Here is a 461,373-nt window from a genome sequence, read left to right as displayed (position 1 = left end):
GCAGGCACAGGCTGAAGCCCAGCAACACCAGCGCCAGGGCCGAGAGCTGTGCCAAAGGGTTGTGGTTTTTGATCAACAGGCAGTGCAGCGCGCCTGTGGTCACCAGCCAGGGAATAAAGGCGGCATTTTCCACCGGATCCCAGAACCACCAACCACCCCAGCCCAGCTCGTTATAGGCCCACCAGGATCCGAGGGCATTACCCGCGGTGAGAAACACCCAGGTCAGCAGCAGATGGCGCTTGAGCTTGCCAAGGCGGGCGGCGCTGAACTTGTGGCTGACAAGCAATGCCAGCGCGATACAAAAACAGATCCCAAGGCCTGCATAGCCAAGAAACAGCAGTGGCGGATGCAGGATAAGGCCTATGTCCTGCAACATAGGGCTGAGATCGCGTCCTTCTATCGGCACTTCCGGTAGCAGGCGGGCAAAGGGATTGGCGTACAGCAACATAAAAAAGACAAAGCCACAGAGAATCGCCGAACAGCTGCCGTGCAACATCAACAGATAGTTCTGATCTTGCGAGCGCTTCGGCAACCCCAGCCAGGCCCATAGCGCCATTACTGTCATCCAAAACAGCAAAGAACCTTCATGGCTGCCCCAAACTGCGGCCACTTTATAAAACAGCGGCAGGGCCGAATTGGAGTTGTTGGCCACATAAGCCACAGAGAAGTCGTTGAGGATAAACGCCAATGCCAGCAGGAGTATGGCGCCTGTCAGTCCCAGCGCTTGCCCCAGCAGCAGTGGCCGCAGTGGCCATTCGATACCTGGGTTGCGATATTTGAGCAGCGCAAGCAAGGCGCCAAACAAGGCACAACTACCGCCCAGGATCAGCAGGAAGTGTCCCAATTCGGGCAACATGGTGATGGAAAACATGGCCGCTCTCTTGTTATGCCGGGACTTCCCGGAAATGGATCTATGGCACTGAGACTAGGGTTATTCCCCCTTTGGCTCTGTGATCTGTCACGCCTTTATCAGCCTATGTTTGCCGGTGCGGTATTTTTCAATTTTCAGCCGGAGTTTTGAGGTTTTTTGAGAAATAAAACGCTCAAAAAAGAACTGAATAGTTCTGTTGTTCAAGATTAAAGTCACTGTTTTTAAAGGTAAATGTAAGGTGTTGCTTTCTTGAGTTCTCAAGCGGGGGCGAGCTGTGCTCTGGCGCAGATTTTTGTCCTTGTACATATGAAGAATGAGTCGTGACCGGTCAAGCCGGCAATAACAAGTTCGTTTGTGAAATAACCGACGACAAATTCAGGAGTATATGATGAGACGATGGCAACAAAGGACAACACTCAGCATGTTGTTTTGTTTAACTGCCGTCAGCGGGGCTGGTGCGCTCGCGGCAGATAAACCAGGTCACGGCAATAAGCAGATGGGAGAGTCGGCACAGAAGGTGATCGCCAATCCCAACGGCATGGAAAAGGTAAACGGCGTCAAGACGCTGCAGGACTATATCGTTCAGGAAAAAGAGCTGTTCGACTACCTGTTCCAGAATCACCCTGTGTTCAAGTATCAGGAGCAGGGCAAGTTAATTGGTATGTACAAGGTCAGTGACCGCGGTGAAGAGTACATGGACCAAGGTAACGGCCAGAAGTACAGCAAACGGGTGGGACGCCCCTCTGCGGTGCAGTATCGTTTGGCGGCCAAGTCTATTCTCGACTTCCCCAATAAGTTTGTTGGCCCTGAGAAGTGCGGTGAGTGTCACGCGGTGCAGTATGAGAAGTGGCAGCGCTCGCGTCACGCCAAGACCATACGTTTCCCCGGTGAACACCCGGAAGTGGACAATGATCTGAAGAAAAAGCTGTATGGCTCTGATGCTTCCGTATTGCCGGACGGCATAACTCCGGATGCTATCTACGCCACAGTCGGTACTCCAAGAACCAAGTATGGCTATATCGACAGCTTCCTGGTGCGTGGTTCCTACCATATTGAAGGCGGTCTGCTGAAAGACGGTACAGGTACCATGGTTGCCGGTGGTAACCAGTTCTCCCGTGGTTGGGCCGAATGGTTGACCCCGGAAATGGCCAAGAAGATCCAGAAGGTTATCCCTGACTTCCCCACCAAGATGGAAGACTTCGGCGCCAGTGGTTCTCACCAGTGGGGTATGACTTCCTACGGTGCCAAGTACAAGAAGGAGTTCCTGTTCCAGCCTGCCAGTTCCTACTGCGAGGTTTGCCACAGCTTCAAGTTTGACTTCAAGAACAAGCAGGAATACCTGGATGCTCTTGGCGATCCCAAGAAGCTGCAGGAACACACCATCAGCCGTGGTATCGCTTGTGAAGAGTGTCACGGCGCCGGTGGTCACCTCGATGGTGGTAACGGTGGCGGCATGCCTTCCAACTGTGAACGTTGTCACCAGCGTTTCAACTATATCGATGAGCTGGCCGAGACAGAGCAAGGCAAAGAAAAGCTGGAATATGCCTTCAACGTCAAGATGAAGTCTGCCTGTCCTTCCTGTGGTACCGAAGGTTCACAGATGTTCATGTCTTCTCACTATGACAAGGGCATGCGCTGTTCTACCTGTCACGATCCACACGAAGTCACCAGCAATGACTGGAAATCAGGTTATACCAAGCCTGCCATCAAGAAAGACTGTGTTGACTGTCACCAGGTTCAGGCCGAAATGGCAGCCAATACAGGTACCCACGCCAAGAACAGCTGTACCAGCTGTCACATGCCCAACATGGGCAGCTGTGAGAACTTCACCGCGATTCAGTATCCGGATATGGCCGGTTTCGACGCAGTGCGTAAGTCTCACCTGTGGAAGATTGATGTCAGCCCGGATCGCAAGACCCTTAACCCACCCGAAGGTCAACCTCGCAAGTCCACCACCAAAGGTTGGACTGTGGCCAAGGATGAGAATGGTCACGGCTATCTCGACCTGATGTGGACCTGTGCCCGTACCTCTATCTCTGACCACGATGTGGTTGAGCGTAAAGGTTGTCACAGCCAGTTCCAGTCTGAGCTGAGCAAGGGCCTGCACTTCAAGGATCAGAAAGAGATCTACGGCAAGGTCATGAAGTGGCAGACACCTGTTAAAGACAGCCTGGCGAAAGTGGAAGAAGCGCTCAAGCGTGTTGATCGCAAAGTCGCCAAGAACAAGCTGTCTATTGAAGACAAGACTCAGGTACTGCTGCTGACCGACAAGGCCCGCGACATAGTTGAGTTTATTCGTAAAGACGGTTCCTGGGGTGTTCACGCTCCCCGTTACGCAGTCAAGCGTATGGATGCAGCTGTCACTTATGTGACTCAGGCTGAAGCCATCGCCGACGGCAAAGGCACCAAGACAGCCTCGCTGTAATTAGGCAACTCAGGCTCCGGGCGCTCGTCCGGAGCCTTTAATGGAGGATAAAGATGCGAGTCCGACTCTCATTGAAACAGGCGCTGAAACAGTCCTTGCTGCCACTGGCATTTATGGTTGCGACACCGGCGGTGTTGGCCGGCGGTGGCGGGGATCTGGTTCCTGCCCCTTACCACGAAGAGATACTCAACCAGATCTCCATGCGTGAGGCCGAGATGCTGCTCAGCCAGCCCGGAGTGATCTTCTATGACGTCAACACTCTGGAGATATGGGGGGATGGCTTCATTCCCGGCGCCATCTACTTCAACGTCAATAACTGGAAGACATTGTTGCCGGAAAACAAGGACACCACCATGGTGTTTTACTGTGCCAACCGCCTCTGCACCGCCAGCAATGTGGCTGCCAGAGAGGTGATGAAACTGGGTTATACCGATGTCAGGCAGATGCCGGATGGTATCTATGGCTGGCGCATCTCGGGACGGCCGATTGAGCGTCCTTGAAAATAGATTATTTGGGCATTGAATTTAGAAATTGCAGGATGAAAACCATGAAATTACAAAAACTTGCTACTACTATTTCCCTCTCGCTTTGTCTGAGCCTGCCCGCGCTGGCGGCCGACTTGAAGACAGAGACAGACAAGACCTCCTACGCCCTGGGTGCCTCAGTGGGCAACTATATTTCGGGCCAGGTTTACCAACAGCTGGAGCTGGGCGCCGAAGTCAATATGGAGCTGCTGATCACCGGCTTTACCGATGCTCTTAAAGACAAGCAGCAACTGACAGATGAACAGATCCTGGATCTGCTCAACCAAAGAGCCATCGCCCTCAACGAAGAAAGAGAGGCGCGTTTCGACAAACTGGCCGAGGAAAACCTTAAGGCGGGCGAAGCTTTCCTGGCCGAGAACAAGAAAAAGTCCGGCGTTAAGGTTACCGACAGTGGCCTGCAGTACGAAGTGCTGAGCATGGGCAAGGGCAAGAAGCCAAACCCGGAAGATGTGGTAACAGTCAATTATGTCGGCAAGCTCATCGACGGCACTGTGTTTGAAGACAGCAACAAAAACAAGGCCGCCGGCCGTTTCGCGCTGATGACAGTGATCCCCGGTTGGGAAGAAGGCCTGAGACTGATGCCTGAAGGGTCCAAGTTCCGTTTTGTGATCCCTGCCAAGCTGGCCTATGGCGAGCAGGCGCCCGGGGTGATCCCGCCGCAGGCCACTCTGGTGTTTGAAGTCGAGCTGGTCAAGGTCGAAAAGCCGGGTAAAGACAGCAAGCACCCAATGCCTGGCCACGGTTGACAGGAGGCACTATGGCTAATCCGCTCTGGTTGGGACTGGCCCTGCTGAGCCTGGCATTTATGAGCCTGTTTGCCCTCTATCAGTGGCAAACCTGCCGCGGGGACAGAGTTCTTCCTGCCCTGTGGCACTGGAGTCTGCTGCCGCTGCTGATCATAGGCCTGAGTCTTGGGACTTACTCCTATACCGGCCGCTACCAGGATTGGCAGTCGGCCGAGGCCGACGACAGCATAGACTACCTGCTGCCCGCCGAAATTGTCCGGCTCAGACGCGCCAGTGCCGAGGCGCCACAAGACAGTGCCCTGATGCAACAGCTGGCCCAGGCCTATGTGCGCGGCGGCATGTATCTGGATGCGGTGGCTACCCTGAAGCAGCAGTTGCAGCTTCAGGGCAAGAGCGCCGCCTTACTGGGGCAGTTGGCCGAAGCCGCCTATTACCGAGATCAACGCCAGTGGTTGCCGGAATCCCAGGATTGGGTCGAACAGGCCCTGGCGCTGGATAGTGCCGATCCCGGCACCCGGCTGCTGCTGGCCAATGATGCCTTCCTCAACCAAAGATATGCCGAGGCCATAGGCCACTGGCAACTGCTGCTGGACAGCAACAATACGCAACTGGATCGTGAGGCGTTGCAATATGCCATTGCCAACGCCCGCAGCCGACTCGAGTGATTTTTCAACCCTCGCCAAATGGGTTGTCCCTGCAAGGCCCCGGCGAGGCGTTGAATCTATTGATTGGAGAGAAAGATGAAAAAGACACTGCTGGCCATCGCCATTCCCATCCTGCTGCTGGGGCTGCCCGGATGCACACCGGCGCAGAGCCATAATCATGAATATCACGCCCAGCACCTGAAACAGCATGACAGGTGCCATATGTGCGGCATGATGATCACCAAATACCCTGGGCCCAAGGGGCAACTTATGCTCAAAGACAGTGATGCCGTGCCCAAGTTCTGCTCCAGCCGCGACATGTTCAGCTTTGCGCTGCAACCGGAAAATCAACGCCGTATTGCCGCTATGTTTGTTCATGACATGGGCACTACCGACTGGGAGCAGCCTGACGACAACGCCTTTATCGATGCCACCAAGGCCTGGTATGTCTATGGCACCAGCAAGAAGGGAGTGATGGGGCCTGCCGTTGCACCGTTTTCAACCAAGGAAGCGGCGCAGGCTTTCGCCGAAGCCTGGGGTGGCCGGGTACTGGCCTATGAAGAGGTCACCCTGGAACTGCTGGAAGGAGCCAACTGAGACTGATGTTACGCACCCTGCTGGCGCTGATGCTGCTCTCTTTTGGCTGCTTTGGCAGCCAAAACCCACTGCAGGCACGCATAGATGCACTGAGTGAAGGCGAGGTGCTGACTCTCTCTGCCGCCGAGTATTTGGGGCCGCTGGTGATCGACAAGGCTATCGCCATTGTCGGTGAGCCCGGCACCATAATCGATGCCGGTGGTAAAGGCAGCGCCGTGACTATCAAGGCCGCCGGCGTGCGCCTGCAGGGGCTTGAGATACGTAACTGGGGCGGCGATCTTTATGAACATGATTCCGGGGTGCGTCTGCTGCCGGGCGCCGATGATGTCCGCCTGCTGCAGCTTGAGCTGTCGGGGCCTGGATTTGGCATTCATGGCGAGCAGCTCAAACGCCCGGAAGTGGAATACTGCCACATAAGCGGTGACGACAGACGTTATCTGCTGGACAGAGGTGACGGCATCTTTCTCAAATATGTTGAGGCCCCCGAGCTGCACCACAATCAGATAGCTTCGGTGCGCGACGGTATCTATCTGGAAAACGTCGACGCCAGTCGGGTCAGCCACAATCAATTCAGCCGCCAGCAATATGGCATTCACTATATGTATACCCGCAATGACAGCGCCTGGAACAACAGCGCCAAGTGGCTACAGGGCGGCTATGCGCTGATGAGCTCCAAGGGGATCACCCTGGAACACAATCAAGTCAGCGCCGCAATCGATTTTGGTATCTTGCTCAATGTGACTCAGCAGAGCGAGGTGCACCATAACAGGGTGGCGACTATTCACAACCCCAAGGGCGATCCCGCCATCGCCAGTGAAGGCAAGGGGCTGTTTATCTATGGCGCCGCCGATAACCGTATCAGCCATAACCATTTCGGTAACAGCGATACCGGTATCAGTGTTGCCCTGGGCGGTGAGGGCAATAGTCTGTGGCGCAACAACATAGAAAATAATCAGACTCAGGTGCGCTATGTCGGCAGTAAATCGCAGGAGTGGAGCCTTCTGGGACAGGGCAACTATTGGAGCAGCTATCAGGGCTGGGATCTCGATGGTGATGGCATAGGCGATACCCCCTATCTGCCCAACGATGCCCTGGACAGGCTGTTTTGGCTTTACCCCGAGGCCAGATGGTTGATGGATAGCCCTGTGGTGCTCTTGCTGCGCTGGCTGCAGCGCCAACTGGCACTAGCCGAGGATATAGGTATTCGCGACAGTTTTCCTTTGCTGCAGCCCATTGATATTACGCTGAAACAAGAGATGAAAACCAATTCGCAACAGAGTGACGAGGAGACCCACTATGCCCAGCATTGATTGTCGGCAATTGGCCTATGTCCGTGGCGACAGGCCTGTGCTGGAGGATATCAGCTTGCAGCTGCCCCAGGGTAAGTTGCTGGCATTGCTGGGCCATAATGGTGCCGGCAAATCGACCCTGATCAAACTGCTGCTGGGGCTGCTGAAACCCGCCGGTGGCGAGCTGAAGATTCTCGGCAAGGCTGCAGGTGAAAGCCCAATGCAGGTGGGTTATCTGCCGGAGAACGTCAGCTTCTACGACAATATGCCCTTGGGCGAACTGTTGAATTACTTCGCCGGGCTCAAGGGCATAGGTGCGGCCAGAGTCAAAGAGCTGCTGGTTGAGTTTGAACTGGATGGCTTGGTAAAACGCAGGTTGGGACAGTGTTCCAAGGGCCAGAGACAGCGACTTGGGTTGGCGCAGGCGCTACTGAGCCGCCCCAGATTACTGTTGCTCGATGAACCGACAGTGGGCCTGGACCCCTCGGCCTCGGCGCTCATGTATGCCCAATTGGCGGCGCTGAAACAGCAAGGTTGCACCATAGTGGTTTGCACCCATGAACTGGCTTTGGTTGAGCCGCATCTTGACTTGGCGCTCATGCTGGCAAATGGCCGGATGCGGGCGCTGGGAAGCCTGGATAACCTGAGGCAAGAGGCTGACTTACCACAGGAAATCCAGTTGCCATCTCGGCTGGACCTCAGTGGCGATCCCGTGCTGGGGCCGAGCTTTTCCGCTGGCCGGTTGAAACTGGCTAAGGCCAGCGTGCCGGAGGCGATAGCCATACTGACGGAGCAATACCGCTGCTTTGACTTTCAGTTGCCTCCGGCATCCCTCGGTGAACTGTTTCATCATTTTATGGCACCGCTTGACTCAAATCGCCGGAATGTCGCGGCTAAAAGATTCGGGGAGGCCGCCTGATGCAACTGGTCAGAGAAAATGAAGCATTGACATCCCAACGGCCTAATCCGTTATTTATCGTTGCCGCCAAGGAGTTCAAAGATTGCCTGCGGAGCCGCTGGCTGCAAACGGCTTGCTGTTTGTTTGCCCTGTTGGCGGCTGCGGTTATTTTCGGCGCAGGGGCCTTAGGCGGTGAGTTTCGTTGGCAGGCGCTGCCGCAGTTGTTCAACTCTCTTTTAACCTTAAGTGTCTTCCTGGTACCGCTGCTGGCGCTGCTATTGAGTTTCGATGCCGTGGTGGGGGAGGCCGAAGCTGGCACCCTGTTATTGCTATTGACCTACCCCTTGAGCCGCAGTCAGTGGCTGGCCGGTAAACTGATGGGGCAGGGCGGCGCCCTGCTGCTGGCTTTGCTGCTGGGGTTTGGCTTGCCTTTGGGGTTACTGCCGGTATTGGCTCAGGAATATCGTAGCGTCGAGTTGCCCGCGGCCCTTGCCCTCTTGCTGGCCAGCGCCTGGTTGCTCGGGTTGGTGTTTATGCTTTTAGGCTACTGGGTCAGCATGCAGGTCAAACAGAAGGCTCAGGCACTGGCGCTGCTGATGCTGCTTTGGCTGCTGCTGGTGCTGCTCTATGATCTGGCCTTGCTGGTATTGGCCGTGGTTGCGGCCGATACCCTTGGGCAGCCGGGATTGCAGTGGCTGATGTTGCTGAACCCGGCCAGTGTGTTTCGCTTACTCAATCAAAGTTTTCTGGGCTTGGCCAGTGGTGTGCCGACCTGGCCCTGGTTACTGGGAATACTCTTTGGCTGGCTGTTGTTGTTATCTTGGCTGTGCCGCTACAGTTTTCAGCGCCGGCCGCTGTGAATCTGCTATTGGAGTTTGCTGTATTAGATAGTTTTTATTTAACGAAAACAAATTGTTAATTGATATAAGTATCACATTCTGCCTGTTGCACTCAGGTTAAACTTATAACCTATCCTCAAGCTCCCGTGAATGGGGGCAGTCAAATCTTCTGGAGTGACTTTTCGGAGTGCCAATGCAACAGCTGACTCCCTATTTGGCGTTGGATACCAAGGCAAAACACTTGCTGGATCAACGCGATGGTTCAGAAATCGTCCTGTCGTTTTCTGAGGCTCAGGTATTGTCACACCTGTTGTCTGCCCCGGGAAACGTGTTTGGAAAAGATGAGTTGCTGGCTGTAGGTTGGCCGGAGCGGGTGGTGGCGCTGACCTCACTGACCCAATGCATCAGTATTCTCAGAAAGAAACTGGAACCCTATCCCGAAATTCAACTCAAGACGGTTGCCCGCCGTGGCTATCAGCTGAATATTTCCGAACAGTCCCATGTGCATATGCTGGCCATCTCAGATGGTGAAGCCATCCGCACTGCCTTGGTGAGTGTGTCTCTGAAAATAAAACTCCTGGGTATTTTATTGCTGTTGGGGCTGGTGGGCTTCTTCTGGTACTACAGTGACTATCACGAAATGGTCAAACAGGTGAGCCATTGGCGTGCCGATAAGCAGTTACCCTTGAATGTGGGAGGCACGCTGGCCTCGGCGCAGTTGTTTTACAGTGATGAGGCCAAGCAGCTGCATCCTTCCATGTGGCAAAAGCATCTGGCGCCTGAGGGAAATCTTATCCCCGGATTGAAGCATTTCAGCGCTTATGCCGCCTCGGATGGCCGTAATTACTCTTTTGCCATCTGTCCCAGTGCCGATGAAACCGGCTGTGACGGCGATGGCATCATCAATATCACCGCCATAGATCCCAAACCTGCCGGTCTCAGCATGAAGGAGTTTGTGCCCCTGAGCCAGGAGATGGAGCGGCGGATCCGCTACAACCGCATTATTTTGCCGCCGGCGGTAGACAATGCCGAATTGGTGGAGCACAACTACCATGCGGATATCTATTTCCCGGTCGCCGATGAGCTCTTGGTGCGTACCGATCTCAGCCTATCGCTGGTTTACGATAGTAAAGACTCGGGGCAGTTTTATTCATCGGCCTGCGTTACCGATCAGGACTGCCTTACCACACCGATAAAATATCAACTGCGGGGCTATTTTCACCAGTACCGCACCGAGATTTCCGGCACCCCGGTGGACGTGTTCCAGGTGAAAGTGAACCAGAAAGAACTCACCAAGCCGGACAATGTCAGTGACTCGGCGATGCACTTCTACCGCGAGATCCGTAAAGACGATATCCGTGATGAGGAGATCTACTACTTCCGGGTCTATCAGGATCACAAGACAGCCGTTTGGATAGTGCCGCAGATGGGTAATTTACTGGCCTGGACCACCTACAGTGAAGTGAAGCTCTGAGCCGATAAGGCTACTTAACTACCATCACGGGGCACTTGGCCTTGTTGATAATCTCTTCGGTGACGCTGGGCAGCAGCCAATGGGCCAGCGCAGTGCGTTGATGACAACCCACAACTATCATGCCGACATTGGCGCTCTCGGCTTCTTCGAGGATCTGGCCGGCAGCGCTGCCGCGACGGATAAGCACCTCGAGCTGCTGCTCTGGATGCAACTGCTGCAAAAGTGCATGGATTTTCTCCGAGGCGTAGGCCTGCATATGTTGTTGCAGCTGCGCCTGGGTCACGGCCACTATGCCGAAGTTCTCTTCGTGATGGGGCAGAGTGGTAATGTCTTCGCCATAGGCCTTGCTGATTACATGCAGCAGCCTCAGTTTTACTTTATAGAGCGCCGCCAACTCTATGGCATATTCCAGGGCGTGTTCGGATTCTTCAGAGAAGTCGACCGGACAGAGGATTTGTCGGGTACGCATGATGCATCTCCTTTTACTCGGCCTTGGCCACTTCTTTAAGTTTAAGCCAGCCTTGGCAAGGTACAAATTTGGCGTTCAGGGGAGATATTCGCAGGTGCCGGTTCGGCTAAAATCCCTGTCATTGAACGAATAAAGCCCCGGAGGGGGCTTTATGCTTAACGGGAAATGGCCTGAGTAGCCTATGCCGATGCGGCAGATGGCCTTAGTCCACCAGGCCGTATTGTTCCTTGAGTACCCGGATGATTTCTGCCTTGGGATTATCCGAGAGAGTAATCTTGGCTCCGGTGACTTTTTCGGCAATACCTGTGTAGGTACGCGAGACATTCATCATGGCCTCCAGTGGCAGGTCGTTGTCGCGGGCCAGGGCTTCACGTTCCGGCATTCTGTCCTTGTTCAACAGGATATCCGGATCCGGGAAATGGTTGAGCAGGAACTGACGGAAGCCTTCTTTGGAGTTCTCGAGGATCTTGCCGTCACGGTAGGCGCTGCCATCCCAAATACGTGAAGAGTCCGGGGTTCCCACTTCATCCATATAGATAAGCTTGGACTGGCCTTGTTTGTCAGTGACATAGCCAAATTCGAACTTGGTATCGACAAAGATCTGATCTTGCTGTGCCAGCGCCTCGGAAATGACTTCGAATCCCTGCTTGAGCAGTTTTTCGTACAGATCGATATCTTCAGGCTTTTCAAAGCCGAAGGCCTCGAAGTTGGCTTCGATATCTGCGCGGCTGATGTTGACATCATCCTGCTCCGGTACCCCGGGGATCCCCTTGAGTATGCCCTTGGTCGATGGGGTGATCAGTAACTCCGGCAACTGCTGATCCTTTTGCAATCCTTCCGGCAGCGTGATGCCGCAAAATACCCGCTCACCCTTTTGATAGGCGCGCCACATGGAACCGGTAATATAGCGGCGAATAATGGCTTCCACCTTTATCGGGCGAGCCTTTTGCACTATCCACACGAAGGGATGGGGAATGTCGAGAATATGGCTGTCGGCCAGGCCTTTTTCCTTGAACAGGCTGAACCAGTGGTTGGAGATGGCGTTGAGCGCCGCCCCTTTGCCCGGGATCCCTTTGAGGTCCTCTTCGCCATGGAAGATGCAATCGAAGGCGGAGATACGATCCGAGATCACCATGATCGCCAGCGGAGTATCGGCGGGCACATCATAGCCCTTTTCACGGATCAATCTGGCGCTGTCGGCCTCGGTCAACCAGTAGACACTGCGCACTTTTCCGCTGTGAACCGGCTTGTCGGTGCGGATAGGCAAATCATTGTTTACGGCTAGAACGGAATCAGCAAGACTCATGACGAGTATTCCTCTGGGTGTAGGGTTTAAGGCTAAGTCCGGCAGGCGGGGTTATTGTTATCTGCCTGTTTCCGGGAGGATACGAGCCGACGGCGGGGCAGCAGCAAGCAGCAAAAAAGGCTGTGCTTGAGAGGTAGAGCCGCTGTGGAGTCATACAAGTATGAGATGCCGCCGACAAAAGATGGGCTATTTTACCTCAGTTGCAACCTTTTGCCACGGGGAGGCTTTGTTTACTGGAGCAAAACTCTGTTCGCGATAGAGACTAATGAGGTTGAACCCAGGGAGCTTGGGCGCTGATTCGGCATCCATGTTTCTGCCGCCTTATTATGCGCCAATGGCTTTCGGCTACACCGAGGGGAATTGGTGCAATTCTGCAATCATAGCGTTGCTTGAAATTGTTTATATACCTACAGACATACGCCTATTTCCCAGGCACAGGTGGAACTGTGACCTTCTGAGCCAGGGATGTACTCGCAGCGTGTCGCAGGATCGCCTGTGCATAAGCCTGCGGCAGGCAATGAGAAACATCCGTCGCCGGAGGCCCTGCCAATACTAATTAGTAACTTTTAGCTGGAAGCTATGATAGCTGCTGTGCCAGCGGCCTAAAGTCGTGGAGCAAATGCATCCATGCACAACGGCCAGTTCGCCATCCCTGGCTCTCGCTCGAAAGCACGTTGCTACGCAACTCTCGCCAAACCACACCGGGTAAGGGGCTTTGCTTGTCCAAAGCCCCTTGCATCCCCAAGGACACCCCGACGTAGCCGAAATCCCCGCTGGCTTATGAAGCAAATTGGCTACACTCAGGACTCGCCTCCTTGCTCGACCTTCGAGCCTCGACATCCCTGTCTCGGCTACGCCAATTTGCAACAACGCCAGCGGCGGCTCCGAAGGGGGAATTGGTGCAATTCTTCCCACACAGAGTTGTTTTGAGCTGCAGACATACGCCTATTTTCCAGGCATAGGCGGGACTGTGACCGTCGAAAACAAGGATGTTTTCGACGAGGCTACAGGGACGTATTCACGCCGTGTCACAGGATCGCCTGTGCATAAGCCTGCGGCAGGCAATGAGAAACATACGTCGCCGGAAGCTCGGCCAATACTAACTTAGATACTCTTAGCTGGAAGCTATGATAGCCGCTGTACCAGCGGCGTAAAGCCGTGGTGTTCCACACCACACCGGGCAAGGGGCTTTGCTTGTCCAAAGCCCCTTGCATCCCCAAGGACACCCCGACGTAGCCGAAATCCCCGCTGGCTTATGAAGCAAATTGGCTACACTCAGGACTCGCCTCCTTGCTTGACCTTCGAGCCTCGACATCCCTGTCTCGGCTACGCCAATTTGCAACAACGCCCGCGGCGGCTCCGAAGGGGGAATTGGTGCAATTCTTCCCACACATAGTTGTTTTGAGCTACAGACATACGCCTATTTTCCAGGCACAGGCGGAACTGTGACCTTCCGAGCCAGGGATGGCGAGGCAGAGCTTACAGGGATGTACTCGCAGCGAGTCACAGGATCGCCTGTGCATAAGCCTGCGGCAGGCAATGAGAAACATCCGTCGCCGGAGGCCCTGCCAATACTAATTAGTAACTTTTAGCTGGAAGCCATGTTAGCCGCAGTGCCAGCGGCCTAAAGTTGTGGTTCAAATGCCTCAATGCAGAGCAGTCAGTGCGAGAAGGCCGTTCTCGGACACCCTGTCCTTATTCGGGCTTCCAGCATCCGCACTCTAGGTGGTGGGCAATAGCGGTTTGGCAATAAGCCCCGCTATTGCCAAACCCTTCCTCAGTCGCGTGTCTGACCTGTTCCATTGACCAGGAATTTCTCCGTGGTCAATGACTCCAGTCCCATGGGGCCGTAGGCATGCAGCTTGGTGGTGGCGATACCGATTTCGGCACCAAGCCCAAGCTCGCTGCCGTCGCTGAAGCGCGATGAGGCGTTGACCATCACCACAGAGGCATCGACCCCTTGCTGAAACTGTTGCGCCGCTTGCTGGCTTTCGGTGCAGATCACCTCGGTATGGTGGCTGCCGAAGCGGGCGATATGCTTCATGGCATCCGCCAGCGAGTCGACCTGGCGTACGGCGATTTCCAGGCTCAGGTATTCCTGGCCGAACTCCTCTTCCGTCAGCACAGTGGCCTGGTCGAAGAAGGGCGCCGCCTTCTCATCGGCATTGATCTTCACCCCCTTGTCGGCCAAGGCCTGAGCGGCGATAGGCAGCCATACTTTGGCGATATCCTTGTGTACCAACAGGCCTTCCAGGGCATTACAGACGCCGGTGCGCTGGGTCTTGCCGTTGAGCAGCAGGTTGAGCGCCTTTTCCACATCGGCATCTCTGTCGACATAGAGGTGACAAACGCCTTTAAAGTGCTGGATAACCGGGATTTTAGAGTTGTCGCTGACAAAGTTGATCAGGCCTTCGCCGCCTCTTGGGATCACCAGGTCGATGTAGTCGCGCTGCTGCAACAGTTCCAGCATCAAGGCGCGGTCGGGATCCGGCACCACGGATATCAGTGCGGTTGGCAGTTTGAACTCCTGCAGTACTTTGTGCAGCACTTTGGCTATCGCCAGGCTGGAGTTGAGCGCCTCTTTACCGCCGCGCAGTATTACCGCGTTGCCCGATTTGAAACACAGCGCTGCGGCATCCGCGGTCACATTGGGGCGCGCCTCATAGATCATACAGACCACCCCGAGCGGCACTCTGAGCTTGCTTATCTGAATACCGTTGGGACGGCGGCCCAGCTCGCGGCGCTGCCCCACGGGATCGTCCAGCTCGACTATGGTGTCAATGCCACTGGCCATGGCGGCGATCCGCTCTGGCGTCAGGGTCAGACGGTCGAGCATGGCTTCGCTGAGACCTGCGCTGCGGGCCGCAAGGAGATCTTCCTCATTGGCCTTGAGAATATTGTCATTTTCAGCGAGAAGCGCCCGGGCCATCGCTTTCAGCACCTGATTTTTGGTTTGGGTATCTATGAGTGCCAGCTCCCTGGCCGCCTTGGCCGCTGAGCTTGCCAGTGTGGTTATCAGACTCATTTGGGTCCTCCTTTGTTCGTTGCGCTACTCTGGTGGCGGGCCGCTGCTATTTCTCCAGTTGCGGCGTTTTACTGAGTAGGGCGATATCTTTTTCCGAGACTATGCCGCCCAGGCTGTCGGTGAAGCTGTCGGCCAGTTCAGGGTCTTCCTGCTCGGCGATAAAACTCAGCAGGCTGCTGCTGTAGTTGCTGCGGGCCTTGGCCAGACGGGTGCCGTCGTCGCTGCGCAGCAGTATGGTATCGCCGGCGGCAAAGTTGCCTTTGACCTCAAGTACTTCATTGCTGGAAAGCTCGGCGCAATTCTTGGCGCTGTCCATCACCTCATCGGCGGCGACTATCACTTCCCCTTGAGCCCTGACAGTGTGGGTCAGCCAATGCATCCGCTCCTGCAACGGAGTTTCGGATGCCCGGAACAGGGTGCCGGGATTGCGGCCCGACAACAGGGCATTAAAGCTCTCCTCTTTGAAGCCGTTGACTATATAGGTATCAATGCCGTGGGAGCTGGCCTTTTCTGCCGCTTCTATCTTGGTGCGCATGCCGCCGGTGCCTACATCGCTGTGACTGCCGCCGGCCATGGCATAGATGGCGGCATCGATTTTATTGACCTCGGGCAGCAGCTCGGCATCGCTGTGCAGATGCGGGTTTTTGTTGTAGAGGCCATCAATATCCGAGCAGATCACTAAGGTATCAGCGTCGGCCGCAGCTGCCACCATGGCTGACAGGTTGTCGTTGTCACCCACCTTGAGTGCATCTGTGGTGACGGTATCGTTTTCGTTGAGGATCGGCAGTATGTCGTGATCCAGCAGGGTAAACACGGTTTCCCTAATCGACAGGTAACGCTCTCTGTCGCGCAGATCGCCATGGGTCAGCAGAATTTGCGCCGTGGGAAAGTCGAAAAACTTATCCCAGGTCGCCATCATCTCAGTCTGCCCGGCGGCGGCCATGGCTTTTTTCAGTACCACCTGGGCCTCTGGACTATTGGCTTCACTGCCAGGTTTGAGCGGAAATCTGTGGGCTCCGGCGGCAATTGAGCCGGAAGAAACCAGTATGGTCTGAATGCCTTTAGCGCGGCAGCGCACAATGAATTGGGCTATGGCCAGCAGATAGCGCGAGCTACAGCCCTGTCTGTCAGGGGCAATCAGGGCGCTGCCGACTTTTAAAACAATTCGTTGCCTTGGTTGCTTATTCATAACTTCCTTAACCTGTTTGAGGTGTTACTTCGAAGCGAATTGGGGATTGAAGCTAGACCCGGCGTCTGCCACCGGGTCTATAACGGGATTTGTACTATCCAGCTATCAGCCGGCCTGTTGCAGCTTTTCCCGGGTAGCGTGGAAGGTCTTCTGCACTGAGTGTGAGGGATCCTGGCTAAAGTGGCTGACCAGCACTATGGCCGTGGAGCTTATGATAAAGCCGGGAACTATCTCGTAGATCACGCTGGAGAGTGTCTTGCCATCGGGCAAGACAGGCAGCAGGATCCACAGCAGCACAGTGATGGCGCCGGTGAGGATACCGGCGACGGCACCCGAGTGGGTCATCTTCGACCAGAACAGACTGAACAGCACCAGTGGCCCGAAGGCGGCACCGAAACCGGCCCAGGCGTTACTCACCAGTGACAATATGCTGCTGTCGCTGTCCAGTGCCAGTAAAGTGGCCACGGCAGCAACGGCAAACACCCCAAGGCGACCTATGTTAACCAGCTTCTTCTCGTCTATGTCCTTGTGGAACACGGCGCGGTAGACATCCTCTGTCAGCGAACTGGATGACACCAGCAGCTGTGAGGAGATGGTGCTCATGATGGCCGCCAGAATCGCCGCCAGCAGGAAGCCACTCACCAAGGGGTGGAACAGAATTTCCGAGAACAGAATAAAGATGGTTTCCGGGTCCTGCAGCCCAGGGTGGAACTTGTTGACATAGGCGACACCGATAAGGCCTGTGGCCAGGGCGCCGAGTATGGTCACCAACATCCAGCTCATGCCTATGTTGCGGGCCGTCTTGATATCTTTCACCGAACGAATTGCCATAAAGCGCACTATGATATGTGGTTGACCGAAATAACCCAGTCCCCAGGCCATGCTGGAAACAATCGCCAGCAGGCTCATTTTCTCCACAGATTCAGATAGAGGCACTATGGTGTGATTGGCCTGCGCCATCATCTCAGTGCCATTGTTGAACTCCTGAAAAGCCACTATAGGCACCATCACCAGGGCGACAAACATAATACAGCCCTGCACAAAGTCGGTCATACTGACGGCCAGAAAGCCCCCCAATAGGGTGTAGGCCACCACCACTGAGACAGTGATCACCAGGCCAAGCTGGTAACTCAGGCCGAAGGCGGATTCAAACAGTTTGCCCCCGGCGACCAGGCCGGCAGAGGTGTAGAGAGTAAAGAAGAGTATGATCACCGCTGCAGAAATCATCCGCACCGAGCCGTTTTTCTTCTCGAAGCGCTTGCTGAAAAAGTCCGGCAGAGTCAGGGCGTCATCTGCTTCCTGGGTATAAACCCTGAGCCTGGGCGCTACCAGCAGATAGTTGAACCAAGCGCCGATAAGCAGGCCAAGCGCAATCCAGATGGTGTCGAAGCCGATAACAAACATGGCGCCCGGCAGACCCATCAGCATCCAACCACTCATATCGGAAGCGCCGGCCGACAGCGCCGTGACCTGAGGGCTGACCTGACGGCCGCCGAGAATGTAGCCCGAAATATCATCGGTAGAATTGCGATAGGCAAACAGGCCTATCGCCAGCATGACCACAAAGTAGATGGCCAAAGAGATATAACTCGAATAATCCATAGATTAGTGCCCGTTATTGCCAGTGAAGGCTTGATTGAGTTTTTGTTTGCAGAATGGGTACAGGTAGGTTGAGAGTACGAGCCAGAAACACCCTAATTGGATCAGGTGCTTGGCTTTATCTCTGAGGCTGATTTGGTAGCGTGAAAGATGACTGTCAGACTCCTGTGAGCTGTTGGCATTCATCGTGATTCTCCTTCCTTAAGTTTCATCTGAAGTTGGGCTAGCGAAAAACCACTTGAAGGCTAACCAATCTATTGATTAGTGTTCAAATGGTTTTTGCTCGAACGATATTATTCATGTTTATCAGAAAATGATCAAGTTTATATCTGAGTGCAATACTAGGTTTTAAACTGGATTTAAATGATTATTTTCATTTAAATCAGTTGGTTATTTTGTAGTTATTTTAGTTTTTTCAATTTTTAATATATTGCATACAATTATAAGGTAGGCGATAGGTTCTATATTTGAGCCATAACTATTTTCTGATTTGGTTCTGAAATAAACCGGAAATAATTAGGGTTTAAAATTAATTTACGATAGCGTCGGCTTCTGCCAAGCGAACCTCTGCAAACCCGTGTAACCACTGGGCCAGATCTCCAATTCCAATCCGATAAACTCCTCAAAATAGCGCTTGAACTATAGGCGTTTTTATATATGATTTAGCATATATCTGTTTATCCATATATTCTCCAGATTGCTGAAGGTGCTTATTTGAGTGGCCAACGGAAACGGCAGATGTATGGCTGGCCGAACATTGGCCTTAAGGAGTGGCATTTATCATGGAACTAACCATTTTTTTCAAAGCCTTGGCTGATGAAACCCGGCTGCGCAGCTTGCTGTTGATCCTGCAGCAGGGAGAGCTTTGTGTCTGCGAGTTAACTGAGGCCCTGGCCTTGAGTCAACCGAAGATCTCCCGTCATTTGGCGCAGCTGCGAACTCAGGGGCTGTTGCAGGACAGACGCCGGGGCCAATGGGTGTTTTATCGTCTCAGCCCCGAGCTGGCACCCTGGTGCGAGCAGTTGCTGCGGGACACACTGACGGCCAACCCTGGCTTTATTGCTGATGAGCTGACTCGGCTGGAGGCCATGGCCTCGAGGCCGCAAGCTTGCTGTTGAAACCGGCCGGAATCTATCACTTGAGCGCCGGAAGTTAACCGCCGGGGGACCGGAGAGGGGAGATGTATGGGAATTTTTGAACGTTGGCTCAGCCTGTGGGTAGGGCTGTGTATTTTAGCTGGGATAGCACTGGGTTATCTGGCACCTAATGTATTTGCCGCGGTGGCGGCGCTGGAATACGCCCATGTCAATCTGGTGATCGCCGTACTTATCTGGGTGATGATCTATCCCATGATGGTGCAAATTGACTTTTCCGCTATCAAGGATGTTGGCCGAAATCCCAAGGGATTGCTGCTGACGCTGGTGATCAACTGGTTGGTGAAGCCTTTTACCATGGCGCTGCTCGGCTGGCTCTTTTTCCGTTTTCTGTTTGCCCCTTGGGTGGAGCCGCAAACGGCGCAGGAGTATATCGCCGGGATGATCCTTCTCGGAGTCGCTCCTTGTACCGCTATGGTGTTTGTCTGGAGTCAACTGACCCGCGGCGATGCCAACTACACTCTGGTGCAGGTATCGGTCAATGATGTGATCATGATTTTTGCCTTCGCACCGCTGTCGGCTCTGCTGCTGGGGGTGAGCGATATTCAGGTGCCATGGGAAACCTTGATCCTATCTGTGGCGCTGTATGTGTTGCTGCCCTTGTTAGCCGGGGTATTGACCCGCAAACACCTCAATAGCCGACCAGGGGCGATCACGGCCTTGCTGTCCAGGCTCAAGCCTTGGTCGATATTGGGGCTGCTGTTGACGGTAGTGCTGCTGTTTGCATTGCAAGCCGAAACCATAGTGGCCCAGCCGCAAAATATTGTGCTGATAGCTATTCCACTGTTACTGCAGACTTACGGTATTTTCCTGCTGGCCTGGTGGCTGGCGAAGCGTTTGCGCCTGCCCCACAACATAGCCGCTCCGGCTTGCATGATAGGGGCATCCAACTTTTTCGAACTGGCGGTTGCCGTGGCTATCTCCCTCTTTGGTCTGCACTCGGGAGCGGCGTTGGCCACAGTCGTTGGGGTACTGGTGGAAGTGCCTGTGATGCTATCCCTGGTGGCATTTGCCAATCGCCGCCGCGGTAATTGGCCTGCGGCCAACAAGTTAACGGAGAATTGAGATGACAATAAAGATGGGAATTAACGGCTTTGGCCGCATGGGACGGCTGGCCTTGAGGGCTGCCTGGGATTGGCCGGAACTCGAATTTGTGCAGATCAACGACCCGGCGGGCGATGCCGCCACCCTGGCGCACCTGTTGGAGTTTGACTCGGTTCATGGCCGTTGGCCGCACCCAGTAGAGCATGAGGGCAGTGCCATAGTCATAGCCGGGCGGCGGATAGCGACCAGTCGCAATCAGGCCATTGCAGACAGCGATTGGTCTCAATGCGATCTGGTGATTGAGGCCTCGGGCAAGATGAAAACCAAGGCGCTGCTACAGGCCTATCTTGATCAAGGGGTGAAACGGGTGGTGGTGACAGCGCCTGTGAAAGAGGACGGCGTCGCCAATCTGGTGATGGGGGTGAATCATCAGAGTTACGACTCGGCCAGGCATCCGATAGTGACAGCCGCATCCTGTACCACCAATTGTCTGGCGCCTGTGGTCAAGGTCATCCATGAGAACTTCGGCATTCGTCATGGCTCCATGACCACTATCCACGACATCACCAATACCCAGACCATATTGGATGCGCCCCATAAGGATCTGCGCCGAGCCCGCTCCTGTGGCCAGAGCCTGATCCCGACCACCACAGGCAGTGCCACCGCCATTACCCATATCTTCCCTGAGCTGAAAGGCCGCCTCAACGGCCATGCGGTCAGGGTGCCACTGGCCAACGCCTCGCTGACCGACTGTGTGTTTGAACTGGAGCAAACAGTGACAGAGCAACAGGTCAACGACTTGCTGCAACAGGCGGCCGAGACTGAGCTCAAGGGCATTCTCGGCTTCGAGTCGCGGCCGCTGGTGTCGGTGGACTACAAGACAGATCCCCGCTCCTGCATAGTGGATGGGCTGTCCACCATGGTGATCAACGGCACACAGCTGAAGCTCTACTGTTGGTATGACAATGAATGGGGCTATGCCAACCGTACCGCCGAGTTGGCGCTGATGGTGGGCCGTTTGGACCGGGATGCCTGAAGGACAACACCATGGCTGAAATGAGTCCGGCGCTGCGCCAATATCTGCTGATCACCGGCAACTACTGGGCCTTTACCCTGACAGATGGCGCGCTACGCATGCTGGTGGTGCTCTATTTTTATCAGTTGGGTTACGGTGCTCTGGCCATTGCCATGTTGTTTCTCTTCTATGAGTTTTTCGGTGTAGTCACCAATCTGTTGGGCGGCTGGCTCGGTGCCCGTTTGGGGCTCAACCGCACCATGAATATCGGCCTTGGGCTGCAGATAGTGGCGCTGGCCATGCTGTTGGTGCCTCAGGCCTGGCTGACCATTCCCTGGGTAATGGCGGCCCAGGCACTGTCGGGGATTGCCAAAGATCTCAACAAGATGAGTGCCAAGAGTGCCATTAAGACTCTGGTACCCAAGGATGCGGCTCAGGCGGGACAGACCCTGTATCGCTATGTGGCGTTGCTGACCGGTTCCAAGAACGCCCTCAAAGGAATAGGTTTCTTCCTCGGCGGCGCCCTGCTTAGCCTGCTGGGATTTGCCGGTGCCATTGCCACCATGGCCGCGGTTTTGACCTTGGTGTGGTTGAGCTCGCTGCTGTTTCTCAAGGCGGAACTGGGCCTGGCCAAGAATAAGCCCAAGTTCAGTGAGCTGTTTTCCAAAAGCCGGGCAGTGAATATTCTCTCTGCGGCCAGGCTGTTTCTGTTTGCTGCCAGGGATGTTTGGTTTGTGGTGGCCTTGCCTGTGTATCTGGCCAGCCAATTTGGCTGGGATCACTGGCAGGTGGGGGGCTTTCTGGCCGGCTGGATTATCGCCTACGGCTTGGTGCAGGCCCTGGCACCCAGACTGACCGCCAGGACTGACGGCAAGACAGCCGGCAAGCATAAAGGCTCGGCCTTGCCGGGACGGGCGGCGGCGCTCTTCTGGTGCGGCTTGCTCGCTCTGGTGCCCGCGCTTATCGCCCTTGGGCTTGATAGCCAATACTCCCACGTCTGGCTTATCGGTGGCCTGTTGCTGTTCGGAGCCTTGTTTGCGGTGAACTCTTCGCTGCACAGTTTTCTGATTGTCAGTTATGCCCGCGAGGATGGGGTATCCCTGGATGTGGGGTTCTACTATATGGCCAATGCCGCCGGGCGCTTGCTGGGCACAGTGCTTTCCGGTGCGTTGTTTCAGTGGTGGGGGCTGGAGGCTTGCCTCTGGGTTTCCAGCGCCATGTTACTGCTGACTCTGATTATCTCCCGTGGTCTGCCCCAAGAGCATGAGGCGTAATGATCCATTGCAAAATTAGACTATAAGGGAGTGTCACTTTTTCCCATAAGGGCATAGGCTTAGAGGTGCGGTAAAGTTATTTCCGCAGCTGTATTGAATTGTTTCAAAGAGGGAAGTGTTATGTCCATGAGCTTGCAGTTTTGGGGTGCTACCCAGGAAGTCACAGGTTCCTGCCATCTGTTGCGGGTCAACGATGCAAGTTTGTTGTTGGATTGTGGTCTTATTCAGGGAGGGCGGCAGGATGAATTGCGTAACCATGAAGCCTTTCCCTTTGCTCCTGAATCCCTGACTGCCGTGGTGTTGAGTCACGCTCATATCGATCATTCTGGGCGCTTGCCCCTGCTGGTGAAGCAGGGTTTTAGCGGCCCAATCTACACCCATAAGGCCACCATGGATCTGTGCGCCATCATGCTCAAGGATGCCGCCATGTTGCAGCAGCGTGATGCCGAACGGCAGAACCGCAAACGTGCCAAGCAAGATCTAGAGCCGATAGAGCCGCTGTTCACCGAAGAAGATGTCGAACTGGCACTGACCCGCTTTATTCCACTGGACTATGGCACCAAGCTGGATCCCATTCCCGGTGTGACCCTGTGTTTGAGTGATGCCGGCCATATTCTGGGGTCGGCGCTACTGGAGCTGTGGATCAATGATGGCAACACCCAGAAAAAACTGGTGTTCAGTGGCGATCTTGGCCGCGCCGGTATGCCGATCCTCAAAGATCCTACGCTGATCCAACAGGCCGATCTGGTGCTGATGGAAAGCACTTATGGCGACAGGTTGCACCGGAGTTGGGAGGCGACTCTGGAAGAACTCAAGGGGATCTTCGCGACAGCCATCAGTGAGAGCCGCGGCAATATCCTGATCCCTGCCTTCTCGGTTGGCCGGGCGCAGGAGCTTTTGTATCTGTTTCACCTTTATGCCGGGGAGTGGGATCTGTCACGTTGGAAAATCTGCCTCGACAGCCCCATGGCCATAGAGGCCACCAAGGTGTATATCAATAACTATCCCTTGATGGACGAGGACTTCAAGCGTTTCGTGCATCAACACCCCGGGCAGCACCCGCTGCTGTCTGGAATAGAGTTTATCCAAAGTACCGAAGAGTCGATGGAACTCAACGACGTACACCAGGGGCTTATCATTATTGCCGGCAGCGGCATGTGTAACGGCGGTCGTATCCGCTGTCATCTGGAACACAACCTGTGGCGGCCCGAGTGCGACATTATCATCTGTGGTTTTCAGGCACTGGGAACCCCGGGGCGGCTGCTGGTCGATGGCGCCAGTGAGCTTACCATCAACGGTAATTCGGTGAATGTCGCCGCCAGAATTCACACAGTCGGTGGGTTGTCGGCCCATGCGGATCAGGCCGAATTGCTGCGCTGGTATCGTGAGTTTGAGGGCGCGCCGCCACTTATTCTGGTTCACGGTGAGCCGGATGCCCAGCGGCAACTCCTGAGTGTGCTGGAACATGCCGACGGCGTGCAGCCCAAGCCCAGACCTCAGGCCTCGGCTATAGCGACCGAAGGCGACAAGCTGGATCTCAGCCGTTTACCCGAACTGAGCTGGGTTGTGGGTTAAGTTTTAGTGGGAAGTCATAAACTTAACTTTACGGTTCATTCCCTATAGTAGGCCGAGCGCTATGACGTTGAATCAAAAGAGAGTTAACCTTAAGTGGGACAAAGTAAAGCAATATGAGTAATACCCCGTACATTGATAATAAAAATCGTCTAGCTGATGTGATAGCCGCAATACAGGTTATGGGAACATATAAGTTTTACAAGTTGGAGTTTTCGGATTGGGCTGATCGTATATCTGGCGATGAAAGTCAGGGAGAATATTGGAAAAGGATATTTGAACAACATCCTGAGTTTTTTCGTTTGGATCAAACTAGAACTAAGGCATCTCTTGTTTGGCGCAGGAATTATCAAAAATTATATGATATTGATAAAGAAGAAAAAATATCAAGAGAAGAGTTTAGGGGGCTATGTTCTGAAAAGAAAGCGCGCATTTCAAGGAACCCTTTGAGTAACTCTGATATATCAACATTGGTAACCACTGCCATTAACCTTCACTCAAGCGAAATTGCCCATAAAAAGGAAACTCGTTGGTGGATAGCCGGAACTATGAGTCTACTAGGAGTTATTTTAGGAGTGCTCTTGAAGGCTATTATCGGTTAACTATTTTTATCTTTGCCATTAACAAATAAAAACGCCCCTTAATAAAGGAGCGTTTTTATTGTTGGTGCAAACCTGGCTTTAGCCTTGGCGCTGCCAGAGGATCTCCAGTTCATCGGCTTCGCCCATGGCGGCTTCCAACAGGTTGATGAGCTCGGCATCGGCCTCTATGGCCTTAAAGGTTTCCAATTGAGTGCGGTTCAGCCAGTAGTCCTGGTCGGCATCATGCTCTTCTACCAGGTTGTCGATCAGGAACTGCAGCTGTTGTTCGGAGATATGGCCGATAACGGCGCCGGTTTCTTTATTGCTGAGTTGGATCATTCTCTCTCCTTGGATTGGTGTGGCCTCAGTGGCCGAAAATCATAGCTTGCACTATATCCTCTTCAGTGAGTGCGTTGAATCCCATGTTTTGTCATAAAACTCTCTTCATAAACGACCCCGGTCAGGGTGGCGATAGCTAGGCCAAGCACCAGTGCCAACAGTAGAGGCTTGCAAACCCCCATGGGCACCAGCCAGATCAGTAACAGTGCCAATACGCAAATGCCACCACTGATGGGGTTGAATAAGAGTTCCAGACTGATCTCGAAAACACTTAAGGTTTCTGCGTCCTGATAGCGCCGGAAATGGAGCAGGAAATAGAGAGCTCCGCAGAGCAAACTGACACTGGAAAATGCCAATAGGCCGCTGAAGCTGAAAGTTTCTTTGAAGTACAAAGTGGCTTGGTAACCCGCCACAGTCAGTATTGCCAGCCAGATAACAAGTAGTGGCGCCAGGATCAGTCCCATTATACTTCCTAGGTTAGACGTCCATGTTTACAGGTGACTGTAACCTAAAAGCATATGCACAACAAACCACCAGTGGATGATTTGTGGCCCGGCTCGCTTCTCCACCAAGATTTGTTAGTGCTAACAGAGGTAAAACCACTATTTTCAACATTTAACAATCTGGTTACTTTTTGGGCTGTTTGCAGGATATACTCAGACAAGTAATTGTTGTCGGAAGAAAACTTGTTTGGAGAGTCCTTATGCGTTTTATCAAGACACTGTTTATCCTGTTGGCACTGATAGTGGCTGTGCCGCTGATTGCCGCTCTGTTTGTCAAAAGCGACTACCAGGTGACCACCAATGTGGTGATAAATCGCCCGGTGGCCGAGGTGTATGACTATGTAAAGTATCTTAAGAATCAAGATAATTTCAGCGTCTGGGCCAAGATGGATCCGGCGATTAAGCGCAGTTATCGCGGCGTTGACGGCACTGTTGGCTTTGTCTCGGCTTGGGAGAGTGACAACCCGGAGGTGGGCCAAGGCGAGCAGGAGATAGTCGCCATGGAAACCAACAAGCGCATCGATTATCAGCTCAGATTCCTGACTCCCTTCGAGGCTACTGAACCTGCCTACATGCTGTTTGAGCCCTATAAAGGCAATAGGACCAACCTTAGTTGGAGCTTTAAGGGGCACCTGGATTACCCGATGAATCTGATGTTTCTGTTTGTCGACTTTGAAACCATGATCGCCACGGATCTATTGCGTGGGCTCAGTAATCTCAAGCTGTTACTCGAGTCAGAACCCGCGCCGCAGGAACAAGTTCAGAGCCCGTAAATCCAGGCCACCCATTGACGGTAAAGATTAAGCCCTATCAGCAGGTTAATCGGGAAGGTGACCCCCAGCGAGGCCAGCATGGCCACGCCGATATTGGCCGATGGAATGGCCGCACGGATCGCCGCCGGTGCCGCAATATAAGAGGCGCTGGCGCAGAGACCGGCCAGTACCAATGTCGAACCGGCGGGCAGCCCCAGGGCGTGACCTGTAATGATACCCACCCAGGCGAGCACAAAAGGGGTGATGGCGGCAAATACCAATAGGCGCCAGTGACTCAAGGGCAGTGGAGCACAAACCCTGGCGGTACACAAGCCCATTTCCAGCAGGAATAGCGCCAGCAAGGTCTTGAATCCCTGCATCAGCACAGGGCTTAACGAGGCCAAGCCCTCAGCGCCGTAGCCCCAACCGATAAGCACGCCGCCCCCCAGCAGTATCACCCCACGACTTGTGAGTGCTTCCAGCAGAATATTGCCACTGCCTCCCGTTTTATCCCGGTTAAGGCGTCGATAGAGCCACAGCATGACTATGATGGATGGCAGCTCCAGCAGTACCAGATAGAGAGTGGTTTCGGGCTTGAGTGGCCAGCCCAGCTGTTCTGTCATGGCGTAGACAACGGCAAAAGTCCCGGCACTGACCGAGCCGTAGTGGGCGGCAATACTGATGGCATCGCTCTGGGATAGGCGAACCACTTTTTTCAGTATGGGATACAGCGCCAGCGGGATTGCCAGTCCCAAACCTATTACTAGTCCCAGTTCGGCAAAGGACAGCTGATCTGTGTGGCCGTGTAGCGCCATGCCGCCCTTGAGGCCCAGGGTCAGCATTAACAGTATGGAAAGGGTTTCGTAGGTGGATTCGGGGACTCTGAGATCCGATTTGAGCAGACCGGCCAACAGGCCTAGACCGAAAAAGGCAATAACAACATCAGGCATGGGATTCTCCTTGTTAGACGGCTGGAGATTGTGCTCGCCCGGCGCTATATTGGAAAATAAATTATTCACTGCATATATATAGATAATTATCTATGGATCTTCGCCATCTCAGCCTGCGCTTGTTGCAGGTGTATATCGAAGTGGTTCGGCGGCAGAATATTTCCGCCGCTGCAAGACACCTGTATCTGACTCAGCCGACCGTATCGCTGCAATTGAAAAAACTGGCCGAGCTGGTGGGTGAGCCTTTGCTGGAAACCGGCCCGGGAGGGCTGCGGCCGACTCAGGTGGGGCAGGAGTTGTACCGGGCGGCGGTCGATGTGATGACTCGTTTGGAAGACTTCAACGGCATGCTGGCCAAGGTGCGGGAAGGGCAGAGCGGCCACATCAATATCGGCCTGGTGACCACGGCCAAGTACGTGGTGCCGCGGATCCTAGGCGCTTTCTATCGTCGTTTCCCCGGTGTCCGAGTCACACTGAACATAGGCAACCGTGCCCATGTGCTGAATCGTTTTGAGCATCTGGAAGACGATCTCTACCTCTTCAGCCATCCTCCCAGGGGCGAAACTGTGCAATCGGCACGGATCATCCGTAACCCACTGCAGTTGATTGCCCCCAGAGATCATTGGGCCGCCGGGCAGAGTGAACTCAAGTTTGAGCAGCTCAGTCGCGAGCGGTTTCTCATCCGTGAGCCGGGTTCGGCTACCCGTTTGATGTTTGAGTCTTGGCTCAGCGGTCAGGGGGTGGAACTGGGCGACTGTATGCAGATAGAGAGCAATGAGGCCATTCGTCTGGGGGTCGCCTCGGGGTTGGGGTTATCAGTTATCTCGGCCCATACCCTGGAGGAAGGGCGCGAGCGCCCGGCTATTCTGGATGTGAAGGGCTTCCCGTTGGAAAGCAACTGGTATCTGGTGAGCCGTAAAGACAGGCGTATGCCCTATGCGGCGCGGCAATTGGTGCACTTTATGGCTGAGCATCTGCAGCAGTGCATAGAGGCTGAATGGGTGGCTGGTGATATCGCCCAGCTACCAACCAACCTGGGGTTGAGCGCCGACTGAGTTTGACCTCGGGTTTCCAATTGTTAATGTTTCGTTGTAATCTGGGTGTTCCTTATGCAGTTTTGCCATAACAGGTGGAAACTGCAACGATAACAATAACTACACGAGGTTGGAATGGAAACAATAATGGAATGGGTTAGCCAGCTCAACAGCCTGGTTTGGGGTGTGCCCATGCTGGTGATGATCCTGGGGGTAGGACTGTTTCTGTCCATAGGTTTGCGCTTTATGCAGCTTCTCAAGCTGGGGCGGGGGTTCCGCTTACTCTGGTCCGGGCGGATCCCGGATAAAGACACCAATATGAAAGGGGAGATCAGCCCCTTCAATGCGCTGATGACGTCACTGTCGGCCACCATAGGGACAGGGAATATCGCCGGGGTGGCGACGGCAATATTTCTTGGTGGCCCGGGGGCGTTGTTCTGGATGTGGTGCACCGCGCTGGTGGGGATGGCCACCAAGTTCTCCGAAGCTGTGTTGGCGGTCAAGTATCGCGAGGTCGATGACAGCGGCAACCACATAGGCGGCCCCATGTACTACATCAAGAATGGTCTCGGCCAGAAATGGGCCTGGTTGGGAACGCTATTCGCCTTATTTGGTGGTTTTGCCGGTTTTGGTATCGGCAACACAGTGCAGGCCAACTCGGTGGCCGATGCCTTGGACAGCAACTTTGGTGTTCCAGCCTGGGCAACCGGCTTGGCGATGATGATTTTGGTGGGTGCTGTCTTAATGGGCGGCATCAAGCGGATTGCCGACGTTGCCGGTAAGTTGGTACCCCTGATGACTGTGTTTTATATCACCTCAGGCTTGGCTGTGATTGTGGTCTATTTCGATCAGATCCCGGCGGCGCTGGAGCTGGTATTCGAGAGCGCCTTCAACCCAGTGGCGGCCCAGGGCGGTTTCGCCGGTGCGGCAGTGTGGGCCGCCATACGTTTCGGGGTGGCCCGAGGGGTGTTTTCCAATGAGGCTGGTCTTGGTAGTGCGCCGATTGCTCATGCTGCAGCCCAGACCAATAACCCTGTGGCTCAAGGATTGGTGGCCATGTTGGGTACCTTCATCGATACCATAGTGGTCTGCTCCATCACAGGTTTGGCGATTATCGTTTCCGGTGCCTGGACCTCGGGGGAAACCGGCGCGGCCTTAACCTCCTACGCCTTCAGCCACGCTCTGCCCATAGGGCAGTACATAGTGGCCGTGGCACTGGCTATCTTCGCCTTTACCACCATTCTCGGCTGGAGCTTTTACAGTGAAAAATGCGTGCAGTATCTATTTGGTACCAAGGCCATAGTGCCGTTTCGCCTGGTCTGGACTCTGATGGTGCCCGTGGGAGCCATGGCGTCTTTGGACTTTATCTGGCTGGTGGCAGATACCTTGAATGCCATGATGGCGATCCCCAACCTGATAGCCCTGGCGCTGCTCAGCCCAGTGGTCTTTACTTTGACTCGGGAATACTTCATCAAGCAGCGCCAGGCCGAGTTGCAAAAATAGCGAGCCAATTGGGTTAGAACCAAAAACAGGGCAACTCGAGTTGCCCTGTTTCTTTATCAGTCGGCGTTGCTGTCAAACTCAGTGTCTTCCAGCAACTCGAACATAGGTTCGGCATTGGGTAACTGTTTGAACAGGCGGCTGAAGTGCCTCTGCACCCCCTTGAGGTCTATCCCGGCCATCCCGGAGGCGAAACCAAACCAGGCGTAGAGGCCACTGAAGTTGTCAAACATGGGCGGCAGATACTTGGGGGCGGCAATAAGCCCCTCCCTGTGGGCTTGATAAAGCACGGGGATATCCTCAATGGCCAGCTTGCCGACAAACAGCATAGGGATAATCTCCGGGATCCCGGCTGTGATGGCGGAGCGGATAAAGTTAATGTTTTCCACATAGCCACGTACATAGGAGATATCCTTGGTGAAGTAGCTGCCACCCTGCACCATGCCGCCGCGAAACACCCGCTGAGTTACCCGGTAACTGTCTCGTTTGCTGAGATTCTGGCCGCAGAAATAGTTGAATACTTCAATAAAGTCGGCACCTTGCTCGGCCATATCGACCGCGGTGATCCTGTCGCTGATACGCCTGGCCCGCCCTGGGTTGGAGCTCAGGGTAATGGTTTCCATCAATACGGCCAGCCCTTCCTGGGCTGCTGCTACCCTGGGAGAACCGACGCTGAGCCAGGTGGCCCAGGGTTGAGCCCGACCATTGAGGGTGGTGCCCACATGCACCCAGCCCTCATGCACCTCGTAGACATCAAGATCCGATTGGCTGAACAGCGCCTTGCTGTTGAGCTTGACCGTGTCGCCGCCCACGGCGGCATCCGAGACTATGCCATCACTGAGACGCACCCGAATATCGTCGCTGTGAAAGTAATCTTTCAGACGGCGGCCGAGTATATCCACCGCTTCAGGCGCGGCGATTTCTTTGGGGTGATGACGATTGCTGCGCAGCGCTGCCGGCAGCGAGAAGATGTAACTCAGACGGTCGCCGAGCTGTCTGAGATTGTGTCTGTCACCATGGAGTTTGTGGTTGGCGCTGCCGTAGAGGCGACGGCTGAATTCGCCGAAATCGGCCTTGCCGCGGTGTTGCAGCATGTCGATAACCTGAAGATATTGCTCGATATTGGCTATCAATATCTTGCCCAGCTTGTCGTATCTTCCCAGGCGCTTGCGGGTCTGCAGACGCAGTTCGGTCAACTCTTGGCGGGTCTTATCCGGGTCAAAAGGCAGCGGCAGACGCTGGTAAAACTCGGCGTCTATGGCGGGTAATTGCTTGCCGTTACTCTCGAGAAAACGGGCTTCCATCTCTCTCGGCCACTTGATGGCATCGAGGATTTTTATCGGCGTCTGCAACCGGATCAGCTCGTCCGAGAGGCGCCGCAGATCCTCTTTATAAGCACTTGTGTCTGGCATCAATAGTCTCCTCGGAAGACACAGGTTATTGGCGGCTATCATCTTGGATAACGCGCTGTCTGGCAACAGAATTTATCTTTGCCAGATCTTGGTGCAACCGCTTGGTTATTGAGCATAGTCGCCCCAGATGATTTAAGCTAATTAATTGATATTCATCATGTTGCATTGTTGGCATTCAAGCTGCTTACCTGAGATAGATGGCCGGAATTTCAGGAGCAGTTATGGCAAACATGAGTTACTTGAGTGTGATTGAACGTTTTCATGAGTATCAGCCGCTAATCGATGAACTATTGCAGTCGATTCTGACCGGAATGGCCGACTCTCAGCTCTTTGACGACACAGGGCGGGCCATCAGGGTGTTTTCTGAAGTAGCAGCCTGCTATCCCTTCGTGGAATTGATGTATTTACTCGACGAAAATGGTCACCAAGTGAGCCCGAATCTGGCGCTTATCAAGCAAAAGATCAAACTGCTGGCTGTGGGTGAACACCCGGATCGCAGCCAGCGCCCCTATTTTCTCAATGCCAGCGACAAGAGCGGGGTACAGATAACTTCACCTTATCTTTCCAATGCTTCCGGGCAATTGTGTCTGTCGGCATCTCTGGGAGTGAGTCGTTTGGATGCCAGTCGCGGCTTTGTGGTAGTGGATATCAACCTGACCCGGCTGATTGAATTTATGATGGGCGACAGTCACAGGCGCAAGGTGACGCCACTGTTCAAGGCGGTTTATCTCACTCTGGTAACAGGGTTATTCATTATAGTCGGGGTGCTGGTGCTGATTTCGGCCAGGGATATCTGGCACTTGTTGGCGCAGGGGCCGCAACTGGCTCATGACTCACTCAAGCCGTTCGGGATCATCATCTATATCACCCTGGCGTTGGCGATATTCGATCTCGGCAAGACCATACTGGAAGAGGAGGTGTTGATGCATAAAGACATCTTCCGCCACAGCTCCACCCGGCGCACCATTACCCGCTTTGTTTCCACCATATTGATCGCCATCTCTATTGAGGCCTTGCTGACCATGTTCAAGGCATCACTCGGGCAGGTGGAATATATTCAGGGAGCGATTTTGATGATGCTGGCAGTGGTTGGTTTATTGGTGGCTTTGGGGCTATACGTCTGGTTGGGAGCCAAAGCCGAGGCCTTGCTTATTCAAACCCAGTCTTTGCGGGGGCGGCAAGGATAAGGAGGATGTTGCTGACATCCTCCCACATCTGCAAGCCGACGCAGAGCACATGGGACTTGTTCGCACCTTCCCTAAAACATATCGTCATCATCGAGCCCCATGGCTCGTCTGAGTTCCAGGCGCTCCAGGTAATCTTCCAAGCGGCGTTTTACCTGGCGTTTGTGCTGCAGTGCCTTCTCGGCCTGACGGTTTTTGGGGGTGGTCATCGCTTCAATTTCAGCATCGTTGGGCACGAGTTCAACAATATGGGCCATAACGAATTCCTCACGGTTTATCCAAGGATTTTCTAGCCAAAAAAGCATTGGCTGAAAAGCAAAAATTTTTGTCTAACAAAGCAAATGATTCTGTCCGTCTCTCTACTCAATATTAGCCTTGGTTAAACTGAAATCTAGCACTGAGTCGCAACAGGAAGTGAGATCGAGACAACATTTTGACGATCTTTTCCAAGGACCTAAAACTTGGGGATTTTTTGCTGTTTTGACTTGTTTTTTTCATGATCCTGACCAGAATTAACCTCATAGCATTCGCTTTATTGGCTAAGGACTAGGCTGTTTATGATCCAGGACGATCGTCTCACCGCATCATCCTCCCCTGCAAAAAGCTTCGGTTTTTCCACTCCGGCCTCGGTTTGGCTGATCATGTTGGTGGCGCTTCTGTTCACCTGCCTGGGTTGGTATCTGTTCAATCAATATGCGGAGCAGCGCGGACGTGAGCGCTTTGAGTATCAGGCCATGCTGGTCAAAGATGCCATAAGAGATCGTCTGTTGACCTATGAGCAGGTGCTGCGGGGCGGTGTGGGCCTGTTTATGGCATCCGATGGAGTGACTCGTGAGGAGTGGCATGAGTATGTGACCAACGCCAAGATGGAAAGCTTTTATCCCGGGATCCAGGGGATAGGCTATAGCGTTATTTTGCACCCGGAGCAACTGGCGGCCCATGAGGAGGCCATCAGGGCTGAAGGCTTTGATGAGTATCGGGTGTACCCGTCCGGCGAGCGCGACACTTATCAGGCCATCATCTATCTGGAACCTTTCGATTGGCGTAATCGGCGGGCATTTGGCTATGACATGTATTCCGAGCCGACTCGCCGTGAAGCGATAGACAGAGCCATCAACACAGGGGAGGCGGCGATCTCCGGCAAAATCACCCTGGTACAGGAAACCCAACAGGATATCCAGGCCGGTTTTTTGATGTATTTGGCGCTTTATGATGAATCTGCCGCCGGCCCCAAGGCCGCCAAGGGCGTGGTCTATGCCGCCTTTCGGATGAACAACCTGATGCAAGGCATTTTGGCGGATAAGTTTCCCTCCCTGATTCTGCAGGTATTTGATGGCGATACCGCCTCTGACACTTCGCTGCTGTACAGCACTGAGGAGGAAGGCCAGGCTACCAAAACCTACAACCATGTGTTGCCGCTTAAAGTCGGTGGTCATCAATGGTTGCTGAAAATCGGCGCCGACAAGAGTTTTGTCTCCGAAACCGAGAAGCTGCAAAGCAAGCTGATGCTTGGCATAGGCGTGCTGTTTATCATGGTGTTGTTCTATTTCTTGCTCAATAACGCCAGAGCCAGGTATCAGGAAGGCTTGCTAGCCAATGAGATCCTTGCCAATGAGAAACGCTTCCGTCTGGTTATTGAGGCCTCGCCATCGGCGCTGATCATGGTAGATGGTCATGGACTCATCACTCTGGTGAATGCCCATACAGAGCAACTGTTCGGTTACGCCCGGGACGAACTATTGGGCCGCAGCGTGAACATACTGCTGCCGGAAAGTCTGCATAAGTCGCACAATCGGCACATGGGCGGTTATCTGCAGCAGCCGATTGCCAAGAATATGTCCCAGCGCGATGATCTGTTCGGCCGCGCCAAAGACGGTTCTTTGGTGGCGGTCGAAGTGGGGTTGACCCCAATCCATTTCACCAATGGCCAGTCGATTCTGGCCACTATCAACGATGTGTCGGATCGCAAACGGATTGAAGCCGAAAAAGCCCGCCACACAGAGGAGCTGGAGAAGATCAACCGTGAGCTGGACAGTTTTGCCTACATAGCCTCTCACGATCTCAAGTCGCCGCTGCGTGGCATAGAGCAGTTATCCGAGTGGTTGGCAGAAGATCTCAGCGACAACAGCAGTGAACAGGTGCAAAAGTATCTGCGACTGATCAAGAGCCGGGTACAGCGAATGGTACTCTTGCTGGACGGCCTGCTGACTTTCTCGCGCATAGGCAGGGTGGATACTGAGTTGACGGAAGTGGACAGCAAGCAATTGGTGCAGGATACCTTCAGCCTGGTGGCGCCGCCAACCGGGTTCAAGCTGACTATCCTGTCTGATATGCCGTTGCTGACCACGGCCAGAGTACCGCTGGAGTTGGTTTTCCGAAACCTGTTCAGCAACGCCATCAAACACCACGACAAGGGTGAGGGGGTACTCAGCGTCAGCAGCGAGCGCCAGGGCGACTATTATTGTTTTTGTGTCACGGATGACGGCCCAGGGATAGCTGCCAAGTTTCATCATAAAATTTTCGCAATATTCCAAACGCTTAAGCCAAGAGATGAAGTTGAAGGCAGTGGCCTTGGTCTCTCTTTGGTGAAAAAGTCGGTGGAAAACATGGGCGGCAAGATCTGGGTGAAATCGGAAGGGCGTGGTTGCAGCTTTTACTTCACCTGGCCGGCCCACTTCAAGGAGGAGTCATGAGTCAAACAGCCAGATACAAGGAAGTGACTATTCTGTTGGTGGACGACGACGATGTCGACTTCATGGCGGTGCAGCGGGCGATGCAGCAGCTCAGGCTGCTCAACCCCTTGGTCAGAGCCAGAGATGGGCTGGAGGCCTTGGAGATGTTGGGCGACGGTCGGGTGCGCTGCCCCTATCTTATCTTGCTGGATCTCAATATGCCGCGGATGAATGGCCTGGAGTTTCTCAGCCATATCCGCAATGACCCTGTGCTGTCTCTCTCCGTGGTCTTTGTGTTGACCACCTCAAGCGCCGATGAAGACAAGGTTGAGGCTTATAAGCATCATGTGGCCGGCTATATGGTCAAACATGAAATAAGCGATGGTTTTTATAATATTTTCAATATGCTGGAAAGCTATTGGCGTATTGTTGAGTTGCCGGAAGCCTGAGGGATGGAAAGCATGAATCTGCTGTTGATCGATGATGATGAGATAGACAGAGCCGCTATCATCCGCGCCCTGGATCAATCGTCACTGGCGTTCAAGGTGATGGAGGCCAACTGTGCCCAGAGTGGCTTGGAGTTCGCCTGCCAGCAGCGTTTCGACGGCATACTGCTCGACTATATGTTGCCCGATGCCAATGGTCTGGAAGTATTGAGCCGCCTCAATGAATCGGCCGGAGAGCAAACCGCAGTAGTGATGATCTCCCGTTATGAAGACGACAAGCTGGCGCAGCGTTGCATCGAGTTGGGGGCGCAGGATTTTTTGCTCAAGGATGAAGTGAATACCAGCCGCTTGACCCGTGCTATCCGCAATGCCAAGCAAAGGGCTTCCATGGCGTTGGCATTGCGCCAAAGCCACGAGAAACTCAAAGAGCTGGCCGAACATGATTCCCTGACCAAGCTGGTCAATCGTTACGGTTTTGAGCTCTGTCTGAACCGTACCTTGAGTCAGGTCAAGCGTCATCAGGACATGCTGGCGGTGATCCTCTTGGATCTGGATGATTTCAAGGGTATCAACGACACCTTAGGGCACCAGGTGGGGGATATCCTACTGGTGGAAGTGGCCAACCGTCTCAGTGCGGCGCTCAGGGAAGGGGATCTCATTGCCCGTCTCGGCGGCGATGAATTTGTAGTGCTGGTGACCGAGTCGGAGAATCGTTACTTCCCGATGGCGGTGGCCAACAGGCTGCAAAGGGCCTTTGAAGAGCCTTTCCCTCTGGGGGAACATGATGTGCTTATCGGCGCCAGTATTGGCATTGCAGTGTACAGCGATTCTGTCTGTGACAGCTCTGAGTTGCTCAAGTGTGCCGACATTGCCATGTATCGCGCCAAGAAGGTGGGCCGCAACCAGATCCAGTTCTATTCCGAAGAGTTGGCCAGAGAAGTCAGGTTTCGCAACCGCATCGAGATGGGCCTGAGAACCGCGCTGGAGCGGGATGAATTCAGGGTCTTTTATCAGGGGAAATTCGATGCGATTTCCGGCGAGCTGTTGGGAATGGAGGCCTTGCTGCGCTGGCAACATCCTGAAGATGGCCTGCTGGCGCCGGACAGTTTCCTGCCGATAGCAGAAGAAATAGGACTGGTAGATGAGATAGGCGAGTGGGTGTTGGCACAGGCCTGCGCGCAAACCGTCGAGTGGCTGGCCATGCTGACTCCGGTAGGCAAGCAGTTATCTGTGGCGGTTAACCTGTCACCGTCGCAGATCATTCGTGAAACCCTGTATCAGACCATAGTCAGGGTATTGCAGCAAACCGGGCTGCCGGCTTCGCTGCTGGAGTTGGAACTCACCGAAAATGCCTTGATAGAGGAACCGCTGGAGCTGGCCAAGGTACTGGAGCGGATAGCTGCGCTGGGAGTTGTTTTCTCTCTGGATGATTTTGGCACCGGCTTTTCATCCCTCGAGCACATCAAGTACTTTCCCATCAATGTGCTGAAAATCGACAAGAGTTTTGTGGCTTCGGTCGAACAGGATGAACGCGGCAAGCGTCTGTTGTCGGCCTTGATCAACTTTGCCAACGGCTTTAACGTGGTGTCAGTTGCCGAGGGCATAGAAACCGAGGCGCAGGCGCAGTTTTGCCGTGAGCGGGGCTGTAACCTGCTGCAGGGGTATCTCTATTGTCGGCCAATTCAGCCCCAGGATTTTGAAACCCAGCATATTTTACCTTTGCTGGCCGAGGGGGATGTTTGATTTTACTTGCCTATTGGCAAGGGATAGTCAAAGATGCCACTTCTTTTGCTGGGCCATAACTCTTTGGCGGATCACTCAAACATGAAAATCGGTATTCTCTCTCAATTTCCCGAGCTCTATTCTACCCGCAGGCTGGTGGAAGCCTGTGAGGGACGTGGTCATCAGGCCAGGGTGATCAATCCACTCAACTGTTATATGAACATCAACTCGGTGCAGCCCAGTATCCATCTTGAAGGTGAGGAACTCAGCGGTTTTGATGCCATTATCCCGAGGATCCATGCCAGTGTGACTTTCTATGGCTGCGCCCTGGTGCGCCAGTTCGAGATGATGGGGGTGTACGCTGCCAATGACTCTATCTCCATAGCCCGCTCAAGGGATAAGCTGCGGGCACTGCAGTTGCTCTCCCGTAAAGGGGTGGGTATGCCGGTCACAGGTTTTGCCAGCAAGCCGGATGATATTCCTGATCTCATCGCCATGGTGGGTGGTGCGCCGCTGGTGATAAAGCTTTTGGAAGGCACCCAGGGGATAGGCGTGGTGCTGGCCGAAACCAAAAAGGCCGCCGAGAGCGTTATTGAAGCCTTTCTGGGGCTTAAGGCCAATATTCTGGTGCAGGAATATATCAAAGAAGCCAACGGCAGTGATATTCGCTGCTTTGTGGTGGGCGACAAGGTGGTTGCGGCCATGAAACGTCAGGGCCCGGAGGGGGATTTTCGCTCCAATCTGCATTTGGGCGGCAGCGCCGAGAAAATCAAGATTACCCCTCAGGAGCGCAAGACAGCCATTGATGCGGTCAAGGCGATGGGGCTGGCTGTTGCCGGGGTGGATATTCTTCGCTCCGAGCGTGGCGCCTTGGTGCTTGAAGTCAATTCAGCTCCGGGTATTGAAGGTATAGAGTTGACCACAGGTATCAAGGTGGCCGAGCCGATAGTGGAGCATATCGAAAAAATGGTTGCCGCCCGTAAACGCAATCGTCCTGTCATCGCCTGATTGCGCCTCGGGCTTTCCCATCCTTAGAATTCGAACTCATAGACATAGCTGAGCACTATCTTGGCATCGTCGTCCGGCAGATCCGTATCGGCCACCATAAAGGAGACTGAGCCTATGCCGGTTTCCTTGCTGATGGCCAAGTGGTAGTCGGCGTAGTCGGAAACTCCGAACCAACTCTGCACCACATCACCGTCTGAATAACCATAGTGTGCCGTCAGCGTCACGGTTTCCGTGATGGGATAGCTGAACCCGGCATGGATATAGCTCAAATCCTTGTTATCCAGTGGCGCAGCGGCCACGTCATCACCGGCATTAACCACCTTGGCATAACCCAACTCAAACCACTTCCAGCTGAGAGTCAGCGCCAGCTCACCAAAGTCGATATCGCCTTCGGCATCCGGGTAGCCATAGTAGAGATAGCTGATGTCATAGCCAAAGTCTTCGCCTATGCTGCCGGAGTAACCACCGTAAAAATCGAGCTCGTAACTGGTATCGTCACCAAAGTCGACATTGGAGGCCCAGGTTCCCAGGTAAAAGCCCGAGTCGTGGCTATAGTCTATACCGCCTTGAACGGCGACAGAGTCATCCGTCTGGGTGGTGCCGCGCCACAGATAGTTGGAGGCGGCACCTATATTCCCCGATACAGCGGCCTGGGCTTCGCCGGCCACCAACAACAGACCTGCAATAACTGACAGTGAAAACTTGGTGTGTTTCATTCTCATCCCCTCGATGGTTTGGGTTCTGGAGCCGGGCAAGCTTGACCGGTGCAGATACTCATTATTGTCTGTGCGGAATGAGCGAATCCTGTGCCAAGTTTAAATAGGCATTAAATACATGTGGTTAGCTTTTGAGTGTGAGATAGGTTAAGGAAATGTTGCATTTCGCTGGGGCGGGCTGCACTTTTTTTGTGCAATGGAGTGTTGGGAACCTCAGGCAATAAAAAACGCCTCAATATGAGGCGCTTTCATCCGTGAAAAGCGGCTTAGTTGACGCTGTCACGCAGTGCCTTGCCGGCCTTGAACTTGGGAATAGTGGCGGCAGGGATTTGGATCTCTTTACCGGTTTGCGGGTTACGACCAGTGCGGGCTGCACGGGTTGAAGTTTCGAAAGAGCCAAAGCCTACGATGGAGATTTTAGTTCCTTCTTTCATGGCATCGGTCACTGCTACTTCGAACGACTTGAGTGCGCGGGCAGCTTCTGCCTTGGACAGGTTGGCGTGTTCTGCCATTTTAGCGATCAGTTCAGTTTTGTTCATCTGGAGCGTCTCTTCTTTCCGTCGATAAGTTATTATTACCCATCTAACATGCCATAAGGTTTTTGGCTTGAAAAGGCCTTTCAGCGGGCTTCTTGGGCTTTATCCGCTATTTTTTAACCAAAAAGACACAAAATTGTGAGCCGGTCGCCGATTTCTTTAAATTCAGTGCGATCTAGTCAGACTTTTCCTGCTGCAAAAAGCGCTTGGTCCTGCCGGAAAAAGCCACCCAATACTGGAATAACAGCAAGGCCAGCAACACAGCAGCCAGCGGCAGCAAGGGGATATTTCGCCCAGCCAGCTCCAGTTTGACATCCTGCGGCGTAATCTGCAGTGCAACCAAAGCCGTAGTGGCAAATGCCATGAGTCCCAGAGTCTGAATAAAGAGATAGATACGCAATGCCCACAATGACCAGGATGTGCGCATTACTATGCCTACCAATACAGGGATGACTCCCAAGGTAAACAGATCCACAGCGCCGGTGCTGATGGTGCGCCACAGTGCTACCACAGCCAGTACCAGGTAGAGGATACAAAGCAGTACCAATGGTATTGGTCTTGAAATGGACATAAATGACTCCTGTGAGAAATTGGCCTAAGTCTATGGAAAGCCCTGGGGGGAGTCCAGCCGGATTTTAATCGCTTTTTGCGGTAAAATAACCGCCGACATTTTTGGCAGGATAACACTCAATGACAGAAGAGCAGTTTTGGGAGCTGGTCAGCCGCGACTATCCCGAACAAGACCAACAGCAACTCCAGGCGCGTTTGACCGAAAAACTGCAAGGTCTTAGCGATGATGAGCTGGCAGAGTTTGATAAACACTTTGCCCGGCAGCTCAGGCTGAGTTACAGCTGGGATCTCTGGGGAGCTGCTTACATCATCGCCGGAGTCGATTCAGATTATGGCTTTGCCGAGTTTCGCAACTTCCTGGTGACTCTGGGTAAGGAGCGTTATCAGGCGGCCTGCAATGCAGCGGATTCGCTGGGGGAACTGGAAGTTTGGCCGCAGCTGAATGGCTATGCTTATCCTTTTGTTGAGGAGATAGATCTGCTGGCCGGCCAGCTATACGAGACCCGTACCGGGAAAGAGTTGCCTTTTGTGCCTTCGGGGCTGAGTCAGCCCAAGGGTAAGCGTTTCAACGATCAACCCAAGGCACTGCGCAAGCTTTACCCCAAGCTCAGCGCCCGTTTCCCTTTCTAAGCAGGCTTAGTCGTTGCGCATCTGTTCACACTGAAAGCCCTGACGGCGGGAGTCGAAGCGGCAGTAGCTGGCACACTCCCAAGGTGCCCCCTCCGCGGCCTGGGACTTCTCGATGGCAAACGCCTTACAGCTGGCATAGTCGCCAAAATCGTCCTTTTTGATATAACGCCCCGAATCGAAGCCATGGGTATAAATGAAGGCGCTCCAGGTTTCCGGCCCCTTGGGTTTGGCATCCTGATTGATGGCGACGAGAACAATTCCCAGGGCGGTAAATAGTCCCAAGGTAATCAGCAAAGACGGCGAGAATTTCACTGGCGCTCCTGTTGTGACTGGTTTTTTTAGCTCTGCTATTAGATTACTTCCTCGGGCCTGACTCAAGCAGCCTTGTGTTAAAGCTTGTTGGGGCTGCTACAACAAATTGATACTCAGGTTAACGCATTTTTGTGGGTGTCTATGAAAAATAACAAAATAAAATAATCACTTATAACAGGATGATGTTCGCATATTAGTTTTGCGTTAAGCCCGGATTCAGGTTAAATTTTATACTCTGAGTTTGAACCAAATGCATACTGACATTCGCTCCCAAAGGAGGCTGATATGAAAATCAGATATCTGTTACTTGCAGCTGCCCTGGCCTCTGCCTCGGCGCTGGCGGCCGACAAGGTCGATGAAAACCCGGTTACCGAGTCGGGTAAGGTAAAAATTGAGTGGCAGTCACCCAAGGATTTTCGGGACATCAAGTCTGCCAGCGAGCTGCAATCCCGTTACGAAAAACGTCTGTTCGAGACTTTGACCAAAGCCTTGGATAAAGACGTTTCCTCATCTCTAAAAGACAACCAAAAGCTGGAACTGACAGTCACAGACGTGGATTTGGCCGGCGATGTGCGGCCTACCTTTGGCGCTACCGCCAACGATATACGTGTAGTCAAGAACGTTTATCCGCCCAAGATAAGCTTCAGTTATCGCTTGTTGGAAGGCGATCAGGTGGTCGTTGCCGGCGATGAAAAGCTGACTGATATGCAGTTTCTCGACCATGTAGACAGAATTAACAGCGACAGCTTCCGTTATGAAGAAAGAATGCTGAAAGACTGGTTCCAGAAAACACTCAAGCCTAAACTCTAAGCCGTCCTCGGCATCTCCAGCAAGCACAGCCCTTGGGTGCTGTGCTTGGCTTGTTTTTTTGCCAGTGCACACAAGCGGGACAACTCATGCTCGCTGGCGTCCAGACTCAATGACGGTGGCAGTATTCCGACGCTGAGGCGCAGTAGCGGGTGAAGGCATTCCTGCCCTTGTCTGTCCTGCGCAAACAAGTGCTGTCTTTGCCAGTGCTCGTCACTGAAAAACTGCCTCTTGCCCTGTTCAAACTCTGCCAATATTTGCTGACAAACCCCGAGCAGTTGCGGCTCTGTGCCTATCATTACGAAATCATCCCCACCCACGTGGCCGATAAATTGCGCCTTGCCGTATTGTCTGAGTAGGCCGGCGACTGCCCTTATCACTTCATCACCGCGACTGAAGCCGTAGATGTCGTTATAGGGTTTGAAATGGCATAGATCAAAATAGGCCAGATAGAAATGCTGTCGCAGTTTGCGCAGCCGTTGCAGCTCTTCCTGAATGGGCACATTCCCGGGCAATTCAGTCAATGGGTTGGCGTGGCGCGCCGTCTGTATTCTGTGTTCAGTGATGCGCTGCAGCAGCTCGCGGGTATGGCCCAGGCCGATGAAGTCGCCCTGACGCAGAATAATGAATTCCTGCGCTATTTCGGTACCAGGCTTGGCGGTGAGTTTTTGACTCACCCGCGACAGCGGCGTGGCCGCATCGACCATAAGCACATCTTTGTCCATGAGCTCTGTGACCGCCTGGTGCTCATGAAGGGCGCGGCCATAGGGCCGGGAAAACAGCTCCATCAGTCGATGGCGATAGACCAGCCCCAAGGGTTGTTTCTGCTCCAGCACCACTATGCACTGAAGCTCCGGCTGGGAGAGAAAGCGTTCGCTCAACTGCTTGAGTTCGGTATCAGAGCAGCAGGTTTGCGCCTGATGGCATAGGCTCTCTGCCGCCTCGTTGTATCTCGGTTGTTCCTGCTGACGAATGGCAAGATAGCGGGTCTGCAATTGCCTATCAGGTTGCGCCTCGGGTCTGCCAAGCAAAAAGCCCTGACAATAGGTGATCCCGAGCTGACGCAGTATCGTCAGCTCGGCTTCTGTCTCTATGCCCTCGGCGATGACTTTACAGGTCAGGCTTTGGCACAGTTCTATGATGGAGCGGACAAACTCCTGTTTAACCGGAAACTTATCTATCTGATGGATAAAGTGGCGATCAATTTTGACATAGTCGGGCGAGAGTTCTGACCAGAGGCGCAGGCCTGAGTAGCCGGCGCCAAGGTCGTCGAGTGCGGTCAGAAACCCTTGATTGCGGTAGTGATCCAGACAAGCTTTGAGCTGATCTATGTCATCGGCCGGGTATTGTTCCGACAGCTCTATGACCACATTGGATGGTGCTATGCCGAACTGTTGCAAGAGTTTGAGTGTTTGCCCCTTGGGATGACTTGGAGCCAGCAGTGCCTTGGGGGAGATATTGATAAACAGCTTGCCCGGCAGTTGTCTTTGCTGGAATTGTGCTATGGAGACCCGGCGGCACAAGGTCTCCAGCTCGGAGAGGCGCCCCAGTCGTTCGGCGGTACTGAACAGATGAAATGGAGAATGAACGCTGCTGCCGATAGGGCCGCGGCTTAGGGCTTCAAAGCCATGAATACTGTTGCTGTCTATGTTGATAATCGGCTGAAACAGTGCGGTGATATCCTCTTTATCCAACACACTTCTAAGCTCAGCAATCCTGTCTATGGCCATCAAACTGCAATACCTCACCAGGCCCCAAATCGGATAGAGTCTAGGTGTTGCAAGTGACACTAAGATGACAAAGCCGGGCTTGACCCGGCTTATCGGAGTGATTTTGCAGTTTGAACTCTGCTATTTACTCTGCTGTTTAAATTTTTGCAGCGTCTGCAGCAAGACCGCCAGTTTCGGCAGCAGCGCCTCCAGCTGTTCCGGGGTGGGCGCCGTTTCGGCTTCAAGATCCGCTACCGCCTGTGCCAGCTCCTGTACATAAGGGAGGAAGCGATTACTGCATGTGGTAAAGCCTTGCTCTTGGGTGAATACGGCAGAAAACTTTCCATGGCCGGCCTGTTGCAGCTGATCCAGACGGTTATCGGCATCGACAGCCTGACGGTAAGCGGTCTGCAGATTGGCTTTCAGTTGCTCAATGACCTTGGTGTATGGCATAACAGCCTCTAACTGGTGAACTTTGGCTGAAATTATAAGGAACAGGGATGCGCGCAACAAGTCGACTGCTGTGGATCTTCTTCGGATGTGGCTTGCTTTTAAGCGGTATGGCCCAAGCAAGAGATGGCGACAAGCCGCCTTTCCATCAGCTGGAGTTTGCCGGCAAGACGGCTTTTCTCATGGGCTCAGTGCATGTCGGCAAGACCGACTTCTATCCACTGCCAAACCAGATAGAGCAGGCCTATCGCCACGCCGGTGCTCTGGTGCTGGAAGCCGATGTCCGCGATCCTGCGGCGCAGCAGTTGCTGCAAAAGTATGGCTTGAAGGCCGCAACACCTGATGAGGAAACCCAGACGCTGCTGCAGGGATACTGTGGCGGCAAGCCTTTGTGCCGGCAATTGGCGATGATGTCCCCCTGGTTGCAGTCGGTACAGATCAGTATGCAGCGCTTCGTAGAGCTGGGTTATCAATCCAGTCTGGGTGTTGAGCAGTATCTGTTGGATGGGGTCGGTGATAGACCCGTGCTGGAGCTGGAAAGTACAGAAATGCAGTTGGCACTGCTGGACTCGCTGGCGCTGGAGCACCAGTGGAGTATGGTTAGGGAGAGCATTCGCGGCGAAGATCGGGAGATCCAAGCGCTGATCACGGCTTGGCGTAGCGGTAATGAAAAAGCGTTGACCGAGTTGATGTTGCATCAGCTGTCCACCGAAGGTGAAGACGTATTGCTGGAAAAACTGCTGTGGCAACGTAACCAAGGCATGGCTGAGCGCCTGCTGAGTTTAATGGACAGCAATCAGGCGTCACTGTTTGTGGCCGTCGGTGCCGGGCATCTGGCCGGCAAAAAGAGCCTACTCGAGTATCTGCATAAAGCCGGAGTCAGCAGCCGTAACTGCTGGCGGCAAAGCTGTGATATACCGCCCGGCGAGGCAAACTGAGGCGCTGAGGTCTATACTTGCTGTGCTTGGACACAGGGAGTTGAGATGCAAGGCATTAGCGATGCGTACAAGGGGTTTGAAGGAACAGTTCGTCAGTGGGATGAACGTTTTGGCAAGGTGGTTGCCAGGGTCGATCCCGGCGATTTTTATATTACAGGTGCCGATGAGTACATTTTTACCCGCTTGGGGTCTTGTGTGGCGGCTTGTATCTGGGACCCCGTACTCGGCATAGGTGGCCTGAATCACTTTCTGTTACCCGAGCGCAAACTTCACGAAGATTGGCACCAACTGACCAGCTACAGCTGCCGCTACGGCAACTGGGCCATGGAGCAGCTGATCAATGCCATACTCTGTGTCGGTGGTCAGCGACACAGATTACAGGCCAAAGTATTCGGCGGCGCCAGAATGGGCCAAAGCAGTGTGCTGAATGTCGGCCAGTCCAACATAGATTTTGTACTACGTTATCTCGAACTCGAGCAGATCCCTGTGCAGGCGGAGGATTTGGGTGGCCCTTGGCCGCGTAAGGTGATGTTTCACCCCAACAGCGGCAAGGTTCTGCTTAAACACATGGATCCCGAACGCCTGGCGCAACTGGTGCCGGAAGAGAACCGTTATCTGGATCAGATAGTGGATGGCAAAGATCAACCCTCGATCGAGTTGTTCGGCCCGGATGCCTTGTGAGCAATGAAATGCACGTAGCGGCCCAGAGAAAGATAGGGCTGCTGGCGTGAGTATTTCAGCTCCATCTCCAGCAGTTGCTGGAAGTCGAAATTATCCGGCAAGCTCTTTTTAAGATAGTCATGGATGACTCTTACCCCGGATTCACACCTCAACTCCAGTTGCCACTCGTTAAACCAAGCTTGTACATCGGCTATTTGCAACGGATGTTTCGGGCTGAGGCGGACTTTTTTGCGGGTTTGCAGATCGGCAGCCACATAGTCGAGATTGCCAGACACCAGGGCGTGAAAGCGCATCGCTTCCTTATTGAAAAACATCAGTGAAAACAGGCCGTCATCTTTCAAGAGTGACAGCAAGCCCGCCAGCGTCCCCTTGGCATCATGCAACCATTCGGCAACCGCATGGCAGAGGATAAGGTCGAACTGGCCCAGTTCCGTTACGTTCAGCTCCTGAATGGCGCAGTGCAGCAGTTGAATATCCAAGGGCTCGGCCGAGGCGGCAATCTGCTCTTTGGCTTGTTCCAGCATGGCCGAGGAGATGTCGCAAAGTACGACTTCATGCCCCATGGCCGCCAGTTTTTGACTGAAAAAACCGAAACCGCCACCGGCATCCAGTACTCTGAGTTTACGGCCGGCAAAATAGGGTAACTGTTCCTGCAGATCGCGCCAGAGTACGGCGGCTCTGATCTGCCCTTTGGGGGTTCCATAGATATTGTTGGCGAACTTTTGCGCCAGCTTGTCAAAGTTCTGATCTTGCACTTTGGAGGGTTCTGAATGACTTGAAGGCATATAGTGTCTCACAAGCCGCAGCCCTTGGCATCAGGCTCAAGCGCTTATGGCGGACAGATCGCAAAATCATAGATAGCTCCGAAAACGGCAGGGATGAGGTATAATGCTCGGCTTGGAATACTCAAGGTGGGCTTTTTGGTTATGGAATTCAGTGTCGAACTGCGAACAATGCCTTCGTTGTTTTCGCTGTATCGCAAGATTTTTTTCGGGCGAAAGCCTGGCTGGGACAACCAGCCTTTACCTCGTATCAGCGTTAATACTCCCGGCGTGGTTTTGGAGCCCGGCAAGGTGGCCGACTACGCTCAGGTGTGTGGCTTCGAGTTTGATGGCAAAACTCTGCCGCCTACCTATCTGTATGTGATGGCCTTCAGGTTGCATGCGGTGATCTTTACCCATGACGCCATCACTTTTCCTCTGCTGGGAATGATCCACCTGCGTAACCGTATCAGTCAGTTTCGCAGTGTTACCCTTGATGAGCGTTTCGATATCGACTGTCGCCTCACTGACAGCCGAGAGACAGATTCCGGGCTGGAGTTTGACCTTATTTCCAGGGTGACAGTGGCCGGAGAGCTGGTGTGGGAATCCTTGTCTACTTACCTGTATCGCATAGATAAGCCGGGGCGCAGGGCAAGACCACCCAAGGCCGGGGATATTCAGTGGGAAAACCCTAGTGTCTGGGAGTTGGGTGACGACTTGGGGCGGCGTTATGCCAGAGCCTCGGGTGACTATAACCTGATCCATCTGCATCCCTTGCTTTCCAAGCGTTTTGGTTTCGACCGGGTGCTGGCCCATGGCATGTGGTCCAAGGCCCGCTGCGTGGCTCAGTTGATGCCTGAGCTGGGCAATAGGCCCTGTGTCATTGACGTGGCGTTCAAATTGCCGCTGTTTATGCCGGCCAGTGTTTGCTTCTGCGCCGAGGCCATGGAGCAGGGCTATAAGTTTGAACTCAGAGATCAGAAAGGGCGCAGGCCGCATCTTTTTGGTGAGGTCTCCCTGCTCTGAGATGTCGGGGCCTAGGTTTCCCGCCTTGGCCCCTGTTTGGCTCCATGATTCCTGCGTTCGCTATTTTCCCTCCGTTCGGAAACTGTTTTTCGGCCAATTCCGGCCAGAGATTTCTTGACCCAGATTAAGGTATTGCTGAATAAAGAGGGCTCCGACTTTAGCTTGAAGCCGGAATGGCCTAGTATGCGGGTCCTTTGATCTATTTGCTTTGGCCCTTGTGGGAGTTTTACTGAATGTTGAAGGACATAGAGATCTCTAGAATGACGCCGAGGCGTCCCATTGAGCATATTGCTACTGAGCTGGGGTTGCGTCCCGGTGAATTCAGCTGTTACGGCGACCACAAGGCAAAAATCCCGCTGTCCTTGCTCGAACGGGTCTATGACTATCTGCCCGGTAAGCTGATTCTGGTGACTGCGATAACGCCTACGTCACACGGTGAAGGCAAGACGGTGACCAGCATAGGTTTGACCCAGGCCCTGCATGCGCTCGAGCACAAGGTCTGCGCCTGTTTGCGCCAGCCCAGTATGGGGCCGGTCTTTGGCGTCAAGGGTGGAGCTGCCGGCGGTGGTTATGCCCAGATAGTGCCGATGGAAGAACTGAATTTGCATCTTACCGGGGACATTCACGCCATTACCAGCGCCCACAACCTGGCCGCCGCCGCACTGGATGCCAGGCTGCATCACGAGCAGCGCCTCGGGGCGGCAGAGTTCAGCCGTCGCAGTGGCTTGGATGCGCTCAATATCGATCCGGAAAAGCTTTTTTGGCACAGGGTGATGGATCATAATGATCGCAGCCTGCGCCAAATTCAGGTAGGGCTGGGAAATAACAATGGCCCTGAGCATGAGTCTGGCTTTGATATCACCGCCGCCTCGGAGCTGATGGCCATTTTGGCCTTGAGTCGCGATCTTGCCGATATGCGCCGCCGTGTCGGCCAGGTGTTGCTGGCACTCGATACCTCCGGACAGGCCATCACAGCCGAGCGGCTCGGGGTTGCCGGTGCCATGTGCGCCATTTTGCGTCAGGCGCTGGAGCCGACACTGATGCAGACCCTCAACGGCGCCCCTTGTCTTATCCACACCGGGCCTTTTGCCAATATCGCCCATGGCAACTCCTCTATCATTGCCGACGAAATGGCGCTGAAACTCAGCGACTATGTGGTCACTGAAGGCGGCTTTGGCTCGGATATGGGCTTTGAGAAGTTCTGCAATATCAAGGCGCCGATTTCCGGGCGTCAGCCGGATTGCACCGTCTTGGTGGCGACCTTGAGAGCGCTTAAGAGTAATGCCGGGCTCAAGGGGGAGGCAGTAAGCCAGCCTAACCAACAGGCACTGGAGCAGGGCTTTGCCAACCTGGCCTGGCACCTGGCCAATGTGCGCCGCTACGGCACACCTGTGGTGGTGGCCGTCAACCGTTTTCCCGAAGATACCGAGCAGGAGCTTGAGTGGCTGAGACAGGCCTGCCTCGCCGAGGGCGCCGATGCTTGTGAACTTAGTGAGGCCTTTGCCCTAGGTGCCGATGGTGCCAAGGCTCTGGCCGAGTCGGTATTGGCGGCCATAGGCAAGGGCAATGGCTTCAAGCCTCTCTATGACCCTTCGCTTGGACTCGAGGCCAGTCTGGCAACCTTGGCCGAGCTTGGTTATGGTGCGGCCGGGGTAGAGTTGTCGGCCAAGGCCCGTGAGCAACTGGCCGAGATCCGGCGTCTTGGCGCAGACAAGCTGCCTGTGTGTATGGCCAAGACGCCTATGTCTATCAGCCACGATCCCAAACTCAATGGGGCCCCCAGCGGTTTTACCCTGCCAATCACTGAGCTTAGGCTTAACGCCGGAGCCGGTTTTGTCACTGCTTTGGTGGGCAAGGTGATGACCATGCCTGGGCTGGGTTTGAACCCAGGCTACCTGCATATCGATATCAATGAGCAGGGTGAAGTGATAGGGCTTTAACTCGATAACAACAAAGGGCGCAGATGCGCCCTTTGTTGTATTGGATACTGCCGCGCCGATTTAACCGCGATAGAAGTGTACGTCCCGCTGCGGGAATGGAATACTGATCCCTTCCTCGTCGAAACGCATCTTCACCGCCCGGGTGATGTCCCAGTAAACTTCCCAATAGTCTTCCGGCCTGACCCAGGGGCGCACCACAAAGTCCACCGAGGATTCGCCCAAGAGGTGCAGTTTAACCGTAGGCTCAGGGTGCTTGAGTACTTTGGGATGCTCTTGCACCAGTTGCTCCAGCACGGCTTCGGCCTGTTCAATATTATCGCTGTAGCTGATGCCGAAGGTCATATCTACCCGTCTGTGATGCTCGGCGGTGATATTGTTGATGGTATCGCCCCAAATTTTGTTGTTGGGAATGATCAGCCGCTGGTTGTCCAGGGTCTTGATGGTGGTAGATACCAGGCTCATATGGCTGACTCTGCCTGTGACTCCGGCGGCATGGATCAGATCTCCCACATCGAAGGGACGATAGATAAGGATCATCATCCCTGAGGCGAAGTTGGACAGGGTATCCTGCAGCGCAAAACCGATAATTACCCCGGCAATACCGAAACCGGCCAGTAGTGGGCCGAGTTCGAATCCAAGCTGTGACAAGGCTATCAGCAGCCCCAGGGTGAAAATAATCTTGCCGGAAAGCGAGGTGAAGAAGTCTTGCAGCAGCTTGCTGAACTTGAGTTTGGAGTTACTGACCGCCTTGGCGACGATTCGCTTGGTTAATTTGGCCAGCAAGACGGTAAGTAGCAAGATAAACAAGAAGATAAATATCTTGAACAGTATATCCGGCCCACCTTCAATCAACTGCGCCTTGGCGATATCAAACCATTGTCCGGCCAGACTGGAGACAATATCGATATTGAGGACGTCCTGGGTGATATCTCCGGAAATGGCAAACAGGGTCTTTTTCAGATCGCTGGTATCCACATCCAACTTATCCAGCATGCCTATCACTGCGCTCAGGCTGCTGCTGTTGTTTTCCAACCGCTCTTTCAGCAGGGTCAAGGCCTTGCTCTGCTCGCTGCTGATATCTTTGCCCGCCAGCGCATTTTCGGCCATTTGCACGCCCAACTGCTGCTGGTTGTAGCTCACCAGACTTTCGAGCAACTCGGCTCTGACGATAAGACGTTGCTTGAGTGATTCTTTCGCCTGGCTGACATCCTGTCCCAGTTGCTCTGACCAATTGAGCAGTTCCAGCAAGCCTTTTTGAATTTCATCCTTTTCCAGGCTGCGGCGGGAGATCTCAAGCATCAGCTGTTGATCTTCCCCTTTGCCTAGCTTGCCCTGCAGCGACATTATCTCCTTGTCGAGATATTGCACCATCTCCTGCAGGAGTTGCCGCTGCGCTTGCAGATGCGGCAAAACATTCACCTTGGCATTCTGCTCTGCGCTCCTGTCGCCAATGGCATCTATGCTCTCTTTGAGTTTATTTCTTTGTGCCAGAGTCAGCGCCTTGATCCTAAACTCAGTCACCGCCTTGAGTTCGCCCTTGGCACTGCGAAGCTGTTGGATATTTTGTCTTATGGTTTGCTGCATCAAAGTGAGCTGCTCGGTAGCGAGCGGTTCGGGTTCAGATGCGAAAGATTGCCAGGAAAGAGATAAACACAACACGAGCAAGAGAGTTCTAACCATGTTTTTGTCCGATTTTTATCTGTATTTTTGAAGTGTTGGAGTCAATAAATATGACACGAAATGTCCGATGACGCCCAAAAAGCTCGCGGATTTGTGGTTTTTCACTCATGGGAGATATAAGGCAGACGCCAGCTTTGCTAGAATAGCGCCCCTTTGTTGAGCTCGCCGGAGAACGCTCGAGTGCTATGTTCCAATTGCAATAAAACCTTTAATGTTTCTCAGATAGCCCGGCAGCGGGGCAGTGGCTTTTCCGCGCAGATCCAGTGTCCTCATTGTGAAGCCTGGCTTGGGAAGACGCCTTGGTTATTGAAATTGAAACTGGTGGGTTTTTATCTGGGGGCGGCTGCGGCTATCTGTGCCTGGTTGGTTCCAGAGACCAGACACTTCGGGATACCTGTCGCAATCCTTGGGCTGATCGTCTTGCTGATCAGCCACCTGATGGATCATCTGCACACGGTTGAAGCGCCGGTTAAAGTTGAAGAGGATGATTCGGCGCAGCGGCAGAAGTATCGCTGAGGGTTCAGTCTACCACCTGTACCTGATTGGCCAGGGAGGTTTCTACGTAATAGATGCCGCCCAAAATGGCGCCGCAAAACAGAATGGCAAACAGGATAATCCCCAGGTTATTTTTGAGAAATGCCAACATAGCTTTTCCTTTGGTTAGGCTGCTCCCATGGGCGGGCCCGCGCGAGCACAAAGAGTATAGGGTAAACCTTAACCGGCTGAGCTTAAGCAGAACTTAATCTCAGCCAGGCCTGTAAGCTGTAATTAGCGCCGAAACCTTGGCGCCGTTACATATCTTGTAACTTTTAGTTTCAGCTTCGCCTTGTTAACCTTGTTGCAACCTTGGGGTAGGCTGGCTTACACTAGCGCCGGATCTATCTGGGGGATGTTAGGTTTGGATATCGCTGTTCGTACAAGAAGCACTATTGCCATATGGCTTGCCGCCATACTGGTGCTCTTGTCTGTGGCTGCATCGGCCCACAGCATTTCCCATCTCGAAGAGGGTCACAAGACCCACTGTACCCTCTGTTTCCATCAGCATCAGCTGAACAAGCTCATGCCCGGCACCGGGCTGCATCTGGATGCTGTCAAACAATCCTATATCAGAGTCAGTTTTACGGCTCCTTCCTGGCAGGCGGCCCACGTTCGCCTGTTCAACAGTCGTGCTCCACCTGTAACAGCCTGAATTTAAAGAGACATCTATTTAAATTTTGCTATCGACCGCATGGAATTGCGGTGCGATGACTGCTGTATTTCAGGAGCTAAAATGACTGTTTTTTCAACTCGTATTTCGCCTCTGGCCTTGGCCTGTGGCTTGTTTTCCACCTGTGCAATGGCCCAGGACCCTACGCTGACCAATCCGGCGATCAGTGCGGTTTTGGATGGCTATTATCAAACGGCGGATCGTCCCATGGCCGAGCGTCAGGAAGGTTTTGGTCTGGGGGAAACCGAACTGGCGCTCAGCGCCAATATTGACGATATGTTTTACGGCAAACTCACCACCACCATAGAAAATCATGATGGTGATACCGAAGTGAATCTGGAAGAGGCTTTTATTCAGACCTTGGCGATGCCGGCAGGGTTTGCGGTGCGCGCCGGACGTTTCCTGTCTGATGTGGGCTATCTCAATAACCAACATCCTCACACAGACGCCTTTACCGACAGACCGGCGGCTTACCGTGCCTTCCTGGGCAATCACTACTTTGATGATGGTATCCGCTTGAACTATGTGGCGCCGACAGACCTTTACTGGGTAATGGGTCTGGAAGCTTTCAAGGGCGACAAGATGCGTGCCGAGGATGAACACGGCGAGCGCGAGTTCAAGGATGTGGGTGTTTATACCGCTTACACCAAGATAGGTGGCGATATAGGGACAGACAGTTCCTGGCAGTTGGGGCTGTCATATCTGCGCAATGAAAATGGCCGCATGACCCCTTTTGAAGAGCACGCAGGTGAGGAAGAGGAGCATGATCACGGCCACGACCATGAAGGTCACTGCCATGGTGCCTCTTATACGGGTGAAAACACCTATATTGCCGACTTTGTTTATAAGTGGGCACCCAACGGCAACTACAAGTATCAGCATCTGACTGTGAGTGGTGAATATTTCCGGGTGGCAGATTTCGTTGCCGAGGCCGAGCATGAGCATCACGAGGATGAACACGCCCATGCAGAGCCGAAAGATTACCATCAGGGCTGGTATCTGAGCGGTGTCTACCAATGGAGCCCCAGCTGGTCTACCGGGATCCGCTACGGCGAGCTGGATACCCAGCAGGCCCACGACGATCATTTCCACGGTCAGAAGCTGAAAGAAACCGAAGTTAGCCTGGCTTGGCATCACAGCCACTTCTCTACCGTAAGACTGCAGTACACCAATCAGCGTGGCACTAATTTCGACGGTATCGAAGACGACAATGTTATCACTCTGCAATACGTTATGACTCTGGGGGCCCACGGTGCGCATCAATTCTAAATTTGTCGGCCTGGCCACGGCCGCTTTAACTCTGGTGGCCAGTTGGCAGGCTCAGGCCAGCCTGAATATTTTTGCCTGTGAACCTGAATATGCCGCGTTGGCCAAGAGCTTGGCGCCGGATGCGGACATCTATTCGGCCACAACCGCCTTGCAGGATCCTCACCAGGTGCAGGCTCGGCCCAGTTTAATCGCCAAGATGCGCCAGGCTGATCTGGCGGTCTGCGCCGGTGCGGATCTGGAAATCGGTTGGTTGCCTATGCTGCAGATGAAATCTTCCAACGCCAAGGTGCGCTCTACGGATCAGGGGCTGTTTTTTGCAGCCGATCAGGTTGAGACCCTGGATAAGCTGGATTCGGTCGACCGCAGCATGGGGGATGTGCACGCCAAGGGGAATCCGCATCTGCACTTTGACCCGTATCGGATGCTGGATATCGCCAAGGCGCTGAGCGCCAAGCTGGTGGCCCTGGATCCTCAAGGAAAAGCCGATTACGAGGCTGCGCTCAAGGCATTCAGCGAGCGTTGGCAGCAAGCTATTCCCAAGTGGGAAGCCGAAGCGGCATCACTCAAGGGCAAGAAGGTTATCGCCTATCACACCAGTTTCCGCTATCTGTTCAACTGGTTGGGAGTTTCTCAGGTCGCGGATCTCGAGCCCAAGCCCGGGTTGCCCCCCAGCAGTTCACACTTGGCTTCGCTGCTTGAGCGGGCAGGGCAAGGGGATGTCAGTGCCGTGGTAGTGGCATCCTATCAGGATGAACGTGGCGCCAACTGGTTGGGTGAAAGAGCCAAGCTGCCGGTATTGGTATTGCCCATGTCGGTCGGTGGTAACGCCCAGAGCCAGGATCTTTTCAGCCTGTATGACAGCGCCATCTCGCTGCTCAAGAGCGTGAATTGATTATGGACAGCGGACTGTTCAGCATACTCCTGCCGGCCTTTGCGGCCGGCCTGCTGGTGCTCTCAACCCATGTGGTATTGGGGCGTCAGGTGTTGAAGCGCGGGATCATCTTTATCGATCTGGCGATTGCCCAAGTGGCGGCTCTGGGGGCGATAGTGGCGCATCTTAACCATGATCTGGAGGATATTCCTTATTCTCATGTATGGATGCCGGCATTGTTTGCCCTGGCCGGGGCCGGAGTCATAGCCTGGTTGTCACGTAAGATGGCCTCTGAGCTGGAGGCCATGATCGGCTGCTTCTACGTGTTGGCTGCTGTGGCTGCCATGTTGCTGCTCTCCAACGACCCCCATGGTGCCGAGCTGCTCAAGCAACTGATGTCGGGGCAGATCCTTTGGGTCAACTGGCCACAACTGATCTTGCCGGCACTGGTTTATGCTCTGGTGTTGGGGCTATTGCTGTGGCGCCCGTCTTTGCTCAATGGCGCCGTGTTTTATCCCCTGTTTGCCCTGGTGATAACCCTGTCGGTGGAGCTGGTGGGTGTCTATCTGGTGTTTAGCACCTTGATTCTGCCGGCACTGGCGCTGAATAAATACAGCGGCCGTTTCGCACTTGGCTGGGCCTATCTGGTCGGGGTATTGGGTTATGTCGCCGGTCTGTGGGCCTCGGCGAGTTATGACCTGCCTAGTGGGGCCGCGATAGTGGCAACTCTGGCACTGAGCGCTCTGCTGTTCCGTGTGCTGCTTGGCTTCAGCGGCCGCCGCTGAGACTGGCGAGATTGAATGCGGCCCCAGTGGCCGCATTTTTTTATGCTGTTAAAAATCAGCGCACAGATGTAAACAAAAGATTGAGCCACAGCAGGCCTGTAGCTATACTGTCCGCCGTTGCATAAGTGGAGTAAATTTATGCTGTTGATAGTCCGTTCTCTGCTGCTGGCGGTACTCTTATTGCTGGCCTTTGTTTTTGGTGGCATTTTTTGCATCTTGCGTCCAAGACACAGAGACAATGTACACCTGTTTGCCCGACTGTTTTCGGCGGTAGCGCCTATACTGGGTGTTAAAGTCATAGTGCGTGCAGGCAAAACCAACCCGGGTGAGCCCTGTATCTTTCTGGCGAACCATCAAAATAATTTCGATATGTTTACCCACACAGCAGCGGTTCCCAAAGGCACTGTCAGCCTGGGAAAGAAGAGCCTGTTGTGGATGCCGCTGTTTGGTCAGCTTTATTGGCTTTCGGGTAATATTCTCATCGACCGTAAAAACCGTACCCGCGCCTTTGAAACCATGGCCGAGACGGCGCGTAAGATCAAAGAGAAATGCCTCTCTGTATGGATATTTCCTGAAGGCACCCGCAGTCGCGGTCGCGGCTTGCTGCCCTTCAAGGCTGGGGCATTTCATACCGCCATAGCCGCCGGAGTGCCTATGGTACCGGTACTGGCTTCCAATCAGTGCCATATCAAGCTCAACCGCTGGAACAATGGCGTGGTGATCATTGAGATGATGGAGCCGGTGGCGACCAAAGGCCTAAGCAAGGCCAATGTTAAAGAGTTGTCCGATAAGGTCCATGCCACCATGGCCAGCAAACTGAAACAACTCAATGCCGAGGCGGCAGCACTTATGGGTAAAACTGTGCCCGCGGATATCGTATAATACCCTCTGACCTATTTTTTCGGAGACAAGCATGTCCATTGAACGTCTGTTGCAGGCACAGAAGCAGGAAAACCGTGACATTATTCAGTCCTTGCTGGATGACGGTTCTGAGGCCGATGCTGAATACACCATAGAGCACCATTTTTCGTCCACTAACTTTGACCGCCTGGAAAAGGCCGCAGTCGATGCCTTTAAATTGGGCTTTGAGGTTAACGATGCCGAAGAGGTGGAACTGGATGATGGTAGTTTGATTTTCTGTTTTGACGCCATTGCCTACCACCAACTGGAAGCCGAACTTCTGGATAAGGCCTGTGAGCAGTTGCTGCAGCTGGCGGTCAAGCATAAGGTTGACTATGACGGCTGGGGCACCTATTACATAGGTGACGAGCTGGAAGATGAAGACGACGAAGAGCAGGACTAAGTCCTGTTACCAATAAAAACACCGGGTTCTTGGCCCGGTGTTTTTGTCTCTGCCAGTTTTGCCGGCAGATTTATTTTCAGTTGTAGTCGACCGGCTTCTCGCCAATAACGACCGGGAGCTCTATCTGTTTACCGGCGCGGATCACCTGCAGTGTGACCTTGGTACCAGGTGTGGTCTCGGCAATCCTGTCCATCAGCATATAGATGCGGGTAACCTCTTCCCCCTGATACTGAGTGATCACATCTCTGGGCCTCAGACCGGCCAGTGCTGCCGGGCCATTGGGTTCTATGCCGGTTACCACTACGCCGCGAAGATCCGGCAAGTTAAGTATTTGCGCCACAACCGGGCTGACGTCTTCACCCGAGATCCCCAGAGCCCCGCGAATAACCCGGCCGTCCTTGATCAGTTTGCCCATGACAGCGTAGGCTAGCTTGATGGGAATGGCGAAGTTGATGCCATGGCCACCCCCTTCACCGCCTATCTGGAAGGCGGCAGTGTTGATGCCTATCAGGCCGCCATGGGTGTCTATCAGGGCACCACCCGAGTTACCGGCATTGATGGCGGCATCGGTTTGCAGAAAGTCCAGGTAGCCTGTGCTCAGGCCGTTACGACCTGTGGCACTGATGATCCCCTGGGTAATGGTTTGCCCCAGGTTATAGGGGTTACCTATGGCAAGCACCACATCGCCCACTTGAGGTGGGCTGTCGAGGTTAACCGGTACGACTGGCAGGTTATCCCCCTGGATCTCCAGCACAGCCAGGTCAGTTTCAGGATCCTGACCGACTACCTCTGCACCGAATTTTCGGCCATCCTGCAATGCCACCACAATCTCATCGGCCTTCTTGACCACATGATAGTTAGTGAGAATGTAGCCTTCCTTGCTCATGATGACGCCTGAGCCCAGGCCCTGCAGAGAACCGCCATTCAGAGGCCGGCTCTGGTTGATACTCAGGCTATAGATATTCACTACCGCTGGCGCGGCGCGGCGTACCGCCTTGGCAAAGGACAGCTCTGCACCACTGTTTCCCCTGAACTGCAACAGGTTGCCACCGAGATTGCCTTCGCCCATAAAACGGTTGGCCAGCAGAAAGACTGCCGCCATTACCAGGCCAAAGACCACAGCTTTGCAGATATAGATCAGGGTTTCTTTCATTATGATGACATTGCTGAATATTAAAAAAGGCTCGTTAGATTAGCATGTTTCTTGCTCTTGCGAACAATAGTCAAGGCTCAGGAAGTCAATTTTGCCCTGAATTGGGCACCGGAAATAGAAAAAGCGGGGTTATCCCCGCTTTTTCCGGATGACTGTCAACCTCTGAGGATCAGATACAGGCTGCTGTTGCCCCTGACTATCTTCAGTGCCACTGCGCCTTGTTGCTCTTTGAGTTCTTCTTTCAGCGCTTTGAGAGTGGCGGTCTTGGTACGGTTGACCCCAACAATCAAGTCACCTTTTTGCAAGCCACTCATGGCCGCTGGAGAATTCTGGGCGATATCGGTGATCTCGATACCTTTCTTGCTGTTCTCCAGAGTGGCACCGGCCAACATAGGATGAACGGCGCCGGCCGCAGTTTCTTTCACTTGGCTGGCCTCACCCAGAGTGACTTTGACTGTCTTGTCATCACCATCACGTATCAGGCCAAGCTCTACCTTGGTGCCGGCACCCATGGTGCCAATCTTGGCTCTCAATTCCTGGAAGCTCTTGATCTTGCGGCCATTAATGCTGACGATAATATCGCCTGCCTTGATGCCCGCCTTATCGGCGGCGCTGCCTTCCATTACTTCGCTGACAAAGCCACCGTGTTGGGTCTTGAGACCGAAGCCTTGAGCCAGTTCATTGTCCAGATCCCGACCCATGACCCCCAGAACGCCGCGGCGGACTTCGCCGTGTTCGATAATCTGATCCACCAGGCTATGAACCATGTTGGCCGGTATCGCGAAGCCGATACCTACGTTACCGCCGCCGGGAGCCACAATGGCGGTATTGATACCGATAAGCTCGCCGCGCAGGTTAACCAAGGCGCCGCCTGAGTTACCGCTGTTAATGGCGGCATCGGTTTGAATGAAGTTTTCCAGCATCTCTATGCCAAGGCCTGTACGCCCCAGAGCGCTGACAATACCTGAAGTCACGGTTTGCCCAAGACCGAAGGGGTTACCTATGGCCACGGCAAAGTCGCCAACCCTCAAGTCATCCGAGTCGGCAGATTTGACTGCCGTGAGGTTGTCGGCCTCAATCTGCAGCAGGGCGATATCGGCATCTTTATCTTTGCCTATCAACTTGGCCTTGATTTCGCGGCCGTCGTGCAGACCCACCTGAATATCATCGGCGCCATCGATTACATGGTTGTTGGTAACTATATAGCCCTTGTCGGCATCTATGATGACACCGGATCCCAAACCGCGAAACGGTCGCTCCTGTACTTGCTCCTGCGGGGCATTAGGGCCAAAGAAGTAGCGGAATATATCCGGTACCCGTTGGCGGGAAACCTGAGTGCCGGAAACAGCCACAGAGACAACCGCAGGTGTGGTTTGCTCCAACATGGGTGCCAGACTCGGCATGGTTTGGCCGTCTACGGCTTGTGGCAGCGCGGCCTGGGAGACTACAGGGGCCAGTGTCAGGGTGGCCCCGAGGAGGGCGGCGGAAACAAGAGATAACTTGGTCTTCATCTATGCATTGCTCCTAATACGGGATCAAATAACCATGTACTGTTTGCCACCGAGGTGGCTGAATCATAAAGGCTCTTACGAGCGTCCGGTAATTAATCCGACTTTAATCCTGTTTAAAAAGTTCATCATTCATTAACAAAGATTAATTTTTATTGCACGCTGACAGGGGACGCAGTCTCTGGCCGTTCTTCCGTGTCAGGCACACTGGTCAGCATAGCTGGCAAAGGGGCCAGTTGCTCCTCTTTGGCCAATCTTTGGCTGCCCTGATTCCAATGCTGATTGAGGCGATTGATCTGTTCTGTCAGTTGTCCCAGCAGTGCCCTTTGTTCGGCCAGATGATCGCTGACCTCCTGCTTGTGTTGGCTCAATTCCATCTTGCTGCGCTCTATGGCAGCCCCTTTACTGCTCTTGCCTAGCCCCCGGCTGACCAAGGTCTTGCCGATATAACCCAGTATCAACCCCAGAATGAAAGCCGCAAACACCAGTGGCCATTCCATATCGACTCCTTAAGTTTGTCTTTGTGTCTTATGCTCTTGCTCGACCCCATAGGGATACCTGGCAAAATATACCCCGAGCGTGGGTCTCATGATACCATTTGCCGCCCCAACTCTGTTGCGTGAGTTGGGTTAGGTACCCATCAAATAAGGTTAAAAGAGAAGAATTCAAGTGTCGCAGTTAACCCCCTGGCAGCATTACCAACAAGATCTCACCCGTGAGGATTTCAGCCATGACCCGGCGCAGGAGCAAGCGGTAAAGGCATTGCAGCGTGTTTATGATGAGCTGCAAAGGCCGCAAAAGTCCGGATGGCGCAATTGGTTCAGCCGGGAAAAAAACAGCAAGGTTCAGGGGCTTTACCTCTGGGGCGGTGTTGGGCGCGGCAAGACTTATCTTATGGACACCTTTTTCGATGCCCTGCCGGGTGAGCAGAAACTGAGAGCGCATTTCCATCGATTTATGCACAGAATTCATCGGGAACTGGACGAGCTCAAGGGAACCCGGGACCCGCTGTTGGTGATAGCCAAACAGATGGCGCAGCAATATCGGGTGATCTGCTTTGATGAGTTCTTTGTTTCGGACATCACGGATGCCATGTTGCTGGGCACGCTGTTCGAGGCCCTGTTCAAGGAGGGGGTGGTCTTGGTGGCCACCTCCAACATAGTGCCGGACGACCTTTACAAGAATGGTTTGCAGCGGGCCAGATTTTTACCAGCCATCGCCGAAATCAAGGCCAATTGCCAGGTGTTGAATGTCGATTCTGGAATCGACTACAGACTGCGGACCCTGGAACAGGCCGAGATCTACCATCACCCGCTGGATGAAACCGCCGAGTGCAATTTGCAACGTTATTTCACCCAACTGGCGCCTGAGTCTGAGGTCTCTGAAACGCCGCTGGAGATAGATGGGCGCAGCATAGTGATCCGTAAGCAGGCCCAGGGTGTTTTGCTGGCCGACTTCCGAGCGCTGTGTGATGGGCCGCGCAGTCAGCGGGACTATATGGAATTGGCGCAGTTGTTTCACACAGTGTTGCTCAGTGGCCTGGAACAGATGGGCGCCCAGCAGACAGGGGATGATATTGCCCGCCGGTTTCTGGCGCTGGTGGATGAGTTCTACGAGCGGCATGTGAAACTTATCATCTCGGCCGAGGTACCGCTCGAGCAGATTTACACAGATGGGCAGCTGAGTTTTGAATTTCGTCGCTGCCGCTCCCGTCTGATTGAGATGCAGTCCCGGGATTACCTGGCTCTGGAGCACCTGCCATAGGGGATGATTGCCCCCGTTTTGTTGCCGACAATCCAACCGAATGAGCACGGTGACCAAGGCGTTGATGGTGCCAAAGCGGTAACGACCTGAAAAAGATCGTCTTTTACGGCGGGATCTCAAAAAGCAGGTGATTTTTAGTTCAGCTTTGTCTATAATCCGCCACCTGCCCACGTTACTCCGCCGATTGGGCGGATTTAAAAGCCAGATTCTTTGCTCGAAGGGGCAGAGAAAGGCATTTTTGTGTTATCTGCATCCGCAGGTAGCATGTGACAGAATTTAACTTTGGGTTTTTGTAATAATGAAGACTTTTACTGCTAAGCCAGAAACTGTAGCTCGTGACTGGTACGTTGTTGATGCCGAAGGTAAGACCCTGGGTCGTATCGCCACTGAAATCGCTCTGCGTCTGCGTGGCAAGCACAAGGCTGAGTACACTCCTCACGTAGATACCGGTGACTACATCATCGTGATCAACGCCGAGAAAGTAACTGTGACCGGTAACAAGGCTGCAGGCAAGACGTACTACTCGCACTCAGGCTTCCCAGGTGGCATCAAGCAAATCAGCTTCGAGAAGCTGCAAGCTCACAAGCCAGAAATGATCATCGAGAAAGCAGTCAAGGGTATGTTGCCAAAAGGCCCTCTGGGTCGTGCCATGTTCCGTAAGCTGAAAGTTTACGCTGGCGCAGAGCACAACCACGCTGCACAACAACCTCAAGTTCTTGATATCTAAACGGGATTAAGCAAATGGCTGCAACTCAGTACTACGGCACTGGCCGTCGCAAAACTTCAACTGCTCGCGTATTCGCTAAAGCAGGTAGTGGCAATATCGTTGTTAACCAACGTCCTCTGGATGTTTACTTCGGTCGTGAAACCGCTCGTATGGTTGTTCGTCAACCTCTTGAGCTGGTTGAAATGACTGAAAAGCTGGACATCTATGTAACTGTTAAGGGTGGTGGTATCACTGGCCAAGCCGGCGCTATCCGTCACGGTATCACCCGTGCTCTGATGGAGCTGGACGAAGCTCTGCGTCCTACTTTACGTTCTGCTGGTTATGTAACCCGCGATGCTCGTAAGGTTGAACGTAAGAAAGTTGGTCTGCGTAAAGCACGTCGTAAGCCACAGTTCTCCAAGCGTTAATATCGCTTTCGAGATACCAAAAACCCAGCGTACGCTGGGTTTTTTTATGGCTGAGATTTATCCCTGGCAGCCCTGTATACTCAGGGTTGTTGTGGCAGGTTTAAATGGGGTGAAACATGAGTTGGCAACTACTGTTGATGGCCTTGGGTTTGGTATTGATCCTGGAAGGGGTGGGGCCCTTGTTATTCCCCAACCGCTGGCGTCGTTACCTGTTGGAAGTGGCTTCCCAACCGACAGCTATCATGCAACGCCTGGGCGGCGTCCTGGTTGTTGCAGGAATTGTCATATTGATTATTTTTTCATAAATACTTGCCCCTTCCATGCCAATATCTGTTAGAATCCTGCTTTAACCGCAACCTTGCAGCAAACAATGGGCAAAAATGTAGTTGTTCTCGGCACTCAATGGGGTGACGAGGGAAAAGGTAAGATTGTCGACCTTCTGACCGAACAGGCAAAATTCGTAGTCCGTTACCAAGGTGGCCACAACGCTGGTCATACTCTGGTTATCGATGGTGAAAAAACCGTTCTTCATCTGATCCCCTCAGGCATTCTGCGCGATAACGTCAAGTGCATTATCGGCAACGGCGTGGTTTTGGCGCCCGATGCTCTGATGAAAGAGATCGGCATGCTGAAAGAGAAAGGTATTCCGGTTGAGGAACGCCTGCTGATCTCTGAAGCTTGTCCTCTGATCCTTCCTTTCCACTGTGCGCTGGATATTGCTCGCGAAAAAGCGCGTGGCAACAAGGCTATCGGTACTACAGGGCGCGGCATCGGCCCGGCTTATGAAGATAAAATTTCCCGTCGCGGTTTGCGCGTAGGGGATCTCTTCAATCCACAACTGTTTGCCGAGAAGCTGAAAGAAGTGATGGCCTATCACAACTTTATGCTGACCGAATACTATAAGTGCGAAGCCGTTGATTACCAGAAGACTCTGGATGACGCGCTGGCACTGGCAGACTACCTGAAAGGTCTGTGTGTGGATGTCACCGAATTGCTGGATCAAGCCCGCAAGAATGGCGACAACATACTGTTTGAAGGCGCTCAGGGCACATTGCTGGATATCGACCACGGTACTTATCCATTTGTAACCTCTTCCAACACTACTGCAGGCGGTGTGGCAACAGGTTCAGGATTCGGCCCTCGTCATCTGGATTATGTTTGCGGCATCATCAAGGCTTATACCACCCGTGTGGGTGCCGGCCCATTCCCGACTGAACTGGAATGTGAAATCGGCGATCACTTGGGAACCAAGGGCCAGGAATTTGGTGCGACAACCGGTCGTAAGCGTCGTCCGGGTTGGTTGGACATAGTGGCTATGCGCCGCGCGGTTCAGATCAACAGCATCAGTGGTTTCTGCCTGACCAAGCTCGACGTTTTGGACGGCTTGAAAGAAGTGAAGCTCTGCGTAGGCTATCAGCACCCAGACGGTACTGTGTCCAATGTGACTCCGCTGGCGGCCGAAGGCTACGAGCACGTTACTCCTGTGTATGAAACCATGCCAGGCTGGAGTGAAAACACCTTTGGTGCCACTTCACTGGAGCAACTGCCACAGGCAGCAATCAACTATATCAAGCGGATTGAAGAACTGCTGGAAACACCTGTCGATATCATCTCAACCGGGCCTGACCGGAATGAGACCATGATTCTGGTGAATCCATTCAGTTAAGTAAAAAGGCCGCCTAAGCGGCCTTTTTCGTTTATGGGGCTTACACTGTTTGCCCTTAAGAATTGGGTTATACTGCCGATGAAAAGACAGTCTATTTGTCATCAGGACAGCTTATGTTGCGTATAGCCCTATTACTCTTGTTAGTAACCAGTGCCAATGTGTTGGCCGAAGAAACCAAGGCCGTGGATATCTACAGCCAGGAAGAACTGCTGGAGCTTATTCGCAGCAAACAATACCTGACCCGGGTCAAAGCCGATGACTGTCAGCTGGTGCAGGATATTGAGGCGCGCGCCGAAGTACTCAAGCAGCCGTTGTACCAGTACCTCTGGGGTGAGATGCTTAATTTCGGCATCTGCGTCAAGGCCAATCCGCCCAGAGGAATATCGCTGCTCAGGGATGCCGCCGAGCAGGGCAGTGCCGAAGCCATGGTGCGCATTGCCGAGTATTATAAAGATGGCAAGTTTGTACTGCAGGACAAAGAACGTTCGGTGCAGTACCTGTTACCCGCTGCCGCCAACGGTGACCTGCCGGCCAGAATGATGCTGGTCGAGCTGTTTGCCAAGGGTTATGGCAGCCCAAGGGATTATGTCTTGGGGTATCACTGGCTCTACAACCAGGTGTTCAGCGATGAACAGACCCAGCAAGACGCCAAAAGATTATTGCAGCTGTTAGCGGCTAAAATGCCCGCCAGTCAGGTGGAGAAGGCCAAAAAGGAACATCTGCAAAGCCGTTAACTAGCTTGTCGCACTGGATGCGACAACGAAAAAATTGGAAATTGAATGATAAAAGATCCTCATTTTGAGCGAGAACAAGATAAGTACGACAACCCCATCCCCAGCCGGGAATTTATATTGGAATATCTGCGCTCGCAGACCTCTCCCCTGAATCGTGAGCGGATCGCCACGGCCCTCAACATCTCCGACGAAGAACAACTCGAGGCGCTGCGGCGTCGGCTGCGTGCCATGGAGCGCGATGGTCAGCTGGTATTTACCCGCGGCCAGTGTTATGGCCTGCCGGAGCGGATGGACTTGATCCAGGGCACTGTGCTGGGCCACAGAGATGGCTATGGCTTCTTCCGTCCCGATGAAGGCGGTGATGACCTGTTTATCAACCATGGTGACATGCTCAGATACTTCCATGGCGACAAGGTGTTGGCGCAGAAGGCTGGAGTCGATCGCAAGGGGCGCCGCGAAGCTCGTATAGTGCGCTTGGTCGCCGAGCGAACCGCCGCCTTGGTGGGGCGTTTCCATGTCGATTGTGGCATGGCCTTTGTTATTGCCGATGATAAGCGTATTACCCAGGAAATATTGATAGACAACGCCGATCGCAACGGCGCCCGTCAGGGCGATGTTGTGGTGGTGGAACTCACCCGCAGGCCGGGGCGCTATGTCAAAGCCGCCGGTAAGGTGGTTGAGGTGCTGGGTAAAGAGATGGCGCCGGGCATGGAGATAGAAATTGCCCTGCGCAACTATGATCTACCCCATACCTGGTCTGCCGCAATCGAAAAGAAACTGCGCAAAATATCCGATGAAGTGCAGGAAGAGGACAAGGTAGGTCGGGTCGACCTGCGGCAACTGCCCTTGGTCACCATAGACGGTGAAGATGCTCGCGACTTTGACGATGCTGTCTATGCCGAGCGCAAGCGCAGCGGCGGTTGGCGCCTGTGGGTGGCCATTGCCGATGTCAGCTATTATGTGCGTACTCAATCGGCGCTGGATCAAGAAGCCCGTGCCCGAGGAAACTCTGTGTACTTCCCGTCACAGGTGATCCCCATGTTGCCGGAAAAGCTCTCCAACGGCCTGTGCTCCCTGAACCCGGGAGTTGACCGTCTCTGTATGGTGGCCGAGATGACAGTGTCGGCGTCGGGTAAGTTATCCGGCTACAAGTTCTATCCGGCGGTGATGCATTCCCACGCCCGTTTCACCTATACCCAGGTGGCGGCCATGCTGGAAGGCGAAGAAGGCCTGGAAGAGCATAAGCCTTTACTGCCGCATCTCAAGGTGTTGCAGGAGCTGTATCTGGCGCTCGATAGCCAGCGGGCCAACCGTGGCGCCATCGCCTTTGAGACGCTGGAAACCCAGTTCATCTTCAATGAGCAGCGCAAGATAGACAAGATAGTGCCCAGAGCCCGTAACCAGGCGCACAAGATCATCGAAGAGTGTATGATCCTCGCCAACGTGGCGGCGGCCAAGTTTGTCAAAAAGCACAAGGGTGAAGTCCTCTATCGGGTGCACGAAGCGCCATCCGAGCAGAAGCTGACTCAGTTCAAGGAGTTTCTGGCTGAGCGGGGGCTCTCCATGGGTGGCGGTCTCGAACCCGAACCCAGTGACTACCAGGCGCTGATGGAAAAAGTCCAGGGTCGCGCCGATGCCGAACTCATTCAGGTGATGTTGCTGCGCTCCATGCGCCAGGCGACTTACACACCGGACAATGAAGGCCACTTTGGTCTGGCGCTGGAGGAGTATGCTCACTTTACTTCGCCGATTCGCCGTTATCCTGACTTGGTGTTGCACAGGGTGATCCGTTACCTGCTCGCCAAAGAGCGTGGTGAAGCGAGCGACAAGTGGACCCCGGACGGCGGCTATCACTATCAGCTCGATGAGCTGGATCAGCTTGGCGAAGAGTGTTCCAACACCGAGCGCCGCGCCGATGAAGCCACCCGTGACGTCTCCGACTGGCTCAAGTGTGAGTTTATGCAGGACCATGTGGGTGACACCTTCGATGCGGTGGTGGCTTCCGTCACCAGCTTCGGGCTGTTTGTGCGCCTCAATGAGCTATTTATTGACGGCTTGGTGCATATCTCCACCCTGGGCAGCGACTACTTCCAGTATGATCCCATGCGCCAGCGCCTGATAGGTGAGCACTCAGGGCAGATCTACCAGATTGGCGACGCTGTGACGGTTAAAGTCGCCTCGGTCAATCTGGACGACAGACAGATTGACTTGCTGATGGTGGACGAAGAGGGACGCAGCCAGCGCCGTAAAGGCCGCAGCAAGAGTAAGCCGCTGACCGCACGGGAAAGGGTCAATATTGAAGGAGCCCGCCGCTCGGCCAAGGCACAGAAGCCGGCAGGTAAAGGGAGCGCCAAGTCTAAGTCCACAGGCGCATCCGCCAAGAGCAAATCAACCAAGGCTGCCGGCAACGCCGGGGCGAAAAAGCCCAAGGCAGCCAAACGAGTCAAGAGAAAGAAGTAAATGAAAAAACAGGAACTGGTGTTTGGCATTCACGCGGTCGAGTCTTTGCTGAAACACGCTCCGGAGCGGGTGCTGGAAATGTGGCTGCTCAGTGGTCGTCAGGATGACAGGGTCAAGCCCTTGTTGGAGATGGCGGCTCAGTGGGGCATTCGCGCCCAGCAGGCGTCCCGCAAGACACTGGATGACAAGGCCGAAAGTACTCAGCATCAGGGGATCATCATCCGGGTGCGTCCGGCCAAAGTCTTGACCGAAAACGATCTGGAAGCCTTATTAGACAAGACGGACTCGCCATTTTTGCTGATCCTGGATGGTGTCACAGATCCCCACAATCTGGGGGCCTGTCTGCGAAATGCCGATGCGGCCGGGGTTCACGGCGTCATAGTGCCCAAAGACAACTCAGTGGGGCTGACGCCGACCGTCAGCAAGGTGGCTTGCGGCGCGGCCGAGACAGTACCGCTGTTTCAGGTGACCAACCTGGCGCGTACCATGAAGCGTTTGCAGGAAAGGGGCGTGTGGATTGCCGGCACTGCAGGCGAGGCCGACAGCACCCTGTATCAGGCCGACCTCAAGGGGGCTCTGGCCATTGCCATGGGCGCCGAAGGCAAGGGGCTGAGACGCTTGAGCCGCGAAAGTTGCGACACCCTGATCTCTATTCCTATGGCTGGCAGTGTCTCCAGTCTGAACGTGTCGGTGGCAACAGGTATCTGCCTGTTCGAAGCTGTGCGTCAGCGCCTCTAACTGCCGAATATGGCAGCCTCTCTTGAGAATACGGGCCATGAATTGTATAGCAGTGCCGGCCCGTATCTCATGCAACTGCAACAAGGCTATCTGGGTGAAATCTATGGCATGGCGTTCTTCGAGCGCCTCGGCCAGGATTATCATTTTCAGGCAACTGAGAGCCAGTTAACAGAAATCCACTTAACTGAAAGTCAGTTAACTGAAAGCCACTTAATAGAAAGCCAAGCCGTGTTTTCTCTACTGTTCAAGGTGGAGCAATATACTGCCAAGGCTTTGCTGAAACTGCTGCCTGAGCTGACGAGTCTGGATGAGGCGTTGTTGGAGCAAGTGCGCATGCAGGCGCACAAAGAAGTGGACAGTTGGCTTAAGCTTCCCTGGCATAAACTGCTTGCGGCGCTGCTTCTCTGGGTTGAACCTTACCAGCAAAAATATGCCAAGTGGGCGGATGATGCCGAGAGCAACTCTGAGTACGGCGCAGCCTTTCGTCTGTTGGAGCGGCATGAAATCGCCATCTATCTCTACTTGCAGGCGCTTGAGCGCGGTGAAAAGCGCGCCGCGTTAATCCTGGAGCGTTTTCTTGGAGCTCTTTAGTTGAAAGAGCTCTTCAAGCGCGGGAGTTACTGAAAGGTATAGAGCAGGTTGAAGGTGGTGATGGTATCTGTCTGCTTACTGCCTTCCGGTACCACTTCTGTATATTTGACGTTGAAGCCTATCTTGAAGGCCCAGTCCTGAAAGAGGGTGTTTTTATAGCCCATGTCCAGTGCCAGAGTATTGTTATTTTCGCCCACCTCGGCGGTCAGGTCGGCAGTGAAGCTGGTGTACTCGTGGATCTTCTGTTCAAACTTGGCCGCGGTCCGTAGGATCACATCTTTCTCGGCCACAGGATCCGGCGCCGCATCAGTTTCTATTGGCATGTTGTATCGGTAACCCGGGCCGACTTCGAGACTCAACTTGGTACGGCGGGTGCTGATGGCATCGAAACCATAACCGCTGGAAACCGTGTAGATCTCTGTGTAGGAACCGAACTTGTCCCAGATGAATTCACCACGGCCAAAGATATAGCCGCCGTTGAGTTTGTAGTTGGACTGCAGCTGCAGATCGTATTTTTCGGCTGTGGTTTTTTCAGAGTCAGAGGCGAAATAGGCCTTGAGGGTTCCTTCCTGTTTGGCGTTTTCCGTGTCGTAAACCAACTTGGTACGACCGTTGAAACTGCTTGAATCTGTGTTACCTGTGTTGAGCTGAAAGCCGGCCTCAATCTCAGCGGTGAAGTCGCTTGGAGGCTCGCGATAATCCGGAGGCACCAAGGCCCACGCCGAAGTCGGTAGCGCAAACAATAACGCCAATACAGAGGATCTTGTCATTATTCTTATGTCTTTTGCTGTGACTGCCATAAATTTAGCGTCACATAATACCTGCTCATGGGGCCGAGGCAAAGTTATTGCTTGAGTTTACCGCGGCCTTTATGTACTATTTCGCGCCTAATTCAGTCACATTAATTTTCGTTCCTTGCCTCAATTTGGTCTGACTGAGCCAACAACGAGGCTAGATAACCGTAAGGAGCACTAAATGCGTCATTACGAAATCGTATTTATGGTTCACCCTGATCAGAGTGAACAAGTACCAGGTATGATTGAGCGCTACACAGGTGTTATCACCGAAGCTGGCGGTCAAATCCATCGTTTGGAAGACTGGGGTCGTCGCCAACTGGCTTACCCAATCCAGGATCTGCACAAGGCTCACTATGTTCTGATGAACGTTGAGACCACTGCAGAGTCTGTTGAAGAGCTGGAAACTGCTTTCCGTTTCAACGACGCCGTTCTGCGTAGCCTGGTGATGCGCACTAAAGCTGCCATCACTGAAGCATCTCCAATGGCCAAAGCTAAAGACGAGCGCGATTCACGTCGCAGCGCCGTTAGCGAAAAAGCTGCTGAAGAAACCCAAGAAAACGCTGAAGCAAGCGCTGAGTAAGTTTTTCTGTGACCACCAATCACTTGGTGTTGTCCGGTACCGTCATTCGGTCCAGACACTTTGATAGCCCGGCTGGAATACCTCACACGGTACTTCAACTGGAACACAGGTCGCAGCGTTTCGAGGCCGATTTGCCCAGAAACGTCTACTGCCAACTTCAAGTGATATTGAGTGGTGAACGCTTCAAGAGCGTAGCAGACAAGCTGAAAGCGGGTGTGGATATCCAAGTCAGTGGTTTTCTGGCTCTACAACAGAGTCGCAATGGCCAAAGCCGACTGGTGTTACACGCCGAAAATGTCGAATTGAAAAATTAGGAGACTGTCAAATGGCACGTTATTTCCGTCGTCGTAAGTTCTGCCGTTTCACTGCTGAAGGTGTTACGGAGATCGATTACAAAGATATCGCTACTCTGAAAAACTACATCACAGAAAGCGGTAAGATTGTTCCAAGCCGTATCACTGGTACTTCTGCCAAGTATCAGCGTCAACTGGCTCGCGCTATCAAGCGTGCTCGTTATCTGTCACTGCTGCCATACACTGATCTGCATCAGTAATCGGCACTGTTCTAGCTAGAGGAATTGATAATGAACGTTATTCTGCTTGATAAAATCGCAAACCTGGGCAACCTGGGTGACCAGGTATCAGTTAAGGCCGGTTACGCTCGTAACTACCTGCTGCCAAAAGGCAAAGCTGTTGTTGCCAACGCTGAGAACGTAAAAGTTTTCGAAGCTCGTCGTGCTGAGCTGGAAGCCAAGCTGGCTGCCGACCTGGCCGCTGCCACTGCTCGTGCAGAGCAGATCTCTGCTCTGGAAGCGGTTGTTATCGCTTCTAAAGCCGGTGACGAAGGCAAGCTGTTCGGTTCTATCGGTACCCGTGACATCGCTGACGCAGTAACTGCTGCCGGCGTTGAACTGGCCAAAGCCGAAGTGCGTCTGCCACTGGGCGCTCTGCGCACCACTGGTGACTTCGAAGTTGAAGTTCAGCTGCACACTGAAGTAAAAGCGGTAGTTAAAGTAACTGTTGTTGCTGAAGCTTAATCCCGGCTTTTACTAGAAAAACACCGCCTCCGGGCGGTGTTTTTTTATGCCTGTTTGCTGGCCGGGGCCGACGGTTTTTCCCCTTTCTTCTTCGCCTGCTAATGCCAAACTTAAGCACACTGTCATTTACCCACAGTTACTGTGGCTATCTCTGGCAGAACCGCTGCTGACTGGATTGCCTATAACTACAGAAACACCCGCCGGGGCGTAATGCCGATCAGTTAAGACAGATCGCTTGACGATCTCACTGAAAGGATCAAAATCCGATGACCCCATGTCATCGGATTTTTTTATGCAACTTTCAGAAGCTTTGGCGCGTACTCATATCAATCGTCTTACCGAATTCACCTGTCTGGCCGATGTACTTGAGCCTGAGTTAATTCAGTCGTGCCTTGATTCACATGGTGTTGCCAGTTTAAGACGACGTAAGTTACCTATGGATGCCATGATTTGGGCGGTGATTGGTATGGCTCTGTTCAGAGGCGAGTCCGTCCGTTCACTCATCAATAAGCTTGATATCGTCTTACCGCAAGAGGTGGATTACGTTGCGCGCAGTGCTGTCACGCAAGCGCGTAAGCGATTGGGCTCTGACGTTGTTCAGGATGTGTTTAAGCGAAGTGCCAAGACCTGGCATGAAAGAGCAGAGCATCCTCATTGGTGTGGGCTCAACCTCTACGGTGTCGATGGTGTCGTGTGGCGAACACCTGATAGTGAGCAAAACAATCAGGTGTTCGCCAAAACCGCCAACGCTTCTGGTGATGCTGCCTATCCTCAAATTCGCATGGTTTGCATGATGGAGTTAAGCAGCCACCTGGTATTGAACAGTGCCTTTGATTCTGTTGCTGTCAGTGAAATGAATTTAGCCGCCGAACTGATATCAAGCATACCCAATAACAGCCTGACGCTGTTTGACAGAGGCTTTTATTCGTTGGGGCTTTTGCACGCCTGGCAACAGGCTCAACCGAACAGTCACTGGCTGCTGCCGTTGAAGAAAGGGACACAATATGAAGTGGTACGCTCTTTAGGAAAACACGACCAACTGGTGCAGTTAGCCACCACGCCTCAAGCCAGAAAGAAGTGGCCTATGCTACCTGACAATATTGAAGCTCGCTTACTGACAAAGACGATAAAAGGTAAGTCGGTTTCCATTTTGACCTCATTAACAGACCCCTTGCGTTATCCGGGGGCAGAGATAGCGGATTTATATGCCCATCGATGGGAGATAGAAGTGGGCTATCGGGAGATGAAGCAGCATCTTCTGGAGAGTCGCTTTACGTTGCGTAGTCAATTGCCAGAGTTGGTTATCCAAGAATTGTGGGGGGTACTATTGGCCTATAACCTCATCAGATACAAGATGATGTTGATGGCTAAGAGCTTACCGTCGTTACATCCGAACCAATTAAGCTTTAGAGATGCATCGAGTTATATCATTTTTAAACTGACTCAACTGTCATCTCAAACGCCTGGAAATGTCCCGAGAGAGGTCTTGGACATAGTGCGTAATGCGAGGCAGTTCAAGCTTGATGGGAAACGGGATAGAGCCTATCCACGTGCGTTAAAAATGAGTAAAAACAAGTATCCCATTAAGCCTAAGAAAAATGCCGTTCACACTAAGTGAACGGCATTACGCCGGGGCGGGTGTTTTCTGGGTTATTGCAGATTAGTGGCTATCAGTTGCGCACCAGTTCCAGCTCTTTGAGCAGGTTGTCGGCATGATCCACTTCATCCATCATCCACAGAATGTAGCGGATATCTACGTGCACGGCGCGGGTGATGGTGGGGTTGAAATACCAATCTTTGGTGATGGCTTCATAGGTGGAGTCAAAGTTGAGGCCAACCAGCTCGCCCTTGCCGTTAAACACGGGGGAGCCCGAGTTGCCTCCTGTGGTATCCACGCTGGAGAGGAAGTTAACCGGTACAGAGTTGAACTCGGCCGGGTTATCCAGACAGGAGAACAGGCGGCACAACCAGCTGCGAGGATCCTGATACAAGTGCTGCACCTTATGCTCGCCCAGTCGTCCCTGCTTGATGGCATCCAGCAGCTTCTGCGGTGCATTGTAGGGCTCGACACCTGTGTGCTTGGCGACTATCCCTTCCAGCTTGGTAAAGGGTTGCTTGTAGAGCGCATCACGGGACTGATAGCCATCGACCATACCATAGCTGATCCTTAAGGTGCCGTTGGCATCCGGATAGACAGGCTTACCCATGGCCTTGTTATAGGCAATGATCGCCTTCATGTAGGCGGGGCGGGCGATGGACAGCTTACCGGCCAGTTCCTTGTCGGCTTTTTCCTGCGCCATATTGGTGTCGTACAGGGCCACTGCCATGCGAATGAAGGGATCGCTGCTGCTCTCAAAGGCTTCCGGCTTGGCCTGCATCCAGTCGAGGCGTTTCTCTTGGTCGGTCAGCTCGGTCAGGGCATACATGCCTTCGAGCTTGTCGCCCAGGCTGATACCTTGCTCGGGTGTCAGCAACTGATCCATCACGGCGACCCGGTTATCCTGCGCCAGGTAGGCGTCGATATCCATTTGCCATAGTGTTTTGTCGACGCTGATATCGAAGCTGGAGTCAAGTCGCTTGAGACGGGCGGCGAACATCTTCATGTCACGCTCTTGATAACCCGCTTCGCGCTCGGCATCCGGTTTTTGGTTTTCTTTGGCCAGGCGATAAAGCTGCTTGGCGGCGCCGAGCAGGGCACTGGATTGAGCATTGTCAAAATAGTAGCTCTGCTGATACTTGTGCTGTTGCTCGGCCAGCAGTTGTTCGAGCTCACTCAGTTGTGCCGTCAGCGGCTGTGCGTCTTTATCTTTGGCCAGCCAGTCGCGGAAGGCATTTTCCTCGACCTGCTTGATGGCGGCGATGTCAGTGGCGTGGAAGCCATCCAATAAGCCGTTGAGTTTTTTCATCCGGTTGGCCATGCCGGCCAGAGTCCCGGCATACTTGATGGCGATATCCTTGTCGGAAGCGCCCATGCCCTCAATGGTGTCGATTTTGGCCTGATAGCGGGCGGCTTGGGTCGGATAGAGCCAGTCGCTGGCGAATCTCAGCTCTGAGGTCAGGCGGTAGCGGCTGGTTGAACCCGGGTAACCGGCCACAAACACGCCATCACCGGCCTTAACGCCATCGGCATTGACCTTGAGGAAGCTCTTGGGCTGATAAGGCACGTTATCCTCGGCATAGGCTGCCGGTTTGCCATCCTTGCCGACATAAGCCCTGAGGAAGGTAAAGTCGCCGCTGTGACGAGGGTATTCATAGTTATCTATGTCGCCACCGAAACCGCCAACACTCTCGGGTGGCGCATAAACCAGGCGCACATCGCGAATAATCAGCTGTTTGATCAGGTAGTATTCAAGTCCATTGTGGAAACTACGTACTGAGCAGCGGTAGTTGTCGTCGGCTTCACACTCTTTGACCAGCGCCTTGCTGTTGGCCTGGATGGCTTCATAACGCGCCAGTGGCTCGGTCGGCAGATTGGCAGTTATCTTATCTGTGACATCTGTGACCGCCTCGGTGACATAGAGGCGCTCGTTGGGGCCGGCCGAAGGCTCCAGGCGTTGTTCTTTGGCCAAAAAGCCGTCGGCCAGATAGTTGTGTTCTTTGGTGCTGTTGTATTGAATACCCCGATAGGCACAGTGATGGTTGGTGACAACCAATCCTTGGGGTGAGACGAAACTGGCGGTACAATAGCCGAGGCCCACCACGGCGTTCATGGGATACTTTCCGAGATCGGCCAGTTGCTCTGCCGGGATGGCGATGCCGCGCTCACTGAGCTTGTCGGCAATAGAGGGCATTTGGTAAGGTTGCCACTGTCCTTCATCGGCTATGGCGAGGCCAGAGGTCAGCGCCAAGGCTGCAGCCAATGCATTGCGCATGTTCATTCCTTATTTATTGTTAGTGTCCGTTTGGATATGAAAAACAGGTTATTGTAGGTGTAAAATTCCTGTTCTGATTGAACCGGGTTTTATATCACATTTTGCCTGATTGTTGGAGAGTTGGAGATTTATGCAACAGCAAGGTGCCTTTAAGGCCAAAGACAAGCGAAGAGACGTCCAGGTTGACGCGCTCAAGCTGCCTCCCCATTCCATTGAGGCGGAGCAATCCGTGCTCGGGGGACTAATGCTGGATGCAGAGGCCTGGGACAAGGTGTCCGAGGCCGTGGTCAGAGAAGACTTTTACTCCCGTTCCCACAGGCTGATTTTCGGTGCCATGCAAAAGCTGGTAGAAAACGGCCAACCCATAGATTTGATTACGGTTTCAGAACAACTGGAACTGACTGACGAGCTGGAAGATGCCGGTGGTTTTACCTATCTGGGTGAAATCGCCAAGAATACCCCCAGTGCCGGTAATATTCTTTCCTACGCCGAAATCGTGCGCGAGCGTGCCGTGGTGCGGGAGATGATCCGGGTGGCACATGAGATTGCCGACGCAGGTTACAACCCTGAGGGGCGGGACTCAGGCGCCTTGCTGGACTTGGCCGAAACCAAGGTGTTCAAGATAGCCGAGCAGCGCGCCAACGCCAACGAGGGCCCGGAGGGGATCAAGACCATCCTCGAAAAAACCGTCGACAAGATTGAGCAGCTCTACAACAACCCGCACAACGGTGTGACCGGGGTATCCAGCGGCTTCTCCGATCTGGATAAGATGACCGCAGGTTTCCAGTCCGGTGACCTGATCATTGTCGCGGCCCGTCCTTCCATGGGTAAGACCACCTTTGCGATGAACCTATGTGAATACGCGGCGCTCAATGAAAACAAGCCAGTGCTTATTTTCAGTCTCGAGATGCCCTCGGAACAGATCATGATGCGTATGCTGGCGTCGCTTGGCCGGGTGGATCAGACCAAGATACGTACCGGCCAGTTGGATGATGATGATTGGGCGCGGGTGTCCTCTACCATGGGGATCATGCTCGAGCAGGGCAAGATGTATATCGATGACAGCTCGGGCCTGACGCCGACCGAAGTGCGCAGCAGGGCCAGGCGTATCGCCCGGGAATACGGCGGTCTGTCTATGATCATGGTCGACTACCTGCAGCTGATGCAGGTGCCAGCGCTGGCCGATAACCGGACCCTGGAAATTGCTGAAATCTCCCGCTCGCTCAAGGCCTTGGCCAAGGAGCTGGAGATCCCGGTGATCGCTCTGTCGCAGCTGAACCGCTCATTGGAGCAAAGGGCCGATAAGCGCCCGGTAAACTCTGACTTGCGTGAATCCGGCTCTATCGAGCAGGATGCGGACCTTATCATGTTTATTTATCGTGACGAGGTGTATAACGACGATTCGCCCGATAAAGGCACGGCAGAGATCATCATAGGTAAGCAACGTAACGGCCCCATCGGCCGGGTCAGGCTGACTTTCCAGGGGATGTTCTCCCGCTTTGACAATTACGCCGGTCCGCAATTTGAAGAGGACTAAACCTCTGCGGACGGTTTTCCCGGCGCGGCCAGAGAGCGCGCCATCCAATCCAAGATTGAAGGTAAGCTTTGAAACCCTTTCCCAGAGCAGAGATTAGCAGCCGGGCGCTGCAACATAATCTGGCCAGGCTGCGTGAGATCGCGCCCGCCAGCAAAGTTATTGCTGTCGTCAAGGCCAACGGCTATGGCCACGGCTCACTGAACGTGGCCAAGAGCCTGAACAGTGCCGACGGCTTCGGTCTGGCGCGGCTCGAAGAAGCGTTGGAACTCAGGGCCGGTGGTGTAACGGCCAAGCTGTTGTTACTCGAAGGTTTTTTTCGCAGTACTGAGTTGCCTCTGCTGGTTGAGCATGACATAGACACTGTGGTGCATCATAACTCGCAGTTGCAGATGCTGGAGCAGGCCAAGCTGAATAAGCCGGTAACGGTTTGGCTCAAGGTCGACAGCGGCATGCACAGACTGGGTTTTCGCAGCGACGAGTTTAGCGATGTGTATCAGCGGCTGCTGGATTGCCCGCAAGTGGCTAAGCCCATCAATCTGATGACCCATTTCGCCTGTGCCGATGAGCCGGACAATGACTATACCCGCAAGCAGTTGGAGCATTTCAACCAGCTCACCGCCGGGTTGGATGGTGACCGCAGTCTGGCCAACTCGGCCGGTGCCCTCTACTGGCCCAGCAGCCAGCAAAATTGGATCCGCCCGGGTATCGCCCTCTATGGAGTGTCGCCCGTGGTCGGTGACAGAGGCGCCAACCACGAATTGCAACCGGCCATGAGTCTGGTGTCACAGTTGATAGCCGTGCGCGAGCACAAGGCCGGAGAGAGCGTGGGCTACGGGAGTTTTTGGCGCTCATCAAGGGATACCCGTCTCGGCGTGGTGGCCATAGGTTATGGTGATGGTTATCCTCGCAATGCCCCCGAGGGCACGCCTGTGCTGATCAATGGTCGCCGGGTGCCTGTGGTTGGCAGGGTGTCCATGGATATGCTGACCGTGGATCTGGGGCCGGATGCCCGGGACGCGGTCGGTGATGATGCCCTCTTGTGGGGGCCTGCGTTACCGGTGGAAGAGGTGGCGGCTCATATCGAAACTGTGGCCTATGAACTGGTGACCAAGCTAACTCCCAGAGTGGCCGTCTGCCTTGATTGAGTGAGTCATGCCATTGAGTTGGCAAACACTAAAGGGCGCCTGGGCGCCCTTTGTCATTATTGATTCTCGAAACAGATCTCTATGTAGGCCGAGCCCTTGGGAGCGACAAAAGGCATGATGATCTTCTGGCCCTGAGCCTGATGGGAAATCTTATGGCCTATGCCGGAAACCACCACAGGGGTGGCCATTTCAAACTCATAGCCTTTGTCCGACAGCAGGTTCTTGGCGCCGCCGGTCACCATGTTGGTGATCTCCCCTACCAGATCTGTCACTTCTTCATTGATATTGCCGGGATTCTCTCCCAGCATATTTTGCATTATCTCCAGGATCAGCCCTTGCTCAAAGGTGATCGACAGCGATCCTTTGGTCTGCGGGCCCACCATACCGATAAGCCCGGAGACATCGCCTTTGGCCAGGTTGTCTGTCTTGAGTCTGGGCTTGCCCGGGGTCAACTGCATGTTGGCCATGGTGGAAACCACATTGAGAAGTGACTGAAGAAAGGGATTGATAAAAGTGACATTCATGCCGGATTTGTTCCTCTTGCTGCCTAGGGAAGTGCAGATAGCGTAAGGCTAATCCATAAGCGGTTTCACTCCCGCCCACTGGATCACACTCTTATTAGCTTAGAACAATGGCTTGGGCTCTGTGGCGATTTCTTGCCCGGAAAAACTGTGCCCGGCATAAAAACCGGGCACAGAGCGAGCTTCAGGAGACTTTTTCGATTTTTGCCGGTAACCCCTGGCGCGCCGAGGCGCCGCTGGCCCAATCCACCAGAGGGTAGGAACCCGAACGGCTGGGATCCAGCACAGCGAGATCGTTGAGGTTAACCCCGGCGCGGATCAGTGGATTGGCAGCAACCTGCTTGCCATCTATGCTGAATGCCCGCGCGCCGAGCTCCTTGTGACCAAAGCCGTGTTCAATGGCGATGCACTCCGGGTGCACGCCGGCGACGCATTCCACCAGTGCCAGTACACTGCCGTTGGGGGTGCTGATTTTCACTGTATCCCCTGTGGCTATCCCCAATCTTTGGGCCGTGTCTTTATTGATCCGCACCGGATTATTGGGGTGCACTTGCCTGAGCCTGTCAGAGCCGATACTCATGGAGCTCATGGTGTGCGACTTGTAGCTCGACAGCAACATGGGCCAGGACTGGCGGTCGAAGGCTTGCCTGAGCTCTGTGCCATCGACCAGGCGTTGACCATAGCTGCGCGGACAGCCACTGAGAAACTCGCCGCTCTGGGAGTGACGGCGACTGCCCACCTGGGGGTTCCACAACATCATAGGCTTGGGCCAGACCTTGGTGGGGTTGCCTTCGGCGTCCCTGGCCTTGTTCATTGATTCGAAACGGCCACCGCGGGCATAGAGATAAGCCACCCTGGATGCTTCCTCTTCGCCGAGACGGGCCTTGAGTTCGGGAATGATCCTGGCAACCCCGGACCAATAGAGATCTTCCTTGCCGATGGCGGGGACTTTCTCTCCCAACCAGGCGACGTTGGCGGCGCCGTAGAGAGAAAAGTCGGCGGCGCGGGTCAGCGGGTGGCGTGTGCCATCATAGGCCAGCACTGCGTTTTCACCGAAGCCGGGCAAGGCCAGCGCCATGGCAACCCGGGTAAGGAAGCTTTCCATACACACGGGATCGCCATCCACTGTGTGTTCTACCCTGGGTTTGACTATCGGCCAGCGGCCGGTGGCTATCTTGGTCATGGTGCCCTGCCAGGCAGAGGTCCAGCCCCAGGACTCATAGGTGAGGGTATCCGGCACTATATAGTCGGATAGCGCCGTGGTTTCGTTGATAAAGCTGTCGATACTGATAAACAGCGGCAACACCTTGGGATCTTTGAGCTTATCGCCTATGGCGGCGCCGAGCCCGGCCTGGCCATAGACAGGGTTGCCCATATGGTTGATCCAGGCCTTGAGCGAATAGGGGTAACCGTTGACCGCCGCGGTTAGATGCTCGCTCAGCATGGGCGCCGAGATCGGGAACCAGGGTTCCCTGGCCGGGTAGGGGGACTCGCCGGCCTGCTGCTTGCGCTTGTATTCCGAGCTTTTTTCATAGGGAAAACGGGAGCGTGACAGGAATACTCCGTTAGGCTGTACCATGCCGTCAAACTCGGCCAGATTGTAGCGCGGGCCTTTGCCGAAGGCCGGGAAAGTGCCGCCCTTGGCCAGCGCGCCGCCCTTTTGGTTGATATTGCCTATCATGGCGTTGAGCATCATGATGGCCCAGGCGGTATAGAAGCCATCGCTGCTCATGGTGCCGCCATGGCTGATCACCGCCGCCTTGCTGCCATGGCTGGTGAACTTGTTGGCCAGGGCCTCAATCTCATCGACCGGCACATCGCATTCGGCGCTGTATTGCGCCAATGTCTTGAGCCGGGCCGATTCGGCCAGCAGGCTGAAACTGCTCTTGCAGGCCAGGCTCTGGCCATTTGGGCCTGTGAGTCTGCGGTCCACTTCGAGCTGCGCCTTGGGGCAGACCTCGGCGGCCATGGGTTCACCGCTGACGGCGTCCAGTACCAGCAAGGGGTCTTCATCACCGAAGGGCTTGCCGCTGAAGGCCAAACCCAATTCGCTGGCGCGCAGATATTGGCCGTATCTCGGATGCGCCTGGTCTGAATGCACCAGGAAACCAGCATTACTGAAACCGCGGAAACCGGCGGTTTTGGCGGCCTTGGCATTGGGAGCACTGAGAAACTCGGCGCTGTAGCGCTGATTGTCTATGATCCAGCGCAGCATGGCCATCGCCAGCGAGGCGTCTGTGGCCGGGCGGATCGGCAACCAGACATTGTCCGGCGCCGACGCCAGATTGGAGGTGTTGGGCAACATGGGCGAAACCACAACATAGCTGAAGTTGCGGTTGTTGACCCTGGCATTGGCCATTTGCCGTGCCTGGCGCTTGAAGGGGTTGCCGGACTGCTGCGGTGAAGTGCCGATGAACAGCAGAAACTCGGCATGATCCCAGTCCGGTTTCAAGTGGGCGTACTTTTTCAGATCGTCCAGCAAGGCGCCGGCACCGGCCCGATAGCTGAAGCCACAGTAAGAGCCGTGGTTGGCAAAGTTACGGGTGCCGAAGCTGTTGAAGGTGAAGCGTTTTATCAGCGTGTCCCGCCCCTCATCCGAGGCGTTGCTGACCAACAGCTGATTGGCCTTGGGGCCGTATTCAGGGTTGGCGGGATCCAAAGGCGTATTGAGATTGCGAATCGCCCTGAGTCCATCCACATGGCCTTCACCAAACAGATCGCCACCTTCGACAACCTCCTTGAGCAACTGCTCGAATGCTATGCTCTGCCACTGGCCCGAACCTCTGGGCCCGACCCGTTTCAGGCAGCGCGTTACCCGATAAGGGCTGTCCAATAACTCCAGCATGGCGTTACCGCGGGCGCAGGCGGTGGAACGCCCTGCAAGCCCCTGCTCCTGCCAGGCGCTGGTGGACACCAGGGCATCGCGCACCGGGGTGTCAAAGTCCAGGTGTTCACGGGCCGACAGTGGATGATAAGGGTTACCACTGATACGGATAATGCTGTCGGTTTCATTATCGATACGGGCTCGTACCCCGCATTTGGTCCAGCAGCCGAAACACATGGTGTTGGCCAGACGCTGGTTGTCATTGGCGCTCAGTTGGCCGCTATTCAGGTCAACCCTGAGCTCAGGTGCCAGCGAGTTGCCATGAATCGCTTCTTGGGTATTTCTGCCCGAGCTGCCATTGACCAGACCTTTGCCCAACTGGGTCAGGGTGTGGCTGTAGCCTGCAACAAACAGTCCGGTACCACCTGTGATGGCAGCCCCTTTGATAAAACGGCGTTTACTCTTGTCCATTATGCGGCTCCTTTCAGTCCGGTGGCAGACTGACGTATCAGTTCGGAAATCAGGGTGATCAGGGCCAGCCATAGGCCAAAGGTACCCAGGATCCCCAGCAGCCCCTGTGGGCCCCAGGGCAGTTCATAGAAGTAGGTGCCGGCGCCATACTTGGGATCCGTCTGCGCCTGGATAAGCACCAGCCAGCGAAAGCCCCAAGCCAGGTGGATGGCGGCAAAGCTGCCAAACAGCAAGGCCCAGCGGGGCAGATGTCTGAAGGCCAGCAGCAGCGCCAACAAGGCCAGGGTGGCCAGCACCCAGATAGCGGCCAGTTGCCAACTGGGACTGTCGCCGAGCAGTAATCTGGCTTCATTGGCGCTGTTGCCTCCACTGAGGGCCCAGCCGATAAGCAACAGGGCAAACAGGGCGAAGGAGCCACGCAGCCAGAGCAGCAGCTGTTTGTCGGTCTCCTGCTTATGGCCATTGAACAGGCGGTTGAGCCAAATCAACATGCCACTGCCGGCGGCCAGGGCGCTGGCGGCGAATAGAGGCGGCAGCCAGTAGCTGTGCCACAGTGGCCTGGCCTTGATGGCCATGGTTTCCATGCCGGTGTAGAGGGCTATGCTCAGGCCGCTGAGCAGGGCAACCCAGGCCAGAGGCTTGAGCCAGGACTCGCCTTGCCAGTTCCCTAGGCGTAACCAGTATCCCAGGCGGCTCCAGCCATCTTTGGGCTGAGTCGGAAGGGAAGGGCGCAGCAAGAGGTAGGCAAAGGCCAGCGCCGCTGCCATAAACAGCGGCAGTAACCAGGCGCCATACCACATCCAGGAATCCGGTCTGAGCTGCATATAGAAGTGCCAGGCGCGGGCGGGTTGGTGCAGATCGGCCAAGAGTGCCACAGGTGCCACAATGGCGGTGCTGAGGATCAGGCTGCCGCAGAGTGTCAGCAGGCGCTTATCTTTGGCGCCGGGGCGGATAATGGTCAGCGCCGCAATCCACACCGCGGAATAGGCCAGTCCCATCATAAAGAAGTATTGCACCGCCCAGGGTAACCAGGTGATGGCGATATCCGGGGTCAAGATCTCTTTAATGTCCATGGTGCAACTCCTCTCCAGTGGCGGTCATCAGGCTGCGAACCGGTGCTTCGCCGCGGATCCTTTCTTCAAATGCGGCTGTCATCCCCAGATAAAATACGCAGGGCGAGGTTTCTGCCGAGGGCTTGAGTACCTTGATCTCGTCTCTGTGCTCGGCCAGCATGCGACTGATTTGGCTGCCGGGATCGTTGAGATCGCCGATGATCCTGGCTTCACCGACACAGGTTTCGACGCAGGCCGGCAGCAAGCCCGCCTCCAGCCTATGGGCGCAGAAGGTGCACTTGTCGGCGGTGTTGGTGTCATGGTTGATAAAGCGTGCATCATAGGGGCAGGCCTGGACACAGTAACCGCAGCCGACACACCAGTGGCTGTCGACCACCACTATGCCGTCCTGGCGCTGGAATGTGGCGCCTGTGGGGCAAACCGGGATGCAGGGGGGATTTTCGCAGTGGTTGCAGAGCCTGGGCAGCATCATAAAGGCGCTTTCCTGCCCTTGGGTCACTTCATACTGGTTGACTGTGGTACGAAACTGCCCCAGTGGGGGTTGGTTTTCTATGGTGCAGGCGACAGTACAAGCCTGGCAACCAACGCAGCGGCGCAGATCGATCAGCATGCCATAGCGTTTGCCACTGGTTGCCTGGGGCTTGGAAGTCGATGCCTGGGCGACGGGCAAAAACGCAGCTCCGGCGCTGATGGCGGCGATTTGCCCCAGTAGTTGACGTTTACTCTTGTCCATACAGACTCCTGAGTCTTGCGGTGATTGGAAACCCACCGGGCTCCTGTTGCCTGTATTCTCGGCAACTGGCGCCCTTGGTCTCTATAGTGGTTTTCCACATATCGGGGCCGCTATTGATCCAGCGCAAGAAATTGAGGCTAGAATGGCGGGCAGACTGATGCTGACCCAGCCGCTTGTGGCCGCAAGATTTCCTAACCGGAGCTAAAACCAAGAGATGAGAACCCTGTATCTGCTGTGTTATCTGTTTGCGGCTGTACTGCTCGGCCATTGGCCGTCAGCTGCGGCAGCGACTGAGCCGTTGCCGCTATCAGGCCCAGCGATGACAACTGGAGCGCTGACGGATAAGGCGGTGGTGGATATAGGTGTGTTGGCTACCCGGGGCTACAGCGACAGCATCAACCGCTGGCAACCCACCATGAATTGGCTCGAGCAGCAGATCCCTGGATATTACTTTCGCCTGCACCCTTTGACGCTGGAGCAGCTGTCGCAGGCGGTGGCCGCCCAGGAGCTGGACTTTGTGATCACCAACCCGGGCCAATCTGTACTGTTGGCGCGGCAATATTCCTTAAGCTGGCTGGCGACCCTCAAGAGCCGCCTCAATGCCGGTGAGCCGATGCAGGTGGGTTCGGCGCTGGTGGTAAGAAGCGAGTCCAGCCTGCAACATCTGCAAGATCTCAGGCACAAGCGCCTGGGGATAGTCTCGACCCAGGCCTTCGGCGGCTACCTGACCTTGGTGTATGAAGCGCGACTCAAGCAGATAGACCTGCCAAGCTATGTGGCCGAGATCCAATCTTTGGGATTCCCGTTGGATAATCTGCTCTATCGCCTGCGCGATGGCAGCATAGACGCCGCCGTGGTGCCAGTCTGCCAATTGGAGCAGATGGCGGCGGAGGGGCTTATCGATGCCGGGCACTATCGGGTGCTGGACAACCAGGCGCCGGCAGGGTTTGCCTGCGAGGTGTCGACCCGCCTCTATCCTAACTGGTCCATGGCCAAGACCAGCCGTGCCAGTCAGGGGCTGGCCAAGCAGTTGACCCTGGCCCTGTTGGCACTGCCGGAAGACAGTGAGGCGGCCAAAATGTCCGGCTCGCTGGGGTGGACCACGGCGGTCAGTCAACTGGCCATTGATAAGCTGCTCAAGGATCTGGACCTGCACCCATTGCAGGCGCCTTGGTGGCAAAGGGCGCTGCAGTGGCTCAAGGCCCACAGTCATTGGGGCTGGAGCTTGCTGGCGCTGCTGGTGCTGCTCAACGGTTATCACTTCTGGCTCGAATACAGTTTCAGCCGCCGCGGCCGGGAACTGGCCAAGGCCCAACGGCAACTGAGTGAAAACCTCAGTCTGCTGGAACATGCCCAGCGGGCGGCGGTGGCCGGTGAACTGGGCGCCAGCCTGGCCCATGAGCTGAACCAACCTTTGGCGGCCATAGGCAACTATTGCCACGGCGCCAGTGTCAGGCTGCAACAGGGGCAACTGGACAAGTTGCCGCTGGCACTGGAACAGATACAGGCTGAAGTTGGCCGCGCCCACGGTATCATTCAAAGGCTCAGGGGGCTTTTGAAAAAGCGCCCGCCGCAAAAACAGTTGCAGCCGTTCAGCCCCTTGCTGAGCGAGACGCTGACTCTGCTGGGGCATGAACTGGAGAAACAAGCGATCCGCGTCGATTGGCAGATTGTCGGCGAAGAAAGCCCCATGCAACTGGATACGGTCGCCATGCAGCAACTCTTGTTGAATCTGCTTAAGAATGCCATCGAAGCCTTGGCTGAAGAGCCTAAAGCCGAGCGAATTATTGCGCTGCGGCTGGATTATCAATCCCAGCCCGGCAAGCTCTTGCTGGAAGTGCAGGATAATGGCCCAGGGCTTAAACAGGATGGCAAGAGCCTGATGCAGGCCTTTACCAGTACCAAGACAGATGGCCTGGGGCTGGGGCTGGTGATCTGCCGCGAAATCGCCGAGAGCCATGGCGGCAGCATCAGTCTGCTGCAGCCGCCTGAGGGCGGTTGTCTGGTCACAGTGGTGCTGGCTTAAACTCGTTTTGCCAAGGAGAAAGAAAAATGCCGGGACAATTTGCTGCCCAAAACAGTTCACCGACCGATGACAAGCGTCAGTCAGTCTATCTGGTGGATGACGATGATTCGGTGCGGCGCTCGTTGGGATTTATGCTGGAAGGATATGGTTTTGAGGTGCAGGCCTTTGAAGATGCAGAGCATTTTCTCAAGGCGCAGCTGTTGGATCTGCCCGGCTGCCTGATCCTCGATATGCGTATGCCTGGGCTCAGTGGGGCGCAGCTGCAGCAGCTGCTCAACGAGCGTAATAGCCCGCTGGCGGTGATCTTTCTCACCGGCCATGGCGACGTGCCGCTGGCGGTGGATGCGCTTAAATCCGGCGCGGTGGACTTTTTTCAAAAGCCCGCCGATGGCGCTCGCCTCGCCGAGGCGGTCACCAAGGCGCTGAGTCACTCTGCCGAAATCGCCAAACGCCGAAAGCTGCAAGGCATCTACCAGGCGCTGACTCCGAGAGAGAAAGAGATATTGCATCTCATCGCCAAGGGCTATAAGAACCAGCAGATAGCCGACGAACTCTGCATCGCCATGCGCACAGTGGAGATCCACAGATCCAACCTGATGAAGGGCATGCAGGTGAGCTCGCTGGCTGAAATGTTGTTGATTTATGCCGGGATAGAGACAGAGTTTGAGTAACTCGGATCAAAAGTCTTCGGCGGCAACAGAATGACCTTTGATTCGGGTTTATGAGCGGGATTTATCTGCGGCTGTCGTTTTATGGCCGCAGAGGGTAAAATAGCGGCCCATTTTTGCGTACCGGATCTGTTAATGCCAAGTCCTATCGATGCCAACCGCCGTTTTTCCATTGCCCCCATGCTTGATTGGACGGACCGCCACTATCGTTACTTTGCCCGGCTGATGTCGAGCCAGACTCTGCTCTACACTGAGATGGTGACCACAGGCGCGATACTGCATGGCAAGGGCGATTATCTGGCTTATAACCAGGAAGAGCACCCGCTGGCATTGCAACTGGGCGGCTCCAATGTTGAGGATCTGGCCCGCTGCGCCGAAATCGCCCGGCAAAGGGGGTATGACGAAGTTAACCTCAATGTGGGATGCCCTTCGGATAGAGTACAGAACGGCCGCTTTGGTGCTTGTTTGATGGAAGAGCCAGAGCTGGTGGCCCATTGCATCGATGCCATGCGCCAGAAGGTGGATATCCCGGTGACGGTCAAGACCCGGATCGGCATAGACGACAAAGATTCCTACGAATTTCTTTGTGACTTCATTACCAAGGTGAGTGCCGCCGGCTGCGATACTTTCATCATCCATGCCCGCAAGGCCTGGTTGCAGGGGCTTAGTCCCAAGGAAAACCGTGAGATCCCGCCATTGGATTATCCCCGGGTGTATCAATTGAAGCAGGATTTTCCCGGCCTGCATATCAGCATCAATGGTGGTATCAAGAGCTTTGAAGAGATGCATGCCCATCTGTCCCAGTTGGATGGGGTGATGGTGGGGCGCGAAGCCTACCAAAATCCCTATCTGCTGGCCGAGGTGGATCAGAAGATCTTTGGCCTCGATAGCCAGGTTATGAGTCGCGATCAGGTGGTGGATGCCATGTTGCCCTATGTGGAAGCTCATCTGCAGTCGGGTGGCCGCTTGAATCATATCAGCAGACACATGACAGGCCTGTATCAGGGGATCCCCGGTTCTCGCAGTTGGCGCCGTCATCTGAGCGAGAATGCCCACAAGCCGGGGGCTGGCATAGAAGTGTTACTGCAGGCTCGTGAAATGATGCACAGCGGAGTTTGACCTTGCTGTAATACCCGAGTGGTGAAAATCGCTATGGTGATAGTGCTTTTTACCAACAGATAGGAAATTGCTGTATTTTTGTGCTGTTACGGTCAGTCATTCTGTGTTAATGATTGACCGTTTTTATTTTTATTTCTTTTAATATCATGCTCTTAATTAAAGTTTTTCCCAGTTGGCACGCCCTTTGAATTAGTCATCTTGACCGCTGACCCGTTCAGCTTAACCAGAAAGGGATGACAAGCATGAAAACTTCCAACCTGACTATTAAATCTTTGCTTCTTGGCGTTGTTTTGGCTTCAGCCAGTGTTTCAGTCCAGGCCGATGTACTGCCTACTCAACCTATCCTCAGTGCTGTTGAACAGAACCTGAGTCAACAGGCCCAGACCATGTTGCTCAGTGCCAAGCGTGAAATGCTGGCCTCCCTGCAACAGGAACTGGAGCGTAGCGTGGCCCAACTGAGCGACGAGATGACTCAAGAAACCCTGAGTCAGATCACCGAATTACCCGTGGAGACCAGTGTTCTGACCCAAGCCAACGATTGAGGTGCCTATGTGGATAAATAGCACCTTGGCACTACTGATGTTTCTGCCGTTGCTTGGCTACACCCTGGTGGCGTTGTTAGCTTGCGGTGCCCGGCAGATACAGTTAACGAGATAATCGGAGTCAGTTATGTTTGATTTGGAACGTACACTCAAGGGAAATTCTTCCATCGTCTGTGGCCTATGCCGCGATATGGCTGAGCGTTTTGGCTGGTCGGTATTCTGGACCCGAATTGTTGCCGCAGTCATCACTCTGATGCACCCATTGCTCGGGTTGACGGCTTACTTTGCCTTGGCACTGCGGTGGCCCAAGTGGGTGAAATGAGTATGTATAACAAGAGTCGAAACAAGCACAGAAGATATAGGTTGCTGTCTCAGTTACTGGTATGGAGCATAGTCGGCGCGCTGATCCTTATGGTCTCTCTGCTCAGCCGCGAGTTTATGTCAGTGGGGATTTGGGGTAGCCCGTTTTTATGGCTGGATGCCGAGAACTGGAGCTGGGTGTTGACCCTGATAACCGCGATGCTGGCATTGGTGTGGGCCGCAATGACTTTCAGTGTGTTGGCGGTGGTGTGTGTACTTTGTGTTGCTGCGGCATTACTGATGTTTATCAGCGGTTTTGCAGTGATTTGGCCCGTGCTGGTTTTGGCATTGGCAGTATGGGGAATAGGCAAGTCCAGTCAATGGCAGGAGTAGTGTTGCTGCGACTGGCTTGGTGTCAGCCCAGCCGCAGCAACATTGGATTCAGCCTCGATGATTTAACCTTTGTTGAGAAACTGGCGGAAAACCGCTTTGGCTTCATCGCTTTGCAGACGCTGGCCGAAGAGTTCCAACTCCTGATGCATCTGGTGTTGTACCCGGCTCTTGTGTGGCCGCATAAGTTGTCTGGTGAGTTGCAGCGCCTGAGGTGGCTTGGAGGCCAGAGCCTTGGCCTTTTCCAGCGCATAAGGGAAGAGTTCTGCCGGACTCAACATGCGGTTGATGAGTTTGAGATCCAGCGCCGTTTCGGCATCGAAACTTTCGCCCAGCAACAGCAGTTCAGAGGCCTTTTGATAGCCGACCAATTCAGGTAGTAGCAGGCTGGAGCCGGCTTCAGGCACCAGTGCCAGGTCGATAAAGGGCAAACGGAACTGGGCTGTGTTATCGGCATAGACAAGGTCACAATGCAGCAGCAGCGTGGTGCCGATTCCGACAGCGGCTCCGCTGACAGCGGCGACCAAGGGCTTTTTCAGCTCCAGCAGGCAAAAGAGAAATCGCACCGCAGGGTGGTTAGGCCCCAGATCCGGCTGCTTGAGAAAATCCGCCACATCATTGCCTGAAGTAAAGCAGTTTTCACTGCCTGTCAGCAGAAAGGCACGGATCTCGTTGTCCGCTTCCCCCTGGATCAGGTATTCTGTAAGCTGCTTATACATATCGAGATCGAGGGCGTTACGTTTATCCGGACGGTTAAAACGTATGATGCGTACACCCTGCTCATCCTGAACCTGAATCGTGCTCATTCGTTGTTTCCTTTGCTGACGAAATGGGTTTTACATGGAGTTTAAGACATAGATGGCGATATTCAAACAACTGTTTAAAGTTATCTTGCTGGCCGGCATCAGTGCCAGCGCCTTCGCCTCGAACATAATGCTCGAACAAGGATATATCCGGGCCATGCCCGCTTCTGTTCCCAATACGGCGGCGTATCTGACACTCAGCAACCATGGCGCGGCGACTGAGCTGGTTTCTGCCAGCACCCCTGTGGCCCGTGAAGCCATGCTGCATACCCTGATTGAGGAAGATGGCCTGGTTAAAATGCGCCATGTGGCGGCTTTCCCGCTGCCTGAGCATGGCCAGTTGACGCTGCAAAGCAGCGGCGATCACATCATGATCATGGGCCTCAAGGCACCGTTGCAGCTGGGGCAAAAAGTGCCTATGACACTCAGTTTTGCCAATGGTGAAACCCTCAATATCGAACTCGAAGTAAAATCCCCCAATGATGCTCCTGCAGCCCAAGAGCATCATCACCATCATTAAGGAGAACCCGGGATGCAAATGACATGGAAAAAAGGTGTCGGTGCAGCGGTCATAGTGTTCGTTATCGCATACGGCATCAGTGTTTGGTGGAGTATTGAACCCGAAGTGTTGACGCCCAAGGTGATGACATCGGAAAAGGGCGAGAGAATCACAGGTTATGCCACTACCAGCGCCTTGATTGAAACCATGGAGACCTTGCTGGATAAGCAAGGAGGCTGGTTGTCCAACGACATGATGCCGCCTTCTGTGATGATGGACAACATGCCGGCGTTTGAGTTCGGCGCCCTGGAACAGGTGCGGGATCTCGCCTTGATCATGCGCAAAGAGTTCAGCCGCTCCCAGTCTCAGTCCACCGCCGACAAAGATCTGCTGGAAGCACACTCCAAGCTGAATATCGAGCATACCAGTTGGCTGGTGCCCAGTGCCGAGAGTGAGTATCGCGATGCTATCAAGCTATTGAAGGTTTACCGGGCGCGGATGATGGATCCCAATAACCCGGATGCCCAGTTTTATGCCCGTGCCGATAACCTCAATGAGTGGTTGAAAGAGGTGCAGAAGCGCTTGGGCAGCATGTCACAGCGTCTGGCCGCCAGTGTTGGTCAGGAGAGGCTGAATACCGATCTGGCCGGTGACAGTGCCGCGCGTCAGTCGACCCCCAACCTGGCGAGCCAGCAGATTAAGACCAGCTGGTGGCAAATAGACGATGTCTTCTATGAATCCAGAGGCTCTGCCTGGGCCTTGCTGAATTTCATGAAGGCGGTTGAGGTCGATTTTGCTGACGTACTGAAGAAAAAGAATGCCGAAGTGAGTCTCAAACAGATCATCCGTGAACTGGAAGCGACTCAGCAAACAGTCTGGAGCCCAATGATCCTCAATGGTTCCGGATTCGGTTTGGTGGCCAACCATTCCTTGGTGATGGCCAACTATGTGTCCCGCGCCAATGCCGCGGTGATTGATTTAACCAACTTGCTTTCACAGGGTTAATTTATGAAAAAGACTTTATTGGCGACAGCCTTGCTGGCTTCTTTGATGGCGACCTCCGCCCAGGCAGCAACAGTCGTAGGCTTTAAGGTAGGCGCCGATTACTGGAAAGGAGATGCCAGCGGTACTTTCGCCGAGAAAGGCCAGCCGCAGCAGGAGTTCAACTATGACTCTTCCGCCCAGTACAGCCTTTGGTTCAGCGTTGAGCACCCTGTGCCACTGCTGCCCAACCTGAAGATCCGCGAAAACCGCCTGAAAGAAGATGGCGCTATGAGCAATGCCAACTTCAGTTTCAACGGCCACACCTTCAGCGGTGATGTGTATGCTACGGCCGACCTGAGCAACACAGACTTTATCCTCTACTATGAGCTACTGGACAATGATCTGGTTTCTCTGGATGTGGGTGGGGCCTACAAGTTGATGGATGGTTCTTTCCGGGTGGCAGACAAGGGGCATCCTGAGCAGCGTGATATCGACAGCGGTGTGGTCATGGGTTATGCCAATGCCGAGGTTGGCCTGCCTTTCTTCGGCTTGTACGCCTTTGCCGATGTGTTGGCCGGTATCAATGAATCCAGTGTCTATGACTACCAAGTAGGTCTGGGCTGGGAGTTTGATGGCGTGGCGCTGGATACCCGGGTACGTGCCGGCTACCGCGACTTTAAATTTGACGTGAACGGCTTCAACGGCATGAGCAGTAATATGCAGTTTGACGGCTTCTTTGCCGGTGTTGAACTGGTGTTCTAATTCCGTTTCAGTCGACTAGTCACAATAAAAAACCGCCAGTTGGCGGTTTTTTATTGGTTAAACTCCCTTACTGCTGTGCAGGAGTTGTCAGGCCGTTGTTGATTGAGATGACGTCATCTTCATTCAGGGTGCCTGTGGCTTGTTTCAGTGCCAATATTGACTTGATATAGCCGTAACGGGCGTTGGACAGCTGACGCTTGGAATCATACAGATCCCGGGTACGGTTCAGCACGTCGACTATAGTACGGGTACCCACTTCAAAACCGGCTTGAGTGGCTTTCAATGCACTTTCGGAAGAGAGCACTGATTGCTCATAGGCCTTGATGGAGCTGATAGAAGCACCAACGTTGTTGAAGTTGTTGCGAACATTTTTGACTACCTGGCGGTAAGTCTGTTCCAGCTTCTGGCTGGCTTCAACATAGGCGTATTGCGCCTGTTTCACCTGAGAGCTGACCTTGAAACCTTCAAAGATAGGTACACTGAGGTTAACCCCAACGGTACCGTTATCGAAGTCAGGTTGGCTCTGGCTGCCGATTTCCTGCTCCAGGCCTTTGGTATAACCGGCGCTCAGGCTCAGAGACGGCATATGGCCGGCCTTATAGAGGCTGATGGTTTCCTGGGCGATATCTTTACCGATACGCTGGGTCAGCAGGTCGACACTGTTGGTCTCGGCCATCTTAAGCCAATCGCCTGGCACTGCCGGGGTTGGGCTGGCCGCAGAGAAGCGGTTGGTATCCAGGATGTCGATGCTCTTGTGATCTATACCTGTGATTTCACGCAGGGCTTCATAGCTGTTGATCAACTGATTCTCTGCCAAAATTTCATCGGCGGTCGCCAGATCATACTGAGCCTGTGCTTCATGAACATCGGTAATGGCTGTCAGACCAACGGCAAAGCGCTGCTTGGTTTGTTCCAACTGACGCTCGATGGCACGCTTCTCGGCGCCTTTGAACTCGTAGTTGTCCTTGGCGGCCAACACGTCAAAGTAAGCGGTTGTTACTCGGGTGATCAGTGTCTGCAGGGCAGAGGCGTAGACGGCATCGGCCTGTGATGCAGCTTTTTCCGCCAGGCTCAAACCGACCCAGGCAGAATGATCATAGATGACCTGGTTAAGTTTAATCGCACCTGTCAGGCCGCTGGTGTCGGCACTGGGATCGTTCCAGGCTTTGTCATAACCGACATTGGCACTGATGGTTGGCAGCAGTGGTGCGCGATTCTCTTCAATTTTCTCATACAACTGGTCTCTTTGGGCCTTGGCCTGGAGTACCACTGGATCATTGGTTAATGCCTGCTGATATATCTGAAGTAAATCGTCGGCTTGAACGGCCGGGGCAGAAACTGCGAGCGTTAACGCCGCGCATAAAGTGCGGATCTTGAATTTCATTGGCTGTCCTTATAGACAAACACCCTGTGACGGGCGGTTTCAACTTCGTTAGACTGTTAATGCCTTTGATAAAGGCGGTTTGCGCTTCCCGACGCTTCCCGATACAGCAAAACTTAATGGTTTTGATACTAAAAAATCAACCGTTTTCAAGTCAATTCGGAAGTGTAACAGATTTTATTGGCAAATGGTGCCGGGTGGTTTGAAATTGCACCTTTTATAGCTAAAGCGGAGTGAAAATGGCAGCAGAAAAATTCACCAAAGAGGATGTTCAGGTGCTGGGGCAGCGCACGCTATACCGTGGGTTTTTCCATATGGAGGAATACCGTTTCCGTCATCGGCTGTTTGCCGGTGGCTGGAGCGATGAAGTGACTCGTGAGGTGTTTGAGCGCGGCCATGCCGTGGTGGTTTTACCCTATGATCCGCAAGAAGACAAAGTGGTGTTGATTGAGCAGGTGCGGTTTCCTGCGCTGGAAACCAGTGAATCTCCTTGGCTGCTGGAGTTGGTGGCGGGTATGATTGCCCCCGGCGAAGTGGCCGATGAGGTGGCCAAACGGGAACTTTTGGAAGAAACCGGACTCAATGCCAGTGCAATTTCGGCCGTAAGCAGCTATCTTTCCAGCCCCGGAGGTTGCAGTGAACGCTTCTTCTTCTATTGGGCGGCGGTGGATTCATCCAAGGCCAAAGGGCTGCATGGCTTGGCCGAAGAACATGAAGACATTAAGTTGCATGTGCTTTCCCGCAGTGATGCTTATGCCAAGGTGCTTAGTGGCGAAATCGACAATGCTTCGACCGTGCTCGGACTGCAATGGTTGCAGCTTAACTATCAAAGTTTAATCCAGGCCAATGAACAAGAAAGACAGTGACAAGAAATACCAGCCGGATGTCAGCCGCTTTTTAGCCCTGTGTGGCCGCAACTATGGCCATATTCAGCGCTGGTTGCCGGAGCAAGGTGAAGTGGGTGAAAGCTGGCAGGTAGAAGGTGATTTCGGCTGCCTAGATGTCGAGCTGCTGGAAAATACCCGCTATACCCAGTTGGTCAGTATTTCCCGCCATGTAGGGAAGGGCGGATTGATACCTGTCCCCAAGGTCACTGTGCGGATTTATCATGATGCTAAATTAGCAGAAGTGTTAAGCAGCCGACAGATTTACCAATTGCGGCCAGTGTATGATTATCCGAACTTACGCATGTACCACCGCGATGAAAAGTACCAGGTAAACGCCTTCCTGGAGGAGTTATTGCAAATAGACTGTCAGGCGCGCCTCGTTTGTCAGTCCTGAGATTGGGTAATCAAAGTGCTGAAAGAGGCAATCACATACAGTATTCCTGAGGACAAGAGTGTTCGTTTGGTGCAGATCACAGATCCTCACCTGTTTGCCGATCCTGAAGGACAGCTTCTTGGCGTAAATACCGCCAACAGTCTCAATGCCGTTATCAATACCATCCAGGCAGTCAAGTATCCCGCCGACATGCTGCTGGCCAGTGGTGACATTAGCCAGGATTACTCAGGTGAGTCCTACCGCAACTTTGTCGAAGCCATCAAACCGCTGAATCTGCCCTGCCATTATCTGCCTGGCAATCACGATGACCCCAGGATCATGTATCTGCATATGCAGGGTGAGCGTGTCTATGGTCACAGGCGGGTATTGGCCGGGAATTGGCAGATTATCTTGCTGGACTCCACAGTGCGGGGAAAGCCCGGGGGCCATATGGCCGAAAGCGAAATTGAGATCATCCGCAGTGCCATAGCCGCCGAACCGGACAAACATGTGCTGCTGGTGATGCATCATAATCCTGTGCTGGTGGACTGCACTTGGCTGGATCAGCACTGTATGGACAATGGCGCCCATTTCCTCAAAGAGATGGGGCGTTATCCTCAGGTCAAGGGCATGCTCTGGGGCCATGTTCATCAGCAATTGGATACAGAATATCAGGGTGAAACTCACAAGTTATCTCTGATGGCGACACCATCGACCTGTATTCAATTCAAACCCTTGTCTTCCTATTTTGCGCTGGATGCACTGCAGCCTGGCTACCGTTTGCTGGAGCTCAAGCCCGATGGTAGCATGCTCACCAATGTTTATCGGATCCCGGGCGAGCGCTTCGCACCGGATGCTGAGGCCAGCGGCTACTGAATTTGCTTTGGAGCAGTGGCCCCTTGTGAGGAACTATGCTGCTCTACATTCACGGTTTCAACAGTTCTCCCTTGTCTGACAAGGCTGTGCTTACCCGCACCTATATTGAACAACATTTTCCCGGTGTGCGACTGGAGCAGCCACAGCTACCCACTTCGCCCAAGGTGGCGATGGCGTTGCTGATCCAGTTGACCGAAGCGGCCAAAGCCAAGGGCGAGCCACTGGCGTTTATCGGTTCATCCCTCGGCGGGTATTTTGCTTCTTGGCTGGCGGAGCGCTATGGCGGCAAGGCGGTACTGATTAACCCGGCGGTGCGTCCCTTTGAGCTCTTTGGTGATTATTTGGGACCGCAATACAACCCTTATACCGACGAACATTACCAATTATTGCCACAACATCAGCAGCAGCTGATTGAATTTGATACGCCGGTCATTCTCAATCCGGATCGTTTTTTTGTATTATTACAGACTGCCGATGAGGTGCTGGATTATCGCCAGGCCCTGGGCAAATATCACTGCTGTGAGATGCTGCTGGAAAGCGGTGGAAACCATAGTTTTGTGGGTTACGGCGACAAGCTGGACGCAGTCTGCCGTTTTTTACACTTATCTTGACAATCAGATCCTCGCGGCCCACCATGGCCTGAACATAAAAGACAGTGTGCGCTATGACCAATCAATACACCTCCGATGCCATTGAAGTACTGAACGGACTGGATCCGGTAAAACGCCGTCCCGGCATGTATACCGATACCACCCGACCCAACCACTTGGGTCAGGAAGTCATAGATAACAGTGTCGATGAGGCTTTGGCAGGGTTTGCAACCCGAATCGATGTGGTGTTACACACAGACAACTCGCTGGAAGTCACAGACGATGGCCGTGGTATGCCGGTGGATATTCACCCGGAGGAGGGGATCCCCGGGGTCGAGCTGATCCTGACCAAACTGCATGCCGGTGGTAAGTTTTCCAACAAAAACTATCAGTTTTCCGGTGGTTTGCATGGGGTGGGGATCTCTGTGGTCAACGCCCTCTCCAAAAGGGTTGAGATCACGGTTCGCCGCGATGCCAAAGTGTATGAAATGGCCTTTGAGCATGGCGACAAGGCCGAGAGCCTCAGGGAAACCGGTACCTGCGGGCGCCGCAATACCGGCACCCGGGTACAGTTTTGGCCCGATCCCAGCTATTTTGACTCACCGAACTTTTCGGTCACCAAGCTGACTTATCTGTTGCGGGCCAAGGCGGTACTCTGTCCTGGGCTTAGAATTCGTTTCGCCAACAAACAAAACGGTGAGGTTCATGAGTGGTTTTATGAAGAGGGCCTGACCGATTATCTGAAAGACTCCCTCAAAGAAGCCCCAGCGCTGCCACAGGAGCCTTTTGTCGGCAGTATCAAGACCAATCTGGAAGCCGCCGACTGGGCCATTACCTGGCTGCCTGAGGGCGGCGACAGTATCAGCGAAAGCTATGTCAACCTGATCCCAACGCCGCTTGGTGGTACCCATGTGAACGGTTTCCGTCAGGGACTGCTCGAGTCGATGCGTGAGTTCTGTGAGTTTCGCAACCTGATCCCAAGGGGGATTAAGCTTAGCCCGGAAGATATCTGGGACAAGGCCAGTTTTATTCTGTCGGTGAAGATGCAAGATCCGCAATTTGCTGGCCAGACCAAGGAGAAACTCTCCAGCCGCCAGTGTTCTGCGTTTGTGTCGGGTGTGGTGCGTGATGCCTTCAGCCTCTGGCTTAACAGCAACACAGATCAAGCCGAACTGCTGGCCGAGATGTGCATCAACAACGCCCAGAAGCGCCTCAAGGCGGCGAAGAAAGTCGCCCGTAAGAAGGTCACTTCAGGCCCGGCGCTGCCCGGTAAACTGACCGACTGCACAGGTCAGGATCCGGCGCGTTCCGAGCTGTTTCTGGTGGAAGGGGACTCGGCCGGTGGCAGTGCCAAACAGGCCCGAGACCGAGAGTTCCAGGCGATCATGCCGCTGCGGGGTAAGATCCTCAACACCTGGGAAGTGGAAGCGAGCCAAGTGCTGGCCTCCCAGGAAGTGCACGATATCTCGGTGGCCATAGGCTGCGATCCGGACAGCGATGATATCTCCGAACTCAGATACGGCAAGATATGTATTCTCGCCGATGCCGATTCGGACGGTTTGCATATTGCGACCTTGCTGTGCGCGCTGTTTCTAAAGCACTATCGCACCCTGGTTGAAAAAGGGCATGTGTATATCGCCATGCCGCCACTGTTCCGTATCGATATCGGCAAAGAAGTGTTTTACGCTTTGGATGAGCCTGAAAAGCAAGGCATTCTTGACAGGATTGCCGCAGACAACAAGAAAGGAAAAGTGCAGGTCACCCGCTTTAAAGGTCTGGGTGAGATGAATCCACTGCAACTGAGGGAAACGACCATGGATCCCAACACCCGTAGATTGGTACAACTGACCATAGATGATGTCGACGAGACTGTGGCATTGATGGACATGTTGCTGGCCAAGAAGCGCTCAGGTGATCGTAAGTCGTGGCTGGAAACCAAGGGAGACCTTGCTCAGCTGTAATCGCCCTTGATGTGCCAATAACTATAAAACTTAAAGGCAAGGATATGATGAACCTGAATAACAGAGTCGGTATCGCGGCCGGCGGAGGCTTGCTCCTGCTGGGAGTTGCGTTGCTGAGTGCGGCGGCCAATGCATCTCAGTCGATGATCATTACTGTGACCAAAGGCTTTGGTGTTTCTCTCTATGCCACAGATGTTGGCGATGCCAAGCAGATGGCAGTAGGAGATGAAGGTACCCTGTTTGTCGGTTCTCACAAGAGTGGCACGATTCACGCTTTGGTCGACAGTAACAATGATGGCCGGGTCGATAAGCGTTATCTGATAGCCAAGGGCCTGGATTACCCGGAGGCCTTGGCTTTTCACAAGGGCGATCTCTATGTCGCTCTGGAAGACAGGGTTGTGGTATTCCGTGATATCGAACCCAGGCTCAGGCGCCCTCCGCGGGCACGGGAAGTCTATGATCAACTGCCGGGCAATGGTAAGAAAAGCGCCAGAGCCATGCGCTTTGGCCCGGATGACAGGCTCTATATCGCCATCAGCGCCCCCTGCAATGTGTGTGAGCCCAGTGCCCCTTTTGGCAGCATCATTGCCGTGGATGTGAACTCGGGCAGTAGTCAGCAGATAGCGCTCGGAATACGTAATGTCATAGGTTTTGACTGGTCGCCACTGGATAACCGCCTCTGGTTTGCCGATATGAGCCGCGACTGGATGGGGGATAATCTGCCACCGGATGAAATCAACCGGGTCGATGTTGCCGGGGCGCATTATGGTTTTCCATATGTGCATGGCAAAGCGGTGCAGGAGCCTGCCTATGAAGAGCCCAAGAGCCTGAATATTACCAAGCCAGTCTATGAACTGCCGGCGCATGTGTCTCCTATGGGGATGCTGTTTTATCGGGGAACCCAGTTTCCCGCCGAATATCACAACCAGATTTTATTGGCTGAGAACGGCTCCTGGAACCGTTCCAGTAAGGTGGGCTACCAGATAGTGGTGTTGGAAACCGATGGCCGCCAGGTGAGCAATCGCCGCACCCTGGTGAGTTTTCTCGATGGTGAGTTTCCGGTGGCCAGACCCCATTCACTGGCGATGGCCCCGGATGGCGCCGTCTATATTTCGGATGATCTGAAGGGAAACATCTACCGCCTGTACTACAAAGACACTGATGCAGAAGATGCTGAATCTGAGTCGGACTATGCGCCGACACCTGAACAGGAAAATGAATAATGAGTGATGCGATAGCCTTGAGCCTGGATGGCGTGGAGCAGATGCCGCTCAGGCGCTTCACCGAAGAGGCGTATCTCAACTATTCCATGTATGTGATCATGGACCGGGCCTTGCCCCATATCGGCGATGGCCTCAAGCCGGTGCAACGGCGAATCGTCTACGCCATGAGCGAGCTGGGATTATCGGCGGCGGCCAAATACAAGAAGTCGGCCCGTACCGTGGGTGACGTACTGGGTAAGTATCACCCGCACGGTGACAGCGCCTGTTACGAAGCCATGGTACTGATGGCGCAACCCTTTACCTATCGCTATCCCCTGGTGGATGGTCAGGGTAACTGGGGGGCTCCGGACGATCCCAAGTCGTTTGCGGCCATGCGTTATACCGAAGCCAGGCTATCCAAGTTTTCCGAGGTACTGCTCAGCGAACTAGGTCAAGGTACAGTGGACTGGGGCGTCAACTTCGACGGCACCCTGAAAGAGCCCTTGGTCCTGCCAGCCAGACTGCCGCATATTCTGCTCAACGGTATTACCGGTATCGCAGTGGGTATGGCCACGGATATTCCGCCCCATAACGCCCGCGAGTTGGCCAATGCCTGTATCGAGCTGCTGGATAATCCCAAGGCTGACCTGCCGCGGCTAATGGAATTCGTGCCTGGGCCCGATTATCCGACAGCTGCCGAGATCATTACCCCGAGCGCCGAAATCGCCAAGGTCTATGAATCGGGCCGCGGCTCAATCAAGGCCCGTGCGGTTTACACTGTGGAAAACGGTGAAGTGGTGATAACGGCTTTGCCGCACCAGGCCAGCTCCAGCAAGATCCTCGAGCAGTTGGCGGCGCAGATGCAGGCCAAGAAGCTGCCTATGGTGACAGACTTGCGCGATGAGTCGGACCATGAAAGTCCGGTTCGCTTGGTGATAGTGCCGAGATCCAACCGGGTCGATATCGAACAGTTGATGGCGCACCTGTTTGCCACTACAGATCTGGAGAAGAGCTACAGGGTCAATCTCAATGTGCTTGGTCTCGATGGTCGGCCTCAGGTCAAGGGGCTCAAGCAACTCTTGAGTGAGTGGCTGGAGTTTCGAATTCATACTGTACGCCGCCGTCTGGAATTTCGTCTGGATAAAGTCCTGGCCAGGTTGCATATTCTTGAAGCCTTGATGATTGCCTTCCTCAATATTGATGAAGTGATAGAAATCATCCGCTTCCACGACGAACCCAAGGCCGAGTTGATGCGCCGCTTTGGGCTGACAGACAAGCAAGCCGAAGCAATTCTGGACCTCAAGCTGCGCCATCTGGCCAAGCTGGAAGAGATGAAGATCCGTGGTGAGCAGGATGAGCTTGAAGCCGAGCGGGAAAAGTTGCAGCAACTGCTCAGTTCGGAACGCCGCCTGAAGACCTTGATCAAGAAAGAACTGCAGGCAGATGCGGAAACCTATGGTGATGACCGCCGCTCGCCACTGGTGGTGAGAAGCGAATCCAGAGCACTGTCTGAGCAGGAGTTGGTGCCGACCGAGCCCGTGACTGTGGTGTTGTCTGAAAAGGGCTGGGTACGCTGTGCCAAGGGCCATGATATAGACGCCGCCGGGTTGTCCTACAAGGCTGGTGACAGTTTCCTCTGCGCCGCAGCCGGCCGCAGCAACCAGCAATCTGTGTTTATTGACAGCGCCGGGCGCGCCTTCGCCACGGATACCCATACTCTGCCTTCTGCCCGTAGCCAAGGTGAACCTATTACCACCAGATTCAATCTGGCCCCAGGGGAGAGCATGGAGCATGTATTGCTCGGGGATGATGATAACTGCTTCCTACTGGCGAGTGATGCCGGTTACGGCTTTATCTGCGCCTTTAAGGACATGGTGTCGCGCAACAAGGCGGGTAAGGCTTTGCTGACACTGCCGGCCAATGCCAAGGCTTTAACGCCGCGTAAACTGGACAAGTCCAGACCCAGTTCGATTCTGGCCATTACCAATGAAGGGCGGATGCTGATGTTCTCCATGGAGGCGCTGCCGCAGTTGGCCAAGGGTAAGGGCAACAAGATCATCGGCATCCCATCGGAGCGGGCGAAAAATCGTGAAGAGTTGGTGACCCATCTATATCTGGTGCCGGAAGGTGCCAATGTCACCCTCTGGGCCGGCAAGCGTAAGCTGACATTGAAGAGCAGCGATCTGGAGCATTACCGTGGTGAGCGTGGCCGTCGTGGCGCCAAGCTGCCAAGAGGGCTGCAAAGGGTCGACAGTGTCGAAGTCAGTTTGGAGGAGCCGGCGCTGTAGCCCGGCCCAGAAACCACAAAAGCCGCATCATGATGCGGCTTTTGTTTTTTTACCCAATATATCAGGCGACTTCGTAATAATTGGGCTCGAGATCCAGCTGATTCTGGATGATTTGCGTCGCCATCCGTACACACTTACCGCATTGATCACCCACACCGAGGCGTTTTTTCACATCGCTGAGGCTAACATCTCCCTGGCTGACTGCCTGCTTTATCTGGGTATCCGTAATCGCATGACACAGACAAACGTACATTTATCGGGCTCCGGTTGCTGCTGGTAAGTGGAAGGCAATTTTCAGTTTGTAATTCTAAATGAAAACCGTTATCAATACTAATAACGCTTGGGTATATTTTAGGGCAGATCACCCTTTAGTTGGTTATTAGGTCTTTAGTCAGCCAATAGCACCGCGCCCGGAGGAATGGGCGCGCTAGAGTAAGGATTAGTAGCCTCTGTCGAAGTACACCAGGTTCTCCAGTGATTCGGCATTGAGGTAGTGGTGATAGTTGCGGGAGAAAATATCGACCACCTGAGACGGGAAGCTGGGCGCCGAAATATGGGGAGTGATTACCGCATTGGGGCAATCCCAGATGGGGTGCAGCGGTGACAGCGGCTCCTGGGCAAACACATCCAGCACGGCTTTGAGCCGGTTTCTGCGACCGAGTTCGACCACCAGGGCATCCAGATCTAGGGCGTCGCCGCGGCCTATGTTGAACAGTATCGCGCTGTCTTTGAGTTGTGCCAGTCTCTCTTTGCTCAGCAAGCCTCGGCTCTCCTGAGTGCTCGGCAGAGTGTTGACGACCACATCGGCCTGGGGCAAAAGCTCATCGAGCTGGGCCGGGCTGATGATGCAATCAAAGCCCGCGACGGCCCTTTGGCTGCGGTTCATACCCCAGACCTGCATCTTGAAGTGCTTGGCGCTGGCGGCCAGGTGCTCGCCGATGGAACCCGTGCCCAGGATCAGCATCTTCATCCCCTGTAGGGTGGCCAGGGAGCCAGGGTGCCAGTATTTCTCCTGCTGCTGGTGATGATACAGCGCATGTTGGCGAACTTCGGCGAGCAGATAACCGAACACATATTCACTCATCAAGGGGCCGAAGATCCCCTTCACATTGGTCAGCAGGTAGTCTTTCCTGGTTTTAGCGCCAAGCAGTTTATCGACACCGGCGAAGGTTGATTGCAACCAACTGAGATTCTTGCCGTGACTCAGCAGCGGTTGGGCCAGAGCCGGCTCGGCCAGCCAGATATCGGCACTGGCGATATTGGCCGGGTCATCGCCCAGGATAGTAAGGCCAGGAAGTGATTTTTCTGACAACAACTGTCGATATTCAGCATTTTCCCGGGTGAGTAACAGCAGCTTGTATGCCATAGTATCTGTCCTTGTTGTTTTCGTTATTTTTATGGATTTTATATTTTAATGGATTCAGTTACGCAACTGCTGACCCAGCTGGGCAGTCAGCTCTATCCCTGGCTCAATGAGATAGCCACCGCCATGGTTGCCTGCGTCATTTTGGTGTTCGGTGCCGACTTCAACCGTTTTCTGCGCCGTAAGCTCGGGGCTCGCAATTTTGTGCTGCGCACGCTGATCTTTATTCTGGTCAACGCCTTTGGTTACGGCATGCTGATAGTGGCGCTCAGTCCCTGGCTCGCCAGGCAGCTGGCGCACCTACCGGCGCTGTGGACTTTACTCTTGGTCAGCGCCACCTTTATCTTTGTCGGCAGCTGGGCCCAGCGCAATAACCAGAGTTGAACACGCTAATCAGAGAGCATTCAAACGACTAATCACTCAAACCAGTGGCGGTAGTCGGTTTGTGACTCCTGAGTCAATGCGGCGGCGGCTCTGTCTGGATAGTTGGCAAAAATACCATCTACCCCCAGCGCCGCCAGTGCCCTGATATCATCGGCATCATCTACGGTATAGACATACACTTTGGCGCCACGCTGATGAGCATCGGCAACCAGTTCACGGCTGATAAAGCTGATATCCAGATGCAGTGACCAGGCTTTGAGTTCACTGACCACGGCGGCTTGGTTGAGAGCTATCCCTTCGAGCAGTGGCGCCACGGGTACGTCGGGCAACTGCTGTTTTACCTGTTTGAGCCAGAGATGATTGAATGAAGACACCAGCAGCTGCTCTGGCTGGTAGCCGAGTTGCAGTAGCTGCGGGTATTGCTGGATAAAAGGCTCGACGCAACCCACTCCCTTGAGCTCTATGTTGACCGTCATGCGCCCCTCGATAAGCTCAAGTACCTGGCGCAGGGTAGGGATAGGTTCTCCCTCGACCCTCAGCTGCCGTAGATAGCGACTGCTTTGCTGCGCGAGCAGCCCTTTGCCGTTGCTCTTGGGGCTCAGGCGGCGGTCATGGAAGACCCAGAGCTCACCATCGGCATGATGTACATCCAGCTCAACTGCCTCACATCCAAGCTCTAGTGCCAGCGCCATCGCCTTAAGGGTGTTTTCCGGCGCATAACCACTGGCGCCACGGTGCGCGAAAATCAACATCTGCGATTAACCTCTGATAATACCGCTGGTGTCTTTGTTGTGCGTGTTGCTGATATGCACTTCCAACTGAGGGTAAGCCAACTCCAGCTGGTTTTCCTTGAGCTTCTTGCTGATCCGCTTGTGCAGATCGTGGCGCAGCGGCCAGCGGGAAGACATATCTTTGGCGTAAGCCCTGACTTCATAGTCCTGAGTGTGCTTGCCGAAACCGGCAAACCAGACTTCCGGTTCAGGGGTTTCCAGTGCGTTTTCACACTCTTTCACTGCCTGATAGAGCGCGGCCTCCACCCGGGCAGGATCTGAATCCCTGGCGACCGAAACATAGATGATCACCCGGGTAATGGGATCTGACAGCGACCAGTTAATTAACTGCTCTGTGATAAAGGCCTTGTTGGGGATGATAATCTCTTTCCTGTCCCAATCTATGATGGTGGTTGCGCGAATTTTGATCTTGGAAACCGTGCCTGTTAGCTCGCGAATAGTGACGGTATCGCCGATACGCACCGGCTTTTCAAACAGTATGATAAGGCCCGAGATAAAGTTGGCGAAGATCTCCTGCAGACCAAAACCCAGACCCAGAGTCAAGGCCGCAATCAACCATTGCAGCTTGGACCACTCCATTCCCAGGGTGGCAAAGCCGATGACGATACCGATAAAGACCACCAGGTAACGGGTCACAGTGGTGATGGCAAAGCCGGTTCCCGGGGTGAGATCCAGCTTTTGCAGCAAAGTCAGCTCCAACAGGCCGGGCAGGTTGGTGGCTATCATCATGGAAAAGCCAACCACAATGGCGCCGAATACCAGCGACTTCATGGTGATTGGCAGAGGCTGTTCGACTCCGCCTACCCCGGTAGTCGTTGTTGTCCAAAGAGTAATGCCGTCGAGGAAGCTGAACAGGGCGGTGTGGGTTTGGGTCCACAGGCCGACCAAACAGGCGAGAAACGCCAGCAGCAGCAGGGATCTCACCAAACCCAGTGATTGGCTGGACATGGTTTCCAAATCGACTACCGGCTCTTCATAGGTGTCCTGATGATCGTTGGTGCCCGATGAGGTATCGCCTTTTTCCCGCTGTGCCAGACGCTCGGCTCGGCGGGCCTTGGCGCGATCGAAGGCGATGCGGCGCCTTTCAATCAACATCCAACGTTTCAGCAACTGGTACAGCAACAGGAAGCCGAGTCCCAGCAGTAAAGAAAGCTGCAGCTGCAGCAGCATCTGGAAGGCGGTGAAATAGTAGCCCCTGAATGCCAACACGGCGCTCAGTGGCGGCACCAGCAACAGCAGCAGCCACAGCAGCTTTTGCAGCAGGCGCTTATTCTTGTCGTCCAGATGGCTTTCACGGTAGCGACGGGACAGAGTCAGTACGTCCCGATAGAGCATAAACAGCATGATACAGAACAGAATAAAGGCACCGCGGCCTATGCTGTTGCGCACCAGAGAGGAGTCGAGAATTTCGGTAAAGCCCATGACGCCCACCAGAGGCATGGCCATGATGACAAAGCGGCGAAAACGCTGTTGACCTTGACGGATCACCTCTTGCGGCCGTTTGAAATGGCCTATGAGCAGGCCCTTGTCCAGCGCCAGCAGATAGATGAAGCGATAGAGCTGGTACAGGCTGCCTATGGCCAGTACACCCATGCCTATGGCCTGAATGGGATTACTGTCTGACTGCAGCATAATCAAGCCGGCAGCCACTATAGGAAAAGGTTTGAATAGACTGTAACCGGCGCTGATCACTAATGTCTGGATGGTGTAGATGAACTTATCCTGGGTCACCTTGCCGACCGGCGCCTCACATTCGCGCATCATGGTCTTGAATCTGGGGGTGAGAATATCCTGGGCCACCAGACACAACACCACCAGGATGATCCACCAGGACCAGTATGGACTCAGTTCGGTCAGTCCCTGCTTTATCTCAGGCAGACTGGTTTGTTGCCAGAGCCAGAGACTGGAGCGCTGCAGATCCGTCAGCCACAGCTTGCTGATGCTGTAGGCATTGGGTACCCAGAACAGGTGTTCATTGAGGGTGGACTTGAGCCTCTGGTAGCTGTCGGTGAGCAGCTCATATTTGCTCTTGAGCTTGGCCAGTTCACTGAGATAAGTGTCATAGCCTTTCAATAGTTGATTAAGCAAAGCCTGTTGCGACTCAAGCAGCCGCAGCTGAGATTCATTGCTGTAGGATTGGGTCGTTAGCAGTTGCTCATTGGCGGCAAACTGCTGCTCAATCTGATAGCGATTGAGTCTGGCATCGGCTATCTGGGTCTGCAGGTGCTCTTGGTTGGGGGGCTTTGGCAGTGACTGCAGGATCTGCAAAAAGCGCTCACCGAAAACCGGGTTCATCTTGACCCAGCTTATCTGCTCCTTGATGTTGTCCAGTTGCTTGCTGTGGGACTGATCCAGCTTCTCCGCTTGTTCCTGCAGGGCTATGGTCTGCGCGGTCTGCTCAGTCAGTAGCTGCAATTGCTGGCCATATCTCTGGTTGGCCAGACTCAGCTCTGTGGTCAGGCGATCGCGGCCATCAGCCTCGGCATTGAGGGTTTCGGCCAGTGTGGCATTGACCTGCTGCTGCCTGGCATCGGTAATGGCGCGGTTAAGCTGTTCGATAAGCAGCTCTTGTTGCTGCAACTGCTTGCGTACCAGTTGCAGTTGTAACTGATGCAGTTCGCGCTTTTGTTGGCTGACTGCCAACTCGCTTTCCAGCGTGGTGAGTTGTTGTTCCAGCAATAACAGCTGCGCCTGTTGCAGCTCTTTGGCGGCATTGTCAGTGGCCACTGCCTGGGCCTTTTGCTGTTGCAGCAGTGCCTGTCTGATTTTGACTATTTCGGCAGGTAACTCGCTGTGGCGCTTGAGCATGGCGCTGTTGGCCTGGCTTAGGCTGGTTTCACTCTCTTTCAGTTCAGAAAGACGCAGGTAGGCCATGGAGGCCTGCTGATCCAGATCCTGATGGAGTTCGGGCTTAAGTGGCGCGGCGGCTTCCTGCAGCTGATCATAAAGATGCTGGCGCCGGCTTTCGAAATTGAGTTGCAGTTCCTGATAACTGCGGTTGGTGTCGGCAAGTTGCTGAATGCTCTTTTCCAGCTGCGCCAGTTGTTGCTCCTGCGACAGGGTTTCAGTGTTTTGTTGGTTGAGACCCAGACGTTTATCCAACCCCAGTGGCGAGTTGGCCTGGGCGGAGGCGATAAATAGACAAAACAGCAGAAGGCAGGCTCGAACCATAGTTAAATTCAAAGAGCTAAATTCAAAGAGTTAATCGACAGCTCATATTAGCTAAGTTAAGCGGGTTTTGATATGTCAGCCAAGGTTCTTTTTCGGGGCTTGTGATTTGTGGCTCTGTGATGTTTCAAACAAGGCGGTAGCTACCACTAAAGTGCCACCGATAGCGGTTGTTAGCGTCAGCGATTCATCCAGCAGCAACCAGGCGAGCATGGCGCCATAGAAGGGTTGTAAACAGGCAACCAAACCGACAGTCTTGGCGCTCAGGTATCTGAGTGCCGAAGTAAACAAGGCATGGGGCGCCGCGGTAAAGACGATTCCCAAAAGCAGCAGCAATCCCCAGGTTTGGTTGCTGATGTCAGCGGTATCAAGACTGTGCCATGGAGCCAACACCAGCACTGCCACCGCGGTTTGATAAAACATCGCCTGCTGGCCGCTGTAGGCGGTGAAGTAGCGTTTGTGCAACAGGTTACGGGCGGTGAACAAGATGGCGGAAACAACGCCGACCAGGATCCCAAGGGTAACGTCGTTGCCCAATGATGGCTCGGGGATCAGCAGAATCACCCCCAGCAGCACCGCCAAACCGCTGACAAGGTCTCTGAGGTGCAAGCGACTGCCGGTAAACCAGGGTTCGATCAGCACTGTCATCACGGGATAGGTGAAAAAGGCTATCATGCCGATGGCGACAGAGGAGAGTTGCATCGCCGCAAAGTAGGTCACCCAATGGAGGCTGACAATCACCCCAAGTAACAGAGCAATAAGGTAATCTTTGCCGCGCAGCAAGCGCAGGCGTTGACGGCTGAGTTTAACCAGCAGCGCCAGAACTATGGCGGCGATAACGCAGCGCAGCAGAGTGATATCGAGGGCGCTCAAGGGAATAAGTCGGGAGAACAGGGCGGTTCCCCCGAACAGTAGTACAGCCAGATGCAGTTCTGTCAGGCCTGTACGAGCTTGCCCCTTGGCAGACAAGTTCAGTCCTCTATTTTGGCAAAAGGTGCACCCATACGGGTCACGGCGCCTGGCTCAACACCATCGGCAAATTCATCCAAGGCGTCCTTGGCAAACAGCATGACCACGGTACTGCCCAATTTGAAGCGGCCCATCTCGGCACCTTTCTCCAATGTGATCGCATCCGGCCCTGTGGTGGGGTATTCCCAGGTAAAGACGCGTTTGCCTGTCGGCGGTGTGACAGTGCCGGCCCAAACGGTTTCTATACTGGCCACTATGGTGGCGCCGACCAATACCATGGCCAGGGGGCCAATCTCGGTTTCGAATATGGCTACCACTCGCTCGTTACGGGCAAACAGCCCGGGTACATTGCGGGCGGTTAACGGATTGACCGAGAAGAGTTCGCCGGGCACATAAGTCATTTTCGACAGCGTGCCTTTGATGGGCATATGGATTCTGTGATAGTCCTTGGGCGCCAAATAAATGGTGGCAAAGTCACCGTCTTCGAAGCGTTCGGCGTCTTTGGCCTGATTGCCCAGCAGGGTCAGAGCCGAATAGTGGTGACCTTTGGCTTGAAAAATGCGGCCGTCTTCAATGGGACCACACTGACTCACGGCGCCATCGACCGGGTGCACTATATATTCTGCGTCCTGATGCAGAGGGCGAACGCCGTCTTTCAGGGCGCGGGTGAAAAAAGCGTTGAAGCTTTTGTAGGCTTCAGGCTCACTCTGAGCCGCTTCTGACATATCTATCTTGTACTGTTTGATAAACCAGCGAATAGCCCAGGTGGTCAGCTTGCCGGCTTCGGCCGCGGCCAGTTTCCCGACCAGACGGGACAACAGGTGTTTTGGCAGCATGTACTGCAGTGCAATCTTCACTTTATCCAATTTTTGCTTCCTTCAAATGGGCTTTGCCAGCCTAAATGTCGTCCATGCCGGCGCGGAAGTGGCGGGCGTGACGCTGTTCATCCAGACTGGTGATAATTCTGTGATAATTGTTGAATCTGTCTTCGGCAATTTTGCCTTCCTCTACCGCTTTACGCAATGCGCAGCCAGGATCGTCCAGATGTTTGCAATCGCGGAATTTACAGCCGCCGAGAAAATCCCTGAACTCCACGAAGCACCAGCCGACACGGTCGGCAGGTAAGTGCCAGAGGGCAAATTCGCGAACCCCTGGAGAGTCAATCAGATCGCCGCCGCTAGGCAGGTGAACCAGTTTGGCCGTGGTAGTAGTGTGCTGACCCAGGCCTGAGTTTTCCGAGACTTCCCCGGTTTGCAACTGCGCCTGTGGCAGCAGGGCATTGATAATAGACGATTTACCTACCCCGGATTGCCCGGCAAATACACTGGTTTTGCCTTGCAACAGGGTTTTCAGTTGCTCTATCCCTTCAGCGGTTTTACTGCTGACTTTATAGACCGGGTAGCCGATAGCGCGGTAACTGGCCAGGGCGGTTTCCACTTCAACAGCCTGAGTCTCGTCCAGCAAGTCGACCTTGTTGAGAATGATCACCGGCGGAATTTCTGTGTCTTCAGCCGCCACCAGATAGCGGTCAATAATCTGGGTAGTAAAGCTCGGCAGCACAGATGACACTATAAAAATTTGATCTATATTGGCGGCAATGACTTTAACGCCATCATAGAGATCGGGCCGGGTCAGTGACGAGCTACGCGGGTGGACGGCTTCAACTACACCGGCGACAGTAGTTTGCGGATCGGTCGCCAGACGTACCACTACTTTATCGCCGGTAACCAGGCTGCCTATGGTGCGGCGAAGATTACAACGAACCAGTTGGCCATCATGGGTTTCAATATCGGCATGCTGACCGAAACGGGAAATAACCGTGGCCTCCAGCTCGGGGCCGAGTGAGCTATCCTGTATTTCAGGAGCGGCCTCTGTAGCGTTTTTTCCACGTTGCAGACGCTTCTGATGATTGGCTTTCATACGGCGCAGTTGGCCATGACTCAATGGTTTCTTTTTACTCACAGGCTGTTCTTCGCGGTATAAGGTGATTTTGTGTCTTGGCAAAAAGCAGTATGATACACGGTCTTAAACAAAAAAGCCTGAATTTAGGCGAACAGGAGCGATAGGCTGAGCTATGGTTGCGGATGCAAATAACCTGATTTGGATAGATCTCGAGATGTCCGGGCTGGAGCCTGAAACCGATAGAGTACTGGAAATAGCCACCTTGGTTACAGACAAGGAGCTGAACATTATCGGTGAAGGGCCTGTGATAGCGATTCACCAGAGCGATGAAGTGTTGGCTGCCATGGATGATTGGAATCAACAACATCATGGCGCTTCCGGGCTAATTGAGCGGGTGAAAGCTTCGAAACACACAGAGGCTGACGCCATAGCCGAGACCATAGCTTTTTTGAGCCAGTACGTGCCTAAAGGGGTGTCCCCCATGTGTGGCAACAGTGTTGGTCAGGACAGACGCTTTCTGAACAAGTATATGCGTGAGCTGGAAGATTACTTCCATTACCGCAATATCGATGTCAGTACGGTCAAGGAACTGACCAAGCGTTGGCAGCCGGAAATCATGAAGGATTTCAAAAAGCAAAATACTCATCAGGCTTTGATGGATATTCAGGAGTCGATCGCCGAACTGAAATTCTATCGTGAACGGGTATTTAAAATTTGAGCGATCGGTAGATAAATCTGTTTCAGGGGGTTGCAGCAGATGGAAATTTCCATATAATGCGGCCTCACCTTTCCGCTGGTGGTAACCAGTGTGAACGGTTAAAGTAAGTGGAAATGCGACATTAGCTCAGTTGGTAGAGCGGTACCTTGCCAAGGTACAGGTCATCGGTTCGAACCCGATATGTCGCTCCAAATTCCAGACACCCACTGTCTTTAAATGTGGACTTAAGTGATGCGACATTAGCTCAGTTGATAAAACAGAGGTCAGTACCTTTGTTGATTATCAGCTCGGATGATGCAGCAAACAAGCGATGCGACATTAGCTCAGTTGGTAGAGCGGTACCTTGCCAAGGTACAGGTCATCGGTTCGAACCCGATATGTCGCTCCAAATTCCAGACGCTCACGGTCTTTAAATGTGGACTTAAATGATGCGACATTAGCTCAGTTGGTAGAGCGGTACCTTGCCAAGGTACAGGTCATCGGTTCGAACCCGATATGTCGCTCCAAATTCCAGACTCCCACTGTCTTTAAAGGTGGATGCATTATTGCAATGCGACATTAGCTCAGTTGGTAGAGCGGTACCTTGCCAAGGTACAGGTCATCGGTTCGAACCCGATATGTCGCTCCAATCTTTATTTCCCCTTCAAAATTCTTAAAAAGTGCTTTTCGTGATCTGCCGCAGGTTTCTTGCGTTTTGTCTAATGTAGCGACATTTGTAAGCACTGATTTATGACCTTGTTCAAATATTCCCACCTTTTTTACTTCCATAATGTCTCCATACCGAATTGAATTGTGCCGTTGACGGCAGAAGAATGGAGATAGGCAGATGCGTATTCAACAGTTACGTGAACTCCTTGAATTTGTAGCGAAATGTCGTCTTGATATGGCTCAGCTCTATCACAGATTACACACTCAGGCCGACTCATCCAGGGTCAAACTAATGCTGGAATATTTTGAACAGCATCAGAAACATATTGCTGAAACTCTCGAAGACTATATCGATGATGCGCCAAACAAGATCCTCGATACCTGGTACAAAGACATTGTTTTTGAGGACTTTGGCAAGCGCTGCCGCGATACCATGCTGGCGGCCAATATGACAGAGGATGATGTGCTGAATCTGCATCTGGATCTGGAAAACCGCTTGATTGCCTTACTGGAAAAAACTGCCGGTTCGTCGGCTTCGGCCGAGGTAAAAGGGGCTTTGGAGGATTTGGTGCGGGTCGAGAAGATCCAGCAGCAACGACTGGTGCACAGTACCATACGTATGGACGATATTTAACGTCTCCCAGACTTGGCGGATCTGCTTGGGTCTGCCGTTAGTTCTGCCCGGCCCAGACCGGGCTTTTTCATTTTTATCAACTTGTTCTGATTCAAGTCATAAATACTCACTGACTTTACTGCTAGTGTGTTGTCAATCATCACAGTCTTTATGCTGATTTTTTATCGGTAGTGTCAGCGCCCGAAAGATGCCAATGGCGACCAAAAAGGCGCAGAGAGCCAGGAGCCAGAACCAGGGAAATGCCCCGTTAAAGGGTAGTCCCAGCAGTAATACGCAGAGTATTAAAATAAGCAGTGTCAGCAGCATCATCCCTGTGCTTCCTTCCGGCATCCTTTGCCACAGCATAAGTTTAGTGAACGAGTGGATTTTTTCGAGTTAACAAGTCATCAGTATCTGTCAGTCAGGAGATAGGAGAATCGATATGGCCCAGGATTTGTCAGATATGCCCCGTCAGCTGTATAGCACCAAGGCCGTGCGCCAGGCCGAATTGGACTGGGTGGCAGCCGGACAGGGCAGCCTCTATGAGTTGGTCGAGCGGGCAGGGAAAGCCGCCTTTGAGTTATTGGCGGCCAAGCTGACTCAAAGCAGCCGGGTACTGGTCATTGCCGGGCAGGGAAACAACGGCGCCGATGCTTTGGTTTGTTTGCGCTGGTTATTGAACTCGGGTTTCAATGCCAGCCTGTTTATCTTTCCCGCCAGTCAGCCCAGCACTGAGTGGCAGCAAGCCTGGGATAAGTTGCTGCAATCCGCGCCGAAGGTGGCTCAGGTATCAGAGATAACCGCAGCCGAATACGATTGGATAGTGGACGGTCTGTTGGGTACCGGCCTCAAGGGCGATGTCCGGCCGGAAGCCGCCGTTATGATAGCCCGGATAAACGCCGCGCGGACCAAGGTGCTGAGTCTGGATTTGCCTTCCGGCATAGATGCCGATACCGGCGCAGCTCTAGGGGCGGCAGTCGAAGCCGAGCAGACACTCTGCTTTGCGGCCCTTAAGCAAGGGCTACTGACCGGCAGGGCCAGGCACTGCTGCGGCGAACTGCATTTTGTTGACTTGGGGCTGAGTGACTTCCTGCCACCATCGGATGTGGTCAGAGTCGGCGCTGAGTACCTCAAGGGGCTTTTCGATGCCCGCCCCAGGGACAGCCACAAGGGCAAATCGGGTAAGGTCACCGTCATAGGCGGCGATTATGGCATGGGGGGGGCAGTCAGACTGGCGGGCGAAGCCTGTCTCAGGGCCGGCGCCGGTTTGGTTACTGTGGTGAGCCGGCCGGAGCATCAGCTCACGGTCAATGCCAACAGGCCGGAACTTATGTTCTGGGGCTGTGAATTGGTGGATATGGAGGTTTATTTGCGCCTTGGCTGGGCACAGGTACTGGTGTTGGGGCCAGGGCTTGGCCGCGCCGACTGGGGATACAATCTGTTCAAGGCGGTCAGTTTGAGCGATAAGCCCTGCGTGCTGGATGCCGATGCGCTCAATCTCTTGAGCCAGGAAAAACGCTCCCAGGACAATCGGGTTCTGACCCCTCATCCGGGGGAAGCCGCCAGGTTGCTGGCAACGGATATTGCTAATGTCGAAGCCGACAGGTTTGCAGCGGTTAGAAAGCTGCAGGCTCAATATGGTGGTGTGGTACTGCTCAAGGGCGCGGGTACTCTCATTTATGATGGTAAACAGCTGTTTGTTGCCCCAGTGGGGAATCCCGGGCTCGCCAGCGGTGGGTGCGGCGATGTGTTATCTGGTATAATCGGCGCGCTGATGGCTCAGGGGCTGGACAACACCTGCGCGACTGTGGCAGGCGTGATAGTTCACGGCGGCGCTGCCGACCTTGCTGCCCGTGACGGGGAGAGAGGCATGCTCGCCAGCGATCTTATGCCCTGGATCCGCCATCTGGTAAACACTGACTTGTAAGCTTAATGGGCCAATGTAAGGCGTGGATCCTCACTTAAATGACTATCGAACATAGCTTGACTCTGCAATTGGCAGATGAGACTCAAACTGTCGCCTTCGGGCGGCAATTGGCGGCCTTGATCAGTGCGCCGCTGACCATTTATCTGACCGGAGAACTTGGTGCCGGCAAAACGACTTTCAGCCGTGGCTTAATTCAAGCCTTGGGTCATCAAGGTGCGGTTAAGAGTCCGACCTATACACTCGTGGAACCTTATGAGCTTGAAGGAATCGAAGTATATCATTTCGACCTTTATCGACTCAGCGACCCTGAAGAACTGGAGTTTATGGGGATCCGGGATTACTTCAACGAGCGCAGCCTTTGCATTATTGAATGGCCGGAACAGGGAATGGGGTGCTTGCCTGCTGCCGATATACATCTGCATATCAAGTATGCTAATACTGGTCGCGAAGTCTCTCTGCAAGCCGGTTCCGACAAGGGTAAGGTGCTATTAAGAAAAATAACAAACAATGGTAAAGACTAATAACATCTTATTTAAACTGACTTTTTTTGTTATCTGTTGGGTAATGGCGGCGCCAACTTGGGCAGCCAATAAACTCGACGGTGTGCGTATTTGGGCGGCGCCCGAGTCTACCCGGGTGGTATTTGACTTAAGCCAGGCGCCTGATTACAGCTATTTCACACTGAGCAACCCTGACAGACTTGTGGTTGATCTGAAAAAGAGCACCAATGGCGTCAAGCTGGAAAAAGTTGAAAACAACAGCCCCTTGGTCAAAAGGGTGCGTTTGAGCCAGCCGCCGGAGAAAGGCACCTTGCGGGTGGTCATAGATCTCAAGCGGGCCGCTAAGGCCAATCTGTTCTCCCTGCCGCCAACTGCCCCATACGGCAACCGTTTGGTGGTGGATCTCGATGACAAGAGCACTTCGGCCAAAGCCAGGGTAACCCCGACAGCCACTGAGGCGGTGCGGGATGTGATTATTGCCATTGATGCCGGTCATGGCGGTGATGACCCTGGCTCTATCGGGCCTTCCGGTTTGTACGAGAAAAAGGTATCACTGGCGATTGCCAAGCGAGTCGAGCAGAAAATCAACGCGACTCCCGGGCTTAAAGCCGTGATGATTCGCACCGGTGACTACTTTGTTAACCTGAACCGTCGCTCGGAACTGGCGCGACAGAGTAAGGCCGATCTGCTGATCTCAATCCACGCCGATGCCTTTACTTCACCTCAGCCCAGGGGCGCCTCTGTGTGGGTGCTCTCCATGCGCAGAGCCAATACCGAGATCGGCCGCTGGCTGGAGCAGAAAGAGAAACATTCAGAGCTGCTCGGCGGTGCCGGTGAGATTATTCAAAATACCGATAATGAACAGTATCTGGCGATGACCTTGCTGGATATGTCGATGGATAGATCCATGGCGATGAGTCACACAGTGGCCAGCGACATACTTTCTGGTTTGGGTAAGGTGACCAAACTGCACAAGCACAAGCCCGAGTCGGCGAGCCTGGCGGTACTCAAGTCGCCGGATATCCCGTCCATTCTGGTGGAGACTGGTTTTATCTCCAACCCTCAGGAAGAGAAGTTGCTCAGTAATGCCAACCATCAGGACAAGCTGGCCAAGGCGATTCATAAAGGCGTGCTCAAGTATTTTGAAGCCAATCCGCCGGCCGGTACCATGCTGGCCAAACAGGGCGTGATTAAACACAAGGTTGTCAGAGGTGAATCTCTGTCGGTAATCGCCAATCGTTATGAGGTGTCGGTGGCCGATATCAAGAAAGCCAATAACCTGAAATCGGATGTAGTGCGTATAGGTCAGCAACTGGTTATCCCCAGAGCCTGAGGAAGAAATGGCAATTCAGATATTACCCCCACAACTGGCCAACCAGATTGCGGCGGGCGAAGTGGTAGAGAGGCCGGCCTCCGTCGTGAAGGAGCTGGTGGAAAACAGCCTGGATGCCGGTGCAACCCGAGTCGATATTGAAATCGATAAGGGCGGCGCCAAGCTTATTCGAATTCAGGACAATGGCGGCGGTATCGCCAAGGAGGAACTGGCACTGGCGCTGTCCCGTCACGCCACTTCCAAGGTGCATACACTGGACGATCTCGAAGCCATTCTCAGCTTTGGCTTTCGAGGCGAGGCGCTGGCCAGTATCAGTTCGGTTTCCCGTCTGACCCTGACATCTCGCACGGCCGAACAATCCGAGGCCTGGCTTGCTTACGCCGAAGGCGCGGATATGGGGGTCAAGATACTGCCTGCGGCTCATCCAGTGGGTACCAGTATTGAAGTGGTCGATCTCTTCTTCAATACCCCGGCGCGCAGACGTTTCCTCAAGAGTGACAAGACAGAATTCACCCATATCGATGAGTGGCTGAAAAGGATTGCGCTGGCTAGGCCGGAAATTCACCTGACTTTGAAACACAATGGCAAACAGGTGCGCAACTATCGTCCGGCAGAGAATGAAGCCCAATATCTGCAGCGTCTGGCTCAGGTTTGTGGTCGTCCGTTTGCCGAGCAGGCGTTGAAGGTGGAATGTCAGCATGACGACATGCGCCTCAGTGGCTACCTGCAGTCACCCTGGCAAGTTGAGCCTTGTGATACTCACTATTTTTATGTCAATGGCCGCCTGGTCAGAGACCGTTTGGTGAACCATGCGGTCAGGCAAGCCTTTGCCGGTTTGGCCGAGTTGGAACAACCAGGCTATGTGCTGATGCTGGAGCTGGATCCCCACCAGGTAGATGTCAATGTGCACCCGGCCAAGCATGAGGTGCGTTTCCATCAGGCCAGATATGTGCACGATTATATTCTGCAGGCCTTGAGCTCTGCCCTGCAGCAAGCGCAGCAACTGCCGGTCGATGACGTTAATCCGCATTTAAGCCAAACAGATTATGCTGCGCCCATTGATACGCGTTCAGACGCTGCTGGCACAAGCTTCACCCAAGGTGGGACGACAGATGGCAGCCGTGCCGAGCCACGTTTTCGCGAGCCCGACTCAAGCGGCGGCAGCGCTGGATATCAAAGCCAATATAGCGACAGCGCCCCTTTAGGCGGTAAGGCATCGGGTTCATATTCTGGGGGCAATCCCCGTCAGGGAGCCGCTGCCCCGTCCAAGTCGGCCATCAGCAGTTATGGCGCCTTATTGTCGACGCCTGGCGTGGTCAATGAAGCAAGTCCAGAAGCTAAGATGACCGTCATGCCGCCTCTGTTGGATGGCGAGCATTGGGTGTTGGTCGAAGATGAGCAAATTAAACTGCTCAAGGTGAAAACTGCTGCTAAGCGATTGAGATATATTGAGATTATTGCTGGCCTCCCTACCGGGCTGACTGGTCAGCCCCTGTTGATGCCGGTTGCTGTGGATGCCGACCCTGAATGGCCGGTATTGTTGGAGGAAAGGGCAACTCTGCTGAGGCAGCTAGGGCTGGATCTCAGTATTCGTCATTCGCAGTTGATAATCAAAAAAGTGCCCCCATATCTGAGGGACACGCAGCTGGCGAGTTTGATCCCCGAGCTGCTGCAATGGCTCAGATTTGAGCAGCCCCAGGAAGCGGCCTTGGCCAATTGGCTGGCGCAGAGCAGCTTAAGTAGCTTTGTTTCGGCACCATTGATATGGCAGGGGCTCTCTGCATTGGACGAGCAAGCTCGACAAGAAATTTTACAGCTGGCCAAGGTATTGCCCTGGCAGCAATGGTTGGAAGAAGAAGGCAGTGAGTAAGGCGAAACAGCCAAGAGTGCTGACATTGATGGGGCCCACTGCCTCAGGAAAAACAGCGTTGGCGCTGGAACTCGCCGAACATCACAACTGCGAGATCATCTCGGTAGATTCGGCACTTATCTATCGGGAAATGGATATAGGCACGGCTAAGCCCAGCGCGGAAGAGCTGGCTCGCGGGCCGCACAGGCTGATAGATATCCGCGATCCCAGCGAAAGTTATTCAGCTGCCGATTTTCGCAGCGATTGTCTGCGGGAGATTGAGCAGATAATCAGCATGGGAAAAACCCCGCTTTTGGTGGGTGGTACCATGTTGTATTTTAAAGCATTATTGGAAGGCTTATCGCCACTTCCCAGTGCCGATGAGGGGATAAGGGCTCAGATACAGCAGGAAGCCGAGCAGCAAGGCTGGCAAATGCTGCATCAGGAGTTGGCGCGGATTGACCCGGTTTCGGCCGCACGCATTCATCCCAATGACCCTCAGCGACTGGCTCGGGCACTGGAGGTATATCGTATCAGCGGTAAGAGTTTAACTGAGCTGACTCAATCCAAATCTCCCGAGCTTCCCTATGATGTGGTGCAGTTTGCCATTGCGCCACAGGAGCGAAAGACGCTGCATGGGCTGATTGAGACAAGATTTATGCAGATGCTGCAGGCCGGATTCACCGACGAAGTGGCCAAGCTGAAGCAAAGGGGCGATCTGCACCTGGATATGCCCTCTATGCGATGTGTTGGATATCGTCAGTGTTGGCAATATCTGGAGGGTGAATTTGACCATGATACTATGGTCGAAAAAGCCGTCGCTGCTACTAGGCAATTGGCAAAGCGTCAATTAACATGGTTGCGAGGATGGCCAGAGTTGAATTGGCTGGAGAGCGGGGCGCAAGGGAATATAGTTCAGCTTATACGCCACTGCCGCTAGCTTAATAGCCCTTGCTGTATAATACTCAAACCGAACAAGAAAGCTTTTTGTTAGATTTTATATAAATTAAAAAAAGGAAATAAAAACATGGCTAAGGGGCAATCTTTACAAGACCCATTTCTGAACGCACTACGCCGTGAGCGCGTTCCTGTTTCCATCTACCTGGTCAACGGTATCAAGTTGCAGGGACAGGTGGAATCTTTTGACCAGTTCGTTATCTTGCTGAAAAACACGGTTAGCCAGATGGTATATAAGCATGCCATTTCAACTGTTGTGCCTTCTCGTCCATTCAATGTGAGCAATCACCAGGGCGGCGGCCAGCAGGGCTATAACTCGCAGCATGATGATAGCAGCGAACAGTAATAAGTTAAGGAGTTCACTTCTTGTTTGATCGCTATGAGGCGGGAGAAACTGCAGTACTTGTTCATATCGACTTTTCCGACGAAGACAGTCGGGAAGACCTTCTCGAATTGCAACTCCTGGTCGATTCGGCTGGAGCACGTTCGGTAGGGGTGATAACAGGAAGCCGCCGGGCACCTGACCGCAAGTTTTTCTTGGGGACGGGAAAGGCGGAAGAACTGGCAGCTTTGGTAGCTGCGACCGAGGCAAATGTGGTGATCTTCAACCACGCATTGAGTCCTGCACAGGAAAGAAATCTTGAAATCCTGTGTCAATGCCGGGTGTTGGACAGAACCACGCTTATCCTCGATATCTTTGCTCAGCGGGCCCGTACCCATGAGGGTAAGTTGCAGGTGGAGCTAGCGCAGTTGCGCCACATGTCGACTCGCCTGGTACGGGGCTGGACTCACCTTGAACGTCAAAAGGGCGGGGTAGGTTTGCGCGGCCCCGGGGAAACCCAGCTGGAAACTGACCGGCGATTGCTGCGGGGGCGGATCAAGTCCATCAATCGTCGTTTGGAAAAAGTGGACAAACAGCGGGAACAAAGTCGCCGGGCCAGACAGCGAAGCGACTTGGCTACTGTGTCACTGGTCGGTTATACCAACGCCGGAAAGTCCACTCTATTCAACGCTTTGACAACATCGGAGGTCTATGCCGCCGATCAGTTGTTTGCGACCCTGGATCCGACGCTGCGTAAGCTAGAGTTGGACAACGGCGCCGTATTTTTAGCCGACACTGTGGGGTTTATTCGTCATTTGCCCCATGAGTTGGTGGCGGCGTTCAAGGCGACATTACAGGAAACCCGCCAGGCTGACCTCCTGCTGCACGTGGTGGACTGCGCCGACGACAATATGAATGACAACTTTGAGCAGGTGCAAGAAGTGCTCAAAGAGATTGAGGCCGATGAAATTCCGCAGCTTCTGGTCTGCAACAAGATAGATCTGCTGGAAGAGATAGGCCCAAAAATAGATTTCGACCCCGAAGGCCGGCCATACAGAGTATGGATTTCGGCCCAAAAAGGGTTGGGACTGGACCTTCTCAAGCAGGCGGTGGATCAACTGACCGCTGCCACTATAGTTGAGCTTAGCTTGAGAATACCGGCAATGGCCGGACATTATCTTGGCCAGTTTTATCGACTGGATGCGATACAGCAGAAAGAGTATGACGACCTGGGGAACTGTATCTTGTCTATTCGTTTACCACAGCCGGACTGGCATCGGCTGGTTAAACAGAGTCAAGGTGAGTTGGAAACCTTTATCCTCGAACCCGAGATTGATAAAGTAGTTTGTTAATAATCTCGTTTATTCATCCACTTATGGAGAGTTAAATGGCTTGGAACGAGCCCGGTAACAAGGGTAATGATCCTTGGGGAAACAAAGGTGGCAACGACAAGGGGCCACCGGATCTGGACGATGTATTTCGCAATCTGGCCAAACGCTTTGGCGGCAAGGGCAACGGTGGTTCAGGCTTCAGCATGGGAACACTGGCCATAGTTGCAGGTATTGCCCTGGCAGTATGGGGTTTTTCCGGTTTCTACACTATCAAGGAAGCGGAGCAGGGTGTCGTGCTGCGTTTCGGTGAACATGTCGGCGAAGTTGGTCCCGGCCTGCACTGGAAAGCCACTTTTGTCGATTCGGTTTTACCGGTAGATGTCTCAACGGTTCGCTCTATTCCTGCTTCCGGCAGCATGCTGACAGCCGATGAAAACATGGTCGTGGTTGAACTCGATGTGCAGTACAAGGTGAAAGATGCCTACCAGTATCTGTTCAGTGCCGTTGATGCCAACTCGAGCCTGCGTGAAGCTACCGACAGTGCGCTGCGTTATGTCATAGGTCATTCAAAAATGAATGACATTTTGACCACAGGGCGTGCCAAAGTTCGTGACGACACCCGCGCCGAGATTGAACGTATTATCGCGCCTTACAACCTGGGACTGCAGATTGAAGACGTTAACTTCCTGCCGGCCAGACCGCCTGAAGAGGTGAAAGATGCCTTCGATGACGCGATTTCAGCGCAGGAAGATGAGCACACTTATATCCGTCAGGCCGAAGCTTATCAGCTGGAAATTGAGCCCAAGGCTCGTGGTCAGGTGGAACGTATCAAGCAGGACGCCCGTGCATACAAAGAACGTGTTATCCAGGATGCTGAAGGCGCAGTGGCCAAGTTCAACAAGCTGTTGCCCGAGTATAAGCAGGCCCCTGAAGTGACTCGCGATCGCCTCTATATCGATGCGATGCAGCAAGTGTTCAGTGATACCAATAAGGTACTGATAGATGCCAAAAATAATGGCAATTTGATGTATCTGCCGTTGGATAAGCTGATGTCTCAGGAAGGCAAGCCTAAACCCAAAACTGAACAGGAACCTGAGCAGCAAGTGGATGCCGTCAGTAGTCAAAGAAACACTAACAGCAGCAGTTTCAACGGACGCATGTCCCGCGAAGAGCGCATGCGTCAGGGAAGGGAGTAAACCATGAGCAGATTCGTACTCATTATTATTGCCCTGCTGGCGGTCGTTGGTGTGTCTTCGCTGATGGTCGTCAACGAAGGGGAGCGCGCTATTGTTTCCCGCTTTGGTGAAGTGTTGAAAGATAAGGTCGACGGTAAAATGGTGCCCCGAGTCTATGGCCCGGGTCTCAACGTTAAGATCCCGTTGATCGACAAAGTCCGCTATATGGATGCCCGTATCCAGACTCTGGATGGCGCCGCCGACCGCTTTGTGACCTCTGAGAAGAAAGACCTGATGGTCGACTCTTATGTTAAATGGCGGATCAAAGACTTTGAAAAGTACTATCTGGCTACAGATGGTGGCAACAAGTCCAAGGCCGAGTCACTGTTGCAGCGTAAGATTAACAGTGACCTGCGTACCGAGTTCGGTAAGCTGACCATTAAACAGATTGTTTCCGGTACCAGTGAAGGCAGCACAAACTTGTCTGAGAGCAGCAGTCGTGATGACCTGATGCGTATCACCCTGGAAAATGCTGCCAAGAGTGCTGAAGGTCTGGGTATAGAAGTGGTCGATGTTAGAGTGAAGCAGATCAATCTGCCATCCAACGTTAGCCACAGTATCTTCCAGCGGATGCGTGCCGAGCGTCAGGCGGTAGCCAAGAAACACAGGGCAGAAGGTAAGGAAGCGGCCGAGAAAATCCGTGCATTGACCGATGCCGACGTTGTAGTGACTCTGGCCAACGCCCGTCGCGATGCAGAGAACATCCGCGGTGAAGGCGACGCCATTGCTGCCAAGATTTACGCGGATGCTTATACCAAGGATCCTGAATTCTTCAGTTTCCTGCGTAGCCTGGAGGCCTACAAGGCCAGCTTCGCCGGTAAGTCTGATGTCATGGTGTTGGAGCCGGACAGCGAATTCTTCAAATACATGAAGCAAAAAGGCAAGTAATTGCACTGCTTGAAAGACCCGGACTGGTTCCGGGTCTTTTTTTATCTTTTTCTCGGCTTGATGCGAAAGTCACAGAATTATTGGCATTAATGTGTAAAGCCAAAATATACTGTTAATAGTCAATTGGTTATGTTTTAGCTATGGTTAAATTACTCTCGAGATGCTCAGATTTTGCAGCCTAAATCTGCTGTTTTTTTAACCCTATCTGCTAAAAAACTGTAATCTCCCTAACCAACTTGTGTCTTTTGACTATGATCTGCTTCTAATTTTTCGCTATAATGAGCCCCGCCTCAAAATTCGACTTTTCCCTTTAGTGAGAACTAAGAGGCCTAAAGTCTTGAAAAACAAAAATTCCAACACCCTCTGGGAGATAAGTGGATGAGCAATGCGCCAGTCGATACCGGACGTCGCAGATTCCTGACAGCTGCAACCGCCGTAGTGGGCGGTGCTGGTGCCGTCGCTGTAGCGGTTCCCTTTATAAAGTCATGGAATCCGAGTGCCAAAGCGAAAGCTGCAGGTGCGCCGGTAGAAGTAAATATCAGTAAGCTAGAACCAGGTCAGCTGATCCGTGTGGAATGGCGTGGCAAACCCGTATGGATTGTCCGCCGTACAGAGGAAGTTCTTAACGAGCTCCCAACCCACGATGACAGACTGCGGGACCCGGCTTCTGACGAATTACAGCAGCCTGATTACGCCCAAAATGGCGTACGTTCGATTAAGCCTGAGTACTTTATTGCCGTAGGTATTTGTACTCACCTGGGTTGTTCACCTACTTACCTGCCAGACTCTTTCTCAGAGCAGGTTGAAGGTGTGACTTCAGGTTTCTTCTGTCCATGTCACGGTTCCAAGTTCGATATGGCTGGTCGCGTCTTCCAGGGCGTACCTGCTCCACTGAACCTGGTGATTCCTCCACATCAATACATTGATGATGGTAACGTGCTCATCGGCGTAGACCAGGGAGCTGCATAATGGTTAAGAATATAATTGACTGGATCGATGCGCGTATCCCTATGACGGCGACTTATAACCGCCATGTTGGTCAGTACGCCACCCCAAAGAATTTTAACTTCTGGTATTTCTTCGGCTCTCTGGCACTGTTGGTTCTGGTAAACCAGCTGTTGACCGGTATCTGGCTGACCATGAACTATGTGCCTACCGCCGAAGGCGCATTTGCCTCCATCGAATACATCATGCGTGATGTCGAGTACGGCTGGTTGCTGCGTTACATGCATTCCACCGGGGCCTCGGCTTTCTTTGTGGTGGTTTACCTGCATATGTTCCGTGGCCTGCTCTATGGTTCTTACCAGAAGCCTCGTGAACTGCTGTGGCTGTTCGGTATGTTGATCTTCCTGGTGCTGATGGCCGAAGCCTTTATGGGTTATCTGCTGCCATGGGGCCAGATGTCCTACTGGGGCGCTCAGGTAATTATCTCACTGTTCGGTGCTATTCCGGTTATCGGTGATGACTTGACCCTGTGGATCCGCGGTGACTATGTGATCTCAGGTGCAACCCTGAACCGCTTCTTCGCTCTGCACGTTATCGCGTTGCCTCTGGTACTTGTGGTACTGGTATTCCTGCACCTGATTGCGCTGCATGAAGTGGGTTCCAACAACCCGGATGGTATCGAAATCAAGAAGAACAAAGATGAAAATGGCTGGCCTGTCGATGGCATCCCATTCCATCCTTACTTCACCGTAAAAGATATCATGGGCGTTGCCGGCTTCCTGATTGTCTTCTGTTACGTGCTGTTCTTTATGCCTGAAGGCGGTGGTTACTTCCTCGAGAAGCCTAACTTCGAAGCTGCTAACCCAATGAAGACGCCTGAGCATATCGCGCCTGTATGGTACTTCACTCCGTTCTACGCCATCTTGCGGGCCGTACCGGACAAGCTGGGTGGTGTAGTTATGATGGGTCTGGCGATTGCCGTACTCTTTGTTCTGCCATGGCTGGATCGCTGTAAGGTCAAGTCGGTTCGCTACCGCAGCATGATTCACAAGCTGAACATTGCTCAGTTTGCTGTGTCCTTTATCGTCCTGGGTTACCTGGGTGCGGTGCCTGCGACACCAACGCTGACCATTGTTGCCCGAATCTTTACTTTCACTTACTTCGGTTTCTTCCTGCTGTTGTTCATCTACAGCAAGAGTGAAAAGACCAAGCCAGTACCAGAAAGGGTGACATTCAAATGAAAAAGTTATTGATTGCTTTGGTTGCCTTTGTGCCTGGTATGGTGTCTGCCGCCAGTGGTCACAATGTGCACCTGGAAGATGCCAATATTGATCTAACCGATAAAGAGTCGCTGCGTCGTGGTGTGGAGCTGTTTCAAAACAACTGCGCCGGTTGTCACAGCACTCAATATCAACGTTACCAACGTGTCGCCGAAGATCTGGATATCCCTGTTGATGAGATGCGCAAGCTGATCCACACAGATGCCAAGATCGGCGAGCTGATGGAAAACTCGATTGAAACCAAAGATGCGGCCAAGTGGTTCGGTGCCGCGCCACCGGACCTGACTCTGGTAGCCCGTGTCCGTGGTGAAGATTGGGTATATTCCTACCTCAAAGGGTTCTACAAAGACCCAAGTCGTCCTTTCGGCGTGAACAACACTGTGTTCCCGTCAGTCGGTATGCCGCATGTGCTGGAAGGCCTGCAAGGTATGCCGGTTAAGCAGGAAGATGGCAGCATCACCGTCAGCGGTGGCAGTCTGTCAGCGGAAGAGTACGATCAGGTTGTTCGCGACCTTACCGGTTTTCTGGTTTACTCGGCTGAGCCGGTTAAACTGGAGCGCGAAAACCTGGGTAAATGGGTACTCGGCTTCCTGTTTATATTCTTCGTGATTGCATACCTGCTCAAGAAAGAATATTGGAAGGATGTACACTAACCCTTAGAAAGGGGTAGAATATATTATCCGCATAATGTAAACGGGGGGCATTGCCCCTCGTTTACATTTGTTTTTTTCAATTCCGGAGGGTATCAATGGCTGTTGCTGCCAATAAACGCTCTATCATGACCCTGTTCTCAGGTGCCGATGATCTCTATAGCCATCAGGTTCGCATCGTATTGGCTGAAAAAGGGGTAACTGTTGATGTGTTGCAGGTGGATCCCAATGATATGCCAGAGGATCTGCTGGAACTCAACCCTTACAACTCAGTGCCTACACTGGTAGACCGTGAACTGGTGTTGTACGAAAGCCGTATTATCATGGAGTATCTGGACGAGCGCTTCCCGCACCCGCCGCTGATGCCCGTTTACCCAGTTTCCCGTGGTCAAAGCCGTCTGATGATGCATCGCATCGATACGGACTGGTATTGCTTGGTCGACCGTATCCGTAAGGGTGACCGCGCCGATGCGGCCCGTAAAGAGTTGCAGGAAAGCCTGCTGTCTATCGCGCCTGTGTTTGCCGAAATGCCTTACTTCATGAGTGAAGAGTTCGGTTTGGCTGACTGTTATCTTGGCCCCTTGTTGTGGCGTCTGCCAGTGCTGGGTATCGAACTGGATAACCGCGCGGGTAAAGACATCAAAGCCTATATGAACCGTATTTTCGAGCGTGAGTCCTTTAAGGCCTCTCTGACCGAAGCCGAGCGCGAAATGCGCATGGGTATCTGATGAAAGATTTGACCCCAAGTCGTCCATATCTGCTTAGAGCTTACTATGAATGGCTGATGGATAATCAGCTGACTCCACATCTGGTAGTGGATGCCACTGTGCCAGATATTCAGGTACCGCTGCAGTATGTTAAGGATGGTCAAATCGTACTGAATGTCGCCGGCAGTGCTGTCGGTGGCCTGAAGCTCGGCAACGAGTTTGTCGAGTTCAATGCTCGTTTCGGTGGTGTGCCACAGCAAGTGCTGCTGCCTATGGCTTCTATTGTTGCCATCTATGCCCGTGAAAATGGTGCCGGCACAGTATTCGATATGGAAGACGCCTATCTGCTTGAAGAGGGTGAAGAATCACTGCTGAATGTGGTTGAAGAGGTTGAACAGCCACGGACTGAAGCCGAAACTGAACCTACAGCAGACAAGCCCAAACGGCGTGGCCACCTGACTTTGGTTAAATAAAGCCGGGTTGACGCTTCAGCTACAGCATTGCAAAAAGCCAGTCACTATGACTGGCTTTTTCTTTTCAGCGGCTGCAATACCGTGCCGGCCAGCTCCACTCGGTTTCGACCATTTATCTTGGCCTGATACAGAGCCTTGTCAGCCTGTTTGAGTGCCTCGCTTGCACTATCTCCAGGATCGAGAGTTGCCAGGCCAACAGAAGCTGTCAGTTGTAGGTAATGACTTTGATATTCCAGGCCTTGTTGTCTGAGGGACTCAAGGAGTTGCTCGCCTCTTTGCTGCAGGGCCTGAGTCCCGGGTTTATCCAGCCTCAGCAGCAAGGCAAACTCTTCCCCGCCTATTCTGGCCAGTCGCTCCTGAGGCTTGAGCGCTTTTTTGAGCAGCTTACTGACATGAATAAGGGCGACATCGCCGGCATCATGGCCAAAGTTATCGTTTATCTTCTTGAAGAAATCCAGATCCAACAGGGCAAGTACCCAGCAGCCCGGCTGCTCTCTTTGCAGCGCGACTTGGCGCATGAATGCGCGGCGGTTGAGCAATCCGGTCAAGGTGTCTGTGTCGGCCTGATGTTGCAGTACCAACTCGGCGCGCTCGGCATACATTTCGCTGATCAGCAGTATGGCGCAGGAGCTGATAATACAAGAGCAGATCACCAAGGCCTTTAAAATGGCCAGAGTGTGTGTAGAAAGCAGGGCGATATCAGGGTGGGATGGCCAGCCGTGCAGCTCAAAGAAGCTGAACAACCCCAGATTGGCTAACATCAGGATCAGGATGGAACGCCATTCACGGATCTCAAACAGTACAACCAACATGATGGCAAACAGCAGGTAATAGCTGTGGATTTTGATACTGGTACCTTGGGCCGTCATTAAAGCTGTGGCGGCATCGGCCATCAACAGCAACATTAAACACCACCTGGCGGCAAAGAACTTTCCCTTGTAGTTGAGCAGTAACACCAGAGGAAGCAGGGCAACAAAGGGCAGCTGATTCAAGCCGGAAAGAATAAAGCCTTGGTTACCGCTGATATAAAAACCCAAAATAAACAGCAATATAGTTGTTACGGAAACCAGTACGCCCAAGTTGACCTGAATGACTTTGCGCTCCCGGGTCTTGATAGCGCATCTATCACACCCCAGCATCAGCAAAAAATTCAGCAACCTGGTCATATTGGGCATAGGCAAAGCACTTTTATAAGCCACTCGAAATATCAGCTTAATTCAAACCCAGTTGTTGAACCAGTCTTGGCGACAGATAGCAGCGGATTGCCGGTGAAGTTTGGCGGAAAGACCAATCTCTTTCAGCGGTAAGCGGCAGGCATCTCGCCCTCTGTGCCACTTTGACTTATTCCCAGATTACAGCGGCTATAGAGGCTAGGATTCTTGGCCAAAATGGCAATAAATCTACCCAAGCTGGCGCGGGAAGTTTCGGTCCCCAGAAAGCACTCGCCTTTTTGAGTAAGTTGAAACTCTTCTATCGGTTTATCGGTTAACCAGACGGGGCGCAGTATGGTGTAGTCGAGTGATGAAGCTTCGATAACATTGGCACTTCTGAGGTTAACAGGCCGGGTGAAACCCACCATACTCTTGTCCCAGCTATTGAAGGGTTCAGGAAGTTCTTCATAGATACCGCCGGCATTGAGTGCAACGAGGCGCTGCACCTGAGCATTTTCCATAGCGTGCACCAGATTTCGGGTCTTGCGGTCCAAATCCATTCCACCCATGGTGTTTATCACCAGATCGATTCCGGGCAATGCCGAGACCAGGTCATCGACTTTGTTGGCATCCCCCTCAACCAGCCGAACTCTGTCATTGTAGAGGTGTTGCAGTCGTTCAGATCTTCGAAGAAAAAGCGTCAGTTGCACTTCCTTTATCTCCAACAAACACGGCAAGATGGCTTGCGCCGAACGGCCATTGGCACCGATTAACAAAATGTGCATCAACAAACTCCATTAAAGATGAAGGCTGGACAGAGGAGAGCCTCTGTCCGCTTGAAAGTTATAAATACTCACCGAAGAATGCGTTCAACTTATCGAAGGGGATCCGCTCCAATTGGTCATAGAGGTCAACATGGTTGGCGTCTTCGATAATCAGCAGTTCCTTGGGAGAGGCGGCTTCAGCGAAAGCGGTTTCACTGAAATAGCGGGAATGTGCCTTCTCACCGTGGAGCAACAAAATGGGCCTGGGAGAGATTTCGGCGATATGAGTCAGCAGAGGTTGATTCATAAATGACATAGGGTTGGTGATGGTCCAGGAAGCATTGGAGTTGATGGCCCTTGGGTGAAAACCACGCGAGGTCTTGTAGTAATCGGCGTATTCCTGCACAAACCGGGGTTCACCTCCCTTAAGTTCCAGAGAGATAGGGCCATAGCCGGGTTTGCCATTTTCGGCATCCAACCAGCGCTGTTGGCTCAACTGGCCCAGAATTTCTTTGCGCTGCTCATGAGTCATGCTGTCGTTGTAGCCCTTGGACATGACCCGGGACATGTCATACATGGTGCTGGTTACCACGGCCTTGATGCGTTGATCCACTGCGGCAGCGTTCAGTGCCATGCCACCTCAGCCACATATGCCGATAATGCCAATTCGTTGGCGATCCACCTGGCTTTGCAAGCCGAGAAAATCCACGGCAGCACTGAAATCTTCGGTATTGATATCCGGGGATGCGACGTTCCTGGGTTCTCCACCACTTTCACCTGTATAGGAGGGGTCAAACGCCAATGTGGCAAAGCCGTATTCGGCCATCTTTTGGGCGTATAGGCCTGATGATTGTTCTTTCACCGCGCCGAAGGGGCCACTTATTGCGATTGCGGCCAGCTTGCCCTGCCTTGCTTTTGGCAGGTAGAAGTCGGCGGCCAGGGTGATGCCGTAGCGATTTTTAAAGGTGACTTTTTGATGTTCGACCTTGTCACTCTTGCTGAAGGTCTTGTCCCAACTGTCACTGAGCTTCAATTCAGACTCGGCCAATGCCGGAGTGGGGATGGTGGTTGCAATGGTCATGGCGATACCGGTTCCTGTCATTTTCAATAGTTCACGACGCCCATTATCGAGCGTCTCAGAGGGGGATTTTGCTGTGTCTAGGTTGTTCATGCTGGTGTTACTCTTGGTTGTAGGACTGGTGCTCCAGGTGCTGGTTCAGCGCGGTTTGAGCGCGCTCGGCGCTGGCTTGATTCACCAGTTGCTTCAAGCCGGTGATCACAGATGTGAGTTGCTCAGGTGTTAGTCTCAGATTCATGGCAATGGCTATGTGGGCCTGAAGTTGGGGTTCAGCGCCAGGCAAAACCGCCAACATGGCCAGCGTTGCGATTTCCCTGTCATGCCAGCTCAGGTTATCGCGGCTGAAAATATCACCGAATAAATGGGTCTTGAGAAACTCATCAATGGCCGGTGCAAAGTCAAACAGAGGGCCTTGGACAACGCCTCCAGCCAGTTGTGTCTGGTTGGCTGTACCCGTTGAGAGTAACGCATCACCTTTGGGGAGCGGATGACTGGGCAACTTGCCAATTTCATCTGTCACGCCGCGAGCCTTGCGTGTCTCAACTACTGACATAAGAGTTCCCAGCGCATTGAGGCTGCGGGGAAAGCCGGCGTAGGCATAAACCTGTACCAGTATTTCCTTGGTATCGTTGATGGTGAGTCCGGCATCCAGTCCCTGTTCCAGGGCGGTATCCAGCTTGGCCAAGTTACCTTCGGCGGCAAAAGCCGCAATAGGTACTATCGCTTGCTGTCTTGAGGTTAAAGGCTCTGGTTCTGTCATAGTGGGTGTCCTCGATTGGAGCGTATGGGGTGTTTGTCCGGCAGTCTGAAATATTGGGATGCAAAGACACAGTATCAGCGGCCAATAACTAATCCCGGGTTTCATGGGTGCTTCCCTGTCTTGTCTGCTTGATCCTGTCCCAGATACTGTTCATCGCTGACCTTTTCCAGCCAACTGACATTACGGCCTTCATTGTCTTGACCCGTGACCACAAGATGTGTCATCGCAGTCTTGGGAGCTGCGCCATGCCAGTGCTTTATGCCTGCAGGGCACCAGATCACATCGCCTGGCTTTATCTGTTGTCGAGGTTTGCCCCATTCCTGTGTGTAGCCTACGCCCTGAGTCACAATAATTTGTTGGCCTTTGGGATGGATATGCCAGGCTGTGCGGGTACCAGGCTCAAAGGTGACATAGGCTGCAGATGCATTGATTTCATCGGTCGCAGGAAACAGTGGGTCGATACGTGCTGCACCAGTGAAAAATTGCTCTGGCCCGGCAATTGAAGGCCGGGAACCTGATTCTGAGATACTTTGCTTTGGCTGAGCAGCCACATTTGGCAGCGAAATGAGCAATAATGTGCAAGTGAATATGAAGTTGAGTTTCATTGCTTTACTCCTTGTTAGAGTGAGACTTGAGCTGTTTACTTTCGATAAGCCCCGCTTTTTCTATGCGGATTTTCTGCCTGCCTGAAAATTTCATCAGCTCTTTGCCAGTGTCTATCCGCCCTAGCGGGATCAAGCCTTGGGCGTAGCCGTGATCACGATAGAAAATGGCCAGATTCCCCCAAGGGGCGTAATAGGTGAGGTCGCCAACCTTGGCCGAATGTCCGCTGGGGACATCCAAGGTGGAGAGCTTTTTGGGTAAGTCCGCGATTTTCTCACTGGCGCCATAGTCGCTCAGTTCAAGTTCAAGGGGTAACAAGGCAAGAAAATCCCGGCTGGCAGAGTTGTCTTCCAGGCTCGCGACCAGGGTTTTGCCGTCCAGTAACAGAGTTATGCTGTGCATGATTTTTGTCTCCTCAATCTGAGTGGATAACCGGTCTTGAGCCTGAGACATTTGTCCTCCAAGGAAAGGCAGGACAAACATAAATGCCTTGGTTTTCTTTAAACAGGCTGTATTGGTCAAAGGCTTTGTCCATGTCATCGTCAGACCCTATCCTTTTGGCTTTTCGGGGTTTCGTAGCCTTGTGTTACCCCGACCAAAGCTGTGGATAGCAACAGCAGCAGGGCGCTGATACCAAAACAGAGTTGGTGGCCACCAATGTCGAATAACACACCTCCCAAGGTAGAACCCAAGGCGATAGAGAGCTGAATGACTGCGACCATCAGCCCACCGGCTGTTTCGGCCGATTGCGGAATAGTCCGTGGCACCCAGGCCCACCAACCCACAGGGGCGGCTGTGGCGATAAGTCCCCAGAGGAGTAACAACACAATCACCAAGATCAATTGAGTGCCAAAGAACGCCAAACCGATTGCGCTGACGGCCATCAACAAGGGCATGATTTTCAGCGTCAGATAAAATTGTCGTTTCAGAGCCCCATTGATAAGGCTGGTGCCTATGAGCCCGGCCAGGCCTATGAGCAACAGGATCAGTGATAATGGCTTTACAGCCACTTGTGTGACGCTTTCCAGAAAGGGGCGAACATAAGTGAATAGGGTAAACTGCCCCATAAACAAACTGGCAATCGCCAGCATACCGGCCAGCACTACTGGAGTGCGTAACAAGCCCAGTACCGCAAAAGTGCCGCGGATCCTCGCTGAACGCTCTCTAACCGGCATGGACGGCAGGCTAAGCCATTGCCAAATCAGGGTGATGACAGCTATTGGCAATAAACAGAGAAAGGCGCCTCGCCAACCAAGCAGTGAGCCCAGATAAGCGCCGAGAGGGGCTGCCAAAATCATCGCCAAGGCGTTCCCACCATTGAAGATGGCCAGCGCCTTGGGGACTTGTTCACTCGGTACCAAGCGCATGGCAATAGCCGCCGACATGGACCAGAATCCACCTATGACGACACCGATCAGTGCCCGGCCCAGCAAGTAACTGGCATAGCTATCGGACAGACCTATGATGAGGCCGGAAATCCCCATCAGCCCAGTCAGTCCCAGAAGCAGTGTTTTACGGTTTATCTTACCGGCCTGTACCGGGATAAGTAAGCTGGTCACCACGGCCAATATGCCGGAAATGGCTATCCCTTGGCCGGCCATACCTTCGGTTATCTGCAGGGATGAGGCTATAGGAGTCAACAGGCTGACCGGCATAAATTCAGACGCAATTAGGACGAAGACACATAACGACATGGCAAAGACACCACTCCAGCAGGCGGTATCTTCAGTGGTTGGAAGCGGATCTGTAACTGAATGGCTCATAGATTGAGGATTTCCCCTCTGGAGTAGCTGGCACTGGTAGCCGCTGTTGGATGAATTTATGACCAGCAGAATAGGTCTGGACGCCTGTGGTAACAAGCGCTCTAGATTCATTGAAACTATGAATTCAATTCATTGATAATGGATATTTTTCGGTTATATTGGCCGGGTTTTCGAAGTATTCTTGTGAATATTTGATTGATTGGATGAGCTGAAGGTCAAGCCGGGGAATAATATGAAGCGGGAAGAATTGAGTGATTTAACTCTATTTATGGCGGTCGCTGAAGAGCGCAGTTTTACTCGCGCGGCGACCCGACTCGAGCTGTCTCAATCCGCGGTCAGCCATGCAATAAGGCGCCTGGAAGAGGGGGTTGGTATCAAATTACTCAATCGTACTTCCCGTAAAGTGTCCACCACAGATGCAGGTGAAAAATTGTTGGCGGCCCTCAAGCCCGGGCTGGGGATGATCAATGCGAGAATTGAAGAGTTGCGACTATTGGGTGATGCCCCTAGAGGGCTGGTGAGACTGGCTACCAGTAAACCTGCGCTGCGAACCCTGCTGTGGCCCAAGTTGTCACAGATAGTGCGTGACTACCCGGAAGTGCAGATTGAGCTGAATCTGGAAAGTCGCCTCACGGATTTGACCGAAGAACGTTTCGATGCCGGGGTAAGGCTGCGGGAGTTTGTCGGCCCGGACATGATTGCCGTGAAAATTGGCCCCGCTGTGCGATTGGCAGCCGTGGCCACCCCTGAATACTTCAAACGCCATGGCGTGCCAAAGCACCCCCATGACTTGGACGAGCATGCTTGCCTAGTATTGAGGTTTCATGCTCATGCACCCGTCTATGACTGGGAGTTTGAAAAAGAGGGCGAAGAGATAGTCAAACATGTATCCGGCCCCTTTATTTTCAGTGAGAGTGATGTGTGTATTGAAGCGGCCAAGGCCGGGCACGGCATTGCCTTTGTTACCGAAGCCGAAGTGACGGAAGAGATAGAGAATGGATCCCTTCGGCGGGTGTTGGCCGATTGGTGTCCGCCGTTTGAAGGATACTGCCTGTGTTATTCCGGGCGGCGTAATATCAGTTCGGCATTCAGGTTGGTTATTGACAGACTCAGGTATGAGGGTAAGGATTGAACTGGCATCAAGGAGAACCGGCCCAAGGCATCTATTATTCAGGATACAATAAGTTTGTCGTTTGAATGAGCCAATAGCTGACCGAATAAAGCTATCCTTGTTCATCCCCAGGTTGAACCAGCTCAGCGTTAAACGTAACATAGCGTGCGCAAAAAGATGGCGCCTGAAAAAAGATGGAACATCTCCAGCGGTATCTTGTTTGCGGCACTGTAAGCCCTATCTCTTAAATCAATCGGTTCCCGTTATATGCTGCTGATGATCGACAACTATGATTCCTTTACCTTCAATCTGGTGCAGTATTTTCAGCAGTTGGGGCAGCAGCCTGTTATCAAGCGCAACGATGAGATTGGGCTCGATGAGATCCGCGAGCTGGCGCCGGATTATCTGGTGATCTCTCCCGGGCCCTGTAGCCCGGATCAGGCGGGGATCTCGCTGGCCGCCATCGAATATTTTGCCGGTAAGTTGCCTATCTTGGGTGTCTGTCTTGGACACCAGTCGCTGGCTCAGGTATTCGGTGCCAAGGTGGTTCGGGCCAAACGGGTGATGCATGGCAAGACATCGGCAATCAGTCACAATGGTCGCGGGCTGTTTCAAGGTCTGGCCAACCCCTTGACCGTGACCCGCTATCACTCGCTGCTGATTGACAGCGTGCCCGAAGGCTTCAGTCTGGATGCCTGGTATGATGACCCGGTACACGGGCGGGAAATCATGGCCATCAGCCATGCACAAAAACGCCTCTACGGCGTGCAGTTTCATCCTGAATCCATTCTGACCCAACAGGGGCTTGAACTGCTCAATAATTTCCTGCGTCTGGCTTAAGGAGCAGTGAGTCAGTCCCGGATTCGTACCAAGGCTCCATCCTTAACAAGCCTTTACAAGTTTTCAGCTTTTGCAGAACAACATCCTCTGGCAAATATGGTATAACAGGCCGCAATCGCTTGTTTTCTGTCATATGTCGCTTCCCGGCGGCCAAGATAACTATAAAAAAGGAAGGATGATGAAAAGCCTGATGCGTCATGCCGGTCTGAGTGTTTTGACTCTGGCCGTTCTCAGCGGCTGCGCCGCCACCGAGCCGCAACTCACCACCCAAGAGATCACCAACCCCAGCCAAACAGTACCCTTGGCAGCGCCTCCTGTGGCCGACAAGCCGTTAACTCTGAATCAAATTATGGCGGATCCAGATTGGATGGGACTCGCCCCCAAAGGTGCCTACTGGAGCGATGACAGCCACGCTGTGCTGTTCGCCCGCCAGCAGAGTGCATCTGTGCTGCGCAGTTACTATCGTCAGGGAGTGACAGACAAACAGGCGCAGGAGCTGGCGTTGTCTGAACTGCATACCGTCTCACAACGAGACGGTGTTCTGAGCCCGGATAAACGCCGCAAGGCTTATATCTATCAGGGCAACCTGTTCGTGAAGGCGCTCGATAGCGGTGAGATCACTCAGTTGACCCGGCAAAATACCAAGGTTGAAGGGCTGCGTTTTTTAGCGAATGGCGATCTTGCCTATTGGCAGGCGGGGCAGATATTCAGATTGCATGCAGACTCAGGCCTTGTGGAGCAGCTCGCGGATATCAAGATGACCAAAGAGCCGGCACAGACCAAAGAGCCGGAAACTTATCTCGCCAAGGAGCAACACAAGCTGATCCGCTATGTGGCCAAACAGCAGGAAAACGCCAAGGCTCGGGAGACATATCAGCAGCAGTTACAGAATGAAGACCCGACCCTGTCGGCCAAGCCTTGGTATCTGGGTGAGAGTGAGCAGCTGGTGGAACTGAGCCTGTCGCCGGATGGCCGCTATGTGCTGCTGGCGTTGCAGGACAAGAGTTACAACTGGCGTGGCGAGCATGACATCATGCCCAACTATCTTGGCAAAGATGGCTATGTCGATCCTGTGCCCGTGCGAGCCAGAGTGGCTGAAGACAAGGCACCAGGGCAGCGCTTGGTACTGCTGGACTTGCAGCAGCAGAGTAAGAAAGAGATAACCATCGAAGGTTTGTTAGGCTACAACCAGGATGTGTTGGCCGGCGTCAAGGCCGAAAACGCCAAGGCGAAGGGGGAGCGCTACGAAAGTGAAAAAGTCCCGCGCAAGATCCAACTGATGCAGGATTGGGGCTGGAGTCAGAGCGCCATTCAATGGCAAGACTCAGGCAAGCGCTTGGCCGTAATGCTGGAAGCCGTGGACAACAAAGACCGGTGGCTGGCCAGTGTCGATCTGGCCAAGGGCAAGCTGGTCACTGAGCACAGGCTGCATGACGATGCCTGGGTCAACTATGACTACAATCAGTACGGCTGGTTACCCGGCAGCGAGACCCTTTACTACCTGTCGGAAGAGAGTGGTTATTCGCAGCTGTATCTCAAGCCGCTCGGTGGCAAGGCGCGGGCTTTGACCTCGGGCAAGTTCGTGATCAGTGACATCACCCTGAGCCCGGATAACCGTTATATCTACTACAAGGCCAACAAAGAACACCCCGGCAAGTACAATGTTTATCGGGTTGAGATAAGTAGCGGCAAGGATGAGCAGTTGACCCAGTGGAACGGAGTGCTCGACTACAGCCTGAGCCCGGATGGCCGTTCGCTGCTGTTGACCGCCTCCAGCCTGACCCAGCCGGATGAGCTCTATATTCAAGCCATAGGCGGTGAGCTGACCCAACTGACCCATTACACCAGCGACAGCTTCAAGAGCTATCCTTGGCAGGCGCCTGAGGTGGTTGCCGTGCCTTCCAGCCATGGCGCAGGTAACGTCTATGCCAGGGTGTATCTGCCGGCTGGTTTCGACAAAGATCGCGCCGAGTCATATCCGGCGGTGATCTTCAATCATGGTGCCGGTTATCTGCAGAATGCCCATTATGGGTTTTCCGGTTATTTCCGTGAGTTCATGTTCCATAACCTGCTGGCACAGCAGGGATATGTGGTGATGGACATGGATTATCGCGGCTCCAAAGGCTATGGCCGCGACTGGCGCACCGCCATCTACCGTAATATGGGGCATCCGGAAGTGGAAGACTTGGCCGATGGTGTCAAATGGATGAGCCAGCATGCCAATGTTGATGCCAAGCGGGTAGGCACCTATGGTGGTTCTTACGGTGGTTTTTTGACCTTTATGGCACTGTTTACCCAACCCGAGTTGTTCCAGGCCGGCGCCGCGCTGCGGCCTGTGACCGACTGGGCTCACTATAATGCGCCTTATACCTCGAACATACTCAACACCCCGGATGTTGACCACATCGCCTATGAACGCAGCTCGCCCATCTATCATGCCGAGGGCTTGCAAAAGCCGCTGCTGATCATGAGCGGGGTAATGGACGACAACGTGTTCTTCCAGGACAGTGTCCGCCTGGTGCAGCGACTGATAGAGCTGGAAAAGCCGATGTTTGAGACGGCTATCTACCCGGTTGAACCCCATGGCTTCAGACAGCCATCGAGCTGGCTGGACGAGTATCGCCGCATTTATAAGTTGTTTGAACAAGAGTTGAAATAGTCACTTTGCAGGCCTCATTCGAGGCCTGTTTCTTTTTGGTATCAAGATTTTGCCGGTGTGACCGCTATATATATAACCCTAAAGGGACTAACATAAAAACACAGGGCCCGGGTGCGGGCGTGGCAGGAAGGCAACATTTTGGGCTTGTCGGTAGCGGGTGGGGTCAAACCCGGCAGTGTAATAGAGATAGAGCAGCGTCTGTATCAGCAGTTGATACTGGGCAAGCAACGCATTGACAGTGGTGACGATGAGCTTGAACCTGAGCTGGAGGCGGTGGCCTTCAAGCTTGAGGTTGAGCGCGAGGCGACTCTGGAGCGGCTCGCCAGGCAGCAACAGGCCAAGGCGCTTTATCAAAGAGTATCGGCTCAATTGACCGATACCCTGGCGGCTGAGCTTGGCAACCGTCTGGCTTCCATCGAAGAAGTGACACGCTTATCAGGCATCACAGATAAACAGATCTTGCTGCTGGAATTATTGCAGCACCCAAGGCTTGATCTGGCACGCCTTCGTCCGGTCGTTGCCGAGCAGAGTTGGCTGGTGAGAGACTTGAGTTCTCTGGTGAACAGCCCATCCTTCAGGGCCCGCAGGCCGCAGAATCTGGATGTGCAACTGACAGATCTCAAGCTGGTGCTCAGCTATATAGGTGTTGAGCACTTGCGGGTATTGATCCCTTACTACACCTGTCGTCATTGGCTGCCTACAGGCCACGCCAGTTTACTTTGGACTGTGCGCAAGCTATGGCGTTTCTCTCAGGTGCAGGGCATTGCCGCCAGAACCCTGGCCAAGTTGCATGACTTGGATGCCCCAATGCTGTACGCGGTTTCCTTGATGCAGCAACTGGGGATCTCAGTGCTGCTCTCCATGAGCGCCAAGTTGTTTGAGCAGTTGCGCGGCTCATGGCTCAGGGAGGCGAGCAGCGACAGGGATAAGGCGCTCTATGATGCCATAGCCCTGTGTGATTTCCCCGCCACCTTGGTCTATTCCCTGGTCAAGCAGCATGCGCTATCACTCAATTGGCAACTGCCAACCCAGCTTGGGTTTGCGGATGCGGCCATGGTGACTCTGCTCAAGGAGCGGGACACGGCCCTTGGCTTCAGTCAGTTGTCACCCAATGCGGCAGTGCTGGCCAAAGCCGATTGTTTTGCCAAGTGTTTTTTACTGGAAGAGATGCGGCAACTGGAATTCAGGGACAGGCGGATCATGATGGCGTATCATGAGCTCACGGAACAGGAACTCATTCGTCTCAAAGGCCAGAATTACCGCAAACCCGAGCTGCTTTAAGCCGTTGCGGAGCCTGTAGGCCTTCCATGGAGGAGCTATGCCCAGTTGGCAAGCCTCGGTATTGAACCGGTTGTTAACTTACGTGGCGCGGCCATCGGTCAGTCGCGGCAGTGCCAAAGTGCCTCTGTGCGGCATTCGCCGGCGCTTACTGGAGATGGATCGCCGCTGGTTGGGCTGGCCGCAGGAACTCAAGGTCGAGCACTGGCCGCTGAGCCACTCGCCACTCATCCATTACCAGCTGCCGCAGCCAAGAGAAGTCAGCCTCTTCTATATTCGCGGCGGCGGCTTCTGTTTCAAGACACCCCATGCCCATGCCCGTTTCCTGGCCGATATTATGCGGCGCAGTCTGGCGGACTGCTATGTGCCCGATTATCGTCTGGCGCCGGAGCACCCGTTTCCGGCAGCCTGTGATGATGTGCTGGAAGCTTATCGGATGACACTTGAGCATTGTGACCCGGACAAACTGGTGCTGATGGGCGACTCTGCCGGAGGCAATCTGGCCTTGAGCCTGTTGTTGCAGCTGAAACAGCTCGAGTTGCCGTTGCCGAGAGCCTGCGTGTTGCTCTCTCCGGCGCTGGATCTCGGCATCACAGGTGATACCGAGCGCATTCTGGCGGCCGATGATCCCTTGTTCACCATTGAATCACTGCTCAGACTCAGGGGGGCGTATCTCGCCGGTAGTAACCCCATGTCTGAGCGGGTTTCGCCGCTTTATGGTTGCTTTAACGATCTGCCGCCCATCTTGCTGCTGGCCGGTACCCGTGAGCTGCTGCTACAGGATGCCGAGCGCCTGCAACAGGCGGTATTGCGCGACGGAGGCCGGATAGAAGTCGGTTTCTACCTCAATATGCCCCATGTCTTTCCACTATTTGAACTCTTGCCCGAGGCCATGGAAGCCAGGGGCCAAATCGCTGCTTTTATACGCAATAATCTACTGTTATGATTGTCGTTAACTATTCAAAATAGGTGAATAGTTAACGAATTCGGTGTCAGTTGAGATTTTTTGTGACTATTTATGCCGTTAAACGGCAGATATTTGCCTGCTTAATTCTCAAACTCAGATCTTTATGCACTTATAGGCCAAGGCATTGCTCCTGCATATTGATCAAACTGGTATTTTGATCACAATTTCGCTAATAATGACACCTAAGCAACACAAGTAAGTGCAGTTTTACTCACAAAAAATAAAGATTAACTGCTTAAAACGGTGGCCGACAGAGCCGCCGACAACACAAAGGATGAGAAGGAATGAGTGTAAACATGAATTTGACACGTGCCCAGTTTGATGAAGTCATGGTGCCTAATTATGCACCGTCACCCGTTATCCCGGTTCGTGGCGATGGCAGTCGTGTTTGGGATCAGGAAGGCAAAGAGTATGTCGACTTTGCCGGTGGTATTGCAGTTAACTGTTTGGGCCACTGTCATCCAGCCGCCGTTGAGGCGCTTAAGGCGCAGGGCGAAAAACTCTGGCACTTGTCCAATGTGATGACCAATGAGCCGGCACTGGCATTGGCGACCAAACTGGTTAACGCCACTTTTGCCGACAAGGTCTATTTCGCCAACTCAGGTGCCGAAGCCAATGAAGCGGCCCTGAAACTGGCCCGCCGCTATGCTCTGGATAATTTCGGCGCCGAAAAAGATCAGATTATCGCCTTCGACAAAGCCTTCCACGGCAGAACCTTCTTTACCGTCAGCGTAGGTGGCCAGGCCGCCTACTCAGATGGTTTTGGCCCCAAGCCGCAGGGGATCACACACCTGCCATTCAACGATGTTGCCGCATTGGAAGCCGCGGTGTCGGACAAGACCTGTGCCATCATGCTGGAGCCGCTGCAGGGTGAGGGCGGTATCATAAACGCCACTCCGGAATTTTTGGCCAAGGTGCGTGAACTGGCCGACAAGCACAATGCATTGGTGGTGTTCGATGAAGTGCAAACCGGCGTTGGCCGTACCGGCGAGCTGTATGCCTACATGGGGACAGATATAGTGCCGGACATTCTCACCACTGCCAAGGCTCTGGGCGGCGGTTTCCCCATCGCGGCCATGCTGACCACTGACAAGATTGCCGCTCATCTTAAAGTGGGCACCCATGGTTCCACCTATGGTGGTAACCCTCTGGCCTGCGCCGTCAGCAACGCGGTATTTGATCTAGTCAATACCCCCGAAGTGCTGCAGGGCGTTAAGCGTCGTGAGCAACTGCTGCGTGATGGCCTGGAAAAAATCAATGCCAAGTACCAGGTGTTTTCCGAGGTGCGCGGCAAGGGACTGTTGCTCGGCGCCGTGTTGAATGAACAGTATCAGGGACGCAGCCGTGAGTTTCTGTTGGCCTCGGTCGACAATGGCCTGATGACACTAATGGCCGGTGCCAATGTGGTTCGTTTTACTCCTTCTTTGATCATCCCTGAAAGTGATATTGCCGAGGGTCTGGCACGCTTTGAAAAAGCGGTCGCCAAGGTGGTTGCCGCCTGATCCCCGTGGGCCTAGGCCCACTTAGCGCAATAGACTCACAGCTGCTGTTCTGACGGGCGGGCCCGACGGAGCAGCAACTGTGGATGAGTGGAGATTTAACCATGTTAATCATACGGCCTATCCGAGCCTCAGATTTCCCGGCGCTGCGCTGTATCGCCGAAGAATCGGGCCATGGATTCACCTCGCTGCCGGTCAATGATGAGCTGCTGACCCGCAAGATTGCCCGTTCGGAAGCTTCTTTCGCCAAGGCGGTGGAAACGCCTTTTGATGAAGGCTACCTCATGGTGCTGGAAGACACAGAGACCCAGGAGGTCGTGGGCACCTGTGGTCTGGAAGCCGCGGTGGGAATGGAAGATGCTTTCTATCATTACCGTTTGGGCACAGAGGTTTATCATTCGTCGCAGATAGAAGTACGTAACGAGGTTGAAACCCTCAGCCTGTGCCATGACTACACTGGTGCCGCCGAGCTCTGCACCCTGTTTCTGAGAGACTCCTACCGCAAGGGCAACAATGGCCGCATGCTGTCACGCAGCCGCTTTCTGTTTTTGGCCCAGCATGCCAATCGGTTCGGTGAAACTGTTATTGCCGAGATGCGCGGGGTCAGCGATGAAAACGGTAATTCCCCTTTCTACGGCTGGCTGCAGCAAAACTTCCTCGGCATAGACTTTATTCAAGCCGATTACCTCTCTGGTCTGGGGCAGAAGGCCTTTATGGCCGAGATGATGCCCCGCAGCCCTGTCTATGTCTGCCTGTTGCCCGAAGCGGCGCAGAAGGTTATCGGTGAAGTGCACACCAATACACGCCCGGCCCTGAGCCTGTTACAGGCGGAAGGTTTCCGCTGGCGCAACTATGTGGATATTTTTGATGGTGGCCCCACGGTTGAATGCAATCTGGCGGACATTCGCTCCGTGCGCGAGAGTCGCCTGCTGACGGTGCGTATCGGCGATATGCCCCAATCAAAGGACAGCTTTATTCTCTCCAACACCCATTTGGCAGACTACCGTGCCGGTTCGGCCAAGTTGGCGCTGACAGACGACAGTGAAGAAGTGATCCTGTCGAGCGAGTTGGCCGCCGCACTCTTGGTGGCAGACGGGCAATCGGTCAGGGTATTGGCAATATAGGAACAGCATAATGACACAATTTATCAAGGGCCAATGGCTCGCTGGCGAAGGCCAGGCAATGAGTTCAAGCAACCCGGCCAACAGCGAACCCCTGTGGCAGGGGAATGCCGCTACCCCGGCTCAAGTAGAAGCTGCCGTTGCAGCCGCCAGAGAGGCGCAGTTTGACTGGTTTATGCTCGGCTTTGACGGCCGCCTGCAGGTGATAGAGGCCTATCGCGATCAGCTGGAAGCCCATAAGGCGGAAATCGCCGACACCATAGCGCAGGAAACCGGTAAGCCACTGTGGGAAACGGCCACCGAGGCGGGTGCCATGATAGGCAAAATTGGTCTGTCGGTCGCGGCTTATCACAAGCGTACCGGTGAAACTGAAAATGAACTGCCTGCCGGACGAGCCGTGCTGAGACATAAGCCCCACGGCGTAGTGGCGGTCTTTGGGCCTTATAACTTCCCAGGGCATCTGCCCAACGGCCATATAGTACCGGCTTTGCTGGCGGGCAATACCGTGGTATTCAAGCCATCGGAACTGACGCCAAAAGTGGCTGAGCTGATGCTCAAGCTGTGGGAGAAAGCCGGCCTGCCCGCCGGGGTCATCAATCTGGTGCAGGGCGAAGTGGAAACCGGCAAAGCGCTGGCTTCACATCCTCAGCTTGATGGTCTGTTCTTTACCGGCAGCTCCCGCACCGGCCACTTGCTGCATCAGCAGTATGCCGGTCATCCGGGCAAGATCCTTGCCCTGGAAATGGGCGGTAACAATCCGCTTATCGTCAAAGGGATCAGTGATATCAAGGCGGCTGTGCACGAAATTATTCAATCTGCCTATATCTCCAGTGGCCAGCGTTGTACCTGTGCCCGCCGTCTCTACATAGAGAAAGGTGAGCAGGGCGATGCTTTGATTGCCGCACTGGTTGCGGCGGTCAAAGCGATAGCTGTCGGCCCCTGGAATGCCGAACCTCAGCCCTTTATGGGCTCGATGATCTCTGAAGCGGCAGCCAAGGGAATGGTCGCGGCGCAGCGTAATCTGCAGAATCTCGGCGGGGTCTCGCTGGTGGAACTGACCCATATTGAGAGCGGTACCGGCCTGGTGTCTCCTGGGTTGATTGATGTTACCGAGGTGATTGAACTGCCTGATGAAGAGTATTTCGGACCCTTGCTGCAACTGGTGCGTTACAGCAGCTTTGACCAGGCGATTTCGCTGGCCAATGATACCCGCTATGGCCTTTCTGCCGGCCTGCTGGCCGATAGCCGTGAAGACTATGACTATTTCCTGGCACGAATTCGTGCCGGCATAGTGAACTGGAACAAGCAGATCACCGGAGCCTCTGGTGCGGCGCCATTCGGCGGTGTCGGGGCATCGGGTAACCACAGAGCCAGCGCCTTCTATGCGGCCGACTATTGTGCTTATCCCGTGGCTTCCATGGAGGCCGATGGTCTGAGTTTGCCACAGGCATTGAGTCCGGGACTTAGCCTCTGACAGTGAAGGGAAGCGCAGTGGCGCTTCCCTTTTTTGAACATACCATTTGCCTTTGGGCAAACTGCATTACACAGGGAATAACCATGCATACAGATATCAATGCGCTGTTCAATGCCATGTGGCAGGACTATATCAAGATGACGCCATCGGCGGCCAAAGTGCACCAGCTGTTGGGGCAAGGCAAGGCGATTATTAACGACCATATCGCCTTGCGTACATTCAATCTGCCCAAGGTGGGCTTGGATGTGCTGGCAGCCCATTTCGAAGCGCTGGGCTATGTGGCTTGCGGCGATTATCGCTTTGAGCAGAAAAAGCTGGTGGCAAAGCACTTTGAGCATCCGGACCCGACTCAGCCCAAGGTCTTTATTTCTGAGCTGCTGGTGGAAGAGTTCAGCCCAGAGTTGCAACAGCGGGTTGCCGACTTGGTTGAGCAGATCCCAACCCAGGCTTTGACCGCAGATAACTTTACTTATTCCGGCAGACACTGGCAGCTTGACTATGACACCTACCAAGCCCTGCTCGCCGAGAGTGAGTATGCTGCCTGGGTTGCCGCCTTTGGTTATCGTGCCAACCACTTTACCGTGTCTGTGAACCACCTGGCCGAATTCAGCACCCTGGCTGCCGTCAATACCGCGCTCAAGGAGGCTGGTTTTACCCTCAACAGTGTTGGCGGTGAGATCAAGGGCTCGGCCGAAGTCTTGCTGGAACAGTCTTCCACCATGGCCGACAGAATCCCCGTTGCCTTCGATGACAAGACGGTAGAGATCCCCAGTTGTTTCTATGAATTTGCCCTGCGTTATCCCAAAGCTGATGGTGAACTCTATACCGGCTTTGTTGCTGCCTCGGCAGATAAGATTTTTGAGAGTACCAACGTCAAGTCGTAACAGTGCTTAATTAGTTACAGAATGGCCTCCTTAATTAAGGAGGCTTTTTTGTAAGTAAACAAAACATCATGCTTAATATAGTGAAGCATTAATGTTGTTATGATGTTTTAATTATGTTTTTCGTTGGTGTTAATTTGCCAAGGTTAATTTATTTTTATGATGTTTTTTATGATATATACCCAGTTTTTAATCTATTTAGACTAGTCATTAAGTGTTGGTGTTGATCGCTGTGTTTTTCATGATTATGCTGTTTACATAAGTAACAATATGTATTGAATGCATTCGAGCTAATATCGAGACGCTATTCCGTTTGGGGCGGCGGAAAATCACATGAATAAGAGAAATAAGTCGAATAGTAAATTGCAGAGCTTGGTCAAGTTGGCCATGCCTTTGCTATTGTTTTTGGCTTTTTCTAATGCAGCGATATCTAATGAGTTTGAAGAAGTTAATACGCTGATATCTATTGCCAAACAGAACGCGTCACCGGTAAATCAGTTGGCAATCTATTCTCTCTCCTTGCCTTGTATTATGGCCGTTAAACTGGCGGATAACGCCGTCTTGGCCGAAGTGTTTAAAGCCATTACAGTCAGTTGGTTTATTTTGTTCTTATGCGGGCCCCGTATTCCCAACCTGGGTGTCCCGCAACTTTCCTTTGGTTGGATGCCCTATTGGGCGCAATTACTCCTCGAATGGGTAAAACCTATTCGTGGCAGTACCTCTTAGACTGGAATTATCTCCAGATTAATTCGTTTTAAATAAATTAAGGCTTTTAAATATGAGATCCGGTAAATATCACCGCGATCTGGCCTTGTCACGCATAATAAAAAGTAAAAAAGCAAAGACGAGCTTCCCTTTGCTGGGCTTACTATTGCTTGCGGGACAAGCTCAGGCGGTTAATGAGTTTGAACTCAAACAGGAAGAATTCGGCGAATGGACTGCCTATTTCAATGCGTCTTATACCCGCAATGTCTACAGTGAGTCGGCCTTCGATGCGTATCGGGCTTATAGCCTGGATGCCAGGGTCGATTACAACAGTGATTGGGGCAGTGTGCTGCTGACCTTTGGCGGTGAAAAAGAGACGCTGCACGGTAAGGAGTCGAGCTTTTTTGACCCCTTGCTCGAGTATCGGACGCCACTCTATTCTCTGACCGAGACTCTATCACTCAAGGGCAGTGTCGGAGTCTATCTGCCGGCGGCGCATTACACCAAGCTGGATAGACTGGAGTATGCCCCCAGAGTGGCGGCTTATCTCTTCTATCGCCCTGAGGGCAACTTCAGCTTCTACCTGTCTCCCAGATACAGGTACAACGCCTACAAGTACAAGACCGCCGGTGAGCGGGTGCTGATTGAACATCAGGTCGATCTGGTGGCCGATGCCTATTGGCAGTTTGCCAGTAATTGGTACCTGGATATCAGCGGCCGCTATCGGATGTCGAAGAATTACCGTGGTCGTCGTATGGATGACCAATTCACCTTTGCCCAGGAACTGGGATGGATGCCTGCCGAGAGTTGGACATTGGCCATTGGCCATAACAACAGCGGCCGTTTCTACCACCCGGAACTGGGGCCTTCCGAAGGATTTGAGCTGTATGACAAGCGCAGCTCCACCTTCTATTTCTCAGTAACAAAATACCTATAAACTCAATTTATTCAGAGGATTAAATGAAGAAGTCAAGTCTGAGCCTGGCGATAGCAGCCAGCCTGGCACTCGCAGGATGTGGGGCAGGAGAAGAACCATACAAGGAGTTGCCCAAAGATGAGAAACAGATTAGCAGCGACTCGATAGAGAAGGCCGGTGAGCGCCAATACCTCTATATCCGCAGTGTCGGCAAGGCGCCGCGTTATGCCGCCGCTATCCGCGGCTTCAGCCAGGGGGATCCCAAGTTGGTGACCCTGCACAAGACAGAGAATGGTATTCAGGTTCGCCAGTTGGACCGGGACGCCATAGGTCTTGGTCATGACAGCCGCTACCAGGAGGGCATCAACCAGGCCCCGGTACTGACTATCCCCGGTGAGTACATAGACTTCAGATGTACCGAAGACAAGTGGCGTGAATGCATCAACGTCGAGCAGGTCAATACAGATGCCAACCTGACCTGGCAGGACAAGCGCTTCTTTGTGCCTGACTTTGCCGACACCAAGATTGCCGAGCTGGGGATCAACGATATCTTTATGTTTGGTGAGTGTGTCACCGAAACTGAATCCCCAAAACTGGTCAATGCCGGAGCCTACAAAGGCTATGAAATGGACCTGGACAAGGGCGTGATCAACTTCGAGATTGAACACACCTATCAGGCATCGGGCCAGTGTTTCAATCAGTTTTACGGTGGCAATCTGGATAATCTGTCGTTCACCACCACGGAATTTATCTCCATAGTGGCGCTGGATCAGCTGGCCAGTGAAGATTATCAAGCCATTCCTTACAGCGAGCATGAGAAGGGCACCTTTGGTTTCTTCAACTCCAGTCACAGCTATCGGGACAGAACCGACTCAGAAGGGGTGGATGGCTATGTTCGTACCTACCTGAACCGCTTCAACCCGGCTAAGAGTGAGTTGGTGTACTACTTGTCCAACAACTTCTATGAAGCCAAGAACAAGCCTTTCCTGGATGCGGCTATCGAATCTGTGACCGCGATGAATATCGCCAACAGTCGTTATCATACCGGCTTGCCACAGATTAAGCTGGAGCAGGCGGGCGATAAACGCCATGGCGATCTGCGTTATAACCATATCACTCTGTTTGATGAGCCTCTGGATAACGGTCTGGCCGGTTACGGTCCATCAGCAGCCAACCCACTGACAGGGGAGATTGTCAGCGCCAGGGTTAACCAATACAGCTCCAACCTCAAGCAAGGCGCGGTGCGTTACTATCGGCAACTGATGCTGGATTATAACCGCGGCAAGTTGGATGCGGCTTCGGTCGAAGCGCTCACCGGCGTGCCTTATCAGCAAGCCGTGGTTAAGCCAGCGGCTTCCACCACATTGCAAGCTGTGCCTGCGGCGCTGGACAAGCCCGCCGATGTGATGGTAGCCGTCACTCCGGCAGCTCTGCCACTCAAGCCCGCTGAGCAGCAGTTCAACGCCTTGGCCGACTTCGATGAAGCCAGCCGTGACTATTGGTCCGAGCATACTTTGATGCATGTCGACACTGTGTTTGCCGCAGGTGGTCAGCAAAGAATGCTGCCGGCCGGCGTCAAGGACCACAAGATTGATTGGCAGAATGCCGAGTTGTGGGTCAATGGTGATGTTGGCGGTAAGCTGCAGGCATTCGAGAAGCTGAGCCTGGATCTGCAGGATAGCCTGAGCACTGCGCTGGCCGCCCAGGCCTTTGCCGGTACCCTGACCCATGAACTGGGCCACAACTTCGGCCTGAGACACAACTTCGCCGGTAGCCGCGATGGTGACAACACCTTCAACCAACAGGAAATGGAAACACTGAACCAGGCCTTTGCCGGTGCCGGTTATCCTGATCTGAAAGTGAACGCCGAGTTCTCCAGCCAGATGGACTACAACGTCAACCGTTTTGCGACCACTTTTGAGCCCTATGACCTGGCGGCGCTGCGTTTCGGTTATGCCCGTGAAGTTGAGGCCGACAACGGCGACTTTGTCTCCCTCAAAGACGAAGATGCCAAGCGTCGTGATGAGCTGCAAAAAGGAGTGATCCAGGGCGAGACACGTTTCGGTGCGCTCTACAACATTGCCCGCGACCACAAGCTGCGCAGCTATGCCTTCTGTACCGACGAGCATGTGTCGCTCAACAGCAACTGTAACCGCAGTGATGCCGGTCAGAACCTGGATGACATCGCCCAGTTCTATATCGACAGATATCAGGACAGCTATGAAACCAGTAACCTGAGACATAACCGTCAGTCGCTTTATGAAGACCACAGTCTGGGTTACACCATTGCCCGCAAGCGTCAGTTTGATGAGATCCGCCAGTTTATCGAAGATGTCAGCTTCCTCGAGGGGATCTTTGACTTGCCGGAAAACTTCTTCGCCAACGACTGTCAGCTGAAAGTCGCAGCCGGCCAGGATGCCTGGTATTGTGCCAACCAAAGGGCGATGAACAAGGCGGCAGACCTGTTCCTGCGCCTTGCCGGTGAAAATGATGCCGTGGTAGATGTCACCTTCCGCACTGCAGATGGCCAGGCAGCCCTGAGACAGCAGTACAACTTTGCCAAGTTGCTGGAACAGTATCGCTTCAAGAGCGCCGACATGACCATGAAGTTTGCTCCGGGTGAAGTGATCAGCAGGTTTGCCGATTCTCCAGAGGCATTGAAGGAACTGATTATCAACTATGGTATCAAGGAAGAGTTCCGGGATATGCTGAGCGCCGATGTGACCTTCGCCGGTCGTTTGTTGAACGGGATCAAGGCGCCTGAAGGCTCGCCCAACCATCCTTATGTCAACGAGCGTGATGTGCTTGGGGTATGGCCGGACAAACTGCTGGCAGTGCGTGCCTTGGTAAGTCGCACGACTCCGAGATCGACTTCCAGCCGTGGTCACAAGGCGCTGGTAGATCTGCCACAAACCGGCAAGCTGTTCGAAGATATGCTTTGCCGCATGGCGCTGGGTAATGGCCCGGATCTGGTCAGCAATGGCAAGCCTTTGTTTGCCGATGCCTGCAACAGCAGTCCTGAGCTGAAAACGTATCTGCCTTACTACAGCGATTTTGCCAGCCAGAGCATAGAGCCTCTGCCCAATTATGACCGCACAGTATCACGCTTCTTCGGCTTTGATACCGTCAATGGTCAACCCAAAGGCAAGAGCAACCTGCTGCAGATGATGCTGAGACAAGTGGTGTTGGCATCGGTCGACAGCGACTATCAGGGTGAGCAGAAGGCCAGGGTATGGCGTGAATATGTCGGTATTCATCAGGCTGCCCCTGGGCTGGATATGCAGGCTCAAGTGTCCCTTAACGGTAAAATCTACGCCGCGACCGCCGAGAATAAGTTGGCGCTGGCGCTGATTGCCCGCATCAAGGAGGTGGAGCAGTTTATCGCCTCGGCTTCTCCTGAACTGCTGGCGCAGCAGCTCAAGGGCGGCACTGTGGGTGAGATACTCAATGGTCAACTGAGCCGTGACCGTCTTGCTCTGAGCTACCTGCCTGTGCTTGATTAAACCAAGGTCTGACAGCTTGATAATAAAGAACCCAGCCTAGGCTGGGTTCTTTATTTGTGTCTGAGTGACTCTTTGAGGAGCCAGGCTAACCTTCAGGCCTTGAAGGTCAGTGAAACCTTGAGTCCGCCTAGTGCCGGGCTCTTGCAGAAGTCGATATCCAACTGATACTGCTCGGCAATATCCTTGACTATCGACAACCCCAGCCCATGACCATTGATCTCTTCATCCAGGCGATTGCCGCGGCGGGTGAGGGTTTGCATGTTTTCCTCTGCCACCCCTGGGCCGTCATCTTCGACGCTGACATACACCAGTCCTTGATGTTGCCACACCCTCACCAACACCTGGCTTGAGGCCCACTTATAGGCGTTGTCCAACAGGTTACCGAGCAGTTCCATGCCGTCTTCTCTGTGGATTGGTAGCCTGGGAATACCATCACTGATATCGAAGCGCCAGCTAATCTGCTTGTGTCTATGCACCTTGTCCAGGGTCTGGCACAGGCTCTCCAAATCCCTTGGCAGCACCAACTGTGCCGCCGGCAGCATATCGCCTGTGATCCGCGCCGCCGCCAGTTTACGCTCTATCATCTTGTGGATCTGATCCAGTTGTTGCTCCAGTGCCCTGGCGGTATCGGGATCTTTCAGCCCCAGCGCTTCTACCTGCTGGCGCATCACTGCCAGTGGCGTCTTCAGGCCGTGGCTGAGATTGCCCAGATTATTGCGGCTGCGCTGAATTTGGTTACTCGTGTATTCAAGCAGCTCGTTGTAGGTTTCGGCCAGAGGTTTGACTTCGGGAGGAATGGTCTCCAGCGACAGCGAGTTGATCTCCCCCTCCCTGAGTTTGGCCAGCGCCTGTTTTATCTGCTTCACCGGCTTGAAGGATTGCCGCAATACCAGAAATATTCCCAGGATCATTGCCAGCAACATGGCCAGGTTGACACTCAGTTTGGTGCCATAAACCTCGGTAAATACCTTGCGGCCTATGCTGAGATCCTGTGCCACCGTCAGGGTGGCATTGATCTTCTTGCTACTTGAGGTCAGCCCCAAAGACAACAGTTGAATGTCGTGATTCTGTGGCCCTTTGGTTTGCCAGGCACGGGTTTGCCCTGGCTCCAATTGCACTATTTCCAGGCGTTGATCCCACAAGGAGCGGGAGCGGATCTCCCGATCCGGCAGATTGAGCTGGTAGTAGCGCCCGGAATAGGCGGGTTTGTAGAAGCCGGAAAGCAGGCTCTGATCTATCAGGATCTCACCGTCATTGAGGTGAGTGGCCAGCGCCACTTGCTCCAGATCTTCCTGCAAGCGGTTGATAATAGAGTCGTGAAATGCCTGGCGCAGCATGGATTCCATAAACGCCAGGCCTATCAGGGTACTCAGTAACACCAGTGCTGTCAGCCACAGGCTCAGCTTGGTGCGGATGGACATCATCAGGATTGGCTGCCGTGAAAGATATAACCTTGGCCGCGACGGGTTTCTATCGCTGTCTTACCCAGTTTCTTGCGCAGATGGGTGACATAGACCTCGACCACATTGCTCTCTTTCTCATCATCAAACTGGTACAGCTTGTCGGTGATCTGTGCCTTGGAAAGCAGCTTCTTGGGCGACATCAAGAAGATCCGCAGCAAGCGAAACTCCATGGCGGTCAGGTCGAAACGTTGACCATTGACAGTCACAGTCTGCTCGGCTTCATCCAGACTGACGCCACCGAAGTTCAATTGCTTGCCGGGCACAGTGGCACGGCCATGGGTGCGGTGGATTATCGCCTGCAGTCTGGCCAGCAGTTCCTGGGTGTGAAAGGGTTTGCCCAGATAGTCGTCGGCACCGGCATTGAAGCCTTCAACCTTTTCATGCCACTGGCTGCGGGCGGTCAGCATAATCACAGGAGTGGTCAGCCCCTGCTGACGCCATTTTTCCAGCAACTGCAAGCCGTTGCCATCGGGCAGGCCGATATCGAGAATGATGCAGTCATACTGGGTTTCTTTGACCAGATAGTCGGCTTCTATGGCTTTGTCGGTCACATCCGTGACATAGCCTGCTTGCTTTAGTTGTTTTGCCAGTTCTTCAACCAGCAGGGCATTATCTTCAACGAGTAGAAGTTTCATTGGGACGACATTCGCTCGGTAATGGGATTAGATCATCGTGTAAACCTGTGCCTGCATTCAGACTCAGACTGACGATATGGCCATGTTCGACTTTTATCTGCAAATCATAACGCCATTCACCCTCTTTCTGATAGAGATGAGCGTCAATCAATTTGCCATGGCACACCCATTGTAGCTGAGAGAGAGTGGCATCCAGGGAGAGGATCGTCCCGGATTTCACTAATTCCTTGGCGATATCGTGATCGGGTTCCAGGTGGGGACTGGCCACTTCAGCCTTTGCAGTGCTCAAAGTCAGGCTAATAAAGCAAATGAAAAATAGCCCTCTCAATTGATGCTCCTGAAAAACAAAAGTGGCCAAGGTTATTACCTTGGCCACTCTATAGAATCAGGCTTAAATCAAGCTGAAGCTGGCTTAGCGGGTACCGTAAACTACTATGGTTTTACCGTGCGCCTGGATCAGGTTCTGCTCTTCCAGCATCTTGAGGATGCGGCCCACGGTTTCGCGGGAGCAGCCAACAATCTGACCGATTTCCTGACGGGTGATCTTGATCTGCATGCCGTCTGGATGTGTCATGGCATCAGGCTGTTTAGCCAGATGCAACAGGGTCTGAGCGATGCGACCGGCCACGTCGAGGAAGGCCAGGTTGCCCACTTTCTGGCTGGTGCTTTGCAGACGGTGTGCCATCTGAGCGGCCAGCTTCATCAGGATCTCAGGGTTAACCTGGATCAGCTGCTTGAACTTCTTGTAAGAGATCTCAGCAATTTCACAGGCTTGCTTGGCGCGAACCCAAGCGGTACGCTCGGCTTGCTCTTCAAACAGACCCAGTTCACCGATAAAGTCGCCCTGATTCAGGTAAGAGAGGATCATTTCCTTACCTTCTTCATCTTTAATCAATACGGCAACAGACCCTTTTACTATGTAATACAGAGTGTCTGAATCTTCACCAGCATGGATCAGAGTGCTTTTGGCTGGATACTTATGAATGTGACAGTGTGATAAAAACCACTCCAAAGTCGGATCTGGTTTTGGCTTACCAATCAGAGCCATGCCTATGTTCCTCGATTGATTAAAACGAAAGTAAGGATATTCTAAATAAGGATTTTACGTCAATATCAAAGAGTAAACTTTGAACCAAGTCTTAGTTTAGACTGAGTGAATCAACGCAATTAAATCGCTAATCTTGGTTATCATTCTGATACTTTAGTGATACATGTCAACCAATACAGATTAAAAGCCCCTGGAATCGCTCCAGTCTGTAGGTTAAATCACATCTTCTTCACCTTGCTCACAATTCGCCAAGCCCATTGAGAGCTACTATTAGCGTTTTATTGGTGGATTGACCTCGACTTTCACGCCGGGTTCGGGCTAATTTATGAGTCTGTATGCATAGATTATCAAAGGGTATCAGAGTGAAATCTCCCTTAATTGCAGCGGCTGCCATGTTGGCCTTGAGTCTGTTCAGCGGACAGTTACAGGCCTTTGCCATTCCCCAGCCAAGCAAGGAAATTGCCGCCAGCAAACTGGCCTATATTCAGCTCAATGCCGCAAATGGTGAAGTGGAAGCTCAGTACCTGCTAGGTTTGATGTATCTCTCCGGCCGCTTCGTTGCCGAGGACAAAATTGCCGGCCTCGCTTGGCTGACCAAGGCTGCCGAAGGGGGCGAAACCAAGGCGCAGCAAACCCTGGCAGACCTGGCATTTGAAGGCAAGTTGATGCAGCGGGATCTGGCGCTGGCCGAGCGTTGGTATCTGCCGTTGGCGGAGCAGGGCAACCATTGGGCCAGGTTCAGACTGGGTTTCCTCTATGCTTCAGGTGGTGAAGGGGTTAACCGCCATTGCGGCAAGGCGGTGGCGTTTTTCAGCTCGGCCGGTGATGACATCTCTCTTGGTAATGCCGCCTGGATCCTGGCCACTTGCCCCGAAGCCAAGTACCGCGATGGTGGTCGGGCGTTGGCGCTTGCCAAGCAACTACTGGAAGACAACAATCAGGACCCCACCAATCTCGATAACTTGGCGGCAGCTTACGCCGAATTAGGGGATTTTACCGCCGCGGTGGCGACTCAGCAGCAGGCCATTGCAGCGCTGGAGCAGTCGCAGGATCTCAGTAAGGCGCTTGAATTCCGGCAGCGGCTGGAGAGTTATCGCAGCCACAAGCCTTACCGTGAAGTGGTGCCCTTGATGGAATAACGCCCGTTGTGAATGCTTCAAGCCGATACGGATAATCCCTTTGCTGAACGCTGGGGTTTTTGCTGTGGTTGATTGTGTTTGCGTCAGAGGAAGAAACTGACGCTTGCATGGAGAGCACGAATTCGGGCAATAAAAAATGCCCATTATGGGTAATGCCGATCAGTTAAGACAGATCGCTTGACGATCTCACTGAAAGGATCAAAATCCGATGACCCCATGTCATCGGATTTTTTTATGCAACTTTCAGAAGCTTTGGCGCGTACTCATATCAATCGTCTTACCGAATTCACCTGTCTGGCCGATGTACTTGAGCCTGAGTTAATTCAGTCGTGCCTTGATTCACATGGTGTTGCCAGTTTAAGACGACGTAAGTTACCTATGGATGCCATGATTTGGGCGGTGATTGGTATGGCTCTGTTCAGAGGCGAGTCCGTCCGTTCACTCATCAATAAGCTTGATATCGTCTTACCGCAAGAGGTGGATTACGTTGCGCGCAGTGCTGTCACGCAAGCGCGTAAGCGATTGGGCTCTGACGTTGTTCAGGATGTGTTTAAGCGAAGTGCCAAGACCTGGCATGAAAGAGCAGAGCATCCTCATTGGTGTGGGCTCAACCTCTACGGTGTCGATGGTGTCGTGTGGCGAACACCTGATAGTGAGCAAAACAATCAGGTGTTCGCCAAAACCGCCAACGCTTCTGGTGATGCTGCCTATCCTCAAATTCGCATGGTTTGCATGATGGAGTTAAGCAGCCACCTGGTATTGAACAGTGCCTTTGATTCTGTTGCTGTCAGTGAAATGAATTTAGCCGCCGAACTGATATCAAGCATACCCAATAACAGCCTGACGCTGTTTGACAGAGGCTTTTATTCGTTGGGGCTTTTGCACGCCTGGCAACAGGCTCAACCGAACAGTCACTGGCTGCTGCCGTTGAAGAAAGGGACACAATATGAAGTGGTACGCTCTTTAGGAAAACACGACCAACTGGTGCAGTTAGCCACCACGCCTCAAGCCAGAAAGAAGTGGCCTATGCTACCTGACAATATTGAAGCTCGCTTACTGACAAAGACGATAAAAGGTAAGTCGGTTTCCATTTTGACCTCATTAACAGACCCCTTGCGTTATCCGGGGGCAGAGATAGCGGATTTATATGCCCATCGATGGGAGATAGAAGTGGGCTATCGGGAGATGAAGCAGCATCTTCTGGAGAGTCGCTTTACGTTGCGTAGTCAATTGCCAGAGTTGGTTATCCAAGAATTGTGGGGGGTACTATTGGCCTATAACCTCATCAGATACAAGATGATGTTGATGGCTAAGAGCTTACCGTCGTTACATCCGAACCAATTAAGCTTTAGAGATGCATCGAGTTATATCATTTTTAAACTGACTCAACTGTCATCTCAAACGCCTGGAAATGTCCCGAGAGAGGTCTTGGACATAGTGCGTAATGCGAGGCAGTTCAAGCTTGATGGGAAACGGGATAGAGCCTATCCACGTGCGTTAAAAATGAGTAAAAACAAGTATCCCATTAAGCCTAAGAAAAATGCCGTTCACACTAAGTGAACGGCATTACCCATTATGGGCATCTAAAATAGGGTAGGTTGTTGACATACTCAAGGGAACAAACAGATCAAGATGGGGGAATCTATCCCCAAGAGTATGTCAACCATCAGTATTTCGCCTGAAATCCCGATGACTGTAATTTACCCCTTTAGACTTAAATCAAACTTAATCGAGTCTGAAGCCAAAGTTTATCTGCATCCAGCCTATTCAATATCCTGCTCCAGCAGGGCTTGGCGCTTATCCATCAGGTCTTTGATCAGCGGTGTCAGAATAAGCTCCATTGCCAGTGACATCTTGCCTCCCGGCACGACCAGGGTGTTAACCCTGGACATAAAAGCCCCCTGGATCATCTTCAAATAATAGGGGAAGTCGACATTGTTGATGCCGCGAAAGCGGATCACCACAAAGCTTTCGTCCAGGCTGGGAATATCCTTGGCGCTGAAGGGGTTGGAGGTATCTACCGTAGGAACCCGCTGAAAATTGATATGAGTGCGGGAGAATTGTGGCGTCATATGATTGATATAGTCGTCCATCGAACGCACGATTGAGCCCATCACTTTTTCACGGGTATGGCCGCGCTCAGAGGTATCGCGAATGATCTTCTGGATCCACTCCAGGTTGACTATGGGTACCATGCCAATCAAGAGATCCACGTGCTGGGCAACATTGCTTTCGCCGGTCACTACACCGCCGTGCAGCCCCTCGTAGTAGAGCATATCCGTGTCTTCCGGCAGCGGTCGCCACTGAGTAAAGGTACCCGGCATCTGGTTGTAAGGCACGGCTTCATCGAAGGTATGCAGGTAGGAGCGGGTTTCCCCTTGCCCCGTGCCGGCATAGTCGGAAAAACACTTCTCCAGACGGGCAAAGTCATTGGCTTCCGGGCCAAAATAGCTGATGTTGCGGTTTTCGGCCTTGGCCTTGCGGATCATCACTTCCATTTCGGCGCGGGTATAGTGGTGAAAGCTGTCCCCTTCCACCATGGCCGCGTTGATCCCCAGTTGTCTGAAGATGTGACTGAAGGCGGTTGTGGTAGTCGTGGTTCCGGCACCCGATGAACCTGTCACTGCGATAATTGGATGTTTTGCAGACATTTTTCCTACCTGTTTCAAAGAGCTTGGGCTGCAGGCCGACGCTGTGGTTATCTGACCCGTTAACCTTTAGTTAACTACTTATAAAGGAATGCAGGGGGACGGGTCAATCGTCGACAAGTGGGGTACGCCGCATGATCTCCTCGCGGGAGCGGATGGCAACAGACTCGTCATCTTCGCTGAATTCTACCAGTAAATGGCCGCTCTTGAGCGCCAGGCGGCACTTGCCGATGGCCTGCTCCAACGCCTTGTCACCCAGGGCATCGAAACTGCCGTCTTCCACCTGGGAAAGCAGGTATTCCTTAATTAGGTTATCCAGGGTTTCCTTGGGCAGTTGCAGCAGGGATTCATAGGGTATCAGCATGGGTTGACTCCGTCAGATAACGCAGCAATCGCTGCTCCAGATAATAGCGTGGCTGCCACGGTGTGCCGCCCTCAATAAAGCCCACATGGCCGCCATTGGCATGCAGCTCATATTCGACGCAGGCGGGTAAATGCTCCAATGAAGGGATTACCGCGTCAGTCATAAAAGGGTCGTCTGCTGCATGCAGTATCAGGGTCGGTTTGGCTATCTTGCCCAATAAAGGCAAGGCGCTGGCCTTTTGATAATAGTCATCGACACCGTTGAAACCGTGCAGTGGTGCAGTCACCTGATGGTCAAAATCATAAAAGGTGTTCAGCCGTTTGATGGCCTCACCATTCAGCGGCAACTGGCTGTTGCCCCGCTCGAGTTTCAGCAGCATTTTTTGCTGCAATTGGCGGATAAGATAACTTTGATAAACCTTGGAGAAGCCTTTCTCCAACCGCTTGGCACAGGATGCCAGCGCCAGCGGTGCCGATACCACGGCGGCGCGGCTGAGCAGGCTTTTATCTGCAAATTCTCCCTGGTACTTGGCCAGTACATTGCCGCCGAGACTGTAACCTACCGCCAGCAGAGGCGAATGGGGATAGCGCTGCTTCAGGGTTTGCAGGCTATGGCTGATATCGGCCGTATCACCACTGTGGTAACTGCGCGCCAGGCGATTGTCTTCACCCGAGCAGCCTCTGTGATGGTGCACTACGGCTGCCAGCTCCTGCTTCTGACACTCGCGCAGCAGGCGGCGGATATAGTGGGAGTCGGCGCTGCCTTCCAGCCCGTGCAGTATTACCAACAAGGGCTTACCCGGGATTGGCGTCTTGAGCCAGTCGAGGTCGATAAAGTCGCCATCCTCCAGCTCCAGCCGTTCACGCCGCAGTGGTAGCCCTGCCACCTTGGTCAAAACAGGTATGATCGTTTGGAAATGGGGGCTCCTGGCCCACCAGGGCGGACGAAAACTACTGCTCATGGGATCTCGCTTGCGAAATGGCCTATTGCCGTGGGCACTTTGCTGTGGTTAATTGGTTATTGGCAGGATTGTAACACAGATGTCAGCACAGCTGAGTGCAGGGGAATGACAGGAGGACAGGCATGCAAAGACGGCAGTTTCTGCTTTGGGCTTTGGGGGGAACCAGTGCATTGGCATTGGGTGTCAGCCTCTATGAGGAGGAGGAAATCGCCAACCTGAGTGAGCATGAAAAGCCCCATGACCTTCTGCTTGGTGCCTTGATCCCCGTGTTGCTGGAAGGGGCATTGCCGGAGATTAACAAACATAGAAGCAGTGCCATCAATCGCACGCTGGATGCGGTCAATCAAACCCTGAAATGGCTACCTAAGGCCCAGCGTCAGGAGTTGGAACAACTGCTCGACATCCTGGAGAACCGCTTTGGTTTACTCTTGCTGAGTGGCAGCATGACGCCTCTGATGCTGCGCAGCCCCAATGAATTGGTCGAGATGCTGGAATCCTGGCGCAGCTCTTGGATGGAGCTGCTGCAACAAGCTTATCTCGGTCTCAGAGAGTTGTTGATGGCAAGCTATTATGCCTGCCCTGAGCATTGGGACAGACTCAACTATAACAAGCCAAAACTGGCACTCTGATACCCGACTGGAGACACATTTGCCGATAGCTGATCCCATTTTGGCCGGGCTGGCCGCAGGTTGGAAACATACAGATGGAGCCTCTTTGACCGAGGATCTTGAACTGGAGACGGATGTTGTCATCATAGGCACAGGTGCCGGCGGTGGCACGGCGGCTGAAGTATTGACTCAGGCGGGGCTCAGAGTCTTGCTGTTGGAGGCCGGGCCGCTCAAGTCATCCCCTGACTTTGTCATGGAGGAGCGCCGCGCCTATCCAGAACTCTACCAGCAAGCGGCGGCCATGAAGACCCAGGATAAGGGGATCAGTATTTTCCAGGGTAAGTCGGTCGGCGGCTCCACCACAGTCAACTGGACTACTTCGATTCGCACCCCCAAAGCCACTTTGGATTATTGGCAAAGCCTTGGGGTTAAAGGTTTGTCCCGCAGCGAGCTGGATCCCTGGTTCGACAAGATGGAGCAAAGGCTCAATATCAGTCGCTGGCCGATAGATCCCAACCGCAACAACCAGGCCCTCAGGGATGGCTGTGTCGCGCTTGGCTGGGACTACACAGTTATCAAACGCAATGTGCTGGGCTGCTGGAACACGGGGTACTGCGGTATGGGTTGCCCGGTGAATGCCAAGCAATCCATGCTGGTCACCACAATACCGGCTGCCCTGAATGCCGGAGCAGAGTTATACAGCCATGTTCGCGCCGAGCGCTTCGAGCATCATGGTGAGCGGGTTTTTGCCCTCAGAGCCGAGGCGCTCGATGGCTATAACAAGCCCACTGGAGTCAAATTGATGATCCGCGCCCGTCATTATGTGGTGGCGGCTGGGGCAATCCACACTCCGGCATTACTGCTGCGTTCACAAATGACAGATCCCTATCAGCGCCTCGGCAAGCAGACCTGTTTACACCCAACCGTGCTCAGTGGCGCCCGCTTTCGGGAGGCAATCAATGCCCACTCCGGGGCACCGCAGTCGATATATTCGGATCAGTTTGTTTGGCAAGATGGGGCCACTGGTCAACCAGGATATAAGCTGGAGGTACCGCCGGTACATCCTGTGCTTATCGCCTCCAAAACTCTGGGCTATGGGCCACAGCATGCCGAGCTGATGTCCTGGTTCAATCATCTGCAGGTCACCATAGCCCTGATCCGGGATGGCTTTTCGCCGGAATTGCCCGGTGGCCAGGTATTGCTGACAGATAAAGGCACTGCCCTGGATTACCCTCTGACGCCGGCCTTGTTTGCCGCCGCCAGAAGGGCCTTTGCCAGCATGGCCGAGCTGCAGTTTGCCGCAGGCGCCGAGCAGGTTATGCCCATCAATGAGGGCGCCGGAATTTTGTCCTCCTGGCAAGAGGCCAAACAGGTTATTGCCGACATGCCGCTGGCGCCACTGAAGACCATAGTGGCTTCGGCGCATGTGATGGGTGGCTGCGCCATGGGGGAAGACAGGCAGTTATCCTGGGTGAGCAGCGAAGGCCAGGCGCATTACTACAGCAATCTGTCGGTGATGGATGGCTCTGTATTCCCCAGCAGTTTGGGAGCCAATCCACAGCTGAGTATCTATGGTTTGACTGCGCGCAACGCCAGCTTGCTGGCCCGGAGGCTCAAGCCTGAGCCAGCAGAGCAGGATGTTGCTGAGGGCTGAGGTTGAACTGTGCCAGATAGGTACTGAGATTGTGTTGCTTGTCTTCAGTGACGCTGCGAGGCAGGCCATTGAGTTTGTGCAATATCAGCTGCTGCCCTCTGCGTTCCATCATCAGCTCGACATCCAACATCTGTTGGTACTCGGCTTGTCCCAGGTTGGGTTTGGCCAAGCGTCTCAGCCGCCGATAGGGGCGCAGAATGCCGCTTTCCCACTGCTCAACTTCGCTGTGGAGCTGGGACCATGATCCCTGGTTGAGGCTAACGCCTTTGTTGTCCAGAGTCAGCGCCAGCAGCAAGAGGTTGACTATCAGGCCGTGTTCGTCCTGCAGTTTTATCAGCAGGCTTTCCAGCGCCGGGTAAAGTGTTTCACATTCCTGCCAAAGACTAGAGGTAAACAGACTCGTATGTGGCACGCTTTTCTCCTTGCTTGCAATCTCAACACCCGGGTTTCCCCGGCTCAAAGGCCTGACTCGGCTTCGATGGTGTCTATCTCTTCCTGAAGTTCCAACCAGTTCATTTCACTCTCTTCCAGCGCCTGCGAAAGTTGGGTGCGCTCGGCGAGGATCTCCGTCAGTTTGGGCTTTTGCTCGGCCTCGTAGAGAGAAGTATCCGCCAGCAGATTTTCCAGCTCCGCCAATCTGTCGGTAGCCTGGCTTTGCTCGGCTTCCAGTTTGGCCTGACGTTTCTTCAGCGGCGATAGTTTTTGCCTCAATTCAGCTTCCAGACGCTTTTGCAGCTTCTTGTCCTGGGCCGGTGAGGCTTCGTCAACCTGAGACATACATGCCGTTGCGGCTTTGGCGGCATCCAGCAACCACTGGTGATAGTCATCCAGATCGCCATCGAACATCCGCACTTCGCCGCCATCGACCAGGTAATAGTCGTTGCAGGTGAGTCTCAGCAGGTGACGGTCGTGGGACACTATCACCATGGCGCCTTCAAAGCCCTGCAGCGCTACGGTCAGGGCGTGGCGCATCTCCAGATCCAGGTGGTTGGTGGGCTCATCGAGCAGCAATAGATTGGGGCGTTGCCAAACCAGCAGCGCCAGCACCAGACGGGCCTTTTCACCACCGGAGAAGGGACGCACTTGGGCAAGTGCCATATCGCCCTGGAACCCAAAACCACCGAGGAAGTCTCTCAACTCCTGTTCGCGGGCATTGGGGGCCAGGCGCTGCAGATGCTGCAGCGGGGTATCATCCAGCTGTAGAAACTCTATCTGATGCTGGGCAAAGTAGCCGATATTGAGCCCGGGATTGGGCTCGTACAGGCCGCGCATGGGCGAGAGTTGCTCAGACAGCAACTTAATCAGGGTGGACTTACCGGCACCGTTGCGCCCCAGCAAACCGATGCGGGCGCCGGGTACCAGATTGAGATGCACCTTGTTGAGAATAGCCTTGTCGCCGTAGCCAACCGACACATCTTCCATCTTCACCAAGGGGTTGGGCAGCGCATCCGGCTCGCGAAACTCCATATAGAAAGGGCTGTCGGCCTTGGAAGGCATCAACTCAGTCATCCTTTCCAGTGCTTTCAGGCGGCTTTGGGCCTGTTTGGCCTTACTGGCCTTGTAACGGAAGCGGTCCACAAAAGACTGCATGTGCGCACGCTCTCGCTGCTGGCGTTCATAGGCCACCTGTTGCTGGGCCATACGCTCGGCGCGAGTGTGTTCAAAGGCGCTGTAGTTACCCTTGTAGAAGTTGAGTTTCTGGTGTTCCACATGGACGATTTCGTCCACTATGGCATCGATAAAGTCACGGTCGTGGCTGATCAGCACCAGCGTACCCTGATAGGATTTAATCCAACCCTCCAGCCAGTACATGGTATCCAGATCCAGGTGGTTGGTGGGTTCATCGAGCAGCAATAATTCCGAGCGACACAGCAGTGCCTGCGCCAGATTGAGACGCATCCGCCAGCCGCCGGAGAAACTCTTCACCGGATGGCTCTGCTGGGCCTCGGTAAAGCCAAGACCTGCCAGTAGGGTACCGGCACGGGCGCGTATGCTGTAGCCGCCTACGGCATCAAGCTTGCCGTGCAGTTCGGCTATCCTGTGGCCATTATCCTCTGCTTCAGCTTTCGCCAGCTGGGTTTCGAGCTCGCGAAACTCACGATCGCCATCGAGCACATATTCCAGTGCCGATACCTCCAGCGCCGGGGTTTCCTGGGCGACAGTTGCAATGCGCCACTGGGATGGCACGCTGATCTCGCCTTTGTCCAGGTGTAGTTGCCCTAAAATCAGGGCCAGCAATGAGGACTTGCCCGTACCGTTGGCGCCGACTAATCCCACCTTGTGGCCGGGATAAATAGTCAATGAGGCCTCGTCAAGCAAGGTCTTGGTGCCACGGATCAACTGGGCATCGGAAATGGTGATCATGAATACTGCTTTGGAATACGCTGAATTTATGGGGCCAGATGATAGCCCAGAACCCCGGCCTCAGGCTATAGCAGCAACACTTTGCTGTGAGCTGGCACCTGGGTAAAAGTAGTTCATCATTTCGAATGAAAGACTCCCCTCAAAAGTATAGTTTTACGGCTAACGACGCGAAAAATATCGGAAAAAGCCAAAGTTTCAGATATTTCTGAGCTGCTTTTTGTAAAAACTTGCAGTACCATCCAGGCGCGCTCAAAAAAGCGCCACAGGAAACAAGGAGTTTTACCAAGGGGTAACCTAATTACCTTGGGGCAGACAGGGAGAGTCGTAGATGGGCGTAATCCGCGTAGTCAGCATGGCTGAGTTGCATCTCAGCGATGCCGGGCAGATTGAGGCCAACTGGCAAAGCTTGAGCAATGAACAGCTTGTATCTTTGGCGCCGTCCGGGCGCTCGCTCGAGCAGCTCAAGCGGGAACTGGCCGATGGCAGCAGAGTGATCCTCAGTGATACTCCAATCTTGCCACTATTTCGTTATCAATCAGGCGAGTGGATTACCAACATTCAAGAAGGTATTTCCCCTCACGCCGTTAATCAGATCCAAAAGCGTTTTGCCTCTGCAGGCAGCAGTGCTCACTTTAAGACATCCACCGGCAGCCTGGCCCCGGCCATCGAACCTGTTTACAGCCCGGATCCCAGCCTTACTCAGATTGCGCCCACCACGGCGCCAACGGCCAAAATCAGCCCCAAGTTCGCTCAAGCCAGACGCAGGTTGGAGTTGGAACTGGTTTACGATGACAAAGAGGAGACGGCGGCCGGTAAGGTGCCCTATAGAGTCGAATTCAGTGATGGTTCGCAAAAGAGCGGGGTATTGAATGCCAAGGGCTGGGCCTGCCTGGAAGATTGCCCCAACGGGGAAGCCACAGTGATCTTCGGCGATGAGGCTGAGCGCCAAAGTGCAGAGCAAAGGTTACCCGACCTCTACCGTCAGTTGGCGGCGTCGCTGGACACCGCGGCAGCGGAAATGGCCAAGAAAAGCGAACAGTTGGCCGCTCAGGCGGATGTTCAGCAAATCAGTGACAGCTTCAGGCAAAAAGTGGATGCACAGCTGGCGGAGCTGACGGCTCAGCGAGAACAGTTCAACCAACAGCAAATCTGGCAACAAGCCTTGCAGACTGGCCAGGCTTACACACAGGGGCTGAGTCAGGGAACAGCCAGCTTCATGGACGATTTGCTGGATTTCAGCGGCTTGATGGCATTCCTCGAGGAAGCAGAGATAAGTCTTTCTTTGTTGCTCGAGGCGATAATGACAGGCGATGTCGATGCTCTGGAGGCCAAACTGGCCCAATGGCGTGCCCGCGGTGAAAATGGCTTGAAGGCCACAGGTGAAGCGATGGAAATGCTGATCTTGCTGTTAAAAGATGAGTATGTCCGGGCCTTATTGCAATCACTGCCACTGCGTTATCTCGACGCCCTTCCCAAAGATAAGCTGGCCGAAATAGCCGGTTATATGCATAGCCGGGTCAGTTTGGATGGCATGTTGGAGATGTCTCTTGTCCTGCTTGCTGCGCTGGTTGGCAGCGTCTTTGGGGTGATCCTGATGTTTCTTGTTGTGACCAAGAAACGGGCCAGCAGGATTATCAGCCCGGCCAGCAGCGTATTGGAAGATATCGCCAAGGCGCAAAAGGCGGTTCGGAACGACCATGCAGTTCAAACTTATATCGGAAAACACCAGACTCCACTGAATAGCAAGACGCCAAAGGGTGATGTTGACACTCCTTTGAAAAGTCAGGAGAATCCAAAAGGTGTTCCAAGCACTGAGTTGTTGAAGGTAAAACTAGGCACTTTAAGAGGAGAGCCTGAGTTGCCTCATCCAAACGCGAATGCTGACATGGTTCGCTCTCTCAATAGGCAAAATGAATCAGCAGAAATTTTGTCGAAACGAGGCTTGGATGTGATGCATTTACCTAATACGGGACGGAAAGGCGGCAACCCAGATTTAGAAATCAATGGAAGAGCAGCAGATGTGTATTCTCCAAAGTCTAAAAACCCGCACACCATTAGAGATAATATGATTCATAAGGTTGAGCACCAGGCACCGGATATAGTTTTGAACATTACCGATTCCCCATTGAGTTCAGCTGATATGTTGAAGTTTTTGGATGAAAAGCCGGTGAATGGTTTACAGAACCTGTATTTGATTGACGGTGAAAATGTTTTATTGAGGAAGTTCTAAGATGACTATGACTCTCAATTTGGAAGTTGCGAAGGGTGTTAGGCTTCAGGATATAAAAGACGCTTTAATGGGGGTTGAGTATTCTGAATTGTTTGAGACGGAGTCCGAGCTGTCTATAATATTACCTAATACAAATGCGTCCATGTCGGTTAAGACGAATCTTGAAAATTCGACAGTATTAACTGAAGACTTGGAAGATGCAGACTGGTCTGTTGGATTACGAGCATATTTTGATGTTGATGCTACGTTGCCTAACCCATTTGATGATGTGAAGAGAATTGTGTTGAATCTATCAAAGCAAACTTCATTTGAGTTTGCTTTGTCATTTCAATACGAGTCTCTTTATGCTCAGAAAGACTCTAATGGTCTAGAATTGAGTAAAGATTTTTAAATGAGGTGTAAAGCCCTACGTCAAAGGGCAGGGCCAGAGCATACTTTGAACACTGGAGGATCCCCTCATAAATTTGTCCTCCCAGAGGTGTTAACCAGTTTAAGAAATTCACCCCAAGCCCAGCGAAAATGCGATTCTTTGATTGAGTATTCCGGACGTCGTCTCACTTCTTTGCAATAAAAAAACAGGACAGCCATATCTTTTTGATGTTTCGCACAGCCTTGACTAGGCTTTGAAATACCCATCAAAGCTCAGTCGAGGTTGGTTATGACCACTGCCCGTCGCCAGTTGATAGATGCTGAAAGTACGCCCTTTTACCACGTGATTAACCGTTGCGTCAGAAGGGCATTTTTGTGTGGTGAAGACGCTCTGTCGGGGCGCAGTTACGAACATAGACGTGGCTGGATAGTGGATAAAATCAGGCAGTTGTCGTCAGTATTCTGCATCGACGTTTGCGCTTATGCGGTCATGAATAATCACTACCATTTGGTGCTCAAAATCGACCTTGCTGCACAACAATCGTTGTCGCCATTTGAAGTCATTGAACGTTGGACATTGCTCTTTAGTGGCAATCCTGTGGCGGCAAAGTTCCTCAAGGGCGATAGTCTCTCAGACGGTGAGCGAATACTGTTGGATACGCTGATTGGTAATTGGCAGGAACGCCTTGGCAGTATCAGTTGGTTTATGCGCTGTTTAAACGAAGATATCGCCCGCAAGGCCAATCGAGAAGATGGCTGCAAGGGCGTATTCTGGGAAGGACGCTTTAAGTCGCAGGCGTTGCTCGATGAACAGGCGCTACTGGCCTGCATGATGTATGTGGATTTAAATCCCATTCGCGCCGGTATTGCAGATTCGCTGCAAGCTTCTGATTACACATCCATTCAGGAGCGCATAGAGGAAGTTGCTGAGCCTGCATCTGCCAACGCTTCAATTAAGCCACTGCTGCAATTTGACGGTGCAGCAACTACCGCAGAACAAAGCGGTATCCCGTTTCACTTTGCCGACTATCTGGAGCTGATTGATTGGACAGGCCGGGCGGTGCGGGAAGACAAGCGTGGCTTTATTGCCTCTTCCAGACCCAAACTACTGCTTGAGCTTGGTATCAGTGACGATGCCTGGATAACTTCCGCCAAGGAGTTTCGCCGTCAGTACAGTAGCATGAGTGGCCGATGGGATGCGATGTGTGCCATGAAGGCCAAATATGGTGGTAAATGGTGCCGGGGTAAGCAACAAAGCCAAGCAATACATCCCCATTAACCTTAAACCGTTGGTGATTTTGCAGCAACAGGCTTAAGCCTGCCGTTGGCATGCCTGGCAACCGCAGTTTTTGTATGAAGCACGCAGATTACTCATCTCAGAGAGTCTCATTTCCAAAAATCCGTCGTTATTTATCAGAGACTGACACCCTGCAGTGAGCTTTTCCTTTTCCTTATAGCTCAGAAAGTGTTTAGGATGTCCTATATATCTGAGAAGATTAAGTGATAGGTGGCTTGATTTTTTTGCAGCTATTTCTTCAGAGGATATTAGTAATATTTTATCGCATGAAAATATTGACAAGTTGATTTTTTAATAAATTTCTGTTGAGGTTGAATCATTAAGAGCTTTTAAAAAACAGGCCGAACTGTTATGTTGAATTCAATGGTGAGGTGATTTTATCTTAACCGGTTAAGGCTGGCATTCACAAGTTGATCTGCTTGCCTAGTCGTTTCTGGTAAACGATATTTAGGTGAAAGCTTCAGAATCCAATCACAAGCAGTTGATAATGAAATACGGTGACCAATTGAAACGTAGATAGGATTGATCCTTGTCTGAGTTCTCAACACATTACCAATTACTTCATTGTGATCCATTAGAGGTGCAATAGCTCCTCTTATTGGACTTGGATCTTGATGTTCGCCGAGTAATCGTGTTTTACCACAGCCAATGGTGGGGATATCAAAAATAACGCCAAGATGACAAGCCAAGCCAAAACGACGGGGATGTGCATAACCTTGTCCATCACACACGACCAAATCCGGTGAGTGCTGAAGTTTTGCGAATGCTTGAATTAATGGTGGTAGTTCTCGGAAGGAAAATAGTCCTGGAATATATGGAAATTGAACCTTGTCTTCTGCGGTTGCTGTTTCAACAATCTCTAAACTATTGGCATCGAGAACAACAACAGCAGCAACTAAGCTGTCGTTATCTTTTTTATAGGCAACGTCAACACCAGCGATCAGTTTGATTTCATTAAACTGATCTGTCTTTACAACTTTGGCTGCAAGCTCTTTTTGTAAAGCCAGAGCTTCTACTTCGCTAATATTCCAGTCATGCTTGATAATAAGATCCATTATTGATTTCCCTATCCGCGCTACAGCAGGCGATTGTACCCGATAGCCGGATATTTTCATTATAACTTTGGCTTTCGGATACCAGCAGGCCTGTTTTGCTAACGTCATCATCCGGCACAGGGATCCCCCGCTTTTCCAGCGCCTTGGCGCAAACATTGCCGTAATGCTGTTTAAAATGCGCCACAGCGGCCACAGATATGGCAAAATAGCGCCATTGCTTATCAACTAGACTCAGAAGATGAACAGGATCAAGAAACGCTTTGTGGCCGGTGCCAAATGCCCCAAATGTCAGGCTCAGGACAGCATAGTGCTGTTCAAGGAGAACGGCATAGAAACGGTCGAGTGTGTCGAGTGTGATTACCGCGAGCAGCAGACCGATGACAAGGTCAGCCATAAGGCGACAGGTGAAGTGATAGGCCTGTTCAAACCTGAATAATATTCTTTGAAACCCGCAGCGGATCCCGCTTTCTTTACCGGCCCTTCAATTGCCAAGGGTGGGTCTTTCCATTAATTTAAGGGTTTTGCTGTATTGAGGCGGTTTGCCCGCCTGTTGCCGCGAGTGCCGGGGCCTCTGGCCGTTTGGTGCTTGCTGTCTGCATAAGGATTTATATGCCAAGCTTGATTCGAATAGTGCTGATCGACACCCATCTGCCGGGCGTGGTGGAACTGAAGCTCGATGGCCATACCAATATCTGTGGTACCAACGCCTCGGGTAAGACCACGCTGCAGCGTCTGGTGCCTGTGTTTTATGGTGAATACCCCAGCCGGGTCGTGCCTTCGACCCGTGACAGCTTCGAGCGCTGGTATCTGCCCAGAGAATCCAGCTATATCATTTACGAATACCAAAAGAGTGATGGCTTGCTGTATCAGGCGGTGCTGGCCTCGGCCGGCGACGGCAAAGGGGTCAACTACCGCTTTATCGCCAAGGGATTTGAACTGGAAGACTATATCAAGTCCCAAAACGGCGACACTATTTTGTGCCATACCATGGCCGAACTGGGTCGCGAGATGAAACGCGCCGGAGTGAACCATACCAAGCTTTTGAATACCCGAGAGTTTCGCGCCATCATCCAGAATGATCGCACCTTGCTGAACACAGGCACCAGCCGCACTGAGCTGCGCAGCTATGCCCGTTTGTTCTCTCTGTGCGAGGCCGACCATTCATTGCGCCATATCGAAAAGCTGGCCAAGGCGGTGCATTCCAAAGAAGGCAAAATGGAAACGGTCAAGTCGATGATCGCCGCCATTTTGGAAGAAGATGGCGTTAACCCACCGGCATCAAGGCTCAATCCACAACGAGTCGAGGCCTGGATCCGCGAGAGTCAGCTGATCGCCGGGTTTGAGCAGATCCGTCCCGAATTTGACAAGCTGGAGCAGGAGTTCAACGAACTGCTGTCGGCCGAACTACGCCTTGGCAGCCTGGCCAAGGGTTATCGCAATGACGAAGTGCTGGAGGCCCAGCGTCAGGAGCAAAATCAGACCCTGTCGCGGGAGTTGAACTTCCGTCTCAAGGCATTGGATGATGAGTGGAAAGAGCAGCGCGATGAGCTTAACCAGGAGCTGTCTGCCGCCAAGGGCGATGTCGCCAAGCTGGAATATGAACTCGACGCCATCGAAAACCAGCATGCGGCGTTTCTCGATGCCGATATCGAACAGGCCAAGTCCAATCTGGAACAGCTGCCGTTGTGGCGTAGCGATCTTGATAACCTCAGCGAAAGACACAAGCTGCAGACAGAGAAACACCAGGACATAGAAGCCGCCTATAACGCTCGCCGCAGCAAGATTGGCGAACAGCTCAACAAGGAGCTGGAAAAGCTGCAGCAGGAGCTGGATAAGCAACGCGAGGCCCGCGACAAGCAGCGTGAAGTGGCCCGGGAAGACTTGGCGCGCCTCGATGCCGAATTCCGTGAACAGCAGGAAAACGGCAAGGCCAAGTTCCAGGAGCAGGAGTACCAACTCAAGCTCAATGCGGCCGAGCTCAAGCTGCAGGTCGACAGTGTGACTTATACCGAGGAGGAGAAACTCAGCCTGGCGGTGTTCGACGAGCGTATCGACCGTGCCGATGCCGAGCAGGAGGCTGCCAACGCCAAGGTGGAGCGGCTGATGAGCGAAGAGCGCAAGCAGCGCTCACTCAGGGATCAGGCCAGCGAATCACTCAGAATTGCCGCGCTCAGAGTCACGGAGCGCCAGGGCGATCTGGACGATCTCAAACACATGCTGTTCCCCCAGTCCCACACCTTGCTGGAGTTCCTGCGTAAAGAGGTGCCGGGTTGGGAGCAGCACCTGGGTAAGGTGGTACATCCCGACTTGCTGCACCGCACTGACTTGCACCCCAATGTCGGCGTCGAAAGTGACAGCTTTTTCGGGATCTCATTGGATCTCAAGGCGCTGGAGATCCCCGAATACGCCAGTTCAGAGCCTGAGCTGAGGGCCAAGCTGGCCAAGGCCGAAGATGCCCTTCAAAACGCCTATGGGCTGCAGGAAGAAGCGGAAGAGCGCCTGGTGCAGGCCAACGAAGCGCTGGATAAACTCAGCCGCGAGCTGACCTTTGCCCGCACGGCATACAAGAATTTGCGTGACGATTTGCGCCGTCTGTTCGAGGAGCGCCGCACTGTGCAGGAGCAGATCAATAAGGCGTTGGCTGAGCGTAAGGCACAGGCCGGTAAACGCCTGACGCTGCTGGATCAGGAGATGAAGCAGCTGCGCAACCAGCACCTGGAATGGCTGGAGGAGCTCAAAGAGCAGGCGCTGGATGCCAGAATGGAAAAGAACGCCTACTGGCAGGAAGTGGTCGGCGCGCTGGAGCAGCATCTGGAACAGCTCAAAGAGAGCATCAATCAGCGTCGCAGTCGTGCCAAAGAGGAGCAAAAAGCCTGCGAGCAGTGGTACAAGAACGAGCTTAAGTCCCGCGGGGTGGATGAAGACAAAATTCTCGCCCTCAAGCGGGAGATCCGTGAGTTGGAAGGTGCCATTGCCGCCGCCGAGCAGCGCCGCAGTGAAGTGCTGCGCTATGACGACTGGTATCAGCATACCTGGCTGGTGCGTAAACCCAAGTTGGTGACCGACTTGGGCGAAGTCAAGCGCGCCGCCTCCGAGCTGGATCAGCAGCTGAAGAGCAAGGCTAACGAAGTCAAACATGCCCGCCAGCAACTTGAGCAACAAAGGCGCCAGTCTGATGCCGCTCAGGTAGAGGCCTCGGAAAACCTCACCAAGTTGCGCGCCTTGCTGCGTAAGCTGGCCGAGCTGAAATTGCCGCGCAACGATGAAGAGCCTCAGGGCAGCCTGGGTGAACGTCTGCGTCAGGGCGAGGAGCTGTTGCTCAAGCGGGAGCATCTGCTGGGTTCGGTCAGGCAGTATGTGGATCATTTCGATCAGGTGATTGCCAGCAAGTCAGGCTCCAGCCTATCCGAGTTCTGGGAAAAGGCCCGTGAAGAGTCCAGCTCTGTCAATGACAAGGGCATACGACTGCTGGATTACCGCAAGTTGGTGCCGCATTTGGCCCAGTTGCTCAATGTGATGGTGCCGCAGTCGATTACCGCGCTGCGTGAACAGGGCCGAATCTTCGGTGTCGACCTGACCGCCTTCTACGATGTCTTGGCCGATATCGACCGCCGTATTGCCTCCCAGAGCGCCCGTATTACCCGCGAAGTCGGGGAGGAGCTGTTCCTCGATGGCGTCTCTGAATCTGCGGTCAGGATCCGCTCGCGGATCAGCGAACTGGAGTTCTGGCCTGAGCTGGAGCTGTTCGTCAAGGCGTTCCGTGCCTGGAAGGCCGAAGGCTTCACCGGCCTGCCGGATGAGCACTATACCAACAGCATGCGCCGGGCCCTGGATATTATAGGCCGCTCGGCCCTGACCGGCGGCATCGCCAAGTTGCTGGAGATTGAGCTGCGCCTCAAGGAGGGCAACTCGGATCTGGTGATCCGCACCGACCGTCAGCTCAACGAGTCATCCAGTCATGGTATGGCTTATCTGATTCTTTGTAAGTTTCTGCTGGCCTTTACCCGCTTGCTGCGGGGCAAGGCGGATGTCACTGTGCACTGGCCGATTGATGAGCTGGGCACCTTGCACCACGCTAACGTGAAGAAGATCTTCGATGCCTGTGAAAACAACAATATCAGCGTGTTGGGTGCTTTCCCCAACCCTGAGTCCGAGGTACTGAATTTGTTTGCCAACCGCTACATCATCAACAAGCAGACCAAGCGACTGCAGGTGGTTAAACCCAAGGTCGATCCCATAGCGCAAAAGCTCTCTGAGCGCTTGGCCAAGGAGGCGGTGTAATGAGCGAACTGCAAAGCACTATCGTCGGCTCAGGTGCCCTGATTGAACGTCTGCTCAAGGGTGAATTTATCTGCCGCACCACGGATGAGGAAGGTTGGCGCTCACTCAAGAGCCCGGCCACCCGTGACAGAGTCGAGGCCTATCTCAACCAAATCAACCGCACTGTGGCCCAGGCCGCCGAGGGAGAAGTCTTCTTCTGCGGTTATCTGCAGTTGGGAGAGGACGAGCGCAAAGTGATTTCGGCGCAGTTTCGCGATATCTGCCAGGCGTTGATCCCCATGGTGGAATGGCTGGTGTTGGTGCAGGAAGCCAGCGGCCAGGACGCGCCCCTGACCGAAGGCGCGGCGGTGCGGCTTACTGAATTGCAGAGCCGCATTGAGGATACGCCGGCGTTTCGCGAGCAACTGGCCAAGCTGAGCCAGTATCGCTTGTTCGGCTCCAGCTCAAGCAGTGTCGATGGCCAGATCAAACTGGTTTTCAAGCGCTTGCAGGAGCTGGGCTATCTGGTGCGGCCGAATCCGGAAAAACAGATCTATATCGCCACCGGCAAGCTGGATTACCTCTATGAAGTGATCCGCTTTATCGATGAAACCGAGGGCCTCAGTTTGGAGGCTCAGGCTGAAACCGCCACCCAGAGGGATCTGATATGAGCAGCAACCTGCATCAGGCCGGGGTCAAGCTGCTGAGGCTGCTTGGGCGTAACGCCGAACTGGTGATGGACGCCTATCTCTCCGGTAGTCTGGACGAGACCCGGCAGGAACCTGCGCTGCTGAAGAAGCTTACCGACAACGGCATTCTCTGGCGCCCCGAGCCGGATGAACCGCTCAGGTTGTCGCGTAATGTCAGGGCCCTGCTGGAAGAGGGCCTCAAGGATGAGCGTAACCGCCAGATCAACGCCAACGTCGGTTCGGCCCTGGCCACCATCAAGACCTTGGCCAATCACTACCGTGAGGCGCGCGCCAGTGTGGATTACAGCGCCGCCGAAGCCTATCTGGCGGACTTGACCGAACACGTATTCAGCTTCACCGAGAGCCTGCGTTACTCCATTCGTGTGCTCTGGGGCCGGATCAATAACGAGTTCGGTTATGTGGGTTCAATTAACGCCAAGATCCGTGAAAACGAGCTGGCCCAGAGCCAGGTATCGGAACTGCTTAACGGCCTGGAGCTGTTTGAGTTTACCGAGCTTGGCGAAATTGCCGGTGATATCCGTGAGCTGCGCCGCCTGCTGGTGACCATGTTGCAGGACACTCTCAGTGATTGCACCCAGGAGCTGAGTGTGGTGCAGGGGCGTCTACTGGAATTGCTGGGACGCTTCAGGCAGATCCGCGGTCGTACCCGTTTGCTCAAAGGCTGGTTGCTGTATACAGATTTGCACCCAGACTACCAGGTGGCCGACCATGTGGCGCACAAGCAGGTGCCTGTGCTGTTCAATCATGCTGAGGCCTTGCTGGCACCGGCATCTGTGGATGTGAACAACAGCGGCCAGGAACTGCAACTGATGGAGATGGTGGCCCGTATCAAGGCTATCAGTCGTGACCATCTGCCCAAGAGGTTGCAGGAGCACGACGTGCCGGTTGCGGTTAATCCTCAGGAAGACTTTGATATGCCGGATAACCCGCTCAAAGAGGCGGTGGATGAGTACTTCTGCGCCGTCATTGACTCGGGCCGTAACACTTCGGCGCTGGAATATCTGCAGCAGCAACAGCTGTCCTGGGATCCGGAAAGCTGGCTCTATCAGGTGATAGGCGGCTTCGAGGGGCTCAGTGAAGAGCACAAACGCTTCTTTGCCCTGGAGCCTTTGGGTGAACCCCATCCGCTTTATTCGGGTAACTTCATTATCCGCGACGTGGAAGTGGGGCTGAGATAAGCCCAGGTAAGAATGTGATCCGGCGCCGGTTTTTCTGTCTGCCATACCGGCTTTACATTGGTAAACGTAAGGCGAGACAAGATGACCAATATGGTTGTTTTGTCTCGCAAACTTGTTAATTTTTCTTACTATTCCACCTTGCTGATGACTCTGGCTGCACTGACCCTGTGTCTGCGGCTTTGTTGCGGTGCCAGGGGCCGCCACTTATAATGCTTCGGCCCGCCAGCGGGCACCTCATTGACTCGTCTGTTAATCAAACGTAAGGAATCGAATAATGCAAAGACGCAATTTTTTAAAAACTGCGGCTATTTTGTCGACGGCCGGTATCATCAGCCCTGTGATGGCGGCCACATCGAAGACCAAGGCCGTCGAGCATTATTCCGCCGACGGCCGCAGACATTTCACCCTGACTCAAGATTACCAACTGATCGCACCCGAGGGCTCAGAGGGCGTGGTCAAGTTGTGGATCCCGCTGGTGGAAGACACCCAGTTTCAGCAGCTACGTAAGCTGAACTTCAAAGGCAATTTCCAGGACGCCTATATCACCGCCGATAACAGCTATGGCGCCAAGACTCTGTTTGCCACCTGGCCTGATGCCAAAGGCAAGATGGAGCTGCAGTTGGTCATGGAGCTGGAAACCCTCGACTGGGAACCGCTGAAAAACGGCGAGCTAGAGCATTATCGCGCGCCAAAAACCATCCAGTACCCGGTGGATGTGGAGCGCTATCTGCTGCCCACCAAGCATATGCCCATTGATGGCATAGTGAAGCAGACTGCAGACAAGATTGTTGGCAAGGAAACCGACCCGCTGAAAAAGGCCCGCCTCATCTACAACTGGGTCAGCGCCAATATGTTCCGCGACAACGATGTTATCGGTTGCGGTACGGGTGATGTGGCCACTATTCTCGAGAGCGGCAAACTGGGTGGCAAGTGTACTGATATCAACTCGGTATTTGTGGCCTTGGCTCGCGCCGCCGGCATACCTGCCCGGGAGATGTTCGGGATCCGTGTTGGACAGGCTATTAAGATGGGCAAATACTCCAAGAAAGCCTTCGGCAGCAGTGATGCCAACGGCCTGGCCAAGGTCAGTGGTGGTCAGCACTGCCGTGCCATGTTCTATCTGGCGGGTTACGGCTGGTTGCCGGCCGACCCTGCGGATGTGACCAAGATGCGTTTGACCGAGAACAAGCAACACCAGGATCCCGATGTGCAGGCGGTCAACGACTATCTGTTCGGTAACTGGGAAATGAACTGGGTTGGTTTCAACTTCGGTCGTGACTTTGATCTGGCGCCCATGGCCGAGCAGACGCCGCTGAACAACTTTGGCTATCCTTATGCCGAAGTGGATGGCGACCCTGTGAACTACTATGACCCTAAAGTTTTCGCCTATGATTTCCAGTCAACAGAACAGCTCTAAGGGGTTTTTGGCGACACTGGCAGCAGCCGTTGTTGCCGCTGTCGCCTCCAGTCTGTGCTGTATTGGGCCGCTGATCTATCTGGTTTTTGGGGTATCGGCGGCCTCGCTGTCGGGCATTGAACAGCTGGGCTGGCTGCAAGTGCCCATGCTGGCGCTGTCGACTCTGTTGATCCTGCTGGGTTTTTGGCGTTTGTATTTTTCCAAAAGGCCTCTGTGCACCGCGACCATGAGCCGCACCAGAATGTTGCTGCTCTACTGGCTGGCAGTGCCTGTGGTATTGGCGTTTCAGCTTTACCCTTTTGTATTACCTTGGCTGTTAGAGGTGTTTGAATGAGAAGCTTGTTACTGGTTTTACTGCTGCTGTGCACGCCGTTTGCCTGGGCGGGCAATCTGGTGGTTACCCTGGATGTTAAAGGCATGACCTGCCCTTTGTGTGTCACGGTAATCAACAAGGCGCTGCGCAAGACAGAGGGCGTGATTAAGGCCAAGTCTTCGCTCAAGACCCAGCAGGCCAGAGTGATAGTGCCTGAAGGCTTTGATATGGATGCGCTGATAAAGGCGGTGGATGAAACCGGCTATAAGGGCAGTATCAATAAGATAGAGCCAGAGGCCTAAGCTCTAAGACCTGGTTCATTCAATAGGTTCAGCTTGCGCCAAAAGCAAAAGCTCTGTCCAAAAAAGCGTGCTCTAAGCACGCTTTTTTGATGGGTTCAAGCCTTGAGCAACGCCCGGCAAAGTTTGACGAAGTCAGAAGAGGTGACTATGCCCTGCACCTTGTTGTGCTCGTCCACCACAGGCAGGCAGCCATGCTTGTTGGCGATAAAATAATCCACCACTTGGGTCAGAGGTGCATCGGCCTTGAGTGGTTCAAAGTCGGTTTCAATCAGATCGGCTATCAGGGTACCGCGTTCTTTTCGTTCCAGCGCCCCCTGACCGTAGCGGGTCAGCAGATTGACTACAGTGGCAATCATCTTTTTATGAGTGAGTATCCCTACCAGAGTGCCGCTGGCTTCTGATATCACCGGCAGATGGCGCACGCCCCGGGAATGCATCAGTTGGTGGGCGTCCTTGACGCTGGCGCCGTCACTGATACACACCACCTGGGTACTCATGATGTCTTTGACTTTCATTGTCTTGTTCCTTCACCTGAGCCCTGAGAGGGCTAATTCTCTGTCCTGTAAGGCATTTTGCCCCCTGTTACCGCAGGCTGCAAGTGCCTTGGCCTAAAGCGGACGTCATTTTGTTTAACCGACTGAATTCGTTTGAATATCAACAGATGTTTACCTGGTTGTCACAATTGTGTAATAGTTTGACTTCACAATCTGGACATCCGACCTCATACCAGCATTATGAAGCGTTTTTAAAGGAATAATAACAATGACCCGCAACTTCTCCCGTCGTGACTTTCTTGCCCTCTCAGCCAAAGGTGTTGGCGCTGCCGTACTTTCATATGGCCTGATGGGCTGCTCCAGTGACAATGATGACAATACTGTCGCCGCCGATTTTCTTCATGGTGTCGCCAGCGGTGATCCCACTCAGGATGCCGTGATTATCTGGACCCGGGTAACGCCGCAAACGGCGGGGGATGTCAGAGTATCCTGGCAGGTGTCCCGTGATGGTGCCTTCAGCGACTTGGTGACCACAGGTGAAATGGTGACCAATGCCGAGCGTGACTACACGGTTAAAGTCGATGCCATAGGGCTGGAGAGCGGCAGCCGCTACTTCTATCGTTTTATGACGGGTGACAAGACATCCACAGTCGGTATGACCAAGACCCTGCCCGAGGGCGCGGTCGATTCGGTCAAACTGGCGGTTATGTCCTGCGCCAATTTCCCGGCCGGTTACTTCAATGTCTATGAATTGGCGGCGCAGCGGGACGATCTCGACGCCATGCTGCACTTGGGCGACTATATCTATGAGTATGGCCGTGGTGGTTATGCCAGTGAACATGCCGCCGAGCTGGGCCGTGAGGTACTACCCGCGGGAGAGTTGCTGTCCTTGAGCGATTACCGTACCCGCTATGGCCAGTATCGCGGCGATGCCAGTTTGCAGAAGCTGCACGCCAAGCTGCCGTTTATTACCGTCTGGGACGATCACGAAGTGGCCAACGACACCTGGAAGGATGGTGCCGAAAACCATAACCAAGGGGAAGGGGACTTCGACGCCCGTAAACAGGCGGCATTGCAGGCTTACTTCGAATGGCTGCCTATCCGCCCATGGCGCGAGGGCAATCATGAAGAGATCTACCGCAGTTTCAGCTTCGGCGATCTGCTGGATCTGCATATGCTGGATACCCGGGTGTTGGCCCGTGACAAACAGTTGGACTATGGCAACTATCTGGATCCGGCTACCGGCGCTTTCAACGATCAGCAGTTTCTCGCCGACGTGACCGACACTCAGCGTACGCTTCTGGGCCAGACCCAACTGCTGTGGTTGCAGGGAAAACTGTTGCAATCCAGCGCCAAGTGGCAGCTTTTGGGGCAGCAGATACTGATGGGGCGGATGATGTTGCCGGCGGCGATAGCCACTCAGCAGCTGTCTATTCCGCAGTTTGCCGAGTTGGCGGCATTGGCGCAGCTGGCGGCTCGCGCTCAGGCCGGCGATCCGACACTGACCCAAGCGGAACTGACCTATCTGGCGGCCAACCAGGCCAAACTGACGCCGGAAGTGCTGGCACTTTTGCAACTGCCATCGATCCCCTACAACCTGGATGCCTGGGATGGCTATGCCTATGAGCGTGAAGTCGTGCTGGCCACTGCCCGGGCCTCGGGTAAAAACCTGGTGGTGATTGCCGGTGATACCCACAATGCCTGGGCCAATGATCTCAAGGACAAAGATGGCAACATGGTTGGGGTTGAGTTTGCCACCAGTTCGGTTTCCTCCCCTGGGCTTGAGTACTACCTCAACCTGCCTTCAGAGCAGATCCCGGCGACAGAGGCGGCCGTTGTAGGGCTGGTGGATGACCTTAAATACGCCAATCTGTTGAACCGGGGTTATATGACGCTGACCTTCAGCAGCGAAGAGGTGGTCAGCGAGTGGTTCTATGTGGACAGCATTCTGAGCAAAGATTTCACTGAAGCAGAGGGGCGCCGTGCCATTGCCCGTTCTTTGGATGGAAAGCCGGGGATCTTGCTTGGCTGACAAGTGTTTCAGGCATGCCTGAGGCGTTTGCACCTTTTTGGATGAGTTGGGTTTGAAATAGGTGCCAAACGAAAACTTAAAGTCATACCTGAAAAAAGGACAGTCCAAGAACTGTCCTTTTTCGATTCAAAATATGGCCAGAATCTTTAAATATTTTCAGTCTGCCAGGTTCATTTATCAGTGCTTTTTTGCCAGCCAATTTACCAAGTATCACCATGTGCTTAATTAGCAGCTCTCTGCTGTTTGATGCGAATTTCCCCTCTCTAGTGAAATTAAAGATCCTTGAAGTGAGAAATAGGTCACAAATAAGCTTTTGCTGATTTAGCTCTATTAACAGACTCTATATTGATTAATTGGTGATGTATGTCACGCTAATTAATTGCTTCACTATCAAAGTTATACATTATGGTCATTTTGACCAGATAATTTGACCAATGGCTATTTGGAGCTAAATCCTGTTGATTTGTGTTTTTAAATTGGCCTTTGGTTTTTAATTCTTTTTCATAAATTAATTTTGGTTTTAATTTCTGTGGCCGCGATAGTGTGTTGTTGATCACATGTCTGTATTTGTTATTTATTGTCATTTCTTAGGATACTCCTGCTGTGAGTAAGGACTTTACCTGACTCGAGTCTGTGGCACCCATGCCGCAGTTGGAAATTGCACATAACAAGAGAGTGTGTGAAATGACAATGAACAGACGACAGTTTTTCAAACTCTGTGCTGCCGGAGCTGCAACATCTGCAATCTCTGCACTGGGATTGATGTCTGAAAAGGCATTTGCTGCGGTCAGACAATTCAAACTGCTCAGGGCGAAAGAGACGCGCAATAACTGCTGCTATTGTTCAGTAGGTTGTGGCTTATTGATGTACAGCCAAAGCAGTAATGGCAAGAATGCCGAGCAGCACATCTTCCACATCGAAGGTGATGCCGATAACCCAATCAATCGCGGTGCCTTGTGTCCCAAGGGGGCCGGGTTGGTGGATTACGTGAACAGTCCTCATCGACTGAAATACCCTGAAGTCAGGGCTCCCGGCAGTGATAAATGGCAACGTATCAGTTGGGAGGAAGCGTTTAAACGCATCGCTCGCTTGGTCAAGGATGAGCGTGACGCGAACCTGGTTGAGAAAAACGCCAAGGGCCAAACTGTAAACCGTTTGACCAGTCTGGGGATGATGACCTCGTCGGCACAGGCCAACGAAGGTTGCTTCATGACCCATAAATTTGGTCGTGCCATAGGCATGCTGGGCCTGGATAACATTGCCAGGGTATGCCATGCGCCGACACCGGCCGCCATGGCACCGACCTTTGGCCGCGGAGCCATGACCAACCACTGGGCCGATATGAAAAATACCGATCTGGCGATTGTCATGGGGGGAAATGCGGCTGAAGCTCATCCGGTTGGCTTTGGTTGGGTAACCGAGGCGATGGAGCACAATAATGCGCGCTTGATTGTGGTGGACCCTCGCTTTAACCGCAGCGCTGCTGTGGCCGATACCTATGCTCCATTGCGATCAGGTACAGACATCACCTTCTTGCTCGGGGTCATCCGTTATCTGCTCAGCACCAATCAAATCAACCTTGAGTATGTTAAAGCCTATACCAATGCCTCGTTTATCGTGCGTGAAGACTTTGACTTCAACGAGGGGCTGTTCAGTGGTTTTGATGAAACGGCCAACACCTATGACAAGTCTTCCTGGTTCTACGAATTGGATGATGAAGGCTACGCTAAAGTCGATCCAAACATGCAGCATCCCCGCTGTGTATTGAACCTGTTGAAAAAGCACGTTGAACGCTACGACCCTGATACGGTTTCGAGTATCACAGGTACCCCCAAAGAAGCCTATTTGGATGTATGCAAACAGCTTGGGGCTACCCATGTCGACAACAAAGCGGCCACCTTCCTGTATGCGCTGGGCTGGACGCAACACAGTGTCGGTGCGCAGAACATTCGTACCATGGCGATGATCCAGTTGCTGCTGGGTAACATGGGGATCATGGGCGGTGGGGTCAATGCGCTGCGTGGTCACTCAAACGTGCAGGGGGCTACTGACTTGGCGTTGCTGTGCCAAGGTCTGCCTGGTTATCTGAAACTGCCACAGGATCAGGATATTAATCTTGAAGCCTACTTGAACCATTACACGCCCAAACCGCTGCGTCCCAATTCAACCAATTACTGGCATAACTACCCGGCCTTTACTGTGTCGCTGCTGAAATCTTTCTACGGCGATTACGCCACGGCTGAAAACGATTACGGCTATGACTGGTTGCCCAAATGGGATCAACAGTACGATATCAACAAACAGATAGACATGATGGTTCACGGTGAAGTAAATGGATACTTTATTCAAGGTATCAATACCCTGAACTCTCAACCAGATAAACAGAAAGTATCCAAAGGTTTATCAAACCTGAAGTTTCTGGTCATTCTGGATGCCTTGGCGAATGAAACCTCAAGTTTCTGGCGTAATGCGGGGCAGTTCAACGATGTTGATACCGCCAATATTCAAACCGAAGTATTCCGTCTGCCAACCACCTGTTTTGCCGAAGAAAGCGGCTCTATTGCCAATTCCAGCCGTTGGCTGCAATGGCACTTTAAAGGTGCCAATCCACCGGGAGAAGCCCTGTCGGATCCTGCCATTCTCTCCGGTATCATGCTGGAACTGAAACGCTTGTATCGTGAAGAAGGCGGCCGTTTGCCCGAGCCTATTGCAGCAATCAAATGGGATTATGCCATCGAACATGAGCCAAGTTCGGAAGAGCTGGCGAAAGAGATGAACGGCTACGATCTTAAAACCGGCAAGCTGCTGAACAGCTTCACTGAATTGAAAGCCGACGGCTCAACGTCCTGCGGTATCTGGATCTACTCAGGTCAGTGGACAGAGCAGGGCAACATGATGGCCCGCCGCGACAACAGTGACCCATCGGGTAAGGGGATAACGCCCAACTGGTCATTTGCATGGCCTGCCAACCGCCGCATTCTGTACAACCGTGCTTCATGCGATGTGCAAGGAAAGCCAAGGGATCCCAGCCGCGTATTGCTCGAGTACAAAGACGGTAAGTGGCAAGGCATAGATGTGCCTGACTTCAATGCCAAGTTGAATGCTCAGGATTCGGCACACCCATTCATCATGCAGGCCGATGGGGTGGGGCACTTGTTTGCACTGCGCGATTTGAAAGATGGTCCTTTCCCTGAACACTACGAACCCTTTGAATCACCGCTGGCGAGCAACCCCTTGCATCCCAAAGTCACCAATAACCCAGTGGCCCGTATGTTCCAGGGAATGCGTGAAACCTTCGGGACCAATGAAGAGTTCCCATATGTAGGCACAACCTACTCAATGACAGAGCACTTCAACAACTGGACGACTCACTGCCGTTTGGCGGCCATTACCCAGCCACAACACTTTATCGAAATCGATGAAACCCTGGCGGCTCAGAAGGGTATTGCCAATGGGGATTGGGTGAAAGTGACCTCCAAACGATCCCATATCATCACCAAGGCTTATGTGACCAAGCGTCTGCAACCCATGATGGTACAAGGTAAAGCTGTGCACACCATAGGTATTCCACGCCATGGCAGTTATGAAGCACTGACGCAAAAGAGCTATATCGTCAATGAGCTGACTTCTGCAGTGGGGGATGCCAATACGCAAACTCCTGAATACAAAGCATTCCTTGTGAATATTTCTAAAGCGGAGGGCTTTTGATTATGGCTTCTCAGGATATTATTCGCCGCTCGGGTACCGCAGATATCACTCCGGCCGCTCATGCCCGCATCGGCGCGGTACAACATGTGACCAAGCTGTTTGACGCGACTAAATGTACCGGCTGTAAGGCTTGTCAGGTTGCCTGTTCAGAGTGGAACGACCTGCGTGAAGACGTTGGTACTTTCCAGGGCAGTTACCAGAATCCTATGACTCTGTCTCCGGACAGCTGGAACATAATGCAATATCACGAAGTTGTGGATGACAACCAACTGCGTTGGCAGTTTACCCATACCGCCTGTATGCATTGTGCCGACCCGGCTTGTTTAAAAGCTTGCTCAACCGCCGGGGCCATAGTGCAACACGCCAACGGCACTGTGGACTTTGATTCTGACAAGTGTATCGGCTGTGGTTATTGTGCCAGCGCTTGTCCATTCAATGTGCCCAAAGTGAGCGCAAAGGATAACAAGGCCTATAAATGTACTCTGTGTTCAGACCGGCTCGCCGTGGGTTTGGAGCCGTCATGCGTGAAGACCTGTACCACAGGGGCTCTGCGATTTGGAACCCGCGAAGACATGTTGTTCTACGCAGAAAAGCGGGTCGCACAGTTGAAAGAGCGGGGTTATGCCAACGCCGGCCTGTACAACCCTGAAGGGGTTGGCGGCAGTCACTACATGATGATTCTGCACAATATCAATAAGCCGGAAACCTATGGTATGCCGATAGAACCTCGGGTACCGGTTGCAACCGAAATCCGCCAGGACTGGTTGAAGCCTTTGGGCGCTGCCGGCCTGTTGGCCACAGCGGGTATTGCCTTGCTGCACAGGATTACCGTGGGTCGCAATATCGTTGAGGAAGATCAGCCCGGATATGCAGAGCCTGTCACCGAAGCAGAGGAGGAAAAACAATGAGTAACCAGCCGATGATTGTTCGTCATAAGCTCATTGACCGGATCTGCCATTGGGTCATTGTCTTTGTGGGCCTGGTCACCTTCCTGACCGGGTTTGCCTTCTTCTTTCCATCGTTTCAGTGGCTGAGTGGCATAGTGGGTACGCCACAACTGGCGAAAGTGATGCATCCTTTCTTTGGCATAGCTATGTGTGTGCTGCTGGCAGTGATGCTGCTGCGCTACTACAACCACAACAAATGGAACCGGTATGATCTGCCGTGGATGAAGGCCATTGTGTGGGTTTTGCTTCAGAAAGAGGAAAACATTCCTCCAGTTGGTCATTACAACCCTGGCCAAAAGATGTTGTTCCGCTCGTTTGTGGTTTTCGTGTTGGCGTTTATCGTCACCGGCTTCATGATGTGGCAGCCCTACTTTGCTCCTATGTTCTCTGCCGAAGCGGTGAACTGGGCCACCTTGATCCACTCGGCCTGCGGCATCCTGATGCTTATAGCCTTGGTGGTGCATGTATGGATGGCTTGTTGGATTGAAGGTTCTATCACTGGCATGTTGTACGGCAAAGTGTCGAAGGCCTGGGCCCGCAAACACCATCCGGCCATGTTGAACGAACACGAGGAAAACTGACCATGAGTCTTGCCGGCGAGATCCCATCAAGTTTTACCGACAGCTCCCCTTTGGCTTTGAAAGTGCTGATCACGGCCGATCCCAAAGAGGTTTACCTACGCCGCGCGGAGCGCTTGGCCGAGCTTGCCAAGGATTCTTCGCTGGAAGATTATTTGGCGCTGTGTCGCTCCATGGTGTTGGTGCAGCATAAACTATGCGACACCCTAATGGGGCCGGCACCGGATATCGACACCGGCGCCACTATGCCACTGCGCGGGATCCAGAAAAATGGTTACTGGATAGCACTGTTGCAACAACTGCTCAGTGAATTGCTGGATACTGTGCCTGCCAATGTGGTGCAAGTGATACGGCAGTTGATGCGTCAAACACCCGAGCAACTGCAACAGTGGGCGGGCAGCCTGTTGGATGGCCGATTCAGCCAGGTACCGGCAGAATACCGCTTGTTTTTGTGGGCTGCGTTATCTGTTTATTGGAGTCATTGGGCAGCGGCCGTAGCCAGCCGTATGGATACCACTGAGATTAAACAGCAATCCATGTGTCCTGTGTGTGGCAGTCATCCGGTAGCCAGTGTGGTGGTTGATAAACCCCGTGAAGGCCTGCGTTATTTGCACTGCAGTTTGTGTGAAACACAATGGCATTTTATTCGGGCGCATTGCAGCAGTTGCAATCAAGCAAAAGAGATGAGTTTGTGGTCGTTTGACAAATATCAGACGCCGGTTCGCATTGAAAGCTGCGATGATTGCCACGGCTACAGCAAGATGCTGTTTATGAACCTAGATCCCAGGATGGATGCGGTTGCGGACGATATTGCCTCTATGGCTTTGGATGCCAAGTTAAACGCAAAAGGCTTTCATGCTACTACGGTAAATCCGTTTTTGCTGGCAGATGAGCTCTCTGATTAGTTTGGTTATTGGTGTGAATGGCTAAAAACGCGAATTAAGCTCATAGCAACAAGGACAGCTCAGGGCTGTCCTTGTTTTTTAGTTCTTGCTCTTTGACGCCTGTCGGCTCAGAAGGTTGTTTCCCTGCTCAGGGATGCTGCCGATGGAATTGATATCTGGCCTGATGGAACTCATCCGGGCTGTCCGGCGCTTCGCTCTCGCAGTAGTCGCTCAAGTGGGCCTGGCTCAGTTGCCATCCTGCCCGTTCGGCGATTTCCCGCAGTTCATCCAAGAGTGCTTCTTCCATGTCGAAATGCAATGCCTGCAGCATACTCGTGCCCCAGAGGCTGAAGCAGCCGTCATTGCTGTATTTGACCAGCGGGCTCTCGGCTATCGGGCGCTTGGCTTCACCGCGCCAGTAACCCAGGTACTCACCATCGGGCAGTTCGGCCACAAAGGCGATGTGCTTGCAGGTATCACTTATGGCTTTAACGTTGGCGGCTATTTCGGGGTCGGCCCAGTCATCTTCATTCAGGTAACTGGTATCCTCCCACGGTGCCCAATCTTCATCTTCAGGAAAGCGGACGAACAGCTCGCTTTCAAGCCAGTCTCGGCAATGTTTAAGCAGGAAGGCCAAATCTTCGGGGCAAGCTTCATTGCCCAGTCTGTGACTGGACATAAAGGTTGTAGGCATAGGTCCCTCTTGGTTGGTGTAAGTTATTGATGGTTAAATTCAATTTTCTTGGCGGCTTTGCGACAGTGGCCTGAAGATCAGTGAGGGAAAGGCCCGGCTCAGAAGCTCGCTGTCCAAAGACAGTGTTTGAGGCACTATGCCCTGTGTTTCCGGCTGCAGCTTGCCAAACTTCCTTGGTCGATAGATTTTGAGGCAAGCCTGCGCCTCAAACAGTTGATATGGCGCCAGAGTCGAATTTAATTTGCACTCCTTGAGGCCTAACTTGAGGCGGACATTGTCCCCGAGCCGCTCAGGCAGCAAGGTCGGCGCCAACTCGCTTGCCAAGTTGGCTTGCCGCTCCTTGAGTATCAAATAAGCGCAGCAATCCGGGTTATCCAGCAGTAGACGGGTCAAGCGTTTCAGCCAAGGCGTCAGGGTCTCGCCCCCTTCCGGTGGCGTCACCAGCAAGAGTTGCTGCTGGTGGAGCTCGTTGGCGCGAAGATGACGAAACAGCCACAGTGGGCCGCCGAGCAGATCGGACAGCTCTTTGAGCCTCGCCCGCTCGGCTTGGGCCTGCTGCCGCTGTTTTGCCAGCGCCTGCGACAAGCGCTCAACCGATATCTCTTCGCGTTTAAGCTGGTACAGATTCAGGTATTCACCCAGAGTTTGGCTGTAGAGCTCCAGATTGTAGCGCCCCTTACGGGGCACCAACTCGCCGCCGACAGAAAAGGGGCGGCAGTCACTCACTCTGAGGTCGGCGCCGAAATGGCGCCGACAAACCCAGGCTGCCTTGAGCCCTGCCAGTTTGGCCGGCAAGTAGTAGCGTGCAACTACCGGTAGGCTAAGCAACATCAGGAGGGCATACAGCAGCCAGTTGATGGCCTTCAAGTCAGGCCTCGGTCGGTAGATGCTGGCGTACGGCCATTACCTGTTGCATGAAGCTCTGCTCTGTGTGGAACAGTTGCCGCAGCAGTTGACGGAAGTTTTTCACCAGCTCATGTTTGACCCCGGGTTCATCCTCAAGCACCACCCGGAAGTAGTTGCCTATGGCCTCAAAGGAGATGAGATCTGTCTGTTCGCCAAATTGGTTTTGGCAGATGGCCTGGATGATCCTGCTCCAGTCTTCGGCATTCATCTCCAGTGGCAGCAGGCTTTGCACGCTGGCGGCCAGCTGTTTCATAGTGGTCGAGTTCAGCTTGAAGATCACGTTAACAAAACCGAAGTTGGCCATGATCTGGTACAGATCGCGAAGATCCAATGGTACGGCCTCATCAGGGGCTTGTGCAGAATCTTCTGTGGTCTTGTCCTCGGCTGAAGTTGCGGCGCTGGCGGCTTGCCATTCAATCTCATGCTGTACTTCCTCGAGGGCGCCCAGCACAGCTCTCGGGGTGGCAAACAGTTCTCGGAACAACTGCCCCAAGGCCTGCATCTGAGTCAGGCTTGATACCTTGGCGGGCTCTACCTCGAAGACACATAGACCTTTATCATCCTGGGGCTGCAGGGCTTGCGCCAGCTCAGGTGCTCTTTGATTGAACACGGCACAGATAAAGCGTTGCCAGTTGACGGGGTTATTCATATTGGCACCAGGGCACTGGGCCTCTATGGCCGCGCCCAGGGCGCGGGTCTCCTCAAATGCCAGATCCAGACTAACGCTGATACCCTGCAAGGTAACCGATTGGCGGATGATGCGACGGAATTTGAGCCGGGTTTCGTTATCTTTAAAGGTAAGACTTGGCTCAGTTTCGGCCCCCGGCGCCTGAGGTGTTTGGGATGGCTGTGGTTTTGGCTGCTGAAGCTTTGCCAGTTTGGCCGCTGCCTGCGCCGGGCAAACCGGTGGCCGCATGGCTTCAAGGTCTGCAATCGCCGAGACTATGACGTCATCACCATAGTAACGGGCAATTATTTGCAGATATTGTCTGGCCTTTTCACCATGCATCAACAGAAAGCCCAATGGATTCATGCCATCGGCATCCGGGGTTTGCGGTTTGACAAAGCCTATGCTGCCCGAGGATTCAGACTTGAGATTAGGATCCAGCATCCAGGGATCGGCCCCCAGTTCCAGCAAACACTCGAAGATCCCGGGGCGATCGGCGAAGGCGGCCTCGAGCAAGGGATGGCTGCGCCCGGGCGTCAGTTGATTGATCTTGGCTCCCTGTTGCACCAGTTGAGTGACCAGCCCCTTCTTGCTGGCTTCGACAGAAGAGTGGGCATCGTAACAGTACTGGCTGGTGATGGCCGCCAGCAGTGGGGTGTCGCCCAAAGGCGAGACGGCATTGATATTGGCGCCGCGGCTCAACAAAAGGTCGATACAGGATTGAATACCAAAGGTGCAGGCTGTCATCAGCGGCGTGGCCCTGGAGTCGGGATCCGGATCCAGTACCTCTATGTCCATTCCGAGATCCAACAGAGCAGCCACAGTCTTGGCGCGATCGATTGGATTGATGTCCGAATAGTTGGACAAACATTTATGCATGGCATTGGAATGATCGAAGCCGCCGACATGATGAATGTCAGCACCGTGCTCGGCAAACCAGCGCAGCAGTTCCGGGCGTCCCGGCATGGCGGCGGCAAAGATCAGGTTATTGCCCAGATTGTTGACTTCATGGATGTTGAATCCGGTTCTTTGCCACAGATAGCGGACAAACTTGAGACTGGTTTCTTCGTTGATAATAGAATGATATCTCTGAACCGTACTCATCACCCCGGATTCGTGGAACTGTCCCACGGGCACTGTCGGGTCGACACCATAGTCGATCAGCAGATCAAACATGGGGCGGCAGTATTCAAAGTCGTTTTCCGCATCGTAGAGAATGCAGGAGAAAATATGGGTGATATCCGGTTTGGTTGGCGTGCGCTCCACATCCAGGGAGTAGGGCTGATCCACAGCGGCTCCCGCCTCCAGCAGAATTTCCACCGCACTGAGATAGAGTTGTTTGTGTTGTTTGAGCTTGGCGTAGCGAAAACAGAGGAAATACAACAGGCTCCAACGACAGGCATCATTGCCATCCAAACAGAGGCGATCCAGATCCTGTTCGCGCTCTATCAGAAGCCGGAATAGTTCCAGGCCGTCCTCTTCAAGCTCCCACAGTACATCTTCGGTCAGCCAACGTACCTCGGTCCAGGCGCGCATAGTCGGGAAACGTTGCAACAGATATTGCGCCAAAGACCAGCGTTTCTTATGCAGTGCCAGGGTAATTGCCGTTGCCGGGGCTTTGTGGTTGCCGGAGAAGCTCTGATGCACATCGGCCAGTTCAAAATCCGGGAACAGGGCGACGATATCGCCCACAAGTTGCGGACTTTGCAGTGAATGTACCGCCCAGGCGACCGCATCGGCCGGGATCTGGAATTGCTGTCTCAGCTGCAACAGGCGCCGTATTACAGGCTCGTTGCGGGTGCGTATCGCCAGCTCCAGCAGTGAACCTCCGTCATATTGCCGTTGCAGATCCAATCCCAGACGCAGCAAGAGTTCAAAAATGGCTTCGCGATCCTGAGAGGTTTCCTCGGGTTTGTTGGCGAAACAGTGGAAATAACCTGAGACCATCTCCTCTGTGACTTCAACCTGGGTATCACTCAAGGCAATTAAGGTTTCCAGCGTGGCCAGGTCACTGCAGTATTCGAACGCCCAGTTAAGGGTCTTTGGGCTCAAGGGCGGCAGGAAACCTTCGCCCAGCATCTGCTGCACAAACTCATGATCTCTGCGAAGCAAGGCGATATCCAGAGCGGTCCATGCGGAATCTGTCTGTAGCAGGCTGCTGAGCCCTGCCTCCTGCAGCATGCTGAACATGGCACGCTTTTGCGCCGGGTTGGGCTTAACCCTGAGATGGCTTGGATAGAAATGGCTTACCCACATTTCATCATCCATACGGCAGTTTTCATTCACCGGCTCGCCGCGCAGAGCAAAGTTGGGGTTGATGCCACCTTGCAACAATACCTTGAGCAGTTCGAGCCTGGCCTGGCTGATAGTCAGAAACAGGGCACTGCGATTCTCAACGGGATCCACGGCGCCGTGGCGCAGCAACAGGGCGACTTCATCCAGTCTGTCCTGCTCCATGGAACACAAGGCATAAAGAGGCGTGCAGAAGAGTTCGGTGCCACCGGCCGTGGTGAAAGCGAATGCCTGGTTGACATCGGCGCCCTTGGCAATGGCCAGCTCGGCAAATCGGCAGCGTTGGCTGGATGACAGGTTGGTGTGACACAGGATAGGGCCGATAACCGACTTGCCAGTGAAATCTGCTTGGGTTGTCAGATAACGCTCAGCCTCGGCGGCATCGGCAGAAAACAGATCCAGGCTGTCATCCAGTACCAGACGGGACTGCAGCTTCTCCTTGTTCAGCAGCATGCGCGCCACTTCCGGCTGATGGTGGCTGATATCCGCTCCCAGTTCTACCAGGCGAGTCAACAACAGGCGTTGACCATTCTTTATCGTCATCGCCAGCAAGGTGTTACCAGAGTAACGTCGCTCTAAGTCACAGTCGTATTGCTGTTCGTTTAACATATTGAAAATGGAGAGTATTTTCAGTTCTGGCATGGGAGAGTTGAACAGCTGAAACAGCAGTGAATCACAATATTCGCGCTCTTCACTGCCTTGATATTCAATGCCGTGAGACAGCAGTAACTGCACAGTTTGTTGCTCCAGCGCCGGGTTACGACTGAAGCAGTGCCAGAAGAAACATTCATCATCCAAAAGCGCCAGTTGCTGTTCCAACACCGCCTTGACCATACGATAGTCACCGCGGCAGGTGGCCAATGACAAGAGGTTAAATTCACCCTGCCACAGGATATTGAGATTAACCTCTTGCTCGCTGAGCATCAGCACCATCTCTGCCGAGCGCAGCGCTCGTTGCAGCAGATGATTGGGTTTACGCTCTTTATCCAACAAGTGACGAATACCGGCGCCCAGTTTTAATAGGTGCTGGACGACTCTGTCAAACTTGGGATCGGCCTGTTCCAGCACAAAGTCCAGTGGCCTGCATTGGCGAAGTCCGTCCTGAACCAGGCTGTGATCGACATTGTCTGTGCTGACAATTTGGCTGATAGCCACCAGATCCAGGTTGAGAATGTGGTCCTTGAGCGCACCGCCTAAGCTGCGGCTGTCTTCCGTGAAATGTTCCATTGATTAGTCTCTTGATGTTGTAACTGCATCACCGCCTTGCGGGCGTGATTACACTAAAGGGTCTAAGTCCATTGATAAACCGGACAAAAGGGACAACAAGTGTGAGAGATTGCCCCTAGCATTAACGCCATTTGGAGTCGTCTTTACTTTATGAACCTGGGGCTGTTATCACCGAAATCCATGATGGCCAGCTCGCTTTGGTTTGCCGCGCCGTCAATGATTCGTTTGACCAGTGACAAACAGTCGCGAAAGCTCTGCTCTGCTTGGCCCAGACAGTTATGGTGCACTATGGCGCCGTGGCTGAGTATGCCAAGGGCTGTGAGCCGGGTCTGAAATTCCCGGGCAAATGCCTGTATCTGCCCGGCTTCATCGTCGCCGGATAAATACTCAAGCGCTAAGAAAAGCATTGAATCGCTGAGCTTTTCGACACATTCGGCGTCGAGCTCAAATTCAGTAATGAGTGTATTGAGTATCTCGATTGACGCGGCTACCTCAGTATTCAGCTGGATAATCAGCATATAAGGAGCGTCATAGTCGTCGAGTCGATTGAGATAGCGTTGTACTTTGTCGGTGGGTTGGGCGCTTTGCCACTGTGCAATACCTTGCATATGTTTCCCTGTCATGGCGGCCTAGAGGCCTGTCCAGTGATTTATCCCGCTGAGCCTGCCTAGGTTGGGCTTGTCAGCGAAATGGCCGACGGGGATTATCCCACTCTCTTGCTTTACTGCAAAGTTTGCAAAGGTAAATCTTTGAGGTTGCCCATTGTTTACTCGATTTCCTCTGAAGCAGAGTTTTCCGGTAACATCTCGCAGTGACAGAGCTTGCCGATGCAGGCATCTGTGCCGTTATTTCGTCTTTTTCACACGAGTATGGGAGGTAGTGTGGTGCGCATGGAAGCAATAGAGGAAGGTTTCAAGTTAGTGGCCGAGGCCAAGTTCCGTAACAAGTCTGCTCTGGATAGAGCCAGAAAAATCTGGTCGGGGAACAATGTGAAGCCTTGCCTGGATAAGTTTGTTTTTCTCTTGAAAACGACTGATTGGAGCAATCAAGCTGAAGCCGAATTGTGTGCCAAGGTTGCCGTTGCCCTGTGCTCATCAAAAATATCCATTGCTTCAAGCATCATCTCTGCCAAATCCCCTGAGATTATCGCCGTTACCAATACTCTCCTGGACCGAGGGGAGTGTGAGCTTATCGCTGATCCCAAATCTAACTTCAGCTCGGTAGAGCTGGCCCTAACCCTGTGCCAGCTTTATTTCTATCATGGCTATGCTGACCCACAGACCCGCGCCTCGATAGCTCCGACTGTAGTAAAAATGCTGGAGTTGTACCCTAACCTTGATTGTTCCCTGGCGCTGGGGTGTATCTCCTGTCATCCGCAAGCCGAGAGCCTTTATGCGAGGGTGATATATGCCTGTATGCTCAATCGTGACATCTATCAGCATTGTCCTGCAATAGCCGATATTGCCGGAGATATGCTGGCGGCCGGTGAATACAAAGGCTTTTTGTATAAGCACTCTTTGAAAGTCTTTGAGAAAGTTATCTCCTTCAAAGAAACCTGGGATGCATCTGAACTCGGCTACCTTATTGAAAGTTTGCTCATTGAGCCTCTTGATGTGGAAATGCGCAGCCAGGCAGAGTTAATTGAATCGAATCATAGGCTTGCCAAGGTGTTAAAGAACAAGTCGGATAAAAAATATTATAAGCAACAGGCCGAGTATATTGAGCATCATTATCCGGAGTTTATTAGCCTCAATCGCCAGGAGGCAGTTCGCAAGTTGGCTGTGTCCCGGAAGTTTTATGATTTTGCTTGCCGCGTTGCCGGGCAATATGCTGCCATCAATGACAAGGCCAGACAGCTGTCTGAGCTACTGCTCGAGGCCAATCGCTTTGCCAAAGGCCCTAAAAAGTTTGCCACCGCGTCAACTGCGGTGAATAGTTTTAAAGATTTCGGGTTGAAGTTGCTGGTTATTGAAGAGCTTATGTATAGACAAGACTCGCTTTCGCCCAAGTTTTCATTGGCGGAGTTTGCCGCAGAGTATTGTGGTGGCGAAATTGAGCGCAATGATGCCGGGGAGATACCACAGGTGATAGATTTTTATCAGGCGCTGGATATCGCCGATACGGAACTGGCAAAGGTAACCGAGCTCTATCAGGACGATGGTTTATCCGGTGGGGCTGAGGTCTATTACAATATCAATCCTTATTGGGATCCCGGATGCGGCGACAGCATATTGGCGGTGAAGGATATCGCGGCTGAAGACTTAAGCCTGCTTCCCAATCTTAAATTGATCACCACCACTGACCTTAACAACCTGAGCGCAGGTTTTATTGCGGCAGCCGAAAAACGCGGCGTTAAGGTTATCGAAGAGTGAAGTTAAGCCGTTTTGGGATGGCACAACCTGGGTTGGTTTCAGCATAGGTTGTGCCAAGGCCAATTAACCACTGACAGGCGGAAAATCCAAAATAGCGGTGGCGACATTGAAGTAGACGATGACACCTATGATATCGGCTATCGAAGTCACCAGCGGCGCGCTGGCCGAGGCCGGATCCAACTTGAACTTGCTCAGCAAGAAGGGCAGGGACATGCCTATCAGGCTGCCGATAATCACCACAAGTTGCATAGTCAGGGCGACCACCAGGGCGATATCACCGCCGCGCCAATAACCCAGGGTAAATACCGCAATGGCCATGGTGGCACCCAGCAAGCCGGCTACAAACAGCTCTTTGGCCAGTAGCGACAGCCAGTCTTTGAGGACGACCTCCCCGGTGGCCAGCGCCCTGACCATCAAGGTGGCAGACTGCGAACCGGCGTTGCCGCTGCTGCCGATGAGCAGTGGCAAGAAGAACACCAGGGCAACATAGGCTGTGATGGTATCTTCAAAGTAGGCGATCCCTGTGCCGGAAAACACATTGCCGAACACCAGCAACACCAGCCAAAAGACTCGCTTACGATAGAGCATGCCAATGCTGGCTTCCTTGAAAGAGCAGGCCAACTGCCCCACGGCGCCGTGTTTGCTGAATTCGGCATCGGCCTGGGCACTGGCCACATCCATGGCATCATCATAAGTGACTATGCCGACCAGTTGGTCGTTGCCGTTGACCACGGGCAGCGCCAGCAGATCATAGTGGGCTATCATCTGCGCCGCTTCTTCTTTGAAGGCTTCCGCTTCTATGGCAATGGTCTGCTCTTTCATAAAGTCTCTCACCAACGCCTTGGGCGGCGCGATGATGAGCTGACGCAGCGACACATTGCCTATCAGGCGTCCGCGCTCATCCACCACATAGGTCTGGTAGATGGTTTCCAGATCCGCTGCCACTTTCCTCAGGCTGTCTATGGCCTCTTCTGCGGTTTGATTGACCCGCAGCAGGGCATAGTCAGAGGTCATAATGGAGCCGACCTTGGAGTCATCATAGGCCGCCAGGGTACGCATGTCCTCGCGTTCCGCCTTGGCCAGTGTCGGCAGCAGCAGGGCTTGCTGCTCAATCTCCAACTCGTTGTAGAGGTCGGCGCGCTCGTCTGCCGCCATCTCCATGATAATTTTCCCAAGGGTTTGATGATCCAGTGCTTCCGCCAGCAGCTTTTGCTGCTGATGGGGTAGATACCGCAGCAGCGCCGCCGCGGTTTTGGGCTGGCACAGGGTCAGTATTGAGGCCGTTTGCTGGCTGTCGAAGGTCGGCAGTACGGCGGCTATGTCCGCCGGATGCAGCTCGGATGCCAGCATCTGCATCGCCTTGGCGTCTTTGTTGGCCAGAATAAGGTGCAGGTTGAGTATGATGTTGTTGCTGTTCATAGGTCATTCTCCCAATGAGCTATCAAGAAAAGAAAAATTGTATGCCGGCGCCAAATTGGCGGGCGCCACCGCCATACTGATTGCCATAACCCAATTGCCACTGCCAATGGGCGTTGGGTTGGTTTTGCCAGAGTAGCTGGTAGCCATAGTCGCCTTGGCCCAGATACTGGTTTTCAAACAGCAGGGTTTGCTGCTGAACTTTGAAGCCGGCTCCCAGGCCAAAAATCATTGTCGGGCCTTCACCCGACTCCAGGCTCAGCCCCAAGTTGTTGCGTACAAAGAAGCCTTGGGTGGCAATCGGCAGATCGCTACTGAACAGGGCGTGACCCTGCCAGCCATCTCTGTGATGACGCCCCAGCTCCAGTGCCAGAGTCTGAGATAAGCCGTTTGTGGCCAGCGGTTGTTTGTAGCCGAGTTGCCAGCCGCGGCTCTCATGTCTGTCCCAGGGGGCATCCCGGTCGTCTGTTTGCAGTTCCAGCGCCAATTCGCCGCCAAAGACGGCTTGGTTGAGCCCCAGGGCAAAGCCGTTGTTGCCCGCTTGTCGTTGCCAGTCGACAGCGAGTTCTGTGGCAGCGGCAATATCGGGATCTTCCAGCAACTGAATGCCGGCATGCAGTTGTCCATGCCAGAGCAGGCCGCCCAGCAGCAGCGTATTGGTATATCTGAGTTTCATGCTTGTTCCTCCTGTGTGGGGGAACACTCAAGGTCGTAGATGGGGCAGCGGCAGCAAGGCTGTCCTAAGTAAAAAACCTTTATGGATGCATTAGTTTGCAGCCACAGGAGAACACTGCGGCATGCGTATGCATGTAAAGCTCAACAAGGTTTTTATGGGGAGTAACGGAAAAAGGGATTCTTTAATACGCTACTGCCAGTCCTGGCAGTAGTTTGCGAAGCTGCAGACTAGTGCCGGGCAAATAATCCTGTCTGACTGACAGGGCATCTACTGTCACCTATGTGTGTGTCCACAGTGGGTCTCCGTATGGTTAATTAAGCGGCGATTGTATGGTCGAAACCAAACAAGTCAAGCGGGAGATCGAAAAAGCCTGTCAAACAGGTTTTTTTAGCCACAAACAGCGGCTTTATGTTGCTTATTTGTTGGGCTATTGGGCGCTGTTGGGGGGTAATGGGTAGCCGGAAGGTTGTTTTTGGTGTGCTATTGGACAAATCTCAGCAGCGGCTTAATATCAACACTATTACTCAGCAGGGTTACCGGAGCCGCAGCGCTTTTCATGTCTTCCAATATCCGCATCGCCAGTCTGAATCTGTTCAATTTTGCCATGCCGCCGCTGGCGTTTCATGAGTTCAACAACATCTATACCCAAGGGCAGTGGCAACAAAAGTGCGACTGGACAGTCCGCTGGCTGCAGCAGGCGCAGCCAGATCTGGTGGGCTGGCAGGAGGTATTCAGCCCCGAGCCGCTACGCGAATTGTGTCAGGCTGCCGGTCTTGCCCACTTTGCGCTGGTGGATTCGCCGGTCATAGAAGGCTTTGTTGCCCGCAAGAGTGTGGTGGCACTGGCAAGCCGTTTTCCGATTGTTTCCTTGGCGGCGGTGGAGCTGGATAGCGAACTGGCATTTTCACTTGGACTCAAGGAAGAGTTTCAAAGTAGTCGCCAGATACTGCGAGCCACCTTGATGCTGCCGGGGATAGGCCACTGTGATACTTACGTGGTGCATTTCAAATCACCTCGCAACAAGTTGTCCAAGGGCGCGGTCGAGTTGCAAGGTGCCGCCGGGCTGCTGGCAGAGAGTGCGCTGGGCCACTGGTCAGCCACTTTGCAGCGTGGCAGTGAGGCCATGTTGTTGTATCAGGCGATACTCAAGCGGCGCCGGCAAAGCGACAACGCTGTGGTGTTGATGGGGGATTTCAACGCCGGCATAGATTCCAGTGAACTCAAGGGCCTATTGGTGGGCGCCGGACAGCTCTACAACGGGGATATTCGCGCAGCAGGCCTTCACGGCCTGCCTGATGAAAGGTTGAAACTGCAACTGGCACATTTTCAGCTGCTTGACGCCTGGCAGCTCTGGCTAGAAGTCTCTGAGCAAACTGGCGATCAAGTGACAGCTACTCGCCCCGTGACCCATTTTCACGGCTCTCAAGGCAGTGTGGTCGACTATCTGTTGTTGAGTCAGGAGTTTGATGCCCGTAGCCAGCATAGCCTGGCAGAAGTGGTGGATTATCGGGTCTATGACAAACATCTGCTGCGGCCGCAGTTTGAGCAGGATGCACAGGCGAGCGACCATACACCAATACTGGCAGAAGTCCGTTTACGCCATCCTTGACGTTGCACTCAGGTGGGCTAATCAAACGGCCAAAAGTCCCAAAAACGCGCGAAAAAGTTGTCGAAAACTCCTGTGGTGAGCCGACTTTTAGGCTATTATTCGCCCCTTGAAAAGTCAGTCGGGTCATCAGGACCCGGTTGCCGACACTCCAGACAGGCGCATCATGGTACTCAAAATCAAACTTAGACCCGGCCGGGAAAAATCCCTGCTGCGGCATCACCCCTGGGTCTTTTCCAGCGGCATTCACAATATCAAAGGCAAACCACAAATGGGCGAAACGGTTGAAGTTGTTGCCCATGATGGCCGCTGGCTGGGGCGGGGCTCATGGTCGCCGGAGTCGCAGATCCAGGTGCGGGTTTGGAGCTTTAATCGCGATGAAGAGATAGACAGGGAGTTCTTCAAACGCCGCATAGTGCGGGCCCAAAAGGGGCGTGATGCCCTGATTGCCGAGAAGGGGCTCACAGGTTATCGCCTTATTGCCGCCGAGTCGGACGGTTTGCCCGGGATCACCATAGACAAGTATGCCAATGTGCTTGTGTGTCAGTTGCTGTCGGCCGGCGCCGACTATTGGCGCGATACATTGGTCTCTGTGCTCTCTGAGCTCTACCCGGACTGCGCCATCTACGAGCGCTCCGATGTCGAGTCACGTAAAAAAGAGGGCCTGGAGCTGGTTACCGGCCTGCTGCATGGCGAATTGCCGGCCATGCCTGTGGTGATAGAGGAAAACGGTATCAAGATCGCCGTGGATGTGACCAAGGGTCACAAGACGGGTTTCTATCTGGATCAGCGTGACAACCGTGCCATGGCTGCCCGTTTCGTCAAGGGTAAGTCTGTGCTCAACTGCTTCTGTTATACAGGCACTTTTGGCCTCTATGCCGCCAAGGGCGGCGCCGCCAGTATTGAGAATGTCGATGTTTCCAAGCTGGCGCTGGACACGGCGAAGCAGAACATGGCACTCAATCAACTGGACGACAGCCATGTGCATTACCATGAGGCCGACGTCTTCAAGCTGCTCAGACAATATCGCGATGAAGGGCGTAAGTTTGATGTCATAGTGCTGGATCCGCCCAAGTTTGCCGATAACAAGGCGCAACTCAACGGTGCCTGCCGCGGTTATAAAGATATCAATATGATCGCCATGCAGCTGTTGCAGCCGGGCGGCACTCTGTTGACTTTCTCCTGCTCGGGGCTGATGCAGGCGGATCTGTTCCAGAAGATAGTGGCCGATGCGGCGTTGGATGCAAAGCGTGAGTTGCAGTTTATCGAGCGCCTGTCACAGGCTTCGGATCACCCCATAGGTGGCGCTTTCCCGGAAGGCTTTTATCTCAAAGGTTTGGTGGCCAGAGTCTGGTAACTCAGGCCACTTTGATTAACCAGGCATGATCAACAAAGAACAAAGGGGGCCTGGCTCCCTTTTTTGTTCCTAATCTTTTTCAACCACCGCTATCTGTGCTGTTGTCGTCTTGGGTTAACCCCTGGCGCCCTTTACTCTATGGGGAAAAGGGGCTTAAATGCGGCAAGGTCTATTAAGTAAACAGGAACATAGGATGTTTAAGAAACTGCTTGCCGCAATTGGCGTTGGTGGTGCCAGTGTAGATACCCGCTTGCTCAATGCCAGCCTGCAACCCGGGCAAACCTTTGAAGCCAGAATCGTGCTCAAAGGCGGCGAGGTAAGCCAAAGTATTGCCGGCCTGGAGCTGGCCCTAATGACCCGGGTTAAAGTCAGTGATGGCGACAGCAGCTTTATCAATCATTGCCTGGCCAGCTGGCGCATCAGCGAGGGCTTTGAACTTCAGGCCGGAGAGGTGAGAGAACTGCCTTTCATCGGTCAGTTGCATCCTGAGACCCCATTTACCGAGTTGCCTGTGCGTAACAATCAATGCCGGGTCTGGCTGCAAACCGGGCTGGCGATAGATTACGCCATAGATCCGGGCGATCAGGATCTGCTGCAGATCCAGCCTACCCAGCTGTTGCTGCACCTGCTGCAGGCCATGGAGGAGCTGGGCTTTGTCCTTAAAAAAGCCGATGTCGAGCAAGGCTATATCAACACCTCTGGGTTTCGCAGTGGTTCAGGCTGCTATCAAGAGTTGGAGTTTGTACCCGCAGGGCTTGGGATCCGCCTTTTGCGTGAAGTGGAGCTCACCCTGGTACCGGCCGGAAAGCAAACCCATATCTTGCTGGAGCTGGACCGGGCCTTTCGCGGCGATGGCTATCTGAGTCTGACCTTGGATAACCAGGCCGATTATCCCCAGGTGTTGGCTGCGTTGCAGCCTCATCTGGTTTGAGTCGACTGGCTTGAGCCTGGCGTGAGTCATCCCCATATCTCACAATGTGTGGCGATAACGCCGCTTGAGAGGAGAGTTCTATGTTGATTGCTTGTCCCCAGTGCGCTGGAATGAACCGGGTGCCGAAAGAACGGCTGTCTCAAGGCCCTAAGTGCGGTCACTGTAAGCAGCCTTTATTTCAGGGCAAACCCTTTGAGCTGACCGGCGCCAACTTTGCCAACCATGCCCACAAGTCAGAGCTGCCGTTGGTGGTGGATTTCTGGGCCAGTTGGTGTGGCCCCTGCAAACAGTTTGCCCCCATATTCGAGCAGAGTGCCGCCGAGCTGGAGCCGGAGTTTCGTTTTGGCAAGCTGGATACCGAGGCTCAGCAAGCGCTGGCGGCTCAGTATGGGATCCGCTCCATTCCGACCATAATGCTGTTCAAAAATGGCCGCGTGATAGCCCAACAGGCCGGTGCCATGCCCAAACAGGCATTCCTGCAATGGCTCAAGAGCCAGCCAATTTGAGGCTGGATAACAACAAAGCTCTGGTGGTGCTGGTTCATGGCTTCAATAAAGATGAGCGCGACATGGAGTTTCTGGCCCAAGGCTTGGCCCGGCAATACAGTATCCTGTGCCCCACATTGCCCACCCGTTTTGGCTCACTGCAACAAGCGGTAGCGACATTGCGCCAGGCGCTGGATAAGCAGAATTGGCAGCAGTATCCCAGGGTGCACTTTGTGGCTCACAGTATGGGAGGCTTAATCGTCCGGCAACTGCTGGCAGAGCAGCCGCCCGACAATTTGGGCCACAGTGTGTTTATTGCCACGCCCCATGATGGTTCACCGCTGGCGAGCCTGGCCGATAAGCTTCCGGGATATTCCCGGCTATTTCAGCCGCTGCAATCTTTGCTGCCGGGGCAGCGCTGGGCAAGTTGGCGCGAGGATAGTCAGGCTCATCTTGGGATCATCGCCGGCAGTGGGACTCAGGATCCCTTGGGTACCTTGATTGACGGCGAGTCCGATGGCCGGGTACCCCTGGCGTCCACCCGTTGTGATGATGCTAATGATTGGATGGTGTTGCCCCTGTGCCATAAGGCCATACATTGGCATCAGGATACGCTGGCGGCGGTACAGGGTTTTCTTGAGCGCGGCCGCTTCGGCGCTGACTAATGGACCCTGACTAATGGACCCTGACTAATGAACGCTGACTAATGGACCCTGACTAACGGGCATTGGTTAATCGGCACTGGCTAAGGGGCTAAGAAAGTGCCGCTGAGTCTCCCGGGTGTTCCGGATAAGCTTACAGATTGTCATTCCGGACCGGGTTCGCACCTTGCAAAATACTCAATTATTATTCACAGAGGGTTTCCAGGCTCACTCAGTTTGGGGGAGCTTATTTATCAGGAGCGAATTTGGCCGCGAAAAAAGGATGGTTGAGGCGACTGACAGCCTGGTTGATAAAACTGCTGTTGGGGCTGGTGATACTGTCCCTGCTGATGGTGATTACCCTTAAGTTTGTTAACCCACCGCTGTGGAGTTGGCGTATTGAACGCTATTGGTTTCCGCCTGCGCCGGTCAAACAGGTACAACATCAGGTGCAACATCAATGGCAGCCGCTGACTCAGATATCTGCCAATATGCAACTGGCGGTGATCGCCAGTGAAGATCAGCGTTTTGCCCTTCATTCCGGTTTTGATCTCAAGGCGATTCAGAATGCCATAGAGGAAAAGCTCCAGGGGGAGCGTCTCAGAGGCGCCAGCACCTTGAGCCAGCAAACCGCCAAGAACCTGTTTATGTGGTCTTCGCGCAGCTTTATTCGCAAGGGGGCCGAAGCTTGGTTCACCCTGCTTCTGGAGCTGGTGTTGGATAAGCCCAGGATCCTTGAGTTGTATCTGAATATTGTCGAATTCGGCCCGGGGATCTACGGCGTCGAAGCGGCGGCGCAGCACTACTTTCATAAGAGCGCCGCTCAGTTGTCGTCCCGCGAGGCCGCCTTGCTCGCCGCCTTGTTGCCTAATCCCTGGCAATATCAAATCGATCCACCGAGTGCTTACATGAACCGCCGCGCCGACTGGATCCAGCAGCAGATGCGGCAATTGGGACGGCAAACACTTAAAGACCTGGATTGATTTCAATGTCGGTATTTACCCCTTGGTCGCCAGCGCTTGAATTGGCGACGACCCGATTGCGGCCACTGTTTTTGGCTTGATAAAGTGCGTGGTCGGCTCGTTTTACGGCCGCTTCTATCGATTCTGTTGCAATTTCAACCTCGGCGATGCCCAAGCTTATGGTGCAACTTATCTTGTCTCCCGTGTCGGCGGTTAGCTGCATCGCTTCGACATTGAGGCGCAGCTGCTCGGCTCGCTGCAAGGCTTGGTTTAGTGGGGCTCCCGGCAGCAAGATCACGAACTCTTCACCGCCGAAGCGGGCCGCCATCTCGGCTCCTTGGCAGTGTTGCTTCAATAATTTGGCCAGGGCGACTATCACCCTGTCGCCCAAGTGGTGACCAAAGTTATCGTTGATCTGCTTGAAACTGTCTATATCCAGAATAAGCACAGAGATAGCCTCGCCATTGCGGCCGGCCAGCTTAAGTTGATAGTCGGCCTCAGAATAGAAATAGCGCCGGTTATAGAGTTTGGTCAGAGGGTCTGTGGCCGCCTGGCGCTTGAGCTCTTCCTGCGAGGCGCGGATATCCTCAAGGATTTTGATCCTGTAGGAGATGATAAATGCCAACGTCAGGGCTTCCAGCATAATACCTATGCCGACTCCGTGGCTGCTGAGATAGCTCGGAGAGATTAAGCCCTTGTAGAAGAGCACGGCTATGCCATTGAAGATCACGAAGAAGCTGTGGCCCACCAGAAAGTACTTCACCAGTGGATTGCCCTTGCGATATAGGGAGATACTCACAGAGAAGGTCACCAACATCATGAGTGCTGCCAGGCTACTGGCGGGTTTGAGTGCTGCTGAGATATCAAATAAGCCCCAGAACAGGGTCGCCAGCAGTAACAGCAACATCAGCTGCAACGCCTTGTGCTCTGTGGGGTAGAACTGCCTGGTCTCGAAGATGGCCGTCATAAACAGCAGCAGGAAAATCGGCATGGTGATCAGCGACAGATTGAGCATGAAGACGCTCGAGCCGTAGGCGTTGAACACGCTGGCAACTAGACCATAGGACAGGGCAATCCACACCAGACCCGAGATCAGATACAGCGAATAGTAGATGTTCTCTTTCTTACTGGTGGCGAAATAAAGCAGGCAGTTGTAGAACACCAGTGCCAGCAACATGCCCACCATAAGTGCAATATCATAGTGAGTGCTCACCAGGGCCCGCCGCGAATTTTCCTCATCCATCAGTGTCATGGCAAACCATTGATGGGAGTAGGCGTGGCTACGAATATACAGGGTTGTTATCTGATCTGGGGCCAGCTTCAATGGGTAGACGACTGTACCCCGATACATGAGTGGGTTGTCGGCGGCCTGTTCGAGATCCAACTGCTCGTGTCGTTGCAGTTGTTGGCCGCTTTCTTCATAGATGTCGATTTGCTGCACATGGTAAGCATGGGGCAGGTGTAAAAACAGCGGCTTTTCCTGCGAGAGCTTATTGTGCAGTATCAGCTTGAACCAAGTGACCCTGGCATTGGTGCCCAAGGTGGTGACATTATTGGTTACGCCGAAAGGCTTCTGGCTTGCCTGCTCAAAACCGAGGCTCTTGCTGTCATCAACAAAATAGCCGATTTTGAATTCATCAAGCGCGACGTTGCTTTGTTCTATGTCAACAATGGGAAGCTTAACCTGCTCTAATGCAAATAGTTTTAGGCTGGTTAGCAGCAAAAACAAGCACAGCAACGCATATCTCAATTCCATTCAGGTATCCATCTTCCCTGGCGCCGGCATGTCCAGGCGCCTCTTTATTGCTCAATGGTACCCAAGGATAAAAAGTGTCGCCAGCAATACCATGCGACATGCGGTTTATCGCAGACAATTATTGACGTTGATCTTTCGGTGAATCCATTACCACCATGGTGGTGATGGATTTGACTTGAGGATATTCTCCGAGGACTTCGGCATGAAAACGTTTATAACTGCTGAGATCTTTGGTCTCGACCCGCAACAGGTATTCGTTGGCGCCTGTGATATTGTGGCACTCGATCACTTCTTTGGCGTAGCGGATATGCTCTTCAAAGCCCAACTGGGATTGTTTACTGTGACTGTTGAGGCCTATGGCGACGTAAGCAATAAAACCTATGTTCAGTTGGCTCTTGTCCAATACGGCCCGGTAGCCCTTGATCAGTTTTTTTCGCTCCAGTTCCTGTACCCGCCTCAGGGTGGCAGAGGGAGATAATCCCACCCGCTCGGCCAGCTCGACATTGGAGATCCGGCCATCACCCTGTAGCCCTTGCAATATTCTTTCGTCAAATCTATCCATGGTGATGTTTTATTGCTTACTTTTCACTTTAAGAGCAAATATAAGCACAAAATTGCGTCCCAATCCATCTAGTATTTGCTGACTGTTTATTTCAGGAGTAAAGCAAGAATGGAGCCTAATTTGCTATGGCCTTTGGTGATGTTTGCCTTTGTTTCAACCGTGACCCCAGGGCCCAACAACATCATGTTGATGACTTCAGGTGCCAATGTGGGTTTTGTTCGCACCTTACCGCATATGCTGGGGATAGTGCTGGGGTTCAGCCTGATGCTGTTGTTGGTGGGGATCGGCGTGACCGGCTTGTTTCAGGCCTATCCTTGGTTGCACCAGTTACTGAGTTTGCTCTGTATTGCTTACATGGTGTATCTGGCGCTGAAAATCGCCTTGAGTCGTCCGGGAAATACCAATGAAGGTTATCGCAGCATGACCTTTATCCAAGCGGCATTGTTTCAGTGGCTCAATCCCAAGGGATGGTCCATGGCGCTGGCGGCGGTGAGTCTATACAACCCGAGTGCCAGTTGGCAGCAGTTGTTGCTGATCTCTGTAATATTTGCCTTGGTCAATGTCCCGTCTGTCAGTATCTGGACCCTTATCGGCAAACAGTTGAGTCGCTGGCTGACGGCGCCCAACTACGCCCGTGGTTTTAACCTGTTGATGGGCGGTCTTTTGCTGGCATCCATAGTACCCATGCTCTGATGTTCGCTTTCCATTGCATTAATATGAAAGAAGGCGACCCTGAGTCGCCTTCTTGCTTGGATGCCGATTATCGGCGATTAACGCGGGCCCGGCTCGGCATAATGGGTCATCCAGTCTTTGACCTGGCTATACCAATAGATGGAGTTATTGGGCTTCATGATCCAGTGGTTCTCATCGGGGAAATAGATCATCCGCGATTCCACTCCACGGCTTTGCAGGGTGCGGAACAGCTCAAAACCTTGTCCCACGGGCACCCGGTAGTCCAGCTGACCATGGCTCACCAGCGTCGGTGTATTGAAACCGGCGGCAAAGTAATGGGGTGAAATCGACTGGTAGATTTCCGGGTTTTCCCAGTAGTGGCCGAAGCGGGTGCTGTGCACGGCGAAGTCGGAAGCCATCTGGGAGTACATGTCGTACACGGCGGCATGGATCAACAGCGCCTTGAACGGATGTTTCTGCCCGAGGATGATGGAAGTCAGATAGCCGCCGTAGCTGGCACCACCGGCCACCATGCGATCGCTGTCGATCCAGCTCTTTTGTTCAAACCAGTCGGCTGCCTTGAGGACATCATCCAGAGACTTGTTTTTCCAGTCCGGGTTGATGGCATCGGCAAAGTCCTGGCCGAAGCCGCTGGAACCGTGGAAATTGGGCCAGGCAGTGACATAACCCCAGGAGGCGAAGGTCTGGGCGTTCCAGCGATAGTGGAAACCATCACTGATGGCGTTGTGTGGGCCGCCGTGTACCAGCATAAACAGCGGGTACTTCTTGCTGCGATCGAAACCCGGTGGGTAGTGCACCCACATCTGGATATCCTGGTTGTTGTAACCCTTGTAGGTCACAGACTCATAGCTGCCCAGATCCACATCCTTGAGCAGTTCATCATTGAACTGCTCCAGCCTTTGGCCCTTGCCGTTCTTGGGATTGATCGCCAGCAGTCGCGCCGGATAAAGGAAGCTGTCGTTGAGGGCAATCAGAGTACCTTTCTTGCCTATCTGCGGCTGACCATAGTTGGTGTCCTTGGTGATCGCCTTCACTTTGCCGCTCTTGGCATCGATATGATAGATACGGCTGGTGGCGGCATCATCAATGGCGGCGTAGAAGCCTTTGCCATCCGGCGTCCAACTGAACTGAGACACAGATCTGTCCCAATTGGCGGTCAGGGTCTTGAGCTTACGGCTGTGGATATCCAGCAGCATCAGCCTGGAGGTGTCGGCATAGAAACCCGGGATCTTCTGGCGAGTGAAGGCCAGCGTCTTGCCGTCGGGGCTGAAGCTTGGGCGGCTATCGGGCGCTTCGTTGTCCGGTGTCAGGTTTTCTGCCTTGTCTGCGCCTATCTTGCCGAGGAAGATGTCCAGCTTGGGATCGACCCGGTTGTCGGAACCGTAGGCGTTGAAGGCGATCAGTTTCTCATCGGCAGACACATCATAGCTGCCGGCGCTTTGACTCGAACGAGGCAGCTCATGGCCCAGTGTTTGAGTAATGGCTTCTATCTCGCCGCCCTTGGCAGGAATTCGGAACACATGCGCCTGACGACGTTCATCCAGCCAGTGATCGAACTGGGCATAGGGCAGCGCATTCCACTGCTTGGCCGAGGTCTTGTTGTCCTTGTCGGCTTTCAGCTGCTCTTGCATCTGCTTCCAGTCCTGCCCGGGGAAGATGTTGCTGATGAAATAGAGATGTTTACCTACCCATTTGATGCCGTACACGCCGGTAGGCACTTCGGTCAACCGCTGGGCTTCACCCGGGCCATTCATCGGCAGCAGATAGATCTGCCCGGCATCGTCTTCATTACGCTGGCTGACAAAGGCCAGAGTGTTGCCATCAGGAGAAAATACCGGGTTGCTCACCTTGAGTCCGGCGGCAGTCAGTGGGCGTTGATGTTTGCCATCGGCATCAAAGTACCAAAGTTGGGTCGACCCTTTGTCGGCCTTGACATCATACTCGGTCACGGGGGCGATGATATGCTCGCCGCCGGGCGATACTACCGGGCTGCCGATACGCTTGAGTTGCCACAATAGCTCAACCGACAAGGGCTTGCCCGGCTCTGCCCACGCCGATGCCAGTGGCATCAAGAGGCAGAGCAACAGAATTCCAACCTTCTTCACGGAAAGTCTCCTTTAGATACAGATAGTTATTATATTCGGCAGCGAAGGCTGCCTCGGGAGTATATCCCCGGATGATGAAAACAAGCTTATCCGGGCACGGCTTGATGGGATTATTTTGTGTAACTTTCTGTTAGCGCTTGTACGGTATCGTGCGAAATTTGGCCGTTTTGTGTGGGGTTAAGTCAGGTTATTTATAATCAGAGGCTATAAAGAATAATAACTTAATATTTTGTCGTGCTTAAACTAGCGCTTATTATGCGGTAGATTCTCTCTTCATATACCGTTTCCCGTATAAGGTTCCATATGTCTATTGCAGTTATCGCATCCATTGCGGTATTTCTCGGCGTTCTGTTTATTCTGTTTCACCAACAGCAAAAAGAGCACAAATTATCCCGTCTGGTGCTGATCGGTTTAATCCTCGGCAGTGCCTATGGTTTCCTGATGCAGTCTTACTTTGGCGTGGACAGCCCGGTCACTGCAGAGACGCTCAGTTGGATAGCCATAGTCGGTGGTGGCTATGTGGCCTTGCTGAAGATGGTGATCATGCCCTTGGTGTTGGTGTCCATGGTAGCGGCAGTGGTCAAGTTGGATAAGGGCGGCTCGCTCGGCAAGATCTCCTCCCTGACCATATTTATTTTGATGGCGACCACGGCCGTAGCGGCTTTGATAGGTATTCTGGTCACTTCCATCTCAGGGATTTCTGCCGAGGGGCTGATAGCCGGTAGCCGGGAAACGGCGCAAATGGCGGTATTGGATACCAAGGCGGCTTCGATTGCCGATCTGACTGTACCGCAAATGCTGCTGAGCTTTATTCCGGTAAATCCTTTTGCCGATCTGGCCGGTACCCGTTCCACTTCCATCATTGCCGTGGTGATTTTCGGTATCCTCCTCGGGATAGCGGCCCGCAAAGTGATGCATGAGAAAGAGCAACTGGAATCCCCCATACGGACCTTTGTTGAAGGTGCGCAGGCGATTGTTATGCGCCTGGTGAAGATGATTATGGCGCTGACTCCTTATGGTATTGCCGCGCTGATGGCCAAGGTGGTCGCCTCTTCCAGCGGCGCCGATATGCTCAACCTGTTGGGTTTTATTCTGGCCTCTTACGTCGCCATCCTGCTGATGTTTGTTGTTCACGGCATGCTTGTAGCCATGGTGGGCGTCAGCCCACTGGACTACTTCCGTAAAATTTGGCCCGTGCTGACCTTTGCCTTCTCGTCGCGCAGTTCGGCGGCGACTATTCCATTGAATGTCGAGGCTCAGGTGACTCAGCTGAATGTGCCGCCTGCCATTGCCAACCTGGCGGCCTCTTTCGGTGCCACTATCGGCCAGAACGGTTGCGCCGGTATCTATCCGGCCATGTTGGCTGTAATGGTGGCGCCCAGCATGGGCATAGATCCACTGGACTTGCATTTCATGCTGTCCTTGATTGCCATAGTGACCATCAGCTCCTTCGGGATAGCCGGTGTCGGTGGCGGTGCAACATTTGCGGCGCTAATTGTCCTGCCTGCCATGGGGTTGCCGGTGGCCATTGTGGCGCTGCTGATCTCCATCGAGCCGCTGATTGATATGGCTCGTACCGCCTTGAACGTATCCGGCTCCATGACCGCCGGTACCATGACCAGTCGGCTATTGAAGCAAACCACGGAAAACCAGACGGCCGAGCAGCAGTAAGTTGCCCCGGCTAACGGCTTGAGAAAAAGGATGCTGCGGCATCCTTTTTTAGATTGGCACGGGTAATGAAAATCTTACTTAAAAAGGAAATTAACCCGCATCCGCTTATGGAAATGGCATTTAAAATTAATATCTTATAGCTAGATTTTTTTAATTATTTTGTTGGCATTCTCAAAAATGGAGTCGGAGATATGCTCTGGAAAGCCCTCCGGTAGATTCGCCCTTACTTGCGAGATTGCCTCAGGTAACGCACCTTTCATTTCATCCATTATTCTTTGCATCTTATCCTGACTAAAATTCACAGCTTTAGCAGTATCTAAAAAGTGACGAGGCAGGATTTTATTGATTTCATACTTCTTGCCTTTTGTGGCTTTTAACCCCATTGCGAGCTTAAGTTGTCTAATATTGAGTCCTTTTCCTCCCAGTAATGGGTAGGCTGAAAGAATGTCGTAGAATGGAGTGAGTCGATAGTTACCTCCTCTATCAATATAGATAGAAAAGTTTTTAGCATGTCCATCCGTAGCCCCAATGATCCATTGAAATACCTGGAATCTCATGAAGTTATATCGATCTTCAAGTGCATTACTTGAGCCCATTAATAACTTCATGATCTGTTCTATGCCTGGACCACCTTGAGATTCATATTTGATGGATGATGGCATACCAAACACTTGGCAAATATCTTCTTGAGGTAAGCGTAGCAAGCCTGCTCTGTCTTTTGTCCAGCGTCGATCAAATCGTTCTACAGCTAGAGCTTTAAGGTTGTCTGTTTGGATTATATTGACGCTGGGAACTGCGAATCCCAGCGCTTTAGCTAGCTCAATGCAAAGATATTCATTTTCTACGCTATCTTTGAGATCCAGTGTCGCGTTAGCTTGTGGTATTTCGCCTATTGGCAGCTTGATAATGTGAGTGGTTGGGGTGTTTCCTTTCGGTATACACCATTGTCCATCAATGAATAAGAGTGCGGTTTTTTCTTGAGCACCTGCCACTGAGATCCTAAAGTCTTCTTCCTCTTTGAGCATCCCGAGGGGAATATCAGACTTGTATGCAGAAAGAACGGCTTCTAGTTTCTTATTATCCAATATTTCGTAGCTGAGTGGCTCTTTTTTATAGGGGTGTTCGGGAGGAAATAGTGCAATAGCACCAACACTATCCTTTCCAATTTCTTTCAAGAGATCAAATGGTTGTTTGGACGAGGCTTTGTACCTTGCAACGATCCTATCTCTGACTTGTGGGCTGTCTGGTAAGAGGTTGTCAAAATAGTTGATAACGGCATCGGAAGTGATAGTCGGTAATTGAAGCCTCAAAGACAATGACAGTGGGCGAGCCATTGCATTGGTTATCCAGTCCTTATCATATTGAAAAGTGTGAGCGCCGTTCTTATGCTTCGCCAAGGTGCCAACAAGTTCACCATTCATGTATGCTATTAGCTTTTGCATTACCAACTCTCATCATCATTTTCACTTGGCGAAGTCAGCTGTGTTTTTTCTTGGATACTCAGTGTTAGATCCATAGCTTGTACAAGCTTAAAGAAGGTAGAAAGCGTTGTTTTGTTGGGGTTGTTCTCGAAGTTCGAGATTGTTGCTTGCTTTATACCGACTTTTTTCGCTAACTCTGACTGAGTCCAGCCATTCTTTTGGCGTATCAGTAGCATCATGTCTGCGAGTTGCTTTGGACTATATATCATTAGTTCCAGCCCTCAATGATTAGAGATGAATTTTAAAGTTATCTCATATCCCCACTAGAGGATTAGTTAGTATTTATCCCTTTGTTGGGATAAATGCTACTTTATACCCACTGGGGTATAATTGACTAAATATCCGCTATTGAGGATATTTAGTCAATAGAAGTCAGAAGGAACAATGATATTGAGCTGAGTCATATACTGCTCTAGCATCCTGTTTAGTTTTGAGCCGCACTCTCATCCCAAAGGATAACCCCCCAGGGACAAGCTGGATTTTTGTTGTCTCAGGCGGTTATAATTCCGCCATCCACGCCTATTGGAGCTCACGCCAAAATGAACAACTGACACCTGATCACCAATCTTTTTTACTTTTCCATTATTAGATTGGCAGGGTCGGTCGGCGTGTTCGCTCAAGTCTTTATTGTTGCAGTCAGTTGGCACTCATTCGCCATATCATGACTGCTTAAACCCGGATCGGATCTCGCCGTGCCTCCCTGTCTGCAGGAGGCAAGATGCAGGCATTTAATGCAAGACAAATCTCACTCTATACTCATGGCCTTGAGCCATTGTTTGCCGATATCAGCTGTAGTCTGAGCGCTAGAATGACCGGCCTGATTGGTCGCAACGGCATAGGCAAGAGTTTGCTGGGCGAAATACTCTGCGGTTTGAGAGCGCCGGATAGCGGCACGGTTGAGCGCCGGGGCATTTGCGGTATATACCGGCAGCAGCAAGAACCAAAGCTGCTAACGGCTACAGCAAGCCGGGTTGATGGCACATCATCCCAAGTGCCGACAATGCAAACCGGAAGCTGCCTGAGCCAATGCCTGGGCTTGGCGACCAGATTACAGGCGCTGACACAAATAGAGCAGGGCTGTTGTGACAGTCATTGGTTTGAGCAGCTCAATGACGACTGGCAGGTGCGGCAAACCTTTTTCGAACTCTGCCGGGAGCTGGGGTTGCCGGCAGAGCCCGAGCTTGAGTTCGAACGCCTCAGTGGTGGCCAGCAGGCCAAGTTGAAACTATGGCGTTTGTTTCAAAGCGAGGCAGACTGGTTGCTGCTTGATGAGCCTTCCAATCATTTGGACAGAGGCGGTAGACAGTGGCTGCGGCAGCGGATGTCGGCATTTTCTGGGCAGATCCTGCTGATAAGCCACGACATAGAGCTGCTGCGACAGATGGATGAAATCTGGGAGCTCAACAGCTTGGGGCTCGATTCCTATGGCGGCAACTATGACAGCTATTGGCATCAGCACACCCTGGCACAGCAAGCGCTTGAACGCAGGTTGGAGAATGTCGTCAAGGCCCAGCGTCAGGTAAGAAAGCAGGCGCAGTTGAGTCGGGAGCGGGCACAACAGAGAGCAGCCAAAGGGGAGAAATTGGCGCGCAGTGGCAGCCAGGCCAAGGTGTTGCTCGACCGTCAAAAAGAGCGGGCCGGTGCCAATGCGGCGGCCATGGCGACCCGGGAGCGGCGACATCAGCGACTGCTGGACTCTGAGCTTGCTGGGCTGAAACAGCAGTGTGAGCAAAGGCATAGGCATAGGCCTAGGCCTAGGCAAAACCTGACTCTGGGGCGCGAAACCCATGGACAGCCAGTGGCGAAGCAGACGCTGGTACGGCTATTGGACGCTGTCTTGCCCTATGGTAGTCGAGAGCCTATCAATTTAACCCTCAGCAGTGGCGAGAAACTGCGTCTGGCGGGGGCTAATGGCAGCGGTAAGTCCAGCTTGTTTCGGGTTTTGCAAGCTAGGCTGGCGTTGAGCGCTGGGCAAGTGCAACTCAATGGCCACAGTGTCTATCTGGATCAGCATTTCAGCTTACTCAAGCCAGAGTGGACATTGCTGGAAACCCTGCAGCGCTGTGCTCAAGTTGATAGCAGCCCGATTGATCATAACCAGGTGAATCCCAGCCTGATGGATGACAGTCAGCGCCGCACTCTGCTGGCCCAGATAGGCTTTCGCGCCGAGCAGGTGCACCGCACTGTGGCTTGTCTCAGCGGCGGTGAAAAGATGAAGCTGGCCATGCTTTATGTCAGTCATCAGCGGGGCAATCCCTTACTGCTGCTGGATGAGCCTGACAATCATTTGGATATTGAATCAAAAGCGCGTCTGGCCGCGGCGCTGGCAGCATACCCTGGCGCTTTTATTCTGGTCAGTCACGATGAGGAGTTTGTGGTGCAGACCGGCATTGAAGAAGCGCTTTCCCTGTCAAATAGCGGATCTTAGACTTTTTTAACCTCAGAGCGTGAATTTGGCTATGGTCTTTTGAATACCCACCACATCAGTGCCGCGCTTGAGCTCTTTGACCAGGGGCTCTGCCTGGCCTGAGATCCACAGCTTGAGCTCGGCATCCATATCGAAGCGCCCGGCGGTTTCCACTTCAAAGTGTACTATCGCCTTGTAGGGGATGGAGTGATAACTTACTTTCTTGCCGGTCATGCCTTGTTTATCTATCAAGATCAGGCGCTTGTTGGTGAAGACAAACATGTCGCGAACCAGTTTATAGGCCAGCTGCAACTGTTCGCTGTCGGCCATAATCGGCGCCAGTTCTTCGTTGAGTTTATCCAGATCCACTTCACTGGCGTTGCCCATCAAGGCGTTCAAAAATCCCATGTTCTTCTCCTTACCCTACCAACAGCATTTCACATTTATGGCAGTCGAACACCAGCTTGAACTGCTTGCCACCCAGCTCCATTTCCAGCGGCTCGGCCTTGATCCCCGGCACTTCTTTGGGGCACATGTTGTAGCTGTAACGTATGCAGTGCTTGGTGATCATCAAAGGCGCATCGCCTTTTACCGGCCGCACTTCATAGGCATCACGGATGGACACCACCCCGTGACGGGTATAGAAGTCCTTGGCCTTTTGGTTGGCAACATTGCCTAGATAGGTCAGGCTGCGCTGCGGGAAGCGGGCACTGTCGTCCCGTACCCAGGGTGTGGGTCTTTGATACCCCTGAATGCGCGCTTCGTCCAGTGCAGCAATGGCATCACGGCGCAGGCCATTGATGATGGATGCCGGTACAAAAACGGCTTCGGCATCGCCCAAATCCACTTGTCCGAGACGAAAATCTGTATTGCCCAGCTTGGCGAGATGCTTGCCGAGTGATTCACGGTTGCGGCCAATATCCTTGGCCTGCTGTTTTTCGAAGTCAGCGGTCACTGTCGCCTGATGACCATGACGGTCGGCAGCGGTTAGCGCCAGACCTGTCTGGGTATTGCTGAGGCTGAAGTCCAGCAACAGGGTTCGCTCGGCAGATTCTTTGGCCAGCAGGGCTTCAAAGGCCTGATCTTTGTTGCGATACAAGGTGGCACCGACATAGAGATCTTTCGGCATGTTTTTCAGATACAGGGTGTTACCCTCGGCGCGGTTGACCCGAAAACCTGTCAGCTTGTCATCCGACAACCTGGCCTTTTGATAGTTGGCGGCGAAGAAGCCCAGGCCATCACCGTTGTGGAACTCGGCATTCGAGTCGACCTGGATGAAGTCTTTGCCTATCTTGCTGACTTTACCTACTTCTACTCCCAAGTATTTCGGGGTGCGGAAGTCGCCGATGTCTGCCTTGCGCTCATTGACAAAGTAGTCCGTCTTGCCGCGGTTAAAGCTCTTGTCCGGATCCGGGGTGAAGCTGTAGCGGCAGCGGCCGTGGGACGAGGGTTCAAACTCGGGTCGACGCGCCATGATGGCATCCAGTTGCTGGCGGTAGTGAGCGGTAACATTCTTGACGTAGCTGAGGTCCTTGAGTCGGCCCTCTATCTTGAAGGAGCGGATCCCGGCATCGATCAGCGCTTCGAGGTTATCTGTCTGATTGTTGTCCTTCAGCGACAGCATATGGTCGTTGCTGGCAATGATGTCGCCCTGGCGGGTCTTGAGATTACCCGGCATCCGGCATTGCTGTGAGCATTCGCCGCGGTTGGCACTGCGGTCTGTGTAGGCTTCACTGATATAGCATTGGCCACTGTAGGCCACACACAGGGCACCATGGATAAAGAACTCCAGTCGCATCTTGGTCTCGGCGGCCACGGCGCGAATTTGGCTCAGACTCAGCTCCCGCGCCAACACCACCTGAGAAAAGCCCACATGCTCGAGGAAGGCGACTTTGGCAGGAACCCTGTTGTCCATCTGAGTGCTGGCGTGCAGTGCAATCGGTGGCAAGTCCAGCTCAAGCAGCCCCAGGTCCTGCACAATAATGGCATCGGCACCTGCCTCGTACACGGCCCAGATCAGGCGCTTGGCCTCTTCCAGTTCATCGTCCAGCAATATGGTATTGAAGGTGACAAATACCTGAGCGTGATATCTATGGGCAAACTCACACAGGCGGGCAATGTCCTCGACACTGTTGCCGGCAGTATGGCGGGCACCGAACGCCGGGCCGCCAATGTAGACGGCATCCGCCCCGTGGCGAATGGCCTCAATACCGAAATCGGCATTCTTGGCCGGAGCCATCAACTCCAGCTTGTTGTCGGCCAGTTGCACCGCTTGGCTGGGGGCGGCATCAGGGGCTTGTGCCTGTTGGCCGGGATTAAAGAGTTCAACACCTGTAGTGGACATGGCTTACCGCTCGTCTGGAAATGCCTGAAAATTTCGGGCACAAATTATAGCAGAGCCAGTAATTCATGAAAGCCTAAGGAATCAGATGCACCAATTTCTTCGGTTGGAAAGTGGCTGCCTGGCTTGAGAACAACCGCATGATGGAAGGTTTCAGGCGGACAAAAAACGGGAGCCCTGAGGCTCCCGTTGGCAGTTGTTTACTTCAACTTTGCATCAATCGTTCAGGTGGGCACAGCGACCAAACTCGGCTCCGCCTTTAACGGCAGCAACCACCTGTTTCGGGAAGCTGAGCTGAACATCCTGGCCTTCCCGGCAGACAAAGGCTTTGTTCAGATCGACATCGATAGACAAGACAGCTCCTGCGATACCACCCATCATTTCAGAGCCGTTGGCACTGATGGCAAATGGGTTATCTATGGTCAGCGCCTTGGCTTCGGTAACGCCCTGCTTGGCGAAGAACTCCCTGGTGCTCATCCAGCCCAAACCTTCCAGGTAGATACCACCACTGAAACCGGTAAACAGGCTGCCGGAGCGAGCAGTAATCATCGACAGATCGTCGCTGGCATCAAGCAGCAGCATACGCGGTACGCCAAACTCGGCGCTGATGCTGTCGTGATCCCAACCTTCGGCACACAGATTACCCAGGAAGAAGTGATTGAAAGGTACCTGCTCACACCAGCGCAGGCTACCTATGTGCTCCTGTTGGCCCGAGTCCGTATGCCACAGGGTGACTCCGGTGCGGGTGCCAAAGCCAACTGTGCTGCCGTCGTTGGAGATCACCGAGGAGTCCTGGGCGCCAAACTCAGCCGAGGTGTCGTGGAAGCGGCCATCGACCCAGGCAACCTGACTGGTGCCATCATAAGTGCCGGTAATAGTACTGCCGTTGCCGGCTATCCTATCGGCACGCAGCCACTGAACCTTTTCGGCAAATTGGTAAGGCAGTTGCTGCATACCGGCCTTCTTGGTCCAGATAAAGGGTACTATCTCGTCCTTGAATGCACTCTGGCAGGCGCCGTTACCGTCAGTATCCAGATAGGCGGTGCCGACAACTGTATTGCCACTATCATCCATATCCCAGACATAGCTGGAGTTGGTGCCTGACTGCCCCGAGCCACCGCAGCTGTTACCGTTGAGATCCCCAAGCGAGGTTAGTTTGTCGCTGCGCAGATCCCAGATGGCGGCATTGCTGATGCCGTTGCCACTGAAGTCCGCCATGACACCGGCCTTGGTGGCGTTTTTGTTCATGGTGGCGTGTCCGGCAACCACGGCATTACCGGCCGGGTGCAGCTCGAACAGGGCTTTCTTGGTGCTGTCATAGAGGAAAGGCGTAGTGCCGGTTATCCCCATGGCACGTTTGCCGTTCTTGGCATGATCCAGCACAAAGGCGCTTACCAGTGGGGTATATTGGATGCCATCGCTATAGCCGTTGAAATAGATATCGGCCTGTTTGGTCACCCCGGCTTCGGCAATGATAGGAGTGAAATCACAGGCTCTATCGCTGGCCGGATTGCTGCTTTCATTGCTGTTCCAGTATTCGGCCTCTGACAAGAGGGCGGTTTGTCGGGTTGGATAGCCTCCCGCCTTGATAGTCTCCATATAGAGTACATAGCGACCGCCGGGTGTCAGACCATTGATGGTGAACTTGCCATCCGGGCCTACAAGCCCTTGAGTCAGGTTGCCGGACTGTTGAGTGACCACATCGTACAGAGGGTTATCCAGGTTGCGGGCCACCATGTTCATACCCGAATAGTCCACTCCTTCCTTGGTGTACAAGGTGCCGGAAATCGAGCCGTAGCCTGAACGATATTCCGCCGTTGGATAGAGGTCGGACAGGTTGACTATATCGTCGCGCACATTGACCGTTGATTGCTCGGCACCCTGAACTCCTAACACATTGATGAAGGGGAACATGGTTTCAATAGTGTCCGGCGCTATCTGGCTGGCGCTGGTGTATTGATTGGTGATGGCGCAGCCCGGTACCCCGTCATATTGCGGGCTGTAAGAGGCCGACATATAGCTGAGATGACCATTGGCCTGGGAGTGCGACATGTTGAGGGCGTGGCCGAATTCATGGGTAAATACCCCGGCAATCATTTCGCCTTCTGTGTCATCTATACCCACGTACCAGCCGTTCATCAAGGCAGTGGCCTCGAGGATTTCACCGGTTTCTTCATCGGCCCACTCGGGGAAGGCTATCCCCAGTACCTTGCTGCGTGGTACGCCGAAATACTGTTCCAGGATCTGGCCGTCGGTGTCATAGTTGACCCAGAAACCATAGCCGTTTACGGCGGAATAGATCTGATCGACATTGGTTTGATTGACGTCCTTGATGCCGATTTGCTGTTCAATGGTGCCTTGAACCGACATTTCAAAGGTGGAGGTTTCCACCGCAGACCATTCGCCCACGGCCTTGGCGGTAATGGCATTGGCCTGAGCTATGCTGAGGAAGGTGTAATCCCGGTCCAACACAGTACCTGCCGGGATAACAGTGCCGTCCGGCAGTGTGATGTCGAGATTGAACACCTGCCCCTTTTCCAGAATGGTGAAGGTTTGTACGTCAACCCCATCCTTGTTTTTAATCACAGGGCCGCCGTCGGTATAGACGGGAATCGCCCCCTTGGAAGTATCCCACTTATAGGGCTGCATTGTGGGTTCGTGAATATACAGCGGGCCACCGGCCAGCGCGGCAGAGGAGACTGAGCCCAACAGCAAGGCCGTGGCAATTCTTGAAAGCTTCATTATTTGGCCTCCTGTACCAGTTTGCCAACCAGAGACATAAATGCGGCGGCATCCACAGCGCCGGCCGTGGTGATAAGGCTCTGCTCTTCAGGGCTGAGCGACTGGGTGTTCATGCCATCAAACAGGCCTATGTTGCCCAGTTGATTGCTGACTTTGCCGTTTTGCACAATGAATTTGCCTTGTTCCAGCCCTACGGTAGAAGTCAGGCCGGCACCGAGATCCGGATTCATAAAGGCCACTACCTGCTCGCCAACCGACCAGCGGGCGAAGCCTTCGGGGGATACGCCCAGGTAGACTTTGCCGTTACCCATGGAACGGGGCTTGAGCAAACCAAACTGGCGGAAGGTATATTCGCTGCCTGCCTTATGTTTGTTCTTGGCATCCATACCTACCCGAATGGTGATCTGGGTATAGGGGCGTTTGCGCTCATCAAAGCCATCGGTCACAGACACCACTTGGCCCGAGACTATGCTGGACGCCTGACTGGTCAATTGACTGAGATTTTGTTTGAGATGTTTTTGGGCCACGGCTGCCGGTGTCAGCAGCAAACTGGCTGAGACGAGACATAGCGCCGATAGACGCTGGAACCACTGGGATCTTGTCACTGTAATACCTCCTGTATGATTGGGATAAATTCAGCTTTCGATCATCGACCCATACTTCCTTGGCCGAATATTGACCGAGCACCTACTTAAGCACGCCGACTCAATGGGAGGCACGGCAAATGATGTAGCGTTTTTGTTAAACGCACACGGTTTGTCTCAATCTTGTGTTAGGTGAGGGCGATGGCGGAGAGACAAGAGGGAATAGATTGGCTTTCAACACACCTTTGGTTATCTCTTGCTCAGCGTGAGCTGTTTGCCATGCTGAATATCAGTTAATAACATGGAGAGTGCTGATGAACTGTAACTTTTGTGGTGGGCGTTTGAATAATGGGATGTTACGTAAGCAGGAGCCGGGAAGCGGTCGGAAGTTTAAGTCGTGTCCCAACTGTTCAACGACTCATGGTGAGGAACATATATTTCATCCCTATCCCGCTGATTTTGGTAATACGCCGGCACGAGTGACAGCGGCCAATCCGGACGGGCATCAAAGTTATTGCAGAAATTGCCGGGCGCTTGATACGGGTATTGCTTCAGAGAACTGTCAAAAATGGAAGGTGCGAACAAGTCCCATGTGTGCTCTGCGTCGGCTTACAGGCCTGGATGCAAGGCGTGGTTCGCAGCAAATGGCCCTAGTCCTTTGCAAGAAGCACAACACAGCAGACAGGTCTGTAAGCCACGCCCTTTGGGGCTTTCACAGCAACCGGCTCTCTGCGTTATCCGACTTCAACATGCCCCGGCATGCCTTCAGTCAGATGCCTTGAGCGCCAATTGCTGTGTAAGCCAGAGTGCCACGAGGACCTATTCGCACCTTCCTAAGCGTTGCAGCGAACTGAGCTGATGGCACAGCCAATTTGTCAGCCTAATACCTGATGAATGACAGAACATGAAATTGGCCCTCAAAGCCAAATGAGTCAGGCCTTGAGGGCGCACAGGATTAAACAGACTTGTTCATTTGGGCTTTGGCGGCTTCAACCTTGGAGAAATCCAGTCCCAGTTCTTCGACGGCCTCTTTGATCAGTGCCGGGTTCTGCATCACTTGCATCATCAACCCCTGCAGCTTTTCCGGTGGCAATCCCAACTGCCCCAGAGTGCCCATGGCCATCAGGGGATTTTCGGTCAGGCTCTGGAACAGGCTGTTTATTTGTTCATCGCTGATATTGTGCTCTTTCAGCAGGGCAATAATAGGATTCATAAGCTCCTCATTGGTTTGAAACATTCAATTTGCGCTGATTTTAACAGAAGAAACAGACCCGAATAGGTATTTCCTTACTAGTGAAAGAAAATGAAGCAGGATATCGATTACATCAGCCCTAGTCATAGTGGCAATTGGTGGCTAACCAATTGCCTATATTGCAAATATTAAGCAGTTCCACTCGATAGCCGACGAGTACCTTTGGCAGCTTATAACGCCTCAGCTAATCGAATCAGATTGTCATTGTCTATGTTCATCGACAGAGAGGTTATTGCCGCCCGACTCTGCTCCGTGTCACCAAGCTTGATGAGCAGTGATTGGACTATGCTGGCACGTGCGGTTAACTGATCAACGGTCAGGTTCGGATAAGTGCTATTGGCTATCGATAATGCGTGGATGGTCAATGTCTGGCTCTCCAGCTTGTCTGCATCGCGGATAGTTTGTCGATTATTGGCGTAATCGCTATAAAAATCAGTGACCTCGTAGAGGGCAGACTCCACTTTTTCTGAGGCAGGGCGTTCAGTTCCGTAATCGACTGAAGTCAGTGCACCATTGGCGTCGAATACGGCCGTAAAAGAGTTACTTTCTCCAATATGGTTTTGGTAGGGCAAAATGCCTACGTGGCCGAATTCAGGCGCATTAATAAAACCGCTGAATACCATCGTCAGGTTATTTTGTTTCTTAGCAGTGTCTTGTCGCACTAATAGTAGTTTGCGGGTTCCGAACGTTGTGTAATACAACCCCGGATAATCCTCTTCCGCTTTTAAGGTGCTCTCTTTCGCTAATCCGACATCAGCCAGTTTTTCAAGTGATAGTCCAAATAGGTATCTATTGGCCATAGTTATCGCCACGTCATTTCTTAACTCGGTATCCCGGGATATTACCCAAGGCAAGAAATCATCACTAACAAGAGGCAATAGATAAGGCTGATTTTGGGGGATTGATACTGTATCTATGGTGTATTCGCGTTGCACTGAGATTTCTTTCTGGAATGTATCGAGTTCAAGAGTCGCCATGGATACGGCTTTCTGTGCGCTGAGTACCGCAGCTTCTTCTGCAGAGGTATTCCCTTTTTTTGCGGCCAGGAGCTTCTGTTTTTTCTTCAGCTCTCCTTGTTTATTTGTCACTGTAGCTTTCAGGTTATCGATAACCACGGATACCAAGGGTTGATGCAAAAGTTTTGGAATACAAGCTGCTTTGGGAGGCGTAACGCCTTGCCCCTGATTGTTTTTATCGCTTGGAGGGAGAGAAGCTGAACCAATCGATATAGGAATTCCCTGTGAAATGGCGGCAATGTTGGCTACGGTTTTTATCGCCGCCATGCCCAACTCTATGGATTTGTCGTCAGCATGGGTGGAAAAGGATTTAAGCAAACCATTGGGATGCATCACCACGTTCATGCCCCAGGCTTTGGAGAAAGCATGTAACTCTGAAGGGTTAATCACGAATACTTTGGTTAGATCAGGATGCCCTGTTTGTTTGACTGTTGCGGTAGTGTTGAAATCAAACTCCAGGGTATCATTGACCACACGACAAAAGACCAATTTATGAGTCAGCGTTACTGTTTGCGATGAAGCCGGCAAATGGTAAACCAAACCTTGCTTGGCCGATGTTGCACCGGGATCGTCATTACTTTTAATGACCGTTGTGGTGAGTGTACTGGTACATCCAGATAGGCAAAGCAAGGCCGCGGCCAAATGCACTGTTCGCATAGTGAATTCCTTTTCAATGAAGTGATGGAGACAACCTCATTAAAAGTAATCCCAGTTTCAGGTTCTTGCAAAAAGCACCAGCTTACGGGCGAAGGAGAGATACAGTAAGTGTTTGATGAGTATGGCTGTTATCAAAAATGTGGAACGGTCTTGAATTCAGGGACCCTCACCCGAATAGGCGAGAGCCCCTGAACAGCTCAGTTGTTCGCTTAAGAGCCTCTTTTACTCAGGATCATAATCCAATACGGGGGCCAGCCATTTTTCGGCTTCGGCCACTGTCATCCCTTTGCGGTGGGCGTAGTCTTCCACCTGATCTCGGCCTATGTTGCTTACCCCAAAATAGCGTGATTGCGGGTGCGCAAAGTACCAGCCGCTGACCGCCGCCGTGGGGTACATGGCAAAGCTCTCGGTAATCTTGAGGTCGATACACTCGTCTGGCTTAAGAAGCTGCCAAAGCAGGCCTTTTTCCGTGTGGTCCGGGCAGGCAGGGTAGCCGGGAGCCGGGCGTATGCCCTTGTACTTTTCACGAATAAGCGCCTCGTTATCCAGGTTTTCTTCGCTGGCATAACCCCAGAATTCCTTCCGCACCCGCTCGTGCATCCGCTCGGCGAAGGCTTCGGCCAGGCGGTCGGCCAGACACTTGAGCATGATGGCGCTGTAGTCATCGTGGGCCGCTTCGAAACGGGCAATATGGGCATCGATGCCATGGCCGGCGGTGACCGCAAATCCCCCCATATAGTCGGCCACGCCGCTCTCTTTGGGAGCAACAAAGTCAGAGAGACAGAAGTTGTGGTTGCCCACCCGCTCCAGCTGCATCCGTAGATGATGGGTGGTCAGCAACACTTGGCTGCGTGAGTCATCTGTGTAGATCTCGATATCATCGAAGTTGACGCTGTTGGCGGGAAAGAGGCCGATAACGCCCTTGGCGGTGAGCCACTTCTCTTGGATGATTTGCTCCAGCATCGCCTTGCCGTCGGCATAGACTTTACGCGCCTCAGTACCAACGACTTCATCATCCAGTATTTGCGGGAAATGACCGTGCAACTCCCAGGCGCGGAAAAATGGCGTCCAGTCGATGCGCATGAGCAAGTCCTCCAGCGGATAGTCGTCAAACACCTGGATCCCCGGGGTGTTGGGCTTCACTGCTTGGTAGTTGGCCCAGTCGTGGCTGCAGCGGTTATCCCGTGCTACCTGCAAGGGCACAATCTGCTTGCGCTTGGTCTGCGACAGGCGCTTTTGGCGCATCATTTCATATTCGCGATAGGTTTCGTCTATGGTGGCCTGGCGGGTTTCATTGTTGATGAGCTTGCTGACCATGGGCACGGCGCGCGAGGCATCGGCAATATAGATGGCGCCGTGGGGATAATGAGGCGCTATCTTCACTGCGGTATGGATCTTGGAGCAGGTGGCACCACCGATAATCGCCGGCAGGGTCAGACCTTCGCGCTCGAAGGTTTTAACATTGTGCACCATCTCATCCAGGCTCGGGGTAATGAGCCCGGACATGCCTATGATGTCGACCTTCTCGGCTTTGGCGACTTCGATGATTTTCTCCACCGGCACCATGACACCGAGATCTATCACTTCATAGCCGTTACAGGCCAGCACCACCCCGACTATGTTCTTGCCTATGTCGTGAACATCGCCCTTGACCGTAACCATCAGCACCTTGCCGTTGCTCTGGCCTTCGACTTTTTCGGCTTCGATATAGGGGTTGAGATAGGCGACCGCCTTTTTCATCACCCGCGCGGACTTGACCACTTGCGGCAGAAACATCTTACCGGCGCCAAAGAGATCGCCCACCACGTTCATGCCGTCCATCAGCGGGCCTTCAATCACATCCAGCGGCCGCTTGGCCTGCAGGCGCGCTTCTTCTGTGTCGGCGTCTATGTATTCGGTGATCCCTTTCACCAGCGCGTGTTCCAGGCGCTTGTTGACCGGCAACTTGCGCCATTCGAGATCTTCTTTCTTGCCTGCGCCGCCCGGGCCACCGCGATACTTCTCGGCGACCTCGAGCAGCTGCTCTGTGTTACTGGAGTCGGCAACCGGGCAGGGCAGGTTGAGCACCACGGCCTCTACCTTCTGCTTCAGCTCAGGGTCGATATCGTCATAGATGGCCAACTGACCGGCGTTGACTATGCCCATATCCATACCCGCCTTGATGGCGTGATAGAGGAACACGGCATGAATGGCTTCCCGCACCGGGTTGTTGCCGCGGAAAGAGAAAGAAACGTTGGACACCCCGCCGGAAATCATCGCATGGGGCAGGTTGGCCTTGATATCTTCAATGGCGCCGATAAAGTCCACCGCATAGTTATCGTGCTCCTCTATGCCGGTGGCGATGGCGAAGATATTGGGGTCGAAGATAATATCTTCCGGCGGGAAGCCCACCTTATCCACCAGCACCCGGTAGGCGCGGGTACAGATTTCGGTTTTGCGCTCCCGTGTGTCGGCTTGGCCCTGTTCATCGAAGGCCATGATGATGGCGGCGGCGCCGTAGCGCTTCACCAGTTTGGCCTGTTCAATAAACTTGGCCTCGCCCTCTTTGAGGGAGATGGAGTTGACTATTCCCTTGCCCTGAATGCATTTGAGCCCGGCCTCAATCACCTCCCACTTGGAGGAGTCGATCATCACAGGCACCTTGCTGATATCCGGCTCTGAGGCGATAAGGTTGAGGAATTTCTGCATCATCTCGACCCCGTCGAGCATGCCCTCATCCATGTTGATATCTATGATCTGGGCGCCGTTTTCTACCTGGTCACGGGCCACCTCCAGCGCGGTTTCGTACTGGCCTTCTTTGATTAACTTGAGAAACCGGGCCGAGCCGGTGACATTGGTGCGCTCGCCCACATTCACAAACAGGCTGCTTGCATCTATGGTCAGGGGTTCCAGTCCGGAGAGGCGACATGCCACCGGCAGCTCAGGCAGCGGCCTTGGTGCGTGAAGGCTAACGGCTTCAGAAATCGCCTTGATATGCGCAGGCGTGGTGCCACAGCAGCCGCCGACAATATTGAGCAGCCCCTCTTCGGCCCAGGGGCCTATCACGCTTGCCATCTCCGCCGGAGTCTCGTCATAGCCGCCGAATTCATTGGGCAGACCGGCATTGGGGTGCGCCGAGACAAAGCACTCGCTGATACGGGAAAGCTCCTCGACATAGGGCCGCAGTTCTTTCGGGCCCAAGGCGCAGTTGAGGCCTATGCTCAGCGGCTTGATATGTCTGAGAGAATGGTAAAAGGCCTCTGTGGTTTGCCCTGTCAGGGTGCGGCCCGAGGCATCGGTAATGGTGCCGGAAATCATCACCGGCAACCTTTGGTCCAGTTTCTCGAACACATTTTCGATGGCAAACAACGCCGCCTTGGCATTTAGAGTATCGAAGATGGTTTCCACCAGGATGATGTCGGCGCCACCGGCGATCAGCGCCTCGGTAGATTCGCTGTAGGCCAATACAAGATCGTCGAAATGTATGTTGCGAAAGCCGGGGTCATTCACATCCGGGCTGATGGAGCAGGTGCGGTTGGTGGGGCCGAGCACCCCGGCCACATAGCGGGGAATACCGCTGGCGGCGGCCACCTCATCGGCCACTTCGCGGGCGATTCTGGCGCCTTGGTAATTGATCTCCGCCGCCAGGCTCTGCATCTCGTAGTCGGCCATGGCAATGGTGGTGGCGTTGAAGGTGTTGGTTTCTATGATGTCGGCACCGGCCAGCAGGTATTCCCTGTGAATGGTCTTGATGATCTCGCTCTGGGTCAGTACCAGCAGATCATTGTTGCCTTTGACATCGCAATGCCAATCTTTGAAGCGCTCGCCGCGGTAATCGGCTTCTTCCAGCTTGTAGTCCTGGATCATGGTGCCCATGGCGCCATCTAAAATCAGGATCCGCTCTTCGAGGGTCTGTTTGAGCTTGAGCTCTGTCTGGCTTTGGGAGTGCTGGGAAGTCGCCATAGGGTTACCTTTCATACCTGTCTTATTGCTGTTTTACATTCGCGGCGCTTGGCATCCGCGACATCATCTCTGCCGACCTGACGCCCGGGACACTATCTGGCATGATAGCCAAAGGCGTGTGTGGGCGCGGAAAGTTATTTTGGACATTTATACGTATAGACGTCCATAATATACGGATTCCGGCGGCCTGCGGCAAGGTTAAATTGGCCCGGTAACCACCGGACTCTGACGGGAGAAGTGTGTGGCTGAACATAGGCAACTGAATATCTATCTGCTGCGGCACGGCGAATGTGAAGGCGGTGAGATTATCCGCGGCCGCAGTGATGTGGCCCTGAGCGATGAGGGCAAAGCGCAGATGTGGCGTAGCTGGCGGGCTATCAGTAGTGAGCTGGAGCAGTTGCCGAGTGCGCCCCAAAGCTTGGTGCTGCTGAGTTCTCCGGCCCAGCGTTGCCAGGCCTTTGCCGCCGAGCTCAAGGCCGATATGCCTGACTATTTCCCGGCGCCACTGCAGCAGCATGACTGGCTCTGGGAGCTGGACTTCGGTGACTGGGACGGCATGAAGGTGGCGAGTGTCTATCAGCAGCATAGCGAGGCGGCCGAAGCCTTCTGGCGTGACCCTGTGGCCAATACTCCGCCGGGCGGGGAATCGCTGCCAGCCTTTCGTAGCCGGGTGTTGGATGGCTGGCAGACTATGGTGCAGCGCTGGCTTGCTAGAGAGGCTAATTCTTCCGAAGGCTCTGGTTCAAAAGGCTCTGGTTCCTCAGCAAGTGCCGATGCAGCGCTGATCCTGACTCACAGCGGAGTTATCCGGTTGCTGCTGGCCGAGATTTTGCTGCCAGGGCAAATGCCGCCTGCGGCAGTGTTCAACGCCTTGGAACTACCTTATGCGGCCTGGGTCAGAATAACCCTCTATGCCAGCCGTGATGCCAGCGGTGATGCCAGCGGTGAAAGTGACCAGGAATGGCAGTGTTTCAGCAAGCTCCACTGGCCGCAATAGTGCTGCGCTATTGCGCCAGGCAATTGTGCCGGACGATAAAACCGGGATAATAACCCCAAATAGCCGCCAAGTGCGGCAGCAGCCAGGGTGTTGGCACCTTTGCAGGTGAACCAACCCAGGGAACCGGGAAAGCCCGGACTGTGCCCGCAACTGTGAGTCGCCGTTGGCGACGAGTCAGGAGACCTGCCCAGGCTGATAAACCAAACCAGAAACCCGGGCGGGTAAACCGGGGGAGCGAATAGATGATTCTTCCACTGCAGCCTGAGCCTTCTGCTGGTCACAGGCTCAATGTCGGGAGGCGGTTATGAGCCTGGCACTCAAGGTGCAACAGCTTAGCTGGCTTCCCGGTGGTCACATCGTATTGGCCGATGTGGGTTTTGAGCTGCCAAGTGGCAAGATGCTCGGGCTCATAGGCCCCAATGGTGCCGGTAAGTCGAGCCTGCTGCGCTGCCTCTATCGTTATATCCGCCCGGACAGCGGTCAGATCCAGCTGTTTGGGCAGGATATCAATAGTTTGTCAGCCAAAGCTTTCGCCAAAGAGGTGGCCGTGGTGCTGCAGGATACCCCGGCCCAACTGGCACTGGATCTGACTCAATTAGTGGCCATGGGACTGACTCCCCACAAGGGGTTGTTTGATATGCCATCGGCGGCCGACAAGGCCCAGGTGCAGGCGGCATTGGCGCAGGTCGGGTTGCAGCACAAGGCCGCAGAGCCTTTCGCGCAGCTTTCCGGCGGTGAGAAGCAAAGGGCCTTGATTGCCCGCGCCATAGTGCAGCGCCCCAAGCTTTTGATCCTGGACGAGCCCACCAATCATCTGGATATCCGCTATCAGATCCAGATCCTCGAGCTGGTGCGCAGCCTGGGGGTCACGGTGATCGCCTCGATTCACGATCTCAATCTGGCCTCGGCCCTGTGTGACGAACTCTTGCTGTTGGATAACGGCCGCCGTATTGCCCACGGCTCGCCCCAGAGCGTATTGACCGAAGACAGAATTGCCGGTGTCTTCGGTGTCTGCTGCCAGGTGGGGACGCATCCGCAGTTGGGAAGGCCGCTGATCCACTACTTTTATGGCTATCAGTCGCCAGAGCCTGGTCACGGCAAGGCTGTAAGCTCGGCGGCTCTCGCTAGTGGCAAGGTTCACGGCGCTGCGATAGTCGAGCCTATGGCAGGGCCTGCCTCGGCCGAAACCTGTGTTGCCCACAAGGAAACTGACCGGCGCCCAGGCTCGGTGGGAGGTGGCGCATGAATACTTCCATGGTCGCACCGGGGCGCTCGCTTATTGGCTGGTTTCTCAAACCCTTGCCCAGACTTTACTGGTGCTGGCTGCTGTTGCTGCTCGGCACTGCGTTGACACCCTTGGCCGCCGCCGGTTTTGGCGCCGCCGATATCAGTCTCTTCGATGTGGCAAGAGTGATTGGCAAACACCTGCTGGGCGTGGGGGAGCCGTCCGCTATCAGCGAGCGTATCGTCTGGGATCTGCGCCTGCCGCGTATCTTGCTGGCCTTTATCGCCGGCAGCGGTCTGGCATTGTCGGGTTATGTATTGCAGGCGGTGACCCGCAACCCGCTGGCCGATCCTTACCTGTTCGGTATCAGCTCGGGCGCCAGCTTCGGCGCGGTGGTCTCGGTCGCCCTGGCGACCGGCCTTGGCCTGAGTTCGGCCATCTCCGGGATATCGCTGCCGCTGGGAGCCTTTATCGGTGCCGGTTTGGCCGTGCTCATGGTACTGCTGCTCGCGGGCAGGAATATCGGCAACCAGATAGAGAGAATGTTGCTCTCCGGGGTCGCCATCTCCTTTATGTTCAGCGCCCTCACCAGCTTGATCTTGTATTTTTCTACCCCGCAGGCCACCACCTCCTTGCTGTTTTGGAGTCTGGGCAGTTTTGCCCGTGCCAGTTGGGATGGGCTTGGACTGCCCACTCTGGTGGTGCTGGCGGCCTTACTGGTGATCCTGGCCTTCAAGCGTCAGGTACTGGCGATGCTTGCCGGTGATGAAACCGCCCACACTCTGGGAATCAGGGTGCAAAGGCTCAGGGTTTCCATGCTGCTGCTATGCTCGCTTATTACCGCCACTTTGGTGGCCCACTGCGGCGGGATAGGTTTTGTGGGGCTGATGGTGCCTCATATTGTCAGGTTGTTGCTGCCGGGGCAGCACCCCATGGTGCTGACGGCACTGGCGGGCGGCCTGTTTATGGTTTGGGTCGACGTGCTGGCTCGCAGCATACTGCCCACCCAAGAGCTGCCGGTGGGGGTGATCACCTCGGCCATCGGCAGTCTGTTTTTCCTGATGGTGCTGCGTAAACGCGGCCAATAACGATAAGAGAGGGAAGGATGTACCAGGTTGCAGCAATCAATCACGCGCTGGATGACGCGATTCAGGCCCGCATAGACAACAAGACCAAACCCCTGGGCGCTTTGGGTGAGTTGGAGGCTTTGGCGCTGCAGTTGGGGCGCATTCAGCTCGGTTCCGCCACTGATGAGTTGGTCATCCGCCGTCCCGTGATGCTGGTGTTTGCCGCCGACCATGGTATTGCCGCGGCCGGGGTGTCGATTGCCCCCAGCGAGGTGACCACTCAAATGGTGCTCAACTTTGTTGCCGGCGGCGCCGCCATCAATGTGTTTTGTCGCCAGACCGGCTTCGAGCTGGAGGTGATTGACTGCGGCATTCTCAGCCCCTTGGGGATCCCCGAGGTTACAGAGCAGCGCCTGGGCGCCGGCACCGGGCCTATCCACAAACGCGCCGCCATGACTCTGGGTGCTGTGCATCAAGGGTTTGCCATGGCGCGCACCTTGGTAAAACGCCATATCGATGCCGGCAGCAACCTGCTGGCGCTGGGGGAGATGGGAATAGGCAACACCTCTTCTGCCGCCGCCGTGATGGCCGCCCTGACCGGCCTGCCTGTGAGTGAATGTGTCGGCCGCGGCACCGGCATAGATGCCGCGACGCTTAAGCGCAAATGCCTGCTGATAGAGCAGGCACTGCTGCTGCACCACTGCGAGCTGACCGAGCCGCTCAGTATCCTCGCCTGCCTCGGAGGCTTTGAAATAGTGCAGATGACAGGGGCCATGTTGGCGGCGGCCGAATTTGGCGTGCCCGTGCTGGTGGACGGTTTTATCGCGTCGACAGCGGCGCTGGCGGCTGTGCGTTTGGCGCCGGGGGTGAGGGATTATCTTATTTTTGCCCATGAGTCTGAAGAGCGCGGCCACAAGTTGCTGCTAGAGGCCATGTCCGCCAAGCCTTTGCTGCGGCTTGGGCTCAGGTTGGGCGAAGGCTCGGGCGCGGCGCTGGCGCTGCCTTTGGTGCAGGCGGCGGCCAACTTCTACAACCAGATGGCCAGCTTTGGTGAAGCCGGGGTCGACAAGGTGGTAGAGCCTGCTACCCAAGAGGTGCTCTGATGGGATTCTGGCTCGGACAGCTGCGGCTATTTTTGATCGCAATAGGTTTTTTCACCCGTATTCCTGTACCCAGCGCCCTGACGGTGGACAGCGACAGCCTCAACAAGGCCAGCCGCTACTTTGGCCTGGTGGGCGTTGTGGTGGGCTTGATCTCCGCCTTGGTGTTACTGCTGGCTGCCGGCATATTGCCAAGCTCCATCGCCATAGTGCTGGCGATGATTTGCAGTGTGCTGGTTACCGGCGGTTTTCATGAAGATGGTCTGGCCGATACCGCCGATGGTTTCGGCGGCGGTTGGCGGGTAGAAGATAAACTGAAAATCATGAAAGACAGCCGCCTTGGCAGCTATGGTGCCCTGGCATTGGTGTTGGTGTTGCTGCTCAAGTACCAGTTACTGCTGGAGTTGGCACTTTACGACATCAACCAAGCGGCGCTGGCCCTGGTATTGGCGCACTGTGTCAGCCGGGTGACGGCGGCCAGCATTATCTTCAGCGAAACCTATGTTCGCGACGAGGGCAAGAGCAAACCTCTGGCGCAGCAGCAGGGGCTCAATGAGTTGGGTATTTTGCTGCTGACTGGAATTGTGCTGACGGCACTGCTGTCCACCACGCTGCTGTTCTGGCTACTGCCGACCATGTTGTTGCTGCGTTGGGCCCTGGTGTTCTGGTTCCGGCGCCAGATTGGCGGCTACACAGGTGATACCCTGGGAGCGGTGCAGCAGGTGAGTGAGCTGGCGGTTTATATGCTGTTGCTGGCATTGGGAGGCTGCCCGGCATGATCCATCTTATTCTGGGCGGTGCCCGCAGCGGCAAGAGTGGCTACGCTGAGCGGCAACTGGCCGACTTGTGCCCGGCCAATGTCCGCCCCTGGTATCTGGCAACGGCCGAGTCCGCCGATGAGGAGATGGCCCGGCGTATCGCCCACCATCAAACTGCGCGCCAAGGCGGCAGCCTCGAATGGCAGTTGGCCGAGGTGCCGCTCGATTTGGCCAAGGCGCTTGTGCAGCGCTCAGGCTCTGGAGCGCCGGTATTGGTAGACTGCCTGACGCTTTGGCTCAGTAACCAGCTCTGCTTTGGTGCCGATATGGCTAGCGAACGCGCGGCCTTGCTGCAGGCGGTAGCAGAGTTTGACGGCGATCTGCTGCTGGTGAGTAACGAAGTCGGCTCTGGCATAGTGCCGCTTGGAGAGCTGAGTCGGCGTTTTGTCGATGAGGCCGGTTGGCTCAATCAGGCGCTTGCCGCCAAGGCCGACAGAGTCACTCTGGTTGTCGCTGGTTTACCGCTGGCGTTAAAGCCTGTGAGCTCTGATAGCATTGGCTCCCTGGGCTTGAGTGCTTCGGGTACAAGCCCGGATCGGCGGGGCAAGGCATGAGTAGCCCAATACCACATAATGGCGCAGAACTTAAAGCTGAATTTTCGGCTCTGGCCCGGCCTGGCCGCAGCCTTATGGTGCAGGGCACCACTTCGGATGCCGGTAAGAGCACCTTGGTAGCCGGACTCTGCCGGGTGTTTCATCGTCATGGTGAGCGGGTGGCGCCCTTCAAGCCGCAAAATATGGCACTCAACAGCGCCGTCACCCGGGATGGCGGTGAAATTGGCCGGGCCCAGGCGCTGCAGGCGGTGGCCGCCGGTCTTGAGCCGAGAATCGACTTCAACCCGGTATTGCTTAAACCCAGTTCAGATACCAAGGCGCAGGTGATTATTCAGGGCAAGGCGCTGACCAGCCTGGAAGCGGCCGCCTTTTTCGGCCCCGAGAGTCGTGACTATAAAGCCGCTGCCTTGCAGGCGGTGTTGGCATCCTGGCACAGGTTGCAGCAGGAGTTTGACTGGCTGCTGGTAGAAGGCGCCGGTAGCCCGGCCGAAATCAATTTGCGCCAGGGCGATATTGCCAATATGGGCTTTGCCGAAGCGGTGGACTGCCCGGTGATCCTCATCGCCGATATCGACAAGGGCGGGGTATTTGCCCACCTGGTCGGTACCTTGGCCCTGCTGTCCGAGAGTGAGCAGGCGCGGGTAAAGGGCTTTGTGATCAATCGTTTTCGCGGTGATATCTCATTGCTGCAGTCCGGGCTGGATTGGCTAGAAGCTCACACCGGCAAGCCGGTATTGGGCGTATTGCCCTACCTCGATGCCCTGCATCTGGACGCCGAAGATGCACTGGTGCAGCCCACTGCTCAGTCTCAGGCTGCTACCGAGCAGCCGGCAACAGCTCAATCAGCACGAGCTCAATCTGAAACAGCTCAAGCTGGGACGCGACTGAGAGTCGGCGTCTTGGTGTACCCCAGGATCAGCAACCATACCGACTTTGACCCGCTGCGGCTGCATCCGGATATCGAGTTTTGTTATATAGGGCCGACCCATCAGGGCGAACTTCCAGGGCTGGATCTCCTGCTGTTGCCCGGCAGCAAGAATGTGCGCGCTGACCTGGCTTTTATCCGCCAACAGGGCTGGGATAAGGGCATAGCTCGCCATCTGCGCTATGGCGGCAAGCTTATCGGTATCTGCGGCGGCTTTCAGATGCTGGGGCAGAGCATTGCCGACCCCTTGGGACTGGAAGACTTGCCCGGTACCAGCCAAGGGCTGGGCTACCTGCCGCTCACTACCGAGCTGCAAGTCGAAAAACAGCTGCTCAATGTCAGCGGTACCCTGAGGCTTGGGCAATCATCGGCATCAGTCTCCGGCTATGAGATCCACTGCGGAGTGTCGCGGATCCCGGACAGGTGGATGCAGCCACTGTTGCTTAATGAGCGTGACGGTGACGGCAACTGTGCCAGTGCCACTGAGCCTGCAAAAACCACAGTACCTTCACAAATCGCAGGGCCTACACAATTCACAGCACCCCGCAGCGAGGGCCTGCTGTCGGAGGATAATCAAATTCTCGGCAGTTATTTGCACGGCCTGTTTGACAGCCCTGAAGCCTGTGAACTGCTGCTCGCCTGGGCCGGGATGACGGCGCCACAGGGCCATGCCGTGGATATCAATCAGCAGCGGCAACAACAGCTGGATCGTTTGGCCGATGTGCTGGAGCAACATCTGGATTTCAATAAAATAATCAACATATTCAAAGAGGAAGACCCGGGTGACCGATAATAATCAAACCGATATCAAGGCAGAGCGTCATAAACAGCGGCAGCAGAAAGTGAAAGCGGCGGTGGATGCCAAAATCGCGGCTGCCACCGAAGAGAAGGGCATACTCCTGGTCGTGACAGGTAACGGCAAGGGCAAGTCCACCTCCGGCTTTGGCACTCTGGCCCGCGCGGTCGGTCATGGTAAGCAGGGCGCCGTGGTGCAGTTTATCAAGGGCACCTGGGAGTGCGGTGAGCGCAAGCTACTGGAAGGCGCCGGGGTCAAGTTCGAAGTCATGGGCACAGGCTTTACTTGGGACACCCAGGACAAAGCCAAGGATATCGCCGCCGCCGAAAAGGCCTGGGCGGCCGCCGAAAAATGGCTTCAGGATGACAGCATAGACATACTCCTGCTCGATGAACTCACCTATATGGTCAGCTACCACTATCTGGATCTGCAGCGAGTGATAGATGCGTTGCAAAATCGTCCCCCTATGCAGCATGTGATCATCACCGGCCGCAATTGCCACAGGCAACTGATTGAATTGGCAGATACTGTCAGTGAGGTGAATAGCGTGAAGCATGCGTTTGAGGCGGGGGTTAAAGCTCAGCCTGGTTTCGACTACTGATATTTCTTCTATTTCTTCTATTTCTTCCTGTTTGCGACCGTGGCGTTATTGTCTGCGTCGGCTCACCCAATCACATATTTATTGTATGCTCATGGGCTGAGCTTCCTTGACGGCTTAGCCACAGCCGCAAACCGTTTGAAATAGGTGGACTGGATGAGTGATTTCACTCAGGCACAGATTGAAGAACTGGCCAAAAGATAGCAAATTTATCGCTTGCCTAATGTTGTTAATCTCTGACAAGATACTGATACAGAAAGATAAAATTTAGGTTGGGGGAAGAGGCAGAACACTTAATCCCCCCTGCGGTAGCCACGCTGCTTGTCTATTAAAGTTTTGACAAAATGCCAGGCAATTTGAAGATAAATTTGCGCGTTATTTCTGTAATGTCACAGAAAATAGATTTAAATTCAAAAAGATATAAAACACTGTTGGTAGATAATAGATTTGGAAAACGACTATAGCTGTTATGAATATTTTACAGATGTCATGAATATTTTTAATTGAGAAAGGAAGGTCGATTTGAAAAGTGAATTAGTCAATATTTGCTATGAAGGTGAGTCTGGTAACTCAGACATTCGTACGCTCTCCCATGAAGGACTATTACATATCTCATTGAAGGATATTCTGGTAACTCTGAACAAAGAAAACAGAGAACTTAACGAAAATCATACACCTAAGTTAATGGCAGGCCTCATCAAATCACAGCTGGAGGCATTGGATGTGGATGAGTACATCTCTGTCCCATCTGCAAATCCTACATTTAAAGGCGAAACTGAAATTTTTGTAACGCAGCCTGGCCTATACAGGGTTCTGTCTAGTGATAGAAGCAAGGCTGGAAAGCGGTTTCAAAAATGGCTTTACCATGAAGTTATTCCATCCTTAACTAAACACGGCGTTTACCCACCACCACCTGAATCAAAAGGCTCCTTACTTACACAAATGGCAGAGGTTGTTGCACAAAACTCAAGGATGATCGCGGATGCGCTCGCCAGACAAGATGAACTAGAGCAAGACGTAATCGAAGTAAAACACAAACTTGGAACTGTCGTAGACAAAGTAAATGCCTTGGACTCTAAAGATCCAGAAGATACATTTATCGTGACTGTACGCTACAGGTGCAATGAGCTGGATATGAGTCTTGATCCAGAAGCAGAAGAGCATCTGGTTGCTTGGTGCGATAATCTGAGCCTAAACCAGAACAAGAGAATTAAGCGTTGTGCATCAGGTGATAGACTAAATAGTCGTTACCACTTAACCATCATTGATGAAGCAATTGCTATGGTTTTAAAATCCAGTTAAAAAAAGACAGGACAGCCAAGCAAAAAGATAGCAAAAGATAGAGCAAAAGATAGGACAGCCATATCTTTTTGATGTTTCGCACAGCCTTGATTAGGCTTTGAAATACCCATCAAAGCTAAGTCGAGGTTGGTTATGACCACTGCCCGTGGCCAGTTGATAGATGCTGAAAGTACGCCCTTTTACCACGTGATTAACCGTTGCGTCCGAAGGGCATTTTTGTGTGGTGAAGATGCACTGTCGGGGCGCAGTTACGAGCATAGGCGTGGCTGGATAGTGGATAAAATCAGGCAGTTGTCGTCAATATTCTGCATCGACGTTTGCGCTTATGCGGTTATGAGTAATCACTACCATTTGGTGCTCAAAATCGACCTTGCTGCACAACAAGCGTTGTCACCATTTGAAGTCATTGAGCGTTGGACATTGCTCTTTAGTGGCAATCCTGTGGCGGCAAAGTTCCTCAAGGGCGATAGTCTCTCAGACGGTGAGCGAATACTGTTGGATACGCTGATTGGTGATTGGCAGGAACGCCTTGGCAGTATCAGTTGGTTTATGCGCTGTTTAAACGAAGATATCGCCCGCAAGGCCAATCGTGAAGATGGCTGCAAGGGCGTATTCTGGGAAGGACGTTTTAAGTCGCAGGCGTTGCTCGATGAACAGGCGCTGCTGGCCTGCATGATGTATGTGGATTTAAATCCCATTCGCGCCGGTATTGCAGATTCGCTGCAAACTTCTGATTACACATCCATTCAGGAGCGCATAGAAGAAGTTGCTGAGCCAGCAACTGCCAACACTTCACTTAAGCCGCTGCTGCAATTTGACGGTGCAGCCACTGCCGCCGAACAAAGCGGCATTCCGTTTCACTTTGCCGACTATCTGGAGCTGATTGATTGGACAGGCTGGGCGGTGCGGGAAGACAAGCGTGGCTTTATTGCCTGTTCCAGACCCAAACTACTGCTTGAGCTTGGTATCAGTGACGATGCCTGGATAACTTCCGCCAAGGAGTTTCGCCGTCAGTACAGTGGCATGAGTGGCCGATGGGATGCCATGTGTGCCATGAAGGCCAAATATGGCGGTAAGTGGTGCCGAGGTAAGCAACAAAGCCAAGCAATACATCCCCATTAACCTTAAACCCTTGGTGATATTGCGGCAACAGGCTTAAGCCTGCCATTGGCATGTCTGGCAACCGCAGTTTTTGTATGAAGCACGCAGATTACTCGTCTCAGAGAATCTACTTCGAATAATTCATCTTCACTTATAAGCGATTGAGACCGAATGATATGCTTCCTGTATGCCTCTAGGTTTTTTATTGGCCGTCATCTGTGGATCAATCACTGAAAATACTGACACAGTTGCGGCCGGAAACCTTGGCCTGGTACAGGGCCTGATCGGCATTGGCCAGCCATTGATCGCTGTTTTCCACCTCATCACTCAGATCGCAGATCCCCAGGCTGATGGTAAAGGGCACCGGCTGACCATTGAAGCTGAAGCGGCTGCTTTCCACCTGAGAGCGCAGCCGCTCGGCAAAGGAGCGGGCATCCTCGGCGCTGGTGTGGGACAAGACCACAGCAAACTCTTCGCCCCCGTAGCGCCCGGCGCAGTCGGTTTCCCTGAGGTTTTGGCTGAGAATATGGGACAGATGCTGAATAACCCTGTCTCCGGCGATATGCCCCAGGCTGTCGTTGATCCGCTTAAAGTGATCTATATCGAACATCACCAGACTGGCAGGATCGCCATAGCGGGAATGGCGATCAAATTCCCGCTGCATGCATAGTTGCCAGTGTCTGCGGTTATGCAGCTGGGTCAGGCCATCGGTTTGGCTCAGGTGTTCCAGGCGCTCGTTGGCACTCTTGAGCTGCAGCTTGTTGATGGCAATATCCGTCACATCATAGATGATGATGCTGATATGGGAGATCTGCCCGGTCAGAGAGGCCAGCGGCAACAGGGTGACATTCTGGAACATGAACTCGGCGCGGCCTGTGATGGGCCGGTAGTTCTTGAATTTGAATACATAGGGCCTCTGCTCCCAACTGATGAAGGCGCGGTTCTTCAGCAGAAACACAGACTCCATCTTCTGCTTGAGCCAGTTGGCCGGCAGATCCGGGAAACGTTCAAACAGGTTGTCGCCCTTGATATCGTTGGGAGAAACGCCGCTGTGGTTCTCCATAAAACCGTTCCACAGCTGAATATTGTACTCTCTGTCCAGCACCACCAGGCCGACCTCTATGGTTTGTACCATATCGATCAGCCAGTGCAGTTCATTCATTGCATCCAAATCCTTTGCCATGGCAAACCTGTTTTTGTCAGTTCATCAGATAGCCGAGCTTGAAATTCAGCGTCGGCAAGGAGTCTTCGGTAAAGAGCAGCAAGAGATCGCACTGCACATTGTGATCTTCGATACGATAATTGATCTCCATCGCCAACGTGCGTTGCCAGCGATCTGAGTTATCGTGGATCAGATCGTTTACTGTGCAATGTCGACCGAGCACCACAGGGTGCGCCTGGCTGAATTGCATGTCCAGTTGCTCCGAGATACCGCTGAGGAAGGCACCGATCAACACGTTGGCTGTGTCGATCATCACCTCGATTTCTGTGTTGGCATCTTCGGGATCCGACAGGCCCATCAACTTGGCCATATCCTTAAAGCTGGAGTCGTGAAACAGCAGCAGAGCCTCACCGGCAATCCCGGCACCGATAAAGCCTTGGCACAGCGCCGAAATTTTGGGGCTTTCCTCTGTGGCCTTGAGTGCCATGGTCAATTCGCTGACCTCCAGCACATTGACGTTGGGAATAGGCAAGAGCACAAATACATCCAACAGCTTGGCCAGCAGATCGGCGGCGCGGCCCATGGCAACGTTGGCAACCTCCTGGCAGGCATCGCGCATATCCACCTGGATCATTGGCTCTTCATTGCTTTCGCCGCCTTCGGCCAACTGCAAAATGCCATATTCCTGCAGTATGCTGCTGATGGCATCTGCGCTGACGGGTTTTTGAATAAAATCCAGCGCGCCCAAGGCCTTGACTCGCTGATGAGCCTTAATTTGTATATCGCCCGAGACGACTATCACCATGGCCGGCAGGTCTTGCTGCTGAATCGTTTGCAGCACTTCGTAGCCGTCCATGACCGGCATGTTGAGATCCAAAAAGACAATCTCGCCCTTGCCGGCGCGAATTGCCTCCAGTCCTTCGGCGCCATTGGCGGCAAAGCTGATGTCTACCTCCCAATCTTTGGGAAGAGTACGGGCCATCTGCTTTCGCGCCAGCGCAGAGTCGTCGCATATGAGTACCGGAATCGCCATAGAGATTTCCTGTTCTACTGCATTACTTGAAGATAACACCTACAGCGGCATTTTTGTGATTATCCTCTGATTATGCCGCTGGATCAGTGAGGACTGGGCCGATAGTCAGTTATCGGCGAGCTCGGGCTTGATGCCCGTTTCTCATACATTTGGCAGGAGAAAATCTTATTATAGTGCAATGGCTTGCCTGTTGAGGGTCGATATTGTGAACACTTGTTGTCACTAAGTCAAAGCTAATGTCAGATTGTTGACGTTAGTCAAAATTTAGACTGCTCTGTGTTGTTGAAACGGGACGCTTTTTGCTCTGGCCTGACCAGTGTGATGGTGATACCGTTAACATAACTTCAACTTTCAAGGACCTGCAGATGCAGTGGCAGACACTCAGCCTGGAATGGCAACAACAGCTGGCTATCGTTAGCTTGAATCGGCCGGATAAGCTCAATGCCATTAATTACACCATGTTCAGTGAACTCAAGGCGATGGCGCGTCATTTGCGCCGTCAACGACATTTGCGGGCGGTGATCCTCAGAGGTGAGGGCGGCCAATTCAGTTCAGGCCTGGATATCAAGAGTGTGGCCAACTCTCCCTGGCAAGCGCTGAAACTGCTGTTCAAGCTGTTACCGGGCAATGCCAATCTGGCGCAGCAGGTGTCTGTCGCCTGGCGTGAGTTGCCGGTTCCTGTCATTGCCGTCTTGGATGGCCGTTGTTATGGCGGCGGTTTGCAAATTGCTCTCGGCGCCGATTTTCGCATTGCCGCCAATGACGCCGAGTTGTCAATAATGGAAGCCAAGTGGGGCTTGGTTCCCGACATGGGCGGCCTGGTGAGTTTGCGGGAAATTCTGGCAAAAGATCAGGCATTGAAACTCAGCATGACGGCGGAATTAATCCCGGCTTCCAAGGCATTGGAGCTTGGGTTGGTGACCGAGTGCTGCAGTGAGCCTCTAGCCCGGGCACAAGAACTGGCAGCTGAGCTCAATGAGCGCTCTCCCGATGCGTTGGCGGCGATAAAGCTGAGTATTAACCGCAGCTGGAACGGTTCCCGTAGGCGCCTGCTGGCGCGGGAGTCCTGGAGCCAGGTGCGTCTGCTTTTGGGGCGCAACAGAGCCATTGCCGCCGTGCGTCAGGGCAAGGATCCCGAGCGGGCCTTTGAACCGCGGCGAAACTGGTGAGATACCTATCACGTATGATGGGATAATAACTTGACCTCAATGGCAAAACTGCCTGAAAATCCGTCACTTTATTTTTAGACGGAAATTGGGATGCGGATTTTTTTTGAACGCCTGCTCTGGGGCAGTCGCTTGTCTGTCATGGTCGGAGTCTTCTCCTGTGTGCTGGCGGCCTTGGTCACTTTTGTCATGGGAGTCAAGGACGTGCTGCATATGTTTGCCCTGCTGTGGGAATACCTGCTCAGTGGCAGCTATGATGTGCGTAACGATCTTGTGATGGTACTGGTGGAGATACTGGATACCTTCCTGCTCGGGGCTGTGCTGCTGATCTTCGCTTTCGGCCTCTATGAGCTCTTTATCCGTAACCTGGAGCCGGCCGGTAACTCGGATACCGGCGGCAAGATATTGATCATCTCCAGCATAGATGCGCTCAAGAGCAAGTTGGGCAAAGTGATATTGATGATGCTGATCATCAAGGTGTTTTCCTTCTTTGCCGATATCAAACCCAGCTCGGCATTGGACTTGCTGTTCATGGGCGGCACTGTGGTGCTCATCTCCCTGGCGTTGATGTTCTCCAAGGGCGGCAAGAAAGAGTAATCGCACTGCCGATATTTGCTCTACGGGAAGCTTGGTCTGCCGGCCGGTTTTGGCAGCAACTTCTGCAATTAGGCGGTCACTGATTGGTTTCAGTGGCCGCCTTCTCGTTTGGCGCCTGCTGTTTCAGCACCTTTCTGGCCATGCCTTCTATCATCAGCAAGGTGTTTTCAAAAGCAACATCCTGGCGTAGATCCAGCGCCAGCAACTGCTGCCGATATTGATTGTCCGGCTTGCTTGAAGCCAGGGTTTTGCGACTTTCCACAGTAGCCTGCGAGGCCTGGTGACCGTCGGGAGATTGGATATCGAGTATCGCCAACTCCAACCCGGCCAGTTTCTTTGGCAGTGCCAAATTGGCATAGGGATCGTCGAGGTAGGGATTGATCACCACCAACAAGTCCGGCTTGGCCAACTCCTGCGCCGCCAACAACTCAATCACCAAGGCGGCGGACTGATCCTGGGCTATCAGCAAGCGCTTGCCGGGAAAGGGCTCACCCAAGGCGTCCAATTGAGCCAGACTCTTTTGGATAAAGGTTTGTTGCTGCTTTCTGAGTTTCTGCCACTCCTCCGCCTCTCTGCGGCTTGTTGCCTGATTACTCTTGCCCTGCACTTTGCCATCGCCGGCCTTGCTTATTTCCTGGGCCTCTGTGGTGAAGTTGGGCTGCTCAGGAAAGGGCGGTGGTGTCATGCTGAGACTGGCCCAGCCTGCCGGATTGATGCTGCGGCGCAAGAAGGCGTTGAGCCCGGGGGCATCGGCATGGGTGCCGGGGGGCGGCAGCAACAGCACTGCGCCCAATTGTTTTGGGCCACTCCAGGGGCGCACCAGAACGGTTTGCTCCTCGCCATCTACTTGGATCTTTTGCTGTTCTGAGGCGGCGACATGCTCCAACGCCCGGCTATTGTCTCTGGGTTTCATAGGGGCTGTTTCAGGTGTTTGCTTGGCAGGCTTCTGCACCGGTTGCGGTTGAGTCTGCTCCTGGTTGGCCATGTCTTTGTTGGCTGGTTCGTCGGCTGCCAGTGCTATCAAGGGGAAAAAGCACAGCATAGCTATCGTCCTGGATATCAGCGCCAAGTGAACTCCTTAAACTTTTCATAGGCTGGAATAGCATGATTCTGCAGCCTTTATTGACTCAATGCCAAAATTATAAGCCGCAAATTTGTGCACTAGTAGCTGTTGTATCGAAAGTTTGTGTGTCGATCCAATGCTTGAAGGCGTGGTGCACCAGGGCTTCTGAAATTTAGCGCAAAAAACAAGACCCGCAGTTAGCGGGTCTTGGGGGATGATATTTGAGTGGATTATCAGGCGTGGCTGACCAGCACCAGGCGCACGGCATCGAGCTGCAGCTGGCATTGATCCAAATAGCCGTGTAGTTCGGCTATCTGATTTTGCAGATACTCAAGCTCGGCATCGCGGATATTGGGGTTCACCGCCTTGAGGGCTTCCAGACGTTCCAGCTCGGCGCCCAATTGGCGCTCCATCTGCTGCTGCGCTTCGGCCTGCAGGTTGGACATAGCCTCAATAGCGTGGGCTTCGCCCTTGGCCAGCAGTGGATGCAATATCGCCTGCGAGGCATTGACCAGCTTGCTGCCGATATGGCGGTTAACCGCGCTGAGCTGGCGATCGAAGTGCTCGTAACTCACCTTGTCAGACAGATTGTTGCCATCCTTATCCAGCAGAATGCGCAGCGGTGTCGGCGGCAGATAGCGATACAGCTGGCTGGACTTGGGTGCCGAGGCCTGTGCCAGGTAGATAAGCTCCAGGAACACAGTTCCGGCCGGTAGCGCCTTGTTCTTGAGGATGGCAACACTTGTGGTGCCAGTCTCAGAACCTGTGATCAGATCCAACCCGGTTTGCACCAGCGGATGCTCCTGGGTTATCAGGGCGATATCGTCGCGGGACAGGGCGGTATCCCGGTCGAAGGTCACGGTAATGCCATCTTCCGGCAGACCGGGATAAGTGGGGAACATCATGTGCTCACTCGGGCGCAGCACTATGGTGTTTTCACCTCTATCGTCCTGATCTAGACCTATGATGTCCCACAGACGGATCACTGAGCCGATAAGCTGGGTGTCGTTATCCATCTGCGCCAGTCTCTTGGTCAATGCCAATGACCTGTCGCCGCCGTGGGAGTTGAGTTCCAGCAGCTTGTCGCGGCCCTGCTCCATTGCCTGCTTGAGCTCTTTATAACGGCTGCGGGTGTCGCGCAGCAGCTTGGCCATCTCTTCTTCGTTTTCTTCCACCAGCAGTGGCAGCAACTGGGCGCCAAACTCCTTGAACAGAATATGGCCGCCGGGGCAGGTGAGTTCGAAGGCGTTGAGGCCTTCATGGTACCAGGCCAACAGACGCTCCTGCGCTGTGTCGGTGAGGAAGGGCAGGTGGATCTCTACATCATGGTTCTGACCTATGCGATCCAGGCGACCTATGCGCTGCTCCAACAGATCCGGGTTCAGCGGCAGATCGAACAGCACCAACTGGCTGGCGAACTGGAAGTTACGCCCTTCGGAACCGATTTCCGAGCAGATCAGCGCCTGGGCGCCGCCCTCTTCCTGGGCGAAGAAGGCACCTGCCTTGTCACGTTCTATGATGGACATGCCCTCATGGAACACAGTGGCGAGGATCCCTTCACGGGTGCGCAGTGCTTCTTCCAGACTCAGCGCGGTGGCGGCCTGACTGGCGATGATCAGCACTTTCTTGCTACGGTTTTGCTTGAGGAAGTCGATGAGCCAGTCGACCCTGGGGTCGAACTTCCACCAAGCGGCGGAGTTTTCATCAAACTCCTGATACATTTTTTCCGGCGCCAGCGCATAGGCGGCCTTCATTTCCAAGGTGCGGTGACCATTCATCATGGCACTGACTCGGGCCGCAGTGAGGTACTGCTCCGGCATGGCCTGTGGATAAGCGTTGAAAATGCGTTTCGGGAAGCCTTTGACCGAGGCGCGGCTGTTGCGGTACAGCACCCGACCCGTGCCGTGTCTATCGAGCAGCTCCTGCAGCAGCTCGTCACGGGCGGCTTGCTGCTGCTCGGCATCGACGCCTTCAGCCTGGATAAGGCGAATGGCGGGGGCGATATCCTTCTCGGACAAGAGCTCGGTCAGGCTGTTGATGGCATTGTCGGGCAGCTTGTTGCCACTGGCCAACGCCTCGGCGGCGAGGGCCACCTCTTTGTAGCCTTCTTCCTCTTTGATAAAGGCTTGATAGTCGTAGAAACGATCCGGATCCAGCAGTCGCAGTCGGGCAAAGTGGCTCTCATGGCCCAACTGATCCGGGGTCGCGGTCAGCAGCAGTACGCCGGGCACCACTTCCGCCAGAGCTTCAACCACTTGATAGGCGCGGCTCGGAGCCTCTTCGGTCCACTCCAGGTGATGGGCCTCATCGACCACCATAAGATCCCAGTCGGCATCCAGCGCCTGGTCGAGACGGCGCTTCTTGCGCAGCAGCTCCAGCGAGCAGATCACCAACTGTTCTGTGTAGAAGGGGTTGTCATGTTCGGCAAAGGCCTCGATGCAGCGGTCTTCATCGAATACGGCAAACCGCAGGTTAAAGCGGCGCAGCATCTCCACCAGCCATTGGTGGCGCAGGGTATCGGGCACTATCACAAGTACCCGCTCGGCGCGGCCTGTCATCAACTGTTGATGAATGATGAGGCCGGCTTCTATGGTCTTGCCCAGGCCCACTTCATCGGCCAGCAGCACCCGTGGCGCATAGCGGCGCCCGACTTCATGGGCAATCCACAGCTGATGAGGAATAAGGCCGACTCTGGGACCCTGCAGCCCCAGCAGATCTGAGGTGGCCAGGTTGTGGCGCAGTTGCTGGGCGGCGTAGCGCACCCCGAATCTGTCCAGTCTGTCTATTTGGCCGGCGAAGAGTCTGTCCTGCGGCTTGTTGAAGCGAATATTGTGGTCCAGCAGGGTTTCCCGGAGCTGCACTTCTTCACCGGTTTCGCTGTGAATGCCGGTGTAGATCACCAGCCCGTCTTTTTCATCCAAAGAGTTGATGGTCAGTGTCCAGTCTTCATGGCTCTTGACCTGATCACCTGGGTTATAAATCACCCGGGTTAACGGGGCGTCGTTGCGGGAGAACATGCGGTTCTCTCCGGTGGCGGGGAACAGCAGTGAGACCATGCGGCCTTCCAGTTGTACTACTGTACCCAAACCAAGCTCTGATTCGGTATCACTGATCCAGCGTTGACCTAAGGCGAAGGGCATCTTTAACTCTCATCTCCGGGCGGATTCTCAAAGGGCGCGTATGTTATACCAATCCGAGTATAATACCAATCCTGCCCCCCTTATGACGCCGGCCTTTTCGCTCGCTTGTCATCCAATCGTAATCTTTAGCATCCTACACTCAAAAACGGATACCGCGCAGTGGCCATTGAACAGACTGCAAAGGGTATTTGTCATCCGCTGCTAAAGGTGCCAGTATTAGTTTAAGCCATGTCACAGTGGTGAAACCTACCCGCCATCTGTCAGAAACAGGAGTGCCATATACCCCAACCCCAGGCCTGCGCTGGCCCATGACAACAAAGCTGTGAGTAGCTCATTGACGCAAATGGAGGCGCCATGGAACAAGACGACAGAAAGTTGTTTGTACTTGATACCAATGTGTTATTACATGAACCCTTAGCGATTTACTCCTTTAAAGAACATGATGTTGTGGTCCCAATGACGGTACTGGAGGAATTGGACCAGATAAAAGACAGAAAGCGGGATGTCAGCCGCGATGCCAGGGTCGCCATTCGGGCACTGGAAGATATCCTCGGCGGCAAGACTACTCCGGAACAGATAATCAAAGGGGTTCCCCTTCCAAGCCGCGAAGGGCACACAGATGCCACAGGTACTCTGGCCATCTTCCCCGACCACCAGATTGAATTCACCATAGGCTCGCTGCCCGGCGACAACAACGACAACCGCATCATCAACACAGCCCTGCATCTGCAAAATCAATACGAGCCCCGTACCGTGGTGCTGGTCACCAAAGACATCAATATGCGTCTCAAGGCCAAAGGTGCCGGGATACTCCTGGTAGAAGACTACCGCACAGATCAACTGATCGATGACATACGTTTTCTATCCAAGGGTTTTCATCAATTTGAAGGCAACTTCTGGGAGCATCTGCACAAGGTGGCCACCGAGCGTCATGGCCGTCATACGGTGCATGATGTGCCGCTCAAGGACCTGGGCGACGATCTCTTTTACATCAACCAATATCTGCTGGATGAGGAATCCGAGTTTTGTGGCCGGGTGGTCGGCCGCAGTGAAACCAGTCTCAATGTGCTGGATCTCGGTCGCGAGCGCCTGATGAATATGGAGGCCTGGGGCGTGAGGCCGAAGAACATCTATCAGGGCATGGCGCTGCAGGCCTTGATGGATCCCGATATCGATTTGGTTATTCTCACCGGCCCAGCGGGATGCGGTAAGACCTTGCTGGCGATGGCGGCGGCACTGGAGCTGGTGGTGGAGCGTAATCTCTACGACAAGGTGATAGTCACCCGAAATACTCCGGAAATCGCCGAATCGATAGGCTTCCTGCCGGGCACGGAAGAGGAGAAGATGGCCCCTTGGTTGGCGGCAATTACCGATACCCTGGAGGTGCTGCACAAGCATGACGTTAATCCCAGTGGTTCACTCAACTACATAATGGAAAAGGCCAATATCCAGTTTAAGTCGATCAATTTCATGCGTGGGCGTTCGATTCAGAACTCAGTGGTATTGCTGGATGAGTGTCAAAACTTGACCGCCTCACAGCTGAAAACCATGATCACCCGTATGGGAGAAGGCACCAAGCTTATCTGCTGTGGCAACCTGGCGCAGATAGACTCCAACTATCTGACCGCGGTCACCTCGGGTTTGACCTATATGGTTGAACGCTTTAAAAATTTTGAAGGCAGCGCCAACATTTACCTCAACGGCGTAGTGCGCTCACGGCTGGCGGAGTTTGCCGAAGAGCAGCTCTGATAACCCCTGCTACTGAAAAAGGCCCCATTTCGGGGCCTTTGCTTTGTGCGGGGTACTGCATATTCGACCAAATTAAGTATATGATATTGGCTTTGTTCTTCTTCCTTCCCGCCGCTTGGGGATGGGACGTGATGCAAGGGTAATGGATGAAATCGAGTGAGCCGGATCTGCAGCTGAAATCTCCGATCCAGAAAAATTACAACCGCGCAGTGTTTTACACCTATATGGGGGTAATTGTACTGGCGTTGCTCACCGCCTGGGTGTTTTTTGAGCGCCAGAAGACCCAACAGATGGAGCTCAGAGAAGAACAGGTCGATCGCCATGTGATGCAGATTGACCTCTTGCTGGAATCCAGTATCCGTGCGGTCAAGAGCCTGCGTAATGTGGCCGTGGATCACTTGCGCCTGGCCGAGCAGGTACGCAAGGACAGGCTGCCCCAGTACGAGAAATTCAACGAAAGCGGTCAGTTCTTTACCCTGGAGCCCAATTACGCCAAGAGTGGTGAGCCATTCACCAACATGGGGCGGATAACCGGTTCCGGTTCTCTCGATGGCCGCAGCGACAAGTTCTATCAGGAACTGGAGATGCTGTTCGAGCTGTCGTTGTCGTTCCCGGTCGCCAAGGAAGCAGCGCCCAAGGCCTCGGCCATCTATTACCTGTCCAAGCGGCGAATGATGTCCTATTACCCCTGGCCTTCGGACGAGCAGCGTTTTCGCGATGAACTGCTGAACAAGAAACAGTTTCAACTGGCGACGCCGGCGATGAACCCACAGCGCAGTGTGTTCTGGAGTGAGGCCTATGTGGACTCGGCCGGCAATGGTCTTTTGACTACGCTCGGGGTGCCCATCTATCTCGAAGATGAGTTTATCGGCTCCATTAATCTGGACATGACACTGGCATCGCTCGCCAAACAGATACGTCTCTATTTCAAGATGCCGGGCACAGTGATTTTGCTGGATCAAGGCAACAATATTCTCTCCCACAGCGATTTTGATACCTCCAGCATTAACCGGGTCTACCACATCAGTCAGCGGATCCCATCCGAGCTGCATTCACTGCCGGAGTCCGAGCTGTTCGATGCCCACGAGGGGATGATCCGTAACGGCTATTACATCCACTCAGTGGCGCTGCACAACGCCCCCTGGCGTCTGCTCTATCTGCAGGATGTCGATGACCTGTTTCTGGACTCGTTCGAGAAGCTGCAGCTGACCTTTATTCTTGTGGTACTGGCGCTGTCCGTGCTGGTGACCATAGTGCACTGGCAGACTCGTCGCTCTTTCGTCAGCCCGGCCTCGCGCCTGCTTTCGCACCTGGAAGACTGTTCCCGTGAGCCGATTCGGCCGCCGGAGAAGATCACCCAGGGCTGGGAGCCCTGGTTCCAGTTGGTCAGCCGCATTTTTGAAGAGAACCAGCAATATACCCGTCACCTGGCGGAGCAGAACAAGCGGCTGGATAAACTGGTGGCCCGGCGCACCGAACGGCTGAAAGAAACCACAGAGCGACGTGAGCGGGAATATGCCCTGCTGCGCTCTCTGCTGGACTCGATTCCTGAAGCCATTGTCTTCAAAGATAAAGAAGGCAAGTACCTCGGCTGCAATAAGTCGGCCGAGCGGGTGCTTGGCTACACCGAAGCCGAGATGATAGGTCTGAATTCAGACACACTTACCAGCCCGGAACAGGCCGCCAGAATTCGCGCCGAGGATGAACAGGTACTTAAAGACAGGGCGCCGCTGCGTTATCAGGAAAAGGTCGAGCTGGCCGGCAAGCCCGTGCTGCTCGACACCCTCAAGCTGCCGTTTTATAACCGCCGCGGCGAGATGCTGGGCTTGATTGCCGTTTGGCGTGATGTGACCCGCGAATATGAATCGGCCGAACAGCTGCGATTGTCGGAAGAACGTTATCACCTGGCGATGGACGCGGTGGAAGATGGCCTGTGGGACTGGTATCTGGATTCGGAGCAGATCATCTGCAACCCGGCTTATTACACCATGCTGGGTTACAAGACCAATGAGTTTCCGGCGCTGCTGTCGACCATAGACGAGCTGATCCATCCGGATGACAGGATCCGGGTCGAAGAGTATCGCGAGCAGTATCTGGCCGATCCTATTGGAGCCTACGAGATAGAGTTCAGGATGCGCGGCAAGAGTGGTCAGTATCACTGGGTGCTGTCCCGTGGCCGGGTGGTGGAATTTACCGCCAACAATGAGCCCAGGCGTATGCTGGGTACCCACAAAGACATTACCCGCAGCAAGAGCAATGAAGTGGCCTTGTTGGAGGCCAAGAAAGATGCCGAACTGGCCAACCTCTACAAGAGTGAATTCCTGGCCAATATGAGTCATGAGATCCGCACGCCGATGAATGCCATCATAGGCATGCTGCAACTGGCGCAGCGCACCAACCTGACGGTGCAGCAGAAAGATTATCTGGAGAAGGCCGGCTTCTCGGCTCAGTCACTGCTGCGGATCATCAACGATATTCTCGACTTCTCCAAGATTGAAGCCGGTAAGCTGGAGCTGGAGCGGGTCTCCTTCCCGCTGGATAAGGTGCTGGAGCACGCCCTGGATATCAACTCACTCAAGGCACAGGAGAAAGGGGTCGAGCTGTTGTTGTATGCCCCTGTGACCGCCGGGCTGATCCTCAAGGGCGATCCGCTGCGTCTCGGTCAGGTGCTGGTGAATCTGCTGTCCAATGCGGTTAAGTTTACCTCCCAGGGGGAGATTGAACTCGGTTGTGAAGATGTCGGCGAACGCGATCATCGCATTACCCTCAAATTCTGGGTTCGGGACACCGGCATAGGTATCAGCAAGGAGCAACAGGAGATACTGTTTGACGCCTTTGCCCAGGCGGATGGCTCCACCACCCGCAAATATGGCGGCACCGGCCTTGGCTTGTCCATCAGTAAGCATCTGGTGTCCATGATGGGCGGCAAGATGCAAGTGCAGAGTGAGCCGGGTGTCGGCAGTGTGTTCAGCTTTACCATCAGCTTTGAGATCGCCGAAGAGGCCAAGATTGAACCTCTGGTGATGCCGGAGCAGCTCAACAGCCTGCGGGCGCTGGTGGTGGACGATAACTCCACGGCGCTGCAGATATATTCGACCCTGATGCGCGACTTCCACTTCGAGGTGGACACAGCCGCCAGCGGTGCCGAAGCCCTCTATAAGCTGGGCAAACAGGAAACCGACCTGCTGCTTATCGACTGGATGATGCCGGAAATGGATGGCCGCGAGGTGATCCGTACCCTGGACGAGATGGTGGCCGATGGCAGGATCAGCAAGCGCCCCGTGGTGATCATGATGACGGCCTATGCCGCCGAGCCGCTGGCACAGGAGGTGGAAGATGCCAATGTGTTTGCGTTGCTGCAAAAGCCCTTCAAGGCCTCGACTCTGTTTGATGAGATAATCTCTGCCTTCGCCGAGAAACCCCATCCGGCGACCGTGGCTGAAATTACCGACAATCAGAGCGGTGGTCATAAAGGCTTGGTGCTGCTGGTGGAAGATAACCTGATCAACCAGCAGGTGGCCTCTGAACTGCTGCGCAGCGCCGGTTATGAGGTAGATCTGGCCGACAATGGTCAAATTGCTCTTGAGATGGTGGAGCAGCGTCAATACGACGCGGTATTGATGGATATTCAGATGCCAGTGATGGATGGCCTGACGGCGACCCGGGAACTGCGCAAGAAATACGACAGGGAGACCTTGCCGATTATCGCCATGACGGCCCACGCCATGTCAGGCGATCGTGAGAAGAGCCTGGCGGCGGGAATGAACGCCCATATCACCAAGCCCATTATGCTCAATGAACTCTTTGATACCTTGAGTGAATGGGTGGGCAGGACTTGAGATAAACCGGCCGATCCCTTAACTTGAATGGCAACTTACAGATAACAATCAGGAGATGGGATGAAACCTCAAAGTTGGACCTTGTTGCTGGCGCTGATCGCGGTACCCGGATTGACGCAGGCGGCACAGGAGAGGGAGGCCGCCGACGTCATCAGCGAAAGCACTCAGGCCGAAGGTTTTATCAATCTCTTTTATGATGCCAAAGCTGGGCAGCTGTATCTGGAACCGAGCAAACTCAACCAGCCTATGCTGCTGCTTTCCAGCTTGCCCCACGGCGCCGGATCCAATGATATTGGGCTTGACCGTGGGCAACTGGGGCATACCCGCATGGTGCAGTTTGAGCGTCAGGGGCCCTATATCCTGCTCAAACAGCTCAATACCCGTTTTCGTGCCGATACCGACGACCAAGCCGAGCAAAGAGCCGTGCATGAAGCCTTTGCCGAATCTGTACTCTGGCGCGGTAAACTCCTGCCTGGCAAACGTCTGCTGGTGCCGGTCAATGACTTGATGTTGCAGGACCTGCATGGCATCAGCCAACAGTTGGCGGCCAGGGGCCAAGGGCATTATCGTCTGGACACCAGCCGCTCTGTGGTGTTGCCAGCCTCGGTCAAGTCGTTCGAGCGTAACTCGGATGTGGATGTGCAGCTGACTTTCGCCAGTGATAAGGCCGGCGCCAGAGTCGCCGAGGTGACCCCGGATGGCCAGGCCCTGTCTCTGAGACTGCGCTACTCCTTTATCGCCTTGCCCGAGCCGGGTTATCAGGCGCGTCGTTATCACCCCATGAGTGGTTATCTGTCCGATGAATACAAGGACTATGCCACCGCCATAGATCAGGATATCAACCAGCGTTTCTTGCTGCGCCACCGGCTGCAGAAGGTTAATCCCGGCCCTGAGCCAAGCGAAGTGGTTGAGCCCATTACCTATTATCTGGATCCCGGTGTACCCGAGCCTATCCGTGGTGCCTTGCTTGAAGGCGGCCGCTGGTGGGAGCAGGCCTTCAATGAGGCGGGGTTTATCAACGGTTTCAAGTTGGAGCTATTGCCGGAAGGCGCCGACCCTCAGGATGTGCGCTACAACGTGATCCAGTGGGTGCACAGGGCCAGCCGTGGCTGGTCCTACGGTGCGGCGGTGACAGATCCCCGCAGTGGTGAAATCATCAAGGGCCAGGTCACTCTGGGGAGTCTGCGGGTGCGTCAGGATCATCTGATTGCCCGTGGCCTTACCGCAGGTTGGGAAGACAGGCAGGCGGCCGATGAAGCCGCCATGGCCTTGTCTCTGGCGCGTATTCGCCAGTTATCGGCTCATGAAATCGGTCACACCCTGGGGCTGGACCATAACTTTGCCGCTTCCACCAATAACAACGCTTCTGTGATGGATTATCCCCATCCCTATGTGCGCCTCGATGGCAAGCGGGTGGATATCAGCCAGCCTTACGCCGAAGGGCTGGGGGCCTGGGATAAGTTTGCCATCAAGTACGGTTATGGTGACTTTGGTGATGAAGCCCAAACCCAGGCCGCGCTCAAGTCGCTGCTCAAAGAGGTGCAGCAGCAGGGGTTGAGATACATAGGCGAGGGCGATTCGCGAGCAGCTTCAGCTGCCCATGCCTATGCCAGTCTTTGGGACAGAGGCGAGGATCCTGTCAAGGAGCTGGCCAGAATGCAGCTGGTCAGGCGCCAGGCGTTGGAGACCTTTTCCGCGAAGGCGCTGTTGCCGGGGCAACCCTTGGGTGAACTCAGCGATGCTCTGGTGCCCATCTATCTGCTGAATCGTTACCAGATTAGCGCTGCTGCCAAGTTTGTCGGCGGCATTGACTATAATTATCTGGCCGATGCCGATAGCGGTAATTGGCATTTTATTGCGCCGGAATTACAGAAGCGGGCGCTCGATACCCTGTTGGCGACTCTGGATCCCAGAGAGCTTTATCTGCCAACCGAGCTCCTGGAGCAACTGGTGCCCAAGGCCGGCAACTATTACCGCAGCCGCGAGAGTTTCGGCTCATCTCTGGGGGTTGCCGTGGATCAGCTGGCCATGGCAGAAGTGCTCAGTCGCCACACTGTGTCGGCGCTGTTGAACCCTGAGCGGCTCAACCGTGTGGATCAGGCCTTTGCCAGAGACACAGAGCAGCTTTCGGTAGAGGATTTGCTGGACAGATTGCTGGGTAAGACACTGCTGAAATCCCTGCCTTCGGGAGATCAGACCAGTATTGCGATGCGGGTAAATGCGGTGGTTTTGGACGGCATGTTGCAGAGTCTGGAGAGTGACGCCAGCGCCCCGGAAGTCAAAGCCATGGTGAGAATGAAGCTGGATTATCTGCTTAAGCAGTTGCCCAGAAAGGAAAAAAGAAGTTCAGGTTACAAGGCTGCCCACTATGGACAACTGCAAGCTGTGCTTGAACAGGCACTGAAACAAGCCGGGGTCAGAGTGATCAGCAAACCTGCGGAAATACCACCGGGATCGCCGATTTAGTACGTCGTAAGGTATTGATTATGTGACATAATTAATGCCATATCTTATATTGGCATCTTTCATATTCCAGAGGTTCGGGCCCGTTTTGCACCGAACCTCTGTTTTTTGGGGGAATTCTTTTGCCAACAATCCTGTTTCTCAGAGCCTGGCTCGGCAGCTTATTGCTGCTTCTCTGCTTCGTTGCCAAGGCCGATGGGCTCAGCGTCAGCCCTCGCATTCATCAGGGCCAACTGGACAACGGTCTTAAATATCAATTGGTGGACAACAAGACGCCGGCCAATACCGTCATAATGCGGATGCGGATCGCCTCCGGCTCGCTGCTTGAGGCGGAAAATGAGCAGGGGCTGATGCACCTGCTGGAACATATGGCGTTCAAAGGCTCGGCCGCTGTGCCTGAAGGGGATATGATCCCAAGGTTGCAGCGTCTCGGCTTGAGCTTTGGCGCCGATACCAATGCCGTGACTGAATTTACGCAAACAGTCTATAAGTTCAACATCACCCAAGGGGATGAGCAGAAGCTGGATACCGGGTTGATGTTGATGCGGGAGATTGCCGACAGACTCACTCTGGATCCCAAGGCGCTTGCCCAGGAAAAAGCCGTAGTGCTGGCCGAGCTCAAGGAGCGCACATCGGCCGGGCTGGAAAACTATCGTAACCAGTTGCATTTCTGGTACCCCTCCAGCCTGCTGCCCAGACGTTTCCCTATCGGTGAAGTAGCCAGCATCAAGGCGGCAGATGTCGCCAAGCTGCGCTCTTTGTACCAACGTTTCTATACCCCGGAGCGGACAACGCTGATCTTGGTCGGCGACCTGGACATCGCCCGTACCGAGGCTCAAATCAAGCAGTTGTTTGCCGATTGGAAGCCGCACCCTCAGGCGGTTGCCGCAGCTCAGGTGAAACTTTCTCCGCCTGTAGTCAGAAAGCAGCCTCAGGCGGACGCTTTCTTCGACCCCAGTTTGCCGACTCAAGTCTCTCTTGGGGTGCTGACGCCCATAAAGCCAAAGCCTGATGGTATTGAACGGCGTCGTCAGCTGATGCTTGAGTCGCTGCTGAGTAATATGCTCTATCAGAGGTTGCAACCGCACCTGTTTGCCGAAGAAGGTTTCACCGATGCCTCCGTTGAGATAGGGGAAGAGTTTGGCACTGCGGGAAGGGTGCAATTGGCTCTGGCGACCCTGGAAGACAACTGGCAGGATGGTGTGGTATTGCTGGAGCAGACCATACGCCAGGCCTTGCAATACGGTTTCAGCAATGAAGAGTTGCAGCAGGCACTGAAACGCCAACATAAGCAGTATCAGCTCAATCTGGCCGGCAGTAACACCATTCACAGCCTGAATATGGCCGAGGCTTTGGTATCAATGGATGCCGAGGACTTGATACCGATAGAACCAGCAGATGAGCTGGCCATTTTTGAGGCCTTGGCGCCGCAAATTACCCCGGCGCTTATCCAACAGACACTGACTGAGCTTTGGCAGGGGCAACCCTGGATCTATCTCTCCGGTGCCAAGGCGCCGGCCGCGGCGGAACAACAACTGCTGACGGCATATGAGAACAGCTTGCTGCAATCTGTTACCCCCTATAAGGCCAAACAAGCCAGCGAGTTTGCCTATCAAAGCTTTGGTGAACCCGGGAAGATAGTGGCCGATAAGCGGGATCCCGATACCGGAATACGCCAGTTACGTTTTGCCAATGGGACTCTACTCAATCTCAAACCTACCGAGCTTGAGCAGGGTAATGTGGCCGTCAGCTTGTCATTGGGATTCGGTGATTTGCCATTTCCGCGCCAAGAAGGTTTGGGCACTCTGTTCAATAATGCCTTTATTTACGGCGGACTGGAGCAGCACTCCTGGCAACAGCTGGCGGATATCTTTGCCGGGCAGAACATCTCGGCAAATATTGGCGTCAGTACTGAAGGCTTTGGCGGCGTGACCAATACCAATGCCGATGAACTCAGAACCCAACTTGGGCTACAGGCCGCCTTTCTAACCGCCCCGGGTTGGCGACAGGAAGCCATCAACCTCTTCCGGCAACAAGTCAAGGCAGAGAGCCAGAGCCGTAATGCCAATCCGGAAGAGGCCTTCTGGGATGGTCTGAGCGGACTCTTGTTCCCCGGCGATCCCCGATATGGTTATGGCCGGGAAGAACAGGTATTACAGCGGGACTTTGCTGAAATTGCCAAGGTGTTGGCTTCGGCGCTGGATAAGGGAATGCTGGAAATCGCGCTGGTAGGTGATTTCGATGAGGCTCAGGGGATAAAAGCGGTCGCTGAGACATTCGCCGCCATCAAGCGGCATCCGGCCAAGGCTCCGGCCTTCGAGCGTCCGGTATTCACCAAGGTGCCGGCACAGAGCCAAATCTTGCACCGGGGCGCCGAGAACTCGGCTGCACTGGCCTGGCTGTGGCCGACCACCGACATGCAGAATGTTCGACGCCACAGCGAACTGATGTTACTCGAGCAGGTGATGGGCATTCTGTTGAATGAAGAGGTCAGGGAAAAAGCCGGCGCCGGATATTCGCCTTATACCTTTAATCATTTCGATTGGCATCCAACAGGTTACGGTTATCTGGGGCTCTTTACTGTCACAGATGCCGCCAAGCTGAAGGCGGCCGAACAGGGCTTTGCCGCGGTCGTGGCCAGAGTCAAGGCCAAGGGGGGCATAGATGCCGATTTGCTGGAGCGGGCGCGCCAGCCCTTGTTGCAATGGTTTGAAAGCGCCCCGGGAAGTAACGGTTTCTGGTTGGATCTGGCGGCAACGGCCCAAAGTCGGCCGGGCCGCTGGCAGGGATGGCAGCAGCGCAGGCAGATACTGGGGCAACTGGATGGAGAAGCCCTGGAAGCCGTGGCCCGTGAGTATCTTGAGAATGATCGCCGCTTGAGTGTGACCAGCAGTTACGGCGGCTAACCTCCGCTCTTGGGGTTTCTCGGATAGAAGCGTTCCGGTTTGCGCTGCAGGTGTTCGAACCTGCGGGTATTTTTATAGGGCAGCTTCATAAACCCCGAAACCCCCTGTCCCTGGATCTTGTCGACATGACTGAGGATCCTGTCCAGACAGGCGCGAAACTGCGCCTGTTTTCTCGGGTTGAGCAGTCTCAGATAACTGTGGATCTTCATATGGGTTGGCAGGGCTTCGAAGATGATACAGCCTGTGTGGTGTATCTGGTTGAGCCAGCCCAGCTCTGTCATGATTTCCGCAGGCAGCTCCAGGTTTTCATCCGGATCCCGGCCATCTTCAAAGTAAGAGTGCAGCCGGGATTGATCTTCGAGTGTCGGCACATCGCCCACCTCAAAGGGCAGCAGCTGATCCGCCTTGGCCTTGAACGGCTCTGAAGGGGCGCTGCGCTCCAGGTGCAGGGTATCTTTGGCGTTGAAGAAACAGGCCTTGAAGATACCTATGCGATGAATGCCCCGGGCCAGGGTCACCATGTTGTTGACCGCCTGAATCAATGCCGGCCTGAGCTCTTCATCATAAAGCGCCAGGTTGGAGTCGATATAGACGCCTGTCTCCTGCCAATGAATCGCCAAACCGCCCACTATAGGATACTGACCCAGGCGGCCAACCGCGGCGATAAAGCCCTTCTCTGTGTCTCCCATACCGGCGAGGAAGTTGCGGTAGTACTTCTCCAGTTGAATATCTTCGGCGCGAATAGCCTCGGCATCGGCGTCCGGATGATGGCTGCGCAGAAACGACTTACGCGAACTGTAGCTGACTGTTTCCACGTCCCGGGCCCGCTTCTGTACCCAGACGGGGATCTCGGCATTCAGCTCCTGTGGCAGCGGCGGCAGTAAAAGATGCTGGCTGTATCTCATGCTGCGCAGGAAGTAGTCGCCGGCCTTGAGGCGGGTGAGAGGATCTGAGCCCAACATCCCCTCGAGGATCCTGGCCAGTTCCATCGGCAGACCTATGCTGGTAGGCGGGATCACCTGGGAACCGAAGCGGCTGGCCTGGCCGGACGCCAGCGCATAGAGGGTGGCGGCAACCCCCTGTTCATCAAACCTGGGGCTGGAAAGCGCCCCCGAGAGTTGCTCATCGCCGATAAAGTAAACATCGCCCATGCGGGCGTTGGTATGCTGCTGATCGCTCGACATTAATTCCATCACATTGCCGCCAACCGGGCGGTTGTCGGCATCGCGCTGGGCAAATACCGCCGAGCCCCAGTCAATCAAAGACAACTTGTCTTCCTCTGGGTCATAAACCAGGTTGGAAGGTTTGATATCCCCGTGTACCAAGGGTCTGCCGCTGCGAAGATACTGCAATAGATCCGCCAACTGCCTGGCAATGCTCATGATCTCCGCCACCGGCAAGGCGCCTTGGCGGCGGCAGCGCTGATCCAGATCCTGGCCCTGAGCTCTGGCCATCACCAGGATCCCCTGGCGCCCGACTCTGTCGAACTTTATCAGTGGCGGCACATTGGGATGATTGACCTGAGACAGCATGAAGGCCTCTTCTTCCAGTCTGTCCTGTACCTGCTGAGGCAGGGTGATGCGGGAGAACTTGAATACATGTTCCTGACCATGGCTGTTTCGTCCGGCGAACACAAAACCATAGGCGCCTTTGCCTATCATTTGCGGGTCATCATAGCCCAACTTGATCAGTTGCTGGCGGCAGAGGCGGATCCAGGCCCTGTGTTTGCGGGCATCATCGGCCTTAAGCAGATAGACGGACTGCTCTTCAGAAATATAAAAGTGCTGCAGTTCAGGTGTTTGCAAGCGATTTCTCCATTGGTGCAGGCAAGGATACAAAATAACAACAAGCAGAAGCTCATTAAAACAGCAAGGGATAACAGCGGCAAGTTGTGACTCTGGGATCCAGCTCAGAACCAGGCTTCCTAGCGTATCCTTTTGGGCGGCACTTTGACCTATATCAATTTCATCGCGCCCTCCCCAGAGTAACCTGTTTGCAACAAGCCGCAGTGGCAGAAGAGATTTGGAGGCCTTATGTCAGTGCCAGATAAGCAGGAGCTGATCGCACTGTTCGAGTATGCTCGTCCCAGGGTGATACAGTCGATGGAATTGCGTCATTGTCCCCATGCGGGTTTCTACAATCCGGTGGACGACCGCTGTAACTTTTGTCATCAGGGATTGGAGTGTATCTGGATGAACCAGAATGATGAACTGGTGGATCTGGAACAGAAATCACTCGAAGAGTTGAAGCAGCAGTTATTGATTGCAGTCGACTTTGTCGACTCCAGCCTGAGCCCGCACCATTTGTCACGACGCAAGTGCCAGTGTGATAACTGTAATTGGTTGCGCAAGGTGCAGGAGACCCTGGCCAGACTGCCCTGAATAGCTTGAAAACTGATACTGCCCGCCCCGGAGTCATTGCACGCTCCGCGGCGGGCTTTTTTGTCTGTTGCTGTAGAGCTCTTTGCAATCGGCGTCCAAGCCGATAGAGTATCAAGGTTTTCTGATACACAGGATGGATAGATGGAACCCGGATTCTGGCATGAACGCTGGCACAAGCAGCAGATAGGTTTTCACCAGCAGGATATTAACCCTTTTTTGGTGAAGTACTGGTCCACACTCGCACTCAGGGGGAATGAGCAGGTATTTGTCCCGCTTTGCGGCAAGTCTTTGGATATGTGTTATCTGGCCGAGAAGGGCCATGATCTGCTTGGTTGCGAACTGAGCGAGTTGGCCGTCAGGCAGTTTTTTGAAGAGAACGGCCTTGAGTATCAACAGAAAGCCTTTGGCGAATTGCAGGCGTTTTCCAGCGAACAGATGGCCTTGTTGCAGGGCGACTTGTTTGCGCTCAAGGCTGAGCAATTGGCGTCGGTAGGCGCCTTCTACGACAGGGCGGCGCTAATCGCCTGGCCTGAGGAGATGCGTTTGCAATATGCCGCCAAGCTGGCCACCTTGTTGCCAAGGGGTTGTTGCGGCTTGTTGGTTACTCTGGAATATCCGCAGGATATGCTCAAGGGGCCGCCATTCAGCGTGACTCAGGAGTGGATAAGGGAGCATATGAGCCAGTGGTTTGAGGTCACTTTGCTGGAGCAAGCCGATGTATTGGCCGACAATCCCAGGTTCATTGCCAAAGAGGTGCCTTGGCTCAATGAGAGTGCCTATCTGCTGAAACGTAAATAAGTTCCCCAGGAAATTATAATAATCCAAGGCGGAACAAGCGATTAGTAGAAATTTTGGCATACAAAAAGGCGACCAAGAGGTCGCCTTTAGTGTCTATAACCACTATCTCAACAGAGATTAGAAGTCGTAACGTACACCCACGGTGAATACGTTGTCGTCTTCCAGGTCAAACTTAGCACCAGCGTCTTTGTACTCGCCTTGGTAGTTTGCGTAGTGAGCAAACAGCAGAGTAGACTTGGCTACACGGTAGTCGGCACCAACAGTGATGTTGGTCACTTCGATGTCTGTGCCAGCATTGTCGCCCAGAGCCTTGTAGTACTTACCGAAACCGGCTTCGTCATAACCGTATTGCAGCTTCAGGTTAACGCCGTTCAGGTTGTAAACTACGTTCACGAAGTAAGTGTTGTTGTCGTCAGAACCGTCAACGATGCTTTCAGAGTTCTGGAACAGACCGCCCAGTTTGAAGTCACCCAGCTTAACTTGGCCTACGGCACGGTATGCATCGATACCACCAATTCCCTTGTTGTAGGCGATGGCAGCATAGTAGTTCTGAGCTTTCAGCTTTTTGTCACCGATAGTGGCGCTCAGAGCGTAAAGCTCATCAGCTTCAACAACATTACCATTAGGATCTTTAACTGTCTGGTAATTATCATCCATCAGGTAAGTGGCGTTCAGAGTGATCAGGTCAGCGATCTTTGGTGAGTAGTACCAAACACCGTCACCGCTACGAACTTGGCCGCCAACCATACGGTCGATATCCGCGTTGGTGTTACCGAATGCGTCTACGCCGCCTTCAGCTTGCTTGAATACTGTGTCGTTACGACCGACCAGTACAGTACCATATTTGCCTTTCGCACCCAGGTAAGTGTTACGGGCTTTGAAAGTGTCGCCAGAACCAGAAGTGTTCTCTACTTGGAACTCCATCTGATAGATGATGTCTATACCATCAGTCAGCTTCTCTGAACCTTTTACACCCAGGTGTGAGAAGTTGTTTTCGATATAAGTGCCATTTTCGCCTTCTTTCACACCGCTAGTGCCAGTCTGAAGTGTGCTACCTTGGTCAGAGTTAGTAACAGCCAGATCCAGACGGCCATACAGAGTTGGGCCATCAGCCAGCGCACCGAAAGAGGCTGCGGCCAGAACTGTTGCTACTGACGCAGAGATAAGGGTCTTCTTCATGTGTTGTGCTCCCTAGAACCTGAGTTCTATTCCATGTATTTATGGTTATTTAACAAACGAGTGTTCCTGGATTTGTAGCGGACATCCTGTCCGTCACAAAGCTGCGCTGATTCTTACAGTTTTGTTTGCTCAAGATTGTGGCCTAGATCAAACTTTTTGCCCCATTCTTGTGGGAAAAGCCTTAATCTGTGACCAAAATGTCCATTTCGGTTAAAAACTATTCAACCACCATTGTTCACAAAATCAGCATAATCATCTTTTCGCTATAAAAAGATAACTTTGCAGTATGAAGGACTGTATCAGCTGGTTATTTTTAATAGATCAAATTGTAAATTAGTGATAGATGAAGTTTTAATAAAAGTGAAATTTTTCATCATAAAAATGATATTTATGTGCTCTGGTTCTCATTTAGGCACCCAATCCGGCCAGTGGCAAACTCTGCCTTATATAGCCAAGTAGCTGTCCTGGTTCACTCCATGGTGCCCTATCTATCCCTAAAAGAAGCTCTGTATTTACTAAGCCGTTTATATCCATAAGCCCAAGCAAAACATACCCGGGATATACACACTCTCTTACTCGGCTTGGGGATAGCCGGGTATTCGGCTAAAATGCCGCCGAAGATAATTGGGAACCAAGTTATGCAAGATACAGACACAGAACTACTGGAGTCCGAAGCCTATCAACAGCGCTTTGGCGGCATTGCCCGTTTATATGGTGTTGCTGCACTGGCAGCCTTTTCCAAGGCTCATGTAATGGTGATAGGTATAGGTGGCGTCGGCACTTGGGTTGCAGAGGCTTTGGCCCGCAGTGGAATAGGGCACATCAGCCTGATGGACCTAGACGATGTGTGTGTGACCAATACCAACCGTCAGATCCATGCTTTGGCAGACACCATAGGCGAGTCCAAGGTCGCCGTGATGGCGCAGCGGATTAAGGCGATTAATCCTCTATGCCGGGTGGATGAAATAGAAGACTTTATTGCAGCAGATAATCTGAGTCAGTATCTGGCACAGGACAAGGGCATAGACTTTGTGGTGGACTGCATAGATGCGGTAAAGCCCAAGGCGGCCTTAATCGCCTGGTGCAAACGCAATAAGATTAAGTTGGTGACTATTGGCGGTGCCGGCGGTCAGACAGATCCAACCCAGATCCAGCAAACGGATCTGGCCAAGACTTTTCAGGATCCATTGCTGGCCAAGGTACGCAACTTGCTGCGTAAAGAGTATGGTTTCAGCAAGAATCCACAGCGGCGGTTTGCCGTTGATGCCGTGTTTTCCAGTGAACACCTCAAGTATCCCCAGACGGATGGCAGTGTCTGTTCCACCAAGGTTGGTGTCGAAGGTAGCATGAGAATGGATTGCTCCTCGGGATTTGGTGCCGTGACCATGGTGACCGGCAGCTTTGGCTTTGTGGCAGCCAGCCGGGTGTTGGCGCGCTTGGCGCAGGAAGCCAATAATCCCAAGTCTGAATAAACAGCACAAAACATGATCTGAGTCTAATGCAGCAGGTGTCTGGATTGTTAGAATCCAGACACTTTTTCGCTACAGATATTCAGCTTATGCGACAAGCGCTGCTCAATCGTTTCCTGCGGTATGTCAAACAGGATACACAAGCCGATCCGAACTCCCAGTCTATTCCCAGTTCCCAAGGTCAGGTGGCCTTTGCCAGGCAGTTACAGCAAGAACTGCTCGAGTTGGGATTTGATGATGTCTTCCTCAGTGAATCATGCTGCCTTTATGCCAAATTAGCGGCGAATACTGCCAAGGTGCCGGCAATCGGCTTTTTGGCTCATATGGATACGGCGGCAGATTACTCCGGCGCCGGGGTAAAACCTCGGGTGATAGATGACTACCAAGGGCAGATCATTGAACTGGAGCAGGGGGAAGCGCTTAGTCCTGAGCAGTTTCCTTCTTTGCTGAACTACCTCAATAAAACATTGATCACTGCCGATGGCACTACGCTATTGGGCGCGGATGATAAGGCAGGCATAGCCGAAATCATCACGGCGCTGCACTATCTATTGCAACACCCTGAAATTCCCCATGGAGAGATCAACCTCTGTTTTACGCCCGATGAGGAGATAGGGCGAGGTACTGATGGCTTGGAGCTCGAGCGTTTCGGCGCCGATTGGGCCTATACAGTCGATGGTGGCGCAGTTGGCGAACTTCAATATGAAAACTTCAATGCCGCCACTGCGGTGATCACCGCAAAAGGCAATAATTGTCATCCAGGCAGTGCCTATGGGGTGATGGTCAATGCCTTGACCATGGCTGCCAGATTTCACGCCAGAATGCCACTCAATGATGCACCCGAGACCAGCGAAGGTTATCAGGGCTTTTTCCATCTGTTATCCATGGAAGGCCAAACAGAAGAAGCCAGGTTGGTGTACCTGATAAGGGACTTTGATAGGGCTCAGTTTGAGCAGCGCAAGGCCTGGCTGCAGGAATCTGTGACCAAATGTAATGCCGAGCTGCAGGCCGGTAGCCTGGAGATTAGCATCAGCGACAGTTATTACAATATGAAGGACTGCATCTTGCCAGTGCCTCATGTGACGGATATTGCCTGTCAGGCGATGGAGATGGCCGGCATCATACCGGATATCAAACCTATCCGCGGTGGCACTGACGGTGCGCAACTGTCCTGGAAGGGGCTGCCTTGCCCCAACATCTTTGCCGGCGGCCACAATTTCCATGGCAAACATGAGTATGTTTGTCTTGAGTCAATGGAAAAGGCGGTAGAGGTGATCATCAATATCGCCAGGTTAACCACCCAAAGATACGCCGAGTAATCTAAATAAAGAGTTCCACCCTGTCGTCATCGGCGGGGCGGGACTCTATCACAGCCGGGAAGCGAACCCGAAAGTGTGCGCCGCCGAGGCTGGAGTCATTGAGAAGGGTGATATTGCCCTTCAGTAGTGTGACGGCATTGAAGGCCGCCGCCAATCCAAGCCCGGTGGCGCCGGTTCGTCTGCTGGTGGTAAAGAAGGGCTCAAAGATCTGGCCGGCAATCTCGGGGGCGATTCCCTTGCCATTGTCTTCGATATCCAGCTGTAGTTCTTGACCCTGCTGTTGTGCGCTGATGCTGATCTTATGGCCGGTATCACCCTCAAAGGCGTGAGCATAGGCATTGGAAAGTATGTTGGTCACTATCTGCTTCAGCAGGCTGTGGCTGCTGGTAAGCCAAAGATCGGCTTCGACCTGGATCTCCACATCTACCTGGAATTGCTTGAAAGATAGCGCTACAGCATCGGCAAATTCCTGCAATACCTGGGGTAGCAGCATCTGTTCGTGCACGTCATTGCCTTGCTCGGCAGCAATCGCCTTGAACTTCTGGATCAGGTTACTGGCGCGGGTAATGTTACTGATGATCAATTCACAGCTCTGTTGATATTCGTTGAGAATGGCATTGAGCTCTTCCAGCGTAGCGCCATCGTTTTGCAACAGTTCAACCAATTCATTGATATGCTGCAGCTGACTACTGGCAGCGGTGAGGCAGATACCTATCGGGGTGTTTATCTCATGGGCGATGCCGGATACCAGACCGCCGAGCGCGGCCATTTTCTGCTGTTCGACCATCACCTGTTGAGCCCGTTCCAACACCAACAGCGACTGTTCAAGTTCTTTGGTTTGTTCTTTGACCTGCCTTGCCAGCTCATCTTTATAACTGCGTTCCAGTTCCAACAGTCTTTCCCTGTCACTCAGAGCTTCTTGCAGTTCGTAGCGGGAGCGGTTCAATTGTGTGAAGGAGGCGCGCAGCTGTTGCTGCATCAAATTGATGGCCAGGGCAACCTGGGTAAATTCATCCTGTTTGTCCCGGCGCTTAAACTGCAGTGGTTGATAATCCTGCTCCAAATCGAGCTGTGAGCAGTACTCACTCAGTTGCAACAGGTGCCGGGTAATGGTGGCCCAAACCAGATAGAGAATGAAACCGGCCACCAGAAAGGTCTTGATACCATTGGCCAGTAGTATCAGTAAGGCCTTGTTCACCAATCTGTCGTAGATTTTGGAGAGATCGGTTTGAACTCTCAGCTCACCGACATTGAAATTCTGGCTGCTGGTCTTGTGCACCAGCGGAAAGCGCTTCTCTATTACACCTTGGTCTCTGTACTCGCCGGCGGTCCATTCTTTACCACTGTCATCTTCTATGACCACATAGCTGGTATCCGGCAGTTGGTTGAGACCGTTGAGTTGGGTCTTGATAAGCCTTTCATCTATTACCCAGATACTTGCCGCCAGCACATCCAGGTTGGCTTTTTCAATATTGGCAAACTCATCGTTGATTCGGCCAATGTCACCCTTGTAATCGGAAACCAACTGCAAACCTGTGGTCACCAGAGTGATCAGTGAGCTGAACAGGATAATAGCCAGAGTCAGCCTGCGGCCGATGGGACTACTGATGAGCTGCTGCATAAAACCGGGCATTAATTTCAACTATCTTAAGTGCTTGCTGTGGATAGCTTTAAGCATAGCTTCGCATCTGACTTTCGCGGCATTTTTTGTTGCCGCTGATGGCAAAGTTCACTGAGCAATCCTGGCACTGGTTTTGCTTGATTAGCGGTTGGAACAATTTTCTGACGCTGGATAGAGCCATGAAGAGACTGAAACTTGAGGTATTGAAAGAGGGCAAGTTCAAGGCCGCTGCATTGCAACTGACACTGTGGGTGCTGCTGATAACCACATTGCTGCTGTTTATGCCAAAGTCCTTGCTGGCCCTGTTGCATTTGGAATCCTGGGTAGACACCAATGCCCATTATATTGGCCTGACACTGCTGCTGGCCTTGGCCTATATTGGTGCGCTGGCCGTCAATCTGTTGTTGGATGAAGCGATAAGCCGTTTGAGTGAGCGCCGGATCAACGAAATGATTGAAGAGAAAGTCAGGTTACTGGATCCCGCCGAGCGTGCCCTGTTAAGGGAGTTCTTCCTGCAGGGAGCCAGTGTTTTGACTCTGCCGCAAAATGAAACGCCGGTGCAGGCACTGCTCAAGGCTCACATACTCGAGAGCCTGGGAAATGAACGCCATTACGCCATTCAAGGCCCCACAGCCGAGTACAAGATAGCCATGGCTGCCCGTAAGCATCTGAACCGCAAAGTATTGCGTTTACCATCCGGAGAGCCCAGCCAGGAAGAGCTGCAGCATCTTATCAAGGCAAGACCGCAATTTATCAATGGTATTGCCCAAGTGCGGAAACATGCCGCTTGAAGACGGCAAAAAAGAGGGCAGCCACAGGCTGCCCAAGCAATACTCAAAAACGTCATTGCATTTAAAAGAACATGGAAATCAAAGCTAAGGCTTTGCTGACTTTACAATAAACATCCACATAATGTAGGAGATGATCCCGATCGTACTGAAGATAACTATCATCGACAGTAAACCTATGGGGTTTCCGAACATTAGATCTAACCAGAATGCCATCACTGAAGTCCTCTTTCTTGTAAAGTCAAAGCTAAACTAACCAAATTTGCTTCGGCCGGAGCTGATCTCGATCAACAAATGTTGTCAGAGTTGTTAATCGGGTAAATCAGCTTGTTAAAACATGAGCTTTATCATGTTTTGCTTAAATTAGCCGGCTAAGGAGCAACGTAAGTGTTCCCTAAAGGGAATAGGATCAAAGGCTAATATTAATTACTACACTAAAGGAGTAGGGTGGCTTGGCCTGCGATTGTTCATTGGCAAGGAGCGTGCGATGCAAACATCCCGAGGTCTTTTAAAACTGATATTAAACCAGTGGCAGTTTTATCCGCTGTTGCTCTTGTTGCTTTTCCCCCTGTGGAGCCTGTTACACGGCGCCAGTTATCTCGCCTTTGCTTCTCTATTGGTCGCCTTGATAGTGCTGGCTTGGCTCGGTGCCAGACAACTGTCCAATCTCAAGCGCCTGGAAAACGCCGCCCGTCATCTGGGAGAAGGCGATCTCAGCTATCAGTTGTCGGAACAGGATGCCGGCATGTTCCATTCTGTGGTCCACGGTATCAACCGTATGGGAGAGGACGTTGGCCGCACCATTCTGTCTTTGGTCAATACCGCAGATGCGATGAAGAGTGTGGCCATGGATATCAAGTCCATCAGCGATGCCGCCCATATCGGAGTGGAGGAGCAGGAAAAACAAGCGGAATTGGCGGCAACCGCCATGACCCAGATGGTTTCTACTGTGCAGGAAGTCAGCCGCAATGCTGCCAGTGCCGCCAATGCCGCAGAAGAAGCCAGGCAGGCGGCCCGCAGTGGCGACCAAACTGTCAGGCAGGTGGTGCGGCAGATAGATGATATGTCGGCTCAGGTTGGGCAAACTCAGCAAGTGATTGCCCGCCTGGCGGAAGACAGCAACAACATAAGTACCATCATAGACACCATTTCCCAAGTGGCAGAGCAAACCAATCTGCTGGCGCTCAACGCCGCTATCGAGAGTGCCCGCGCCGGCGAGCATGGCCGAGGTTTTGCTGTGGTTGCCGATGAAGTCCGTAGCCTGGCACAGCGGACGTCTGCGGCTACAGTTGAGATCCAACAACAGATATTGCAATTGCAACAGGGCGCCGATGAAGGCGTGAAAGTGATGACCACCAGTGTCGAGCAGGCCAGTGCCACCCATGCTATGGCTCACCAGGCGCAGCAAGCATTGGGGCAAATTGTGGCTCAGATTGAAAGCATTACAGATATGTCGCATCAAATAGCGGCAGCTTCGGAACAACAACAGGCAGTTGCCGAAGAGATCAGCAGCAATATCTCATCAATGGCACAAGTGGCGGTGGAGAATGCCAAAGAGACCCACAGTACCAACCTCTCCAGCCTGAAGGTATTCAATATGTCGCAGGAGATCAGTTCCCTGCTTGGGCGCTTCCATGTCGACAAACGGGCGATGGAACAGTTGGAGAAACGCCATCGCTTTGTTGAGTGGGGGCCGCAGTTGGATCTCGGCATGGAAGAGATCAATCGTCAGCACCAACGTCTGGTATCCCTGATCAATGAACTGCACCGCACCTTGGAAGAAGCTTATGGCCTGGAAGCGATTAAACGCATAGTACAGGGCCTGGTGGATTACACCGCCAATCATTTCGCCTATGAAGAGGAGTTGTTTGCCCGTTTCGGTTATCCGCAGACCGAGCAGCACAAGCTTAAGCACCAGCAATTAGTGGCTAAGGTACTGGATTTCCAGAAACGAGTGGCCAGTGGTGAAGATGTTGCCGATGAATTGATGACCTTCCTCAAATCCTGGCTTATCAACCATATTCAGGGCAGTGACAAGGAGTACACAGGCTTCCTAATTGCCCGCGGAGCCCAGTAGTCAGACTGAATTTTGTCCAACCGATCAGGATTTTGGCAAACAGGCTCGTAAAGCGCTTGCCATTGAAGTGAGCACAGGTATAATGCCGTTCACTCGCCGATGAGACTTCATCGCGAAACAATCTATATGTGCCAGAGTGGTGAAATTGGTAGACACAGGGGATTCAAAATCCCCCGCCCTTAAAAGCGTGTCGGTTCGAGTCCGACCTCTGGTACCATCTCTCATAGAGATAACAGAAACCTGCCTTGGGTCGTTTTTTGTTTTCAGGTGGTTATATCATCCGGCCCACAACCTTGACCCCATAGTTCTGCTTTAATTTCCCACAACCAAACGTTCACATTAGTAGGCTTTCTCACTTCACTATGCCGGCATTTTATTGGTCAACTAGCCTGTTGATCTGGTGCTGGAGGATCCCCTCATAATTCGGGTCTCCCAGAAGTATTAACCCGTTTAAGAAATTCACCCTAGGGCCTGCGGAAATGTGATTCTATGATTGAGTATTCCGGACGTTGTCGCGCCTCCTTATCAAGCCAGAGCGATACATCAAAGCCTATCAACAGCAACACATCATAACGGTTTGGACAATGGTTGCAGTTTTGTCTGAGTCCATGTCGTTTGAGGTCGCGAAAGATTTCTTCTCCTTGCATCCGTCTGGCATAAAGCTTGACCACCTGGGTTGAAGAGAAAACCTCCATAGGTAAGTTGGTTGCCAGTAACCAAGGCTCTTTACTGCCAATACGGTAACTTTGATGTGCCGTATGATTGCGTCCTTCGTTCGATAACCCTATGGTGTTATAACTGATATTTCAGCCGACGCGATAGAGCACGAACAGCTTAGTCTATTGTTTCCCCTTAAAGCATCATTGGTGACAGACGAAATTAATGTTGATGGCAAGTGGGTTAAGTTAAAGCCTGGCATGTCAGTCATGGTAGAGGTTAAAACGAGTACCCGCCGACTGATGGAGTTTTTGTATGCACCATTAATTCGAGGAGTAAGTAAAGGGGTGAACTGACTTAGTTTTTTGTAAAAATATCATTAATGCATGCTTTCTACGATTGAGATTCACAATAGAACCAGTTTTCATATTCTAACTTTTGGCAGAAATGATAAAACTCTTCGGTTTCATCTTTCACTGATTGTCTAACAGACTTAACTTGATATTCTTCAGTGTATCCGTCGGAGCTAAATAAGTAATAACGATAGGGCATTAACCAACTCGCCCATCCGCCAAAAGAATACCGTATAGATATCCTTTGGTTAATTTTACTAAAAGTAATTCGTTTAATGCTGTGTTTTTTCATTAAACTCCTTATGTAAGGTTTAGATGAGTTTCTTATATCAAAAAATATATCGCCATTCACTTTGTTTGAATCGATCAATTCATTGTTAATTTTGACAAGATCTTGCGAAACCGCATAAGTGTTGATGCCGGACTCTTTAAAGAATAGACATGATAATAGTATGATAAAAAACAAAAAGTACTTCCTTCATAGTCTTTTGGACAATTTTTTGCATTTATGGCGACAGCTCAACTTTGAAGTGCCACACCCGCATATCCAGCATGACGGTACTCCTGAAACACCATTTCAGGACGTTGGCTGGAATATTAACATATAAATAGGGAAATCTTATCGATGGAGATGTACAGTCTTGAGTTTATTAGTGCTATCAAAATGTGGTGGTTTCAGTGCTATCGCCCCTGTAGGGCCTTGCTTCTAAAACTTCCAGGGGTAATACCTATCACCTGTTTGAATTCTCGAATGAAATGGGCTTGGTCATAAAAGCCGGCGTGATAGCCTATCTCTGTAAGAGACTTATCTGTTTCCTGCTTGAGTAGTTCCCGGGCGAAGGCTGTGCGCTGCAAGATACTGTAATTCTTGGGAGACATGCCTAAGTTTTGCTGGAACAAACGTTCGAGTTGGCGTTGGCTGATATCTATCTTGGTCAATAAGTTGCGGATCTCTCCCTGGCCGTTTTGGGCCGTTATCCAGTGCAGTGCATATTTCATCCTCGGCTCCATTGCCTTGGCCAATGATTCATGACCTGCCAGATATTGCATCAGCCTGGTTTCCAGAAGCGCAATGCGTTCCGGCGCTGTTGCCAGTGCGGCCAGGCGCTGCGCCAGTTCATCGCTGAGCAGCGCCAAAGACAGGTCGGCCGGTGTCAGGGTTTGCCCCAAGATTTCCGAAAGGGGGGATTTTAAAAATGCGCGTCCGCGGCCAGGCCAGAAGCGGATCCCCAAGGCATCTACCTGACCTGACAACTCCAATCTGGTGCTTTGCCTTGTGGGCCCCGTCACCAGGCACAGCGATTTATGCAGCAAGCCATCAAAGTGCATCGGGGCGCCAAAATTGAAGATGATGCCTGTGCCTCCTTCGGGATGCATAAATTCTGTCGATAGTGACTCAGGGCCGGCTGGTCTAAAAATCTGCCAGTAACAACTGATATAAGGCCGCAGTAGAGCACAGGGCTGATAACGCTGAAAACCAAGATGTGGCAATGTCGACATATTACTGTGCTCCATCAACTGGGGGCGGGTATATCAAAGCTCGGCTGGGCAAAAACACGGTACCCCTCACTGCATCTTAATGAAATGTCGAAAATCTACAATTCGCATTTCCCATCATTAGCTAATATTCCAGCAGCCGTGATACCTGGCATTTCATTGCGTAACCAATTCAAGGCGACTTTGTATCTCAGTCAGGTAAACCTCCTTGGTCCCCACGGCCTTCATTTAGCCATCACCTGATATGGGAATACAGCATGACGCATTTACCCCCTAAGCTATCCAAGTTATTGATTGTGTGTCTTTTAACCCCGTTTCTATCTGTTGTGTTTGGAGGGCAGGCCTCGGCGGAGGATGATTTTGCCGCCGAAGGGGAAAGAAGGGCCAAACTCGCCGGTAGCGAAATCATTGGCACACCGGCGCCGCAGCGAGAGCTGACCACTCTGACCGGAGAAACGCTCAATCTACAACAGCTGTATGGCAGCAAGCCTGTATACATCAAGTTTTGGGCAACTTGGTGTGTTCCATGTCGCCAGCAAATGCCGGGGTTTGAGAAAATTTATCAGCAGTACGGTGAGAAGTTGCAAGTGATCGCCGTGAATACCGGTATCAGTGATGACATCAATTCCGTCGGGGCTTTTGTGAAACAGGCCGGTTTGAACATGCCGGTGACCATAGACGATGGCACTCTGGCCAGGGCGTTTAAGCTAAGGGTAACCCCGCAGCACTTTTTGGTTGATAGGAGTGGCCGTATTGCGTATGTGGGGCATCAGGATGACGAGGCGTTTCATCAGGCGTTGGAAGCGGTTATCGCAGACAAAGGCGAAAACAAGGCGCCGCTCAGCGTCACTGTTGCTGAAAAAGCTTCAGGCTACGAAGTTGGCGATAAGCTTGCCTCTTTGAGATTGACGTCGATTGACAACATTGACTACCCGTTGCCGTCCACAACCCGGCAGGGTAAAGCTACCGGGCTCGTGTTCTTTGCCCCCTGGTGTGAGTGGTACCTGGCTGAATCAGAGCCGGATACCGCCAAATCGTGTCGATTGGTGCGGGAAATGGTTGAGCAGTCCGCCTCCAATGGCAAGTCTCAATGGCTGCTTATTTCCACTAACCTCTGGTCATCCCGGACAGATTTGGTCGAGTACCAAACCAATTATCACACTCGTTTGCCAATTGTTTTCGATGAGGAAGGCAGCCTGTTTGGGCAATTCGGTGTTACCCAGTTGCCGACCATAGTCTTTATCGATGAGAGCGGCAAAGTCACTGAAAAGGTTAGCCATCAGGCGCATGACTTTGCCGAACGCCTCCAGGTGTTACTCAGTGGTAAGTAAAGCGGTTGGAGCGCAGAACATACTATGAAAACCACCTCGTTATGGATGCGAATCATTACTGCTTGCCTGCTCATGGTGTGTTCTGCAATGTCAGCGCAAGCCTATGAAGATGAAGGCCAAAAGATAGCGGCATCACTTTTACTTGAGTCCCGCATGCCAGCGGCCGGAACCGAAACCACCTTGGCAATACGTATGTCTCCCAAGGCGGGCTGGCATGGCTACTGGTTAAACCCAGGGGACGCCGGGTTCCCGCAGCAGCTGCAATGGCATCTGCCTGAAGGGGTAACGGTTGGCGAGCTGCAATATCCCGCTCCCGAGCAGTTGCTGGCAAGTGACCTGATGAATTACATCTATCACGGCGACTATACCTTATTGGCACCATTGGTTATTGCTGATGATATTGCGGTGGGCACACCTATCACCCTCGCCGTGGATATTCGCTATCTGGTGTGCAGTCCCAAGTTGTGCGTGCCCGAGCAGCAGCGGTTACAAACCCGGTTCAAAGTTGGGGAAAAGGGAGCGTCCAAGAAATATCTTGAGACCTTTAATACATGGCGACAGTTGATACCAAGGCCTGCCGCGACGTCGGCAGATTTTACTGTTCACAAGGATCAGTTTGTATTGTCGCTGCCGTTACCTGAATCTATCACTCTGGCCGAGGAGCCGCACTTTTACCCTGAAGTGAACGGGGTGCTATCCAACACGGCATCACAATCCTTTATTCGAAAGGGCGATCGCCTCTTTATGCAAACCGTTGCCACTGAGGGCAATGTCAGCGACTTTTACGGGGTGCTTTCCTTGAATGAGACGCTGGCAATCAGAATCAAGGCTGTCCGGCAACCGGAGGGCGACTTGGTGTTTCCAACCCAGGTGAGTTTGCCGCCCGAGCAACCCGGCAATTTGCTTGTCACCTCTCTGATTGCCGTGCTCGGGGCGGTACTGGGCGGATTCTTGCTGAATTTGATGCCCTGCGTATTTCCCATTCTGAGTTTGAAAGTGCTGAGTCTTGCCAATTTGAGTGATGAGCGTGTGGCCAGAACCGGGGCTGTGGCTTACACCCTTGGTGCTGTGCTGGCGTGCCTTCTCCTCGGTGCCTTCATCTTAATGTTGCGGGAGTTTGGTCATCAAGTGGGCTGGGCGTTTCAATTGCAGCGACCGGAAATCATAGTAGCGCTTATTCTGTTGATGATGGCCATAGGGCTGAATTTGGCCGGTTTGTTTGAACTGGGTACCCTGAGTTCGGGTAGTCGGTTGCAGCATAAGCCTGGGGCGGCGGGAGATTTTTGGACCGGAGTACTGGCTGCTTTTGTAGCAACCCCTTGCACCGGGCCCTTTATGGCCACCGCGCTGGGCGCCGCCCTGGTGTTGCCGACGAGCATAGGGTTGATGGTGTTTGCTGGATTGGGGTTGGGCATGGCTTTGCCCTTTTTACTGGTGGGGTTTGTTCCGGCATTGCGTCAACGTATGCCCAGACCCGGTGCCTGGATGGTGACGGCAAAACGTTTTTTTGCTGTGCCCATGTTCTTGACGGCTCTGGGATTGGTTTGGGTATTGATGCAACAGTCTGACAGCCAATATGTGTTTACTGCTTTGCTGTTGGTGTTGTTACTGAGTTTGGGATTATGGCTTACTGGATTGTTCCAACAGGCCGGGCGTCAAAAACCTTGGTGGCCACTGGTTTTGGTGTTAGTCATTAGCGGCGTCTCCCTGACGACAGTTGCTCCCGGAAGTGGCACCAAGGCAACTGTCACAGATACAGAGAGCACCATGGCGTTCGATGAAGAAACTCTCTTGGCCTTGGTAAAAGATCAGGATGTCTTTGTCTATTTCAGTGCCGACTGGTGTTTAACCTGTAAAGTGAATGAGAAGACAGCCATTGAGCGGCAGGAAACTCAAGCGGTTTTTTCCCGAGCCAATACGGCGGTGATGTTGGGGGACTGGACAAATGGTGACCCAGAGATCACTGGCTTTCTGGCAAAACATCACCGCTCTGGTGTGCCCTTATATCTTTGGTATCAAAGAGGGAACCTGCAGCCACAAGTATTGCCGCAAGTGTTAACTTCCTCAATGCTGATTGAAAAAGCCGCAGGAAGAGCAACAAATTAGTGACGGTAAGTCATAGCCGTCTGCCTCTTGGCAAAGTCGCCAGCTCAAACATAAGCGCCGAGCTGGCGATAACTCGAATACCCTGACTGAGATAGAACGAATCCGGGGCTTCAGTATGGCTTGCTGAGCCACTAGGCAAGGTTCAGTCTGCAACTTGAGATAACCGCTTAATCAGCTTCCAGAATGTCGTTATCGTAAAGAGCACTGGCTTGCTTCAGGGCGTCAATATCATTTGCGCAAAGATATTGTTTAAGGTGATTGAACTTGTCTTCGGGCCAGTCATAAATCTTTAGAGCCAGAAGTTCTTCAATAATGGCTTTATCAAAGCGATATTTCACCGTTTTGGCAGGCGAGCCAGCCACAAAGCTGTACGGCTCAACATCGTGAGTGACAACACTGTTTGCGGCAACAATGGCACCTTCGCCAATGGTGACCCCAGGCATGATCATGGATCTCATGCCCAGCCATACCCCATCATGAATATGTGTATCACCTTTGCCGACATAGGCATCTTCGATAAAGTCCATAAATGGGTATAAACAAAACCAATCGGCTCTGTGAGTGCTGTTTCCACCCATCAAGATAACCACTTCCGGGGCGATGCAAACATAGTCACCGATATGAAGTTTATCGATTGTCCATGCCAACTCCCAATCGCGGCTGATCTCATCCCCTTGAAGATATCGTACGACGGACTGTTCAAAGCCCGAGTCCCAGCAGTCACTGTAATAACTGTGTTTACCCTTGATAGTGATGTTGGGATTGGTGACAGCTTCATGCAGTAAGGTCACTTTTGACCAATGTTTGTTACTCATAATAGATACTCTGGAATTCTGTTTAACTGAATGAAAGCCCGCTGATTTCAAATCTCCATTTACCTTGGAGTTACATTTGCATCTAACAAGCCATATATTTTTTAATGTCGATTCTGGATTTGTAATAACAATATTTATTCAATGGTTAATACTGTCTTGTGTTAAATTTAATGGCGCATCTTTGGCTTTTTGTTGCCTGCGAAAGCAAGTGCCAGCTTGGAAATTAATAATTTTTACGCTTCATAGCCGCCGGCATGAGATACGAACCTTCTCTGTATGGAAATATTAAAATGCTCATCATTCCTGTGCTGCTGCAAGTATTTTATAGGCAGCTTCAACCCGTGCGCTAATGGGATAACTCTTATTTGCCAACATCACTATGGCCAGTTTTTTGGCCGGAATAAAAGCTACATAAGCACCAAAACCGCCGGTGGAGCCGGTTTTGTTTATCCAGACTTCCCCCGTTTTTTCAACGATATCGTCGCTGGCCTTCACTTTTGTTGGTTGCGATGCCATTTCTCTTGAGTTTCCTTCAAGTAATTTACTCAAGGTCAGTGGATATTCGTATATCTCCCAGCCCAACGCCTGGGTGAAGCTGGCTGTGTCATAATAGCCCTTGTGAGTCTCTTTGATGGCTGCAGCTATTTGAGGTGACAAAGGCTTGAGCCCCATGTTGGCCTCGAGGTAATGTAGCATATCGGCACTGGTGGATTTGACGCCATAACCCTCGGCATCAAGCATGCCTGGTGACACTCGTACGGGCTCATTTTTTGCGTTATAACCAAAGGCATATTGCGCCACTCTGTTATCGGGTACCTTGACGAAGGTGTTGTTCATTGCCAACTGAGGCAAGACAGTTTGCTCCATCAACTCAGAAAACTCACGTTTCATGCTCAGCGCAGCAAGATAGCCATACAAACCTATGCTGGGGTTTGAATACAGTCTATGGGTTCCGGCGGCAAATTCAGGTTGCCAGGCTTTGTAGTAAGCCAGCATCTCATCATTGGTGGTGACTTCATTGGGAAACTGCAGCGGCAACCCTCCCGCTGTATAAGTGGCGAGATTGATAAGTTTGGTATTACCAATCGGAGTCCCTTCCCATACTTTCACATACTTGGCTGCATTATCTTCCAGGCTAAATGCTCCAAGGTTTTGTGCATAGCTACCCAATATGGCGGTAAAGGTTTTGCTGATAGAGCCCAATTCAAATAAGGTGTGCTGAGATACCTTAATGCCGGCATTCACATCGGCCATGCCATAGTGATAAAAATGCTGTTCTCCACCAATACTAATGGCGATAGCCATGCCGGGGATATGGTACTTTTCCATCAACATATCGGCTTGTTGGTCTACTTCATCCGTTATCGACTGGATATTTGCAGCAGGTGTTTCTGCCATAGCAAAATGAACGGAGAATCCGAGTACCATAGCCAGAAGTTTTGTCACTCTATTTATCATTTTATTTCCTTTCTAATCAGTGGTCGTTGAAACTATGTGGATAGCTTAATTTTCTTTTAAATACTATATAAGCTTCGTTAGGAAAGGTGCAAACAAGTCCCATGCGTGCTCTGCGTCGCTTTACAGCAATTGGCTTTCTGTGTTATCCGGCTTTGATAGGCCCCGGCATGCCTTCAGTCAAATACCTTGATCGCCAATTGCTGTATAAGCTAGAGTTCCAAGAGGACTTACTTGAGCCTTCCTTGGATGGATGCTCTATATTGTTATCACGTTACTATGCTGTAACCAGTGGTTTCATGATAAAAAATGTAATAATAAATGGTGTAATCATGCATACCCAGAACATTCTATTGGCAAGTTTTTCACCTTTATGTGCTGTCATTACAACTCTTAGTCCTAAAAGTAAATGTACTAACAATGCAAATACACCCAGACCATAGTGAACAACCAGTCGAACATTCCATGGATCTTTTAACAATCCTGGGGCATAAACCAGCCAATCCCAATTCGTATCTACAGACGCAAAGCTTCTGCCTAAGCCAATAACGGCTGTAATGTGTGAAGTAAAGAACACCATCACTAACAGGCCGGTAGCCAGCTGTATGGTTCTATAGCCGTCACTGGCCTTATCAGCATGTTTGGATAATAGAATAAGGCCTGACACGATTTGGAATAAGAAGGTACCTATCAGAAGTACTTCAACCAGCGGCTCTCGATAGTACAGTCTAAGGGTTTCCATCACTTGAATATGAGTTGTTCCGCCCCAGTTTGCAGCAAGATGATTGGTAAGGTGAGCGGCAATAAAAACAACGAGTATCAGAGAGCTTATGCCATGTGCAACTCTTAAGCTTGCTGGAACTGTCTTAACTGCGGATAAGTCTCTGGTGTCAGATTTTAGGAATATAAATGCCGCAATGGCCCAAAAAGTGTAATAGACAAATAATTCCGCCATCATCCCCATTCCAAGCATGTATAGGATGACCCCGATACAGGGCGGGATTCCACTTTGTTTATATCTTAACCAAATAACAACTCTGAGCGAAATGTAGGACTCCAACCAGCACGGCGGCGCTTACCTGCCAGACTGTCTTTTTTGCCTTGGTGCTGCCTTATCGCACTCAGAGCCGCTCGGTTAAATAGGGCGAGATGCTTTGCGCCATCAGGATCCGTTACCTTCAGCGCATCTTCGCGGAAGACCACATCCAGCACCCAATGGAGCTGATTTTCTACCCCCCAATGCTCTCGAATAGTCCTCGCGGCCTCTTCGGCATTGAGCGGTAAGGAACTGACATACCAGCGTGAAGAACATGATGTTATTCCATCGACTGTCCGTTCACTGGCAACTTCGATAAATGAGGTGATGTGCGGCCACTTTTTCTTAAGTTCCGCTGATAATTCTGCTTCTATCTGCATGACTGTTCGGCGCTCCCTGCGGCCATGACCCATGTTGAACTGCTCAAATATAGCCAGTTCTGGCTGCTCATACGCTTTACTGAAGCTGGTTTTGACTGCTTCAAATAATCCCGGCTGGTTCGACTTGAGCTGAATAATGAAATCACCGTTCCCCTGTTTAATTTTGTTCATGGTAGACACCTGACAATGCAGTGCATCCAGCGTCAGAACGGCATTATCCAGTGCCATAGCATCAATCATGTTGCGGGCGACTTCAGCTTCTTTCCCTTTAGAATGTGAACTGTCTTGGTAAAGTGTAATGCCGTTGCCGACATCAAATGCGCTGACAACATGGAGTGCATTCTTAGCATCCTCACTCCACGCCCCGCGCAGGGTTTTTCCATCCAGCGCGATAACGGTTTTCCCTTCCGTTTGCCGTTGCTCATTGATCCAGCCAAATATGGCTTGAAGGAGCAGTTCGCTGTCCAATGCTTTGATTATATTACTGATACAATGCCTTTTAGGGATGCCATTTTCGAATTTTCGGTACAGACGGAGCCAATCTAGCTGTTCTTCTCCGAATTCCTGAATAGACTTCCACCCAGTCGCACCGCTGAGGATAGCACTGAGTGTCAGGAACACCACATCCACTAAATTATGCTTTAGATTGATGTCCTTACGGGGATCGGTAATCTGTTCTAGTTGTTTCAAAAGGGTCATGGTCATCTGTGGATTAAGGGCAAGGCAGATCAGATCATGACCAACCGTAAAAGTTCAATTTAAAGTGGGATCCCGCCCTGGACCCCGATAAGGGTGAACAGGGATGGGACAATGACACCAAGAAGGACAAAGTGGCGATGTGATCTTTCGGTATCGTCAGCCGCGGGTGTTTGTCTCAGGCGGATGGAAAGATACATTGCATAAATAGGAGTACCAAACGCCATGGCTAGCGCTAGTAATGATACGCTTTTATTGAGTTCTCCGACGTTACCTAGATAAAATCCTTTAAGAAACCAAGGGTAAAGGAAAATGAGTAATATGAGTGTGTATATAGGAAGTGGAAGTGAACGCATATATTCTCCAGTGAATTGGTGTAGATGTTGTTCTCTTTAAGTTTATCTAAACTGGGATGTATAGCACTCAAAAACTCTAATGCTATGAGATTGTACTGCTTTAAATTTCTTGAGAGAAGTGAATTCCTTTTGGGAGAAAATCATTTCTAAAATAAAATCGTTGAGCAAGCGCATTCCCCATTCCAGTATCTAATACTAGATGAGCACATGACATGGATTGAGCTTCTTCACGCAAAAAACTGATAATCTTTTCTCCCAGACCTAAGTTACGAGCATCACTCGACACGATTAGATCGTCGACATATAAAAACCTACCATAAAGGAGGTTTTCCAAATAGCGATATCCAGCTAGGCCAACAATATCTTCATTTTTATATGCTGCGAGCAAATGGTAACTTGACTCACGTTGATGTAATATCTGCAAACCAAATGTCTCAGCATCAATCAAATGGGAACGAAGCTGTTTCATTATGATGAAACAACTCTTTATTTCTTCTAAACTTTCCATGTGCTTAAATGATAAGCTATCCATATCTACTCCTTATAATTATGAAAAATAAGCCGTACCCATACTTTTATATAGGATTGATAGAATTTAACATAAAGAAGAAGTTTGAGTGACGATGATTGTAATCAAATTCAACTTCTTGACATTCTCATAGTTATCTTTAGATCAGGAAATCTCCTATAACAAAATGCTACTATAATGCTTTTTTAGATGTGAACGAATTTCTTCATTTATATAATCCATCTTTTTAGCTAGTGCATCTGCTTTCCTGGCAGAACCTTCGAGTATGAAAACGTAGACATCATTTAAACCAATTACAGAAAAAATTTCTCTTAGATAAGGAGTAAAGAAGTCAGGTTGATATGCTTGATCTCCTTTAAAGTAACCTCCAGCAGAAGCAATAATGTAAACTGGCTTACTCTTTAAGGTTCCTATCTTACGTTCTTTTGATACTTCAAATGTCCGTCCAACTCTTACAACATGATCTATCCAACATTTTAATCCAGACGGTAACGAAAAGTTATGTATAGGAGAAGTCACTATTACTATATCAGCCAATGTCAAGGAGGATATAAGGCTATTAGAAAGAGCTAAGCTTCCTTTTGATTCATCAGTCACGAGTCCTTGTGAGCAGAGAGCCATTGCATAATCAATATCAATTGGTGGTAGAGAGGTTACATCCAATTCATCAATAATCGATGAAGCACAAAAAACTTCATTTATCAGCTGTTCAGCGATTAGATAAGAGCTAGCAAGCCGCTGCCTAGGGCTAGCATTAATTAATAAAATTCTCATTGCGTTTACGTCTAACACTATTAGTGTAGACATAATAGCTAGCTATGTGCTCTAATCAAAGGACCATATTTCACTATAAAATATAGTCCAAGATATGAAAAGCGGAACTAAGCAGTTTGCATATGAACAAGTTTATCAGCGCATAAAAGAAGCGATCTTAACAGGGACATTAAGTTCGGGAGATAGAATTCCATCAAGTCGAGCTTTAGCTGTTGATATGGGTGTTTCGAGGGGGACGGTTGAGGAAGGGTACTCACGGCTAAAATCCGAAGGATACATTGAATCCAATGGAAAATCTGGTACAAAAGTCAGTGCAAATTTGCATACTATAGATGTAGAAGTCCATCAATACTCCCCCCTTCAATCTCTATCTCAAAGTAAGTTTGATTGCGAAATCCCGTTCAAGCTAGGTATTCCCGCCATGGATTGCTTCCCTCGCAAAGTATGGTCTAAAACTATAGCAAAATGTGCAAGAGAGACCAAGGTTATTGATCTTTATCAAAAAAATCCTCAGGGAATATTGGATCTAAGAATAGCCATTGCTAGATATTTGCAGATGTCAAAAGGTATCCAGTGTAAACCTCATCAAATATTTATAACTACAGGTTATATAAATTCTATAAATTGGATAGTGCAAGCTCTATTAAGGAATAACTCGAAGGTTGTCATTGAGGACCCAGGGTATCCGTTAACAAGAAAATTGTTGAGAAGTAACGGGTTGGTTCCCGAACCAACAGAGCTTGATATGGAAGGGTTAATCATCCCTCCCGATGGGAGTTTTTCTGCTGTAATTGTAACACCTGCACATCAGAGTCCAACATGCATTGCCTTGTCATTGCGGCGTCGAAAGGACTTGTTAAAGTGGGCCACAAGAAATGAAGCATGGATTATTGAGGATGATTATGATGGAGACTTTTGTAATGGACAACATAATAATCCTGCACTGAAAAGCCTTGATGTCAATAATAGGGTTATTTATATGGGGACGTTTAGCAAGGTCCTTTGTCCCAGTTTGAGGCTGGCATATTTTGTTGTGCCTGAATATAAAGTGGAAACTTTTCTCAATATTGCTGATTTGCATTCAAATAATGTATCTGAATTTACACAGAGAGCAGTAACATTGTTTATGATTGAAGGACATTTTTACCGTCATATTCAGCGTATGAAGGAGGTGTATAGAGTGCGCAGGATGTTTACTTTAAAAGTTTTAAAGTCCATTTTGAACGAAGTGAGTGTTATTCACCCGGATGGTGGTATGAACATTACATTATTGTTAAGTTTAAATAAGTGTACAGATGTAGAACTATCAAAGTATCTCTTAAAAAAAGGTCTTCATGTTGAACCGTTATCTTCATGGTCAACAAGTGAAAAGAAACAAGGGATTATAATTAGCTATGCCAATATTGAGAATGAAGATGAATGTAATAAGCTTGTTGTGAAAATAAAGGATGTCCTTCAGGCTTTATGACTTTGTGTTGTTAAGGGTGTCATTTGCGACTTGCATTGACACATCTTGTTGAAAAGTAAAATTATCCTTTTTGATAAAGCTGTCTAATATTTAATAAAAGTAAGATGGATAACTTACATTCTGCATACTAATAGTCCCATCATCAAATACAAAACTGTGCAGTTATGTGATGCATCTTCGAATAAATGACTTCATATGCGCCAGATTAAGTCGCAATAGCTTAATCCCATAATGAGCGTCAATATGATGAATAAAGTTGTTGGTATTTATTTTTCCAAAAAAACGTATTCCAGCTCTACGCATTACTTGCAGATAACTGCGTCGATTGGAATTGTAAAATCTTTCGACGTAAGTTGCTGGGCAAAGTAAGACAGTTTGGCTGATACCTATAGTTGCATTACTCATCGGCTGTTGGATGCTATATGACTACTTCAATCAGCTCGGCAGTGAGATCAAGCTACACCTCAAGACCGCCGAAGGCATAGAGGTAGGCAAAACCTTTATCAAGTCGCGTAATGTCAATGTTGGTGTGATTGAGAGCATTAAATTGAGTGATGATTACAGCGCGATTATTGCGACGGCAAGAGTGTCGCCGGACGCCGAGAGAATGCTCACCACAGACGCCCGCTTCTGGGTGGTAAAGCCCAGGATCGGCAAAGAGGGGATAACAGGGCTCGATACCTTGTTGTCCGGTGCCTACATAGAGCTGGAGCCGGGAAGATCTGCCGTCGCCCACTATGAATTCAATGTGCTGGAGCATCCTCCGGTGGCCTCGGCCGATGAACAGGGCATCAGGGTAGTGCTCAATAGCCGCCAGGCGGGCAAGCTCGGTGTCGGCGACCCTGTACTCTACGAAGGCTTCACTGTCGGCAGAGTGGAAAGCACCGGCTTTGATATCGATAAACGCCAGGCGTTTTACCAGTTGTTTATCAATAAACCCTATGATGAGTTGGTACGCAGCAACAGCCAATTTTGGCTGGCCTCGGGGCTGAATATGCAGCTGTCTGCCAAGGGGCTGGATCTGCAGGTGGGTTCCCTGGAGTCATTGCTCAGAGGAGGCGTCAGCTTTGGCCTGCCGGAGGGGCGTTTGGCCGGGGAAAAGGTTGAGGATGGTGAGGACCATTTCCGTCTCTATGACTCGCGGGAGTTGGCCAGTCAGAGCCTCTACAGCCAGTATTTGGAATATGTCATGTTGTTTGATGAGTCGGTGCGGGGGCTGCATGAAGGCGCCGGCGTCGAATTCCGCGGTATTACCATAGGCAAGGTGGTCAAGGCACCGCTGACGTTACAGCAGTATGGTGTTCATGGCGCAGGCCTGAGCAACGGCACTATCCCGGTATTGGTCAGAATTGAGCTGGCGCGGGTATTTGAAAACGCCGAGTCGGCGGGGCTTGAGCAGCTGCGCGCAGAAATAGACAGAGACTTGGGGGCTGGCCTGAGAGCGAGTCTCAAGACCGGGAGTCTGTTAACCGGCGCGCTGTTCATCGACTTGGATCTGTATCCGGATGCCGAGCCATACCAGGCCGGGACTTTTATGGAGTATCCACTGTTTCCCACCAAGCGTGCCGGAGTGGCCGAAATACAAAAACAGGTGGGGCAACTGATCAGCAAATTAAATAACTTACCACTGGAGAGCACTTTCCAGGGCGTCAACCATACCCTGGAAAACACCAGTGCCGCCTTGGCGCAATGGGACAAGGTGGGGCAAAAATTGGAGCAGTTGCTTAAACAACAGGAGATGCAGGCGTTACCGGGTGAGCTGCAAAACACGCTGCGGGAATTTCAAGGGTTGGCGCAGGACTATGGCCAGGACTCGGCCATGTACGCCGAATTGCAATCCAGCCTGAAACAGTTCAGGGCTGTGATGCGGGAGTTGCAGCCCTTGTCACGGCAACTGAATGAAAAACCCAACCTCTTGATCATGGGGGCAGATACTGCCGCCGATCCGACACCGAAAAAGGCCGATTGATATGCGAATTATCCTGTTTTCTCTACTGCTGGTATTGGCCGGCTGCTCCAGCCAACCCCAGGTAACCACTTACTTCTTGGGTAAAGCGCCGCAGGCAACTCCTGAAGCGAGAGCGACATCCCCTCTGCGCCAGTGCCAATGGCGCCTCGTTGGGGTGGAAATGGCCGACTTTCTGGCGGGCAATGGTTGGGTTTATCAGGTTTCAAACCATGAATTGGCTATCGCCCGTCAGCATCTGTGGGCCGGTGATATCACTGAGCAGATAAAGGTCAAGATGGCGTCTTTGTTGGCCAATGAATGCCCACGTGAGGCCTGGGTCAATATACCAGCGCAGCAGCCGTTAACCCTGACTTTAAGTTTCAACGAGTTTCACGGACGATACAGCGGCGATGCCTTGATTGGGGGCCATTGGCGCATCAGTAAGTCTTCCGGCGAACAAGTGTTGCAGGCCGACTTTCATTATGACGTGCCCCTTGCTTCAGACGGATACCCGGCGCTGGTTGAGAGTCTCTCCCTGGGGCTTGAAAAGCTGGCGTGGGATATTGATGCCGGGATTGCGAGTCTGAATCTCACTAGCGAACAGAATTTGGCTTCTTATCGCTAAGGTTTCGCCTAATTTAGCCACTGCTGCGGCTGCATCATGCGGTCACAGCAGTGTGCTTCTTTTAGAGAGTCTACTGCAATGGGAGTGGCGTCAGAACTTGGCTCTGAATCCCACTGCGGCGCTTCTTCCCGGTAATGGTGCCAGGTAACGCAGGAAACTATTGTGTGGGCGGGCATCTTCATCAGTGAGGTTATCCAAGCGGATAAACCACTCGCTGTCGAGGCCAAACAGGTTTTGCTCTATTCCCAGGTAAGCCCCCAACAGGCCATAGCTGCGGGAAGGATTTTCCAGATAAGCCACCTTGTCCTGCTTGTCGTAGTGGATATAGTTGATGCTGGCGCGCAGATCGCCATATTGCCAGCGCAGTTCCGCCCCTTGGCGGGAGGCGGGCATTCTCGGCATGCTGCTGCCCTCCATGGTACGGCGCCAGTATTCCTTCTCTTCTCCGGGGCGGGGTTCTCGCGGATTTTGGAAATCAAAGGGGTTATAACTGCCATCGTAGCGGTATACAGGTTGGTTTTTGACCCTGTCTATGAAGGCGCTCAGTTCTATGTCGCCAAAGCGTTGCCAGGGCAAACGATAGCTGACTTCAGCCTCCATACCTTCGTTATCTGTATCGGCCTGACGCCATTCTCTGACGTAAACACCACCGCGACTGACACCTGTGTTCCCCAGATAGATGAAGTCCTGATATTTGTTTTGATACCAACTGGCACTGGCGCTGAAGCCGCCATAGCTGAAGCCGGTACTGAGACTCAAAGAGTCGCTCTGCTCGGCCTTGAGGTCGCTGTTGCCTTGCTCTTCTATGAGTAAGGAAAAATGGGGATTACTGGCGTAAAGCTCATTCACCGCGGGAGCCCGTTCTGCATGGACAAAGGCGGTGCGTAACCACCAGAGGGAGGAAATATCCCAACGCAGGGTGGCGGAATAGTTTTTCAGATGAAAATCACGGGCCTTGATATTGGCTCCCGCGCCTCTCCCCGGCTGGTAATCTCCCAATTCGGGTTGATAGTCGACTTTTTCCAAGCGGCCACCGAGTTGCACACTGACAGGCCCCAGCAGAATGTCCTGCAGCAAAAAAGCGGCCTGGCGCTTGGTGTCTATTTCCGGCAGGTAATTGTCCACACCCGAGCCTTGGTGTTGGCTTTGTTCCCATTGCAGCCCCAGCGCTCCGGGAAGACGTGGATGGAGCTGGTAGCTCAGCTTGGGATTGAGTTGCCAGTTATTGAGTTCAAAGCCGTTGACGTCCAGAGCTGACATCTGCTCGTCATCCTCCTGTCTGGAGTAGACCGTGGCGAGATTGAAGTCCTGCAACCATGTCTGGTCGCTGAATCTGTATTGGTAGAGACTGTCGAATCTTAGTTGTTTGCTGTGAATGCGAATATCGCCGGTTTGCTCCAGCGTGTCAGTGGCCCTTGAGCCAAGATGCATGAATCCGGGAATGCCGCGATTACTCTCTGTATATCCTACAGAGGCGCCCAGCAGGCTGTTGTCACCCAGCAAGCTGGCCCCCAGACTGCCGCTGGTCATATAGAGGCTGCTGTTGTCGACGCGACCAAAGCTGTCTACGGAGCGGTCGCGTATTTGTTGCCGCTCAACAGGGGTTGCATCAACCCAACGACTGCCGTTCCACTCCCAATCTGGCTGACTGCGTACGACCTGGCACTGATCCGCCAAGCGAGAGTCGCCCACAATCTGGCTCCAATCCTTGCAATCGCGGTCTTTACTGAAGCCGGGAATATGATAATCACTGCGTTCCCTGTGCAGTAAGTTCAAGTTAAATACCAGGCGTTCATTGCCGCCCTGAAGTCGGCTCATCAGGCTATGATCGGCATTGTAGCCGGTTTGCAGCTCCAGCTTTCCTTCGAGGGGGCTAGTGGCTTGCTCTAATGGAATACGACCATCCTGAAGCTCTACCAGGCCGGCTATCGCCTCACCACCGTAGAGAATGGTGGCCGCTGGCCCCTTGATTACACTAATGCTGTCGGCAAGAAAGGGTTCCACCGGGATCAGTTGATCATCGCTTATTGAGGACATGTCTCTTACCCCCAGGCCATTGAGGCCTATCAGAACCCGCTGGCCGCCAAGACCGCGGATTTGAGGGCGACCGGCTGAAGTGCCAAAAAAGCTGCTGTTGAGTCCGGGTTGTAATTTCAGAGTATCTCCCAGCGTGGCGGCTTTCTGTTCCTCAAGCTTAGGCCCCTCCATAACCAGTTTATCGGCATCAAGGCGGTAGCTGAGTGAAGTTTCAGGACGTTGACCACTGACTTGCAGGTGTTCTATCTGCTCAGCTGCGACCGGCAGGACGCCGCCAAGCAAGAGCAAAGGTATTGAGTATTTCATTGGTTTATTTTGTAATGTTATAACGTTTCATTATTTTGTTGTTGTCATGACTTTGGAGCAAGTTCATTTACTTTTGTTTGGTTTTTGTTTTGATTGTTTTATTTTTGATCTTTTATGCGGCTGTGCAGGGGATAGGCGTGCGCCAGCCAACATAGACATTGAAGTCACAGTCGAGGGAAGGGCCGTGGCAATAGACAAGCCCAAAACAATCGCTTGATGCAGTGAAGCCAGATAGGCTTTCTCTCCCGGCTTGGACGACCGCTAGCCATTGCAGGTACAATGCTATGAGCCGGGAGCCAGAGCTTAAAGCACAGGGACTCGAAGCTCAGAGATTCGAAACATAGAGACTCAAAGCATAGAGTCCGAGCCGATGCAGACCACTTACATTGGTAACAGACATGGCCAAAACGTTCAGCCAAGATAATTCAATTAAACTCAAACGCCACTATGAATCAAAATGAACAGCTCCAAGCACAACTCCAGCAGTCGCAAGCGCGTTGCCAGGCCAATGGCGGCCGGTTGACGGCAAAGCGCAGCCAGGTGTTGAGTGTACTGCTGATGAGCGATACGCCGCTGTCTGCCTATGAGATAGCCGATAGGGTCAAGAGTGAGTTTCACCAGCAACTTCCCATAGTGTCTGTCTATCGCATGCTGGAGTTTCTCGCTGAGCAGCAACTGGTACATAAGCTACTGACGCTTAATAAGTTTGTTAGCTGCGGTGCCCTCGACTGCCAATGTCATAGTCAGGCACAGTTTCTCATCTGCCAAGAGTGTCATCAGGTGGAGGAAGTGCTGCTGGAGCCCGGGATCAGTAAAGCGCTGCAACAGAGTGCCGATGCCAATCAGTTCAGCCTGGCATCGCCTCAGCTTGAGCTGCTGGGGTGCTGCAAACAATGCAGCCATAAGAGCTGAGTTGCCTGACCTGAAGTGAAAAAGCGGCAAAAATGAAAAGACAGTTTGCGAAAAGAAAAGCCTGCAATTGATGCCAACGTAGTTCACTTAAGCGGAGCTGCCTTGTGATTAACAGGATATCGGGTCTTTGATATTTTTACCGCCCTAGGCCGATTTGGCTTAGGGCGTTTGTCTATAAAAAAGATGGACAAGTCTCCTCGCAGACTGTTTAGACGCTTCGGCGTATTACCTGGTGACACCGCTTTGCTCATGACTTTGAGCTGACTTGCGATGAACTGACAAGCGTACTTAAAGCTGATTTCATTGGGCATTCGACCATGCTCTACTGCCGCTTGACTCGCTTCTCGTCTCACCAAGTTATAACCAAGCAGCAGCCCCCATAGCTCTTGATAGACAAGTTCGACTGTCTTACTCCTCAGCACTAACGCATTGTGTTGCATCGAACTTTTTATGTCTCGATACCCTAATTCAATTTCCCATCGCTCGTGGTAAAGCGCCGCGACTGCTCCCGCATCGTACTGCTCTCTGGGAAGAGACGTAAATACGGTTTTTGGCTTACCTTGTACCTGATAAGTCACGGCTCTCACTTGCCATGTTTCAGGTAGGTTAGGATTTTTCTTGCGTGCTTGTGGAGAGACTTTCATTTCGACTCGCATGTCGTCACTCTCTTCATCGTCCAGAAGGGTGTATTTCACCCCTTTCTTCGCCGGTAACAACCAATGTCTGTTAGCACCACTATTTTGGAGAGAAAGAAGTAAGCCTGCTCCATAAAAACCCTTATCCAATAAGGTCACGGAGTTATCCGGTAAGGAGTCAATAAAGGGCATAGCAAGAGGCATTTCGCCTCGACGATAAGGGCTTATAGCGGCATCGACAATGACATGAGAGCGAACATTCATCATGGTCACCACCCTTAATACTGGATGAGGCGTCTGTCTGTCGCTGGATGTATTACCCGACCCCAAATGGTCTCTTAGCTCCGGTGTGTCAGCGGTTCGAAAAAGCGCGCCATCCACAGCAAAGACTTGCAAACCTTGCCAAGTATCCTCAGGGTAACGCTCTAACCCCCACCTGTGGCTGCATTGCCTGAACAACCATTCTGGGGCTGCTTTGCCAAGGCGTTGCCTTGCTTGCGTTAAAGCACTTTTTGCTAACAGCTCCTCATTAGCTAACCCCTCGGCACAGACATTCATTCGCCGTGCAACTTCGGCAATCGGTTCGTTGCGGAAAAACGCTATTCCAACAATAAGCCAAAGAACCATATCACTCGGTAAGCGACGTCGACGAATCGTCGCTTTATCAGAAAGTGTTACCGCTTTAGCAATCCACTCGTCAGGAATATGCTCGGAGAAGGTGGTTAGCTGAGCGACATCAACAGGACTCTCTTCAAGAAAGTCGGCAAAGCAGTTTTGAATAGACATAAAAAAATCGGAAACCTACAAACAGGTTTCCGATTGTCTCTCATCAGGAGGATCGGTCAACCGATCCTTATCTGATCTACGTTGCGGCCAAGGCTGGGGTCTTTAGCCTTCTTCATCTGCAAAGATTGGCTACATCATCAAAGATTGCAGCGACTCCTGACTGTTGAAGCGCTTGGTAAAGAAGTCCAGAAACACACTGATATTGGTCGCCAGTTGTCGACGGGAGGAATAGACGCCATAGACCTTGAAGGGTTCTATGGGCCACTCCTGCAGCAGCGGCACCAGGGCGCCGCTGGCCAGCTCGTTCTTGCATACCGAATGGGACAACATGGCGATGCCAAAGTCATCCAGTGCCAGCTGCTTGACCATGATGGCACTGTTCACTCGAGTGCGGCGCCTGAAGCTGGCCATGGTTTTGCGGCTCCCCTTGCCCAGCGGCCAGATGGGGGCCGAGCGTGAGGTACCCAGCAAGATACCATCGTGACGGGCCAGATCTCTCGGGGTTGCCGGCGTTCCTTTGGACTTGAGATAGCCGGGGCCAGCCACCAGAATCGGCTGACGTTCAAACAGGAGCCGGGCGACAAGATCCGAAGGCTGCAGTGGGCCATACTTGATGGCGATATCATAGCCTTCGCCCACCAAGCCCACATCGGCATCGGTAAACTGTACATCCAGTTCGACGCCGGGGTAGAGACGCATAAAGCCGCTGCAGAGATTGGCGATTAACTCTTGGCTGAATGAAACCGGGATCGCAATCCGCAATGAACCGGAAACATCGTTATGGGTATTCTCGATTGTGGCCTTTGCCGCTTCCACTTCGTTGCAGATGCTGTCACAGTGTTGATAAAAGAGCGCGCCCACCTGAGTGAGGCTTATTGAGCGGGTATTTCGTTGCAGCAGACGGACCCCAAGCTGTTGTTCCAGTTGGGCGATTTTTCGGCTAATGGTAGACTTTGGCAGGCCGGTTTCACGGGCCGCCTGAGAGAAGCCTTCTGCTCTGACCACTGCTGCAAATAGGAGCATCCCATTCAAATCTGGCATGTTTTTATTACTGTCTCAAAAATGGAACATAGCGTCTAAGGCAGTTTAATGGCATTTGACGGGATAACAAAGGTATATTTATTGGCTAAAAAATTTCAGAGGCTTAGCAGAGGATCGATAGATGACCAGCAAGAAGCAGCCCGCAAACACGACTCAAGCCCAGACTCCGGATCCCCTGTTTCTGCAGGCGGAGCATTTGGCTAAGGATTTTTCGCTGTTCCCAGAGCACAGCAAACAGAGCCTTTCTGAAGAGATAAAGGGTCTGTTGGATGACGATGCCATCCAGAGTAACTTAAAGTCATTGGCGCAGTTGGATGTGGATGGCTATGTTGCCAAAGTTATCCAGCCTACCCAGGACAAGAACCGCCCAGGTGCCAAGCGAATCATTGCCGATCTGAAAGGCAAGATGATCGCCGAGAGCCACAACGGCCCATTCTACAGCGCCGAAATAGAGCTTAACTTTGGTGGTCGTAACCGCCGCATCGGCTTTATTGCCCAGGAGCGCACCACGGCCAACGGTGCCTGGATGCCCGAGCACCACCTGCAGGCCTGTGAGGCGATTCGCCATTTTGCCGAATTGTCCATGCCCATAGTTTACCTGATAGATACCCCCGGAGCCGATGCCGGTGAGGTGGCCAACAGTCACAACCAGGCGCATTCTATTTCCAAGGCGATTGCCGAGAGTGCCAACGTCGATGTGCCGACTCTGGGTATAGTGATTGGCGCCGGCTACTCAGGTGGTGCTATCCCACTGGCGGCGGCCAATATACTGTTGTCGCTGCGTGATGGTATTTTCAACACCATTCAGCCTCAGGGCCTGCAGAGCATCGCCCGCAAGTACAACCTTTCATGGCAGGAGTGTGCCAAGTCTGTGGGTGTGTCCCCGGAAGAGCTCTATACCTCAGGTTGTATCGACGGCATTGTGGATTTCTCTCCTTATGATCGCGACGAGCGTCAGCACAACCTGCGCCGCGCCATCATCAGCGCCATCGAAGCCATTGAATGTGCCGCAGTGCAGTTTGTAAAAGAATCCGATGACCTGCGCGAACACTATGATCGCAGCCTCAAGCGTTTCCTCGAACCTTCCAAGAGCCTCAAGGCATTGGAGTCCAACGCGGAAATGTCGGTTGCCATCAGCCCGACCATGCACCTTAACCTGTTCGGCAGCGCCTACCGTTATCTGCGTTATTTGACTCTGCGTAGCCGTATTCACTCCATCTCCATGGATCAGTATGGTCGCTTGTCCAAGGTGAGTGTGCCCGAAGGGGATCTGTTGGCCCGGATCCAGAAGGAGCAGGAGAAGGTGTTCCAGGCTTGGCTGTCCAGCCCGGATAAGCTGGTTTACGACGAAGAACTCAACAAGCTGTGGAGTAACTTCATCTCCAAGCGTGATGATGTTTCCACCGAGCGTAACATGCTGACCCGTCTGATCCTGGGTGAGCCGAAAGAGAACTACAAGAAGGCCCGTAAGGCGCTGCTGTTCAACATAGGTTGGTCTTTGTATCACCGCTGGAAGAGTAATGCCGCCAACAACTTCAAGGGGCTTATCCACTATCTGGAAACTCTGCCGGCAGAAGTGACTCAGGCGCCTTGGCCTGAACTGAACCAGCTGACAGTACTGGATGTAGTGGTCAATGAAGAGCTGCGTGAAGACTTCATTTGGCAGTGTTACAACATCCTGATCTTTAACGCGCTGTACGACAATGTCGTGGGTAACCTGGCCTCTATCGCCAAGGAAGCCATGATGGCCAAGAGCCTGTCGCGTCAGTCTGTTGATGGCCTGCTGCACAAGTCTATCGACCGGGCGATTTCCACTCAGGATACCGCCAACGACAAGAGCAAGTTCTACAAGTGGCTGAAGTACTTCATGTCACAGTCCAACCGTGCCGAACTGCTGACCAAGACAGAGCAGTGGAAGAGTGTGGGTTTCCCACAACTGAACGATTCGCTGTTCGTTATCCTGACTTACTTCTTCGAGCGTCTGCTGCCGGAATACTTCGACAGCGAAGAGGACAAGGGCAAGTACACAGGTGCCATCAACCCGGTGCGTATCGGTCGTCGTAAGGACTTCTGGAACCGTTTGACCATGGGGTATCAGGATCTGTTGATCCAGAAGGTGCTGCGTGACGAGAAGAAAGCCGGCAATATGACCTGGGAGAATATCATCGCCAAGTTCTTCAAGAACTTCGATGAGATCAATGGCGACAAGATGTCGGCCAACCTGCTCAACTTCCCGGGCTTCCGTCTCTCTATTGAAGATGCACTCGACAAGGGCATTCGCCCCTGTGGTTTGATCACGGGTCTGGCGGACTTTGAACATGGCGGCAAGGCGTTGCGTGTCGGGGTTGCTGTATCCAACACCGCCTTCCAGGCCGGTGCCTTCGATATGGCCAGTGCCGAGAAGTTCTCTGCGCTGCTTATTGAGTGTGCCAAGCGCAGGCTGCCGGTGATCTGCTTTATCAGCTCCGGCGGTATGCAGACCAAAGAAGGGGCTGCTGCGCTGTTCTCCATGGCCGTGGTAAACGACCGTATTACCCGTTTCGTGCGTGACAACGAACTGCCTGTGCTGATGTTCGGTTTCGGTGACTGTACCGGTGGAGCCCAGGCATCCTTCGTGACTCACCCTCTGGTGCAGACTTATTATCTGTCCGGTACCAATATGCCGTTTGCCGGTCAGATGGTGGTACCAGCTTACCTGCCATCCACTTCGACTCTGTCCAACTACCTGTCCAAGGTGCCCGGAGCGATGAATGGCCTGGTCAACAACCCATTCAGCACTCAGCTCGATGAACAGCTCAAGAGCATAGATCCTCTGATGCCTATGCCTAACGCCGAGATAAGTGATGTGTTGACCAATGCACTGTCGACTCTGGTGGTTGAAGTTGAAGAGGTCAGTGAGGAGATAGTACAGGACGATCCTCGTGCCCTGATGAAGCCTATCGACAAGGTGCTGGTACATGCCCGAGGCTGTACTGCGGTGAAACTGATCCGCAAGGCCCACGACAATGGCATTAATGTGGTACTGGTGGCGTCCGATCCTGATATGACTTCGGTTCCCGCCGACATGCTCAAGGAAAACGACAAGCTGGTTTGTCTCGGCGGTAACACTTCCGACGAGTCCTACCTGAACGCTTACTCAGTGTTGAAAGTGGCCGAGTATGAGCAGGTAGACGCACTGCACCCAGGTATCGGCTTCCTGTCGGAAAGCCCACAGTTCGCCGCCCTGTGTGTGAACAACGGGGTGAACTTTGTTGGCCCAAGTGTGCACTCGATGACAACCATGGGTAACAAGTCCAACGCCATCAAGACCTCTCAGGCGCAGAATGTGCCCGTGGTACCAGGCTCTCACGGTATTCTGACCAACGCCGAGCAAGCGGTTAACGTGGCCAACGAAATCGGCTACCCAGTGCTGCTCAAAGCGGTACAAGGTGGTGGCGGTAAGGGTATCCAAGTGGTTAAGCGCCCCGAGGATATGATTGGCCTGTTCCAGAAAACCTCCACCGAAGCGGCTGCCGCCTTTGGTAATGGTGACCTGTACCTGGAAAAATATGTGACTTCACTGCGTCACATCGAAGTCCAGTTGCTGCGTGACAAGTTCGGCAACACCAAGGTACTGGGTCTGCGTGACTGCTCGGTGCAGCGTAACAACCAGAAGGTGATTGAAGAGTCCGGTTCCACCATGCTGCCTGAAGAACTCAAGCAGAGAGTGATGGAATACACCCGTGCTCTGGGTGATGCCACCGACTATATGGGCGCAGGCACCGTTGAGTTCATCTATAACCTGGATGCCAACGAAGTCTACTTCATGGAGATGAATACCCGTCTGCAGGTAGAGCACCCGGTAACCGAAGCGACTTCCGGTATTGATATCGTCAGCGCGCAATTTGATGTGGCAGCCGGTCGCTCCATTGAAGATCTGCAGCCGCAGGAAATCGGCTATGCGATGGAAGTGCGGGTGACAGCCGAGAAGGCTGCTCTGGACAGCCAGGGCATACTGCAGTTGGTGCCAAACCCGGGTCTTATCACTGAGTGCGTGATGCCAGAGCGCGATGATGTGGAAATCATCTCTATCGCGGCCGATGGCAAAGAAGTGTCGCCATACTACGACAGCCTGATTGCCCAGATCATCATCCGCGGTGAAAGCCGGGACGATGTGATTGCCAAGATGTATGACTATCTGGATCAGGTGGTCATCAAGGGTATCGCCACCAACATCCCGCTGCTGAAGCGGATCCTGGCCGACGAGACCTTCCGTGAAGGCGTGTATGACACCAACTATCTGCCGCGCCTGATGGCCGAGCTGGATATCCCAGCCCTGATCGCCGAAATGGAAGCCGCCGCCGAAACTCAAGGTGTGGATACCGAATCGCTGCGTGTGGGTGAGTCCAACGAGCTCAAGGTGTTGGCTCAGGGCGCGGGTATCTTCTATACCTCTCCGGCACCGGGCGAAGCCGACTTCGTCAAGGAAGGCGACATAGTGACTGTCGATCAAACGCTGGCACTGACCGAAGCGATGAAGATGTTCTCTCAGGTGACACTGGCAGGCTTCAACCGCAAGGGTGCCGAGCTGTATCCAGAGGATAAGAAATACCGCATTGAGCGGATCCTCAACAGCAATGGCCAACAGGTCTCTCAAGGCGATCTGCTGTTTGTGGTCTCCCCTGTGGAAGACTGAGGCTGCTGATTGTCAGTAACCCGAAAAGACCCGCCATGTGCGCAACGTAGATCAGATAAGGATCGGTTGACCGATCCTCCTGATGAGAGACAATCGGAAACCTGTTTGTAGGTTTCCGATTTTTTATGTCTATTCAAAACTGCTTTGCCGACTTTCTTGAAGAGAGTCCTGTTGATGTCGCTCAGCTAACCACCTTCTCCGAGCATATTCCTGACGAGTGGATTGCTAAAGCGGTAACACTTTCCGATAAAGCGACGATTCGTCGACGTCGCTTACCGAGTGATATGGTTCTTTGGCTTATTGTTGGAATGGCGTTTTTCCGCAACGAACCGATTGCCGAAGTCGCACGGCGAATGAATGTCTGTGCCGAGGGGTTAGCCGATGAGGAGCTGTTAGCAAAAAGTGCTTTAACGCAAGCAAGGCAACGCCTTGGCAAAGCAGCCCCAGAATGGTTATTTAGGCAATGCAGCCACAGGTGGGGGTTAGAGCGTTACCCTGAGGATACTTGGCAAGGTTTGCAAGTCTTTGCTGTGGATGGCGCGCTTTTTCGAACCGCTGACACACCGGAGCTAAGAGACCATTTTGGGTCAGGGAATACATCCAGTGACAGACAGACGCCTCATCCAGTATTAAGGGTGGTGACCATGATGAATGTTCGCTCTCATGTCATTGTCGATGCCGCTATAAGCCCTTATCGTCGAGGCGAAATTCCTCTTGCTATGCCCTTTATTGACGCCTTACCGGATAACTCCGTGACCTTATTGGATAAGGGGTTTTATGGAGCAGACTTACTCCTTTCTCTCCAAAATAGTGGTGCTAACAGACATTGGTTGTTACCGGCGAAGAAGGGGGTGAAATACACCCTTCTGGACGATGAAGAGAGTGACGACATGCGAGTCGAAATGAAAGTCTCTCCACAAGCACGCAAGAAAAATCCTAACCTACCTGAAACATGGCAAGTGAGAGCCGTGACTTATCAGGTACAAGGTAAGCAAAAAACCGTATTTACGTCTCTTCCCAGAGAGCAGTACGATGCGGAATCAGTCGCGGCGCTTTACCACGAGCGATGGGAAATTGAATTAGGGTATCGAGACATAAAAAGTTCGATGCAACACAATGCGTTAGTGCTGAGGAGTAAGACTGTCGAACTTGTCTATCAAGAGTTATGGGGGCTGCTGCTTGGTTATAACTTGGTGAGACGAGAAGCGAGTCAGGCGGCAGTAGAGCATGGTCGAATGCCCAATGAAATCAGCTTTAAGTACGCTTGTCAGTTCATCGCAAGTCAGCTCAAAGTCATGAGCAAAGCGGTGTCACCAGGTAATACGCCGAAGCGTCTAAACAGTCTGCGAGGAGACTTGTCCATCCTTTTTATAGACAAACGCCCTAAGCCAAATCGGCCTAGGGCGGTAAAAATATCAAAGACCCGATATCCTGTTAATCACAAGGCAGCTCCGCTTAAGTGAACTACGTTGCGCCATGTGCGGGTCTTTTGTTTCTTAACGGTTGGATTCAATTTCAGATGGCGCAGCATATGACCAGAAGCTGATGTTTTTGAACTAATATTGAATGTATCCTGAATCGCCGGAGCTTACAGATTGCTGAGATATTTGCGGCCCATATTGTTTGGCAGCCTTTTACTGGCAACGGCCGCAGTCAATGCAGTCACGATTCCCTATTGTGTCGACCCCGACTGGATGCCCTATGAAGGCATAGACCAAGGCAAGCACGTGGGGATCTCTTCCGGCTTTCTTGAGCTTATCGATCAGCAGACAGATTGGCAGTTTCAGCTGGTGCCCACCGAGAGCTGGCAACAGACATTAGCCTACTTGAAGCAGCAACGCTGTGTATTCACCCCCATGCTCAACTACACTCCCAGGCGCGCTGAGTTCTTATATTTCAGCGATATCTATAGCCGTTCTCCCAATGTGTTGGTTTCCCGCCACGAGCAACCCTTTCTGCAAAGTATGGAACAGGTCGGTGATAGAAGCCTGGCAATCCCCAGAGGTTACCGCTTGCTGGATTATGTGCGCCAGAACTATCCCAAGATCCGCATTATTCTGGCCGAGACAGAGCAGCAGGGATTGGAGATGGTCTCCAGCGGTGAGGCGGATCTATTTATCGGCTCTATGTATTCCATCAATGCCCGCATTCAGCAGAGTGGGTTGTTCAATCTCAAAATCGCTGGTTGGGCCGGGCCAGAGGATCAGTTCCGGATGGCGGTAACAGAGAATGCCAAATGGATGTTACCCGAGCTCAATCATTTACTGGCGCAGATTTCCGATGAACACAGGGCCAGGCTGTACCGGCAGTGGAGCAATATGGCGGTGCTGGAACAGACAGATTACCGAATGTTCTGGCAGTTGTTGGCGGTGGCAACATTGATCTTCGGTGCCTTGCTGGCACGTAACCGCTGGATTAGTAAATACAACCGCGAGTTGACAGCCAAGAATCAACAACTGGAACAATTGCGCAATCAGTTGCTGGAAACCAACAGAGAACTTGAGTTTATTTCGACCCACGACCCTTTGACCAAGTTATATAACCGTCACTATTTCCACCGACACTTCGCCGCCGAACACCGCAGTAACTCGGCACAAGGGCACACGTCGCTGATAGTAATAGACATAGATTTTTTTAAAGAGATCAATGATCGTCATGGCCACAGTGTGGGAGATTCGATTCTCCGCGAACTGGCGGCTCTGCTCAAAGATGGTGCCCGTGAACAGGATCTGGTGGCACGCTGGGGTGGTGAGGAGTTTATGATCATCTGCCCGGATACCGACTGTGTACAGGCGGGGCGTTTATGTGAACGCCTGGCACTGGCGATGAAGGTTTATCCCTTTTCAGCCGGTGTTAGCCTGAGTTGCAGTTTTGGACTGACAGAACTTAAAGCCGGTGAATCGATCTGGAGTGCATTTGACCGGGCAGATTTGGCCTTGTACCGGGCCAAGTCGGAAGGTCGCAATAGGATCTGCTGCGATCCCGAATCCGATCGAGCCGATAAAATCAGCTCAAATTCGTCAGCTTAGCGCTGTAGCGGCGCTTTTATACAATCAATTTCTGCATTAATCGCTCGAATATAGAAAATATTGAATTTCAAGATATTGAATTTAATGAATTTTATTTTTGTTGCCCGTCTGTGATGACAAACTGGTGAAAATTGAAACTGCTGATTGCAGCCTATAGGGGTTTCGGTGTTATAATACGCGCCTTATTTATGGGGTTCCGTCTGTCGCAGCTTTGAAGTGGCATACTCCGTCTCCTATTAACTAATCATTTGAAGTTGAATCATGACTGACTTATCAAAATACAGAAACATTGGTATTTTTGCTCACGTTGACGCGGGTAAAACCACTACCACAGAACGTATCCTGAAACTGACCGGCAAAATCCACAAGATGGGTGACAGCCATGACGGTACCACCACTACTGACTTCATGGAGCAGGAAGCTGAGCGCGGTATTACCATTCAGTCTGCTGCGGTAAGTTGCTTCTGGAAAGATCACCGCTTCAACATCATCGATACCCCCGGACACGTTGACTTCACCGTTGAAGTATATCGTTCTCTGAAAGTTCTGGACGGCGGTGTTGGTGTATTCTGTGGTTCCGGCGGTGTTGAGCCTCAGTCCGAAACCAACTGGCGCTATGCTAACGAATCCGAAGTTGCCCGTATCATCTTCGTAAACAAGCTGGACCGTATGGGTGCCGACTTCCTGCGTGTTGTTGGTCAAATCAAGCGCGTTCTGGCTGCGACACCACTGGTTATGACTCTGCCTATCGGTATCGAAGACGAGTTCAAGGGTGTTGTTGACGTACTGAACCGCAAAGCCTATGTATGGGATGAGTCTGGTCTGCCAGAAAACTACTCTGTAGAAGAAGTTCCAGAAGACATGGTTGATCTGGTTGAAGAATACCGTGAGCAACTGATCGAGACTGCCGTTGAGCAGGACGACGACCTGATGGAAGCCTACATGGAAGGTGAAGAGCCTTCTATCGAAGACCTGAAGCGTTGTATCCGTAAAGGTACCATCAACCTGTCATTCTTCCCCACATACTGTGGTTCTGCTTACCGTAACAAGGGTATGCAGCTGGTTCTGGATGCAGTTGTTGACTACCTGCCATCTCCAACAGAAGTTGAGCCTCAGCCTCTGACTGACCCAGAAACTGGTGAAGAAACCGGTGAAGTAGCTACTGTATCTGCCGATGAGCCACTGCGCGCACTGGCGTTCAAGATCATGGATGACCGTTTCGGCGCCCTGACCTTTATCCGTATCTACTCTGGTAAGCTGAAGAAAGGTGACACTATCCTGAACTCTGCTACCGGTAAGACCGAGCGTATTGGCCGTATGGTTGAGATGCACGCTAACGATCGTAAAGAGATCGATTCTGCTCAAGCCGGTGACATCATCGCTGTTGTAGGTATGAAGAACGTTCAGACTGGTCACACTCTGTGTGATCCTAAGCACGAATGTACTCTTGAGCCTATGATCTTCCCTGAGCCAGTGATCTCTATCGCTGTAACTCCTAAGGACAAAGGCGCTTCTGAGAAGCTGGGTGTTGCTCTGGGTAAGATGGTTGCAGAAGATCCATCATTCCAGGTTGAAACCGACCAAGAAACTGGTGAAACCATCCTTAAGGGTATGGGTGAATTGCACCTGGACATCAAAGTAGACATCCTGAAGCGTACTCACGGTGTTGAACTGACTGTTGGTGCTCCACAGGTAGCTTACCGTGAAACCATCACTCAAGCCGTTGAAGACAGCTACACTCACAAGAAGCAGTCTGGTGGTTCTGGTCAGTTCGGTAAGATCGACTACCGCATCCGTCCAGGCGAAGCTGGTAGTGGCTTCAAGTTCACCTCCAGCGTTGTTGGTGGTAACGTACCTCGTGAATTCTGGCCAGCAGTTGAAAGCGGCTTCGAAGACATGATGAACGAAGGTCCTCTGGCTGGCTTCCCAGTACTGGACGTTGAAGTTGAACTGTTCGACGGTGGTTACCACGCAGTTGACTCCTCAGCAATCGCGTTCGAAATCGCTGCCAAGGGTGCATTCCGTCAGTCTATGCCTAAGGCCAAGCCTCAGTTGCTGGAGCCTGTGATGAAGGTTGACGTGTTCACTCCAGACGATCACGTTGGTGACGTTATCGGTGACCTGAACCGTCGTCGCGGTATGATCAAGGATCAGGAAGCTGGTCTGACTGGCGTACGTGTTAAGGCTGACGTGCCACTGGCAGAAATGTTCGGTTACATCGGTCACCTGCGTACCATGACTTCTGGTCGTGGTCAGTTCTCCATGGAGTTCTCTCACTATGCTCCATGTCCTGCCAACGTGGCTGAGACTGTTATCGCAGAAACCAAGGCTCGTAACGCAGCCAAGAAATAAGGATTAATTATCCTGATAAAAACCCGCCTTGATGGCGGGTTTTTTTATGGGCGAATATCCAGTGCCGCGAAGCCAGCAGAATCAAACTTGCACTCAGCTCGGCGGATGCCGATGAATATCAATGGGCAATCGTATGGCAACTGTTTCTGAAAGTGGCATATGTGGCAAAGGAGCAACCTAAGATAAAGGAGATAAAGGAGCTGGGATTGGCAGAGAATTACCGTGAGGAAGCCACTGCGAATATCAGTAGCTGGGGGAACCGAAATAGGTGAGCAGATAAACAAAAGCCAGCTCGATAAGCTGGCTTTGTGCAGGGCCGATAACGCGTGTTTATCAGTCTTCCAGGTTACCGCAGAAACGGTAGCCTTCGCCGTGGATGGTGGCGATGATTTCCGGTGTATCAGGCACACTTTCGAAGTGCTTACGAATACGACGGATAGTCACGTCAACAGTACGGTCGTGTGGCTTGAGCTCACGGCCGGTCATTTTCATCAGCAGCTCAGCGCGGCTGAGGATCTTGCCTGGGTTTTCCACAAAGTGCAGCATAGCGCGGAATTCGCTACGTGGCAGCTTGTAAGATTCACCCTGTGGGCTCACCAGAGAACGGCTGTTGATTTCCAGGCTCCAACCATTGAAACGATAGTATTCAACGGCAGCCTTTTCTTCAATTTCAGCGCCAGAGCTGTTGACTCGAGTCAGCAGGTTACGGGCACGAATGGTCAGTTCACGAGGGTTGAACGGCTTGGTGATGTAATCATCGGCACCGATCTCCAATCCAAGGATCTTGTCCACTTCGTTGTCACGGCCAGTAAGGAAGATGAGACCGATATTGTTGATTTCGCGCAATTCCCGCGCCAACAGCAAACCATTCTTACCTGGCAGGTTGATATCCATAACCACCAGGTTCACCTTGTTTTCCTGCAAGGCTTTGTGCATCTCTGCGCCATCATTGGCTTCGGTTACCACATAACCTTCTGCCTCAAAAATACTTCTCAGCGTGTTACGGGTAACGGCTTCATCTTCAACGATCAGAATGTGCGGGTTTTGCATGTTATTTACCTAATTAAATCAGTTTATCTAACCATGAGCGCGGGTGACGCTCCGCTATACTCTCTAAAACGCCAACATTCACAGGGTTCACGTAAGTGCTGTTCAAAACTGAAATGAAACGGCAACACACTTCATGATTAGCAAAAAGTATGCTCTCCACCCGGAGAGGCGCGAACTGTACTGTCTAGGATTCCCAGTGGCGGGATTTAGTTCCTGAAAGACATGGAAAATCCAGAAAATGTCATCTTAAAACCAGATTACATTTGGTACAGAGTCGTTATCGATAGAGACTTATGCTGTAGCGTAATGGCGCTAGCCGGGTCACACACTTAACTCTAAGCCTCTGTCGATACAATCCATTGTACTAGGATTGGGCATTTGTTAACAAATGAAATGTTAACAAATTAATGTTTAACTATGATCTATATCACAAGTTTTTGCTTTACCTATTGAAAGATAAGCATTTTGTATTTTGTCTTACTGTGAGCTTGCTCACGGGGCTAGGGGAATGCAAAAGCCTTTGCTAGAATAAATCCGGTTCATTAGAGACAGATACTACAATGGATGCTGCATTTGAAAGTCTCTGGCAGTACTACCAGAGCGCATGCTTTTTATTGACTCAGTCGTTTTCTTCCGCTGTTCCTTTCGCTATTGTCACCGCCCATAATCCCCTTGGGCAAAAACTCACTTCTTGCCAAAACCGCCTTCTCGATCGGCAGCTACAACACGATATTGATAAGCTGGGCATTCCTTACCGGGCGATCATAGGCGCTGCCGATGATCTCAGTCATATGGAAAAAAGCTGGGCTCTGTTTCTGGATAAGGCTGCGGCAATCGAACTGGCATCAAAGTATCGACAAAATGCCCTTTACTACGTTGATAGTGGGCTCTTGACCTTGGTGCCTTGCCTGAAAGGGGAGCGAGAGGTGGCGCTTGGACAGTTTGCTGCCAGGGCGCGCCTGGTCAGCGAGTTACCCGAGCTCAGTGACGGATGAGTTGAGGAAATTTCATCCTGCGCAAATTAGCATTGACTTCATAAGGACTTTATTGCTAATTTTTTCATCCCTTTCGCGAGAAAGGAACAGAAGAGGTGCGTTAACTAGGTAGTGAGTCAGAGGAGGCCAATTCTCCAATGACGGCTCATGAGGGAGATTAACGCCGAGGTCGGGATGCGTATTGGCTACGCTTCCGGTCGGTTGGTCAGGCTGAATCCTGGCGACTGTCACCTGGTTTTGGTGGAGAGCTTCTGGTGACGATCGCTGTTTCCCTGCTATGGGGTGCGTTATCTCTGCACCAGGCTCTTCGAACGTTATCTGTTCGGAGCTTAACTCATGAAATCTATTCTCGTTATCGACCTTTCCCTGTTACCTGCCTGTGGGGGAATGCGCTGATGTCTCTTGTTGTTGCCAAGTTTGGTGGTACCTCAGTTGCCGATTATCCGGCGATGAATCGCTGTGCCGATATAGTGCTTGGAAACCCGGCCACCCGTCTGGTTGTGGTCAGTGCATCCAGTGGCGTAACCAATCTGTTGGTGGAGCTGTCCCAGGCCGACATGGGGGATGAGCGCCGTCTCAAGCTATTGAAAGAGATAGCCACCATTCAATACGCAATTCTGGATAAACTTGGCAGACCGGCAGATGTTGCCGCGGCGCTGGATGCTTTGCTCAGCCGCATGGCAACGCTCAGTGCCAAGTTATTGCAGGCGCCGAGTCATGCTATGGTCGATGAGATCCTATCTTTGGGCGAACAGTGTTCTTCAGCGCTGTTTGCCGCGGTATTGAGAGAACGTGGTGCCAAGGCCAGCGCCTTTGATGTGCGCCTGGTGATGCGTACCGATAGCCATTTCGGTAAGGCCGAGCCACAAATCGCCGAGTTGAAGCGACTGGCGACAGAGAAATTGCAACCCTTGCTTGAGCAGCAACTGCTGGTGACCCAGGGCTTTATCGGCGCCGATGCCGATGGCCGAACCACTACGCTTGGGCGTGGTGGCAGCGATTATTCTGCGGCCCTGTTGGCTGAGGCGCTGGAAGCTGATGCGGTCGAGATCTGGACCGATGTAGAAGGAATTTACACCACAGATCCCAGACTGGCTCCCAACGCCAGGCCTATCGCAGAAATCAGTTTTAATGAGGCGGCAGAGATGGCTACTTTCGGTGCCAAGGTGTTGCACCCTGCCACCATCTTGCCGGCGGTGCGTCAACAGATCCAGGTGTTTGTCGGCTCCAGTCGGGCACCGGAAAAAGGTGGCACCTGGATCCGTCACCAAGTGGAAGATGAGCCGGTATTCAGGGCCGTTGCGGTGAGACGAGATCAGACCCTACTTAACTTGCACAGTTTGCAGATGTTGCATGCCCAGGGCTTTTTGGCAGAGACCTTTGCCGTGTTGGCGCGGCACAAGATCAGTGTCGATCTCATTACCACCTCAGAGGTGAACGTGTCGCTGACGCTGGACAAAACGGGCTCAGATTCGGCCGGCAAGGGGCTTCTGACCGAAGCCCTGCTGCAGGAATTGTCGCAAAACTGCCGTGTGCGGGTGGAAGATAAGCTGGCTCTGGTGGCCATCATAGGCAACAAGATAGCCACTACTGCCGGGATTTGTCGCCGGGTATTTGAAGTGCTCGAACCCCACAACGTCAGGATGATCTGTCAGGGCGCCAGTCCGCACAATCTTTGTGTCTTGGTGTCGGAAGCCGAAGCCGGTGATGTTGTTGCCGCTTTGCATCGTAACCTGTTTGAAGGGGCTCAGGATGCAGCTTGAACATCTGCCGGTTGGGGAGCTGGCTGCCGGCCAGCCCTTGACCATACCTGTTTATCGCTTCAAAGGTGCCAGCGATGCGGCGCCCAGCGTCTATATTCAGGCCAATGTGCATGGCGCCGAGGTGCAGGGCAATGCGGTGATTTTGCAGTTGCTGCAGTACTTCAAGGCCCATCCGCCTCTGGGAGATATCACCCTGGTGCCTCTGGCCAACCCCTTGGGGATTAACCAGAAAAGCGGTGAGTTTACCTTGGGCCGTTTCGATCCCATCACAGGTATCAACTGGAACCGAGCCTATCTGGATCAGGCCGTCCACCTGGATGACTGGTATCTGCAGCACGGTGAGCTGCCGGAGCAAGCACTGTTTGACGCTTTTCGTCGTCTTCTTATTGCCAACTGTGAACAGGCATTAGCCAATCCCTGGGGAGTGACGACCGGGCAGAGATTGGCGCTCAATCTGCAGAAACTGGCACACGGCGCTGACATAGTGCTGGATCTGCACACCGGCCCCAAGTCCTGTAAACATCTCTATTGCCCCGAGTATGAGCTGTCCGCTGCCGGCTACTTTCATATTCCCTATACCCTGGTGATGCCTAAAGGTTTTGGCGGCGCGATGGATGAAGCGGCCTTCAATCCCTGGTGGCAGCTCAGCGACTATGCCAATAGCCGGGGCAGAGAGCTGAAAGTCGCAGTGTCGGCCTTTACTTTGGAGCTTGGCAGCCAGGAGCGTATCGATCTTGCTGATGCCAGCCGGGATGCGGAAGGCATATTAAGTTATCTGAGCTATAGAGAGGTGATAGCCCAGAGCATACAGCCCGAGGTGATGTCGCGTTTTGCTTGTATGCTGAAAGACTATCGAAAGTTTCACGCACCTATGGCAGGTATGGTGGAGTATCTGGCCGAGCCGGGAGTACCTTTGGCTGCGGGCGCGCCTCTGGTCAATATGCTCAGGCTCGACCGAGTCGATGCCGGCACTGAAGTCACCAGGCTCTCACTCAATGAGGATGTGATCCCCGTGCTGCATTTTGCCTCGGCGTCTGTGCATCAAGGTACTGAGCTCTACAAGGTGATGACCAACTACTTCACTCTTTCTGGTTAAGTCAAAGCCGGATATGAAATCCTTTTTAGCGTCTACCATTCTGTAACTGGCTGATAATTTGTAATATTTTGTGTCTTTTGTTTCTTGTTTGTATCAATTGGTGTTACAAGAATTAATCCCTTTGTATTAAGGGAGTGTTTTTGAGCATGGAAACATAAAACAACAATAAGCAGTCTTATAGGGAGTAGACAAGTGAAGAGTCAAGTTGCAATAGCCGTTTCAGCAGCGCTGTTATCTATGGCATTCCATTCAGAAGCCGCGCCAGTGAGCGTATCGGATCCATTTATTTCGTCGGATCTGCTTAGTGCGTCCAGCGACCTCAAAGGACAACAGCAAGGGGTGGGGCAACATAAGTTTGTCAAAGAGCCTGGACTTGCAGAGGGTAAATACACTTATATAGTGCGCCTTAAAGATCCCTCTGTGGCGAATTATGCCGGTGGTATTTCCGGGCTTGAAGCCACCAGTCCACAACGAAGCCAAGGGCTGGCGCCCCAAAAGGCTCCCAAGCTGAATACCGCCAGTGTGGCGGTGAAGTCCTACGTGAAGTATTTGAATGCCAAACAACAGAACTTTTTAATGAGTGCCGCGGCCCAAGGGGTTCAGTTGCAGGCCAAGGCCAGATATCACTATGCCTTTAATGGCCTGGCTGTCACCATGGATCAGCAGCAGGCTGAAGCCCTGTCCAAGTTACCCGAAGTGGCGTTCATTGAGCGGGAAAGCCTCTATTCAATGGATACCGACAGTAGCCAGAGCATGATAGGTTCTCCCAAAGTGTGGGACGGCAGTGCAACAGGGACCCGGGCTATGGGTGAAGGGGTCATAGTCGGGGTGATCGATTCGGGGATCAACAGTGATCATCCATCCTTTGCCGACATTGGGGGAGATGGTTACGACCATACTAACCCCTGGGGGCAGGGGGTCTACGTCGGTGATTGTGCGGCAGAGTTTTCTGACATGTGCAACGACAAGTTAATCGGGGTCAGAAGTTATCCTGAGATTACCGACAGTTATGATGATGAAGAGGTCTTTGGCCCAACACCTCCTGCCAAGAATGGTGAGGATTATGGGGGCCATGGTTCTCATACTGCCAGTACTGCTGCGGGCAATATCCTTAAGAATGTTCCCTATGTTGCCGGTGAAGTCGGTGAGGCTCAGGGGGATGGCATTGAGACCGGGCTCGAATTTACACAGATCTCCGGGGTCGCCCCCCATGCCAACATTGTTGCCTATCAGATCTGCCGTCCGGGCAACAATGGCGATAGATATTCAGGTTGTCCCACATCGGCGATTCTCAAAGCGTTGGATGATGCCATTGCCGACGGTGTGGATGTGATCAACTATTCCATCAGCGGCGGTGGTTTCCCTTGGTCAAGCGCGACAGAGATGAGCTTCCTGGCTGCCCGTAATGCCGGCATCTTCTCTGCCGTATCGGCCGGAAATACCTCTGCTTCGGTTAGCCAAGTTCCCTTTTCTTCACCCAAAAATGCGCCCTGGTATACCTCAGTCGCGGCATCTACCCACAACCGGGAAGTGCGTTCCATTCTGGAGTTCAACGGTGACCAACTGGACTACACTCAGGGAACCGGGCCGGTAATGACTACAGATATCAGTGCACCTTTGGTGTATGCCGGTGACTTGGCAGCTGATAATTTCGAAGGTTGTAACGCCTTTGCCGCCGATGCGTTCAAGGAACAGTTGGCGCTGATTAAGCGCGGCGGTTGTAACTTTGCCGATAAGGTCAATAATGCCAAAGATGCGGGGGCAGTAGGGGTTATCGTCTTTAACAAAGACGGTGAAGGCAACGTCAGAACCAAGATGTCCGGACTGGGCAACACCAGTATCCCTTCTGTTTTCATCGGTAATATTGATGGCTTGGCTGTTGTGGATGCGCTGGCGGCCACGCCAGGGCTGGTGGCCAAAATCAATGCCACTCCATCGGCCGTTGAGCGTCAGGCAGATGTGTTGGGCGACTTCTCTCTACTCGGGCCAAATCGTTACTTCGATGTGATTGCGCCTTCGATTTCAGCACCGGGTGTGGACATCTATGCCGCTTATGCCGATGAGCAGTATGGCCATGAAGTAACAGGGACAGATCCTGCCGATTATACCTTGATGTCCGGTACTTCCATGTCCAGCCCTCATGTGGCGGGCGCCGGGGCGCTGCTGAAGTCGGCTCATCCTGAGTGGACACCGGATAATATCCGTTCAGCCTTGATGCTGACGGCAACTACGGCCAGTGCTATGACCAAGGCCGATGGCAAGACTACCGCGGATCCGTTTGATGTGGGTGCCGGCCGGATCCGGGTCGATTTGGCCGCCAAGACAGGGCTCATCATGGATGAGTTGGCGGACAATTATGAGTTTGCCAATCCAGAACTCGGTGGTGATCCCAGACGTTTGAATCTTCCCAGCATGTCCACTAGCCAATGTGTTAACAGTTGCAGTTGGACTCGAAAAGTCACGGCGACCAAAGACGGCGTATGGAGCGCTGCCGGGGTGGCGACGACTGAAGGGCTGAAAATAACGGTTTCGCCTGAAAACTTCACTCTGACCAAGGGGCAGTCACAGGTGGTGACTGTCACTGCCGATATCACAGGGGTGAGCTCCAGTGATTGGGCGTTTGGTAACCTGCTGTTGACCTCGAGCAACCACCCTGATGCGGCTATGCCGGTGGCGGTCAAGGCTTCCCGTGACAACCTGCCGGACAGCTTTACCATCCGGGCAGGACGAGATGCCGATGAGCTGACTTTCAGCCAGCTCAAATCGCTGGATATGACGGGACTGGATGCAGAGGTATCTGCCTTGGCACTGGCCGACAGCTTTGAAGGCGTGCTGAAGCAAGATTCGGATGTTGGTAGCTTCCTGGACGACATTACCGACGGCGTTGCCTACGTTGTTTACAGTGTTGAAGATGGTGCCAAGCTGTTCAATACGGCCATTACTGCCACCAACTCTCCGGATTTGGATCTCTATGTGGCAATAGACAGGGACGGTGACGGGGCGCTGGATGCCCTTGTTGGCCAATCGGCCAGAGCCGGTTCTGATGAATCTGTCAGCATCAGTAATCCAGAAGCCGGTGATTACTATATCTTTGTGCAAAACTATGAGGCCTCAGCCGCCAATGCCGAAGATCCCTTCACCCTGAAAACTTCAGTGGTAGAGGCAGGTCCGGCTCAGGACAACTTTACTCTGACCAAGACGGGTGATAACGAGGACTTCTCACTGAAGTTTGCCTGGAAGGATAATTTTGCCGCCAGCGACCTGGGTTATGCCGTAGTAACTCTGACGTCCAGCGATACCAGCATCGCGGCCAAGAACTTGCCGGTTGCTTTCAGCCGAGTCGTTGATGATGTGCAAATGCCTGCGGCCAGTGTGCTCAGTGGAGAGATGGCCCCCGGACAGCCAGTAACCATGGCTGTAACTATTGCTGCCAATGCTTCCCCGGAGGCTCGGGAATATCAAATCAAGGCCATGGTGCCGGAAGGACATGAAGTCACGGCTATCAGCGACCAAGGAGAACTGGCTCAAGGAGTATTGAGTTGGACTCATGTGATGCAAACCGGCGATCCGGCCAAAACGCTGAGCTTCAAGTTTATCCCGCGTAAACAGGGGCAGGGCAATAAGCTGATATTGAGCAATACCGTAGTCAATGATACCGCCGAGGTGCTGACTCAGGAGTATCTGTTCGATGTTAAAGAAGGGGCCCCTGTTATCAAAGTTGATGCACCGGACCGAGTGGCAGAGCGCAAGAGCTTTGTTATCGATGCGTCTGCCTCGGCCGATCCCAATGGCGATGCTGTCAGCTATCAATGGACTCAGATTGCCGGTGCACCACTGAAGTTTGACAGCTCGGCGGCCAAGCTGGAGCTGACGGCACCTGAAGTGGGAGGCTCTGGCGATTTGCTGACTTTCAATCTGAAGGTGAGTGACTCCAAGGGTAACAGCACCACAGAAACTGTCAGCATAGTGGTCTTTGACTTCGAGCGTGACGGTGGTGGTTCGCTGGGTTGGTTGTCGCTGCTATTGCTGCCTTTGGGGTGGCTGCGCAGGAAATCGAGCTAAGGAAGGTGCGAGCAAGTCCTGTGTGCTCTGCGTTGGCTTACAGGCCTGGATGCAAGGCGTGGTTTGCAGCAAATGGCCATAGTCCTTTGCACCTTCCCTAAGCCTTAAACTGAAAAAGGCTGCCAATTTGGCAGCCTTTTCTTTATCTGTTGTTAAGGTTTTACCGCCCTGACAATTGGATTCTGCAGACTTATCAGGGTTTCGGTAGATTGAATTTCGTCTATCGACTGGATACGGTTAATCAGCACGTGCTGCAGGGCATCTATAGATTGACACATCACTTTGACAAATACGCTGTAGTTGCCTGTGGTGTAGTAGGCCTCTACCACTTCTTCCAACTCATTGAGCTTGGAGATGGCGGCGGGATAGTCACCGGCACTCTTGAGATTGATGCCGATAAAGCAGCAGACATCATAGCCCAGAGCTTTGGGGTTAACCGTTATTTGGGCACCGGTGATAATACCTGCCTGTTTCATCTTTTCGACCCTGACATGAATCGTGCCTGCGCTGACGCTGAAGCGTTTGGCCAGCTCGGCAAAAGGAGTTCGTGCATCCTGCATCAGGGCTTCCAGGATCTGATTGTCCAGTTGATCTCTTTGAAATGATGTATCCACAGCATCACGCCTAAATTGCTTGTAATCAGGCATGAATCTACGTGTTTTATTGTAAAATTGCCAGTCTTAAGGCGACTTTTGACTCAACATCTATGGTGACGTTAGCCGTTATTGCTCACCTTCGGGCGCGAGAAAAGGCACAGGTGCACTGAAGCTCATGGGGTCGCCCGAGTAGGGATGCTTGATGCTGAGGCTGGCGGCATGCAGCAGCAATCTGGGAGCCAATCTTTTTGCCCAGGAGTCGGCGTAGAAACCATCGCCCAGAATGGGATGACCCAATGCCATCATATGCACCCTGAGCTGGTGTGAGCGCCCTGTGATGGGGATCAGCTTGACCAGAGTTGAATAGCGCCCCTTGCTGATCACTTCATAGTGGGTCAATGACGGCTTACCCACTTGATGATCGACTTTCTGTCTGGGTCTGTTGGGCCAGTCACAGATGAGTGGCAGTTCTATACTGCCTTGAGTGGCCTTGATATGGCCGGCGACTCTGGCGTAGTAACTCTTTTGGGTTTCCCTGTTTCGAAACTGACGTTTCAGCTCCCGTTCGGCACTGCGCCTCAGTGCCAGCAAGAGCACGCCCGAGGTGGCCATATCCAGGCGGTGAACCACTTGTGCCTGTGGATGTTCGGCCAGGACTCTGGCATAGGCGCTGTCGTGATGGGCCGGATCCCGTCCGGGAACCGAGAGCAGTCCTGAAGGTTTATTGATGACTATGATGTCCTTGTCTTGATAGAGAATATCCAGCCAAGGTTCGGTTGGCGGATTGTAGACAAAATCTGACATGTCATGGCCTCAATGAAAATGGACGGCAAAGATAACCGCGGCTGCAGGTAGATGCAAGCTCTTGGGCGTTGTTGCATCCAGGCTTCAGAGTAGGCTGGGAATTATTCGCACCTGCCTTTGGTTAATTTGAGCGCTTTACTTCTCTTTTACAACATGGGCAATTAGTATCTTAGTGTTTGAATTGAAAATGGATTGATATGGGAAGGCGCTCAGGTTACCTGTTGGAAGATTGGTTGGTTGACCCTCAGATGAGTACGCTGAGCCGCGAAGAGGCTCAAGTGCGGCTCGAGCTCAGGGTGATGCAGGTATTGCTGTGTCTTATCCATCATGCCAACACCCTGGTGAGCCGTGAAATGTTGATCCAGGAGGTTTGGCACGGCGGCATAATTACCGATAACGCCATTAACCGCATTATCGGCTTGCTGCGTCAGCATCTGCAGGATAATCCCAGAGATCCACGTTTTATCAAGACAGTGCCCAAGCAGGGCTATGTGTTGATAGCGAGAGTACGCGAGACGACACTTGATGACGATTCACTGGATGAACCTTTACCGGCAAAACTGGCAGACGTCGAGACTGAGCAAAAGATAGCAGCAGGCGGCAGCAAGTGGGGCTATTTGGGCGGCGCCTTCGGAGTGCTGGCGGCGGGTATTGCCAGTTGGCTCTATCTGGCTCCTGTCCAGGAAAACCCCCAGCTTGAGTTGACAGATGTGGCCATCCGGCGTTTGACTCCACTGACTTCGCTCAATGGTCAGGAGGTGGACCCCAGCCTGTCCCCCGATGGCAGCATGCTGGCATTTTCCTATCGGGAACTGAACGCCGATAAGTGGCATATTGAGCTGATGGCGCTCGGCGACAGAGTCATCAAAACCATTCCGGTTATGGATGATTACAGTCTGCGCTACCCGGCCTGGCGACACGATGGCAAGGCCTTGGCTTATTTGGCATTCAGTGAGACTCAGGGCTGTCGCATTATGGTGACAGAGCTGACCGAAGAGGGGATGCGAAGCCGCATAGTCAGCCAGTGCCATCAGACGACACAGTCGACCAGCATCGCCTGGAGTCCCTCTAACCGCTCGCTGTTTTATGTCGATGCCGAAGGGGTTGAAGGTTTCAAGCGCGTTTTTCTGCTCAGCCTCAGCGATGGTCGGCGTCAGCAGTTGAGTCAACCTCATGTGGTGGGACGCGGTGACTATGCCTTGGCCTTGTCTCCCGATGGTCACAGTCTGGCCGTGCTGCGCAGTATCAACTGGTTCGACACCCAGATCTTACTGTTCGATATCGAATCCGGTGATTGGCAAAACCTGCAGCGGGTGGGGTATCCACTGCGCAGTATCGCCTGGGATAAAGGCGGTAACGCCTTGGTATACCGAGGTGAAGAGGGACAACTTCACCGCTTGCAACTCAAACCCCGTAAGTTAACCCGGCTGACGAGCGTGTTGCAGGAAATCAATTCTCCCTCGGCCAATAGTGCCGGACGCATGGCGGCGGTTGTCGGTGAACTGTTTGAAGAGGAGATCTGGTTTTGGTCATCGCCCTTTGATGAGACTTCCAAACCGCAGCGCTTTGTGGCGTCCAGTCGCCGTGATACCGCCGGTACCTTACGCCACGATGGCAAGGAGCTGATCTTTGTTTCCAATCGCAGCGGATTGCCACAACTATGGCGTCGGGACGAACAGGGCACGGAGAAACAACTGAGTCGCCTGAGCACTTTTTCCCATATAGATGAACTCAGTTATTCAGCCGATGACAAGCTGGTGGCCGGCAGCCTCAACCAACAGGTGTTTGTCCTCAACCCTGAAAACGGTGAACTCAAGTTTTTCCCTCAGCTGGGCAATGTTCGTAATGTCAGTTGGGGGCGCAGCAGCAATGAACTGCTGGCGGCGCTCAGCGTCGATGGTCGCTGGCAGATAAACAGTCTGCTGTTGGACAGTGGCGAGCAGCAACCTTTGCTGACGGATGGCTTTTCCGCCAAGTACGCCGCCGACGGTACTCTTTATTTTACCCGCCTGTACAAGAAAGGGATTTGGCGCCTGAAACAGGGCGTCGAAGAACTCTTTTATGAGCAATACACCCCCCACTTCGGCAGCAGTTGGCAACTGGCTTCCGAGGCACTCTGGTTGCTGCGGCCCAACGACAATGCCATGGGCATTCTCAAGATAGATCTCCACACGGGCAAGAGAGAGGGGCGCGACATTCCGATGGAGAAAGTTTCCCCAAGATTGCTGTCAGTGACAGATGACGGCCAGATTTCGCTGGCATTATTGGGGCCTGCCAATACAGATATAGTTGAAGTAATTAACTGATTTATAAGACATCACCTTTCCGTCACCTTTTCATTATGGTGCTTTTCCCTGCCTGAGATAGCTTTAGGGACAAGGTTGATTGCCTGACCACCAAAGCGCTTGGTTTTTACCCTGAGTACCGGGCCAAAAGGTCAAAGCAATCTCGGGCGCAGTTTGCGCCCACCCATTTCCCAGCAGGAGAAAAGACGATGAAAAGTTTGAATCAGTTTGTGAAAAATGCGATTGGATTTGCGTTACTTTCTACTCTGTTTGCTTTACCGCTACTGCTGGCGTCGACACCCACCAAGGGCAAGGATGAAGTCAATACGCCATCTCTGTGTGAGCCGTATCCAGAGTGTGTGATTTACAAGGTCCCCGATGAGTCCATCAATCTATAACCGTCAGTGGAGGCCATCATGTTGCAGGTTACTCTCTATTTGGTTGGTTCACTGAGCGCTTTTGTATTGGTGTACTACCTGTTTTTAAACTTGGTTCTTGCGTCCGAAGAATCAAGGTTGCTCGACCCTAAGGACAAATAACTCTCCCTTTCCAAGCCAAAAGGGGCACGGTGTAAACCGCGCCCCTTTTTATTATCTGGAAGCTTAGGAGAAGCTGTGACCGCCCACATGCATGATGCAAAAGGTCCAGACCACGAAAGCCAGAATACCGTGTACCAGAGCATAGAAGGCCTGATCCAGGCGACGTAGGCCGGCTGCTTGCCAGATAAGGTGCAGGTGCAGTCCAAGCACCAGAGGGAACAGTAACAATAAGGGATAGAGGGCGAATGGACTGGCATCTCCCAGCAGAGGCCGGGTCAACAACGACCAGAGCACCATAAAGGCGGTGATCAGCGGGGGCAGGGCAAGCCGATACTGCTCGGGATAGGGAAACATTACAGGTCCTTGATACAGCTGAATAAAGGCGGATCAGCGAACGGCTCTGGCTATCAATTGTGCCTTGGCTTGCAGCATTCCCGTTTCTCCGCCGGGCATATGGCCTTCAAAGTAATGTAAAGCCTCGAATTTGGCAAATCTGTGTTGTAGCTCACTCTGATTCAGCAAGAAGTCCGGGTTACTGGGACGGCCAAACTTGGCCTGTTCCTGAGTAAAGGTCTCGTAAAACAACAAACCACCAGGTTTGAGCTGTTTGGCTATCCAGGGCAGCGATGGGCGGTGCAGGTAGTTGAACACCAATACCACGTCGAAAGGTTGAAGCTCGGGCTTGTCGCCCTGCTCAAGGTCCCATTCAATGAATTGGCAGTGAGGAAACTGGCGCCATAGGCCATCAAAGCTCTCGGGATTGCGATCGATGAAGGTAACCTCGGCGCCCTGTTTGGCAAACCAATGGCCATTGCGCCCGGAGCCGCAGGCCAGGTCCAGTACTCTGAGCTCAGGTGTTATCTCAGTGTGCCGCTCAAAGGTTGTGATCAATTCTGCTGTGTTCATCCCTTGATCTCCTTGCGGCTGTCTATTCTGCGTCTGTGAACTATAGAATAATGCCGCAAGCCCGCGGGCCCGTGTGACACTATGACCGACAGTAAAACCACAGTCACAAGCAACTCGCTCTTGTAGCTTGCCAGAGGAATAAACAGCAGGATCAGCAGCAGCTTCACCAGAGTCAATACTCCTTTCAGTTGGATAAGCCAGCGCCAATCCCTGACTATCTCCCACAGCATCAGGCAACTGCCGCTGGCCATGGCCATTATCCAATAGAGCTGCCAGCTTTCTCTGGGTACCGACAGCAAAATACCGCCACCGGCCCCGACTATCCCCAAAATGTGCAGGGCTCTGAGGCTGGTCTTACAAAGGCGCTGCAGCCAAAACTGCTTTTCAGACATCTGTGCTTTAGCCATGGCGATTATATCTGTGATCCAGAATACAAATTTTCCGTTAGCTTAGCAGCATTCGCCAATTGGCGACTATGCTTGATCCTGTATTTGTCGAGTCTTCTCACATGGAAATGCAGATCCCCAAAACGTTAACTTCGTCAGCTATACAGTACGTTAGCTGTGATTTGTATCAATATGTGACCGACTAATCTGCAAGAGTGCACAGAAATGCGGATAGGTGGCGTCGAGAGAAATCTTTTTGTGACTCAGTTAAATATATGCCTAAAGGGGTAGTGATATCTTCTGCCATGGGAGATATGTCGTGCTACAGCCTTGGTATAAATAACTAAAAAGCAATGTGGTACGAAATAGCTATATATGAGTATGTGAAATAATATGGTGGAGGAACACTCTATGTTCACGGGAGCACTTAAGAAAACAGCACTGGCTGCTCTGATTTCCGGCATGATGGCCGGTACAGCTTATGCCGGCGCAGATGTATTGGCGGATTTTCATGGTGAAATGGGCGGTTGCGATACTTGCCACGTTTCCAAGAAAGGCCCGACCGATGACAACCTGACCCATGAGAACGCCCAGTGCGTTAGCTGCCACGGTGATCTGAACGAGATTGCTGCCGGTGAAAAAGATCTGAAGATTTCTCCACACAAGTCTCACCTGATCGGTGAAATCGCTTGTACTTCTTGCCACAAAGGCCATGAAAAATCAGTTGCTTACTGTGACGCTTGCCACAGCTTCGGCTTCGATATGCCATTCGGCGGCAAGTGGGAGCGTAAGTTCGTTCCTATCGATGTGCAGAAAGATGCTCAAGACAAAGCTATCGCAGCCGGTCCTCGTGAAACCACTGACGTGGTTATCATAGGTTCTGGTGGTGCCGGTCTGGCCGCCGCAGTATCTGCTCGCGACAACGGTGCCAAAGTCATTCTGCTGGAAAAAGAGCCTATCCCAGGTGGTAACACCAAGCTGGCTGCCGGCGGTATGAACGCTGCTGAAACCAAGCCTCAAGCGGCTCTGGGTATTAAAGACAAGAAAGAGATCATGATTGAGGACACCATGAAAGGTGGCCGTAACATCAACGATCCTGAGCTGGTTAAAGTTCTGGCCAACAACTCCTCCGATTCTATCGACTGGTTGACTTCTATGGGCGCCGATATGACTGACGTAGGTCGTATGGGTGGTGCCAGTGTTAACCGTAGTCACCGTCCAACCGGTGGTGCCGGTGTAGGTGCTCACGTTGCCCAAGTATTGTGGGACAACGCTGTTAAGCGCGGTACCGATATCCGTCTGAACAGCCGCGTTGTACGCGTACTGAAAGATGATTCAGGCAAAGTGACCGGCGTTCTGGTTGAAGGTAAGTACACTGGTTACTACGTGATCAAGGCTGATGCCGTGGTTATGGCTACCGGTGGTTTCGCCAAGAACAACGACCGCGTTGCCAAGTACGATCCTAAGCTGAAAGGTTTTGCTGCTACCAACCACCCAGGTGCAACCGGTGACGGTCTGGATGTTGCCATGCAAGCCGGTGCCGATACCCGCGATCTGGAATGGGTACAGGCTCACCCAACTCTGTCTCCACGTGGTGGTGTGATGGTAACTGAAGCCGTACGCGGTAACGGTGCTATCCTGGTTAACCGTGAAGGTGACCGTTTCGTCAACGAAATCACTACTCGTGACAAGGCTTCTGCGGCCATCCTGAAACAGAAAGGTGCCAGCGCCTTCCTGGTGTTCGATGACTCAGTTCGCAAGAGCTTGAAGAAGATTGAAAACTATGTCCACCTGGGCATTGTTGATGAAGGTAAGACCCCTGAAGAACTGGCCAAGAAGATTGGTGTTCCTGGTGCCGAACTGGCCAAGACTATCGCCAGCTACAACGGTTTCGTGAAGTCTGGTAAAGACACTCAATTCGAGCGTCCTAACCTGCCTCGTGAACTGGGTACTGCCCCTTACTACGCTATCGAAGTTAAGCCAGCTGTACACCACAGCATGGGTGGCGTGAAGATCGATACCAAGGCTGAAGTGAAAGCCAAAGATGGTCATCTGATCCAGGGTATGTATGCTGCCGGTGAAGCAACCGGTGGTGTTCACGGTGCCAACCGTCTGGGCGGTAACGCTATCTCTGATATCGTAACCTTCGGTCGTATCGCCGGTGCTGAAGCTGCCAAGTACGCTAAAGAGCACTAGGCCAAACTAATTCTCCGATAGCACGGAGTCGGGGCGCTTGAGCCCCTCATCAAAAAAGCGGACTGTCAGGAGTCCGCTTTTTTCTTTTTGTTGCGCTGCATCATGTTTCCGGTGAGATTGTCTGTGCCAGGCAAAGACAAGTTTAGGTAATTCACTTACACTTTTAGCTATCATTCCAATTACCGGGTCATAAACAGCATGAAGATAGGTTTTTTCAGCGCCAAGCGTTACGACATGCAGCATTTCAACCGTACCAACGAGGCCTTTGGGGCTCAAATAGAGTACTTCGACGTGCGCCTTTGCATGCAAACAGTGAAACTGGCTTACGGATTCGAAGTGATCTGCGCCTTCGTCAACGACGAACTCAATGACGAGGTGCTGACAGAACTGGCCGCCAACGGCACCCGGATCATTGCCATGCGCTGTGCAGGCTTTAATAATGTCGACCTGGATGCGGCCAAGCGTCTGGGAATGAATGTTGTCAATGTCCCTGCTTACTCTCCAGAATCTGTGGCCGAACATACGGTCGCCCTGATGTTGACCCTGAACCGCAAGATCCATAAGGCGTATCAACGCACCCGGGATGCCAACTTCTCTCTCGAAGGGTTGGTGGGCTTCAACATGTTCGGTAAGACTGTGGGCGTGGTCGGAACAGGGAAAATCGGTATCGCCACCATCAAGGTCTTGCTGGGCTTTGGCTGTAAAGTACTGGCGTTTGACCCTTATCCCAACCCGCAAGTAGAGGCGCTGGGGGCTCGCTATGTCACTCTGGATGAAATGTACCAACAGAGCGATATCATCAGTCTTCATTGCCCGCTGACGGCGGAAAACCGTCATCTGCTCAACGCAGACAGCTTTGCCAAGATGAAGCCGGGCATGATGGTGATTAACACCAGTCGTGGCGGCTTGCTCAACGCCATAGATGCCATGGAAGCGCTCAAGCTCGGACAGATAGGTTCGTTGGGGTTGGACGTGTATGAGAACGAGAAAGAGCTGTTCTTTGAAGACAAGTCCAACGAAGTGATCCAGGACGATGTATTCCGGCGTTTATCGGCTTGCCACAACGTGATCTTTACCGGTCACCAGGCGTTTTTGACCGAAGAAGCCTTGGGCGCCATCGCCCACACCACACTGTCCAATGTGCAGAAACTCCTCAGTGGTGAGCGTTCGGGTAACGAGCTTTTCTAAGGAAGGTGCGAACAAGTCCCATGTGTGCTCTGCGTCGGCTTACAGGCCTGGATGCACGTGGTTCGCAGCAAATTGCCCTAGTCCTTTGCAAGAATTCCCTAAAGATAAATACTGACACCCGACTCCCCGATTGCTAGATTGAGGTTACCGCATCGGGGAGATGCTCATAGGGAGGTGTCATGCTGGTTACACAGAGTCTTCATCAACTGCCGACGGCAAGCGGCAGCATGCAAACCCGGGTCTATCGTCCCGATAGCGAGGGTTGTTTTCCCGCCATCATTTTTTACTCGGAAATCTTTCAGGAAACCGCACCTATAAGCCGCATGGCTTGTATGCTGGCCGGTCATGGCTTTGTGGTATTGGTGCCGGAGATTTTCCACGAGCTCAATCCGCCGGGCACTGTGCTTGGTTATGATGACAGTGGCAAGGACAAAGGCAACAGCGATAAGCTGAGCAAGCCATTGGAAGCCCACGATGATGATACTCAGGCGTTGGTGGATTTTATCCGGGCTCAGCCCTGGAGCCGCGGCCGGATTGGTGCCATGGGCGTCTGCATTGGCGGTCACCTGGCATTTCGCGCCGCCCTTAACCCCGACATAGCAGCGGCATTTTGTCTCTATGCCACAGATATTCACAGCGGCGCTATCCCGAGTGCGCCGGGGAATGACTCTCTGAGCCGCTGCCAGGATATTCGCGCCGAGTTGATGATGATCTGGGGCAAGCAGGACCCCCATGTGCCGAGTGAAGGGCGCCGTCTCATCCAGCAAAGGCTGGAGCAATGCCAGACCTTATACAGCTGGCAGGAGCTCAATGCCCAGCACGCCTTTATGAGGGATGGCGATCCCCGTTATGACCCGGCATTGGCGTTGCAGATGTATCAGCAGGCGCTGGCGCTGTTTCAGCGCAGGCTCAATTAATCCTGCTTGGTCAGTTGCTCCGGCTCTGTCTCTTGTGCCTGCGGCGCCGAGGCATTGCTGGGTGCCAGCTTCAGCACGGCTTTTTGCAGTATCAGGTTGTTGGGGTAGGTAACAGTATCGCCGTTGTCGCGGCGGATAAGCACGTGGAACAGCCCCACTTCCAACAATACCCCGGTAATATCTTCATCCTTGTCGACGACTTTGATCCGCTCACCGACTTTGTAGGGAAACACAAAAAAGATCAGCACCCCGGCGGTGAGGTTACTCAGTATCGACCACTGGGCCACCAAAGCCACCCCCAGCACGGCAAATGCCGAAGACACGAACAGTGAAACCTCCTGATAGCCGAGTCCCAGAGAAACGGCCATCAACGACAGAGTGACAAAGAACAACAGATAGCTGATAAAGCGGGTCACCAGGCTGGTACGGGCGGCGCTGACCTGTTTCTTGTCCGCCAGGGTTTGCACCGCATTTTTCAGCGCCCGCTGCAGAAAGAAAAACACCCCGAGATAGAGGCAGGCAATCAGAATATTGTGAGTCATATGGCGTATGCTTCTGTGAGAAATAAGGCATTTGCTGGCATACTAGCGACTTTGTCACAGGGGATAAACTCCCCAACCGAGAATTATTCAAGCATGGCAGATTATCGCACCTTAGTGCAGCAACAGGATGAATGGGGCAGCGTCGCTGTCCTCGATGATGGCGACTGTCGGATTTTGGCCTTCGGCGAACACGACGAGCAGAGCAAACTGTTGAAAAAGGCCCCCCATGTACCGCAGCACACCTATGTGCAGGCCATGCTGCTGGCGCTTTTGTACCTCAAACCCAAGAGTGCCATCATTTTGGGGTTGGGCGGCGGCGCCTTGGTGCATGCTCTGAGGCATTTTGATGCCGCTATCAAGCTGACCGCGGTTGAGTTGCGCCCCCTGGTGCTTGAGTTGGCCAAGAGCCATTTTCAACTGCCACTGTCGAAAAAGCTGAACCTTATCAATCAGGATGCCAATCAGTTTCTGGCCAGTGCCGAGCACAAAAAGGTAGATATTATCTTCGCCGATCTCTACGGCTCTGAAGGGGTGGATGCCGGTCAGCTGAGCCAAGCCTTTATCGAGCAGAGCCTGGCACTGCTCAAGAGTGAAGGTTTGCTGGTGCTCAACTGCTGGAAAGAGCACAGTCAGGACAGAGGCCTGCTGGCTCGCCTGCAGCAGTATTTTCCCGATGTGCGGGCCTGCCTCACGGGGGGCGGCAACTGGGTAGTGTTTGCCTCAAGGACACCGAAAAACTTTACCAGTGCCGGGCTCAAGCAGGGCGCCGCCGGCTTGTCTGCTGTGCTGGACTGCGATCTCGGCCGTTCTCTCAGTCGCTTCGAACTCTGGCAGTAGGCTAATTTGTAAGGGATTGTTAAGGGCACTAGTCCGTAAAAGCCCTGATGTTATATTTGTCTGCCCCTCAATAATGATAAGCAGTACAAATGAATAAAAACAAAAGATTAGCAGCAAAACTTCTGACCCTATCCTGCCTTATGGGCGCTGGGACGACACAGGCCGAACAGTATGAGTTTGCCACTCAAGTCGCCCCGGCCAACACTTTGGTGATGTTCCAGCATCAGGATGGCACCCTCTACTCGGCCGCAGGGCTGCAGGCGGATACCCGCAAACAACTGCAGCGCGCCATTGCGGCCGCTAACTTCAAAGGCCAGGAAGGCGAGTTGCTCGAATTGCTGGCCCCCATTGGTACCCAAGCAGAGCGCCTGCTGCTGCTCGGGCTTGGGGATGCTGAACTGACGCCGGGGGAGACAGCCTTGCTGGGGGGCAAGCTGTCCAATCACCTAGAAGCCGTCAAACAACCCAAGGTGGCGGTATGGGCCGCTGATATCCCAAATAGCCAAGGGTTTATCGCCGAATTGACCCAGGGGATTTCCCTGGCCAGCTACCGCTATCGTGACTTCACGGCCAAGCCGCGCACCGAAAAACAGTACCATTTTGCGGTCGCCGAGCCCAAGGTAGCCGAGACCAATCACCTCAAGTCGGCAGCGATTGCCGATGGGGTGGCGCTGGCGCGGGATCTGACCAACAAACCGGCCGCCGAACTCTATCCCGAGTCCTTTGCCGATGCGGCCAAGGAACTCAAGCGTCTTGGCGTCAAGATCAAGGTGTTGGAACCCAAAGACTTGGCCAAACTCAATATGGGTGCGTTGCTGGCCGTGGGCAAAGGCAGCGAGCGAGGCCCAAGACTGGTAGTCGCGCACTGGCAGGGCAGTGATGATGCTCCGGTGGCGCTGGTGGGGAAGGGGATTACCTTTGACTCAGGCGGCTATAACATCAAGGCGACCGGCACTTCGATTGCGCGGATGAAGTCAGATATGGCCGGCGCCGCCACAGTGTTGGGAACGGTCAAGGTGATGGCCGCCTCCAAGGCGCCGGTTAATCTGGTGGGTATCATGCCGCTGGCGGAAAACATGGTCTCGGGTCGTGCGATGATCCCGGGGGATGTGATCAAGACTGCCCAGGGGCTGACGGTTGAAGTCCTCAATACCGACGCTGAAGGACGCCTGGTGCTGGCCGATGGCCTTTGGTATGCCCGCGAGAAATACCAACCACAAGTGATAGTGGATGTGGCGACCCTCACAGGTTCCAAGGTGCGTGCCCTAGGGGTGGAATATGCCGGCCTGTTCAGTGACTCGGAACCTTTGGTGCAGCAACTGACATACGCGGGACAGCAGGTGGGGGAAAAGCTGTGGCGCCTGCCGCTGGATCCGGCCTACGGCGAAGAGCTGCATTCCAGCATAGCGGACTTAACCAACACAGGCCGTGAAGGCAGCGCCGGGGCTTCTTCGGCGGCGATGTTTCTCAAGCGTTTTGCCGGTGATCAACCCTGGGCTCATCTGGACATTGCCGGTAATGCCCTGGTCAGGAGCGACACTCAGCTGGCTCCGGCCGGTGCTACCGGTTATGGTGTACGCCTGCTGAGCCATTGGTTGGAACAGCATAAGTTCAGCGAGAACCAATAGATCAATAACTTGCCCGGGAGCGAAGGGTAATCGCTTTTTTCGCTCCCGACACAAGTTCCTCTGAAAAACCGATTAAGGCAACAGCTTTTATCCGTTATCTTATTTTAAACCCTTTGGTTAATATGACTTCCATCGACGGGCAGCAATGAAGTTGACCCGGACAATTCAAACTGAAAATGGGAGCATACAATGACTCAGTCAATCATCAACTCTGTAATCAAACCCTTTAAAGCTACCGCCTTCCACAAAGGTGAATTCGTTGAGCTGACCGAACAGGATCTGCTGGGCAAGTGGTCTGTAGTTTTCTTCTATCCAGCCGACTTTACCTTCGTTTGCCCAACTGAACTGGGTGATATGGCTGACCACTACGAAAAACTGCAAGCCATGGGCGTTGAAGTTTACTCTGTGTCTACCGACAAGCACTTCACTCACAAGGCATGGCACGATACTTCCGACACCATCAACAAGATCCAATTCCCAATGATAGGTGACCCAACAGGTGAAATCAGCCGTAACTTCGGCGTGCTGGTTGAGGAAGACGGTGTTGCCCTGCGCGGTACTTTCGTCAGCAACCCTGAAGGTGAAATCAAAGTCGCGGAAATCCATGACCTGGGTATCGGACGTAGCGCCAGCGAGCTGGTTCGTAAGATCCAGGCTGCTCAATATGTTGCCACTCACGACGGCGAAGTTTGCCCTGCCAAGTGGCAGCCAGGCGACGAAACTCTGGCTCCTTCTCTGGACCTGGTTGGCAAAATCTAAACAACCAGCCTGACCCAGAAGGCTCCGAACCTCCCCCTGCAAGGGTTCGGAGCCTTTTTCCCCGCACTATTTCTGTTTTCCTTTAGTCTGATTCTGGAGTCATCATGTTGGATGCGAATCTGAAAAATCAACTGCAAACCTATCTGCAGAACCTCAAGCAACCAGTTGAACTTGTCGTATCTGCAGATGAAAGCCCAAAGTCCAAAGAGCTGTTGGCTCTGGCACAGGATATTGCCTCGCTGTCTTCCCTGGTCAGTGTGACCGAGCAGTCACTGTCCCGTACCCCGGCGATGCAGGTTACCTCAATCAAGGGCTCTGACATACGTTTTGCCGGTTTGCCCATGGGGCACGAATTTACCTCACTTGTGTTGGCTCTGCTGCACACAGGTGGGCATCCCATCAAGCTGGAGGCCGAGCTGATCGAGCAGATCCGCAGCCTGCCAGGGGAATATCATTTTGAAACTTTTGTCTCTCTGAGCTGCCAGAACTGCCCGGATGTGGTGCAGGCGCTCAATATGATGGCGGCGATCAACCCGCGGATCAGCAATACCATGATAGATGGTGCCTTGTTCCAGGATGAGGTTGAGCAGCGCAACATCATGGCCGTGCCTTCGGTTTATCTGAACGGCGAGCCTTTCTCTGCCGGCCGCATCAGCCTGAAAGAGATACTCAGTAAACTGGATACCAATGCCTCTGCCCGCCAAGCCGAGAGCCTCAACCAGCGTAAGCCCTACGAAGTACTGGTGGTTGGCGCCGGGCCTGCCGGGGCATCAGCCGCCATCTATGCCGCCCGTAAGGGACTGCGCACTGGGCTGTTGGCCGACAAGTTTGGTGGTCAGGTCAGCGAAACCGTAGGCATTGAAAACTTTATTTCGGTCAAGGTGACTGAAGGCCCCAAGTTGGTGGCAAATCTGGAAGAGCATGTTCGCGACTATGAAGTGGATGTGATGGATAACCAGAAGGCGGTTCGCCTTGGCAGCAATGGCCTCTATGAAGTGGAACTGGAAAATGGTGCCGTACTCAAGAGCCGTACTGTCCTGTTGGCCACAGGGGCTCGCTGGCGGGAAATGAATGTCCCCGGTGAGCAGGAATATCGTGGCCGTGGTGTGGCTTATTGCCCTCACTGTGATGGCCCGCTGTTCAAGGGTAAACGAGTTGCGGTGATCGGCGGTGGTAACTCGGGTATCGAGGCGGCTATCGATCTGGCCAACATAGTCGAGCATGTGACTGTACTTGAGTTTGACAGCAAATTGCGCGCCGATGAGGTGCTGCAGCGCAAGGCTAAATCTATGGGTAACATCACCATTATCACCCAGGCGCAAACGACTGAAGTCCTTGGTGATGGCAGTCGGGTTATCGGGCTCAACTACACAGACAGAGCCAGTGGCGAGCAGCATAATATTGCGCTGGCAGGTATCTTTGTGCAGATAGGTCTGGTGCCCAACACTGAATGGCTGCGCGGCACTGTGGAATTGACTCCGCGCGGTGAGATCATTGTCGATGAACGCGGTCAGACTTCACTGCCAGGGGTGTTTGCCGCCGGTGACGTGACCAACTCGGCCTACAAGCAGATCATCATCGCCATGGGTAGCGGTGCAACCGCCTCTCTGGGAGCCTTTGACTACCTGATCCGCCATTCAGAGGATGAATCGGCAGCGGCTTGATGGGTTAACCACTCAACAGCCTTTAGCAACACTGCAGCCGGCCAAGTGCCGGCTTCTTTTGTTCTAAGGCAAACCTTTGGTTCAGCTGAGCGTCAGTCTCTTTGGGTTAATTTGAACCATTTAGGGTCAATGCCGGTTGGTGGAAAATGACCTTGCCACTCGATTGCCTTGGCATTCCAGGTTTGGAGTAAATAACAATGTCTGCATCTTATTTGGCAAAGAGCGCCTTGTTGCCTTTGCTGCTGGGTTTGGGGAGTCTCGGTGGCTGCGCCGATATTCTCTGCTCTGCCCGTACCGACGAAGCGGTAGCCGATGGTTGGCAGGATCACAATCAGTGTGTGCGTCAGGCGGAAGACAACTTACGTCGTCATCAGCAAGAACAGCAAAGGCAGCAGGATACTACGACGCGTCAGGCATTGCAGGAGGCATTGGCGCAGCATAAGTGAGTCTTAGGTTCGCCCATGTATCCACAATAAAAAAACCGGCTTTGCCGGTTTTTTGCTATCGCCAGAGCCTTGGGAATATCAGGCTGTGGTATTGATATTGTGGCCTATGTTACCAACCGGGCCGGCAGGTTCTTGTGTCGGCGTGGCGGCCTGAATAAGTTGCAGCGCGATTTCGCCTTCGGCTTCTTGTTGCTGCTTGGCCAACTGCGCGACTTTAACACCGACAGCGCCGGTATCCATATTGACCGACAGCGGCTGGGAGTTGAGAGAAACTGTCATGGCTTTCCTCTGGGTTGGAGAGTCGCTTCGGGACTCGGGCATGATCCTGTTATCGGCATCAATAGCTATAACTTTAGCCTAAATCCCGCTTGTCCGGCAAAAAGCCAAGCCACCAATGGGCGACTTGGCTTCTTGCTGCTGCTCTGCACTTCAAGTCGTGATCCATCAAGCGGCCTTACGGCGGCGCTCCAGCAGTTTTCTACCGCTGACTATCAGGATAGTGACGACTATGGCGCCGATAATCAGCCCCAATGCCAGGGTGACGCTCTGTAGCGCCGCCGGGTTGACCGCCAGGGTGCCGCCCAAGCCAAGCATCATGATGCCGGACATCAGCTTCAGGGTCTGGCCCTCTTTCTCGGTCAACTTACGTTTACCAAGCGTCATACTGAAAGCAATCACTATGATGGCCAGTGGGATCACATAGACAATGTTGTACAGCACCAGGTACATATAGCGCTCAAAGCTCGGCAGGTTATGCATGGAGAGCACGCTGGTGTAGATCATAGGGAAGCCCGCAGTACACAAGAGTTCATAGGCGTTGGCCAGAATCGCCAGCACTGTGGTGCCGGCTATCATGGTCGCCAGGCTGGAGGCGCTGGACAGCTTACCCATGCGCTTGATAAGCCCGGTGCGGTTTTCCGCCGACATGGAGAGGGTTACTTCTCCTTTGGTAACGAAGTAGTCCTTCACGTTGATACTGCCGGCGATCAGCGCCAGTATTCCCGCCGCCAGAATAATCATCCCGCCATCACTGCCGGCCCCCAACAGCTGGAAGATGTTGAGCCAGGCGGTCATAAACAGGAAGTAAATAAAGCCCGAGAAAAACACGAAGATACCACCAACCAACAGCATACGGCTGCGGCTCTTGGCGTTGACCATGATGGACAGCAGGAACAAGAGCACGAAGAAGGCACAGGGGTTAAAGGCATCGACACCGGCCAGTACCAGCGTCAGAATTGGCAGCGACATGGTTTCAGGTGTCACCACCCCAACCAGAGGCAATTCCACCGGCTGCACTTCGGGCTCTGCCGCCAGAGCCGTGGCATCACAGGTGCCATCGCCACCATCATTGGCGCAGGTGCCAAACAGCGGCGCCTGAGTTGAACCTGTGTTTGCCTGAGTGCTTGTTTGTCCCGGCATATCTTCCGGGCTCAACTGGCCGCCCGCCTGCAGGTAGCAGTTCTTGAGGCGGTTGAGCAGGAACTGACCTGTCACCTCTTCACTGGAATAACCGACTATCGCCTTGCCACAGGTAGCCATATAGGGCACTGAGCGGGCTTCTGTTCCTGTCTCTGTGGCCAACTGCTGCCACAGCTCCTGAGTACCCGTGGCGCCCACCATCACTGAGTGCAGCTCTATCCAAGGGTAGCGCTCCGGCAGAGAGTCGATGAATGGATGCGCTTCAGCGCAGTGGGGACAGGTCTTGGACCAGACAAAATATAAAGGAATTTTGATCTGCCCTTGCTGATCCACCTGTTGCCACTGGATCTGCGACGCCAAATTTTCGGTTGCGGCAAGGCCTGCGCTGAAACTCAGTAACAGGCAGAGAAAGAGGGTTCTTAACATAAGCTTACCTGTGTAAGAGGGATTGAACTGTATCTGAATGACCCATAGCCCGGTTCAGGCTACAAGTACCCTACAAATACTTTACTCCAAGCCCTTGGTATCCATGATAAAGCAGCATCAAAACTGTTAGCAGACTCGAAAAAGTCCCTAAAGTGAGACACATGGACATTTGTTAAGCTTTGAGTAATAAAACCGCATTCGAATAGTGCCATTGTGGTAAGCGACTTCAGTAATTTATTTTTTTGCCGCTAAACTTTTACTCCACCCTAAAAATTTATAGGACTTCTTATGCAGTTCACGCTTAAAACCCGCTTACTGCTGGTCAGTCTGGGCGCCGTTTTGCTTACGGTTGCCGCCCTGGTTGGCCTTTCCTCCTCTTCCATTCGTGATAATGCCATGCAGCGAACCCAGCGCGAGGTCGATCAATTGGCGAACACCTTTGCCGGCGGCATAGGGCAGTGGATGTATGACAGACAAAAGGCGATCAGCAGCATCAAGGGCACGCTGCAGCGGAACCCTGAGGTCAATATCACCCCTTTTCTGATGCAGGCCCATGAGGCCAGCGGTTTTGCGCTGACCTACTACGGCGATGAGCAGGGCAACATGTACCGTCAGGATCCCAGCCTGAATACGGCTGGCTATGATCCCCGGGTTCGCCCTTGGTATCAGGATGCCAAGCGGGAAGGAGCCATGATAATGACGGCACCTTATGTCAGTGCCACATTGCAAAAGCTGGTGGTCACCATAGCCGAACCGGTAATGAACAGCGGTCGCCTGCAGGGCGTGGCAGCGGCTAATCTCACCATAGATCAACTGACAGATGCGGTGCGAACCCTCAAGGTGCCGGGTGACGGCTATGCCGTGATGCTTGAACGCTCAGGCTTGATTATCAGTCATCCGGACAAGGACCTGAACGGTCAGCAGTTCAGCCGTCTTGGCAGTGCCTTCAATCCTCAGTGGCTCAGCGCCAGGATCAGCGCCAATACCCTGGATGAGATGGCATTCGACGGTAGCAGCAAGCTGTTTTACGTGGCGGCAGTGCCTCATACAGATTGGGCACTGATGTTTGTGATGGACAAGGCAAGCATCATGGCCGAGGCTACCGAGCTGGCATGGTGGATGTCTGCGGTGGGCGTGTTGTTTTTGGTGGGCTTTGGTCTGTTGCTGGTATTGGTGTTCAAGAGCCAGTTCCGCGATCTGGAACGTCTGGCCAAGGCGCTCAACGATATTGCCGAAGGGGAGGGGGACCTCACAGTCCGTATCGAGACCCGTAATCAGCACGATGAGATAGGCATGCTCGCCGCCGGCTTTAATCGTTTTGTTGAACGCCTGCACGGCATGATTTCCCGTATGAGTGACATAGCCCAGCAGTTGGGAGGCCAGGCACAGGAGACCCGCCATTCGGCCGAGAGTAACAGCCAGAGCATCGAAGTGCAGCAGGACGAAGTCACTATGGTGGCAACCGCTGTGACCGAAATGGCCAGTGCCACCGAGGAGATCGCCAGCAATGCCGAACTGACGGCACAGACGGCGCAGTCGGCGGTCGGCCTGGCAGGCAGTGGACAACAGCAGGTGCTGCAGAGCCAGGAGTCGATTCGTAGCCTGGCGCAGGAAGTGGATACCGCCAGTCAGATCATCGGCGAGCTCAACGAGCACTCACAGAAGATCAACAGCATTTTGCTGACCATCAGCGGTATTGCCGAGCAGACCAATTTGTTGGCTTTGAACGCCGCCATCGAAGCCGCCAGAGCCGGTGAGCAAGGGCGTGGCTTTGCCGTGGTGGCTGATGAAGTCAGGGTGCTGTCGCAGCGCACTCATGCGTCGACACAAGAGATCCAGACCATGATTGAGACCTTGCAAAAAACCGCTTCCAAGGCAGTGAATTCCATGGCTCAGAGTCATCAGATGGCCGAAACCAGTGTGATGGATGCCGAATCGGCCAGTGCCAGTCTGGAGCAGATAAGCCAAGCGATCACCCAGATATCCGATATGGCCAGCCAGATAGCTACAGCGGCCGAAGAGCAAACCTCTGTCACCAGCGAAATCAACCGTAATACCGAGTCGATTCGTGAGGTTTCTCAAACCCTGTCACAGGAGGCCAACAGCGCCACTGTCAAAGCGCAGGAGTTGGCGGAGTTGTCAGATTCGCTGCGCCGTGAAGTCGGCCGTTTTAAACTCTAGCGCAATGTCTAAGGAAGGTGCGAACAAGTCCCATGTGTGCCTGCATCGGCTTACGGGCCTGTAAGCCACTTCGCACCTTCCCTAAGGGGCATTCATTTGTGGATCTTGAAAGTACTTAGTTATTCGGCGGCGCTTGGCTTTTCAATCGTCGCCATCATCTGTTGGTTATTACACCAATGCAGACTCACTTCGCGGTTATCTTTATGGGTTGCCGTGCGGATACGAGTGACTATGGGGTGAGAGAAGTGTGCTGCGGTTAAATATTCTTTAACCCTTTCAATTCGTCTATTGGCAAGCCACATATTATATTTTTGTAAATCTTCATCGCCGATAGACTTATCCATATTGAATTCCAATAACAGATAGCCGCTTGAATTATCGCTATTATCAGCAACAATTTTATCCAGTTGCAAAGAATCCTGGGTACTGAAATAAGAGCTGTTCTTGGCATAATCGACATTGCCAAGCAAAACGCTTTTCTCACAGGTGGCTTGGGTCGCGCCGGTAAACAGCAGTAACCCCAGAATCAGGGCGCGCATATCATTCTCCTTTGACTATGACTTTATTATTGCTCACGTCCACTTTTGAGGCGCAAATTTAATCGATTGTCCAGGAAAAATCAATTTTATATGAATATCAACCTTTGCTGAATGACAGCGTCATAATACAGAATGAATGACGGAAAAATGTCGCAACAAATATAATTTCAATTGCTGCGACATTTATTTATATTCTTGCCAATAAATTGACTGAATATTAGGGAAGGTGCGAATAAGTCCTCGTGGCACTCTGGCTTACACAGCAATTGGCATTCAAGGCATCTGACTGAAGGCATGCCGGGGCCTGTCGAAGTCGGATAACGCAGAGAGCCGGTTGCTGTGAAAGCCCCGAAGGGCGTGGCTTACGGGCCAGCCTGCTGTGTTGTGCTTCTTGCAAAGGACTAGAGCCATTTGCTGCGAATCACGCCTTGCATCCAGGCCTGTAAGCCGACGCAGAGCACACATGGGACTTGTTCGCACCTTCCTTAGCTCTAAATAATATCAGAGCTTCAGTTGATCTTAATGTCATTCACAGTGAGCCCCACATCAAGGTTGTTGCGGGTGGCATTGGAGTAGGGGCAAACACTGTGGGCCTTGAGTACCAAGGCTTCGGCCTCGGCCTGCGCGAGCGGCAGAGTGACAGCCAGAGATACCTGCAGCGCAAACCCACCATCTTGACTGACCAAGCCGACATCGGCGGTGACAGGAGCACTGGCAAGCTTGATTTTACCCAGGCGCGCCACATGTAAAATGGCGTTGGAGAAACAGGCGGCGTAACCGGCGGCAAACAACTGTTCCGGATTGGCCCCGGCTCCTGTCCCGCCCATCTCCTTGGGATAGCTTAGGGTCAATGACAGGGCACCGTCATGAGTGGCTACTTCGCCGTTGCGGCCGGCTTTGGCTGTGGCTTGAGTGTGATAGAGCATAGTAGTTTCCTTAATTTAAATTGTGCACAATCTAATTGCTGGCAATGATAGATCGATATTTGTTACAAAAGCAAGTATATTGCGCACAATTAAATTGTGTTTAGGGTTTGCATATGTCAAACGAGCCCCTGTGCCTGGAAAACCAGGTTTGCTTTTCGCTATACAGCGCCGCCAATGCTATGGTGCGGGCCTACCGGCCTGTGCTGGATGCCCTGGATCTTACCTATCCGCAATATCTGGCCATGCTGGTGCTTTGGCAACACAAGGGCATCAGTGTCAAGGCGCTGGGTGAGCGTTTGCATCTGGACTCAGGCACCTTGACCCCCTTGCTCAAACGCCTGGAAACTAAAGGCTTGCTGTTAAGAGGCCGCAGTGAACAGGACGAGCGGGTGCGGGTATTGACGCTCACTGATGCCGGGCTGGCTTTGCAAGCGCGCGCCGCCGATGTGCCCGAGCAGATGCTGTGTCGCAGCGCCATGCCGCAGGCGGAGCTGCAACAACTGAAAAGCTTGTGTGACACCCTGTGGCTGCAATTGGAACGTTAACGGAAAGAGGCTGATGGAACAGGTCGATCTGGCAATCATAGGTGGCGGCATATCCGGGGTGGCGGTGGCACAGTGCGCGGCGGCAGCCGGTTATTCCGTGGTGCTATTGGAAAAGTCCACTCTGGCGGCAGGCACCTCCTCCCAGTCCAGCAAACTGATCCATGGCGGCTTACGTTATCTCGAATCCGGGCAACTGGATCTGGTGCGCGAATCGCTGCGGGCCCGGCGCGAGTTATTGCGTCTGGCGCCGACACTGGTCAAGGCCGTCCCTTTCTTTATCCCGGTTTATCGTGACAGTCGCCGCGGCGCCTTGACCCTCAGGGCCGGCCTCAGCCTCTACGGCTTGCTGAGCGAGTTTGACCGCCTGGGCCGTTTTCGTAGCCTGCCTGCCAGGGCTTGGGGGAGCTTTCCCGGACTCAAGCTGGCGGGAATGACCCATATGTTCCAATACTGGGATGCCCAGACGGATGATGCCTTGCTGACCAAGGCGGTGGCCGACAGTGCCAGGCTGCTCGGTGCCGATATCCGCGAGGGCGCCGAGTGTTTGACAATAGAGCATGAGCCTCAGGGATGTAAGCTGAGTTACCGGGATGCGGATGGCGACAAAATGTTGCACTGCCGCTTTCTGGTCAACGCCGCCGGCGCCTTTGTCAACGAACTGCTGGCGCGGGTGACACCGCCCATAGCCCAGACGGCAATAGACTGGGTGCAGGGGAGTCATTTGCTTCTGGATATTCCTGCGCCGCACGGGGTGCTCTATCTGGAATCCTGCCTCGATGAGCGGGTGGTATTCGTGATGCCTTGGTACGGCAAGACGCTGATAGGCACCACTGAGACCCTCTGCCAGGGACCGATTCCGCAGATCACCCGAGAGGAGATAGCTTATCTGCTGGGGATCTATCGGCACTATTTTGGAGGCTCTGGCAGTTTCACGGGTGCTGTCACTATAGAGGCACTTGAAGCCAAGGTATTGGCGCATTTCAGTGGCATGCGAGTGCTGCCCAAGGGCGATGGCGATGCCTTTGGTCGGCCGCGGGAGGTACAGTTGTACCAGCGTTATTCCCATCCCAGGTTGCTGACGCTCTACGGCGGCAAGTTAACCACCTTTCGTGCTACCGCCAAGGCGGTGACGGCAGAGATAAGCAAGGTACTTGGCAAACGCAGCCCCAAAGCGGATGTCGACAAGCTGATGCTGGGATGATTTTTAGGGTGAAACAGGCTAAAGTGTGCCGCTTTTGCCGCCGGGCTGAATTGGAAACTTGGGATATATCAGAGTGAGATGTGACTTTTTTGCGCAGGGCAAGTGCCGCTCCTGTACTCACATAGAAACGCCAATGGCGCAACAACTGGCCGCCAAGAGTGAGCAGTTGGCTCAGTTGCTCAGCCCCTTTACGCCCTTTGAACTCTTGGCCCCGGTCAGCGGGCCGTCCCTGGGTTTCCGCAACAAGGCCAAGATGGTGGCACTCGGGGCCGCCCATCAACCCATTTTGGGGATAGTTTCCCCGATTGGTGAGGCCGTGAGCCTGTGTGATTGTCCTCTCTATCCTGCCGATATGCAGGCCTTGCTGCATCGGCTTGAGCTGTTTGTGCGTCAGGCCGGGATCCCACCCTATCGGGTAGATAAGGCCAAGGGCGAACTCAAGTTTGTGTTGTTGACCCGCGCCGAAATCAGCGGCGACTTTATGCTCAGGTTTGTGTTGCGCTCCAGGCAATCCATTGAACGGATTGAGCGTGAACTGCCAAAGCTGCTGGCCGAGTTTCCTGCCATCAAGCTGGTATCTGTGAATCTGCAGCCGGTTCATATGGCCAGGCTCGAAGGTGAGCAGGAGATTTTTCTTACCGAGGCGCAGCGTCTGGAGGAGTCCTTCAATGGCGTGCCTCTCTATATCCGCCCCAAGAGCTTCTTTCAAACCAACCCACAAGTGGCGGCGGCCCTTTATCAGAGCGCCAAAGACTGGGTCAGTGAGCTGAAGCCTGAGTCGATTTGGGATCTCTTCTGTGGTGTCGGCGGTTTTGGGCTGCATTGTGCCAATAAAGACACAGAGCTTACAGGGATTGAAATCGAGGCTGAAGCCATCGTCTGCGCCAAGTTATCCGCCGAAAAGCTGGGGCTTGAGCGGGTGAACTTCAAGGCGCTGGATTCGGGCAGTTTTGCCGCGGCGCAGTCCTCGGGACAAGTGCCGGATCTTATGATAGTCAATCCGCCGAGACGTGGCATAGGCGCCGAGCTTTGCCAGGCCATTTCGACCTTTGCGCCGCCGCATCTGCTTTATTCCAGCTGTAACCCTGAATCTTTGGCCAAAGATCTGGCGGCTATCAGTGGTTATCGTGTGCGCAAGGTGCAGCTGTTCGATATGTTTCCGCACACGGATCACTACGAGGTATTGGTGCTGCTGAGTCGCGGCTAAGACAGTGGCTTCTATGCTCTTGGCCAACACAGGCTGATGGCGGCGCCGCCCAGCGATTGCGAGTGGCTCAGCTCCAGCCTGCCGCCGTGCCAGATGGCAATCTTGCGCACTATATAAAGCCCCAGGCCAAAGCCGCTGCCATCACTCTGTTTGGCATCTCTGGCAAAGGCCGCCAGTAGTTTTTTGCCTTTATCTTCAAAGCCCGGGCCATCATCCTCGACTCTGAGGCAGTTATGGCTTTCGCTTTGCTCGAAACTCACCTGTATCTCTTTTTCGGCGAAACGCATGGCATTTTGGATCAGGTTCTGGCAGGCCACATTCATTGCCGTCTTATCGAATTGTGCCTGGCCCGGCACAGAGTGAAATCCTATCTGGAAGTCACGGCTATAGAGGCTGTATTTCTGCTCAAGCGCCTGAATAAAGTCAGCGATGGATTGAGGCGAATGGCATAGTTCTCCCTGTTTATGTTCCAGGCGGGCAAAAGAGAGATAGTTGGCTGCCAACTGTTCTATCTCATCTATGTCCTGGACCAGGCGCGCTGCGTATTGAGGCTCCATCTGTTGCTTGCTCAGCTCAAGGGCAAAGCGCATTCGCGCGAGCGGAGTGCGTACTTCGTGGGAGATGGTATGGGATAACTCTTTATGCATTTGGACAAAACTCACTATCTGGTGGCTCATGCTATAAAGCGCCTGAGCCAGCGGAAAGATAGCCGAGCTTTTACGTATGGTTAGCGGTTGCAGCGAAGGCTGACGGCCAAAGCGAATAGCGCTCTGTTGCAGGGTATGGAGATCGCGAAACACAGGCCAGATAAGCAAGATGGCGACCAGGGCCAGGCTGGAATAGAAACCGAGCAAGATCAAACTGGTGACATCCTCCCTGTCTTGCTTCTCTGTTACCGGGCCAAATCTGAGTAGCTCACTGCCTGAGCCTTGCTTGTAGTAATAGAGCTCGCCGCTGGAGTGACGCAGCGCCAAGGTCTGCCCCTCATTGAGTAGCTGTCTCAGGCTAGTGGGCAGTGCCAGACTGCCGGCGGCAAGAGTTGAGAGATGCGCGCCCTGTCCCCGGGTCTGCAATAAGTCGTCCACCGAGATCAAATAGCTGGCCTCTTCGCTGCGATATTGATCTGTCAGTTGGCCAAAGCTCCACAGCAGCAGGGAGCAGGACAGCAGCAGAAACCCAAACAGTCGGTAAAACTGAAACTTCATGCCTGAATCCTGATCATGGCTTGATTGGGCTGGTAGTTGAACAGATAGCCCTTGCCGTGCACTGTGGTGATCTGCAGGCCGCTTATCTGCAGCTCATCAAGGCGTTTGCGCAGCCTGCTGACCTTGAGATCTATGGCTCTGTCCAGGCCGTCATAGGCGCGGCCGATAAACTGCTCGAACAGATACTCCCGTGACAATACCCGACCGGCGTTGAGCACAAACACCCACAGGAGTTCAAACTCCTTGGTGGTAAAGGCCAATGCCGAGCCCGCCAGAAGCACCTGCTGCTGATTGGGATCAAGCTGCAAATCGTGCAGACACAAAGTTTTGCGTCCGGGCAGCTGTTGCCTGTTACGAAGTTGAGTACGTATTCGTGCCAGCAGCAAGGGGGGAACCACGGGCTTGAGCAGATAATCACAGGCGCCCAGCTCCAATCCCAGGATCTGATCGCCTTCACTGTCGCGGGCGGTGAGGAAGATAAGCGGGCAGGGATAACAGGCCGCCAAACGGGGATAGATACCAAAGCCATCTTCACCGGGCAGCATCACATCGCAGAGGATCAGGCTGAAACTGTCACTGTCCTGACGGGCAAGCGCAGCTTCGGCATTGTCCAGATGAACCAGCTCGAAGCCTTCATTGGCCAGATAAGTGCAAATAAGTTCCGCCAGCGGCAGATCATCCTCAATCAGGAGTATTTTTTCTTTCATAGCAGATCCCAACTCAGGCCCCGCCGTCTGCGACTGACGGGCTCGTAGATAGCCACTCTGAGCAAGCGGCTGGCAACTGTGCGGTTTTGCTGATCCCTGAGCTCGATAAGCGTATCCCTGACCAGGCTTAGTTGCAGCTTGTAACTGAAGTCACGGCGTTGATGAAAACAGGTCAAAGGCGCTGCGCTGTTGGCCAGCCAAAGGCACAGAGAGCGAGGCTGTTGGCTGTGAAACTCGAGTTGCAGTTGCAGCTTGCATTCCGATTCCTGATTGGTCATGGCGCAGGTATCCGGCGCCAGCCAAAGCTCTTCTCCCAAGGCGCTTGCCCAAGGACTTATCAGCATGAGTAACCACAGTAGCCATCGATTCATAGAGCCCTCAAAACCGATAACTCAAACCGATGAAACCTGAGAGATAGCCATCCTTGTCTATCATGGGACTGTTGGTGATTCCCGAGTCAAGCCAGGTGTATTCGGTTACCATCACCAGGTTGATATCCTGCCACAGTGGCAGATTAACCAGCAGTCGGGCGTGATAATTGATACTGGCCGAGGGGGTGTAACTCAGTCTCAGCGGTCCGCTTTCTTCCGGCGTAAGCTGATAGTAGTAACGCACCAGGGATTCACTCTTGCGAATCGCGCCTAGCTCAAGCCCAAGGGCTCCCCAAGAGTAGAGCAGGCTCTTTTTCAATCTGAGCTGCAGCTCATTGCCGTCATGTACCCCGGAAATGTCCTGAAACAAGCCCAGATTGATATCCGTGTAGGGCGTGACCCAAGTGACGGAAACTCCGCCCAGATAGGAGATGTGACGCTGGATTTCGTCAAGGATAGGTTCGCTGTTACCGTTGGGGCGTATGACCTGTCCCTTATAGGGGGAGAAGCCTATGATGTCGCTCAAAAACAATTTGTGGAGGCCATCAAACTCGAAAAAGAATCCATCTTCATTGAGCTTGGTTTGCAGATCGAATAACCAGTTGTCCGACTCATAGAGGCTGTAGCCCAGAGTAAAGTTTTCCAGATAGAAGCGTTCTGAGTAGTAGCTCCAGGATGGCAGCAGGAAGGTTTCTATGGGCTTGGCATGCACTCTGGGATTATCCAGGCGGCCATATCCCAGGGCGAGGGCAAGTCTGAACTCATCCACAGGGACAGTTTCCGTCGCATTTTCTTCAGCTGCCGCAGTCAGGGGCAACTGAAGGCCAAGCATCAATATCGCGTACCACCATAGCTTCATAGCTTACTTCTTACTTCCTGCGAACTCTCAGTGAATCTAAACAAACACTTGTTAAAAGTCTGTAAAAATTTAACCAAGTTACAAAATGCTACATAAGTATTATGTTTTTGGTTCTTTTGCGGTGATTGTATTTGATGTCTATGTGAATATCTATGCATTAAAGGTTGACGGGTGTCAAAAGTGGCGATGCGTTGTTACATGGTGGGGTTCTGGTTTTTTGATGTTATTTTTGCTGGGTTTGTGTTTAGGGTTAAACGATGGCTGAGGTTTTTTTACTGCATTGGTTATTGATTGTTTTGAATAAATATTAAATGTTTGAATTATGTTTCATTGAGAGGGTGGAACCTGGCATAGAGAAAGCCGCCTGGAAACCGTGGCTGATTTCGAGCGAATACACTTGCCGGTTAGTGGGTGCAGATCTGGGTTGTAGTGAGATGATTTCCCGTCAACTTGACTCTCTTTTCCGTCTCGGAATTCACTCTTGGGAAGCGACGGACTTTGGCGGCTGTTCTTGCCTCAAGAGCGGCTGTTTGACAGGCGAGGACGGACTTTCAGTCGTCTGTTCATGGGTTTTTCTTATTGGGCTCCCACAGACTAAAAGCTGTTGATAATAAGATAAGTGTCACACTTATGTCATACAATGGAGCCGAACTGAACAAGGGTAGAGTGAACACAGATGTGGCAGATTTTTGTACGTTTTTTTTCCTTGGGGTTGGTGAGTTTTGGCGGCCCGGCGGCGCACATAGGTTACTTTCGCAAGACTTTCGTCGAGGAGTTGGGCTGGCTCGATGACAAAGATTACGCCTCTTTGGTGGCGTTGAGTCAGTTTCTGCCCGGCCCGGGATCCAGCCAGGTCGGCTTTGCCATAGGTTACCGCCGCGGCGCCTTGCCCGGGGCAATACTGGCCTTTATCGGTTTTACCTTGCCTTCGTTTCTACTGATGTTTCTGCTGGCGGTCAGCAGCTATCAATACCTCTCCAGTGATTTATTTCAGGGGGTTATCGCCGGACTCAAGTTATTGGCTGTGGTGGTGGTCGCCGATGCTGCCTGGGGTATGTTCAAACAGTTTTGCCGCAGCCATATCACCCGGATGTTGGCCTTGCTGAGTACTGTGATTCTGCTTTTGTGGCCGGGGAATTTGACCCAATTGCTGCTGTTGCTTGCCGGTGCCATTGTCGGTCTTTATGGGCTCAATCGTGAGGCTCCAGCGCCGCCCAAGTCGGGAAGTATGCAGCTCAACTGGAGTGCTTTACTGATATTTCTATTTTTACTGCTGCTCACCGGCCCCTTGCTTGCTCACCCTCTGGCTGAACTCTTCAAACAGTTTTATCAGACCGGCGCCATGGTATTCGGCGGCGGCCATGTGGTGCTGCCCTTGCTGGAGAGCCAACTGGCAAACAGCATAGATCATGACAGATTCCTCACCGGCTACGCCCTGGCGCAAGCCGTTCCCGGCCCCATGTTCAGTCTGGCCGCCTATCTGGGCGCCGAACTGTGGCCGCAAGATGCCCTAGTTGGCGCCTCGGTGGCAACGTTAGCCATCTTTCTGCCCGGTTTTCTGTTGCTGCTGGCGGTGATCCGAGGCTGGCAGGGAATCGCCGAACGCCCGAAAATGGCTGCCATGGTGATGGGGATTAATGCCACTGTCGTTGGTTTGTTGGCGAGTGCCCTCTATCAACCGGTATTTACCAGTGCTGTGACCCGCCCGGTTGATATGGCCATGGTGCTGGCGGGCTTTATGTTGCTCAAGCTGTGGCGTTTGCCCCTGGTGTTTTTGGTGCTCGGATTTGCAGCAATGGGTGCTATTTCCACTCTCTTCATGTAAAACAAATGGTTAAACTTTGATCTCAGGCATTTTTTATACGAACTTAAAGTGAACAAAGTTACTATAATTTGCAGATATTCCATTCCCGGGGGAAACCTAAGTGTCCAGTCTGAGTTTACGAAATAAGTTACTGCTGCTTGCCCTGTTGCCATTGTTGACTGTTTCCATTGTCTTGATGCTGGCGTCCTGGACAGTAGAGTCGGATGCGCTTGAAAGCGAAATTACCAATTTCAGAGAAAAGCTGCTCAACGAGCGTCGTCAGGAGTTGGTGCATGTGACCGAAGTCGCCAAAGAGATTGTCAGCTTTCAGCGCAGTCAGGGCGGAGACTATAAGGCGGCCTTGCGGGATGTTCGCTTTGGCAGCGCAGGTTATTTCTTTGTCTATGATGGCAAAGGTAAAAACCTGTTTCATGCCCTGTTGCCCAAGCTTGAAGGTACAGATCAGATAGGGATGACAGATCCCAAGGGAACCAAGATCATAGTGGGCTTGCTGAATGCAGCCCGCAGTGGTGACGGTATTCTCACCTATTACTACCAAAAACCCGGCACCAACGAGCTGGTGGAAAAGATAGGTTATGCCGCCATGGTTCCAGGCACCGACTGGATCATAGGCACCGGCGCCTATGTGGATGATATCGAAGCCTCAGTGGCCGAATATCGACAGACCGCATTGGAAGACATGGAAGGTAAGCTGTGGCTGACGTTGATGATAGTCATAGTCATCACTCTGGTCACCGCAACGCTCATATTGTTTGCTGCTCAGCGCACTGTGACTCCTATCCGCAACATGCTGGATAACCTCAACGATATCGCTCAGGGGGAAGGGGATTTAACCAAGCGTCTGCAGGTGCACGGTGAAGATGAGATTGCCCAGCTGGGGCAGGCATTCAACCGCTTTGTCGACAAGTTGCAACACATCATCCGTGACGTGACTACCGCTACCCACGAGGTGCAGGATGCCTCTGGTTCTATTCATGCCCAGACTCAGGCGATAGCGGCGCAGTTGGCCAACCACAACAATGAAACCGATCAGGTGGTGACTGCCATCACAGAGATGTCTTCCACTGCCCAGGAAGTGGCGATGAACACCACCCAGGTGGCGGAGGCGACGCATGTGGCGAGCGATGAAGTGGCCAAGGCCCAGGAGTGCGTCGATACTTCGTTGACCGAGATCTCCACTCTGATGGCGGAAATCAACAGCGCCGCCGACCATATTCAGTCGCTCAACGAGCAGTCGCAGAAGATTAACAGCGTGCTGTCTGTCATCGGCGGCATTGCCGAGCAGACCAATCTGTTGGCACTCAATGCGGCCATTGAAGCGGCTCGTGCCGGTGAGCAGGGGCGCGGTTTTGCCGTGGTGGCCGATGAAGTGCGCAGCCTGGCGAGCCGCACTCAGGCCAGCACATTGGAGATCAACGAGATGCTCAGCGAGCTGTATCGTCTGGTGAGCCAGGCGGTGAGTGCCATGGAAGAGAGCCAGCAAAGCTGCCATCGCAGTGTCGAATCTTCCAGGCTGATTTCCGAGAGTCTGGGAGCCGTCACCAGCTCTGTCACCTCCATCAATGATATGAGTACCCAAATCGCCACCGCCGCCACAGAGCAGAGTTCGGTGACCGAAGAGATCAACCGTAATATCTACGCCATTCAGGAGATAGTCGCCGAGCTGTTGCACTCCAGCGAAGAAGCGGCCAGAGTCAGTCAAACCGTGTCTCACAGTGGTGATAATCTGGGGCAATTGGTCAATCAGTTCCGGGTTTAATCATTCAATATGAAGAAGACAGAAACAGTGCCATTTGGCGCTGTTTCTTTATCTCGACCGTCCAGCACAAGATGCCGTACCGCTTATGATGTTTCCCAGCAACCATCCCCGCCAATCGTGGAACCTTTCGGTTGGTCGTAAGGTAAAAAAGTAATTTGTGTAACATTTTGAATCATTTGTTTGTTAATTGTTTTATTTGTAATCATATTGATATTGCATGTTGGGGCGCGGGACTATACTCAGTAAAGAGTGTCTGACAGCTACTGGGGGGAAGTTATGTCCTTGTCTGCTCTGAGCTTGAGAAGCAAATTCTTGCTGCTGGCTTTACTACCTTTAATTCTGACTTTGATATTGGTGATGGGGTATTCCTATCGTGCCGAACATCAATCACTGGAAAATTCGATCGCTTTATTCAAACAAAAGTTGGTCGATGAACGAAAACAGCAACTCAAGGATGCGACAGGGCTGGCTTTGGAAAACATCAACTATCAACTCGGTCTGGGAGACAGAGGTGATGTCAACGCGGCGTTGCGGCAACAGAGGTTTGGCAGTGCCGGATACTTCTTCATTTATGATTTCAATGGGATCAGTGTATTTCATGCGGTTAAGCCTGAGCAGGAAGGCACAGATCAAAGCGGCATGACAGACCCCAATGGCACACAAATTGTGCGCGGTCTTATCGATGCCGCCAGAAGTGGTAAAGGCTTTATCAACTACTTCCATGCCAAACCCGGAGTGACGGGCCTGGTGGAAAAGATAGCCTATGCCATCCGGGTCCCGGGGAAAGACTGGTTGGTAGGCACAGGTGTTTATGTGGATGACATAGAGGCGGCTGTTGCCGCTTATCGACAAACCGCCACCGAGGAGATGCAGGCCAAGACCATAGGGGTGCTGTTGATGTCGCTGGTGCTGACTCTGGTTACTGTGTTTGCCATTCTCTTTACTGCTCAGCGGATGATAATCCCTATCCGCAATATGTTGGATAACCTCAACGATATCGCTCAGGGGGAAGGGGACCTGACCAAGCGCCTGCAGGTGCGCGGTGAAGATGAGATTGCCCAGTTGGGGCTGGCGTTCAATCGCTTTGTCGAAAAACTGCAGCACATCATCCGCGATGTCACCACGGCCACCCATGAAGTGCAGGATGCCGCCGGTTCCATCCATTCCCAGACCCAGGCGATAGCATCCCAATTGGTGAACCACAACAATGAAACCGATCAGGTGGTGACCGCCATTACCGAGATGTCTTCCACCGCTCAGGAAGTGGCGATGAACACCACCCAGGTAGCGGAGGCGACTCATGTGGCTACCGACGAAGTGGCCAAGGCCCAGGAGTGCGTCGATACCTCGCTAACTGAGATCTCGACCCTGATGGCGGAAATCAACAGCGCCGCCAACCATATTCAGTCGCTCAGCGAGCAATCACAGCGGATCAACAGCGTCTTGTCTGTCATCGGCGGCATCGCCGAGCAGACCAACCTGCTGGCATTGAATGCTGCCATTGAAGCGGCTCGCGCCGGTGAGCAGGGCCGAGGTTTTGCCGTGGTGGCCGATGAAGTGCGCAGTCTGGCGAGTCGTACTCAGGCCAGCACGTTGGAGATCAACGAGATGCTCAGCGAGCTGCATCGTCTGGTGAGTCAGGCGGTGAGTGCCATGGAAGAGAGTCAGCAGAGTTGCCACCGCAGTGTCGAGTCGTCAAAGCTTATCTCCGAAAGCCTGGGAGCTGTGACCAGCTCAGTCACCTCCATCAATGATATGAGTACCCAAATCGCCACCGCCGCCACAGAGCAGAGTTCGGTGACTGAGGAGATTAACAGGAATATCTACGCCATTCAGGAGATAGTTGCCGAGCTGCTGCATTCCAGCGAAGATGCGGCAAGGGTCAGTCAGACTGTGTCCCACAGTGGTGATAACCTCGGCAAGTTGGTCAATCAGTTTCGGGTCTAACACCTATCCTTCACTGGCTTCAGTGCTCAAGTAGGAAAATAAGGAAATAAAAAACGGCGCCAACCATGGCGCCGTTTTTAATGTGGCTCAATTTCAAGTCGCTGGGGGCGCCTCGGCGCGCTCCGCCTTGACGGCACACACCTTGAACTCAGGAATATGGGCCACGGGATCCAGCGCATTGATAGTCAGCTTGTTGGCCGCCGCCTCCACGAAATGGAATGGCAGGAACAGCACCCCAGGCTGAGCCCGGCGGCTGACAAAGGCCTGAATAAAGATTTCACCGCGGCGGCTTTCCAGTTTGAGCCAGTCGCCCTTGCCGACGCCCAAACGCTCGGCATCCTCAACCGAGATCATCACTCTGGGGGAGCCGAGTTCGTCCAGCCCGGCGGTTTTACGAGTCATGGTGCCGGTGTGGAACTGCTCCAGCAGGCGTCCGGTCGACAGCATCAAGGGATAGTCATCGTCCGGCAGCTCAGCCGGTAAACGATAATTGACCGGCTGCAGTCGCCCTTTGCCATGGGTAAAGCTGTTGCGGTGCAATACCCGGGTACCCGGATGTTGCTCATCTGGGCAAGGCCACTGCAACCCGGCCGGATTATCCGTGGTTCTGTGCCAACTGATCCCGGCATAACTAGGGGTCAGGGCCGTGACTTCCTGCCAAATTGCCTGTTCATCGCTATAGTGCCAGTCGGCGCCCATGGCATTGGCCAGCAGCTGCAGTATCTGCCAGTCCGGACGGGCACTACCTGGCGATTGCAAGGCGACTTCCAGTCGTTGAACCCGGCGCTCGGTATTGGTGAAGTGGCCGCGCTTTTCGGCAAAGGCCGCTGCCGGCAATACCACATCGGCCATTTCGGCGGTTTCCGTGAGGAAGATATCCTGCACTACCAAAAATGGCAGCTTTTTCAGCGCCTTGAGCACATGTGCCTGGTCGGGGTCGCTCAGTACCGGGTTTTCGCCCATCACAAACAGGCTCTGAAGCCGGCCATCCAAAATCGCCTGCATCATATGAGAGGCCGGAATGCCTGTCTCAGGGCTCAGCTTATCTGTGTCCCAGGCCCGCGCCAGTTTCAGCCGCGCAGCATCGTCATCCAGACGTTGATAGCCACTGAAATAGTTGGGCAGGGCGCCCATATCACAGGCACCCTGGACATTGCTCTGGCCGCGCAAAGGGTTGATCCCGGCGCCGTTGAGCCCGAGGTTACCCAGCAATAACTGCAAGTTGGCAATGGCGGTGACATTGTCATGGCCTGTGGTGTGTTGGGTAATTCCCATGGCGTAGTAGAGAGCGGTCTTTTGGGCGGTGCCCAGCATCTCGGCCATGGCCGCTATTTCGCTGCAGCTGACGCCTGTCACCCTGGCGGCCTGCTCCAGGCTGTAGTCCGGCCGCAACAGCTCTTCGCGCAAGGCCTCAAAGCCTGTGGTGCGGCTGCGGATATAGGCCTTGTCATGCCAGCCGTTGAGTAGTATTTGCTGCATGATGGCGTTGAGCAGCATCACATCTTTGCCGGGGCGATGACGCACAAACAGCTCGGCACTGTCGGCTATGCTGACCCGCTTGGGGTCGGCGACCAGGAGCCTTGCCTTGCCGCGGCTGACGACCGACTTGATCCTCGAGGCTATGATGGGGTGGGCGCAGTCGGTATCCGAGCCCAGGATAAAGATGAGATCTGAATCCTCTATGCCGGGAATATCATTGGTCATGGCGCCGCTGCCGAGGGCATCGTAGAGCCCGGTCACTGTGGAGGCATGGCACAGGCGGGCGCAGTGATCTATGTTGTTGCTGCCGATAACGGCTCTGAACAGCTTTTGCAGCAGGAAGTTCTCTTCATTGGTGGCCTTGGCGGATGCCAGTGCGCCGAATGAACTCGGGCCAAACTGTTCCAATTGTTCTTGCCAGTGGGCGGCAATATAGCTGATGGCCGTTTGCCAGCTACAGGGTTCCAATTTGCCGTTACGGCGAACCAGCGGCTGGGTAAGGCGCTCTTCACTGTTGATAAAGTCAAAGCCGAAGCGGCCCTTGACGCAGAGCATGCCCTGGTTCACAGGTGAGCGCACATCGCCCTCGGCCGTAAGGATACGATTCTGGGTGGTGTCTACCTTGAAGCGGATGCGACAACCCACGCCGCAATAGGTGCAGATGGTGCTGGTCACCTTGGTGTCGGGGGCTTGTCCTTGGGTCTTGTGGCGGGCATCGACCAGGGCGCCGGTTGGGCACACCTGCAGGCAGTTGCCGCACTGAACACAATCGCTGTCGGCCATGGAAACGCTGAAACCGGCTCTGGGGGCCCGGCGTTCGCTACTGCCTCCCGGCAGCGCCGAGAATTGGTTGGCCTCAAAGCTGATGGCCTTGTGGCCACTGCGGCGGTGGCAGATGTCAACGCAGGCACCGCAGCTGATGCAGCGGTTGGCATCGAAACGGATAAAGGGTGTGCTCAAATCCTGGGCAAAGTGTCTGGCCTGCAGCGCCGAGTCACCACTGCTATCTTGCTCTAGCAAGCCCTGGCTGCTGACCTTGTATTCACTGGCATAGTCTCGCAGGCGACAGTCCATATTGGCCTGACAGCCACATTCGAGGCAGCGTTTGGCCTCGGCTTCGGCCATTTGCGGCGTCAGTCCCAGCTCTACTTCGGCAAAGTTGCTCAGGCGCTCGGCTACAGGTAACTCCGGCATCTTGACCCTGGCACTTTTGACCTGTGAAGGGAAAAGATCTTTGGGTAAATCCTGTTGGGACTTGAGACCTATCGCCTTGCTGGCATTGAACGCCACCGGCGTCAGTGGGCAACTGAGCCCCTGATTGAACAGGGCGTTTATAGCTTCGGCGGCGCGGCGACCATCGGCGACCGCTTCCACCGCAGTGGCGGGTCCGCGGCGCACATCGCCGATAACAAACAGTTTTTCAAGCCCAGTGCTCATGCTGATGTCGCAGCCGTTGATCGTATTCCAGTGGCTGAGCGCCGGAGAGCCTTGCAGCAGACGGTTTTCAGGCTGCTGCAGAAAGGCCAGATCCGGTGATTGGGATACGGCGGCGATCAGGGTATCAAACTCGCAGTCGAAGGTTTCGCCGCTGGGCTGAGGCCGGCGGCGGCCGGAGGCATCCGGTTCGCCCAAGGACATTTTTTCCAGCGTGACTCGTGCAAGACGGCCGTCACTGCCGGCATGGTTGGCCACAGGATTGGTCAGCAGCAGGAAGTGGATCCCTTCCTGCTCAGCTTCATGAATTTCAAAGGCTTCGGCCGGCATCTCCTCTTTGGTGCGCCGGTAGATCAGCGTCACCTCGGCGCCGAGGCGTCTGGCGCTGCGGGCACAGTCGATAGCGGTATTGCCGCCGCCGACAACGGCCACTTTCTTACCCGTGACCAGTTGGTGGTCCATTGCCAGATCTTTAAGGTAGTCGACCCCGAGATAGCAGCCGGGCAGGTCGCTGCCGGGATACTCCAGTGGTACGGCCTTTTGCGCGCCCATCGCCAGACAGAGGGCATGATACTCTTCGGCCAGTTTCGGCAGCCGTATCTGCTCGCCTATTGCTGTGTTGGTGTGAATGCGGATGCCGCTGCGCTCCAGCAGCGCTATCTCTCTATCGAGTATTGCCTTGGGCAGGCGATACTCGGGAATGCCGTATCTTAGCCAGCCACCGGCCTTGGGAGCAGCCTCAAAGATGTCCACGTCATGGCCCTGATTGGCGAGGAAGAAACCGGCGCTGAGCCCGGCTGGCCCGGCGCCGATTATGGCCACCTTCTTGCCGCTGGGATCGGCCTTGGGCGGCTGATAGGGCTCGGTATCGGCCAAGTCCAGATCGGCGGCGTGGCGCTTGAGCTGACGTATCGCCAGTGGCTCATCGATCAGGGCGCGGCGACAGGCACTTTCACAAAATGCCGGGCAGACCCGACCGATAGACAGAGGCAGAGGCAGGGTCTGCTTGAGGATCCGCACCGCTTCTGTATGGTTGCCCTGACCTATGTGATACAGATAAGACTGCACATCGACGCCTGCCGGGCAGGCTTGCTGGCAGGGGGCTTCGCAATCGGCGAAGTGATCTTTCAATATCCGTTTCAGCGTCTGCTGCCGATGGCTGTGCACTGCCTGGGTATGATTCTTGAGCTGCATTCCGGCAATTGCCGGAGTCGAGCAGGCCAGCAGCGGTCTGTCACCATCGGCCATTATCTGGTCGAGCCGGGTCAGTTGGCACAGGTGTTCATCGGCGCCTTCTGTGGTAGCCGAACCGGGGTCTGTATGGTGACACAGACAAGGAATGTCGATGCCGGCCCGCTGGGCCGCCTGCAACAGGGTCTCGCCCTCAAAGGCGCTGACGGCCTGGCCGTCGATATAGATCTCAAACATGGGCAGCCTTGTTATTTGCTCACCGTGATGGCGGTGAAGTAGGGACTAATTAAGCTGATAACCATGCAGTATATCGATCGCGGGGTTTGCTTCATTGAGCTGGAGCAGGCTTTTGCCGGGGAATTCACAAAGCCTATCGACTCTGTGCACTCATCTGAAAAATGGATTTTGGCCAGTGTGATCTGGCTCAGCGGGTCATCTTCTTGACAAACACCACCACAAACAGGGCTATGGTGAAACTGCCGGTGAAGGCTTCAATGGCGGCCACGGCGCGGGAAAAACCCACAGGGGTGAAGTCGCCGTATCCCAGGGTTGTGAAGGTTACCACCGAGTAATACAGGCAGTTGCCGAACAGTGACAGATAGTCTGTGATGGCGCGGCCCGGGGCAAACTGATGGATCCGGCCATCATAACTGACGCCGGTAAAACAGTAGATGAAGGCACAGACAAACACCAAAGCCAGCGAGAAAATCACCACCCTGAGCGGGTCTTCGCCATAACCGCAGAAGAGATCAATCAACTTGGATAACATCCTTCTGCCGCTCCATTTGGGTAGCAGATGGCGCCGCATGGTGAGCTCGCGGCGAATGTAGAGGCCGGCCATGGCAAACAGGCCTTCACGCTCGGCCGCCTTGCGCAGATCCCGGTAGATCTCTTCGGCCTGTTCAAAGTAGTCGCGGGCGATTTCACGTTCACCGACTCTTTCTGCCTGCAGTGCCATGCGTTCCTGACGCAATAGCTTGCCAGTGTAGATATTCTCGATGCGGGCACCATTCCATTTGGCTCCCAGCAGATTGCAGTTGTTGAGCTTGGCGCAGTGCAGGTTGGCGTCACGCAGGTCGGCCTTCATCAGGCTGGTGTTATCCAGAGTCAGATTGAACATGTGGGCGCCTTGAAGGTTGGCCCGATACAGCTCGGCATAGCTCATGTCATAGCCGGTTTTGGAGTGATGTTTTACCAGATCGATACCGGCCAGTTCAGCACCCTTGAGGCAGATGCCTCTGAGCATGCCGCCGCCGCGGGCGAAGGCTTCGAGCCTGGCCCTGTCTTCGGGGTGGTTTTTGACGATTCTCGGGTCGTGCCAGTAACAGAGGCCTGACTCACCGGCCGGTTCCTCACAGCAAAAGCCCTCGTCTTCCTGATAACAGCAATTTTTCTGCTCCATGGTTGCAAGTATAGCCTGTCATTGAAGGCTGCTGATCGGCATGCTCGTCCGGTTTATTTACTGATTGAGTTGGCATATTTGATTTTTTGTCACAGTTTTTTCACCGCGGAATTGGCTAGAGTGTGTCAGATGCTTTATCGGAACAGACGCGGAATGCGGCGCCGGCGAAAAAAAATCAAGCTTCTGCCCGCTGTGGCATAGGTTTCAGCGGCTGCTTGGGTTAAAATCCCTCGTTTGCATACGTCCTTAACACCAAAGAAAGTTGAAATCGCATGTTTGAAGTCAATCCGGTAAAAAACAAAATCAAGGAGCTTGCCGACCGCACAATGCTCCTTAGGGGGTATCTTTGACTATGACGCCAAGAAAGAGCGTCTGGAAGAAGTAAGCCGCGAGCTGGAAAGCTCCGAAGTATGGAATGAGCCAGAGCGCGCTCAGGCCCTGGGTAAAGAGCGCTCGGCGCTGGAAGTTGTGGTTAAGACCATAGACGATATGGATGCGGGCCTCGAAGATGTCGAGGGGCTGCTGGAACTGGCCATTGAAGAGGAAGATGAAGAAACCTTCAATGATGCCAACAGTGAACTGGGCGAACTGGAAAAGCGCCTGGAAGAGCTAGAATTCCGCCGTATGTTCTCGGGTCCACAGGACGCTTCCGACTGCTATCTGGACATTCAGTCCGGCTCCGGCGGTACCGAAGCACAGGACTGGGCCAACATGGTGCTGCGCATGTATCTGCGCTGGGGTGAAGAACATGACTTCAACCCTGAACTTATCGAAGTCTCAGACGGTGATGTGGCCGGTATCAAGAGTGCCACCATCAAGTTCAGTGGTGAATACGCCTATGGCTGGCTGAGAACCGAAACCGGCGTGCATCGTCTGGTGCGTAAGTCGCCCTTTGACTCGGGTGGCCGTCGCCATACTTCATTCTGTTCTGTGTTTGTTTACCCTGAGATTGACGACTCCATCGAGATCGACATCAATCCGGCCGATCTGCGTATCGACGTGTACCGCGCCTCGGGTGCCGGTGGTCAGCACGTTAACAGAACCGAATCTGCGGTGCGTATTACCCACCTTCCGACCAATACCGTGGTGCAGTGCCAGAACGACCGTTCACAGCACAAGAACAAAGACACGGCAATGAAACAGCTGAAAGCCAAGCTGTTTGAGTTGGAGATGCAAAAGCAAAACGCCGAGAAGCAGGCGGCGGAAGATGCCAAGTCGGACATAGGTTGGGGCAGTCAGATCCGCTCCTACGTGCTGGATGATTCCCGCATCAAGGATCTGCGCACCGGGGTGGAAACCCGTAATACCCAGGCCGTGTTGGACGGTGATCTGGACAGATTTATTGAAGCCAGCCTGAAGTCCGGGCTGTAACAGAGAAGAAGCGGAAAATGACTGAACAAGTATTGGATGAGAACAAGCTGATCGCGGAACGTCGCGCCAAGCTGGAACATGTACGCCAGGGCTGCCCGGCCAATGGTCACCCTAACACTTTCCGTCGCAGCCACAAGGCTGCCGAGCTGCAGGCGCAGTTCGCCGATAAGAGCAAAGAAGAGCTCGAGTCTCTGGGCTTCAAGACCGCCATTGCCGGTCGGATCATGGCCAAGCGTGGCCCCTTCCTGGTTTTGCAGGACGTATCCGGTCGCATTCAGGCCTATGCCGGCAAAGAAGTACAGGCTGATCTGAAAGAACGCTATCAGGGCCTGGATATCGGCGACATAGTTGGTGTTAAAGGCACTCTGCACCTGTCCGGTAAGGGCGACCTGTACGTTAATATGGAAGAGTATCAGCTGCTGACCAAGGCGCTGCGCCCACTGCCTGAGAAGTTCCACGGTTTGACCGATCAGGAAACCCGTTACCGTCAGCGTTATGTTGACCTGATCGTCAACCAGGATTCCCGTGATGCCTTCGTCATGCGCTCCAAAGTGGTTTCAGCCATACGTAACTTCATGGTGAAAAAAGAGTTTATGGAAGTGGAAACCCCTATGATGCATGTCATCCCGGGTGGTGCTTCCGCGCGTCCATTTATCACTCACCACAATGCGCTGGATATCGACATGTATCTGCGTATTGCGCCTGAGCTGTACCTCAAGCGTCTGGTTGTCGGTGGTTTTGAGCGAGTGTTCGAAATCAACCGTAACTTCCGTAACGAAGGTCTGTCGCCACGCCATAACCCTGAATTCACCATGATGGAATTCTATATGGCCTACGCAGATTACCGCGATCTGATGGATCTTACCGAAGAGATGCTGTCTTCCATCGCTCAGGATCTGCTGGGTGACACCAAGTTGCCTTACGGTGAGCACAGCATCGATTTCGGCGGCCCTTACGCCCGCATGAGCATGCTGGAAGCGATTCAGCACTACAACCCAGACAACGCCACGATTCAGGCCATGACCTATGAAGAGGTCAAGGATCTTGAGTTTATGCGTAAGCTGGCCAAGGATGTAGGACTGGAAATCGAATCTTTCTGGACCTGTGGTCAACTGCTGGAAGAGATCTTCGGTGAAACCGCCGAGCCTAAACTGATGCAGCCTACCTTCATCACCGGCTACCCAGCTGACATCTCGCCACTGGCCCGTCGCAACGATGACAACGACTTTATCACTGACCGCTTCGAGTTCTTCATCGGTGGTCGTGAAGTGGCCAACGGCTTCAGCGAGCTCAATGACGCCGAAGATCAGGACAACCGCTTCAAGGCTCAGGTTGAAGCCAAGGATGCCGGTGACGACGAAGCCATGTTCTATGATGCCGACTATATTACGGCGCTGGAGCACGGCCTGCCACCGACAGCCGGTCAGGGCATAGGTATCGACCGTCTGGTGATGTTGTTTACCAACACTCACACCATTCGTGACGTGATCCTGTTCCCGGCCATGCGCCCACAGGCTTAAGTTCAGTCGCTCGAATTAGACGAGTCTATGCAATGAAGAAGCCGGCCAAGTGCCGGCTTTTTGTTTGCCCGTGTTTTTTAGGGCGATTCAGTGCACTCAGGCCCCTTGGCCAGCACAATCCGGTTGCGACCCTGTGCTTTGGCTTGGTAAAGGGCGCCATCGGCCCTGGAAACCACGGCATCTATGCTGGTATCACTGCATTGAAACTCGCTGAGGCCGCCGCTGATACTGGCGCATTCAGCGGCAATCCCAAAGGCTCTGAGGCGCCGGGCACACTCGCTTCGTAGGCGCTCGGCTATGGGTAATGCCTGCTCGGCAGCAGTGTGGGGCATAAGAATGACAAATTCATCGCCGCCGTAACGGGAGGCGATATCCTGAGTTCTGAGGCTGGCCAGGCAGACCTCTCCCAGGGTGACTATCGCCTTGTCGCCCATCAGATGGCCAGAGCTGTCGTTGAGTTTCTTGAGGTTATCGAGATCGAAGATCAATATGCTGGTCGGGGTTCGGTAACGCTGAAACAGGGTTAGGTTTTCTGTCAGCAATTTGAGCAATTTACGGCGGTTGTATAACTGAGTAAGCGGATCGCGCTCGCATCTTTCCCTGAGCTCCTGCTCCAATTGATGGCGGCGGGTAATATTGCTGGCTACCCAGACCACGGCATCTTCACCCTCTATTTGAAAATCCAGCGCCTGTACCCGACCTTCAAACCAGATGGGCTCTGCGGGGCCTTGCTCTGTGAGTCCCTTGACGTCGTTGCCGCCAAGGCTGTACTCCACCACCCAGAGACGGCGGCTCAGCAAGGCTTGCGCTATCTGGCTCAGAAACCATTCGCACTTGGGCTGCTGGATGACCTGGGAGATGTATTGCCCTATCAAGGTTGTGCCGTCGTGATAGTAGCGACTGTCGGAACCTCCCAGTACCGCGGCATAGCGGCCACTGCGGGTCAGAATAAACACGGGATCCGGTAAAGCGGCGAAGATAGATAAGGTCTGGGACAGAGAAAACATTTTGTCTCCTCATGGGGTTTTGGTTTTATCTTAGTCCAATATATTGAATTTACGGGGCAAAATCGATTTTTTCTGCAGAAACTATACTGGAGATCTCGGTGTTGTTGTATCCGAGTTCAACCTGGAGGCTGATTTGATGAAAACTTCAGCTCTAATTTTGACTTTGACCCTGTCTTCCTTCGCCAGTGCCACCCATGCCGCACTCACTGAAGCACAGCAGATGATGTTGGATGACGCCCTGAGTGCCGCTCCGCCCACCATACGTGCCAGTGTTACCGTTGTTGATTGGAACAAGAATGTGCTGCAACAAGGTGATGGCAGCTACACCTGCTTTCCAACTCCGCCACAGCTTAAGGGAACGGCTCCCATGTGTATGGATGGTCCCTGGATGGAATGGGCACACGCCTGGATGGAGAAAAAACCATTTCAAGCCAAAGCGATAGGAATTTCCTACATGCTGGCCGGTGATGGTGGGGCCAGCAATATCGACCCTTATGCCGAAATGGAAACCGCGGATAATCAATGGATAGTCGAAGGGCCGCACCTGATGATTCTGCTGCCGGATCCTGCCATGCTCGACAGTTTGCCGACTGACCCGGCTCAAGGTGGGCCCTATGTGATGTGGAAGGGCACGCCCTATGCCCACATAATGATCCCGGTCGGTGCCAGGAAGTAAGGATTCGAGTCACTCACCTTAGCCCGCAATCGCGGGCTAGTTATTGTGCCAGCGCCACGGCGGAGTCGAGAGCAAATCTTGCCCCTGGACACAAGTGGCCCCCAGCTGTTTATCCAGCTGCAATGTGTTGCAGTCTCCCTGGGTTTCCAGCGCATGGATTAATCTTGCGGCGTGTGACACTATCCAGAGCTGACACACAGAAGAGGCCTTGATGATTAAACGCGCCAGCGCGGGCAAGAGATCGGGATGCAGGCTGGTTTCGGGCTCGTTAAGCACCATTAACTCCGGCGGTCTGGGAGTCAGTAAAGCAGCCACCAACAGTAAGTACCTTAGAGTACCGTCGGACAATTCACTCAGCGACAGGGGTCTTAGCAGGCCTTGTTGGTGAAATGCCAGTTGCAGCATGCCGGCACCCGTGGCCACTATGCTGATAGTGGCACCGGGAAAGGCATCTTTGATCGCATGATGGAAGGCGTCGGCATCACCTATCTCGAAAATAGTTTGAATCGCCGATACCAGATCGCGACCATCATGGTGCAGCACTGGGGTCAGGGTCGCCAGTTGCGCTCGACGGGCCGGTGCTTGTTGATCGCTGCGGAAATGATCGTAGAAACGCCAGGCTCGAATTCTGTCCCTGAGGGTGAGGATCTCTGGGCTGCGTTCAGGATCGGCCAGTTGGCTGAGCATGCTGTCGCCGAGATGGAGATGGTTGTCCAGTAGTTGCCAGCCATGCTCCCCGCGTCTTTTGACCAGGGCAGCGCGGCGCTCGACCAACACAGAGGCAGGCCGATAGAGGGAGCCGCACCAGATGGCTTCGCGTTTGATTTGGGGATCCAGGCCAAATAGCGTCGTAGAGTCAGGTTTGGGGAGTCCAAGTTCGATGAGATAACTAAAGTCATCGGCGGCAAAACCCAATTTAAGACGTTTGCTCTGGTGGCGCACGGTTCCTTCTATGTTGGCCGTACCTGCCAACATATCGCGACTGAACTTTTCCGGACCGGCCCAGAAACTGGACTCCAGGCCGCCTTCTTTTGCCAATGCCTTGACCACGCCACCATCAGCTGTTTGCGCCAGCAGTCTCAACGCCTTGTAGAGATTGGACTTGCCGCTCCCGTTGCTGCCTGTCACCAGGTTCAGGCGCTCCAGCGGCAACGCCACTTCACGTAACGAGCGGTAATTTTCTATCGCCAAACAACTCAGCATAAGGACCTCGCGGATAAATAGCTTGTGCCGGTCACAGTGCCAGACCCAGCTGTTGGTTTTGGGAGTCAGCCTTTTCAGCCAGCTGAAACGCCTGAAGAGGTTGGCCGTGTTTGGCTTGCCAGCGAGCGCTCAGCAGACGCTGCAGGCTTATGGCCAGCTCAGGTGCCTGGGCATTATCCGGGGTGTGGATGAACAGATAGGGTTGGCGCTCCTCTTCCAGCCATTGGCATAGCTTGTCCAGCCAAGACGCGAAGAAGCCCTGATTGGCCTCAAGCTCAGGGTGGCCGATAAAGCGTACTGTGGGATAGCGGCCGGTGGCTATGGCATGTACCGGTACTTTGGGTTTCTTTTCATGGGCATCGATGACGGCGGCACTGTTTGGCGGCGCGGCAAATACCGGTCGGGTGTCCATTATGATGCGGTTGACCGAGCGCTGCAGCAGCAAGCGGTTGAGTCGACGCTCGGCTTCCCCTTTGGCAAAGAAGGCTGGGTGGCGCACCTCAACCCCAAGAGGCAACTCGGTTGGCAATTTGCCAAGAAAGGCGTCCAGTGCCCCAAGGGCTTCTGGGCCAAAATAGCCGGGCAACTGAATTTTCCACAGGCCTGTCTTGGCAAACAGTGGCGACATTACCTGCAGGAACTGCTTGAGCTCATCGTCACAGTGCCTCAGTTGCAACTTGTGAGTGATCTCCTGTGGCAGTTTAAAGGTAAAGCGAAAGTCCTCACCCACGGCATCGCGCCAGTTACTGACGCTGTTTGCTGACGGGGTGGCATAAAAGCTGGTGTTGCCCTCCACCGTATTGAAAACCTCGGCGTAGCGCGCCAGACGCTCGGCTTGAGGCGTCCCCTTTCCATAAAGGCTTTGCTGCCACTGGTTATGGGACCACATGGCCAGTCCCAATTTCAGCTCTGGTATCTGTTGCTGACCGCTCACCACGGGCTCCGTCAAATGAGTCTCCGGCGCTATTGTGTCTGCCGTCACTATTGGGGTCAAGTTTGCCAAGTGAGTACAGCAGGCGCTATTGCCGCCACAAAATGCACAGATTTCCAGCAGAGTTCAAATTGATAACACATTGAGTTTGCGGCGCTTCTTGATGCTTGCGTATAATGAACCGGTCGTTGTGAACGGCAGTAACCACAGACATAAGGACAAGATGTCGTTAAATTGGGTTGAAGCCGACCCGCGTGTTTCAGCCCATTCCATTCAAATTAAGGATGATTTATGCCCGATCCCCAGAGTGCCTCAGCGCAGGACGAGCCGTTACCCCAGACTGTAACCCTTGCAGACTTACCCGCCGATATCCAGTTGGTATTGCCGATAGACAATGCGCCGAGCGCGATAGCCAGGTTGGCCTTTGGGGTATTACTGCTGAGTGCCTCCATTCTCTGGTGGCTGCTGGATGACGCCAGTGCGCTGCAAATAGGCAATCCCATGGTGGCCAATCTGCTGGCGCTGGTTGGAGTCTTGCTTGGCGGCGCCAGTTTTATCAGTGGCAGGAGCGCAATGCAGCAAAGGCAGCAGCGGCGCCAACAGGCCCTGGAACAGCAGCTGGATCAGCGAGTCGTCATCAGTGAGCAAGAGATCCCGGAAGGGTTTGACCTGGTTTTTTCCCAGCTGTCAGCCAGTCGCTTCAGAGTATCGTTGGAACCGATAAACTGAAGGATGAACCAAAGTAAAACGCAGCCCGAGAGCTGCGTTTTACTTTAAGAATGGACGGCGGCCAGTTTGCCGACTCAATACAGTCTATTCACCCTTGTTAGCCTACCTTGGTCAGTATCCCGGCCATTTGCAGCAGTTGGCTGAGAATAATCACCACCCCGCACAGCGCTGCCAGCATGAGTGCCACTTTGCCGCCGCCAACCCGGTAGCTGCCCTCGGACATTGGCTGGCTCCTTTGCTTCCAGACCATGGCGACGGGCAGGAATACTGCCAGTATCACCAAAGCTATCGAGGCATAGCCCAGGGCGGCCATAAATCCCTGAGGGTAGAAGAGGGCAAATCCCAGTGGAGGCAGGAAGGTGATGGCCGCCGTTTGCAGCCTGTGGCCGGCACTGTCGTTGCGGCGCAGAATATCGCCCATAAAATCAAATAGCCCCAGGCTGACTCCCAGAAAGGAGGTGGCCAGTGCCAGGTCGGCAAATATGGATACAGTCTGGCCTATCATGGGGTTATGCAGCAGTTGCCCCAAGCCATTGATGAATTTGGGGAGCTCCTTGGAGGCCATTAATTCACTCTGGCTCAAGGCGCCCTGACTGGCCAGTTGCCAAAGCAGGTAAACCAGCAGCGGCAGGGCTGAGCCGACAATCATGATCTTCTTCAGCGCCTTGATATCCAGCCCCACATAGCGCACCACAGAGGGGATAGAGCCGTGAAACCCAAAAGAGGTGAAGATTACCGGCAGGGCAGAGATGACCAAACCTTGCTGCAACGGCAGCTCCAGCAGGTATCCGCCTTGGGCGTGGGGCAACAGCAGCGCCAACATGATGACCAGGGCAATGATCTTCAAGGCAAATAACACCCGGTTAATCATATCGACCGAATGAGTGCCTATGGCGACCACCAGGGCTATCAGCAGGGCAAAGCCAATGGCACCCACCTGGGGGGGAAGTGTTAAATCCGCATAGCGAACCAATTTATCGTTGAGCTGGTCACCACCACCGGCAATATAGGCGGCGCACAGGGCGTACAGCAGGAACATCATCGCCAGGCTGGCCAGCAACTGCCCCTTACGGCCGAGCAACTTGTGCGCCAAGGTGTGCAGAGTGGCATGAGCCGGGGCATGTTGATGCACTTCCAGCATTAACAGCGCTGTGTAGCTCATCAATCCCCAGAGTAGTAGCATCAGTATCGAGGCGACCCCGAAACCCAGGCCGGCAGAAGCCAGCGGCAGTGCCAGCATCCCGGCGCCTATCGTGGTGCCTGCAATGATCAGCATGCTACCGAAGGTTTTGTTGTTCTTCATTTTATTACTTTCTCAACAAGCATTTTCGTACTGGATCCCCAGGGTTTTGGTTTGAGGGGGCCCCAAGAGAGCCGGATAACCGGTAACGAAACCTGACAACAAAGCCACAATGGCTCACAGGAGAGGGAAGTTCAGGTCATTATCCCCATCAAAGCCACTGTGGCTTGGGATAGAGATAAAGCTTGTGTATTGGCCGCATTGCGAACCTCGGGTTGTGTAAATGAACCCCGGGCCCATTGGGCCCGGAAAAGTGTGATTCACCTTAGCGGCGCGAAAAGAGGGTGTCAATGAGTTTGTACTGTTGTAACGGTACGCTGTGACTCGGTTGGCGAAAATTAACTCGGCTGCAGCGCTTGAAGCGTCGGGATTTCAGCTCAGTGCCAGCCGTTGTCTGACCAGCTCGACCATGGCCTGGGCGGCAAAAGACAGTGGTTGCCCCCGGCGCCAGAACAGCGACAGCTCCCAGATCAGATCTGAGGCGGCCAGAGGAATACTGATCACCCCGGCCACCGCGTGGCGCTCGGCAATAAAGCTTGGCAGTATCATGGCACCTGTGCCTGCTGCCACCAGGGCGATACCAAAGTCGGGATGACTTACCCGAGTCACATCTTTGGGGCTGAAGCCGGCTCTCTGACAGGCATTTATCACCAGCTCATGCAGGGCATATTCGGGTTCGAACAGTATCTGTGGAATATCTGCCAATGCCTTGAGGGTCAGCTCTTGGCTATTGGCTAAAGGATGTTGTCTTGGCAATACCACCACCATTGGGTCGCGGCGGATCCTGATGCCATCAAACTCATCCTCAAAGGAGATGATCCCGGTTGCCAGCTCGATTTCCCCCTTCTTGAGGGCCGCGGTTTGCTCTACGCCGCCGCGAACCAAGAGATGCATCTGCACCTTGGGATAGCGGCTGCGAAAGCGGGCGATGACAGGAGCAAAGAGTTCGGCACTGCCGAGGGGGGCCAGTCCCAGATGCAGTTCACCCGAGTTGAGACTGCGCTGTGCCGCCAGCTCTCTGAGCATGTTGCGACGTACATTCAATAGTTCCTGGCCGTGACGGTAGACGACCTCTCCGGCTGCTGTGGGACGTAACTGGCTGCCGCGTTTGCCCCTTTCCAAGAGCACAAGATCCAGATCCTGTTCCAACTGGCGAATAGACTTGGACAGCGCAGGTTGGGTCAGGTGGATCTTTTCCGCCGCTTTGGCAAATCCGCCGGCATCCACTATCTCAATAAAGTAGCGAACAACTTTCAGATCCAATTGAATAACTCTATGGAATGCAAACTATGCTTAATATTCATTTTTTTTATTGATATTGCAAGCCTAGAATAAACCCCAGTTAAGTTATTCGGTAAAGATATGCACTCCCTCAGCAAACGCCCGGCTTCTCCTCACAGAGTAGCCAAAGTCATTTGGCTCCAAGGCAAACACATAAGCGCGACCTTGCTGCAAATTGCGGCTATCTGTTTGCTTGCATGGGCCACTCATGCCTTGGCTGCCGCTTTGCATTCTCCCATTCCCGGCAGTGTGCTTGGGATGCTGGTAGTGTTGTTGGCACTCGGGCTCAAGCTTATACCGGAAAAGGCGTTGCAACTGGGAGCGGCCTGGTTGATTGGCGATCTCTTGCTGTTTTTTATTCCACCCGTGATTTCAGTACTCAAGTATGAAACCCTGCTGGAGGAGTATGGTTTCAATATTATGCTGACCCTGGTGCTCGGCAGCGCTTCGGTATTGCTGGGAACCGGTTTTGTAGTGGATAGAGTGTTTCGCTTCGAGCGGCGCCTCAATTTGAAACGCCAACTGGCCAAACATGGAGTGCAAGGGTAACTCTATGTCTCATACCTTGCTTGCTCTCTTGAGTCTGCTGATCACTCTTATCTGTTATTACGGCGCCAAGGCTTTATATCGCAGGCATCGTAGCTGGTGGTTGGCACCGATATTTTTGGCGCCTTTGGCCGTGCTGGCCGTGGTGCTGCTGTTGGCGATCCCTCTGCCAACCTATTTTGAGTACACCCATTGGCTGATGGCATTACTGGCTCCGGCGACCATAGCTTTCGCTGTACCTATTTACCGCGAGCGCAAGTTAATCCGCCGTTATCCGATCACCATTAGCCTTGGGGTTATGGCCGGACTCATGTTGGGCCTGGTGTCATCCTGGCTGTTGGTCAAGTTGGTGCCTCTGCCCAGTGAACTGAGCCACAGCGTACTGGTACGCTCTGTGTCGACTCCATTTGCCATGGAGGCCACTGGTGCCTTCGGTGGCGTGCCGGAATTAACCGCCATGTTGGTGTTGCTCACCGGCGTGATAGGCATGCTGGTGTGTGAGCCGCTGTTTAAATTGGCGAGGATAAAAACATCTCTTGGGAAAGGGGTGGCACTCGGTGCTTCTGCCCATGGGGCCGGCGCCGCCAAAGCCAGTGAGTTTGGTCAGCAGGAAGGCGTGATTGCCAGCTTGACGATGATCTTTACCGGCATTGCCATGGTGCTCGGCGCGCCCTTATTTGCGTTGATTTTTGTTTGACTTAACCGAATTTGATTCAAGTAGGTGACCTGGCCACAAGGGTTACTGCCATTTTTGAGTCTATCCATCACCCGATGGCCTTTTCTTGTGGTGACCGCCTGCATCGTCAGGCGTTTTTCCTGAGCCTCTCAGGTAATATGTTGCTTGATTTGCCGGTGCGCCCCACCGGCTTTTTTTTGTCCATTTTTTAGCTAGATGACTATCTTTTCCGATAGCGCATTTATGCTTCCCCTGTCCCGTATTTGTGGTTTCCTCCTTCGCTGTTTATCTCGTATTTTTATGCGTGGTTTGCTCTGTGGCTGCTTTTGTGCCTGAAGCTGTGCAGGCAGGAAATTCCGGTTTGATGACGAAATTAACAAGCAGGATCTGCAGTAAAATAGCGGCTCGTCTAATTTGCTCACTGCCATTTCTATATTTATTGGTTTTTAATGCTTGTATATATGATTTTTTGGAGTTATTCACTGTCAGGTATTTTGTATTTGTTTGCTATTTGTTTCTGATTTGTGCTTTTGTAAACGCGCCATTCTTGAGTGAATTTATTTAATAAGTTTAAAAATTATTTAAAAACAATGTCTTCTGCATTTTATTTGACAGCTGTTGCATGTTGCCCAGGCGAGTTTTGATCATTTTGTCATTGAACTTTTGAGTAGCATGTTTCACTATCCCTTCCCAGAGCGAACAGGGAAGACAGTTGTGCATCAGGAACGATGCCGAATTGGAACGTACAATGGCGATACTCAAATCTCTTTCCGGACGGATCTTTATGGGTCTGTTCAGCGGCCTGTTGTTGGGCTCTGTGGTGCAATATGGGCTGGGCCATATCGGCTTCTTTTCCGGTACCCTGGTCGAGGTAGCCACCGCGGCAGGCACCATGTTTGTCAATATGATCATGATGCTGGTGATGCCGCTGGTGTTTGTCAGCATAGTCTGTGGTGTCTGCGAATTGCAGGATCTCAAGAGCTTCGGCCGCTTGGGCGGCAAGACTTTCAGCTTCTATATCATCAATACTCTGGTCGCCATCCTGGCGGCGGTGTGTGTGTCACTATTGCTGCAGCCCGGTGTCGGGGTTGATATGAGTGGTGGCACGGATGTGGCCATTACCGCGACTGAACTGCCCAATTTGATGAGTCTGATTGTCGGCATAGTGCCAAGCAATCCTGTCGATGCCTTTATGTCGGGCAACATGTTGCAGGTGATCTTTATGGCGCTGCTGCTGGGCGGAGTTATCAAGTCGCTGGATGAAGCCGGCAGCTCAGCTGTCAGAGGCTTTCAGGTCGCCAATAGGATCATGATGAAGCTCATTATGACTGTGATGCAGTTGGCGCCATTTGGTGTGTTTGCGCTGATGTTCAAACTGGGTGCCACCCTGGAAGCCAAAGTCTTTCTCAGTGTGCTGGGTTATATGGCGATTATTCTAACCATGTTGCTGCTGTGGATTTTCATTGTTTATCCTCTGGCTGTGGCTGTGTTCACCCCGGTCAGTGCCAAGAGTTTTCGTGCCAAGACCCAAGAGCAGATCCTTTTCTCTCTGTCGACTGCCAGCTCCAATGCCACCATCCCGGTGACCATGCGAACCTTGACCGAAAAGCTCGGGGTTAACAAAGCAGTGGCAGGGTTTGGCGTGCCTCTGGGTGCCACCATGAATATGGGCGGCGTGTCGATTTATATCACTATCGCCATCTTCTTTGTCGCCAACGCCTTTGGTCAGCCTATCTCCAGTGAACAGCTGCCAACTCTGATATTCAGTATCTTTCTGCTGTCGGTGGGCGCCGGCGGGGTTCCCGGCGGCGGTATGGTGATGATAGGTGTATTAATCCATCAACTGGGCTTACCCGTGGAAGCTTTTGCGATAGTGGCGGCGCTGGACAGAATCATAGATATGGTACTGACTTCCTGCAATGTGGTGGGCGACGCTGCAGTGCTTACCATAGTGGACCAAACAGAGAAGGTACATCAGACAGAGGCGGTTAACGCCTGATAAAGAATCCGGCCACAGGCCGGATTCTTTTATGGCTGACAGCTGGATTTGAGCTGTGCCAGACTGGTTTGGAAATCACTCATCTGGATAGCCGATGAGAAAGAGCCACCGGAACGAAACGAGATAACTTCAAGCGAAATTGGCTCACTGTGGAGCGAGGTCAGTTCGGCCCAGAGATCTTCATCGGCGCGGGCCTGGGTGGTGAGTGTCGTCAACGAGCTCACGCTGGCTAGTTGCAGGATCTCACCATCGGCGGTTCTTAACACCAAGACACTGGGATCCTGACTATAGGCATAAGACTGAGGCACCCTCACTATCAATCTCGGCTGGGGTTGTTGCACTGAGCACTGTATCTGCAGTTGAGTCGCATCCTGATGGAAGGATATCTGGTGGAAATGTTCTACATCACCTCGGCAATGAAATGCCGTCAAAGCCAACGCGCTTAGCAGAGGTGCAGACAGCAGCAACTTATTCATAGTGTCTCTTGGAAAGGTTAACTAACGGCGTCAAATTAAGTACTTTTGTCAAAAGCTTGGCGATTTTATAGCAGAGGTTGTTTTTTGGGTAATTATTATTGTTTCGTTTGCTGGTAACTTCTCATTTGTATGACTTTAGGTTTACATGCCGTACTGTATATGGCTTTTGTCTATTTATCCTGTTTGAAACTCATTGCCTGTAGTCTGGAAGTTTGGCCCTGAGAGACGGTTTTAACTAATGGCTATCAATTGGACCAAAGCTGGATGGAATAGGGCTGATGACTCGGGAGCAGCGAGCCTTGATAGGCGGGGGATTCTTCCTGGTAACCAACTTAAACCTATGCACTTAAACCCATGCACTTGAAGCTGTGAAATGCCAATAAAAAAGCCAGCAGTTGGCTGGCTTTTATGCTTACCCTCGGGTTACAGGGCCACTTAGCCTTTGTAACGCTCGGCGCTTGACAGGATTTCGGCGCGGGCGGCTTCGGCATTTTCCCAGCCATCAACTTTAACCCACTTGCCGGATTCCAGATCCTTGTAGTGTTCGAAGAACTGTTTGATCTGGGCTTTCAGCAGCTCAGGCAGATCGTTCACATCCTGGATATGACCGTATTCCTTGGAGATCTTCTCGTGTGGTACGGCAACAATCTTGGCATCTTCACCTGACTCGTCGGTCATTTTCAGTACGCCAACTGGACGGCAACGGATAACGCTGCCTGGCTGCAGTGGATACTGGGTAGGAACCAGCACGTCTACCGGATCACCATCCAGGCTCAGAGTTTGGTTCACATAGCCGTAGTTGCAAGGATAAAACATAGGCGCAGTCATCATGCGATCCACAAACAAGGCACCTGTGTCCTTGTCCACTTCATACTTGATAGGGTCGTGGTTTTGTGGGATTTCGATGATCACGTAGATGTCATCTGGCAGGGATTTGCCCGCAGGCACTGCATTTAAGCTCATGGAAGTATCCTTAGACTGTGTATAAATCTATTTCAGGTCCGGCCTGAAGTTCAGTGTGGCGCGTATTATAGCGCGATTTGACGGCTTGCCAATGAAAGGCCGCAGTCTTAAGACTAATTGCCAACAGTTCATCCCAGGCTATCTGTCTCAGGCCTTGAATTGTACCGTCAGTTCAGGGCTGCCGACCCCGGCAGCCCCAAGCGGCGTTTAGAGTTCAGGCTCGCCGCTGTAATCCTGCTGATGGTACTCGAGGCAGGTATCGACTTCATTGGCCGAGCCCAGAATGACAGCTACCCGCTGGTGAATTTGCTCCGGTTGGATGTCGAGAATGCGCTGATAACCTGTGCTGGCCTTGCCGCCGGCCTGTTCAACCAGCAGTGCCATAGGATTGGCTTCGTACATCAGTCTCAGCTTGTAGGGCTTATCCGGATTCTTGTTGTCAGTTGGGTAGGTAAAGATGCCGCCGCGGCTCAATACTCTGTGCACATCGCCCACCATGGCGGCAATCCAGCGCATGTTGAACGACTTCTCTCTCGGGCCTATTTTGCCGAGCAGCAGATCGGCAATATAGGTCTGCATCGGCGCTTCCCAGAATCTCTGGTTGGACATATTGATGGCGAACTCGGCGGTGTCTTTGGGAATGTTCACCGCTTCATTGGTCAACAGATACTCACCGCTCTCCGGGTTCAGGGTAAAGAGTTGTACCCCTTGGCCTGTGGTCAGGGCCAGCATGGTCGATGGGCCGTAGAGCACATAGGCCGCCGCCAGTTGCTCGCTGCCTTTTTTCAGGAAACTCTGCTCGCTGATCTCTCCCTCGGGTGCCGGCAGCACAGAAAAAATGGTGCCCACCAGCGAGTTGATGTCTATGTTGGAAGAGCCGTCCAGTGGGTCGAAACACACCAGAAATTCACCGCTGTCACCGACTTCAACAATATGATCTTCCTCTTCCGATGCCAGGGCGCGCACTGTGCTTTCGGCCTTGAGGGCATCTTTGAGCATTTCGTTGGTGATCACATCCAGTTTCTTTTGGGTTTCACCCTGAACGTTTTCCTGGGTGGTGGCGCCCAGCACACCGGCCAGTGCACCGTGTCTTACCGCCTGACTGATGGCGACTGAGCTTTGGGCCAGAGTGAGGAGCAATTGGGACAAGGCTGGGCTGACAGCCTGCTGTTTGAGGGTTTGGGCCAGAGTCTGCATCTTGTTTCCTTAAAAGAGGTCTGAGCTTTTTCTGGGACAGGATCATAACCGAGAACCGGCGATATTTCAGCGGCCAATTGCACGGGTTTGCCGATCCCTTGTCAATTGGGGCAGAATGAGGGCTGTTTTTTGGGCTGTGGCCGGATGCCAAAGCCCCTGTATCCTACAATTCCGGAAATAATAATGAAAAAAACTTGGATGGCTTCGGCGCTTATGGCAATACCTTTGACACTGGCCTCCGGCCAGTCTTTCGCTCTGGAGGGTGGCAAAACCCCTTTGACGGTTGAGCGTCTCTATTCTTCACCGGCACTGGCCGGTGCCAGTCCCCGAGGGCTGAAACTGTCTCCCGACGGCAAGCGGGTTACTTACCTGGCGGGCCGTAAAGACAATCAGTATTTCTACGATCTTTGGCAGATGGATGTCGCCACAGGCCAGGTCAGTTTGCTGCTGGACGCCTCCAGGCTCGAAGCCGGTGAACTTTCGGATGAAGAGAAGGCCCGCCGCGAGCGGCAGCGAGTGTATGGCCAGGGGATCATGGAATACTTCTGGGCCGACGACAGTCAGGCACTGCTGATCCCGGCGGCCGGCAAGCTCTACTACTTCAGCCTGGCCGATGCCAAGGTGACTCTGCTGCCCACTGGGGATGCCTTTGCTACAGATGCCAAACTGTCGCCTAAGGGCAATTTTGTCTCCTTTGTGGCCGAACAAAACCTCTATGTTCTCAAGCTGAAAGACCATAAGCTCACTGCGCTGACCCAGGATGGTGGCGGGGCCATCAAGAACGCCATGGCCGAGTTTGTGGCTCAGGAAGAGATGGACCGTATGACAGGTTACTGGTGGGCACCGGATGAATCGGCCATCGCCTATACCCGCATCGATGAGTCGGGTGTAGAGCTGGTGACCCGCAATGAGATCTATGCCGATGGCATCAAGCTGACCGAGCAGCGTTATCCCTATGCCGGCAAGCCCAATGTCGAGATTGCCCTGGGGGTAGTATCGCTGGCGTCCGGGAAGACCCAATGGATGGATCTCGGCAGTGAGAAAGATATCTATCTGCCGCGGGTGAAATGGCTGCCGGACAGCAAGCACTTGTCGTTCCAGTGGCAGAATCGCAGTCAGCAGCAGTTGGATCTGCGCCAGGTAGACAGCCGCGAGGGCAAAGGCGCCGTGACTCTGGTGTCCGAGCGCAGCGATGCCTGGGTTAACCTCAACCACGACCTCTATTTTCTCAAGCAGCAGCCCGGCTTTATCTGGGCATCCGAGCGTGATGGCTTCAACCATATCTACCTGTTTGATGACAAGGGCAAGGTCAAACGGCAACTGACCCGGGGAAAATGGGCGGTCGATGAGATAGAACACCTAGATGAAAAGCAGGGCTGGGTCTATTTCAGTGGCCGTAAAGACAGTGTGGTCGAGCGCCATCTGTATCGGGTCAGCCTCAATGGCGGTGAGATAGAGCGTATCAGCCAGCGTGGCGGCATGCATAACGCCGTGTTTGCCGACAAGGAATCTGTTTACCTCGACTACTTCAACAGTCTGTCGCAGCCTCCCCAGGTGAGTCTGCACAACCAAAGCGGTGAGCATCTGGCTTGGGTGGAAGAGAACTCCGTCAAGGCCGGACACCCTCTGTATGACTATGCCGGGCTGTGGCAGTTGCCCGAGTTTGGCACCCTCAAGGCCAAAGATGGCAAGGCGCTGCAATACCGCCTGTTCAAGCCGGTGAATTTCGATAGTCAGGCCAAATACCCCGTGGTGGTGCGGGTTTACGGTGGGCCTCATGCCCAGTTGGTGGTCAATAGCTGGAGTGAGCAGGATTACTACACTCAATATCTGTTGCAGCAGGGCTTTGCCGTGTTCCAGCTGGATAACCGGGGCTCGGCGCATAGAGGCACGGCCTTCGAGCAGGTAATCTACCGCCATCTTGGTGAAGCCGAAGTGGAAGATCAGAAGACAGGTGTCGATTTCCTGCGCACCCTTCCCTGGGTCAAGGCCGACAGCATTGCCATCTATGGCCACAGCTATGGCGGCTATATGGCGCTGATGAGCCTGTTCAAGGCGCCTGACTACTTCAAGGCGGCCATCAGTGGCGCCCCTGTAACCGACTGGGCCCTGTACGACACCCACTACACCGAGCGCTACCTCGGCCATCCTGACGACAACGCCCGGGGCTACGAGGCCAGCAGTGTCTTCCCCTATGTGAGCAAGTATGGTTCAGGCTTGCTGATGTATCACGGCATGGCCGATGACAATGTATTGTTCGAGAACAGCACCCGGGTATACAAGGCGCTGCAGGATGAAGGCAAGTTGTTCCGCATGATAGATTACCCCGGTTCCAAGCACTCGATGCGGGGCGATAAGGTGCGCACCCATCTGTACCGTTCGCTGACCGACTTCCTCGAGACAGAGTTGAAAGGCAACTGAGCCGGTAAGCTGAAGTTATCTGGAAGCATAAAATGCCGCTCCTCATATGGCGCGGCTTTTTATGCTTCGCCCTCCTTGGGCAACAGGCGTCTGAGCAGTAAGGGGCCGAGCAGGGTAGTGATGGCTATCACCAACACCAATTCGGTAAATACCTTGGCCGGAATGATATCCAACTGCCGCCCCACTTCTGCAAAGACCAAACCGACTTCACCTCTAGGCACCATGGCACTGCCGACTATCAGCTTTTGCCGCCAAGTGCCGCTAACCACCAAACCGGCGGCCAGCTTGCCGATAAATGCCAGCAGTATCATCGCCAGCAAGAGTAACAAGCTGTAGGGGCTGAGGTTCAACTGGCTCAAGTCGAGGCTTATCCCCACATAGACAAAAAACACAGGCGCGAACACATCGGTCAGCGGTTGCATCGATTTTTCCAGCTTGTGGGTAAAGGGGAAGGGGTTTTGCAGATACTTCTGCCAGGGCCAGATAAACTGCCTTGATAGCGCCAAACCGGCGGCAAAACCGCCGAGCAGTGCCGGAGCGCCGAAAAGGTGCGCCAGCCAGGCAAACAGGCAGATCAGTGTCAGCATAACCACGGCTTCATAGCCGGGTGTCTGGGACTGGTAGCTGAATACCCGCAGCAGATAGACCAGCATTCTGCCAAGAGGCGGCGCCAGCAGCAGAAACAGCAGCAGTAAGCCACAGAGTTTGATAATTGCCAGCGGTGCCAGTTGGCCTTCACTGGCAAAGTTGAACAGCAAACTGAGCAGTATTACCCCGGCAATATCGTCGAATACCGCCGCTCCCAGGATCAAATGACCGGCACTGGATTGTTGCTGGCCACTGTCGCTTAGCACCCTGAGGGAGATGCCTATGCTGGTAGCCGTCAGGGTACAGCCGTAGAAGAGGGCGGCAAACAGCGACAGCTCCAGCCAGTAAAAGGCGGCCAGGCCGGTGAGCAGCAGCGGCACCACTATGCCGATAATGGCCACCGCTGCCACCTGGCGCCCGGCGCTGTAGAGGCGTTTTATCGAGGTTTCGGCGCCGATGGAAAACAGCAGCAGTATCACCCCGAGTTCGGCGATATTTGCCAGCACCTGGGTCGGTTCCAGCCAGCCGAGCACTGAAGGGCCCAGCAACAAGCCTGCACCTATTTCCCCCACCACCGGCGGCCAACCGATACGGTTACAGCACTCTCCCAGCACCCGGGAGAACAGCAAGATCAGGAACAAGGCGATCAACAGGCTATCTATCGACATTGAGTATCCCCCATAGGTGCAATTGTTGATCGGGATCAGTATGGTTTATTCTGCATCAGATTAGAGTCTAAAAAATAGCCGATTACCAGAAAAATCCGGAGAAAACAAATGGGTAAGCTTTTTATCATCGAACAACATGAAGAGGCTAACACTGATGCGATTGCCAAGGGACTGGAAGTAGCGGAACTACTAGGTAAGCAACCACAGGTATTTGCTTATTGCTACGAATATTTTTCCGGTGATGATTATTATAGCCCACGGCTTGCCGGGGCCGCCCAGCAGCGGCTGATGAAGGAGAAGCAAGCCGAGGTGTCGGCTCATCTCAAGGAGTTGGATGCCGAAGATGTACCGCTGCATATCATCTGGAGCAAGTATCTCTACGAGCATGTCAGCAACCATGCCGGCCGCTATGGTTTTGATATGGTGGTCAAGACAGTTCACCAGAGCGAGCACTTTCTGCCGACCGACTGGCATCTTATTCGCAGTACCAAGGTGCCCTTGATGCTGCTCAGTGACAATCCGATCAAGAAGGCGTCAAGTATTCTGATGGCGGTGGATCTCGATGCCAGAAGCCAGCAAAAACAGCGCCTCAACCAACTGGTGTTGCAACATGGTCGCCAGTTGGCCGAGGCCAGCGGTGCCAAGTTGCATCTGGCGCATATCATCCGGGTACCCAAGGTGATCCGCGATCTCGAGGTGCTCAACCTGCATGAAATGGTCAAGTCGGCCTGGCGTAAGCATCAGGCCATGCTGGACCAGACCGGGCTTCCCAAAGAGCAGATCCATATCATTGCCGGCGATCCGGATCTTTGTCTGTATCAGTTGTCCTGCAGGCTCAAGAGCGACTATCTGGTGATAGGTGCTCGTCAGCGCCAGGGCTTGATGGGACGGGTGATAGGCAATACCGCCGAGCAGATCTTGCGGCGCGTGCGCAGCAATGTGCTGGTGATCCCAACCGATGAGGAACAGGCAAGCTGATAGCTTGCCTGCTCACAAGCCCTTTTGGCTGAGGGCAACCAAGGCCTCGGCGGCCGGGGTCAAGGGTAGGTTATTACGCCAAATCAGCCCCAGCTGCCAGGTGATTTCACTCGCCATGGGCCGATAGCTGAGGGTTTGCTCGCCGAGCTTGTCGCAGATGGGCTCCGGCAGTAGCGCCAGCCCCATTCCGGCCTGTACCATGGCGCCGAGAAAGTCCCATTGACCACTGCGAAAAGCGATATTCAACGTGACCCCGGCTTCGCGGCTCAGGCGGGTCAATAATTTTGCCAGTGAAAAGTCCTCGTTGTAGAGAATGAAAGGATACTCGGCCAGATCCCGCCATTCTATCGCCTGCTTGCTGGTCAGTGGGTGACCTACCGGCAGGCAGACCTTCAGCGGATAACCCTGCAGCGGCGATGAAGATAGCTGCTCTCCATGGGTGGCCGGCAGCGCCGTGAAGGCGATGTCCAGAGTGTCGGCCAGCAGTGCCTGCTCGCAACCAAAACCACCGTATTCATGCATCTGCAACTCGACCGCCGGATAGGTGCGGCGAAACTCGGTTAACAGATCTATGGTCAGACTGCTCATCATGGGGCAGACCCCGAGGCGCAGGTGGCCGGATTTGAGACCACTCAAGTTACTCAAGTCCTGCTCCATTCTGTGCCATTGACCTATTATCTGGCAGGCGCTGGCATGGAATATCTCTCCGGCCTGAGTGAGCTCTACCTTCTGATTGCTGCGGATCAAGAGCTGTTGATCCAGGGATTCCTCCAGACGTTGGATCATCTTGCTCAATGTCGGCTGAGTCAGGTACAGCTGCTCGGCGGCGCGGGTAAAGTTGCCGGTTTCCACCAGGGTCAGAAAGCAGTGTAAGGTCTTGATAGGTACGTTCATGCTTATTTGGAATTCTCGCTATGGAATTAATTCATTTTACTAATAGTCATGGCGGCGTTAATTTGATCAGCGTCCCAAGTAAAGAGGAAAAATCGATGAAAGCCTATCAAGGTTTGTGGGTCAGCTCTCTGTGGCAAACCGCCACTGAAACTCAGGAACACAAGGCCAAGCCTGCCAAAGCCAAGTCCCAGAGTTTTTGGAAGCTGATGTTCCACAAAAAAGCCAAAGCAGTCTAAAGTTACCCGGCCCGTGCCGGGTTTCTTTTATCCCGCCAATACCTCTTCCTTTGTTTTGCCCTGTTGGCCCTTTGGGTTAGTATTTGCCTGATTAATTCAAGGGGAAGCTTGTGGATCTCAGCCAGATATGGACGGACGAATCCGAGTACCGTCGGGTTGCGCTCAAAGTCAGCGCATGGACTATTTTTTGCCTCGGGGTACTGTTCAGTGGCTTTAACTGGTATATGGGGTTGCCATTACTGTCTTTGATGGAACTGGCCATGGCCGGTTTCTGTCTGTTGTTGCTCTACCGTTTGCCCACAACCTCCAGGCTGAAAGAGTGGTCGTTATGCTTTCTGTCTTTGCTCTTTTTCATCGTGCTGCTGGGAATTTGGCAGGCGCGCTTGAGCTCAATTCTCTATAGCTGGTTATTTATCTTTCCGCTGCTTTCTTATCTGCTGCTGGGGAAACGTTGGGGCGTGGGTTTCAACGCGGTATTTATCTTTGGTGGTATGAGTTTATTGCTGCTACGGCTGGTTATGCTGGAGTCGGAGCTGCATTTTTCCCTATTTATCAATGTGGGTCTGTGTCTGTCTACTTTGTGGATCATGAGTCATGTGTTTGAGAGCAAGCGGGCCGAAATGGTTGAACGTTTGCAACTGATGGCGGCGCTGGATCCACTGACCTCTGTCTACAACCGCTTGCATCTGGAACCGGTATTCAATCTACTGCAGCAACAGATAACGGGGCGTTTGGCACTCTTGCTGGTGGATGTCGATCATTTCAAGCAGATTAACGACAATTTGGGCCATGATGCCGGCGACAGGGTGTTGCAGCAGTTGGCGCGGCTACTGCAGGAGTTTGTGCCATCCCCTGAGCATGTTTTTCGCGTCGGCGGTGAAGAGTTTTGTCTCTTGCTGCCGGTAGCGGACATGGCCGAGGCGCAGAGGCAGGCGGAGTCTGTCAGAGCGGCGGCTGAGTCTCTGCCCCTGGACTTGGCCACAGCACAGGGCCTAAGCGTCAGTATTGGCATAGCCTTGTCACCAGAGCCGAGCTCCAGGCTAAAACCTGAGCTGCGCCAGGTGTATCGTCAGGCCGATGAGCGCCTGTATCAGGCCAAGCTCAATGGCCGTAACCGAATCGAACCGCCGCAGTCCTGAGTGCTGCGGCTACTGTAGCAGTGGATGCTCCTTGGGCAACTTGCCGCTGATCCACATTACCAACCTATGTTTCATATTGGGGCCATCTTCCTTATCCGATGGCAATGGCCCTATCAGTTTATCCTGCACCAAGAGACGATAGACGCACTCGACTTTCTCTTTCTCCGGCACCTTGTCCCCAAGCGGGGCAAAGCCACGCTTGAGCGAGTATCCCAAACCTATCTCCAACGCCAGTTTCAACAGAGCCGCTTCATTCTTGTGTTTCTTCATCTGTATCGCTCCCAGCTTGTGCCTGCTCCTAAGCTAACGCAAAGTGACTGAGATTACACTTAAAAATCCTTCGACAGCCTCAGGTGCCCTTGTACCTTATTTGAGCATACTTTAAGCTGGTCGTTGGAACGACAAGGATTAATACCATTCCCGATAGAAGGTGGATTTTCCAACAAGCTTCCCTGAGGCGTGTTGAAAAGGTGCTTGTACGGCGCAGGCCAATGTCGATTTATCCCGATGAACTTTCCATTGTCCTACTTGCCTCCATACCTTTTCATTCTCGCTCGGTGAGCCAGCTTCTGCACGGAATGGCGTACCTCAACGTAGGGAGAGAAGTGATGTCCAAAGTCAAATATCAAGCCAAGGCGCAACGCACCTTGACCGTCAAAAACACCTCATTCCAATACTACAGCCTCAATGAAGGGCCCTTGGCGGAAATTGCCGAGGTTGCCGCATTACCCAAGAGTTGCAAGGTGCTGCTGGAAAACATTCTGCGGCATCTGGATACCGACCACTGTGATATCGACGATCTGCAGGCGCTTGCCAAGGGCCGCGGCCGCGGCAGCCAGCAGGAGATCGCCTACCATCCGGCGCGGGTATTAATGCAGGATTTTACCGGCGTCCCTGCGATAGTCGACCTGGCCGCCATGCGGGCGGCGCTGGTGGCCAAAGGGCGTGATCCGCAAAAGATCAATCCACTGTCCAAGGTGGATCTGGTGATTGACCACTCGGTCAGCATCGACAAGTTCGCCAATCCGGATGCCTATCGGGACAATGTGGCGATTGAGATGCAGCGCAACTTCGAGCGTTATCAATTTCTTAAGTGGGGCCAGGGCGCCTTCGATAACTTCTCCGTGGTGCCACCGGGTACCGGTATTTGCCATCAGGTAAACCTCGAGTATCTGGCCAAAGGTGTCTGGCAGGGGCTTGGCGAAGAAGGAGCCACTTGGGTCTATCCAGATACACTGGTGGGCACTGACAGCCACACCACTATGATCAACGCCTTGGGGGTACTTGGCTGGGGTGTCGGGGGTATCGAAGCCGAAGCGGCCATGTTGGGGCAACCCATCTCAATGCAGATCCCGGATGTGGTGGGGTTCGAGCTCAAGGGGCAGCTCAGTGAAGGCATTACTGCCACCGACCTGGTGCTCAGAGTCGTGGAGATGCTGCGCCGCCAGGGGGTAGTGGGTAAATTTGTCGAATTCTATGGTGATGGCCTGGATCAGCTGCCGCTGGCCGACCGAGCCACCATTGCCAATATGGCACCGGAATATGGTGCAACCTGTGGCTTCTTCCCGGTGGATGCGCAGACACTGGAGTATCTGCGCCTCAGTGGCCGAGATGAACAGACGGTTGCTTTGGTGGAGGCTTACACCAAGGCGCAAGGGCTGTGGCGAGAGACTGGCGATAGCGCCCCCGAGTTTGCCGATACCCTGAGCCTGGATCTTGCCAGTGTTGAACCCAGCCTGGCCGGGCCCAAGCGGCCCCAGGACAGAGTCGCCGTCAGTCAGCTCAAGCAGGCGGCCGAAGATGCCATTCGTCTCTCGGGGCGCAGCGAGCTTGAGCAGGCGTTTGTACTCGAAGGCAGCGAGCTTGCCATGCACCATGGCGATCTGGTGATTGCCGCCATTACCAGTTGTACCAATACTTCCAACCCGGCGGTGATGCTGGCAGCCGGGTTGCTGGCACAAAAGGCGGTGGAGCTGGGGTTGGAGCGCAAGCCCTGGGTCAAGACTTCGTTGGCCCCAGGCTCCAAGGTGGTGACTCAGTATCTGCAACAGGCCGGATTGCAAACGGCGCTCGATAGCCTGGGCTTTAACCTGGTAGGTTATGGTTGCACTACCTGTATAGGTAACTCGGGCCCCTTGCCGGAGGCGGTCACCAAGGCGGTCAGCGAACAGAAGATCCATGTGGGTTCAGTGCTTTCCGGTAACCGTAACTTCGAAGGGCGGATCCACCCCTTGGTGGAGTCCAACTGGCTTTGCTCGCCTCCTCTGGTGGTAGCCTATGCGTTGGCGGGAACCAGTCGTATCGATCTCAGTCGCGATCCCATAGGCAAAGGCCGCGATGGTAAAGCGGTTTTCCTTAAAGACATTTGGCCTAGCAATGCCGAGATAGCCGCCGTAATGGGCAAGGTGAGTCGCAGCCTGTTCCAGCAGCAGTATGCCGATGTGTTTCATGGCGATGATGCCTGGCGCGCTATCGACTCGGGCTCGGACAAAACCTATGCCTTCGATCCCGCCTCCACCTATATTCAGTTACCGCCCTTCTTCGAAGCCGAATACGGCGGTAATGCGGATGACATTAAGGGGGCCGCGATTCTGGCGCTATTGGGAGACTCTGTCACCACAGATCATATCTCCCCGGCCGGGGTGATCCCCAAAAACAGTCCGGCAGCCGATTATCTGCGCGGTCATGGTGTAGCTGACAAGGACTTCAACTCCTACGGTTCACGCCGCGGGAATCACGAGGTGATGATGCGCGGTACCTTCGGTAATATCCGTATCCGCAATGAGATGGTGCCCGGTCATGAAGGCGGTGTTACCCGGATGCAGGGCGAATCTGAGGTGCGCTTTATCTATGACGCTGCCATGGCCTATCGCGCCAGAAAGCAGGCGAGTGTGGTTATTGCCGGTAAAGAATATGGTACAGGTTCCAGCCGTGACTGGGCCGCCAAGGGTACGCTGCTGCTCGGGGTCAAGGCGGTCATAGTGGAGAGCTTTGAGCGTATTCACCGCTCCAACTTGGTGGGTATGGGCGTGCTGCCATTGCAGTTTCTGCCCGGGGAAACCCGTCAGACTCTGGGCCTGACTGGAGATGAGACAGTGGATATTCTCGGCTTGGATGGCGAGCTTAAGCCAAACCAGAAGCTGCAGGCGCAGATCCATTATCCCAATGGAGAGTCCAAAACCATAGCGCTGCTCAGCCGCCTGGATACCGGCATGGAGGTTGCCTACTACCGTGCCGGCGGTGTGCTGACGTATGTGCTGGAGCGTTTGGCCGCCGAATAGCCCAGCTGCTTCAGGCAAAAACCGCGCCTTTGGGGTGCGGTTTTTTATTGGGAAAAGCCAAGTGGTGCCACAGCGCTCCATGTTTTAAAATGCCGCATAATCTCAAGTGGCAGGAGCGCCCATGTACCAAAACAAACAAGCCGTAGCCCTCGGCAGCCTGGCTCTGATGACAGCCGTTGCCATACTACTGATCTTACTGGCCTTTTGGGCCTGGCCTAAATACAAGGTCTATAAGCTGGAGCTGGACGGCATCGCCGCTTTGAAGGAAGCAGAGTGGAGCAAGCAGATCCTGATTGAGGAAGCCAAGGCTCGGGAACAGGCGGCCCTGATGCAGGCCAAGGCCAAAGTCACCCTGGCTGAAGCGGAAGGACGGGCAATGATCGCCAGAGCCAAGGCCGAAGGGCAGGCCGATATCGAGCGCGCCAAGGCGGCTGCCGAGGCCAACAAGATTATCGGCGAGTCACTCAAGGGCAATGAAGCCTACCTGCGTTACGTGTGGATCAAGGGGCTGCAGGAAGGCAAGGGCGAGCGTATCTATATTCCAACCGAGGCCGGCTTGCCTTTGCTGGAAGCGGGAAAAGCCCCCGGGAAATAGCCTGTTGCCCGGCAAGCCGGTCGTTACTCGAGTCTGAGTGCGGTTTAGCTGAACTGAGGCAAATCAGTTGTCCCAGGTTAGCGGTACCGAGTCGGCCTCATGTGGTAACTTGTCACCGAAGCGTTGCACCAGCCAGTCGATAAACAGCTTCAGTCTGTGGCTGGGGTGGCGTTTGCGTGGATAGATAAGCGACAGTGGCATGGCTTGCGGCGGATACTGCTGTAACACTGGCACCAGAGCGCCACTTTGCAAATGTGGCGCTATACCATAAGTGGGTACCTGGATAAGACCAAAGCCTGCCAATCCGGCGGCAATATAGGCATCTGTGCCATTGGTTCTTATGCTTTGGGGCAAGGTGTATTGATGGTATTTCCCCTCTTGCCTGAACTCCAGCGGCTCGATACGACCACTTGCGGGCAACAGATAGCCCACCATCTTGTGGTTACTGAGTTTCGAAGGTGTTTGCGGAACTCCGAAGCGCGCCAGATAATCCGGGCTTGCCAGCGTGACTATCTCAAAGCTTCCCAAACTTCTGGCAATAAGGTTGCTGTCCTCCAGTGTGCCGGCCCGCAGTGCCAGATCGACCCCTTCACCTATGATATCTATGCGCGGATCCGAAACGCCAAGCTCCAGCTCTATGTCCGGATAACATTGATGAAATTCCGGTAAGGCCGGCAAGATAAGCAATCGGGCGAGTCTGGCGGGCATGTTGATCCTAAGTAGCCCCGCCGGGCAGCTTTCTTTGGCAAATAGGCCCTGAAGATCGTCCCAGTCTGCCAGCAACGCCGAGGCCTTATCCAACACCTGTTCGCCCTGCTCGGTCAACCTGACCTGTCGTGTGGTGCGTACCAGCAACTGTACCTTGAGTTGCTGCTCCAACCGCTGCACCGCCTGGGTTACGGTCGAGCGTGGTAGATTGAGTAAATTGGCGGCCTTGGTGAAACTTCGCGTCTCGGCGACCCGGCGAAAGATATTCAGGGTTTGCAGTCTATCCATGATTGTTCGTAATTTTGGAATACACTGGCTGTTATAGCGTTATTTATCCCAAAGGTAAAAACAAAGATGCTGTTGGCTGTTCAATGGAGGTAACAGATGAAAACACGAAAACTGGGTAGCAAGGGACCGGAAGTATCGGCGCTGGCGCTGGGATGCATGGGCATGAGCGAGTTTTACGGTCCGGCCAGTGATGCAGAGTCCTTGGCAACGCTGGATCTGGCGCTGGAGCGCGGCGTCAACTTTTGGGATACCGCCGATGTTTACGGACCTTTTCGCAATGAAGAACTGTTGGCTCAAGCGCTCAAAGGCCGTAGGCAGCAGATCTTTCTTGCCAGTAAATTTGGCATAGTCAGGGATGAAGCAGATGTGCACAAGCGCGGCGTCAACGGTCGCCCCGAGTATGTCCGCCGCTCTGTGGAAGCCAGCCTCAAGCGGTTGGGGACAGATTATATCGATCTCTATTACCAGCACAGAATGGATCCCGAGGTACCGATAGAGGAAACTGTCGGTGCCATGGCCGAGTTGGTGCAGCAGGGCAAGGTGCGCTATCTGGGCTTGAGTGAAGTGGACAGCGACAGGCTGCGCCGCGCCCACAAGGTGCATCCCATTACAGCGGTGCAGAGCGAATATTCTCTCTGGAGCCGGGATCCTGAAAGCAAGGTATTGCCGCTTTGCCAAGAGCTGGGAATAGGTTTTGTTGCCTACAGCCCTCTGGGGAGAGGCTTTCTCAGTGGTGCTATTCGCAGCATAGACGACCTTGCTGCCGATGATTTCAGGCGATCTCATCCCAGATTTCAGGGGGAGAACTTTGAACGTAATCTGGCGCTGGTGGATGCCATCAAGGCACTGGCTGAAAGCCGAGGTTGCAGTTCGTCACAGTTGGCGCTGGCATGGCTGCTCAGCCGCAATGAGCATCTGATCCCTCTGTTTGGCACCAAACGGCGGCGTTATCTTGAGGATAATATTCAGGCTTGCGCTCTGACTCTGGGCCGAGACGAGCTGGCGGCCATCGAAGAGGCGTTTCCCATCACAGCAGTAGCTGGGAGCCGTTATGGCGCACAGATGATGCCGCTGTTACCCAATGAGTAGTGGGGTTAACTTGAAGGGAGCTTTACACAAGTTCAATTGTGCCTAACCCTTAACCATAGGTCAGGGCCGCTACGTCACTGAGTGCTGGGGGGCGGAGGTTTGGAAAGGGGCGAGTGGATACCGCCCCATTTCTACCGTTCCATTCTACCGAACCATGCCCTCGGGAGCGGCGAGTGTCTTGTAGCGACTGGCTACGAGCAATAGCCAGGAATGGTAAGCCACTCTCTACAAAAGAGAAGGCCACGAGGACTTATTCGCATCTTCCCTAATATTGTTCACCATCCACGAATTCACTGACTTTAAAGAAATTTATTCCTTTTACATTATGTTCTTTAAATATATCAACCACTTTTTGATGGATGAATATTTCCCCCAATGATGTATCCGCAACTTGGAAAATCAATCGCTCAGCTTCTGGTATTGCATCTAAAACATCTTCACGGAAGTGATAGTTATCCATATCTGCATGAATCGTAAATCCATCAATGTTAGTCGAGCCATTACCTGGCATGTAGAATTTACTTCTATTCAGATCAATACAATTTAACGTCTTAAATGTATTGAGTGCCCACAGCCCTTTAACTGAGTTGTTTTGCTTGTCCTGAATAATTGCTGGGACAAACTGGCTACCATAAAGACCTGATTCAATAAGCTCTTTAAGTTTTGATGTCACTATGAAGTTTGGAACACTAAACGCCAAGGCGTAATCTTCCATTAGGAAATTTAAGTTATCATTTTTTGATACAAAAGAGAGGGTTTCCGACTCCACATTTAGCTTTTCAAAATCCCAGTTAGTATTGGCAGTATATGATGTTGGGATTAAGTCAGTTTTATATTCATCAAATTCATAGTCTGGGTAAACAATGTAATAAGATTCTTCATGAATATTCAAAAAAGTTCCTGTATCTAAACTGTGTGACAATTATTTCCATGGAAATTCGGACAATTCCCCTTTTATTCAATTCAGTAGACACGCATGGTCATGTAACCCATTTTGCCAAAAACCTATCAGATACAGCACCATGCGCGATGCCCACATCTTACAGGATTTGCGCAACGGATAATGCCCAAACTTATTTTCTATAACAGATTTTATTAAAAAACATTATCTATCATATGGTTGTGGTGATTTTGTGGAGTGTAAACCTAAGGTCGCGTGCATGTTTGACAGTATGTTCGCCGGGAATCATCCGTAGGACGCTGAGCCCCTCTTGGGCGCGTAGTGACAGGCTTACGAGAGAGGCTGGGATGCCAGAGTGGCGCCATCAGGGATGATTTTATGGCATGCCGAAAAGTCGCCAGGACGAAAGCCCGCGGCAGCTTTGGGGGGAAACTCTACGACTTTTGCCTGAATCTTGGGAACAGTGGTTGTTGCGTCTTGCCGATTAAGCTCTAGGAGCCGGGGGTGGGGTTTGTTAGAGTAAGCGCAGTTTTTGGCGGCGACCGTTGCGGGAAAGTATGAAAGCTCCAGTCCGATAGCCAATCGCCGAGTCAAAGTAATGAGCCAGGCACTGAGCCAAAGCTCTGAGTTAGAGCTATGAGTTAAGGCTCTGAGTTAAAGCCTTTAGGCCAAGGCTGTTAAACCAAAGTCGTTAAACCAAAGCCGTTAAAGTGAACCGAGTCATCGATGAATCCATGTCCCTTGTGTGCCAACACCCAGCCTAAACAGACAGTTCCCGCCAGGGTTGCCAGACGTTATTTTCTCTGCCCAGAGTGTCGGATCATCTTTCTCGACCCTGCGCATTTTCTGCCCTTGAATGAGGAGCAGCAGTTTTACGATACCCACGAGAACAGCATTGACGATCCCGGCTATGTGGGCTTTTTGCAACGCCTGTTGACGCCGGCGATGACCTTTCTGCGCCCGGGCATGCAGGGACTGGACTTTGGCTGTGGCCCTGGGCCGACACTATCAAAACTCCTGGCCAGGGAAGGGATAGCGTGTGACGATTTCGACCCGCTGTTTTTCCCCAATCCATTGCAGGCGCAGTATGACTTTATTCTCTCCAGCGAGTGTTTCGAGCACTTGCACTGGCCGGCAGCCGAGATAAGCGCGCTGCTGGCACGTCTGGTTCCCGGGGGCTATTTAGGCATAATGACTGACCGCTGGCAGAGTGAAGCCCAGTTTTATGACTGGCACTATACCCGGGATCCTACCCATTGCAGTTTCTTCCATCGTGCAACATTGGACTGGCTCTGTGAGACGTTTGCTTTGAACTTATGTTTTGTCGATGAGCGACGGATTGCCATTTTTCAGAAAAACTGAGGCATCAAAGTGAAGGGCTGGAAAGGGCAGGCAAGCCCCAATCCCTTTGGGGCTGTACCTTGAAACTGGGGCGCCTCCAGGAAGCAGCGACCCGGTTTTTCTCGCTATCAGTTGGCAGCGCCAGTGCTGAAGTTATTGTCCACCAGCGGCTGCTTGTTATCGGCCTGAGGTACATGGCACTGGGTACAGAAATAGTTCTGTCCATTGAGGGTGCCCTTGTCGTCGATAACATGGGACTTGGCCACAGGCGTTGCCTTCATGCGCTTGGCCTTGTTCCAGTCATGGCAGTTCATGCAGCTGTTTTTCTTCAGGCTGATGGGATAGTCGGCCTTGTGAGGAATGAGTGGCGGCTGCTCGGCGTAGTTACGCTCTATGGCGTTGCCACGCATTGGATAGGAAGGCATGGCATCGGCCGGGCGTACAGAGCTAATCTCTGCATCGCCACCGCCAAGAGAACTGACGTTAACCGGCTGAGCCGTTTCTGCCTGCTGTCCTGAGCAGGCGCTGAGTGCCAGCAGCATCGCGGCTGCGCTGAGTGTTTTTTTCATTGCTTGTTCTCCGCCTTGGTGGCAATTCGGTTGCAATCTATTTTGTTGGATTTGTCTTTGGCTTCACCCTTGGGTGAGAGCCGGGTTAATGGCGTATCAAACTCAAAGACCTTCTTGGCACAGACATCGATACAGCGGCCGCAGAGGGTGCAATCGGTACTGGTTATCGTTGGGTTGCTTCCCTTGAGGGCGGGTTTGAGCACCTGCCGTTCGGGACACACGGTAAAACAGTCCATGCAGTTGTTGCAGTCGTTGGCTCTTACCGCCTCGATATTGACCAGTCGCAGCTTGCCCAGCAGGCTGTAGAGGGCACCACTGGGGCACAGGTGGCTGCACCAGGCGCGCTCGCTGACGAACAGATCCAGCAGCAGTATCGCCAGTAGCAGCCACAGGCCGCTGAAGCCACCGAACAACAAGGCCCGGTAGGCCACGGGAACCGGGTTGAGCCACTCCCAGGCCAACAGGCCGGTTAGTGGGGGCAAGAGCAACACCAATACCAGCAGATAGTAGCGCAGCGACCTTGGCAGCTCGGGCAATCTGGGCAGGCCCAACTTGCGTCTGAGCCAGGCGGCCGTATCTGTCACCATGTTGACCGGGCAGACCCAGCTGCAGAACACCCGTCCACCCAGCAGGCCATAACCCAGGGCGACAATGGCGGCGCCGAGCAGCAGGCTCAGCTCCGGCAGATGGCCACTGGCCAGGCTCTGCAGCGTCACCAGCGGATCGGCCAGCGGCACTGTGTCCAGTAGCAGGCTGGCCGACAGGTTGCCTTTCAGTAGCCAGAGGCCAAACAGTGGCCCTATGGCAAACAGCAGCAAAACGCTCAGTTGTGACAAGCGTCTGAGTAGCAGGAACCTGTGTGCCTTCCACCAACCCAGGGTGGCGATGGCATCGGCGGCAAAGGCGTCTGAGCTTTTTTTTCGACTCATATTGCCCCTCCGTTACCCAGTCCGGGCAGCCCTTGATTGAGCATCTCCAGGGTGGTCTTTTCCGTGTCTATGTAAGTGTCGTGCTCGGCGGTCTTGCCGCTGGCGAGCTTCTGCGGCAGCACCTTGATCGCCGCCTCTTCCAAAACGCAGGCATGTTCACACTTGCCGCAGCCGGTACAGATATCGGCATGCACGGTAGGAATAAACATGGCGTGGTGGCCACTGCGCTCATTGCGGGCACGCTCAAGGGTGATGGCCTCATCGATGAGCGGGCAGACGCGGTAGCAGACATCACATCTCAGGCCTTTGAAGTTAAGGCAGTTTTTCTCATCTATTAGTACGGCTGTGCCCATTCTGGCATCCTCGATTTTCTCGAGGCCGGTATCCAGTGCCCCACTGGGACAGGCGCGGGTACAGGGAATGTCCTCGCACATCTCGCAGGGGATACTGCGGGCGCTGAAGAAGGGCGTGCCTGTGGCAGCCCCTTCAAACCAACGCGCCAGTTTCAGAGTGTCATAGGGACAAGCCTCGACACAGAGGCCACAGCGAACACAGGCCGAGAGAAAGGCGTCCTCGACGAGGGCGCCAGGGGGACGTATCGCCTGGGGCGCCAGCGACTGGGACTTGGCCAGCGCTGATATCCCCAGCCCGGCCAACCCCATCACACAGCCTGCTTTGGCCGTGGTCGCCAGAAACTGGCGACGATTGATGTTATTGACGCTATTGCGTTTGTCACCCATTACTGCCGCCTCACGCCTTCATCACTTTGACCGGACACTTCTTGTAGTCTGTCTCTTTGGACAGCGGGTCGGTGGCGTCCAGTACCAGCTTGTTGACCAATTGACGGGCATCGAAGAAGGGCATGAACACCACACCTTTGGGCGGCTTGTTACGGCCCTTGGTTTCAACCCGGGTCTTCACTTCGCCACGAGGCGAGGCGACGATGACTTCATCACCACGCTTGAGGCCACGGCTCTTGGCATCATCAGGATGCATGAAGATCTGCGCATCCGGATAGGCGCGGTACAACTCGGGTACTCTGGCGGTCATTGAACCTGTGTGCCAGTGCTCCAGCACCCGGCCTGTACTCATCCACAGATCGTATTCGCTGTTGGGCTCCTCGGCGGCCGGTTCGTAGGGCAGGGCGAAGATCACCGCTTTGCCATCCGGCTTACCGTAGAACTGATAGCCTGAACCCGGTTTAACGTAAGGGTCAGAACCTTCAACGAAGCGGCGCAGGGTTTCCTTGCCATCCACTACCGGCCAACGCAGACCACGGGTTTCGTGGTAGCGGTCGAACTGAGCCAGATCGTGACCATGGCCGCGACCGAAGGCGGCGTATTCTTCGAAGATCCCCTTCTGCACATAGAAGCCGAAGTGTTCAGATTCATCGTTGAGCTCGGCCTGACAGTCGCTGGTGGGGAACTTGTTGATCACTCCATTGGCGAACAGCACTTCATAGAGGTTCTTGCCGGCGTATTCAGGTTTCTTGGCAATCAACTCAGCGGGCCAGACTTCCTCTACCTTGAAGCGCTTGGCGAACTCCATCAGCTGCCACAGATCCGACTTGGCGCCTTCAGGGGCTTTCACCTGCTGGTGCCACATATGGGTGCGGCGCTCGGCGTTACCATAGGCACCTTCTTTCTCGACCCACATGGCGGTAGGCAGGATCAGGTCGGCCGCCATGGCGGTGACTGTTGGGTATGGATCTGACACCACGATAAAGTTTTCCGGGTTACGGAAACCGGGATAGATTTCATCGTTGATATTGGGGCCGGCCTGCATATTGTTGGTACACATGGTCCAGTAACAGTTGAGCTTGCCGTCTTTCAGCATCCGGCTCTGCAACACGGCATGGAAACCAGGCTTGGGCGGAATAGTGCCTTCAGGCAGCTGCCAGGCCTTTTCTGTGATGGCGCGATGCTTGTCGTTGTTGACTACCATATCGGCGGGCAGACGGTGGGCAAAGGTGCCGACTTCACGGGCGGTACCACAGGCAGAGGGCTGGCCTGTGAGAGAGAAGGGGCTGTTACCCGGAGTGGCAATCTTGCCGGTCAACAGGTGCAGGTTATAGAGCATGTTGTTGGCCCAAACCCCACGCACGTGTTGGTTGATACCCATGGTCCACAGGCTCATTACCTTGACCTTGGGATCGGCATAGGCCTTGGCCAGCTCCAGCAGGCGCTCTTTCTCCACGCCGCTCATCTCGCTGGCGTATTCCAGTGTGTAGCGGCTGACAAACTTGGCGTACTCATCGAAGCTGATATCGCTGAACTTGCCGTTACCTGGGTTCTTGGCTTTTTTCTCCAGCGGATGATCCGGACGCAGGCCATAACCTATGTCATCCACACCCAGAGCAAACTTGGTGTGCTTGTTGACGAAGTCCTTGTTGACCGCGCCATTTTGGATGATGTAGTTGGCGATATAGTTGAGGATAACCAGGTCGGACTGAGGCTTGAACACTATCGGGTTGTCGGCCAAATCGAACGAGCGGTTCTCGAAGGTAGACAGTACATGCACCTTACCGTCGGGGTGGCTCAGACGGCGATCCGACAGGCGGGCCCAGAGGATGGGGTGCATCTCGGCCATGTTGGCGCCCCAGAGCACAAAGTGATCGGCGGCTTCCAGGTCGTCATAACAGCCCATGGGTTCATCGATACCAAAGGTACGCATAAAGCCGACCACGGCCGAGGCCATACAGTGGCGGGCATTGGGGTCGATATTGTTGGTGCGGAAACCTGCCTTATGCAGCTTGGAGGCGGCGTAGCCTTCCCAGATGGTCCACTGGCCTGAGCCGAACATGCCCACAGAAGTCGGGCCCTTGGTGTTGAGCGAGTGCTTCCACTTTTCTGCCATCACATCGAAGGCCTTATCCCAGCTCACGGGGGTGAACTCACCGTCTTTGGCATACTGGCCGTCTTTCATCCGCAGCAGTGGAGTGGTCAGACGGTCTTTTCCGTACATGATTTTCGACAGGAAGTAGCCCTTGATGCAGTTCAGGCCCTTATTGACCGGGCTCTCAGGATCGCCCTTGGTGGCGACGACCTTGCCCTCTTTTGTGCCTACCAGCACAGAGCAGCCGACACCGCAGAATCGGCAGGGGGCCTTGTCCCATTTGATATTGTCTTTCTGCTCAGCGGCTTCGACGACTTTCACTGGCAGAGTGACTCCAACGGCCGTGGCGGCGGCAACGGCGGCGTTGGCTTTAAGAAACTCGCGGCGGCTTATGCTCATGGTGTTTCCTCACTCTTTATTTCTTTTGTTTGACTGACAGGCTCAGAATCGACCTGATGATAGATAAGACTGCTGGACAGTATCCCGGGCAGACGGTTGATTGCTTCGACGTTATCCAGGATCTCGCCCTGGCTTTCGCCTTCGAGGGTGACTACCAATTTGCCTTCTGGGCTGCTGGCGTGGACTTCGGCGCCTTCAAGGGCCTGGATGGCAGTGGTCACCGCCTCCAGGGTTCCCGGAGCGGCATGCACCACCAGACTGGTGACATGGTATTCCATCTCTGTTTGTTGCTTCATTGAGGCTCACCTCGACAGGTAAGGGCGACTGGCACGGCATGGGCCGAGTCACCGGAACTGAATCAAAGTCTAGACCTCATTAAAAATGTGGGTATACCTCTTGAGAGGTAATGAAAGCGATTGGCGATCCGGATCAACATTTTCAATGTGATCTGAATCCAAGTTTGAAATTTAAACAGATTAGCCGCTTGACTCTTGCAATATTAATGCAACGCCATTTTGAGAATAGTTCTTGTTTACTACCTAAAGTGGGTTATTCAATAGCCGGTCAGCTCCATATAACCCACGCCGGTTTGTGTGCCCTTGATGGTGATGGGCCCCTCCCAGTAGGGGATAGACAGGTTCATGGCGGCATTGGGATTGAGGGCTTCCAGAGTCAGTGACAGAGATTCTCCCGGCAGCTCCAGTTGCCAGGCGACAGGGTAGCGACCGCTGGCCGTTTGTTGCCAGTCCTTGACGCTGAGGCTGATATCATCGAGCGCCAGCAGGTGGCCACTGCCGTCGGGATACATGCGCTTGCCGCTGAAAAAGGCTTTGTTTTCCTGCTCTCTGAGCTGAAACAGCATCAGGGCCGAGCCGTCATCGAGCCGCAAGGCGAACCAGTCCCAGCCCTGTTGGCCGCGACTGAGAAATTCTGAGCTCCACTCCCTATCGAGCCAGGCATTGCCGGATATCTGCAGCCATTGCTCCTTGTGGCGCACTCTGCCTTTGACCCGAATAAAAGGCTGGCTGTAGTAGTAAGAGGCCACAGTGCCGGCGGCATTTTTACGGCTGAAACCCTTATCTCCCTGAATCTGCAGCTCGGCCTGGCTATCGAGTTGTAACTCGAAGGCAAAGTCCTCTTCGCTGACCTGTAAACTGGCGGGAAACAGCCCGCTATTGGGGCCGCTTGCCGCCTGACTTTGCCAGCGCCAGTTATCGAGCCAGACCCTGAGCGGCAAGCCCATGGCTCCGGCCTGAGTTTTGTCCTGGGCTCCCTGGGGATGGGCAGCTTTGCCTTGGGGCGCGGCAAGCGCGCCCCTGGCCCAGCGCTCGGCGCTTTGGTGACTGTTTTGAAAGCTCAGTGCGCTGTGGGCCATATAAAGCTGATTCGTCGCCCAGGGAGAGCTGGATTCAGGTTCACACGGGGAGAGGGCGATACGAAACTGAGTCCATTGCAGCCCGAGGGGTTCACCGCTTTGCGTGGTCAGATTGGCGGTCAGATACCACCACTCCTGACGAAACCTGGGGTGGGGCAGGTGATCTTCCGGAAACTGCAGCGCCGCGCCTGGCTCGACTTTCGCATAACCTTCGCTCGCTGTACCCATCACCCGGCTCATGGCCCGTGAGTCTTGCTGCTGAGCCTGATCTTGATGAGCCTTATCGCAGCCACTCAGCACAGCGCCGCCCAGCAGTAGAGCTGCTAACAAGGGCGCTGCGGCACGCCACTGCATTGTAATCAATCGCATTAGAGCACCTCCTGTTGCAGACTGGAGACCAGAGAGCGGCGGCTCTGCCAATAGAGGGGAACTATCACCGCCAGGATGCAGCACAGCAGCGACAAAAGCACCACCCGGCCATAGGCCAGCCAGTCCCACTGCATGGCTATGGTCCAGCCGAAGGCCTGCAGCGTCACCTTATGGATAAGCAGGTAACCGAGAATCGCCCCCATGGGCAGGGCCAACAGACAGGTGAGCAGCACCACCAGCAGCATCTGCAATAGCAACATAGACAAAAGCCGGCCACGGGTAAGCCCGAGCGAGCGTAACATGGCGAGGCTCGCCTGGCGGGACTGGGTCAGCATCAGCACGGCACTGAAAAGCCCCACGGCGGCCACCAGTAAGGTCAGGGTGTTGAGCACCAGGGTAATGCTGAAGGTCTTGTTGAAGACCCGAATCGCCTCATCGCGAATTTTTTGCTGGCTGTAGACCTGTACCGGACTGAGTCCAAGCTCTTGAATGAGGGCGCGCTCTAGGGCGGCAATGCTTGTGAGTCCTGCCCCCTTGGCCCTTTCTGCACTTGTTGCTATGCCACTCACAGCCAGGCTAACGGCTTCAGTTGGCAGCTTAAGCCCTTGCCAGAGGGATTGCGCCAGCAGGACCTCCCCCTTGGGATTGCCATAGTCGTAATAGATGGCGCTGATGGGCAGGGTCAGTGGTGTCTTACATTCCTTATCCGGGCAGAGGCTGAGCTTGTCGCCCGGCGCCAGCCCCAGCGTCAGGGCCAAGGGCTCGCTGATAGCCAGAGCCTGGCCTTGGATCACTGTCTGCAGTGCTTGCTGTTGCTTGTTTGGGGCTCCTTGCACCTGAGCCTGGGCTGGGGTTTTCAGCGCTGTGGTGCGCGCGATAGAGTCGGCGTCCCGGCTGATAAGGTTTATCTCCAGCGCATTGTCGCTCCCCTTGGCATAGAAGGGTGCCTGCCATTGGTAGAAATGAGCCAATCCGGGGGCTTGCTGCTCAAGAAAATGCTCCAGCTTCGCCATATTGCCGGCGCCCGGGCGGATATAAAGCTCGGCATGCAGGCGGGTGTCGAGCCAGCTTCTAAGGGTCTTGTCAAAGCTGCCTACCAGGGTATTCATGGCGATATTGGCACACAGGGCGAGTAGCAGCGCCATCATGGCCAGCGCCAGCGGTGCCACCAGCTCTCGGGTATCGGCGATGGCGTACTTGCTGAGTCCGGACGGAAACAGCCGCGCCAATAGCCCGAGCAAAGACTGCAACAGTTGCGGCAACAGCAGCGGGATAGCCAGGGTCAAGAGCCCCATCAAGCCCAGGCTGTGTTGGTGGGTTTGGCTCAAGGGATAAAGCAGCGCCGTCAGGGCAAGCAGCGCAACCCCAATGAGAAACAGGCGTTTGTGCATGCTTCTGTGTCTGTGTGCATGCCATTGGCTCTGGGTATTTTGTGCCAGGCTCTGATGACACAGCTCAAGATACAGGGGCACGCAGGCCAGCAGTGCGGCGATAAGTGTCAGACCGGCGCCTTCGGCCAACCATTGCCAGCGCCAATTCCCTGGCAGCAGAGTCGCACCATAGAGCTGCTCCAAGGTCAGCGCCACCATGGGCTGCAGCCACTGGCTGAGCTGCAGCGCCAGAATAAAGCCACTGGCCGAGCCAATGAACACCAGCAACAACAACTCCAGCAGCAGCGCCAGCATCAGGGCACGTCGTCCCAGGCCCTGCTTGAGCAACAAGAGCAACAAACGGCGGCGTTTCATCAGGCTGTAGCGTACACCGTTGTAGGCGATAAACAGCCCCACCACGAAGGCCAACATCCCCATGGCGTTGAGATTCAAATGAAAACTGCGGGTGAGCGCTGTCAGGGCGGCGCCCTTGTCCTGCTCGCTGATATTCAGCTTACCCAGCGGCAGTCCGCTTTGCTTGAGCCGCTCTTTGAGCCTCAGCGGCTCGCCAAAGAGGGCGATATAGCTGAGGGTGCCTTCGCGCTTTAATAGCTGCTGGGCCAGCGAGATATCCAGATAGAGGCGGTTGCCGAGCTGCTGTGAGTCGGCGAGCGCCAGCACTTCGAGCGTGCGTCCACCGAGGGACAGGGTTGGCGGCGCCTTGAGTCCCTGATGCAGGCTGTCGCTCATGACAATGATGGGCTCACCGGCGAGCAGTCTATTCAAGGGCAGATGGTTGCGGCCATTGCCCCTTTGCTCGAAGGTGCCGAGGGCGGCAATGATATCGCTGCCTTCCACTTGCCACTGGCGACCCTGAGCGTCGTCAAGGACGCCGCTGATCACCGGCAGTGCCTGGATGCCGCTTTGGCGCAGTTGAAAATAGAGTGCTTCATCGAGGCTGGCCCCGCGGGCCTTGGGGGTGATAAAAAGGCTGGCCTGTTGTCCCAGGGCTTCGCCCGCCTCACGGTAGCTGTTGATGGCGTTGTCGTTGGTAGCCTTGACGCCAATCAGCAGAGTCACCGCCAACACTATCCCCAGCAGTATGGCGCCGGCCTGCAGCGGCGCCTTGCGATAGTGGGCCAGGGTGACTTTCAGGGCCTGCCAGGCCAACTTGATTGTGGTCAGCGCCCCTGTGTCATTCATGAATGCGCCCTTGCTGCAGGTGCCAGCGGCGCTGCATATAGGCGGCGGCCGTTTCGCTGTGGGTGACCATCAGAATGGCACTGCCGGCATCGGCGGCGAGAGCGCACAAAAGCTGCATCACCTCATCACCGGCGGCGGCATCAAGGTTGCCTGTCGGTTCATCGGCCAGCAGCAATTCAGGCTTATGGGCCAGGGCGCGGGCAATGGCGACTCTCTGCTGTTGACCACCGCTGAGACTTTCGACTTCCCGGTTCAACAGTGGCGTCAGCCCCAGCGCCTGCACCAGGTGATCGCACCAGGCTTGCCATCCTTCACCGAGCAGCGACAGGGGAAAAAGAATATTGTCGCGAACATTGAGCGGCGTCAGTAGGTTGAATTGCTGGAACACCACCCCCAGATGACGGCGGCGAAAGGCGCTCCACTGTTTGTCCTGCCAGCGGCTGCTGTCTTGACCTGCCAGCAGAATGCGGCCCTGATCCGGGTGCTCAAAACCGGCTATCAGATTCAGCAGTGTGCTCTTGCCGCTGCCGCTGGGACCGGTCAATGCCACCGTCTCGCCGGGTTTTATCTCCAGGCTGAGATTTGCCAGCACCCTGTGGGGGCGATCGCCGTCCAAAAATCCTTTGCTTACCCCTTCCAGCAACACCTGGCTCTGCATCTGAACTCCTGTGACCCGCAGTAATCTGCTACAGCATAACAAGTTTTTTCAATCGGTGAACTCGACTTTCAGCTGTTGTTACCGCGTAAACCGAACCTGGTTCGGTCGCTCGGGGTGTAGGCCAAGGTCAAATTTTTTGCAGCAAACAGGGCGCGAGTCGGTTTTGGCCCTTGAGCCGGGGGCCATTTAGGCGCAAACTGTGCCACCTGCCACAAATAACGTGGCAATCCGTTCGGATGAAGGTAGCAGGAGAGTGGGGAATCGCCCCCACACCGACGAGGCAATTTCCACCGGTTAACCCGGTTGGAGGTACTCTTTCAGGTGCTGGTCAGCATTGACGGCGTGGACTGTTACTGGACGAGCCTCTGGAGAGACCGGGCATGCCCCGGCGCCGAAGGCGAAAGTGCCGGCTTAGGCCGGCGCGAAACGCTCAGGCAAAAGGACAGAGGAGAGGATGATTGCACCGCCTTGCCTCTGGTGATCTTTCGCTTTTGGCCTCTGCTGCCGCGGTTTCGCAGCCATTTCTTTTCCTCCTCCGTTTATTAATTTTGATGTTTAATAACTGAGGAATCTATGGATTTTCATGCACTTCTTACCCAGATAAACGCTATTGTCTGGGGACCTGCCACCTTAGTCTTGTTGGTGGGAACCGGTATTTATCTGAGCTTCAGGCTGGGATTCATTCAACTGTTACGTCTGCCGCTGGCGCTGCAGTTGCTGTTCAAACCCGCCAATGGCAAAGGGGAACTCTCCTCTTTTGCCGCCCTCTGTACCGCACTGTCGGCCACCATAGGCACGGGCAATATTGTCGGGGTGGCTACTGCCATCAAACTCGGTGGCCCCGGCGCCCTGTTCTGGATGTGGATTGCCGCCTTGTTTGGCATGGCCACCAAGTATGCCGAGTGTCTATTGGCGCTTAAGTTTCGCACCACAGATCGCCACGGTAACATCGCCGGTGGCCCCATGTACTACATAGAAAAAGGCCTGGGGCTCGGCTGGCTGGCCAAGCTGTTTGCGGTTTTCGGTGTCGGTGTCGCTTTTTTCGGTATCGGGACTTTTGCCCAGGTCAATGCGATTTCCGAAGCCCTGACCATCGCCTTTGATGTGCCAGCCTGGAGCACGGCCGTGGTGCTGACCTCGCTGGTGGCTGCCGTGACCTTAGGGGGTGTTAAACGGATTGCGGCTGTGGCACAAAAGTTGGTGCCCACTATGGCTATAGGCTATGTGGTTGCCTGTCTTTGGGTGCTGCTGAGCGCCAGCGAGGCGATTCCGGATGCGATAGCGCTGGTGTTGCATTCCGCCTTCAATCCGGTGGCGGCTGGCGGTGGCTTTTTGGGGGCCGGTATCGCCCTGGCGATTCAAACCGGGATTGCTCGTGGGGTATTCTCCAACGAGTCGGGTTTGGGCAGTGCCCCGATAGCGGCGGCAGCCGCCAAAACCAAGGAGCCGGTTGAGCAGGGACTGGTGAGTATGACGGGCACCTTCTTCGATACCATCATCATCTGCACCATGACGGGCTTGGTGCTTATTCTTACCGGTGTCTGGAATGGCGATACCGCCGGGGCCGGCATGACCAGTGCTGCTTTTTCCAGTGCCACTACGCCGCTGATTGGCCAGTATTTGGTGACTGTGGCGCTGGTGTGTTTCGCCTTTACCACTATTCTTGGCTGGAACTATTATGGCGATCGCTGCTGGAGCTATCTCACCAAGGGCCGCTGGATCCCGCTCTATCGCTGGGTTTTTCTTGGACTTATCGCCTCGGGCGCCTTTATCACGCTGGATCTCATCTGGCTGCTCGCCGACATAGTCAATGGCTTGATGGCGATACCCAATCTGATTGCCATTATAGGTCTGCGCCACCTGGTGCTGGCAGAAACCCGCAGTTATTTTCAGCGTCTGCGCGGCTGCGGTGATGAGGCTCTGCCTCAGGCCGATGCCTGAGTCTTGAGCGAAGCAATCAAGGCCAGCAACCAGTCTTCAAACCGTCTTATCCTGGCCAGTTTGGGTGAGGCGGCGTGATACAAGAGGTGATAGCGGATCCCACCCGGTAGCACTTGCGGCAGAGGCGCCGTGAGCGTACCGGCGCGGATATATTGCTGGGCCATCAGGCGGGAGCCTAAAAACACCCCGTGGCCTGACAGCGCCGTGCTCAGTGCCATATCCAGATTGGCGACCCGCACCCAATTGAGCGCCTGGGTATCCGGCGTGATACCTGCCGCCGCAAACCAGGCCAGCCAATCCTGTCCCGGCTTGTCGTCGGCATCGATAAGCCAGCATTGGCTCAGTTGCGAGGTATGTGTGAGTGCTTGCTCCTGTGCCAGTTGGCTGGAACACAGGGGTACTGTGTCATCGTCGAACAGGTGACGACAGTAAAGCTCACCCGCATCAATGTCACCAAAACGTATCCCGATATCCATCTCTGCGTGTTGGAGATCTTCCAGCTGACTCGAGGCCCAGACCCTGACCTTGATTTCCGGATGCTGCCGATTGAACAGCCCAAGATTCGGCAGCAGGATCAAGGAGGCAAAGGACTGAGTTGTCGTGATGTTGAGCTCTCCTGGAACCCCCTGGCATTGTATCTCTTGCCAGCAGGAGCCGATGGAGCCGAATGCCGCCGTCAGGGTATCGGCCAACTGCTGAGCACGGCTGGTGGGCTGCATGCTGCGACCGCGGCGAATAAAGAGTTTGATCCCCAGGTGAGCCTCCAGCAAGCGTAGCTGTTGGCTGACCGCCGCTTGGGTGATATGTAACTCTTCTGCGGCTTGGGTGTAGCTCTTGTGCCGCGCCGCCGCTTCCAGGCAGCGCAGTCCCTTGAAGTGATCTAAGTGTTCCATAAGCTGTACTTATTTTAATGGTAAGAAATCATCGTTGGTTTTACGGTGGGCGCCGCGGCAAAATGCATTTGGTCACCACAGGAGCTCGCCATGAATTCAGCCACTCAAAAACCTTGTTTAAACCCAGATAGTAGAGATTCTACTGCCAATAGCAAGCCGCATGGAAAGGGGCGCTTTCAGCGCTGGCTTGCAGCTATTGGCCGTTCTCTTTCCCTGCAACATAAGAGTTTATTTAAATAATTCCAGCTTATCTTTTTCTGTGTGTTTTATGCCAGTTGGCTGCAGCTGACTTTTTTGTGAAATTTGCTCCGCTTCACTTGTTTAACCGCATGGCTAATGCTTAAATAACAAGGTTAATTTTTGACCTTTAATCAGTTAGTTGACTTCAGTCGCCTGATGTACTTCGGCATTGATTGCCCAAGAGAGTGTGTCTGACAATAGGACTTTGCAGTAGCAGAGTCGCAAGGAAATCGTCAGAGAGGCAGAGCTATGCCGGATACCGCGACACTCAGAACTTTTCGCAGCCGTATTCTGTTGCAGATAGCCATTCCCTTAATCAGCATCATGACTGTGATTTCGGGGATTACCGGCTGGTATAACTATCAGGAAGAAGAGAAAGCCTTCTTTGCCGACTTGGCCGAAAAGGCAGACTTCGCCGCTAAAAGGCTCGAGTTTGAGCTGTCTTTGGCACAAAGGGATAGCCAGACACTGGCTTACAGCCTGGGGAATCTGGAGTCTTTCGAACGTCTGCAACAAGCGGATAATCTCTATCAGCTGCTCAGGGACAGATTGCAGCGCAATCCCAACTTTTACGGCAGTGCCATCGCCTTTCAGCCCGGGTTTCTGCCCGGGCAAAAACGCTTTGCTCCCTATGCTTTTCGTCAGGACCTGTCGATTGTCACCATGGACATAGGCCAGGAAGCCTATGACTACACCAGTGGCGAGTGGGACTGGTGGACCGAAGCACTCAAGCTGGCGGATGGGTTTTGGACGGCCCCCTATTTTGATGAAGGTGCCGGCAATGCACTGATGATCACCTTCTCGCAACCCTTTGGCAGCGAAGGGGCGCCGCTGGGCGTGGTTACCACAGATCTGGCACTTTCCAGCCTGCCGATACGTTTGGGGATAGATCCCAAAAAGCTGTTGGTATTGGACAACCAGGGCCGGCTCATCTATCACCCGGACAATAATCTTACCCGCAACGCCAAATTGGAAGACTGGCTGGCTAATACCGCCGCCGGCAAGGAAGCGGCGCAGCATATCTATGCCGCCGACACCCCCGAGGTGGCCCTGAGCGATCTCAACGGCGTGCAGTACCTTGCCAGTGTCGCCAGGGTTGCACCACTGGAGTGGCGGGTGTTGGTGATCACGCCGCAAAAGCAGTTGCTGCGTTCTTTCCTGCAGGATTTCAGCTCCTTGACGCTCAACCTGTTGCTGCTGGCTATGATACTGCTGGTCACCAGTTACTGGAGCGCCAAGCGTCTCACCCAGCCTCTGGAGCAGTTGGAAGCCGGGATAGTGGACTTCAGCAAGGGGTTGATCAAACGCTTGCAAAAACCCGAAGGCGTGGTGCGGGAGATTGCGACTCTCAGCAATAAATTCAATGAGATGGCTGAAATTCTCGAAGAGAGGGAACAGGCGCTGCTCGACTCCCGCGGCAACAGGTTTGCCAAGCTTATCGACGGCATGAGTGACAAGTCCTTCTACTGCTCCATGGATCCCAACGGCGCTATAGTACAGGCCAGTGAAGGGGTGAAGAAGGTCTTGGGTATCACTCCTGAAGTGCTCAGGCGTAAGTATCAGCGGCTGTTTTCCAGCAACAGTATCAACGAAGCCAACTGGCAGTATATGGAACAGGCGCTGGCCGGCGAGTCGGTGCCGCCGCATCAGGTGGAGTTGGCCGATGCCGAAGGTGGCTTGAGGCGTTTGGATCTGTTTATGCAGCCTCTGCTCGATGATGAAGGCAAGCTGATTTCGGTGGAGATGCTGTTTAATGATGTCACCGAGCAGTTTTCCGCCGCGGCCTGGTCCAACGCCGTGCTGGAGGCGGCGCCGGAGGCGATGCTTATCGTAGATGAAGGCGGCATGCTGGTGTTCTCCAACAGCCGCTGTCAGGAGCTGTTCGGTTATGCCGCCGAGGAGATGCTCAAACTCAATATCGACCAACTGTTGCCGGAAGTGGACCGGCTGGAACACGCAGCCAAGCGCCATGCCTTCGTGACCGACGGCAAGGATCGCATGATGGCCAAGGGCAAGGCGCTGCAGGCACTCAAGTGCGATGGTTCCCAGTTCCCGGTGCAGATAGGTTTGAGCCTGTTGCCTACCGATCACAAGGGTAAACGTCAGGTGGCGGCATCGATTCGGGATCTGACCGAGCAACTGGCGGTAGAGCGTAAAATTCGCGAGAGCGAGAGCCGTTTTCGTGGCCTGGTATCCAACATCCCCGGCGCCGTTTATCGTACCCGGGTCGATGAGCAGTGGACCATGGAATATGTCAGCGACAATATCACTGAGATAAGCGGCTATCCGGCCTGGCACTTCATCGACAGCAAGAAGCGCAGTTATGGTTCACTGGTCATAGATGAAGACAAACAGCTGTGTATCGACACCATCAACTCGGCCCTGGCCGAGCAGCAAGCCTTCGATGTTGAGTACCGTATTCGCCACCGGGATGGCAGTGTGCGTTGGATCCATGAAAAGGGTAAGGCCAGCTATGATGAAGACGGTAACCCGCTGTGGTTCGATGGTAGCCTCAATGACATCACCGACAGCAAGCTGGCTCAAGAGAAGATGGAGCAGTCACGGGAGCAATTGGAAACCATCACAGAGTCTGTGCCCAGCACTGTGTATCAACTGTTTTGGCAAAGCCAGCAGCAACGCAGATTCACCTTCCTTTCCAGTGCAGCCATCGCCACTCTTGGCCACCACAAGAATGAGGTGATGGCCGATTTTGATCTGGTGGCCGAGCGGATTGTTGCCGAAGACAGGGGCAGCATTATTCGCCTGCTTTCCGGCGAGAGTGGACTGCAATGGATTAAAGAGTTCCGCTACCGGCATCCTTCCGGTGAGGTGCGTTGGCTAGAGGCCGGTGCCAAGGGCAGTAAACAGCAGGATGGCATGCTCTGGAACGGTTATCTGACCGACATCAGCGGCCGTAAGGAGATGGAAACCGAGCTGGCCCAGAGCGAGGCCCACTTCCGGGCCCTGTTTGATAACGCAGGTATAGGCATAGTCAACCTGGACGATCGCGGCACCATAATGGATTGCAATGGCCAGTTCTGCAGTGACATGGGCATGAGTGCCGAGCAGCTCAAACGTCGCTCGTTTGCCGATTTGATGGCGCCGGAAGACAGAAGCAATGCCAGCGAGCTGTACGAGCGCTTGAAGCGAAGTGACGATCACAGTGTCAGCGGCGAGTGGCGCCTGCTCAGTGCCTCCGGCGAGCCCATGTGGATGGCAATCAACGCCTCCGAGCTTGAAGAGGAAGAGGGCCGTGAACGTTCTGTGGTTATGAGTATCGCCAACATTACCCGCCTCAAGCTATTGTCCAACGAACTGATGGCTGCCAAGGAAGATGCCGATGCCGCCAACAAGGCCAAGAGTGACTTCCTTGCCAATATGTCCCATGAGATCCGCACCCCGATGAACGCCATTATCGGCATGTCTCAGCTGTGCCTGCAGACACAGTTGGATCGCAAACAGCGTAACTATGTGGAAAAAATTGAACGGGCTTCGCAATCCCTGCTGGGGATCATCAATGACATTCTCGACTTCTCCAAGATTGAGGCCGGCAAACTGGATATCGAAGTGGTGCCGTTCCAGCTCGACAGTATTTTGGAAGATCTCGGGGATATGTTCTCTGAGCGCGCCGCCGACAAACAATTGGAGCTGCTGTTTGCCGTGGCCCCCAGCGTACCCAGCCACCTGGAAGGGGACCCACTGCGTCTCGGTCAGGTGCTTATTAACCTGATGAACAACGCCATCAAATTCACCGAACGGGGTGAAGTGATGCTGTCGATAAGTGAGCTCAGCCGCGAGCAGGATGAAGTGATCCTGAGATTCGCGGTGCGCGACAGTGGCATAGGTCTGACGGCCGAGCAGCAAGCCAGATTATTCAAGTCTTTCAGCCAGGCAGATACATCGACCACGCGTAAATACGGCGGTACCGGGCTTGGGCTGGCGATTTCCAAACAACTGGTAGAACTGATGGGCGGCGAAATCGGCGTCGAGAGCCAGTTTGGCAACGGCAGTTGTTTCTTCTTCACTGTGCGGCTCAAGGTTGCGGAAAACGACAAGCTGAATGTAGAGCAGGAACTGGAGGGCATGCCCATTCTGGTGGTCGATGACAACGGTACCGCCAGAGATATATTGCGCACCACGCTCGAGAGCATGGGCTTTACCGTTGACTGTGCCCGCAGTGGCATGGAGGCGCTGGATAAGGTGAAGCGCAAGTCCTACAAGATGGCCTTGATCGATTGGAAGATGCCTGAGATGGACGGCATGGAAACCGCGCGGCAGATACTACAGGTAAAAGAGCCGCCGCTGATCCTCATGGTGTCGGCCCACGCCAACAGTGACTTTATCGAACAGTTGGAGCAACTCGGGATTAACGGCTATATCACCAAGCCGGTCAGTGCCTCCAGGCTGCTCGATGGCATTATGCTGGCTCTTGGGCGTCAGGGCCATATTCCTGTCAGGCGCAAGGCGTTGGATCTCGAATCCCTGCAACTGGCAGCTCTTGCCGGCAAACGTGTGTTGCTGGTGGAAGACAACGAGATGAATCAGGAAGTGGCGACCGAGTTTCTTGAGCAGGTGGGCATAGACTTGTCCATCGCCGAGAATGGCCAGATAGCACTGGAGAAGTTGGCGCAGCAGCAGTTTGATCTTGTACTGATGGACTGCCAGATGCCTGTGATGGATGGATATCAGGCCACAGAGGCACTGCGCAAGATGCCTGGGCTTGAGCAGTTACCTGTGGTTGCCATGACGGCCAACGCCATGGCCGGTGACAAGGAGATGTGTCTGCGAGCGGGCATGAATGACCACATCGCCAAGCCGATAGAAGTCAGCCTCTTGTATCAGGTGTTGTTGCAGTATCTGGGAGGTGGGCAAGTCCCGGCCGCAGCAGGGAGCAATGACGCTGGTATGGCCCATGGCGATGCTCCTGAGAATCTGGTGAGCTGGCCGGAACACGAGAGCCTGGATATCGATCGCGGACTGCAGCTGGTACAGCATTCAGAGCGCCTCTATCGGCGCATCTTCGAGCGTTTCCTCGGTAGTCAGGGCAATGTCGGCAAACGGATTCGCAAGGCGCTCAAGGAACAACAGCAGGAAGAAGCGGTCAGGGCGGCGCATACCCTTAAGGGGCTGGCAGGTAACCTTTGCTCCGAGCCTTTGGTGGAAGAGGCCAGGCAATTGGAAGCCAAGTTGGCGGCCGGTGAAGAATGTGAGCAAGAGTTGCTGGCGGTGGAAACCCGGGTTGCAGCCATTGTCGAAGCCATTGCGGACTGGATGGGTGATAAGCCACACAGCGATCCTCAGACGGAAGGTGATGCCGCCGAGGAGATTGATCCCGAGGCGCTTAAAACCGCCCTGGAGCAACTGCTGCAGAGTCTGGAAGACGCCGATGCCGAAGCCGTTGTTCAACTGGAAGCATTGAGCCGCAGGGTGAGCAAGCCTCTGTGGCAGCGCCTGAAACCTGTCAGCAGCATGGTCGGCAGCTATCAGTTTGACGATGCCGCCGATCTTATCCGCGAGCTGCAGCAGGAGCTGAACGAGACCGAGCAGGCCTGACTATACTCATTAGGGGATATTCGCGCCGCCAGTAAAGCACTGTGGCGCTGAAATAGGATGTGGAGCCCGTAACAAGAGGGAGATTGAGATGGAAAAAGCCACTGTACTGGTGGTGGACGATACACCGGAGAACATAGATATTCTGGTGGGGATCCTCGGCGACGATTATAAGCTCAAGGTGGCGATAGATGGCCCAAGAGCGCTGGCGTTGGCGCAGAAGAGCCCTCCGGATCTGATCCTCCTGGATGTGATGATGCCGGGCATGAATGGCTATGAAGTTTGTAAGCGTCTCAAGCAGGAACCCATGACCAGCCATATCCCGGTGATCTTTGTCACCGCTCTCTCTGAGGTGGCCGATGAGACCCAGGGCTTTGATTTGGGGGCTGTCGACTACATCACCAAGCCTGTCAGTGCCCCGATAGTCAGAGCCAGGGTACGTAACCACTTGGCCCTCTATGATCAGAAGCGTTTGCTGGAACAACAGGTGCGCGAACGTACCCGCGAGCTGGAACAGACCCGCTTCGAGATCATCCGTCGTCTGGGCCGTGCCGCTGAATACAAGGATAACGAGACCGGCTTACACGTTATTCGCATGAGCCACTATGCCAGGCTCCTGGCACAACAGGCCAAGCTGCCGGACAACTTCTGTGAGCTGCTTTACAATGCGGCGCCCATGCATGATATCGGCAAGATAGGTACTCCGGATGCTGTGCTGAAAAAGCCGGGGAAACTGGACGCCGAAGAGTGGCGAATCATGCAGCAACACGCCGAAATCGGTGCCGAGATTATCGGTGAGCACCCGGATCCTCTGTTGCAGATGTCCCGGCGCATTGCGCTGACTCACCACGAGAAGTGGGATGGCTCTGGTTATCCCAATGGCTTGAAAGGCAATGATATTCCCATTGAGGGGCGAATCGTCGCCATTGCCGATGTCTTCGATGCCCTGACCTCGATTCGACCTTACAAGAAGGCCTGGAGCATAGAAGATACCATGGCGTTACTGGAGTCTGAGGCGGGGAAACACTTTGACCCTGAATTGGTGGAACTGTTCAAACAGATACTGCCCCAGGTGATAGAGGTGCGTGATACTCATATGGAAACTGAATCCGGCACTGAATAGCGACAAACTGCGGATAAAAATAAAGGCGCCGACGGCGCCTTTATTGGGTCATTCATTGTTACTCCTGCTCTTCCAGAGAGTAGGGCAGAGGCAGTACCGTCAGTTCGCTGTTTTCATCATCAGCGATGCGGAATTTGGCGCCGACTTCTGTGTCATTGGCCAGCACTGCGGTCAGCAGCAACTCGCCATTTCGTTGTACGGCTTCAATAATGCTGCCGCCCTTACGAAAACCTTCATCCAGCGCCATCTCCAGCGTGGTTTCCGGGGTGACATCGACAGTGGCTTTACCCTTGAGAATATAGAGGGCTCGCTTGTTGCCGCCGCGATACTTCATTCTGGCCACGGTTTCCTGGCCCATATAGCAACCCTTGGTGAAGCTGATGCCGTTGATGGCCTGCAGGTTGCACATTTGCGGTACAAATTGGCCCATGTGTGATGCCGGCAGGTTAGGGTAGGCGGCAAGGATTTCCAGCTCTTGCCAGGCACTGGCATCGACTGGAGACTGCTGCTGGCACAAGGCATCGGCCCGGGCCTTGGGCAGAACCAGAATAAAGCGCTCGCCGTCCTGCAGTACCACGCCGTCATCGACAGCACTCACTTGCTGCTCTGGACTGAAGCCCGGGAACTGCTCTGCCAACCAAGTGACAGCCTTGGCGCCGGCTATACCCAAGAGACTGTAATCGTCGCTGACATCGACCAGTTCGGCCTTGCTGAACACAGCGTACTTCTTCAGTTGCGGCAAGTCGGCAGCCAGGGTATCCCTTGGCATCATCAATATCAGGGCATCACCCAGGGCAAAGGTTCTGAAGCTTGAAAGCATTTTGCCTTTGGGATCGCAGTGAGCGCCCCAACGCCACTGCTCGGCCGTGAGAGAGCTGATATCCGTGGTGACCTGACCATGGATAAAGCTGCGGCCCTGTTCGCCGGTAACGGCAAGCAGACCCAAGTGAGAGAGGCGGGAAATAAGCAGATCCGGAATGCCGGCATCCAGTGGCCAATCGGGCTGAGAAACGCAAATGCTCATAACAAGATCCTGAGATTGAAGGCATTAAGAGATCTGCGATTGTAGCGGATTTGACAGAAATAAACAGGGCGCCGATAGCAATATGGCGCCCTGTGAAAGCCTCAAAAATCAGAACAGCAGTCTGGTACGGATAGTACCTTCGATAGACTTGAGTTCTGTCAGTGCTTCTTCAGCCTGGGTGGTATCTACCTCCATCACCACATAACCTATGGTGGCCGTGGTTTGCAGATACTGGGCTGAAATGTTGATGCCTTTCTCCGAGAACGCCTGGTTAATCTTGATCAGAATACCGGGGCGGTTATGGTGAATATGCAGCAGGCGGGAGGCATCTTTATGCTGCGGCAGCGATACTTCCGGGAAGTTGACTGCCGACAGGGTAGAGCCGTTGTCTGAGTATTTGGCCAGCTTGCCGGCAACCTCAATACCTATGTTTTCCTGGGCTTCTTCTGTGCTGCCGCCTATGTGGGGGGTCAGTAACACATTGTCCAGACCGCGCAGCGGGCTTTGGAATTCGTCAGTATTGGACTTGGGCTCAACCGGGAACACGTCGATGGCGGCACCAGCCAACTGTTGCTCCTTGAGGGCTACCGCCAGGGCGTCGATATCCACCACAGTGCCGCGGGAAGCATTGATCAGTATGCTGCCTTTGCGCATCATCGCCAGTTCGGCCTGGGCAATCATTTCTTTGGTTTGTGGTGTTTCAGGCACATGCAGGCTGACCACATCGGCTTGAGACAGTAACTGCTCCATGGAATGTACCTGCTGGGCGTTACCCAGCGGCAGCTTATCTTCGATATCGAAGAAGATCACTTTCATCCCCAAGGTTTCGGCGAGGATCCCCAACTGGGTACCGATATGGCCATAACCTATGACCCCCAGGGTCTTGCCACGGGCTTCGAAGCTGCCATTGGCGCTCTTGAGCCAGCCACCACGATGGGCCAGGGCGTTGCGCTGCGGAATACCGCGCAGCAGCATGATGATTTCACCGAGTACCAGTTCGGCTACGCTGCGGGTATTGGAGAAGGGCGCATTGAACACAGGAATACCCAGTTGCTCGGCCGCCTTGAGGTCGACCTGGTTGGTGCCGATACAGAAACATCCTATGGCAACCAGCTTTTCCGCCTGTTGTAATACTTCTTGGGTCAGTTGGGTACGGGAGCGGATTCCGACGAAATGGGCATCTTTGATCGACTGCTGAAGCTCTGAGCCGGAGAGTGATGCCTTGTGATACTCGATATTGGTATAGCCAGCCCTTTCCAGCACATCGACGGCTGATTGGTGGACGCCTTCCAACAACAGGATTTTAATTTTATCCTTGTCCAGCGAGTGTTTCGCCATGATATAGGTACCCTCTTGATTATTAACTAATGTACGTATGCTATGATGCTTTTGCCCATGCCCAATCAAAGTAGCACTTTTTTCAGGTGAAGTGGAGGGCTAGATGGCTAAAGTATTTTTTCCTAATTGAGAACAATCACTGGCATAAGGAAAGTGGCTTGAAAAACACAATTATCTGGCTGGTCATTTATTTTGTGGTACTTATCTGGTCGGCGATAGCGCCTAAAGATGATTTCACTTGGTGGCTGGAAGCGCTGCCTGGGATGCTGGCGCTGCCGATACTGTTTTTTACCCGCAAACGTTTTCCGCTGACTCCGCTGCTTTATGGCCTGATCTTGGTGCATTGCCTGATACTGTTTGTCGGCGCCCACTACACCTATGCCGAGGTGCCGCTGTTCGATACTTTAGCACAGTGGATGGGCTCTGAGCGTAACAACTACGATAAACTGGGTCATTTGGCCCAAGGATTTATCCCGGCAATGATTGCCAGGGAGATACTGCTGCGTAACCAAGCAGTGAAACCTGGTGCCTGGTGTGCTTTTCTAGTCAGTTGTTTTGCCTTGGCCTTGTCGGCTTTCTATGAACTGATTGAATGGTGGGTTGCCGCGGCTACAGGCTCAGGTGCCGAGGCCTTTCTCGGCACCCAGGGCTATGTCTGGGATACCCAGTCGGATATGCTGATGGCTCTTATCGGTGCCATCGCCGCCCTGCTGGTTTTATCCTCATTTCATGACCGCCAGTTGCAGCGTCTTGGCGCCGATTGACAGGTCGGGACAGAGAGAGCCATATACAGTCTTTACAATATTTCATCTGGCAATGCGACTAAAGATTGTTAGAATCATACTTTATGGTGATGAAAACCGGACACTATCTGGTCAGAATCATCTTATACTTTTTGTGTAAGCTCACGGAAAGTGATTAAGGAAGCTATCCCTTTAGGGGTATGAGCGAGACTTTTCAGGGAGAAGAGTAAATATGAGTAGTATCAATGAGTTGGTTTTTATAAACCAGATAGCCGCCCCTTGTCATTTGGCCATACTGGCCGAGTCCATTGGTCTTAAGACCCGTATAGTACGCCACCCGGAACAGTTGGATCCGCAGAAGAGCGATAGTACTTTCTATCTAATTTCTCAGAAGGGGTCGGCGCTGGACAATAAGGGCATTCCTCTGCTGGCCAGCCGTCTGGTCTCTCATGTTCCTGTCGCCCTCTATCAAGTTGCCAGAGGTTCACTGGATCAGGAGTCGGCTATGTTGCTGGGGATCCGCGGGGTACTTTATTCAGATCAGCGCATCGATCTTATGCTTACTGGCCTGCGCAAGATGGTGGCCGATGAGCTCTGGTACGACAGAACCCTTATCAGCAAGATGTTCCGTAAGCTGGTCAAGACCTTGGACACTGGCAATGAGATGTCGGCCGATACGGTTTCCATGCTGCAGATGTTGACCCGGCGTGAACGTACCATTATTCAGCTGGTTTCCAGTGGTGCCAGGAATAAAGAGATAGCCCAACGTCTGTGTATCAGTGAGCATACGGTCAAGGCGCATATTTCATCGATTTTCCGCAAGACTCAATCTCGTAATCGAGTCGAATTGTTGCGTTGGGCCCAGACCTATCAGAGTCACTTCGATCTCATCAGTTGATTTGTCGCTAGATCCAGCCTGAACTTGGCCCCGAATGGGGCTTGTTTATGCTTTGATGGCTTTTATGTAAGCCAAGTCAGTGGAAAATTCCTGTCAGAGTGCGGCAATCGCCGCAGCTTTGAGCTTTTTTGCGCGTCGGGAATGGCTTTCAGCCAAAGCCATGATAGCCGTTGTGCCTGCGGCGTAAAGTCGTGGAGCTTAAGCATTCCAATCTGTCCATAGCTTGCGCTCATGAGCATACTCGTCACCGGCGAGTGTTCGCCTTCAGCTACGTTATTTGCGCCAAAGGCTCTCGGCGACACCGAGGAGGGATTGGAGCAACTTTGTGAGAGCTAACTTGTTTGAAGCTACCTATATGCCTGCAGACATACACCTCATTTTCAGGCACAGGCGGAACTGTGACCGTCGAAAACAAGGATGTTTTCGTCGAGGCTACAGGGACGTATTCACGCCGTGTCACAGGATCGCCTGTGCGAGAGCGCACCGCAGGTGATGGGCTGTAACTTAGCTGGCAGCTAAAACCAGGTTTATTAGTGATATTTGGTTCAAAGCCATGATAGCCGCTGTGCCAGCGGCCTAAAGTCGTGGTGTAAATGCCTCCATGCACAACGGCCAGTTCGCCATTCCTGGCTCTCGCTCGCAGCCAGTCGCTGCGCGACACTCGCCAAACCACACCGGACAAGGGCACCCCGACGTAGCCGAAATCCCCGCTGGCTTATGAAGCAAATTGGCTACACTCAGGACTCGCCAAATGCATCCATGCATAAGGGCCAGCTCGCCTTCCTTGGCTCGCGCTCATGAACTTGTCGCTTCGCAACATTCGCCCTGCTCGACCTTCGAGCCTCGACCTCCCTGTCTCGGCTACGCCAATTTACAACAACGCTGGCAGCGGCTCCGAAGGGGAGGGGAATTGGTGTAATTCTGTTAGCACTGAGTAGCTTGAAACATCTGAAGTGTCTGCAGACATACACCTCATTTTCAGGCACAGGCGGAACTGTGACCGTCGAAAACAAGGATGTTTTCGTCGAGGCTACAGGGACGTATTAACGCCGTGTCACAGGATCGCCTGTGCGAGAGCGCACCGCAGGTGATGGGCTGCAACTTAGCTGGCAGCTAAAACCAGGTTTATTAGTGAGATTTGGTTCAAAGCCATAATAGCCGTTGTGCCAGCGGCGAATACTCGCCTTGTTATTCGATGTTTATGGTATGGGGTTCCCAAGAAACCGCTGGAACCATGAGTTTTCAAGCCACAATGACTCACGCTCAGTTGGCAATTGGGCAAACAAAAAGGGAGCCAAGAGGCTCCCTTTCGCATAAAGCACCAGAGTGATTAGTTCTGGATAACAGTGGCAACGTTGTAGTCACCGCTTTGGGTTACGCTGATAGCGTTGCTGGTACCGGCCTGAGAACCGACAACCAGGTTTTCGTTACCGCTTTGGGTGATCATCAGGCTGTTACCTGTACCAACCACGGCGAAGGCGCCGCCGTCAACACCGCTCACCCAGTTGTTGTCGCCGCTTTGAACAATTTGAGCCAGGTTGTCATCACCGAGGATCAGCAGGTCTACCAGGTTGAGATCACCGCTTTGAGTGGTTTCGATATCGGCATTGTCATAGCCAACAACAGTGACCAGAGCTTCGTTGGCGCTGCCATCTTGCTCCATATCAACTTCGTTGTTCTCACCTTCCAGCTCGGCATAGGCAAAGTTCTCAGTGCCTTCCTGATGGATTTCGATCTGGTTGTCTTCACCTGTGGCGAATGCAACCAGCTCGTTGTAATCGCCCTGTGAAGTCAGGTCCATGCTGTTGTCAGTGCCATAGGCGGCGGCAGTCGCGAAGTTGGTGCTGCCATCCTGCTCCAGGTCGATGTTGTTGTCGTCACCCCAGATTTGGAATTCAACGCCGTTGGTGTCGCCTTCCTGCTGGATATCGACTACGTTGTCGCTACCTTGAATATCGGCAACCAGCAGATCGCCTACCGCGTTGCCATCACCTTTCTGGTAGATTTCAACGTCGTTGTCATCACCTGTGGTGAATTCGAGTACTGCGGTGTTGGCAGTGCCGGTTTGCATCATTTCGATGTTGTTTTCAGAGCCGGACAGGGCGTAAACAAAACCAGTGTTCAGATCGCCTGCCTGATCGATTTCGATGCTGTTGTTATCACCGGCAACGCCACGCACGCCACCTATGTTGCTGTTGCCTTCCTGCAGTACGGTCACAGAGTTGCCGTTGCCTACGTTGGGGCTGAAATCAACGGCTATCATGCCGGCTTCGTTGTTGTTACCGTTTTGGCTGATATAGCCGGAGTTGTCGCTGCCGTTGACACGGAATACTGCGAAGTTGGTGTCACCGTTTTGGTTTACTTCGGCGCTGTTGTTGTCACCGATCAGCTCAACATTGGCTTCGTTGAAGAAACCGGATTGAGCGACAGTTGCAGTGTTGACGTTACCGTCTACATCGACGCTGGCCACGTGCCAGTCTTCATTCTGAGTCACTATAACTTTGTTTTCGTCGCCCTTGGAATCAACATAGACTTCGTGCCAAACACCGTCTTGAACCACGGTGGCTTCCTGGGCAGAACCTTCCTGATTGATGACTGCCAGGTTCAGAATGCCGGTTTGCTCGGCATAGACTTCCTGACCTACAGTGCTGCGGCTCTGCTGGTTAACTGAGATTTCATTGACACTGCCGGCGAAGGCTTGGGCACTCATACCCAGACCCGTTGTGATAGCCAGTGCAATCAGTGACTTTTTAGCTTGAGATTTCATTAAACGCTCCCTGTGTTTTTAATACTGCGTGATGCTGATAGTGGCAGCATCGGCAATTTGTTGTATCGAAAAATTGGCGCTGCCAAGCTGGTTGAGTTGCACCAGATTGTCATTGCCTATTTGAGTGATGTTTGCCTTATTGGCGTCACCCACCTGCATCATTTCAACCTGGTTATTGACCCCGAGTTGTACTACTTGTGCCTGATTTCCAAACCCGGCCTGGGTGAGGATGGCGCTGTTGTCAATTCCGGCTTGAACTATGATGGCTTGGTTGAAACTGCCTTGTTGCATCAGGTCGACCAAGTTGTCGCGACCCTGAGTTTCCAGCAGTGTCTGGAGGGTGACTGGCAACTCCTGTAGTGCATTTACCTGGCGCTCTGTCGCTGCTGTACCAAGACTGGTCAACAAAACGGCTGAACCAAACAGGATTTTTGCGAGTACCGACACCTAAGACTCCTTTTCGTACATATCCTTGATTGAACCAGAGTGGAACAAATCAGCAACAAAAGTTACGCGTATGGGACGGGTGCCGCAATCGGAGTTAAAGGCTATTTAGGCTTTAGTCGATATTGTCTGGGTTTGAAGGTTTGATTTTATTTAGTATATTGAAAAATAAGTTTTTATTTTTATTTTTCAGATGTTTTTAAGATTCAAAATACCTAACCCGTCTAGTATCAAAGTCGTATTTTTCAGTTTGCTACTTTCTCTCTTGTTTTCATTGCGGTAACAATCTATTTGCAATAAATAAACGCCGGATTTCACTCGCTGGCCATTGTTTGCCTGTCGTTTCAAGGAAGTGCCGCAGATGCAAGCCGTTCCGGATACCAAGGGATTATAAGGACTATAGGAAGCCCGAATATGTTGAAAAAATTCTCGCCATTGGCAGTGGCTGTCGCTGGTGTTATGGCGCTTGGCGCCGCTCCTGCAATGGCTAAAAACGAGATCCGTTACGCCAAGGACTCTATCCTGGTGGTTTACAAGGATAATGCCACCAAAGAGGAGCGCATCGCGGCTCAGCGTCTGGTTCGTGGCACTCTGCGTGATGCCAATGCCGATGGTATAGATGACAAATTTGCCCGCTTGCTCGATGGCCGTCTGGCCAAGCTGAATCTGCGTCAAGGCGCCGATATTGAACAGGCGATCAAGATGATCTCCAGCCACCCAGCGGTTAAATATGCTGAACCCAACTACATTCTGCGGGCCATAGGCATGCCGGATGATCCCCGTTTCCCTGAGCTCTGGGGCATGCACAACACTGGGCAAACCGGTGGTGTGGCTGACGCCGATATTGATGCTCCCGAAGCCTGGGATGTCACTACAGGCAGCTCGGATGTGATCATTGGGGTTATCGACACCGGGGTTGACTATAACCATCCGGACTTGCAGGCCAATATGTGGGTTAACCCGGGTGAAATTCCGGGTAACGGCATAGATGATGACGGCAACGGCGTGATTGATGATGTTCACGGTTTCAGCTCGGCCAACAATAATGGCGATCCCATGGACGGCAACGGCCATGGTACCCATGTATCCGGCACCATTGGCGCCAAGGGCAACAATGGTCTGGGTGTGGTCGGGGTTAACTGGGATGTGAAGATCATTGGTTGTCAGTTCCTGACTCCTGCCGGTACAGGTTCTACCGCAGATGCCATCGCCTGTATCGACTATATGACTGATCTCAAGGTGAATCATGGCGTTGATATTAAAGCAACGAACAACTCCTGGGGCGGCGGTGGTTTCAGCCAGGCGCTGAAGGACTCCATCGAAGCCGCCGGTGAAGCCGGTATTCTGTTCCTGGCTGCGGCCGGTAATGACACCAGTGACAATGATGTCAGCCCTCATTATCCGTCCAACTATGAATCGGACATAGTGATGTCTATCGCCAGTACCGATAGCTCGGATGGTATCTCCTGGTTCTCCAACTGGGGTGCTACCAGCGTAGACATGGCGGCGCCTGGCAGTGCCATTCTGTCAACGGTTCCAGGAGGTGGTTACGAGAGTTATTCGGGTACTTCCATGGCTACGCCTATGGTGACCGGGGTGGCGGCTCTGGTGTGGTCCATCAACCCGGATCTGACACCGCTTGAGATGAAAGAACTGTTGATGAATTCGGGTGATGCCAATGCGGCCATGACTGGCAAGAGTGTTGCCGGTACCCGTCTGAACGCGGCCAACGCGCTCGATCAAGCCAACCCAAGCCCAAGTTATCGCTTCAGCGTGACTCCGGCTGCCCGCACTATCGAAGCCGGTGAAAGCACCAGCTATGACTTCAGTGTCGGTAGTGTGGCCGGTTGGGATGGTAGTGTTGAGCTGAGTGTCAGTGTGGAGCCTGCTCTGGAAGGGGTATCTTTGTCTGCCACCAGCGTGGGTGCCGGTGACAGCTTTACCCTGAACGTAGCCAGTACCGCCGAGACTCAGTGGGGCGATTACGCCATCACGGTATCGGGTAATGACGGCAGTATTGAAAAGAGCAGTGTGGTGAGCCTGGAAATCATCCCTCAAGGGCTGAATGACTTCCCATACAGCAATGATACCCCAGTGGCTATTGCCGATAACACCACAGTGACCAGCACCATTGAGATCGCCGATCCGCTGCAGATCTTTGGTGTCAATACCAACGTCAACATCAGCCACACCTGGATTGGTGATTTGACAGTGACCCTGACTTCGCCATCCGGCACCGAAGTGGTGCTGCATAATCGCGAAGGCAGCAGCAATGACGATATCGTCAAGAGCTGGGATCTGGGCGACTTCAACGGTGAAATTGCCCAAGGTACCTGGACTCTCAGCGTGACTGACCATGCCGGTGGTGATACAGGCACCCTGAACAACTGGGGTATGGTGATCACGGCGCTGGGTGAAGCCGGTCCTTCAGCACCTAATGCCGGCTTTGACTATCAAGCCGAAGGTTTGAGCGTCAGTTTCAGCAATAGCAGCTCTGATATCAATGATGATATCGCCAGCTACCACTGGGATTTCGGTGACGGCTCTGTCTCCAGCGAGGCAAACCCTCAACATGTGTATGCTGAGGCCGGTACCTACACAGTGACCCTGACAGCGACCGATGCCACCGAGCTCAGCGACAGTGTCAGCATGGAAGTGCAGGTATTTGCCCACAGCATCTCTGCCGATATCAGCCGCGCCCTCAAGTCCCGTCGTGGCAGCGCCATGGTTGATGTTAACTGGAATGGTGCCCTGGGTGATGAAGTGGCGATTTTCCGCGACGGCGAACAGGTTGCGACCACCGCCAACGATGGCCAGTTCCGTGACCGCTTCAATACCGAAGCCAATAGCGTGACTTATCAGGTTTGTGAACTGGGAGCCGAGCTTTGCTCTGATCCCGTTGTTGCTCAATTCTGATAACCCAAATAGATGAAAGCGGCCATCCGGCCGCTTTTTTATGGTCATATCGCGCAAAAATTAATTTTTGATGACGGGGAGAGATAATTAGTTTCGAGGTTTACTGATTATTTGATGTAAAAATATTTGTCTATTTTATCGACCATATCATACGGCTTATTATATTTTTTTGAAGACAGGCTTTATTTGTTGTCTAACTATTTATTTGTTAAATAACAGCTTGGGTTGAAACAGGGTTTTCTGCTTTGTTCTCAGTTGAGAACATGGTGGTTAACTAATGATTTATATAGAATTTGCGTTCGGTATAACTGTTGCCTAAATGTGATTAAACCACTTCAATTGACCGTTCTTCTCTGGGACAATCCCGCGGCACGTTAATAGAAATTAACGGCATTATTACAATTAAAGGGGTTGATAATATGGATAATGTTAACAAGCTGACAGCCATTGCGATTGCCGTGGCTGCCACCATTCCAGTGATGGCCAATGCCGATGTTTTAATCAGCGAATACGTTGAGGGCAGCGCCAATAATAAAGCCATAGAGCTATATAACTCAGGTGATAGTCAAGTCGATTTAAACGGCTATAAATTGGTGCGGTATAAAGATGGCGCTACTGATGCCTCCGATATGCTGGTATTGGATGGCCAAAGCATGGCGGCCAAGGGGATTAAAGTGATTCTGCATCCCAATGCAGAAATAAGCTTGCCTGCTGGAGTCGACAGTCTCAAGGGCAATCTCTATTTCAATGGCGGTGATGCGGTAGCCCTGATGAAAGATGGCGTCGTCGTCGATATTGTCGGCGCCGTGCCTACCCCAGCCGACTGGGGCCTGAATATCACTTTGGCCCGCAGCAAGTCGGCGCTCACTGCCTCGACGCAATTCAATGCCGCCGATTGGCAACCTATGGGCACTGATAACTTCAAAGGACTCGGCAGTCTGGATGAGGCTGCAGCCCCTGAAGTTACGGCATTCAGCTGTGATGGCGTCACGCTGACACCCATCTATGAAGTGCAGGGGAGCGGAGATCGCAGTCCGTTGGTCCCTGAGGGTAAGTTCGAATCCGACAGCGAATACACCCTCAAGGGTGTGGTCAGTGCCCGTGGCGACAGCCTGTTCAAAGGCTTTTATCTGCAAGATCCCAAGGGAGACAACTCGCCTTTCACCTCCGACGGCATCTTTGTATTCCTAGGTGAAGCAGCGCCGGAAACAGTGCAGCCCGGTGTCGAGGTTTGCGTACAGGGTAAGGTCAAGGAGTACTATGGCCTGACTCAGTTGGATATCAAGGCTGACAAAAAATTTGCCGTGGGTGAGTTTACCCAACTGCCGGTGGCTGCGCCTTTTTATGTGGCAGATGGTGAAAGCCTGCAGCAAGCGCTGGAGCGCTTTGAAGGCATGAAGGTAGTACTGGATGCCGGCAGTGATCTCAAGGTCAGCCGTAACTTCAGCTTTGACTACGATGCCCGTCGCAACAATCTTATGTTGTCTCACAAGGCGCCGCTGCTGAAGCCGACCCAGGTACACCTGCCGCTGTCGCCAGAGGCGATGGCACTGGAGCAAGCCAACCGTGCCAACCAATTGTTTGTTGAGTCAGACTTCAAGGCCAAAGACGGCGAGCTGCCCTGGATGCCGGACTTCAACCCAGAGACAGGTTATCTGCGGGTTGGCGACCAGTTAACCGGTCTTGAGGGGGTTATAGGATACAGCTATAACCAGTATCGTCTGGTGGCAACCAACAGTATTACTCCTGGGGATATATTGCGCGGCGACGATCGCAGCCAAGCACCGGCTATTGCCGAGAAGGGGGATATCCGGGTCGCCAGCTTCAATGTGCTTAATTTCTTCAACGATGCCGTAGGTGGTGACGCCAATCCAACAGGTGATAACCGCGGCGCCCTCAGCGAAGAAGAGATGCTGTTGCAACGCACTAAAATAGTCAATGCCATTACCGCCATGAACGCTGACATAGTGGGTTTGATGGAGATTGCCAACAACGGCTTTGGCGAGAAAAGCGCCATCCGCAATCTGGTCGATGCGCTCAATGAGCAGCAAGCCGATGAGGATATCTATGCCTTTGTAGAGATAGCCGATACCGACAAAAAAGATGGCAAGTATCTCGGCGGCGATGCCATTACCGTGGGCATGCTTTATCGCCCCGCCAGGGTGACTCCGGCAGCCGAGGCTTTTGTGATTGCGACTCCAGAGCAGCATGCTGCTGAAGCGGTTGCCAGCCGGGAAGTCGATGGCAAGCAGGAAACCAGCCCCGCCTTTGACAAGTATCAGCGCTACAGTCTGGGACAGAAGTTCAACATAGCAGATCAGAGCCTGACTCTGGTGGTGAATCATCTCAAGTCCAAGGGCTCGGGTTGTCTTGAGGATTGGCTGAACTTTGATGAGAACCGGGATCCTCAGGATCTGCAGGGTAAATGCAACGCCTTCAGGGTGTCAGCTGCCAAAGTTCTGGGGGAAGCCTTGCAAAAGATCGACGGCGATCTCCTGGTGATCGGCGATCTCAATGCCTATGGTCTGGAAGATCCTGTGCGGGTGCTGACCGACTATGATGCCGCCCAATCGGAGCGGGTTCTGCGTACCGCCTCCTGGACCACTCTGAACGGTAAGGTCTATGAGCATCAGGGAACTGAAATCAGCAAGGGGTATGGACTTATCAACCTCAACACCTTGGCCCATGGTGTCGATACTTTCTCCTACAGCTATAACGGTGAGTTGGGAAATCTCGACCATGCACTGGCCAACGCCAGTCTGGCGGAGCGTTTGGTTGCTATTGAAGACTGGCATATCAACTCGGTCGAATCCAACATGTTCGAGTATGGTAAGAAGTACACAGGTGAATTGCCCAAGTCTGACAATGCCTTCTCGGCTTCGGATCATGACCCTGTGATAGTGGCACTCAGCTATCCTGCCAAGGTTGAGCCTTCCAAGCATGATGGTGGTGCCTTGGGGTATCTGTCACTGCTGTTTCTCGCAGCATTGGGGCTGCGCCGCCGCTGCTAAAGCTCTCAAGTCTTGATTGACACCCACCCGGTCAGAGGATTGTGCTGGCCGGGTTTACTTGGATACAGGCGGCCAAGTACACTGATTTTTCTATTGGAGTACTAAGGATAACAATAAGATGAGTATTTGGTTTCGACCCATCACCCTGGAAGATTGTGCCAAACTGGATGCCGGTATGGGGGGCAAAGGCACTTTGATGCAGACCCTGGGGATCCGCATCACTGAGATAGGTGATGACTATATGGTAGCCAGCATGCCGGCATCTCCGGCTATCCACAACCCACTTGGGATAGTACATGGTGGTGCCAATGTGGCGCTGGCAGAGACGGTGGCCAGCTATGCCGCCAATTTTGCGGTGGACTTTGAAAACTACTATTGTGTAGGTCAGGAGATCAACGCCAATCACCTGCGGGCAGCCCGCAATGGTGAACTCAAGGCAACAGCCAGAGCCGTACATTTGGGCAAACGCAGCTCTGTCTGGGAAGTGCTTATTCACAACAGCGCCGGTGAGCTGACCTGTATTTCCCGTATGACCGCGGCCGTGGTCAAGCGCTGACAGCTTCACTCAAGGGCGCTCTGACTCAGGGGACAGAGATGAATGCCAGGGAGTTTCTGCTGAAAGCCAGTGAGATAGACGCCATGAAAGGGGAGGAACGGACGCATTTCCTCAACCCCAATGCTGTGCGACTTAGGAAATCTCTCGGTGATGTCATCGGCCTTGCTCATCTTGGAGTGCATCTGATTGAGCTGGCGCCCGGGCGTGACAGCACCGAATACCACCTTCATTATTTTGAAGAAGAGTGTATTTATGTGCTCGAAGGTGAAGGCGAGGTGTGTATCGATCAACAAGTCTTCGCCATCGGGGTCGGGGACTTTATCGCTTTCCCGGCCGGCAGTGTGGCTCATGGCATGAACAACACTTCCGAGAGGCCGCTCAAATATTTAGTCATGGGACAACGCCTCAGCCATGATGTGGCCGACTATCCTTATAAGGGTAAACGCCTTTATCGTAATCAGGGGTGTTGGGATCTGGTGGATCTCGACACCATTAGCCATCCCAAATAGGGGATCTTGAATGGATACAATCAATATATGGGAATGGGTCGGTTATCTGGCATCGGTAGTGGTGGCCATCTCTCTGATGATGTCCAATATCAAACGACTGCGCTGGTGGAACCTGCTTGGAGCGGCGCTGTTTGTTGCCTATGGAATCGCCATTGCTGCATATCCTGTGGCTTTGGTGAACTTCTTTATAGTGCTTATCGATGCCTATTACCTGGTTAAACTCTATCGTAGCCCAGAGCCTGATTTACAGGCCGCCCCTCAGGCAAGCCCGGAAAAATCTGAGGATCAGCAAGGCTGACAACCCGGTGTCAGGGGGCCCCAGACGCCAGTTTCTATAAGGTTTGTTGCTTTTGTGACAATGTGCGTTTGCTCTGCTTCAGCCGTTTTTCATCTCGACTGGCAGTCACTGCTATCTCGGTTATGCATTTCTTTTCCCCGCTTCTCAATCCCAAACCCCATTTAATCTATAAATAGAATTGTGATAATCAGTTTTAATCGTTTTTAAAAATATCGTCGCCTGACTAAGATGACCACATCGCCAATACGACTGCTCAAGGGAGCACCTATGGCCACCATATTTGATGTGATTGAAAACTGGTTAAACGAGACAAAGGATTAAGGAGCACGAGATGAGTCAGAAGCAATATATCACCAGCCAGAGCGGCGCCCCCATCGCAGACGATCAGAATTCCCTCTCCGCCGGAGAGCGTGGTCCCCTGTTGCTGCAGGACTGGCACCTGATTGAAAAGTTGGCCCACTTCAACCGCGAGCGGATCCCTGAGCGGGTAGTGCATGCCAAAGGCACGGGTGTTTACGGCACCTTCACAGTGACCAATGATATGAGCCAATACACCATAGCCGAACATTTCCAGGGGATTGGCACCCAGACCGAGGCCTTTGTTCGCTTCTCGACCGTAGGCGGTGAGATGGGCAGCGCCGATGCCGAGCGCGATCCCCGTGGCTTTGGGGTTCGTTTCTACACCAAGCGCGGTAATCACGACATTGTGGGCAACAACACCCCCACCTTCTTCCTGCGTGACGGCATCAAGTTTCCTGACTTTATCCACACTCAGAAGCGTAACCCGCACACCAATTTGAAAGATCCTCAGGCGATGTGGGACTTCTGGTCGCTCAACCCAGAGTCATTGCATCAGGTGACGGTATTGATGTCTGACCGAGGCATTCCGGCTAACTATAGGCAGATGCATGGCTTTGGCTCGCACACCTTCTCATTTTGGAATGCCAAGGGTGAGCGCTTCTGGGTCAAGTTCCACTTCAAGACGGAGCAGGGCATAGCCAACCTGACTGAAGAGCAGGCCGCCAAGGTGAAGGGAATCGATCCGGATCATGCCCAGCGTGATATGGTGGCGGCAATCCAGGATGGCAACTTCCCCCGTTGGAAGCTCAAGGTACAGATAATGCCGGAAGCCGATGCCAATACTTACCATATCAACCCGTTTGATTTGACCAAGGTTTGGCCACATAAGGACTACCCGCTGATTGAGGTTGGGGTACTGGAGCTCAATCGTCTGCCTCAGAACTACTTCGCCGAAGTAGAGCAGGTGGCACTGGCGCCGAGTAATCTGGTTCCCGGTGTTGGCGCGTCACCGGACAAGATGTTGCAGGCTCGCCTGTTTGCCTACGCCGATGCCCAGCGCTATCGGATAGGAGCCAACTATAACCAGTTGCCGGTGAACTGCCCTCACGCGACTCAGGCCAATCATCATCAACGTGCCGGTGCCATGGCCGGGGCTCAATGCCCTTACCATGGTAGCCAGACAGGTGGCGATGCGTCGGCAAACTATGGCCCCAACTCGCAGCCAAGCGGCCTGCAGGATGCGACCGAGTTCAAAGAGCCACCGCTGCGCCTGGATGGTGAAGCCGACAGATACAGCCGTTATGGCCAGGATGACTACACCCAGGCTGGCAACCTTTACCGCTTGTTGCCGGAAGAGGAAAAAGCCAGGCTTATCAGCAATATCTGCGGTACTCTGAGTCAAGCGACTCAGGATGTGCAGCAGCGAATGATTGGCCACTTTAGCCAGGCCGATGCCGACTACGGTCGCCGGGTGCAAGAGATGCTGGCCAGCTGATAGCGGCACGCCGGAAATAACAGGGGCAGCTTGAGCTGCCCCTTTTGCGCTGTCAGCGGTTTCCCTATTCCCACAGCAGGGTGGCTATCCCCAATAGGGCAAACAGCAGGGAGCAACCTCTGTGGATCCAGGTCATGGGCAGCTTGTCGGCACTGAAATGGCCAGCCAGCACCACGGGAACATTCGCCAGCAGCATGCCGACAGTGGTGCCTGTTACTACCATCAGCAGGCTATCGTATTTGGCCGACAGCACCACGGTTGCGACCTGGGTCTTGTCACCCATTTCGGCGATAAAGAACAGTAAACAGGTGGCCACAAAGGGGCCATAACGGTAGAAGCGGCTCTCTTCGGCATCGACCTTATCGGGCACTAGCACCCAGAGGGCGATGGCAAAGAAACTGCCGGCAACAAGGTAACGGCCGATATCGGCGCTGAGCCAACCCATGGCCCATTGGCCCAGCCAGGCGGCGGCAAAATGGTTGAGCAGGGTGGCGACAAGGATCCCTGAGATAATCGCGGTCTTGTTTTTGAAACGGGCGGCCAACAACAGGGCCAACAGCTGAGTCTTGTCACCGATTTCGGCTACGGCGACAGTGAGAGTTGAGGCGATGAGTGCTTCCAAAATGGGCGTTCCTTCGGGGTGGCAAAATTCCAAGCACAGTCCACCGCCCACCCCTTTATATTTGTGCGGTATACCGTGCTCAGGTCTTGCCTGGCAAGCCTAAACTTGCTGTAAGCACCATGGCATGAGGCCAAGTGTGTTGATGCTTACCCCTGGGCGGGACCCAGGTTAGCTACTCCCCTAAGACAGAGGCGGCCATTATAACCATAAAGCTCGTCATGGCAACACTGGTCGGCTCAGTGACAGGGGGATTTTACGGTATTTCGTTTATCCGATATGAATCAAGCAGATGTTGTGATGCTCAGCATGCTGTACGCATTGTCTGTTTTAACTTTTTGGTTTTTAAAGAAATTCTTCTTTGACATCGTTGTCATTTTTGCCTTTACTCGTAGAACTCTCAGCCGCAGGAAACTGAGGTGGGAGCTTCTGGGTATTTGGCAAACTGAGCGAAAGCTCAGGACGCAAAGCTTCCGGTCTAAGGCCCTCGGGTTAAGATAGCGGGGCTGCCACAGTCGCTGACTGTGTCTGCAACAGAGTCATTCTCTTGTGTGCCCAAATACCGCTTGTTCAAGGAACTGTCGTTAAGGCAGCAAAATGGAGTATTGCAAAGTGGTTAAATCATCATTTAAAACAACAGCTTTGTCCTTGGCATTGGCAGCCGCTGGGGTAGGGTTATCTACCCAGGCGTTGGCTCATGGCTATGTGAAAAGCCCAGAGTCCAGAGCCTACGCCTGTAATCAACACAACAACACTAGCTGTGGTGCGATTCAGTGGGAACCCCAAAGCGTCGAAGGGCCTTCAGGATTTCCGGCGTCCGGCCCGGCCGATGGTCAGATAGCCAGTGCCGGAAATGCCAGTTTCAGAGAGCTGGATCAGCAGTCATCCAGTCGCTGGACCAAACAACCTGTGAGTGCCGGCCCCATCAACTTTACCTGGCAGCTGACCGCCAATCATGTTACCCGCGACTGGCGTTACTATCTGACCAAGCAAAACTGGGACCCCAACGCACCTTTGAGCCGGGCGGCCTTTGAGTCCGAACCATTTTGCAGTGTCGATGGCGGCATGGTGCAGCCTCCCAAGACGCTGACACATCAGTGTCAGTTGCCACAGCGTAGCGGTTATCAGCTTGTGCTGGCGGTTTGGGAAGTGGGGGATACCAGCAACAGTTTCTACAATGTCATCGATGTGAACTTTGACGGTGCAGCCCCGACTCCTTCCGAATGGCAGGACGTGGGGAATATCAATCCGTCCCAGGATCTTAAGGCTGGCGATCAGGTGTTCACTCGGGTGTTTGGTGACAACGGAGAACAACCTTCGTTGTCGACCCGGCTCACCATAGCCGATGCCGGGCAGGGTAATCATAATACCTGGCCCAGTTTGTTGGCTGAGGCGATCAATGCCGGTGGCAGCGGCCTTAAGGCGGGGCAATTGAATGCCGATGGTGAGATAGTGCCCGTCTATGGCAAGAATGATGTCTTCGCCCAGAATGATTCCGGGATTACCCGGGTCGAAACTGGTTTTGAGTTGGCGCCTCTGCCCGGCGGCGATTTCAGTGTCAGCGGCCTGAGCGACAATTATGAGATAGTCGATGGCAAGGCCAGCGTTGGCTTTACTGTAACCACAGATGCCAGAATGCAGGTCAGTGCCTTTATCAGTACTCATGACGGCAAGGCATCCGGTTCTGCCGTGCAGCAGATTGACAATAACAGCGCCGACTTCAACATCGAAGTGCTGGAGCCCGCTGCCGGACATTACCACATGCAGTTGAAGGCTCAGACCCAAGAGGGCAAGGAGCTGACCCAGGAGTTTGGTTTCTTCCTGCGTCAAGCCGGTGATGCGGCGCCGGCGGATTTCCATTTCCCTGATGGTTTGGGGTCATACACAGAGGGAACCAGGGTACTGCAGCCCAAAGATGGCAAGATATACCGTTGCAAGCCCTTCCCGGAAAGTGGTTATTGCCGCCAATGGTCGGCCAGTGCGACCCAGTTTGAACCCGGTGTCGGCAGTCATTGGCAACTGGCCTGGATAGCCGAGTGATAAGTGCTTTCCAAAGCTGACTCGATAGCCGCAGCGACTGCTGCGGCTACTGTTTCATGCCTGGTGGTCTTTTCAAGCGCAACAATGCCGTGAAGTAACTCACTAAATTAGTTGGATAAATAAAGTTTCATCTTCAGTTAATCTGGTTTTCTTTTTAAAAGTTTCCATCTTAATAGTTAGTGTCGAAACATTTTTAATAATTTGAAATTTATATAGAATTGGACACTGACTCGCCTTATCCCGCCAATCGAGCCTGTAGTGCAAGCGCCATTTTTAGCCGTCAGAGATGACGGTGACGACTTGCCCACCCAGTCTTAAGGCTTCCCTTCCGGGACGATACGTTTCAAGATGCTGACGCTCATCGGCTTACTCCAGTGGCAATCTCACCGTCTTCCAGGACTGCTTAATGCCAGTTTTTGCCTCCATAGGATATGCATGTAAGTCATGAGCGTTATTGAAGACATTCTGTCTGGATCTGAGCTGGCTTTTTTATGCATTTCTCTGGCCTTATGGCCTTTTGCACCCCTGCGTTGGTGGCGGATCCATCTCCCAGGCATTCACTGGAGCACGACACATGATAATGAAAATGAACAAGTTGACCCTGTCGATTATTCTCGCCATGTTGCTGGGTATTGCGACAGGCCAGATTTTGCGCTGGTATTCCCCCGAACAAGCCCAGACCTTTGCAGACAGCATTACCATACTCACAGATATATTCCTTAATCTGATCAAGATGATCATAGCTCCCTTGGTGTTTACCACCCTGACCGTGGGTATCGCCAAGATGGGAGATAGCCGCACTGTTGGCCGGGTCGGCTTGAAGACACTTTCCTGGTTTATTATGGCCTCGGTTATCTCGCTGCTGTTGGGACTCTTGATGGTCAGCTTGCTGGAGCCGGGAGTGGGGCTCGACCTGGCGCTGCCGGACAGCCATGCCGTGACAGGCCTGGAGGCCGGTGGTTTGAGCCTGAGAGAGTTTGTCTCCCATGCGATCCCCAAGAGTGTTATCGGTGCCATGGCCGACAACGAAATTCTGCAGATAGTGGTGTTCTCACTCTTCTTTGGTTTGGCGGCTGCGGCTTGCGGTGAACATGCCAAGCCGGTGATTTCAGTGCTCAGCAGCGGCGCAGATATCATGCTCAAGGTGACAGCTTATGTGATGAACTTTGCTCCTTTTGCCGTATTTGCCGCTATAGGTGCCATGGTGGCCAAGGAGGGCAGTGGCATATTGCTCACCTATGGCAGCTTTATGGGGCAGTTTTATCTTTCCATGGGGCTGTTGTGGTTGGTGTTGATTGCTGCGGGTTCCTTGTTCCTCGGCGGCCGTATCCGTCGTTTACTGAGCTTGATGCGTGAGCCCTTGCTGCTGGCATTTTCCACCGCCAGCTCTGAGTCGGCCTATCCGAAAATGTTGCAGCGGCTTGAAGAGTTTGGCTGCAGCAAACGTATCTCCAGCTTTGTGCTGCCAATGGGTTATTCCTTCAACCTGGATGGCTCCATGATGTACTGCACCTTTGCCACCATGTTTATTGCCCAGGCCTATGGCTTTGAGCTGAGTCTGGGGCAGCAGTTGACCATGTTACTGCTGTTGATGGTCACCTCCAAAGGGATGGCCGGTGTGCCCAGAGCTTCGTTAGTGGTGATTGCTGCAACCCTTGGGCAATTCAACATTCCCGAGGCGGGGATCCTGCTCTTGCTCGGGGTCGATCACTTCCTCGATATGGGCCGCTCGGCCACCAATGTGCTGGGTAACAGTATTGCCGCCAGCGTGGTGGCCAAGAGCGAGAATGCCCTTAGTGACACCGCTGACATAGTTCCACAGCCACAAGCTGAGGTCGCATAATTCAAACAGGATACTTGAGGCGTGATTGACTCGGTTAGGATCCACTGTGATACCTGAATAATTTTGGTATCGCATTGAATTTTATTGAAATTTTTAAATCCGGGTAAGTGTGAACCTATTGGGCGTAGAATCATTGTCAAACCTCAGTACAAAAATGCTAGGCTGCTAGGGTATTTCACTGGATTGCGGATATGGAAAGCAATATGGAAGGTCGCATGGAAAGAAAAATAACCAGGATCCCTCAGGGAGAGAATACGGCGCAATGGATCTGGGAAAATCTGGTTCCCGATTCGGGGCAATCGGAGACAGTTCAGGGCGAAATTCTCCGGGCGATTGAGAAGTTGGCCCACGAAGCCCAGGCAAACGGGAATTTTAACTGGGATCAAGGTTTTCAAAAACTGGTGTCTTTTCTTAAGGATACCTTGCTCTCGGAAAAGTCCTTTTCTGAAACTACCAGAATCTCTATCGAAAGAGATTTATCCAGGTTGGAACACTTTATCTTTCCCACTGAGCTCAAAGACAGGAGTGACGCACACCTCCTGCCATGTGTGGATGATGAGTTGTATGATAGGTTGACCGATAACCTGGTGGAGTTTTGCCGCTTCAACCCGCAAACGATTCCGCTGAACGACAAGTATCAAAACTACAGGTAAACTTTAGCCCCGGCCCGGCATCTGCTCTTGTTTCCAGAGCCTGCAATGCCGGGTTATCAAGCTGTTCGCTGAGCAGGAACCGGCCTGCTTTTCGCCTCAGGGCCGATAGTCGCGCTTCCCCGCTTGCCCAAGGGCTGTGGCTCTGTTAATGTCCCGGTTAAGTCAATTTTTTGAGAAAGAGCCTCCGTGTTGAGTTTGCATCTCTGCAGTCCCAAATTCCGCTGTCCACGATTTAGTTAGCCCCAGTGGCTTGGTGGCATACCTCTTCTGTTTGCTGAGCTGTTGGGGCCAATGAAACTCCGTAAGGCGGAATTTCATCTGCGGCCAAGACGTTACAGCTTGCCAGCTGCGCTGACAATTCGCCTTTCCCATGAGTTAAATCTGACCTTAAAGATAACAAGACAAAAGAACAGGACGAATTTTAGTGAACTTAAAAATATTGGGCTCTATAGCCATAGTCGCGGGTACTGCGATTGGCGCCGGTATGTTGGCCTTGCCACTGGCAACGGCAGCCATGGGCTTACTGCCGGCACTGTTATTGATGTTGGTCATTTGGGGCATTTCCGCCTACACCTCACTGTTGATGTTGGAAGTCAATCTGCGCTCCGGCGTGGGGGATAACCTGCATGCCATCACAGGTAAAGCCTTGGGTAAGACGGGGCAACTGATTCAAAGCGCCGCTTTTCTCAGCCTGCTGTTTGCCCTGACCGCCGCCTATCTGACCGGCGGCGCCGATCTCTTGGTGCTCAAGGCCAAGGCCTGGTTCGATATGACCCTGGATGGCCAGGACGCGGTACTCTTGTTTACCCTGGCTCTTGGCAGTTTTGCCGCCTTGGGAGTCGGTTGGGTCGATAAGCTCTCCCGCGGGCTGTTTTCTGCCATGATAGTCATGCTGGTGCTGGTGGTACTGTTTCTGCTGCCTGAGGTGAATATGAATACCTTACTGGAGCAGGCGCCGACCGATTCCTATGCCAATGTGTGGCTGGCCGCAGTACCTGTGGTATTTACCTCTTTTGGTTTCCATGTCTGTATTGCTACTCTGGTGCGCTATCTCGATGGTGACACGGTTTCCCTGCGCAAGGTGCTGCTGATAGGCTCCGGCATTCCGCTGGCCTGCTATCTGCTTTGGCTGTTGGTAACCCTGGGTACCGTTGGCGGCGATACCATTCACGGTTTTGGTGGTTCACTGTCAAAACTCATCAGTGCCTTACAGGCCATCAGCGAGCAGCCTTTGGTGAGCAAGTGCATTGGGCTGTTTGCCGACTTGGCGTTGATCACCTCGTTTCTTGGAGTGACCCTGAGCCTGTTTGACTTCAGCGCCGAGCTTATCCGTGCCAAGAGTAACTTTGTCGGCCGCTTGCAGACCTGGTTGCTGACCTTTATTCCGCCGCTGGCCTGCGCCCTGTATCTGCCCGAAGGTTTTTCAGCGCTGCTGGGTTTTGCCGCCGTGCCTTTAGTGGTGATCATCATCTTCCTGCCGATAGCCATAGCACTGAAACAGCGGCGTGAGTCGCCGGAAGGCTACAAAGTTGCCGGTGGCAAGCTGGCGATGGCGCTGATGGCCCTCCTGGGGATAGGCATTATAGCTGCCCAGCTGTATGCGACGCTGGGGGCCTAAGACAAGCCCTTTGTAAGGGAATTTTTCCGAGTCTGTAGCCGCTTGGTAGTCTGTGTTAAAGTCGGGACTTGTGCCCGGCTTTTTTGTTGCACAAAAACAACAAATTGAACTGATACCAGCGAATGGACTTACTAGAATGAAAAAATGGTTACTTGCAACGGCCATAGCCACCAGTTTTGGTGCTCAGGCCGATGAGGGCATGTGGCAGCCCTACCAATTGCCGGCCATGGCCGATAAACTCAAGGCCAAAGGACTGGAAATAGACGCCAAGTCTATTTCCAAGCTGACCGAATTCCCGATGAACGCCGTGATAAGCCTGGGCGGCTGCACCGCGTCTTTCGTTTCGCCCAAGGGCCTGGTGGTAACCAACCATCACTGTGCCTACGGCTCCATCCAGTACAACTCCACCCCGGAGAAGAATCTGCTGCGTGATGGCTTCCTGGCGAAAAACTTTGCCGAAGAATTGCCGGCAACTCCGGGCTCGCGGGTATATGTCACCGAAGAGGTCACCAATGTGACCGACAAGGTCAAGCAAGGCCTGGACAACAAGCAGGGCGACGCTTTCTACAAGGGCGTCGAGGCGGCCGAGAAGTCACTGGTGGCCCAGTGTGAAAAAGAAGATGGCTATCGCTGTCAGGTTTACAGCTTCCACGGTGGTCTTGAGTATTATCTGGTGAAGCAGCTGGAAATCCGTGATGTCCGCCTGGTGTATAACCCGGCGGCCAGCGTGGGTAAGTATGGCGGTGATGTCGACAACTGGATGTGGCCGCGCCACACAGGTGATTTCTCCTTCTACCGCGCCTATGTCAACAAAAATGGCAAGCCGGCCGATTTCTCCAAGGATAACGTGCCTTACGAGCCCAAGAGCTTCCTCAAGGTGTCGGCCAAAGGGGTCAAGGAAGGGGACTTTGTGATGGTGGCCGGTTACCCGGGCCGCACCAACAGATACCGCACCGGCAATGAAGTGGAAAACCAGTTTGAGTGGTCTTACCCACAAGGCAAGGAGCTGCGTGAGCGCTTTATCGAAATCATTAAAGAGACGGCCCCGGAAGGCAGTGATGAGCGCATCAAGTACGAGAGCCTGATCGCCGGTCTGGCCAACTATGCCAAGAACTTCACCTCGATGATCGAGTTCTATGGTAAGTCGACCATGCTGGAAGACAAGCGTACCCTGGAAGCCAAGCTCAAGAGCTGGATCGATGCCGACAGTAGCCGCAAGGCCCAGTATGGCGAGGTGTTGGCACAGCTGGACAAGCTGGTCGCCCAAAGCCAGGCGGATCAGCAGCGTGACATTATCCTGGGCTATCTGGGGTATACCACTATGTTGCCGACGGCCCGCGAACTCTATCGTCTGGCCAATGAAAAGGCGCTGCCGGACATGGAACGTGAGCCGGGTTTCCAGGAGCGTGACATGATCCGCTTCAAGGCCGGTATGGAGCGTATCGATCGCCGTTATGCCGCCAGTGTCGACAAGGCGCTGGTGTTTGAGATGCTCAAGCGTTATGCGGCGCTGCCCAAGTCTGAGCGCCTGCCTGCGCTGGACAAGTACTTCGGCATAGGCAACAAGCTCGATGAGGCCAAGCTGAAGAAGACTCTGGACAAGATGTACAAGAATACCAAGCTGGATAACAAAGATGTGCGTCTGGCCTGGATGGACAAGTCGGTTGCCGATTTCAAGGCCTCGAAAGATCCTATGATTCAGTTTGCCGTGGCCTTCTATGACACAGGTATGCAGCTGGAGCAGAAGAAGAAAGAGTTGGCCGGTGAGCTGATGAAGGTGCGTCCTCAGTACATGGAAGCCATCATTGCCTACAACCGCGAGCAGGGTAAACCTGTGTATGCCGATGCCAACTCCAGCCTGCGGGTGACAGTCGGCCATGTGAAGGGCTACTCACCCAAAGATGGTCTCTACGCCGTACCTTTCACTCGTCTGGAAGGCATAGTGCAGAAAGACACAGGGGTTGAGCCTTTCGATGCTCCCAAGAAAGAGCTGGAGCTTATCAAGGCCAAGCAATACGGTGACTTCTACTTCAAAGATATTGACTCGGTACCGGTCAACTTCCTCTCAACTCTGGATACCACAGGCGGTAACTCAGGCTCGCCAACCCTCAACGGCCGCGCCGAGCTGGTGGGACTGCTGTTTGACGGTGTTTATGAGAGCATCATAGGTGACTGGAACTACGACGATAACATCAACCGCTCCATTCAGGTGGACAGCCGTTACATGCTGTGGGTGATGAAGTATCTGGATAATGCAGACAACCTGTTGCAAGAGATGGAAATCGTTAAGTAAGCTTCGCCATCAACAACAATCCCCGCCAAGTTGCGGGGATTTTTTTAGCTAGCACTGGGTTGTTGAGCGTTGCAGCGCCTGAAGGCGCGCCCGATCCAACAGCTCGCATACCTCGGCGGCCGGGCGTTCAAAGTTAGCGGGCAAAGATTGCAATACCCTGCGGGTTTTGGCCCTGAGCGGGCTGCGCTGTGCCAGCCTTGCCAGGTAACTATCTGAGTAGTAACCAATTAGCGGGTTTCGCTGAATATTAAACAGATGAAATTCGCTGATATCCTGCCAGTTCAGCTCCAGTGTCCGCAGCAAGTAGAGGTAGCTGATGCCATGCTGATGGATGCTGAGGGAAATCGTTCCTGGCCATAGAGACACATCAAGGCCAGCAAGACAGAGCCCAAAGTCAGCGGCAGAGCCGACGTGGCCAGCCAGATCAACTGTCACTGAAGTAGAATGCGACGGCCCGCGCCATGAAAAACAGCGCCGATTGACTCCAGTATCAAAGGCTGCTGCATCTCAGAGCTGGCGGGTATAGGCCTGGCAGATATTCTGCTCACCCGTCTGCTTGGCTCGTTTCAGCGCCACTTCGGCATTGCCGAGGAACTGCTCCAGGCTCTGGCCCGGCAGATAGGCGGCTATGCCTATGCTGATCCCTTCTGCCAAGCCGTTTTCGCCCAAGTTGGCCAGCGCCTTGACCGCATAGTGATGCGCCTGATTGGCATCGGTTTCCGGTAGTATGATAATCAGCTTACCCAACTGCCAATGGGACATCTGATAACTGTTGGGCAGATCCCTGAGCAGCTGCATCTCCACCTCGTGTTGGCGGTTCTCCAGTTGGCCGATATCACTCATATGGCTGAGCATGCCCTCGGGGCTGATGTCCATCAGGAGCAGACTGGCCTGCAGTTTTTCCTCTTCGGACATGGACTTGAAGTAGCGATCCAGATCCCTGAGGTTCACCAGGATGGTGCTGCGGTGTGGCACCAGATCGCCACTGGCCTCAATCTTGCCTCTTGGGGTTGCCTGCTCCAGGGTGCACACCAGATATTCAATCTCGCCGTCTTCATCCAGATAGCCCTTGAGCGTGGCTTGCAGGCAACTGCCGTGGCTGTGGGTGCAGAGTATTTGCCCTTGCCACTGGCCTTGCATGCTCACCAGCTGGCTAATTCTCTGCCACTGGTTGCCAAGATCGTTTTCCAGCAAAGCCGCCAGGCTGTGGCTGAGATCACCGTTGAGTTGCATCAGCTTATCAAAGGCTTCATTGACCTTGAGCAACTGCCCCGAGGGCGTGGTCAGGGCGGTGGCCACATTGCTGCCGGTCAATAGCTTGCTAAGGAAGGCTTCCTGCTGGGCTTGTTTCAGTTCGCCGATATCTTCAAAGGTTATCAGCAAATAGGTTTGACTGCTGGCGTTGTAGCGGCGGATATGCAATCTGAGCTGGGCGTTGTCCAGGGATTCGAGCTGCACTTCGCCGCGCCACTCGCCGGCATCCGCCAACTGTTGTTTCATCGAAGAATAAAGCTCGTCTTCCAGGTGCAGGATCCGTTGCAAACTGCGATCCGGCAGCTCATCCTGCTCGAGTTGCAGAGTGCGGGCGGCAGTGGCATTGGCGCTAACGATACGGCCGCTGGGGTTGACCAGCACACAACCCAGGTTGGAGCGGAACAGGCCGCGGGCCAACTCGATACTGTTTTGTCTGGCGCGCTGTTCGAGGCGGAACATATGGGTCAGCAGGATAACCGCGGTTGCCAGAATGGTCAGTATGGCGGCGCAGGCCAAAAGGATGTTGCGCCACTGAAAGAAACGGGAGGCGATGTCGTGATTGCGGATATAGGAAAGCAGCAGATATTCGCGCTTGGTATCGTTTTGCGAAGCCAGTTGTACCTTGAGATAGACGAAGGTGGCGTCTTCTCCGTGGAATTGACCAAAGTTACTTCTGGCCATCTTGCTCCACAGTGCCGGATAGCTCTGTCTTATGCTGCTGCCCATGGTTTCAGGCAGCCTGGCCAAAGGGTCCAGATCTGAGGCGCCGGCATAAAGCAGGCCCTGATTGTCAAACAGCAGCAGAGGTGAGGCATTACTGGAGAAGGCGGGCTTTATTGCCTGCAGCATCTGCAACATGGAGTTGTAGGTGACCAGATAACCGCGCACGCTCTGATCCTGATTTTCCAGCCAGGCCAACTGGTAAATGTAGGGCTCGAGGCGGCCGTCAATCGGGGCAAACTCCAATGCCGAGGTATAGATTTCCTGCCCCCCCAGATTGCGCTTGTTGCCCAGGAGTGCCGGCGGCATGGACATGCTGCCGAAGGTATTGCTGGTGGCGATGCGGAACTTGCCGTCGGCATCAAACAGCGCCAGATCCAGCAGTTCTGGGGTGCTGCGCTTCAGGCTGTCCCAGCTCGTCATCAGCCGTTGATATTCTTTGTGTCCCGGATTATCCAGGTACTGGCGCAGATACTCTGACTTGGCAAACATCTGGGTGCGAAACTGCTGGAAGGAGATTTTATCGGCCAGCAGGGCACCAACGGTTTGCAGCTCGCTGTATCTTTGTACCGCCCACTCTTCCTGCAGACGTCGCTCGCCCAAGGTGATCAACACATTGGTAATGAGTATCACAGTGATCACCAACATGCTCAGCTGACTGGCAACGGCCAGCAAGCGCTGCCGGGACCAGTGAATACCCTGAGCCGAGATAAGCAGAGGTGTGTCTTTGAGTCCGGTATTCTTTTTGAACATGGAACTGTGCTGGCTCCAGAGTGAAAATTGCGCTCATGTTAACACGAAATAACCCAGTGGGCATCGGCAGCTACCGACCGTTCACCGGGCAGTTAACACTGTGGCCCCTGAAGGCGCGAACACATCCCTATGGGGCCTGCGCGGGTTTACAGGTCCATCTGCTTGGTGCCGCCTCTTTGCTAACCCAGCTGTCCCAGGATCCTGTGCTTGAATTGACAGCCGGCGTCTTCCACTATTTTGCGACAGGCGTCGATATCCACCCCTTCCAGGCCATCGAGTGCCGATACCTGCACCTGCTTGATGTAACGGGGAGCTTCGCGAATAAAGGCGTTGACCGCATCCCAGGAACCTGCCAGACGTGGGCGACAGTGTTTAATGTAGCCTGATTCAGTGTCGGCATTGAGTGAGACCGACAGGGCATCGACGCACTCGGCCAGCTCAGGCAATATGTTGCGCCTGTGAAACAGGTTACCCAAGCCATCGGTATTGACCCTGACCTTACCACCGCGGCGTTTTATTTCGCGGGCCACTTCCAGCAAGGTTTCGAGATTGAGCGTCGGTTCACCATAGCCGCAGAACACGTATTCATCGAAACGGGTTACCTCGCCGAGCAGCGGAATGATATCGCTGCCGCGGGGGCGAACCTTGAGATCCAGCTGATACTCATGAATGCTCTTGCTGCCGTTATGCTTGGGACAGAAGCGGCATCTCAGGGTGCAGCGGCCGGTGATATTCAGATAGCGGCTGTTGCGTATGTCATAGACGAGTGTGGGTTGGCTTTGGGCTGTGCTGCTCATAACGACTCAATAAGGCATGCAGGAGATAACTTGGAGTCTAACCAAGAGCCGCAGTGAAAAATGCTAGCAGGATCAGAAAACACCCACTTAGGAGCCACACGAGATGCGGTAGAGTTGAATTTGTTGCCTGATAAGGGAAGGGAGCCTTTGGGCTCCCTTCAATCACTTACTCAGTGTTGCGACTCGTTTAACTGGGCCTCTGCCTCTTTCGGCCGCCACCACCAGTGATAAAACGCTCGGCTCTTGTGGCTCAGATCATCGAGAATGATATAGAGCATGGGCACCAGGATCAGGGTCACCAGGGTGGAGAACAAAATACCGAATGCCAGAGAGGTGGCCATGGGGATCACTATCTGTGCCTGCAGGCTGCGCTCCATTATGATGGGCACCAGGCCGACAAAAGTGGTCAGCGAGGTGAGGATAATCGCCCGGAAACGATAACACCCCGAATCTATGGCCGCCTTGACCACTGACTGACCCTGCTCACGGGCGCGGTTGACGAAGTCCACCAAAATCAATGAATCATTCACCACTACCCCGGCCAGAGCAACTATGCCGCAGAGACTGAGAATGCTCATGGACAGCCCCAGAATAAAGTGACCGAACAGCGCACCTATCATACCGAAGGGGATCACCGACATGATGATCAGCGGCTGGCTGTAGGACTTGAGCGGAATGGCCATCAAGGCATAGATAGTAAATATCGCGAAGAAGAAGCCTTGCAGCAAGCCGACCATGGCGGCCTGTTCATCCTGGCTGGCACCATCGAGACTGGCGGAAATATGAGGATATTTACGCTCGAGTTCGGGCATAAACTTCTCCTGGATCTCCTGCACCACCTTGGAGGGCTCCACTTTATCCTTGTTGGCGTTGGCGGTCACGGTAATCGCCCTGCGACCATCCACCCGGGTAATGGAAGAGTAAGATTCCCCCAGCTCCAGTTCGGCCACGGTAGAGAAGGGCACCGCCATGCCGTTTGGCGTGCGGATCATCATGTTCTCCAAATGGCCTATGGTGCGGCGCTGCTCCAGCGGATAACGCACCATTACCTTGACCTCTTCTTTGTTGCGCAAAATTCGTTGCGCCTCATAGCCATAGAAGCCATAACGCACCTGGCGCGCCAGATCCGATAATGTCAGCCCCAGCGCCTCTGCCTCGGGACGAATCTTGAGGCGAATTTCATGGCTGCCGGAGGAGAAGTTATCGGCAATATCATAAACGCCTTCATAGCTGGCAAGCTTCTGTTTCAGTTCTTTGGCGGCCGCAGACAATTGTTCCAGATCGGTGGAGGTAAAGCGGAAAGAGATATCGCCGCCGGCATCATTGGTGCTGGCATTGATATTGAGTTTCTTCACTGCCACCAAGTCCGGCAGCTGTTTGCGCCAGGCCTCGGCTATGGTCACACCGTCCACGTCCCTGTCTTCACCCTTGGTCAGCTCGGCAAAGATAAATGCCGAGGTGCGGCTGCTCATATTGATAAAGCTGTGCTTCACCACAGGGTAGCCGATTTCGGACTCCATCTGCTGGTTCATGGTATAGAGGGCATTTTCAATTTTCTGCACTGCATCCAGGGTGTTGAGCTCTGAGCTGCCTTCATCCATTTCCAGATTGACCTGGATAAAGTCGGATGGAATATCCGGGAAGAGCACCCAGCGCACCTTGCCACTGGTGACCATGGCGACCGACAGAATAAGCACACCGATAAAGCCCGCCACCAGGGTATATCTGTGGGGGATCATCCGCTCCATAAAGTTGCGGTAACTGTGGTGGATAAAATGCTGCACTTTTTCGTTGAAGGCGCGCTTGAAGCGGCCAAATGGCCCTGGGTTGGGATTGGGTTTGCTGGGCTTCATGTGCGCCAGGTGCGCCGGCAGAATGAACTTGGACTCCACCAGCGAGAAGGCCAGGCAGAGGATCACTATCATGCCGATGGATTTCCAGATGATCCCCATGGGACCTGGCACCATCAACATGGGGATAAAGGCGGCAATTGTGGTCAACACCCCGAAAGTAGCGGGCATGGCGACCTTCTTGGCACCGCGGATCACATTGGTGATCGAGTGGCCGTGACGCTCAACCTCGGTATGGGCACTCTCGCCTATGACTATGGCATCATCCACCACTATCCCCAGCACCAAAATAAAGGCGAACAGAGTCAACATGTTGATAGACAGGCCAAAAGGTTCCATCGGCATCAGTGCCATGGCACCGAGGAAGCACACAGGCAGCCCCAGCATGACCCAGAAGGCCAGTTTCAGATCCAGGAACAGCGCCAGGATAATGAACACCAGCAAGGCACCCATAAACATGTTGGACAGCATCATGTTGAGGCGGCCCTTGAGATAGTGGGTCAGGTCGCCCCAGTAGTCCAGCTTCGCGCCGCTGGGCAGAGTGGCTTGACGCTCGGCAATAAAACCTTTGACCTGATCGGCAATCGCCAGGGCGTTTTGATCGTCTATGCTGGTGATCTCTATGATGGCCGCCGGCATGCCGTCGAAGCGGGTGTACTCGAGCCGCTCCTCAAAGTCATCCTTGATCTCGGCCACCATGGGCAGCATCACCCGGCTGCCATCGGCGCGAGTGCTGACCACTATGTTGGCAAAGTCATCTCCCGTGTAGGCCTGGCCCTTGGTACGCAGCAGTATGTCACCGTCCTGAGCCCGAATTGAGCCACCGGGTAGATCTATCGAAGTGTTTTGTACTGCCTGCGCCACCTGAGTGAAGGTGAGGCCGTACTCTCTGAGCTTATCTTCCGAGACTTCGATACCGATTTCATAGTCGCGCACCCCGGTCACTTCGGCACGGGTCACCGCCGGCAGGTTGGTGATCTCATCACGGATCTCCTTGGCCAGCTCTTTCATGTCGTGCAGTGTCATGTCGCCATAGACAGACACCCAAATAACGTTGTTTTCCGGCTTGATCCGGTAGATATCCGGCTTTTCGATATTGGCCGGGAAGGTGGCAATGGCATCGACCCTGAGTTTGGCCTCATCCAGCACCTCTTTGGCATCATAGCCGTCTTCCACCTCTATGGTGACAGAGCCCACTCCTTCGCTGGCAACCGAGGTAACCTTCTTGATGCCGCTGATGTCCTGAATCGCCTCTTCAATCTTGATGGTGATCCCTTCTTCAATCTCCTGCGGCGCCGCGCCTGGGTAGGCGACTGAGATCCGCAAATAGTTGAGTTCGAAGCTGGGAAAGACCTCTTTATTGATCAGAAAGGCGCTGAAGATCCCGCCGATAAGCAGGATCCACATCAAGAGGTTGGCGGCAACATTGTTGCGGGCGAACCAGGCAATGATTCCTTTTTCCTGCTCCATCAGAGTTCACCCGCCGCAGCCAGACGCTGTTCCTGAGTTTCATCCTCTTCGCTGTGGGAAGCGTCTTTATCTTTGCTGTTGGCAACCCGTACCAACTGACCATTGGTCATATTGTTGAGATTGGTCTTGGAGATTCGCTCGCCATCCTTGAGGCTGTCTTTGATGTAGACATACTCAAGATCTGTGCGTACCACGTTGACGTGACGCATCTCTATCTTGTTGTCCTTGTCTACCACGGCCACATGCTGATTACGCACCATATACCTTGGCAGTTTCACCAGGCCATCGACGGTGCGGCCCTTGATCACGGCGTTGACAAAGCTGCCGTATTTCAGCGGCAGTTGGCCGGTCTGTTTCTGCTTTCGCAGATAAGGATCCTGCACTTCGGCCACCAGATAGACCATGCGGTTATCCGGATCTATCACCCCTTCACTGCGCACTACCTTGCCAGTCCAGGTCACGGTTTTACCCGCGAGGGCAGCGCTCAGGGTTACCTGAGTCTCAGGGTTGTCCACCGACTCCAGATAGGCCAGGTCTTTGTTGGCCAGCGGCAGGCGCACTTCGGCTACAGCCGTGTCGTACAGCTCACCCAGATTGGTGCCTATGGAAACGTATTGCCCCAAATCGACACTGCGGGCGCGCACTATGGCATCGAAAGGTGCCCGGATAACGGTGCGTTCCAGGTTGCGCTTGGCTCTGGCGAGTGCCGCTTCGGCATACTTGACGTTGGCTTGCTCTTTCTTCAACTGAGGAACCCGCAAGCCAAGCTCGGGTGGCATACCGTTGTCATAACCGCTGAATTCTATCTTGGCGACTTCGCCGCGAGCGATTTCTTCATCCAATGCTGCCTTGGCCTGGGCCAGAGTGGCCTGAGCCTGCATCAGGTCGGCCTCATAGTCAGAAGGTTCTATCACCGCCAGTTCATCGCCTTGATGCACCACGCCACCGGCCACAAAGGCCGGGGCTATGCTGAGGATACGGCCCTGAACTTCACTGACCAGCTGAGTCTTGTACTTGGGAGTCACAGTGCCGTAAGAGGGCAGGTTGAGTGACATTGTCTGTTGTTCGACCTGAGTCACGTCGACCACAGGCAGCGGGATCTCTTCCGCTTTTTGCTCCGGCTCCTGCTTGGTCATCATCAGGAGTTTGGCGCCGAGTACGGCGACCACTATGATGAGCAGCGGCGCTATTCTTCGGAAAAATGTCTTCATATTCTTCTGCATATCCATGCTGGAGGCTTAATCTGAGCTTAAATTACCAGACAAGCAGCGGCCAATAAATGTGTTTTTGTAAATAAAATGTGTCAAAAGCTGTCGGCGGCGGGAGGGCTGTGAGGCCGGTAACAAAAAAAGGACCCAAAGGTCCTTTTTAAACGAGAAATTAAGTCGAAGCTTATTTTTTCTTCTTCTTTTTCTTGCTGTTTTTGGCACTGGCATCCTTGGCTTTGACCTTTTTCTTGGTCGGTACCTTGGCTTCTTTGTGCTTGGGGCGCAACTCTTCGATGACTCGCCGTTTCAGCTTCTGCTCGATATAGCGCTCAACTTTGCTGAGGATCCGCATATCATGGGCTTCCACCAGAGAGATGGCTGTGCCCTTGGCGCCGGCGCGGCCGGTGCGGCCTATTCTGTGCACATAGGCATCGGCAGAGCGGGGCATATCATAGTTAATCACATGGGTGATGCCTTCGATATCTATGCCGCGGGCGGCGACATCGGTAGCCAACAGCACCTTGACTTCCCCCTTGGTGAAACGACCCAGAGCCTGGAAACGCTTCTTCTGCTCCATATCGCCGCGCATAAAGGCGGCCGGGATCCCGGCCTGCAGCAACAAACCTTCGAGGCTGCTGACCACTTCGCGGGTCTTGCAAAAGACGATGGCGCGCTTGGTTTCTTCCTGATTGAGCAGGTGACACAAGAGAGCGAACTTGTGCTCCTTGTTGTCGGCCAGGTGGATCCATTGATGGATCTTGGCTTTTTCGCTGCGTGGCGGTTCGGCCTCCACCAACACAGGATCGTTGAGCAACTCAGTGGCAAAACGGCGCACGCCGCCACCTTCCAGCGTGGCAGAGAACAGCATGTTCTGCTTACGTCCCTGCGCTTCTATGGCTATGGTCTGCACTACCTGGGAGAAGCCCATATCCAGCATGCGGTCGGCTTCATCTATGATAAGCAGTTCCACTTCGGTGGCTTCAAACTTGCGCTTCTCAAGATATTCGAGTAGGCGGCCCGGGGTAGCCACCAGAATATCCAGGTTACCGGCCAGGGTTTCTTCCTGTGGGGCGTAAGGGACACCGCCTGTGATTATACCAATCTCCAGTCCAAGACCGGTCGCCAGATGGCAGGCATATCTGTGAACCTGACTGGCCAGCTCGCGGGTCGGGGTCAACACCAGTACTCTGGCCTGGCCGGGACGACGGCGGGGGAAGTCAATCAGATGTTGCAGTGCCGGCAGCAGGAAACTGGCGGTCTTACCTGTGCCGGTTGGGGCATGGGCAAGAATATCCCGTTGCTCCAGCGCCAAAGGCAGAGCCAATTGCTGAATACTGGTCGGGGTCTTGTGGCCCATGGCTTTCAGTGAATCCAAAAGCCTGTGGTCCAGATCGAAATCTTCAAATAGCATGGGGAGCATCTCAAACAATAATGCGCGGGAGTATACCTTGTCTGGGTTGCCGTGCACAGCTTGTCGCTTGGGAAGCTGAGAATAAGTCGCTTGCAACAGGCAACGGCTTAGAGTTTCAGGTAAAAATCCCGGGTCAGTTGTGCCATGGCCTCCGAATAGCGGCCGTCTGCTTCTCTTATGTAGAGGGAGGAATGGGCTTTTGGCGCGGCAACCGCTTCGCCTTCCTTGGCATGTTCAAGCAGCAGTAACTCTCGGCTACTGGGCTTTTGAGGCGTGCTGCTGACACTGACCCGCGCGGCCAGTCGCAAGCCTGCCTTTATTGCGGCGCACGCAAATCTGTCCAGGCTCTGAACCGGCAGAATAAGGCTCGCCTGCCCCTGTGGCTTGAGTAATTGCTTTATCGCCACACACAGCTCGTCAAAGCTCAGATGCTCTGTGTGTCTCGCTGTGGCTCGTTTGGGGTCATCCGAGCGTGGGCCGGTTTCGAAATAGGGTGGGTTGCAGAGTATATGGTCGAACAGCGCCGAGTCTGCCAAGGCATGCTCATCGCAATAGGCCTGAATTGAGCCTTGATACAAAGCGAGTCTGCTCGCCCAGGGCGACGCCTTGAAGTTGGCACGGCTTGCATGGGCCGCGCTGCTGTCGAGCTCAACCGCCAGTACCTCTGCCTCACTGCGCTGCGCCGCCATCAGACTCAGTAAGCCGCTGCCGGCCCCTATGTCCAGCACCCGCTTGGCCCCGGTCAATGGCGCCCAAGCGCCCAAGAGCACCCCATCTGTACTGACCGGCATACCGCAACCGTAATCTTCGATATGAAATGCCTTGAAACTGAATGCCATTGAGTGCTCAACCTCCCAAGCAGAATGCTTGGCGGGGATTTTATCCCGAAAGAGTCATCATTCGCCAAGGCTTTGGCGCCGTTTTGTTTCGGTCTGGTTCATACTTTGGCAGGGGATGCTGCTAACTTTAGGCTGGTGATGCTGGACAAGTGTTAAAGGTCGTACCAGCAAGGGCGTTGGGGAGTCGACAAATGTTTGCAAAATGCTATGCCTGTTGCCTCAATTGGGGCTGGGTGTGACCTTGAACAACTTTTTCTCATCCTGAGTTTTGCATCTGTTGTGTTTTTAGGCTGCTGTTTGGTTGGCTTGTTGCGCACTTTAAGAGGGTCTGGTATTAGTGTTCCCCCTTAATTCGCGGCATTCTGCGAATTAGATCAAGGTAAAACAGTTTTAGGATAAGCAAAGCAGCGAAAACCCCCTGCCATTTGTTCATAAACTCGCCAAGAATAGGCCAAATTTACCACGGATATCTGTAATAAAGGCTTTACACTCGAGTAGGGCGAGCGCGACGGCTATTATTTCAGCTATAGCTAAAAATGTTGCAATCACTTAAGTTTATTAGAAAAACATAACAAGATGGGGCATACAGTGCACAAGACTCAATTGACACTTGGTGACACCCTGGGCCTGGGATTCATGACCTTTGCGTTTTTCCTGGGGGCGGGCAACCTGATTTTTCCTCCTTTTGCCGGGCAGTTGGCCGGCGAAAACATGCCAATGGCCATGATTGGCTTTTTGATTACCGCCGTGGGTTTGCCGCTGGCCGGTTTGATAGCTGTGGCCAAGGCGCAGGGCAAGGTGATGAAGCTGTTGCCGGCCTTTGCCGCGACCGCTCTGGCAGTCGCTATCTATATCATTATTGGCCCAGCCTTCGCGGCGCCTCGTACCGGTCTGGTGGCCTATGAGATCGGCGCGCTGCCTTTTATTCAAGACCCTGCATCGGTAGTGAACATTCTCGGGCTTGAGCTGAACAAGCCTCAGTTGCTCTACACTCTGGGATTCTTTTTGGTGACCATGCTGCTGGCACTGTTTCCCGGCAAACTGATGGATAGCATAGGCAAGGTATTGACCCCAGTGCTGATTCTGCTGCTGATGGGGCTGGCAGTGTCCGTTATCTTGCTGCCCGGCAGCGAAGTACCGGCCGCCAGTGGTGACTATATCAAGCACCCACTGACCAAAGGCATTATCGAAGGCTACAACACCATGGATACCCTGGCGTCCTTGATGTTCGGTATGCTGATTATCGATATTTTGCGCAACAAGGGCGTGTCTGAGCCTGGCTTGCAGACCCGCTATCTGGTGCGCGCTGCGCTGGTAGCCGCCGCTGGTCTGGCATTTGTGTATGTGTCGCTGTTCTTCCTCGGTGCAACCGCAGGTGATATGGCCAAGGGCGCCGAGAGCGGTGGCCAAATCCTCACCAACTATGTGACTCACGAATTCGGTGATATGGGCATTATCCTGTTGTCCACTGTGGTGACTCTGGCCTGTTTGACCACGGCTGTGGGGCTGGTGAGTGCCTGCTCCGACTTCTTCCAGGAGTTGATCCCGGGCGCCACTTATCGCTTTCTGGTGGTGCTGTTCAGCGTGATCTGTGCCGTGGTGGCCAACGTAGGCCTGACCCAGCTGTTGGCTATCAGTATTCCTGTGCTGATGACCATCTACCCTGTGGCTATCGCTTTGGTGTTGGTGACCTTCCTGACGCCTTATTTCCGCAATCCGAAATTTGCCCACAGACTGGCGCTGTCGGTGGCCTTGTTCTTCGGAATTTTTGATGCCCTTAAGGTGACAGTGGCTTCACTCAAGCCGCTGACCCAAGTGGCCGAGCCCAACAGCTTGCTGCTGGCATTTGTGTCCGGGGTTGAAAGCCTGGCCCCTGTGATGTCGGCGTTGCCTCTCTACGAAGAGGGCATGGCCTGGCTGCCACCCACCCTGACAGTGATGATTATCTGTTTGTTTGTCAGCCCCAAGGCGGCACAGGCTGTCTGAGTAGCTGGAGTCCATTTCGAGACGGCGTTATCCTTGATGACGCCGTTTTTTATTGGAGTATTGTTTGTGGCCGCGACTTCTTCATCCGCTTATGTCCAGGACCCCTTGATTGAAGGTTTTCTCGATGACCTTTGGTCCAGTAAGGGCCTGAGCGACAACACATTGGCGGCTTATCGCAATGATCTGCGCCATTTTGATCAGTACCTGCAGGGAAGAGGGCTGACGCTCAACTCTGCCGGGCGCGAAGCGGTGCAGGATTATCTCGGTTTTCGTGTCGACAAAGGGGTTGCCCAGAGCAGCAGTGCCAGGTTGAAGAGCAGCTTGCGGCGCTTTTATGGTTTTTTGCTGCGTCGGCAACTGATAGCAGAAGATCCCATGGCGCGTATTGCGTCCACCAAGCTCAAGCGCAAATTGCCCGGTAGTCTCAGCGAGGCCGAGGTGGATGCCTTGCTGGCTGCGCCCATACGGGAAGACCCGGTCGAAGCCAGAGACAAGGCGATGCTTGAGCTGTTATACGCCACCGGACTCAGGGTCAGTGAACTGGTGGGGTTGACGCTGGAGCAGATGAGTCTGCGTCAGGGCCTGGTACGGATCACGGGTAAAGGCGGCAAGGAGCGCTTGGTGCCCATGGGCGAGGTGGCCGTCAGCGAAATCGAGTCTTTCCTCAAGCTGGCGCGCACCGAGCTGCTCGGCGGTAAACAGAGTGATGTGGTGTTTCCCTCCAAGCGCGCCCAGATGATGACCCGGCAAACCTTCTGGCACAGGATCAAGCTTTATGCGTTGCGGGCCGGTATCAGCACCGAGCTGTCGCCCCATACTTTGAGACACGCCTTTGCCACTCATTTGCTCAACCATGGCGCTGACTTGCGGGTAGTGCAGTTACTGTTGGGTCACAGCTCGCTGTCCACCACCCAAATTTATACCCATGTGGCCAATGCCAGGTTGCAATCGCTGCATCAGCAGCATCATCCAAGAGGCTGAATTCGGTGATCTGGCACGCAATTAGTTGCTTTCACTGACAACAGCCTGTAACTTTTCAGCCTCTGGCCCGGTCTGATGAGAGACGAAAAAAACCAATCAGGCCCAAATAAGATAGGATTTCCAATGAAGTTAACCCGTGCATTCTCTCTGTGTCTGGCGCTGGCGGTTACACCCTTTGTCGGTGTTGCCTCTGCGGCTTCCGAACCGGGTGATCAGCTGAAGCAAAAGCTCAGTGACACCTTGGGTATTGAAGTGATCTCTATGGCAGATTCACCTATCCCAGGCCTGTATCAGGCAATCACCAACCGCGGCGTGCTCTATGTCAGTAAAGATGGTTCCAAGCTGCTGCATGGCAACCTCTATGATCTGAATCAAGGGATGAAAAACCTCACCGAGGCGGCGCTTGCTGGCCCAAGACTCGAGATGCTCAAGTCCTTCGAAGACAAGATGCTGGTCTACAAGGCCAAGAACGAAAAGCATGTGGTGACTGTCTTTACCGATATCACCTGTGGTTATTGCCGTAAGCTCCATAACCAGATGCAGGAATACAACGACCTTGGGATAACAGTGCGCTATCTGGCCTATCCCCGTCAGGGCGTGCCTTCACCCAACGCCGAAGAGATGGAAGCAGTTTGGTGTGCCAAAGACCCTCACAAGGCCATGGATGACGCCAAGGCCGGCAAGAGTATCAAGATGGCCAAGTGTGATGCCAATATCCCGGGGCAGTATCAACTGGGGATGAGTTTTGGTATCAATGGCACTCCTGCGTTGATCCTCGAAGATGGCAGCCTGATCCCGGGTTATCAGCCACCGAAAGATCTGTTGAACAACCTTGAGAGTCGTAGCCTTTAATCTCAATAGCGGCAGCGCTCAATCGAAAAATCTCACTCAAAAAGGCGAGCAACCCACTCGCCTTTTTGTTATCTTGCCCGGCAAAGCCATTTTCAAGAATAGCCCATAGTGATCCACAAAATCGTCCGTCGTCCCAGGGTGGACGACAGCCATTTACCCGCTAATCTGCATCCGCTCTTAAAACAGATTTACGCCAGTCGCGGCGTTCAGGCTCCCGAGTGCGAACTGGTGCTCAATCGTCTGCTCAGGCCGGATACCATGCTGGGCTTGCAACAAGGTGCCGAGCTGGTGGCCGATGCCATCGCCGCCAATCGCCGCATTCTGATCATGGGTGATTTCGATGCCGATGGTGCCACCTCCACCAGTGTGTGTCTGTTGGCGCTCAGAATGATGGGAATGGAAAACTGTGATTATCTGATCCCCAATCGCTTCGATTATGGCTATGGCCTCAGCCCTGAAATAGTGGCGGTGGCGCACAGCAAGGGCGCCGAGCTACTGATCACTGTCGATAACGGTATCTCATCCATCGAAGGCGTCAGGGCCGCCAAGGCGCTGGGGATGACGGTTGTTATTACAGATCACCATTTGCCGGGCAATGAATTACCCGAGGCAGATGCCATCATTAACCCCAATCAACCCGGTTGCCGCTTTGCTTCCAAGTCGATTGCCGGGGTCGGGGTGGCTTTCTATCTGATGTTGGCGCTGCGGGCTGAGCTGAGAAAACGTCACTGGTTCGCCAAACACTCGCTGGCCGAGCCCAATCTGGGGGTATTACTGGACTTGGTGGCCCTGGGCACAGTGGCCGATGTGGTGTCGCTCGATGCCAACAACCGTATTTTGGTGGATGCCGGTATCAAGCGGGTGCGAAACGGCGCCTGTCGCCCGGGGATCACCGCCTTGCTGGAGGTGGCCCGCCGCAATCCGGCGCGTTTGGTGGCCGCCGATTTCGGCTTTGCGGTTGGCCCCAGACTCAACGCCGCCGGAAGGCTGGATGAAATGGCGCTTGGGGTTGAAACTCTCTTGTGTGATGACATGCTCAAGGCAAGAAGGATTGCGGCCGAGCTTGATGGCCTCAACGCCGAGCGCCGTGAGCTGGAAACCGGCATGCAGCAAGAAGCGATGAAGAGCCTGGAGGCGCTGCAGCTCAAAGAGAGTGAACAGCCCTGGGGTATTGCCCTGTATCAGCCGGACTGGCATCAGGGGGTGATAGGTATTCTGGCTTCCCGGATCAAAGACAGGTTCCACCGCCCGGTAATCGCCTTTGCCGAAGCCAGCGACACTGAAATCAAGGGCTCGGCCCGCTCCATCAAGGGGCTGCATATGCGCGATTTGCTGGAGCTTATCAATGCCCGTCATCCCGGTATGATCCTCAAGTTCGGTGGTCATGCCATGGCCGCCGGGCTCTCTTTGCGTAAGGATGCCTTCGAGCAGTTTGCCGAGGCCTTTGACACCTGTGTCCGTGAGCTGCTGACCCTGGAAGATCTCAATGGCGAGCTGTTCTCCGACGGTGAATTGCCGCTTGAGTGTTTTACCCTGGATACGGCGCAGCTGCTCAGAGATGCCGGTCCCTGGGGCCAGGCCTTCCCCGAGCCGTTATTTGATGGCCATTTCAGAATTCTGCAGCAGAGACTGGTGGCAGAGAAACACCTTAAACTGGTGCTGGAGACTGAGTGCGGTCGGATCATGGCTGATGCCATCGCCTTCAATGTGGATCTCAAGACCTGGCCTGATGCCAGCATCAATCATGTGCGCCTGCTGTATAAGCTGGATGTGAACGAGTTTCGCGGCAACAGTAACCTGCAGTTGCTGGTTGAGCAGCTGGAGCCCCTGTAAAACAAGCAGTAAAACTGGCAGTAAAACCAAGTGCAAGCAGGGAGTCTATTTAAGATAGGGATAGGCTGAGTAACGGCTCATATGTCGCAGGAGAGCAAGATGAACAATCTGTTTGCCAACTTACCCAAGCAGCTTGATGCCGAGCAGTTTGACGCGCTTTTGGCCACGCCGGATCTTAAAATTGAGCGCATTCTGTCCCACGGTCAGGTGACACCCGAAGGGCAATGGTACGATCAAGCGCAGAATGAATGGGTATTGCTGCTGCAGGGCGCTGCCCGGCTGCAATATGAAGATGGTTCAGAAGTGAGCCTGAACCCGGGGGACTGGCTCAATATCCCCGCTCATGTACGCCACAGAGTCAGCTGGACCGCCGAGGATCAAACTAGCGTCTGGTTGGCCATTTTTTACTCTTGAGCCGACTGTTCTTGCGATGCTCTTGCTCTGCAATCCGCTCAATTTTCCACAAAAAAGCCGCCTGCTGGCGGCTTTTGGCATTTAAGATTAAGGCTTACTTGATGGTTTTAACCCCTTCAGGGGTGCCCACCAGAAGCACATCGGCGCCACGGTTGGCGAACAGACCATTGGTCACTACGCCCACTATGGCATTAATCTGCACTTCCAGCTCTTTGGGGTTCAGTATCTTCAGGTTGTAGACATCCAGAATGACGTTGCCGTTATCTGTTACCACACCTTCACGATAGACAGGATCGCCACCCAGTTTCACCAGCTCACGGGCCACGTAGGAGCGGGCCATGGGGATCACTTCCACCGGTAGCGGGAAGTTGCCCAGCACATCGACTTGCTTGGTATTATCAACGATACAGATAAACTTGTCGGCCACGGCCGCAACTATCTTTTCCCGGGTCAGTGCGGCGCCGCCACCCTTGATCATGTCCATGTGGCCGTTGATTTCATCGGCGCCATCGACATACACAGACAGCTTGTCTACCGAATTGAGATCAAACACAGGGATCCCCAACTGTTTGAGCTTGGCGGTGGAGGCTTCAGAGCTGGAAACCGCGCCTTCAATATCGGCCTTTATCGTAGCCAGAGCATCGATAAAGTGGTTGACGGTAGAGCCGGTGCCCACGCCAACTATGCTGTCTTTCTCGACATATTCCAGCGCTGCCCAACCGGCCGCTTTCTTCATTTCATCTTGGGTCATAATGCCATCCTGTTGATTCTGACAAATTTACTTGAACTTGCCCTAGTATACTCCGAGTTGCAGTGAAAAGTGCCGCTCAATCTTGTCCTGAAGAATAGTTCTTGAAGTGCAACATAAGTTAAGAACTTTTTACTGCGCCCGCCTGCGCCCCTGCGCTACTATACGACCAGGGGGGGAACGGCCAGGCTGATGTGGCAGTACTGCGCTGAAAAAGTGCACAGGTGCCGCTTGAATATGTCGCATACCGAACCTATTTAGAGCGCAAAATTGACCTGGTTTAAGGAGATTTAAATGGCTGGAGCGAGTCTACTGACTCTATTGGATGATATTGCCACCATCCTGGATGATGTGGCGGTAATGAGTAAGGTTGCCGCCAAGAAAACCGCCGGGGTATTGGGGGACGATCTGGCGCTGAATGCGCAGCAGGTAACAGGGATCAGTGCTGAGCGGGAACTGCCCGTGGTATGGGCCGTTGCCAAGGGCTCTTTTCGCAACAAACTTATTTTGGTGCCGGCAGCTCTGCTGATCAGCGCCTTTATTCCCTGGGCAGTTACACCTCTGTTGATGTTCGGTGGCTTGTTTCTCTGCTTTGAAGGCTTTGAAAAACTCTGGCACAAGGCCAGTCACAGCAAGGCTTCTGCCGAAACAGACGATGAAGCCGCCGCCGAGGCCGCCATGAAAGAGGTCGAGGATATTCGCGCCTGGGAAGCGCAGAAAGTCAAAGGCGCGATACGTACCGACTTCGTGTTATCGGCAGAGATCATCGCCATCACCTTGGGGATTGTGGCGGAAAAAGCCTTTATGACCCAGTTGGCCACTCTGTCTATCATTGCAGTGGTAATGACTATCGGGGTCTACGGCTTGGTGGCTGGTATCGTTAAGCTGGATGACGCCGGGCTGTATCTCTCAAGGCGCAGAGGCGAGGGTTTTTGGGCCCACAACCTCAGGCGTATTGGGCTTATGCTGGTCAGCGCAGCCCCCAAACTGATGAAGCTGCTTACCATAGTGGGCACCGCCGCCATGTTTATGGTAGGTGGCGGCATTCTCACCCATGGCCTGCATTGGGTCAGTGAGCAGATAACCCATGCCGCCAACTGGGTAGGCTCTTTGGCTGTGGCCGGCCCTGTGTTGGCAGCGCTGACACCTACCTTGCTCAACGCCCTGTTTGGCATTGTGGCCGGTGCCATCGCGGTGGCCTTGATGAGTATGGTGGAGCGTTTGAGAGGCAAGGGCGAAAGCCACTAAACGTGCCAAGCCAACAAAAGATCAAAGCTAAAAAGACATTGGCTTGAATTGAATTAAAAAACGCGGCTCAAGAGCCGCGTTTTTTGTGTTTGGTGCGGCTCAGTTAATCACGCCACAGGCCATGCGGGCGCCACCGCCGCCCAGTGGCGCCGGGTGATCTGAATGGTTATCGCCTCCCATGTGGATCATCAGTGCCTTACCTTTGACGTCGGCCAGTTTCAACCTTGGTGCCAGCACAGGTGTGGAAGCCATGCCATCAGCATCGACATAGAGCGCCGGCAGATCGCCCTTGTGATTGTCATTTGTCCAGGGGTAACCATGCTTGCCGCTGCCATCAGGGTCGAAGTGCCCCCCGGCTGCGCCGCCCAATACCGTCTTACCGTCTTTACTGCTGGTGTCACAACTGCCATTTTGATGCACATGGAAGCCGTGAACACCGGGCGTGAGTTGCTTGAGGTTGGGGGTTAACACCAGGCCGTAGGCGGAATCACTGAGACTGATGCTGCCTATGGGGCTTGGGCCATCTGCCGACAGTAATGAGATACTGACTTCTTCGGCGGCCAGTTGTGATGCGGCAAACACCAGTGACAAACAACCCGGGATCAGGATGGACTTTTTCATCGCTTGTTCTCTCCTTTGAGTGGAATTCCAAAAACGACAAGGCCGACTCGGCGGCATGATAATGAGCTGCCTATATGGCTTTCAGCATAGAAGCCGCCAGGGCAGAGTGCCAGCCGGCCTAATGTCTGGTGTTAACCTGCCCTGAGATTCAAGCCAACGCCATAAGAGGATTCGCCAATTCACCAAGATATTTCAGCAATAGCAATAACAGCCTGGAGCCAGGTCTCAATGTTGATCCAGCTTGGCCTGCCACAGGGCGCTTTGCTCCGTGGAAGTCAGTGAACGGCGGGCGCAGTAAAGGCTGATACCACAGCAAAGCGGCACTATCAGAAGATCCGAGGCATGAAAGCGCAGTAACAACCAGAGTGCCAGGCTATAAAGCAGTAGCGTAATCAGCGGAACCGGCAGCAAAAGCTGCCACTCGAAACACTTCCCCAGCCATCTGGCCCCCAGGCCCACAGCCACCGCCGGCAGCATATACAGCCAAACCAGAGTGCTGTTGCTGCTGGCCATAAATAGAAACAGCCACACAGCAAGAATGGCGCCCAGCAAGGCACCGAGCAGCGCCTTGGGTTGTGACTGTTGCCGGCGCATATTTTGATAGGTTTCCCGCTGCATCTGCTGCTTAACCTTGGCCCGCTGGGCACTGTCCGGTCTATCAAGGCTGCGATACTGACGTGCCATACTTGCTTACTCCGCGACTTCTCAGGCTGATGTTATACCACTTTTTCGGGTCAAGATTCAGCCGTCAGAGAGTTGAAGCTATGCAGCTTGTCCGGGGTAACGATAAAGGGCAGCGGGATATCCCAGGGGGCGAGGGGCAGGGAGTCCACCAACTGCAGGGTATGGGCAAAGCCGACTGCCAGTAATGGCACAGTTCGGGCGATTTGCTGCGCCGCGGCCAGTGTTCTGTCGTAGAAGCCGCCGCCCATGCCCATGCGGTTGCCCTGGGCGTCGAAGGCCACCAATGGCGTGAGGATGAGATCCAGCTCAGCCAAAGGCACCAGAGTACGGATATCCAGCCTGGGTTCGGGGATACCAAAGCGGTTGGTGTGCAGTTGACTGGAGAGTTGATAGCGCAGAAACAGTAAACGCCCCGGGGCAAAGGGATGAATGATCGGCAGACAGGTGGTTACTCCCCGTTGCCATAGCGCTTCGATAAGGGGAGCCGTGTCCAGCTCGCCGTCACAGCTAAAGTAGAGGGCGACTGTATTGATTGCTCTGCCCTGGGCGCTCAGTTCATCGAGCAAGGTTAGAAACTGCTCACAACCCTTGAGGGCGGCAACATGCTGCTCGGCTTCGGGAATGGCCCTGCGGGCATGGCGAATGGCTCGCCTGAGCGTCTTGCAACGCGCATCACGGGTTTGGCTGCTTGAGTCTGTGTGAGTCATAAATGAGGATGCTCCCCAGAATGTCGATGCCGGTGTAGCCCTTGAACCGTAGGTTCAAGGCGGGTAAATGATTACATCCTAAGGCTTCTCGGTTCGCGCCGAGCATGCACAATGTCAGTAAAACATTCACCCTGAGATTAAAAATATCGGCACAGGGACATTACCAGCTGTCGCACACCCCAGGGAGCAAATTCTGGGTCGAACCTGTGAGGGTTCGTGCTATTTCAGTTTAATCCTCTCTTGCGCTTCGCTCAACCAATGCGTGCTCAAGAGTGGATTGCAGCAAACGGATTCTGTCATCCATTTGGCTCATATAATCTTGATTCTTCCGCTGCTCTTCATAGAGCTCATAGCCTATGTTGAGTGCGGCCATCAAAGCCATTTCCTCGCGGCTGATGGCGTTGGTGCGGGACTTTATCTTGCCCAGTTGCAGCTCCAATTTCTGCGCCACCGCTTGCAGAGCCTGTTCCTGACCCGGGGGACAGGCGATGGAGTAGGTGCGCCCCAACAGGGTGATATCTATGGCACTGTTACTCATCTTCCGCACGGGATCCTTTTCTTTGGCTCTGTGGCGGAATATATCTAGCTCAGCGTTAAAGTGCAAGACAAGCGCCGCTTTGTTGCGTTGGCTGCTGTTTCCCTGACCAGCTTGGTACAAATCCCGGCAGTAGATAACCGGCGAAGCCTGGATACATTGCCAAATGCACGACCTGGCTCGCAGCTTGGGTAAGATTCCAGTCTTGGTCGCCTTCCCTAACTCTGCTAGCATGACGGGGTAAATTCAATACTTGGACAGCTTTATGGCAACCCCACCCTCATTACGTATCGAAAGCCTGCGCAGTGCGCTCGACAACGCCGACATAGGTCAGCATCCGGTTGAAGTGCATGGCGCCTTGGTGGGCCTGATTTGTGGCGGCGTGTCACAGCAGGAGCAGGCCTGGTATCAGCCACTGCTCGAGCTGATGAACGACGGCCAGCGCCTGCCCGACGAACTGACACAACTGATAACCGAACTTTTTGGTGACACAGTCAATCGACTGCAGGATCCTGACTTTGGCTTCACCCTGCTGCTGCCGGAAGAGGAAGAACCTCTGAGGGTGCGGGTCGAGGCGCTCTCGCTCTGGACCCAGAGCTTCCTCACCGGCATCGCCATTATTCAACCGGGTTTGAATCAGGCATCGGAAGATGTCCGTGAAGTGATCAAAGATCTGGCGGAAATTGCCCAGGTAGAGTTCGATGTTGCCGACGATGATGAATCCGAAAGTGCATATCTTGAGCTGCTGGAGTTTGTTCGCATGGCCGCCATTCTCTGCTATTCAGAGTTCGGCCCTGAGTTGCCTGATCTCGACGCCGAAACACCAGACAATAATACGCTGCATTGACAGGGCGCCCGTTCGCCCTGTCATTTCTGTGACGGCACCCATTGAGCGTGCCTGAGTAGAGGAAAGATGAACCCGCAAGTTGACGCCCAAGCTGTGAGTCAGGAATGCACTGAGCTGGATATCGCCATTGTCGGCGGCGCCATGGCAGGTGCCACCTTGGCATTGGGGCTGGCCGACCTGGCCAGGAAACTCTCCCGTCCGCTGAAAATAGCCGTTATCGAGGCCTTCGATCCCGCCAAGCAACATCCTGGTTTCGATGCCCGCTCCATCGCCATAGCCAATGGCTCAGTGTTTGAGCTCAAGCGCCTCGGCATCTGGCCTTTGCTTGAAGACCTAGGCACGGCGATAACCGATATTCATGTCTCGGATCGCGGCCATTTCGGCATGACAGAGCTCAACGCCGGGCAGTTTGCGCTGGACTCCCTCGGCCAGGTGGTGGAACTCGAGCGGGTCGGCCAGCGGCTGTTTGGCGCCATCGGCAACAGTGATATCCAGCTATATTGCCCGGCGCGTCTCGAGAAGCTGCAAACTTCGGCTGCGGGCCATAGTTTGACCCTCAGTAATGGTCAGCGGCTTTCCTGCCGTTTATTGCTGGCGGCAGATGGGGTTAACTCCTCGGTGCGTGCCCAGCAGCAACAGGCGTTGCAGCAGTTTGAGTTTGGTCAGAGCGCGGTTATCGCCAATGTTGCTACCGACAAGCCCCATAATGGCATGGCCTGGGAGCGCTTCACCGAGCACGGCCCGCTGGCTTTGCTGCCTATGAGTGACAGCGACGGCCAGGCCCGGCTCTCTCTGGTGTGGGCCTTGCCTCATGAAGAGGCCGAGCGGGTGCAAGCTTTGCCGCAGGCCGAGTTTTTGCAGCAGCTGCAACAGGCCTTCGGTTATCGGGCCGGGCGTTTTGTGGCCGTGGGGGAGCGTCACCGCTACCCACTGAGCCTCTCTTACATGCCAAGGCCCATCTATCACCGTACGCTTTATTTGGGCAATGCCGCCCAGACTCTGCACCCGATAGCCGGGCAGGGCTTCAATCTGGGGCTCAGGGATCTGGTCACTGTGCTGGAGACGCTGGAGCCGGTATTGGCCGCAGGTGGCGACCCAGGCGCAGCCCAGGTGCTGCATGCCTATCATGCTGCCCGTGAGCAGGACAGACGCCAGACCATCAACAATATCGAGTTTCTGGTGCGTGGTTTTTCCAACAACTACTGGCCGCTGGTGGCCGGACGTAATTTGGGGCTCAGGATCCTCTCCTGGTGCCCACCTCTCAAGACCCCGGTGGCCCACAGAGCCATGGGGTGGCACAGACAATCGGCATGTCTGTTTTCCAGGAGTCAGTGACGATGAATTTCCAAAGCTATGATGTGGCCGTGGTGGGCGGCGGTATGGTGGGATTGGCAACGGCCTGCGGTTTGGCACAGGCCGGGCTCAAGGTGGTGGTGATAGATGCCGCCGGTGCCGCGCCGGTCGAGGGGGCGCCGCGGCTGAGGGTCAGTGCCATCAACAAGGCCAGCCAGGCGCTGCTTGAACACTTGGGTGCCTGGGCCTATCTGGACAAGTCCCGTCTCGGGCCATACAGCAAAATGGATGTCTGGGAAAAAGACGGCATGGGGCGCATCCAGTTTGATGCCCAGAGCCAGTGCGAGACTTCCCTTGGCACCATAATCGAAAACGATGCCATTCACTACGCCCTGGCCCAGCGAGCCGCAGAGCTGGAACAGCTGACACTGCTGGAACACACCCGGCTTGAGCGTATCGCCTTTGGTGAGCGTGAAGCCTGGCTGACGCTGGATAACGGCGATAACCTCAGTGCCGCCCTGGTGGTGGCTGCCGATGGCGCCAACTCCTGGGTTCGCCAGCAGTGCCAGATCCCGCTGACCTTCTGGGATTACGGTCATCACGCCATAGTCGCCAGCATTCGCACTCAGTTGCCCCATGGTGACTGCGCCCGCCAGGTGTTCAGTGCCGACGGCCCACTGGCGTTTCTGCCGCTTTATGAGAGTGACCTCTGCTCCATCGTCTGGTCGGTGCCGCCGCAAAAGGCCGAGGCCTTGCAGGCTTTGGATGATGAGGCCTTTTCCCGGGCGCTGACCGCCGCCTTCGATGGCCGCCTGGGCCTGTGTCAGTTGGAGAGTGAACGCCAGAGTTTTCCGCTGCGGATGCGTTATGCGCGCCATTTCGCCCGCCATCGTTTGTTGTTGGCCGGCGATGCGGCACACACCATACATCCGTTGGCGGGGCAGGGGGTTAACCTGGGTTTCCTCGATGCCGGCGCCATAGTGGAAACCGTGGCGGCATTGCACGGCGAGGGCAAGGATATCGGCGCCTATGGCGAGCTGCGCGCCCTTGAGCGCTGGCGCAAAGCCGAGGCGATGGAGATGATAGCTGCCATGGAGGGGTTCAAGCGGTTGTTTGCCGGCAGTAATCCTCTGAAGAAGGCGATTCGCGATCTCGGTCTCAACCTGGTGGACAATGTCGCTGGGCTGAAAACTGTGTTCATGCAACAGGCCATGGGACACAAATTCAAGCTGCCGCGTTTGTGCCGTCCTGAATAATCTTCATCCCCGGTTAGCCGTATGTGAAGGAAAACGCCCAAAAATAGTCGCTTTTGGGCGTTTTTTATACATGCACTGTGATTTACTGTAAAAAAATTACAGGCAAACCATGAGAAAAATTAATCCATAATAGTTCGGATTAGAAAAATCACTTGTATACAAATTTGTGACGCAGGGTATAATTTCGCTGCATTTTAACTCAGTGTTGCCCCTGGGTGACACTGTAAAGCCCCGACTAGAAGGGATAACAATGGCTAATAAAACTGTACTCTTTAACAAGCACTTGGAAGCCAATGCCAAGATGGTTGATTTTCATGGTTGGGATATGCCACTCAACTATGGTTCGCAGATAGAAGAACATCACGCAGTGCGTCAGGACGCCGGTATGTTCGACGTCTCCCATATGACGGTTGTTGATGTCACCGGCAGCGACGCCAAAGCCTTCCTGCGTAAACTGCTGGCCAACGATATCGCCAAACTCAAGGTCTCCGGCAAGGCGCTGTACAGCGGCATGCTGAACCATGAAGCCGGGGTGATTGACGATCTGATCACTTATTATCTCGATGACACCCATTACCGGGTTGTCGTCAACTCAGCCACCCGCGAAAAAGATCTCGCCTGGATTGCCGAGCAGTCCAAGCCCTATGATGTCACAGTGACCGAGCGCCCTGAGCTGGCGATGATTGCCGTGCAGGGCCCCAATGCCAAGGCCAAAACCGCCACTGTGTTCACAGCCGAGCAAAACGCGGCCGTTGAAGGCATGAAGCCTTTCTTCGGTGTGCAGGCAGGCAGCCTGTTTGTGGCCACCACAGGTTACACAGGTGAAGCCGGTTATGAAATCATAGTGCCTGCCGAAGAAGCCGAAGCCCTGTGGCAAGCGCTGCTCGAGGCCGGTGTTAAGCCATGTGGTCTGGGTGCCCGCGATACGCTGCGCCTGGAAGCCGGGATGAACCTCTATGGTCAGGACATGGATGAAACCGTTAACCCATTGGCCGCCAACATGGGCTGGACCATTGCCTGGGAACCGAGCGATCGTGACTTTATCGGTCGCGAAGCCCTGACCGCCATCAAAGAGGCCGGAGCCGACAAATTTATTGGCCTGGTGATGGAGCAAAAAGGCGTGCTGCGCCACGGCATGCCGGTATTCTTTACCGACGCCAACGGCCAAGAGCAGGAAGGCGTGATCACCAGCGGTACATTCTCACCGACATTGGGCTATTCTATTGCGATGGCCCGGGTACCGAACTCCATTGGGGATACGGCCGAAGTCGAAATGCGCAAGAAGCGCGTCGCTGTTAAAGTAGTGGCGCCAGGCTTTGTGCGTAACGGTAAACAAGCATTCTAAAACACGGGAAAGGAACAAGAATAATGAGCAATATTCCAAGCGAACTGAAGTACGCTTCTTCTCACGAATGGATCCGCAAGGAAGAAGACGGCAGCTACACAGTCGGTATCACTGAACATGCGCAGGAGCTGCTGGGTGATATGGTTTTCGTTGAATTGCCGGAAGTAGGCGACACTGTCAGCGCCTCTGAGGATTGCGCTGTGGCCGAGTCTGTTAAGGCCGCTTCAGATATCTATGCCCCTCTGTCCGGTGAAGTGATTGCCATCAACGAAGCGCTGGAAGACAGCCCTGAGCTGGTCAACAGCGATGCATTCGGTGATGGCTGGTTCTTCCGTATCATGCCTTCTGACCTGTCTGAGCTGGACAACCTGCTGGATGCCGAAGGATATCAGGCTGTCATCGACGAAGAATAAGCGTTGCTGAAAAACGAAGCCCTCCGGGGCTTCGTTTGTTTTACCACTAAATAAAGAGACTGGTACACCGCCTCCCTACGGCTGGATACCGGCGAACATGGAACAAGGTTAATCATGACCAAGCAAACCCTCACTCAGTTAGAGCAGCACGAACTCTTTATCCGTCGTCATATCGGCTCCGACGCCCTGCAGCAGCAAGAGATGCTGAACTATGTAGGCGCCGAGTCACTGGAAGATCTGACGGCGCAGATAGTACCGGAGTCGATTCGTCTGAACCGGGATCTGGCCGTGGGCGAAGCCTGTGGCGAAGCCGAAGGTCTGGCCTATATCAAGGGCCTGGCCAAGCAGAACAAGGTCTTCAAGAGCTACATAGGCATGGGCTACTACGGCACTGAAGTGCCTAACGTTATTTTGCGCAATGTGCTGGAAAACCCGGGTTGGTACACGGCTTATACCCCTTACCAGCCGGAAATCGCCCAGGGCCGTCTGGAAGCGGTACTGAACTTCCAGCAGATGTCCATGGACCTCTCCGGCCTGGATCTGGCCTCCGCCTCGCTGCTGGACGAAGCCACAGCCGCCGCCGAAGCCATGGCGCTGGCCAAACGGGTATCCAAGGCCAAGAAAGCCAATATCTTTTTCGTTGCCGATGACGTGTTCCCGCAGACGCTGGATGTGGTCAAGACCCGCGCCGAATGCTTTGGTTTTGAAGTCGTCGTAGGCCCCGCCGAGGAAGCGCTCAATCATGAACTCTTTGGTGCCCTGTTCCAGTACAGCGGCAAGACAGGCGAGCTGAACGATCAGCGTGAACTCTTCGCCAAGCTGCGTGAGCAGAAGGCGATTGTGGCTGTTGCCGCCGATATCATGTCGCTGGTATTGCTCAAGTCTCCCGGTAGCCTGGGCGCCGACGTAGTCTTTGGCAGCGCGCAGCGCTTCGGTGTGCCTATGGGGTATGGTGGCCCGCACGCCGCTTTCTTCGTGACCCGAGACGAGCACAAGCGTTCCATGCCTGGCCGTATCATAGGCGTTTCCAAAGACAGCCGCGGCAACACAGCGCTGCGGATGGCGATGCAAACCCGTGAGCAGCATATCCGCCGCGAAAAGGCCAACTCCAATATCTGTACCGCGCAGATCCTGCTGGCCAACATGGCCTCTTTCTACGCCGTATACCATGGCCCACAAGGGCTGAAGACCATAGCTGAGCGTATTCACCGCCTGACCGACATTCTCGCCGCCGGCCTCAAGACCAAGGGCGTTGAGTTGGTCAACGCTAGCTGGTTCGACACTCTGACCTTCAAAGTGGCCGACAAAGACGCCGTGCTGGCCCGCGCCATTGCCGCCGAGAGCAACCTGCGTATCGATGTCGAAGGCACTCTGGGTGTCAGCCTGGATGAAACCACGACTGCTGACGATCTGGCTGCCCTGTTCGATATCATCCTGGGCGCCGGTCATGGCCTGGATGTGGCGGCACTGGACGCTGAAATCCTTGCCAAGGGCAGTGACTCCATCCCTGCGGCGCTGCTGCGTGATGAGGCCATCCTGACGCATCCAACCTTCAACAGCTTCCACAGCGAAACCGAGATGCTGCGCTACATCAAGCGTCTTGAAAACAAAGACCTGGCGCTGAACCACTCGATGATCTCTCTGGGTTCATGCACCATGAAGCTGAATGCCACCGCCGAGATGCTGCCTATCAGCTGGCCGGAATTTGCCAACCTGCATCCATTCTGCCCGCTGGATCAAGCCAAGGGTTATGAAAAGCTGCTCAATGAGCTGTCTGACTATCTGGTGGAAATCACCGGCTATGACGCCATGTGCCTGCAGCCCAACTCGGGTGCATCCGGCGAATACGCCGGTCTGTTGGCCATCAAGAAGTACCATGAATCCCGAGGCGAGGGGCACCGCAATGTCTGTCTGATCCCTCAGTCGGCTCACGGTACCAACCCGGCTTCGGCGCAGATGGCCGGTATGAAGATAGTGGTTGTGGCCTGTGACAAGCGCGGCAACGTGGACATGGAAGATCTGCGCGCCAAGGCAGCCGAAGTGGCCGACAACCTGTCCTGCATCATGATCACTTATCCTTCTACCCACGGCGTGTATGAAGAAACCGTCTCGGAGATCTGTGAGGTGATCCATCAACACGGCGGCCAGGTGTATCTGGACGGTGCCAACATGAATGCCCAGGTGGGCGTGACCACTCCCGGCTTTATCGGCGCGGACGTTTCCCACCTCAACCTGCACAAGACCTTCGCCATCCCTCATGGCGGCGGTGGTCCAGGCATGGGTCCCATCGGCGTAAAAGCGCATTTGGCTCCTTTCGTTGCCGGTCATACTCTGGTTAAGCCGGGCCGCGAAAGCGACAACAACGGCGCCGTTTCTGCCGCGCCTTACGGCAGCGCCAGCATACTGCCAATCAGCTGGATGTACATCAAGCTGTTGGGCGCCAAGGGCTTGCGTGAATCAACCCAGAACGCCATGCTCAACGCCAACTATGTGATGAAGAAGCTGTCAGAGCACTATCCTGTGCTCTACCGCGGCCGTAACGACCGTGTGGCTCACGAGTGCATTATCGATCTGCGTCCGCTGAAAGAAGCCTCCGGTGTGACTGAAATGGATGTGGCCAAACGCCTCAACGACTACGGCTTCCACGCTCCTACCATGAGCTTCCCGGTTGCCGGAACCCTGATGATCGAGCCGACCGAGTCTGAGTCCAAGGCCGAGCTGGACAGATTTATCGAAGCCATGGTGGCCATCCGCGGTGAAATCGCCCGGGTCGAAGCCGGTGAGTGGCCTGCGGACAATAACCCGCTGCACAATGCACCACACACGTTAGCCGACATCATGGATCCCGCCTTCGACAGCCGTCCATACGATCGCGAACTAGCGGTATTCCCTAATGCCACAGTCAAGGCCAACAAGTTCTGGCCGACCGTGAATCGTATTGATGATGTGTATGGGGATAGGAATTTGTTTTGTGCCTGTGTGCCCATGTCTGAGTACGAGTAATTGCTGCTTGGACTCGCTACTGCGGCGTTAAATCTTGGCGCCAGTGCTCATTGACATCAGTCAACTGCGCGCTGGCGCCATCGATTTGCCCCCGGTTTGGGCTTACACAAAGAGTGCTTCGTCAGCAACGCAATTATGGTTTAGTGGAGCACATTAGTTAGGGCTTCATCCAATCATTTTCGCTGCTCATTTACTCAAGTAAACTGCGCGGCGAAAATGATCGGCTTCATTGTCTTCTCTTCGGCAGTGACGCCATTATTGCTGCTTGGACTCGCTACTGCGGCGTTGAGCCGTATCTGAAATTTTCCCTCTAATCCTGCAAAAATACGATGCATTGACCACACTGCAACATCTCTAGTTACGGAATTACCTGGGGATTCCCTAGCCAAAGGTGTTATGTACTTTGGAGAAAATATGGAAGTAGTTGCTATTGAACAGCATGTCTCAGAATATCCAAATCCGTTTTATTTGAAGCAAGGCGATAAAGTCGAACAGGGTGAAATAGATGGCGAATTTCCCAATTGGATTTTTATAACCAATGATGCAGGTGAGCAGGGTTGGGCTCCAGTTCAATATATAGAAAAGGTTGATGGCAGCTCCGTGGGTATCATGCTTCAAGATTATGACAATGTTGAGCTCAATACTGCCATAGGTGAAAAACTGTCAGTGCTGTTTGAACTCAATTCGTGGTATCGAGTCTCGAGGCCAACGGGCGAAATAGGGTGGGTACCAGTACGCTCGGTACAACTTACGTAATAAAGTACCATACGTCACTTGGCCCTACGCTGGTACGGCCTCATTACACGTCGTTATGCCTTTCTAAGATATAAGTATATGGAGATAAAATTATGCCAAAGCTAGAGAAAATAGATCACATCCATATTTATGCGCCAGATCGTTTGAGTGCGGAGCAATGGTACAAAGAAGTATTAGGGTTCAATCGAGTTGAGTCACTTGAACGTTGGTTTTTAGCAGGGCGGGATTCCACTTTGTTTATATCTTAACCAAATAACAACTCTGAGCGAAATGTAGGACTCCAACCAGCACGGCGGCGCTTACCTGCCAGACTGTCTTTTTTGCCTTGGTGCTGCCTTATCGCACTCAGAGCCGCTCGGTTAAATAGGGCGAGATGCTTTGCGCCATCAGGATCCGTTACCTTCAGCGCATCTTCGCGGAAGACCACATCCAGCACCCAATGGAGCTGATTTTCTACCCCCCAATGCTCTCGAATAGTCCTCGCGGCCTCTTCGGCATTGAGCGGTAAGGAACTGACATACCAGCGTGAAGAACATGATGTTATTCCATCGACTGTCCGTTCACTGGCAACTTCGATAAATGAGGTGATGTGCGGCCACTTTTTCTTAAGTTCCGCTGATAATTCTGCTTCTATCTGCATGACTGTTCGGCGCTCCCTGCGGCCATGACCCATGTTGAACTGCTCAAATATAGCCAGTTCTGGCTGCTCATACGCTTTACTGAAGCTGGTTTTGACTGCTTCAAATAATCCCGGCTGGTTCGACTTGAGCTGAATAATGAAATCACCGTTCCCCTGTTTAATTTTGTTCATGGTAGACACCTGACAATGCAGTGCATCCAGCGTCAGAACGGCATTATCCAGTGCCATAGCATCAATCATGTTGCGGGCGACTTCAGCTTCTTTCCCTTTAGAATGTGAACTGTCTTGGTAAAGTGTAATGCCGTTGCCGACATCAAATGCGCTGACAACATGGAGTGCATTCTTAGCATCCTCACTCCACGCCCCGCGCAGGGTTTTTCCATCCAGCGCGATAACGGTTTTCCCTTCCGTTTGCCGTTGCTCATTGATCCAGCCAAATATGGCTTGAAGGAGCAGTTCGCTGTCCAATGCTTTGATTATATTACTGATACAATGCCTTTTAGGGATGCCATTTTCGAATTTTCGGTACAGACGGAGCCAATCTAGCTGTTCTTCTCCGAATTCCTGAATAGACTTCCACCCAGTCGCACCGCTGAGGATAGCACTGAGTGTCAGGAACACCACATCCACTAAATTATGCTTTAGATTGATGTCCTTACGGGGATCGGTAATCTGTTCTAGTTGTTTCAAAAGGGTCATGGTCATCTGTGGATTAAGGGCAAGGCAGATCAGATCATGACCAACCGTAAAAGTTCAATTTAAAGTGGGATCCCGCCCTGGGTTTTTAGAAGGTGGGCCATTAACGATTGAAAATGGTGGTGTTCACATTGCACTCTTTGAATCAGACACTTTAGTAAATACGACCGTGGCGTTTTCTGTGGATTCTACAAACTACGAAGAATGGAAAGCGCAGCTTGGTAATCATGGTGTTGATTTCAAAGAAAGTGATCATGCTCTGTCATGGTCTATTTATTTTAGCGATCCATATGGTAATCCGTATGAAATTACTAGTTATGAATACGAAGAAATCAAAAAACTAAAAAAATAAAGACATCCATCGTTAGCTGATTAAAGACTCTAGTTACCTGTGTTGCTGTCAGAATGATGTTTTCAGAAAGAACATCATTCTTTAACCTTTTGTAGCCCATTCGGCTTAAAGTGAAGACAAAAGTCGAATTTAAGAGATTATTGAAATCGAACAAAGTTCGATGGAGAGAAATACTTGGAGCCTCGGGGATTCAGCTAAACAACTGCTGGCCATGCAACCTTTGCTTTCGTTGTCGTTGCAGGTGAGTAGAGCCGTCCGTAAGTGCCTTCGGTATACCATCCAGCCCTTGGATAAACGGCTAAAGTCCCTGGTCAGCTTGAGCTAGTTGTTGATGGGTATGCTTAAGCAGATGGAGCGAGTTAAGTACTTTATGGACCAGGCTTCACCATTCCCTGGTGGTGGGCATGGTCTCATGAAGGTGGAGCACAATTAGGATCACTTATTTAGGTGTCTTCAAAAGCTTTTCTGTATAGCTATGGTTTCAAAAAGCAGTCACCAACCTGTAAAAAATACAATGCTATACATATTTATCCCCTAATGTGTATTCACTCAGTCGAAAGAACTTAAAGGCACTAGGGTCGACATGCTTAATAATTTGAGTCACAAGAGTTTCATGAATGAATAAACCGCCACCAGCAACTTTACTCGGGCGTATGATCAAACGGTTTTCTAATGGAATCGTATCTAACACTTCGTTTTTTAATTTATACCGAATGACTTCGTGTATACTGTCTTCTGATGAATAATCATATATGTCACTGCTGTCAAAGTCTATACAGTCGAGTTTGTCATAAGCATTAAAAAAGAAAAAATCTTCATGCCACTTCTCATTATCATCAATTAACACAGTAGGAAACAACTGAAAGCCATTAATGCTATAAGGCATGATTATGTCGGCAATTTTCTTAGAAACCACAGGGAAAAAACTATGGAGTAAAAAATCACTTACTATGAACGGCATTTCGCCTTTATCTGCATTCGTAAAAAATATTGGTCCATCAATAGCATCTAATTTAGTGAAGCTGTAGCGACGGCGGCCAGTATCCAGTGATGCCTTCAAATGAAGGTAAGTTTCTCGAAATGGTACTTCAAAAACTTTGTAGTATTGTTCTTCGTAATTATTCATAAACTCCTACTTTGGGGCCGCTATTTTTCCAACAGATGTTAGGGTATCTTGGCATCCCTCCGTTACACGTGCAACCTATTCAAATTCCATCCCTTTACGGTAATTGCTTAGCTTAAAGAACTGAAAAATTTTGACCTTTCACCGAGATTAGTACCAGGGAGCCTCGGAGATTCAGCTAAAAAGCTTCCGACAATGCCTTCGCCGTCGTTGCAGATCCACAGCTCTGGCTTTACAAAGCGCTGTAAGTGGCTCCTGCGTACCATTCGGCCCTTTGAATACATGGCTAAAGTCGGTCGTCAGCTTGAGCCTGTTATCGATGGGTAAGCAGTTCAATATGGCTGCTGTTGTCATGGCAGACACCCGGTAGAACCTGTAGGACACAGAGGCAGGATTGATGATGTCGTTTGAGTTCATACTTTTGTTAAGAAAGCATTGCAGGGGGCTGCTTGCTGCACTTATCCTTGTTCTTACTCAAATTATATCAATACGTTACATAGCTATGTATTGAGCAAGGTTTTATACAAGGAACAGGATAAATGGAAACAGATGTGCTGGAGATTTTGCAGAACTTCCACTCTGATGGGCTTTTTGTTGCGCCCAACATACCCAGCAAGAAAGCTAAAAATGCAAGTGCATGTTATGGCATGTCATCATCGGTCGATATTTATGCCATAGTCGATTCTACGGTGTTTGGTTCTGCAAAAAATGGTCTGGCATTTACATCTGAAGGATTGTTTTGGAAAAATGACTGGACCACAACTTCTGCAAAAAACCACATGTCGTGGGAAGAGTTGATAAACACCAGTCAAGAGCATGCTGTTGACGGTTCAGATCTGTTGTTGGGGCAAGGCTGTGCTTTTGGTATGGCGGGTTCCGGTATGAAGCCCGCGGTTTTATTGAAACTATTGGAAAAACTGGCCCAAAAGATACAAGGCAATACAGGGGCGGCAGAAACTGCTGAAGTTTCGAATGTGGAACAAGCCTGCGTTACTGCTGAAAATCTTCCCCCTGAAGGCGTTACAACCGAGAGTGTTATTCCGGCAGCAGATGCAAATGGTGGCGTATCTCTCACCAATACAGCTCCGGCCAGTAATACAGCACCGGCGAGCGACAAAGCTGAAAGCGCTGCCCCCGAAAGCCTTAAGCCTGAAAAGCCGGAGCAGGAATCCTGTCCCAAGCCCGCTTTTGAAGGTAGCTATCAGCGGGTCTACTTGGATATAGTTAACGCCGTGGCCAAGAGGCATCGTCTATCCCAACAAATCCAAATCGCGCCGGCTATCAAAGTCCACAAAGTCAGAAAAGTAATCGAAATATCAGAGGGTAAAATCGAACCTTACGATATCCTGATGATTGTGGATAACACCTTTATGCAAACAACCAAAGATTTTTTGGTTGTGACTCCTCATGCTATTTGGGCTAAAGGTACGCTGAGAAAGGTAGAGAGTTTTTCCTTAAGTGAAATTCGTAGTATTCGCTGTGATAAAAAAACTCTCTTTATTAATGACTATGACTTCCAGTACTTGGATCAGTTCTCTGAAAACGAAGTTTTGATACTGACGAATATGCTCGAAGAGCTAGTGGTCGCATTGCGTAAGTCCGACTCTGTATCGGCTGCTGACGAGCAGCTTCAATTACCTGCTGCTTTGGATACTTTGTTGTCCAACATATACGAAGTTGTATTGGATGATGTTGTTTCCGGCTTGAGGGATAAGGGATTCCCTGAAAATAAGCAGTTGGTTACTTCGATGGCGGAATGTTGTTTTAGTATCTTTTTCATTGTTGACTCCCACTTAAAGTATCGAAATCAGGATACAGCTGAATTGGTGGGGCAATATTTGCTTGCTCAAACTTTGTCTGGCTTATTTGCGTTAATGAGCATAGAACAGTTATGGAGCAATACAGAAGCGAAGTCCACCTATGTGATGATGCAATGCTCTGTGATCATTCGAACATGCCAGTACTTTGAAAGACAAGGAGTAGCGTTAAGGCCGAACCAAAACTGGTATTTGCAGCTTTTCCAAACCGTGATAGAAGCCAATACCCTGGAACAGGGGGCTGAACTCATTGACCAGGAGATGGGTAACCTCAGTGCCGATAGACAATTAGCCATTGATTGTGCGTTCAAGAGTGGTCAAGGTGTTAGGGAAATGTTTTGCGATACTCTTTGATTATTTGGCTCCAGCTATCATAAATAGGTGTGATTAAAGCCTGGATGTGAAGCGGACAGGGCTGTTGAAATCGGCGTACAGCATTAGGTTTTTAGTGCTGTATGCTTTTTCAGGAGAGAAGGGGTATGGGAGGTCGTTCGAGACTAAACATACCTCATTAATGCTTTGGATAAACATATCGAGCTGGGAACTGAGCATGTTGTTTATCAGTCCAGGTGGTAGCCCATCAGAAAATTTGCCCGTCAAGCCGTGTTAAATGTGTTAGACAGGAATACTCAGTTGGTGCATAGCCAATAATCTGGGGCTGGGAGATGATAGCGTCAGGGCGCTGATAAAACGGAAACTGGGCCAGATTCGTGTGGCAGACCCAGAGTTCCAGGGTTAGGAGGTGGGTGAGCTAGTACAGCTTATCTATCTACTTATTCTATTGGCGTGTCGGTGAGTTTGTTCAAACCTCTTGCATCCTATGATATCAGGCTAATTCTTTCCCCTTGGATTGTATCTTCGACCAAGTTAAGCCGAATTTTTGGAGATACTTTTGCAATCTTGTCGAATCGTTGGTTTGGGCTTTCTTGGTTCTACTGACATCGAATAACTCTCTGCCGGCCGATGCCATGCTGCCGTGTTGCTTGCAGATATTTAAAACATAGTTGAGCTGATTGGCATCAAACTGGTCCAACTGGGCAATTTCTTCATCTGCAAGATACTGCTTCAGCGTTTCTACCTGAGTATCGTGTGGAGAAGATTGCCAGAACTGCTCTAGTCGCGCGATTTCTTCTTTCACATCATCCACAGAGATCCTTGATGAGTCTGCCAATGTACACAATCTTGTGATGGCTGAACTTAGATCGCGGAAATTACCCGACCAAATAGCCATGTTGGAAGTGGCAAAGTTTTCGAATGCAACCCTAGCCTCTTTATTGAATTGAATTCGCTGTCCGGTTTTTTGTTCGTAGAGTTTGACTTCGTAGTCAATATTGGCTGGGATGTCTTCTTTGCGATCTTTTAATGCGGGGAGTTCATAGGTCCACAAGTTGATCCTGGCCAGCAGATCTTCCCGAAAAAGGCCCTGATGGACTTGTGACTTCAGATTTCTATTTGTTCCGGCTATCAACTGAAAGTCGCTGGAAACCGGTTGATCACTGCCCACAGGATGAAAAGTCTTGTTTTCAATTGCGTGCAGCAGCATGGCTTGTTCTTCCAGCCCGAGCTCACCTATTTCATCTAGAAATAACATGCCTTTATTTGCTGTCAGAAGGTATCCACGGCGTTCTTTTTGCGCCCCGGTAAAGGCTCCTTTGGTGTGACCAAACAATGCCGCCATGGCATTTTCGCCTCTCAGCGTTGCACAGTTTACCGATACCAGCTCTCCTTCCAACATTGAGCGCTTTTTCTTCAGCTGAAAAATACGGGTAGCAAGTTGACTCTTGCCGGCACCGGTTGGGCCTGTGAGCAACATAGGATCGCTGGAGCGGATCGCGACCTTTTCGATTTGCGTAATCAGTCGGTTAAATGCCGCATTTTTCGTCTCTATACCACTCTTAAGAAACTCTTTTCCTTCGAGGTGTTCCTTGTCGAAGCGTGTCGCCAGTTGGTCGTACTTGGAAAGGTCCAAATCAATGATCTGGGTTTTTCCTATAGCCTTATTTTTATTGCCTCTATCCGGTGAGGTTTGTATCAAGCGGCCGGGAAAGTGGCCGCTCTCTGTCAGCAGGAAAATACATATCTGCAGAACATGGGTACCTGTGGTGATGTGGAATAGATAGTCGTTCCGGTCGGTATCGAATACCTGTTGGTGGCACCAATCATAGAGTTTTGAGTAAGCCTCTTCAAAATCCCAGGGATCATTGAAGTTCACATTGTGTAATTCGACTTCTGTTTCCGGTGAAATGCTGCCAATATCGGCCGCAACACTGCTGGCCAACCTTTTACTGTGGTTGTCATGAAGCATGTGCAGTTGGCTGACAATCAAATCTTCTTGGCTGCATAAGCTGACATTGGGGCGCCACTTGGCCCATCTATCACTTCCTTTCCCTGTGTAATCCAATTGAGTGCCAACCAAACTTACGACCACAGTGCGTTTCATTATTTGTGATATCCATATTGATATGTTCGTATCCATTTAATTACTTTTTCTGTTTGCGGTCAACCTGGTAATAAAACAGGGTTTATGAGTTGCAAGAATTATTTGTGCTTAATAATCAAGGTGTTATGTGTTTTATTTTTAGTTAATGCCTAAGTTGGCACATTGATTGATATAGATAACTTGTCTGATTAAGTGGTTGTGATTCAAAGGTCACACCGGTGCGCTGAACACTGTGACTGCGTATGCCTAATCAAATGCACTATTAAGTAGCTCAGTTGGAAGAGCAGCGAAGTGGATTCGTCGGTCATGGGTTCGATTCCCATCTTAATAGGATTTAAGTAGCTCAGAGGATAGAGCAGCGGCGTAATGTCGTAGTCGAAGGTTCGAATCCTTCCTTAAATACAGGTAGCTCAAATTGGTAGAGCATCGAAGTGTTAATTCGATTGTTGTGGGTTCAAATCCCGCCCTAAATTCAAATTGCAAGAATCAAGGTTAGCGAGTCGTTTTTGCCAATGACTGATAAACGCTAAAGATGGACCAATGGTAGCCAGCAGGATGCTCCCTGCCATTTAGAAATCAGGTGCCTTTCTCAGTTAAGCAATGAACTCTTGCTAACTCCACTTACTTCCGGGTAAGTGAAAGGATAAAAGGAAATTAACTATGTTTAAAAAACTCTCAATAAGAAAAACGGTTACAGTCGCTGAAAATCAAAGGGTATTGATGTTTAAAAATCAAATGCTGGCGGATGTACTTATGCCCGGGAAGCACAAAATTTGGGATATTAAAGATGATCTGGAATTCATTACCTTTGATATCAATACGCTCTACTTTGCTGAAAAAAATGCCGACAGACTTTACCGAAGCAGCGATGCTCTGCGTAAACACATCTCGCATTGGAAACTGTCGAGCAATGAAGTGGGATTGCTCTATGTGGACGATCTGTTGCAAGGCATTGTTGCACCGGGTGAGCACCTTTACCTGTGGAAAGACGCGGGGGAATTGAGGTTGGATACCCTCTCAATTGAGGAAAATCTGCAAGTTGATGAAAAGCTGCTCTTCTTGATCAATCGTGCGGGAGCCAATACCGCTACAAGATTGATCAGAAGCAACCGTACAGTGGCGATTAAGCCGATTGCGGATATCTCTGTCGCCAAAGACCATATCGGCTTGTTGTATGTAAATGGTCGATTCATACGCAGGTTAGAGCCGGGGCAGCACGCATTTTGGCAGTTCAATCACACGATTGAAGTGAAGCCCTTTGATTGCCGGACGCAGATGCTGGAGATTTCAGGCCAGGAAATCTTGAGTAAAGACAGGGTGAGCCTGCGGATTAATCTTAGCGCGAGCATTAGATTGCAGGATGCCGAACTTGCTGCCCGCAGCGTGGATAAGGTGGATGACTTTGTCTACAAAACATTGCAACTGGCGTTACGGGAAGCGGTTGGCACTAAGTCCCTGGACGATATTCTGTTGGATAAGTTGTATGTCAATGAAACAGTTAAGGAACTGGTTTCAGATCAGCTTACTGCGATAGGTATCTCACTGGTCAATGTGGGCGTGAAGGACATTATTCTGCCGGGAGAGATGAAGGCGATATTGAATCAGGTGGTGGAAGCACAAAAAGCGGCGGAAGCCAATGTGATCAAGCGCCGCGAAGAAACATCGGCCACCAGAAGTTTGCACAACACTGCCAAGGTGATGGAAAACAATCCTACCTTGATGCGGTTGAAGGAGCTTGAAGCACTCGAGAAAGTGTCGGACAAGATAGGCAACCTGACGGTTTACGGCGGCCTGGAAGGGCTTATGAATGGCATAGTGAAAATTGCCTGACGGGAAGGGCTGCGGCGAAGAGGATGCCGTAGCCCGCTGAGAAATGGATTGGAAGTAAAGGAATCAGTAATGTGTAGTAATTACAACGTTATAGAAAGCAAGGGACGGGCAACGATTAAAGCGTGGACCAAGGGAGTTCCTTTTGAAGACAAGGCTCTGGAGCAGTTGAACAACATTGCTGCTATGCCTTTGGTACATTCACACATAGCGGTTATGCCGGATGTCCATATGGGCAAGGGGGCAACCATTGGCAGCGTAATACCATCGGTGGATGCCGTTATTCCCGCTGCCGTTGGTGTCGATATTGGCTGCGGCATGGTAGCCGTCAAAACGACCTTATCCGCCAGTCAGCTTCCGGATAATTTGGCTGGAATAAGAAGTGCCTTTGAGGCCGCTATCCCCCATGGCCGAACCGGAAGAGCCAGAGGGGCAAGGGACAGAGGTGCCTGGCACAATGTTCCTGAGCTGGTGGCCGAGGAATGGAAAAAACTGGCAACCAGGTTCGAGCGAATTTGTGAAAAGCACCCGGCAATAAAGAAGAGTAATAACCTGAACCACTTAGGCACTATGGGTACAGGCAATCACTTTCTTGAGCTCTGTTTGGACGAAAATAATGCCGTGTGGATTATGTTGCATTCAGGTAGTCGCGGTGTGGGCAACCGGATAGGTACCTATTTTATCGAACTGGCCAGGAAAGAGATGCAGCGCCATCAGATTAACCTGCCCGATATGGATTTGGCTTATCTGGAAGAGGGGAGTGAGTATTTTGATGACTATGTCGAGGCTGTGGAGTGGGCGCAGGATTATGCGGCGAAAAACCGTGAAATCATGATGTTCAATGCGATTGCAGCCTTAAGAAAGCTGATCCCGACAGGGTTTTCGACAGCGGAATTGGCGGTGAATTGCCATCACAACTATATCTCCCGGGAGCGGCATTTCGGTAAAGACTGCTATGTCACCCGTAAAGGTGCCGTTCGAGCTGAAAAGGGCGAAATGGGGATTATTCCAGGAAGTATGGGGGCTCGTTCCTTCATTGTCAGGGGCTTGGGAAACCCCGAAAGTTTCAATAGCTGCAGTCACGGTGCCGGGCGGGTAATGTCCAGAACCCAGGCGAAAAAGGTATATAAGGTCAAAGATCAAATTGAAGCCACTCAAGGGGTGGAGTGCCGTAAAGATGCGGCAGTCATTGATGAGATACCTCATGCCTACAAGGATATAGATAAGGTCATGGAAGCGCAGAAAGATTTGGTTGAAGTGGTTTACACCTTGAAGCAAGTTGTGTGCGTTAAGGGGTAAATCATGCCGTATTTAGTGATAGATGGGGCGCAGGGAGAAGGCGGTGGTCAGGTGTTAAGGACAGCATTGACCCTGTCTATTTTGACTCAGCGGCCAATCGAAATAGTCAATATTCGAGCCAAGCGTAAGAAACCCGGATTGCTGCGCCAACACCTGACCTCGGTATTGGCGGCACAAGCGATATGTGAGGCGAGCACAGAAGGGGTGGAACTGGGCTCCAGCCGGATACGGTTTTCGCCCGGTGAGGTTTTGCCCGGCGATTATCGCTTCGCCATTGGCACAGCAGGAAGCACAGTGTTGGTGTGCCAAACCATTTTGCCGGTTTTAGCGCTGGCGAAGGCAGGCTCCATGGTCGAGTTTGAAGGTGGCACACACAATGGAATGTCGCCCTCGCTGTGTTTTCTGGAGCAGTCCTATTTGCCGCTGTTAAAGCTGATGGGCATCGACTGCCAAATTGTGAAGTCTTCGCTTGGGTTTTATCCGGTAGGTGGTGGCAAGTGGCAGATAGAGATAAAGCCGGCAAAAGTCTTGAGCCCAATTAGGCTCATGGAGTCTGGAAGTGAGTCTGCAAAAAAACCGGAAAACTGCGGGCTTCATGCACTTGTCAGCCAGTTACCTGTATCTATTGGGCAAAGAGAAGTGGCTGCAGCAAAAACGGTTCTGGGGTGGAGCGCATCGTCAGGCATAATCACGGATGTGGACTCCATAGGGCCAGGTAATAGCTTTCAGTTAACAATCCAGGGTAAGACACATACCAACCTGTTTGAAGTGGTTGGTGAGCAGGGCCTCTCGGCAGAGCGCGTGGCCAAGCGATGTGCGGGGCGGGTAAATAAGTTTGTTAGCGCCGAAGCAGCAGTGGAAGAGCAACTGGCGGATCAGTTACTCATTCCCATGGCCTTGGCTGGAAAGGGCAGTTACACGACCAGTAAACCGAGCCTGCACACAAGCACCAATATTGAGGTCATCAAGCAGTTTATGGATATCAATATTAGGGCTGAACAGCAAAATGAGCTGTGTTGGCAAATTAGCATAAGCAGCTGAACTACCGTGGAGGCTAGCAGCCAGGCGGGCGAAAAATAAAAAGGAGAATGGAGCATGTCAGGTGAACGTATCACCCATGATGGTGAAAGAGAGCGTTGCCCAGTACATGGGCATACCAGGCGCTTATCCCGCAAGGAAATCAGCGAGATCAAGCATGCTGTCGAGGTGGCCAATTCACAGGCCAAGCGCAGTGGCAAGAAGCCCAAGGAGCCGCAAATCGGCTTGTTCAGTTGTAAATGCAACTGCTTCTACGTCAAAGTTGATTAGTCGCTGTAGCTGAGTTTGTTAAACAGCCTGGCAGCGGGACCTTTTGCTCCCGGCAATACTCGCCATATTTCTCTCACAACAACTTGAACCCACTGCCAAAGCCCATTAGGTTAGTGTGGTGCAATGGAAGGCGGGATAGTCTAGCTCGCCGGTATGCGATAACAGATAGGGAGAGGCTGTTTATGTTCAATCGAGTGTTGAGTCGGGTGTGCTTGGGAGCCGGACCCTTTGGCGATAAGGTGGCCGTCAGTGCCAAGGGGTTTTGGGCTTATCTGCCTATCCATGCGTCTATCTTGGTCTCTGTGAGTTTGCTGAGCGCCTGCAATTCGGATTCACAAGAAGTGGTGCTCAATCCTGTCGACACGGCCAAGATGCAGCAGACGGTGGAACAACTGGCCAAGGAGATGCTGGTTCCCGGCGCCGTGGTGATTCTGCGAACGCCTAGGGGCGACTTTAAAACCGCCTATGGGGTAACCCGTTATGGCGGCAGTGAAGCGACCGACTTTGATCAGCATGTCAGGGTGGGCTCCAATACCAAGACCTGGGTCGGTACCGTGATTTTGCAGATGGCGCAGCAAGGGCGACTGCAACTGAGTGACACTGTCTCCATGTATCTCGACAATGTGCCAAACGGTGAGTCGATCACCATAGAGCATTTGCTTACTATGCGTAGCGGCCTGTTCAATTACAGCACCACGCTCGAGTTGAATCAGACACTTGATGAGCAGCCAACCAAGGTGTGGACTCAGGCTGAGCTGCTGGCAATGAGTTTTGCCCATAAGCCAGGTTTTGCCTCCGGCAGCGCATTTGAATACTCCAATACCAATACCGTCTTGCTGGGACTGATCGCCGAGCAAATCGATGGCAAGCCGCTGGCGGCTGTGATGCAGCAGAGGTTGTTTGCCCCCTTGGGTCTTGAGCGGACTCTGTTTCCCGATATCCATTCTAATACTCTTCCCGCGCCCTTGGCGCGGGGTTATATGTATGGCACCAATGTGTTGACTATGGATCCGCCCTTTAAGCTGCCCGAAAAGATGCAGCGAGAAGCCAGAGAGGGCATTCTGGCACCCATAGATCAAACCGAGGCCAATCCTTCCTGGGGCTGGGCGGCCGGCGCCGGGATCTCCAGTGCCAATGAGTTGGCAACCTGGGTAGAAGCTTTGGTTGCCGGAGAACTGCTGGATGCCGATTGGCAGCGAAGGCGTCTGGATAGTGTCAGGCCGATAGATCCCGATAATCCCAACACTGCCTATTATGGGCTGGGGATCGCCAAGTTTGGCAGCCTCTATGGTCATACTGGTGAGCTGCCCGGCTATAACTCCTTTATGGGGCATGATCCTGTCAACAAGGTGACTCTGGTGGTTTGGACCAACCTGGCACCGGCGGTGGATGGCAAAGATCCGGCTACCACCATAGCGGCGGCCCTAATTAACATGCTCTATATTCCATCCAGTTAGCGTTAAACCCGCGCCGGGGAAGGAGAGCCTCCCCGGCAAACCTCCTGATTGGCCTCTTCCAATTTGCGCCATA

At 53.2% G+C, this 461,373-nt stretch carries 385 protein-coding genes, 7 tRNA genes, 1 other RNA gene, 1 pseudogene and 5 riboswitches (1 of these 399 cut by a window edge); of the genes and pseudogenes, 238 read left to right on the top strand and 156 right to left on the bottom strand.

What is annotated here, in order from left to right; all coding sequences use genetic code 11:
• Window positions 1-871, bottom strand: partial view of a heme lyase CcmF/NrfE family subunit gene (locus ACSHSR_RS19215; protein ID WP_479631047.1) — the 5' portion only. The gene continues 1,055 nt to the left of window position 1, outside the view; only the first 871 of its 1,926 coding nucleotides appear in the window; the start codon lies at window positions 869-871; its stop codon lies off the left edge, out of view.
• 388 nt (window positions 872-1,259) lie between these two features.
• Here ACSHSR_RS19215 and ACSHSR_RS19210 point away from each other — a divergent pair, with 388 nt between their 5' ends.
• The 9 genes from ACSHSR_RS19210 to ACSHSR_RS19170 all read left to right on the top strand — a co-directional run bounded on the left by ACSHSR_RS19210 (window position 1,260) and on the right by ACSHSR_RS19170 (window position 10,328).
• Window positions 1,260-3,296: a multiheme c-type cytochrome gene (locus tag ACSHSR_RS19210; protein ID WP_025886840.1), complete on the top strand. Its 2,037-nt coding sequence runs from the start codon at window positions 1,260-1,262 to the stop codon at window positions 3,294-3,296.
• Window positions 3,297-3,409: 113 nt separating this feature from the next.
• Complete coding sequence (locus ACSHSR_RS19205) at window positions 3,410-3,796, top strand: rhodanese-like domain-containing protein (RefSeq protein WP_223828960.1); 387 nt, start codon at window positions 3,410-3,412, stop codon at window positions 3,794-3,796.
• Between the two features lie 38 nt (window positions 3,797-3,834).
• Window positions 3,835-4,587, top strand: a complete 753-nt coding sequence (locus ACSHSR_RS19200; protein WP_044733604.1) for an FKBP-type peptidyl-prolyl cis-trans isomerase — start codon at window positions 3,835-3,837, stop codon at window positions 4,585-4,587.
• An 11-nt stretch (window positions 4,588-4,598) separates the two neighbouring features.
• Entirely contained in the window at window positions 4,599-5,252 is a 654-nt protein-coding gene (locus tag ACSHSR_RS19195; RefSeq protein WP_107005471.1) for a nitrite reductase, read from the top strand.
• Between the two features lie 75 nt (window positions 5,253-5,327).
• The gene (locus ACSHSR_RS19190; RefSeq protein WP_107005472.1) at window positions 5,328-5,828 is read left to right on the top strand and encodes a nitrous oxide reductase accessory protein NosL; all 501 of its coding nucleotides are present in this window, start codon (window positions 5,328-5,330) and stop codon (window positions 5,826-5,828) included.
• Window positions 5,829-5,833: 5 nt separating this feature from the next.
• The gene (gene nosD, locus ACSHSR_RS19185; RefSeq protein ID WP_107005473.1) at window positions 5,834-7,138 is read left to right on the top strand and encodes a nitrous oxide reductase family maturation protein NosD; all 1,305 of its coding nucleotides are present in this window, start codon (window positions 5,834-5,836) and stop codon (window positions 7,136-7,138) included.
• On the top strand, window positions 7,125-8,036 hold the full coding sequence (locus tag ACSHSR_RS19180) for an ATP-binding cassette domain-containing protein (RefSeq protein ID WP_025886842.1): 912 nt from the start codon (window positions 7,125-7,127) through the stop codon (window positions 8,034-8,036). Before nosD ends, ACSHSR_RS19180 begins: the two co-directional genes overlap by 14 nt.
• Window positions 8,036-8,875, top strand: a complete 840-nt coding sequence (locus ACSHSR_RS19175) for an ABC transporter permease subunit (protein ID WP_107005474.1) — start codon at window positions 8,036-8,038, stop codon at window positions 8,873-8,875. Before ACSHSR_RS19180 ends, ACSHSR_RS19175 begins: the two co-directional genes overlap by 1 nt.
• A 172-nt stretch (window positions 8,876-9,047) precedes the next feature.
• Window positions 9,048-10,328 carry a winged helix-turn-helix domain-containing protein gene (locus tag ACSHSR_RS19170; protein ID WP_025009298.1) on the top strand — a complete coding sequence of 427 codons (1,281 nt, stop codon included), beginning with the start codon at window positions 9,048-9,050 and terminating at the stop codon, window positions 10,326-10,328.
• A gap of 10 nt (window positions 10,329-10,338) precedes the next feature.
• Here the strand turns inward: ACSHSR_RS19170 and ACSHSR_RS19165 are convergent, their stop codons facing one another.
• The 5 genes from ACSHSR_RS19165 to putP all read right to left on the bottom strand — a co-directional run bounded on the left by ACSHSR_RS19165 (window position 10,339) and on the right by putP (window position 17,919).
• Window positions 10,339-10,797 carry a universal stress protein gene (locus ACSHSR_RS19165; protein ID WP_107005475.1) on the bottom strand — a complete coding sequence of 153 codons (459 nt, stop codon included), beginning with the start codon at window positions 10,795-10,797 and terminating at the stop codon, window positions 10,339-10,341.
• A gap of 202 nt (window positions 10,798-10,999) precedes the next feature.
• A complete protein-coding gene (locus ACSHSR_RS19160) occupies window positions 11,000-12,103 on the bottom strand; it encodes a phosphoribosylaminoimidazolesuccinocarboxamide synthase (protein ID WP_025009300.1) in 1,104 nt (367 codons plus the stop codon).
• A gap of 1,777 nt (window positions 12,104-13,880) precedes the next feature.
• Window positions 13,881-15,128, bottom strand: a complete 1,248-nt coding sequence (locus ACSHSR_RS19155) for a glutamate-5-semialdehyde dehydrogenase (RefSeq protein ID WP_044733610.1) — start codon at window positions 15,126-15,128, stop codon at window positions 13,881-13,883.
• 46 nt (window positions 15,129-15,174) lie between these two features.
• Window positions 15,175-16,317, bottom strand: a complete 1,143-nt coding sequence (gene proB / locus ACSHSR_RS19150; protein ID WP_044733611.1) for a glutamate 5-kinase — start codon at window positions 16,315-16,317, stop codon at window positions 15,175-15,177.
• Between the two features lie 105 nt (window positions 16,318-16,422).
• Window positions 16,423-17,919: a sodium/proline symporter PutP gene (gene putP / locus ACSHSR_RS19145; RefSeq protein ID WP_025886847.1), complete on the bottom strand. Its 1,497-nt coding sequence runs from the start codon at window positions 17,917-17,919 to the stop codon at window positions 16,423-16,425.
• Window positions 17,920-18,698: 779 nt separating this feature from the next.
• On the opposite strand from putP, the gene ACSHSR_RS19140 reads away from it, so the two are divergent.
• The 6 genes from ACSHSR_RS19140 to ACSHSR_RS19115 all read left to right on the top strand — a co-directional run bounded on the left by ACSHSR_RS19140 (window position 18,699) and on the right by ACSHSR_RS19115 (window position 24,577).
• Window positions 18,699-19,034 carry an ArsR/SmtB family transcription factor gene (locus tag ACSHSR_RS19140; protein WP_028779633.1) on the top strand — a complete coding sequence of 112 codons (336 nt, stop codon included), beginning with the start codon at window positions 18,699-18,701 and terminating at the stop codon, window positions 19,032-19,034.
• A 66-nt stretch (window positions 19,035-19,100) separates the two neighbouring features.
• Complete coding sequence (gene arsB, locus ACSHSR_RS19135; protein WP_479631046.1) at window positions 19,101-20,135, top strand: ACR3 family arsenite efflux transporter; 1,035 nt, start codon at window positions 19,101-19,103, stop codon at window positions 20,133-20,135.
• Window position 20,136: 1 nt separating this feature from the next.
• Window positions 20,137-21,150 carry an ArsJ-associated glyceraldehyde-3-phosphate dehydrogenase gene (locus ACSHSR_RS19130; protein WP_479631045.1) on the top strand — a complete coding sequence of 338 codons (1,014 nt, stop codon included), beginning with the start codon at window positions 20,137-20,139 and terminating at the stop codon, window positions 21,148-21,150.
• Between the two features lie 11 nt (window positions 21,151-21,161).
• Window positions 21,162-22,403, top strand: coding sequence for an organoarsenical effux MFS transporter ArsJ (gene arsJ, locus ACSHSR_RS19125; protein WP_045283179.1), 1,242 nt, complete (start codon window positions 21,162-21,164; stop codon window positions 22,401-22,403).
• Between the two features lie 120 nt (window positions 22,404-22,523).
• Complete coding sequence (locus ACSHSR_RS19120) at window positions 22,524-23,978, top strand: MBL fold metallo-hydrolase RNA specificity domain-containing protein (protein ID WP_045283178.1); 1,455 nt, start codon at window positions 22,524-22,526, stop codon at window positions 23,976-23,978.
• Window positions 23,979-24,091: 113 nt separating this feature from the next.
• On the top strand, window positions 24,092-24,577 hold the full coding sequence (locus tag ACSHSR_RS19115) for an N-carbamoyl-L-amino acid amidohydrolase (protein WP_101054796.1): 486 nt from the start codon (window positions 24,092-24,094) through the stop codon (window positions 24,575-24,577).
• A gap of 78 nt (window positions 24,578-24,655) precedes the next feature.
• Here ACSHSR_RS19115 and ACSHSR_RS19110 read toward each other — a convergent pair whose 3' ends face one another.
• Both ACSHSR_RS19110 and ACSHSR_RS19105 read right to left on the bottom strand, forming a co-directional pair.
• The gene (locus ACSHSR_RS19110) at window positions 24,656-24,895 is read right to left on the bottom strand and encodes a galactosyldiacylglycerol synthase (RefSeq protein ID WP_101054799.1); all 240 of its coding nucleotides are present in this window, start codon (window positions 24,893-24,895) and stop codon (window positions 24,656-24,658) included.
• A gap of 62 nt (window positions 24,896-24,957) precedes the next feature.
• Entirely contained in the window at window positions 24,958-25,359 is a 402-nt protein-coding gene (locus ACSHSR_RS19105) for a hypothetical protein (RefSeq protein WP_101054803.1), read from the bottom strand.
• Window positions 25,360-25,598: 239 nt separating this feature from the next.
• Between ACSHSR_RS19105 and ACSHSR_RS19100 the strand changes: the two genes are divergently transcribed.
• Window positions 25,599-26,171: an SRPBCC family protein gene (locus tag ACSHSR_RS19100; protein ID WP_479631044.1), complete on the top strand. Its 573-nt coding sequence runs from the start codon at window positions 25,599-25,601 to the stop codon at window positions 26,169-26,171.
• Here ACSHSR_RS19100 and ACSHSR_RS19095 read toward each other — a convergent pair.
• Window positions 26,159-27,100 carry a sodium-dependent bicarbonate transport family permease gene (locus ACSHSR_RS19095; RefSeq protein WP_101054809.1) on the bottom strand — a complete coding sequence of 314 codons (942 nt, stop codon included), beginning with the start codon at window positions 27,098-27,100 and terminating at the stop codon, window positions 26,159-26,161. The two genes, ACSHSR_RS19100 and ACSHSR_RS19095, sit on opposite strands and share 13 nt — an antisense overlap.
• Before the next feature lie 92 nt (window positions 27,101-27,192).
• Between ACSHSR_RS19095 and ACSHSR_RS19090 the strand changes: the two genes are divergently transcribed.
• Both ACSHSR_RS19090 and ACSHSR_RS19085 read left to right on the top strand, forming a co-directional pair.
• Window positions 27,193-28,155: a LysR family transcriptional regulator gene (locus ACSHSR_RS19090; protein ID WP_101054811.1), complete on the top strand. Its 963-nt coding sequence runs from the start codon at window positions 27,193-27,195 to the stop codon at window positions 28,153-28,155.
• A 114-nt stretch (window positions 28,156-28,269) separates the two neighbouring features.
• Window positions 28,270-29,637, top strand: coding sequence for an alanine/glycine:cation symporter family protein (locus ACSHSR_RS19085; RefSeq protein ID WP_479631043.1), 1,368 nt, complete (start codon window positions 28,270-28,272; stop codon window positions 29,635-29,637).
• Between the two features lie 56 nt (window positions 29,638-29,693).
• Here ACSHSR_RS19085 and ACSHSR_RS19080 read toward each other — a convergent pair whose 3' ends face one another.
• Entirely contained in the window at window positions 29,694-31,046 is a 1,353-nt protein-coding gene (locus ACSHSR_RS19080) for a flavohemoglobin expression-modulating QEGLA motif protein (RefSeq protein WP_028779643.1), read from the bottom strand.
• A 221-nt stretch (window positions 31,047-31,267) separates the two neighbouring features.
• Here ACSHSR_RS19080 and ACSHSR_RS19075 point away from each other — a divergent pair, with 221 nt between their 5' ends.
• On the top strand, window positions 31,268-32,233 hold the full coding sequence (locus ACSHSR_RS19075) for a PDC sensor domain-containing protein (RefSeq protein ID WP_025009312.1): 966 nt from the start codon (window positions 31,268-31,270) through the stop codon (window positions 32,231-32,233).
• Between the two features lie 71 nt (window positions 32,234-32,304).
• On the opposite strand, the gene ACSHSR_RS19070 is transcribed toward ACSHSR_RS19075, so the two are convergent.
• Entirely contained in the window at window positions 32,305-32,487 is a 183-nt protein-coding gene (locus ACSHSR_RS19070; protein WP_025886854.1) for a PA3496 family putative envelope integrity protein, read from the bottom strand.
• 303 nt (window positions 32,488-32,790) lie between these two features.
• Here ACSHSR_RS19070 and ACSHSR_RS19065 point away from each other — a divergent pair, with 303 nt between their 5' ends.
• The 4 genes from ACSHSR_RS19065 (at window position 32,791) to rimK (ending at window position 38,078) form a co-directional block, all read left to right on the top strand.
• Window positions 32,791-34,923: a CHASE domain-containing sensor histidine kinase gene (locus tag ACSHSR_RS19065; RefSeq protein ID WP_418352122.1), complete on the top strand. Its 2,133-nt coding sequence runs from the start codon at window positions 32,791-32,793 to the stop codon at window positions 34,921-34,923.
• Window positions 34,920-35,351 (top strand): response regulator, encoded by a 432-nt coding sequence (locus ACSHSR_RS19060; RefSeq protein ID WP_025009315.1) that lies wholly within the window; start codon window positions 34,920-34,922, stop codon window positions 35,349-35,351. Before ACSHSR_RS19065 ends, ACSHSR_RS19060 begins: the two co-directional genes overlap by 4 nt.
• Window positions 35,352-35,363: 12 nt before the next feature.
• Window positions 35,364-37,091 carry a putative bifunctional diguanylate cyclase/phosphodiesterase gene (locus ACSHSR_RS19055; RefSeq protein WP_025886855.1) on the top strand — a complete coding sequence of 576 codons (1,728 nt, stop codon included), beginning with the start codon at window positions 35,364-35,366 and terminating at the stop codon, window positions 37,089-37,091.
• A gap of 81 nt (window positions 37,092-37,172) precedes the next feature.
• On the top strand, window positions 37,173-38,078 hold the full coding sequence (rimK, locus tag ACSHSR_RS19050; RefSeq protein ID WP_025009316.1) for a 30S ribosomal protein S6--L-glutamate ligase: 906 nt from the start codon (window positions 37,173-37,175) through the stop codon (window positions 38,076-38,078).
• A gap of 23 nt (window positions 38,079-38,101) precedes the next feature.
• On the opposite strand, the gene ACSHSR_RS19045 is transcribed toward rimK, so the two are convergent.
• The 3 genes from ACSHSR_RS19045 to ACSHSR_RS19035 all read right to left on the bottom strand — a co-directional run bounded on the left by ACSHSR_RS19045 (window position 38,102) and on the right by ACSHSR_RS19035 (window position 39,901).
• Window positions 38,102-38,794, bottom strand: coding sequence for a TorF family putative porin (locus ACSHSR_RS19045; protein ID WP_028779648.1), 693 nt, complete (start codon window positions 38,792-38,794; stop codon window positions 38,102-38,104).
• Window positions 38,795-39,060: 266 nt separating this feature from the next.
• Complete coding sequence (locus ACSHSR_RS19040; protein WP_025009317.1) at window positions 39,061-39,333, bottom strand: HU family DNA-binding protein; 273 nt, start codon at window positions 39,331-39,333, stop codon at window positions 39,061-39,063.
• Window positions 39,334-39,505: 172 nt separating this feature from the next.
• The gene (locus tag ACSHSR_RS19035; RefSeq protein ID WP_037436326.1) at window positions 39,506-39,901 is read right to left on the bottom strand and encodes a hypothetical protein; all 396 of its coding nucleotides are present in this window, start codon (window positions 39,899-39,901) and stop codon (window positions 39,506-39,508) included.
• Window positions 39,902-40,020: 119 nt separating this feature from the next.
• On the opposite strand from ACSHSR_RS19035, the gene ACSHSR_RS19030 reads away from it, so the two are divergent.
• Window positions 40,021-40,530, top strand: coding sequence for a DUF4240 domain-containing protein (locus ACSHSR_RS19030; RefSeq protein ID WP_025009319.1), 510 nt, complete (start codon window positions 40,021-40,023; stop codon window positions 40,528-40,530).
• A gap of 6 nt (window positions 40,531-40,536) precedes the next feature.
• On the opposite strand, the gene ACSHSR_RS19025 is transcribed toward ACSHSR_RS19030, so the two are convergent.
• Complete coding sequence (locus ACSHSR_RS19025; RefSeq protein ID WP_208161880.1) at window positions 40,537-40,842, bottom strand: hypothetical protein; 306 nt, start codon at window positions 40,840-40,842, stop codon at window positions 40,537-40,539.
• Window positions 40,843-41,127: 285 nt separating this feature from the next.
• Between ACSHSR_RS19025 and ACSHSR_RS19020 the strand changes: the two genes are divergently transcribed.
• Window positions 41,128-41,652 (top strand): DUF3016 domain-containing protein, encoded by a 525-nt coding sequence (locus ACSHSR_RS19020; protein WP_071239131.1) that lies wholly within the window; start codon window positions 41,128-41,130, stop codon window positions 41,650-41,652.
• Here ACSHSR_RS19020 and ACSHSR_RS19015 read toward each other — a convergent pair.
• A complete protein-coding gene (locus ACSHSR_RS19015; RefSeq protein WP_071239130.1) occupies window positions 41,649-43,382 on the bottom strand; it encodes a GGDEF domain-containing protein in 1,734 nt (577 codons plus the stop codon). The two genes, ACSHSR_RS19020 and ACSHSR_RS19015, sit on opposite strands and share 4 nt — an antisense overlap.
• A 117-nt stretch (window positions 43,383-43,499) precedes the next feature.
• Window positions 43,500-43,811, bottom strand: a complete 312-nt coding sequence (locus ACSHSR_RS19010; protein WP_025009323.1) for a hypothetical protein — start codon at window positions 43,809-43,811, stop codon at window positions 43,500-43,502.
• 47 nt (window positions 43,812-43,858) lie between these two features.
• Between ACSHSR_RS19010 and ACSHSR_RS19005 the strand changes: the two genes are divergently transcribed.
• Together ACSHSR_RS19005 and ACSHSR_RS19000 are read left to right on the top strand one after the other, a co-directional pair.
• A complete protein-coding gene (locus tag ACSHSR_RS19005; RefSeq protein WP_479631042.1) occupies window positions 43,859-44,746 on the top strand; it encodes a TraB/GumN family protein in 888 nt (295 codons plus the stop codon).
• Window positions 44,747-44,791: 45 nt separating this feature from the next.
• On the top strand, window positions 44,792-45,427 hold the full coding sequence (locus ACSHSR_RS19000; protein ID WP_025886858.1) for a chemotaxis protein CheD: 636 nt from the start codon (window positions 44,792-44,794) through the stop codon (window positions 45,425-45,427).
• On the opposite strand, the gene ACSHSR_RS18995 is transcribed toward ACSHSR_RS19000, so the two are convergent.
• Complete coding sequence (locus ACSHSR_RS18995) at window positions 45,388-46,182, bottom strand: methyltransferase domain-containing protein (RefSeq protein ID WP_107005578.1); 795 nt, start codon at window positions 46,180-46,182, stop codon at window positions 45,388-45,390. The genes ACSHSR_RS19000 and ACSHSR_RS18995 overlap by 40 nt on opposite strands.
• Before the next feature lie 198 nt (window positions 46,183-46,380).
• Here ACSHSR_RS18995 and ACSHSR_RS18990 point away from each other — a divergent pair, with 198 nt between their 5' ends.
• Together ACSHSR_RS18990 and ACSHSR_RS18985 are read left to right on the top strand one after the other, a co-directional pair.
• A complete protein-coding gene (locus tag ACSHSR_RS18990) occupies window positions 46,381-47,214 on the top strand; it encodes a MaoC/PaaZ C-terminal domain-containing protein (protein WP_146508700.1) in 834 nt (277 codons plus the stop codon).
• 233 nt (window positions 47,215-47,447) lie between these two features.
• Window positions 47,448-49,154, top strand: a complete 1,707-nt coding sequence (locus tag ACSHSR_RS18985) for a formate--tetrahydrofolate ligase (protein ID WP_146508663.1) — start codon at window positions 47,448-47,450, stop codon at window positions 49,152-49,154.
• 60 nt (window positions 49,155-49,214) lie between these two features.
• Here ACSHSR_RS18985 and ACSHSR_RS18980 read toward each other — a convergent pair whose 3' ends face one another.
• Window positions 49,215-50,834: a mechanosensitive ion channel family protein gene (locus ACSHSR_RS18980; protein WP_144131865.1), complete on the bottom strand. Its 1,620-nt coding sequence runs from the start codon at window positions 50,832-50,834 to the stop codon at window positions 49,215-49,217.
• 180 nt (window positions 50,835-51,014) lie between these two features.
• On the opposite strand from ACSHSR_RS18980, the gene ACSHSR_RS18975 reads away from it, so the two are divergent.
• Window positions 51,015-51,350 (top strand): hypothetical protein, encoded by a 336-nt coding sequence (locus tag ACSHSR_RS18975; protein ID WP_025886860.1) that lies wholly within the window; start codon window positions 51,015-51,017, stop codon window positions 51,348-51,350.
• Window positions 51,351-51,354: 4 nt separating this feature from the next.
• Here ACSHSR_RS18975 and ACSHSR_RS18970 read toward each other — a convergent pair whose 3' ends face one another.
• Window positions 51,355-51,480 carry a hypothetical protein gene (locus tag ACSHSR_RS18970; RefSeq protein ID WP_037436329.1) on the bottom strand — a complete coding sequence of 42 codons (126 nt, stop codon included), beginning with the start codon at window positions 51,478-51,480 and terminating at the stop codon, window positions 51,355-51,357.
• 252 nt (window positions 51,481-51,732) lie between these two features.
• Between ACSHSR_RS18970 and ACSHSR_RS18965 the strand changes: the two genes are divergently transcribed.
• The 6 genes from ACSHSR_RS18965 to rraB all read left to right on the top strand — a co-directional run bounded on the left by ACSHSR_RS18965 (window position 51,733) and on the right by rraB (window position 56,269).
• Window positions 51,733-52,023, top strand: a complete 291-nt coding sequence (locus ACSHSR_RS18965) for a DUF2946 domain-containing protein (RefSeq protein WP_260851810.1) — start codon at window positions 51,733-51,735, stop codon at window positions 52,021-52,023.
• A gap of 81 nt (window positions 52,024-52,104) precedes the next feature.
• A complete protein-coding gene (locus tag ACSHSR_RS18960) occupies window positions 52,105-53,310 on the top strand; it encodes a hypothetical protein (protein WP_479631041.1) in 1,206 nt (401 codons plus the stop codon).
• A complete protein-coding gene (locus ACSHSR_RS18955) occupies window positions 53,294-54,202 on the top strand; it encodes a metal ABC transporter solute-binding protein, Zn/Mn family (protein WP_025009328.1) in 909 nt (302 codons plus the stop codon). The genes ACSHSR_RS18960 and ACSHSR_RS18955 overlap by 17 nt, the downstream gene beginning before the upstream one ends.
• 2 nt (window positions 54,203-54,204) lie before the next feature.
• Window positions 54,205-54,966 carry a metal ABC transporter permease gene (locus ACSHSR_RS18950; protein ID WP_093982046.1) on the top strand — a complete coding sequence of 254 codons (762 nt, stop codon included), beginning with the start codon at window positions 54,205-54,207 and terminating at the stop codon, window positions 54,964-54,966.
• 138 nt (window positions 54,967-55,104) lie between these two features.
• A complete protein-coding gene (locus ACSHSR_RS18945) occupies window positions 55,105-55,848 on the top strand; it encodes a 1-acylglycerol-3-phosphate O-acyltransferase (protein WP_025009330.1) in 744 nt (247 codons plus the stop codon).
• Window positions 55,849-55,879: 31 nt separating this feature from the next.
• Entirely contained in the window at window positions 55,880-56,269 is a 390-nt protein-coding gene (rraB, locus tag ACSHSR_RS18940) for a ribonuclease E inhibitor RraB (protein WP_025009331.1), read from the top strand.
• A gap of 76 nt (window positions 56,270-56,345) precedes the next feature.
• Here rraB and degS read toward each other — a convergent pair whose 3' ends face one another.
• The 3 genes from degS to ACSHSR_RS18925 all read right to left on the bottom strand — a co-directional run bounded on the left by degS (window position 56,346) and on the right by ACSHSR_RS18925 (window position 59,430).
• Window positions 56,346-57,428, bottom strand: coding sequence for an outer membrane-stress sensor serine endopeptidase DegS (degS, locus tag ACSHSR_RS18935; protein ID WP_062793558.1), 1,083 nt, complete (start codon window positions 57,426-57,428; stop codon window positions 56,346-56,348).
• Window positions 57,429-57,577: 149 nt separating this feature from the next.
• Window positions 57,578-58,933, bottom strand: a complete 1,356-nt coding sequence (gene degQ / locus ACSHSR_RS18930) for a Do family serine endopeptidase DegQ (RefSeq protein WP_025009332.1) — start codon at window positions 58,931-58,933, stop codon at window positions 57,578-57,580.
• Window positions 58,934-59,082: 149 nt separating this feature from the next.
• A complete protein-coding gene (locus tag ACSHSR_RS18925; protein ID WP_045283169.1) occupies window positions 59,083-59,430 on the bottom strand; it encodes a ZapG family protein in 348 nt (115 codons plus the stop codon).
• Window positions 59,431-59,599: 169 nt separating this feature from the next.
• Here ACSHSR_RS18925 and zapE point away from each other — a divergent pair, with 169 nt between their 5' ends.
• The 9 genes from zapE (at window position 59,600) to ACSHSR_RS18880 (ending at window position 68,017) form a co-directional block, all read left to right on the top strand.
• A complete protein-coding gene (gene zapE / locus ACSHSR_RS18920) occupies window positions 59,600-60,694 on the top strand; it encodes a cell division protein ZapE (protein ID WP_062793557.1) in 1,095 nt (364 codons plus the stop codon).
• Between the two features lie 298 nt (window positions 60,695-60,992).
• Entirely contained in the window at window positions 60,993-61,421 is a 429-nt protein-coding gene (rplM, locus tag ACSHSR_RS18915) for a 50S ribosomal protein L13 (protein ID WP_025009334.1), read from the top strand.
• A 14-nt stretch (window positions 61,422-61,435) separates the two neighbouring features.
• A complete protein-coding gene (gene rpsI / locus ACSHSR_RS18910) occupies window positions 61,436-61,828 on the top strand; it encodes a 30S ribosomal protein S9 (protein WP_025009335.1) in 393 nt (130 codons plus the stop codon).
• A 116-nt stretch (window positions 61,829-61,944) separates the two neighbouring features.
• Window positions 61,945-62,133, top strand: a complete 189-nt coding sequence (locus ACSHSR_RS18905) for a DUF2065 domain-containing protein (RefSeq protein WP_025009336.1) — start codon at window positions 61,945-61,947, stop codon at window positions 62,131-62,133.
• A 65-nt stretch (window positions 62,134-62,198) separates the two neighbouring features.
• On the top strand, window positions 62,199-63,494 hold the full coding sequence (locus tag ACSHSR_RS18900) for an adenylosuccinate synthase (protein ID WP_025886864.1): 1,296 nt from the start codon (window positions 62,199-62,201) through the stop codon (window positions 63,492-63,494).
• A gap of 113 nt (window positions 63,495-63,607) precedes the next feature.
• Window positions 63,608-64,228 (top strand): tetratricopeptide repeat protein, encoded by a 621-nt coding sequence (locus ACSHSR_RS18895; protein WP_025009338.1) that lies wholly within the window; start codon window positions 63,608-63,610, stop codon window positions 64,226-64,228.
• Between the two features lie 45 nt (window positions 64,229-64,273).
• Window positions 64,274-66,688 carry a ribonuclease R gene (rnr, locus tag ACSHSR_RS18890; RefSeq protein ID WP_028779664.1) on the top strand — a complete coding sequence of 805 codons (2,415 nt, stop codon included), beginning with the start codon at window positions 64,274-64,276 and terminating at the stop codon, window positions 66,686-66,688.
• A complete protein-coding gene (gene rlmB, locus ACSHSR_RS18885; RefSeq protein ID WP_025886866.1) occupies window positions 66,689-67,426 on the top strand; it encodes a 23S rRNA (guanosine(2251)-2'-O)-methyltransferase RlmB in 738 nt (245 codons plus the stop codon). It abuts the gene before it with no gap.
• A 69-nt stretch (window positions 67,427-67,495) separates the two neighbouring features.
• Entirely contained in the window at window positions 67,496-68,017 is a 522-nt protein-coding gene (locus ACSHSR_RS18880; RefSeq protein WP_479631040.1) for a hypothetical protein, read from the top strand.
• 26 nt (window positions 68,018-68,043) lie between these two features.
• Here the strand turns inward: ACSHSR_RS18880 and ACSHSR_RS18875 are convergent, their stop codons facing one another.
• Window positions 68,044-68,787: a DUF481 domain-containing protein gene (locus ACSHSR_RS18875; RefSeq protein WP_025886868.1), complete on the bottom strand. Its 744-nt coding sequence runs from the start codon at window positions 68,785-68,787 to the stop codon at window positions 68,044-68,046.
• A 205-nt stretch (window positions 68,788-68,992) separates the two neighbouring features.
• Between ACSHSR_RS18875 and rpsF the strand changes: the two genes are divergently transcribed.
• From rpsF to ACSHSR_RS18850, 5 genes are all read left to right on the top strand, one after another.
• The gene (gene rpsF / locus ACSHSR_RS18870; protein ID WP_025009342.1) at window positions 68,993-69,394 is read left to right on the top strand and encodes a 30S ribosomal protein S6; all 402 of its coding nucleotides are present in this window, start codon (window positions 68,993-68,995) and stop codon (window positions 69,392-69,394) included.
• Between the two features lie 8 nt (window positions 69,395-69,402).
• Window positions 69,403-69,708, top strand: a complete 306-nt coding sequence (gene priB / locus ACSHSR_RS18865) for a primosomal replication protein N (protein WP_028779665.1) — start codon at window positions 69,403-69,405, stop codon at window positions 69,706-69,708.
• Window positions 69,709-69,719: 11 nt separating this feature from the next.
• Complete coding sequence (gene rpsR, locus ACSHSR_RS18860; RefSeq protein ID WP_025009344.1) at window positions 69,720-69,947, top strand: 30S ribosomal protein S18; 228 nt, start codon at window positions 69,720-69,722, stop codon at window positions 69,945-69,947.
• Window positions 69,948-69,977: 30 nt separating this feature from the next.
• On the top strand, window positions 69,978-70,430 hold the full coding sequence (gene rplI, locus ACSHSR_RS18855) for a 50S ribosomal protein L9 (protein WP_025009345.1): 453 nt from the start codon (window positions 69,978-69,980) through the stop codon (window positions 70,428-70,430).
• A 292-nt stretch (window positions 70,431-70,722) separates the two neighbouring features.
• Window positions 70,723-72,048 (top strand): IS4 family transposase, encoded by a 1,326-nt coding sequence (locus ACSHSR_RS18850; RefSeq protein ID WP_208184440.1) that lies wholly within the window; start codon window positions 70,723-70,725, stop codon window positions 72,046-72,048.
• A gap of 52 nt (window positions 72,049-72,100) precedes the next feature.
• On the opposite strand, the gene ACSHSR_RS18845 is transcribed toward ACSHSR_RS18850, so the two are convergent.
• Window positions 72,101-74,302 carry a S46 family peptidase gene (locus tag ACSHSR_RS18845; protein ID WP_208185156.1) on the bottom strand — a complete coding sequence of 734 codons (2,202 nt, stop codon included), beginning with the start codon at window positions 74,300-74,302 and terminating at the stop codon, window positions 72,101-72,103.
• A 130-nt stretch (window positions 74,303-74,432) separates the two neighbouring features.
• Here ACSHSR_RS18845 and dnaB point away from each other — a divergent pair, with 130 nt between their 5' ends.
• Both dnaB and alr read left to right on the top strand, forming a co-directional pair.
• A complete protein-coding gene (gene dnaB, locus ACSHSR_RS18840; RefSeq protein ID WP_025009346.1) occupies window positions 74,433-75,839 on the top strand; it encodes a replicative DNA helicase in 1,407 nt (468 codons plus the stop codon).
• 68 nt (window positions 75,840-75,907) lie between these two features.
• Window positions 75,908-76,984: an alanine racemase gene (gene alr / locus ACSHSR_RS18835; protein WP_101054913.1), complete on the top strand. Its 1,077-nt coding sequence runs from the start codon at window positions 75,908-75,910 to the stop codon at window positions 76,982-76,984.
• A 56-nt stretch (window positions 76,985-77,040) separates the two neighbouring features.
• Here alr and ACSHSR_RS18830 read toward each other — a convergent pair whose 3' ends face one another.
• From ACSHSR_RS18830 to dsrO, 4 genes are all read right to left on the bottom strand, one after another.
• Window positions 77,041-77,508: a chemotaxis protein CheX gene (locus ACSHSR_RS18830; RefSeq protein ID WP_028779668.1), complete on the bottom strand. Its 468-nt coding sequence runs from the start codon at window positions 77,506-77,508 to the stop codon at window positions 77,041-77,043.
• A gap of 181 nt (window positions 77,509-77,689) precedes the next feature.
• Window positions 77,690-80,800, bottom strand: coding sequence for a molybdopterin dinucleotide binding domain-containing protein (locus tag ACSHSR_RS18825; protein WP_479631039.1), 3,111 nt, complete (start codon window positions 80,798-80,800; stop codon window positions 77,690-77,692).
• Window positions 80,800-81,873 carry an NrfD/PsrC family molybdoenzyme membrane anchor subunit gene (gene nrfD, locus ACSHSR_RS18820; protein WP_117200276.1) on the bottom strand — a complete coding sequence of 358 codons (1,074 nt, stop codon included), beginning with the start codon at window positions 81,871-81,873 and terminating at the stop codon, window positions 80,800-80,802. The genes ACSHSR_RS18825 and nrfD overlap by 1 nt, the downstream gene beginning before the upstream one ends.
• On the bottom strand, window positions 81,863-82,606 hold the full coding sequence (dsrO, locus tag ACSHSR_RS18815) for a sulfate reduction electron transfer complex DsrMKJOP subunit DsrO (RefSeq protein ID WP_025009348.1): 744 nt from the start codon (window positions 82,604-82,606) through the stop codon (window positions 81,863-81,865). Before dsrO ends, nrfD begins: the two co-directional genes overlap by 11 nt.
• Before the next feature lie 214 nt (window positions 82,607-82,820).
• Between dsrO and ACSHSR_RS18810 the strand changes: the two genes are divergently transcribed.
• From ACSHSR_RS18810 to ACSHSR_RS18785, 6 genes are all read left to right on the top strand, one after another.
• Window positions 82,821-84,632: a sensor histidine kinase gene (locus ACSHSR_RS18810; protein ID WP_335901415.1), complete on the top strand. Its 1,812-nt coding sequence runs from the start codon at window positions 82,821-82,823 to the stop codon at window positions 84,630-84,632.
• A gap of 26 nt (window positions 84,633-84,658) precedes the next feature.
• The gene (locus tag ACSHSR_RS18805) at window positions 84,659-85,303 is read left to right on the top strand and encodes a response regulator transcription factor (protein ID WP_052248120.1); all 645 of its coding nucleotides are present in this window, start codon (window positions 84,659-84,661) and stop codon (window positions 85,301-85,303) included.
• Between the two features lie 132 nt (window positions 85,304-85,435).
• The gene (gene dusA, locus ACSHSR_RS18800; RefSeq protein WP_115389303.1) at window positions 85,436-86,419 is read left to right on the top strand and encodes a tRNA dihydrouridine(20/20a) synthase DusA; all 984 of its coding nucleotides are present in this window, start codon (window positions 85,436-85,438) and stop codon (window positions 86,417-86,419) included.
• Window positions 86,420-86,661: 242 nt separating this feature from the next.
• Complete coding sequence (locus ACSHSR_RS18795) at window positions 86,662-86,961, top strand: hypothetical protein (RefSeq protein WP_117200280.1); 300 nt, start codon at window positions 86,662-86,664, stop codon at window positions 86,959-86,961.
• A gap of 127 nt (window positions 86,962-87,088) precedes the next feature.
• A complete protein-coding gene (locus ACSHSR_RS18790; RefSeq protein WP_479631038.1) occupies window positions 87,089-87,283 on the top strand; it encodes a PspC domain-containing protein in 195 nt (64 codons plus the stop codon).
• Complete coding sequence (locus tag ACSHSR_RS18785; RefSeq protein ID WP_052657930.1) at window positions 87,280-87,654, top strand: hypothetical protein; 375 nt, start codon at window positions 87,280-87,282, stop codon at window positions 87,652-87,654. The genes ACSHSR_RS18790 and ACSHSR_RS18785 overlap by 4 nt, the downstream gene beginning before the upstream one ends.
• Before the next feature lie 62 nt (window positions 87,655-87,716).
• Here ACSHSR_RS18785 and ACSHSR_RS18780 read toward each other — a convergent pair whose 3' ends face one another.
• Entirely contained in the window at window positions 87,717-88,457 is a 741-nt protein-coding gene (locus tag ACSHSR_RS18780; protein ID WP_039034482.1) for an enoyl-CoA hydratase, read from the bottom strand.
• Between the two features lie 52 nt (window positions 88,458-88,509).
• Between ACSHSR_RS18780 and ACSHSR_RS18775 the strand changes: the two genes are divergently transcribed.
• The 3 genes from ACSHSR_RS18775 to ACSHSR_RS18765 are packed head-to-tail and all read left to right on the top strand — an operon-like array spanning window position 88,510 to window position 90,699.
• The gene (locus tag ACSHSR_RS18775) at window positions 88,510-88,974 is read left to right on the top strand and encodes a copper chaperone PCu(A)C (protein ID WP_045283159.1); all 465 of its coding nucleotides are present in this window, start codon (window positions 88,510-88,512) and stop codon (window positions 88,972-88,974) included.
• Window positions 88,975-88,986: 12 nt separating this feature from the next.
• Complete coding sequence (locus ACSHSR_RS18770) at window positions 88,987-89,958, top strand: DUF2333 family protein (RefSeq protein WP_044733645.1); 972 nt, start codon at window positions 88,987-88,989, stop codon at window positions 89,956-89,958.
• 3 nt (window positions 89,959-89,961) lie between these two features.
• Entirely contained in the window at window positions 89,962-90,699 is a 738-nt protein-coding gene (locus ACSHSR_RS18765; RefSeq protein WP_025009357.1) for a TIGR04219 family outer membrane beta-barrel protein, read from the top strand.
• 67 nt (window positions 90,700-90,766) lie between these two features.
• Here ACSHSR_RS18765 and tolC read toward each other — a convergent pair whose 3' ends face one another.
• Window positions 90,767-92,083: an outer membrane channel protein TolC gene (gene tolC, locus ACSHSR_RS18760; RefSeq protein WP_144191551.1), complete on the bottom strand. Its 1,317-nt coding sequence runs from the start codon at window positions 92,081-92,083 to the stop codon at window positions 90,767-90,769.
• 236 nt (window positions 92,084-92,319) lie between these two features.
• Here tolC and nudF point away from each other — a divergent pair, with 236 nt between their 5' ends.
• The 7 genes from nudF to parC are packed head-to-tail and all read left to right on the top strand — an operon-like array spanning window position 92,320 to window position 100,257.
• On the top strand, window positions 92,320-92,946 hold the full coding sequence (gene nudF / locus ACSHSR_RS18755; protein WP_208135325.1) for an ADP-ribose diphosphatase: 627 nt from the start codon (window positions 92,320-92,322) through the stop codon (window positions 92,944-92,946).
• Window positions 92,927-93,361 (top strand): DUF1249 domain-containing protein, encoded by a 435-nt coding sequence (locus ACSHSR_RS18750; RefSeq protein ID WP_479631037.1) that lies wholly within the window; start codon window positions 92,927-92,929, stop codon window positions 93,359-93,361. The genes nudF and ACSHSR_RS18750 overlap by 20 nt, the downstream gene beginning before the upstream one ends.
• Before the next feature lie 15 nt (window positions 93,362-93,376).
• A complete protein-coding gene (gene cpdA / locus ACSHSR_RS18745; RefSeq protein WP_025009361.1) occupies window positions 93,377-94,216 on the top strand; it encodes a 3',5'-cyclic-AMP phosphodiesterase in 840 nt (279 codons plus the stop codon).
• 35 nt (window positions 94,217-94,251) lie between these two features.
• Window positions 94,252-94,827 carry a YqiA/YcfP family alpha/beta fold hydrolase gene (locus ACSHSR_RS18740; RefSeq protein ID WP_479631036.1) on the top strand — a complete coding sequence of 192 codons (576 nt, stop codon included), beginning with the start codon at window positions 94,252-94,254 and terminating at the stop codon, window positions 94,825-94,827.
• A 53-nt stretch (window positions 94,828-94,880) separates the two neighbouring features.
• On the top strand, window positions 94,881-96,767 hold the full coding sequence (gene parE, locus ACSHSR_RS18735; RefSeq protein WP_025009362.1) for a DNA topoisomerase IV subunit B: 1,887 nt from the start codon (window positions 94,881-94,883) through the stop codon (window positions 96,765-96,767).
• 47 nt (window positions 96,768-96,814) lie between these two features.
• The gene (locus ACSHSR_RS18730) at window positions 96,815-97,990 is read left to right on the top strand and encodes a PQQ-dependent sugar dehydrogenase (RefSeq protein ID WP_096142098.1); all 1,176 of its coding nucleotides are present in this window, start codon (window positions 96,815-96,817) and stop codon (window positions 97,988-97,990) included.
• Window positions 97,990-100,257, top strand: a complete 2,268-nt coding sequence (gene parC, locus ACSHSR_RS18725; RefSeq protein ID WP_044733649.1) for a DNA topoisomerase IV subunit A — start codon at window positions 97,990-97,992, stop codon at window positions 100,255-100,257. Before ACSHSR_RS18730 ends, parC begins: the two co-directional genes overlap by 1 nt.
• A 61-nt stretch (window positions 100,258-100,318) precedes the next feature.
• Here the strand turns inward: parC and ACSHSR_RS18720 are convergent, their stop codons facing one another.
• Together ACSHSR_RS18720 and ACSHSR_RS18715 are read right to left on the bottom strand one after the other, a co-directional pair.
• On the bottom strand, window positions 100,319-100,510 hold the full coding sequence (locus ACSHSR_RS18720; protein ID WP_071239104.1) for a bacterioferritin-associated ferredoxin: 192 nt from the start codon (window positions 100,508-100,510) through the stop codon (window positions 100,319-100,321).
• Window positions 100,511-100,696: 186 nt separating this feature from the next.
• A complete protein-coding gene (locus ACSHSR_RS18715) occupies window positions 100,697-101,623 on the bottom strand; it encodes a D-2-hydroxyacid dehydrogenase (protein ID WP_025009365.1) in 927 nt (308 codons plus the stop codon).
• A gap of 48 nt (window positions 101,624-101,671) precedes the next feature.
• Between ACSHSR_RS18715 and ACSHSR_RS18710 the strand changes: the two genes are divergently transcribed.
• Window positions 101,672-102,004, top strand: coding sequence for a DUF3392 domain-containing protein (locus tag ACSHSR_RS18710; RefSeq protein ID WP_025009366.1), 333 nt, complete (start codon window positions 101,672-101,674; stop codon window positions 102,002-102,004).
• 32 nt (window positions 102,005-102,036) lie between these two features.
• Here ACSHSR_RS18710 and ACSHSR_RS18705 read toward each other — a convergent pair whose 3' ends face one another.
• The 5 genes from ACSHSR_RS18705 to rsgA form a co-directional block, all read right to left on the bottom strand.
• The gene (locus ACSHSR_RS18705; RefSeq protein WP_101059268.1) at window positions 102,037-102,756 is read right to left on the bottom strand and encodes a glycerophosphodiester phosphodiesterase; all 720 of its coding nucleotides are present in this window, start codon (window positions 102,754-102,756) and stop codon (window positions 102,037-102,039) included.
• Between the two features lie 6 nt (window positions 102,757-102,762).
• Complete coding sequence (locus ACSHSR_RS18700; protein WP_479631035.1) at window positions 102,763-105,966, bottom strand: mechanosensitive ion channel domain-containing protein; 3,204 nt, start codon at window positions 105,964-105,966, stop codon at window positions 102,763-102,765.
• Between the two features lie 75 nt (window positions 105,967-106,041).
• The gene (locus tag ACSHSR_RS18695; RefSeq protein ID WP_479631034.1) at window positions 106,042-106,932 is read right to left on the bottom strand and encodes a DMT family transporter; all 891 of its coding nucleotides are present in this window, start codon (window positions 106,930-106,932) and stop codon (window positions 106,042-106,044) included.
• Window positions 106,933-106,934: 2 nt separating this feature from the next.
• Window positions 106,935-107,798: an archaetidylserine decarboxylase gene (gene asd / locus ACSHSR_RS18690; RefSeq protein WP_025886885.1), complete on the bottom strand. Its 864-nt coding sequence runs from the start codon at window positions 107,796-107,798 to the stop codon at window positions 106,935-106,937.
• 31 nt (window positions 107,799-107,829) lie between these two features.
• Complete coding sequence (rsgA, locus tag ACSHSR_RS18685; RefSeq protein ID WP_145839642.1) at window positions 107,830-108,894, bottom strand: small ribosomal subunit biogenesis GTPase RsgA; 1,065 nt, start codon at window positions 108,892-108,894, stop codon at window positions 107,830-107,832.
• 112 nt (window positions 108,895-109,006) lie between these two features.
• On the opposite strand from rsgA, the gene orn reads away from it, so the two are divergent.
• The 6 genes from orn (at window position 109,007) to ACSHSR_RS18655 (ending at window position 110,834) form a co-directional block, all read left to right on the top strand.
• The gene (gene orn / locus ACSHSR_RS18680) at window positions 109,007-109,552 is read left to right on the top strand and encodes an oligoribonuclease (protein ID WP_025009371.1); all 546 of its coding nucleotides are present in this window, start codon (window positions 109,007-109,009) and stop codon (window positions 109,550-109,552) included.
• A gap of 115 nt (window positions 109,553-109,667) precedes the next feature.
• A tRNA-Gly gene (locus ACSHSR_RS18675) sits at window positions 109,668-109,743 on the top strand.
• Between the two features lie 121 nt (window positions 109,744-109,864).
• A tRNA-Gly gene (locus ACSHSR_RS18670) sits at window positions 109,865-109,940 on the top strand.
• Window positions 109,941-109,982: 42 nt separating this feature from the next.
• Window positions 109,983-110,058, top strand: a tRNA-Gly gene (locus tag ACSHSR_RS18665).
• 46 nt (window positions 110,059-110,104) lie between these two features.
• Window positions 110,105-110,180, top strand: a tRNA-Gly gene (locus ACSHSR_RS18660).
• Between the two features lie 198 nt (window positions 110,181-110,378).
• Entirely contained in the window at window positions 110,379-110,834 is a 456-nt protein-coding gene (locus ACSHSR_RS18655; RefSeq protein WP_028779692.1) for a ferritin family protein, read from the top strand.
• A 132-nt stretch (window positions 110,835-110,966) separates the two neighbouring features.
• Here ACSHSR_RS18655 and ACSHSR_RS18650 read toward each other — a convergent pair whose 3' ends face one another.
• Window positions 110,967-111,143, bottom strand: coding sequence for a hypothetical protein (locus ACSHSR_RS18650; protein WP_335901668.1), 177 nt, complete (start codon window positions 111,141-111,143; stop codon window positions 110,967-110,969).
• A gap of 112 nt (window positions 111,144-111,255) precedes the next feature.
• Between ACSHSR_RS18650 and ACSHSR_RS18645 the strand changes: the two genes are divergently transcribed.
• The 14 genes from ACSHSR_RS18645 (at window position 111,256) to ACSHSR_RS18580 (ending at window position 125,210) form a co-directional block, all read left to right on the top strand.
• Window positions 111,256-112,740: an NAD(P)H-hydrate dehydratase gene (locus ACSHSR_RS18645; protein WP_335901667.1), complete on the top strand. Its 1,485-nt coding sequence runs from the start codon at window positions 111,256-111,258 to the stop codon at window positions 112,738-112,740.
• A gap of 38 nt (window positions 112,741-112,778) precedes the next feature.
• Entirely contained in the window at window positions 112,779-113,261 is a 483-nt protein-coding gene (gene tsaE, locus ACSHSR_RS18640; protein ID WP_028779694.1) for a tRNA (adenosine(37)-N6)-threonylcarbamoyltransferase complex ATPase subunit type 1 TsaE, read from the top strand.
• Window positions 113,248-114,573, top strand: coding sequence for an N-acetylmuramoyl-L-alanine amidase (locus tag ACSHSR_RS18635; RefSeq protein ID WP_028779695.1), 1,326 nt, complete (start codon window positions 113,248-113,250; stop codon window positions 114,571-114,573). Before tsaE ends, ACSHSR_RS18635 begins: the two co-directional genes overlap by 14 nt.
• 7 nt (window positions 114,574-114,580) lie before the next feature.
• Complete coding sequence (gene mutL / locus ACSHSR_RS18630; protein ID WP_479631033.1) at window positions 114,581-116,443, top strand: DNA mismatch repair endonuclease MutL; 1,863 nt, start codon at window positions 114,581-114,583, stop codon at window positions 116,441-116,443.
• On the top strand, window positions 116,436-117,362 hold the full coding sequence (gene miaA / locus ACSHSR_RS18625; protein WP_083390388.1) for a tRNA (adenosine(37)-N6)-dimethylallyltransferase MiaA: 927 nt from the start codon (window positions 116,436-116,438) through the stop codon (window positions 117,360-117,362). Before mutL ends, miaA begins: the two co-directional genes overlap by 8 nt.
• A gap of 87 nt (window positions 117,363-117,449) precedes the next feature.
• The gene (gene hfq, locus ACSHSR_RS18620; protein ID WP_025011327.1) at window positions 117,450-117,725 is read left to right on the top strand and encodes an RNA chaperone Hfq; all 276 of its coding nucleotides are present in this window, start codon (window positions 117,450-117,452) and stop codon (window positions 117,723-117,725) included.
• A 20-nt stretch (window positions 117,726-117,745) separates the two neighbouring features.
• Window positions 117,746-119,053, top strand: coding sequence for a ribosome rescue GTPase HflX (hflX, locus tag ACSHSR_RS18615; RefSeq protein WP_208136513.1), 1,308 nt, complete (start codon window positions 117,746-117,748; stop codon window positions 119,051-119,053).
• Between the two features lie 35 nt (window positions 119,054-119,088).
• Window positions 119,089-120,228, top strand: a complete 1,140-nt coding sequence (gene hflK, locus ACSHSR_RS18610; protein WP_044733661.1) for an FtsH protease activity modulator HflK — start codon at window positions 119,089-119,091, stop codon at window positions 120,226-120,228.
• A 3-nt stretch (window positions 120,229-120,231) separates the two neighbouring features.
• Entirely contained in the window at window positions 120,232-121,155 is a 924-nt protein-coding gene (gene hflC, locus ACSHSR_RS18605) for a protease modulator HflC (protein WP_071239096.1), read from the top strand.
• 378 nt (window positions 121,156-121,533) lie between these two features.
• Window positions 121,534-122,124, top strand: coding sequence for a ubiquinol-cytochrome c reductase iron-sulfur subunit (gene petA, locus ACSHSR_RS18600; RefSeq protein ID WP_025011324.1), 591 nt, complete (start codon window positions 121,534-121,536; stop codon window positions 122,122-122,124).
• On the top strand, window positions 122,124-123,341 hold the full coding sequence (locus ACSHSR_RS18595; RefSeq protein ID WP_025011323.1) for a cytochrome b: 1,218 nt from the start codon (window positions 122,124-122,126) through the stop codon (window positions 123,339-123,341). Before petA ends, ACSHSR_RS18595 begins: the two co-directional genes overlap by 1 nt.
• Window positions 123,338-124,033 carry a cytochrome c1 gene (locus ACSHSR_RS18590; RefSeq protein ID WP_025011322.1) on the top strand — a complete coding sequence of 232 codons (696 nt, stop codon included), beginning with the start codon at window positions 123,338-123,340 and terminating at the stop codon, window positions 124,031-124,033. The genes ACSHSR_RS18595 and ACSHSR_RS18590 overlap by 4 nt, the downstream gene beginning before the upstream one ends.
• 95 nt (window positions 124,034-124,128) lie before the next feature.
• Window positions 124,129-124,758, top strand: coding sequence for a stringent starvation protein SspA (sspA, locus tag ACSHSR_RS18585; protein WP_025011321.1), 630 nt, complete (start codon window positions 124,129-124,131; stop codon window positions 124,756-124,758).
• Window positions 124,758-125,210 (top strand): ClpXP protease specificity-enhancing factor, encoded by a 453-nt coding sequence (locus ACSHSR_RS18580; RefSeq protein ID WP_167716056.1) that lies wholly within the window; start codon window positions 124,758-124,760, stop codon window positions 125,208-125,210. The genes sspA and ACSHSR_RS18580 overlap by 1 nt, the downstream gene beginning before the upstream one ends.
• A gap of 44 nt (window positions 125,211-125,254) precedes the next feature.
• Here the strand turns inward: ACSHSR_RS18580 and ACSHSR_RS18575 are convergent, their stop codons facing one another.
• From ACSHSR_RS18575 to ACSHSR_RS18540, 8 genes are all read right to left on the bottom strand, one after another.
• Window positions 125,255-126,385 (bottom strand): GGDEF domain-containing protein, encoded by a 1,131-nt coding sequence (locus ACSHSR_RS18575; protein WP_167716058.1) that lies wholly within the window; start codon window positions 126,383-126,385, stop codon window positions 125,255-125,257.
• Window positions 126,386-126,507: 122 nt separating this feature from the next.
• Complete coding sequence (locus ACSHSR_RS18570) at window positions 126,508-127,146, bottom strand: NAD(P)H-binding protein (protein ID WP_044733662.1); 639 nt, start codon at window positions 127,144-127,146, stop codon at window positions 126,508-126,510.
• A 58-nt stretch (window positions 127,147-127,204) separates the two neighbouring features.
• Window positions 127,205-127,759 (bottom strand): alpha/beta hydrolase, encoded by a 555-nt coding sequence (locus ACSHSR_RS18565; protein WP_217351530.1) that lies wholly within the window; start codon window positions 127,757-127,759, stop codon window positions 127,205-127,207.
• Between the two features lie 6 nt (window positions 127,760-127,765).
• Window positions 127,766-128,296: an alpha/beta hydrolase gene (locus tag ACSHSR_RS18560; RefSeq protein WP_217351531.1), complete on the bottom strand. Its 531-nt coding sequence runs from the start codon at window positions 128,294-128,296 to the stop codon at window positions 127,766-127,768.
• A gap of 7 nt (window positions 128,297-128,303) precedes the next feature.
• Complete coding sequence (locus ACSHSR_RS18555) at window positions 128,304-128,963, bottom strand: carboxymuconolactone decarboxylase family protein (RefSeq protein WP_167716060.1); 660 nt, start codon at window positions 128,961-128,963, stop codon at window positions 128,304-128,306.
• Window positions 128,964-129,064: 101 nt separating this feature from the next.
• Entirely contained in the window at window positions 129,065-129,568 is a 504-nt protein-coding gene (locus ACSHSR_RS18550; RefSeq protein WP_025011315.1) for a (R)-mandelonitrile lyase, read from the bottom strand.
• 4 nt (window positions 129,569-129,572) lie between these two features.
• On the bottom strand, window positions 129,573-129,968 hold the full coding sequence (locus ACSHSR_RS18545; RefSeq protein ID WP_062793749.1) for a cyclophilin-like fold protein: 396 nt from the start codon (window positions 129,966-129,968) through the stop codon (window positions 129,573-129,575).
• Window positions 129,969-130,108: 140 nt separating this feature from the next.
• Window positions 130,109-131,329, bottom strand: a complete 1,221-nt coding sequence (locus ACSHSR_RS18540; RefSeq protein WP_071239093.1) for an MFS transporter — start codon at window positions 131,327-131,329, stop codon at window positions 130,109-130,111.
• 232 nt (window positions 131,330-131,561) lie between these two features.
• On the opposite strand from ACSHSR_RS18540, the gene ACSHSR_RS18535 reads away from it, so the two are divergent.
• From ACSHSR_RS18535 to ACSHSR_RS18480, 12 genes are all read left to right on the top strand, one after another.
• A complete protein-coding gene (locus ACSHSR_RS18535; RefSeq protein ID WP_025011314.1) occupies window positions 131,562-132,461 on the top strand; it encodes a LysR family transcriptional regulator in 900 nt (299 codons plus the stop codon).
• A gap of 246 nt (window positions 132,462-132,707) precedes the next feature.
• Window positions 132,708-133,280 carry an aminodeoxychorismate/anthranilate synthase component II gene (locus ACSHSR_RS18530; RefSeq protein ID WP_025889168.1) on the top strand — a complete coding sequence of 191 codons (573 nt, stop codon included), beginning with the start codon at window positions 132,708-132,710 and terminating at the stop codon, window positions 133,278-133,280.
• Between the two features lie 178 nt (window positions 133,281-133,458).
• A complete protein-coding gene (locus ACSHSR_RS18525; RefSeq protein WP_479631533.1) occupies window positions 133,459-135,939 on the top strand; it encodes a S9 family peptidase in 2,481 nt (826 codons plus the stop codon).
• Window positions 135,940-136,077: 138 nt separating this feature from the next.
• The gene (locus tag ACSHSR_RS18520; protein WP_044733668.1) at window positions 136,078-137,220 is read left to right on the top strand and encodes an HDOD domain-containing protein; all 1,143 of its coding nucleotides are present in this window, start codon (window positions 136,078-136,080) and stop codon (window positions 137,218-137,220) included.
• A gap of 37 nt (window positions 137,221-137,257) precedes the next feature.
• Window positions 137,258-138,163 (top strand): alpha/beta hydrolase, encoded by a 906-nt coding sequence (locus ACSHSR_RS18515; protein WP_208139859.1) that lies wholly within the window; start codon window positions 137,258-137,260, stop codon window positions 138,161-138,163.
• 305 nt (window positions 138,164-138,468) lie between these two features.
• A complete protein-coding gene (locus tag ACSHSR_RS18510; protein ID WP_109247303.1) occupies window positions 138,469-139,686 on the top strand; it encodes an aspartate aminotransferase family protein in 1,218 nt (405 codons plus the stop codon).
• Between the two features lie 101 nt (window positions 139,687-139,787).
• On the top strand, window positions 139,788-140,807 hold the full coding sequence (astA, locus tag ACSHSR_RS18505) for an arginine N-succinyltransferase (protein ID WP_025011311.1): 1,020 nt from the start codon (window positions 139,788-139,790) through the stop codon (window positions 140,805-140,807).
• A 10-nt stretch (window positions 140,808-140,817) separates the two neighbouring features.
• The gene (gene astD, locus ACSHSR_RS18500; RefSeq protein ID WP_335916274.1) at window positions 140,818-142,278 is read left to right on the top strand and encodes a succinylglutamate-semialdehyde dehydrogenase; all 1,461 of its coding nucleotides are present in this window, start codon (window positions 140,818-140,820) and stop codon (window positions 142,276-142,278) included.
• An 83-nt stretch (window positions 142,279-142,361) separates the two neighbouring features.
• The gene (locus ACSHSR_RS18495; RefSeq protein ID WP_025011309.1) at window positions 142,362-143,162 is read left to right on the top strand and encodes a DUF1338 domain-containing protein; all 801 of its coding nucleotides are present in this window, start codon (window positions 142,362-142,364) and stop codon (window positions 143,160-143,162) included.
• Between the two features lie 330 nt (window positions 143,163-143,492).
• Window positions 143,493-143,885, top strand: coding sequence for a hypothetical protein (locus tag ACSHSR_RS18490; RefSeq protein WP_025889173.1), 393 nt, complete (start codon window positions 143,493-143,495; stop codon window positions 143,883-143,885).
• Window positions 143,886-143,937: 52 nt separating this feature from the next.
• A complete protein-coding gene (locus tag ACSHSR_RS18485) occupies window positions 143,938-144,801 on the top strand; it encodes a hypothetical protein (RefSeq protein ID WP_181317252.1) in 864 nt (287 codons plus the stop codon).
• Between the two features lie 23 nt (window positions 144,802-144,824).
• Window positions 144,825-148,283: a zinc-dependent metalloprotease gene (locus tag ACSHSR_RS18480; RefSeq protein ID WP_479631032.1), complete on the top strand. Its 3,459-nt coding sequence runs from the start codon at window positions 144,825-144,827 to the stop codon at window positions 148,281-148,283.
• 92 nt (window positions 148,284-148,375) lie between these two features.
• Here the strand turns inward: ACSHSR_RS18480 and ACSHSR_RS18475 are convergent, their stop codons facing one another.
• Genes ACSHSR_RS18475 through crp form a run of 4 tightly spaced genes read right to left on the bottom strand, consistent with a single transcriptional unit; the run spans window position 148,376 to window position 151,429 of the window.
• Entirely contained in the window at window positions 148,376-149,707 is a 1,332-nt protein-coding gene (locus ACSHSR_RS18475; RefSeq protein WP_025011306.1) for an ATP-binding protein, read from the bottom strand.
• Window positions 149,707-150,381: a response regulator transcription factor gene (locus ACSHSR_RS18470; protein ID WP_025011305.1), complete on the bottom strand. Its 675-nt coding sequence runs from the start codon at window positions 150,379-150,381 to the stop codon at window positions 149,707-149,709. The genes ACSHSR_RS18475 and ACSHSR_RS18470 overlap by 1 nt, the downstream gene beginning before the upstream one ends.
• A complete protein-coding gene (locus tag ACSHSR_RS18465; protein ID WP_231473520.1) occupies window positions 150,362-150,739 on the bottom strand; it encodes a PepSY domain-containing protein in 378 nt (125 codons plus the stop codon). The genes ACSHSR_RS18470 and ACSHSR_RS18465 overlap by 20 nt, the downstream gene beginning before the upstream one ends.
• A gap of 54 nt (window positions 150,740-150,793) precedes the next feature.
• Complete coding sequence (crp, locus tag ACSHSR_RS18460) at window positions 150,794-151,429, bottom strand: cAMP-activated global transcriptional regulator CRP (RefSeq protein WP_025011303.1); 636 nt, start codon at window positions 151,427-151,429, stop codon at window positions 150,794-150,796.
• A gap of 356 nt (window positions 151,430-151,785) precedes the next feature.
• Between crp and ACSHSR_RS18455 the strand changes: the two genes are divergently transcribed.
• Window positions 151,786-152,568: a tetratricopeptide repeat protein gene (locus ACSHSR_RS18455; protein WP_025011302.1), complete on the top strand. Its 783-nt coding sequence runs from the start codon at window positions 151,786-151,788 to the stop codon at window positions 152,566-152,568.
• A 234-nt stretch (window positions 152,569-152,802) separates the two neighbouring features.
• Window positions 152,803-154,128, top strand: a complete 1,326-nt coding sequence (locus ACSHSR_RS18450) for an IS4 family transposase (RefSeq protein WP_208184440.1) — start codon at window positions 152,803-152,805, stop codon at window positions 154,126-154,128.
• A gap of 203 nt (window positions 154,129-154,331) precedes the next feature.
• Here the strand turns inward: ACSHSR_RS18450 and ACSHSR_RS18445 are convergent, their stop codons facing one another.
• The 3 genes from ACSHSR_RS18445 to ACSHSR_RS18435 form a co-directional block, all read right to left on the bottom strand.
• Window positions 154,332-155,219, bottom strand: coding sequence for a phosphoribulokinase (locus tag ACSHSR_RS18445; protein ID WP_025011301.1), 888 nt, complete (start codon window positions 155,217-155,219; stop codon window positions 154,332-154,334).
• 103 nt (window positions 155,220-155,322) lie between these two features.
• On the bottom strand, window positions 155,323-155,580 hold the full coding sequence (locus tag ACSHSR_RS18440) for a YheU family protein (protein ID WP_025011300.1): 258 nt from the start codon (window positions 155,578-155,580) through the stop codon (window positions 155,323-155,325).
• The gene (locus tag ACSHSR_RS18435; RefSeq protein ID WP_479631031.1) at window positions 155,564-156,541 is read right to left on the bottom strand and encodes a hydrolase; all 978 of its coding nucleotides are present in this window, start codon (window positions 156,539-156,541) and stop codon (window positions 155,564-155,566) included. Before ACSHSR_RS18435 ends, ACSHSR_RS18440 begins: the two co-directional genes overlap by 17 nt.
• A gap of 122 nt (window positions 156,542-156,663) precedes the next feature.
• Here ACSHSR_RS18435 and ACSHSR_RS18430 point away from each other — a divergent pair, with 122 nt between their 5' ends.
• The gene (locus ACSHSR_RS18430) at window positions 156,664-157,170 is read left to right on the top strand and encodes a hypothetical protein (RefSeq protein WP_025011298.1); all 507 of its coding nucleotides are present in this window, start codon (window positions 156,664-156,666) and stop codon (window positions 157,168-157,170) included.
• A 19-nt stretch (window positions 157,171-157,189) separates the two neighbouring features.
• On the top strand, window positions 157,190-158,803 hold the full coding sequence (locus ACSHSR_RS18425; protein ID WP_479631030.1) for a GMC family oxidoreductase: 1,614 nt from the start codon (window positions 157,190-157,192) through the stop codon (window positions 158,801-158,803).
• On the opposite strand, the gene ACSHSR_RS18420 is transcribed toward ACSHSR_RS18425, so the two are convergent.
• Both ACSHSR_RS18420 and ACSHSR_RS18415 read right to left on the bottom strand, forming a co-directional pair.
• A complete protein-coding gene (locus ACSHSR_RS18420; RefSeq protein ID WP_096141983.1) occupies window positions 158,763-159,215 on the bottom strand; it encodes a DUF2390 domain-containing protein in 453 nt (150 codons plus the stop codon). The genes ACSHSR_RS18425 and ACSHSR_RS18420 overlap by 41 nt on opposite strands.
• Window positions 159,216-159,259: 44 nt before the next feature.
• Complete coding sequence (locus ACSHSR_RS18415) at window positions 159,260-161,167, bottom strand: ABC transporter ATP-binding protein (RefSeq protein ID WP_096141982.1); 1,908 nt, start codon at window positions 161,165-161,167, stop codon at window positions 159,260-159,262.
• 328 nt (window positions 161,168-161,495) lie between these two features.
• Here ACSHSR_RS18415 and ACSHSR_RS18410 point away from each other — a divergent pair, with 328 nt between their 5' ends.
• The 3 genes from ACSHSR_RS18410 (at window position 161,496) to ACSHSR_RS18400 (ending at window position 165,045) form a co-directional block, all read left to right on the top strand.
• A complete protein-coding gene (locus ACSHSR_RS18410) occupies window positions 161,496-163,397 on the top strand; it encodes a CdiA C-terminal domain-containing protein (protein WP_345887096.1) in 1,902 nt (633 codons plus the stop codon).
• 1 nt (window position 163,398) lies between these two features.
• Window positions 163,399-163,788 (top strand): hypothetical protein, encoded by a 390-nt coding sequence (locus ACSHSR_RS18405; RefSeq protein ID WP_071239079.1) that lies wholly within the window; start codon window positions 163,399-163,401, stop codon window positions 163,786-163,788.
• 267 nt (window positions 163,789-164,055) lie between these two features.
• Window positions 164,056-165,045, top strand: a complete 990-nt coding sequence (locus ACSHSR_RS18400; protein ID WP_208185142.1) for a transposase — start codon at window positions 164,056-164,058, stop codon at window positions 165,043-165,045.
• Between the two features lie 395 nt (window positions 165,046-165,440).
• Here the strand turns inward: ACSHSR_RS18400 and nfi are convergent, their stop codons facing one another.
• The gene (gene nfi / locus ACSHSR_RS18395) at window positions 165,441-166,118 is read right to left on the bottom strand and encodes a deoxyribonuclease V (RefSeq protein WP_144191338.1); all 678 of its coding nucleotides are present in this window, start codon (window positions 166,116-166,118) and stop codon (window positions 165,441-165,443) included.
• A 238-nt stretch (window positions 166,119-166,356) separates the two neighbouring features.
• On the opposite strand from nfi, the gene ACSHSR_RS18390 reads away from it, so the two are divergent.
• The 7 genes from ACSHSR_RS18390 to ACSHSR_RS18360 all read left to right on the top strand — a co-directional run bounded on the left by ACSHSR_RS18390 (window position 166,357) and on the right by ACSHSR_RS18360 (window position 174,298).
• Window positions 166,357-166,554: a YheV family putative zinc ribbon protein gene (locus ACSHSR_RS18390; RefSeq protein WP_025890053.1), complete on the top strand. Its 198-nt coding sequence runs from the start codon at window positions 166,357-166,359 to the stop codon at window positions 166,552-166,554.
• Between the two features lie 173 nt (window positions 166,555-166,727).
• The gene (locus tag ACSHSR_RS18385) at window positions 166,728-170,399 is read left to right on the top strand and encodes an ATP-binding protein (RefSeq protein ID WP_071237226.1); all 3,672 of its coding nucleotides are present in this window, start codon (window positions 166,728-166,730) and stop codon (window positions 170,397-170,399) included.
• Window positions 170,399-171,049 carry a hypothetical protein gene (locus tag ACSHSR_RS18380; RefSeq protein ID WP_025011291.1) on the top strand — a complete coding sequence of 217 codons (651 nt, stop codon included), beginning with the start codon at window positions 170,399-170,401 and terminating at the stop codon, window positions 171,047-171,049. The genes ACSHSR_RS18385 and ACSHSR_RS18380 overlap by 1 nt, the downstream gene beginning before the upstream one ends.
• A complete protein-coding gene (locus ACSHSR_RS18375) occupies window positions 171,046-172,266 on the top strand; it encodes a hypothetical protein (RefSeq protein ID WP_028781085.1) in 1,221 nt (406 codons plus the stop codon). The genes ACSHSR_RS18380 and ACSHSR_RS18375 overlap by 4 nt, the downstream gene beginning before the upstream one ends.
• Window positions 172,267-172,540: 274 nt before the next feature.
• Window positions 172,541-173,683 carry a transglutaminase-like domain-containing protein gene (locus tag ACSHSR_RS18370; RefSeq protein ID WP_044733682.1) on the top strand — a complete coding sequence of 381 codons (1,143 nt, stop codon included), beginning with the start codon at window positions 172,541-172,543 and terminating at the stop codon, window positions 173,681-173,683.
• 16 nt (window positions 173,684-173,699) lie between these two features.
• On the top strand, window positions 173,700-174,017 hold the full coding sequence (locus tag ACSHSR_RS18365) for a mercuric transporter MerT family protein (RefSeq protein ID WP_037437323.1): 318 nt from the start codon (window positions 173,700-173,702) through the stop codon (window positions 174,015-174,017).
• Window positions 174,014-174,298: a heavy-metal-associated domain-containing protein gene (locus ACSHSR_RS18360; RefSeq protein ID WP_025011288.1), complete on the top strand. Its 285-nt coding sequence runs from the start codon at window positions 174,014-174,016 to the stop codon at window positions 174,296-174,298. Before ACSHSR_RS18365 ends, ACSHSR_RS18360 begins: the two co-directional genes overlap by 4 nt.
• A 95-nt stretch (window positions 174,299-174,393) precedes the next feature.
• Here ACSHSR_RS18360 and ACSHSR_RS18355 read toward each other — a convergent pair whose 3' ends face one another.
• Window positions 174,394-174,813: a CBS domain-containing protein gene (locus ACSHSR_RS18355; RefSeq protein WP_025011287.1), complete on the bottom strand. Its 420-nt coding sequence runs from the start codon at window positions 174,811-174,813 to the stop codon at window positions 174,394-174,396.
• Between the two features lie 247 nt (window positions 174,814-175,060).
• Between ACSHSR_RS18355 and ACSHSR_RS18350 the strand changes: the two genes are divergently transcribed.
• The gene (locus tag ACSHSR_RS18350; protein ID WP_062793737.1) at window positions 175,061-176,824 is read left to right on the top strand and encodes an alkaline phosphatase D family protein; all 1,764 of its coding nucleotides are present in this window, start codon (window positions 175,061-175,063) and stop codon (window positions 176,822-176,824) included.
• 371 nt (window positions 176,825-177,195) lie between these two features.
• On the opposite strand, the gene ACSHSR_RS18345 is transcribed toward ACSHSR_RS18350, so the two are convergent.
• A complete protein-coding gene (locus ACSHSR_RS18345; RefSeq protein ID WP_479631029.1) occupies window positions 177,196-177,408 on the bottom strand; it encodes a hypothetical protein in 213 nt (70 codons plus the stop codon).
• A gap of 106 nt (window positions 177,409-177,514) precedes the next feature.
• On the opposite strand from ACSHSR_RS18345, the gene fdnG reads away from it, so the two are divergent.
• Genes fdnG through fdhE form a run of 4 tightly spaced genes read left to right on the top strand, consistent with a single transcriptional unit; the run spans window position 177,515 to window position 182,962 of the window.
• Window positions 177,515-180,532, top strand: a complete 3,018-nt coding sequence (gene fdnG, locus ACSHSR_RS18340) for a formate dehydrogenase-N subunit alpha (protein WP_144158789.1) — start codon at window positions 177,515-177,517, stop codon at window positions 180,530-180,532.
• 2 nt (window positions 180,533-180,534) lie between these two features.
• Window positions 180,535-181,440, top strand: coding sequence for a formate dehydrogenase subunit beta (gene fdxH, locus ACSHSR_RS18335; protein WP_071237222.1), 906 nt, complete (start codon window positions 180,535-180,537; stop codon window positions 181,438-181,440).
• The gene (locus ACSHSR_RS18330; RefSeq protein ID WP_101060137.1) at window positions 181,437-182,060 is read left to right on the top strand and encodes a formate dehydrogenase subunit gamma; all 624 of its coding nucleotides are present in this window, start codon (window positions 181,437-181,439) and stop codon (window positions 182,058-182,060) included. Before fdxH ends, ACSHSR_RS18330 begins: the two co-directional genes overlap by 4 nt.
• 2 nt (window positions 182,061-182,062) lie before the next feature.
• Entirely contained in the window at window positions 182,063-182,962 is a 900-nt protein-coding gene (gene fdhE / locus ACSHSR_RS18325; RefSeq protein WP_028781092.1) for a formate dehydrogenase accessory protein FdhE, read from the top strand.
• Between the two features lie 127 nt (window positions 182,963-183,089).
• Here fdhE and ACSHSR_RS18320 read toward each other — a convergent pair whose 3' ends face one another.
• From ACSHSR_RS18320 to ACSHSR_RS18305, 4 genes are all read right to left on the bottom strand, one after another.
• Entirely contained in the window at window positions 183,090-183,635 is a 546-nt protein-coding gene (locus ACSHSR_RS18320; RefSeq protein WP_208141278.1) for a hypothetical protein, read from the bottom strand.
• Window positions 183,636-183,674: 39 nt separating this feature from the next.
• On the bottom strand, window positions 183,675-184,502 hold the full coding sequence (locus tag ACSHSR_RS18315) for a hypothetical protein (protein ID WP_413735985.1): 828 nt from the start codon (window positions 184,500-184,502) through the stop codon (window positions 183,675-183,677).
• A 1-nt stretch (window position 184,503) separates the two neighbouring features.
• Window positions 184,504-188,727: an ankyrin repeat domain-containing protein gene (locus tag ACSHSR_RS18310; RefSeq protein WP_479631028.1), complete on the bottom strand. Its 4,224-nt coding sequence runs from the start codon at window positions 188,725-188,727 to the stop codon at window positions 184,504-184,506.
• 143 nt (window positions 188,728-188,870) lie between these two features.
• Complete coding sequence (locus tag ACSHSR_RS18305) at window positions 188,871-189,335, bottom strand: hypothetical protein (protein WP_025011278.1); 465 nt, start codon at window positions 189,333-189,335, stop codon at window positions 188,871-188,873.
• A 282-nt stretch (window positions 189,336-189,617) separates the two neighbouring features.
• Here ACSHSR_RS18305 and ACSHSR_RS18300 point away from each other — a divergent pair, with 282 nt between their 5' ends.
• Window positions 189,618-191,099, top strand: coding sequence for a DUF6892 domain-containing protein (locus ACSHSR_RS18300; RefSeq protein ID WP_144134291.1), 1,482 nt, complete (start codon window positions 189,618-189,620; stop codon window positions 191,097-191,099).
• Window positions 191,100-191,162: 63 nt separating this feature from the next.
• Here the strand turns inward: ACSHSR_RS18300 and mgtE are convergent, their stop codons facing one another.
• Complete coding sequence (mgtE, locus tag ACSHSR_RS18295) at window positions 191,163-192,518, bottom strand: magnesium transporter (RefSeq protein ID WP_144134289.1); 1,356 nt, start codon at window positions 192,516-192,518, stop codon at window positions 191,163-191,165.
• A gap of 22 nt (window positions 192,519-192,540) precedes the next feature.
• A complete protein-coding gene (locus tag ACSHSR_RS18290; RefSeq protein ID WP_144134287.1) occupies window positions 192,541-193,191 on the bottom strand; it encodes a hypothetical protein in 651 nt (216 codons plus the stop codon).
• Window positions 193,192-193,747: 556 nt separating this feature from the next.
• Here ACSHSR_RS18290 and ACSHSR_RS18285 point away from each other — a divergent pair.
• The 6 genes from ACSHSR_RS18285 to mtgA all read left to right on the top strand — a co-directional run bounded on the left by ACSHSR_RS18285 (window position 193,748) and on the right by mtgA (window position 199,194).
• On the top strand, window positions 193,748-194,800 hold the full coding sequence (locus tag ACSHSR_RS18285) for an endonuclease/exonuclease/phosphatase family protein (protein ID WP_208185133.1): 1,053 nt from the start codon (window positions 193,748-193,750) through the stop codon (window positions 194,798-194,800).
• A 163-nt stretch (window positions 194,801-194,963) separates the two neighbouring features.
• Window positions 194,964-196,154: a class I SAM-dependent rRNA methyltransferase gene (locus ACSHSR_RS18280; RefSeq protein WP_144216899.1), complete on the top strand. Its 1,191-nt coding sequence runs from the start codon at window positions 194,964-194,966 to the stop codon at window positions 196,152-196,154.
• A gap of 193 nt (window positions 196,155-196,347) precedes the next feature.
• Window positions 196,348-197,085, top strand: a complete 738-nt coding sequence (locus tag ACSHSR_RS18275; RefSeq protein WP_144166189.1) for a sporulation protein — start codon at window positions 196,348-196,350, stop codon at window positions 197,083-197,085.
• A gap of 80 nt (window positions 197,086-197,165) precedes the next feature.
• The gene (trxC, locus tag ACSHSR_RS18270; RefSeq protein ID WP_107110082.1) at window positions 197,166-197,591 is read left to right on the top strand and encodes a thioredoxin TrxC; all 426 of its coding nucleotides are present in this window, start codon (window positions 197,166-197,168) and stop codon (window positions 197,589-197,591) included.
• Window positions 197,567-198,235 carry an alpha/beta hydrolase gene (locus ACSHSR_RS18265; protein ID WP_144166190.1) on the top strand — a complete coding sequence of 223 codons (669 nt, stop codon included), beginning with the start codon at window positions 197,567-197,569 and terminating at the stop codon, window positions 198,233-198,235. The genes trxC and ACSHSR_RS18265 overlap by 25 nt, the downstream gene beginning before the upstream one ends.
• A 242-nt stretch (window positions 198,236-198,477) precedes the next feature.
• Window positions 198,478-199,194 carry a monofunctional biosynthetic peptidoglycan transglycosylase gene (gene mtgA, locus ACSHSR_RS18260; RefSeq protein ID WP_479631027.1) on the top strand — a complete coding sequence of 239 codons (717 nt, stop codon included), beginning with the start codon at window positions 198,478-198,480 and terminating at the stop codon, window positions 199,192-199,194.
• Here the strand turns inward: mtgA and ACSHSR_RS18255 are convergent.
• Together ACSHSR_RS18255 and ACSHSR_RS18250 are read right to left on the bottom strand one after the other, a co-directional pair.
• Entirely contained in the window at window positions 199,178-200,929 is a 1,752-nt protein-coding gene (locus tag ACSHSR_RS18255) for a sensor domain-containing diguanylate cyclase (protein ID WP_479631026.1), read from the bottom strand. The genes mtgA and ACSHSR_RS18255 overlap by 17 nt on opposite strands.
• 118 nt (window positions 200,930-201,047) lie before the next feature.
• Window positions 201,048-201,491, bottom strand: a complete 444-nt coding sequence (locus ACSHSR_RS18250) for an Lrp/AsnC family transcriptional regulator (RefSeq protein WP_479631025.1) — start codon at window positions 201,489-201,491, stop codon at window positions 201,048-201,050.
• Between the two features lie 108 nt (window positions 201,492-201,599).
• On the opposite strand from ACSHSR_RS18250, the gene ACSHSR_RS18245 reads away from it, so the two are divergent.
• Window positions 201,600-202,184 carry a LysE family translocator gene (locus ACSHSR_RS18245; protein ID WP_028781108.1) on the top strand — a complete coding sequence of 195 codons (585 nt, stop codon included), beginning with the start codon at window positions 201,600-201,602 and terminating at the stop codon, window positions 202,182-202,184.
• Window positions 202,185-202,261: 77 nt separating this feature from the next.
• On the opposite strand, the gene ACSHSR_RS18240 is transcribed toward ACSHSR_RS18245, so the two are convergent.
• Complete coding sequence (locus tag ACSHSR_RS18240; protein WP_479631024.1) at window positions 202,262-204,289, bottom strand: S9 family peptidase; 2,028 nt, start codon at window positions 204,287-204,289, stop codon at window positions 202,262-202,264.
• Window positions 204,290-204,592: 303 nt separating this feature from the next.
• On the opposite strand from ACSHSR_RS18240, the gene ACSHSR_RS18235 reads away from it, so the two are divergent.
• The gene (locus ACSHSR_RS18235; RefSeq protein ID WP_479631023.1) at window positions 204,593-205,960 is read left to right on the top strand and encodes an L-cystine transporter; all 1,368 of its coding nucleotides are present in this window, start codon (window positions 204,593-204,595) and stop codon (window positions 205,958-205,960) included.
• 140 nt (window positions 205,961-206,100) lie between these two features.
• Here the strand turns inward: ACSHSR_RS18235 and ACSHSR_RS18230 are convergent, their stop codons facing one another.
• Window positions 206,101-207,402 carry a type II toxin-antitoxin system HipA family toxin gene (locus tag ACSHSR_RS18230; RefSeq protein WP_479631022.1) on the bottom strand — a complete coding sequence of 434 codons (1,302 nt, stop codon included), beginning with the start codon at window positions 207,400-207,402 and terminating at the stop codon, window positions 206,101-206,103.
• A complete protein-coding gene (gene hipB / locus ACSHSR_RS18225) occupies window positions 207,402-207,650 on the bottom strand; it encodes a type II toxin-antitoxin system antitoxin HipB (RefSeq protein WP_025011264.1) in 249 nt (82 codons plus the stop codon). The genes ACSHSR_RS18230 and hipB overlap by 1 nt, the downstream gene beginning before the upstream one ends.
• Window positions 207,651-208,159: 509 nt before the next feature.
• Here hipB and ACSHSR_RS18220 point away from each other — a divergent pair.
• Complete coding sequence (locus tag ACSHSR_RS18220; RefSeq protein ID WP_479631021.1) at window positions 208,160-209,869, top strand: ATP-binding cassette domain-containing protein; 1,710 nt, start codon at window positions 208,160-208,162, stop codon at window positions 209,867-209,869.
• Between the two features lie 12 nt (window positions 209,870-209,881).
• Here ACSHSR_RS18220 and ACSHSR_RS18215 read toward each other — a convergent pair whose 3' ends face one another.
• From ACSHSR_RS18215 to metH, 7 genes are all read right to left on the bottom strand, one after another.
• On the bottom strand, window positions 209,882-210,256 hold the full coding sequence (locus tag ACSHSR_RS18215) for a PH domain-containing protein (RefSeq protein ID WP_093982368.1): 375 nt from the start codon (window positions 210,254-210,256) through the stop codon (window positions 209,882-209,884).
• 10 nt (window positions 210,257-210,266) lie between these two features.
• Complete coding sequence (locus ACSHSR_RS18210) at window positions 210,267-212,192, bottom strand: peptidase U32 family protein (RefSeq protein WP_208170574.1); 1,926 nt, start codon at window positions 212,190-212,192, stop codon at window positions 210,267-210,269.
• Window positions 212,193-212,405: 213 nt separating this feature from the next.
• Entirely contained in the window at window positions 212,406-214,931 is a 2,526-nt protein-coding gene (locus ACSHSR_RS18205; RefSeq protein ID WP_479631020.1) for a zinc metalloprotease, read from the bottom strand.
• The gene (locus tag ACSHSR_RS18200) at window positions 214,931-215,536 is read right to left on the bottom strand and encodes a hypothetical protein (RefSeq protein ID WP_025011261.1); all 606 of its coding nucleotides are present in this window, start codon (window positions 215,534-215,536) and stop codon (window positions 214,931-214,933) included. Before ACSHSR_RS18200 ends, ACSHSR_RS18205 begins: the two co-directional genes overlap by 1 nt.
• A gap of 934 nt (window positions 215,537-216,470) precedes the next feature.
• Entirely contained in the window at window positions 216,471-216,728 is a 258-nt protein-coding gene (locus tag ACSHSR_RS18195) for a DUF2999 family protein (RefSeq protein ID WP_025011260.1), read from the bottom strand.
• Window positions 216,729-216,937: 209 nt separating this feature from the next.
• Entirely contained in the window at window positions 216,938-218,440 is a 1,503-nt protein-coding gene (locus tag ACSHSR_RS18190) for a hypothetical protein (RefSeq protein ID WP_025011259.1), read from the bottom strand.
• A 222-nt stretch (window positions 218,441-218,662) separates the two neighbouring features.
• Window positions 218,663-222,382 carry a methionine synthase gene (gene metH / locus ACSHSR_RS18185; RefSeq protein ID WP_479631019.1) on the bottom strand — a complete coding sequence of 1,240 codons (3,720 nt, stop codon included), beginning with the start codon at window positions 222,380-222,382 and terminating at the stop codon, window positions 218,663-218,665.
• Window positions 222,383-222,623: 241 nt separating this feature from the next.
• Between metH and ACSHSR_RS18180 the strand changes: the two genes are divergently transcribed.
• The 10 genes from ACSHSR_RS18180 to ACSHSR_RS18135 all read left to right on the top strand — a co-directional run bounded on the left by ACSHSR_RS18180 (window position 222,624) and on the right by ACSHSR_RS18135 (window position 232,886).
• On the top strand, window positions 222,624-223,379 hold the full coding sequence (locus tag ACSHSR_RS18180) for a histidine phosphatase family protein (RefSeq protein WP_096142523.1): 756 nt from the start codon (window positions 222,624-222,626) through the stop codon (window positions 223,377-223,379).
• A gap of 68 nt (window positions 223,380-223,447) precedes the next feature.
• Window positions 223,448-223,584: riboswitch (cobalamin riboswitch) on the top strand.
• 99 nt (window positions 223,585-223,683) lie between these two features.
• The gene (locus tag ACSHSR_RS18175) at window positions 223,684-224,625 is read left to right on the top strand and encodes an ABC transporter ATP-binding protein (RefSeq protein ID WP_096142524.1); all 942 of its coding nucleotides are present in this window, start codon (window positions 223,684-223,686) and stop codon (window positions 224,623-224,625) included.
• Window positions 224,622-225,692: a FecCD family ABC transporter permease gene (locus ACSHSR_RS18170; protein ID WP_479631018.1), complete on the top strand. Its 1,071-nt coding sequence runs from the start codon at window positions 224,622-224,624 to the stop codon at window positions 225,690-225,692. Before ACSHSR_RS18175 ends, ACSHSR_RS18170 begins: the two co-directional genes overlap by 4 nt.
• Window positions 225,693-225,709: 17 nt before the next feature.
• The gene (gene cobT, locus ACSHSR_RS18165; RefSeq protein WP_025888760.1) at window positions 225,710-226,774 is read left to right on the top strand and encodes a nicotinate-nucleotide--dimethylbenzimidazole phosphoribosyltransferase; all 1,065 of its coding nucleotides are present in this window, start codon (window positions 225,710-225,712) and stop codon (window positions 226,772-226,774) included.
• Window positions 226,774-227,550, top strand: a complete 777-nt coding sequence (locus tag ACSHSR_RS18160; RefSeq protein WP_479631017.1) for an adenosylcobinamide-GDP ribazoletransferase — start codon at window positions 226,774-226,776, stop codon at window positions 227,548-227,550. Before cobT ends, ACSHSR_RS18160 begins: the two co-directional genes overlap by 1 nt.
• Complete coding sequence (cobU, locus tag ACSHSR_RS18155) at window positions 227,547-228,143, top strand: bifunctional adenosylcobinamide kinase/adenosylcobinamide-phosphate guanylyltransferase (protein ID WP_251100920.1); 597 nt, start codon at window positions 227,547-227,549, stop codon at window positions 228,141-228,143. Before ACSHSR_RS18160 ends, cobU begins: the two co-directional genes overlap by 4 nt.
• Window positions 228,144-228,217: 74 nt before the next feature.
• A complete protein-coding gene (locus tag ACSHSR_RS18150; RefSeq protein WP_479631532.1) occupies window positions 228,218-229,861 on the top strand; it encodes a cobyric acid synthase in 1,644 nt (547 codons plus the stop codon).
• Complete coding sequence (gene cobO / locus ACSHSR_RS18145) at window positions 229,851-230,465, top strand: cob(I)yrinic acid a,c-diamide adenosyltransferase (protein ID WP_208148844.1); 615 nt, start codon at window positions 229,851-229,853, stop codon at window positions 230,463-230,465. Before ACSHSR_RS18150 ends, cobO begins: the two co-directional genes overlap by 11 nt.
• A 519-nt stretch (window positions 230,466-230,984) precedes the next feature.
• Window positions 230,985-231,764: a BRO-N domain-containing protein gene (locus tag ACSHSR_RS18140; RefSeq protein WP_345856872.1), complete on the top strand. Its 780-nt coding sequence runs from the start codon at window positions 230,985-230,987 to the stop codon at window positions 231,762-231,764.
• Window positions 231,765-231,896: 132 nt separating this feature from the next.
• Window positions 231,897-232,886 (top strand): transposase, encoded by a 990-nt coding sequence (locus ACSHSR_RS18135; protein ID WP_479631016.1) that lies wholly within the window; start codon window positions 231,897-231,899, stop codon window positions 232,884-232,886.
• 202 nt (window positions 232,887-233,088) lie between these two features.
• Here the strand turns inward: ACSHSR_RS18135 and ACSHSR_RS18130 are convergent, their stop codons facing one another.
• Entirely contained in the window at window positions 233,089-234,048 is a 960-nt protein-coding gene (locus ACSHSR_RS18130; protein WP_025010319.1) for a GGDEF domain-containing protein, read from the bottom strand.
• A gap of 16 nt (window positions 234,049-234,064) precedes the next feature.
• Complete coding sequence (locus ACSHSR_RS18125; protein ID WP_025888766.1) at window positions 234,065-235,060, bottom strand: response regulator; 996 nt, start codon at window positions 235,058-235,060, stop codon at window positions 234,065-234,067.
• A 365-nt stretch (window positions 235,061-235,425) separates the two neighbouring features.
• Here ACSHSR_RS18125 and ACSHSR_RS18120 point away from each other — a divergent pair, with 365 nt between their 5' ends.
• Both ACSHSR_RS18120 and ACSHSR_RS18115 read left to right on the top strand, forming a co-directional pair.
• Entirely contained in the window at window positions 235,426-236,229 is an 804-nt protein-coding gene (locus ACSHSR_RS18120) for a crotonase/enoyl-CoA hydratase family protein (protein WP_167716107.1), read from the top strand.
• A gap of 90 nt (window positions 236,230-236,319) precedes the next feature.
• On the top strand, window positions 236,320-236,823 hold the full coding sequence (locus tag ACSHSR_RS18115; RefSeq protein ID WP_025010320.1) for a YqhA family protein: 504 nt from the start codon (window positions 236,320-236,322) through the stop codon (window positions 236,821-236,823).
• Between the two features lie 76 nt (window positions 236,824-236,899).
• Here ACSHSR_RS18115 and ACSHSR_RS18110 read toward each other — a convergent pair whose 3' ends face one another.
• Window positions 236,900-237,892: a DUF3530 family protein gene (locus ACSHSR_RS18110; protein ID WP_219014365.1), complete on the bottom strand. Its 993-nt coding sequence runs from the start codon at window positions 237,890-237,892 to the stop codon at window positions 236,900-236,902.
• Window positions 237,893-238,119: 227 nt separating this feature from the next.
• A complete protein-coding gene (rapA, locus tag ACSHSR_RS18105; protein ID WP_479631015.1) occupies window positions 238,120-241,026 on the bottom strand; it encodes an RNA polymerase-associated protein RapA in 2,907 nt (968 codons plus the stop codon).
• A 354-nt stretch (window positions 241,027-241,380) separates the two neighbouring features.
• Here rapA and ACSHSR_RS18100 point away from each other — a divergent pair, with 354 nt between their 5' ends.
• The 4 genes from ACSHSR_RS18100 to ACSHSR_RS18085 all read left to right on the top strand — a co-directional run bounded on the left by ACSHSR_RS18100 (window position 241,381) and on the right by ACSHSR_RS18085 (window position 251,983).
• Window positions 241,381-242,775 (top strand): PhoH family protein, encoded by a 1,395-nt coding sequence (locus ACSHSR_RS18100; protein ID WP_025010322.1) that lies wholly within the window; start codon window positions 241,381-241,383, stop codon window positions 242,773-242,775.
• A gap of 146 nt (window positions 242,776-242,921) precedes the next feature.
• Window positions 242,922-246,614, top strand: coding sequence for a response regulator (locus ACSHSR_RS18095; protein ID WP_025010323.1), 3,693 nt, complete (start codon window positions 242,922-242,924; stop codon window positions 246,612-246,614).
• Between the two features lie 60 nt (window positions 246,615-246,674).
• Window positions 246,675-249,080, top strand: coding sequence for a zinc-dependent metalloprotease (locus tag ACSHSR_RS18090; RefSeq protein ID WP_479631014.1), 2,406 nt, complete (start codon window positions 246,675-246,677; stop codon window positions 249,078-249,080).
• 119 nt (window positions 249,081-249,199) lie between these two features.
• On the top strand, window positions 249,200-251,983 hold the full coding sequence (locus tag ACSHSR_RS18085) for a M16 family metallopeptidase (protein WP_243888451.1): 2,784 nt from the start codon (window positions 249,200-249,202) through the stop codon (window positions 251,981-251,983).
• On the opposite strand, the gene ACSHSR_RS18080 is transcribed toward ACSHSR_RS18085, so the two are convergent.
• Complete coding sequence (locus tag ACSHSR_RS18080) at window positions 251,980-253,788, bottom strand: protein kinase domain-containing protein (RefSeq protein ID WP_071237144.1); 1,809 nt, start codon at window positions 253,786-253,788, stop codon at window positions 251,980-251,982. The genes ACSHSR_RS18085 and ACSHSR_RS18080 overlap by 4 nt on opposite strands.
• A 228-nt stretch (window positions 253,789-254,016) precedes the next feature.
• On the opposite strand from ACSHSR_RS18080, the gene ACSHSR_RS18075 reads away from it, so the two are divergent.
• Complete coding sequence (locus ACSHSR_RS18075) at window positions 254,017-254,364, top strand: hypothetical protein (RefSeq protein WP_025888775.1); 348 nt, start codon at window positions 254,017-254,019, stop codon at window positions 254,362-254,364.
• A 141-nt stretch (window positions 254,365-254,505) separates the two neighbouring features.
• Window positions 254,506-255,162: a thiopurine S-methyltransferase gene (locus tag ACSHSR_RS18070; protein ID WP_107110061.1), complete on the top strand. Its 657-nt coding sequence runs from the start codon at window positions 254,506-254,508 to the stop codon at window positions 255,160-255,162.
• A gap of 117 nt (window positions 255,163-255,279) precedes the next feature.
• On the opposite strand, the gene ACSHSR_RS18065 is transcribed toward ACSHSR_RS18070, so the two are convergent.
• Window positions 255,280-256,341 (bottom strand): porin, encoded by a 1,062-nt coding sequence (locus ACSHSR_RS18065; protein ID WP_107110060.1) that lies wholly within the window; start codon window positions 256,339-256,341, stop codon window positions 255,280-255,282.
• Window positions 256,342-256,979: 638 nt separating this feature from the next.
• Here ACSHSR_RS18065 and tcdA point away from each other — a divergent pair.
• Together tcdA and pepT are read left to right on the top strand one after the other, a co-directional pair.
• Complete coding sequence (gene tcdA, locus ACSHSR_RS18060) at window positions 256,980-257,813, top strand: tRNA cyclic N6-threonylcarbamoyladenosine(37) synthase TcdA (protein WP_335900915.1); 834 nt, start codon at window positions 256,980-256,982, stop codon at window positions 257,811-257,813.
• A gap of 86 nt (window positions 257,814-257,899) precedes the next feature.
• Window positions 257,900-259,129, top strand: a complete 1,230-nt coding sequence (pepT, locus tag ACSHSR_RS18055) for a peptidase T (RefSeq protein ID WP_101059449.1) — start codon at window positions 257,900-257,902, stop codon at window positions 259,127-259,129.
• A 1-nt stretch (window position 259,130) separates the two neighbouring features.
• On the opposite strand, the gene ACSHSR_RS18050 is transcribed toward pepT, so the two are convergent.
• Window positions 259,131-260,762, bottom strand: a complete 1,632-nt coding sequence (locus ACSHSR_RS18050) for a sensor histidine kinase (RefSeq protein ID WP_335900936.1) — start codon at window positions 260,760-260,762, stop codon at window positions 259,131-259,133.
• Between the two features lie 167 nt (window positions 260,763-260,929).
• Between ACSHSR_RS18050 and ACSHSR_RS18045 the strand changes: the two genes are divergently transcribed.
• On the top strand, window positions 260,930-261,541 hold the full coding sequence (locus ACSHSR_RS18045; protein ID WP_044735654.1) for a superinfection exclusion B family protein: 612 nt from the start codon (window positions 260,930-260,932) through the stop codon (window positions 261,539-261,541).
• Window positions 261,542-261,625: 84 nt separating this feature from the next.
• On the opposite strand, the gene ACSHSR_RS18040 is transcribed toward ACSHSR_RS18045, so the two are convergent.
• The gene (locus ACSHSR_RS18040; RefSeq protein WP_071237139.1) at window positions 261,626-261,754 is read right to left on the bottom strand and encodes a DUF3149 domain-containing protein; all 129 of its coding nucleotides are present in this window, start codon (window positions 261,752-261,754) and stop codon (window positions 261,626-261,628) included.
• A 271-nt stretch (window positions 261,755-262,025) separates the two neighbouring features.
• On the opposite strand from ACSHSR_RS18040, the gene ACSHSR_RS18035 reads away from it, so the two are divergent.
• Window positions 262,026-263,615, top strand: a complete 1,590-nt coding sequence (locus ACSHSR_RS18035; RefSeq protein WP_025888780.1) for a bacteriohemerythrin — start codon at window positions 262,026-262,028, stop codon at window positions 263,613-263,615.
• A 130-nt stretch (window positions 263,616-263,745) separates the two neighbouring features.
• Window positions 263,746-263,832 (top strand) — tRNA-Leu (locus ACSHSR_RS18030).
• A 310-nt stretch (window positions 263,833-264,142) separates the two neighbouring features.
• On the opposite strand, the pseudogene ACSHSR_RS18025 reads toward ACSHSR_RS18030, so the two are convergent.
• Both ACSHSR_RS18025 and ACSHSR_RS18020 read right to left on the bottom strand, forming a co-directional pair.
• Window positions 264,143-264,394: pseudogene (locus tag ACSHSR_RS18025) on the bottom strand (transposase); the annotation flags it as partial.
• 912 nt (window positions 264,395-265,306) lie between these two features.
• Entirely contained in the window at window positions 265,307-266,125 is an 819-nt protein-coding gene (locus ACSHSR_RS18020; protein ID WP_208184877.1) for an AraC family transcriptional regulator, read from the bottom strand.
• Window positions 266,126-266,379: 254 nt separating this feature from the next.
• On the opposite strand from ACSHSR_RS18020, the gene ACSHSR_RS18015 reads away from it, so the two are divergent.
• Window positions 266,380-267,453, top strand: a complete 1,074-nt coding sequence (locus ACSHSR_RS18015) for a redoxin domain-containing protein (RefSeq protein WP_208184876.1) — start codon at window positions 266,380-266,382, stop codon at window positions 267,451-267,453.
• A gap of 87 nt (window positions 267,454-267,540) precedes the next feature.
• Entirely contained in the window at window positions 267,541-269,559 is a 2,019-nt protein-coding gene (locus tag ACSHSR_RS18010) for a protein-disulfide reductase DsbD family protein (RefSeq protein WP_243891909.1), read from the top strand.
• Between the two features lie 167 nt (window positions 269,560-269,726).
• On the opposite strand, the gene ACSHSR_RS18005 is transcribed toward ACSHSR_RS18010, so the two are convergent.
• The 6 genes from ACSHSR_RS18005 to ACSHSR_RS17980 all read right to left on the bottom strand — a co-directional run bounded on the left by ACSHSR_RS18005 (window position 269,727) and on the right by ACSHSR_RS17980 (window position 275,600).
• Window positions 269,727-270,374 (bottom strand): CatB-related O-acetyltransferase, encoded by a 648-nt coding sequence (locus ACSHSR_RS18005; protein WP_044733724.1) that lies wholly within the window; start codon window positions 270,372-270,374, stop codon window positions 269,727-269,729.
• Window positions 270,375-270,671: 297 nt separating this feature from the next.
• The gene (gene ampC, locus ACSHSR_RS18000; RefSeq protein WP_101059234.1) at window positions 270,672-271,832 is read right to left on the bottom strand and encodes a class C beta-lactamase; all 1,161 of its coding nucleotides are present in this window, start codon (window positions 271,830-271,832) and stop codon (window positions 270,672-270,674) included.
• 274 nt (window positions 271,833-272,106) lie between these two features.
• A complete protein-coding gene (locus ACSHSR_RS17995; protein ID WP_479631013.1) occupies window positions 272,107-272,787 on the bottom strand; it encodes a hypothetical protein in 681 nt (226 codons plus the stop codon).
• 62 nt (window positions 272,788-272,849) lie between these two features.
• The gene (locus ACSHSR_RS17990) at window positions 272,850-273,944 is read right to left on the bottom strand and encodes an ISAs1 family transposase (protein ID WP_109248997.1); all 1,095 of its coding nucleotides are present in this window, start codon (window positions 273,942-273,944) and stop codon (window positions 272,850-272,852) included.
• Window positions 273,945-274,397: 453 nt separating this feature from the next.
• Window positions 274,398-274,829: a GNAT family N-acetyltransferase gene (locus ACSHSR_RS17985; RefSeq protein WP_101059232.1), complete on the bottom strand. Its 432-nt coding sequence runs from the start codon at window positions 274,827-274,829 to the stop codon at window positions 274,398-274,400.
• 153 nt (window positions 274,830-274,982) lie between these two features.
• Complete coding sequence (locus ACSHSR_RS17980; protein ID WP_335900917.1) at window positions 274,983-275,600, bottom strand: FMN-dependent NADH-azoreductase; 618 nt, start codon at window positions 275,598-275,600, stop codon at window positions 274,983-274,985.
• Window positions 275,601-275,694: 94 nt separating this feature from the next.
• Here ACSHSR_RS17980 and pdxR point away from each other — a divergent pair, with 94 nt between their 5' ends.
• The 3 genes from pdxR (at window position 275,695) to ACSHSR_RS17965 (ending at window position 279,641) form a co-directional block, all read left to right on the top strand.
• Complete coding sequence (gene pdxR / locus ACSHSR_RS17975; protein WP_101059230.1) at window positions 275,695-277,068, top strand: MocR-like pyridoxine biosynthesis transcription factor PdxR; 1,374 nt, start codon at window positions 275,695-275,697, stop codon at window positions 277,066-277,068.
• 379 nt (window positions 277,069-277,447) lie between these two features.
• Window positions 277,448-279,037, top strand: a complete 1,590-nt coding sequence (gene pqiB / locus ACSHSR_RS17970) for an intermembrane transport protein PqiB (protein WP_335900937.1) — start codon at window positions 277,448-277,450, stop codon at window positions 279,035-279,037.
• A gap of 1 nt (window position 279,038) precedes the next feature.
• A complete protein-coding gene (locus ACSHSR_RS17965) occupies window positions 279,039-279,641 on the top strand; it encodes a PqiC family protein (RefSeq protein WP_479631012.1) in 603 nt (200 codons plus the stop codon).
• A gap of 90 nt (window positions 279,642-279,731) precedes the next feature.
• Here ACSHSR_RS17965 and ACSHSR_RS17960 read toward each other — a convergent pair whose 3' ends face one another.
• Entirely contained in the window at window positions 279,732-281,984 is a 2,253-nt protein-coding gene (locus ACSHSR_RS17960; protein ID WP_479631011.1) for a TonB-dependent receptor, read from the bottom strand.
• Window positions 281,985-282,431: 447 nt separating this feature from the next.
• Here ACSHSR_RS17960 and ACSHSR_RS17955 point away from each other — a divergent pair, with 447 nt between their 5' ends.
• The gene (locus tag ACSHSR_RS17955) at window positions 282,432-282,896 is read left to right on the top strand and encodes a Fur family transcriptional regulator (RefSeq protein WP_045283125.1); all 465 of its coding nucleotides are present in this window, start codon (window positions 282,432-282,434) and stop codon (window positions 282,894-282,896) included.
• Between the two features lie 83 nt (window positions 282,897-282,979).
• On the opposite strand, the gene ACSHSR_RS17950 is transcribed toward ACSHSR_RS17955, so the two are convergent.
• Together ACSHSR_RS17950 and ACSHSR_RS17945 are read right to left on the bottom strand one after the other, a co-directional pair.
• Window positions 282,980-284,317, bottom strand: a complete 1,338-nt coding sequence (locus ACSHSR_RS17950) for an IS4 family transposase (protein ID WP_479631010.1) — start codon at window positions 284,315-284,317, stop codon at window positions 282,980-282,982.
• A 129-nt stretch (window positions 284,318-284,446) separates the two neighbouring features.
• Window positions 284,447-285,358, bottom strand: a complete 912-nt coding sequence (locus tag ACSHSR_RS17945; RefSeq protein WP_025008920.1) for a LysR family transcriptional regulator — start codon at window positions 285,356-285,358, stop codon at window positions 284,447-284,449.
• A 121-nt stretch (window positions 285,359-285,479) separates the two neighbouring features.
• Here ACSHSR_RS17945 and ACSHSR_RS17940 point away from each other — a divergent pair, with 121 nt between their 5' ends.
• The 4 genes from ACSHSR_RS17940 (at window position 285,480) to fusA (ending at window position 295,414) form a co-directional block, all read left to right on the top strand.
• A complete protein-coding gene (locus ACSHSR_RS17940; RefSeq protein WP_144379650.1) occupies window positions 285,480-290,033 on the top strand; it encodes an ATP-binding protein in 4,554 nt (1,517 codons plus the stop codon).
• A 125-nt stretch (window positions 290,034-290,158) separates the two neighbouring features.
• Complete coding sequence (locus ACSHSR_RS17935) at window positions 290,159-291,496, top strand: IS4 family transposase (RefSeq protein WP_186264650.1); 1,338 nt, start codon at window positions 290,159-290,161, stop codon at window positions 291,494-291,496.
• A 132-nt stretch (window positions 291,497-291,628) separates the two neighbouring features.
• Window positions 291,629-293,062 carry a diguanylate cyclase gene (locus tag ACSHSR_RS17930; RefSeq protein WP_107005081.1) on the top strand — a complete coding sequence of 478 codons (1,434 nt, stop codon included), beginning with the start codon at window positions 291,629-291,631 and terminating at the stop codon, window positions 293,060-293,062.
• Between the two features lie 261 nt (window positions 293,063-293,323).
• Window positions 293,324-295,414 carry an elongation factor G gene (fusA, locus tag ACSHSR_RS17925; protein WP_096140981.1) on the top strand — a complete coding sequence of 697 codons (2,091 nt, stop codon included), beginning with the start codon at window positions 293,324-293,326 and terminating at the stop codon, window positions 295,412-295,414.
• A gap of 333 nt (window positions 295,415-295,747) precedes the next feature.
• Here fusA and arcA read toward each other — a convergent pair whose 3' ends face one another.
• The gene (arcA, locus tag ACSHSR_RS17920; RefSeq protein ID WP_025008928.1) at window positions 295,748-296,464 is read right to left on the bottom strand and encodes a two-component system response regulator ArcA; all 717 of its coding nucleotides are present in this window, start codon (window positions 296,462-296,464) and stop codon (window positions 295,748-295,750) included.
• A 560-nt stretch (window positions 296,465-297,024) separates the two neighbouring features.
• Between arcA and ACSHSR_RS17915 the strand changes: the two genes are divergently transcribed.
• The 4 genes from ACSHSR_RS17915 to ACSHSR_RS17900 all read left to right on the top strand — a co-directional run bounded on the left by ACSHSR_RS17915 (window position 297,025) and on the right by ACSHSR_RS17900 (window position 304,380).
• Window positions 297,025-297,459, top strand: coding sequence for a DUF3293 domain-containing protein (locus tag ACSHSR_RS17915; protein ID WP_025008929.1), 435 nt, complete (start codon window positions 297,025-297,027; stop codon window positions 297,457-297,459).
• Between the two features lie 82 nt (window positions 297,460-297,541).
• A riboswitch (Lysine riboswitch) is annotated at window positions 297,542-297,718 on the top strand.
• Between the two features lie 136 nt (window positions 297,719-297,854).
• A complete protein-coding gene (gene lysC / locus ACSHSR_RS17910) occupies window positions 297,855-299,222 on the top strand; it encodes a lysine-sensitive aspartokinase 3 (RefSeq protein ID WP_101058606.1) in 1,368 nt (455 codons plus the stop codon).
• Window positions 299,212-300,318, top strand: coding sequence for a succinylglutamate desuccinylase/aspartoacylase family protein (locus tag ACSHSR_RS17905; protein ID WP_479631009.1), 1,107 nt, complete (start codon window positions 299,212-299,214; stop codon window positions 300,316-300,318). Before lysC ends, ACSHSR_RS17905 begins: the two co-directional genes overlap by 11 nt.
• A 192-nt stretch (window positions 300,319-300,510) precedes the next feature.
• Window positions 300,511-304,380 carry a S8 family serine peptidase gene (locus ACSHSR_RS17900; protein ID WP_479631008.1) on the top strand — a complete coding sequence of 1,290 codons (3,870 nt, stop codon included), beginning with the start codon at window positions 300,511-300,513 and terminating at the stop codon, window positions 304,378-304,380.
• 152 nt (window positions 304,381-304,532) lie between these two features.
• On the opposite strand, the gene asnC is transcribed toward ACSHSR_RS17900, so the two are convergent.
• A complete protein-coding gene (gene asnC / locus ACSHSR_RS17895; protein WP_025888669.1) occupies window positions 304,533-304,994 on the bottom strand; it encodes a transcriptional regulator AsnC in 462 nt (153 codons plus the stop codon).
• A 108-nt stretch (window positions 304,995-305,102) separates the two neighbouring features.
• Entirely contained in the window at window positions 305,103-305,780 is a 678-nt protein-coding gene (gene rluA / locus ACSHSR_RS17890; protein WP_190533224.1) for a bifunctional tRNA pseudouridine(32) synthase/23S rRNA pseudouridine(746) synthase RluA, read from the bottom strand.
• Between the two features lie 197 nt (window positions 305,781-305,977).
• Between rluA and ACSHSR_RS17885 the strand changes: the two genes are divergently transcribed.
• Window positions 305,978-308,086, top strand: a complete 2,109-nt coding sequence (locus ACSHSR_RS17885) for a winged helix-turn-helix domain-containing protein (RefSeq protein WP_479631007.1) — start codon at window positions 305,978-305,980, stop codon at window positions 308,084-308,086.
• Between the two features lie 188 nt (window positions 308,087-308,274).
• Window positions 308,275-308,463, top strand: a complete 189-nt coding sequence (locus ACSHSR_RS17880) for a hypothetical protein (protein WP_208162609.1) — start codon at window positions 308,275-308,277, stop codon at window positions 308,461-308,463.
• Window positions 308,464-308,667: 204 nt separating this feature from the next.
• Here the strand turns inward: ACSHSR_RS17880 and ACSHSR_RS17875 are convergent, their stop codons facing one another.
• Genes ACSHSR_RS17875 through ACSHSR_RS17865 form a run of 3 tightly spaced genes read right to left on the bottom strand, consistent with a single transcriptional unit; the run spans window position 308,668 to window position 309,917 of the window.
• A complete protein-coding gene (locus tag ACSHSR_RS17875) occupies window positions 308,668-308,958 on the bottom strand; it encodes a hypothetical protein (protein WP_028779462.1) in 291 nt (96 codons plus the stop codon).
• A 33-nt stretch (window positions 308,959-308,991) separates the two neighbouring features.
• Entirely contained in the window at window positions 308,992-309,510 is a 519-nt protein-coding gene (locus ACSHSR_RS17870) for a class I SAM-dependent methyltransferase (protein WP_479631006.1), read from the bottom strand.
• Window positions 309,507-309,917, bottom strand: a complete 411-nt coding sequence (locus ACSHSR_RS17865; protein WP_025008935.1) for a hypothetical protein — start codon at window positions 309,915-309,917, stop codon at window positions 309,507-309,509. The genes ACSHSR_RS17870 and ACSHSR_RS17865 overlap by 4 nt, the downstream gene beginning before the upstream one ends.
• Window positions 309,918-310,307: 390 nt before the next feature.
• Here ACSHSR_RS17865 and fccA point away from each other — a divergent pair, with 390 nt between their 5' ends.
• The 3 genes from fccA to ACSHSR_RS17850 all read left to right on the top strand — a co-directional run bounded on the left by fccA (window position 310,308) and on the right by ACSHSR_RS17850 (window position 314,197).
• Window positions 310,308-312,092: a fumarate reductase flavoprotein subunit FccA gene (gene fccA, locus ACSHSR_RS17860; protein WP_096140978.1), complete on the top strand. Its 1,785-nt coding sequence runs from the start codon at window positions 310,308-310,310 to the stop codon at window positions 312,090-312,092.
• A 198-nt stretch (window positions 312,093-312,290) separates the two neighbouring features.
• On the top strand, window positions 312,291-313,280 hold the full coding sequence (locus ACSHSR_RS17855; RefSeq protein WP_208140851.1) for a 2-hydroxyacid dehydrogenase: 990 nt from the start codon (window positions 312,291-312,293) through the stop codon (window positions 313,278-313,280).
• Window positions 313,281-313,459: 179 nt separating this feature from the next.
• Window positions 313,460-314,197 (top strand): dienelactone hydrolase family protein, encoded by a 738-nt coding sequence (locus ACSHSR_RS17850; RefSeq protein WP_219013117.1) that lies wholly within the window; start codon window positions 313,460-313,462, stop codon window positions 314,195-314,197.
• Here ACSHSR_RS17850 and ACSHSR_RS17845 read toward each other — a convergent pair.
• Window positions 314,194-314,739, bottom strand: coding sequence for a mechanosensitive ion channel family protein (locus ACSHSR_RS17845; RefSeq protein ID WP_025008938.1), 546 nt, complete (start codon window positions 314,737-314,739; stop codon window positions 314,194-314,196). The genes ACSHSR_RS17850 and ACSHSR_RS17845 overlap by 4 nt on opposite strands.
• Window positions 314,740-314,832: 93 nt before the next feature.
• Here ACSHSR_RS17845 and ACSHSR_RS17840 point away from each other — a divergent pair, with 93 nt between their 5' ends.
• The 5 genes from ACSHSR_RS17840 to ACSHSR_RS17820 all read left to right on the top strand — a co-directional run bounded on the left by ACSHSR_RS17840 (window position 314,833) and on the right by ACSHSR_RS17820 (window position 320,073).
• Entirely contained in the window at window positions 314,833-315,576 is a 744-nt protein-coding gene (locus tag ACSHSR_RS17840) for a spermidine synthase (protein ID WP_219013118.1), read from the top strand.
• An 89-nt stretch (window positions 315,577-315,665) separates the two neighbouring features.
• Window positions 315,666-317,204 carry a leucyl aminopeptidase gene (locus tag ACSHSR_RS17835; protein ID WP_219013119.1) on the top strand — a complete coding sequence of 513 codons (1,539 nt, stop codon included), beginning with the start codon at window positions 315,666-315,668 and terminating at the stop codon, window positions 317,202-317,204.
• Window positions 317,205-317,393: 189 nt separating this feature from the next.
• Complete coding sequence (ahpC, locus tag ACSHSR_RS17830) at window positions 317,394-317,963, top strand: alkyl hydroperoxide reductase subunit C (RefSeq protein ID WP_028779456.1); 570 nt, start codon at window positions 317,394-317,396, stop codon at window positions 317,961-317,963.
• A gap of 104 nt (window positions 317,964-318,067) precedes the next feature.
• Window positions 318,068-319,627 carry an alkyl hydroperoxide reductase subunit F gene (gene ahpF / locus ACSHSR_RS17825; RefSeq protein ID WP_219013120.1) on the top strand — a complete coding sequence of 520 codons (1,560 nt, stop codon included), beginning with the start codon at window positions 318,068-318,070 and terminating at the stop codon, window positions 319,625-319,627.
• A gap of 197 nt (window positions 319,628-319,824) precedes the next feature.
• Complete coding sequence (locus ACSHSR_RS17820) at window positions 319,825-320,073, top strand: hypothetical protein (RefSeq protein ID WP_413735433.1); 249 nt, start codon at window positions 319,825-319,827, stop codon at window positions 320,071-320,073.
• 78 nt (window positions 320,074-320,151) lie between these two features.
• Here ACSHSR_RS17820 and ACSHSR_RS17815 read toward each other — a convergent pair whose 3' ends face one another.
• On the bottom strand, window positions 320,152-320,352 hold the full coding sequence (locus tag ACSHSR_RS17815; RefSeq protein WP_025008941.1) for a hypothetical protein: 201 nt from the start codon (window positions 320,350-320,352) through the stop codon (window positions 320,152-320,154).
• A gap of 165 nt (window positions 320,353-320,517) precedes the next feature.
• Window positions 320,518-321,918 (bottom strand): cytochrome C biosynthesis protein, encoded by a 1,401-nt coding sequence (locus tag ACSHSR_RS17810; RefSeq protein ID WP_144134145.1) that lies wholly within the window; start codon window positions 321,916-321,918, stop codon window positions 320,518-320,520.
• 288 nt (window positions 321,919-322,206) lie between these two features.
• On the opposite strand from ACSHSR_RS17810, the gene ACSHSR_RS17805 reads away from it, so the two are divergent.
• Entirely contained in the window at window positions 322,207-324,099 is a 1,893-nt protein-coding gene (locus ACSHSR_RS17805; RefSeq protein ID WP_096140975.1) for a methyl-accepting chemotaxis protein, read from the top strand.
• 119 nt (window positions 324,100-324,218) lie between these two features.
• Here ACSHSR_RS17805 and ACSHSR_RS17800 read toward each other — a convergent pair whose 3' ends face one another.
• Window positions 324,219-324,638: an OmpA family protein gene (locus ACSHSR_RS17800; RefSeq protein WP_044735148.1), complete on the bottom strand. Its 420-nt coding sequence runs from the start codon at window positions 324,636-324,638 to the stop codon at window positions 324,219-324,221.
• A gap of 509 nt (window positions 324,639-325,147) precedes the next feature.
• The gene (locus ACSHSR_RS17795) at window positions 325,148-325,564 is read right to left on the bottom strand and encodes an organic hydroperoxide resistance protein (RefSeq protein ID WP_025008945.1); all 417 of its coding nucleotides are present in this window, start codon (window positions 325,562-325,564) and stop codon (window positions 325,148-325,150) included.
• 113 nt (window positions 325,565-325,677) lie between these two features.
• Here ACSHSR_RS17795 and ohrR point away from each other — a divergent pair, with 113 nt between their 5' ends.
• From ohrR to rlmC, 3 genes are all read left to right on the top strand, one after another.
• A complete protein-coding gene (gene ohrR, locus ACSHSR_RS17790; protein WP_025888690.1) occupies window positions 325,678-326,109 on the top strand; it encodes a transcriptional regulator OhrR in 432 nt (143 codons plus the stop codon).
• 13 nt (window positions 326,110-326,122) lie between these two features.
• Window positions 326,123-327,310: an FAD-dependent oxidoreductase gene (locus tag ACSHSR_RS17785; protein WP_345844969.1), complete on the top strand. Its 1,188-nt coding sequence runs from the start codon at window positions 326,123-326,125 to the stop codon at window positions 327,308-327,310.
• Between the two features lie 73 nt (window positions 327,311-327,383).
• A complete protein-coding gene (rlmC, locus tag ACSHSR_RS17780) occupies window positions 327,384-328,517 on the top strand; it encodes a 23S rRNA (uracil(747)-C(5))-methyltransferase RlmC (RefSeq protein ID WP_109247859.1) in 1,134 nt (377 codons plus the stop codon).
• A gap of 11 nt (window positions 328,518-328,528) precedes the next feature.
• Here the strand turns inward: rlmC and ACSHSR_RS17775 are convergent, their stop codons facing one another.
• The 4 genes from ACSHSR_RS17775 to ACSHSR_RS17760 are packed head-to-tail and all read right to left on the bottom strand — an operon-like array spanning window position 328,529 to window position 331,659.
• Window positions 328,529-329,722 (bottom strand): ATP-binding protein, encoded by a 1,194-nt coding sequence (locus ACSHSR_RS17775; RefSeq protein ID WP_479631005.1) that lies wholly within the window; start codon window positions 329,720-329,722, stop codon window positions 328,529-328,531.
• Window positions 329,719-330,429 (bottom strand): winged helix-turn-helix domain-containing protein, encoded by a 711-nt coding sequence (locus ACSHSR_RS17770; protein ID WP_479631004.1) that lies wholly within the window; start codon window positions 330,427-330,429, stop codon window positions 329,719-329,721. Before ACSHSR_RS17770 ends, ACSHSR_RS17775 begins: the two co-directional genes overlap by 4 nt.
• Window positions 330,426-330,800, bottom strand: a complete 375-nt coding sequence (locus tag ACSHSR_RS17765; RefSeq protein WP_037436155.1) for a DUF3019 domain-containing protein — start codon at window positions 330,798-330,800, stop codon at window positions 330,426-330,428. Before ACSHSR_RS17765 ends, ACSHSR_RS17770 begins: the two co-directional genes overlap by 4 nt.
• A gap of 7 nt (window positions 330,801-330,807) precedes the next feature.
• Window positions 330,808-331,659 (bottom strand): MipA/OmpV family protein, encoded by an 852-nt coding sequence (locus ACSHSR_RS17760; RefSeq protein WP_335899708.1) that lies wholly within the window; start codon window positions 331,657-331,659, stop codon window positions 330,808-330,810.
• A 676-nt stretch (window positions 331,660-332,335) separates the two neighbouring features.
• Here ACSHSR_RS17760 and chrA point away from each other — a divergent pair.
• The 3 genes from chrA to ACSHSR_RS17745 all read left to right on the top strand — a co-directional run bounded on the left by chrA (window position 332,336) and on the right by ACSHSR_RS17745 (window position 337,190).
• The gene (chrA, locus tag ACSHSR_RS17755; protein WP_208149986.1) at window positions 332,336-333,484 is read left to right on the top strand and encodes a chromate efflux transporter; all 1,149 of its coding nucleotides are present in this window, start codon (window positions 332,336-332,338) and stop codon (window positions 333,482-333,484) included.
• A 100-nt stretch (window positions 333,485-333,584) separates the two neighbouring features.
• Window positions 333,585-335,243, top strand: a complete 1,659-nt coding sequence (locus tag ACSHSR_RS17750; protein ID WP_107110797.1) for a methyl-accepting chemotaxis protein — start codon at window positions 333,585-333,587, stop codon at window positions 335,241-335,243.
• Between the two features lie 282 nt (window positions 335,244-335,525).
• The gene (locus ACSHSR_RS17745) at window positions 335,526-337,190 is read left to right on the top strand and encodes a methyl-accepting chemotaxis protein (protein ID WP_044735949.1); all 1,665 of its coding nucleotides are present in this window, start codon (window positions 335,526-335,528) and stop codon (window positions 337,188-337,190) included.
• Window positions 337,191-337,283: 93 nt separating this feature from the next.
• On the opposite strand, the gene fdhF is transcribed toward ACSHSR_RS17745, so the two are convergent.
• Both fdhF and ACSHSR_RS17735 read right to left on the bottom strand, forming a co-directional pair.
• Window positions 337,284-341,531, bottom strand: coding sequence for a formate dehydrogenase subunit alpha (fdhF, locus tag ACSHSR_RS17740; protein WP_479631003.1), 4,248 nt, complete (start codon window positions 341,529-341,531; stop codon window positions 337,284-337,286).
• A 187-nt stretch (window positions 341,532-341,718) separates the two neighbouring features.
• Window positions 341,719-342,696, bottom strand: coding sequence for an ion channel (locus tag ACSHSR_RS17735; protein WP_107110799.1), 978 nt, complete (start codon window positions 342,694-342,696; stop codon window positions 341,719-341,721).
• 272 nt (window positions 342,697-342,968) lie between these two features.
• Here ACSHSR_RS17735 and prfB point away from each other — a divergent pair.
• Both prfB and lysS read left to right on the top strand, forming a co-directional pair.
• Window positions 342,969-344,067, top strand: a protein-coding gene (gene prfB, locus ACSHSR_RS17730) for a peptide chain release factor 2 (protein ID WP_181317282.1) whose coding sequence is annotated in 2 segments (ribosomal slippage) — window positions 342,969-343,043 and window positions 343,045-344,067 — 1,098 coding nt in all. Because the reading frame shifts where the segments join, the coding sequence is not laid out codon by codon here.
• Window positions 344,068-344,084: 17 nt separating this feature from the next.
• On the top strand, window positions 344,085-345,587 hold the full coding sequence (gene lysS / locus ACSHSR_RS17725; RefSeq protein ID WP_028779438.1) for a lysine--tRNA ligase: 1,503 nt from the start codon (window positions 344,085-344,087) through the stop codon (window positions 345,585-345,587).
• 77 nt (window positions 345,588-345,664) lie between these two features.
• Here lysS and ACSHSR_RS17720 read toward each other — a convergent pair whose 3' ends face one another.
• Window positions 345,665-346,594 carry a GGDEF domain-containing protein gene (locus ACSHSR_RS17720; protein WP_101058629.1) on the bottom strand — a complete coding sequence of 310 codons (930 nt, stop codon included), beginning with the start codon at window positions 346,592-346,594 and terminating at the stop codon, window positions 345,665-345,667.
• A gap of 136 nt (window positions 346,595-346,730) precedes the next feature.
• Here ACSHSR_RS17720 and ACSHSR_RS17715 point away from each other — a divergent pair, with 136 nt between their 5' ends.
• Window positions 346,731-347,270, top strand: coding sequence for a hypothetical protein (locus tag ACSHSR_RS17715; RefSeq protein WP_025008956.1), 540 nt, complete (start codon window positions 346,731-346,733; stop codon window positions 347,268-347,270).
• A 36-nt stretch (window positions 347,271-347,306) separates the two neighbouring features.
• Here the strand turns inward: ACSHSR_RS17715 and ACSHSR_RS17710 are convergent, their stop codons facing one another.
• Window positions 347,307-348,473, bottom strand: a complete 1,167-nt coding sequence (locus ACSHSR_RS17710) for an AAA family ATPase (RefSeq protein WP_101058630.1) — start codon at window positions 348,471-348,473, stop codon at window positions 347,307-347,309.
• Window positions 348,474-348,504: 31 nt separating this feature from the next.
• Window positions 348,505-349,362 (bottom strand): DUF72 domain-containing protein, encoded by an 858-nt coding sequence (locus tag ACSHSR_RS17705; RefSeq protein ID WP_071238509.1) that lies wholly within the window; start codon window positions 349,360-349,362, stop codon window positions 348,505-348,507.
• Between the two features lie 333 nt (window positions 349,363-349,695).
• Between ACSHSR_RS17705 and ACSHSR_RS17700 the strand changes: the two genes are divergently transcribed.
• Window positions 349,696-350,133 carry a hypothetical protein gene (locus tag ACSHSR_RS17700; RefSeq protein WP_025008957.1) on the top strand — a complete coding sequence of 146 codons (438 nt, stop codon included), beginning with the start codon at window positions 349,696-349,698 and terminating at the stop codon, window positions 350,131-350,133.
• Between the two features lie 97 nt (window positions 350,134-350,230).
• Here the strand turns inward: ACSHSR_RS17700 and ACSHSR_RS17695 are convergent, their stop codons facing one another.
• Together ACSHSR_RS17695 and ACSHSR_RS17690 are read right to left on the bottom strand one after the other, a co-directional pair.
• Window positions 350,231-351,436 (bottom strand): aromatic amino acid transport family protein, encoded by a 1,206-nt coding sequence (locus tag ACSHSR_RS17695; protein WP_479631002.1) that lies wholly within the window; start codon window positions 351,434-351,436, stop codon window positions 350,231-350,233.
• 369 nt (window positions 351,437-351,805) lie between these two features.
• Window positions 351,806-352,696: a LysR family transcriptional regulator gene (locus ACSHSR_RS17690; protein ID WP_044735137.1), complete on the bottom strand. Its 891-nt coding sequence runs from the start codon at window positions 352,694-352,696 to the stop codon at window positions 351,806-351,808.
• 99 nt (window positions 352,697-352,795) lie between these two features.
• Here ACSHSR_RS17690 and ACSHSR_RS17685 point away from each other — a divergent pair, with 99 nt between their 5' ends.
• The 3 genes from ACSHSR_RS17685 to ACSHSR_RS17675 all read left to right on the top strand — a co-directional run bounded on the left by ACSHSR_RS17685 (window position 352,796) and on the right by ACSHSR_RS17675 (window position 355,935).
• A complete protein-coding gene (locus ACSHSR_RS17685; protein ID WP_025008958.1) occupies window positions 352,796-353,263 on the top strand; it encodes a CidA/LrgA family protein in 468 nt (155 codons plus the stop codon).
• A gap of 4 nt (window positions 353,264-353,267) precedes the next feature.
• Complete coding sequence (locus tag ACSHSR_RS17680) at window positions 353,268-353,957, top strand: LrgB family protein (protein ID WP_025008959.1); 690 nt, start codon at window positions 353,268-353,270, stop codon at window positions 353,955-353,957.
• Between the two features lie 733 nt (window positions 353,958-354,690).
• A complete protein-coding gene (locus ACSHSR_RS17675) occupies window positions 354,691-355,935 on the top strand; it encodes a dicarboxylate/amino acid:cation symporter (protein WP_028779431.1) in 1,245 nt (414 codons plus the stop codon).
• A gap of 29 nt (window positions 355,936-355,964) precedes the next feature.
• On the opposite strand, the gene ACSHSR_RS17670 is transcribed toward ACSHSR_RS17675, so the two are convergent.
• The 3 genes from ACSHSR_RS17670 to ACSHSR_RS17660 form a co-directional block, all read right to left on the bottom strand.
• Window positions 355,965-356,411 carry a hypothetical protein gene (locus tag ACSHSR_RS17670; protein WP_045283010.1) on the bottom strand — a complete coding sequence of 149 codons (447 nt, stop codon included), beginning with the start codon at window positions 356,409-356,411 and terminating at the stop codon, window positions 355,965-355,967.
• A gap of 435 nt (window positions 356,412-356,846) precedes the next feature.
• Window positions 356,847-357,374, bottom strand: a complete 528-nt coding sequence (ppa, locus tag ACSHSR_RS17665; RefSeq protein ID WP_044735135.1) for an inorganic diphosphatase — start codon at window positions 357,372-357,374, stop codon at window positions 356,847-356,849.
• A 207-nt stretch (window positions 357,375-357,581) separates the two neighbouring features.
• The gene (locus tag ACSHSR_RS17660) at window positions 357,582-358,571 is read right to left on the bottom strand and encodes a class 1 fructose-bisphosphatase (protein WP_335922690.1); all 990 of its coding nucleotides are present in this window, start codon (window positions 358,569-358,571) and stop codon (window positions 357,582-357,584) included.
• A gap of 183 nt (window positions 358,572-358,754) precedes the next feature.
• Between ACSHSR_RS17660 and ACSHSR_RS17655 the strand changes: the two genes are divergently transcribed.
• Complete coding sequence (locus ACSHSR_RS17655; protein WP_479631001.1) at window positions 358,755-360,992, top strand: S9 family peptidase; 2,238 nt, start codon at window positions 358,755-358,757, stop codon at window positions 360,990-360,992.
• A 59-nt stretch (window positions 360,993-361,051) separates the two neighbouring features.
• Here ACSHSR_RS17655 and ACSHSR_RS17650 read toward each other — a convergent pair whose 3' ends face one another.
• Window positions 361,052-362,248, bottom strand: coding sequence for a cation:proton antiporter (locus ACSHSR_RS17650; RefSeq protein ID WP_044735132.1), 1,197 nt, complete (start codon window positions 362,246-362,248; stop codon window positions 361,052-361,054).
• Between the two features lie 108 nt (window positions 362,249-362,356).
• On the opposite strand from ACSHSR_RS17650, the gene ACSHSR_RS17645 reads away from it, so the two are divergent.
• Window positions 362,357-363,226, top strand: a complete 870-nt coding sequence (locus ACSHSR_RS17645) for a universal stress protein (RefSeq protein WP_144166229.1) — start codon at window positions 362,357-362,359, stop codon at window positions 363,224-363,226.
• A gap of 12 nt (window positions 363,227-363,238) precedes the next feature.
• Here ACSHSR_RS17645 and ACSHSR_RS17640 read toward each other — a convergent pair whose 3' ends face one another.
• A complete protein-coding gene (locus ACSHSR_RS17640) occupies window positions 363,239-364,120 on the bottom strand; it encodes a LysR family transcriptional regulator (RefSeq protein ID WP_025890103.1) in 882 nt (293 codons plus the stop codon).
• Between the two features lie 95 nt (window positions 364,121-364,215).
• On the opposite strand from ACSHSR_RS17640, the gene ACSHSR_RS17635 reads away from it, so the two are divergent.
• The gene (locus ACSHSR_RS17635; RefSeq protein ID WP_156018842.1) at window positions 364,216-364,356 is read left to right on the top strand and encodes a hypothetical protein; all 141 of its coding nucleotides are present in this window, start codon (window positions 364,216-364,218) and stop codon (window positions 364,354-364,356) included.
• 110 nt (window positions 364,357-364,466) lie between these two features.
• Complete coding sequence (locus ACSHSR_RS17630; RefSeq protein ID WP_107005055.1) at window positions 364,467-365,495, top strand: GGDEF domain-containing protein; 1,029 nt, start codon at window positions 364,467-364,469, stop codon at window positions 365,493-365,495.
• A 9-nt stretch (window positions 365,496-365,504) separates the two neighbouring features.
• On the opposite strand, the gene ACSHSR_RS17625 is transcribed toward ACSHSR_RS17630, so the two are convergent.
• Window positions 365,505-365,765 carry a DUF5062 family protein gene (locus tag ACSHSR_RS17625; protein WP_025008966.1) on the bottom strand — a complete coding sequence of 87 codons (261 nt, stop codon included), beginning with the start codon at window positions 365,763-365,765 and terminating at the stop codon, window positions 365,505-365,507.
• 338 nt (window positions 365,766-366,103) lie between these two features.
• Between ACSHSR_RS17625 and acnA the strand changes: the two genes are divergently transcribed.
• Window positions 366,104-368,776, top strand: coding sequence for an aconitate hydratase AcnA (gene acnA / locus ACSHSR_RS17620; RefSeq protein WP_221060193.1), 2,673 nt, complete (start codon window positions 366,104-366,106; stop codon window positions 368,774-368,776).
• Between the two features lie 121 nt (window positions 368,777-368,897).
• Window positions 368,898-369,371, top strand: a complete 474-nt coding sequence (locus ACSHSR_RS17615) for an SPFH domain-containing protein (protein WP_025889971.1) — start codon at window positions 368,898-368,900, stop codon at window positions 369,369-369,371.
• A gap of 63 nt (window positions 369,372-369,434) precedes the next feature.
• Here the strand turns inward: ACSHSR_RS17615 and ACSHSR_RS17610 are convergent, their stop codons facing one another.
• A complete protein-coding gene (locus tag ACSHSR_RS17610; protein WP_093982328.1) occupies window positions 369,435-370,367 on the bottom strand; it encodes a LysR family transcriptional regulator in 933 nt (310 codons plus the stop codon).
• Window positions 370,368-370,463: 96 nt separating this feature from the next.
• On the opposite strand from ACSHSR_RS17610, the gene ACSHSR_RS17605 reads away from it, so the two are divergent.
• Window positions 370,464-371,456 (top strand): aldo/keto reductase, encoded by a 993-nt coding sequence (locus tag ACSHSR_RS17605; RefSeq protein WP_221060189.1) that lies wholly within the window; start codon window positions 370,464-370,466, stop codon window positions 371,454-371,456.
• 265 nt (window positions 371,457-371,721) lie between these two features.
• Here the strand turns inward: ACSHSR_RS17605 and ACSHSR_RS17600 are convergent, their stop codons facing one another.
• The gene (locus tag ACSHSR_RS17600) at window positions 371,722-372,348 is read right to left on the bottom strand and encodes an imm11 family protein (protein WP_479631000.1); all 627 of its coding nucleotides are present in this window, start codon (window positions 372,346-372,348) and stop codon (window positions 371,722-371,724) included.
• 735 nt (window positions 372,349-373,083) lie between these two features.
• Here ACSHSR_RS17600 and ACSHSR_RS17595 point away from each other — a divergent pair.
• A complete protein-coding gene (locus tag ACSHSR_RS17595; RefSeq protein ID WP_479630999.1) occupies window positions 373,084-373,719 on the top strand; it encodes a class I SAM-dependent methyltransferase in 636 nt (211 codons plus the stop codon).
• A 107-nt stretch (window positions 373,720-373,826) separates the two neighbouring features.
• Here the strand turns inward: ACSHSR_RS17595 and ACSHSR_RS17590 are convergent, their stop codons facing one another.
• From ACSHSR_RS17590 to ACSHSR_RS17555, 8 genes are all read right to left on the bottom strand, one after another.
• Entirely contained in the window at window positions 373,827-374,267 is a 441-nt protein-coding gene (locus ACSHSR_RS17590; RefSeq protein ID WP_144215853.1) for a nitrate reductase cytochrome c-type subunit, read from the bottom strand.
• Window positions 374,264-375,196, bottom strand: a complete 933-nt coding sequence (gene napH, locus ACSHSR_RS17585) for a quinol dehydrogenase ferredoxin subunit NapH (RefSeq protein WP_037474093.1) — start codon at window positions 375,194-375,196, stop codon at window positions 374,264-374,266. The genes ACSHSR_RS17590 and napH overlap by 4 nt, the downstream gene beginning before the upstream one ends.
• Window positions 375,193-375,936 carry a ferredoxin-type protein NapG gene (gene napG / locus ACSHSR_RS17580; protein WP_208166204.1) on the bottom strand — a complete coding sequence of 248 codons (744 nt, stop codon included), beginning with the start codon at window positions 375,934-375,936 and terminating at the stop codon, window positions 375,193-375,195. Before napG ends, napH begins: the two co-directional genes overlap by 4 nt.
• Window positions 375,937-375,946: 10 nt before the next feature.
• Window positions 375,947-378,430, bottom strand: coding sequence for a nitrate reductase catalytic subunit NapA (gene napA / locus ACSHSR_RS17575; RefSeq protein ID WP_479630998.1), 2,484 nt, complete (start codon window positions 378,428-378,430; stop codon window positions 375,947-375,949).
• Window positions 378,427-378,726 carry a chaperone NapD gene (locus tag ACSHSR_RS17570; RefSeq protein ID WP_025889977.1) on the bottom strand — a complete coding sequence of 100 codons (300 nt, stop codon included), beginning with the start codon at window positions 378,724-378,726 and terminating at the stop codon, window positions 378,427-378,429. The genes napA and ACSHSR_RS17570 overlap by 4 nt, the downstream gene beginning before the upstream one ends.
• A gap of 257 nt (window positions 378,727-378,983) precedes the next feature.
• Window positions 378,984-380,174, bottom strand: a complete 1,191-nt coding sequence (locus tag ACSHSR_RS17565; protein ID WP_479630997.1) for a lipocalin-like domain-containing protein — start codon at window positions 380,172-380,174, stop codon at window positions 378,984-378,986.
• Complete coding sequence (locus tag ACSHSR_RS17560; RefSeq protein WP_479630996.1) at window positions 380,174-382,747, bottom strand: FtsX-like permease family protein; 2,574 nt, start codon at window positions 382,745-382,747, stop codon at window positions 380,174-380,176. Before ACSHSR_RS17560 ends, ACSHSR_RS17565 begins: the two co-directional genes overlap by 1 nt.
• Entirely contained in the window at window positions 382,740-383,405 is a 666-nt protein-coding gene (locus ACSHSR_RS17555; protein ID WP_144227152.1) for an ABC transporter ATP-binding protein, read from the bottom strand. Before ACSHSR_RS17555 ends, ACSHSR_RS17560 begins: the two co-directional genes overlap by 8 nt.
• A gap of 355 nt (window positions 383,406-383,760) precedes the next feature.
• A riboswitch (glycine riboswitch) is annotated at window positions 383,761-383,861 on the top strand.
• A gap of 117 nt (window positions 383,862-383,978) precedes the next feature.
• On the opposite strand from ACSHSR_RS17555, the gene ACSHSR_RS17550 reads away from it, so the two are divergent.
• Complete coding sequence (locus ACSHSR_RS17550; protein WP_208185042.1) at window positions 383,979-385,346, top strand: alanine/glycine:cation symporter family protein; 1,368 nt, start codon at window positions 383,979-383,981, stop codon at window positions 385,344-385,346.
• Here ACSHSR_RS17550 and ACSHSR_RS17545 read toward each other — a convergent pair.
• The gene (locus ACSHSR_RS17545) at window positions 385,331-386,239 is read right to left on the bottom strand and encodes a LysR substrate-binding domain-containing protein (RefSeq protein ID WP_117199918.1); all 909 of its coding nucleotides are present in this window, start codon (window positions 386,237-386,239) and stop codon (window positions 385,331-385,333) included. The genes ACSHSR_RS17550 and ACSHSR_RS17545 overlap by 16 nt on opposite strands.
• Before the next feature lie 90 nt (window positions 386,240-386,329).
• On the opposite strand from ACSHSR_RS17545, the gene ACSHSR_RS17540 reads away from it, so the two are divergent.
• The 3 genes from ACSHSR_RS17540 (at window position 386,330) to ACSHSR_RS17530 (ending at window position 393,152) form a co-directional block, all read left to right on the top strand.
• Window positions 386,330-386,479 carry a hypothetical protein gene (locus ACSHSR_RS17540; protein ID WP_157823005.1) on the top strand — a complete coding sequence of 50 codons (150 nt, stop codon included), beginning with the start codon at window positions 386,330-386,332 and terminating at the stop codon, window positions 386,477-386,479.
• 249 nt (window positions 386,480-386,728) lie between these two features.
• Window positions 386,729-392,032 carry a PAS domain S-box protein gene (locus tag ACSHSR_RS17535; RefSeq protein ID WP_479630995.1) on the top strand — a complete coding sequence of 1,768 codons (5,304 nt, stop codon included), beginning with the start codon at window positions 386,729-386,731 and terminating at the stop codon, window positions 392,030-392,032.
• An 88-nt stretch (window positions 392,033-392,120) separates the two neighbouring features.
• Complete coding sequence (locus ACSHSR_RS17530; protein ID WP_044735116.1) at window positions 392,121-393,152, top strand: response regulator; 1,032 nt, start codon at window positions 392,121-392,123, stop codon at window positions 393,150-393,152.
• 58 nt (window positions 393,153-393,210) lie between these two features.
• Here ACSHSR_RS17530 and ygfZ read toward each other — a convergent pair whose 3' ends face one another.
• Both ygfZ and serA read right to left on the bottom strand, forming a co-directional pair.
• The gene (ygfZ, locus tag ACSHSR_RS17525; RefSeq protein WP_123116875.1) at window positions 393,211-394,176 is read right to left on the bottom strand and encodes a tRNA-modifying protein YgfZ; all 966 of its coding nucleotides are present in this window, start codon (window positions 394,174-394,176) and stop codon (window positions 393,211-393,213) included.
• A gap of 108 nt (window positions 394,177-394,284) precedes the next feature.
• Window positions 394,285-395,514, bottom strand: coding sequence for a phosphoglycerate dehydrogenase (serA, locus tag ACSHSR_RS17520; RefSeq protein ID WP_028779409.1), 1,230 nt, complete (start codon window positions 395,512-395,514; stop codon window positions 394,285-394,287).
• A 158-nt stretch (window positions 395,515-395,672) separates the two neighbouring features.
• On the opposite strand from serA, the gene ACSHSR_RS17515 reads away from it, so the two are divergent.
• On the top strand, window positions 395,673-396,278 hold the full coding sequence (locus tag ACSHSR_RS17515) for a DUF2238 domain-containing protein (protein WP_107005047.1): 606 nt from the start codon (window positions 395,673-395,675) through the stop codon (window positions 396,276-396,278).
• Between the two features lie 211 nt (window positions 396,279-396,489).
• Complete coding sequence (locus tag ACSHSR_RS17510) at window positions 396,490-397,155, top strand: helix-turn-helix transcriptional regulator (protein WP_025008979.1); 666 nt, start codon at window positions 396,490-396,492, stop codon at window positions 397,153-397,155.
• Between the two features lie 1,330 nt (window positions 397,156-398,485).
• On the opposite strand, the gene ACSHSR_RS17505 is transcribed toward ACSHSR_RS17510, so the two are convergent.
• Together ACSHSR_RS17505 and ACSHSR_RS17500 are read right to left on the bottom strand one after the other, a co-directional pair.
• Window positions 398,486-399,922 (bottom strand): curlin, encoded by a 1,437-nt coding sequence (locus ACSHSR_RS17505; RefSeq protein WP_479630994.1) that lies wholly within the window; start codon window positions 399,920-399,922, stop codon window positions 398,486-398,488.
• 18 nt (window positions 399,923-399,940) lie between these two features.
• Window positions 399,941-400,369 (bottom strand): curlin, encoded by a 429-nt coding sequence (locus ACSHSR_RS17500; protein ID WP_025008981.1) that lies wholly within the window; start codon window positions 400,367-400,369, stop codon window positions 399,941-399,943.
• 411 nt (window positions 400,370-400,780) lie between these two features.
• Here ACSHSR_RS17500 and ACSHSR_RS17495 point away from each other — a divergent pair, with 411 nt between their 5' ends.
• The 6 genes from ACSHSR_RS17495 (at window position 400,781) to katB (ending at window position 409,451) form a co-directional block, all read left to right on the top strand.
• Entirely contained in the window at window positions 400,781-403,282 is a 2,502-nt protein-coding gene (locus ACSHSR_RS17495) for a S8 family serine peptidase (RefSeq protein ID WP_028779405.1), read from the top strand.
• A 419-nt stretch (window positions 403,283-403,701) separates the two neighbouring features.
• A complete protein-coding gene (gene exeM, locus ACSHSR_RS17490) occupies window positions 403,702-406,293 on the top strand; it encodes an extracellular exonuclease ExeM (protein WP_479630993.1) in 2,592 nt (863 codons plus the stop codon).
• Window positions 406,294-406,411: 118 nt separating this feature from the next.
• Window positions 406,412-406,849, top strand: a complete 438-nt coding sequence (locus ACSHSR_RS17485) for a PaaI family thioesterase (protein WP_025008982.1) — start codon at window positions 406,412-406,414, stop codon at window positions 406,847-406,849.
• 38 nt (window positions 406,850-406,887) lie between these two features.
• Window positions 406,888-407,358 (top strand): cupin domain-containing protein, encoded by a 471-nt coding sequence (locus ACSHSR_RS17480; protein ID WP_025889350.1) that lies wholly within the window; start codon window positions 406,888-406,890, stop codon window positions 407,356-407,358.
• 10 nt (window positions 407,359-407,368) lie between these two features.
• Complete coding sequence (locus tag ACSHSR_RS17475) at window positions 407,369-407,656, top strand: YgjV family protein (RefSeq protein WP_044735110.1); 288 nt, start codon at window positions 407,369-407,371, stop codon at window positions 407,654-407,656.
• A gap of 331 nt (window positions 407,657-407,987) precedes the next feature.
• Window positions 407,988-409,451 carry a catalase KatB gene (katB, locus tag ACSHSR_RS17470; RefSeq protein ID WP_044735109.1) on the top strand — a complete coding sequence of 488 codons (1,464 nt, stop codon included), beginning with the start codon at window positions 407,988-407,990 and terminating at the stop codon, window positions 409,449-409,451.
• A gap of 64 nt (window positions 409,452-409,515) precedes the next feature.
• Here the strand turns inward: katB and ACSHSR_RS17465 are convergent, their stop codons facing one another.
• Window positions 409,516-410,073, bottom strand: coding sequence for a TMEM165/GDT1 family protein (locus tag ACSHSR_RS17465; RefSeq protein WP_187575501.1), 558 nt, complete (start codon window positions 410,071-410,073; stop codon window positions 409,516-409,518).
• A 92-nt stretch (window positions 410,074-410,165) separates the two neighbouring features.
• Window positions 410,166-410,268, bottom strand: a riboswitch (yybP-ykoY riboswitch).
• A 231-nt stretch (window positions 410,269-410,499) separates the two neighbouring features.
• Window positions 410,500-410,584, top strand: a riboswitch (cyclic di-GMP riboswitch).
• A 98-nt stretch (window positions 410,585-410,682) separates the two neighbouring features.
• On the opposite strand from ACSHSR_RS17465, the gene gbpA reads away from it, so the two are divergent.
• From gbpA to ACSHSR_RS17440, 5 genes are all read left to right on the top strand, one after another.
• Window positions 410,683-412,110 carry an N-acetylglucosamine-binding protein GbpA gene (gene gbpA, locus ACSHSR_RS17460; RefSeq protein WP_479630992.1) on the top strand — a complete coding sequence of 476 codons (1,428 nt, stop codon included), beginning with the start codon at window positions 410,683-410,685 and terminating at the stop codon, window positions 412,108-412,110.
• 574 nt (window positions 412,111-412,684) lie between these two features.
• The gene (locus tag ACSHSR_RS17455) at window positions 412,685-413,953 is read left to right on the top strand and encodes a dicarboxylate/amino acid:cation symporter (RefSeq protein WP_201314547.1); all 1,269 of its coding nucleotides are present in this window, start codon (window positions 412,685-412,687) and stop codon (window positions 413,951-413,953) included.
• 215 nt (window positions 413,954-414,168) lie between these two features.
• Entirely contained in the window at window positions 414,169-414,606 is a 438-nt protein-coding gene (locus ACSHSR_RS17450) for a hypothetical protein (protein ID WP_044735944.1), read from the top strand.
• Window positions 414,607-415,030: 424 nt separating this feature from the next.
• Window positions 415,031-416,224, top strand: a complete 1,194-nt coding sequence (locus tag ACSHSR_RS17445) for an aromatic amino acid transport family protein (RefSeq protein WP_479630991.1) — start codon at window positions 415,031-415,033, stop codon at window positions 416,222-416,224.
• Between the two features lie 136 nt (window positions 416,225-416,360).
• Entirely contained in the window at window positions 416,361-418,517 is a 2,157-nt protein-coding gene (locus tag ACSHSR_RS17440) for a S46 family peptidase (protein WP_479630990.1), read from the top strand.
• Window positions 418,518-418,565: 48 nt separating this feature from the next.
• On the opposite strand, the gene ACSHSR_RS17435 is transcribed toward ACSHSR_RS17440, so the two are convergent.
• The 7 genes from ACSHSR_RS17435 to ACSHSR_RS17405 all read right to left on the bottom strand — a co-directional run bounded on the left by ACSHSR_RS17435 (window position 418,566) and on the right by ACSHSR_RS17405 (window position 428,819).
• Window positions 418,566-418,883, bottom strand: coding sequence for a hypothetical protein (locus ACSHSR_RS17435; protein ID WP_261752776.1), 318 nt, complete (start codon window positions 418,881-418,883; stop codon window positions 418,566-418,568).
• A gap of 141 nt (window positions 418,884-419,024) precedes the next feature.
• Window positions 419,025-421,244, bottom strand: a complete 2,220-nt coding sequence (locus ACSHSR_RS17430) for a PAS domain-containing protein (RefSeq protein WP_144225255.1) — start codon at window positions 421,242-421,244, stop codon at window positions 419,025-419,027.
• Window positions 421,245-421,423: 179 nt separating this feature from the next.
• Window positions 421,424-422,041, bottom strand: coding sequence for a TatD family nuclease-associated radical SAM protein (locus ACSHSR_RS17425; protein WP_028779394.1), 618 nt, complete (start codon window positions 422,039-422,041; stop codon window positions 421,424-421,426).
• A gap of 170 nt (window positions 422,042-422,211) precedes the next feature.
• Window positions 422,212-425,361: an efflux RND transporter permease subunit gene (locus ACSHSR_RS17420; RefSeq protein WP_479630989.1), complete on the bottom strand. Its 3,150-nt coding sequence runs from the start codon at window positions 425,359-425,361 to the stop codon at window positions 422,212-422,214.
• Window positions 425,361-426,572 carry an efflux RND transporter periplasmic adaptor subunit gene (locus ACSHSR_RS17415; RefSeq protein WP_025008995.1) on the bottom strand — a complete coding sequence of 404 codons (1,212 nt, stop codon included), beginning with the start codon at window positions 426,570-426,572 and terminating at the stop codon, window positions 425,361-425,363. Before ACSHSR_RS17415 ends, ACSHSR_RS17420 begins: the two co-directional genes overlap by 1 nt.
• Before the next feature lie 181 nt (window positions 426,573-426,753).
• Window positions 426,754-427,980 (bottom strand): ATP-dependent RNA helicase SrmB, encoded by a 1,227-nt coding sequence (gene srmB, locus ACSHSR_RS17410; protein WP_025008996.1) that lies wholly within the window; start codon window positions 427,978-427,980, stop codon window positions 426,754-426,756.
• A 107-nt stretch (window positions 427,981-428,087) separates the two neighbouring features.
• On the bottom strand, window positions 428,088-428,819 hold the full coding sequence (locus tag ACSHSR_RS17405) for a methyltransferase (RefSeq protein WP_475626927.1): 732 nt from the start codon (window positions 428,817-428,819) through the stop codon (window positions 428,088-428,090).
• A gap of 576 nt (window positions 428,820-429,395) precedes the next feature.
• Between ACSHSR_RS17405 and brnQ the strand changes: the two genes are divergently transcribed.
• The 5 genes from brnQ to ACSHSR_RS17380 all read left to right on the top strand — a co-directional run bounded on the left by brnQ (window position 429,396) and on the right by ACSHSR_RS17380 (window position 434,885).
• Window positions 429,396-430,805, top strand: a complete 1,410-nt coding sequence (gene brnQ / locus ACSHSR_RS17400; protein ID WP_044735101.1) for a branched-chain amino acid transport system II carrier protein — start codon at window positions 429,396-429,398, stop codon at window positions 430,803-430,805.
• Between the two features lie 36 nt (window positions 430,806-430,841).
• Window positions 430,842-431,786 carry a site-specific tyrosine recombinase XerD gene (gene xerD / locus ACSHSR_RS17395; protein ID WP_479631531.1) on the top strand — a complete coding sequence of 315 codons (945 nt, stop codon included), beginning with the start codon at window positions 430,842-430,844 and terminating at the stop codon, window positions 431,784-431,786.
• A gap of 123 nt (window positions 431,787-431,909) precedes the next feature.
• Window positions 431,910-432,638 carry a bifunctional protein-disulfide isomerase/oxidoreductase DsbC gene (gene dsbC / locus ACSHSR_RS17390; RefSeq protein ID WP_028779388.1) on the top strand — a complete coding sequence of 243 codons (729 nt, stop codon included), beginning with the start codon at window positions 431,910-431,912 and terminating at the stop codon, window positions 432,636-432,638.
• Between the two features lie 108 nt (window positions 432,639-432,746).
• The gene (gene recJ, locus ACSHSR_RS17385; RefSeq protein ID WP_479630988.1) at window positions 432,747-434,471 is read left to right on the top strand and encodes a single-stranded-DNA-specific exonuclease RecJ; all 1,725 of its coding nucleotides are present in this window, start codon (window positions 432,747-432,749) and stop codon (window positions 434,469-434,471) included.
• A gap of 99 nt (window positions 434,472-434,570) precedes the next feature.
• A complete protein-coding gene (locus tag ACSHSR_RS17380) occupies window positions 434,571-434,885 on the top strand; it encodes a cupin domain-containing protein (protein WP_479630987.1) in 315 nt (104 codons plus the stop codon).
• A gap of 94 nt (window positions 434,886-434,979) precedes the next feature.
• Here ACSHSR_RS17380 and rpiA read toward each other — a convergent pair whose 3' ends face one another.
• The gene (gene rpiA / locus ACSHSR_RS17375) at window positions 434,980-435,636 is read right to left on the bottom strand and encodes a ribose-5-phosphate isomerase RpiA (RefSeq protein ID WP_025008999.1); all 657 of its coding nucleotides are present in this window, start codon (window positions 435,634-435,636) and stop codon (window positions 434,980-434,982) included.
• 291 nt (window positions 435,637-435,927) lie between these two features.
• Here rpiA and ACSHSR_RS17370 point away from each other — a divergent pair, with 291 nt between their 5' ends.
• Complete coding sequence (locus ACSHSR_RS17370) at window positions 435,928-436,881, top strand: DUF808 domain-containing protein (RefSeq protein WP_025889330.1); 954 nt, start codon at window positions 435,928-435,930, stop codon at window positions 436,879-436,881.
• Window positions 436,882-436,980: 99 nt separating this feature from the next.
• On the opposite strand, the gene sodC is transcribed toward ACSHSR_RS17370, so the two are convergent.
• The 5 genes from sodC to zapA all read right to left on the bottom strand — a co-directional run bounded on the left by sodC (window position 436,981) and on the right by zapA (window position 439,431).
• Window positions 436,981-437,502: a superoxide dismutase family protein gene (gene sodC / locus ACSHSR_RS17365; RefSeq protein ID WP_025009001.1), complete on the bottom strand. Its 522-nt coding sequence runs from the start codon at window positions 437,500-437,502 to the stop codon at window positions 436,981-436,983.
• 225 nt (window positions 437,503-437,727) lie between these two features.
• A complete protein-coding gene (locus ACSHSR_RS17360; protein ID WP_025009002.1) occupies window positions 437,728-438,186 on the bottom strand; it encodes a hypothetical protein in 459 nt (152 codons plus the stop codon).
• Window positions 438,187-438,236: 50 nt separating this feature from the next.
• Entirely contained in the window at window positions 438,237-438,893 is a 657-nt protein-coding gene (locus ACSHSR_RS17355) for a 5-formyltetrahydrofolate cyclo-ligase (protein WP_479630986.1), read from the bottom strand.
• An 8-nt stretch (window positions 438,894-438,901) separates the two neighbouring features.
• A non-coding RNA gene (gene ssrS, locus ACSHSR_RS17350) (6S RNA) lies at window positions 438,902-439,082 on the bottom strand.
• Window positions 439,083-439,122: 40 nt separating this feature from the next.
• Window positions 439,123-439,431 carry a cell division protein ZapA gene (zapA, locus tag ACSHSR_RS17345; RefSeq protein ID WP_025009004.1) on the bottom strand — a complete coding sequence of 103 codons (309 nt, stop codon included), beginning with the start codon at window positions 439,429-439,431 and terminating at the stop codon, window positions 439,123-439,125.
• Window positions 439,432-439,693: 262 nt separating this feature from the next.
• Here zapA and ACSHSR_RS17340 point away from each other — a divergent pair, with 262 nt between their 5' ends.
• From ACSHSR_RS17340 to ACSHSR_RS17310, 7 genes are all read left to right on the top strand, one after another.
• Window positions 439,694-440,275, top strand: a complete 582-nt coding sequence (locus tag ACSHSR_RS17340) for a UPF0149 family protein (RefSeq protein ID WP_208161390.1) — start codon at window positions 439,694-439,696, stop codon at window positions 440,273-440,275.
• 66 nt (window positions 440,276-440,341) lie between these two features.
• Window positions 440,342-441,610: a 2-octaprenyl-6-methoxyphenyl hydroxylase gene (ubiH, locus tag ACSHSR_RS17335; protein WP_479630985.1), complete on the top strand. Its 1,269-nt coding sequence runs from the start codon at window positions 440,342-440,344 to the stop codon at window positions 441,608-441,610.
• A gap of 2 nt (window positions 441,611-441,612) precedes the next feature.
• Window positions 441,613-442,824 carry an FAD-dependent monooxygenase gene (locus tag ACSHSR_RS17330; RefSeq protein ID WP_208158978.1) on the top strand — a complete coding sequence of 404 codons (1,212 nt, stop codon included), beginning with the start codon at window positions 441,613-441,615 and terminating at the stop codon, window positions 442,822-442,824.
• A 250-nt stretch (window positions 442,825-443,074) separates the two neighbouring features.
• On the top strand, window positions 443,075-444,169 hold the full coding sequence (gcvT, locus tag ACSHSR_RS17325; RefSeq protein WP_025009007.1) for a glycine cleavage system aminomethyltransferase GcvT: 1,095 nt from the start codon (window positions 443,075-443,077) through the stop codon (window positions 444,167-444,169).
• 23 nt (window positions 444,170-444,192) lie between these two features.
• On the top strand, window positions 444,193-444,582 hold the full coding sequence (gene gcvH / locus ACSHSR_RS17320) for a glycine cleavage system protein GcvH (RefSeq protein WP_025009008.1): 390 nt from the start codon (window positions 444,193-444,195) through the stop codon (window positions 444,580-444,582).
• Window positions 444,583-444,696: 114 nt separating this feature from the next.
• Window positions 444,697-447,585 (top strand): aminomethyl-transferring glycine dehydrogenase, encoded by a 2,889-nt coding sequence (gene gcvP / locus ACSHSR_RS17315; protein ID WP_144191249.1) that lies wholly within the window; start codon window positions 444,697-444,699, stop codon window positions 447,583-447,585.
• A gap of 414 nt (window positions 447,586-447,999) precedes the next feature.
• The gene (locus tag ACSHSR_RS17310) at window positions 448,000-448,341 is read left to right on the top strand and encodes an SH3 domain-containing protein (protein WP_028779379.1); all 342 of its coding nucleotides are present in this window, start codon (window positions 448,000-448,002) and stop codon (window positions 448,339-448,341) included.
• Between the two features lie 244 nt (window positions 448,342-448,585).
• Here ACSHSR_RS17310 and ACSHSR_RS17305 read toward each other — a convergent pair whose 3' ends face one another.
• Entirely contained in the window at window positions 448,586-449,680 is a 1,095-nt protein-coding gene (locus ACSHSR_RS17305; protein ID WP_109248997.1) for an ISAs1 family transposase, read from the bottom strand.
• Window positions 449,681-449,744: 64 nt separating this feature from the next.
• Between ACSHSR_RS17305 and ACSHSR_RS17300 the strand changes: the two genes are divergently transcribed.
• The gene (locus tag ACSHSR_RS17300) at window positions 449,745-450,029 is read left to right on the top strand and encodes a VOC family protein (protein WP_479630984.1); all 285 of its coding nucleotides are present in this window, start codon (window positions 449,745-449,747) and stop codon (window positions 450,027-450,029) included.
• Between the two features lie 517 nt (window positions 450,030-450,546).
• Here the strand turns inward: ACSHSR_RS17300 and ACSHSR_RS17295 are convergent.
• The gene (locus ACSHSR_RS17295; RefSeq protein WP_208161385.1) at window positions 450,547-451,155 is read right to left on the bottom strand and encodes an imm11 family protein; all 609 of its coding nucleotides are present in this window, start codon (window positions 451,153-451,155) and stop codon (window positions 450,547-450,549) included.
• 536 nt (window positions 451,156-451,691) lie between these two features.
• Between ACSHSR_RS17295 and ACSHSR_RS17290 the strand changes: the two genes are divergently transcribed.
• Window positions 451,692-453,323: a hypothetical protein gene (locus tag ACSHSR_RS17290; RefSeq protein WP_479630983.1), complete on the top strand. Its 1,632-nt coding sequence runs from the start codon at window positions 451,692-451,694 to the stop codon at window positions 453,321-453,323.
• A 472-nt stretch (window positions 453,324-453,795) separates the two neighbouring features.
• Here ACSHSR_RS17290 and rtcR read toward each other — a convergent pair whose 3' ends face one another.
• Window positions 453,796-455,409: an RNA repair transcriptional activator RtcR gene (rtcR, locus tag ACSHSR_RS17285; protein WP_044735084.1), complete on the bottom strand. Its 1,614-nt coding sequence runs from the start codon at window positions 455,407-455,409 to the stop codon at window positions 453,796-453,798.
• 260 nt (window positions 455,410-455,669) lie between these two features.
• Here rtcR and ACSHSR_RS17280 point away from each other — a divergent pair.
• The 7 genes from ACSHSR_RS17280 to ACSHSR_RS17250 all read left to right on the top strand — a co-directional run bounded on the left by ACSHSR_RS17280 (window position 455,670) and on the right by ACSHSR_RS17250 (window position 461,300).
• Window positions 455,670-455,740: transfer RNA gene (locus tag ACSHSR_RS17280), tRNA-Pro, on the top strand.
• Window position 455,741: 1 nt separating this feature from the next.
• Window positions 455,742-455,811: transfer RNA gene (locus ACSHSR_RS17275), tRNA-Leu, on the top strand.
• A gap of 258 nt (window positions 455,812-456,069) precedes the next feature.
• Window positions 456,070-457,239, top strand: coding sequence for a slipin family protein (locus ACSHSR_RS17270; RefSeq protein WP_025009018.1), 1,170 nt, complete (start codon window positions 456,070-456,072; stop codon window positions 457,237-457,239).
• A gap of 69 nt (window positions 457,240-457,308) precedes the next feature.
• Window positions 457,309-458,535, top strand: coding sequence for an RtcB family protein (locus tag ACSHSR_RS17265; protein WP_096140935.1), 1,227 nt, complete (start codon window positions 457,309-457,311; stop codon window positions 458,533-458,535).
• Window positions 458,536-458,538: 3 nt separating this feature from the next.
• Complete coding sequence (rtcA, locus tag ACSHSR_RS17260; protein ID WP_101059381.1) at window positions 458,539-459,576, top strand: RNA 3'-terminal phosphate cyclase; 1,038 nt, start codon at window positions 458,539-458,541, stop codon at window positions 459,574-459,576.
• A gap of 54 nt (window positions 459,577-459,630) precedes the next feature.
• Entirely contained in the window at window positions 459,631-459,843 is a 213-nt protein-coding gene (locus ACSHSR_RS17255) for a hypothetical protein (RefSeq protein WP_101059382.1), read from the top strand.
• 182 nt (window positions 459,844-460,025) lie between these two features.
• Window positions 460,026-461,300: a serine hydrolase domain-containing protein gene (locus tag ACSHSR_RS17250; protein ID WP_101059383.1), complete on the top strand. Its 1,275-nt coding sequence runs from the start codon at window positions 460,026-460,028 to the stop codon at window positions 461,298-461,300.
• Window positions 461,301-461,373 lie beyond the last annotated feature (73 nt).

Source organism: Shewanella sp. VK101 (genome assembly GCF_056497865.1).
This window is presented reverse-complemented; position numbering and strand designations above follow the sequence as displayed.

Bases quoted from the DNA above. Each gene is read 5' to 3' on its own strand.
- ACSHSR_RS18195 (WP_025011260.1), bottom strand. From the start codon at position 216,728: ATGAATCCTATTATTGCCCTGCTGAAAGAGCACAATATCAGCGATGAA.
- ACSHSR_RS17560 (WP_479630996.1), bottom strand. From the start codon at position 382,747: ATGAATGACACAGGGGCGCTGACCACAATCAAGTTGGCCTGGCAGGCC.
- brnQ (WP_044735101.1), top strand. From the start codon at position 429,396: ATGGGGCATACAGTGCACAAGACTCAATTGACACTTGGTGACACCCTG.
- ACSHSR_RS18135 (WP_479631016.1), top strand. From the start codon at position 231,897: ATGACCACTGCCCGTGGCCAGTTGATAGATGCTGAAAGTACGCCCTTT.
- ACSHSR_RS17715 (WP_025008956.1), top strand. From the start codon at position 346,731: ATGAAAACTTCAGCTCTAATTTTGACTTTGACCCTGTCTTCCTTCGCC.
- ACSHSR_RS18775 (WP_045283159.1), top strand. From the start codon at position 88,510: ATGGCGATATTCAAACAACTGTTTAAAGTTATCTTGCTGGCCGGCATC.
- ACSHSR_RS18765 (WP_025009357.1), top strand. From the start codon at position 89,962: ATGAAAAAGACTTTATTGGCGACAGCCTTGCTGGCTTCTTTGATGGCG.
- ACSHSR_RS17965 (WP_479631012.1), top strand. From the start codon at position 279,039: ATGCGAATTATCCTGTTTTCTCTACTGCTGGTATTGGCCGGCTGCTCC.
- ACSHSR_RS17865 (WP_025008935.1), bottom strand. From the start codon at position 309,917: ATGGCTAAAGCACAGATGTCTGAAAAGCAGTTTTGGCTGCAGCGCCTT.
- degQ (WP_025009332.1), bottom strand. From the start codon at position 58,933: ATGAAGACCAAGTTATCTCTTGTTTCCGCCGCCCTCCTCGGGGCCACC.
- ACSHSR_RS17625 (WP_025008966.1), bottom strand. From the start codon at position 365,765: ATGAAGAAACACAAGAATGAAGCGGCTCTGTTGAAACTGGCGTTGGAG.
- ACSHSR_RS17505 (WP_479630994.1), bottom strand. From the start codon at position 399,922: ATGAAATCTCAAGCTAAAAAGTCACTGATTGCACTGGCTATCACAACG.
- ACSHSR_RS18515 (WP_208139859.1), top strand. From the start codon at position 137,258: ATGCCCAGTTGGCAAGCCTCGGTATTGAACCGGTTGTTAACTTACGTG.
- ACSHSR_RS17700 (WP_025008957.1), top strand. From the start codon at position 349,696: ATGCCCGATCCCCAGAGTGCCTCAGCGCAGGACGAGCCGTTACCCCAG.
- ACSHSR_RS17850 (WP_219013117.1), top strand. From the start codon at position 313,460: ATGCTGGTTACACAGAGTCTTCATCAACTGCCGACGGCAAGCGGCAGC.
- crp (WP_025011303.1), bottom strand. From the start codon at position 151,429: ATGGCTCTGATTGGTAAGCCAAAACCAGATCCGACTTTGGAGTGGTTT.
- ACSHSR_RS17680 (WP_025008959.1), top strand. From the start codon at position 353,268: ATGTCTCATACCTTGCTTGCTCTCTTGAGTCTGCTGATCACTCTTATC.
- ACSHSR_RS18710 (WP_025009366.1), top strand. From the start codon at position 101,672: ATGGATTCAGTTACGCAACTGCTGACCCAGCTGGGCAGTCAGCTCTAT.
- ACSHSR_RS18525 (WP_479631533.1), top strand. From the start codon at position 133,459: ATGAAAAGCCTGATGCGTCATGCCGGTCTGAGTGTTTTGACTCTGGCC.
- fdhE (WP_028781092.1), top strand. From the start codon at position 182,063: ATGAGTCTTGCCGGCGAGATCCCATCAAGTTTTACCGACAGCTCCCCT.
- arsB (WP_479631046.1), top strand. From the start codon at position 19,101: ATGGGAATTTTTGAACGTTGGCTCAGCCTGTGGGTAGGGCTGTGTATT.
- ACSHSR_RS17770 (WP_479631004.1), bottom strand. From the start codon at position 330,429: ATGAAAGAAAAAATACTCCTGATTGAGGATGATCTGCCGCTGGCGGAA.
- dsrO (WP_025009348.1), bottom strand. From the start codon at position 82,606: ATGGACAAGAGTAAACGTCAACTACTGGGGCAAATCGCCGCCATCAGC.
- ACSHSR_RS17370 (WP_025889330.1), top strand. From the start codon at position 435,928: ATGGCTGGAGCGAGTCTACTGACTCTATTGGATGATATTGCCACCATC.
- ACSHSR_RS18345 (WP_479631029.1), bottom strand. From the start codon at position 177,408: ATGACAATAAATAACAAATACAGACATGTGATCAACAACACACTATCG.
- pepT (WP_101059449.1), top strand. From the start codon at position 257,900: ATGCGACAAGCGCTGCTCAATCGTTTCCTGCGGTATGTCAAACAGGAT.
- ACSHSR_RS18780 (WP_039034482.1), bottom strand. From the start codon at position 88,457: ATGAGCACGATTCAGGTTCAGGATGAGCAGGGTGTACGCATCATACGT.
- ACSHSR_RS17545 (WP_117199918.1), bottom strand. From the start codon at position 386,239: ATGGAACACTTAGATCACTTCAAGGGACTGCGCTGCCTGGAAGCGGCG.
- ACSHSR_RS17340 (WP_208161390.1), top strand. From the start codon at position 439,694: ATGGCAACCCCACCCTCATTACGTATCGAAAGCCTGCGCAGTGCGCTC.
- ACSHSR_RS17550 (WP_208185042.1), top strand. From the start codon at position 383,979: ATGGATTTTCATGCACTTCTTACCCAGATAAACGCTATTGTCTGGGGA.
- ACSHSR_RS17905 (WP_479631009.1), top strand. From the start codon at position 299,212: ATGCAGCTTGAACATCTGCCGGTTGGGGAGCTGGCTGCCGGCCAGCCC.
- ACSHSR_RS19090 (WP_101054811.1), top strand. From the start codon at position 27,193: ATGGATCTTCGCCATCTCAGCCTGCGCTTGTTGCAGGTGTATATCGAA.
- ACSHSR_RS17785 (WP_345844969.1), top strand. From the start codon at position 326,123: ATGGAACAGGTCGATCTGGCAATCATAGGTGGCGGCATATCCGGGGTG.
- ACSHSR_RS17800 (WP_044735148.1), bottom strand. From the start codon at position 324,638: ATGCGCGCCCTGATTCTGGGGTTACTGCTGTTTACCGGCGCGACCCAA.
- fusA (WP_096140981.1), top strand. From the start codon at position 293,324: ATGACTGACTTATCAAAATACAGAAACATTGGTATTTTTGCTCACGTT.
- arcA (WP_025008928.1), bottom strand. From the start codon at position 296,464: ATGCAAAACCCGCACATTCTGATCGTTGAAGATGAAGCCGTTACCCGT.
- ACSHSR_RS18035 (WP_025888780.1), top strand. From the start codon at position 262,026: ATGCAAACATCCCGAGGTCTTTTAAAACTGATATTAAACCAGTGGCAG.
- ACSHSR_RS19070 (WP_025886854.1), bottom strand. From the start codon at position 32,487: ATGGCCCATATTGTTGAACTCGTGCCCAACGATGCTGAAATTGAAGCG.
- rpsR (WP_025009344.1), top strand. From the start codon at position 69,720: ATGGCACGTTATTTCCGTCGTCGTAAGTTCTGCCGTTTCACTGCTGAA.
- xerD (WP_479631531.1), top strand. From the start codon at position 430,842: ATGACGCCGTTTTTTATTGGAGTATTGTTTGTGGCCGCGACTTCTTCA.
- ACSHSR_RS17710 (WP_101058630.1), bottom strand. From the start codon at position 348,473: ATGCTGAGTTGTTTGGCGATAGAAAATTACCGCTCGTTACGTGAAGTG.
- hfq (WP_025011327.1), top strand. From the start codon at position 117,450: ATGGCTAAGGGGCAATCTTTACAAGACCCATTTCTGAACGCACTACGC.
- ACSHSR_RS17450 (WP_044735944.1), top strand. From the start codon at position 414,169: ATGGAAAGAAAAATAACCAGGATCCCTCAGGGAGAGAATACGGCGCAA.
- ACSHSR_RS17765 (WP_037436155.1), bottom strand. From the start codon at position 330,800: ATGAATCGATGGCTACTGTGGTTACTCATGCTGATAAGTCCTTGGGCA.
- ACSHSR_RS18880 (WP_479631040.1), top strand. From the start codon at position 67,496: ATGCAACTGCAACAAGGCTATCTGGGTGAAATCTATGGCATGGCGTTC.
- ACSHSR_RS18350 (WP_062793737.1), top strand. From the start codon at position 175,061: ATGACCCGCAACTTCTCCCGTCGTGACTTTCTTGCCCTCTCAGCCAAA.
- ACSHSR_RS18810 (WP_335901415.1), top strand. From the start codon at position 82,821: ATGAGAACCCTGTATCTGCTGTGTTATCTGTTTGCGGCTGTACTGCTC.
- ACSHSR_RS17595 (WP_479630999.1), top strand. From the start codon at position 373,084: ATGAATCCATGTCCCTTGTGTGCCAACACCCAGCCTAAACAGACAGTT.
- ACSHSR_RS17835 (WP_219013119.1), top strand. From the start codon at position 315,666: ATGAATAAAAACAAAAGATTAGCAGCAAAACTTCTGACCCTATCCTGC.
- ACSHSR_RS18715 (WP_025009365.1), bottom strand. From the start codon at position 101,623: ATGGCATACAAGCTGCTGTTACTCACCCGGGAAAATGCTGAATATCGA.
- ACSHSR_RS18435 (WP_479631031.1), bottom strand. From the start codon at position 156,541: ATGAGCAGTAGTTTTCGTCCGCCCTGGTGGGCCAGGAGCCCCCATTTC.
- ACSHSR_RS18305 (WP_025011278.1), bottom strand. From the start codon at position 189,335: ATGCAAGGTATTGCACAGTGGCAAAGCGCCCAACCCACCGACAAAGTA.
- chrA (WP_208149986.1), top strand. From the start codon at position 332,336: ATGTGGCAGATTTTTGTACGTTTTTTTTCCTTGGGGTTGGTGAGTTTT.
- ACSHSR_RS19130 (WP_479631045.1), top strand. From the start codon at position 20,137: ATGACAATAAAGATGGGAATTAACGGCTTTGGCCGCATGGGACGGCTG.
- cobU (WP_251100920.1), top strand. From the start codon at position 227,547: ATGATCCATCTTATTCTGGGCGGTGCCCGCAGCGGCAAGAGTGGCTAC.
- ACSHSR_RS18730 (WP_096142098.1), top strand. From the start codon at position 96,815: ATGAACCTGAATAACAGAGTCGGTATCGCGGCCGGCGGAGGCTTGCTC.
- ACSHSR_RS18120 (WP_167716107.1), top strand. From the start codon at position 235,426: ATGCAGTGGCAGACACTCAGCCTGGAATGGCAACAACAGCTGGCTATC.
- ACSHSR_RS18530 (WP_025889168.1), top strand. From the start codon at position 132,708: ATGCTGCTGATGATCGACAACTATGATTCCTTTACCTTCAATCTGGTG.
- ACSHSR_RS18705 (WP_101059268.1), bottom strand. From the start codon at position 102,756: ATGTTGATTTTCGCGCACCGTGGCGCCAGTGGTTATGCGCCGGAAAAC.
- ACSHSR_RS17360 (WP_025009002.1), bottom strand. From the start codon at position 438,186: ATGGCACGTCAGTATCGCAGCCTTGATAGACCGGACAGTGCCCAGCGG.
- ACSHSR_RS19180 (WP_025886842.1), top strand. From the start codon at position 7,125: ATGCCCAGCATTGATTGTCGGCAATTGGCCTATGTCCGTGGCGACAGG.
- nrfD (WP_117200276.1), bottom strand. From the start codon at position 81,873: ATGGACATTAAAGAGATCTTGACCCCGGATATCGCCATCACCTGGTTA.
- gcvH (WP_025009008.1), top strand. From the start codon at position 444,193: ATGAGCAATATTCCAAGCGAACTGAAGTACGCTTCTTCTCACGAATGG.
- ACSHSR_RS19005 (WP_479631042.1), top strand. From the start codon at position 43,859: ATGCGCGCAACAAGTCGACTGCTGTGGATCTTCTTCGGATGTGGCTTG.
- ACSHSR_RS17605 (WP_221060189.1), top strand. From the start codon at position 370,464: ATGAAAACACGAAAACTGGGTAGCAAGGGACCGGAAGTATCGGCGCTG.
- ACSHSR_RS17440 (WP_479630990.1), top strand. From the start codon at position 416,361: ATGAAAAAATGGTTACTTGCAACGGCCATAGCCACCAGTTTTGGTGCT.
- astD (WP_335916274.1), top strand. From the start codon at position 140,818: ATGACACAATTTATCAAGGGCCAATGGCTCGCTGGCGAAGGCCAGGCA.
- ACSHSR_RS18770 (WP_044733645.1), top strand. From the start codon at position 88,987: ATGCAAATGACATGGAAAAAAGGTGTCGGTGCAGCGGTCATAGTGTTC.
- ACSHSR_RS18960 (WP_479631041.1), top strand. From the start codon at position 52,105: ATGACTGTTTTTTCAACTCGTATTTCGCCTCTGGCCTTGGCCTGTGGC.
- ACSHSR_RS18655 (WP_028779692.1), top strand. From the start codon at position 110,379: ATGCGTATTCAACAGTTACGTGAACTCCTTGAATTTGTAGCGAAATGT.
- ACSHSR_RS18410 (WP_345887096.1), top strand. From the start codon at position 161,496: ATGGGCGTAATCCGCGTAGTCAGCATGGCTGAGTTGCATCTCAGCGAT.
- ACSHSR_RS17670 (WP_045283010.1), bottom strand. From the start codon at position 356,411: ATGAATAAGTTGCTGCTGTCTGCACCTCTGCTAAGCGCGTTGGCTTTG.
- ACSHSR_RS18300 (WP_144134291.1), top strand. From the start codon at position 189,618: ATGGAAGCAATAGAGGAAGGTTTCAAGTTAGTGGCCGAGGCCAAGTTC.
- astA (WP_025011311.1), top strand. From the start codon at position 139,788: ATGTTAATCATACGGCCTATCCGAGCCTCAGATTTCCCGGCGCTGCGC.
- cobT (WP_025888760.1), top strand. From the start codon at position 225,710: ATGTACCAGGTTGCAGCAATCAATCACGCGCTGGATGACGCGATTCAG.
- ACSHSR_RS19120 (WP_045283178.1), top strand. From the start codon at position 22,524: ATGTCCATGAGCTTGCAGTTTTGGGGTGCTACCCAGGAAGTCACAGGT.
- fccA (WP_096140978.1), top strand. From the start codon at position 310,308: ATGTTCACGGGAGCACTTAAGAAAACAGCACTGGCTGCTCTGATTTCC.
- ACSHSR_RS18150 (WP_479631532.1), top strand. From the start codon at position 228,218: ATGGTGCAGGGCACCACTTCGGATGCCGGTAAGAGCACCTTGGTAGCC.
- ACSHSR_RS18850 (WP_208184440.1), top strand. From the start codon at position 70,723: ATGCAACTTTCAGAAGCTTTGGCGCGTACTCATATCAATCGTCTTACC.
- ACSHSR_RS18330 (WP_101060137.1), top strand. From the start codon at position 181,437: ATGAGTAACCAGCCGATGATTGTTCGTCATAAGCTCATTGACCGGATC.
- ACSHSR_RS17305 (WP_109248997.1), bottom strand. From the start codon at position 449,680: ATGACCCTTTTGAAACAACTAGAACAGATTACCGATCCCCGTAAGGAC.
- ACSHSR_RS19085 (WP_479631043.1), top strand. From the start codon at position 28,270: ATGGAAACAATAATGGAATGGGTTAGCCAGCTCAACAGCCTGGTTTGG.
- ACSHSR_RS18570 (WP_044733662.1), bottom strand. From the start codon at position 127,146: ATGCACATTTTGTTAATCGGTGCCAATGGCCGTTCGGCGCAAGCCATC.
- ACSHSR_RS18175 (WP_096142524.1), top strand. From the start codon at position 223,684: ATGAGCCTGGCACTCAAGGTGCAACAGCTTAGCTGGCTTCCCGGTGGT.
- nudF (WP_208135325.1), top strand. From the start codon at position 92,320: ATGGCAGCAGAAAAATTCACCAAAGAGGATGTTCAGGTGCTGGGGCAG.
- ACSHSR_RS17685 (WP_025008958.1), top strand. From the start codon at position 352,796: ATGCACTCCCTCAGCAAACGCCCGGCTTCTCCTCACAGAGTAGCCAAA.
- ACSHSR_RS17270 (WP_025009018.1), top strand. From the start codon at position 456,070: ATGTTTAAAAAACTCTCAATAAGAAAAACGGTTACAGTCGCTGAAAAT.
- ACSHSR_RS19040 (WP_025009317.1), bottom strand. From the start codon at position 39,333: ATGAACAAAACTGAACTGATCGCTAAAATGGCAGAACACGCCAACCTG.
- ACSHSR_RS18070 (WP_107110061.1), top strand. From the start codon at position 254,506: ATGGAACCCGGATTCTGGCATGAACGCTGGCACAAGCAGCAGATAGGT.
- ACSHSR_RS17960 (WP_479631011.1), bottom strand. From the start codon at position 281,984: ATGAAATACTCAATACCTTTGCTCTTGCTTGGCGGCGTCCTGCCGGTC.
- ACSHSR_RS17950 (WP_479631010.1), bottom strand. From the start codon at position 284,317: ATGTCTATTCAAAACTGCTTTGCCGACTTTCTTGAAGAGAGTCCTGTT.
- ACSHSR_RS17990 (WP_109248997.1), bottom strand. From the start codon at position 273,944: ATGACCCTTTTGAAACAACTAGAACAGATTACCGATCCCCGTAAGGAC.
- ACSHSR_RS17880 (WP_208162609.1), top strand. From the start codon at position 308,275: ATGAAAAGTTTGAATCAGTTTGTGAAAAATGCGATTGGATTTGCGTTA.
- ACSHSR_RS18490 (WP_025889173.1), top strand. From the start codon at position 143,493: ATGAATAAGAGAAATAAGTCGAATAGTAAATTGCAGAGCTTGGTCAAG.
- ACSHSR_RS18475 (WP_025011306.1), bottom strand. From the start codon at position 149,707: ATGATGTCCATCCGCACCAAGCTGAGCCTGTGGCTGACAGCACTGGTG.
- ACSHSR_RS18550 (WP_025011315.1), bottom strand. From the start codon at position 129,568: ATGAAACTCAACTTCATATTCACTTGCACATTATTGCTCATTTCGCTG.
- sspA (WP_025011321.1), top strand. From the start codon at position 124,129: ATGGCTGTTGCTGCCAATAAACGCTCTATCATGACCCTGTTCTCAGGT.
- ACSHSR_RS19160 (WP_025009300.1), bottom strand. From the start codon at position 12,103: ATGAGTCTTGCTGATTCCGTTCTAGCCGTAAACAATGATTTGCCTATC.
- ACSHSR_RS18700 (WP_479631035.1), bottom strand. From the start codon at position 105,966: ATGGTTCGAGCCTGCCTTCTGCTGTTTTGTCTATTTATCGCCTCCGCC.
- ACSHSR_RS18595 (WP_025011323.1), top strand. From the start codon at position 122,124: ATGGTTAAGAATATAATTGACTGGATCGATGCGCGTATCCCTATGACG.
- ACSHSR_RS18065 (WP_107110060.1), bottom strand. From the start codon at position 256,341: ATGAAGAAGACCCTTATCTCTGCGTCAGTAGCAACAGTTCTGGCCGCA.
- ACSHSR_RS17955 (WP_045283125.1), top strand. From the start codon at position 282,432: ATGAATCAAAATGAACAGCTCCAAGCACAACTCCAGCAGTCGCAAGCG.
- ACSHSR_RS18370 (WP_044733682.1), top strand. From the start codon at position 172,541: ATGCAAAGACGCAATTTTTTAAAAACTGCGGCTATTTTGTCGACGGCC.
- ACSHSR_RS18875 (WP_025886868.1), bottom strand. From the start codon at position 68,787: ATGACAAGATCCTCTGTATTGGCGTTATTGTTTGCGCTACCGACTTCG.
- ACSHSR_RS17455 (WP_201314547.1), top strand. From the start codon at position 412,685: ATGATAATGAAAATGAACAAGTTGACCCTGTCGATTATTCTCGCCATG.
- ACSHSR_RS17810 (WP_144134145.1), bottom strand. From the start codon at position 321,918: ATGTTAAGAACCCTCTTTCTCTGCCTGTTACTGAGTTTCAGCGCAGGC.
- ACSHSR_RS17540 (WP_157823005.1), top strand. From the start codon at position 386,330: ATGAATTCAGCCACTCAAAAACCTTGTTTAAACCCAGATAGTAGAGAT.
- ACSHSR_RS17885 (WP_479631007.1), top strand. From the start codon at position 305,978: ATGGGAAGGCGCTCAGGTTACCTGTTGGAAGATTGGTTGGTTGACCCT.
- ACSHSR_RS18545 (WP_062793749.1), bottom strand. From the start codon at position 129,968: ATGCACAGCATAACTCTGTTACTGGACGGCAAAACCCTGGTCGCGAGC.
- ACSHSR_RS18095 (WP_025010323.1), top strand. From the start codon at position 242,922: ATGAAATCGAGTGAGCCGGATCTGCAGCTGAAATCTCCGATCCAGAAA.
- ACSHSR_RS17855 (WP_208140851.1), top strand. From the start codon at position 312,291: ATGAAGATAGGTTTTTTCAGCGCCAAGCGTTACGACATGCAGCATTTC.
- ACSHSR_RS17480 (WP_025889350.1), top strand. From the start codon at position 406,888: ATGAATGCCAGGGAGTTTCTGCTGAAAGCCAGTGAGATAGACGCCATG.
- ACSHSR_RS18950 (WP_093982046.1), top strand. From the start codon at position 54,205: ATGGACAGCGGACTGTTCAGCATACTCCTGCCGGCCTTTGCGGCCGGC.
- ACSHSR_RS18785 (WP_052657930.1), top strand. From the start codon at position 87,280: ATGAGTATGTATAACAAGAGTCGAAACAAGCACAGAAGATATAGGTTG.
- ACSHSR_RS17420 (WP_479630989.1), bottom strand. From the start codon at position 425,361: ATGGAGCAGGAAAAAGGAATCATTGCCTGGTTCGCCCGCAACAATGTT.
- ACSHSR_RS18510 (WP_109247303.1), top strand. From the start codon at position 138,469: ATGAGTGTAAACATGAATTTGACACGTGCCCAGTTTGATGAAGTCATG.
- ACSHSR_RS18125 (WP_025888766.1), bottom strand. From the start codon at position 235,060: ATGGCGATTCCGGTACTCATATGCGACGACTCTGCGCTGGCGCGAAAG.
- ACSHSR_RS17995 (WP_479631013.1), bottom strand. From the start codon at position 272,787: ATGATGGCGGAATTATTTGTCTATTACACTTTTTGGGCCATTGCGGCA.
- ACSHSR_RS17660 (WP_335922690.1), bottom strand. From the start codon at position 358,571: ATGCAGACTCTGGCCCAAACCCTCAAACAGCAGGCTGTCAGCCCAGCC.
- ACSHSR_RS18405 (WP_071239079.1), top strand. From the start codon at position 163,399: ATGACTATGACTCTCAATTTGGAAGTTGCGAAGGGTGTTAGGCTTCAG.
- ACSHSR_RS18645 (WP_335901667.1), top strand. From the start codon at position 111,256: ATGGCCCAGGATTTGTCAGATATGCCCCGTCAGCTGTATAGCACCAAG.
- ACSHSR_RS18265 (WP_144166190.1), top strand. From the start codon at position 197,567: ATGGCTCAAGAGCCAGCCAATTTGAGGCTGGATAACAACAAAGCTCTG.
- ACSHSR_RS19060 (WP_025009315.1), top strand. From the start codon at position 34,920: ATGAGTCAAACAGCCAGATACAAGGAAGTGACTATTCTGTTGGTGGAC.
- lysC (WP_101058606.1), top strand. From the start codon at position 297,855: ATGTCTCTTGTTGTTGCCAAGTTTGGTGGTACCTCAGTTGCCGATTAT.
- ACSHSR_RS19170 (WP_025009298.1), top strand. From the start codon at position 9,048: ATGCAACAGCTGACTCCCTATTTGGCGTTGGATACCAAGGCAAAACAC.
- rlmB (WP_025886866.1), top strand. From the start codon at position 66,689: ATGAAAAAACAGGAACTGGTGTTTGGCATTCACGCGGTCGAGTCTTTG.
- ACSHSR_RS17695 (WP_479631002.1), bottom strand. From the start codon at position 351,436: ATGAAGAACAACAAAACCTTCGGTAGCATGCTGATCATTGCAGGCACC.
- ACSHSR_RS18440 (WP_025011300.1), bottom strand. From the start codon at position 155,580: ATGCTGATACCCTATGAATCCCTGCTGCAACTGCCCAAGGAAACCCTG.
- ACSHSR_RS18050 (WP_335900936.1), bottom strand. From the start codon at position 260,762: ATGCCCGGTTTTATGCAGCAGCTCATCAGTAGTCCCATCGGCCGCAGG.
- ACSHSR_RS19175 (WP_107005474.1), top strand. From the start codon at position 8,036: ATGCAACTGGTCAGAGAAAATGAAGCATTGACATCCCAACGGCCTAAT.
- hipB (WP_025011264.1), bottom strand. From the start codon at position 207,650: ATGATATATAGTCCAAAGCAACTCGCAGACATGATGCTACTGATACGC.
- ACSHSR_RS18215 (WP_093982368.1), bottom strand. From the start codon at position 210,256: ATGGGATTTTTGAACGCCTTGATGGGCAACGCCAGTGAAGTGGATCTG.
- ACSHSR_RS18900 (WP_025886864.1), top strand. From the start codon at position 62,199: ATGGGCAAAAATGTAGTTGTTCTCGGCACTCAATGGGGTGACGAGGGA.
- ACSHSR_RS19200 (WP_044733604.1), top strand. From the start codon at position 3,835: ATGAAAACCATGAAATTACAAAAACTTGCTACTACTATTTCCCTCTCG.
- rimK (WP_025009316.1), top strand. From the start codon at position 37,173: ATGAAAATCGGTATTCTCTCTCAATTTCCCGAGCTCTATTCTACCCGC.
- ACSHSR_RS18635 (WP_028779695.1), top strand. From the start codon at position 113,248: ATGGTAAAGACTAATAACATCTTATTTAAACTGACTTTTTTTGTTATC.
- ACSHSR_RS18970 (WP_037436329.1), bottom strand. From the start codon at position 51,480: ATGTTGGCATTTCTCAAAAATAACCTGGGGATTATCCTGTTTGCCATT.
- ACSHSR_RS19100 (WP_479631044.1), top strand. From the start codon at position 25,599: ATGCGTTTTATCAAGACACTGTTTATCCTGTTGGCACTGATAGTGGCT.
- ACSHSR_RS18280 (WP_144216899.1), top strand. From the start codon at position 194,964: ATGGTACTCAAAATCAAACTTAGACCCGGCCGGGAAAAATCCCTGCTG.
- ACSHSR_RS17640 (WP_025890103.1), bottom strand. From the start codon at position 364,120: ATGAACGTACCTATCAAGACCTTACACTGCTTTCTGACCCTGGTGGAA.
- ACSHSR_RS19115 (WP_101054796.1), top strand. From the start codon at position 24,092: ATGAGTAATACCCCGTACATTGATAATAAAAATCGTCTAGCTGATGTG.
- ACSHSR_RS18130 (WP_025010319.1), bottom strand. From the start codon at position 234,048: ATGGCAAAGGATTTGGATGCAATGAATGAACTGCACTGGCTGATCGAT.
- ACSHSR_RS18160 (WP_479631017.1), top strand. From the start codon at position 226,774: ATGGGATTCTGGCTCGGACAGCTGCGGCTATTTTTGATCGCAATAGGT.
- ACSHSR_RS18255 (WP_479631026.1), bottom strand. From the start codon at position 200,929: ATGGAATTGAGATATGCGTTGCTGTGCTTGTTTTTGCTGCTAACCAGC.
- ACSHSR_RS17565 (WP_479630997.1), bottom strand. From the start codon at position 380,174: ATGCGATTGATTACAATGCAGTGGCGTGCCGCAGCGCCCTTGTTAGCA.
- ACSHSR_RS19110 (WP_101054799.1), bottom strand. From the start codon at position 24,895: ATGATCCAACTCAGCAATAAAGAAACCGGCGCCGTTATCGGCCATATC.
- ACSHSR_RS18945 (WP_025009330.1), top strand. From the start codon at position 55,105: ATGCTGTTGATAGTCCGTTCTCTGCTGCTGGCGGTACTCTTATTGCTG.
- ACSHSR_RS17980 (WP_335900917.1), bottom strand. From the start codon at position 275,600: ATGAGAATTTTATTAATTAATGCTAGCCCTAGGCAGCGGCTTGCTAGC.
- proB (WP_044733611.1), bottom strand. From the start codon at position 16,317: ATGAATAAGCAACCAAGGCAACGAATTGTTTTAAAAGTCGGCAGCGCC.
- ACSHSR_RS18540 (WP_071239093.1), bottom strand. From the start codon at position 131,329: ATGAGCCATTCAGTTACAGATCCGCTTCCAACCACTGAAGATACCGCC.
- ACSHSR_RS17415 (WP_025008995.1), bottom strand. From the start codon at position 426,572: ATGAAGACATTTTTCCGAAGAATAGCGCCGCTGCTCATCATAGTGGTC.
- ACSHSR_RS17290 (WP_479630983.1), top strand. From the start codon at position 451,692: ATGGAAACAGATGTGCTGGAGATTTTGCAGAACTTCCACTCTGATGGG.
- ACSHSR_RS18010 (WP_243891909.1), top strand. From the start codon at position 267,541: ATGTCAGCGCAAGCCTATGAAGATGAAGGCCAAAAGATAGCGGCATCA.
- ACSHSR_RS17820 (WP_413735433.1), top strand. From the start codon at position 319,825: ATGTCTGCATCTTATTTGGCAAAGAGCGCCTTGTTGCCTTTGCTGCTG.
- ACSHSR_RS18355 (WP_025011287.1), bottom strand. From the start codon at position 174,813: ATGAAAGTCAAAGACATCATGAGTACCCAGGTGGTGTGTATCAGTGAC.
- ACSHSR_RS19010 (WP_025009323.1), bottom strand. From the start codon at position 43,811: ATGCCATACACCAAGGTCATTGAGCAACTGAAAGCCAATCTGCAGACC.
- ACSHSR_RS19105 (WP_101054803.1), bottom strand. From the start codon at position 25,359: ATGGGACTGATCCTGGCGCCACTACTTGTTATCTGGCTGGCAATACTG.
- ACSHSR_RS19095 (WP_101054809.1), bottom strand. From the start codon at position 27,100: ATGCCTGATGTTGTTATTGCCTTTTTCGGTCTAGGCCTGTTGGCCGGT.
- ACSHSR_RS17610 (WP_093982328.1), bottom strand. From the start codon at position 370,367: ATGGATAGACTGCAAACCCTGAATATCTTTCGCCGGGTCGCCGAGACG.
- ACSHSR_RS18015 (WP_208184876.1), top strand. From the start codon at position 266,380: ATGACGCATTTACCCCCTAAGCTATCCAAGTTATTGATTGTGTGTCTT.
- ACSHSR_RS18245 (WP_028781108.1), top strand. From the start codon at position 201,600: ATGGAGCCTAATTTGCTATGGCCTTTGGTGATGTTTGCCTTTGTTTCA.
- ACSHSR_RS17915 (WP_025008929.1), top strand. From the start codon at position 297,025: ATGGATGCTGCATTTGAAAGTCTCTGGCAGTACTACCAGAGCGCATGC.
- ACSHSR_RS19210 (WP_025886840.1), top strand. From the start codon at position 1,260: ATGAGACGATGGCAACAAAGGACAACACTCAGCATGTTGTTTTGTTTA.
- ACSHSR_RS18075 (WP_025888775.1), top strand. From the start codon at position 254,017: ATGTCAGTGCCAGATAAGCAGGAGCTGATCGCACTGTTCGAGTATGCT.
- ACSHSR_RS18005 (WP_044733724.1), bottom strand. From the start codon at position 270,374: ATGAGTAACAAACATTGGTCAAAAGTGACCTTACTGCATGAAGCTGTC.
- ACSHSR_RS17405 (WP_475626927.1), bottom strand. From the start codon at position 428,819: ATGGCATTCAGTTTCAAGGCATTTCATATCGAAGATTACGGTTGCGGT.
- lysS (WP_028779438.1), top strand. From the start codon at position 344,085: ATGACTGAACAAGTATTGGATGAGAACAAGCTGATCGCGGAACGTCGC.
- rplM (WP_025009334.1), top strand. From the start codon at position 60,993: ATGAAGACTTTTACTGCTAAGCCAGAAACTGTAGCTCGTGACTGGTAC.
- metH (WP_479631019.1), bottom strand. From the start codon at position 222,382: ATGGCGACTTCCCAGCACTCCCAAAGCCAGACAGAGCTCAAGCTCAAA.
- zapA (WP_025009004.1), bottom strand. From the start codon at position 439,431: ATGAGTAACAGTGCCATAGATATCACCCTGTTGGGGCGCACCTACTCC.
- ACSHSR_RS17510 (WP_025008979.1), top strand. From the start codon at position 396,490: ATGAGTAGTATCAATGAGTTGGTTTTTATAAACCAGATAGCCGCCCCT.
- rpsF (WP_025009342.1), top strand. From the start codon at position 68,993: ATGCGTCATTACGAAATCGTATTTATGGTTCACCCTGATCAGAGTGAA.
- ACSHSR_RS17945 (WP_025008920.1), bottom strand. From the start codon at position 285,358: ATGCCAGATTTGAATGGGATGCTCCTATTTGCAGCAGTGGTCAGAGCA.
- ACSHSR_RS19000 (WP_025886858.1), top strand. From the start codon at position 44,792: ATGCAAGGCATTAGCGATGCGTACAAGGGGTTTGAAGGAACAGTTCGT.
- ACSHSR_RS18250 (WP_479631025.1), bottom strand. From the start codon at position 201,491: ATGGATAGATTTGACGAAAGAATATTGCAAGGGCTACAGGGTGATGGC.
- tcdA (WP_335900915.1), top strand. From the start codon at position 256,980: ATGCAAGATACAGACACAGAACTACTGGAGTCCGAAGCCTATCAACAG.
- ACSHSR_RS18045 (WP_044735654.1), top strand. From the start codon at position 260,930: ATGAAGAGACTGAAACTTGAGGTATTGAAAGAGGGCAAGTTCAAGGCC.
- ACSHSR_RS18170 (WP_479631018.1), top strand. From the start codon at position 224,622: ATGAATACTTCCATGGTCGCACCGGGGCGCTCGCTTATTGGCTGGTTT.
- ampC (WP_101059234.1), bottom strand. From the start codon at position 271,832: ATGATAAATAGAGTGACAAAACTTCTGGCTATGGTACTCGGATTCTCC.
- rtcA (WP_101059381.1), top strand. From the start codon at position 458,539: ATGCCGTATTTAGTGATAGATGGGGCGCAGGGAGAAGGCGGTGGTCAG.
- ACSHSR_RS17875 (WP_028779462.1), bottom strand. From the start codon at position 308,958: ATGTTTCCCTATCCCGAGCAGTATCGGCTTGCCCTGCCCCCGCTGATC.
- ACSHSR_RS18385 (WP_071237226.1), top strand. From the start codon at position 166,728: ATGCCAAGCTTGATTCGAATAGTGCTGATCGACACCCATCTGCCGGGC.
- ACSHSR_RS18590 (WP_025011322.1), top strand. From the start codon at position 123,338: ATGAAAAAGTTATTGATTGCTTTGGTTGCCTTTGTGCCTGGTATGGTG.
- ACSHSR_RS17655 (WP_479631001.1), top strand. From the start codon at position 358,755: ATGAAAAAAACTTGGATGGCTTCGGCGCTTATGGCAATACCTTTGACA.
- ACSHSR_RS17330 (WP_208158978.1), top strand. From the start codon at position 441,613: ATGAATTTCCAAAGCTATGATGTGGCCGTGGTGGGCGGCGGTATGGTG.
- ACSHSR_RS19205 (WP_223828960.1), top strand. From the start codon at position 3,410: ATGGTTGCGACACCGGCGGTGTTGGCCGGCGGTGGCGGGGATCTGGTT.
- ACSHSR_RS17530 (WP_044735116.1), top strand. From the start codon at position 392,121: ATGGAAAAAGCCACTGTACTGGTGGTGGACGATACACCGGAGAACATA.
- ACSHSR_RS18190 (WP_025011259.1), bottom strand. From the start codon at position 218,440: ATGCGAACAGTGCATTTGGCCGCGGCCTTGCTTTGCCTATCTGGATGT.
- ACSHSR_RS17310 (WP_028779379.1), top strand. From the start codon at position 448,000: ATGGAAGTAGTTGCTATTGAACAGCATGTCTCAGAATATCCAAATCCG.
- ACSHSR_RS18205 (WP_479631020.1), bottom strand. From the start codon at position 214,931: ATGAAGCTTTCAAGAATTGCCACGGCCTTGCTGTTGGGCTCAGTCTCC.
- ACSHSR_RS17760 (WP_335899708.1), bottom strand. From the start codon at position 331,659: ATGAAGCTATGGTGGTACGCGATATTGATGCTTGGCCTTCAGTTGCCC.
- ACSHSR_RS17735 (WP_107110799.1), bottom strand. From the start codon at position 342,696: ATGGAGCAGAAAAATTGCTGTTATCAGGAAGACGAGGGCTTTTGCTGT.
- napA (WP_479630998.1), bottom strand. From the start codon at position 378,430: ATGAGCATAAGCCGCCGCGAGTTTCTTAAAGCCAACGCCGCCGTTGCC.
- rpiA (WP_025008999.1), bottom strand. From the start codon at position 435,636: ATGACCCAAGATGAAATGAAGAAAGCGGCCGGTTGGGCAGCGCTGGAA.
- ACSHSR_RS18480 (WP_479631032.1), top strand. From the start codon at position 144,825: ATGAAGAAGTCAAGTCTGAGCCTGGCGATAGCAGCCAGCCTGGCACTC.
- ACSHSR_RS17590 (WP_144215853.1), bottom strand. From the start codon at position 374,267: ATGAAAAAAACACTCAGCGCAGCCGCGATGCTGCTGGCACTCAGCGCC.
- ACSHSR_RS18090 (WP_479631014.1), top strand. From the start codon at position 246,675: ATGAAACCTCAAAGTTGGACCTTGTTGCTGGCGCTGATCGCGGTACCC.
- ACSHSR_RS18825 (WP_479631039.1), bottom strand. From the start codon at position 80,800: ATGGACAAGAGTAAACGCCGTTTTATCAAAGGGGCTGCCATCACAGGT.
- ACSHSR_RS18320 (WP_208141278.1), bottom strand. From the start codon at position 183,635: ATGCCTACAACCTTTATGTCCAGTCACAGACTGGGCAATGAAGCTTGC.
- ACSHSR_RS17570 (WP_025889977.1), bottom strand. From the start codon at position 378,726: ATGAAGCAACAAACAGAGATGGAATACCATGTCACCAGTCTGGTGGTG.
- ACSHSR_RS18020 (WP_208184877.1), bottom strand. From the start codon at position 266,125: ATGTCGACATTGCCACATCTTGGTTTTCAGCGTTATCAGCCCTGTGCT.
- fdxH (WP_071237222.1), top strand. From the start codon at position 180,535: ATGGCTTCTCAGGATATTATTCGCCGCTCGGGTACCGCAGATATCACT.
- napH (WP_037474093.1), bottom strand. From the start codon at position 375,196: ATGAGTCGAAAAAAAAGCTCAGACGCCTTTGCCGCCGATGCCATCGCC.
- ACSHSR_RS17805 (WP_096140975.1), top strand. From the start codon at position 322,207: ATGCAGTTCACGCTTAAAACCCGCTTACTGCTGGTCAGTCTGGGCGCC.
- ACSHSR_RS17535 (WP_479630995.1), top strand. From the start codon at position 386,729: ATGCCGGATACCGCGACACTCAGAACTTTTCGCAGCCGTATTCTGTTG.
- ACSHSR_RS18040 (WP_071237139.1), bottom strand. From the start codon at position 261,754: ATGGCATTCTGGTTAGATCTAATGTTCGGAAACCCCATAGGTTTACTG.
- tolC (WP_144191551.1), bottom strand. From the start codon at position 92,083: ATGAAATTCAAGATCCGCACTTTATGCGCGGCGTTAACGCTCGCAGTT.
- ACSHSR_RS19140 (WP_028779633.1), top strand. From the start codon at position 18,699: ATGGAACTAACCATTTTTTTCAAAGCCTTGGCTGATGAAACCCGGCTG.
- putP (WP_025886847.1), bottom strand. From the start codon at position 17,919: ATGGATTATTCGAGTTATATCTCTTTGGCCATCTACTTTGTGGTCATG.
- ACSHSR_RS18895 (WP_025009338.1), top strand. From the start codon at position 63,608: ATGTTGCGTATAGCCCTATTACTCTTGTTAGTAACCAGTGCCAATGTG.
- sodC (WP_025009001.1), bottom strand. From the start codon at position 437,502: ATGAAAAAGTCCATCCTGATCCCGGGTTGTTTGTCACTGGTGTTTGCC.
- rnr (WP_028779664.1), top strand. From the start codon at position 64,274: ATGATAAAAGATCCTCATTTTGAGCGAGAACAAGATAAGTACGACAAC.
- ACSHSR_RS18220 (WP_479631021.1), top strand. From the start codon at position 208,160: ATGCAGGCATTTAATGCAAGACAAATCTCACTCTATACTCATGGCCTT.
- ACSHSR_RS17475 (WP_044735110.1), top strand. From the start codon at position 407,369: ATGGATACAATCAATATATGGGAATGGGTCGGTTATCTGGCATCGGTA.
- ACSHSR_RS17615 (WP_025889971.1), top strand. From the start codon at position 368,898: ATGTACCAAAACAAACAAGCCGTAGCCCTCGGCAGCCTGGCTCTGATG.
- ACSHSR_RS18560 (WP_217351531.1), bottom strand. From the start codon at position 128,296: ATGAACAACCTAGACACAGCAAAATCCCCCTCTGAGACGCTCGATAAT.
- ACSHSR_RS19075 (WP_025009312.1), top strand. From the start codon at position 31,268: ATGGCAAACATGAGTTACTTGAGTGTGATTGAACGTTTTCATGAGTAT.
- ACSHSR_RS18790 (WP_479631038.1), top strand. From the start codon at position 87,089: ATGTTTGATTTGGAACGTACACTCAAGGGAAATTCTTCCATCGTCTGT.
- mutL (WP_479631033.1), top strand. From the start codon at position 114,581: ATGGCAATTCAGATATTACCCCCACAACTGGCCAACCAGATTGCGGCG.
- srmB (WP_025008996.1), bottom strand. From the start codon at position 427,980: ATGCTATTTGAAGATTTCGATCTGGACCACAGGCTTTTGGATTCACTG.
- ACSHSR_RS17380 (WP_479630987.1), top strand. From the start codon at position 434,571: ATGAACAATCTGTTTGCCAACTTACCCAAGCAGCTTGATGCCGAGCAG.
- ACSHSR_RS17635 (WP_156018842.1), top strand. From the start codon at position 364,216: ATGAAAGCCTATCAAGGTTTGTGGGTCAGCTCTCTGTGGCAAACCGCC.
- ACSHSR_RS18450 (WP_208184440.1), top strand. From the start codon at position 152,803: ATGCAACTTTCAGAAGCTTTGGCGCGTACTCATATCAATCGTCTTACC.
- rraB (WP_025009331.1), top strand. From the start codon at position 55,880: ATGTCCATTGAACGTCTGTTGCAGGCACAGAAGCAGGAAAACCGTGAC.
- ACSHSR_RS18235 (WP_479631023.1), top strand. From the start codon at position 204,593: ATGTCTATTGCAGTTATCGCATCCATTGCGGTATTTCTCGGCGTTCTG.
- ahpC (WP_028779456.1), top strand. From the start codon at position 317,394: ATGACTCAGTCAATCATCAACTCTGTAATCAAACCCTTTAAAGCTACC.
- ACSHSR_RS18925 (WP_045283169.1), bottom strand. From the start codon at position 59,430: ATGGAATGGCCACTGGTGTTTGCGGCTTTCATTCTGGGGTTGATACTG.
- ACSHSR_RS18470 (WP_025011305.1), bottom strand. From the start codon at position 150,381: ATGAAACTTCTACTCGTTGAAGATAATGCCCTGCTGGTTGAAGAACTG.
- ACSHSR_RS17250 (WP_101059383.1), top strand. From the start codon at position 460,026: ATGTTCAATCGAGTGTTGAGTCGGGTGTGCTTGGGAGCCGGACCCTTT.
- fdnG (WP_144158789.1), top strand. From the start codon at position 177,515: ATGAACAGACGACAGTTTTTCAAACTCTGTGCTGCCGGAGCTGCAACA.
- ACSHSR_RS19080 (WP_028779643.1), bottom strand. From the start codon at position 31,046: ATGCCAGACACAAGTGCTTATAAAGAGGATCTGCGGCGCCTCTCGGAC.
- rplI (WP_025009345.1), top strand. From the start codon at position 69,978: ATGAACGTTATTCTGCTTGATAAAATCGCAAACCTGGGCAACCTGGGT.
- ACSHSR_RS17555 (WP_144227152.1), bottom strand. From the start codon at position 383,405: ATGCAGAGCCAGGTGTTGCTGGAAGGGGTAAGCAAAGGATTTTTGGAC.
- ppa (WP_044735135.1), bottom strand. From the start codon at position 357,374: ATGAGCTTAAATGCAGTGCCTGCGGGCAAATCCCTGCCAGATGACATC.
- tsaE (WP_028779694.1), top strand. From the start codon at position 112,779: ATGACTATCGAACATAGCTTGACTCTGCAATTGGCAGATGAGACTCAA.
- rtcR (WP_044735084.1), bottom strand. From the start codon at position 455,409: ATGAAACGCACTGTGGTCGTAAGTTTGGTTGGCACTCAATTGGATTAC.
- ohrR (WP_025888690.1), top strand. From the start codon at position 325,678: ATGTCAAACGAGCCCCTGTGCCTGGAAAACCAGGTTTGCTTTTCGCTA.
- ACSHSR_RS18210 (WP_208170574.1), bottom strand. From the start codon at position 212,192: ATGTCCACTACAGGTGTTGAACTCTTTAATCCCGGCCAACAGGCACAA.
- napG (WP_208166204.1), bottom strand. From the start codon at position 375,936: ATGGGTGACAAACGCAATAGCGTCAATAACATCAATCGTCGCCAGTTT.
- rpsI (WP_025009335.1), top strand. From the start codon at position 61,436: ATGGCTGCAACTCAGTACTACGGCACTGGCCGTCGCAAAACTTCAACT.
- ACSHSR_RS18360 (WP_025011288.1), top strand. From the start codon at position 174,014: ATGAGAAGCTTGTTACTGGTTTTACTGCTGCTGTGCACGCCGTTTGCC.
- ACSHSR_RS18720 (WP_071239104.1), bottom strand. From the start codon at position 100,510: ATGTACGTTTGTCTGTGTCATGCGATTACGGATACCCAGATAAAGCAG.
- pdxR (WP_101059230.1), top strand. From the start codon at position 275,695: ATGAAAAGCGGAACTAAGCAGTTTGCATATGAACAAGTTTATCAGCGC.
- nfi (WP_144191338.1), bottom strand. From the start codon at position 166,118: ATGGATCTTATTATCAAGCATGACTGGAATATTAGCGAAGTAGAAGCT.
- ACSHSR_RS18390 (WP_025890053.1), top strand. From the start codon at position 166,357: ATGAACAGGATCAAGAAACGCTTTGTGGCCGGTGCCAAATGCCCCAAA.
- rapA (WP_479631015.1), bottom strand. From the start codon at position 241,026: ATGCCCTTCGCCTTAGGTCAACGCTGGATCAGTGATACCGAATCAGAG.
- ACSHSR_RS18100 (WP_025010322.1), top strand. From the start codon at position 241,381: ATGGAACAAGACGACAGAAAGTTGTTTGTACTTGATACCAATGTGTTA.
- ACSHSR_RS18400 (WP_208185142.1), top strand. From the start codon at position 164,056: ATGACCACTGCCCGTCGCCAGTTGATAGATGCTGAAAGTACGCCCTTT.
- ACSHSR_RS18985 (WP_146508663.1), top strand. From the start codon at position 47,448: ATGTTGAAGGACATAGAGATCTCTAGAATGACGCCGAGGCGTCCCATT.
- ACSHSR_RS17495 (WP_028779405.1), top strand. From the start codon at position 400,781: ATGTTGAAAAAATTCTCGCCATTGGCAGTGGCTGTCGCTGGTGTTATG.
- ACSHSR_RS17705 (WP_071238509.1), bottom strand. From the start codon at position 349,362: ATGTGGTCCCATAACCAGTGGCAGCAAAGCCTTTATGGAAAGGGGACG.
- ACSHSR_RS17485 (WP_025008982.1), top strand. From the start codon at position 406,412: ATGAGTATTTGGTTTCGACCCATCACCCTGGAAGATTGTGCCAAACTG.
- dnaB (WP_025009346.1), top strand. From the start codon at position 74,433: ATGCAACAGCAAGGTGCCTTTAAGGCCAAAGACAAGCGAAGAGACGTC.
- ACSHSR_RS18415 (WP_096141982.1), bottom strand. From the start codon at position 161,167: ATGATCACCATTTCCGATGCCCAGTTGATCCGTGGCACCAAGACCTTG.
- ACSHSR_RS19190 (WP_107005472.1), top strand. From the start codon at position 5,328: ATGAAAAAGACACTGCTGGCCATCGCCATTCCCATCCTGCTGCTGGGG.
- ACSHSR_RS18310 (WP_479631028.1), bottom strand. From the start codon at position 188,727: ATGGAACATTTCACGGAAGACAGCCGCAGCTTAGGCGGTGCGCTCAAG.
- ACSHSR_RS18485 (WP_181317252.1), top strand. From the start codon at position 143,938: ATGAGATCCGGTAAATATCACCGCGATCTGGCCTTGTCACGCATAATA.
- katB (WP_044735109.1), top strand. From the start codon at position 407,988: ATGAGTCAGAAGCAATATATCACCAGCCAGAGCGGCGCCCCCATCGCA.
- ACSHSR_RS19045 (WP_028779648.1), bottom strand. From the start codon at position 38,794: ATGAAACACACCAAGTTTTCACTGTCAGTTATTGCAGGTCTGTTGTTG.
- hflC (WP_071239096.1), top strand. From the start codon at position 120,232: ATGAGCAGATTCGTACTCATTATTATTGCCCTGCTGGCGGTCGTTGGT.
- ACSHSR_RS17935 (WP_186264650.1), top strand. From the start codon at position 290,159: ATGTCTATTCAAAACTGCTTTGCCGACTTTCTTGAAGAGAGTCCTGTT.
- gcvT (WP_025009007.1), top strand. From the start codon at position 443,075: ATGGCTAATAAAACTGTACTCTTTAACAAGCACTTGGAAGCCAATGCC.
- dsbC (WP_028779388.1), top strand. From the start codon at position 431,910: ATGAAGTTAACCCGTGCATTCTCTCTGTGTCTGGCGCTGGCGGTTACA.
- ACSHSR_RS18380 (WP_025011291.1), top strand. From the start codon at position 170,399: ATGAGCGAACTGCAAAGCACTATCGTCGGCTCAGGTGCCCTGATTGAA.
- ACSHSR_RS19195 (WP_107005471.1), top strand. From the start codon at position 4,599: ATGGCTAATCCGCTCTGGTTGGGACTGGCCCTGCTGAGCCTGGCATTT.
- fdhF (WP_479631003.1), bottom strand. From the start codon at position 341,531: ATGTTTGAGATCTATATCGACGGCCAGGCCGTCAGCGCCTTTGAGGGC.
- exeM (WP_479630993.1), top strand. From the start codon at position 403,702: ATGGATAATGTTAACAAGCTGACAGCCATTGCGATTGCCGTGGCTGCC.
- ACSHSR_RS17255 (WP_101059382.1), top strand. From the start codon at position 459,631: ATGTCAGGTGAACGTATCACCCATGATGGTGAAAGAGAGCGTTGCCCA.
- mgtE (WP_144134289.1), bottom strand. From the start codon at position 192,518: ATGAACAGCAACAACATCATACTCAACCTGCACCTTATTCTGGCCAAC.
- ACSHSR_RS17985 (WP_101059232.1), bottom strand. From the start codon at position 274,829: ATGGATAGCTTATCATTTAAGCACATGGAAAGTTTAGAAGAAATAAAG.
- ACSHSR_RS18495 (WP_025011309.1), top strand. From the start codon at position 142,362: ATGCATACAGATATCAATGCGCTGTTCAATGCCATGTGGCAGGACTAT.
- ACSHSR_RS18980 (WP_144131865.1), bottom strand. From the start codon at position 50,834: ATGGTTAGAACTCTCTTGCTCGTGTTGTGTTTATCTCTTTCCTGGCAA.
- ACSHSR_RS18830 (WP_028779668.1), bottom strand. From the start codon at position 77,508: ATGAATGTCACTTTTATCAATCCCTTTCTTCAGTCACTTCTCAATGTG.
- ACSHSR_RS17840 (WP_219013118.1), top strand. From the start codon at position 314,833: ATGGCAGATTATCGCACCTTAGTGCAGCAACAGGATGAATGGGGCAGC.
- ACSHSR_RS18445 (WP_025011301.1), bottom strand. From the start codon at position 155,219: ATGTCTGCAAAACATCCAATTATCGCAGTGACAGGTTCATCGGGTGCC.
- ACSHSR_RS17425 (WP_028779394.1), bottom strand. From the start codon at position 422,041: ATGAGCAGCACAGCCCAAAGCCAACCCACACTCGTCTATGACATACGC.
- trxC (WP_107110082.1), top strand. From the start codon at position 197,166: ATGTTGATTGCTTGTCCCCAGTGCGCTGGAATGAACCGGGTGCCGAAA.
- ACSHSR_RS17645 (WP_144166229.1), top strand. From the start codon at position 362,357: ATGGGTAAGCTTTTTATCATCGAACAACATGAAGAGGCTAACACTGAT.
- ACSHSR_RS18990 (WP_146508700.1), top strand. From the start codon at position 46,381: ATGCCTTCGTTGTTTTCGCTGTATCGCAAGATTTTTTTCGGGCGAAAG.
- ACSHSR_RS17870 (WP_479631006.1), bottom strand. From the start codon at position 309,510: ATGAACACAGCAGAATTGATCACAACCTTTGAGCGGCACACTGAGATA.
- ACSHSR_RS18375 (WP_028781085.1), top strand. From the start codon at position 171,046: ATGAGCAGCAACCTGCATCAGGCCGGGGTCAAGCTGCTGAGGCTGCTT.
- ACSHSR_RS18535 (WP_025011314.1), top strand. From the start codon at position 131,562: ATGAAGCGGGAAGAATTGAGTGATTTAACTCTATTTATGGCGGTCGCT.
- ACSHSR_RS19155 (WP_044733610.1), bottom strand. From the start codon at position 15,128: ATGAGTCTGATAACCACACTGGCAAGCTCAGCGGCCAAGGCGGCCAGG.
- nosD (WP_107005473.1), top strand. From the start codon at position 5,834: ATGTTACGCACCCTGCTGGCGCTGATGCTGCTCTCTTTTGGCTGCTTT.
- ACSHSR_RS17295 (WP_208161385.1), bottom strand. From the start codon at position 451,155: ATGAATAATTACGAAGAACAATACTACAAAGTTTTTGAAGTACCATTT.
- ACSHSR_RS18580 (WP_167716056.1), top strand. From the start codon at position 124,758: ATGAAAGATTTGACCCCAAGTCGTCCATATCTGCTTAGAGCTTACTAT.
- ACSHSR_RS18905 (WP_025009336.1), top strand. From the start codon at position 61,945: ATGAGTTGGCAACTACTGTTGATGGCCTTGGGTTTGGTATTGATCCTG.
- ACSHSR_RS19035 (WP_037436326.1), bottom strand. From the start codon at position 39,901: ATGTCCATTTCAAGACCAATACCATTGGTACTGCTTTGTATCCTCTAC.
- ACSHSR_RS17265 (WP_096140935.1), top strand. From the start codon at position 457,309: ATGTGTAGTAATTACAACGTTATAGAAAGCAAGGGACGGGCAACGATT.
- ACSHSR_RS18555 (WP_167716060.1), bottom strand. From the start codon at position 128,963: ATGACAGAACCAGAGCCTTTAACCTCAAGACAGCAAGCGATAGTACCT.
- acnA (WP_221060193.1), top strand. From the start codon at position 366,104: ATGTCCAAAGTCAAATATCAAGCCAAGGCGCAACGCACCTTGACCGTC.
- ACSHSR_RS18230 (WP_479631022.1), bottom strand. From the start codon at position 207,402: ATGCAAAAGCTAATAGCATACATGAATGGTGAACTTGTTGGCACCTTG.
- ygfZ (WP_123116875.1), bottom strand. From the start codon at position 394,176: ATGAGCATTTGCGTTTCTCAGCCCGATTGGCCACTGGATGCCGGCATT.
- ACSHSR_RS17650 (WP_044735132.1), bottom strand. From the start codon at position 362,248: ATGTCGATAGATAGCCTGTTGATCGCCTTGTTCCTGATCTTGCTGTTC.
- ACSHSR_RS17775 (WP_479631005.1), bottom strand. From the start codon at position 329,722: ATGAAGTTTCAGTTTTACCGACTGTTTGGGTTTCTGCTGCTGTCCTGC.
- ACSHSR_RS18805 (WP_052248120.1), top strand. From the start codon at position 84,659: ATGCCGGGACAATTTGCTGCCCAAAACAGTTCACCGACCGATGACAAG.
- ACSHSR_RS17355 (WP_479630986.1), bottom strand. From the start codon at position 438,893: ATGACTCACACAGACTCAAGCAGCCAAACCCGTGATGCGCGTTGCAAG.
- rluA (WP_190533224.1), bottom strand. From the start codon at position 305,780: ATGTCAGATTTTGTCTACAATCCGCCAACCGAACCTTGGCTGGATATT.
- ACSHSR_RS18750 (WP_479631037.1), top strand. From the start codon at position 92,927: ATGAACAAGAAAGACAGTGACAAGAAATACCAGCCGGATGTCAGCCGC.
- ACSHSR_RS17795 (WP_025008945.1), bottom strand. From the start codon at position 325,564: ATGCTCTATCACACTCAAGCCACAGCCAAAGCCGGCCGCAACGGCGAA.
- ACSHSR_RS19030 (WP_025009319.1), top strand. From the start codon at position 40,021: ATGACAGAAGAGCAGTTTTGGGAGCTGGTCAGCCGCGACTATCCCGAA.
- ACSHSR_RS17845 (WP_025008938.1), bottom strand. From the start codon at position 314,739: ATGACTCACAATATTCTGATTGCCTGCCTCTATCTCGGGGTGTTTTTC.
- petA (WP_025011324.1), top strand. From the start codon at position 121,534: ATGAGCAATGCGCCAGTCGATACCGGACGTCGCAGATTCCTGACAGCT.
- serA (WP_028779409.1), bottom strand. From the start codon at position 395,514: ATGGCGAAACACTCGCTGGACAAGGATAAAATTAAAATCCTGTTGTTG.
- ACSHSR_RS17720 (WP_101058629.1), bottom strand. From the start codon at position 346,594: ATGTTTTCTCTGTCCCAGACCTTATCTATCTTCGCCGCTTTACCGGAT.
- parC (WP_044733649.1), top strand. From the start codon at position 97,990: ATGAGTGATGCGATAGCCTTGAGCCTGGATGGCGTGGAGCAGATGCCG.
- parE (WP_025009362.1), top strand. From the start codon at position 94,881: ATGACCAATCAATACACCTCCGATGCCATTGAAGTACTGAACGGACTG.
- ACSHSR_RS17815 (WP_025008941.1), bottom strand. From the start codon at position 320,352: ATGACAGTTTCTCTCAACTCCCAGCCGCTGTCGGTCAATATGGATACC.
- ACSHSR_RS19165 (WP_107005475.1), bottom strand. From the start codon at position 10,797: ATGCGTACCCGACAAATCCTCTGTCCGGTCGACTTCTCTGAAGAATCC.
- ACSHSR_RS18115 (WP_025010320.1), top strand. From the start codon at position 236,320: ATGCGGATTTTTTTTGAACGCCTGCTCTGGGGCAGTCGCTTGTCTGTC.
- ACSHSR_RS18275 (WP_144166189.1), top strand. From the start codon at position 196,348: ATGTTTAAGAAACTGCTTGCCGCAATTGGCGTTGGTGGTGCCAGTGTA.
- ACSHSR_RS18285 (WP_208185133.1), top strand. From the start codon at position 193,748: ATGTCTTCCAATATCCGCATCGCCAGTCTGAATCTGTTCAATTTTGCC.
- ACSHSR_RS18430 (WP_025011298.1), top strand. From the start codon at position 156,664: ATGCAAAGACGGCAGTTTCTGCTTTGGGCTTTGGGGGGAACCAGTGCA.
- ahpF (WP_219013120.1), top strand. From the start codon at position 318,068: ATGTTGGATGCGAATCTGAAAAATCAACTGCAAACCTATCTGCAGAAC.
- ACSHSR_RS18575 (WP_167716058.1), bottom strand. From the start codon at position 126,385: ATGCCCAATATGACCAGGTTGCTGAATTTTTTGCTGATGCTGGGGTGT.
- ACSHSR_RS17430 (WP_144225255.1), bottom strand. From the start codon at position 421,244: ATGTTCAAAAAGAATACCGGACTCAAAGACACACCTCTGCTTATCTCG.
- ACSHSR_RS18290 (WP_144134287.1), bottom strand. From the start codon at position 193,191: ATGAAACTCAGATATACCAATACGCTGCTGCTGGGCGGCCTGCTCTGG.
- orn (WP_025009371.1), top strand. From the start codon at position 109,007: ATGGTTGCGGATGCAAATAACCTGATTTGGATAGATCTCGAGATGTCC.
- ACSHSR_RS17940 (WP_144379650.1), top strand. From the start codon at position 285,480: ATGACCAGCAAGAAGCAGCCCGCAAACACGACTCAAGCCCAGACTCCG.
- arsJ (WP_045283179.1), top strand. From the start codon at position 21,162: ATGGCTGAAATGAGTCCGGCGCTGCGCCAATATCTGCTGATCACCGGC.
- ACSHSR_RS18845 (WP_208185156.1), bottom strand. From the start codon at position 74,302: ATGCGCAATGCATTGGCTGCAGCCTTGGCGCTGACCTCTGGCCTCGCC.
- gcvP (WP_144191249.1), top strand. From the start codon at position 444,697: ATGACCAAGCAAACCCTCACTCAGTTAGAGCAGCACGAACTCTTTATC.
- ubiH (WP_479630985.1), top strand. From the start codon at position 440,342: ATGAACCCGCAAGTTGACGCCCAAGCTGTGAGTCAGGAATGCACTGAG.
- ACSHSR_RS18650 (WP_335901668.1), bottom strand. From the start codon at position 111,143: ATGATGCTGCTGACACTGCTTATTTTAATACTCTGCGTATTACTGCTG.
- hflK (WP_044733661.1), top strand. From the start codon at position 119,089: ATGGCTTGGAACGAGCCCGGTAACAAGGGTAATGATCCTTGGGGAAAC.
- dusA (WP_115389303.1), top strand. From the start codon at position 85,436: ATGCCAAGTCCTATCGATGCCAACCGCCGTTTTTCCATTGCCCCCATG.
- ACSHSR_RS18795 (WP_117200280.1), top strand. From the start codon at position 86,662: ATGAAAACTTCCAACCTGACTATTAAATCTTTGCTTCTTGGCGTTGTT.
- ACSHSR_RS19020 (WP_071239131.1), top strand. From the start codon at position 41,128: ATGAAAATCAGATATCTGTTACTTGCAGCTGCCCTGGCCTCTGCCTCG.
- ACSHSR_RS18565 (WP_217351530.1), bottom strand. From the start codon at position 127,759: ATGGCACTGAACGCTGCCGCAGTGGATCAACGCATCAAGGCCGTGGTA.
- ACSHSR_RS18740 (WP_479631036.1), top strand. From the start codon at position 94,252: ATGCTGCTCTACATTCACGGTTTCAACAGTTCTCCCTTGTCTGACAAG.
- ACSHSR_RS19055 (WP_025886855.1), top strand. From the start codon at position 35,364: ATGAATCTGCTGTTGATCGATGATGATGAGATAGACAGAGCCGCTATC.